Source organism: Halalkaliarchaeum desulfuricum, assembly GCF_002952775.1.
Taxonomy (GTDB): Archaea; Halobacteriota; Halobacteria; order Halobacteriales; family Haloferacaceae; genus Halalkaliarchaeum; species Halalkaliarchaeum desulfuricum.
Window position 1 is genome coordinate 1,687,633 of sequence record NZ_CP025066.1, and the last position, 444,951, is coordinate 2,132,583.

The window sequence follows — 444,951 nt, forward strand, 5'->3', positions numbered from 1 at the left end:
TCCTCGGCGCCCTGTACTTCTTCGTCGAGCGACCGGACCAGCGGGTGATCTCCTGATGCTCGATCGCATCACGCGCCTCGAGCAGAACGTCCGCTACATCCTCGAGTCCGACGCTGTCGACTTCGAGGACAAGCAGGACGCGAGCGCAAAACTCGAGGAGATCGACCAGCTGGCCGGGCAGATCCACCGCGACAAGCCGTTCGAGCGCTTCCTCCAGCAGTACATCGCACGGGCTCACCGCGACTATCAGAGTGGCGACCGCGAGGAGCCGCTGTGTCGCTGTTCGTACGCCGAGTGCGACCTGAAGCAGGGACGGCTGCCCGGCAGGGTGCGGACAGCCGACTCGCTGCAGGGTGGGATCGACGAGTTTCAAGAGCGCCATCCCGAGAGTGTGGTCCTCCTCGAGGCCCGCGAGGAGTGGCTTTCGGTGATCGGCGAGTACCGCCAGATCCTGCGCGAGGTCTACGCCGATCTCGAGCAGGCACGAGCTGAAGCCGAACCGCGATACAAGAAGGTGTGACCGATGCAACGAACGCTCACCTACGCCGAGTGGCGCTCGGAGCGGAAGGCGAAAGAGCAGACCTGGGACGAACGCGAAGATGTCCGGACGGCGATCGACGCCGGGATCGCCGCCACGATGCGAGAGCCACCCGACGAGCAGCTGCTCGAAAGAGCCGTCGAGAGACTGGCAGAACTGCTGGTCGGGTCGGACGGACGGTTGATCGACTACTACTCTCGCGAGATCACCCACAACGACCAGTACCCGCTTGCCGCACTCCGGGCGGTCGCGACGGGGCAGCCACGGGTTCGAGACTACGAGTTGGCGCTGGACGCGCTGATCGCGATCGCCGACCACGAAGGCATCACCGAGGATGTCTCGAACCACGCGGAAGCCCGCGGGTTCGAGCTACCGATGGGGCGTGTCTGGTCGTCCTACGAGATGGAGTACGGCGACGAGATTCGCATCGTCTCGCGAAACTCCGGGTGGCCGAAGACGCTGTTTTGTGGCGATACCGGCCAGGGGAAAAGCGCGACGCTGGACGGAGCAGTCGCCGATCGCTACGCCAGCGGGATGAAGATCGTCGACCTCGTCGACACCGACGAGTTCGAGTCCGGCGTCTACGACATCCCGCAACGACAGCCAGCGCTCCGTGATGCGCGACGCGACCTCGAGCTGCCGGCCGGCGCCGATGTGATGGACGACTTCGACGCGCCGGACCTCGAGATCCTCGTGCCGCTGACACCCGAGACCGCCTCGATGGACGTTCCCGTTCCGGAAGGTGCAGATGTCGACGACTCGGTCGTACGGCCGTTCACGATCCCCGCATCGGATCTCGACGAGACGACGCTCGTGTCGTTCCTGACAGCGCTGGTGTCGAAGCAGCAGGAAGCCTCGATCCGGACGGCCTACAACGCGGTCGCCGAGGGTGACTGGACGCTGCAGGATCTCGCCGAGCAGATCGCGAAACGCGATGACCTGCAGGACTCCTACCAGCGACGCGTCCTCCGCTTGCTCGAGGATCTCCAGTCGAAGGGATTCATCCGCGATCAGGACTGCGAGTACGCCATCGACTGGGACGACATCTTCTACGACACCGACACCGTCACGGCGTTCTCCGTGGCACCGCTCGAGGAGATCGACCAGCTGATGGTGCTGTCGTACCTCGTCCGGGCGCTGTACGACGAGCGAACGTCGCGGACTGAGTTGCCGGCGTGTGCCGGCGTCGCCCGTGAGCTGCACGAGATCGTCCCACACCGCGAGGAGGCCGCCGCCGACGCTCGTGCCGAGGCACTCCAGGGGGCGATCGCGTCGAACCTGTCGTACATCCTCCGGAAGAACCGTCACGAACGCCTGGAGATCCTCGCCGACACCCAGGACGTGATGGATCTCAAGAAGGGCGTCCGGCTGCGGTTCTCCCGGTTCGTCGCCTTCCAGATGCCCGATCGGAGCCTGAAGAGCTGTTTCGAATACGCTGGGGCGAGCGGCTTCGACTCGTGTCGCAACTCGATCGGGCCCGAGGCCGGCGTCGGCGCCGTGATCGGGATGAGCGAGGCAGCCATCGAGTACGAACGCGACTTCATCTCGCCGGTCCAGTTCGCTCCGGCGCCGTTCCACCACTTCGACGTCGACGAACACGACTCCGGGTTCGACGCCCGGTGTGACTATCTCGACGAGGATCTGGTGCCTGTGCCGTGGCTCGGCAGCGTTCCCGACCGACTGTGCTTCGGCGTCGGGGATGTCGCTGGCGAGGAGATCGCAGAAGGATCGCCGTACCAGGAGTTCGCCGAGGAGTGCCTCGAGCGAGGCCCAGGGAAGACGGTGGTCAAGCGCGATGTCATCGACGCGTACAACAACTTTGCCGAGGAGCGAGGCTACGACACCGTTGGTGTGCGCTGGTTCCTCCGAAAGTTCCGCAAGCAGACCACCGACGAGTGGGAACTCGAGTCGTACTCTGAGCGGAAGTACGACGGCGTCGAGTTGACGCAGGCTGGCCAGCAGTACCTTCCGAGCGGTGGCGCAGACACAGAGATGGCGTCGGGAGACTAATCAGAGGGCTAGCAGAGACCGTAGAACAAAACCCGCAGACTCGGGCACGAACCGGGACGGCAGAACAACTCAACACCCGGTATATCTCTTCGTACTCTCGTACGTTTCGGGCGCGTATTGGACCGGGAGCGATCCCGGCGCCGATCGAACGAGGTTAATTCCTTATGTACGCTAAAATCAAGGAGTCACTCGGACGGATCAAACCGAACAGTCGCCTCCCCGACGACGAGGAGGCGCGAACGCCAGACGAGGAGATCGACCTCGAAGAGTGGAGCTCGACCACGTCGATCGGCCTCGGCGAGCGGCTCAAACGAAGCGCGCGCACGTTCGCGACACTTGGCCTGCTCGGCGTAGCCATCATCGGGATCCTGTGGGCATGGGGCAGCCAACTCGCGATCGGACTGTTCTCGAACGTGGTCGTACAGGCCGGCACCGTACTCTTGGGAACGTTTGCGACCGGACTGCTCGTGGGAATCCAGCATCAACGCGGCGTGATCACCCGCTCCGACTGGCTGATCCTCTCGACCAGCGAGGGCGTGACGCCGTTCCTCGGGGAGTTCCACACCAGCGAGGACGGGACGAACGTGTTTGTCCCCTATCGGGGGTTCGACTTCCTCGGCGATCGGGCGCGGCCGCTGTACCTGCGCGAGTTGGGCGAGGACGTGGCGCGCTCGCACGCGAAGAAGGGTCGTAACCCGGAGGATCCCGTCCGGATCCGCGTCGACGACGGGATGGTGCAGGTGCGAGACACCGCCTACGGGACGGTCGTGTCGGTGATCTCCGGCGGCCTCGAAGTCGATGCGTTCGGTCGCTACTCGGACGTGTTTTGCACCCCGCCCGAGCAGGTGACCGCCGAGAACTACCGCCAGCTGAAGGACCAACTCGAGATGTACCTCCAGCGCGATCTCCCGAAGCTCAAACGCGAAAACGAGATGCTCGAACAGCAAGTCGAGAACCTCCGCGACCGGCTGCGACAGAGTACCGACGAAGAGATCAACCAGTTCATCGATCGCCTCGCCCGTGTGCAGGAGGTCTCGAACCCGCACTCGAACGGCCAGAGCGGGCAGGAGCAGACGAACGGCAAGGGCACGGCGACGATCAAGGAACTCGAGGATCGCCTGGAGGCGTTCGAATGAAGCGACTCGTCCTCACTGCGCTGGTTGTGCTGGTCCTCGTCGGGATCCCGGCGGCCGCCGCGGTCGACGACGTCCAATCGGCAGAGTTGGAGATCGATCAGCCGCACTACATCGACGATCGTATCGTCACCGACGACAGCGGGACCGTCACGCTGTACGAGGCCAGCGGCCCAGAGTTGCTGCTCACGCTCGAGAACGTGAACGGCAGCGTCGTCGACTACGGCGTCGAGGAGGATGGCGGCGCCCTGAAGCGTCATCCCGACCTCGACGCGTGGGTCTTCGAGGCAGAGGCCGACGCGACCTACTCGCTGTGGTGGGCGGTCGAAGAGACGCAGGTGATCGAGGAGGATAACGAGACCACGACCGAGACCGTCGAGACGCGCTACGAGGCCCGCCTCCGCGTCGACCAGACGTCGATGCAGCACTACGAGACTGGCGTCGTCGAAGACATCCGCGAAGACGCCCAGTCGTGGCAAAACTGGGAAGACGCCGTCCAGTCCGAGCGGATCGCAGGCACCGACGCCGACATCGAAGAAGAGACCGACGCAGCGCTCGGCCTGCTGCGGCTCCGGCACAACCCGATCGAGGCGCTGACCGGCGACTTCACCTCGCTCCTGCTTACCCTGTTCATCACCCTCTCTGGACTGGTGATCGTCGCGATGGCGGTCGGCGCCCACCTGTGGAGCCGGCGCCAGGACATCATCGAGCAGCGACGCCGCCGCAAGCTCGACGCCGAGCGGGCCGACCTCGAGGAGCAGCTCGACGCGATGGAGGCCCACGAGCGGCAAGCCGCGCTCGAGGGGCTCGACTGGAACGACATCTTCCCCGACGATGTCGCCCGCGCGTTCCGGGAGACCCTCGGCGAGACCGTGTTGGACGGGTGGTTGACGATCCAGCCGGCGCTCGACCCCGAGTATCTGCTTCGCGATCGGTTGCGTGCGATGAGCGACACCCACGTCGCCGTTCGCGAACCCGTTTCGGACGGTGGTGGAGAAAGTGAGTCAGACCGGACGTTTGAATGGGCATCTTGGCGGCTCGAACCCCGGGGATCGCGTCCCGAAAACCGGGCTTCAGAAGTCCGGGAGTTGGATGATCCCGATCAGGACGTGATCGAGGGCATCTCGCTCGACGATCCGGAGCTGGTCGCGTTCGATCTGTCCGAGCACGCCGATCGGGACTTCGAGATCGAAGTCGATGTCGACGAACTCGTGTCGCGACTCGATATCGACCTGCGTCGCGACTTCGACGAGGATCCAGAACTGGTCGCGAAGTACCTCACCGAGTTCCTGCAGTCGGTCCTCGATCACGACTACACCGATCGCGACGGTCGCGTCCGGCCGGTGCGACACGCCCTAAATCTGTGGCTACGAGCGCTGCGGCACATCGGCGAGCGGGAGGGCGTCCCGACCGCTCGGTATCAGGCCCAGCACGTCGAGATGCTGCTGCGAACCTACGACCGCGAAGAGGAGATTGCCGACTGGGTGGACCGGGTCGAACTCGGGCAGGTGCAGGAGTGATCGCGATGAAGGGCACCTACCACATCACCATCGAGACTGAGATTGATCCCAACCGTCTGGACGAGTGGTTGGATGCTAACGTGCCGGAAGAGAATCTCGTTGATGTCGACAGGGTTGACACCGACACAGCAAGCAGTTCGGGAGGAGAAAGATGATCCTGCAGGTCAACCCCTCGGTCCCGGCGATCACCACCGAGCAGTTCCTGGTGGGCGTGCTGCTGCTTGCGGCGGCGTTCGCGATCACGGCGGTCGTGGCGCTGCGGCTGCGGTACACCGGCCTCGACGACCACGAGGCGGAGGTCGTCGCCTCCGTTCGGCGCCAGCTCGCCGCCCGATCGCCGGGGACGGTGCGGATCAGCCGCGATGAGGACCTCGAGGCCCGTCGCGAGGACATCCGCCGGGCGTTCGACGCGACCGGCGCCGTCGAGGACGTGGTCACCCTCCGGCAGGCGTACCGCTCGATCCGCGCACAGGCCGGCGAGGCCGCCCGGCCGTACCTCGAGATCGTCCCGCGACCGGCACGACGGTTCGCAGCGCTGGCGGTGGTGGTGCTGGTGTTCGGCACCGTCGCCGTCGCGAGCGAGACGCTCTACCAGTGGCTGCTCGTCGAGACGCGGCCTCTGGCGCCCGAGGAGTGGCCCATGCTTGCGATCACGGAGTCGCAGGCAGCGCTGTCGATCCTGCAGGTGTGGATCGCAGCGACGCCCGTGATCGGCGCCACGGCCGAGTGGCTGTTCGTGATCGGCGTCCTCGTCGGCGAGTGGGTGTACCGCCGCCCGTGGCTCTTCGGCGTGCTGCTGCTCGCCGTCGCCGGTCGGATCGTGCGGTTCGATCGAGCCGGCGCCGAGCGGGTGGCGTTCCCGCTGCCGACGCCGACGCTGGTCGCGAAGCTCGCCGCCGGCATGATCGGCGCCGGATGGGTGGCGGCGATGCTCGTGATCGGCGCCGCACGGGTGGTCGCCGCCGCCGAGCCAGCCTACTGGGGCGCGCTGGTGCTGGTCGGCGTCGGCCTGTGGATCCTGGTGACCGCCGGCTACGCTGCAGTCCGGGCGGGGTCGGCGATCCTCGAATCGTACCGGCAGGCAGCCGACGACGACACCCGCGGTCGGCTGCTCGTCCGGCTGATCGGCATCGGCCTCGCCGTGATCGTGGCGCCGGTCGTCCCGGTCTGGGTCGTGGTCGCGATCGGGAGTCTGCCCGAGCTGGTGGGCGCCTTCCTCGTCGCCGAGACGGCTGTCCAACTGCTGGTCGTCCTCGTCGCGCTGGGAGTGGTCGCTGCCGGCGTCTACGTCGTCCGCGAGGCGACCGACGACGTGCAGGCAGCGCTGCGGGAAGTCCTCTCGAGGCGGGGCTGGCAGGCGGCCGTGTTCGGCCGCGCCGTCCCGCTGGGTCTGGTCGTCCTCGCGTACCTCCTCGCGCGTCCGTGGGGCTTCGGCCGGCCGGCGAGCGTCGTGATCGGCGTGGTCGTCGGGGTCGCTGCAGCTGGGCTGTGGCAGCTGTCGCTGCGGCTTCGCGATCGCGTCGAACTGTCCGAGGCCTCGAACGCGGCACACGAGGTCGTGGTCCACGCATATCGAGTTGAAACGAAGGGGTCATGTCAGCATCTCGCACGCATCAACGGAACGCTCGTCGCGGCGCCCGACCAGGAGGGGCCGGTCGATGCAGTCCTCGAGCAGTGCCGCGAGGCGTTCCGCGACGAACGCCGCCGGCCGACGGTGGGCTCGGCTCACGCCAGGATGCTCACCGAGGACGGTATCGTCGATCCAGCCGAAACAGAACGACGGCTCAGAGCCGAGGCACGAAGCTGGATTGAAGGGACAGTGCATCGGGAGTACGGCGTCGACTACGATCGACTTGCCGACCGTCTCGAGCGCCAGGTGCCGCCAGAGATCGCACAGGAGGAACTCGATCGGGCGCCGAAGAGCCCGACCACGCCAGTCCAGTATCGAAAGGGACTGTTAGTGCCATCGTCCTGACGGCTCTCAGTTTCACTTTCACCACGGCTGGCTCAGATCTTTTAGGGAGGTATGCGAAGAGCTAGATGGAACTTGGGGCCTGTCACACGCGTCCAAGTTCCCCCCTTTCCCACCCAATGTCGCAAGCAACTGCCTCCCTCGGCACCTGCCCGTTGTGCGGCACCAGAGTGAGCCGTGATGCAGTCCTCATCGAGTACGAGGTCGACGGCGATCCACGCCTGTTTGCAGAATGCCCGGAATGCGAGCAACCAGTCCGCCCGCAATAACCCGTTAATCGTCGGGTACTCGTAGTCATAGGAAGGTAGACCCATCGGTGGAGAGATTCACAAGCCATTGGAGGCGTTAATCTATACTCCTCTTGTTAGAATCGGTCTGTGAGATACAAAGCGTGAATGTTGCAGTCGAGAACAGTACTATCACCAGTGTGTCAGGACGTGAGTGATGTGTACAAGGGGCGAATACATCATCGAGGAACTTTGGATCGAGAGGGTCGGTCTTGGGTTACTATAGTTGAGTAAGGTCCCGGACTCAAGCTCATCTTATCAAGACTTCATCAGAAACCCGGTGAAAAATACAGCGCGAATGATGTATTTTCAATTGATAATCGAGGGCCCATACTGAAGCACGATACCGGGGAGAATTGCGCCAACGAAGATGAGGACCCCAACTAACACGGGAAACGGGAGCATAGTAAACGTGCTCAATCCGAAAAAAAGCGCCATAGCGGTGAACACGAAAACTGAAATTACCGCATTCTCTCGGGAGAAGAGAGGCTCACTTCGTATGATGATGACCATCGAAACAGCCAGTAGCACGAATATCGCCGCCGCTGCAGCGGTGAACACCCGCATTGAATCGATTGCGAGCCCGTAATACAGCCCAACACCAGCGATTACAAACGCCACACCGAGAGCTGAAAGGCCAGCTAACACTGCCGGTGATCGGTCAGTCTCGTCGTCGTTTGAGCCAGAGGGCATACTCCTCTATTGTCCTTCGAAGGGAAATACGCTCTGCCGCTGTGGTTTTGGATGGATGGCTCTGTTGAGATTCTTAGTAACTGACGTGTTTGGGTCGCTTTTGGTCAGTACATGGGAAGGAGGATTGCTTAATCCGGGGAAAATTATTATCGTGGCTCCCTGCTCGTTTTCATTAATGGTGTCTCTCCGAGAGGCGTCTCCCGAGGACGCAACAGCGATGGCGCGTATTCAATCAGAATCGCTTCGAGAGAACGCAGATGAGCACTACACAGACGAACAGCTTGCCCACTTGGCACCCGCTGAGCCAGGTGCTGAAGCGATTCCTGAGGATGAGTTCACCGACGATTCGTGTCGTCCAATCATTGCTGAATTGGATGGAAAGATAGTTGGCTGGGGGAGTGTCCATCTCGACGAGAACGTACTGGCCGCAACATTTGTTGATCCCGACTACAAAAGACAGGGAGTCGGGCGCACAATCGTTGAGGAACTCGAAACAATCGCTCGACGGGAAGGCGTAGAGGTGCTGATCGTTCCCGCGTCGCTAAACGCTGTTGGCTTCTACGAAACACTTGGATACGAGAAGCAGCGTGAAATTGATGCAAGTGGCCCCGACACACCCGAGATACCGAGTATTGAACTGGCAAAGCAACTGTCCTAAGTGCTCAATTCGAACACTTGACCAATCGGCTGATTCGAGTCTTTCTGGTCGAAACCGAACCTTGAGAAGTATTCAATGAGTCTCTCTTCTGTTGCTCCTTGGATTTCCTATTGCCGCCATTGGCAATCGAGATAATGTTGGATTTCTCCTCGTTGGTGAAGCAGTGAGATACATCGCACCATTTGGCGAATTGTTCGACATCATCGACGGTATTGCCGACTGATCCCTCAATCGTTCTCTCACGAAGCGCCATTCCCGCGCTGGCGTGCCCGAGTGTACCCATAGAGCAATCCGAGAATCGCGCCGATTATAACGATACCCGGGCCAGCGGAGAATTCGACGCCATCTGGCGTTCGACTGAACTCAAAAATAAACAGCGGTGAATCTGGAATACCCAAGAGTACCGATCCAACACCTAGTGCTGCCAATACGAACGGCACCAGCACCCCTACGATGAGTGCAACGATTAGGACGCTTCCGGCGAATCCCACGAGTAGATCCCAAACCACGGTTGCCGGAGCAGTGTCCCATCGGTCCAATCCCGGAGGGCCGTATATTTCGAGGCCGGTCGTGCTGTCGAGGACGCTCACCTCGGACGGATAACTGAGGAGTAGTAACGCCATCCACACGTCGCCGACAGCCCCACCAGCATTGAGTGCCAGCGGGACAGCCAACCATGGCCACTCAAAGAGGATCATAACCGGTATGCCGATCAGCGTCAACACCACCAGTGGAGCCAACGCTATCACCAGGAACTGATTGCGAGAAAACCGTGTCTCGGTCGTCGCAAATGCGTACGGGAAGACAAAGTACGCGACGCCCATCCCATATCGGGGCTGTCCGCCGTAGGCTTTGATAGCGATTCCGTGACAGAGTTCGTGAGGCACGATGACCAGCGCCATCACGGCGACGAGCGTTACAAATGAGAGCGCGAGGTTCCACCACCAGACGCTCTCGATCCCGATTCCCAGACTCAGCGACATCGCGGTGTCGTCCCCGGTCACGAGAAAATACAGGACAAGAAATCCGACGACCGAGATCAGGAATCCGATCGTACTCACAACAGTCCATTGGAGAACAAGTGAGCGTGACAGGCCGAACTGCGCCAGTAACTCCTCGTCAGGGTGATCGCTCACTATCGTCCCTCGTTAGCGTACGCTCTCAGCGTCTCGTATTGAATCTACTGACGCTACGGATGGAGTGCAGATTATTGAGGATTCTTCCTCAGCGCTTCGTGGACATCTTCAGCCTGCTCTCGGTCTTCAAATCTCAGTTGAAAGGTTCCGTCCCACTCACCTGTTGCGATCGCTTCAGCAAGCCCAGGGGCGACACCGAACGTCTGCTCGACTTCAACATCCCCTTCGATGGTGTAGGTGACGGATGCCTCTTCTGGTGTCTCTGCTGCACCAACGGTTTCAAACGCATCCGTTGCTTTGGCCGTCCCTTCGTCGGTGAGCTGAAAGGGAAGGACATACGCCGACTGTTCGTCCGGATCCTCAACCGAGCCGATAGACTCGATATCATCCACTGTAAAGAAGGACTCCTCACCCTCCGGGCCCGAAATTGTAAACGTCGCTTCGATCTCTGGTGCCGACTCTTCGTCATCGTCCGTGCTCTCTGGCCCTGATTCTTCGGTATCATCCGCATTGAACTGTGTACAGCCACTCGCAGCAATCACAGCGGTACCACTAAGGAGGGTAAGCATCTCTCGTCGAGGGACCTGTCTCATATAGTATGCGGAAGCCCCGGTGCCATGAAAAATTCCTCGAAGGTTCAAGTCAGTATTTGTGTTACAGAAGCCCATAGCCAGCTATGAACTGGCAAAGAGTATAGACAGTCACACGGGTGTTTAGAGCTATACGAGTAGTTGAGCTCCAAAGACGGTACTTCCCGAACGAGTCGAAACAGCGGTGTCTGAACGCCCTGAAATAGTCACTTCTTGTATGGTTCTACGCCGAACTCCCGTCATGACTGCAGAGTAACTGACTAGAGAAGCGATACACCGCTTCAGACGGACGATCTCACCCGCTTGTTGCCGCCTATCGAAGAGAGCAGTCGCTCACGGCGTGGCAGACTGGCCGTGGGCCGACCCCGGTCAGCCCGCGGCCACAGCCTGTGACGCCGGCACACCAACTCCATTCATCTTGAGTCTCCACCGACGCCGTAACTCTGCTTCCAGTTCGTGTCGAATCCAGTCGCAGAACGTCTTGAACGTGAACTCCTCGGGCAGGTCGCGCCCGCCCCGCCGCGGGCGGGCGACGACCGCCCATCGCAGCACCAACCACAGATTCTCCAGCAGCGCTGCAACGAGCATGATCGCAAACCGCACGACGGGATCACGTGTCGTCGTGATCCCTCGTGCTTGCCGAAGCAGTCGGTAGCTCGTTTCGATGCCTGATCGCTTTCTGTAGAGGCGTTCGACCTGCTTTGCTGATCGATCAGTCACGCCGCAAGCCACGTAGCCTCGGACAACCTCGCCGTGCTTGCCCCGATTACCGTTCTGGTAGGAAACAGCGACCGCGAGCGGGAAGCGCAGTTCCCGCTCGCTGTCCTTGTACATGCGGTAGGTCGTCATGTACGACTTGTGGACGTCGAGTTTGTCCTTCATCCGCTCACCCTTCTTGGGGACGTGAACGACCGTTGCAGCGATCTCACGAGACCGGCGGATGACGCGCTCGTTGTAGAAGCCGCTGTCGGCAAGCAAAAGATCGATCTCGAACGGATAGTTCTCGACGCGGGCGAGCACGCGCTCGACCGCGTCGGCCTCGTCTTCGTCGTTGCGGACGAACGTCATCGCCAGAGTCACCGGCTTTTCGTTTGAGACAACGTATGCCGTACAGTACCGATGGCACGTGGTCGTGCCATCTTTCGGAGCCATCGAGCAGAGTTCACCTTCATCGACGTAGTGATCACCGTGGTAGGGATTGTCGATGAAGTCGATGGAGACGATTCTCGACCCAGACCGGTCGAGAATCGTCATAGCAAGGCGTTTAAGCAGGAGGTTAGCGACGACTTCGAGCCACTCACGGTTGAGGGTGTGGAGCCACGTGAGGGTGGTGTCGTCACATGGCGTTCCGTCGGTGTCTTTGCAGGTTTCCCAGATCGAGGTCTCGTTGACGCAGGCTAATATGACGACGAGCCAGATGTCGCCGGGGTCGAGGGGGCTCCCCTCGACACCCGGCAACGGGAGTGGAGTGATGACTTCTTCCGCTACATCTTTGACGTCCGATGCCGAAAGATAACCGTCTGGTTCGGGGATCTTGAACACATCCAGAACCAGACACTTTCTCGTGGTTAATCCGACGATTCAATTCCACTGATTACGCCGGTTGGGAAGTACCGAGGAAGCGGATATCGACATCGCCCATCCGAAACACGACTATCTCGCACCCCATGGCGGTCGACGTGGGATGGGTGAGGTCCTCGTCCGGGCCTTCGGGTACACGGTCGCATCTCGATATCTCGACAACTCTGAGGAGATGGTCCGAGAGCGGTACTCACATATCGAGGCCGGCGAGTTGGGCGACGTGGCCACGGAGGCCCTTGAAGAAATTGATGATGTCGCGTAGATTTGAAATCTCCAGCAGATGAAGTAGACACCAGAGAGTCAGTCCTATGAATCGGACTGATGTCTTCGGCTTTGGAGACGCTCTAACAGGGGGAGTGAGTCGACGTGGTCAATATGAGCATGGGTGAGAAATACTGCGTTTATTTGTCCCTCATCGAGTCCCCTCAGATCAGGGAATCATCCCCCGTCACCTTGATTCAGTCCGACGTCGACGAGATACGTTCATCTCCGTCGCAGGCAAAAATGCAGGCGACGGAGGCGCACCCGTAGATGTGCGCTTGAATCGCGGGACGCTGAACGTGAGTGGGGAGTACGTGCCCCCTGCCTCTGTTGAGGCATAGAACGGGAGTCCACGCGAAAGTCTCGGGGTCGTTCGGAAGATCGGAGATCTTCCGTGATGACGAGAGACGGTGTCTCTCGAACCACTTGACACCGAGGCGATTTACGACAACACATCCGCCGATCGAAGACCGGAACGAACGACTACACCGGATGATAAGTAAGGCGTAGCGAGAACTTTGACTTCTCGCGACACAGACGGCGTTTCTTGTCGGCCGGGGACATCACAGTGCGGTTTGACTGAAAAGAAGCGCACCGATTACTCTACCGACGGATCGAATACCGGGGCGAGTATTATGCCGCCCGTGGTCTCTGTTGCTCAGCGATCGAGGAAGACGAACCCGAAAAAGTACACGGAGAGGGCAATGAGGAGCCCACTTGCAATTCCAGAGAGGAAGTCAGGACCCACAGAGAGTCCAACGCCGAGTATTACGATCGCGCCGAGTTCGAGTCCGAGCGTATCGCAGCATCCGTCTCGACGTGACTGATGATTTTCTGTGACTCACGATCTTTAGTTGGCTGGCTGTCAATTCACAGGATCACAAAGGAATACTTCGGTCGTTAACCCGGTGGTGACCTTCATCTTAATGGAGTAAGTGAATTTACGGAGCAACCGACATGAGCACGTGGCGGCCTCTGACAGGTTATTGTCCTCCAAATATCTATTTTATTGAGTCATCAAATTATTTTAGATAGCGGACAAGGGACTTGTTCCCCCCGAAAATCAACCGTTAGAAGCCTCCGGGTTTTGCTTCGACTCCACCTGATCTCCAACCGTGGTATTAACCTCACGGGAGGCGTGTCGTTGATAAGATGCGTCCGTTCACGCCGGTCTTTGAGGTGAGTCCGTAACATGCCGGAGACGGTCCGGGAGTTCGATCCGCTGAAAGAGGAGATCATGGACGCGACGTACCGGGCGCTGGTCACCCACGGGTACGGCGACCTCACGGTACAATCGATCGCCGACGAGTTCGACAAGAGCAAGTCTCTCCTCTACTACCACTATGAGGACAAGGAGGATCTGCTTGCGGAATTCCTCGAGTATGCGCTCCAACGGTTCCGCCGCGACGTCGAGATTGAAGTGGACGAACCGGAGGCCCAACTCCACACACTAGTGGACAGACTCGTTCCCGCAGACCTGGAGGAGGACTCCTATCAGGTTCAGATCGCGTTGCTCGAACTCCGGAGCGAAGCACCACACAACGAGCGGGTCAGAGAGCAGTACACGCGGGTTGACCGCAGCCTCCAAGACGTTATCGTGGGAATCCTCCGCCGCGGGATCGACGAGGGAGTCTTCGTCGATGTCAACCCGGAAGCGGAGGCTGAGATCCTCGTATCGCTGTTATTCGGGATCCGCACTCGACGCCTGACGACGGACGAGGAGCTCTCGGTCGCGGACACGCGTGACGCGCTTGAGATGCACCTTGATCGACTGAAGGCGGACGGCGGAAACTAACCGGCAACGCGAAGAGAGTACTCCGTCGCAGCGACGGATGGACTGCTCTCCCTGATAGGCGCTAAGGTACGACAGCGTGAACATGACGCTGACACCGACGATGACTGGCGTCTTGCCTCGCGAAAGAGTGAACGAGCCTGTATAGTCCCTCGGAAAGAGGAATCTTTTCCGGAGCCAATACTCGGTCGATCTTGCCGGAGAATCCAGCCATCTTTATATATTGACGGTACGTTCAGCAATGCAGTTCCCCGAGCCATCACACCCAGAATGGACCACCGTAATGAGACATCACTCGCCGAGGAGATCCGTGTCTGTACGCGACAGTTCCGCCCGAAGACGCGGGAGATCTGGGAGCGCTACGCACCCGAGGAGTACTGGTACGGTGAGCTGTTCGTCCGTACACATCAATCACTGACTGGCAAAGGTGACCTACCTATTTCGACTGCAGTCGGCGTCGAACTATTCTGCGCATACGGACTCGTTCGGGAACTTCCGCCTGATGGACCTGATAACGGTGTACCAGAGTGCGACTCGGAAACGTTGCTTGCCGGCGATCGGTTCCTCTCGACGTCGTTCGAGCGGATCAGCAGCGAACACGGCGAAGCAGAGCCCCTCCAACAGGCTATCGGGACGGTCTCGAATGCCACCCGGAGGCTCAGTGACCGGCTCGCATCTGACGGCGGCTTCGGGACGACAGGGCCCGAAGGTACCGAGGAATCCGCACCGGTGGTGACAGGGGCCGTCACGGGACAGTTAGCGGTTAACCTCGCCCGTATCCTGAGCGGGACGGAGTATGAAGCCGACGCGACCGCACTCACGAGGGCCGGGTCGTCAATTGGTATCGCGGTCGTTCGGCTGGGTCACAGCTCGCCGGATAGTCGGATTGTCATGGACACGGACGACGGCGGCCATCCGTCGGATAAATCGCTCGAGACTTCAATCAGAGAGCGTATTGAGGCCGCACGGCGACAGTTCGGCTCTGCGTATGAGACGGTTCCTCCCTCGTTAGCGACGTACCTTGATCGGATCGCATCGAAAGCAAACGCCCTCCCCGAGTGAGCGCAAGCTTCCCGGCGTCACCTATAACAAGCATGATCGAGACCGCGGTCTCGATGAGCCTCTAGGGGGAAATCCTTTGACATCACCCGTAAAAAGACCACGTATGTGGTCCCTCCCCACGAAGCCCCTCCATCGCGCGTGTACTCGATACGGCCCCGGGCGACTTCCCGGCGCGGATCTCCCGGATATCGGTGCGGGTTATGCGGCAGCAAGTGCTGCCCTCGGCGCATCGATACTATTCGCTATCGGTGCTATCGTTGGCGAAACCGTCGGGGTGCTGTCGTCTAACGACGGGGTCGTGTGGTTCGCGTTCGCCGGGCTCGCCGTCCCGGTAGTGGTCCCGACCGCGTTCGTGGTCGGTGTCGTCGTTTGGAGACTCCTACCGTCTGAGCACCCGTTTTTCGGCCCAGTGGCCGGTTTACTCGGGACGCTCGGGACGTACGTCGCCAGCCTGCTGGTCGTCGCGCTCATCTTGACGGTGTCCGCCGCGCTCGGCTTATCCGGCGCCGAACCCGCGAGTGCGGCGGCGTTCTCGTTCGGCGTCGTCTATCTCGCGTTCGCGGTTTCATGGTGGGTGACGTTCCCGGTCGGAGCTGTAAGTGGATCGGTATATACAGCAGCCGTGAGAGGATCCGAGTGAGGTCTTCGTAATGAGTACACCCTCATTCCGGACACTTCTCGTTGCGACGGTCGGCGGCGTTGTCCATCTCGGGATCGTTGAGTTCCTGTTCCGGTGGCTCGGCCACGTACCCGACTCTCTGTGGCCGCTCGCCTCAATCCTCAGTGCGGTGTTCGTCTTCACATTCGGCTTCCTTGTCGTCCTTCTTTCGGCTCATACGGGATTGCTTTCGCCAGTTATCGGGCTTCCCACGCTGCTCGCGTGGGCGACGTATCGAGATATCGCTGCTCCACCGCCGGAATGGTCGGAACTCGGCGGACACCTCGTTGTCGACGGCTCCGTGTATTTGACGAGTTACGTGGGGACGTGGTACGTGTGGCTCGCTACAGTCGTCGTCTTCGCTGCCGTCGAGTTCGGCTTCCGCCACCACTACGAGATCGGCGACGTGAGACTCCGAAACCTGCCGCCGATGCCATTCGGTCGTCGAGCATTGGTCCTCGTGTCTGGCGCGGTCGGCGGCACATTTGGGATTGCTGTCGTGGGGTGGATGGCGAGTATTGGCGTGAATCCGACCGGAATCGTTCCCGTGCTCGCTGTGACGACCGCGCTCGCTGCCGCGGTTCCTGTCGGTGCCGCCGTCGCCCGCGGACTGGTCACACCGCCCGCGTGCTTCCTCACGCTCGTGGTTCCGGTCCTGTTAAACCAGACGTTCGTCGGCGGTGAAGGCGGACCGGTGTTTCTCCTCCTGCTCGGGCCGCTCGCCGTTGGCTTTGCGATCCTCGGCCTGCTTGAGGATCTTCTCCGGTCGCGGCTTTCAGGACGGTTCGGTGGGGTCGATGAGGTGGATGGATGACCCGAACGATGCTCTCGCCGACAGCGCGTCGTCAGGCGGTGGAACCCGTGCTCGCTGTTCTCACCGTTGGTCTTGCTCTCATCTGGATTATGGAACCCGAATTCGTGTTCGACGATGGGATCGTGGCGACGGTCGTCGGTCCTGTGTTCGTCCCTGCAACGCTTCTTGCTCCGGGACTTCTCGCAGTATCAGTCCTCGGTCGAGTGGTTCGACACGGCATCCGGCTTGTCTCGGCGGCTGTGGGCTCAGGTGACCGAATGCAGGGCAGCGTTACGGATCTCCTACGGATCGGATGGTCGTTTGTCCTCGGCGTACTCGCCGGAATGACGCTTTGGTGGGTAGTCGGAAGCGTATATGTCCTCACTATCGCTGACACAGGCGGTGTGATGCTTGCCCCGGTGGTTGCAGTCGTCGTCGGTAGCGTGCTCGGCGTGCTCCTAATCGGTCGAACTGTGCTGGGTTGGTTCCGTTCATCAAGAGATGCCGTTAGCCTACTGGATGAGACGGACTGAACCACGGCTGAATCCGCTAACACATTCACCCCGCTTCCGGGTGCCTGTTCGAAGGCGTCTGTGCCACTGTTTTTGATTCGTGGAACATCCAGCGGATCTAGCATATACCGATCGGTATCTCCATTATTCGAGTGGGATCTCTAGTAGTTTATATAAACCTCTGGTAACTACACCAACTATGGCCCTCCTGAAAGCCCTTCGAGAAGCCCCGCGGCTCCTTCGAGAGCAACCGATACTGTTCGTTCCGATGGCAATTTTCGCCGTCCTGCAAACTCCACAATTGTTCTTGGAGACACTCGACCCAATAATCTCATTGGTTGGATCCCTCCTCGTGATGGCGCTATTCGTATTCATAACGCCCGTCTTCTACGCCGGCACGATCGGCATCGCGGACGACGCAGCCGCTGGAACCCCAACCTCACTCGGGCAGTTCTGGAGCCACGTCAAGGAGTTCTACGTCTCCGTGTTGATCGCGTACCTGTTCATCACTGCCGCTACGTTCGCGTTCGGCGTTGCCATCTCGATCGTGGCGGTCGTCGCGATCGTTGTGTTCGGGGCGGGTGGAATGGAGGCCGTCGGTCTACCCGTGCTGCTCGCTGCCGGCGGCATCTTCGCGTTGATCGTCCTTGCGTTCGTGATCGCGCTGTTCGCAGTGCATTTCTACGCACACGCGATCGTTATTGAAGGGAAAGGCCCGGTCGGTGGACTCTCGCGGAGTGTGCACGTCGTTCGACACAACATCAAACCGGTCATCGGCTATGGGCTCCTTTCACTCGTAGTCGGCGGCCTGTTTGGCGGGCTGTTCGCGCTTGTTATCTCGTTTGCCTTCCCGTCAGCGCCGGCTCCCGGCGAACCCGCCCCGATGCCGGATCTCGTACCAGCGATACTCGGATCCGGCGCTTCCATCCTCGGAACCACGCTGTTCATGACGTTCTTCGTCGTCTTTTCCGTCGTCTTCTATCGAACGCTCGTCGGGATGGAGGAAGACTCGTCGGGATCGGGTGCGACGATGACAGATATTAGTGCCGATGAGTTTGATAGCCCAAATCCGTCGGATTGATGCTGTACACCATCGTTGGACTCGGATTTATTGCGATCGGATTTGCGATCGGGTGGTACGGGGTCCGGCCGCTCATGGTCGTCCCGAGCGTGCTCCGTGCCACCGTACAGGCCCCGAGCGAGGTGACGGAGAGTGACTCCTTTGTCGTTTGTCAAGGAATTGCGAACAAATCGAGCGAGACCATTACCGCTCCGTTCACGGGAATGCGGTGCCTTGGATTCGAGTTCGAAGTTACCGAACGGCAAGCGTTCGGAGTCGGCGTCCCGTGGTTTCAGGTACATCTCGATGACGGTGTGGCGACACACCCGTTCACGCTTGATGATCCGGCCGGTGGCCTCATTGTCGTCCCGTCTTCCAAACGGTTCGTGCTCGATACGGAATCGACCGTTTTCACGGTCGATGCGACCGAATCACTGCCCGAACGGATTCAGCGATTCGTCGATGTGCGAGACGGACTCGAACCGGTCGCGGGATGGGTACGGGCCGTTCCCGGGCTCGGAGCACGGCGCTATATCGAACGTCGGATCGACCCTGGCGAAGAGTATCTTATCGCGGGAGTCACAAAACGCCAGCAGAATGAGATTGTTCTCACGGACAACCTCGTCATCACCGATCGCTCCCCGAGATGGTTTGCGCTCGCACGGCTCCGGCGGGCGACGTTTCCGACGGTGATCGCGTTGGTGTTGGTCGTTGCTGGGCTCGGAGGGATCGTCCTATGACCGACTGTAACTCGCGACAGACTACAGCCCCTGAACGATGACACGAGACACAGACGCCATTGAGACGCAGAGCCTGACGAAACGCTTCGGTAATGAAGTCGCCGTCGACGGACTCGATCTCACCGTTGCACACGGCACGGTGTACGGGTTTCTCGGACCGAACGGGGCTGGGAAGACGACGACGATGCGGATGTTGACCTCGCTGACGCGACCGACTGACGGCCAAGCGTGGATCGACGGGAACCCTGTCTCGGATCGCGATGCGATCAGAGAATCGATCGGCTACCTCCCTGAGGAGCCTCCAGTCTTCGACGAGCTCACCGGTCGCGAACAGCTCGAGTATTTCGGTCGGCTTCGCGATCTCCCCGCAGTCGAGATGAACACCCGGATCACGAACTGGTTGGACCTGTTCGATCTCACCGATGATGCGGACAAGCGGATTGAGGATTACTCGAAGGGCATGCGCCAGAAGGTCGGGCTGATTCAGGCGTTGTTGCACGAGCCCGATGTCGTCTTCCTCGACGAGCCGACCAGCGGGTTGGACCCGCGAGCAGCCCGAACCGTCCTCGACGTCATCGCGGAACTGACTGACGACGGCCACACAGTGTTCCTCTCGACGCACATCCTCTCGGTCGTCGAGGAACTCGCGGATGTCGTCGGCGTCCTCTACGAGGGCAACCTCGTTACCGAGGGAGCGCCCGCGGAGTTGACCGCACGGATGGAAGCTGAGGAAGGGACTACTCTTGAAGACGTGTTCCTCTCGGTCACCGCCGAACGCGAATCGATCGCCCCCGGACCGGGCCCAGAGGATACTGGAGACATGACGGACCGATCGAATGCACGGGTCGACGACCGATGATGCGGGCGGCCCGGCCGCGGCTCGTCGCCCGGATCGAACTCCGGCGTCGTTGGCGGACGATTAAAGCGAACACGACGCAGCTGTTGGCACTCGCGTTCGTGGCTATCATGCTGCTTCCGTTTTCGTTCGGCGGCGTGTTCGGTGCGTATCTCGCTGGCGGATTCATCGCCGGAAGCGAGACCGAACCGCTCATCGAGTGGATACGGATGGCGTTCGTATATGGGTGGATAGTTGTAGTCGGGTTTGGCGGGTATCGCGCGTACGCCGTCGCGCTCCGTCCGGACAACCTCGACGGGTTGTTGACGACGGTCTCACACCGAGACGTGATCGGGGGCCTCGTCCTCGCCGAACTCGTGCTCTGGTCCGCGTTCTTCGTCACGGTCGGCAGCGCTGCAACGGTTGCGTTTGCCCTCGGGGCCGGGTCAATACTCACAATCCCCGCCGTGTTGCTCACGCTGTGTTTCGTCCTCGTGACTGGGATCCCCGCTGGATTTCTCCTCGCACTCGGCGTGAGAAACGCCGGCGTTCGATCGCGGCTGCTCAGTCGCCTCCGAACGCTGTTTTTTGTCCTGCTTGGTATCGGGTACTTCGCGCTGATCTTCACGAACGCGTTCGCGTCGGTTCTGGAGCCGATCTATCGGGTGCTCGCGCCGACACCGATCGACTGGTTCGGTGACCTCGCGGCTCTGGGGTTGGCCACCGGCGCATCACCGCTCCGTGCGATAGGTGCGGTGGGATTCACGGGCGTGTTCGTCGTCATAGCGGTTGTAGCGATGTACCGACTCTCGGAGTGGCTCTGGTACGCTGAAGGCGTCCATGTTACCCACGAGGTTGAGCGATCTGTTGACGAGTCATCCCGGTTCAGCCTACTCTCACGAGTGTTTTCACAGCCAGTTGTCGGCGTCGTCGCAGCCGATTGGAAACGTGCCCGTCGCGCGCCGATATCGTTGTCGTTCGCGTTGTACCCGCTGATTGTCCTCGCCGGGCCGATGGTCACCGCCGTTCAAACGGGCGAAGTCGGAACCGGGCTTCCGTTGTGGCTGCTGGTCAGTGGGTCGTGGATCGCCGGGTCGTTGTTCGCGCTTAACGTGCTCGGCCAACAGGGGGCAGCGCTCCCCGTTACGCTGCTCTCGAAAGCACCCGAGCGATCGTTAGTTATCGGACACGTCGTTTCCGGTGCACTCCTGATAGCGCCGGTGACCGTCGCGGTAACCGTTTTCGCGGGACTATTGAGTCCGCATTCGGTACCGGTCGTTGCGAGTCTCGGGGTCTCGGCACTCATCGTATCAGTGGCGTCGGGAGCGACCGCGACCGGAATCGGCGTTGGATTTCCTCGCTTCGAGGCGGTCAGCGTCTCTCGAAGTACGAAAGCGATCGTTCCGAGCGTCTTCGCGTTTTCGATCTACTCGATCGTGGTGATCGTCGTTGCCCTTCCGACCGTCGTCGCTCACTCCGGTATTGCTGGTCCCACGCTCGCCTCGATCGTCGGTGTCGACCGATTCGTGTTCGGTCTGGGTGGAACGCTCGTGTCGGCCGCGATCGCGTGTCTCATCGGCATCATCTCGATGTACCTCGCACGCGACCGCGTTAGCGACTACCGTCTCGGATGAACTACTCATTAATAGCCCCTTGGAGTACAGCGTTGGTTTCGGTTTCACCGCGCTGTTTGAATCCTCTAAGAGTATATGTTTTTGCGGCTGTGCTGAATATAGAGGCTATATTTCGTAACAGAGCTTGCGGAAGCGATCTCAACAGACGAGTGGGACGGTAACTTCCAGCTACGATTCGAAGATTGAGAGCAGGCTGAAGATGTCCGAAAGACCCAGATTATTAATACTCAAGACACTTGATCATCTAAATCAGTATCAATAGTACCACTCTGCTGAATATACGCCCTGCATCTTACAGATGCCGAATCAATTTATCAATAATATATTATAATACATATGTGAGATCTTTAGAATGAATGCAGCATGATGGCCCCATTATTACACAGATTCACTACAGGATAATACCTTATATCATCGGGGTCATTCGATACTCCAAGACCCGTGGACACTCTCAGCTAACTTAATCCCGGTTGTTTCGTATTCCTCCGGCGATTGAGTACGGAACGTCCAATAGGAGACCCAACCTACGGCGTTCCCGTCCCGGAAAAGGACACGAAATTGCGTCGGCTTACCGGACGGGCTGACGCCGCCAGCGAGACTCTCGGTAGCGATATCTGCCGCCTCAAGGTTGCGTTGCTGATCCGGATGTTCCTCGTATCGCTCCGTTGCGTCGTCGGAATCGTCATGTGTCCAGACGAGCAGTTGTACCAAGCCGGCGACGTCGATACGCGAGTATTGGTCTGTTAGAGTGGCCATCTCGTCGTCTTCAGGGGCGTGGGAGAACGCTGTGAGATAGGTCGCCTCATCGGAGAGCGGTGCGGTGATTGACTCGTCGTCCTGTTTCCACTCGCCATCGAGTATCGACTGAATCTCATCGGCTGATGGCAGTTCCGGTTCGAGATCGTCGTCGCTCGTTCCTGACTCGAGGTCCGTGCAACCGACTGTGAGCATTAGCCCAACCGTTCCCAAACTCATCTGGATCATCTCTCGTCTATTCATAATGTAAAAACAACTATTGGAACGTAATGGCTTTACATTTGTCTCAGGTCGCATGACTGTAAAGCACCATAGATCCCAATCAGCACTACTCCTCATACCTTCTCTACAACGTGTCAGCTTTTGAGCTGCTGAGCCAGAGTGGACAACTAGCGAACGTCAATTCGACGCGGTCATCCACCACCGAACCAAGTACACGATTGACGAGACCCAGAACGCGGCGAGAAACACGTACATTGCGTCTCCTGGGGGATACATCGACTCGGTGAAGACTCGTGAGATCACGTATCCGGCAGCCGCGATCAGAATCGGAGTGCCGACGAACGCTGCGACGTGCGGCTTCCAGTCGGTGTTTCGGGACTGATCTCGCTCGCCGTGCAGGTACATCGCAACCGCCGTCAACGGGGTTAGCAGCATAATCAGACCGAGCAGTCCGAAGGCCGAGAGAAAGAACGCAGCACCATCCGTCGAGCCGAAGAACACACCCCAGATGACGAGCGGCAGCAGAACGACGTACACAAAAATGACAAAGGGCCATTTACTGGGGAAATCAAGTTCGGAGCCGTACCGATCGACGAGCGCCGGCGATAAGGGATAGCGCCACGCGGTACCGAACGTTGCTTTCCCCATGGCAATGAGCCCGACGAAGAACGTCCAGAACGTGACGAGGAACCAAAGCGTGAGAAGTGTGGGAATCACGACGCTGGCGATCGTGGACACGGGAGAAGGAAGTGTGGCGACGTCGGTGACGCCCTGTCCCGTGAACTCGGCGTAGGTGAACAGGGACCCGAACGTGACGACCGTCAGCGCCAAAACGGTGAGATGCCAATCGAGGGCGTTTCGAGCGTTTCGCTTCGTGAATTCATTTGTAGCGAGGAGATATACGATCCCTGCGCCGGCAACGCCGGTTGGAATCGCTACAAAGTGGACAAGGATGCCGCCAATCGTCCGCTCCTCGAGGAGTTTCGGCCCCTGGGTCGCTGGGGTCGGTTCATGGGTGCAATCGGAGGGCATGGATCTCAGTGGAACCACCCGACGAAGTCGACCGAACCGGGATACGGCCAGATGGACCCGAAAATCGCCTTCAGTGTCGCTACGATAGTGTAAACGAACGTAAGAAGGAGGGCGATCATCATGATGACCACCAAAATCATCCCGACGATCCCGAACACCGTATCGAGCGGCGCTGGGAGTAAGGACAGTTCGACCGGTTCCCCGCCTACGGTGAGTTCGTCTGCACCGAGAAAGAACGTCACCATAGCAACGATCGACAGCACGAACACAGTGATGTGCCAGTTCAGCGCATGTCGAGCATTCGTCCGTGTATATTCGTGATCCGAGACCACGTAAACGACGGCTGGACCGAGGAACCCGGTCAACAGTCCGAGTAGGTGGACAAAGATGCCGCCGAGAGAGCGTTCGTCGAGCAGTTCAGGACCGGATGTGCTGGATGTGGATGTCATGGCTGTATGAATGGCTGTGATTTTTGGCGATTCGTGTGCTGACATGCAGGGATTCGTGTGCTTCCTTTACGTTGACGGGAAAAGGTTCAATGGGCCGTACTTGTCGCGAACCGATCGAACGACTCGCTCGACGACAAGCAACGCTAGACTCACGAGCAGGAGATCGAACGCGGTGTCCCAGAGGACGATATCGCTCTGCGTACCGGTGATGTCGCTCCCACTAATCGTGAGAACGCCGCCGAGCGCGAACAGTACCAGGCTCAACTGGAAGCCAGCGAGCACCAGGGTGCGGATTCCTGCCGTGTCCGAGAGGGTGAGGAATCCGCGGGTGGAGAGCCGATCCAACGGGGTATCTGCATGCAGCGCGCGTTCACCTTCAGGCGAGAGTGGCCACTCCGACTCCGGATAGTTGATGTAGTACAGCGTGATCGAGTCGGGATACGTCTCCGTCGCGACCACGTCGATTTCCTGTAGCTCCCGGAGGCGGTTACGGACAGTGGCCCGACTGACGTCGGGTTTGATACGCGCATGCAACTGGCGGATCGAGAAGAACGGTCGGTCGGACTCCAACATCGTCTCGACGACGTGCTCCTGCGTGAGCGCATTGTCGAGGTTCCGCTCGATCCGTTCGTCGATCCAGGGCGGAATCGCGGACACGGTATTACCGCATTGTTCACGGGGGTGATTAAAACAACGCGGGGATTTTATCCCCATGAATCGTCGTTTGACGGCCGTGAAACAAGATCCAACCGTGTTAACGAAGTGATAAAACGAAGTACGCAGTCCCGATACGTTCAAAAGTTGGGAAAAGACGACCGGATTGCATTCACACCGGACAACCGGTACTTGAAGCTCGGGAACAGACTCCGCATTCGGTCATATTTCGGTCTTCGGTCACTCAACAGATCTTATTCTACTTGGGAGCAGTTCGGACGTCGATCGAACGTGTCGAGAATCGGGGCCGGATCGCTGAGGTGAGGCAGTCCCAGCGTTCGATCACGAAGTTCCACGACGATCGTCGACGTTCTGAAGCAGTTGTCGACACGGTCGGATTCCACCCAGAGGTCGAGTTCGTCCCACGGCTCGACACGCCATAGTGGCGTCCGAAAGAGGCGATCGTACGCGACGATGGCTTCACCGTCGGTTCGATACTCGACACCACCGTGTCGAAGCCAGTAGTCGGTCTGTCCAAGGGCTATCGGCACGAATACAGTTGCAACGCACAGCGCGATTACGAGGATCCAGACGCCGCCGAACGCGAACAATCCTGCCAGGAAAAGGAGGAAAACGCCGACGAGGACCCCACCGGGGTGTCATCGAAGAGTGACGACCCCCCCACCATTCGTCCGCGAAACCGCGAGAAAAACAATCGGCCATCATCAGTCACCGCACCGAGCAAACACGTCCAGTCGCGCAATCCCGAAAGTTCCACGCTGGGTCGTGAATTCCGTTGAAACCAGGCTTGCGTTGTATCGCCATTCACTGAGGTTTTCGTCTGGTCGATACAGACTACTGTGGCATCCATCTCCCTACGCTTTTTTTTGAGGGTTTCGTCGAACTCCTCACGGTCTTCCGGCTCGGCTTTGGCGTTTTCCGGACGCGGTTTCTGATAGCTGAGGCCAGCTTCCTTGAGCAACCGCCGACAGCTCGGAATCGAGTACTCGACGTCGTAGGTTTCTTTGAGATGGTGTCGGTCGGAAAGACCGCGAATTGATGACTTCATGGTCTATACACATCATACCAGATAGTATATAAATTCAAAATATCCCAATCCCAGTGCAACATTCGCGCATTCCATCTTGCACGAGTGATTTTACATATCTGTTCCCTGGTATATTTTTAGTGGTCAGTAGCCGTTCCTGGCGAGGGCAGTTTTCTCGAGTATCGTGAATCAAACAGCGTTCGCAGCCTCAATCAAGATTCTTGACGCAACCTGGCGATCGCGATGAGTCGGTTCCCCCTTGGCCTATGAACAACACCAAACCCGTCAGCACTGGGCAAAGAGGCAGAAAATGCTGCAAGCGGAGCAAACCCCCACCCCCGTATCTCGGTCAGATGCCCCAGTGGTCGAGGATCAATCCACAACTAGTGCGGACTTTGTCCTTTCAGACCCGACGAATTTCGTTATGGCCCTGTGGAGAACCATATGCTTCTCCACCAGTGGCGGAAAAGTACCGGCTTTTATAAGTACCAGCGGGTGGGGAGAAACCCACCCCGCGAATCGACCAATTTCAGTTCCAGTTCCAATGACAACCGAATCCGAGGAGTCGTGGGCGTACTACGTTCGCGTCTCCACCGACAAGCAGGACAGTGGGCAAGCATCCCAGCTCGAAAGCGTCGCCGCGTGGCTGCGCGATCGAGACGTGGATCCGAGTACAGTCGACGCCTACGTCGATCGCGACGAAAGCGGGAGTCGCGACGATCGGGCGGACTTCCAGCAGCTCGTCGCCGCCGTCGAAGCCGGCGAGTACACCGATGTCGTGTTGCCCGAGCTCTCGCGACTGGCCCGGCGGACGGCCACGAGCGCAGCGTTCATCGACGAGGCCGTCGCCCAGGACGTGACGATCCACCTGCTGGACGATATGATCGACCGCATCGACGCCGACGATCCGATGAGTCAGTTCTTCGCGAAGATGCTCTCGGTGTGGATGGAGGAAGAACGCAAGCAGACCGTGCGTCGAATTCGGCGCGGCGTGACGCACGCCCAGCGGGAGGGGAAGTGGACCGGGCGGCCGCCGGTCGGCTTCGAGACGAACGAGGAGGGGTATCTCGTCGTCGACATCGAGGAGTTCGAGGCTGTCTGTGATGCGCTCGAACGGCTGGATGCCGGCGAGTCGTATCGATCGGTCGCGAAGAGTACGCGGTTTACCCGCCGGACGCTCTCGACGGTCGATAAGAATTCCGAGCGGCGGCAGTGGTATCTTGAGGGAGAGGCAGCAGACGATCGTGTCGATACTGCGCTCGATAGATGACTCAGTGCTCCGTCAACCATGACTCGATGGAAACGCTGCTACGCCATATGAGCGTGAAACAAGACATGGGACGCAAAAAGACCGACCGCAAGTTCGTACCATAGAGCACGTAGCTGTGACTGATCCATGTACGAAAGAAGCCGAGTCATGGGCGTGACAGCCCGGGTGTCGCGCCGCGCGGCACCCGGGAAAGCCCGAATAGGTGAATCTCTGCTTCACGCACTGACGTCCCGGATGAACAGACCATGTACCTCGGAATCGATGTCCACAAACGGTACGCACAGGTGTCAGTAATGGATGGGGCTGGAGAGATTGTCGAAGAAGTTCGCGTCGGAACCGCAAACCTCGACGACCTCGCCCAGCGGTACGCTGACGCACAAGCCGTGCTTGAGGCGACCTCCAACTACTGCCACATCCACGATACGCTGTCGGAGCACTTGGATGTGACCGTCTCTCATCCGAAAAAGCTCAACCAGATCGCAGACATCGACAAGAAAACCGACCGCGTCGACGCAAAAGAACTCGCGCGAATGCTGCGGTTAAACTCGGTGCCTGAAAGCTCCGTTCCGACCGAGGAAGTCAGGGAAGCCCGCGCACTCGTGCGCGGGCGACAGACGTTGGTCGAAAACCGTACCAAGTACGCCAAGAAGGTTCACGGATTTCTCTCCGATCACGGCATCACTGAAGACGTGAAACCACTGACTGTGGAGGGACGAGAGTTCCTGCAGGGACTCTCGATCCCGACCACGTGCGACGCGTTATTGAGTCGTATCTCGAAATGATTGAGACGCTCACCGAAGAGATTCGGAACCTCGAAAAAGCAATCGAAGAACGCGCTGGATCTCTGAAGGAAACCCAGCTACTGATGACGCTTCCTGGTGTGAGTTACTTTACGGCGCTAACCGTCTACGCTGAGTTGGGTGAGATCGACACGCTTCTCACCGGAGTGAAGAGGCACAAACTCCCGGTGAAATCTTTACCAGACAGAACAGCCGTCGCTGGCGAGCGTGAAAGAATGAAAAGGGGGCCGGCCCGCGAGGGCCGGTGGTTGATGGTCTGAGTAGAGTCGACCGGCGAGGTGAGAGAACTCACCTCACGTCATCGTGGTCGGCTTACCGGCGACGGTACGCCAGCAGGCCGGCCGCGATGAGCGCGATCAGTGCCGCGATGGCACCGAATCCGGGCGTCTCCTCAGGCGTCGGCGTCGGCGTCGGCTCCTCGGTCGGAGTCGGCGTCGGCTCCTCAGTCGGAGTCGGCGTCGGCTCCTCAGTCGGAGTCGGCGTGTCCACCGCTTCGACAGTCAGCGTTGCCGTCTGGCTGTCGTCGTCGGTGTAGATGCCGTGGGTGTAGTCACCGGCGTCGAGGTCGGGCGTCGCGGTAAACTCGACGGTGGTGTCCTCGTCAGCGTCGAGGGTTACCTCTTCGCTGGCGACGACGTCACCTTCGAGCTGCCATTCGACGGTCTGCGTTCCTTCCTCGTCGCCAGTGTTGGTGATCGTCGCGGAGACGGTCACCGAGTCACCGACGTCGATCTCGGCCGGTGCGTCGAGGTCAGACACCTCGAAGGTGGCCGGGTCGACATCAACGTCGACGACCTCACCTTCTTCTTCGAGTTCGAACAGCGTGGCGCGCACGCTTGCATCGTACGTGTCGCCAACGTTCTGATCGCTGAAGTCGAACTCGCCGGCGAAGTCACCGTCGGCGTCGACGACGACATCGCTGGCGGTCTTACTGAAGCCGGGGCGGGTGTCACCGGTCGAGCGGACACGGATGTTGAGCTCGTTACCGGGGGCGATGTTGGTCTCGCCCTCGATCATGACACCGTCCTCGGCAGTCACGTTGACGTTGTCGTTCACGAATTCGCCGTCAGCCTCGATGATTTCCATCATCGCGGTGACGGTGTCGACTTCGTAGTCCTCTTCGGGGTCGTCTTCACCGGCAAGCAGCCGGTCACTGGTGACCGCGAATTCGACATCGTAGTCTTCCTCAGCTTCTATCTCTTCGTCTTGATCGTCGATTTCAGCATCGTCGATGTTGTACGCGAGGAAGACCTGGTTGGTCTCGTCGTCAACGATGACCGTCAGGTCACTCGTGTCTTCGAAGTCGATGACCTTGCGGTCCTCGAAGGCGGGCGTCGTGGCCGCCGTCTGGCGGACACGCAGCTCGAACGTCTCGTTCGTGTCATCGCCCCATTCATCTTCCACGGCCGCAAGGAAGTCATCCTCTTCGGCGATCATGCCGAAGATTCCGGAGGCTTCGAACTGGTGGATCACCGTGTCGCTGGACGCTTCAGTCGAGTTAGCGATCTCGGTCCGCTCGGTGACGTTCTCGTTCAGCCGCTCTGCGAGAGCGTCGTACTGATCATCTTCGTCCTCCTCAGCGATGTCGTCAAGGACATCGGAAGGAGCAGTCCACGTGGTCACTGCGTCAGTGGAACGCTCTTCGAGGAACAGCGTGCCGATGTCGTCCGGATCGTCGGAGATCTCGTCACGCAGGTCCTCGAAGTCCGCATCGCCAGCCTCGAACTGTTCGGGAGTCGTCTCGTTGTTCAGCGCGAGCGTCTCGTAGGCATCCTCAGGCAGCAGGAAGCCATCGATGTCTTCTTCGTAGGCGACTTCAACCGTCTGATCGTCGTCAACAGCCTGCACTACCTTTGAGTGAGGTGCTCCGACCTCACCGTCCTCATCCTCAAGGTCATGCTGACCAGCGAGCCAGGTGTTGAACTCGAATGCAAGGTATCCGTCCTCTTCGACATCCTCAACGTAGACGATGATTTCGTATCCGTCATCGTCTTCGTCGCCGACCTGGACGTAACCGGCTTCAGCGTCACCCTCGAAGGTCACGTTGAATTCGGCGACGTCACCGACGTTCTGCTCGACAGTGTCGAAGTCGTCTGTGAAGACGAGTTCACCGGGGTCGACGTCGATGACTTCGATGTCATCGGAGTCTTCACCCGTCGTGTCGACGACTTCAACGTCGAATGTGTAGTCGCCCTGATCGACATCGGCGTTATCGAAGTCGAACGTGAGGTCGGTTTCGTGCGTGATGCCTTCAACGAGGACAGGATCATCATCGTCGTCGTCGGCCTGTGCGGTTACCTCGTCGTTGTTTACGAGGAGGTCGTAGATGTCCTCGTGGTCGAGGTCAGTGGAGTTGATTTCGACATCGAACTCGTCGTCATCTCCGAACTCGACTGCACGCTCTTCGGCAGTCACGTTGAGGTCAACCTCACCGTCATCTGCGACGGTGTCATCCTCGAATTCGACCTCCATGTCGTCAAACAGGAGTTCGAACTCGTCGAAGTTCTTCTCATCATGCCGGATGAAGTAGAAGTCCAGAGGCAGATCTTCTGTTTCGAATGTGACCTGACCATCACTGACCCGCTCAGTCTCTAAGCGCTCTGAGTCATCGTATTCGTCAATGAGGCCCTGACGCAACTGAACCGTGTCGCCTTCGTCAAATCTGTCCCACTCAAGGGTTATCTCTTCTCCCTGGAAGACCGCAGATGGAAGTTCACCTGGGTCTTCCGCATTAACCGCCGCGGCGGAGCCGGCAAGACCGGCGCCACCGATGGCGAGCATCGAAATTACCATAATCGCTGCCAGGAACACTGCGCGTCCCTTTTCGCGATATGTTGTTTCTCTTGTCATGTTTTGTGTTGTTGTGTTTCGCTCGACCACACCAGTTTTCATCCAATCTTCCGGACTCGCCCATTCTTCATCGCCAACGTCATCGACATCGTGCAACTAGACTCGATCGGGGTTACTCACGCGTGTGGCCATTCGGGTAGGGGTTGCAAAGGTACATTCAGAGGGATTGGTTAAATGCTTTGTGTAGCGTCTTGCGCGTGTTAATAAATAACAAACCGCCGAAAGAGGCAGTGATTCGCCAGTTCTACGGAGTTTGAAAATTCCATATAGCGGATCCACCTGAAGTAGAATTACTATAAAAAGCCGATGAAGAGCGAAATGAGTAAGTAGATTCGCTATGTACTCTCGGATGGGCCCACGGACGGCAGGAAACTGTCATCATAGGGTAGGGCCATGATTTCGCCTTCCTGCCGCCGTATTTTCCTTTGGATGGGGTCAGGACACCAGAATTCTCGAAACATACTCGTACCTCTACCTCGCCGTTACAGATGGCTAATGCCCGTTTCGACGCAAGCGTTGATCGATGAATTGCATCGGCTGACCGAAAAGTTGGGTGGGCCGCCCACTCTCGCTCAACTTCGCGAACATGGTGAATATTCGGCTACCACGTATTACGACCGGTTTGGATCGTGGAACAACGCTCTCGAGGCAGCTGGGTATGCCTCGCGCGATCCGGACTCGAAAATCCCGGTCGATGATCTCCTCGAGGAACTCCAGCGACTTGCCGATGAGTTGGGCGAACCCCCGAGCGCTGCGCAGATGAACGAACATGGTGACTATTGGGCGTCCACCTATCGCGATCGATTCGGGTCGTGGAACGAAGCGCTCGCCAAAGCGGGATTCGGACCCGGCGAACGTCGCGATGCACAGATCTCAGAACAGGACCTCCTCGATGAACTTCGGCGGCTTGGTGACGCAAGTGACGAGCCTGCCCCACCCACGTTCGAGATGATGGACGAGTCCGGCCGGTATGGTGCTCGAACCTACATCCGGCACTTCGGATCGTGGAACAAGGCGGTGCAGGAGGCTGGATTTGAACCCGAACACCCACGTGAAGTACGTGAGGAGGAACTGTGTGCTGAATTGCGTCGATTGGCAACTGAACTTGAGAAGTCACGTCCAACGGCCCAGGACATGGTTGAACATGGCCGACACGGAGTTGCAACGTACCAGCGTCAGTTCGGAAGCTGGTCGAACGCGCTCGATGCCGCGTTTGAGAACGACTGAAAAAGAAGACTGAGAAATATATAAACTGGCATATGTTTACTGATCCAGAGAGCCAGTTTACGTGGGGTCTATGTAGCCGTCTTTCGGTTCGTAGATTTCGCCTTTCCGCCGGAGCTTCTCGAGTTCCTCCTCGGCTTGCTCTGGGTCCATTCCCGCCGCCTCGGCATCCTCAATGACCTCCTCGATCGGGGCGCCCAGCGAGTACTCCGGGTCGTTAGCGTAGCTCTCGATGATGCCCTCCAGCGTCTTCACGCGGTCGCGCTGGCTCTTCGACTGGCCCGTCTCGACGACATCGGCGTCGAACTGTGAGGTCTCAGGGTCGACGCCGATCTTTCGCATACAGTCGAGCCAGATGTCGATCACGCGCTTGGCGTCCTCGATCTCGACGGTCTCCGACAGGCGGATCCTGGCGCTTGCTTCCGCCAGCCGGTGTAGCGCCTCGATCGACCGGGCCGTCGTCGGAATCGGTGAATCCTCGTCGTCGCCCGCCCGCCGGATGTCGACGTAGTGATCGGCGATGTACTGCTCGGCCTCCTCGGTCAACACGGGATGAACCTCCTCGCGAGCCAGCGCGATGTAGGCGCGTAGCGTCTCCTCGTCGATCTCGGGCTCGGCGACGGCACGTTCCGTCTCGTCCAACTCCTGTCCGGAGGCGAGTTTCTGGCCCGTCCGCGCCATCGTGTTGAGGTGCTCTGCGAGCTTGCGATCGGTCTCGGGATCGGGCTCATCACGCATCGGGAAGATCAGATCGAACCGCGAGACGAGCGCCGGATCCAGGTCGATCTGCTCGCCGATCGGCTGGTAGGGATCGTACCGGCCGTACTTCGGGTTCGCCGCTGCGAGCACGGACGAGGCCGCGGGCAGGGTGACGTTGTTGTCGCCCTTCGAGACGGAGATCGTTCCGCTGGCCATCGACTCCTTCATCCCGGCGCGATCCTCTTCCTCCATGTCGTCGAGCTCGTCGATCGCCGCCAGCGAGCGATGCGCCTTCACGAGTGCGCCACCCCGGATGACCCACCCGCCGCCGTCGAGATCCGACTGCACCGCCGTGGCCGTCAGCCCGGCCTTGGTGCTCCCGGATCCGTCGGTGTAGATCGCGCCCGGAGTCACACGTTTCGCGTACTGCAGCATTCCCGACTTGTCCACGCCAGGATCGCCGATCAGCAGGATGTGGATCGTCCCCCGGGTATGGGAGCCATCGGGAAGCTGTTTCTCGACGCCCTGGAACAACTGCAACGCAATCGCGAGCTTGATCCGCTCGTGACCGATGTGGGAGACCTTGATCGAGTTGACGACCTTCGCGTAGGGGTCGTCGCTGGCGGCGATCGACTCGACCTCCTCGCGATGCGCCTCGATGTCGGCGTCCGCCCAGTCGGTGTCGTCCGTCTGGACCGCCTGCGCGTCACCGTACAGCTCGATCGTCGGTCGCGTCTGGTTGCCGTGGCGTTCCTGGTGGCCCTCGAGGCGCGCCTGCACGGTGACCCGGTCGCCCGAGCGGGCCGCCCGGCACAGGTCTTCCCGCAGGTTGATGTCGAACGTCGACTGGCCGTCCTCGGCCTCTTCGGGGGGTTTCTGCAGGCGCATCCGCTGGAAGTTGATCATCTCCGACTGGGCGTAGTTGAGGTCAAAGGGCCCCTGTCGCTCACATCCCTGGCACTCGTGGGGCTCTTGCAGCGTCGTGGCGTCGTACGCCTGCGGAATGTAGGTCATCGTCCCACAGCGCCGGCACTCGAAGGCCGCCTCGGTGATGAGTGGCTTGACATCGCTCTGCTCGATGATCTGCCCGGAGATCCCGATCAGCTCGCCGAAGTGCTGGTCCGGGTCGATGTGGCCGATCGAATAGGTGCGGTAGTCCGGCAAGTTCTCAAGGCGGACGCTCGCGCCCTCCAGCGAGATGTCCACGGGGAGATCGAACAACCGGAGTGCCTCCTCGGCGTGTTCGCGAAGGCGGTCGGGGGACTGCAGCCAGTCGTTGGCCAACTGCGGGTCGAATTGGTAGAGATCGTCGAAGTCGACGAACAGCGACTTGCGCTCGTTCGGGTAGTGCTGGGCGAGCTGCCCGATCTCATCGCGGTAGTAGGTGCGATAGAACTCGAGGAACGCGTCGGTCGGGGAGTCGCTAGTGGCCGTCTGGGCGTCAGTGCTCATCGGCCACCTCCTGACCGACCAGCCCCCGGGCGCTCCTCGCGGGTGCTGGTGCTACTACTCGAAACCAACTCAGTCTGCTCGGTCCCGGGGCGGTCGTTGACGACAGGCTCCAGCCGGCCGATCGCGTCGGACATCCACCCCATCTGCTCGCCGATCCCGCCGGCCGGAATCTCCTCGAAGAGGAACCGCGGTTCCAGCGGGAACGTGTAGCCCTCATTCGGGTCGCCCGCCATCCGGCAGATTCCGTACTCGAAGACGCCGCGCTCGCGCAGCGGCTCGATGTAGTCCTGACCGGCAAGCACGAGTAGCTGGTTCGCGTCGTTCTCCCACGGTCTGGCCTTCCGCGGTCGGAAGCGTGCGACCCACTTGCAAAGCGACGCCGCCACGGTTGCCGCCCACTGGTCCATCTCGGTGACGATTTTCTCCCCATCCGGCCGACGGCGGCCGTAGGGATTCGTGACGCGATGGTCCGGATCGGTGGGATCGTCGCCGAGGTCGTCAATTCTCTTGTCGTAGTATTTGAGGTCGCGGTCGTGGGGCACGACGCCATGCTTCGCAGACAGCACTGCCCACCCATCTGCATCGTAATTGCGAGTCCACGCCGTGACGAGATCGGCGAACTCCCGCCTGACGCCGAAGTACGTCGACGTGTACAGCTCGCGCGCCGGCCACGCCGGGCCAGTGTCGGCGTTCGGGAGACTGGTCATCGGCTCGTCCGGGCCGACACTGGCGACGTGGAGGTCGGTCGGATCCCCGGGATCGCGTTTCTGCTTGCCGCAGCCGACGAGGACGAGGGCTCCATCGAGGTGGATTTCCGCGCGATCGGTTTCCTTGCGGTCGGATTCGAAGTCAAGACGTGGGGCAACATCGGGGCCAGCCGCGACCTGGACGTCAGTCATCGAGCATCGCCTCCTCGGCCGCGACGATTCGCTGGAACTCCGCTCGCGATCCGCCCGCGTCCGGGTGTGCCTCGGCCTTGAGCCGTCTGGCTGCTGCCTCGACCACGTCTGCCGGGGCCTCCGGGGCGACGTTCAGCACCTCGTGTGGAGCTGCCGTGCTACCGTCTGCGACGACGATCGCGTCATCGTCGGCCGGCGGCAGGCGGGCGTTCGCGAACTCCGACTCGCCAGTCGTTACGGGTCGCGAGTCCATCTTGCGCTTCTCGTGGATGTACAGTCCGATGGTGCGGAGGTTATCTCGCACACGCGAGTACGCATCACACGCGACGGCGTACTGCTCTCCATCCATGCGCCACCGGACGACGACGCTCGGGTCGTCCGGCTTGGGCTGGTTTGCGTACGGCCGCTTCGGGTTGCGCGACTGGTGCTCCATGTTCGTCTCGAGGCGCCAGTCGTCGACGCCGAGACGATCCAGCTCCGCTTCGAGGTCGTCGATCGCCTGCGCGAGGGAGACCTCATACGAGCGGTTCTTCGAACGGTCGCGAGCTGGCGTCCGCTCGAAGTCCGCCGGCCACTCGACGTCAGTCATCGCGATCACCTCGACCGGCCTCCAGCAGGTCGTTCTGTTTGACGTAGAGTCGGTTGTCCAGCGAACAGCGCTCGCAGACCAGCGACTCGGTGCCGTTGCTGAAGTGGACGACGTAGTCGGCGGTGTTGCGACAGCCCTCGTAGGCGCAGCCACGATCGCCGTCGTACCCCTCGGCCGAGACCGGTTCGACGGCACCCTGCTCGACCCAGCGACGGAACTCCTCGGACTCCCCGGTCAGGGGATCAACCGCGTCAGTCATCGGTCGAAGACACCTCCGCGTAGGCGGGAATCTCCGTCTCTGGATCCGCTGTGACCCCACCACCGAACGTCGACAGGCTCGGTGTGTTCCACGAGAGGATGTGGGCCCCGAGCGCTCTCGCGAGATTCACCGGGACGGCGTTCCCGATCTGCTTGCGTACCGACCGCTTGGTGTCGCCACAGATCTCGTAGTCGGCGGGGAACCCCTGCGCCTGCTTGGTCTCGTGTGGCTCGAGCAGCCGATACCGGATGTCCAGCCCCCACGGGAACAGGTCGGGTTCGATCAGTGCGTGGCGCGCTTTCGTCCGAACGGTCGGCAGCGGCTCGTCGACGTCGGCGGCGTCGCTTTGCCCGTTGTAGACGATCAGGTACGGCGAGACCAGATGACCGTCGTGGTTCCGGGCCGTGATCGTGTGGGCGGGCTGGGCGCCGGGATCGTAGGTCGCGTTGCTGTGGACGCCCCGCTGGGGCAGGTTGCGCGGTTTTACGAACGCGTCGACGGCGATGTGGTGGATCGCACCGGTTGTCGTGACGGTCGGGACGGGGCGACCCTGGGCGTCGCGTGGGTACGCCCCCGAATGCTGGCCCATCACCAGCACGGCGCCGGGATCCGGCTCCTCCCCCGTGACACCACCGTCGGCGATCGCGACCTCGCCCGTCACGAGGAACGGCTCGGTGCGCTCTTTGACGGCAGTCTCGAGGTCGTCGATCGGGACGACATCGTCCTGCAACTGTTCGACGTCTTCGGGACCGAGCGTCTCGACGACGTCGGCGTACGGCGCCAGTCGGTCGTCACAGTGTCGACGGATTCCCTCGGCGATCCGCTGCATCGTATTCTTCGCGAGCGGGCGCGAGCGGGCCCAGATGGATTCGCCCCGATCCGACCAGTCGATGATCGTGGCGGCGGTCCGGTACTCGCGCAAGTCGTCCTCGGGATCGGCCGAGTGTGTCGGCTCGGGTGCGGTGGGTTTGTGCGTCCGGCTGCCGATGACGAACAGCCGCCGTCTCGAGGTTGGATCACCGTAGTCACACGCCCGGAGCGTAACCCCGTACCGCCCGCGGTCGTCGCGGATAATCGTGTAGCCGAGTGCCTGGAGCGTCTGGATCCACTGCTGGTAGATCGCCCCGTCGTTCGTCGCCTCGCCGTCGATCACGCGCGACCAGCTGCGGAACTCGGGGACGTTCTCGATCAGCAGCTGCTCCGGGCGGAGCTGCTGGATCCAATGCAGGACGTGCCACGCCGACGCGCGTTCCTGCTCGCGAATCGGCTTCCCCCCGCGGGCGTTCGAGTGGTGCGTACAGCTCGGGCCGCCCGCAAGGAGCGTCACGGCCCCGGGATCGACGACATCCGGCGGATGCAGCTCCTCGATCTTGGCGTGGTAATGCTCGGCCCACGGGTGGTTTTGCTCGTGGGTCGCAATCGCGTCCTCGGAGTGGTTGATCGCGACCAGACGGACGTCCTCGCCGAGAGTGCCGCCCAGCGCTTCACACGCCTGGGCGATCCCGGTGGAGAGCCCACCGGCGCCGGCGAAGAGATCCACGACAACGATCTCCGCGTCCGATGACGAGGACGGAGACGAGGGAGACGTCACGCGACCACCTCCACGGCCGGTGGAACGACACGATCGACGCGGTGGTTCGTCACGATCCGATTAACAATGTTGTTAGCGGGAGAACGCCCCCTAACAACCGCCCCGGAACGCGAGAGCGACGCGAGAGTTGACGTACTTATCAGTAGTGGAGTGTTGTGTACAGTGGTGTTGTGCATGGATTTTACTAGTCTTGTGTTACATTCGTGGTATGTCCGTCTTGACCCACCGTGTGAGCGGTAGGCTGATGCCCTTCGCCGCTAACAACATTGTTAGCGGGGTCGATACCTGGAACAGCGTCGAGATCACACTCGACAACCTGGACCTCGCGGACGTCACTCCGGTCATCGGTCTGTGCCACGTCGCGTTTTCCCGTGGCCAGGCTGAATCCATCCGACTGGGCGACGTCTTCGAACACGCGGTGGACCTGCTGGGGCACGAGATCACCGTGACCGTGTCCTGCAAGCGCGTCGGCAAGCTCGCGCCAGTACATCGATGCCTTCCCACCGCGAGCCTCTGCTCGGCGGAGCAGGATCTGTCGGGCGTCCCTGACGCGTTTCTCGTGGTTGGAGGCATCCGGGCCGGGCACGCCGACGATCGCCTCCAGCCGTGCCTCGAGGTCGTCGATCCGCTGGGCTTGCGCGTCAAGCCGCTCGGCGAGCTGCTGGATCGTCTCCTCGAGACGGGGGAGATCGTCCCGGACGGCGGGGAGGACGACCTGGTCCTGCTTGGCTGCCGTCTTCTGGAGTGTGATCTCCCACTCGTCGTGGCCGTTGCTACGCGACATGGTCGATCACCTCGAACTCCTCCGCGTGTTCCCAGCAGACGACGCGTCGACCGTGCTCGGGGTGTGCGATCACCGGCTGGGCCGACTCACGGCAGCCGGCGACACAGCAGTGTGGACCAATCGAGGCGTGGCGCTCGACGCTCACGACACACCCCTCCGTACTGAAAATTCTGATCTGTTAGAAGAGGCTCTCAGACGGTTGGATTCTGAGGTTTTGGGGTCAAGCCAAGGGCCGGATTTGAACCGGCGTTGGGCGGCTCTGCAGGCCGCTGCGTCTGACCGGACTCTGCCACCTTGGCGCAGGTGAATCTACCCGATTCGAACTCTTAAGGGTAGCGGTCTCCCGTCTCGCTCTCCCGTCAGGGAACCGGCGTCACGCGATCCACGTGCGTTAGTTCCGCGAGGTCGTCGCTCAACGCGTCCTGGTCCACGCCGGCCTCGTAATAAAAGACGAGATCGAAGGTCCCCTCCCGGAGCAGCTGTTGACACTCCCAGACGAACTCCTCGTCCTCGAGCGTCAGCCCCTGGAACTGATTCGAGGAGAAGTCGGGATCGTCGTTACCGGCGTAGATGTACGCCTCCCCCTTGTCGGCGTGTTCGGAGATCACGTCGTGGACGTCGACGGTGAGCTCCTGCATTTCGAGATCCGCCTGGCCATCGAGGTGGGTGTGGACGATACAGCCGACGAGTTCGATCTCCCCCGGCTCGAGGAGCGACTTCGTCCGTTCGTACAGCTCCTGATCGATCACGTCGTTCATCGCCGGATGTTCTCTGCCGGTCTACAAACGGCTGACGGTTCGCGCCTCGGAACGGCGGCGTCGACGCAGTGTTTCGAAGAACTCCGGAGGGCGAGAGTTTTTGTCCCGGCGACACGCAGCCATCGACGTGACCTTCAGCATCTGCGTTCGGGAGCCGTACACCGACGAGGAGGGAAACAGACACCACCGGTTCGGCGTCGCTGTCACCACCCGATTGCCCGCTGTCGGGACGTTGTGCCCGTTCGCGTCAGAACACGGGGCCGTCGCGACCCAGAGTCTGGTCAACGTCGAACTCGGCCGGAAGGGGATCGACTACCTCGCTGACGGCCTGGCCGTCGAGGACGCCCTGGAGGCGCTTTTAAACGCCGACGAGGGCCGAGCCCAACGACAACTGCACGGTGTCGACGCCGACGGGACGTTCGTCTTCTCCGGCGACGAGTGCCGGGACTGGTACGGACACACTGCCGGTGAGAACTACACCGTCGCGGGGAACCTCCTGACCGGTTCGGACGTGATCGACGCCACGGCGGCAGCCTACGAGTCGGAGGCGTTCGGCGAGGGCCCGCTCGCGGCTCGACTGATCGACGCGCTCGCGGCTGGCCACGAGGAGGGTGGCGACAAGCGGACGGATCTCCCGATCCAGTCGGCAGCATTGTTGGTAGAGACCACCGAAGACGTCGAGGACGAGCCCACCTCCCCCGACTCGATCGACCTCCGGGTGGACGCGACCGAGACGCCGATCGACGACCTCCGGGACACCTACGAGTTGACGCTCCAGGGCTGGACGGACGCAGCTGTGAAATACGAGGGCGAGAACGAGGAATGAACGCGATCCGTGGGAGGTGGGTGGTGAGATGTGAAACGTGAGCGTGGGGCGTGAAGCGTGGGACGTTGATCGGGTGGTGTGAGGTATGGGGCGACCTCACACCGAGAATTCGAACAGTTCGTCGCCGACGTGGTGGATCGACTCCACGACCTTCCCGGAGTCGCCGAGCATCTCGGCACCGTCGACGAGCGCGCGACCGACCGCAAGCACCTTCCCGTGGGTCTCCTCTGCGACGACGACGAGATCACCCTCCTCGATCGCCTCGTCGGCCTCCACGATCCCGGGGCGCATCACGTCAGCCCCGTTCGAGACGAACGACACCGCGCCGGCGTCGACGGTAACGATCCGGCGTTCCGGCGGGAACGCGTTCGCCCCCTGAACCGTGAGAAACGGCTCGTCGTCGACGTACACGACCGCCGGGTCGCCGTCGACGAGCACGACCTCCCGCGGGTCGTCCGTAAAGGAGACGCGTTCGAAGCTCTCGCCGTCGATCTCTACGCCGAGCGCGTCCCGGACGGCCGACTGGATGGCGTCGACCTCGTCGCTCCGGAGATGATGCCGCGATTTGACGTCCATACGGGAACGATCGCCGCCCCGACCGATAAATCGACTGTTCCGTCCCGAACCGCGGTCGTGTACACGCCGTGGGAGGCCACGACAAGCGCTAAGTATCGGGGGGACATCCGTTTTCGTATGTGGCGTTCGCGGTCGAACCGGGATCGAAAAACCGTCGTGTGTATCGCGTGTGGCGACTCACTGCTACGGTCCGACGCGCGCGAGTACGACAAGGAGGGGGACCGCTGGGACCGCCACGGCAAGGAGTTCGAACACCTCTGTAAGGAGTGTCACGACGAACTGTGCCACCAGCCCCGGGCCGAACTCGAATCGCTCCTTTTGTCGATCGAATCCGACGAGGTCTCCCGGGAATCGTTCCTCCGTCGGTACTTCGACGCTGTCGAGGAGGAGTACGGCTCCGCGGACGCCGAAGAACGGTCCTGAGTCGGGATCCGTTCGGCGGACCAGCTGCCGTCCTCGACGACACGCCTTTCTATCCGGTCGCCCTTGTACCCGGTATGTCAGACGAACAGGCCGCCGCCGGAACCGCGGAGGGCCAAGGCCCGGTGAAGATCACCGAGGAGATGGCAGAGCGGCTCGAGGAAAAACGGGAAGAGCTCTTCGAGGAGTTCGATATCCGGGACGGGTTTCCGATCGAGGTGAAACGGGAGGCCGAAGCGCGAAGCGACGGCATCGAAGACGAGATCGACGCGGAGCTCGAGGATCGGCAGGACCTCCGGGACCTGACGACGTGGACGACCGACCCGATCGACGCCCAGGACTTCGACGACGCGATCAGCATCGACGAAAACGAGGAGACGTACCACCTCTGGGTCCACATCGCGGACGTCACCCACTACGTCACTCCGGAGACGACGATGTGGGAGGAGGCGGTACAGCGGAGCAACACCGTCTATCTGCCGGCGTACACGGTCCACATGCTGCCCTCCGTACTCGCCGAGACCGTCTGTTCGCTCGTCCCCGAGGAGGACCGGCTCGCCCACACCGTCGAGATGGTGCTGGACCGGGAGACGCTCTCGTTCGAGTCGATCGACATCTACAAGTCGGTGATCCGCAGCGACGAGCGACTGACGTACACTCAGTGTGAAAACCGACTCGACGACCCCGACGCCCCACTCCACGAGGAGAACGCCCTGGCGTACGAACTCGCAGAGCAGATGCACCAACAGCGCAAGGAGGACGGGTCGCTCGTGTTGAATCCTCGCCGGGACCGAGCTCACACGATCATCGAGGAGTGCATGCTGAAGGCGAACAAGGCGGTCACACACGAGCTGATGTGGAACCGCGGCGTGGAGGCGATGTACCGGGTGCACCCGCAGCCGACACCGGACCAGTGGAACGACGCCCTCAAAGAGATCCAGGAGCTGGATGGCGTCTCGATCCCGGGATCCTCGTGGGACGATCCCCGGAAGGCCGTCAACGCGGCGCTCGAGGAGGCGCCCGACCGCCAGCTCAACAAGATCCAGCGTGCCGTCCTGAAGGTGATGCCGCGCGCGAAGTACATGAACGATCCGTTCGGCGGGCACCACGCGCTCAACTTCGACATCTACGGTCACTTCACCTCTCCGATCCGTCGACTGTCCGATCTGGTGAACCACTGGATCGTCTACACGAACGACGTCCCGGAGGACCTGATCGAACTGTGCGACCGCGCCAGCGACAAACAGAAGGACGGCGAGACGTGCGAACGCCTCTACAAACAGTTCCTCGAGGAGAACCACATCGATCCGTACGCGGTCAACAACCGGGGGCTCGAAATCGTCGAGGACCCGGAGGAAGCCACCCACGGCGTCTAGCCCACGAGCGCTGTGCTGTCGGCCTGGCGGGGGGAGTTGCGAACTGCTTTTTACGACTGTGCGCTGGAGGCACGCAGTGACGTCGCAGGCGCCTGGAAAAACGACAAACAACTGGGTGAGACAGTTCGCCTGGGTCTGGAACGTTTGCCTAACGTAAAGTACCACGGGTCGGGTGACCCGTGGAACACTCGCTGTATCTTTTAGAGGACGATGTCGGTAAACGACCAGTCGTCAGGTAGCTGCCGGGCGAGTCCACAATCGACAACGACGGCACGGAGTCGGTCACGAACATCTGGACCCCAGTCGAAGCCGTCCGCGTGGAACTCGGGATACAGTGTCTCCCAGCCCCAGTGGTCGCTCGAATCCGGGTAGTAACCACGATCGATTGCGCCGACGATCTGGAGCAGTTTTGCGGGGTCCGAGACGATATCCGCAGCAAACAGGTCTTCGAGGAGTTCCGTTGTAGCGTGTTGGTCCGCGTGCATGGCGTGTTCGATGGCCGTGCCGGCCCAGATCTCGTACTCGCCGTCGACGATCGTCTCGATAGTCTCCTCGAACGGGTGGTCCGGATGACCGATCCCCCAGCCGTAACTCATCGAGTCGATCCAGGGTTGTGTATCTCCCGGATGGCGATGGAACGGCATCAGATAATCGAGTGCCTCGACCGGAATCGCCGCGACACCGTCGGCACGCCGCGTCCGAACCATCTGCTTGCCAGTCACGGTCACGAGAACGTGGCTGACGTGTGGGTACTCCTCGAAGTCACTTCGCTCCGGGTTGCCGAACGCCTCGTGTTCGGAATAGGTGTCGAAGTCGTACGTGACTTCGGGCCAGTAGGCGTCGAGTACATCGAGCAGAAACGGCCAGCCGTCGCGCTGCACTACCGTTTCGAAACCCTCGACTGCGGGCCCAAAGAAGACGCGATGGAAGCCCCAGTAGTCTCCCCCATCTTCCTGTGCCCACTCGTCAGAGAGCTGACGTTCGTACTGCGCGAGGGCCTGGTAGACAGCCATCTCGTCGCCCCGTCGTGCTTGATCGAGCGCGTCTGTCAGGTCCTCGCTAGCCGCTCGCCTCACTCTCCGCTCGCTCTCGCGCTCCTGTTTTTTCATTTCTTCTCTCCGCTCTTCAAAAACGTCTTCGACGGCAGTGGATTCCTCCTCCGGGCAGTCGTGCAGGCGAAGACCGGACAGCGTTTCGAACGCCTCTCCGCAGTCATCGCAGGTGTGGGGCATAGTTGTTGTTTCTCATGTGCCCGTTTCAAAGTCCCCCTCCTTGATCTGCGTCCGTTCAGCGGGCTCTTCGAGAACTGACCGCTGCCGGCCCTGAACGTTTTCACTCAAGCAGTCGTATCTGCTTCTATGTCGTTCAGCGTCAGTTGGAGCACGCTGCTCGAGGAACTAGACGAGTTGGCTGACGATGCCGAAATCATCACACCGTTTTCTCACGACAGGTTCCGGATTACGGACGTTCGAGAACACCGAGTCGTCGTCACCTACGACGACACCGGAGACCGCCGACCTCTCCAGCGCGACCAGTTCGAAACTCTCTACCGCCGAATCAAGGACTCGAACGGTGAATTCGAACTCGACCGACTCCCGCCCGACGCCGATCCGTATCCAGCGGTGTTGAGCCTCCACTCCCGTTTCGAGATCGACGAACAGCAGGGGACCATCACCGAGAAAGACGGACCAACCGCCACGCAACTGGCCGATGACGAGCCGAGCGGAGACGACAACGAGCGCGTCGAACCCGACGGTGTTGACGCGTACTCCGATGCGTTGCTACTCATCGACGCACTCGAACGGCACGACGTCTCCGACCTGACCGAACTGGAGACGAACGTGCTAGTGAACATGTACACACTCTGTTCCGACGTACAGCGAAACGCGAACGAGCTCCGAAAAGACGTCTCGGACGTGTTGCTCGACAGACTCCATCACGATCAGCCAGTCCACGGCCAGTACGGATCGGTCCAGCGAACGTCGCGTCGAAATCGCTCGCTGAAGGACGATGAGGAGGTGCTGGCCGTACTGGAGGAGGCAGGTATCGACCGGGAGCGCGTCACGACTGTCGATTCGAGCAAAGTAGACGAAGCACTCGAAGTTACGGAACTCTCGGAGACGGACGTTTACGAGATTGAAGAGAGCGAATACGTCCGGAAAGCCGAAGTCGACGAGGAGGCCAAGGAGTCGCGGCTACAGGGTCTGAAAGACAGGCTCGCGGCCAGTGGTGATGAGGAGACTGACGAACTCCGGGAGGAAATCGAAGCACTCGAAGATCGTATCGACGACCTCACGAGCTTCAGCACGGGAACACAGATACAAGGGTAGTTTGGATACGATACTGTCAGTACACAGTGAACTACCCCTGCCTACTCGCTCGCGCTGACGCGCTCGCTCCTTGAGGAAGGGGTCTTGCCCGCCTGCATTTTAGATAAAACACTGCCTGATAGCTGGCCCTTGACTCTCACACGTTACCCGAAAGCCCAAGACGGCCTTGTCTTGGTCTGCCTCCTCTTTTGACATCATTTTATCGAAAATACGATAGCAATGGGTATGTCGATTCGTCTATTCAGATTTCTCGGAATAATCCAGTCATACAAAGATTTATTCCGTCAAAGGCCGTCAATCCACTATGGAAGAACCACGTCCCGAACTGGAAGCAGAAGCCGACGAGCGTCGGGACAGACCGGATTTCGACGCCCTCATCCCTCCGGAGGAACTCGTTTCCGGGGATCGTACTAGAGACGACTTCTTCGATGCCGTTCTCGGACTGGACAGTCCCTCGACAGCAGGTGAGGTTGCAGATCTTGCGGGACACGGGGTAGACGCTGCCCGTGAGTATCTGGAGTGGTTCGAACGCATGGGGGTTGTCACGCGCGTCACCGACTCTCCGGCGACGTACGAACGCAACCAGGAGTACCTGAATTGGCGGCGTGTCCAGCGACTCCGAAATCAGTTCGACGACGACCAACTGGTCGACTTTCTCGAAGATGCGGTGGAGAAGGACGGGTCATTTGCGGAGAAGTTCGACGTCGAATCCCCGGACACAGTAGCTATCACTGCACACGCAGCCGACACTGACCGTTCTGTAGAGGCGGTGTGGAGGGAAGTATCCGAGTGGAAGACGACTCGCCGCCGGATCTCCCTCCTCGAACGGGCGTTGCAGACCGACTCGGACGGCACTGCCGGTCAGCGTACTGTTGCATGAGCGGCGAGAGAGACGACGCTCGTTCGACGGATGATGTCAGTGGTGCACCGATCGACTTCGACCGGCTGAACGTTGTCGCGGAGCGATTCTCCACGAACGACCGCTTTACCGAGATCGAAGTCCAACCCGAATTCGCGCCGACTCGCATCGTGTGCCTCTACGATCCCGGGTTTTACCCGCGGCGCGTGCACAGCGCTCGCCTGGAGATCGTGTGGTTCGAGAACGGGGACTTCTCGCTGCATTATCACGAAGGGCACGAGAATGGCACGTTTGACCACCGCTGGGATCGGCATCCCTCGGATCACAACACGCGTGACCACGTCCACCCAGGTCCGGACGCATCAACTCCCGGCGACGACGCGTCACATCCGGAGGAATGGCGCGACGTTTTGTCGATGGTCCTCAGCGAGATCGAGGATCGACAGCGGGCTTTCTGGACCGAATGAGCTGTCGGGTCAGTTCTGCTCACGTCGTTGTAGCAGACTGTGACGGACGAGCAGGAGAAACGCACATAGCTCGGCTCGCTGCCGGGACTCGGCAAAGTGGAACGCCACGTTGTAGTGGCGAGTCCACGCCGAGAGGGTGCCCACTATCTGGTTCGGATGGACGTCTCGCCACGTCATGCAGCCACGATTGCGAAGCAAGGTCTCCCAGGACGTCTCGACGACGACCGCAAGGGGGTGATGCCACTCGGCGGCCCGCCGTAGCTCGGACGTGAACCGATCTCGTTCCCACGTGAGTGCGGTGAGGAAGTCGTGTGCAGACTTGCGTTCGACCGCGAACTGTGGGTGGTACGTGTCCGATGTCGAGTCGTGCGTACAGTCAGTCGGGACAGCGTAGTCTCCAGTTGAGAGGGTCACGTCGCGCGTCTCGACTACACACCCGTCGAACGTCCAGGGCCGCTGTTCGCGGTTATCTCGCAGTACCGTAGTGGGAATGGAACTAGCGTGTCGCCTCTCGTCCATCTATCACGATTTGGGCCCGGTATCGGAGATAAACCCTCGCAGCGAAATGATCCGACACACGAGATAGATCAGAACCCGGCCTTCTCCAGTTCGTCCAAGAAGGCTGGCCGGTTCGAGTGTTTGTCTTTCGGGAAATCGACGAACTCCTCGAACCGCGCTTCGGAAACCAATCCTCGCATCTCTTTTAGCTGATAGCAGGCGCTAAGCCCCCTCTTCAAGGAGCCGCCGAAGGCGGCGAGTAGGCAGGGGTAGTTCACCGGTGCCAACTGTTACGCCAACAGCGTCTCGAACCAGAGGAACAGCGCCGCCAGGATCGACTGGAACGACAGCGTTCCGATCGCCGAGAGGACGACGAACTTCTGGCCGGACATGTCCGAGAGGCCGGCCGGGACCGTGAGCATCCCGCGGGTGAAAAGCAGGGTGTTGCTCACGGGGATCACGACCGGGCCCCAGCGGTCGAACCAGCCGTCGAATCGGTCCAGCGTCGACCCGGAGACCCGGAACCACCGCTTCTGCAGCAGGTACTCCCGGCCGCCGTGGTGGGCGACCCGAAACAGCGCGTACTGACCGATCGTCGCCCCGATGACGGCGACGGTCAACACTGCCGCGACGTCCTCGGGGGCCGTCCCGATCAACAGGAGGGCGCTGGGAACGACGAGTTCGCTGGGCATGAAGTACATCAGCATCGCCCCCTCGAGGACGAACACCCCCAGGAGGACCAACAGCGCCCACTCGGAGTCGAGCCACGCGCGAAGCCACGGCGGCATCTCCGCGAGCTGGAGGGGGGCGATCGCGTAATCGAGGGCGACGACCGACGCCAATCCGGGACCCATCGATACGAGCATACTGAACTGGCCGTAATGGGTCTTGCGTTCCGATCGCCCGACTGGAAGGGTGGGGATAGGGTAGGGGTGATCGCCCGCGGCGTGGTGAGCGCCGAACCGGGGGCGTTTTTGCCGCCGCGGGGCGAACCGAGGGTATGGATCCGACCACCCGATCACGGCGATCGGCGCCCGTGAACCGCTCCCATCGCCCGCGACGGCTGCGGACCGACGGCGTCCGATCGCTGGTCCGCGAGACGACGCTGTCGCCGAGTGACCTCGTCGCCCCGGTGTTCGTCGACGCCACGACCGACGAGCGCGTCCCGATCCCGTCGATGCCCGGCCACGACCGCGTCCCCGTTTCGGAGGCGGTCGATCGCGTCGAGGAAGTACTCGAGACCGGAATCGAAGCGGTGATCCTGTTCGGGATCCCCGAATCGAAGAACGATCGCGGCTCGCGGGCGTACGCCGAGGACGGGGTCGTCCAGCGGGCACTGCGGCAAATCTCTGCGGAGACTGACGCCTACGTCATCGCCGACGTCTGTCTGTGCGAGTACACCGACCACGGCCACTGTGGCGTACTCGAACCCGACGCCCGGTCGGACCCGACACTTACGGTCCGGAACGACGACACCCTCGAGCTGCTGGCGGAGACGGCGGTTTCACAAGCGAAGGCGGGTGCTGACATGGTCGCCCCGTCGTCGATGACCGACGGGATGGTCGGCGCGATCAGGGCCGGCCTCGACGAGGCCGGCTTCGAGGAGGTGCCGATCTTGAGTTACGCGGTGAAGTACGAGTCCGCCTTTTACGGGCCGTTCCGGGATGCCGCGGACGGCGCGCCGTCGTTCGGCGACCGCCGGCACTACCAGATGGATCCCGGCAACGCCCGGGAAGCGCTCCGGGAGGCGCGCCTCGACGTCGAGGAGGGGGCCGACGCCCTGATGGTCAAACCCGCGTTGCCGTATCTGGACGTCCTCGGCGACGTCCGTCGGGAGTTCGACGTTCCGGTGGCGGCGTACAACGTCTCCGGGGAGTACGCGATGTTGCACGCCGCCGCCGAAAAGGGGTGGCTTGACCTGGAGGCGACCGCCCACGAGTCGCTCGTGTCGATCAAGCGCGCCGGGGCGGATCTGATCGTCACCTACTTCGCCGAGGACGTCGCTCGGCGGCTGTAGTAGACAAGCGTCTGTCTCTCTGTCTGTCTGGCCGCGCCGTGTGGCACTGATCCCGTCGTCTCGCCGGCGCGAGATGGACAGGATTTTATGGGCGCCACGGCAAGAGACGGCTACTATGGGCAAGAAATCGAAGGCCAAGAAGAAGCGGCTGGCCAAAAAGGAGCGCCAGAACACGCGCGTTCCCGCGTGGGTGATGATGAAGACGAACATGGAAGTGACCCGGAACCCGAAGCGCCGAAACTGGCGACGTAGCGACCTCGACGAATAATGAGTACGAGTGATTTCGAGGAGCGCGTCGTGACCGTCCCGCTCCGCGACGCCAGAAAGGCCTCCGTACAGGAGCGCGCCGACGAGGCGATGTCGATCGTGCGCAGTCACCTCGCACAACACTTCAGCGTCGACGAGGACGCCATCCGGCTCGACCCGAGCGTCAACGAGGCGATCTGGGCGAACGGGCGGCAGAGCCCTCCGTCGAAGCTCCGGGTTCGCGCAGCCCGGTTCGTCGAGGACGACGAGGCGATCGTCGAGGCGGAACCGGCCTGACGTGCTTCGGGCTTCCTTCGCCGGGTCGTCGTACGTCGGCGTCTTCGCCCGGACGACCAACGGAGTCCTGCTGGTTCGCCCCGACCTCGATGAGGGGCTGGTGAGTGACCTCGCCGAGGAACTGGCGGTGGAGGCCCACCCGACGACGGTCGCCGGCTCGAACACCGTCGGGGCGCTCGCAGTCGGCAACGAGAACGGGATTTTGGTCTCCGAACGCGTCACCGAACGGGAACGGACGTCGATCGAGGACGTTGCCGACCTGCCGGTGTTCGAGTTGCCCGGACGGATCAACGCCGCGGGCAACGTCGTCCTCGCGAACGACTACGGCGCGTACGTCCATCCCGAACTGACCGACGAAGCGGTCGACGCCGTCGGCGACGCCCTCGAGGTGCCCGTCGAACGCGGGAGTTTCGGGGACGTTCGGACCGTCGGCACTGCCGCCGTGGCGACCAACCGTGGTGCGCTTTGTCACCCGAAGTCGCGCGAACCCGAACTCGAGGCGCTCGAAGCCCATCTCGACGTGCGTGCCGACCTGGGCACCATCAACTACGGGGCGCCGCTGGTCGGCTCCGGGCTGCTCGCCAACGACTCCGGCTACGTCGCCGGCGAGAACACCACCGGTCCCGAACTGGGGCGCATCGAGGACGCGCTCGGCTATATCTGAGCGAATTCATCCGGCTTCTGGCGGTTTTTTCGGGATGGTTTCCGACGTCGAGGCCGAATCCGAGCGATAATCGACTCGATGTCGGTCACTCGTGGGCTCTGGCGATGGCCTCCCCGGCCCGCCGGCTCGCCCGTTCGCGGACCGCCGCCTGGTCGAGAACCTGCACGTCCCGGTCGCGCATGAGCACCGTTCCGTCACACACCGTGTGACGCACGTCGCTCCCCCGCGCGGCGTACGCGAGATGGCTCACGACGTCGTGACGCGGCGTGAGATGGGGTGCCTCGAAGTCGACGACCGCGAGATCCGCCGCCGCGCCGGGTTGGATCCGCCCCCCCGGCAGCCCGACTGCGTCGGCTCCCTCGGCGGTCGCCATCCGGACGACCGTGTCGGCCGGGACGGCGCTTGCATCGTCGGCGGCGAGCTTGCCGATCATGGCGGCGTCACGCATTTCGCCGAACATGTCGAGATCGTTGTTCGAGGCCGCGCCGTCGGTGCCCAGGCCGACGGTGACGCCCGCCTCGAGCAGCTTTTCCACGGGGGCCATCCCCGAGGCGAGTTTCATGTTCGAGGCGGGACAGTGGATCACGCCGGTCCCCGACTCCGCCAGTAGTTCGATCTCCCGATCGTCGACGTGGACGCCGTGTGCGAGGAAGTCCTCGGCGGAGAGTCCGAGTTTCCGTGCGTACTCGAGGGGTCGCATCCCCCAATCCTCGAGGATCGGTTCGACCTCGTCGGTCGTCTCGTTCGCATGGAGGTGGACCGGAACGCCGATCTCCCGGGCGGCCGAAAACGCCTCCCGGAGGTACTCCTCGCTGACCGTCGTAAGCGAGTGTGGCGCGACCATCGACCGGATCCGTCCGCCGCCGGCGCCGTCGAATTCGCGGGCGATTTCGACGCTCTCCTCGAGGTCCGCGCGGGCCTCGGCTTCGTCCTTGCCGACGGTGACGACCCCGTGGCCCAGCCGGGCCCGCAGTCCGGTGCGCTCGACCACGTCGGCGATCCGATCGACGTGAAAGTACATGTCGGCGAACGCCGTCGTCCCCGACTTGATCATCTCGAGGACGCCCAGTTCGGCGCCGGCCTCGACGTCCGCCGGCTCGAAGGCGCCCTCGACCGGCCAGATGTCCTCGCGAAGCCACGCGTCGAGCGGTTTGTCGTCGGCGTAGCCTCGCACCAGCGTCATCGCGACGTGGGTGTGGGCGTTCACCAGCCCGGGAATCACCACGCAGCCGGACGCGTCGAGCGTCTCCGCCGCGTCGGCGTTCAGCCCCTCGCCGACTTCCAGGATCGTCCCCTCGTCGCGGTCGACCAGCACGTCCGCGCGTTCGACCTCGTGATCCGGGCCGAGAACGGCGCCGCCGGAAACACACAGGGTGTTCATGGGGGACGACACGGCGGCGCCGGTGGTTAATCCGTCGAAGCGCTGACGCTCGGTCGGTTCGGCGTCTCGATTCCCGGGCCCGATATATATGTCAAAAATTTACACGGATGTGGAAAACCTCGAACATAGAAAACCATTTAATAGCGGCGTCATATTTGGAGACATGTCCGGTAGACCGCAGTGGTCGGGGGACAGGCGCACATTCATCAAAACGACCGGCGCAGCAGGGGTCGCAGGGCTCACTGGTTTTGCAGGCTGTCTCGGCGGTGAAGCTGCTGACATCCAGCTGGTGTTGAACCCTGCCGAGGCCGGGGTGGACATCCAGGTACAGTATCGCCCGTTGATCGAATACATCGAGTCGGAGGCGGAGGTCTCGATCAACACCGAGCGGACGGCGGGGTACACGGAGACCGTCACCGCGATGCGCGACGGCCAGGCGGAGATTTCGGGCGTCTCACCCGGCGCGGTGCCGGCGACGGACCCGGAAATCTTCGACATCATCGGGATGCGCGTGGCGTTCGGCTCCGCCCAGTACTATTCGACGATCACGACGACGTTCGACAGCCCGGTCGACGAACTCGCCGACATCTCCGAGCTCGACGAGCCCGAGGTCAACTTCGCGGACGCGCTGTCGGTGTCGGGGACGCTGGTGCCGATGTCGATGCTCGTCGACGCCGGCGTCGACGTCGGCAACGCGCCCGACGGCGACCCGCCGGACTTCGATCCGAACTACTCGGATCACCAGACCTCCCGCGAACAGATGGTCCAGCGCGAGGACATCGTCGCTGCCGGCCAGGGGGCGTTCCAGTCGGCACCGTGGATCGAACAGGAGCAGTTCGACGAACACTCCGAGGACTTCGCGGATATCTCCTCGGAGTACCCCGATGCGGGGAGTCGGATCGGCGACGAGCACGACGAACTCCAGCTGCTCGCGCTTTCGGATCCGATCCCGCGCGCCCCGATGGTCGCGCGGGCGGACTGGGACGATCCGGTCCGCGAGGACGTCGAGGAGGCGATGCTGACCGCGCCCGACAGCGCGTTCCAGCACGACGAGGAGGTCGACGAGGACGAGGAGCTGTGGTTCACCGGGATCGTCGAGGCCGACCGGTCGGACTACGAGCCGATCCAGCTCATCATCGACAACCTCGCGATCGAGTTCGAGGACCTCATCTGAGATCCCCGGCACAGCCAGACAACCAGTAACTTTCAACCGAACTAGCCTGACCGAATGAGCACTATCACTGTCGACGGCGTAACGAAACGATTTGGCGACACCGTCGCGCTCGAGGACGTCTCCTTCGAGATCGACGAGGGGGAGTTCACGATCGTGATGGGCGTCTCCGGATCTGGGAAATCGACGCTATTGCGATGTCTGAGTGGTCTTCTCGAGCCGACGGAGGGGGAGATCTACATCGACGGCGAGCCCGTCACCGGAACCAACAAGAACGTCGCTCTGATCTTCCAGCAGCACAACCTCGTGGGACAGATGAGCGCGTACGCGAACGCGCTCACCGGATCCCTGAGTCGATGCAGTCTGGTCGAAAGCGTCCTCCAACTCCAGGACGAGGAAGAAAAGTACCGGGCGCTGTCGGCGCTCGAAACCGTCGGACTCGTCGACGAGTCCCAAAAGAAGGTCCGTCAGATGAGCGGCGGCCAGCAGCAGCGCGTCGGCATCGCCCGCGCGCTCGTCCAGGAGCCGCAGGTGATGCTCGCCGACGAGCCGGTTTCGAGCCTCGATCCCGGCTCCGCCCAGGAGGTGATGCGGTATCTCCGGGAGACGACCGCCGAGCGTGGGCTCACCACGCTGACGAGCCTCCACCAGGTGAACATCGCCCGGAAGTTCGGACACCGGTTCATCGGTCTCCACGACGGACAGAAGGTGTTCGACGGCTACCGCGATGACCTCACGATCGATGTCATCGACCGGATCTACGGCGACATCGACACCGAGGGGATGTTCGTCTCCGACGCGGAGACGGCAGGGGAGTCTTCCTCCCCCGACGGGATCGAAGCTGACGGTGGTCGCCGATGACCGACGAGTCGGAAGCGCCGACAGACGAGCCGACCGGAGACGCCCCCACGGCGGACGGCGGAACAGCCGAGGCGACCGAAAGCGCCGAGGCGGCTGCAGCCGGTCCGGAAGGCGGGGTAAGCGACTACGTCGAGCGCCAGTTCGCGGAAATCGCACTCTCCCGGAAGGCGCGCTGGCTCGGCGCGTCGATGGCGGTGGTCGTCGTCGTGTACCTGTTTTTGATGTCGCTGGAGACGGTGGGTTGGTTCCGCGCGGACCTGCCGTCGTATCTCGGCACATTCGCCGAGGCGCTGCAGGACTACTTCCCCTTTATCGTCTTCGGGGAGACGACCTGGAACCTCGGGATCGCCACCGTCCCGTCGATCCACTTCAATCCGGGAGGGTTCCTCGAGTACTGGGCGTTCATCACCGAACGGAACCTCCTGTATGAAACCGGGTTCTTCTCCGAGGCGGAAACCATCCTGGATTATCCGATCCTGTTGTTCACCGAGACGGGGGGGCCGATCGGCATCTTCGGCGCCGCCGGGGAGACGCTCGCGATCGGCTTCGCCGGGACCATCATGGGGTTCCCGCTCGCGCTGCTTTTCAGTATTCTCGGCTCCGGACGGGTGACGCCGTTCCCGTTCAACTTCCTGTTCCGGGGCGTCATGTCGTCGATCCGTGCGATCCCGGCGCTCGTCTGGGTGCTGATCTACGTGCCGCTGGGCGGGATCGGGCCGACCACGGCGACGCTTGCGGTCGCGACCGACACCGTCGGCAACCTCGGCCGGCTGTTCAGCGACGAACTCGAGGAGATCGCCGACGGGCCCGTCGAGGCGATGCAAACCACCGGCGCGAACAAACCACAGATCATCGTGTTCGGGATGCTCGCGCAGGTGAAACGCTCCTTCATCGCGTGGACGCTGTACGTCTTCGAGATCAACGTCCGGATCGCGGTCGGGCTCGGCATCATCGGCGCCGGCGGGCTCGGGCTCGTGCTGGACGTCCAGCAGGGACTGTTCGCGTACACCAACATGATGGCGACCATCATCGTGATCTTCCTGCTGGTGGTCTCCGTCGAGATGATCTCACAGCGGACCCGGGCGTATCTCCGCTCCGACGAGGAGCCGATGGGCATCGTCCAGCTCATTACCGGGTTCCCGCGCCGGATGATCGAGTCGATGGCGAAGTAAACGACAACCGACTTATTCGCTCGGACGGACTGGAACGTATGAGTCACAACGTGCCCGGGGAGACGATCGCCGAGGAGACGATCGCCGACGTCGTCGTCGTCGACTACGGGCTGGGAAACCTCCGCAGCGTCACGCGGGGGCTGGAACGCGCCGGCGCCGGAGTCGAGATCACCGACGATCCCGACGACTTCGCGGCGGCCGACGGGGTGGTCCTCCCCGGTGTGGGCGCGTTCCGCGAGGGGATGGAAAACGCCGGACCGTACCGCGAGGCGCTCGCGAACTACGCGGCGGCGGGGCGGCCGCTGTTCGGGATCTGTCTGGGCATGCAAATGCTTCTGGGCTCCAGCGAGGAGGCGAAACACGCCGGAGAAGGCGACGTCGAGGGGCTGAACCTGATCCCGGGGACGAACGTCCGGTTCGACGTCGACCGGAAGATCCCCCACATGGGATGGAACGAACTCGCGGTGACGCGTGACCACCCCGTCGTCGCCGGGGTCGACGGCGAGTACGCCTACTTCGTTCACTCCTACTACGCGCTGCCGGACGACGACGACGCAGTCGTGGCCGAAAGCGACTACGGGGCGTCGTTTCCGGCAGTCATCGCGAACGAGCGTGGAAACGTCTTCGGAACCCAGTTCCACCCGGAGAAGAGCGGCGAGACCGGCCTCCGGATCCTGCGAAACTTCGTCGACTACTGCGCGGACGGATAGCCGGCGAGACGGTGACACATTGCAGACGTTCGGCTCGTCACCACCGCCTGCTGTACTGTTTAGTTATCGATATCAATAATTGGGTCGTTTATCGGATGCGAAACCCGAATATCGCTGCTGAATCCGGAGGATCCGGCTCGAGTACGGCGATTTATCGTCGTCGATCTCGACAATTGGAAAGCGGGCGATCCGTCCGGTACTCTTATGGTGACAAGAATCAAAAATGAGAACGGTTACATGGCGTCGGAGCAGCTGATAGAGGTTCTCGGCAACAAGTACAACACCGACATCCTGTCGGCGACGTCGGAGCCGAAGTCGGCACAGGACCTGAGCGATGAGCTCGACGTGCCGATCGCGACCTGTTATCGCCGCATCGACGAGCTAACTGACGCGGAGTTGCTCGAACTGTACGACCGGCCCCTCTCGGAGGAGCACCGACGGGTGAAGGTGTACCGGCGAAACGTCGATCAGGTCGAAATCGACTTCCAGGAGGGCGTAACCGTCAGCGTCACCGAACGGACGGAAGTGAAAAACCGCCTCGACGACGTCTGGCGGACCCTCTCGGACGCCTGAACGGGGGCGGACCGATCTCGACCGGAAAAAAGCCTGCTCCCCTCAAAACGACGGGCCGGCCTCCGAGTCCGACCCGGACGTTCCCGGTACGTCACGCTCGCCACCCATCATCGAGAAGCCGCCCGCCTGTTCGTGCACCGTGATCCCGCCGTCGCCGATCTCCATCGGGTAGATGTCGGTGTCGATGTCCTGCTTGCGCATCTTCGCCACCCAGACGTACCGGTTGACGCCCGACTCCGTCGGGGTCTGGATGAAGTAGACGTTGCCGTCGGTGAGAAAGTTCTCCAGTCCGACTTCGGTCTTCGGGAAGACTGCCCCCTGCTCGTTTATCAAAAGCGACGTCAGCCCGTGGTCCTTGAGGATGTCGGTGAACTTCAGCAGGTAGGTGCGCTCCTCCTGTTCGTCCTCGAAGAAGAGCTGGAACATCGAAAGCGAGTCCAGCACCAGCCGTTCGTAGGAGTCCTCCTCCAGCGCGTCGAGGAGCTTATCGAGCGCGGCGGAGAAGTTACTGTTCCCCAGCATCTCTCGTTTGTCGTACACCGTGATCTCGCCGTCGTCGACGAGATCGCCCCACTCGTCGAGTCCGATCGACTCCGCCGCCTGGCGGATGTCGTCTTTGTCCTCCTCGAAGGAGACGTAAATCCCGCGTTGTCCCTCCTCGATCGCGCCGTAATACAGGTACTGAATCCCGAAAATGCTCTTTCCCGTTCCGGGGTTTCCGCTCACCAGCACTGCCGACTGCGGCCTGAAGCCGCCTCCCAGCAGGGCATCGAGCCCGTCGACCCCCGTCTTGACGAACGTCACCATATCAACCGTTGCGTCCTCTTGCCTGATAAAGGGACCCCGTTCAGGACAGTTGTTCGCCCACGAGTTCGTCGACGGCCGCGAGGAACGCGTCCCGCTTTTCGGCGGGGATCGTCGCGCCCGCGGCCACGTCGTGACCGCCGCCGTCGCCGCCGACCCCCCGTGCGGCCTCCCGCATGACCGCAGAGAGGTCGAGTCCGTTCCGGACCAGCCGGTAGTTCCCACGGGCGGACACTTTCAGCTCCGTTTCGTTTTTCGACGCGAACGCCACGATCGGTTTGCCGCCGTCGACGTCGGGGGTGCCGATAGCCATTCCGGCCACGATCCCGACGATCGTCTCCCGGATTCGGGTGCCGGCGTCGAACCACTGGACGTTCGACTCGACGGTGACGCCTTCGGTTTTCACCCACTCGAGCCCCTCCGAGAGGTTTCGTCGGTGGTTCGAAAGCAGCGTTCTGGCCCGCTCCAGCGCCGCATCCCGATCGCCGAGACACACCGCGAGCCCGACGTCGGCCCGTTCGTACCGCGCGGTCGCGTTCAACAGCGTCGAGAACTCGCTTACGTCCCTGAGAGCAGTTCCGGGCGCCTCATCCAGCAGCGTGTAGGAGGTCCCAACGAGCGTCTCCACCCGGTTCGATGGAACGCCACGCTCGATCGCCCGCCGGATGAGCGCGCTCGCGACGGTCTGCCGTTCCGCTGGCGAGAGATCTGCCCAGACGCGCCAGTCGCCCTCCCGCTTCAGGTCGACGGACAGCTCCGAGAGGAACCGTACCGCCCCTGCCTCGTCGTTCGTGATCCCGGGGATCCGGACGTCGGTGGCGTACTCGAGGAACTTCGGCAGGGGTCGCGTCTGTCTCCCGTAGATCGCCAGGTCCGTGGCCGACTCGATCACGCCCGCCTCGATCCCTTCCTCGAGGATCGCCCCGTTCGCGCCCGCGAGCCCGTCGGTTCCGCCCTGCATGTCCCCGACCGCTCCGACGACCGCAAGCGCCGCCAGGTCGCGGTTGTCGATCCGGGCGGCGTCGGTCGATCCCTCGTCGGTCGCTGCGACCGATTCCATCGCGCGGGCGAGCACGTACGCCGCCCCCGCCCCCGAGAGTTCGGCGGCGCCGTCGATCCCGAAAAGCAGCGGGTTGAGGTGGTACTCGGTCTCGGCGTCGGCCGGTTGGTGGTGGTCGGCGATCACCGGCGTGAACGCGCCCGCCCGCTCGTGAGGGCGGATCTCCTCCAGCTGTCCGGAGCCGAAGTCGGTGAACAGCACGGTGTCGTACTCGCGGGCGGCGACCGCTTCGATCGACTCGGCGTCCAGCTGCTTTTCGAAGACGACCTCGTGGGGGATTTCGGCGCGCTCGAGGGCGGTCGACGCGATCGCCGCGCTCGTGAGCCCGTCGGCGTCGATGTGGGACGCGAGGAGGACGCGATCGGCCTCCTGCAGTCGCTTCGCACAGGCGTCCGCACGGTCGGCCATGGCGGACACCGGAGGGGATCCGACGGAGACGGCCATGTCAGTCGGTATTTCCGCGATCGGTCATAAATCGTCGTCTTCTCCGTCGTCCCCGTCCCGGAACGCGTCGGGGTCCCGACGGAGCGCGTCGATGTCCGCTTCGGTGGGCTCCCTGTCGCCGGGGAGCCGCTCCATGCAGTCGAAACAGAGGAAGTGCTCGGTGTCGTCGGTCAGCTCGAGGGTCATCCCCTGGGTGGAGGAGAACTCGAAGTTCCAGAGGTCGGCGATCCCGCCCCCGATCCTGACGTCGTCGCCGCAGACGTCACACCGCTTGGTTGCCATCGACCGCTCTACGCGCTACAGCCCTAAAGGGGCTCCCATCGGGTGGTGCACGCTGCGTTCTGGACGTGTCGGCCGGCGGTCTGTTTTAGTCGTGCGAGTGCGTACCACTCGGCGTGCATCTCGACTGTGAGGGCTGTGCGGGCTGCTGTCTGGACTGGCGTCCGCTGGTTGCCGACGGCAGCGATCACGAACGCCGGGGACGGCGGGACCCGATGGACGATCGCTACAACTTCCCGCAGTTGAGCGGTCGGGAAGTCCGGGGGTTTATCGAGGCCGGATACGGGGACGCCTTGACGGTTCGACTGTTCGAGCCGGACGAGGGCGACGACGTGGTGTGTGTCGACGGTCACGATCTGGCGGCGATACGGGGGCGTCCAGTGTTCCTCGTCGGCCTCCGCGTGGCGCCAAAACCCGTCGCGCCGTTCGGCATCGATCCCGACGCGACGGACGAGAACGGAACCGACGCGACCGGTCGAACGTGGCTCGACGCGTGCGTCTTCCTGGATCCTGCAACCCTGCAGTGTCGGATCCACGGCGGCGATCGCTATCCGGAGACGTGTTCGACGTATCCGGGGACGAATCTCCACCTCGGCCGGGAGACCGAATGCGAGCGGGTCGAGGACGCCTTCGGGGGCGAGCGGTTGCTGGACGACGAGCCGCCAGCCGACGTTTCGAACCCGTTCGATCCCGGTGCGCTCGGCGACAGCGTGTTCGCCCACCCCTCGCCGGAGGCGCTCGAAGGGGCAGTCGATCGGGTCGTCGCCGGCGACCCGCGGCGGGAGCACCTGATCCCCTTTTTAACTGTCGCGGCCGGGTCGGCACCCGGAACGCTCGCCGTCGACGACGATCGGGTCCGGCAGGCCGAGACGGCCCTGCGGGATCCCGGCGAAAACGCGGAGGGCTCCTGGGTCGGGGATGCACTGTCGGCGTGGACCGAACGGGCTGGTGAACCGGGGACTCCGGCGACGGGATCGTGGGTGAACGCCGACCGGAAATGCGGTGCCCCCGCTACTCCAGGATGGACGCGGAACGATCAGTAGCGACGAGAATCAGGTCCGAAATACCCCGCGTTCACTCGCCCTGCAGCTCGCGGAACTGATCGAGCAGTTCCTCGGTAGAGTCCCCCGAATCGTAGGTGAGCGTCCCGTCGTACTCCGTCCGCTCGTCGTCGAAGTCGGCGTCGACGGTCGTAGACTTCCGTTCGCGGCGCTCGTGCTCGTCCTCGTCATAGGCACCCATTGACATAGTATGCCTTCACTTGGCAATGTTGGGTATTATATGTAACGGTCGGCCACATTCCACTCTCGGGACACGTCCGTCCGACCCGACTCCGCGTCAGCTCACTGTCGCTGCCAGACTGGCGGCGCGTAGCCGAGTCGGCGCACGACAGGTGGGTACCCGAAGCCGATTATAAACACGATCACGAGCGACTGCCAGAAGGAAAGCGTCATCACGTACGCTTCGATCACTGCGAGCACGCCGATCATGAGAATGAACATCGCAGCCCAGTGGGGGGCGAGCTGCCGGATCCGCTCTTTCCAGTCGGTCATACCGGAGCAACGACGGTACGGGGAAAGAAACTGTCGACCGAGATCAGCGTCGGTAACCCAACTGTACTCGGCGTCGAGTCAGTACCGGGATGGGAGATACGCCAGCGCAACCAGCGTGATCACCATGAGCGCGGCGACGGTGGTGATGTACCACAGTCCGGTCACTCTCTGCTCGTACTCGTCGATCGCGGCGAGCTGTGCCTCGTAACTCTCGAGGTCGGTTGTCAGTTGCAATCGGAGGTCGGCCTCCTCGCCGGTGAAGTGTGCTAGATACTCCGTCTCGCCGAGTGTCGTCTCCGCCCCCTGTGTGAGCGACGTCGTCCGCATCTCGTCTTCGTTCCACATCACGGTCACGCCCGTTTCGTCGATCGCCTCGACGGATGCGGTGTGGTTCCCGTACTCGAAGGTGTCGCCGACCGCGAACTGTCGCTCTTCGGGCGCCGGGAAGTACTCGTCCGCGTGGACGAACCGAACCTCGTCGTCGTCTTCGATCACGACGTACTCCTCGCCGTCGCGCTCGACGGTTTCGTTGTCGGCGGCCGGATCGTCAGCGAGGATCGCCTCCCTGTCGATCACCTCGCGCAGCGTGAACGTCTCCGGATCCTCGTCGTCGACGAGCACCTCGTACTCGCCGTCGGCGTGTGGAATCACGGTTCCGCTCTCCCACGTCTCCTGCTGTTGTGCGTCCGTCACAGTCCACTCGATCGTCGCCTCGTAGGTGACGCGGATCTCGCCCATTTCACCCTCTTCTTCCATGCGATCGAGAGACGTCACCGTGTACAGCTGTCCGTCGATTTCGAACTCGTCTCCCTCGGCCAGTTCGAAGTCCGGATCGTCGAACTGGATCTCCGGATCGTCGGCCGTCGCGATGAGCGAGTACGACGCTACCGCAACCAGGAGGAAAAACGCCGCGTATATCGCTACCGTCCGTCGTTGCATGGATGACGCATAGGACAGATATTGTATAACGGTTACTACCGAGAACGGATGCGATGGGGAATTCCTTGCCTTGTCGACCACCGCCTTAAACCGACCGAGACCCAACACCGCACATGGCCACCACGGAGGGGACCTGGCGGTACCGCGATCGGTTCGGGGACGCGTTCGGGCGGACGGGGTTTCGCCAGTTCGGCCCGGGTGTCGTCTCCAGTCTCGGGGTCGGGACGTATCTCGGCGAGCCGACCGACGCGGTGGACGACCGGTACCGGGAGGCGATCGTGACGGCGCTGGAAAACGGCGTCAACGTCGTCGACACGGCGATCAACTACCGGTGTCAGCGCAGCGAGCGCGTCGTCGGCCGGGCGCTCGGGGAGAGTGACGCCGACCGCGAGGAGGTGTTCGTCGCGACGAAGGGCGGGTTCGTCCCGTTCGACGGGAGTCGGCCGGCCGATCCGGGGGCGTACGTCCGGCGGGAGTTCCTCGAGACGGGGCTCGCGTCGCCCGACGACCTCGCCAGAGGGAGTCACTGCATCGCGCCGTCGTTTCTCGACGCGATGCTCGACCGTTCGCTCGACAACCTCGGGGTGGATCAGCTCGATCTGTACTACGTCCACAACCCCGAAACGCAGCTCGCGGTCCGCTCTCGGGAGGCGGTGTACGACCAGCTCGGGGCCGCGTTCCGGCTGCTCGAGCGCCGACGGATCGCCGGCGATCTCGGCAGCTACGGCGTCGCAACCTGGGACGCGTTCCGGGTTCCACAGGGACACGAGCGCTACCTCTCGTTGCCGGAGGTCATCTCCCGGGCGGATTCGGCTGCCGACGCCGTCGGTGTCGCCGACCACGGGTTCGACGGTCACGGGCTGGCGGCGATCCAGCTCCCGTTCAACGTCCACATGGCCGACGCCTTCACCGAACGGGTTCACCCCGTCGACGGGGTGGAGAAAAGCGCACTCGAGTGTGCCCGAGAGGCTGGCCTCGGAGTATTTACGAGCGCGAGTATCGGCCAGGGGGAGCTGTCGGTCGAGGGGGCGATCCCCCCCGAGATCGACGAGCGACTCGCGGGCGACACCCCGATCCAGCGGGCGATCAACTTCGCGCGGTCGGCCCCGGGCGTGACCTGCTCGCTGGTGGGGATGTCCCGGCCGGAACACGTCCGGGAGAACGTCGCCGCCTGCACGTTCGATCCGCTCGGCGCGCGGGCGTTCGACGAGACGTTCGAATAATCACCCTCGCGTGGGTGACAGCGGTCACCCGGCTGTCTCGAGGCAATCACCCGACGTCCTGCAGTTCGGCCTCCCGGAGCGCCTCGTTGAGGTCCTCGCGGATCCGCTCGCCAGTCTCGCGGTCGGACGCGGTCGTGACGATCCGGTTCTCCTGGACGCTCGATCCAGAACGTAACAGCAACCGGAGGTTGCCGTTGTCGTCGGCGCGGGTCACCTTCGCCCGCAGGCCGGTCCGGGAGCCGGTGCCGCCGGCGTCGATCGGGCCGGGGACCAGCTTTTTTACGTGCGGGTGCTCCGCGACGGTCGTCATCGCACGCCGGCCGTCGCGGCCGCCGATCAGCGTCGAGTGTCTCCCCCCGAGCTTCTCGCGGGGGGCGACATCGACGACCTCGAGCGCTCGGTCGCCGCGTCGGTCGAGCACCCACTCGACGGGGTCGTCGTCGGGGACGCGGTAGAACTCGTAGCGGAGCTGCTTGCGGGCCTCCCGCAACGGGGCCCGGTCTCCAGCGGCGTACACCGTCTCCGGCCGTTTGCGGCGGATCTCGTCTGCGACCCGCCCGGCGAAGTTGCGCAGCTGGACGACGCCGACCTCCCCGCCGGATTCTGGCGTCGTCGTCACGACGGTCCGCCCGACGACCGCCTCCCCGTCGAGCATCGACAGCGTCGCCCGGTCTGTCCCGAACTCGACGACGACGGCGTCGCTGTTTCCGGTGTTGCAGGTCAGACAGTAGTCCCCCGGCTTCTCCAGGGAGCTCTTACAGCGCTTGCACTCCATCGTGAAGCTCCCGGACGCGGGAGACGTTCCACGCGAACCCTCTGCCGTCTTCGGTCGGCGTCTCCAGCACGAGCGGCACGTCCGCCAGGTCGGGGTGGTTGATCACCGCGCGCATACCGTCATCGCCGATCTCCCCCTCGCCGACGTGGGCGTGTTCGTCCTTGTTCGTTCCGCAGGCGTGTTTCGAGTCGTTGAGATGGACACACTGCAGGTGTTCCAGCCCGATCACGTCGTCGAACTCCGCGATCGTCTCCTCGACCGCTTCGGGCGTCGAGAGGTCATACCCCGCCGCGAACGCGTGGGCAGTGTCCAGACAGACGTCGAGATCCCGGTTCGATCGGGAGAGTACCGCCGCGAGGTGCTCGAACTGGCCGCCGAGCTTCGTCCCGCTGCCGGCGTCGGATTCCACGAGGATCGTCACGCCCTCCGGGACGTCCAGCTCGTCGAGCGCCGAGGCGGCGTTGTCGAGCCCCTGTTCGACGCCGGCACCGGTGTGGGCGCCGAGGTGGACGTTGACGTACGGGATGTCCAGTGCTGCTGCGGCGTCGAGTTCCTTCTGCATCGAGTCGATCGACTTCTCGCGGAGGTCGTCTTTCGGCGTACACAGGTTCACCAGGTACGAACTGTGGATCACCCACGGCCCGTCGAGGTGTTCGGCGGTACCGTCCCGGAACGCTGCCGCCTCCTCGTCGCCGATGTTCGGGTTCTGCCACACCTGCGGGGAGTGAGTGAATATCTGCCCGCAGTTGCCGCCGATCTCCAACTGGTTCTCGACGGCGTTGTCGACGCCGCCGGCGATAGAGACGTGTGCTCCGACTTTGAGAGTCATACACAAAAATGGTGAGTATCGCTCAAATGGACTTCGATCCGCGGAGCTCTCGATGGGAGCCGGGAACCCGTCAGGCCCGCGGTGCTTCCCGCTCGCGAATCCACGGTTCGGCGGCGTACTTCCCGTCGGCCCGTTCGCGGGCCCGTTCGAGCTCCGCGTCGGTCCAGGAACCGGTCGTCGCGTCGACCCACTCGGCCAGGGTCTCCTCGAGCGTTTCGACGGCCGCCGTCCGGGTGATCCCCGCCTGCCGGTCGGTTTCGCTCGCGACGTCGGTGGTCCGTTCCCGGAACGTCGCCGCCGACGTCTCCGGTTCCTGGAACGTCTCGAGGTGCCGGCCCGGCAGCGACTCGAAGGTGATCGATCCGTGCTGGATCACGGCGTCGTGGCGGCGGTACTGGGCGTTGCCCGACAGCTTCCGCCCGTCGACGACGACGTCGTGGGCGGGATGCAACTCGCGGAGGTAACACGCCGGCTGGTGGATCGCGGGTCGCTCCTCGTCGGCGAACCCGGCGTCGACGCCCATCCGCGAAAGCGCCGAAAGCACGGGTTCACACAGCAAGTGATAGCAGTCCAGCAGGTCGCCCGGAACCGACTCGGCGGGCACCGCGATCGAGTAGGAGATGTCTCCCCAGTTGTCGTGGTAGATGCCACCGCCGCCCGTCTGCCGGCGGGTGACGTCGATCCCCTCCCGGCGGCAGAACTCCCAGTCGACGGTGTCGGGGTCCTGGTGGTAGCCGAGCGAGAGACAGCTCGGTTCCCAGCGGTACACCCGAACCGTACAGGGGCCGCCCTCGGCAGCCGTTTCGGCGGCCGTCTCGTCGAGCGCCATCTGGAGCGGTCCCGGTCGGGACTCCTCGGGGACGAGCCGCCAGTCCAGCTGTGAAAGCTCCGGGTCGTTCATACCGGTACGCGGGGGCGAGGGATGAAATCGGTTGCGTACTCACCGCAGCGAGTCGACGAGCGCCTCGCCGGCCCCAGCCAGCTCCGCGGCGCGATCGGCCGCGTCGGCCTCCGCGTACACCCGGAGTTTCGGCTCCGTCCCCGACGGGCGCACGAGCACCCACGAGCCGTCGGCAAGCAGGAGCTTGAACCCGTCGAGCGTGACCACCCGGTCGACGGGCTCGCCCGCGACCGCCTCGGGCACGGCTCCCTCGAGTTCCGCGAGGACGGCGTCCTTCCGGTCGTCCGGACAGTCGACGTTCCGTCGGGCGGTGTGGATCTCCCCGTGGGCGTCGAACAGGCGGTCGACCCTGGTGTCGTACGGCTCGGCCGCCGTCACGGCGGCCGCGAGCAGCGCCATCAACACGCCGTCCTTCTCCCGGACGTGCCCCCGGACGGTGAATCCCCCCGACTCCTCCCCGCCGAAGATCACGCCCCCGTCGGCCATCGCCTCGGCGACCCACTTGAACCCGACCGGCACTTCGCGGACGGACTCGCCGTGAGCCTCGGCGATCCGGTCGATCAGGAAGGTCGACGAGACGGTTCGGACGACGCCACGCTCGCCCGACTTCGCCGCCGCCGCGACGTCCCTGTCGCCGTCACCCGGCGAATCGAGAACGTCCTCCGAAAGCAGCGCCTCGTAGGTCGCCGCGAAAAAGCGGTTGGCGTCGAGGTGGCCCTCGGGCGTGACGATCGCGATCCGGTCTGCGTCCCCGTCGTTTGCGATCCCGAGGTCCGCGTCCTGCTCCCGGACGTCGGCGACCAGTCCCCCGAGCCGTTCGGGAACCGGGTCCGGCCCGCCGCCGCCGAAGTCGGGGTCCCGCGAGCACCGCCGGCGGATCACCGTCGCCCCGGCCGCGGAAAGCAGGGCGTCGGTGACGCCCCGGCCGCTGCCGTGCATTGCGTCGTACACGACCGCAACCCCGTCGAGGTCGGCGTCGACGATCCGGCGAACCGCGCGTCGGTGCGGTTCGATCGGGTCGAACCGGCGGATCCGGCCGTCCTCGCGTTCCCCGGTCGTCCCGGGGGCTTCCCCCAGCCGGGATTCGATATCGTCCGTGACTGCTGGAAGCGCCGGCGCGCCGTCGTCGGGGATGAACTTCACGCCGTTGTACTCCGGGGGATTGTGGGACGCGGTGATGACGACCGCGCCAGCACAGCCGCGGTCGACGACAGCGTGGGCGATCACGGGGGTGGGGACGTCTCGCTCGGGAAACAGGACGTCGAACCCCTCCCCCGCGAGCGTCTCGGCGACGGTCTCGGCGAACCCCGGCGAACTCTCGCGGGCGTCGTAGCCCACGGCGACGGGCCCGTCCGTTTCCTCGGCCCGCAGGTGGTCGGCGATCGCCCGCGCGACCAGCCGGAGCCGCCGGTCGGTAAACTCCCCCAGGGGCGCCCGCCAGCCGTCGGTGCCAAAGGAAATCGCGTCGGCGTCGGTCCGCTCGGTGTCCATACGCCGGCATGTGCACCCGCGGTCAAAAACCGTCCGGCAGGTCGCCCTGCTCGCCGATCAGTTGCCGTTTCTCCGCCCGCGACAGCGACTTGATCTCGTGTTCCCGGGACATCGCCGCCGAGCGCGAGTCGTATTCTTCCAGATGTACCAGCTCGACCGGGGTCCGTCCCCGGGTGTACTTCGCCCCCTCGCCGGCGTTGTGTTCCGCGACCCGGCGCTCGATGTCAGTCGTGTAGCCGGTGTACAGCGTTCCGTCGGCACACTCGAGGACGTACACGTACGGCACTATCTGGGGTATCGGAGCCGGAATCAAAGAGTCGTCCGGCTCCGGAAGTTCACGTGGGTGTTTTCTGGACGGTGCGGCAGTCGTCGGTCGATACGTGTGGTCGCCGGACCGGTCAGTTCCCCGAGCGGGCTCGGTGTCGCGCCACTTCGGCGATCCCCGCGTTGGCCGAGCAGGCCGGACAGGCGTTGAGCTGTCCCTGGCCGTCGGCGAAGACACGGGCGAACTGTTCGGATACGTGCGAACCACAGTGATCGCAGGTTGCCATTGTCTCTTTGGCCTCCTTCACAGGCTGTATCATACTCTACGTTCTCGGGGGTCATATACTCTACTATAATCAAGACCCTGATAGCTAAGGGGGACTTTTTATGCATTAACTTCGTTCTCGAATTCATAGTGATGAAACGAACCCGCCGATGGAGACGGAATGGGCGGTCGAATCGGGGCAATAGGGAGCCGCTCGCGCCGGAATTTGGGAAGCCTTATTAAGTACGCGTCAATACCTTCGACTGCATGGCAGATCTTATCGTCAAAGCAGCAGTCAAAGAGGCGCTGGACGACAAAAACGTCGCTTCGGACTTTTACGACGCGCTCGACGAGGAAGTTGCGGAACTGCTGGAAGACGCCGCCCGCCGAGCAGAGGCGAACGACCGCAAGACGGTCCAGCCTCGCGACCTGTAACCCGGGCGATCTCCGTTTTCGATTTTTTCGACCGGCGAGCGGCAGCTATCCCCAGCGGACGTCGACGTCGCCGCCGTCGTCGCCGACGTACACCTCGTCTGCGATCCCGACGAACAGCCCGTGTTCGACGACCCCGGGGAGCACAGAGAGCCGTGTAGCGAGCGCGTCAGGGTCGTCGATCCGGCCGAACGCGCAGTCTACAACCAGGTTCCCGTTGTCGGTGACGACCGGGCCGTCCTTCCGGTCGGCCGTCCGCAGCGTCGCCTCGCCGCCGAGGTCGGCAACCCTGTCGGCGACTGACCCCCGGGCGTCCGGCAGCACCTCGACCGGGACCGGATCGTCGAGCGTTTCGGTTACCTTCGACCGGTCGACGACGACGACGAACCGATCGGCCGCGTCGTCGACGAGTTTCTCGCGGGCGTGGGCTGCGCCGCCACCCTTTATGAGGTCGCCGTCGGCGACCTGGTCGGCGCCGTCGATCGCGAGGTCGATCCCGGCACCAACGCCGCAGTCACCCGGTTCGACGCCGGTGACGTCGGGAAGCTCCACCAGCGGGATTCCACACTCGCGCGCGAGTTCCCGGGCCGCAAACGACGTCGCCACCCCGCGGACGTCGAGGCCGGCGTCGACCCGGCGGCCGATCGCGCGGATCGCGAACGCCGCAGTCGAACCGGTGCCGAGCCCGACGACCGTCCCGTCATCGACGAGCTCTGCAGCCGTCTCGCCGGCGGCGCGTTTCGCCGCGTCGGTGCCGCCCGTCCGCTTCATCCGAACAGTTCGGCCGCGGCGTCGACCGCCTCGAGTAGCTTGTCGACTTCGGCTTTCGTGTTGTACAGGTAAAACGACGCTCGCGCGGACGCCGCGATCCCGAGGGTGTCGTGCAGCGGCTGCGTGCAGTGGTCGCCCGCCCGGATCGCGACCGCGTAGTCGTTGAGGATGCTCGAGAGGTCGTGGGCGTGGACGCCCTCGACGTTGAACGCCACCAGTCCGCCTCTGTCGTCGCCCGGCGGCCCGTAAATCTCCACGTCGCCCCGCTCCGTGAGCCGGCCGTGGGCGTACTCTGCGAGCAGTTCCTCGTGGGTCTGAATCGCCTCGAGCCCGACGTCCTCGAGGTAGTCGATCGCCGCCACGAGGGCGATCCCCTGTTCGATGACGGGGGTTCCGGCCTCGAACTTCCAGGGGAGATCCTCCCACTCGGCGTCCTCGTAGGTGACCCGCCGGATCATCTCGCCGCCGTAGAGGTACGGCTCCATCTCCTCGAGGAGGTGCTGTTTCCCGTACAACACGCCGATCCCGGTCGGCCCGAGCATCTTGTGGCCCGAAAACGCCAGGAAGTCGGCGTCGATCTCGCCGACGTCGACCGGTCGGTTGGGAACCGACTGGGCCGCGTCGACGAACGAGTACGCCCCCACTTCGTGGGCCATCGCTGTCAGCTCGGCGACGGGATTGACGGTGCCCAGCGTGTTCGAGACGTGGACGACGCTTATCATGCGCGTGTCCTCGTCGATCAGCTCGGCGGCGTGATCCATGTCGAGATAGCCGTCCTCGTCGACCCGGATGAACCGCGCCTCCGCGCCGGTCTTCTTGCACAGCTGCTGCCAGGTGACCAGCGACGCGTGGTGCTCCATTTGAGTGAGCACCACGTTGTCGCCCGGACCGAGCTCGTTGAGTCCCCACGCGTACGCGACGAGGTTCTCCGCCTCGGTCGTGTTCTTGGTGAAGATGATCTCCTCGCGTCCCTCGGCGCCGATGAACTCCGCGACCCGGTCGTGGGCCTGTTCGTAGGCGACGGACGCCTCCTGGCTCAGCTGGTGAATGCCGCGGTGGACGTTGGAGTTGTAGCCGCGGTAGTAGTCGGTGATCGCCTCGACGACCGGCTCGGGGGTGTGGCTCGTCGCCGCGTTGTCGAGATACACCAGCGGTTCGGTGTCGTCCGGTCCCTCGCCCGGCGTTGTGACGTCGCCGCCGACCTTCCGCTCGAGGATCGGGAAGTCGGCACGGATCGCCTCGACGTCGACTGGATACGATTCTTGGGCTCCCATTGCCGGGATGTTGGAGCGAGTGCCTAATTTCTCTTCGGTCTTTCGCGGCGACGTAACCTAATGGAGTTACGTATTCGGCTACTCTTTCGCTTTGAGGTTGTGGACCACCTCGAGCCAGTCGACGATCTCGGCGGTCGGTTCGATCGCCTCAGCGATGGCCTCGGTCGGCTTGTATGCCATCGGCGCCTCGTCGACCACTTCCTCGACGACCGACTCGGAGTAGACGCCCTCCATCGCGTCCTCGAACGCCTCGATGTTCAACTCCTCGTGGGCTTCCCGTCGGCCCATCACGCGCCCTGCACCGTGTGGTGCGGTCCGGTTCCACTCCTCGTTGCCCTTCCCGCGCGCCAGGATCGACCCCTCCGCCATGTTGAACGGGATGATCAGCCGCTGTCCCTCGCGGGCCGGCGTCGCTCCCTTCCGGATCGTCAGATCCCGGAAGTCGATGTAGTTGTGGATCGACTCGACTCGATCGGTCTCCTCGACGTCCAGCACGTCACAGATCGCGTCGCTCATCAGCCGACGGTTCCAGCGGGCGTACTGCTGGGCGAACAGCATGTCGACGTAGTAGCCGTGGGCCTCCCGTCCCTCGAGCCAGTCGAGTTCCTCGTTTCGCTCGTCGACGTCCTCGTGTGGCCGGGAGAGTCGGTCGAACACCGCTTCGACGTCCGTTCCCTCGAAGTCTTCACGAACCCGCTCTTTGCGGATGTGGGACTCACCTTTGCCGCCGGTCACCCACTCGTAGAGGTCGCGGTCGCTGACTGTCTCGGGATCGAATTTGAGATACTCGGCGTACTCGTCGGGAATGATCTCGCGGATCGCGTCCGCGTTGCGATACTGGTTCGCCCTGTGTTGCCAGTACTCGGCGACGGATTTTCCCAGGTACCGCGACCCACTGTGCACGACCAGCCAGTAGTCGCCCGACTCGCGGGCCGCCGCGAACTCGATGAAGTGATTCCCGCCGCCGAGGGTTCCCGCACTCCGGATGACGTGACCCATCCCCTGGCGCTGGCGGGAGAGCACGCGCCGACACAGCCCCTTGAAGTAGTCGCCGTCGTAGCCGTCGAACTCGAACTCGAGCGGATCGATCGGGCGGTCGAACCGGTCCTCGTAGGCGGCGGCAAACCGATCGAACACCTCGTTCGCCCGGTCGAAGGGAAACTCGTCGACGAGGTGGGGCGCCTCGTCGTAGTCGTGGACGTTCCGGCCCATCGGCACCGCCTCGCGCACCCGCCGTTCGCGTTCCGCATCTTCGAGGGGCAGCTCCGGGCCGAGATCGGTGGCAGTCATGCCACATCCCACGTCGACGCCAACGATGTTCGGGACCACTTTGTCGGGCAACGTCATCGTGAACCCGACGGGGGCGCCCGCCCCCCAGTGGGCGTCCGGCATCACCCGGACCGGTTCCGTGAACGCCGGGTGATCGACGAGTTCGCGTATCTGCTCGAGGCAGTTCTCCTCGACGAGTGACTCCTCGTCGACCAGGATCCGGGCGGTGGTGTACTCGCCCTCGAGTGTGATGGCCATCGCTCGACGGTTGCGCGCCTTGCTACTTAAGGGGCCGATCGGTCGACCGACAGCTCACGGGAGATCGACGGCTCACAGCCAGAGCAACTGGGCGTGTCTGGTCCCCTCGAACTCGAGGACCGTCTCCTCGTCGACGAGCCCCGCCTCGATCGCTACCCCGACGCTTTCGGTCCCCACCAGGTTCGCCACCTGCGCGCGGTGGAGGCTCTCGACGACGGCGTCGGCGCCGGCCTCGACGGCTGCCTCGCCCCCGTAAAAGCCGGGGTCGACTTCCAGCCTCGCTTCGCCGTTCTCGTACGTCTCGCCGAGACAGTCCGAATCGCAGACCGAGACGAGCAGCCCTTCCGGGGTGTCTCGTTCGCGGAGGAGCATCGTCACGTCGCCGGTGGAGTCGCCGGTGGAGTCGTCGGTGGAGTTGTCGCTCATCAGTTCTCGCGGCGGCCGTGCTCCTCGACGAGCTCGCGTTCCGCCTCTTCGCGCAGTTCCTGTGCCTGTTCGTGGACGGTTTCGGCCTGCTCGTGTTCGCCCTGCTCTTCGAGTGCCCTGGCCTTCTCCTCGAGGACGTCGGCGTTGCGCATCCCGAGCCGGATCGCGTTGTCGAAGGCCGTGACGGCGTCTTCGGCCAGGCCTCGCTCGAGGAGGAAGAAGCCGCGGTTGTACCACGCCTGTGCGAACCGGGGATCGATCTCGACAGCGCGTTCGGCGTGGTCCAGCGCTTCCTCGGTGTGGCCCCACTCCCACAGGGCGTACGCGAGGTTCGTCTCGGCGGTCGCGGCGTGCTCGGAGTCGTCGTCGATCCGCAGCGCCTCCTCGTAGGCGCCGACGGCGGCGTCGTACTCCTCGAGCCGGGCGTGGGCGGCGCCCTTGTTCACCCACGCCTCCTGTTTGAGCCGCTCGTCGTCGGCGAACCGTGCGGCCCGCTCGAGGGTTTCGGTCGCCTCCTCGAACCGGTTGATTCCCATGTACGAAAGGCCGATGTCGAGCAGTTCTTCGGCGTCCACCTGGTCGCTCGCCAGGTTCCGTTCGTCGAGGATGTCCGAAAGCACCCGCGAGTCGACGGGGTCGACCTTCGACGGGTCGACGGAGAGCTCCGGCGGGTCGAGCGTGAACTCCTCGTACTCCTCGTCGAACCCCTGTCCCGAGGAGAACTCGTGTTCGTCGCGCTCGTCGCGCTCGTCGGTCATACTACGGGATTGGCGGTGGTCGCGGGTAAGCGTTGCGTCACGTGTTTTTAGTCCCTTCCCGTTGTAGCTTCCAATATGAGACTCTTCTTCGCCGTCGACCTCCCGGATCGACTGGCCGACGACGTCGCCGCCGTCCAGGACCGGCTGCGCGATGCGGAGGGACTCAGGTTCACCGACCCGGCGCAGGCGCACCTCACGCTGAAGTTCCTCGGCGACGTCGACACCGACCGCGTCGAGGAACTCGAAACGGCCGCCCGCGAGGCGATCTCGAACGCCGAAGTCGAACACGAGGACGGCACCGTCGCACCCGTCGAACCGTTCGAAGCCGAGGTGGGTGGGCTCGGCGTGTTCCCCTCGGTCGAGTACATAAGCGTCGTGTGGGCCGGATTCCGGACGGGCGAGGCCGAACTGACCGCGCTCCACGAGGCGCTGGAGGCGGAGACGACCGCGCTCGGCTTCGATCCCGAGGACCACGAGTTCACCCCGCACGTCACGCTCGCGCGGATGGACGACGCCCGGGGGAAGGAGATCGTCCAGGAGGCAGTCACGGAAACTGATCCGACGATCGGCCGATTTCGGGTCGAGGACGTCCGCCTGAAGGAAAGCATCCTCACACCCGAGGGGCCGGAGTACGACACGGTAGCGCGGTTCGAGCTCTCGTAGCGACCCGCCGGCTCCAGTTCTCGGGCGGCCATCACTCGACGTACTCACAGACAATCCACACACACGCGAGAGCGAGGACGATCCCGGCGACGACGTCCAGCGCCCAGTGGATCCCCAGATACATCGTCGAGAACACGACGCCGGTCGCAAGGATCCCCGACAGCACCGTCCACAACGGGTAGACGTCGCGAGTCCGATACGCGAGCGCAGCCACGGTCACCGAAAGCGAGGTGTGCAGCGACGGGAAGACGTTGGATCTGATGTTGATCTGCGTGGTGAGATGCTGGAAATCGGGCGTTGTCGTGTACAGAAGCGACGTCACCATGTCCGGCATCACGTTCCGCGGGCCGTGTGCGAACACGATCGTGTACACGACGAGCCCGATCGCGTAGTTGAGCGTGTATGCCGCCAGCAGCCGTTTGAGCTGTGTGGACTCCTCGAGCGCCGCGTACGCGAGGAGAGGGAACACGAGCAGGAACGCGTAGCCGTACACGTACGTCCACGAGAGGAGACGCGTCGCTCCGTCGGTCGCATGTGACTGCAGCCACGCGACGAACTCCCCCTCGATGGCGAAGATGGTGCCCGTCAGATACAGCCCGTACAGCTGCGACACCGACTGGAGTCCCTCGCGACCGAACGCACTGATTACGAGGATAACCCCCAGCGCACCGACGTACGGGGCCACCTCCCTGAGATGGCCTGGAACCGTTCGAACGAGCCCTCGGAGTCGTCTGGGGCCGACGATCGTCACCCCAGCGACGACGACCCCGGCCGCGATGACGCTCACCAGAACGAGGACGACGCGGATGAGCGGGGAGAGTTCGGGAAACATGAGCACGTCAGGATTCCTCCGCGAGTAGTTCCCCGTCGTCACTGTAGCGATACCCCGCCTCGCCGAACGCTTCGCGGGCGCGTTCTTCGTCGAACTCGCCGTCAGGACCCGCGAAGAACGGCACGACTGGATCCTGCCCGTCCCATGAGAGGTCCGGCGGAACCCACCGTTGCTCCAGCGGACTCGTCGCCGGAACTGCGTAGCCGTCGAACACGTCGTCGACGATCTCGCCTTTGTCGAACAATCGGGCGATCGTAACGCGGAACCTGAAATTCGATAGCGGCGCGCGGCGGATGTTGAACCCGACGTGGTAGAGCGCCCGCGACCGGTCGCTCACCACGGAGGTCGCCGACGATCGAGCGGCACGTGGAAGCGAGTCAGTGCCGAGATTCGAAACCGTCGCGTCTGCCTCGTCTTCTGCCACCGACTCGACGGCGACCACGTCGGATGGCACGACGGTCAGGTTCAGGCGTTCGAAGGCCGGTCCTCCCTGAAACCGGTCCGGGATGTCGTCGGCAGCACCGACTGGATGGTCGGGGACCCGCTCGAAGACGACCTCCTCGCCCGCCGTCGCCTCCAGGAATCGGAGCTGCCCGGAGCCCACCGGCTCGTCGTTCGATCGAACGAGCGCGTCCGTGGTCTCGTCGTTCACTTCGATCCCGGCGATCGTCGCCGCCCCGGTGTACTCTCTCCAGATGTGTTCTGGCAACAGCGGCACGGTAAATGCCCTGATCGCCACTTCGGGACTTCCGGTTTCGAACCGAACGTCGAATGTCCGGTCATCGACCGGTTCCACGGATTCGACGAGTGACGAGCGTCCCCGAAACCTGGACGTCGGAATTGCCGATTCCGCCCGCCCCAGCGACGTATCCGCCAGAAACTCGTAGGTGAACGCGACGTCTTCGGAGTCGAGTGATTCTCCGTCGTGCCAGGAGAGTCCGTCTCGGAGTTCCCCTCGAAGAACCAGATTCTTTCCCTCTTCGCCAGGTTCCTCAACATCGGATCGTTCTCCGCCGGGTCGTCGCGTCCACCGCTCGAGGAGCCACGGTCGAAACTCGTCGTCGATCCGCCTGACCAGCGGCGCGTAAACCAGTTCGAGCAGGCTCCCGTGCCGCCGAAACTCCGCGGCGATCGGATTGCGGTTCTCCGTCAAGCGCGGATCGGTCGTCACGAGCCGCAGCGTCGGTTCGGTGTCGTCTCGGCGCGAAAGCGACAGGAGGTTTACCGGTTCGATCGGTCTGGGTTCGTGCCACTGATAAAAACGGGTTTCCCTGACGGCGCTGATCTCGTCGGGGAACGCGATCGACACGAACGGCTGTGATTCCGCGAGGCGGCGCTGGAGATCGGCTGCCACATCCAGGCGAACGGTGTCCCCCGACGTTCGCTGTCTGGTCAACAGCTCGTCTATGTCCGGATCGGCGTAGCCGAACGGGTTTTGCCACCCCGGCTCAGCACCGTATTTCGAATGCAACAGCGGGTACAGCGCGTCGGGATCGATTGCCGTCGTTTCGGGGAGCTGACCGACGTACACGTCGAAGTTCCGGTTCAAAAGCACCTGCCGATACAGCTGCTCTTCGGTCAGCGTGTTGATCCGGGCGTCGACGCCGACCGCGTCGAGGCGGTCCTCCAGGCTTCGAGCGATACGGACCGCGTTGGGATCGCTGTCGGCTGGCAACGTTCGAATCTCCAGTTCGAGTTGGTCGATCCTGTCGCGGCCGGCGACGGTCCTGAAGTCGCGAAGACAGCCGGCCGTCCCCGACAGCGCACCTGCTCCAGCCGCCAGAAGCGTCCGACGGGTCGCGGTGGAGCAGGTACTCTCGCACATTTGTTCGGAAGGGTGGCGATCCGTTCGAACCGCCAGATGTTCATCGTATTTCGACGGCGAGCGTATAATAGTGCTGTGGTGCCTCGGGATCAGCCGGGGCTACGGCTACCGGTGAAATCACCGGATTGCGTCGATCAATCGCTCGCCTTCCAGGTAGACGAGCCCGTGACGGTGCGCGTAGGCTGCGGCGTCGGCCGGCGACAGCGCGGCGCCGGACTCGTCGTCGAGCATCTCACAGACGACGACCGCTGGAGGCAGCTCCGCTCGCTGTGCCAACGCGAGCCCGAGTTCGGTGTGTCCCTCCCGATCCGCGAGCAGGTTCGGGGCCCCGCGCAGCAGGTGGACGTGTCCGGGGCTCCGGAACTCCTCTGCGAAGTCCGCCGCGGAGTAGGTTCCCGGGCCCTGAACCGCAGCACTCGCGGCGCCGGACAGCTCCCGGATCGTGAGCGCTCGGTCCTCGTCGGTGATACCCGTGAACGTGTCGCGGTGATTGACCGGAAGCGAGAACGACGACCGATCGTCGTACGCGAGGTCGTGGTCGCCGGCGGCCGGGTGGTCGATTTCGCCGGCGAGGAACGGCAGTCCGAACGTCTCCGCGACCGAATCAGAGAGCGCAACACAGACCAACCCCCCGGCGTCGTTTCGCATCCGTGCGACGTCGGCGGGTCGGACCGCCCCGGCGGGGTAGACGAGGTCCGTCTCTCCCTCCCTGTCGTCGAAGTCGTGGACCAACACCGGCTTGCCCGCCGAGAACGCCGCGACCGCCTCTTCGACGGTTCCCCCCTCGACGACGCCGTCGCCGAGTGCTCCCGAACTGTTGGGTCGTCGCCGCATTACACCACCCCTCCCTCGATGTCGGTGCCGTCGGCGGGTGTGCCGCCGTGGACCTCGACGATCAGTTCGTCGCCGTCGGACAGCTCGAGATCCTCCCGGAGCTTGACGGGGGCGATCAGTTCGAGGTTCTCCTCGTCGTGGTGGGTTCGCTCGGGAACGATGACGTGGGCACGATCGGCGTGTCGGGGATCGCCGGCGGTTCGAACGCTCGCGGGGTAACACGTCGCCGGACCGAACGTTCGTTCCTCGTCCTCCCAGCCGTCGATCGGAACGCCGTCGATCGACCGCAGCCCGGCGCGGGACCGGACGCTCTCCTCGTCGAGTTCGACGTTCAGCGTTCCCGGGAACGGCTCGTAGCCGAGTCGCTCTCGGAACTGTTCCATGTAGCCGGAAAGCGAGATGTAGTGGCGCCCCTCGCCCATCCCGCTTGTCACCCGTCCACGCAGCGTGATCGACCGTCGCCCCTCGAAGATCCGTCGGTAGTCGGCGTACTCGCGACGCAGTGCCGACTCCCCCTCGTCGGTCACCGCAATCCACTGGCCGTCGCTTACGACGTCGCGTTCGAGATGGTCGGCCGCCTCCAGCGCCTGGAGCCGGCGGGAGGCGGTCTGGTTCGACGCGTCGAGTCGATCGGCGAGCTCCGCACACGAGACTTTCACCGGACCGACGAGGCCGCCATCGAGGGCGACGAGCTTCAGCGTCGCCAGTTCGTCCTGCCCGACGGCGGGTACTGTCCCGGACATATCTCGACGTTGGCGGAGGTCGCGGAAAAGCGTATCGGATATGGAACGCGTTCCAAAAATATGATAACACCCCGGATCGATTCCGGGATCGTCCTGAACTGACCACCAGTTTCCCGTTTCGATTTCGTCTGCGGAACGTCTTAAGCAGTCCGCTTCGCGTCGTGGCGGCGCGTTCGTGGCACAGAACAGTTTCGGTTGGGGGCCACAGTCAGCCCTGTCGCAATCGGCTTCGGAAGGGCCTTTACTGGCCGCGGCAAACGCCCCTGCATGTTCAGGCAGTTCCGGTCGGACGTGGAGTCGGCCCTCGAACGGGCGCTCTCGGAGCTGGGATATCCGACCGACGATCTCGGGATCGAGGAGCCGCCGACGGACGTGGACGCGACGCTCGCCTCCAGCGTCGCCTTCCGGCTGGCGGGCGAAGCCGGGGCACCGCCGCCGAAGGTCGCAGCGGAGGTCGCGGGCGCGGTCGAGCCCACGGGGTACGTCGCGACCGCGACCAGCCAGGGGCCGTACGTGAACTTCACCACGACCGACGAGTACCTCACGGACACGCTGTCGGACGCCCAAACGGAGGCGTACGGCGCGCTTCCGGACCGGGACACCGCTGTCGTGGTCGAACACACCAGCGCCAACCCGACGGGGCCCGTCCACGTCGGTCGGGCACGAAACCCGATCGTCGGCGACGCCGTCGCCAACGTGCTCGCGTACGCCGGCTACGACGTCGACCGCCACTACTACGTCAACGACGCCGGACGCCAGATGGCCGTGTTCACGTGGGCCTACGAGACGTTCGACGAGAGCGATCTCGAGGCACCGCCCGCCCGCGATCGGATCGAGTACGACCTGGTGCGCTACTACCGGAAGGGGAACCACTACCTCGAGAACGCCGATCCTGACGAGGTTGCGGCCGCCGAGGAGGAGATCGCTGCGATCCTTCAGGGGCTCGAGGAGGGCAAAGAGGAGGTCTACGAGCGGGTCGGCGAGGTCGTCGACAGCGTGCTCGGCGGGATGAAGGAGTGTCTCGCCCGGCTTCCCGCGGAGTTCGACGAGTTCATAAAGGAGACGCGGTTCATGCGCGACGGCTCCACCGACGAGGTGGCGGAGCGACTCCAGGAGACCGACCACGCCGTCTACGAGGAGGACGCCTGGCAGCTCGAACTCGACGACTGGGGGATCGACAAGAACCTCGTGTTCCTCCGGTCGGACGGCACGTCGCTGTACACCACTCGGGATCTGGCCCACCACGAGTGGAAGTTCGACAACTACGACCGCGCCGTCACCGTTCTCGGGGAGGACCACAAGCTCCAGGCCGAGCAGTTGGACGCGGCACTGGAGCTGCTCGGCAACGACGTCGATCAGCTCGATCACGTCATCTACTCGTACGTGAACCTCCCGGAGGGGAAGATGTCCACCCGCCGGGGAACCGGCGTGATGCTCGACGATCTGCTCGACGAGTCGATCGACCGGGCGCGCGAGGAGGTACAAAGCCGGATGGACGACCGGATCCGGGACGACGAACTGACCGGCGACGACATCGAGCGGATCGCCCGACAGGTCGGCATCGGCGCCGTCCGGTACGACATCGTCGCAAAGCAGCCGACGAAGGCGATCACCTTCGAGTGGGACCGCGCGCTGGATTTCGAGGCGCAGTCGGCGCCGTACGTCCAGTACGTCCACGCCCGGTGTTGCGGGATCGAAGCGGAAGCCGCCGGGGCGGGAATCGAACTCCCCGACGTCGACGCCGAGGTATCCCCGGAACTGCTGGAAACTCCCGAAGAGCAGGAGCTACTCGCCGTCATCGCCCGGTTCCCAGCGTGCATCGAGGAGGCCGCAGACGAACTGGAGCCGCATCTGGTCGCCACCTACACCCGGGAGTTCGCCGAGACGTTCAACGCGTTCTACCGGGAGTGTCCCGTAGTGACCGCCGACGACGAGGCGACCGCCAGGGCCCGCCTCGCGCTCGTTCGCGCCGCCCGACACACGATCGCGAACGCGCTGTCGGTGCTCGGCGTGGAAGCGCCGAAATCGATGTAGGACGGAACTCAGACCGGCGCGTCGGTCACATAACTCAGACCGGCACGACGGTGATCTCCTGTCGCCGATCGATCGCGTCCTCGAGTTCTTCCGCGATCGCCGAGCCGCGGGAGACCTGGATGTCGCCGCCGCGCCCCACCGTCGCCGTAAACAGGTACTCGCCCCCGGCGCGGACTTCCACCGTCTCGCCGACGAACTCGTCGACGCGGATGACCACGTGTCGCGAGGTGATCTCCGGTTGGACGACGTTCGCGTCGGGGTCCGCGAGCTCCGCGCCGGAGCGGTCGGCGGCGTTCCCCCCGCCGGGGCGCTCGTCGTGAGTCCGCACGTCGATGTCGATCCCGAGGCGCTCTTCGATGTCGGAGATCCGCCCGCCACCTTTGCCGATGACATACGAGATGTCGTCCTCGTCGACGTAGACGACGGCGTTGTTTTGGCCCTTGAGCTGGACCTCGACGTGGCCCTGTGCGACCGACCGGATCTCCCGTTCGATCTCCTGTTTCGCGATCCGGCCCACGCCGGTGTCGTCCCCGTCCTCGTCGGAAAGCGGCACCGTCACGACCTGCCGGTTGAACGTGTAGATCTCGTACTCGGGGCGGCCGGTCTCGAAGTCGGTCACCTGGATCACCGGCCGGGCGAGGTCCTCGGCGGTGAGCCCCTCGGGCACCTTCACCGTCGTCTGGACGTCGTAGACGGTGTCGACCTGCCCGTCCTCGATGAACACGACCGTGTCGACGACCTGCGGGATCATCCCGAGTTCGACCCGCCCGACGAGCCGCTGGAGCGCGTCGATCGCCCGGGTGGCGTGGACGACCCCGACCATCCCGACCCCCGCCAGCCGCATGTCGGCGAACACCTCGAAGTCTTCGGTCTTGCGGACCTCGTCGTAGATCGTGTAGTCCGGCCGGACCAGAAGCAGCGAGTCGGCGGTTTTGGCCATCTCGCCGCCCAGCGCCCCGTACTGGGTGATGTCGGGGCCGACGTCGAGGTCCCTGGGCTTTTCCATCGTCTTGACCGCGTAATCGTTCGAATCGAGGAACTCCGCGACCGCCTGTGCGAACGTCGACTTCCCGGCGCCGGGCGACCCCGAGATGAGCATGCCTCGCTGGCGCTCGAGCAGCCGTTTTTTCAGCGGTTCCGCGTGGCTGTACTCCTCGAGTTCGGTCTTGACGATCGGCCGCACGGCGGTGATCTCGATCCCGTCGGCAAACGGCGGCCGGGCGACCGCGATCCGGAAGTCCTGGTACTGGACGATCGTCATCCCCGGCTCGGCCAGTTCGATGAACCCGTCCGGGCTTGCACGCGCGAGCGCCTCGATCGTGTCGGCCCACTCGCGCATCTGCTCTTCGGTGGTTTCCTCCTCGCCGATCCGCTGGTAGGTCAGTTCGCCGATTCGGCCGCGTTTCGCCTTCGGTCGTGTCCCCGTCTTCAGGTGGACCGACAGCGTCTCGTCGTCGAAGTACTCCCGGATCGGGAGGTCGTCGACCTGGCGGACGACCGGCTCGACGTACTCGACCTGCAGCCCTTTCGCACGGCCCACCTCGGCCTGGACGTAGTCGCTTGTGAGCAACACCGCGTCGTGGTCGGCGGCGACGTCCCTGATGAGGGCGTCGATCTCCCCCTCGCCGGCGGCGTCGCCGGCGTCCGGCCGCGGGCGTTCGCCGACGTACTCGGCTTCGATCTCGCCGTCCTCGACGAGATCGACGAGCCGCTGGAGCTCGGCGAGCCCCTCCCAACCGGTGTCGAGCCCCTCGTTGGCCTGCGCCTCGAGTTCGCCCACCACCGCTTCCGGGACGACGACTGTCCATCCGGCGTAGCTCCCGTCCTCGATCCGCTCGGACACGCGGCCGTCGATGACCGCGCTCGTGTCCGGAACAACGTTCATACGAGAAGATCCGACCGCGAGCGGTATAAGGATGTTACCTCCGAACGCCACGCCACCCCGTCTGGCGTGGGAGTCGCGCCGATTTCCAATTAGTCTCGCCGTGTCGTCCCGTCCCGCCGCCCCGGACCGCCCTGGCTACGGAGGAACTTCGGCAGCGAGAGGCTCTCCGGGGGCCGGTTTCGGTGCCGATTTCGAGCGCCCGAAGCCGGCCGTTCGCGCCCGGGTTGCCGAAAAACCGGCTCCCGTGCGAGGAGAAGGCATCGAGGAACTTGAGCCGCTCCGTCTCGATCGCGCGCTCGAACCCAAAGGAGAACCCGAAGGAGAACCCGGACATGTCTTCCGTGATCCCCTCGCGGGTTTCGTGCATACTGATGTACAGGCAGGTTTCGCCGTTCGCGACCCCCTCGGTGACGAACTGCGCACAGAAGGTCGTCTTGCCGCTGCCGGGTGCCCCCGTGACGACACACAGCCGCCCTGCCGGCAACCCCCATCGACGAGCCGGTCGAAACCGTCGATTCCCCGGATTTGCGGGATCACCGATCCACTCGGAGGGATGGAGTTTCCCACGGCTGCACTTCGCGAAAAAGAAAACAGCAAAGTCTAATGGTCTGGGTGTTGAATCGGCGACTGATGCCCACCGTTGAATACCTGAACTACGAAGTGCTGGACGACCATGGTTGGTCGATGGACGACGACGATCTGTTCGAAAAAGCCGCCGACGCCGGACTCGGCGAAGAGGACTACGGCAGCCTCGAAGTCAATCAGGGCGAGTACGTCCTCGAGGCCGCCGAGGCGCAGGGGTACGACTGGCCGTTCTCCTGTCGCGCCGGCGCGTGTGCGAACTGCGCGGCGATCGCGGTGGAGGGCGACCTCGAGATGGACATGCAGCAGATCCTCTCCGACGAGGAGGTCGAGGAGAAGAACGTCCGGCTCACCTGCATCGGGAGCCCGACGACCGACGAAGTTAGGATCGTCTACAACGCGAAGCACCTCGATTACCTGCAGAACCGCGTCATCTGAAAAACAGCGTACAACGTGCGTTTCAAACGCACAGTTTTTTGCGGCCGCAACAGTTGTAGCAACAGCTGCTTTCCGGATCGACTGATAATGATTATTCTCGGCCGTAACCGGACGATCGGCCCACCGGGTGGCCGACCGACCGGTAAATCGCTACAATAATCATTATGAGTTTACACCGATCTCTAGATTTATACGGTTGGGCAAACACGACTATCCATGGACATCCGGCAGCCGATAGGCGGCTGGACATTCGCCGACGCCCCGACCTCCTCGGACAGGAATACGTCCGCCGAGAAACCGACCGACAGCCACGTTCTCGCGCCGATTCTCACAACCGACGAGTCAAAGACCGCAGACCAACTCAAGATTGCTCGAACGCTTGCGCAAGCGACCAACATGCCGGTCCGTGTGACGTCGCCGACTGCACCCGGGCATCCCTCGACGACACTCGCACCCACAGCGCACGACGACCCCGACTCGGATCTCTCCAGTGAACTCACCGACCAGCTTCCGCGTTCGTCGAGGTCCACCGGTTCCGGACTCGTTGATGTCCATCGCCTGACCCGAACCGTCCACAACACGATCGCCGCGTCCAACGTCGACACAGTCGTGGTCCCGGGAGAGGCACCGACAAGCCTCCTCGCGGGCGACACCAGCGAACGCATCGCCACCCAGGCAGACTGTGACGTGCTGATTGTGAACGGCACAGCAGGGCTCGATACTGTCCCTTCGATCCTCCTCCCGATCACCGGTGGCCCTCACTCGGGGTTAGCAGTGGATATTGCTCGTCGCCTCGCCGTTGCATCCGACGCCTGTCTCGACGTGCTCCACGTCGTCGACACCAACGCATCCGATCGTCGTTACGAACGAGCCGAAGCCTACATCGAGGCTGCCGAACAGCGGCTCGATGATCTCGAGGGAACGAGGAGTTGGCTCCTCGAGGCGGACGACCCGATCGACGCGATCACTGAGCAGTCGGATTACTACCCCCTCACAGTCCTTGGCGCACCGACGACTGGGAGACTCCAGCGGTTCGTCTCCGGATCGACAAACCAGGCCATCCGCTCGAACGCGAATAACGTGGTCGTCTCTGTATACAACAACACTGGCCATCCGTCACTCGATGACTCATAGTCGAGACCTCCTCCGAAGCAGTCTTCACCAACGATCGGAGTATGTGCCGTTCGAAGGCTTTCCCGTCGATGACTCGTTGTCGATCGCGCGAATACGGTAGCGTTTGTGACTACTCGTAATAACTCAGCCGTTCGACCACTTCCGCGAAGGCAACGTTCTCTCGCACGTCCGTGATCTCGACGGTGACTTTTTCTCTCTGTTCCGTATCGGGGACGATGACGACAAACCCGCGTTCGACACGGGTGATACCGTCTCCTTGATCCCCGATGTCTTCAATTTCTACGGTGCGCTGTTCGCCTTCTTTCACGGGTGGCTCGGTCGAGTCATGGGTTTGCTTCGGTGGTGTTTCCGCCTGCGCTTTTGGTTCCGAAGGAGTAGACAGCAGGGCGACTCGGTAGGTACTTCCCTCATCTATCTCGCCAAGCTGGAGTTCTCGTTCGGGAACCTCAATAATATACGACCCGTCTCGTTGCTCGACCGTTGCGGAAAACAAACAACGCAGTTGATCCGAAATTTCCATCCTTTGATCCTCTTTCTCAGAAAAGCAGGCTACATCGTCTTGAGTCTGCCGGATACGTTAGTCTTCAACGTGGGACGATAGGTCCAGTCGTGGGGCGACGGAATCGTCCGTCTCGTCACTCGAGACGATCGTGTCCCTGCCGGATTCCACGAGGTGGAGTGCATCGAACGGCATGAATCCATGATCTTCGACTTGACCTCCTCCCACGACTGAAGTCGTGGGATTCCTCCGTTGGGATGTCGGCTATGCCGACTCCACAGAGGCAACTTTCCCCACCATTCGGCGGTGAGTACTCCGGTTTGTGCGCTCCTCTTTGGGACTTGTCCTCGCGGGGGAGTATGATGGCTCCGACCAGTCGTGGTCGTCCCACTCGAGGCACACGGGCTGGGCCATCATATGATCCAGTGCATAAGAAGTCAGTGGGGTGGAGTGATGGAGTCGCCGGCATCAAATCCGCTCGGTTCGGCCGTCGTCGACACGGTCGCCCATCGAATCAACGCCGGCACGGAGTTCCTTGAGATCCTGGTCGTGACCGTTTGACTCGATGAATTCGGTCATGCGACGACGGAGTCCCTCCACCCGTGCAGTACGGAGGACTTGATGGTCGAGTTCGGTACCCTCGTCTGTATCGTTCATAAGCGACTGTAGCTCATTAGTCGTTACAAAGGTTTGGTGTTGGCAAGATCACCGATTCGATCGGGATGAAAGCGGGTTCGATCGGGAGTCGAAGACCCAGAAAGCCCCCGTCCGCTCGACTCGCCGACCTCCGATACCGTGGCGGCGACGCCGCCCCGCGGCCCGGCCCCTGTCAATCCCGCCCGCATTGGTTGGGAGACGGTCGAGGTGGCTCGTTCGGCATGGTGTCGATCACGGAGCGAAGAGTCAGCGTGACGGGTGCAGGCGGTCTCCACCAGAGTTGTGGATCAGACACGTCACCAGAACGATCACGGTGCCGCTGTGCCGACACTCCCGTTCGGTCTTGCAAACGGGATGTCGATTTCGAGACCGTCATAGGCTAGCTTCGGCTTTTTCGCCTGGCCCGGTCCACCGCCTTCGAACTCAATGATGCCGATGTCCGCGAGTTCGGACAGGTTCCGATGGACCTGCTTGTAGTCTCGCTCTACCAGTTCGGCGGCTTCGCGGATGCTATCGGGTTGGTGTTCGGCGATCGTCTCCAGCAACTCCAAATTTTTCGGACTGAGGAGCCGACTGAGTTCAGCATACGATCCAAAGTTCAGGACCGGCTGGACGTCGTCGAGATCTTCGCCTTTCTGGGCGGCCGTGATGCGGCTACGGGTGCGCTGATCGAGGCGGTCGCGTTCGCCGACGGTTACTTTGAGCGTTGGCATGGTGTGTCCCTCCTGGTGGCGCCCTACTCCGGCCAGTCCCACGACACGGGTGACAGCTCTTCAGCTTCACGTTTGAAACGGTCATAGAGCGTGAGCATCCCAGGGAACTCGATGATTTCGACACCGTGCTGGGTGTGGCGCTCGTGGCCGTTCGTCCGTTCGTGGGCATTGTCGTATCGAAGGATGGTCTCGCCACCAACGTGCCCGAGATGTAGGCCGTAGTCCCATCCGCTCGGGTACTTTTCAGCCTCCGTTTGCCGGATGGTAACATCGACAACGTAGCCGTCTTCGACATCTTTCCAGTCTTCGATGGTGGTGTAGGACGCCATCCACTATCTTATGTTACTAACTCCATACCCATAAGCCTATGGACCTTACCACATAGGAAATCGGGATGGTGGGCGGCGATCGTGGTGGAGTGAGCGTGGTCGTATGGCAAAGGCAATCGAATGCCGAGACCCAAGAAAGCCCCCGACCGCTCGACTTCGTTTCGATCTCTCTGGGGTGCGGTCGGGAGCCGAAGACCCAGAAAGCCCCCGGCCGCTCGACTCGTGGGCGACACTCTGCGCTCCTCGCTCGTTACACTCGCTCACGGCTTCGCCGTTCGCGATTCGAGGGCTTCGCTTCGCTCCGCCCTCGCTCTCGCTGTGGTGCTTGAGGCCGCCGGCTTCGTCGACCACCGGGAATCGAAGATTCCCGAGCAATCGGCGCAAGCGCCGATGACGGCCGGCCCCTTTCAATCTCGCCCGAGTGGTCTGATTGATCGGTGGAAGGATTCAATCAGCGGGGTGAAAAGCCAGAGTGAATACCGGACCTGTCGGATCTACTCGGTTTTCTCGAACCACTCGATCGTGCGTTCGAGGCCTTCCCGGAGCGAGACGGTCGGTTCAAGGGCGAGTTTCGCCCGGGCCGTCGAGATGTCGGCTCTGGAGAGGTCGATGTCGCCCTCGCGTGGCTCGGTGTGGACGATACCCGAACCGGTGTCGGTGAGATCCTGGATGCGTTCGGCCAGTTCGCGGATCGAGACCGACTCGCCTGTGCCGACGTTGTACGCCTCGCCGACGTGGTCGGTCCGGGCGGCCGCGAATCCACCGTCACAATTCTCCGAAGAGGGCCTCCTCGTCGGCAGGGGAAAACCGATACCCGTCGGAACGGCGAAGTTCGTCGCGTATCGCCGCGAGTTCGTCAGCAGTCTCGATCGCGTCGACCTGTATCGCCGCTTTCAGAAAAAGCGTGAGGTCCCAGATCGGAATCCCTCGCTGTTGACCGATCGTCCCGACGTGCGCATCATCAGTAACGAGTCGACGATTCCGTTCAGCTGCGATTGCGAGACACTGTGCATCAGTCATCGACAGCGCATGATCCTGAATGTCATCCGCCAATTGCAGTTCCGTCTGTGTCGGCGTGAGAATAGTCAGCCATCCACCGTTATGGGACTTGATCTCGTCGAGACGGGTGACAAATTCGTACCCGATAGCTTTTGCACGATCGAGCTCGGAAATAACTGCTGTCGGCGTCCCAACCGCGTCAAATACCTCCGGTAACAACTGTAGTCGGTCGATCTTCGCCAGCGCGCTCAACACGTTGTTGTCGACAACTGTCATCAGTACGTCGACCTCCGTCACCCACCGAACTCGTCGAGTTCACGTTTCCGGTCATCAGCATCCAGAAATCCGGCGGTCCGGCTAATCCCGCGGTCGGCGAGTTCGTCCTTGAAGCTCTCGGTCGACATGCCCGCCAATTCAGCAGCACGGTTCAGGCTGACGGCCCCCGTTCGGTACTTTTCGATCGCAAGCGACGTCCGGAGTTCCGGCCGCCGTCGCAACAGTTCACGAATGGCCTCCTCGAGGACGTCATCGGTGTCCTCGTAGCCGCCAATAGCCGCAATCGTTTCGATGTCGTTCGCGAAGGTCGTCATTAGTTCGACGTAGGGCCGATCCAGTCATAAACGCTGGGACGTGTCGATTTCGGCCGGTCAACGCTCCGTTCGTCGGATTTGCGGCGCTGAAGGCGTCGATCCGCTCTCGTGGCGACGGGTTCGGGATCTCCGCTTCGAACTGGCGTTCCTCGAGATCATCGAGCGTCGACGCACGGGAACCGGTCGCGGATTCTCGATCTGGGTGGGCTCAACAGCAGCACCCGGACGTTCCTCTCGCGGGTGCTCGTCTCCCGGTTTTTCCTTGCGGGTCGGCTCCGGCAACGGGACGGCCGCAGCGAGGGGACGCGGCCGCTCGCGAACCTGTATCTCGACGAGGCGCACGCCATCGGCGACGGCCAGATCCTGCTCGATCTGCTCGCCGAGGGGCGGGCGTTCGACATTTCGGTGTATCTGATGAGCCAGTTGCTCGAGCAGTTCGACGAGGAGGCCGCCGCCCACATCCGGGGCAACGTCGGGACGCTCCTGGTCGGGCATGCGGATCCCCCCGCCCTCGAGGCCGTCCTCGATCACCAGTACGACGCCCGGACGGCCGCCCGGATCGCCCAGTCGATGCCGGTCGGGGATTGGCTGGTGCGCATTCGGGCGCCTCGGGAGCAGGCGCCTATTGACCCGTTCGTGATCGCGGCGCCGCCGCTTCCGGTCGGTCATCCCGACAGTCCACAGCGGGAGGAGTTGTCTTCGGGTGCCCGGGCGGCGTGTGAGCGTGCCGTCCGGGAGTGTCGCGAGCGGTCGCGGTCGCGTCCGTGGGTGGTCTCGACGGCGGTCTCCGAGACGGGCACCGAACTCTCGGATGCGGAGATTCGCCGCGCGTGTCGGCACACCCTCTGGACGAGCGGGACCAGTTTGCCCGGGTCGGTCAAGTACGATGCCGAGAGTGATACGGTTCGGTGTGCTGACGATGGTTCGTGTGGGGGTTCCGGAGAGACGCAGTTCCCGCCGACGTTCGATGGCGTCTGGAACGCGGTGTCGGCCTGTTCCCCGGAGGGGGCGCCCAGCGCGTCCGACCTGCCGGTCGTCGAGATCGGGCTCGACGTCGATCCCTGGGCGGTCAAGACCGCACCCGTGACGGTGCAACAGCTCATGTTTCTGCGGTTGATCGAGCGTGCTCGTCGTCGGGCGATCGACACGCGCGCCTGGGACATCGTCACGGAGACGATGCGGCCCTTGCGGGACGCGACTGGCTGTACGGCCGCCGACGAGACTGCACTCGAAGAACAGGGGTTGCTCGCCCTGCAGTCGGATCTGCGGGGGAAGTATTATCATCTGACTGATGACGGGACGGCGTTGTTGCGAAAGGTGCGCAATGGGGCGCCCCCGCCGGAGTCGAAACGCGGCGACCCGAACGAATCGGCCGCGCACATCAAAGGTGTGGAGGCTGTCGTGCGGGCGTTGCAGACGCTTGCCAACGCGGATCGGTCCTCGGTCGGTGGAGCGATCGCGCAGGTCGAACGCTACTGGTCGCCGCCGGATGCACAGACCCGGCTGGACGTGGTGGCGCTGGATGATGATGGGTCGCCGGTGGTTACTGTCGAGGTCGAACGCCCGACGCACGACATTCAGTCGGGTGTTCCCGCCGACTACGACGCGATGGCGGCGGTCGAGCCTGCGGCTGCTGTGTGGGTGGTGACGAATCGCGAGTTGGGGCATCGGATCGTCGAGACGCTTAGTGGGGCTGGTGAAGGGGCGGGGCGGTTGGGGTTGGATGTTGATGCTGTTCGGGCGGCTACGTCGCCGCTGGATCGCTACGAGTTGGATGCGCCTGGGTGTTCGGCGATCCGGACGCTTTCGTCGGTTTCGGCCGAACTGTTCGAGCGGGTGTTGACGGCGGACGGGGGGTGATGGGTGGATTGTGGGGCGGTGTGGATCGGGGGAGGGATGGTGGCGAGTGGGTGAGGGATGGTGGCGAGTGGGGGAGGGATGGTGGCGAGTGGGGGAGGGATGGTGGCGAGTGGGGGAGGGATGGTGGCGAGTGGGTGAGGGACGCCTCGAAAGCCCCCGACCGCTCGACCCGCCGGGGCTTGCTGCGCGCTTCCCTCGCTTCGCTCAGTCCAGTGCTTGCGGCGCCCGGGCGGGGTCGACCGGCCGGCCCCTTTCAATCCCATCCACTTGGTCTGATTTATCGTTCGGCCGTTACAATCGGAAGGATGAGGTGCCGACGTGAGTACCGGACGTGTCGGCTCTACTCGGTTGGCTCGAACCACTCGATCGTGCGTTCGAGGCCCTCCCGGAGCGAGACGGTGGGTTCGAAGTCGAGTTTCGCCCGGGCCGTCGAGATGTCTGCTCTGGAGTGGTCGATGTCACCCTCGCGGGGGTCGGTGTGGACGATATCCGAGTCGGTGTCGGTGAGATCCTGGATAAGTTCGGCGAGTTCGCGGATCGAAACCGACTCGCCGGTGCCGACGTTGTACGCCTCGCCGACATGGTCGGTCCGGGCAGCCGCAAGATTGGCCCGGACGACGTCCTCGACGAAGACGAAATCCCGGGTCTGATCGCCTTCCCCGTGGACCGTGATGTCGTCGCCGGCGAGGGCCTGTTCGATGAAGACGCTGACGACCCCTGCGTAGTCGCCGCCGGTTTGTCCGGGTCCATAGACATTGAAATACCGGAGTGCGACGGTGTCGAGGTCGTAGAGGTCGTGATACAGACGGGTGTAGTGGTCGGCGGTGAGTTTGTCGAGGCCGTACGGCGAGGTGGGTTCTTTCGGGTGGGATTCGTCGATCGGAGTGTCTTCGGGGTGGCCGTAGATCGCGGCGCTGGAAGCGACGACGACCCTGACGTCGTGTTCGCGGGCGGCGTCGAGGACGTTCAGGGTGCCGGTGGCGTTGATGGTGTGGCTCTCGTGGGGCGTCTCGATGGATTCGGCGACGTGTCGGCGGTCGTAATGCCGCTGGCCGAGCTACAGACCGCGACCGGGCTCGCAGACGGAGATCGGGCGGATCAGATCATGATCGCCTCCGGGGATCGAGGAGTGAGAGAAGATCTCGAGGGGATATACCCCGGCACCAACGTGGTCACGCGGGGCGGCCTCGCCGGAATGGAGATCACGCCGACGAACCTCCCGCTGGCGATGGCGCTCGCAGCGAGCGTGGTCGCCGGCGGAATCGGCATCGCGTTCGTCGCCACCATGATGGGGCTGGAGGTGACGGCGAACCGCCGGGAGCTGGCGACGCTTGCGGTGGTCGGGTTCTCCGCCCGGTCGCGGGCGCTGGTCGTCACCGCCGAGGCGGTCACCGTGACGGTCGCAGGCGGCCTTCTCGGGGTGGCGCTGGGGGCTGTCGGACTCCTCGCACTGAACGCGGGCGTCGCCCGGGCGGTCGGCGTGCCGGCGGTCGGCACGTTGTCGCCCTGGATCGTCGCCTATGGGCTGGGCATCGCGATCCTCATCGGGATCGTGACCGCGCCGTATCTCTCGTATCTCGGCCTGCGAACCGACACGCTCGCGGAACTGTCACGATGAGAGTCACAGAATGGATCCGAGGCGGGGTATCGCGAACCGCGGGCACCGTCGGGTTCGCGATACGGGGGTTGCGCTCCGATCGGATGCGCACCGCCTTTGCAGTCTTCGGCGTCGTACTCGCGGTGCTGTCGGTGACGCTTCTGGTCGGGGTCGGAGTCGGCGTGACCGAGACCGGCGAGGAACTGTTCGATCGGAGCGACCGCGACCTGTGGGTGTCCGGCGGGCCGGTCGACATCGCGCCCGGCACCGTCGGCGGGTTCCGCAACCCGGTCACCGACGCCCACACCGTGGCAGCGGAGATCGACGGACACGAGGCGGTCCGGCACGCCGGCCCGATGGCATTCCAGGTCGTGTACGTGAGTCCGGACGGCGAGGAGTTCGAGACGCTCATCGGCACCGGCGTTCCCGGCGGTGGCCCTTCGATCGTGCTGGAGGACGGCGAGGGGTTCACCGGCGGTGATACCCACTACGCCGACGGCAGCTACGACGGCCCGATGACCCATCAAGTGATCGTCGACCCCGCGACCGCAGAGCGGTTCGACCTCGCGGTCGGCGACACCTTACACGTCGGCGGCACGATCGGGGACGCCCGACGCAACGAGTTCGAGGTGGTCGGGATCTCGCCGACGTTCAGGGAGTTCCTTGGCACGGGCACCGCCACGATCCGGTTGAGCGAACTGCAGACGCTCACCGGCTCGGCCCACGAAGACCGGGCGACGTTGATCTCGGTGCGGCTGGAATCCGGCGCGGATCCGGAGGCAGTCCGGGACGAACTCCAGGAAGCGTACCCCGCCTACGACGTGCGCACCAACCGGGAACAGTTCCTCGCCGTGCTCGAACGCCAGGCGGTCGTCCTCGCGGGGGGGATCAGCCTGGCGGCGCTCGGCGTGATCGCCGGGGCAGCGCTGTCGATGAACCTGCTGTTGTCGATGGTGTACGCTCAGCGGGAGACGTTCGCGGTGATGCGCGCACTCGGGATGGGAGGTCGAACAGTTGTCGGTGTGGCGTTAACGCAGGCGGTGATCGTGGGGATCGCTGGCGGCGCCGTCGGATTGCTCGTGACGCCGGCCGCGGCCGCAGGGATCGAGACGATCGCGGCGACGGTGACGGGATTCGAGGGACTGGTGCAGGTGCCGACAGAGGCGTACCTCGCGGGCGGTGCCATCGCGGCCGTCTTCACCGCGATCGGCGGCGTCGCCGGCGCGGTTCGCGTGTCCCGGATCGCCCCGCTCGAACAGTTGACCCGGTGAACGTCTCGGAACGGTCGCTGATCGGGCTCCAGGAGATCGACGGCTACGCCACCGACATCGTCACCGAGGACCTGGATCTGGTGGTGCGGCTCCACCGACAGATGCTCGAAAACGATCGGCCCTGTCGGGTCGAGTTCGTCCCGGAACCGGTGGTCTGGGCCCAGGTGCCGGAGACGCTTGCGGATCTGAGCACACAGCGCCGACGGTGGTACCGCGGACTGTACCTGCTTTCGGAGGGGATCGGGCCGCTGATCGAAACGTACGGCTACGTTGTGGTGCCGGTCGCGTTCGCGCTGGGGGTGGTGAACCTCGAGTCGCAGTCACGATTTTTTTGAGGCCCGTCGACCTACGGACGGCAATGTCCGCAAACCGGAAGGGAGACAGACGGGAGCGCGAACTCGTCAACGCGCTCGACGAGGCGGGATTCGCGGTGATGCGCGCGCCGGCGAGCGGCAGCGCGACCGATCGGGAACTCCCGGACGTGCTCGCCGGCAACGGCGAGATGTTTTACGCCATCGAGGCGAAATCCAGCGCCGGCGACCCGATCTATCTCAGCGGGGAGGAGGTCGAGGCGCTGGTGTACTTCGCGCGGAACTTCGGCGCCAAACCCCGGATCGGCGTCCGGTTCGACCGCGAGGACTGGTACTTCTTTCACCCGGGAGATCTCTACACCACCGACGCCGGGAGCTACCGCGTCAAAAAGGAGACCGCGCTCGCGGAGGGCACCGACTTCGCGGAGTTCGTCGGCGAGTCGAAACGGACGACCCTCGACGATCTGTGAGGGGGGTATAACGGTCTAGAACACCTGCGCGTTGCCGTCCTTTCGCGGCTCCGTCGCCGCAGACAACACCCCGTCGTCGTTGCGGACCGCCTGTGCCCCGCCGAACAACAGCGGCTGGAGGATCCGGACGTCGTGTCCCCGACGGACGAGTTTCGCCGCCACGTCCGAATCGAAGTGGGGTTCGACTGCGAGCTCCCCCGATTCCCGATAGCGCCAGCGCGGCCGGTCCAGCGCCGCCTGCAGCGGTAGCTCGTAGTCGACGAGGTTCGACAGCACCTGGACGTGCCCCTGCGGCTGCATGTATCCGCCCATCACGCCGAACGCGAGCCAGTCGTCCGGTCCCAGACGCGCGACCGCCGGGATCAGGGTGTGGAACGGGCGTTTCCTCGGCTCCAGCCGGTTCGGGTGGTCCGGATCGAGCGAGAACGACGCCCCGCGGTTCTGTAACGCGATTCCGGTGTCGCCGGCGACGAGCCCGGAGCCGAACCCCGCAAAGCGGGAGTTGATGTACGAGACGACGTTGCCCGCCTCGTCTGCGACGGTGAGCAGCACGGTGTCGGCGTCCTCGGCGTTCGCATCGGGCACGCCGAAGGTGACGTCGTCGCTCGCCTCCTCGCCGACGGTTTCGGCCCGCCGTTTCGCCCACGACTGCGACCCAAGCGGGGGATGATCCTCGTAGTCGGGGTCGGTGATGTACCGGTGGCCGTCGTGGAACGCGCGCTTCATCGCCTCCGCGAAGTAGTGGACGCATTCGGGCGATTCGAGCGGATGGTCGCCGGCGCCCAGTTCGGCGGCGACGTTGAGCGCCTCCAGCGCGATCAGTCCCTGGTTGTTCGGGGGAAGTTCGTACACCTCGGCGCCGTTGTACGTCGTCGAAACCGGTTCTGGCCACTCCACCTCGAAGTCGGCGAGGTCTTCGACGGACAGGAACCCGCCCCGCGACTGTACCTCCTGTGTGATCTCCCCGGCGATCTCGCCCTCGTAGACGACGTCCGCGCCCTCCTCGGCGATCTTTTGCATCGATCGGCCGAGTTTCGGCAGCGTCACCAGCTCTCCGGTTTCGGGTGCCCTGTCGTCGACCAGGTACGCCTCCCTGGCGTTGTCGGTCCGGAAGAGCGCTTCGGCGTGGCTCCAGGAGGACGCGATCACTTCCGAGACGGGATATCCCTCGATCGCGTACTCGATCGCGGGCTCGAGCAGCTCCGAGAGCGGTTTCGTCCCCAGCTCCCGGGCAGTCGCCTCCCACCCCCTGGCGGTCCCGGGGACCGTCACCGTGTGGGGGCCGTGCATCGGCATCTCGACGTCGTCGGGTTCGTCCGTCTCGGGCGCCCACGGGTAGTCGGTGTCGCCGTCCGGCTCCGCCTCGGCGAGCGCCTCCCGGACGCGCTCGATCGTCGCGCCCGCCGGTGCACCGCCGCAGGCGCGCATCGCGCCCACCTCGCCGTCTGCGGTCCGATAGAGCGCGAACACGTCGCCGCCGAGGCCGGTCGAGGTCGGTTCGACGACGTTGAGCGCCGCGGCGGTCGCGACGGCCGCGTCGAACGCGTTGCCGCCCTGCCGGAGGCTCCGTATCCCGGCTTCCGCCGCCAGTGGCTGACTGGTCGCGACTGCACCGCGCCGTCCGTAGACGGTCGAACGCCTCGAAGTGAACCGGTCGAGGTCGGGGTCTGCCATGGGGTCGCTTGCGCGGGGAACCGCAAAAGCGTCCGGCTCCCGGGGGGGATTGCCACCTTTCGGAAAGAGGGCCTAAGTCGTTCCGCCTCGAATCGGGTCGCATGAAGACGGCAGTCGTCGTCGCAGGAGGGCGATCGACCCGATTCGGGGGCGCCGACAAGGCGGTCGCCGACCTGGCGGGCACGCCGATGATCCGCCGGGTCGCCGATCGGATCGTCGACGTCGTCGACGCCGTCGTGATCAATTGCCGGGACGATCAGGTCCCTGCGATCCGCGAGGCGATGGCGGGGTATCCCCGCCGCGTCACGTTCGCGGTCGATCCCGAACCCGACCGCGGGCCGATGGCCGGCATCATGACCGGACTCCGGGGCGTCGAATCGATCGCGGGCCCGGACGCGCCGGCGTTCGTCGTCGCCTGCGACATGCCGTTCGTCGATCCCGGCTTCATCGAGCACCTGTTCGATCGCGTCGACGGCTACGACGCGGCGGTCCCCCGACTCGACGATCGGTGGTTCCAGACCACACAGGCCGTCTATCGCGCCGAGCCGATGGCGGCGGCCTGCGAGGCTGCGCTCGACCGGGGCGAACGCAAGATCATCGAGCCCCTGTTCGACCTGGAGTACGTCGTCATCGAGGAGGCGGAAGCGCTGGAACACACCACGAGGGGCGCCTTCGAGAACCTCAACACCCGCGAGGAGTTCCGCCGGGCCGAAGAGCGGTTCCTCGACCGGGAGCGTCGCTGATCTCGATCACTCCTCGAGTGCGCGTGCTGCCGCCACGGCGCCGGCGTCGGAGTCGACGTCGGCTCCCTCCTCGGCGAGGATCGAGCCGAACGCGGCAATGAAGTGGGTGATGTTCTCCGGCCGGGCGGAGTTGCCCATACAGCCGACCCGGAAGATGTCGCCCGACAGCGCCCCGAGACCGCCGACGATCTCGATGCCGTGTTCGTCCATCAGACGGTCGATCACCCGGCCGTCGTCGACGCCGTCGGGCACCTGCACGGGATTGAGCGTCGGCAGCCAGTGGTCGTCGTCCACGTTCAGGGGCACCCCCATCGCCTCGACGCCGGCCTTGAGCGCGCCGGCGACCCGGCGGTGGCGGGCCCAGCGGTCCTCCAGGCCCTCCTCCTCGACCATCCGGAGCGCCTCGCGGAGCGCATACGTCGTCGCGGTCGGTCCCGTGTGGTGGTAGTTCCGTTCGGCGCCCCAGTACTCCCAGACGCCCTCCAGGTCGAGATACCACGATCGGACCGGCTCCTCCCTGTCGTGGACCTTCTGAACAGCGCGGTCGTTGAAGGTGATCGGGCTGGATCCCGGCGGCGCCGAGAGGCACTTCTGGGAGCCCGAGTACACCACGTCGACGCCCCACTCGTCGGTCCGGAACTCCACCCCGCCCAGCGAGGCGACCGTGTCGGCGATCACGTACGCGTCGTGGTCGTGGGCGATCCGCGCGAGCTCGGGGATCTGCGTTTGTCGCGCCCCGGTGCTCGTCTCGCCGTGGACGAACCCGAACACGGTCGGCTCGTGGCGGTCGAACGCCGCGGCCACGTCGTCGGGATCGAGCGGTTCGCCCCACGGCGCGTCGACGGTGACGACTTCGCCCCCCGCCCGCTCGGCGATCTGCCCCATGCGGTCCCCGAAGTAGCCGTTTGACGGCACGAGGACGGTCTCGCCGGGCTCGACGAGGTTCGCGAAGGCGGTCTCCATGGCCGCCGAGCCGGTGCCGCTGACCGCGAAGGTGTACTCGTTGTCGGTGCAAAACAGCATCCGGAGCAGCTCCTGAACGTCGTCCATCACCTCGACGTAGTAGTCGTCGAGATAGCCGACGAACGGGGTGGCCATCGCCTTCAGCACCCGGGGGTGGGCGTCGCTCGGGCCGGGGCCCAGAAGCGTCCGATCCGGCGGTACCAGCTCGTCGGTCTCCGAGTTGCGCGCCATACTCGCCGGTACACTCGACTCGCAGGTAAAACTACCCGCCGTCCGTGCCGTCACAGAGCCCGTCGAACGCCCCATCCGCGATCCCCGGTCCGTCGGGAACGCGGATCCGACCGCCCTCGGCGGGCGCGGGATCCGGCGCGAGATCCTCGGCGAGCAGTCCGCCCGTTGCGAGTCCACACGCGGAAACGTCGGGAATCGCCGCGGCGACGTGGACGGCGGCAGTCCGGGCGACGACGGCGTCGATCGTGGTCGTGATCACGGGCTCGACGCCGGCCTCCCTGGCCGCCGTCGCCGCCTCGACTGTCAGATCTGGCCCCCCGAGCGCCATCGGCTTCAACACGACGACGTCTGCCGCCTCCGCCTCGATTGCCCGCCGGACCCGGTCGAGTGGGCTGGTTTCGCCGTCCCCTCGAACTGCGAGCGATTCGTCGAGTGCGATGCCGACCCCCCGGCTGCGGAGGTGGGCGTGTCCCTCGAGATCGTCGGCAGGGAGGGGCTGTTCGACGTAGTCGACGCCGAACGCGCCGAATTGCTCGATTGCTCGCTCGGCCGTCCCCCGGCTCCATGCGCCGTTCGCGTCCGCCCGGAGCGTCACCGCCTCCCCGACGGCATCCCTGACGGCGCGCAGCCGCTCGAGATCGCCCGAGAGCGCCCGATTGCCGACCTTGACTTTGAGACAGTCGAACCCCACGTCGACGGCCTCACGGCAGCTGGCTGCCGTCTCTGCCGGCGATCCGTCGCCGACGGTGGCGTTGACCGGCACCGTGTCGGCTGGAGCGGCGCCGGTTCCATGGCGGTTCGAGAGCCGTTCGGCGAGTGACGCGTTCGCGGTCCGGGCGTCCCGGTCGAGCCGAGCCAGCGCGACGCCGTGGCGGGCCGCCGGCGCCTCGGGTGGATCGACGGCGGACGCCGCGTCCCCGCTTGCGGCAGCGAACGCCTCGAGTTCCTTCCGACAGCGGCCGTACGGCTCGGTCCACCCCGGAAGCGGCGTCGCCTCTCCGATTCCCTGAACCGTCGGTTCCGCTTTCGACGCGTCGTTGTCTTCGCCGCCCCCTCCGATCCCAACGAGAAACCCTCGACGCTGGGAGATTTCCCCGCGTGCGGTCGAAAGCGGCGCGACGAGCGGCACTGAAAAGGGACGAATCCGCATCCGGATCACCCGATCGCGAGCCCGACCGCGAACAGGATCGCGAACGCGGCCAGCAGCTTGCCTGCCGATTCGAGCGCGGGGTTGAGAACGTCCCCGGCGGTCTCGGTCAGCACCGTCCGTGCGATCCGCCCCGCGAACGGCAGCGTCAGCAGGGGTGAAAGAACCACGATCGACCAGCCCTGGAGCAGGAACCAGAACGGGACCGCGTACGCCAGCGCGAGCATCGAGAGGAACTGCGCGCGGGAAAACCGGTAGCCGAACCGCACTGTGAGCGTCCGCTTGCCGGTTTCGGCGTCCTCCTCGCGGTCGCGAACGTTGTTCACCACGAGGATGTTCGTCGAGAGCGCGGCGATCGGGAGGCTGGCGACGACCGCCGGGACGGTGACGGTTCCCGGCGGGATCCAGACCGGGAACGCGCCCGGGAGCAGTGCCGCCGCCTGGACGTAGTAGGTGCCGACGACCGCGATCACGCCGAAGAAGACGAACACGAACAGGTCGCCGAGGCCGTGATATCCGAGCGGGTACGGGCCGCCGGTGTAGGCGATCCCGGCGGCGATCGACACCAGCCCGACGACGAGGATCGGCACCCCGCCGACGTACACCAGGTACGTGCCGACCACCACCGCGGCGGCGAACGTGAGCCACATCGCCCGTTTCACGGACTGGGGTTCGATCAACCCGCCGGCAGTCACCCGCGTGAAGCCTTCGCGCTTTTCGGTGTCGGCCCCCTGGACGGCGTCGTAGTAGTCGTTGGCGAAGTTGGTGCCGATCTGGATGAGCGAGGCACCGACCAGCGCGGCAACCGCCGGCGCGGCCGCGAACACGCCGTCCTGGAGCGCGATCCCCACCCCGACGACGACCGGCGCGAGCGCCGCCGGCAGCGTCTGTGGCCGCGCGGCGATGAGCCAGGCCTTCCGCCGCGAGACGTCCTGCGTAGCCATCGTCCGTCGTTCGGGCCTCCTGTCCCTCAATGTTGTTATCCGCGGCGCCTGTTAGTGTCGGGCCCCGCGACCCCGAATCACGCCGCTCGTTTTATGAGACGGGTGACGTAACAGGGGTGTATGTCCGAACTGGAAGGCGTCGCGGTCGAGGATCTCCGGGAGTGGATCGAACACGTGTCCGAAAAGGAGTCGGCGCAGTTCCTGATGATCGCGCTCGCGAGCGCCGAAGAGGGGCGCGACGTCGGCGAACTGGCCGACCTGTACGGGCTCGACGGCGACGAGATCGCAGACTGGATCGACACCGCCAACGAGGAGTCGCTCGTCACTGCGGTCGCCCGAACCGAGGGCGTCGACGTCGACGAACTCGCCGATACGTACGGCCTCTCGCCGCGGACGGTGCTCGACTGGTTCCGGAACCTCGAGGGGGAGCCGATCCCGGACGCGGCGGCAGTCATTGCGCGGTACAGCCAGCGCGGATCCGCGCCGGTCGTCCGGCAGACGCCCGCGCGGGTGACCTACCTCGACTACGAAGCGATCCACGCCAACGGCTGGTCCGTCGAAGACGACGACCTGTTCGAGAAGGCCTCCGAGGTGTACCGCCTGAATTCCGAAGAGTACGGCCGTATCCTGGTCGAGCCAGGCGAGACGATCCTCGAGGCCGCCGAGAACCGCGGGCTGTCGTGGCCGTACGCCTGTCGCGGCGGTGCCTGCGCGAACTGTGCGGTGCTCGTAAAGGAGGGCGACGTCGCGATGCCCGGCAACCACGTGCTCACTGACGACCAGGTCAACGTGATGAACGCCCGGCTCACCTGCGTCGGCGTTCCGGTGACGGATGCGGTAAAGCTCGTGACGAACGTCCAGCAGCTCGAGGACTTCGAGGACCTCCGTCTGCCGTCGCCCCTGGGCGAAAGCGACACGCCGCCGTCGGCGTGATCCCGGCGCCGGCGCCGCGTTGTATCCCCGACGGCTATCCGTCGACGAGCGGCTCTTCGGCGCGATAGACGATCCGCATCGGGAGCCCACGCTCGTCGGTCGGCGGCTCTTCGGGCAGCGATCGGAGCGGCGCCCTGGACGGTCGGGCGGTGTATCCCAGAACCACGGCGTCGAGCACATCCTCGATCCGCACGTCGTGACCCGCCGTGGCCTCTGCGGCGGCCTGGACCGTCGGCGCCCCGTCCCGATCGAACGCCGCCAGCCTGCGCATCCGTTCGGCGTACCCGCCCGCAGTCCGTCGGTCGTACCGCAGCGGCCCGTCGCCGATGGCACGAAAACAGACGTCCGGCCGCGATTCCAGGATCGTCGCTCTCGCCTCCGGAATCTCCCCGACGAGTTCGTCCACCGCGGCGATCGAGGGCGCACGCTCGAAGGCGGCCTCGGGGAGCCGTTCGCCCGTCTTCCGCTCGTGAACTTTCGCGGCGGTCGAGTACCGTCGCTTTCGCGTCGCTTCCCGGACCGGAGTGACGCCCGGACGGCTCGACTCTCGCGGCGGTTCTCCGCCGTCGTCGTGCTGGAGGACCTGTTTTGCGAGAACGTCACATTGCCGGTGGGGATCCCCGTCGTCGACCAGGCCGATCGGCACGTCGACGAGGATCCGGTCGGCCTCCTCGTACCGAAGCCACAGGTCACCGATTTCGGGGAAGACCTCGGCGTGATCGAACTCCCGGCCGTCGAAGGCAACGGCTACCCACGCGGCGTCACCCCGAACGGCCCCAACCGACAGCGACGCGTCACTCATCGTTCGATGGTTCAGCGGCCGGAACAAAAACAGTACGGTGGCCGGCGGGGCTATTTCGCCGGGGCGTACTTTCGGGCGTACGGTCCCGCGATCGGAACCGAGTATTCCGACCCCTGGTACGCCTTGTACATCAGGAACAGCCAGGCGACGAATGCGACCGGGGCCAACAGTATACTCACGATACCGAGCAGTGCGCCCGCGATCCAGCCGACGACCGGGATCACGGCGAGTACCGTCAAAAGCACCGTCATGCCGATGCTGAGGACGAACAGCCCGCCGAAGACGATCGTGCTCTGGGCGCCGTGGAACCGGACGAACTCGTCGTCGTCCTCCACGAGGTAAAAGAGGATCCCCGTGATCGGACCCAGGAGATAGCTCAACGCACCGGCGACGTTCGAATCCAGGCCGGTTCCCGATGCGCCTTCCGTCTCGCCGCCCCCCTCGTCGACGTCGGCGTCGTGTTCGGTCTGTGTTTCGTCGTCCTGTTCGTTCGGCGTATTCTGTTTGCTCGTCATAGTTGTGTCCCTCCGTAGGAATGAGGGCCTTCGAGGGAAAAGGTATATGTTGCCTACCGGTCGGATACCCTGACCGATCGCCGAAAAATAACGGCTTATTTTCATGAACCCGTCAAGATGTCCCGAGAGCCGAGTGAACAGTACTCGCACAACCCTTATCCCTCCAGTGCCCCTCCCACAACAGGCAATGGCAACTGGTACTGTTGATTTCTTCAACGACACAGGCGGTTACGGTTTCATCTCGACTGAGGACGCGGACGACGACGTGTTCTTCCACATGGAAGACGTTGGCGGCCCGGATCTCGAAGAGGGGCAGGAAGTCGAATTCGACATCGAACAGGCCGACAAAGGCCCCCGCGCGACGAACCTGCAGCGGCTGTAACTCGGTTTATCCGACGTTCTAGCCCGGTATCGACGATCGAAACGATCGAAACGAAGCGGTCCGTGGTTTCTGCGGGCCGGAACTGACCGGCGAGCGACGGCGCTCGACTCGAGAGGGAGCGCTATGCGTGAATCGTCTCGAAGTCGTCGACCGGCATCACGCTGTAATCGATCGACAGCGTGTCCTTCGTCGCCCGGATCTTGCCCACGAACGTGGAAATCTCCTCGAGGTCGCCCTCGAGCACGAACAGTTCCATACAGTAGTGGTTCCCGACGTGGCTGTGGAAGTTCGAGGCCACTAGGTCCTCGTGCTCGTGTCGCAGATGCATCATCTGCTCTTCGACGCTTGTGGTCTCGTAGTTGAAAAGCACCGTCACGACCGCCATCAACTCGCGGTCCTCCAGGCGACTGTCCTCGAACTCGTCGAGCAGGTTCCGGGAGGCCTCCCGGACGACCTCGCTTCGCCCGGTGTAGCCGTGGTCCTCGGCGAACTCGTCGATCCGCTCGAGCAGCTCTTCCGGCATCGAGACGCTCACTACCGTCATGTATTAAAAGAGGCGGCTGTTCCTGTTAATCCTTATTATCTTACGTTCCGTGCTGCCACGAGGAGAGGTACTCCTCCTGTTCTGCCGACAGGGTGTCGAACTCGACGCCCTCGGCTTCGAGTTTGATCTCGGCGATCTCGCGGTCGAGGTCGTCGGGCACCTCGTGGACGCCCGGCTCGTAACCGTCGCCGTTCTCGGCCAGTTCCCTGACGCAGGCGGCCTGGACGCCGAACGACTGGTCCATCACCTCGACGGGGTGGCCCAGCGCGAGCGGGGCCGCCAGGTTGACGAGCCGGCCCTCCGCGAGCACGTTCAGCCGGCGGCCGTCCGGCATCTCGTATGCCTCGACGCCATCCCGGGCCTCGTAGTGGTCGGCCGCCAACTCCTCGAGCGCCACCAGGTCGATCTCGACGTCGAAGTGGCCCGCGTTCGCCAGCAGGACGCCGTCTTGCATCTTCCGGAAGTGCTCTTCGACGATCACGTCGCGGTTGCCGGTGGTGGTGATGAAGACGTCGCCCACCTCGGCGGCCTCGCTCATCGGCATCACGTCGTACCCTTCCATGTGCGCCTCGAGCGCCTTCCGCGAGTCGACTTCCGCGACGATGACGTTGGCGTTTTGCCCGGACGCTTTCTTTGCGACACCCTTCCCGCAGTAGCCGAAGCCGGCGACGACGATGTCCTTGCCCGCAAACGAGAGGTTCGTCGTCATCGCGATCGTCGCGAGTGAGGACTCCCCGGTGCCGTGGACGTTGTCGAACAGCCGCTTCATCGGCGTGTCGTTCACCGCGAAGACGGGGTACTCCAGCGCGCCGTCCTCGGCCATCGACCGCAGCCGGTGGACCCCGGTGGTCGTCTCCTCGCAGCCCCCGACGATGGTGTCGATCAGTTCGGGGTAGTCCTCGTGGATCGCGAACACGAGGTCGCCGCCGTCGTCGACGGTGATCGTCGGATCGTGGCCGATGGTGGCCTCGATCGCCTCGTAGTACTCCTCGTCGTCGACGCCCCGCACCGCGTAGGAGGTGATCTTCTCGTGGGCGTCCAGCGCCGCGCTCACGTCGTCGTGGGTCGACAGCGGGTTACAGCCGGTGAGCGTCACCTCGGCGCCGCCGTCTGCAAGCAACTCGACGAGGTTTGCGGTCTTTGCCTCGACGTGCATTGCCATCGCCACGCGCTCGCCTTCGAGGGGCTTCTCTGCGAGAAAGTCCTCACGCAGCGACTCCAGGATCGGCATGTGCTGTAGCGCCCAGTCCATTTTTCGGCGACCCTCCTCGCGGGTCGTCTCCGGCTCCGCGAGCTGCTCGGTCACCGGCGGGTATCCGGTTGTACTCATACATCCAGGATTCGGGAACGGCGGTGAAAACGCTACCGACACGCGCACAACAGTACTGTGGCGGCTATCCCCTCAACGGCTGCTGTCTCCCCCAACGGCTGGTGTCCCCTCAACGGCTGTCCGGCAGCGACAGCGACGACGACCGCGGACTCAACCTTTTTGTCGGCGAGGGTCGTCTCCCCGGACATGAACTACCGGGAGGTCACGCCGACGCGAGAGTTCCTCGCGCGGCTCGACACTGGGGCGGACTGGCGCGAGGAGATCGAATCGCTGGCCAGCGAGGAGGGGATCGAGTCGGCCTGGTTCAACGCGATGGGGGCGGTCCAGGACGCCGAGATCTGGTTTTACGACCAGGAGACCAAGGAGTACCAGCCGGTGACGTTCGACGAACCGCTGGAGGTCGCCGCCTGCATAGGGAACATCGCGCTGCTCGAGGGCGAGGTGTTCGCCCACACCCACGCGGTGTTGTCCCGTCCGAGCGGGCAGACGCTTGCAGGTCACCTCAACTCCGCGACCGTCTTCGCCGGCGAGGTCCACATGCGGGCGTTCGAGGAGCCGCTCGAGCGGTCCCACGACGACGTGACCGATCTGGACCTCTGGCTGTGAACGGCGGGAACGAGGGGAGCGAACAACCGTGAGACCGGACGACGAGCGCTACTTCGAGCGGATCGAATCCCGGCTGGACGAGGCGTTCGACCGCGCCGAGGCGGCGAAAGCGCAGGGACGCGACCCCGAACCGGAGATCGAGATCCCGGTCGCGCGCGACATGGCCGACCGGGTCGAGAACATCCTCGGGATCGACGGCGTCGCCGAACGGGTCCGCGAACTCGAAGGCGAGATGTCCCGCGAGGAGGCCGCCCTCGAGCTAGTGACTGACTTCGTCGAGGGATCGGTCGGGGAGTTCGACTCCCGGGCGGGGAAAGTCGAGGGGGCGGTGCGGACCGCCGTGGCGCTGCTCACCGAGGGGGTCGTCGCCGCGCCGATCGAGGGGATCGACCGGGTCGAGCTGCTGCAAAACGACGACGGGACGGAGTTCATCAACGTCTACTACGCCGGCCCGATCCGATCGGCAGGGGGGACCGCCCAGGCGCTGTCGGTGCTGGTGGCCGACTACGCCCGGTCGCTTCTGGACATCGAGGAGTATCGCGCCAGAAGCGACGAGATCGAGCGCTACGCCGAGGAGGTCTCCCTCTACGACAAGGAGACTGGCCTCCAGTACACCCCGAAGGACAAGGAGACGAAGTTCATCGCCGAACACCTGCCGATCATGCTCGACGGGGAGGCCACCGGCGACGAGGAGGTCTCCGGCTTCCGGGATCTCGATCGGGTGGACACCAATGCCGCCCGCGGCGGGATGTGTCTCGTACTTGCAGAAGGGATTGCTCTCAAGGCGCCGAAGATCCAGCGGTACACACGCGAACTCGAGGAGGTCGACTGGCCGTGGCTCCAGGAGCTCATCGACGGCACGATCGGCGAGGAAGACGCTGCCGGTGACGGCTCCGGCGAAGATAACGGTTCGGGCGAGGCTGACGGTGAAGGCGGAGAGTCGAACGACGAAGGCCTGGATGAAACGGGGGACGACGCCGACGGAAGTGCTGCGGGCGCCGACGGCACGCCCGGCCCGCCGCGACCCGAGCCCTCCGAGAAGTTCCTCCGGGATCTGATCGCCGGGCGGCCGGTGTTTTCCCACCCGTCGGAGCCGGGGGGCTTCCGGCTCCGGTACGGCCGCGCCCGCAATCACGGCTTCGCGACGGGCGGGATTCACCCGGCGACGATGCACATCGTCGACGACTTCCTCGCGGCCGGCACCCAGATCAAGACCGAACGCCCCGGTAAGGCCCACGGCATCGTTCCGGTCGACAGCATCGAGGGGCCGACGGTCCGGCTGGCCAACGGCGATGTCCGGCGGATCGACGACCCCGAGGAGGCGCTTGCGGTGCGCAACGGCGTCGAGGAGATCATCGACGCCGGGGAGTATCTCGTCAACTACGGGGAGTTCGTCGAAAACAACCATTCGCTTTCGCCCGCGTCGTACACGGTCGAGTGGTGGGTACAGGAGTTCGAGGCCGCCGGCGCTGACGTCCAGGCGCTCCGGGACGATCCACACGTCGACCTCGCGGAGCCAACCGTCGAGGAGGCGCTCTCGTGGGCTCGCGAGTACGACTGCCCGCTCCATCCGAAATACACCTACCTGTGGCACGATATCGATGTCGAGACGTTCGAGGCGCTCGCCGAGGCCGTGGCCGACGGGGAGACCGTCGATCGGACCGCCGGCTCGACAGCCGACTCGACTGACGATCCGACCGACGGTGGAGGTGTCGCGGACGGGGGCGCGATCGATCGGACGTCTGCCGAGGACGCTCCGACTGTCGGGGAGGGTCCTCTCGTCATCGAACGAACCGAGACAACCCGACGCGCGCTCGAATATCTGCTCGTCGAGCACACGCAGCGAGCGGAGACGCTCGAAATTCCGACCTGGCGACCCCTCGCACGGTCGCTGGGGATCGACGACGGCCTGGAGCGGACCTGGGAGTCTGCGGCGCTTTCGTCGGCCCGCGAGTACGCCGGCGGCGACAACGCCGTCGCGGCCGTCAACGCGGTCGCGCCCTTCGAGATCCGAGAGCGTGCGCCGACGCGGATCGGCAACCGGATGGGGCGGCCCGAGAAGTCCGAGTCGCGTGAGCTCTCGCCGGCAGTTCACACGCTGTTCCCGATCACGGAAGCCGGCGGGAGCCAGCGCGACATCGCCAAGGCCGCCAAAGGGATGGACGAGCGGGGCCGACGAGGGATGCTCGAAGTCGACATCAACGACCGCGTTTGCCCCGACTGCGGCGACCACTCCTACCACAACCGGTGTCCCGACTGCGAGGTCCACACCGAACTGTACTACGAGTGTGGCGAATGCGGGACCCAGTGTGAACCCGACGAGTCGGGCCGGGTCGTCTGTCCCCGGTGCGAGTGGGACGTGACGGCGGCGACGCGCCGGGAGATCGACCTCAACGAGCGGTTCCACGCCGCCATGGAGTCGGTCGCCGAGCGCGAGGCGGCCTTCGACGTCCTGAAAGGCGTCAAGGGGCTCTCCTCGGAGCACAAGGTGCCCGAACCGATCGAGAAGGGGATCCTCCGGGCGAAACACGGCGTCTCCTCGTTCAAGGACGGCACCGTCCGGTACGACATGACCGACCTCCCGGTGACGGCGGTCCGGCCGGCCGAACTGGACGTCACCGCCGACCAGTTCCGGGAACTGGGGTACGTCACCGACATCGACGGGGAACCGCTCCGCCACGACGACCAGCTGGTCGAACTGAAGGTACAGGACGTCGTCCTCTCGGACGGCGCCGCCGAGCACATGATGAAGACGGCGGAGTTCGTCGACGAGTTGCTCGAGGACTTCTACGGGCTGCCGCCCTTCTACGAGCTCGACGACCGGGAGGACCTGGTCGGCGAACTCGTGTTCGGGATGGCGCCCCACACGAGTGCGGCGACCGTCGGCCGGGTAGTGGGCTTTACGTCGGCGGCGGTCGGCTACGCGCACCCGTATTTTCACGCTGCGAAGCGGCGGAACTGCTTTCACCCGGAGACGAAACTGTGGTACGAGGACGAAGCCGGCGAGTTACGCTACGAACGGATCTCGGCGTTCGTCGAGGAGTATCTCGGGCAGTCCGACGTCGAATACGACGACTTCGGAACCGCGGTCGGTACGCTGGAGGACACGGATTCGGCGATCCGCGTCCCGTCGCTGACTCCCGAAGGAGAACTGGTGTATCGTCCCGTCGAGGCGGTCAGCAGACACCCGGCACCGGACCACACGATCCGGATCCGGACCCAGTCCGGTCGGTCAATAACCGTTACTCCGGATCACGAAGTGCACGTGTACGACGTCGAATCCGACCAACTCGTCGGAAAAGAAGCGAGAGAGCTGAATACGGACGATCGTCTCGTTACCCCTCGGTCGGTCGATCGAGACAATCCAGGATTCGACGAGGACGCTGATCCGAAACGGTTCGATCTGCTCGAAGAGTTCATCGAGTCCGAGGCGGTTCCGAACGACCGCCTGATGATAAAAGGACTCGACAAAGACCGCCTGTACGACCGCTTCGAGGAGACGTTTGCTGACGACTGGGACGGTCAGTTCTACCCGCTCCAGGGCATGACCGAGGTCTTCGGGACGAACAAGAAAACGCTGAGTAACTACCTCTACCGGGAGAGTTTCCCCGCGTCCTCCCTCCAGCAGTGCTTTTCGTCCCTCGAGGAGCTTCTCGAGTTCGTGCCGGAAGACGTGACGCTCGGGATGAAGCGCGACCGGACTGTAATCGATCGGTTTGTCGAACTCGACGAACGGGTCGCGACGCTGCTCGGTTATTACGCCGCGGAAGGATTCGCCCGCGAACAGGAGACGCCGAACGGGACCATCCATCAGACGACGATCTGTGGCACCGAAGCGGAGGCACGCGAATTCTTTATAAAGACCTTCCGTGACGAGTTCGGCGTCGAACCGTACGAGGAGAACCACGCCAAAATAACCGTCTCCGGGCGTTTACTTCGGGTCTTCTTCGATACGATCCTGGATGTGGGGATCTACGCTCACACGAAACGCGTTCCCGATCCGATTTTCGACGCGTCCGAGGACGTCATCGCTGCGTACCTCGGCGGATACTTCAGTGGGGACGGGTCGATCCATTCGAGGTCAACGACGATCTCTGCCTGCACGGTGAGTCGTGAACTCAAAGAGGACATTATTGCTCTATTAACACGTCTCGGCATCGATTCGCGGGTCACAGAGGCGGAACCGGCCCCACTCCACGAGTGCTTCCCCGAGTTCTACGATCAGGGGAGTGGGACGTCGAGACCTTCATACGAGATCCGGGTCACAGGGGATGGAACGGCACAGTTCGCAGACCTCGTCGGATTTCACCTCACACGAAAGAACGAAACCCGTCTGGAAAACGTCGCCAGTCGGGTGACCAGTGAGCGACACCCCCGCTGTTTCGACGGCGGAAACGACCGATATCTGTTGGATCCAATAGATTCGATAGAGACCACAAAATCAGATGTAGATGAGGTCTATAGCCTCACAGTCGAGGATACGCATACTGTCGTAGTCAACGACTTATCAAGCAGGCAATGTGACGGCGACGAGGATTGCGTGATGTTGCTCATGGACGGACTGTTGAACTTCAGTAGACAGTACCTCCCCGACAAGCGCGGGGGAAGTGTCGCAGAAGAGTCCCGCCTCGTTGCAGTCGATCCAGAGGATCGCGTCCGATATCTCACGTTCGACGAACTCTGGAATGCACTCGAGGCTCCGATTGAAGTGGACGGGAAGTTCAGGAAGCGAACCTGCGTGCGTGAAGGGTGGCAAACGTACGCCTTCGACGCGAATCACGAGTCGAGCCTCGAGCCGATCGAGAAGGCCATCAGATATTGTGCCGACGAGGATGACGAACTTCTACGGATCCAAACGCAGTTCGGACGGTCACTCAAAATCACGCCGAATCATAGCCTCTTTCGATACGACGACGGGATCGAGGAGGTTGCAGGCGAGGCTCTCGACGAGGGGGATTTGATCGTCGCCCCACAGTCTCTCGATATCGAACCAACAGGCTCTGTCATCGATGTTGCAGAGTGTGTTCCGAACCCGTACGTATTTATCGACGATCGGGTCGAAAAGTATCTCCGCAGAGTGTGGGAGGGAGCCGATCACGGCAGCGAAACGAGGGCGGCATTCGACGGCGGACTTTCCTACCGTCTCTCGAAAAAGAAGACAGCTTTCGAAACCCTGGAGGAAATCGAAATGAAGTCCGGGGAGTGGCGGGGCGACTGGAACCCGAAAATCGGACTGAAAGGGTCTTCGGAGGGGATTCCGCGGTTCATTACCCTCGACGAAGAGTTCGCTTGGCTACTCGGGATTTTCTCCGCGGAGGGCTCTCTCTCGAGTAGTCGCCCGACGATCCACAACAGCGATGAAGAACTCGTTCGCCACGTCGAACGGATAACGGAGGACAAATTTGACACGTCACCGAGTGTTCGGTGGTCGAACAAGGCCTACGAAGTCGCGTTCCCTGCGGTGTTCCGGGAGGTGCTCTTCGATCTCGGATTCGCGGACAAAGACTCCTACAATTCGAGCGAGAAGATCGTTCCCGATCCGATCCTTCGCGGCGAGCGGTCAGTTGTCACGGCGTTTCTCCGTGGCTTCATCGCTGGCGACGGGAGCGAAACGACCAACGACAATCACACGACGATCGGTTTCCATACGACGAGCGAAGATCTCAAGGACGGCATCGTTTTTCTCCTGCATCGACTCGGGCTCGTCGCCAACATTTCTCGGATGGAACGAGACGACTCCCGCCAGCCGATATACACTGTCAATGTCTCAGGTGGTTCCAGTGATAACCCACTGAGGCGGATCCTCCAGGATGAGGAGACGTATCAGCCGAAAAGCCTCGTCGTGACTGTTCCCGACGCGCTGATGGAGATCCGCGAGATGGAGATCTCGGGAGTCAAACAACTGATCCCGAAATACCTGAAACGCCGTGAGAATATCTCGGTAGCGAAACTCGAGGAGATCGTGACTGCACTTGACGATCGAGACCTCCCCTCGCACGCGGCCCAGAAATTGGGCGAAATTCGTCCGTTGGTTGACGGTGATTTATCGTATCTTCGGATCACGGACATCGATCGTGTCGACTACGACGGATATCTATACGACCTGCAGGTCGGCGGCGAACCGATCTTCACTGCGAACTGGCTGTACGCGCACAATTCCATGGACGCACCGCTGGTGATGTCATCCCGGATCGACCCCTCGGAAATCGACGACGAGGCGCACAATATGGACATCGTGCGGCAGTATCCCCTGGAGTTCTACGAAGCGACCCGGCGGATGGCCGACCCCGGAGAGGTGGAGGAGCTGATCCAGCTCGGGGAGGACACGCTGGGCACCGACGACGAGTATCGCGGGTTCGATCACACCCACGACACCACCGACATCGCGATGGGGCCGGACCTCTCGGCGTACAAGACGCTGGGGTCGATGATGGACAAGATGGACGCCCAACTGGAACTGGCCCGGAAGCTCCGGGCGGTCGACGAGACCGACGTCGCCGAGCGGGTGATCGAGTATCACTTCCTGCCGGACCTGATCGGCAACCTCCGGGCGTTCTCCAGACAGGAGACCCGGTGTCTCGACTGCGAGACGAAGTTCCGCCGGATGCCGCTGTCCGGCGAGTGTCGCAACTGCGGGGGGACGGTGAACCTCACCGTTCACGAGGGGTCGGTAAACAAGTACATGGACACCGCGATCGAGGTGGCCGACCGGTTCGACTGCCGGGAGTACACCAAACAGCGGCTGGAAATCCTCGACCGGGCGCTGGAGTCGACGTTCGAGGACGACACCAACAAACAGTCGGGTATTGCGGACTTTATGTAACCGATTCAACTATTCCTGGCTGCTTCGTCGATTTCTCTGCCAGTCGATATTCGGAATACCCGAGAACGCTACGTCGCCCACGGCGCTTCGGGATCGACGAGTCCCTCGGGCTCCTCGCCGGAAAGCGCCCGCCGGAGATCCCTGGCGGCCCGACGGTTGAGTTCCGTCCGGGATTCCTCGGAGTACCAGGCGGCATGGGGGTTGACGATGACGTCGTCGCGACCGACCAGCGGGTGGTTCTCGCCCGGTGGCTCCTCCGCGAGTACGTCGAGCCCGGCCATCTTCAGGTCGTCCGCTTCCAGTGCCGCCACCAGATCCTCCTCGTCGATCACTTCACCCCGGCCAGTGTTGGCGAGCACACTCCCGGGACCGAGCCTGGAGAGCACGTCTGCGTCGACCATCCCTCGGGTGTCTGCGGTCAAGGGGGCGAGCACGACGACGTGATCCGCGCGGTCGAACAGTTCCTCGAACCCGGTCTTCTCGACGCCGAGATCGGCCATCTCCTCGCCGTCGACGTACGGATCGTACGCGAGCGTCTCGCAGCCGTACGGCTCCAGCAGGGTTGCGACCGCCCGGGCAATCGGCCCCAGCGAGACCAGCCCCACCGCCGACGCCGAAAGCCGGTGGATCGGTCGTCCGTCCCGCCAGTCCCACCGGCCCGCGCCGACCGATCGGTCGTAGGTGCCGATCGAGCGCAGGCAGCTCAACAACAGCGCGACAGTGTGGACGGCAACCTCCTCGGTACAGTACTCCGGCACCCGGATCACCGGGATTCCGTACTCGGCGGCGGCCGCCACGTCGACGGTCCCGACGCCCACCGAAGCGCGCACGATTACCGACGGCTCGATCGTCTCGACCGCCTCACGGGGGATCGGGGTGGCGACGTCACCCACGATCGCATCGAACGGCTCACCGCGTTCGTTTGCGACCGTACCGGCTTCGATCACGGCGTCGGTGGTACCGAGTTGTTCGACGCGAAAGACGGCATCTTGACCGAGTTCCTCGCGAAAGATGTCGGGATCGATCATCGGAGAGCCGCTGAGTAGTACCCGGGGCATGGCTGAGGATTGGGAAAGCAAATTAATAACTTTTGTTGTAAATTTTTTACCCGCGGCGTGCCAGGCCACTCGGGGGGAGAGGTGTTTCGGCGATTTTCGCTCACCGCCGTGGCGAACCGACCGATATTATAAGGCGGCGCGTTCGATCCTCGCTATGGGTCTCAGGAGCTTTCTGGAGGGGACGGAGCCGACCGTGCTCACCGAGCCGGTCGATCCCCGGTTCGAACTCCCGGCGCTCGCGACACGCGACGAGACGCGTCCGGTCGTCTTCGACGACGTGGTCGGACATCCTGACGTGCGCGCAGTCGCCAACCTGGTGTCCACCCGGTCGTTGATCGGGTCGGCGCTGGGTGTCGAGCCGTCGGAGATCATCGACGAGGTGAGTTCGGCGATGGACGATCCGTCGCCAGTGTCCCGGACGGAACCCGCGGCGTTCGAGCACGTCGCCGACGACCCGACGATCGCCGAGGAACTGCCGGTGCCGATCTACTACGACGAACACGAGCGGCAGTACTTCGCCTCGACGATCGTGATCGCGAAAGACCCCGACACCGGCGTCCACAACCTCTCGTTTCACCGGATGATGGTCCAGGAGGACAACCGGCTGGTGATGCGGATGGTCGAGCGACACCTCCACGACATCTACACCCGATCGGGGGAGGAACTCGACATCGCGATCGTCGTCGGCGTCCATCCCGCCGTCGAGATCGCCGCCGCGACGTCGTTCTCGCCGGACATGAGCGAACTCGAACTGGCCAACCGGCTCCACGGCGGGGAGCTCGCGACGACGGAGATACACGGCCTGCAGATCCCCAGCGAGGCGGAGGTCGTGATGTTCGCGACGATTACCGACGAGCTTGCCGACGAGGGGCCGTTCGTCGACCTCTCTCGCACCTGGGATAAGGTTCGGCAACAGCCGGTCGTCGAGGTGAACGAGCTGTGGACCCGGCCGGACCCGCTGGCGCGGGTGATCGTCCCGGGCAAGCGCGAGCACGCCCACCTGATGGGGATCCCCCAGGAGCCCCGGATCTACCGGATCGTCGAAAACACCGTTCCCACGGTGCGGAACGTGGTGCTCACCCCCGGCGGCTGTTCGTGGCTCCACGGCGTCGTCCAGCTGGAGCCGCGGGCCGACGGGGACCCCAAGAACGCCGGGATGGCGGCGCTTTCGGCGCACCCGTCGATGAAGAAGGTGACGCTCGTGGATCCGGACGTCGATCCCGCCGATCCGGACGCCGTCGAGTGGGCCACAGCGACCCGAATGCAGCCGCACGAGGACATCGTCACCATCGAGGGGGCGAAAGGCTCCTCGCTGGATCCCTCACAGAACTACGAACGCGGCGTGACGAGCAAGTGGATCGTCGACGCCACGATGCCCCGAGATCGGGATCGGGAGGCATTCCTGGAGGCGACCGTCCCAGGCGCCGAGGACGTTTCCCTCGAGGAGTATCAATAGTCGACCGCGATCGCAGATCGAACGCACTTGGGACAAACCAACAGGAGGAGACACGACATGCATCTCACACGCGAGGAAGAGGAACTGCTCGAATCGGACACCCCCGGCGAGCGGAAGGCGATGGAGCTGCTGGTGACGCTGGGTGACGTCTACGGCGCCGAGGAGATGGTCGAGATCGGCTCCGCGCAGGCGTCGGGGATCTCTTATAAGTCGATCGGCGATCCGGGCGTCGAGTTCCTGGAGGGGTTCGCCGCGGAGGGTGCGAAAGTGTCGGTGTCGACGTTCGCCAACCCCGCCGGCATGGACATGCAGCAGTGGCGCGAGATGGGCGTCAGCGAGGAGTTCGCCGAGAAACAGGAGCGCATCCAGGACGCACTCCGCGAGATGGGGGTCACGCTGTCGTTCACCTGCACGCCGTATCTGGCCGGGAACCTCCCCCGCCGCGGCGAACACGTCGCCTGGGCGGAGTCGTCTGCGGTGTCGTTCGTCAACTCCGTTGTGGGCGCGCGGACGAACCGCGAGGGTGGGCCGTCGGCGCTCGCGGCCGCGATCACCGGTCGGACGCCGAAACACGGCCTCCACCTCGCGGAGAACCGCCGGCCCGACTACCTGATCGAGGTCGACGCCGAGATCGACTCCCAGTCTGACTTCGCCGCGCTCGGTTCGTGGGCCGGCCGGATCGTCGAGGACGCGGTGCCGTACTTCACAGGAATCGACGGCGGCCGGACGGACGAACTGAAGGCGCTGGGTGCGGCGATGGCCGCCTCCGGGGCCGTCGCGCTGTACTACGTCGAGGGAATCACGACCGACGAGGAACCGCCCGCCTCCGGTGATGTGGAGACGCTCTCGTTCGAGCCGTCGGACCTCGAGGCGGAGTACGAGGAGCTCACCACCGGTGAGAACCCCGAACTGGTCGTCTTCGGCTGCCCGCACGCCTCGATGGAGGAGATCGAGGAGATCGCCGCCACCGTCGAGGGCCAGTCACTCACCAGCGACCTGTGGGTGTGCACGAGCGGTGCCGTCAAGACGTGGGCCGACCGCAACGGCCACACCGACACGATCGAGGCCGCCGGCGGGATGGTGCTCGCCGACACCTGCAACGTCGTCTCCCCGATCGAGGAACTCGGCTACGAGACCAGCGCCACCGACTCGGCGAAGGCCGCGAACTACCTCCCCGGCTTCTGTAACCAGCAGGTCGTCTTCGAGGACAAACGCGCGCTGCTCGAGGAGGTAATCGAATGACTGGAGAGACGGATGATCGAGTGACGGAAGAGGCGATCGACGGGCGCGCGATCACCGACGGGCGCGGCGAAGGCGAGGTGCTCAGGTCCTCGGAACCGGTCAGCTTTTACGGCGCGGTCGACCTGAGCACGGGTGAGTTCATCGAGGAGGGCCACGAACTCGAGGGCCACAACGTGGCCGGCAAGGTGCTCGTTTTCCCGCGGGGGAAGGGATCGACCGTCGGATCGTACGTGCTGTACGGGCTCGCGAAGAACGGCGTCGCGCCGGCGGCGATCCTCAACGAGGAGACCGAGACGATCGTGGCAACGGGTGCGATCCTCGGGGAGATCCCCTGCATGGACTCGCTTTCGGCACCGCTGTCGTCGCTTCCCGAGGGCGAGCGCGTCGTCGTCGACGCCGACGCCGAACGCGTGCTCGTCGACGGTTGCGAGGTGGAGTGACGTGTCCGAGCCTGGGTCCGACGGACGGTCGCGGGTGGTTCTCGGAGTGACCGGCGCGTCAGGGATCCCGATCGCGCTCCGGACCGCGGAGGCCCTCGCGGCCAGGGCGGAGCTCGTTACGGTCGTTTCCGACGCCGCCCGGGAGACCGCCCGTCACGAGGTCGCCGATCCCGACGCCGCCCTCGAGCGGGTCGCGGATCTGTCGACGGCGACGTACGACGAAGACGAGATCGCCGCCGCGGTGGCCTCGGGATCGGTGTCGTTCCGGGGGATGGCGATCGTGCCGGCGTCGATGAACACCGTGGCCGCGATCTCCGCCGGGCGGGCCGATTCGCTCATCACCCGGACTGCCGGCGTCTGTCTCAAGGAGGGGCGGACGCTCGTGGTCGTCCCCCGGGAGACACCCTTGAGCGAGATCCACCTGCGAAACCTGACGGATCTCGCGGGGATGGGTGTCGATGTCGTGCCGCCAGTGCTGGGCTTTTATTACGACCCGGACGGGATCGACGACGTCGTCGACCACGTCACCGGACGGGTGCTCGATCGGTTCGGCTTCGATCACGACCTCTACGAATCGTGGGGCGAACTCGACTGAGCGTAGTGCTTCGATCGTGGTCGTGTGAGGCCACCAACCACCATCGATATTGCCCGGCACGAATTTTTGGGTAGTTGTACCTGGAATTCCCCTGAATGGTAGTCATTCGGTCCGATAGTAGTCATTCAGTCTGAATATATGTCTCTATCTCCTGTCGCACCTCATCAACAGTCGCGTCGGTCGCTTTAGCGGGTTGATGGGTGATCATCCAGTCTTTGAGAGTGAGAATCGACCATGGTGAGACGTAGGACGTTCGCGGGAGTTGTCCCTGCTCGAACTTGGTGTCGGTGAGTTCAATCGCCTCATTCCGAACTGTTGTTGTGATCACTGCCGCAATGTACTCCTGTCCGTAGGGGACGTGATCGTTTGATAAGAGCAGGTACGGACGTTTTGGGTTATTGCCGAACGGATCCGCTGCGAGAACGGTAGCACCTTGTGAATACGCCACGCTACGATCCCTCGCCACTCAAATCGGGCAACTCCTCAGCCCACCCGTCGTTCTCTGCGTACCAATCGTCACTGTAGGTATCGGCTACCGCCTCGACCCCGAGAAACGCGGCTGTCGCTGCTGCGATCCGGTCGTCTTCCGCGGCTGCCCAATACGGTTCCTTGTGACGTACAAGGCCCACGGATTCGAGCCGCTTCAGTGTCGGTCCGATGCTCCCCCGTGGAATGCCAGTTTCTTTTGCCAATTCTGCTGGCGTGTATCCGACGGTTGGTGTCTTCAACAAAAACTCCAGCAATCGTCTCGCGTTTGTCCCTTCTGATAGGTCAACGCGTGGGTTTCCGGGTTCATGTGTTTCGAAATCGACGGGCATATACGATTATTGTATTCGAACTGTATTAGATATTTGGGGTGGTGATTTGATTATCCTCTCTCCGAACAACCGTCTCTGAGAGCCTGGGTTGGCATCCCCCCGCGCTGGATTGCGAGGCTTTCGCCTCGAATTATCCGTAACAGAACGATGAATTTAGCGCGTCTCTCGGTCACAACACGCATCCTGTCCCCTTCACTCGACACGAGTCGTGCCCTCGGGGTGTCTTCGTCGCCACTCAACCGAGTGGCTGTCGATCAATCCGGCTGTTCACTGTCGTCCACCAGGGACGCGATGACGAGTCGCTTGATTCCGCGTCGCAGGAGACCCCCAGCAGCGGGTTGAGAGATATCCAGATCGGCGGCGACCTCGCTGAGCGTTGCGTTCCGTGGTTCCTCGAAATACCCCGTTTCGAGCGCGACGAGGAGTGCTTCCCGTTGGCTATCGGTCAACCCTGCGTCCGTCGTCCCTAACCCCGAGTATTCGTTTACGCGCAGTAACTCGATTTCAATGTCATTCTGTCGTGCATAGTTCCAGAGATGATCCAGATCCGTTCGATCGGGCATCCACACGGTGAGGATCCACGCGCTTGCGTCGTTCTCCATCTCGAGGATGACACCGTTTACGGCCGAAATCACTGGTGAGAGGACCTTCGCTTCGTCTGTATACTCGAAGCTGTAGATCGCCTTCCCGTCTCTCGTTTCAATGACACGTTCGAATGCAGCAATCGTACTGTCATTGCGCAATCCCGCCTCGAACTGGGTGAAATCTGCTGACTCGATGTGATAGAAAAATTTCCCCGACGTCGGGTCAGTTCCTGCCTCTGACACCGACCTGACCCTCGAACTGGGATCGTGAGCGACAGTCTGTGTGAGCACGATGTCAGGATGCTCGGCCCGGACGACCGCTTTGATGTCGCTCATTGCCGTGGGGGTAGCAGCTTTCGCTATATGAATATTCGCAACCAATGGGATCCGAGATCTGGGACGGAGGTGAACGAAACAGCCGTCCCATACTCTTCGCGCTTCAGCGTGGGGAGGACAGCAATCTAAGAGCACGCGTGAGGATGAGAGATCGAGTGAGAATTGAAAAGATAGAGTGAGAATCCAGCCGGTACATGGACGGTGAATTTCGTCACTGTTCCGCTCCCGACGTCCGTTCCACGTTCACGACCTCGAGGGAATCGTCGATGGACAGGGAGATCGACTCCTCGTCACCGGTAAATGTGAAGGTAACAGCAAGCGGATCGACCGAGTGGATGTCTTCTTCGTAGGGGTACAAGACCTCGAGAAACGCTTCTCGCTGTGGATGGTGCGGGTTCAATCCATGATCGATGAGGAACGAGCGGAGTTCGAGATTCGTCATCAGCTTGTTCGCGTATATCGCCTCGAGTTCGTAGACGCAGTTCGTACACCGTACTCGATACATGACGGCATATCGATTGTTGCAGGCGTCACAGAGACCCGAATCGGTGGTGTGGTTCCGGCAGACTGTCGCCGATTCAACGAGACGGGCCGAACAGCGCGGGCAGATGCCGTTCGCTGCCGTCACTGTCTCAGCATTCGTCCACCGTGAGGCGGCCACGAACGCTTCCTTCGGAGAGCGTCCCACGATACCCGCTGGCGGCAGGTGCAGGTAGTAGAGTCGCTCTCGCTCTGCAGGGATGTTGACTTTCTCCTGGTCTCTCTCGCCGCCGTAAATTCCCTCGCAGGACGTGCAATACACCCCAACCTGCTCCTCTCGGTAGTCCACCTCGATGGGTTCTGCTCCACAGCGGTGACAGCGCCAGTCGATGCTCGTCGGCTCGAGAGTCGGCGACTCCGTAACGGCACCGGAGAGCACCGCCTGAATGATCCGTTCGCCGGGACGACGTAACTGGTAGCCCTCGGCCGTCTGCTCGATGAAGTGCCCGGTGAGCTGATCGAGGTGATAATTGAACTTGCCGGAGTCCGTGACGTCGAGTTCCTTCCGCAGATCGCTGAACCGCACCGGTTCGTCGGCCGCGCCGAGTTCCTGCAGGATTGCGACCCGGATCTCGTTTCCCAGCCGTTTGAACGCCTCGTCGGGTGAGAGAACCTCGGCGTCGGCTTCCTCCGAGTCCCCGGTCATACGCTAACGATTAGCACCTCCGCCTTTTAGTATCACTGCCCACCGTTGGACCCCTCCACCGGTGGGAATGCCTACTGCTGTGGTGCCATCGTCGGACAGGCAATCGGTTCACCCGCGCAGGAGGGATTTTAATGGCGGAAATCGAATAGGTAGCCACATATGGAACACGTTCAGCGTATCGCGGCCACGCAGCTCCCGAACACACTCGGGGATGTGCCAGTCATGACGAAGGAGGAATTCGCTCGAGTCGCCCGCGAGTCAGATGCGCCGCTTCGCTTCGCCACAAGCAAATCGGGAGTCCCGGCGCCGTGGGCCGGAATCGACCACGTTGCCCGGATCTGCGCCGACGCCCTTCGGGTCGCCGGAGTCACCGACGAGGCGGTCCACCTCAACCTGGGAGCGCCGCCCCCGCATTCCTCGGGCTGGTCTGCGAACCTCGGATTCGCCGAACTGGGCGCAACGTCACTGAACCGGAGCTTCGACTATTGGGAGCGGCCGATCGAGGAGGGGGTCGCAGAGACGGCGACGGTGCTCTCGTCGATACCTGGGAAGGCGATCGACGTTGCAGCGGAGGTCGAGGAGGCGTACGGCGATCCCGGTGACGTCTTCCCGAACCTCTCTGTGGGACTCTTGTCGGGACAGTTGCTCCGTCCTGCCACCCGTCGAACGATCGGGGAGCAGTGGAACCTGGCGGAGACGCGGGAGTTATATGGATCCTCGGAGGCGTCATTGGTCGCCGCTGCGCCGGACGAATCTCGGAAGCTGGTACCGTTGTTGAACCGTCACATCCTCGAGATCGAAGTGGGGGGAGACATCGTCGACGTGCGTGACGTTGAGACACCGACGGAGGGGTCGCTCCTGATAACCGATCCGGCTCGCTCCGCTCTCACCCTCCGGCGGTATCGGCAGGGCGATCGCGTCCGGGTGTATCCCGACGATCCGTTACCCCGGATCACCCCGCTCGGACGGGCTGATGATGCGATCGATCTGGATGGGGCACTCCTCCACGCAGCGGACCTCTTCGAGGCGATCGGCGAGGTGTTCCCAGACGCGTCGAATACCGTCGTCTACGTCCACGACGAGTCGCCCCCGACCGCGGTAGAAGTCTTCATCGAGGGCGTTGCTGACCCGCGGACGGATGATCTCTACGAGGCGCTCCTCGAACGACAACCGGCGCTCAGCCACGCGGTCGGTGAGCAGCCGGACGACAGGATCGCTGTCGCCACCGTTGCCGATATCGACGACCTGCCCTTCCTGGACGACGAGGGTCTGAAGAGTCGATTGATTGTCTTCGCCGCAGAACAATCCTGAAGCTCCTGCTGAACTGGTGATCGCAAGCCTACAGATTTCGTCCGGCGAACTGATCTCCAGGGGGTCAGTAGGTCAGGAGGGGCAGCTGTGTTATTCCGACGTCGTCGGCGATCCGCTCCACGTGGGTGAGTAATCTGTCTCGGGTCTCGATCCTGGGGGCCTCCGGATCGACGAAAATCGTGGCAAGCAGCGTCTCGTCGAGGAAAATGACTCCCCACCCGAGGATACTACAGCGCTCCTCGGCGACGATCACCCGCGTTCCATCCTGCTTCAGCCACTCCGAGAGGTCGGTCGCTTGAACGAAGGAATTCGTTTGCATTGCCTCACCCGGATTCTGCTCCGGGGGTTCGGTATCCGACGGTCGACCGGAGACGTCCCGAGTACGGATCTCTGGGTCCTGGTCTTGAACCGCTTTGGCATAGACTTCCAGGAGGGTATCTTCATCAGCCTGCGTTGCAGGGCGGGTGGTAATCATCCATCCGAGTGGACCTCCGGCCACGCGTTCTCGCCCGGCCTAGCATTTGTCCGAGGGGCGTCCGGCTGTCCGTCCTGGGTTTCGGAATCCGACCGGAGGACATCGATGACGATGCCGGACTGTGCCGGAGCATAGAGGTCCATCTCCCGTCCCTTCGGGGAGTAATGGGTCCCCACGACCTGGATCAGGCCTGCCGTCCGGAGCTTGCGTATGTGGTAGAGGACGTTCTGGACTGACGTCTCGAGTTGCTCCGCCAGGTCGGCCGCGTTGGTGGGCTCCTCGCTGAGCTGGTTCAGGATCGTTCGACGCTTCTCGGAGGACAGCGTCTCGAAGAGTTCGCCCGCCTCTTCGAGCGTGATCACCGCAGGGGACCCCGCAGGGAGGGTGTCCGATTCCGGGGGGTCATTGAACAGTTCGATCGTTTCCATCACTATCTAGCAAGTGGTCGTCCGTATTAATGGTAAGCAGAATTATATTTTTGTAGCATGCATTACTGAAATTCTTTTCACCTTCATCGCCCCCCGGCGAGCATCACGTGTGGGTACATTACTCCGAAAACTTCCTCCGTGAGAGTAGTGGCGTGAGATTTGATTCTGGTGTCATTGAGAGCCCATATCGAAAAACGAGCAGTCCAGCAAGGACCCACCAGAGTCCCGCTCCAACGAACAATGGAACGAGTGCCGGGCCGGTGAATTTCCGCAGGCGGATCGTACGTGAGCGAACCCCCACCGAGAGCCTCGATCACTGGCTGGATATTCGTAATACCTAGCGGAATCAACAGTGCAAGGACGAAAAACACGGGTGCAACCCGCCAATTCAGTCGTCGGCGAACCCATCTCCCTAGCCGGATCTCGCTGGCCCAGATAACCACTACCGCCGCAATTGCTGGACCCCATACTCCAGGAAGAGCGGGTCTCGGATGTACCGCCCACAGATCGTATGCGAAATACATCGCGTACCAGCCCCATGTCCAACCGAACGTAACGAGGATAAATACCAGCAGAACACGTTGCCGTATCCACATTTTCAGAAACATGCCCTGGCCACCGTTAGTCGAGGAGCGCTTTCGCCATCCACGCGGAGACCTGAGCGAGTGCGTTCAGGACAAACAGCGAGAGGACCCCGACGATTATCCCAATGGGAACGGCGACGATTGCTTCGGGGAGTGTGTCGATCGTCCAGATCCCGGTCACAGCGACGTTGGGGTCGTTGTAATGGAGCGGGGCCGTGACCAGGGCCAGGGTAAGACCGACGCCGACCGATAACGCAACGAGCGCGGCGATCCCGACCCAGAACTTCAAATACAGAAAGCCGAGCCCTTTCCAGGTCGAGGCGGCACGCATCCGGGCATCGAGTGACGCCGGGAGCCCCGCTCCCGACGCCGAGATATCGTCGGGGGAATCGATGGTCACGTCCAACAGCACATTCGCCAGTTCTCGTTCGAAGGCTGCAACGACCCGAGAGCCGAGCAGCACTACGACCAGAAGGCCGATCCCGATGAGGAGGACCGCAAGTCCCAATCCGAGGGATAGCCCGACGGTCAATGCAACAAAATACACCAATCCGAGTGGGAACGAAAGCGCCAGGTAGAGGATGTTCCTGTATGTTTGTGCTTCGAAGATCACACTCACGGCGTCCCGGATCCTGGAACTCTTCCGATGCGCCGAGGTTTCCATAGCTATCATACCCCATACCTCACAATACGTCAAATTAACTCTCAGGTAGGTTCAAAATCGAGTTTGAGTCTCCCACAGGTCGACGGAACGTCCCCTCAGGATTTCGGATCGATAGTCGGAACCGATTCGGCGTTCTCAATCGAAAATTGCAGCTCCGCTCACTCGTCCATCTCGTCCCTGGCGTGAATCTTGGCCTGTTCGCGAGCGCTGGGATTTGCAGACTCCTTGAACGGAACCTTGGCCAGCGTCGCGTAGACGGGTTCACCGGGCTCTGCGGCGTACTCGTCCGGGAGGTGAACTGCAAACTCCACGTCGGCGTCGACGTCATAGACCGCGTCGTCGAGGGGAACGTCGGTCTCGGCCTGCAGTTTCTCCGCCGGCACGTAGCCGAGGCCGATATTCGTCTCGAGTTCCGGACTCCACCACGCCGACGTCAGGTAGCCACATTCCTCGCCCGTCTCCGGGTCCGAGATCAGCCAGAAGTCTGGGGCCCACTCCCGGATCGGTTCGCCGGCGATTTTCAACCCGACAAGTTTGTGAGCGAACGGGAACCCGCCGTTTTCGATCACTTCTTTCTGGCGTTCCAGTTCTGCTTTGCCGACGTAGTCTGCGGCCTTGTCGTCGGGAACCTGATAGCCGAGGTTCACCTGGAACGGCGACGTCTCGTAATCCATGTCCTGCCCCAACGACAGGATTCCGGCAGCGACCCGTCGGTGGTGGGAGACGGCAGTCACGCCCCCGCCGTGGTCTTTGACGGTCTCGAGCACTGGATTCCACACTGATTCGGCGTTCTTCGTCGCCTCGCGCACGTAGATCTCGAATCCTTCCTCCCCGGAAAAGCCAGTCTGGCTCACCATCACCGGGACGTCGTTGATCGTTGCTTCCAGCAACCCGTAGTAGGGAACGCCGTCGGCAGCGTCACCGATGATCGACTTCATCACGTCGAGCGATTTGGGTCCCTGAATCTGCATCGGCGAGACGTCGATTTCGTCGATGTCGACCTCGAAGTCGGTGCCGACTGCGACCCCTTGCAACCACTGCATCAGATCGGAGTCTGCAATGGAGAACCAGAACTCGTCCTCGTCGGGTCGCAACAGGACGAAGTCATTGAGGATCCCGCCGTCCTCGTTGCAGCAGATGGCGTACTTGCCACGCATCGTCTCGATTTCGGTCGCGTCGCGGGTGATGACGTAGTTGACAAACGCCTCGGCATCGGCCCCCTGGACACGAATCTGGCGCTCGACTGCGACGTCGAACAGTGTTACGTCGTTGACCAGTTGCTCGTACTCGGCTTCCAATCCTCCATCTTCGGGCTCGATGTACCCGCGAGGGTGGTACATATCGTTGTACACCGTCGCCTGCCAACACCCCTCCTCGACGGAGAGATGCCAAAACGGCGACTTCCGGATCCGGGTCGAGATCAAGAGGTCAACGTCTGCGTCACCTGTTTGACGAAGGTTTCTGGGAACGGTGCGATCTGACTGGTCGACACTGGGGTGGTTCGGGTGGTGGGTATTAGACATCGGAAATCTATTTCGAAGGGTTTCGATCGTCCGCAAGGTATCTGTGTGCCATCCGACCGAATAGAAGGCCCGTGATCGCATCGTTCTGTAGCTTATAGGTATAACCCACTTATACCGGATCGAGAACGACACGGACGAACGAAAAGAGGTCTCTCTGGCATTGCACGGATGACGATACTCGCGAATCGGGGGTGAAATCATTGCGCTCGGCAGCGACCGTGGTAGTTTGGGTCACGTCTGTCGTCGGTACGTCCGTCGATTCTCGGAACTAGACGACCGAGATAACAAGTCTTATTTATTCCCCCCGGATACGGAGTAATGCGGCAAGCCCGGGTGGTGTAGTGGCCCATCATACGACCCTGTCACGGTCGTGACGCGGGTTCAAATCCCGCCTCGGGCGTACTTTTCGGCGGACACAGCGAACGAGGAGCGAAGCGACGAGTGAGCCGTCCGCCGAAATACCCATCTCAAAGGGATTTGAACCACGCAAACCCGAGCTTGCGAGGGTTTGCAATCGGGTTCAAATCCCGCCTCGGGCGTACTTTTCGGCGGACACAGCGAACGAGGAGCGAAGCGACGAGTACCGTCTCGACCGCTAACGCGTCGCTTTTGTGTCCGCCTCACCCACGAACAGCCATGAAAGCGGGCGTCATCGCGGTCCAGGGCGACGTGAGCGAGCACGCGGCGGCGATCCGTCGGGCTGGCGAGGCCCACGGCGTCGACGTCGAGACCGTGTCGATCCGTCGCTCCGGGATCGTCCCCGACTGCGACCTACTGGCAATACCGGGCGGCGAATCGACGACGATCTCGCGGCAGGTCCACGACGAGGGGATCGCCCCGGAGATCCGGGCACACGTCGAGGCTGGGAAGCCGGTGCTCGCGACCTGCGCCGGACTGATCGTGCTCTCCCGGGACGCAAAGGACGACCGCGTGTCCACGCTCGATCTCCTCGACGCCACCATCGACCGGAACGCCTTCGGCAGACAGGCGGACAGCTTCCGGGCGCCGGTCGACGTGGTCGGTCTCGAGGACCCGTTCCCCGGCGTGTTCATCAGGGCGCCGACCGTCGACGAGGTCGGCGACGGCGTCGAGACGCTTTCGACCTGGGAGAGCCGTCCGGTCGCCGTTCGCGAGGGGCCGATCCTGGCGACGGCCTTCCACCCGGAACTCACCGACGACGTCCGGATCCACCGACTCGCATTCTTCGACGCCGATCTCGCTACCGACGCCGACAGCCCCGAGGACGACGCCGGGGAGGTGGCCGCCGAATGACCGCTCCGGACGGGGACCGGGACAACCCGGACGGGGACCGGGACAACCCGGACGGGAACCGGGACGACCCGGACGGGAACCGGGACGACCCGGACGGGGAGCTTGCGGACGTACTCGACGACCTCTTTGCGACCATCGAGGACAGACAACGGGAGCTGCCGGAGGGGTCGTACACGGCGTCGCTTTTTACCCACGAGAAGGGGGAAAACGCCGTCCTGGAGAAGCTCGGCGAGGAGACGACCGAGATCCTGCTCGCGGCGAAGGACGACGACGCCGACGAACTGGCCCACGAGAGCGCCGACTTCGTCTATCACCTGCTCGTACTGTTCGCGATGAAGGGGTTGGATGTCGACGACCTCCGGGCGGAGCTGCACTCCCGATTCGGCTGAGCGTTCCGGTTGGACCGCTCACGACCCCAACTCGGCTGCGGTCTCCCGGAACAGCCCGTCGAGGATCTCCGGCGTCGTCGGATGGTACGCCCGGTCGGGAAGTTCGCGGACGTCAAGGCCGAGTTCGACGATGACCTGCATCGTCTTCGCCATCACGTCCGCGTGGTAGTGGAGTCCCTGATAGCCCAGCACGGTCCCGTCGTCGGCGTCGACCACGAGCCGCGCCAGGCCGTGTGGGACGTCCTTCGTTTCGAACACGCCGTCGTTTTCGGCCCGGCGGGTCGCGACTGCGATCTCGTAGCCAGCCTCCTGTGCGCTTTTTTCGGTGTGGCCCACCCTGGCGAACGGGTAGACCCCCGCACCCGAGAACACCACGTGGTGATGGACGTTGCGATACGGTGTGAGCGGTTCGTTCCGGACGTGTGCGAGGATGTTCTCTGCCGTGTGGTACCCCTGCTCTTTGGCGACGTGGAGGATCGGCTCCCGTTCGTTGGCGTCGCCGACGACGAAGGTACGCTCGGCGCCAGGGGGTCGCATCGTGGCGTCGATCCAGCCGCTTTCGGGGGAAAGCGTGGTGTTTCCGAGGCGCAGGGCGTCCAGGTTCGGTCGCCGGCCGGTAAACAGGAACGCCGCCTCCGCCTCGATCGCCTCGCCCGTGTCGAGCCCGAGCCGGACGCCCTCATCGATCTGGTCGATCCGTTCCTCCGAGGCGCCGGTGACGATTCGGACGCCGAATTCCTCGCGATACAGCGAGAGCAGGGCGTCCCCGAACGCCGGATCCGCCTCGTCGAGGGGTCGGGCGTCGTGTTCGACGACGGTGAGGTCGACGCCCGCCTCCGCGAGATACGGAACGAGCTCCAGCCCGACGTAGCCGAACCCCATCACGACTCCCGAGTCGGGGAGGTGGGTCGCGTCGAGCACGTCGGCACTGGTGTACAACCGCGCCGGATCGACCCCTTCGAGTCCGGGAATCGACGGCCGGTTCGGCACGGAGCCGGTGGCGATCGCGACGTAATCGGCTTCGATCACCGTCCCGTTGTCCCCGGCTTCTCCGTCCCGTTCGCCTTCTGTGTCTTCCCCGTCTCCTTCTCCCGTTCCGTCGATCAGGATCGTCCGGTCGTCGAGAAAGGCGGCAGTTCCCCGGTGGAACTCGACCCCGTCGTGGTCGGCGAGGTCCCGGACTGCCTCCCGGCGGTGGCGTGCGAACGCCGCGACGTGGTCGTCCTTCCGGTCGACGATCGACGCGAGATCCATCCCCGGCGGCTCCCCGTCGAGGCGTTCGTCGGACCGCGCCTGATGCCGGTGTTGGGCCGCCGAAAGCACCTCCTTGGACGGCATACACCCTCGGAGAATGCACAGCCCGCCGCCGGGCTCCCCGTCGTCGACGAGTGTGAGCCGGCCGATCTCCTCGCCGATGTGGGGGGTCAACCCCTCGGCCACGGCGACCCCGGCGCTCCCGTACGCCCCGATTATTACGACGTGGGGTCGCGTTTCGCGTTCGCCCGCGTTACCAGTGCGTCCATTCATGCGACGAGCTTACGGCCGCTATTTAAAAAGGGACGTGGAGGATGGGCGACCATCGCACACACCTGTCCTGTGTCGTTTCAGCAGTTTCGAGCCGGTCCCCTCACCGAGAGATGTCTCCACGCTCGTCGTCGAGAACCTCGACGAGTTCGCGATGGGTGAGCACCGCAACGTCGCCAGTGACCGTCCGTTTCAGGGCCGCAGCACCGGCGGCGTACGCGAGACACTCGTCTACGTCGCCGCCGTGGATCCGCCTGGAGAGAAAGCCCCCGACGAAGGCGTCGCCGGTGCCGATCGCGTCGATCGTGTCGGCCGGCAGCGTCCCCTGTTCGTGGAGTTCGCCGCCGTGCAACGCGAGCGAGCCGGCCTCGCCGCGGGTGAGCACGACCGTCTCGAAGTCGTAGTCGGTTCCGATCCCGTGGGCGATTTCGACGGCGCTCCCTTCGTATCCGAAGACGGTCGTCGCGTCCCGTTCGGGAACGAACAGCACGTCGACGTGGTCGAACAGCGATTCGTAGGTCTCCCGTGCCTCCTCGGGAGACCACAGCTTCGATCGGTAGTTCACGTCGAAACTGCAGGTCGTTCCGGCCTCGGCAGCTGTCTCCAGCAGGGCGGCTGTCGTCTCGGCGGTCGCCCCCGAGAGCGCGGGGGTGATCCCGGTGGTGTGAAACACCGACGCCCCCTGGATCGCCTCGACGGGCAGCTCCCCCGGCATCACGGTTGTGATCGCCGCGTTCGCCCGGTCGTAGACGACCTTCGTCCCGCGGGGAGCGCCACCGTACTCGAGGTAGTACGTGCCCAGGCGGGCGTCCTCCGAGTCGTCCCACGTGACGCCCGTGCGAACCCCGTGGCCCCGGAGTTCGCGGGCGACCCGCCGGCCGAGCGGGGAGTCGGGGAGCTTCGAGAGCCACACTGCGTCGACGCCGAGCTGGGCCGCCGCGACCGCGACGTTACTCTCCGCGCCGCCGATTCCCGCGTCGAACTGATCTGCAGTCTCGAGACGTTCCCCGTTCGGCGGCGAGAGCCGGAGCATCGTCTCGCCGAACGTCACGAGCTGGGTCACCGTCGGACCCTCCACGAGCTACCGCCGCTCGCCGTTCGACTCCCGGTACGTTCGGAACTGTCCTCGCGACTCAGTCGATGCTGCATACTCGCCTGCTAACGCGGGGAGAATATAAGTCCCGGCTGTCGTCGAAGCCGACAGGCCGACCGATTTCGACGTGACGAACCCTCTCGGGACCCGTGTCCGTCCTGAGTCACTCCTCTGTCGTTTCGTCGGCTTCGTCTTCGACGTCCACGGACGCCGCCCGGGGATCCTTGCGGATCCGAACCTTCAGCGTGCCCGCGTCGGTGAGCGTCGCAGTCGCGCCGGCGGGGGTGATGTCGGCGTCGTCGGGAAGCGTCGCACTGCCGGTGAGAGTCAGCCCGCGGCCCGGGAACCGCATCTCGAATCCCTCGTGGAACGGGCGAAACCGTTCGAGACGGACCTCGACCGTGTCGTCGCTGAACTGGACCTGGACGTCCTCCTTCGTGACGCCCGGGGCATCGAAGACGATCAGGTACTCCTCGTCCGATTCCAGCAGGTCGTGTTCGAGCGGGCGCCGCTCCTGGTACCGACCGATCCCGCGTCCGACGCGTTCCAGTACGGTGCGGACTGCCGAGCTACCCAGTTCGGTGAGCCGATTCACGGCACCCACCTCGACGTGACGCCGCGTTCGGGGGTGGAAAACGGCCGCTGTGAACCGATCGCGTCGCGGACGGAACCCACTCCGGATTCGGGGAACAACATACATCGAGAATATGGGGTGCAGTGCATTTATATTCCCCGACAGGTCGATCCGGAACGGCCCTGACGGAACCAGCCAGGTCCGGGCGAACCCAGCGTCTCCCGACCGGTCTTACAGTTCGATCCGCTCGAGGCAGTCGGTCCCCTCACACACCGGACACGACATGTCCGCGACCGAGTGGTCCTCGGGTACGTCGTAGGTGTAGTGGTTCTCCCACATGTCCAGAAAGCAGTCCGCGTTCGTGCACTCGATCTCCTCGGTCGGCGGCATACCGGACGGTGGAGACCCCAACTAATCAACGTTGGCGTCGAGGGCTAGTCGTCCCCGTACGGCCCGGGTCCACCGCCACCGGGTCGCTCGTCTTTGCTCACACACTCGCCGTTGCCGTCGATCTGGAGCCGACCCTGGAAGTTGCACGTCCTGCTCTGGTTGTACATACAGCGGGTGCAGCCGCACTCGACCGGGATCCGGTTGTTACGTCGGGACATAGTTCGGATTCGGAAACGACGGGCAATAATCCTTCGGCGAGGGTCGCGGCTATCCGATGGGTGCAGGCGGGCGGTGAGCCGACAGTTCATCCACGAAGTGCCTCGACCGGGTGGAGCGTGGCCGCCCTGTATGCGGGGTACAGTCCGGACAGCAGGCAGACGAGCACGCCGAACGCGAACGCGCCGACCAGATACAGCCCGTTGGACGCCACCAGCAGGACGTCGAATTCGACCGGGGCCACGAGCACGAGCCCGACGGCCGCCAGGCCTGCAAGCACCGCTCCGAGGAACCCGCCGACGACTCCCAGGAGGATCGCTTCCGCGAGCAATACGCGTAACACCTCGTTTCGCTGGATCCCGACCGCGCGCAACACGCCGATCTCCTGGCGGCGTTCGGCTGTACTCATCAACATCACGTTGAAGATGCTCACGCCGGCGACGATCAGGGAAATCCCCGCGATACCCAGGAGAAACTGATTGAGAAGCGAGAAGAACTCGTCGATGGTGTCGAGGATACTCGACAGTTCGAGCACGTCGACCCGTTCCTCTCGGACGTTTACGTCCGCCCGGATCCGCTCGGCGATCGTACCTGCGGCGTCGGCGGAGTCGGCACGGACGACGACCTGGTCGTACGTCCGCTGATCGAACGCGGACTCGGGCAACACCACGGCGTTGTTCGGGTTCACCGGCGAGATCAGCTCTTCGCGTTCGAGGATCGCGACGACTCGGTACCTGTTTGCTTCCACTTCGATCGCGCTACCGACCCGCAGATCCAGGGCGTCGGCGGCTTCGGCGCCGACGATCGCCCCCTGCCGGTGCCGGTCGGGGACGGAACCCTCCCGCGCAACGAACAACGCGGCCGGATTTTCGGTGCCGTACAGCTGTGCGAACGTCTGTTCGCTGCCACCGGCGACCACGGCGCTGCCGGTCACGAGCGGGACGGCGGTCCCGTCGGTTCCGGTGACTCTGGCGATCGTTTCCACGTCGCGAGAGTCGAGGGAGCTCACGCCTGCCTCCTCGTTTGGAGTCACGACGATCTGGTCGCCGAAACCGCCGAGTTCGGCGTCGGCCGAGACTGCGAGCACGTTCCCGAACAGACCGAGCGAGGCGATCGCGAACACCCCGATGAGCACGCCCAGAACTGCAAGCGCCGTGCGAAGCCGGTTGCGCCCGAGGTTTCGCCGAGCCATCGACACGGCCGGCGCGAACCGATCGAGCAGGCCCCGAACGGATCCGTCCTGGTCACCCATCGGTCGCCCCGTCGATCAGCTCTATCGTGCGGTCGTCGTAGCTCGTCACTAACTGGTCGTGCGTGACTGCGACGACGCTTACCCCCTGGTCGCAGATCCGACGGAACTCCTCGAGGATCGTCGATCCGGTGTCGCGATCGAGGTTGCCGGTCGGTTCGTCGGCCAGCAGGATCTCCGGTTCGTTTATCAGGGCTCGCGCGATCGCGACGCGCTGTTTCTGTCCCCCGGAGAGTTCATCGGGCGTGTGGGTTTTCCGGTCGCCGAGGCCGACCCGGTCGAGGAGTGCGAGCGCCCGATCCTCCGCGTCGCGGTCCGGATCGAACATCGTCGGCACGAGAACGTTCTCGGTCGCAGTGAGCGTCGGCAGGAGGTAAAAGTCCTGGAAGACGAACCCGACGGACTCCTTTCTGGCCAGTGTTCGTTCCCGTTCCTCGAGGGTCGTGACGTCCCGGCCGTGGAGCCGCACCGTCCCGGAGGTGGGAACGTCGAGCAGCCCGAGCACGTTGAGCAACGTGCTTTTGCCGCTGCCGCTGGGGCCGACGATCGAGAGGAACTCGCCGGGCTCGACTGCGAGGCTGACCCCCGCGAGCGCGGTCACGGTTTCCCCGCCGCGATCGTACCGCTTTATCACCTCTTCGAGTTCGATTGACGGCGTCGCTTTCCATGGAGATGTATCGGTCGCGGATGCCTCCGTTGGACGCGGCTGTCGTGCGGTCGGATCGTTCGGGTTCATCTGCGTCGGCGGTACACGATGGCGAGCGCGGCCACGATCAGGACGCCGATCGACGCGATAGCGACTCCAACGGCAACGGTTCTGTCCGAACCTCCGTCGTCGGTCGAAACGGCCGCGTCGTCGTACGGGAGATCGAACGTCCTGGTCTCGACTTCGCCGTCGGAACGGAACGTCACCTCGAGCGTGACTTGCGTCGCGTTCGCGCCGTCGACTGCGGCGGTAACGTCGAAGGGGGCGAACTCGCCCGGTTCCAGCGTTCCGACGAAGTAATCTCGCTGGGGGTACGTCGGTTCGACGTGATCCGACGCGACGACCCGGACGATCGTCCCCGTCACACGCTGTTCCGTCGGGTTCCCGAGATTGGCCGACAGGCGCACCGTCTCCCCGAAGCCGTCCGTTTCGCCTCCGGTGTCGATTCCGTCTAGATCGGCCCCGGTCAGGGTGACGTCGCCGGCTTCGATCGCGTGATCGTATTCGACCGCCGTGCTGGCTGTCACTCCGGCCGTTTCGTAGGTCACATGGAACGTCACCTCGCCCGATTCGATCCCGCGCAGATCGATCGGCACGAACCCGGACGCCCCCGGTTCGAGAGGGCCGTCGATCGAACGTCTGGGCAGCGTCTCGTTGTCGATCCGGGGCGTGACGACGATCCGTTCGGCCGGTGCGTTGCCGAAGTTGGTCACGCGCACGCCGATCGCGTCCCGGCTCTCCGTCTCCTCGGAGTCCTCCTCGATACCGGCGGTACCGCCCAGGATCCCCTCGATTCCGCCCGGAATACCGACGTCTCCGTCGGGTTGGTCGATCCCGTCGGGGCGATCGTCGATCCGGGTGACGCGCACGCCGAGATCCGCGACGGCATCGACTGCGGAGTACGTCGTAACCCGCTCTACCGAGGCGGCGGAGCCGTCGGCAGTCGCGTAGTCGACCGTGACCTCGAGGGAGTGTTCCCCGGAGGTTTCCGGGACGACTTCGAAAGACCGTTCGACTGTCTCTCCGGGTGCGAGCGACGCGATCGTGCGTCCGTCAGTTCTGACGTCTGTCCCGTCGCCCTCGACAGCCACCGTCAGGTTGCGCAGCTGATCGGCCGACGGGTTTCTCACCGCGAGCTCGAGCGTCGTTTCGGTTCCGACAGTCGACTCGACGGGCTCGATGTCGACGAGCGGCCCGGCGCCCTCGACGACGACCGAGAGCGGTCGAGTTGCGGTCACTTCGCGGTCCGATTCGTCGGTTGCTTCCGCGATCACCTGCAGCTCGTGGTGTCCGGACTCGTCGAACTGAACGGTCACCGGAACCGTCAACGAGTTGCCCTGGCTGAACGATCCCAGGTCCGTGGCGGAGCCGAGCTCGGCTCCGGTTTCGTTTTCGATCGCGACTCGGTCGAGAGTGATCGCTGTCGTGCTTCCGGCATCCAGGTCGACGGTGACGGCGACGGTCGCGGGCGCGTCGGTCGTGATCGTTTCCTGTTGCGGCTCGGCGTCGGAGACGACGAGCCGTGCGTCCGGCACTCCGGACGCGACGACTGCAACACCCGTCACTACGAGGAGCGCAAGCAGAACACCGGGAACCAGACGGCGCATTGGCACGGTTTGGGTTCGGATGTGCTTATGCATGTCGCCAAACGGTGACTGGAATGTCGGTTCGCACAACTGCAGCTCTCCCGTCGTCGACTGGATTTCTCGTCGCGAGGAACGGCCGTGTGAATAGTCAGGTGGCTGATTTATACGTCGAGCCGGCGTACGTCGAGGCATGATAGACAGGTCGAGCTGTCGGAAGCTCGGATCGGTCTGGGCGATCGGTCAGGGAATCGTCGCCGCGATCGCGCCGGGACAGAGCGCAAAGCTGGTTCGGCGAGCGATCGGCGAAAGCTTCGACAACGCGGCGGAACTCGAGCCGAAGCCGGGCTACCTCCGGCAACTCAGGGCGCTCGGAACTGGGTTGTTCGTCGCCGGCGTAGTCGGCCTTCTGCTCGAGATGCGCGCCGACGACGGAAGTCACGCAGTCGACGGAAACCATACTGACGACGGCAGTCGCGACCGATAGCGGAACCGAGCTGTCGGTCCGAGGACGAAGACGTTTTCACCGAGAATCGAGCAGTCAACCGGGGTTGACGGTGCGGGCTCGGAACTCGGGTTCGTGACCAGAAAAGATATCTAGTTATCAATTCAAGAACTGAATATGGACTTCCACGCTCGGCGGCAACGCGGCCAGTGTTCTCCCCACGACTGGACGGAGGCTGCCGTTTCGAGGTGGCCGTAGATGCACAGCCGGACGGTTTTGGCAGTCGTAGCGCTGGTCGTGGTCGGGTTGCTGGCAGGGGTGACTGTCGTCGGGGCACAGGGGCAGTACGTGAGCGGCGAGCCGGAGCTCTCGGTGTTCGCTCCCGACCCGGCCCTCATTCCGGGTGAGACCAACTCCCTCGAATTGCAGGTCGCAAACGACGGGACCCAGCGGTGGGGTCCCGCCGCACAGCGGGATCAGGTGACGACCGCCCGTAGCGTCCAACTCGAGGTCCGAGACGGCGGGACGCCGTTTGCGGTCGAAACCGAACGGCAGTCGATCGGGTCGCTTCCCGACGGGGACGTGCGTTCGATTCCCGTCGCGGTGCGCGTCCCGGCGGACGTCGAACCGGGCACGTACTCGCTCGACGTCAGACTTCGGTACTCGCATGTGGCCCAGTCGGATCCCGGAAGCGGCGTCGTCCAGGAGCGAACGCGCCGGGTGACGCGGACGATCGACGTCAAGGTCGAGGAACGCCCCCGGTTCCAGCTACACGGGATCGAAAGCGACGCCCAGATCGGGGGTGCCGGATCGGTCGCAGTCGAGGTCGAAAACACGGGCGAAGAGCCCGCACGCGACATCGCCGTCGGTCTCGAGTCGACTAGTCCGAACGTCGGGTTCGGCGAGGCTCAACGCGACACCGCCAGGATCGAGCGTCTCGACCCGGGAGAGGCGACGATCGTCGAGTACGACGTCGCCGTTCGCGACGGCACTGCAGTCCGCAACTACACGCTCGATGGAACGGTCGAGTTCACCGATCCCGACGGGATCCGTGGGATAGAGGACGGTCTCTCGGTCGGCTTCTCCCCGCTGGACGCTCAAGGCTTGGACATCGGCATCCAGCGGTCGACGCTGCGGGTCGGTGAGGTGGGGACGATAGCGGGGACGGTACAAAACGACGGTCCACTTCCGGTCGAGGACGTCTCGATCGCCCCAGCGGATGGATCGTTGCTGGAGGCACAGAGCGGCCCGTACGCCGTCGGCGACCTGGACGTCGACGAATCGGCCACGTTCCGCCTGCGGGTCGCAGTTCCGGAGACGGCCGACGCTGTCCCACAGCGAATCGATCTGGCGACGAGCTACCGGACCGATGGGGAGCGCGACCGGATGACCACCGATCCGGTGAGCGTCCAGATCGACGAACAGGAGTTCGACGTGGCTCTCGAGGAATCGACGCTTCGCGTCGGCGAAACCGGCGAGATCGTCGGGACGATCAACAACGATGGTCCAGTCGCAGTCGACGGCGTGACGGTGACGCTCGGCGACGGCGAGTTCGAGCCGCGGAGCCGGACCTACGCCGTCGGGTCGCTCGAACCCGGCGAGACGGCCGACTTCAGGTTCAGGGCCACAGTGCCGGCGGGAACCGACGCCACGCCACAGCGGATCGACGTGACGACCACCTACCGCACCGCGGCCGGCCACGACCGTGCGGTGACCGATCCGATCCGCGTCCCCGTGGCCGAGCGGCGTGACGCGGTCGCGGTGACGGCCGTCGATCCGACGTTCGTCGCCGGCGGTGACGGGACGCTCGCCCTCGAGGTGACGAACCAGCGGGACGTCGAGATACGCGACGTGCGGCTTCGCCTCTCCGTCGAGGATCCCCTCGAGAGCGACTTCACGACCACGATCGTTCCCTCCCTTGCACCCGGGGAAACCGATCGCGTCGCATTCGACCTCGAGGTAGATAGCGACGCACCCCCAAGCCAGTACCCGGCCGTCCTCGACGTCGAGTATCTCGACCCCGACGACGAAACGCAGACGGTGCGACCACTCACCCTCTCAGTGTCAGTGACCGAGGATCCCGACGAGCCGTTCCTCGCCATTGAGATCCTCGCCTTCATTGCCGTGATGATCCTCGTCGTCGCGGCGTTCGTCTGGCTCTACCGGCGGTAATGACAATGAACCAGCCTGCAATCAACGTCCTCGATCTCACCAAGCGATACGATGACGTCCTCGCGAACGACGGTGTTTCATTCGAAATCGAACGCGGGGAGATTTTCGGCTACCTCGGTCCCAACGGGGCGGGCAAGACGACGACCATTCGGATGCTGCTGGGACTTCTTTCTCCAAGTTCCGGGACTGCGGAGGTGCTCGGTGCGGACATCCGGAATCGGAAGGCGCTGACGGACGTGAAATCGGACCTCGGCTATCTCCCGGACACGCTCGGTTTCGACGAGCGTCTCACTGGCCGCCAGGTACTCGATTACTTCGCCCGGATGCGCGGGGACGAACGACGGGCGGAGCTGCTCGAACTCTTTCATCCTCCACTCGATCAAGCGGTCGAGACGTATTCGGCCGGAAACCGTCGGATGCTCGGCATCGTTCAGGCGTTTATGCACGATCCGGAGTTGGTAATCATGGACGAGCCGACCTCCGGGCTGGATCCGCTCAAGCAGGATCGGCTGCACCACTTCATGGAACAGGAGCGAGAGGCCGGCAAGACGCTGTTCGTCTCCTCGCACATCCTGAGTGAGGTCCAGCGCGTTTGTGACCGGGTCGGGATAATCAGGGACGGGGAGATCGTTGCACTGGAGGACATAGACGCGTTGCTCAAACGGAGCGGAAAGGAGGTCCGGGTGCACTTCGCTGACCCCGTCGACGAGACTGCGTTCGTCACCGACCAGATGATCGACGTTGACGTGGTCGATCGGTCGGTGCATTTCACCTACACGGGGGAGACACAGGCGCTCCTGGAGCATCTCGTCCAGTTCGAAATCGAGGACGCAAACGTCGGGGATCCGCAGCTGGACACGATCTTCAAACACTACTACACGGACGAGTCGAATCCGAATCCGCCATGACAGCAATTGTTCTCGATGAGTCCCGCAAACTTCGTCGGGGATCGATCATTCTGACAGGCGTGTTCGGGATGTTGACTGCGTTCCTGCTTGCGGTCTTCCCGGCCATGAAAGAGGAGGCAGAACTGATCGAGGAAGCGTATCCGGAGTACGTCCTCGTTATGCTGGGGTTCGAGGAGATGCACACGATCGAGGGGTTCGCCGGCGGCTATATCTACCCGTTCGTCTGGATCCTGTTCGGCGGTGTCTACTTCGCGTACGTCGGGGGCGGCCTGATCGCCGGGGACATTCGCTCCCGGAAAATGGACCTCACGCTCGCGAATCCGGTGTCCCGTGAGTCGGTGCTGGCCCAGAAAGTCGCCGCCCTCTGGGTCCCCCTTCTCGCGTTAAATGCCGGCCTCCTGGCCGTGTTATTCCTCGGATCGCGACTGATCGGGGAGCCGCTCGGGTTTGTCGACATCGCCATCGTCCATTTGCTCAGCATCCCGTATCTGCTGGTGTGCGCCGGGATCGGGGTGGTCTTCTCGGTCGTTTTCGACCGGGTCGGGCGAGCACAGGTCTCCGCGCTTGGACTGGTTTTCATGCTCTGGCTGGTTGATGGGATATCGCTCATGGAACCGGACTACGAGTGGGTGGGCGACCTCACGCCGAGCCGATACTACGACCCGTCGGCGATCCTTCTCCACGAGGAGTACGCGTTCGTCGACGCCGCGATTCTCCTCGTGGCGTTTCTGGTCCTGATCGGGGTCGCCACGGCGATCTTCACGCGGAGGGACATCTAACGTGATGGGAGCAGTTGGCGCGACGGGGGGATATCAGGGATGACTGCTATTCTGCGCACCGAATCCAGGCGACTCCAGCGGAGTTCGATCGTCCTCCTCGTCGTGTTCGCCCTCCTGTCGGTATTGTACTTCTCAATGTTTCCCGAACTGGCTGGCGAGGAGGCCGAAGAGCTCTTCGAGGCGTTCCCGGATGCAATGTTCGACCTGTTCGGGATCGAAGCCATCCACACGATCGAAGGGTTCATCGCAGCGGAGGTGTACGCCTTCTTCTGGGTAATTCTGCTGGGGATCTACTTCGCGTACGTTGGTGCCGGCACGATCGCGGGGGACATCGAAGAGCGAAAGATGGACCTCACGCTTGCGAATCCGGTATCCCGGGAATCGGTGCTGGCCCAGAAAGTCGCCGCTTTCTGGGTACCCCTACTCATCTTGAACACCGGGGTTCCGCTTATCGTCTACGTGGGATCGCGCCTCATCGACGAGCCGATAAACGGCGTCGCGATCGCGATGGTCCATCTACTCAGCGTCCCGTACCTGTTGGTGTGTGCCGGGATCGGAATCCTGCTGTCGGTCGTCATCGAACGCAAGCGAACGGCGCAATCGACGGCGCTCGGGCTGGTGTTCGTGCTGTGGTTGATCGAGGGTACCTCCAACCTGGACCCGGACTACGAGTGGATCGGTTATTTCACCCCGAGCCGGTATTACGACCCGTCGGCGATCCTCGTCCACGAGGAGTACGCGTTCTTCGATGCTGCCGTCCTGCTCGCAGCGTTTCTCCTTTTGCTTTTCCTCGCGGCAGGGATCTTCGTCCGACGGGATATATAAATCATAACCGATCTGTTTTTGGAGTCACAACCCGATGCAAGCGCATGCACGGGTTCAGCGACGAGGAGCGGGAACGGATCGAGGAGCGTCTCGTCGAGACCGGCCGGGAGCTACTCCGGGTGTATGGCCCGCACAAGACCAACGTAAAGGACATCACGGATCCGGTCGGGATCGCGAAGAGTTCCTTTTACCTCTTTTTCGACTCGAAAGCCGAACTGTACGTGGAGGTCGTCCAGCGGGAAAGCGACGAGTTTCTCGCGGACGTCGAGCACGAGTTGGAGGGGATCACCGATCCGCAGGTCGCTCTCGAACGGCTGTTTCGACTGTACGCGGAGTTCGCCGAGACGAACCCGTTGATCCAGTACCGCGAGGAGCTTCTCAACAGCATCTCTCCGGCTCTCCTCGAGGAACTGGGAACCGAACAGTTGGCCGACTACGAGCCGATCGTCGAATCCATCCAGGAGCGAAGCGACGGACGGTTTTCGGAGTACGAGCCGGCGACCGTCCTCGGCGTGATGGGAACGATCGGCTATCTCGCCGTGCACAGAGAGGAGCTCGACGCCTACCGGGAGGGGTACTACGAGGAAGTCCGGGAACTCGCGATCGTCGCACTCGCGCGTGGATTGACTGCGCCGGAGGTGTGATCGGTTCGATCTCCGTATTGCACCATACACCGAGACGCTTTCTGCAGCACAGGCTCCTCGCTCCGCTCGTCGCAGTTGTGCTGCAGAAAGCGTCCGGACGGAGTCCCACGCGAACGAAGTGAGCGTGGGGCACGTCCGGACGTGAACGTAACGAACGAAGTGAGTGAAGTGAACGTCCGGACGGAGATTTGAACTCCGGTCCCTGGCTCCGCAAGCCAAGAGGATAGTCCACTACCCTACCCGGACTCACCCGTACCTATCCGTGGTCGACTTAAGACGGTTACGGTCCGGGACGTGGCCGGAATAGTGCCGTCGAACGTCCGAAAGAGTCGACATCCCACCGATGACGGCAGCCGTTGTTTGAGTCTTGCAAGCGATTATACCGTTCGACCTCTTAAAAATCAACCATGAGACGTCGATCCCTCCTGATTTCCCTCGGTGCCGCCACAACCGTCGGTCTCGCGGGCTGTCTCGGTGATGGTCCGCCGACGGACGGCACCCCCGGAAACGGTGGCGACTCCGACGACAACGACGGCGCGCCGGACGGCGATCCGGTACTGACCGCGGCCACGCTGTCGGAGGCCGCCTGCGAGGAACCGGAGACTGCGACCGTCACCGTCGACGAGGATGCCCTGGAAGTCCACGTCGACGGCTGTATCGTCGGCAACACCGGCTGTCACGTCCCGGTCCTCGTCGAGCCGACATTCGAGGACGAACCACAGCGCGTGGCGGGAGACCTGCTTCGAGTGCGGATCGCGACCGTCGACGACTCCGACCCGGACGAGATGTGCACGCAGGTACTGACGGACCTCGGATACGAGGCGACGTTCGTCTTCGAGGAGGCCCTGCCGACGTCCGTGGAAGTCGTCCACGAAACCCACGACGGTGACCGGACCGTAGCGACGACCGATCGGTAATTAGGCGGGGTCGATCGGGGACGCTGTGATCTTCTGACGCGAGGGTTCAAAAGGGATCGGGAGCCATCCCGTCTCGATGCGACGAACGAGTTCGACGAAACCACGAGACTGCGGCGCTCCGACATCCCAACGGCAACGCTTAAGCGGCGCCTCTTCCTGCCTGTGTGTACGACTATGGGTGTGATCGAGGACGTCTACGAGGATCTGGAAACGGACGTCCCGCTCGAGGAGTTCCGGGCCGCCGTCGAGGAGAAAGTCGAGCAGATGGGCGGGCTCGCCGACGAGGAGACGGCGGCGATGCTGATCGCGCACGACCTCCGCGACGAGGAGGTAAGCGGCATCGCCGACATCGAGCCGGGGATGGACGAGGTGAAGTTCCTCGGCAAGGTCGTCTCGATCGGCGACGTCCGGACGTTCGAGCGGGACGGGGAGGACGAACCCGACGGCCGCGTCTGCAACGTCGAGGTCGCCGACGAGACGGGGCGGATCCGAATCTCGCTTTGGGACGAGGCCGCCGGCGCGGCCGAAGACCAGCTCGAGGTCGGGCAGGTGCTCCGGATCGCCGGCCGGCCGACAGACGGCTACGACGGGGTCGAAGTGAGCGTCGACAAGGTCGAGCCCGACGAGGACGCCGAAGTCGACGTCGAGGTGCTCGACACCTACCGCGTCGAGGATCTCGCTTTGGGGCGGTCTGACGTCGACCTCGTCGGCACGGTACTCGATACGGACTCGGTCCGGACGTTCGACCGGGACGACGGCTCGGAGGGGAAAGTCGCCAACATCACGCTGGGCGACGAGACCGGCCGCGTGCGGGTGACACTGTGGGACGAGCAGGCCGACCTGGCCGACGAGTTCGACCCCGGCGAGACCGTCGAGGTGGTCGACGGCTACGTCCGGGAGCGCGACGGCGACCTCGAACTCCACGTCGGCTCCAGAGGCGACGTCGAACGCGTCGACGAGGACGTCGAGTACGTCCCCGAGACCACAGACATCGCCGACCTCGAGATCGACCAGACGGCGGACATCGCCGGCGGCGTCGTCGAGACGGATCCCAAACGGACGTTCGACCGGGACGACGGTTCACAGGGGCAGGTCCGAAACGTCCGGATCAAAGACGAGACCGGCGAGATCCGGGTCGCGCTGTGGGGCGAGAAGGCCGACGCCGACGTCGAGCTCGCGGACCACCTCCTGGTGACCGACGCGGAGATCCAGGACGGCTGGCAGGACGACCTCGAGGCGTCCGCCAACTGGCGCTCGACCGTGACCGTCCTGGACGAGGAGGCCGCCGCCGGGGACGCGACCGCCGGCGGCTCCCCCGCTGGCGAGGCGAAGGCCGCCGCCGGTGACGCTCCCAGTTCGGGTGGCGGGCTCTCGGCGTTCGCGGACGGGGACGCCACGAGTGAAGGGACCACGAGCGGGGACGCCACGAGCGAGGGGACCACGGACGATGAGACCGGCGAGGCCGCCGTCGAGACCACCGAGACCGTCGAGTTCACGGGTACCGTCGTCCAGGCGGGGAACCCGGTCGTCCTCGACGACGGCCGAACGACCCGGAACGTCGAAACGGACGAGACTCTCCGACTCGGCGAGGAAGTGACGGTTCGCGGCGAGGAGCGGAACGGGAAGATCGACGCCGACGACGTGTTCTAAAGCCGGCTTACGCTCGCCTCACAGGTTCGTTTCGAACCTGTCACTCTCACCGGTGAGGACGCCATATCCTGCAGACTTCGGCAACGGAAAGGATTATACGCAGCACGAACGCGTTTTGGTGTATGAGTGTCGAGTTGCCGTTCGCTCCCGTGGACACGGTCATCCGGCGCAACGCCGGCGACCTCCGCGTGAGCGCCGGCGCGGCCGAGGAACTGGCCCGCCGGATCCAGGACCACGGGGCCGCCCTCGCCGTCGACGCCGCCGAGGAGGCGACCGCAGACGGTCGCAAGACGTTGATGGCGTCGGACTTCGGCGTCGAACAGGTGATCGAGCGCGAGGACCTCACCCTCCCGATCGCTCCCGTGGACCGGATCGCTCGACTCCGGATCGACGACTCCTACCGGGTGTCGATGGACGCGCGGATCGCGCTGGCCGACATCCTCGAGGACTACGCCGACAACGTCGCCGCCGCCGCCGCCACGCTCGCCCGCCACGCCGACAGACGAACGGTTCAAGCGGAAGACATCCGGACGTACTTCTCGCTTTTCGAGTGATGCAATTCGGTTACAGCGACACCTGTCTCGACCACGACACCGGCCCGCGGCACCCGGAGAACCCCGACCGGCTGCGCGCGATCCGGCGTCGGCTCGCGAAACGACACGGCGTCGTCTACCGCGAGGCTCCCCCGGCCGACAGGGGAACTGTGGCCGCGGTTCACGACCCGGCATACGTCGACGAAGTCAGAGAGTTCGCCGACCGCGGCGGCGGCAACTGGGACGCCGACACCGTCGCCAGCGAGGCCACCTGGGAGGCCGCACTCGCGTCGGCGGGGCTGGCCCAGTGGGCGGTCAGGGAGGCGATGGACGGGGCCAGCGGGCGGGAGACGCCGTTCTCGCTCGGCCGACCGCCGGGTCATCACGCGATCGAGGACGACGCCATGGGGTTTTGCTTCTTCAACAACGCCGCCATCGCCGCCCAGACGGCGCTGGAGTCGGATTCCGTCGACCGGGTTGCGATCTTCGATTGGGACGTCCACCACGGCAACGGCACCCAGGACCTCTTTTACGATCGCGGGGACGTCTTTTATGCGTCGATTCACGAGGACGGCCTGTATCCCGGCACCGGTGGGGCCGAGGAAACCGGCATCGGGCCGGGGGCGAGGACGACACTGAACGTCCCGTTCTCGGCCGGCGCCGACGACGCCGACTATCAGTATGCGATCACCGAGGCGATCGTGCCGGCGTTCGAGTCGTTCGATCCGGACCTCCTGATCGTGTCGGCGGGCTTCGACGCCCACAGACACGACCCGATCTCCCGGATGCGCGTCTCGACGGAGGGATACGCGCTGTTTACGAAACTCCTCCGCCGGTTCGGCGATCGGACGTCGACACCGCTCGCGTTCGTCCTCGAGGGAGGCTACGGTCTGGAGACGCTTTCCGACGGCGTCGCGGCCGTCCACGAGACGTTCGACGGCCGGGATCCGGCCATCGGCGAGGAGGAACCGTCCGCGGACGCGAAAGCGACCGTCGACGGCGTCGTAGACCGGCTCGAGTGACCCACTCCGAGGTCCCCCGTCACCGACAGAACTCGTCGACGTCGCGTGCGGGATAGCCGACGACGACGTCGGCGCCGGCCGCCCGGAGCGCACCGACCCGATCGCTGACCGTCTCGGGATCGCCGACGAGTGCGTAGTCCCGCACCGCGGCCGACAGCACCTCGCGTGCCCGGCCCGTCGCCGACGAGTCCGTCGACGCGCCGTCGGGAAGCGCCCGGGAGACGGGTTTCCGTCGGGCGGCGTACGCCCCGACGGCGTCGAGGACCTCGTCCTCGTGGTCGGTCAGCACGGTCGGCGCGTACACCGCGATTTCACCGTCGAACCCCGCCGCATGGAGCGCCCGGATGTCGCGCTCGGTCGACTCCGAGAGCAGTTCGTACTGGGTCCCGCCGGCGGCGAGCGCGAGCCGTTCGACGCCCTCCGTGCCGATCCACGCGTCGGGGGCTTCCGTTTTCGCCGCGTCGAACCGCGGCGCGACGGCGCGACGTGTCTCCTCCTCGGAGAGGTACGCGGGATGTCCGGCCACGATCACGCGTCCGACGCCGGACGGGAGCGCAGCGATCCGGCTGTTGTCGCCCAGCGGGTCGTACCCGTCGGCGCGCACTGGGGTCGTGACTCTCACGTCCTTTTCTTTTGCGAGCGCCGACAGTGCCGACAGCTCCGGCGCCTCCCCGAGACCCTCGTAGTCGATCATCACCTGCCCCAGCGGAACGTCCAACCCGCGGCGGACGTCACATTCGGTCGGTTTGAGGGCTACGGCGTCGAGATCCGCGCGGACGACAGCCGGAGCCGTCGACTGTCCCGTGGCGGACGTCCCGCCGGAGCCGGTCGTGGCAGCGCCGCCGTCTGGAACGGCGCTGTCGTCTGTCGCCTTCTCGCGGCGGCGCTTTTCGTCACTCATGTGAAATTCCCTCCTGTAGTCGCCTTCTCCGATGTCGGCTGCCGCTTGCAGCCCGACGAACGCACGATACACTGATCGAGAAAAGTTCGGTTCTACCGTCGCGGAACGCGATCAATCGCCTGTGAGGCCATGTACACCTGCATTTGGAATGGTTCCGGATAAACGTGTCGGGGGAGACAGTATTGGCCGCACCGCGGTCGTCGGCTGTCGTTCGCCGACCAGTTCGGCCGACCGGGGTTTATATAGGAAGGCGGCCGAATCCGGTGGTGTGCGACTCGTCCAGATCACGATTCCATCGGGCAAACAGCAGGCGGTGCTCGATACGCTCGAGGAGGAAGGAATCGACTACGTGTTGACCGACGAGACGAGCAGTCGGGAAGCCACTTCGGTCGTTACGTTCCCGGTGCCGAAGTCGGCGGTCGAACACGTCCTCGAACAGCTTCGCGAGGTCGGAATCGACGAGTCGACGTACACGGTCATCGTCAGCGCCGAAACGGTCATCTCCCGGCACTTCGACGAACTCTCCGAGAAATACGCCGAAGAGGAGGACCACAGCGAAGAGCTGATCTCCCGGGAGGAACTCACGACCAAGGCCGAAGAGCTGGCGCGTTCGACCCCGACGTACGTGATCATGACGGTCGTTTCGGCGGTGATCGCGACGGCGGGGCTGCTGCTCGACTCCCCGGCGACGGTCGTAGGATCGATGGTGATCGCCCCCCTGATCGGGCCGGCGATGTCCGCCAGCATCGGCACAGTCGTCGACGACCAGGAACTGTTCCGCCAGGGCGTTCGCATGCAAGCGCTTGGGATCGGCCTTTCGATCGGCGCGAGCGCGCTGTTCGCCAGTTTTCTCCGGGCGACCAACCTGGTCCCGCCGGGGATCGATCTGCTCGAACTCTCGGAGGTCGCAGAGCGGGTCGCCCCGAACGTGCTCGCGCTGGCAGTCGCACTGGGAGCCGGCGTCGCCGGGATCCTGTCGCTGACGACCGGCGTCTCCTCTGCGCTGGTGGGCGTGATGATCGCTGTCGCGCTCATCCCGCCTGCCGCAACCGCCGGGCTGGGGATCGCCTACATGGACCCGTCACTCGCGTTCGGTTCCACGATCCTGGTGTTCGTGAACGTGCTGTCGATCAACTTCGCCGCCCTGCTCGTGCTGTGGTATGAAGGGTACCGCCCGAAAAGCTGGTTCCGGGAGGAACAGGCCCGCTCGGCGATGCTCAAACGGGCTGCAATGCTCGCCGTGGCGATCGCCGTCCTATCAATGTTCCTCGGCGGTGTCACCTACGACGGCTACGTCGCAGCCACGACCGAACAGGAGATCCGGGACGGGGTTGCAGACGAACTCGCCGCAGTCGACGACTCCCTGTCGCTCGTGGAGCTCGACATCCGACGGACCGGGACGATTCCGCCACAAACGACCGAACGTGTCGTGGTCACGGTCGGCTATCCGCCCGGCGATCCTCCCGATCCGCTGGCCGAACGGCTCGATGCCCGCATCGAGGCGGTGACAGGTACTGACGTCACCGTCGAGGTGCGGTATGTCCTGCGAGAAACGACCTGACAGTCTGACTGTGGGCTTCGGCCGTCGAGGTGAACGGTACTCCTGATGCCGCGTGTTACTCCTGACGCGACGGCGGGAGTTCGCCCTCGAACTCGATGGCCTCGACGGCCATCTCCAGCACTCGATCGACGTTCTCGCCCGTCTCGAGGCTCATGTACGCGTCCGCCTCGACGTCGGTCGACCGGTCGCTTTTGTTACACACCGTGAGCAGCTCGATCCCCCGCCGGGAAAAGCGATCCTCGAGTTCGTCACGGAGCGCGAGCTGCGATTCCAGGGGGTAGCCACACGACCCGCTCGCGTCCACGAGGAACACCACGACGTCGGCGAGATGTTCCAGCGCGCTGACCGCCTGCTGTTCGATCTCGTTCCGTTCCTCCTCGGGACGGTCGAGCAGCCCCGGCGTGTCGACGATCTGGTATCTGATGTGGTCTCGCGTGAAGTGCCCCAGCTGGACGCCCTTCGTCGTGAAGGGGTACCGCGCGATCTCGTTGGAGGCGCGCGTGACGTCGTTGACGAACGAGGACTTGCCGACGTTCGGGTAGCCGGCGACGACGATCGCGGGCTCGTCGGTCCGGACATCCGGGAGGTTCTTCAGCGCGTCACGGGCCTCTCCCACCATTTTGAGATCTTCCTCGATCTGTCGCACCACGTCTGCCATTCGGGCGAACGCCTGCTTGCGGTGCTTTCGCGCGGTGTCGACGTCGGTCTTTCGAAGCTTCGACTGGTACTCGTTGCGGATCGATCCCACCTGTCGGCTCGCCCAGGTGATCCGCGACAGCGACTGGCGGAGTTCGTCGACGCCGACGATCGCGTCGGCGAGTTCGCGGTAGAACGGATCGACCTCGTGCTCGAAGTCGGGCCAGTCGGTGACGACGTTCTCGAGGTTGTCCGAGAGGATGTTCCCCGCCGTCGTGAGCATCGACTGCTGGGCCTCCAGGCCGCCCTTCGCGCGGCCGGCCCGCGCCGCCCGGGAGAACGCCTTGTCGATGAGTTCCTCCGCTCGCGGCGTCGTCGGGAGGTCCTCGAATATCATTTCCCGTCTCTTCGCCACCTGGCCGTATAAGGCCGTCCGTTCGGTCTTCTGACCATCCCGACCCCGAGCACGGAGGTTTTTGTCCACGGGGACTGTCAGTCCAGGTATGACGGAACTGCAGACTGAGTTGCGGGAGACGTTCGAGGCCAACGGCTACGACGTCGCCGAAGTGAGCGTCAATCGGGATCGCGTGCGGATCGTCGTACTCGAGGGCGATGCGAGCGCCGACGATCTCGAGGCGCTCACCCACGAGGTCCTCGATCCCGAGGAGACGCTCGGCTTGAACGTGACCACAGAGACGATCGATGGACAGGACGTCGTCGGGACGGTCGTCTCGTTCCGCCGCCGGGAGTAACGTCGAAATCCCCGCCCGGATTATCGTTCCCGAGAACGTCTGACAAACCTTTAAACAATGAGCGGCAGTATCTCGACGAGAGGATGGGTGTGATCACGTAATGCCGGCACCGGGACACGGTCCGGACGGGCGACCGGACCCAGAGAGGGAAGGATCGACTGCCCGACACGACCGAACCGACGGCGGAGACCCCCGCCACCCGTCGTTCGATCAGGTCCAGGGTCTGGTCGTCGATCCGGACGCCGTGCCCGTTCGAACGACTGCAAGCGGGACCGACGGCGACAGCGCTACGGATCGGTATCGAACGGGTGGCGGGAAACGGACGACGGATCGGGATCAGACGACGGACCAAGACCGGACGGGAGACGAAGAAATCCGGGCCGAATCCGCCTCGGACGAGCCGTCGCTTACTCCGAGGGAGTACGTCGTTCGCGTCCACGAACTCGTGTATCGGGACCCCGCTGCGGCCGGCGACAGGATCGGCGACCTGCTCGTTCTGGCGTCGGAGGGCGACACCGACGTCCGACAGATGGCCGGCGAGACGCTGGCGTGGCTCGGCGAGCGCCGCTCCCGCGAGTTCGAGGTGTGGGCCGACGATCTCGCGGCGTTCGCGGAAACACAGGACCCGGAACTCGCGTTCTTCGGGATCCGGGCGCTCGCGCAACTCGGCTCCGACCACGAGGAGGCGGCGGCAAAGGGGCTAAAACCGGCGGTTCGCCGGCTGGGTTCCGATCACGAGGACCTGCAGGCGGCGTCGCTTGCGCTCGTCGCGGAGGTCGGCCCCGCGAGGGCGGACGCGATCGGCGACGCCGACCGACCGATCGCGGCGTCGCTTCGGGCCAACTCCGAACGGATCCGAACCGGCGCCGCGATCGCGGCCGGAAACCTGCTTGCAGAATCGCCCCAGCGGTTCCCCCGGACGTCGATGGCGCTCGTGGAGGCCCTCTCGGATCCCGACGACGACGTCAGGACGTACGCCCACGTGGCGCTTGTCGCCTTCGCCAGGGAACATCCGTCGGTGGTCCCCGAAAAGGAAACCGCGCTGTCGGCGCTGGACGCGACCGACGACGCGGATCTCGGACTCAAAGACGGCGCCGTCGCCGAGGCGGAGAACGCGTTGCTCCGCGAACTGGCCGGCTACCGGTGAACCTCATCTGATTTCGACGAGATGGGCCCCGTCGGGTTCGAACCCGAACGTCACTTCTCCGTCCAGCGGTTCCGCCGTCCTTAAAAGTAGTTCCCGTCCCTGCCACTCCAGGTGGATTCGGGTGGTCTCACCCAGAAACTCAGTTCCAGTGACGCGCGCGTCGAAACGGTTTTCGGCCGCGTCCGGCACCATCGCCTCCGGGCGGACACAGAACACTGCCTGCGATCCAGTCGCCGCCGAACCGACCGCCTGTCGTCCGTCGGTCGCGATCGAAAACTGGGTTCCGTCGACATCGACGATCAGCTGTTCGGCGTCCGCGTTCTCGTCTCCGGGGTCGACGCCCACGATCTCGCCGGTGAAGACGTTGTTGTCGCCGACGAACTCCGCGACGAACCGGGTTGCCGGCCGGCGGTACACCTTCCGCGGCTCCCCGACCTGTTCGACCCGGCCGTCGTTCATCACCGCCATCCGGTCGGAAATCGACAGTGCCTCCTCCTGATCGTGGGTGACGTAAACGGTGGTTATCCCCAGCTCGGTCTGGATCCGCTTTACTTGCAGGCGGAGTCGTTCGCGGAGCCGGGCGTCGAGTGCGCTCATCGGCTCGTCGAGCAACAGCAGCTCCGGCCCCGGTGCGAGCGCGCGGGCGATCGCCACGCGCTGTTGCTGTCCGCCCGAAAGCGACTCCGGGGTACGTCCCTGCATCCCGGGGAGGTCGACGAGTTCGAGCAGTTCCGCGACGCGGTCGTCACTGGAGTTCCCGTCGGGGGGATCCGCAAATCGGAGTCCGTAGCCGACGTTCTCGCCGACGGTCATGTGGGGAAACAGCGCGTAGTTTTGAAACACGACGCCGATGTCCCGCGACTCGGGCGGGACGCCGGTCACATCCGTCCCGCCGATCCGGATCGTTCCCTCGGTGGGTGACTCGAACCCCGCGATCAGGCGAAGCGTCGTGGTCTTTCCACAGCCGGACGGCCCAACGAGCGTGAAAAACTCCCCCTCGTGGACCGAAAGCGAGACGTCACGGAGGGCATGTGTGTCGCCGTACGTCCGGGTGACGCCGTCGAGTTCGACCGCCGTGGGGTCGTCACCGTCCGTGTGCGCTCCGTTTCCGCGGGGCGACCGTTCGCGAGCCATCAGTGTCGTACGTACCCCCCGAGCCGTTCGACGACGATGAAACTGGCGCTCGTCACCACGAGCAGGACGACCCCCATGGCGGTCGCCGGGCCGAGTCTCCGCCCGAGATACCGCTCGACGGCGACCGGCATCGTGTAGCTGTCGGTGCCGGTCGCGAGGACGATCGTGGAGTTGAACTCGCCGATGCTGATCGCGACCGCGAAGGCGGCGCCCGCGACGACGCCGGGCCACACGAGCGGCAGTTCGACGTCCACGAGCGCCCGAACCCGGGAGGCGCCCAGCGCCCGCGCCGACTCCGTCAACGCCGGATCCAGCCCCTCGAGCCCGGGGGCGACGTTTCGCGTGACGAACGGATAGGCGCTTACCGCGTGGGCGGCGACGATCGCGACCGCGCCGGCGACGGTGATCCGCCAGCCGCCGATCTCGACGCCGAACACCAGCCCCCGGAGCAGCCCGAGCCCGACGATGATCCCCGAGACCGCAAACGGCGCCATCGCCAGCGCGTCGACGACTTTCCGGCCGCGATACCGGCGCGTGGTGGCGACCGCGACGGCCAGCCCCATCGGCACCGCCACGAACAGGGTCGCGAGCGCGAACGCAAGCGAGTTTCTGACTGCAGGCCACGGCTGCACCTGAAACGCCGCCCCCGTGGCCTGCCGCTCCAGGAGGAACCGGTAGTGGTCCAGCGTGAACCCGCCGGGGCCGGTGAGGCTCGCCCAGATCATGCTGGCGAGCGGCAGCAGGAACACCGTCACCGCGACGAGGGCGTAGCCGGCGACCGCGAACCGTTCGAGGAGGGCAGTCGGCGTCCACTTCCGGGGAACGAGCAGCTTTCGCCGTCCGGGGGCCGCTGCGCCGCGCCGGACGGCGTTTGCCGCCTCGTACCGGAGGTACGCGTAGGTGAGCGACAGCGAGATGACGAGCTCGAGGATCGCCAGCCCGGCGGCGTCCGCGTAGTTGAGATCGCGGATCAGCCGGTAGACGAACACCTCGACGGTCGCCAGCTGGAACCCGCCCAGCGCCAGCACGATCGGAAACGACGCGAACGTGAACACGAACGTCAGCGTCGCCCCCATCAACACGGCGGGATACAGCTGCGGAGCGACGACGTCCAGGAACGCCCGGTGGGGGGACGCACCCAGCGATCGGGCGGTTTCGACGGCCCGGGCGTCGACGGCCTCCCAGGCGGCGGTGACCACCCGCGCAACCAGCGGCGCATTATAAAAGGCGTGTGCGATAACGATCGCCTCCAGCGTGAACATCAGCTCGACGGGGCCGAGGCCCACCGTCCCCAGGATCGCGTTGAGTGTGCCGTCCCGGCCGAACGTCGCCACGAAGCCGACCGCGACCATGATCGACGGCAGCACGAACGGGAGGATCGTGAGCGAGCGCAGCGTCTCCCGGCCGCGGAACTCGAAGCGCGCGAGGATCCACGCCGCCGGCACGCCGAGCGCGACGCTGGCGACGGTCGACAGCGCCGCCTGGTACGCCGTGAACCCGAGTATGCCCAGCTGGCGATCCGGGCTCGCAACCTGCCGCAGCACCTCCCCGGGCGGCTCCCCCGACAGGAGTCGGCCCAGCTCTCCCATATAAAAGGGATCGGTCAGGATCGAGACGAACACGGAGCCGGTGAGCAGTCCCTCCGGGATGAACGCCTCGCGAAACACGGTGGCGACCGGGTAATAAAAGACGGCGACGAGTACCAACCCCGTCGCCGCGGCTCCCAGCCCGATCGCGTAGCGTTCGATCCCGGCGAACGCCCGGCGGGTCGCGGTGTCGCTTGCGGGGTCGTCCGCCGTGTCTCTTCCGGCGTCGTCCGACGCCGGCGCCGACGTCTCCTCGGTCACGTCAGAACGACTCCCGTCGACCGACTAGTCAGTTGCCCGCGAACTGGCGTTCCCACTCGGAGATCCACTCCTCGAGTCCCCCGGCGAGTTCGTCGTAGCCGAACGTCACCGGTGTCGGGGGCTCGTGGGCGTACTGGGAGTACTCCTCGGGGAGTTCGGCGTCGTCGGTCGCCGGGAACTGGACGTTCCGCTGGGCGATCTCCCCCTGGACACCGGGCCGGAGCATGAACCCGAGGAACTCCCGTGCGAGGTCGGGGGCGTTGGCGTCGGCAAAGCGCGCCATCCCCTCGGGGTTGGCGTACCCCTCGTCGTCGAGGAACCTGATCTGGTGTTGATCGAGGTCGGCCCCCTCCTGGCTGGCGAACACCTGGTCCGTCGAGTAGGAGACCACCATCGGCGCCTCCCCGCCCATCCACGCCGAGTACGCGTCGTTCCACGAGCCGAGCACCCGGACGTCGTTCTCCTGGAGGTCCGCCCAGAAGTCGAGATAGTCGTCGCCGTAACGGTGAACCGTATGCAGCAGGAACGCCCGTCCGGTCGTCGACTGTCCCGGGTTCTGTGCGATCAGCTCCCCGCGGTGGTCCTCCTCGAGCAGACCGTCGAACGTCTCCGGGGCCTCGGTCTCCGTGGAGTCGTACACCAGGCTGATGTAGCCGGTGTCGTACGGGACCGCCCGTCCCTCGGGATCGAACTCCAGCCCGTCGCGGATCCGGTCGCGCCGCTCGAGGTCGCCGGGCCCGTCGAACAGCGGCTCCGAGAGCGCGCCGTCGACCCGGACCAGATCGTCCGCGTTCAACCCCACATAGACGTCCGCTTCGGTTTCCACGCCGGCATCGGCCCGCTCGATGTAGTAGTTCACGTCGTTCGGCGGAGTCTGCCAGATCAGCGTCGCGTCGAACTCCGACTCGAACGTCTCCTTGATCCACGCCCCGGGGCTCGTGCTCGGCGCGTCGACGAACGAGTCGTAGGTGCCGACTACGAGCGTGTCCGGGTCGTCCGATCCGGCGGTCGCACCCGGTTCCGTCTCGGTCCCGTCGCCGGGTTCTGTCGGCGTGTCGCCGCCGTTCGACTGTTCGGCGCTGCAGCCGGCCAGAAGCGCCGTCGCCCCCGCCGCGCCCGCCGTGGCGAGGAACCGCCGTCGCGTCGACGACTCGGTCGTGTGTGTTCCGTCGGTTCCGATCATCACTCAGTGATTTCACCCGGTTATACTTAAGGTCGGCGGCAGGGACGCGTTCGGGGGCGGCGGCAGGACGGTCGGCACGGAACCTGTCGCGTCTGTCGGATCTTCCGTCAGTCCTGGAGCCGGTTCCTGACGAACGACGCCAGCAGGGGAACGTCCCGGAGGTGCAGCAGCTTGGCAATCGCGCGTTTGTCGCCGCTGTTGGCGAGCGCGAGCGTGTCGGGATCCAGGTGGGCGAGATCCCGAAGGAGAGTGTCGTACCGTTCGTTCGGGGCGAAGTACATCAGTTCGGTCATCAGCAGGCGGGCGTCCATCCGGGGGGCGACCTCGCGGTGCCAGAGTTCTTCGTACAGGGAGATGTTCTCCGCGGAGGTGTCCTGCTCTTCCGGGGTGAGACAGTGATCGACGGTCATCGCGGCCGCCCGCGCCGAGCGCATCCCCTTGTGGATACCCTCCCCCCACAGCGGGTCGATTGAAGGGACGGTGTCGCCGATCGCTATGAAGTTGTCCGTGCTCAGCTCTCCGGGTGACTGGATATGCGCCGACCCCCGATGCTGTTTGCCTTCGATGGGCTCGGCGTCAGCAAATCGGGGGTCGGTGTCGATCCAGTGCTGGAGGTAGCCGTCGACTGTGCGGCGCTCGTCGCCGTACCGCTGGTAGCTCTCGTTTTGGATGTAACAGACGCCGACTTTCGCGGTGTTCTCGCCGGTGTGGAAGATCCACGAGTAGCCCCCCGGGGCGTACTCGTGGTCCAGACGGAGCATCATCGCGTCGTGAAGGTCGGCGTAGCCCTCGTGACCGAGCTGAAGCCCTTCGAGTTCGTATTCGATGCCGATCGCCTGGTGATCCCGCTGCAGGTCGCTTACCCCAAGCGCCTTCGCGAGTGGGGCCGACGGACCGGTCGCGTCGATAACGACGTCGCCGTACACCGTCTCGGTGCCGTTGTACTCGACGCCGACGATCTCGCCGTCTTCCATAACCGGACCCGACACCCGGGCATCGAACCGGTACTCCGCGCCGGCCTCTTGACCGTCCTCGACGAGGAACTGCTTGAAGTCGGCGAACTCCAGCACCGCGCCCGTCTGCTCTTGAATGAAATACTCGTTCGGGGATTCGATGACGACGGTGTCGGTGAACTGCATCACCACGTCGTCGGGAATCCCGAACGCTGTCAACATCGAGGGGAACGTTCCCCCGGTCGACTTGTTGCTCTGTCGCGGGAACCCATCCTCCGGCTCGGTTTCCAGAACGACGACGTCGAAACCCCGGTTCGCGAGGTCGCGCGCACACTGTGCGCCGGCCGGACCAGCCCCGGCGATTACGACGTCGTACCCGTCGTGCATGAGGCGTGAGTACGTGAGGATCGTAAAATAACCCGGGGAAACCCGACGGGAATCCTCGATAGTGTCATCCGACAGTCATTTTCTCGCGCCCCGGCTCTATCAGCCGGTCGAGATACTCCGCAAGCGCGCCTTTCGCGTCGGCTGGATGGAGTTCGCCCGATTCCAGGTCGCTCGCGAGGTCCTCGTAGGCGTCGTAGGTGAGGTCGCCCCCGTACTTCTCGGGGCGTTCGACGACGACCGACTCGAACCTGGGGAACACGTGGTACTGGAACAGTTCGAGGACGGGGTTCTCCCGCTCGTTGCCGACCTCGTCGGGGTCGGGATCCCGCGTCGGCGGACAGAAGGCGTCGTTGACCTTCCGCTCGATCTCCTCGCGGGTATCCTCCATCGAGATCGTCACGCCCGTCGAGGAGGACATCTTCCCGACGCCGGACCCGAGGTCGGCGATGATCGGCGTGTGCAAGCAGGGGCGCGCCTCGTAGCCCAGATCCTCGATCTCCTCGCGGTGGAGCATGTGGACCTTCCGCTGGTCCATGCCGCCGACCGCCAGATCCAGATCCAGGTACTCGATGTCCAGCGCCTGCATCAGCGGGTAGACGACGTGGCTCACCTTCGCGGTCTCGCCGCTTTGCAGCTCGGCCATCGCCCGCTGTGCTCGGTTGAGCGTCGTCGACAGTTCGAGTTCGTGGAGATCGAGCACGTACTCCTCGTCGAGCTGGAACTGTGACCCGTAGACGAATTCGGTGGTGTCGGGGTCGAGTCCGTACGCGAGGAACTGCTCGCGCATCCGCTCTGCGGTCTCGCGGATCTCCTCGAAGGTTCCCTTCCCGTTGAGGTAGGCGTGGACGTCCGCCAGCAGCACGACCACGTCCATGCCGACCTCCTGGAGGTCGATCAGCTTGTTGGCCGTCAGCATGTGGCCCAGATGGAGGACGCCGGACGGCTCGTACCCGACGTACGCCCGTGCTCCGTCCGGATCCGCGGCCAGCGCTTCGACCTCGTCTTCGGTGATCACCTCGTCGGCGTTCCGGGTGAGCAGTTCGTAGGCGTCCATACTCCCGAATCCGCGGGCGGCGGGATATGACTTCTGGATGCCGTCGGCACGCGACAGTTCTTTTAGGAAGATACTTCCCGCTCGCTCCCGGATTCAGTGACATGGCTCAATTCGTCGTGAGCGGTCGGTTCCAGACGAGAGAGGACAAACAGGCGTTCGAACGAGCGATCGACGCCGAAAACGAGTCGGTCGCCCGCGAGCACGTGTTCTCGCAGTTCGGCAGCGAGCACGGACTCAAGCGCATGCAGGTCGAAATCGAGGAGGTGCGCGCACAATGATGGGTGGCGGACAACAGCAGCTCCAGCAGCTCTCCCAGGAGCTCCAGATGATCGAAGGGGAGATCGAGGAGCTCGAAGGCGAGATCGAACGGATCAACCAGGAGAAAGCCGACATCGACGACGCGATGGAGGCGATCGAACTGCTCGAGAGCGACTCGACGGTGCAGGTCCCCCTCGGCGGCGGCGCGTACGTCCGGGCGGAGGTCCAGGACATCGACGAGATCATCGTCAAGATCGGCGCCGACTACGCGCTCGAACAGGACCAAGAGGAGGCAGCGGACGCCCTGGAGCTGAAAAAGGAGTCGCTCGACGACCAGATCGAGGAGGTCCGCGAGCAGATCAGCGAACTCGAAAGCGAGAGCGAACGGCTCGAGGCGCAGGCCCAGCAGATGCAACAGCAGATGCAACAACAGCAGATGCAGCAGATGCAGCAGGAAGGCCAGGACGAGTAGAGCCGTGTTCGACGGACTCAAAGACAAGCTGAACGGGTTCCGCGAGGACGTCGAAGACTCGGCCGAAGTCGAAGGGGAAGTTGAAGCGGATATCGAAGCGGGAGTCGAAGCGGACGTCGAAACGGAAGCGGAGGTAGAGGCCGAGGAGTCGGCCGACAGCACAGAGGCCGGACGCGCCGATCCGGAGGCGAGTGACGCCGAGTCGGAGGCGAGTGACGCCGACGAGGACAGCGACGGCCCCGGCACGTTCGCACGAGCGAAGGCGTTCGCGACCGGCCGGATCATCATCGAGGAGGAGGATCTCGAGGAGCCGCTGTGGGAGCTCGAGATGGCGCTTCTGGAAAGCGACGTGGAGATGAGCGTCGCGGAACGGATCCTCGAGAACGTCCGGGAGAACATGCTCGGCGAGACGAGAAAGCAGGTCGAGACGACCGGCGAACTCGTCGAATCGGCGCTGCAGGACGCCCTGCTCGACGTCATCTCGGTGGGGCAGTTCGACTTCCAGCGCCGGATCGAGGGGGCCGAACCACCGGTAGTGATCGTCTTCACCGGCGTCAACGGCGTCGGAAAGACCACGAGCATCGCGAAGCTCTCGGAGTGGCTCGCAGACCGGGGCTACTCGTCGGTGCTCGCCAACGGCGACACCTATCGGGCGGGTGCAAACGAGCAGATATCCGAGCACGCCGATCGGCTCGGTCGGAAGCTGATCAGCCACGAGCAGGGCGGCGACCCCGCCGCGGTCATCTACGACGGCGTGGAGTACGCGAAAGCCAACGACGTCGACATCGTGCTGGGCGACACCGCCGGACGGCTCCACACCAGCGACGACCTGATGTCACAGCTGGAGAAGATCGATCGGGTCGTGGACCCGGACCTGACGCTGTTCGTCGACGAGGCGGTCGCCGGACAGGACGCGGTCCAGCGCGCGAAACAGTTCAACGAGGCCGCCGAGATCGACGGGACGATCCTCACGAAGGCCGACGCCGACTCCTCGGGCGGGGCGGCGATCTCGATCGCGTACGTCACCGGCAAGCCGATCCTCTTTCTGGGAACCGGCCAGGAGTACGACGACCTCGAGCGGTTCGATCCAGAAGAGCTCGTGGATCGGCTGGTCGGAGAGTAGGATCCACCGCGTTCCACGTCGAGTTCGGTTCCTTCGGCTGCCAGGAGTTCGTTTTCAGTCAGCAGCGCCCGGTGCGACCTGCCCGCCGAGCATCTCCCGGAGGTCGGCCTGCGGCTCCCCGATCGGCTGGAGGCCGTACTCGGCGTTCAGCGCTTCCACCAGCTCCGGGGTGAGGAACTCCGGAATCGACGGGCCAAGCCGGATGTCCTCGACACCCAGCGAGAGCAGTCCCAACAGGACCGCGACCGCCTTCTGTTCGAACCACGAGAGCACGATGCTCACCGGCAGGTCGTTCACCCCGCAGTCGAGTTCCTCCGCGAGGGCGGTGGCGATCCGGACCGTCGAGTAGGAGTTGTTACACTGTCCCTGATCGAGGAACCGCGGGATCTCTGTCCCCGGGACGGTGCCGAACTCGAGATCGTTGAACCGGAACTTCCCGCAGGAGGTGGTCATCACGATGCAGTCTTCGGGGATCGATTTCACGAGTTCGCGGTAGTAATCCCGGCCGGGGGTGGGGGCGTCACACCCCGCGACAACGAAGACGTGCCGCAGTTTGCCCTCTTCGATCGCTTCGAGGATCTCGTCGGCCAGCTCCAGGACCGGCTGGTGGTGAAACCCGGTGGTCACGGTTCCGGTCGGCTCCCAGTCGACTGCAGGCAGCGACTTCGCCGTCTCGATCACGGGCGTGAAGTCGCCGTCCTCGATCGACTCGGCCTCCTCGAGCCCGGCGACGCCGGTGGTGAAAAAGCGGTCCTCGTACGCCTCGCGGGTGGGCTGGACGCAGTTGCTCGTGCCGACGATCGCCCCCGGGAAGTCGACGAACAGGGTGCGCTGGTCGTGCCAGGCGCCGCCGACGTTGCCCTTCAGGTGGTCGTACTTCGAGAGTTCGGGGTACGCGTGGGCGGGCAGCATCTCCGAGTGGGTGTACACCGATACGCCTTCGCCCTCGGACTGCTCGAGCAGTTGCTTGAGGTCGTGGAGGTCGTGGCCGGTCACCAGGATCGCGTTCCCTTCGACCCCGTTTTGCGGGACTTCAGTGGGTTCGGGGACGCCGAGCTCGTTCGTGTGCGCCTCGTCGAGCAGCTCCATCGCGGAGACCGCCGCCTCGCCCACCTCGAGGGCCTGTTCGAGTGTCTCCTCGGGGTCGAAGTTCACGTTCGTCAGTGTCGAGTACAGCGCCTCGTGGACCGCGGCGTCGACCTCCGGATCCGCATACCCCAGCCGCCGTGCGTGGGTGGCGTACGCCGAGACACCTTTGAGACCGTAAACAGTCAGATCCTGGATCCCCTGGATGTCGGGCTCTTTGCCACACACGCCGCGGGTCGTACAGCCGTCGTCGGGCGTCTGCTCGCACTGGTTACAGAACATCGTATTCGGACCGAGGGATGCCGACACCAAAACGCCGGCCGAGATTCCTGCCGTCGGATACCGGTCCCCGAACGCGTTCGGGTCGAGTATAAAAACTCTGTGCGCCGGAGTGGCACGATCACTGGACGTCCGACTGCAACCCGATCGGTCCGGTCAGTTCCTCGACGAACGCCTCGATGACCGTCCCCTCGGCGCGCTGGAGCGTCTCGCTGCAGGTCGACTTCGCGAGGCCGACCTCCTCGGCGAGTTCGGTCAAAGAGCACCGTCTGGGCGTCTCGTAGTAGCCCCGTTCGACCGCGGTCAAAAGCAGATCCCGCTGGGCCTCCGTGAGCAGTTCCTCCGGGCGCGGATCGTCGCGGATGTACTCGACCCGGTACTCGACGCCGGCGCCGTCGAACTCCTCGAACAACGCCGCCAGCCGGTCGGCGGCGCCGCTAACCTCAAGGGTGACCTCCCCGTCGCTGATGCGCACCGGGAAGTCGATCAACACCCCCGATGTCTGGGCCGATAACACGAGCATCGGCGTCCGTGTCTCGATCTGGACTGTCACCTGCCCCGTTGACTCGTGGACCAGTTCCGCTTCGAGGATTCCGGGATGGGATTCGATCGCCGGGACGATTTCGTCCGGATCGTCGGCATAGACGGTGATCAGGGCGATCCCCGAATCGTCCGAGGGAACGGCCGACAGCACACACACCGTCGCGTCCGGATACCGTTCGGTCACCTCCGAGACCCACACCCCATCGGGCATGTCCAGTACGATCCGTACCCTGCTCATCGCTCTAGCGTTCCCTCGGAGCCGTCGATCTCGCCGTTCCGTTCGCCGTCGATCTCGCTGTTCCGTTCGCCGTCGATCCGTTCTTGCCACTCCTGAACTTTCGCCATCAGTTCGACCGGCGGCGTCTCGTTGACGTCCGTCTCCGAGAGCTCTTCGAGCACATCGTCGGCGCCGGGTGGGAGCTCCGGAATGTCTTCTCGGTCCGCCACCGCGGTCCGTCCGTCCAGCTCGTGATCGTCGTCGGATCGCCCGGAGCCACCGTCGCCCGACCGGAACGACCCCGACGAGAGATCGAACACTGCCTGGATCGGTTCGGTAGCCTCCTGCTCCCGTCCGTCGCCGGATTCGTCACTCCCGCCGCCGGAGCCTCGCGCCTCGATCGCCTTCTCCTCGCGGAGCCGCCCGAGCACCTCGTCGGCCCGGGAGACGACCGGCTCCGGAACCCCGGCCAGGTCGGCCACGTGGATGCCGTAGGAACGATCGGTTGGGCCCTCCCGGATCGTTCGGAGGAACGTCACGTCGCCGTCGCGCTCCTCGGCGGCGACGTGCACGTTCTCCACTCGGGGGAGATGCTCCGCCAGCGTCGTCAGCTCGTGGTAGTGGGTCGCAAACAGCGTCTTCGCGCCGATCTCGTTGTGGAGGTACTCGGTGGCGGCCCAGGCGATCGAGATCCCGTCGTAGGTGGCGGTCCCGCGGCCGACCTCGTCGAGGATCACGAGCGAGTTCTCGGTCGCCGAGTGAAGGATGTTCGACAGCTCCTGCATCTCCACCATGAACGTCGAGCGCCCCTCTGCGAGTTCGTCCAGCGCCCCCACGCGGGTGTAGATCCCGTCGACGACGCCGACGGTTGCCTCCCGGGCGGGGACGAAGCTGCCGGCCTGCGCGAGCAGGGCGATCAGCGCGGCCTGGCGCATGTACGTCGACTTCCCGCTCATGTTCGGCCCGGTGACCAAAAGGAACCGCCGGCGTTCGTCCATCGCGAGGTCGTTCGGGACGAACTCGGTGGACTGCTCGACAACCGGGTGTCGGCCCGCCTCGATCGACAGCTCGTCGCCGTCGGTGACGGTCGGGCGAGTCCAGCCGTTGACGGCGGCATGCTCCGCGAGCGCGGCGAAGACGTCGACGGCCGCAATCGCGCGACCGACGTCCTGCAGCAGTTCCGCCCGGCCGGCGACACGTTCCCGAAGTTCACAGAACAGTTCGTGTTCCAGATCGCCACGGGCCTCCTCCAGCCGGAGCACCTCCCGCTCCCGCTCTTCGAGCTCGTCGGTGGTGAACCGCTTCGAGTTCTTCAGCGTCTTCACTTCGCGGTAGTGTTCCGGCACCCGATCGGCGACGGACTTGCCGACCTGGATGTAGTAGCCGTCGGTCTTGTTCCGGTCGACGGTGACGTGCGAGAGCCCGTGCCGCTTCCGCTCCCGGTCGGCCAGCCCGTCGAGCCACTCCCGAACCGCCTCGTGGCGTTCGATGACCTCGTCGAGTTCCTCGTCGTACCCCCGCCGGAACAGCCCGCCCTGGGTGACCGAGTCGGGGGGATCCTCCGCGAGCGCCTCGGCGAGTTCTTTCCGCACTCCACGGACGGTTTCGAGATCGAGCCCGCGCAGCGTCTCGGCGATCGGCGACGCCTCGAGTTCGGTGCCATCGATCGCCTCCAGCAGCCGGTGGGGCACTGCGAGCGTGTCCCGGACCGAAAGCAGGTCGCGGGCGTCGGCGCTGCCGTTGGCCGCCCGGGAGCCGAGCCGTTCGAGATCGGCCGCCTCCCCGAGGACGTCCCGGACCTGATCCCGCGCGAGCGCCGCCGACGCGAACGCTTCGACTGCATCGAGCCGGCGGCCGATCTCCGCCCGGTCCCGGCGCGGGCGGGCGAGCCACTCCCGGAGCAGCCGGCGGCCGGGCGTCGTGACCGTGTGATCGACCGTGGCGAACAGCGACCCCTCCCGGTTCCCCTGCATCGTCTCGGCGAGTTCGAGGTTGCGCTGGGTGGTCGCGTCGAGAGCGACGTGATCGCCGGGCTCGTAGGCCTGAAGCCGGGTCATCGCGGCGGTCACGCCGGCGCCGGTTTCCTCGGCGTAGCCGACGACGGCGCCGGCGGCCCGGATCGCGAGCGTCGACTCGAGCCCGATCGCCTCCGGCGTCGACGATCCGAACTGTTCGCGGACGGCGTGGCGGGCCCGCCCCGGCGCGAACAGCTCCGCCTCCGGCAGCGACAGCGTCGCGTCGGTTTCCTCCCGGATCGCCGACAGCATCGGCTCGTCGGTCCGAACCGCCGGGCCGGGGATCACCTCCGCGGGGCCGAACCGGTGCAGCTCCGCACGGGCGGCGTCCCGGTCCTCGACGGCGGTCGCGGTGAACCGGCCCGTCGTCACGTCCGCGAACGCGAGTCCGTACGCAGTGTCCGTTTCTGCGCTGCGATCGCCGGAGTCTGTGGCCTCGCGGTCGGCGACGATCGCGGCGAGATACTGTGCGTCCGCGTCGTGGGTGCCGAGGAACGTCCCCGGGGTGACGACCTTCGTGATCTCCCGTGCGTGACCGCCGCCGTCGGTTTCGTACTGATCGGCGACGGCGACGCGGTAGCCCTTCTCGACCAGCGCCTTCAGGTACGGAGAAAGCTCCGACAGCGGCACGCCCGCCATCGGGTACGACGAGCCGTGGGAGGACTTCTGGGAAACCTTCAGGTCCAGCTCGCGGCCGACGAACTCGGCGTCCTCGGCGAAGAACTCGTAGAAGTCGCCACACTGCATCGCGAGCAGGTCCGCGTCGGTCTCCTCTTTCAGCGAGAGGAACTCGCCGACGATCCCGTCAGTCATACCCGTTCGTCGGGCGGGCGGGCGGTAAAACGCTGTGGGTCCGTCCCGGCGCGACCGATTCAGGTGTAGAGATCTGTCCTCATCTCCCACATTTATACCCCGCCACGTCGACCCCACTGACATGGCTTTCCACGAGATGGACGTCGACACGATCTGGCTGAACGGAGAGTTCGTGGACTGGGAGGACGCCACCACCCACGTTCTCACCCACGCGCTCCACTACGGGACGGGCGTGTTCGAGGGGGTTCGCTGTTACGACACCGAAAACGGCCCGGCGATCTTCCGGTGGGACGAGCATCTCGACCGGCTGTACGACTCCGCGAAGCCGTACGAACTCGATATCGGTCACAGCCACGAGGAGCTGAGTGAGGCGACGCTGGAACTCCTCCGCCGCGAGGGGCTCGAGAGCTGTTACATCCGGCCGATCGCGTACTACGGCTACCACTCGCTGGGCGTCTCGCCGGGAGACTGTCCCACTGACGTCGCGATCGCCGCCTGGCCGTGGGGGACGTATCTCGGCGAGGAGGCGCTCGAAAACGGCGTCGACGTGATGGTCTCCTCCTGGCGGAAACACGCCTCCTCACAGATTCCGACGAACGTGAAGACGACCGGGCTGTACGTGAACTCGATGCTCGCCGGCGAGGAGGCCCGGCGGAACGGCTACGTCGAGGCGATCGTGCTCAACAAGGAGGGCAACGTCGCCGAGGGCCCCGGCGAGAACCTCTTTATGGTGAACGACGGCGAGATCTTCACCACCGGCCCCGCCCAGAGCATTCTCGAGGGGATCACCCGGGACACGGTGATCACGCTCGCCGAGGAGCTCGGATACACCGTCCACGACGAGGCGGTGATCTCCCGGGGGCAGCTGTACACCGCAGACGAACTGTTCTTCACCGGCTCCGCCGCCGAGGTCACCCCGATCCGCAAGGTGGACAACGTCGAGATCGGCGCCGGCACCCGGGGGCCGGTCACCGAGGAGATCCAGGGGGCGTTCTTCGATCTCGTCGAGCGGAAGACCGACGCTCACGACGACTGGTTCACCTATGTCTAGGCGGATCGCATCCTTCGACTGGAAGGACGGAGCTAGAATACGCCGAACACGAACGCGAATCCGACCAGCACCAGGACGACCGCGGTGAGCGTCGGCAGATACGGCGTGTACTGTTCGATGCGCTCGCGGTGGGTTTGATAGCCCGCGATCAAAAGCAGCGTCGGGGCGAGGATCGCCAGGATCACCGCCCCCGAGTAGACCAGCATCAACTCGAGACAGAACTCGGTGCCCGCACAGATCGCGAGGATCTGGAGCGGCTCCTCGTGGGCGAAGCCCAACACGAGCGCGGTCGTTCCGAGGGTGGCGAGCCCGCCTTCCGCGTGACTCTCGTCGAGGTGGGCGTGGCCGCCGTTCCCGCCGGGGAGTCGATCTCGGATCCGAGCCAGCGGCCCGGGTTCGTCCTGGTCGTGGTCGTGGTCGTGGTCGTGGTTGTGGTCGTGGTCGTGTTCGTGGTTGTGGTCGTGGTCGTGGTCGTGTTCGTGGTTGTGGTCGTGGTCGCCGTGCCCGTCGCTCAGGTATTCGTGAACACCGAGCAGGATCAGCATCGTCCCGGCGAGCGGTTTCATGTACGGCCCCTCCGCGAACTCGGCGAACCGGCTCACCGAAAAGTACGCGACGACGAGTGCCACGCTACTTATCAGGTGACCGATACCGAGCACCAGCCCGGCGATCGTCCCCTGGATCCACTTTCGTGGTCGATCGAGGGCGTAGGCTGCGGCGATCGGCCAGCCGTGATCCGGCAACACGCCGTGGAGCACACCGAGCACCACGACGCCGACGACGAGCTCTACGTCCACGACTGTAACTGCCAGTCGACAGGTGAAGTGGATTGTTACTACGTGATTGTCGAAACCGTATTACGCGATAGCTGGAAATCCGGGACCCGATGGCGAACAGTATATGCCTCTCCGGGGCGCAGCCACCGGACATGCGAACCAGTTTGACGGTCCCCGAGGAGCTTCTCGAGGAGTTCGACGACACCTGGCAGTCGGAGGGGATCGACTCCCGGTCCCGGGCGATCCGGCAGGCGATGTCCGAGTACGTCCAGCGTCACCACGCGCTCGAGGCGACAGACGGGCGAGTCACCGGCGCGATCGTCACCGACTACGACCACCACGCCGCCGTCGACCGGATGTACGAACTCCAGCACGAGTACGACGACGCGATCATCTCGACCAGCCACGCCCACCAGGGCGACTGGTGTCTGGAGACGCTGTTCGTCGACGGCGACGCCGCTCGGATACGGGAACTCGTCTACCGGCTCAAGAACTTCGACGGCGTCCGGCGCGTCCGGACCATGATGCTTTGAACGCACTGTTTCCCCTGCGACCGAGGGAACACGCCCGTTTCCGCTATCGACTGTCCGATTCTCGGCGGTCCGACTCTCGGCGGTCCGACTCTCGGCGGTCCGATTCTCGGCGGTCCGACTCTCGGCGGTCCGACTCTCGGCTGCTCGATTCGTCTGACCGCCTCCCGTCGCGATCGGTGTTTCGTCGGTTGCCGTCAGTGGTCCGGCTGCCGGTGGCTCGCCCCTCGTCGTCGGCGTCGTCGCTCGAGTGGTCCCGCTGGCCGACGTCGATTCTAGTGTGGTCGGCGCCGTCGGTCGACTCGTCGAGAACGTCCTCCTCGTCCTCGACGGGGATCTGGTGTGGCGACTCCGCGAAACCGGCCGAGAGGATCCGCGTGAGCGCCTCCTCGGTGGTTTCGCCGGTGTGGTCGATCCGCTCGGGCTCGACCTCGATCACGAACCCGGAGGTGATGTTCGGTGCGGTCGGCATGAACAGCACGACCTTCCCGTCCCGGGTTCGCTTGCCCGTTTTGAAGGCGGTCATCCGGATCCCGGCCCAGGTTTCGAGATACACCGGCGCCTGGAGGTCTTCCGTGCCCGAGAGGGCGGTTTCCACGGCGAGCTTCGAGGCGTTGTAGACGACCCGCAGGGCGGGCAGCCTGTTCATGAAGTCGTCGATCTCCTCTTCGGCGACGCGTCCGAGCGTCGTCCGCATGAAGTAGCCCGCCGCGAGCACCACTGTCGTGAACACCGTAAGCGCGATGACCGTTCTGGCGACCGGGACGAGGCTCGGCGGAACGCCGATGGCGACCAGTTCGATCGTGCCGATCAGCGGCACCCCGGCGACCTGCCGGTAGATCCACCTGAGGACGACGAGCACCACGAGCAGCGGAACCAGAAGGATCAGCCCGCTCGCGAAGTCGCGTTTCCAGGTGGCCATCACCCCTGATTCGGTCGGGACGGCATAAGGTACTTTCGAGAGACGACACGTCTGCGCGTCGGGCCGTCTCTATCTGGGCTGTCCACCCGTCGGCGTGGAGTATATACCGCCGGATCGCCTACGAACCCCCGTGACTGTGCGGCCGATGGCACACGACGGACCGGTGTTCGGCGTCGACGTGCAAAGCGGCGACATACGGGGGGATGCACCCTCATACGCGCTGGTCGTCCTCGAGGAACGGGAGGTCGACGGCGAACGCGAAGAGCAACTGGAGCGCGATGTCGTCTCGTTCCGGAAACTGTGTCGCCTCATCGAACAGCGGGAGCCGACCCGGGTCGCCACCGACAACGCCTACGAACTCGCCGAAGACAAGGACGCGCTGGTTCACTTCCTCCAGTCGCTGCCGGCGGGGACGAAACTGGTGCAGGTGACCGGCGCCCAGCGCCCGGAACCGCTCTCGCGGGTCGCCGACCGCTACGGGGTCCCGTACGGCAAACAGCCGATGGAGGAGGCGGAGGCTGCCGCCCGACTGGCGGCCGCCAACGTCGGCTACGAGGTGACGGCCTTCACCGACACGACGACCCTCAAGGTCGCTCGCGGCCGGTCGACCGGCAAAGGAGGCTGGAGCGAGGACCGGTACACCCGGCGGATCCACGGCAGCGTCAAAAAGCGCACCCGGGAGGTCGAATCCGAACTCGAGGACGCGGGCCTGGAGTTCACCCGGGAGGTGACCGAAAAGTACGGCGGCTTCTCGAACGCGATCTTCACCGTCGAGGCACCCCCCGAGGAGATCCCGGTGTCCCGGTCCCGGTCGGGTGACACCCGGGTCGAGATCGAGCGCGAGCGCCGCGACGGCATCGAGTACGAACCCCTCGTCAAGCGCCGCGATCGGGTGATCGTCGGCATCGATCCCGGGACGACCACCGCCGCGGCGATCGTCGACCTGAACGGGAAGCCGCTTTCCGTCTACTCCTCCCGGACTGCCGACGCGGCGGCCGTCACGGAGTGGATCGTCGAACGCGGTCGGCCGGCGCTGGTCGCCGCCGACGTGACGCCGATGCCCGAGACCGTCGAGAAGTTCCGCCGGTCGTTCGACGCCGCCGGCTGGACGCCCGACTCGGACCTCCCGATCGACGAGAAGCTCCACCGCACCCGGGAGGCCGCCTACGATAACGACCACGAGCGGGACGCACTCGCGGCGGCGCTTTTCGCCTACGACGCCCACGAGGCGCAGTTCGAGCGCATCTCGCGGAAGGTCCCTGCACGCGTCGACACCGACGAGGTGATCGCCCGGGTGCTCGCCGAGGAAACCAGCGTCGAGATCGTTCTCGAGGAGATGCTCGAGGAGGACGGCGACACCGACGAGGAGTCCGACGCCCACCAGGAGCCGGAGCTGACCGAAGAACAGCGGAAGATCCGCCGCCTCGAGCGCCAGGTCGAGCGTCTCGAGGGCCACGTCGAGGACCTCAGGGGACAGCTCGAGGAGAAAGACGAGACGATCGAGGAGTACGAAGAGAAGCTCTCGTCGGCGCGCCGGAAGGAGCGCCGGGAGGCGCGTCGACACCGCGAGGTAACCAAGCTCGAACGAAAAGCCGAGCGGCTCGAACGGGAGCGCGACGAGGCCCGCGAGGAGGTCGAGGAGCTCGAACGGAAACTCGAGCGGATCAAGACGCTCTGGAAGCTGGACCACGACGACTTCTCGGAGGTCGCCGAGGGTCGCGGGCTGGTGTCGGTGAAGGTGCTCGATCAGTTCACCAAAGGCGAGATCGACCGCGTCAAATCCGAGTACGGGCTGGTCCCCGGCGACGTCGTCTACCTGCGGGACGCGTCGGGCGCGGGCCGGACGACGGCGGAGCTGCTCGCGGAGACGGAGCCGCGGGTCGTCCTCAAGGAGGGTGGGCTCTCGGAGATCGCCGACGCGATCCTCTTCGATCGGGAGATCCCCGTCGCCCCAGCCGACGACGTGACGATCCAGGAGGTCGACGAGTTGGCTGTCGCCCGCGAACGGGAGGTCGAAGCTGCGATCGACGACTGGAAAGACCGGGCGAACGACCGCCGGCGCCAGCAGAAAGCGGAGATGGTCGACCGACTCATCAGCGAACACCGCGCGGAAAGCGGCGGGCCCTAGGTTCCGGTTTCGGCTCTGTCCTCGGTCCCTCCCTGGATGTCCTCTCGAATCCCTTCAACCAGGTCGTACTCGGGAGTCACGCCGCCGAGAACGAACAGCGCGTAGTAGCGCAGATACGTCCGAACCGGAACTGCGACGAGCACGGTTCCGACGATCACGACCACCAGCACGCCCACGAGCAAGAACCCGACCGCCAGCAGTTCGACGACCCGAACTGCGAGGACCTCGAACAGCACGAACCCGGACAGCAGGAACAGAAGCAACAGGGGGATCCCCACGACGATGGCGATCGCCAGGTAGCCCACCGCGAGGACGACGCCCGCGATCAGGCCGAGAACGACACGCACGAGTAGATACAGCCCGTACTCGCGGAGTTCCCCCCGGAGATCCGGCCAGAACGCCCGCCAGGCGTCGACGAGGCCGTCGTCGGTCGCGATCATCACGGGGACGACGAAGTCGGTCGTGAGCCGGTTCGCGAGCCAGAGCACGATCCCGACGACGAACAGTCCCGGGAGGAACACCAAAAGAAGGAGGACGCCGACGTTGCCGAACGCGGCGGGCAAGATCGCCACGAACAGCGCGCTGCCGGCTGCGAGGAGGCCGACGACCAGCCGGAACCCGAAAAGCGAGAGGCCGGGACGGGCCGCCGGGGCGATCCGGCCCCGCAGGTGGGCGTCTGTCGTACGGAGCTGCTCGACGAAGACGAACTCGAACAGCGCGCCGAGATACCACGACAGCAGCCCGACGACGAGAACGGCCGCCCCCACGACGACGAATTCGGGGGACGCAACCTGCGGGAAGAGCCCCCTGGGACCGACGATCGGTTCCGGGAGATCGACCGTGCCGGTGCCGACGTTGTAGTTGACGTCGAACCCCGTCGTGCCGCCGACGAAGAACGCGGCCACCGCGAGCGCGAGCCATCGGTGCAGCGAAACCGGGAACAGCAGGCGCTTCGTGGCGGCAAACGCGTCCTGGAGGGACTCGGTGGCGTGGGACATGCGCGACTGATTCGTCGCGAGCGTTTATAAAAGTCGACGCGGCCATGTCGACGGCTGCCGACCTCTCGTAGCGTTCAAACGCCTCCGGCGACTACTCGCAGCCGATGGACGCGGCTGGGGTTCGGGACCGGGCCGGGGAGCTTCCGCGGGAGCCGGGCGTCTACCAGTTCCAGGCCGGCGACGCCGTCCTGTACGTGGGCAAGGCACTCGACCTCCGGGATCGGGTCGCCTCCTACGCCGACCCGCGGAGCCGGCGAGTCCGGCGGATGGTCGAATCCGCCGACGCGGTCGACTTCGCCGTCACCGACACCGAAACCCAGGCGCTGTTGCTCGAGGCGAACCTCATCAAGCGGCACGCGCCGCGGTACAACGTCCGACTGAAGGACGACAAGTCGTATCCGCTGGTCCAGTTCACCGACCATTCAGTCCCCCGGATCGAGATCACCCGGGACCCGGCCGACTCCGCGACCGTCTTCGGCCCGTTCACCGACAAGGGCGACGTCGAGACCGTCGTGAAGGCGATCCGGGAGACGTACAGAGTGCGCGGCTGTTCGGACCACAAGTACCGGGGACGCGATCGGCCGTGTCTCGACTACGAGATGGGGCTGTGTTCGGCCCCCTGCACCGGCGAGATCGACGCCGACAGCTATCGGGAGGACGTCGAGAGCGCGGTCCGGTTTTTCGAGGGGGAGACCGGCGTCCTCGCGGACCCGATCCGCCGGGAGATGGACGCCGCCGCCCAGGAGGCCGCCTTCGAGCGCGCCGCCCACCTCCGGGATCGGCTCTCGGTCGTGGAGTCGTTTCACGGAGGGGGCGGCGAGGCCGTCCAGTCGGGAACGGACGCCGGCGAACAGCACGTCGACGTGCTGGGGGTCGCCATCGAGGGAACGACCGCGACAGTCGCCCGGCTCCACAGCGACCGCGGACAGCTGGTCGACCGGTCGCGTCACCGGCTGGACGTCCCCGAGTCGTCGAGCGGGGGGACGGGAGCGACCGACGGCGAGATTCCCGCGGACGCCAGCCGGAGCGCGGACGTGCTCGCGGCGTTTCTGGCCCAGTACTACGCCGAACGGGAACTGCCCGACGCCGTATTGCTCCCCGAGCGCCCGTCGGATCCGGAGGTCCGGGAGTGGCTGGAGGCCGCCGGTGTCGCGGTCAGGATCCCCGGCGCCGGCCGCGAGGCGAAGCTGGTCGATCTCGCCTTGAAAAACGCCAGGAAAGGCCCAGAACGGGGCGACGAGCTCGGCGCCCTGGCGGACGCGCTCGGAACCGACCGCCCCGAACGGATCGAGGGGTTCGACGTGAGCCACGCCGGCGGCCGGGCCGCCGTCGGCTCGAACGTCCGGTTCGTCGACGGGAGCGCCGACACCTCGGGCTACCGGCGCAAGCGGCTTTCGGACCGCAACGACGACTACGCCAACATGCGCGAGCTGATCTCCTGGCGGGCGAGGCGCGCGATCGAGGGGCGCGACGACCGATCGGACCCGGACCTCCTCGTGATCGACGGCGGCGACGGCCAGCTCGGCGCCGCCCTCGACGCCTTAGAGGCGGCCGGCTGGGACGTCCCGGCGATCGCACTCGCCAAGGAGTCCGAGATCGTGATCACCCCGGAGACCACGTACGACTGGCCCGACGACGCACCCCACTTGCACGTGCTCCAGCGCGTGCGCGACGAGGCCCACCGCTTTGCCGTCCAGTACCACCAGACCCTCCGGGACGACGTCTCCACCGCGCTCGACGGGGTGCCCGGCGTCGGCCCGGAGCTCAGAAAGCGGCTGCTCCGCCGGTTCGGCAGCGTGGAGAACGTGCGGGCGGCCTCCAGGGACGACCTGCTGGACGTCTCCGGCGTCGGGGAACGGACGGCCGACGCGATCGAGGACCGGTTGTGACCCACGCGGTAGTTCACAAGAATCTTCTACGGAATCGGACGGCAGCGGTCCGTCTCAGGCGATCTTGGTGTACTGATCCGAGAGCTTCTCGGCGGCCTCGTCCATCAGCTCCCGCTCGTAGTCGTCGAGTTCCCATTCGACTACTTCTTCGACGCCGTCGGAGCCCAGCTTGGCGGGGACACCGAAGGCGGTGTCCTCGTAGCCGAACTCGCCGTCGAGCACCATCGAGCACGGCAGCACCTCGCCGGTGTCGTTCAGGATTGCCTCGACGGTGTGGGCGACGCCGGTTGCGGGTCCCCACTGAGTGGCGCCCTTGCGCTCGATGACGTCCATCGCCGACTCCTGGAGGTCCGCGAGGATCTCCTCTTTCTCGTCGGCGTCGAACGCGGGGTCGCGGCCGTTCACCCGTACCTTCGAGAAGACGGGCACCTGCGCGTCGCCGTGCTCGCCGAGGATCGTCGCCTCGACGTTCTTGACGGGCGCGTCGAACCGCTCGCCGAGAACGTACCGGAACCGCGCGGAGTCGAGGCGGCCGCCGAAGCCGATCACGGCGTGGCGGTCGCGGTCGCCCGATTCGTAGAGGTGGCGGTTCAGCAGGTCCACCGGGTTCGAGGTGGTGACGGTGACGAAGTCGTCGTTGTGCTCGGCGAGCGACGAGCCGATGTCCTCCATGATCGGCGCGTTGTCGCCCGCGAGGTCGATCCGGGTCTGGCCGGGCTGTCGCGGAATGCCGGCGGTGATGACGACCACGTCGGAGCCAGCGGTGTCCGAATAGTCCCCCTGTCGGACGTGGGTGTTGGAGTCGTAGGCGATCCCGTGGTTCGTGTCGGCGGCCTGCCCGACGGTCTCCGACTCCTTGTCCGGGATGTCGACGAACACGAGTTCGTCGACGACGTCCCGAAGCGCGAGGTTGTATCCCGTGGCGGCTCCGACGGTTCCGGCGGCTCCGATGATGCTGACTTTCGACATACCACGTAAAACGGCTCCCGGGTGGCAGGTAATCGTTTCGGATGATGCGCGATGTCACTTCACACGCCGAAATTGATGTACGACAGACGTCGAGAACAGTACGTTTTTCGCGTCGCTCACGGCTGCGGTGGCTCCCCGTCGTAGGCGTCGTGGTCGGCGTAGAAGTTCAGCATCGCGAACTTCAGCTTCCCTGGCTGGAGATCGAGCAGTTCCTCCCGTTCCTCGGGGGGGAACGTTCCGCGCACAGAGTACTTCCCCATGTCGGCACTGGTGTACCGCTTGTCCACCAGCACCCGGACGCCGAAGTCCGCCGGCGAGCGAATCACCCGGCCGATCGCCTGTCGGGTCTTGCGGACCGTCGGGATCTCGACGGCGTACCGCCAGCCGGGATCGTCGACGGCGGCGTCGGCGTACGCGTGGTCGTAGGCGTCCTGGACGGCCTCCATCCGCTCGGACAGCTGGGGATACGGCACCCCGACCACCACGACCGTCCGGGCGTCGCCGTCGTCGAAGCTCACTCCCTCGGTGAGCGTCCCCCACAGGGAGGTAAACAGGGCGGCGTCGCCGTTCTCGACGAACTCCTGCCGGAGCTGTTCTGCCGGCGTGCCGGCCTCGTCGAGCCGGAGGTCGCCCAGGCCGTCGCTCGCGTACTCGCCGATCCCGTCGTTTCCACCCAGCAGCTCGTAGTACCGGGTCGCCTCCCGATAGGAGGGGAAGAAAAGCAGGGTGTTGCCGGGCGTAAACCGGATCGCGTCCCGGAGCGTGCCGGCGATCGTCTCCTGGGTTTCGGGGTCGTCCCGCGCGGAGGCGAAAAGCGGCGGCGTCTCCACCGCGTAGGTGCGCCGGTTCTCCTCGGGATACGCCAGCCCGAACGATATCGTCGCCGGGTTCTCCAGGCCCAGTACGTCGGTCGTCACGCCGAACGGTCGCAGCGTCGCCGACATCAGCACGGAGGCGGCGACTTCCTCGAACAGTCCACCGGTCACCTGCCGCGGGATACAGGTGTACAGTTCCGCACGGCCGTACACCTCGTCGGTGCCGGCGTCCCGGCGCACGCCGACGAGGGGATACTGTCCCAGTTCGGAGCGCTCGTCCATCCACGCCGAGACGAACGTCGCCGCCTGCAGCGTCTGTGACTCTCTTCTGGTGGTCGACTCTCCCGTTTTGTACGACTCCGCGTACTCCTCGTCGAGCCGCTTGCCGACCTGGACGGCGAGTTGCAGCTCCGCGTCGATGCCCCGCCCCTCGTAGCGGTCGAGAAACGACAGCGTGAGTTGGTCGGCGCGGTCGTCGTTGGCGATCGGGACGTCCTCCCAGTGGTCGCCGATCCGTTCGCGTTCCCCGAACCCGAGTTCGGCCTCGTAGGTCTCGACGAGCGCGTCGTGGAACGCCGAAAGGACGTTCCGGGCCGCGTCCGCCCGGGGATCGTCCTCCACCTCTTCGAGTTCCTCCAGCGCGCTTTCGAGGGTGTTCTCCGTGAGCGTCCGGGTGGCGTAGTCCCGGGCGGCCGACTCGACGTTGTGCGCCTCGTCGAACACCGCGATCACCTCCTCCGGGTCGCGGCCGAGCCACCGGAAGAACTGCTCGCGGATCGTCGGATCCAGCAGGTGGTGGTAGTTACAGACGACCAGATCGATCCCCTCCATCCCTTCCTTCAACAGTTCGTACCCGCAGAGTCCGCGCTCGTCGGCGTACTCGTAGATCTCCCCGGGACGACGGACGTCGTCGAACAGCCACGCGAAGAACTCGTCGGTGTCGGCGGTCAAATTGCTGTAGTAGTAGTCGCAGGTGTTCCCCTCCCGCAGCGACTCGACGCGGTCCTCCAGCGAGTCGATCTCCGCGATGACGTCCTCGCGCGCCTCCGCGGCTGCCGCATCCCCCTCCTGTGCCTGTTCGAGCAGCTCCCGCTGGCGGGCGGCGAGGTCGCTCCGGTCGCGTTCGGCGTCGACGAGCGATCGGGTCGTATCCCGGAGCGTCTGACACTCCTGATAGTCGACGTCGATGTGGCACATCGACGACTTCCCTTTAAAAACGACCGCCCGTATCCGCTCGGCGTCGGTGATCGCGCGGGCGTCCTCGACGAACTGCCGCATCTGCTGGTGGACGTTCGTCGTGATGACGACCGTCCGGTCCTCCTCGCGGGCGTGGTCGAGGGCCGGCACCAGCGCAGACAGGGTCTTGCCGGTTCCGGGCGCCCCCTCGAAGAGGACGTCCTGGCCGCGGGCCAACGCGTTGGCGATCCGGTCCATCGCCGCCCGCTGGTTCGGGTACGGCTCCTCGTACGGGAAGAACCGCAGGTACTCCGAGTCGGTCACTACCGGGGGATTGCCCCTCACCCAAGTAAAGCGTACGGGGCGATACGGGGACGTCGATCGGCTTGCGCACGGCCCGGTATTTAAATATACCTCTCGTGGGTGGTGTGATCGTCCCGCCGAGATACTGCTTTTCTTCCCCTCGTTGTTTCCACACCCATGGCAACGGAAACTGCGACGTCGATCGGCACGAGTACCGAACACAGCACGTGGAAATTCGGGATCGCCGGCGGCCTCGTCGGCGGTGTCGTCTTCGGGGCGATGATGTCGATGATGATGCCGGCGGTGATGGAGGGCGCGATCCCCGGGATGTACGGGCTCTCGGGCGGACTAGCAGGGTGGTTCATCCACATGAGTCACTCGGCAGTGCTGGGCGTGGTGTTCGCAGCGATCGCGGAGATCCGTCCGGAACTGGCTGCGAGTACCGGTTCGAGCGTCGGTGCAGGCGTCGTCTACGGCATCGTCCTGTGGGCGGTGCTGGCCGTGATCGTGATGCCGATCTGGGTCGGCGCTGTGACGCCGGCGGAGCCGCCGTTCCCGAACCTGAATTTCCAGAGCCTCGTCGGCCACGTCGCCTACGGTGCGCTGTTGGGCGGCGTCTACGCAGCGCTGCGTGAGTGACGCCCTGTCGTCCGGGACCATTTTTTGGCGGATCGAACCGATGACTACCGTCTGACGTATCGGTGACGTTAATACGTGCGGAGTACCTAGCCGAGCAAACATGGAAGAGAGCATCTCGGGGTTCAAAGTGACCGGCGACTGGGGCGAGGTCGTCGAACACGGCGAACGGATCACCCGTGCGCTCCGGGAGAGCGGCTGTGACGGGGAGGCGTTCGAGGAGTGGAACGAGTGGCGTCCCAAGGTCCACGAGCGGCTCCGGGAGGACGTAAGCGAAAAGACCGCAGAGCAGGCGTCCATCGACGAGGGAGAGGGCGAAAAGGCCGGGAAGCCGGCGGGGGAGGACATCCAGACCGCAGGCGAGAAGCTCTCGGAGTCGTACGAACGGGTCGAAGAGGGCGACGACCGGGGGGCGATCGAACGCTGGAGCGAGTCGATCGACTACGTCGCCCGTGCGGCCGACTCGGCCGGCCGGAAGGCGATCCGGACCGTCGAGGACACGGTGTATCAGAAGGTGATGACACAACTTGCGCCGTACTACTTCGACAACGAACTCGTCTCGGCGAACATCCAGCGAACCACCCGCGGAAACGGCGAGAAGTTCGTCTTCGAGGTGAACGTCAACGACGACGAGCTCAAAGACGAGGTGAGCGAGAAGCTCGCGGAGTACGAAACCGAGGTCGACAGGTGGCACGTCGCCACCGAGAAGGAGACGGCGGTCGCGGAGGCGGTCGAGGGGGTCGAACCGCCCGAGGAGTCGGAGGACCCGGAGCCGACCACGAACTAGGGAGTCGACAACGAATCCGACCGCTCGGTTCTTTTCCCGGATCAACACTCAAGGGGCTGTCCCCCGAGCGCTACGTATGGACGACGCCCGCGACGAGGACGACAGGATCGTTCGGGTGAACGCCGGCGAGTTGACCGCAGACGAGATCATCGACGCGCTCGAATCCGGCTCCCGCGTGATCATCACGGTCGACCTGTTCGGCAGTACGACCGACATCGCGCTGCGACACGACGGAGAGATTTACTACTGTGACACGCCCACCAGGCTCCACAAACACCGACAGGAGTCGGAGATGCGGGCGTGTATCGAGCGAATGGGATATGGCAGGACAGAAGACGAGTGACCACCGTCCGTGCGATGGATGACTGTCGGTCCAAAAGAGCGTCCCCGGCGGTACGGTTCGTCCCGACAGGGAAGCTTAACGTCCCTACAGCCACACCCTTTCCCCATGAGTAGTGACAGGGACGCCGAAGGGTTTCTGGAACCCGAACAGATCGATTTCCAGCACGTCCTGTCGTGCGTGTTCGGGATCCAGGACCACGAGAGCCGGACGTACCTCGTGTTGCGATCGAATCCGGGAAGCACCGTCTCGGAACTCGCGGGCGCGCTGGATCGCGACCGGAGCAACGTCAACCGGTCGCTGACCGCGCTGATGGAGAAGGGGTTCGTCGAACGCCAGCGGCGACTGCTCGATTCCGGCGGATACATCTACCAGTACACCGCGATCCCGTTGCCCGAGGCCAGACAACTGCTCCACGAGGCGCTCGACGAGTGGGTGGTGCGGGTCCACGACCGTATCGAGGAGTTCGGGACGGAGGGTCGCCCGTGAGCCGGGAGACCGCCACCGACGACGCGACGGATCCCACCTCCCTCGCACTCGACGCGCCAGCGCCGCAGACCCCCGACGACGCCGAGGACGGGGTCTGGCTCGGTTGCATCGACTGTGGGGAGACGTATTCCCCGTTCGAATCGGTCCGCTACACCTGCGACTGTGGCGGACTGCTCGAGGTCCGATACGGTGAGCCGTCGGGCTTTGCCGACTTCGGTCCCGAGGGTCACTCGGCCGCAACCGAACGGGGCGTCTGGCGGTACGCTGCGGCGCTGCCGTTCGACGAGGGCGTCTCGCTGCCGGAGGGGGACACCCCGCTGCACCGGGTTCCGAGGCTCGAAGACGAGGTCGGGGTGGCCTCGCTGCGGATCAAACACGAGGGGATGAACCCGACCGGCTCGTTCAAGGACCGCGGGATGACCGTCGGCGTCCGGGCCGCCCGGGAGCTGGGGGTCGGCCGGCTCGCGTGTGCCTCGACGGGCAACACCAGCGCGGCACTGGCGGCGTACGGCGGCCGGGCGGACATGGAGACGCTCGTGCTGTTGCCCGCGGGCAAGGTCGCCGCCGGCAAGGTCGCCCAGGCGGCGCTTCACGGTGCGCGGATCCTCGAGGTCGACGGCAACTTCGACGCCTGCCTCGACATCGTCCAGGAACTCGCCGGCCGAGGGGAGGCGTACCTGCTCAACTCGCTGAACCCGTTCCGGCTGGAGGGACAGAAGACGATCGGCTTCGAGATCCTCGAAGCCCATCTGGCGGACTACGGGACGTTCCCCGACCGGATCGTGCTCCCGGTGGGCAACGCCGGCAACACCGCGGCGCTTTATAAGGCGTTCCGGGAGCTCGTCCAGGCGGACGCGTTAGAGCCCGAGGAGGTTCCCGCACTCACGGGCGTCCAGGCCGCCGACGCGGCACCGATGGTCGAGGCGATCGAGGACGGCGCAGACGAGATCCGGCGCTGGGAGGAGGTCGAGACGATCGCGACCGCGATCCGGATCGGCAACCCCGTCAACGCACCGAAGGCGCTGCCGGGAATCCGCAACACCGGCGGCACCGCCGTCGCCGTCGCGGATGAGGAGATCACTGCGGCCCAGCGCGATCTCGCTGGTGAGGGCGTCGGCGTCGAGCCCGCCTCCGCGGCGTCGGTCGCGGGGCTCCGCAAGCTCCGCGATCGGGGCGTCGTCGACGACGACGAGCGCGTCGTCTGTCTCACCACTGGCCACCTGCTGAAGGACCCCGACGCTGCCTACGAGGCCGGCAACGATCCGGAACCAGTCCCCAACGACGCCGACGCGGTGTTGGAGCACTTGCGGGAGTGATACCGCCGCCGATCTGTGGGTCCAGTTAACAGTTGGGGATCACGGTTTCGCCTCCGGTGCGGCGATCGCGGCGAACCCCCGTTCGAAGTCGGCCCGGAGGTCGCGGACGTCCTCGATACCGACCGAGACCCGGATCAGCGAGTCGGAGATCCCGATCTCCCGGCGGCGCTCGACCCCCAGCGGTTCGTGGGTCATCGTCGCGGGATGTTCGATCAGCGTCTCCACCCCGCCGAGGCTCACCGCGAGCGTCATCGTCTCCAGCGCCTCCAGGAACGCCTTCGCGTCCCACAGGTCACCCTCGAGTTCGAACGAGAGCACCCCGCCGTAGCCGTCCATCTGCCGGCTCGCCAGTTCGTGTTGGGGGTGGCTCTCCAGCCCGGGGTAGTACACCTCACGGACGCGGTCGTGCGCCTCGAGGTACTCAGCAAGCGCCAGCGCGTTCTCCTCGTGTTTCCGCATCCGGACCCCGAGCGTCTTGAGCCCGCGGGCGAGCAGGTAGCTGTCGAACGGCGCGAGGCCGTTCCCGAGCGCGACCTGCTGACGGAAGCCCAGTGCCTCGGCGACCTCGGGATCGTCGGTGACGACGGCCCCGCCGATCCCGTCGCTGTGACCGTTGAGGTACTTCGTCGTGCTGTGGGCGACCAGGTCCGCGCCGAGTTCGAGCGGGCGCTGGAAGTACGGGCTCGCGAAGGTGTTGTCCACGCCGAAGACGGCGTCGTGTTCGTCTGCAACCTCGGCGATCGCCGCGACGTCACACAGGCGGATCAGCGGATTCGTCGGCGTCTCCATCCACACCATCGCCGTATCGTCGCCGACCGCGTCCGCGACAGTCTCGACATCGGTGGCGTCGACGAACTCGATGTCGACGTCGAGCTGGTGGTCGAACAGCTCCTCGAACATCCGGCGGGTCCCCGCATACAGGTCGTCGAACGCCACCAGGTGATCGCCCGGTTCGACGATCGAAAGCACCGCCGTCGCGATCGCGGCCGTCCCCGAGGAGAACGCAAAGCCCATCTCGCCGCCCTCGAGCGCGGCGATCTGGTTCTCGACGGCGTGTCGCGTCGGGTTCGACAGCCGGCCGTAGAGGAACTCCCCCGCCGACGGATCGACATCTTCCAGGCGGAGCTCTGGATCGATCCCCGGCAGCTCAAACGTCGACGACAGGTGGATCGGCGGCACCACGTCGCCGGCCGGCGACTCGGATCCGTCCAGCACGGCCCGGGTGTCGAATCGGGGTGTAGAATCCATGTACAAGCGTTTGTCGCCCCGTCGGTAATACGTTTTCAATGCTTACTAATCTGAAATAAATGTATTATACCCACGAGTAATCCGCAGGGTCGGATACTGTGGGACGTGGTGAGAGAACATGTAACTCAGAAAATGTTTATTTCGGTACTCTGTGAATTATTTCGTATGATCCCCGCGTTCACACCCGGGAGTCGCCAGGTACTGGTCGTCGTGCTCGTTGCCGCGCTACTGCTTCCTGTCGGCGTCGGCACCGTCGCCGGCCAATCCTTCCAGGGGGCTGCCGGCACCGTGGTCGTCGAGGAGGGGACGACCTACGAGCAGGTCGACGGCGTCGCCGGAGCCATCGTCGTTCGGGGGACGGTGACCGGCGACGTTTCCGGTGCGGCCGGGACGATTCACGTCACCGAGACCGGCGTCGTCGAAGGCAACATCGAGGCCGCCGCCGGGACGGTTCGGATCGACGGCACGGTCGAAGGGAACGTCGACGTCGGCGCGGGCACCGTCGAGGTCGGTGAGACGGCTCGTATCGGCGGAAGCCTCCAGACGGGTGCAGGGTACGTCTCGATCGACGGGACGATCGACGGCGACGTCCGCGCCGGCGCCGAGACGATTGCGGTCGGTCAGAACGCGGTCATCGGCGGGGAGTTCCGGTACGACGCCGCGAACTTCGAGCGTCATCCCGACGCGACCATCGAGGGGGACGTGATCCGCGATCGGGGGCTAAGCGGCACCTTCGGTCCCGGCTTCGGCGTCGGCTTCGACGGGTTCCAGATCCCCACGTGGGCGAGCGTGACCTACGGGTTCCTCGCGAACCTCCTTTTGGGCGCGCTACTGCTGTTCGCGTTCCCGCGGTTCTCCACGGGTGTCGCCGATCGCGTCGCGGGCGAACCGCTGAAGTCCGGCGGCGTCGGCCTGCTGACGCTGGTGGCGGTTCCGATCGCGCTCGTCGTCCTCCTGCTTACGGTCGTGGGGGTTCCGCTCGCGATCGTGGGCGCGATCGCGTTCGCGTTCGCCATCTGGATCGGCGTCGTCTACGGCCAGTACGCCGTCGGCGCGTGGGTCCTCGGGCAGTTGGGGCGGGACAACCGGTGGCTCGCGCTCGTCGTCGGTCTCCTCGGCTTCGCGCTTTTGGGGACGGTGCAGTATCTCGGCGGGTTCCTCGAGTTCATCGCGTTCCTGCTCGGCTTCGGTGCCCTCGCGCTGGGGCTCCGTGGCTCCTACCGGTCACGCCGGGATGAAGGGGAGTCGACGGGTCGGCAGGCCACGCTCGACGAGGTCGCGGGGGATTCCTGATCTTCGGGACTGCTCCCGACGCTTTTTGACGGTTCCCGTCGACGCTCCGCGTGATGACCGAGTACTCTCTCCCGGAGCCCGGTTCCGACGGGCTCTCCGAGATCGAACGGACGATCGGCGCACGCGAGAGCAGGCGGTCGTTTGCGGACGACCCGGTGGGGATCGAGGCGGTCGCGACGCTGCTTTGGTCCGTCCAGGGGTTGACGCACGAACGCGACGGCGTGCCGATGCGAGCCTCGCCGAGCGCCGGCGCGACGTTCCCGATGGTGGCGTTCCTCTCGGTCGCGCCCGGCGGGTGTGAGGAACTCGAGGCGGGGCTGTACCGGTACGTCCCCGACGAACACCGGCTGGACCCCGCGATCGAGGAGTCGATCCACGTGGAACTCACGGCGGCGGCACTGGATCAGGCAGTGGTTCGCGGCGCACCGGTCACGATCGCGCTCGCGGCCGACTACGACCGAACGACCCGACAGTACCCCGACCACGGCGAGCGATACGTCCACATGGAAGCGGGTCACGCCGCCCAGAACGCCCTGCTCGTCTGCGAGGCACGGGAATTGAACGCCTGTCCGGTCGGCGCGTTCGACGACGACGAACTCGCGGCGGTGCTCGACCTACCCGCCGATCTGGATCCGCTATATCTGGTCCCGTTCGGCGAGCGACCCGGCGGCGAGTAACGGATATTGCTCTCGGACGGTGATTAGTCGAAGCTGAACCCCGACGGCGATTAGTCAGTGTCGATATTCGAGGCGATGTCTGCGATAAAGGAGCTATAATCCCTGGTCTGGAGGTAGACAGTTCCCGGCCCCTCGAAGGTCATCACGAATCCTTCCCCACCAAGTAACGTACTTTTGAGTCCACCGACCCGATGGGTCGAGAAATCGACGTCGGCGTGCCAGGCGACAGAGTGGCCGGTGTCGACGGTGATCTTCTCGCCCCGGTCGAGTTCCGTTTGAATAATCCCGCCGTAACTGCCCACGAACAGCGTTCCAGAACCGCTGGCCTCGAGGAAGAACAACCCTTTCCCGCCGAGCCAGGAGCTCATCCCGCCACTCGCAGTGTCGGTTTCGACCCCCTCACCGTTTGCAACGTACGATCCCGACTGGACGTAATACGTCTCGGCGTTGAGGTCGATCGCGGTCATGTCTCCCGGCTGGTTCTGGGCGAATTTCACGTACTGATCGTTCGCGGTCGCGGTGAAGGTGTTTCGGAACGTCTCTTCGTCAGCCAGCATTGACTTCTTGATCGATCCCAGCATACCGCCAGCACTGCTGTGGGTCTCCATGTCGATGTTCTCGGAGTGGGCGATCAACGCACCACCCTCGAGGGTAACGCTCTCCCCGTTATCCAGGGTCGCATTCACCGTGGTGTACGCGGGCTTGTTCTCGTATTCGTAGTCCATATCGGCTGTCCGCAGCATACCGGTAAAAAACACCATGAAATTTCAGGGGGTTGGGTACGGAGAATTCGAGGCGAACGGCTCGCAGTTCAGCGCAGGGAGGCTGGCAAGGCCGAAGAAGCCAGGTCGATTGACGAGCGAGCCGAGCATACGCCGAGCGAAGCGAGGCGCGAGTGAAACGAGCGCCTCGAAAATGCGAACGGGGAGCGCAGCGACCCGTGAGCGAAGCGAGGCGGCTTTTTTGGTCGAGATTTTTTGGCGGGGGTCGAGGGAGCGGGGCGCGAACGAAGTGAGCGCCCCGCACCCGAGGCCCCCGTTAAAAAAGGTGGGTTTATAGATTGGATTTGGTGCTCCCGCCGTCGATCGGGATCGCCGCGCCGTTTATATATCCCGACTTCGGCGAGCTGAGGAACGCCACCGTATTCCCGAGTTCGATCGGATCGCCGATCCGTTCCAGCGGGACCTCGCTCCCCCGGGCGGCCAGCCCCTCCTCGTAGGAGTCGTACTCGCCGCGCTCGACCGCTTGCTCGACGAGTTCGCGGATCCGATCCGTCTCGTGAGAACCCGGCAGCACCGCGTTACACCTGACCTCCGGGGCGAACTCCCGAGAGAGCGTCTTCTCCAGACCGATGACGCCCATACGGACTGAATTCGAGAGCACGAGCGAGTCGATCGCTTCCTTGACCGTCCTGGAGGTAATCGTCACGATCGTCCCGCCGTCGTCGGCACGGAGGTCGTCTGCGGCCGCCCGGACCAGCCGCACGACGCTCATTACCAGCAGCTCGTAAGCTTCCTCCCACTCCTGGTCGGTCGTCTCGAGGAACGGCCCGGACGGGGGGCCGCCCGCGGACGTCACGAGGTGATCCAGGCGACCGAACTCCCGGACGGTTTCCTCGACCAGCCGCTGGATGTCGGCGGTGTCGGTTAAATCCCCCTGCATGGGAACCACGCGGGCGTCGCCAGTCGCCTCCTCGCGGAGCCGCTCGGCTGCCTCGCGGAGTCTGGTCTCGTTGCGGCCGTTGATGACGACGTGACAGCCCTCCCGGACGAGTGCCATCGCGCTGGCGTACCCCAGGCCGGCCGACGATGCGGTCGTGAGTGCCACGTTGCCGTCGATGTCGAACTCCATACCGGTACGCCTATCGGATGGACCATGAAACCGTGGGTCATGCGACGCGCGCGACTGCTCACGCCGGACGGACCCGTCGAGGGACGCTACGAGGCCGGTCGAATCGAAACCGAGAACGGAACCTACGAGGTTGGCCGGGACGGACGCCTGCTCCCTCCCTGTGACCCGTCAGCGCTGTACTGTGTGGGACGGAACTTCGCGGAGACGCTCGAACAGATGGAGTACGATCGACCCGAGGAACCGGACTTCTTCATCAAACCGCCGACGTCGCTGCTCGCCCACGGGCAGCCGATCCCGTACCCCGAATTCACCGACGAGCTGACGTACGCGGGCGAACTCGTCGCCGTGATCGACCGGCGGTGCCGCGACCTCGAGCCGGAGGAGGTGCCGGACGCCGTCCGCGGCTACACCGTCATGAACGACGTCGACGCACTCGACCAGCAGGGCCGGACCGCCCGGAAGGCCTTCGACGGCTCCGCCCCGCTCGGGCCGTGGCTCGAGACCGACCTCGACCCGCGGAACGTCGCGATGCACACCGGAATCGACGGCGAAACGCGGCAGGAGGCCAACACGGAACTGATGCTGTTCGACCCCGACGAGATCGTCTCGTATCTCTCCCGCCGGTTCACGTTCCGTCCGGGGGACGCCGTCGCGTTCGGCAGCCCGGCGAACCCCGGGGTGATCGAGCCGGGAAACCGGATCGAGATCACCTACGAGGGGGTCGGAACGCTCGCGAACGAGGTCGCCGACGCTTCCCGGAAGCAAAAGAGCTAATTCCCAGGATGCTGTGGCTTGCGCAAGTGATGTCCGCGCCGGGTGAGATCCGATGGAACTGATCGACGACGAGGGCCGGCTGTTCGGCACGGTCAACGTGATCGACGCGCTGGTGGTGCTCGTGGTGCTCGCTGTCGTCGTCGCGGGCGCCGCACTCGTCGTCTCGGACGACCCCGAGCCCGAACCCGATCTCGACACGACCCACGCCACGCTGGATCTCGGCACACAGCCGGACTACATCGTCTCCGAGATCAACGAGGGCGACGCCTACAGTCCGGGCGGTGACGACCGGATCACGATCACCGACGTACACCTCACGCCGCAGGGGAACGAACAGCGCGTCGTTCTCCGGGTCGAGTTGCGCGGCGAGCTCTCCGGCGGTTCGATCCAGTACGACGGCGCGCCGCCCCGGCTGGGACGGACGCTCGAGGTCGTCACGGACCTGTACCAGGTCGACGGACAGGTCCGGGCGGTCGGCGGGGAGGACACGCTCGACCGCGAGGAGACGACGGTCGTCCTCCGGGACACTGTCGACGCCGCCGACGCCCGGGAGATCGCGCCGGGCGAGGAGATCCGTCTGGCCGACCGGACGGTCGCCACCGTCGAGGACGTCGCCGTCTACGCGGAGGGGAGCCCGACGCGGCGCGTGGTCGTCCTCGAGGCCGCCCTCGACGCCCACCGTCAGCAGGGCGAACTCCGGTTCGGCGGCACGCCGGTTCGGCGGGGGCAGACCGTCGACCTGCCGGCCGGCGACTACGACCTTTCCGGGACGATCGAACGCGTCGGCGACGGGCTCGACCGCGGCGAGGCCGATGTCCTCCTTTCGGACGTCGTCGACGTCGAAACCGCCGAGTCGATCGCCGAGGGCGACGTGATCGAGGTCGACGGCCACCGGACCGCGACCGTCGAGTCGGTGACGGCGTACGGCACGAGCAACCCCGACCGCAACCGCGTGTTCGTGGGGGTATCCATCGCCACGCTGGAACACCGCGAGCGGCCGCAGTTCGGCGACACGTACGTCCAGCAGGGGTCGTCGATCTCCCTTTCGACCGACACCTACGACCTGTCGGGAACGATCGAGCGCGTCGGAACGACCGAGGAGCGCGGCGCGCCCGCCACCCGGACAGTCACCCTTCGGATGGACGAGGTCCACGAGGACATGGCGGCGGCGATCCGTCCCGGACAGACCGAACGGAGCAGTGGGGAAACGATCGCGCGCGTGACCGATGTCGATGTCGAGCCGTCGGTGATCCTCATCCGGGGCGAGGAGGGTGAACTGGGTGTGTACGACCATCCGATCGACCGGGACGTGACGATCACCGCCGAGCTCGACGTGCGGGAAACGACCGCAGGCGTCCGGTTTAAAGGCGAGACGATCCGGCAGGGATCGACGGTGACGCTGGATCTCGGCACCGTCACCGTCGAGGCGACGGTCGTTTCGGTCGGTGGATAGCGGTCGGAGCCCCGGGGTCGGCCGGAGCCGGCGGTCGGAGCCCCGGGGTCGGCCGGAGCCGGCGGTCGGAGCCCCGGGGTCGGCCGTCCTCGACCGGACTCGCTCGATAACACAAAACACTTCGGTCCACAGAGTTACCCAGCCCGTAGATGACAGACGACTTTCCGGCGTACGTCGACGTCGACTACACGGACGGCAAGGGCGAAACTCCCGCGGACTATCCCTCGATCCAGCACAAGATCGAGAAGGCGATCGAGGTCACCCGCCGAGGGCTCGAACAGTACGAGAACCCGGCGGTGATGTGGACCGGCGGGAAGGACTCGACGCTCACGCTGTACTTCATCAACGAGGTGGCCGAGGAGTTCGGCTACGACAAGCCAACTGCGGTGTTCATCGACCACTTCCAGCACTTCGAGAAGATCACTGATTTCGTCGAGCACTGGGCCGACGAGTGGGGGATCGAACTGGTGTACGCCCGCAACGACGATGTCGGCGACTACGTCGACGAACACGGGCTCGAACCGGGTGACGACATCCCGGTCGACGCCCTCTCGGAGCACAACCGGCACCACATCCGCAACATTCTCGAGTACGAGGAGGACACGTTCCCGTTCCTGCTGGACACCTACGTCGGCAACCACCTTCTCAAAACAGTTGCGCTCAACGACGCCCTCGAAGCGTACGACATCGACGGCGTGATCTCGGGCGTGCGATGGGACGAACAGGAGGCTCGCGCCGACGAGACGTTCTTCTCGCCACGGCACGACCCCGACATCTACCCGCCCCACGACCGGATCCACCCGATCCTGCAGTTCACCGAGCGCGACGTCTGGGAGGCCTTCTGGAACTTCGTCGTCCCGACCACCGTCGACGAGTTCCCCGAGGACGGCTACGTCCCCGAGTCGGCCGACGACCTCCCGGAGGGCGTCACGATCGAGGACGTTCCGATTTCGCCGAAGTACTTCGCCGGCTTCCGGTCGCTGGGCAGTGAAGTATCCACCGAGAAGACGACCCAGGAGCCCGCCTGGCTCCAGGATCTGGAGAACACCGTCGAGCGCGCCGGTCGCGCACAGGACAAAGAAGACCTCATGGAGCGGCTCCGGGATCTCGGCTACATGTAGCGGCCGCGAGATTTCGGCACCGTGTAGCGGTTTCCGAGTCCACCACCCCGGAACTACCTCGACAGCTTTGAATACTCCCCGGCAAAAGTTGCGCGCATGCAGACGTTGCTTCTGGACAGCGAGGCCGTCGCAGCGAACGCGCCGATGGACCGCGTGGTCCCGGCGCTGGAGTCGGCGTTTGCCGCCTACGAGCGCGGCGACGCCCAGATGCCGGCGAAGTCGTACATCGAACTCCCCGAGTACAACGGCGACTTCCGGTCGATGCCGGCGTACATGGACGCCGGCGACTGGGACGCAGCCGGCGTGAAGTGGGTGAACGTCCACCCCGACAACGAAAAGAAGTACGATCTCCCGACGGTGATGGGGACGATGATCTACTCCGACCCGGAGAACGCGTTTCCGCTTGCGATCATGGACGGCACCGAGCTCACGACCCGACGGACGGGTGCGGCGGCCGCGGTCGCGACCGACTACCTCGCAGTCGAGGGCGCCACCTCGCTGGGGATCGTCGGCGCCGGCGTGCAGGCGTACACGCAACTGGAGGCGATCGCGGAGGTCCGACCGATCGAGACGGTCGTGATCTCCGATGTCGACGAAGAGCGCGTCGCGGCGTTCGTCGACGCGTTCGAAGACCGGTTCGACGTCCTCGGCGGCTCGACTGCGGAGGCGGCCGACTGTGACGTGCTCTCGACGGTGACCCCCGTCCGTGAGCCGATCGTCTCCCTCGAGGACCTCGGCGAGCACACACACGTCAACGCGATGGGCGCCGACGCCGAGGGCAAACAGGAGCTCGAATCGGCGGTGCTCCAGGAGGCGAAACTCGTCATCGACGACTACGAACAGTGCACCCACTCCGGCGAGGTCAACGTCCCCTGGAACGAGGGGCTGTTGGGCGACGACGACATCTACGGCGAGATCGGCGAGATCGTCGTCGGCGAACAACCCGGGCGCACGGCGGCGGACGGCGTCACCGTCTTCGACTCGACGGGGCTTGCAATCCAGGACGTGGCAACGGCTCGCGTCGTCTACGAACACGCCGACGAGAACGACAACGGGACGCCGTTCGATCTGCTCGGGATCGGGAACCGAGAGTAACGAACCGGATTATAAATAGGACGGATCCCACTCCGTCGGGCTGTGTTTGTTCCCACAGTCGTTACAGACGAACTGTCCCATCGTGTCGATCGCGACCTCGAGCGTTCGACAGTTGCCGCACATCCAGCCGTACTTCTCGTCGTCCCGATAGGCGGCGAAAAACGGCGCGTCGGTCCCCGTCGTCAGCTCCTCCCAGTCGATTTCGACATCGACGTCGGTGTCGGCGGGCGCGGTTCCGACGATAGTTGTCTCATCCTGCAGCGAGAACGCCGAACACACCTCCCCGACGCGGATCGAGGTCTCCTTGTTCCACTCCGCACAGAACGGGGTTCGCTCCCAGTCGTCCTGGAAGTAGACGTGCTCACAGACGCCACAGTGAGGCGCCTCGGCTGTTGTCGACTCACCGTCTGTCGGTTCGTGTTTGCTGCTCATACGAATACTCGGTCGTATAGTGGGGTTAACTAACAACCAACAAATATTGGTTTATTATCTTGTTCCCGGTGAAGGTTCCCGAGCGCCGGCAGTTCGGATCTTCCCCGACCACGGTGGTGGCGTGGAGGTCAGCGTCGTCGCCAACCAGCTCAAAGCGTCGGCCCTACCGAATCCGATTCGCTCGGCGTCGGCGGATCGCGATCGCTGTATCCCTTCCGTCCGACGGCATCGCCTTTGAGGCCGCCGAGGACCGCGAGTTTGGCGTCGTCACAGCAGTCCAGCACCTCGTTGTTGATCCTGTCGAACACCGTCGACAGTCGCTCCTCGCCGTCCACGAGGGTGAGCTTCGGATCGTCGAATTCTTCCACGACGCGGTCGGTCGTCGTCGGGTACGTCACCGTCTCGAGCCTTGTGAGCAACTCGTTTATTTTCATAGTCAATTGTTATCTTCTGGCAGGGATATGCGGCCACGATTTATATCGTGGGATATTATGTTAGAGCAGCCTGCTGCGCCAAACAGTATAAAAACCAGCCAGTTACGGTAAAAATTTGTTCATACGTTCACTGTCGGAGGGATTCGGTTTAAGTCACCACTATATGTAGGAGTCAACGACATTCCCCAGGGAGTCGCAACTTGAGGGTATGGAACAGATTCGCATACATGGGCGCGGTGGGCAGGGATCCGTAACCCTGGCCCACCTGATCGCCGAGGCCGCATTCGAGCAGGGAGACTGGGCACAGGCGTTCCCCGCCTTCGGCGTCGAGCGCCGGGGCGCCCCCGTCGAGGCGTTCGCACGGATCGACACGGAGAAAATCACCGACAGGAGTCAGGTGAACGAACCCACCTACGTGCTCGTTCAGGACCCGACGCTCGTCGACATCGTGGACGTCGCCGAGGGGCTGATCGAGGGCGGGACGGTCGTCGTCAACTCGACGGCGGAGCCGGCGGAGCTACCGATCCCGACCGACGAACGGATCGTGACCGTCGACGCGACCGGCATCGCCAGGGAGCATCTCGGACGACCGATCATGAACACGTCGCTGCTGGGGGCGTTCGCCGGCGCGACGGGCGTCCTCGAGATCGAGAGCATCGAATCGGTGACCGTCTCGACGTTCGGCGGCGACGTCGGCCGGAAGAACGCCGCCGCCGCCGACGCCGCGTTCCGGGAGGTGGCCGCCGTATGACCGACGCGGGTCGGGCCGAATCGGCGGAGGTCGAACGCGCCGCGGCGGCCGGGCGGGAGCCTGCCGAGGACGACGCCGATTCGACGACCGTCGCCGATTCGACGACACCCGACGACGATCAAGTCGAAGACCCCTACGAGGATTTGACGGTCCCGATGGGCGCGATCGCGAACCCGAAGACGAGCCTCGTCAACGAAACGGGCTCCTGGCGGGAAAGCCGTCCGGTGATCCACCACGAACCCTGTGTCGGGTGTGGGCTCTGTGTGACGTTCTGCCCGGACGGCGCCGTCCACCGCGTCGATGATTTCCAGGGGTCGGGGCGGTCGATCCCCGGCGATCGACGACCCGTCCCGCGGGCGGCGAAACACGACGGTCATCAGCAAGTCGCCGTCGATTACCGGTACTGCAAGGGGTGTGGGATCTGCGAGACCGAGTGTCCGATCGACGCCATCGACATGATCCCGGAGGTGAAGTGAGATGGGCGACCGGACGATGCTGAAAGGCGATCAGGCGGTCGCCGCCGGGGTCAGGTCCACCCAGCCGGACGTCGTCTCCGCGTACCCCATCACGCCACAGACCGGCATCGTCGAGACGCTCTCGGAGATGCACGCCGACGGCGAACTCGACGGGGAGTTTCTGAAGGTCGACTCGGAGTTCAACGCCGCCTCCTCGTGCATCGGCGCCAGCGCCGCCGGCGCGCGCGTCTTCAGCGCGACGTGCTCGCAAGGGCTCAAACTCATGTCCGAGCCGCTGTTTACGGCGGCGGGCATGCGGTTGCCGGTCGTGATGGCCGTCGCGAACCGGAGCCTCTCGGCGCCGATCTCGATCTGGAACGACCACACCGACGCCTTCGCCGAGCGCGACGGGGGGATGATCCAGTTTTTCGCCAAGGACGTCCAGGAGGCCGTCGACACCGTGTTCGTGGCCTACCGGGTGGCCGAGGATCCGACGATTTCGCTGCCCGCGCTCGTCAACCTCGACGGGTTCATCCTGACACACGTCAAGGAACCGGTCGACGTCCCCGACGAAGCGGCGGTGTCGTCGTATCTCCCCGACCGGGAGCCGTTCGCGACGCTCGACCCGTCGGATCCCACGACGATGGGAGGCGTGGGGCGTCCCGAACACTGGACGGAAGCGCGGTACGCCGTCCAGGAAGCGATGCTCCGGTCCCGGGAGGTCATCGCCGAGGCGACCGAAGCCTTCGGCGATCAGTTCGGTCGCAAGTACGGACTGGAGTACGACGGGATGCTCGAGACAGTCGGTCCCGTCGACGCCGACCTCGCACTCGTGTGTCTGGGATCACTGGCGGGGACGGTCGAACACGTCATCGCCGATCACCCCGCGGACGTGAAACTGGTTCGACCGCGCGTGATCCGGCCGTTCCCGGCCGAACAGCTCCGCCAGGCACTTGCCGGCGTCGAGGCGGTAAGCGTCATGCAAAAGGAGAACTCCCCCGGCTACCAGGGGAGCCTGGCGAGCGAACTCAAGTCGGCTTTGTACGGATCCGATACCCAGCCCGCCGTCCGGAGTTACGTCCTCGGTCTCGCCGGCCGCGATGTTTCCCACGACGACATCGAGGCCGTTATTGAAGAGACCGGTGAGGCGGCGGAAGACGGGCATCCACGTCGATTCCTCGCGGAGGAACGATGGCCGCAATTGAAGGGAGACTTACTCGACATGGAGGTGACCCAGGCATGAGTTCGCCGCCGGAACCCGACGCGGTCCTGTCGTACGACGACGACCTGTTCACCCCCGGCCACCGGGCGTGTGCCGGGTGTGCCCCTGCACTCGCCATGCGGCACCTGACGGAAGCAACCGGGGAAAACACGATCATCTCGATGGCGACCGGCTGTATGGAGGTCATTTCCAGCCCGTTCCCGGAGAGCTCGTGGGGGGTAAGCTGGATCCACGACGTGTTCGCGAACGCGCCGGGCGTCGCCTCCGGCATCGAGGCGGCCTACCGCGCCTTCGATCGCAAGGCTTCAGAGGAGTTCACCGATCACGACGACGTGAACTTCGTCGTGGTTGCCGGCGACGGGGCGACCTTCGACATCGGCATCCGCAGTCTCAGCGGCATGATGGACCGCGGGCACGACGTCCTGTACGTCTGTTACGACAACGAGGCGTACATGAACACCGGAATCCAGCGATCGAGCGCGACGCCGCTGGGCGCGAGCACCAGCACGTCGCCTCCGGGGAAGGAAAGCCTCGGCGACGACACCTCCAAAAAGGACATGCCCGCGATCGCCGCCGCGCACGGCTGCTCGTACGTCGCCTCGGCGTCGATCGGCTACCCGCAGGACTTCAAACAGAAAATCGAGCGGGGCCTCGAACACGACGGGCCGAAATACGTCCAGGTGCAGGCGCCCTGCATGCTCGGCTGGGAGTTCGATCCGGCGGAGGCGGTCACCGTCGCCCAGCTCGCGGTCGAAACCGGCCTGCAGCCGCTGTTCGAAGTCGTCGACGGGGAACTGGTGGACGTGATGCGGATCCGCGACCGCAAACCGGTCCGGGAGTACCTCGAGTGTCAGGGTCGGTTCGACCACCTCTTCGAGACGGGGGAAGGGGAGGAGGTGATCGAACAGCTCCAGGAGTTCGTCGACGAACGGGCCGACGAACTCGACCTGGACGCGTGATTCCGATCTCCCTCCAGGAACATGACGGTGACTCCACGATTGAGTATAAGAATACCTGAAAAATATCGGGGTATCATTAATGAGTGAGAATTGGAGCAAAGGTTTTCACGAGGAAAACCAAAAATATAAAGGGATGACTTCTGGCATCCGCGCGGAACTGAAGATTCCGGCAGCGGTAGCCTGTCCGATGGCCAGGGTGTCGGCCGCCGAGGATGTGACCGCCTACTCGATGTCCAAAAGCGTCGATCCACACGCCCCCAAACACGTCACCGAGGAGTTCAGCGTCCCCGCTGTGGACGAGTTGTCGGAGGAGATCGAGGAGACCGAACTCGAGAAGACGTTCACCGACGGTTCCAGCGCAATCTATCGGTTCGAACGGGTCAGTGACAGAAACTGCCCCTGCGAGTGCATCGAGCAACACGGCTCCCCGGTGGTCGACGTCAGAGGCGAACGGGGAACGCTGTACGTCGTCTTCCACGCCGCCGACCGGGAGGATCTCAGACAGGTAATCGAGACGGTCGGGGAGTTCCACCCGCAGATGGAGGTCAGGCGACTCGTCCAGTCGAGAGCGGAAGATGAGGACGGATCCAAGTCTCTCGTGTTCTTCGACAAGAGCGTGCTCACCGACCGGCAACAGCAGGTGCTGACGACGGCCCACGAACTCGGCTACTTCGATCACCCGAAAGGCGCCAACGCGGGGGAAGTCGCCGACGAACTCGACATCGCGACCGCGACGTTCATCGAACACCTCTCTGCGGCACAGCGGAAACTCCTGAATTCGATCCTCGATACCGAGTAGCGTTGTCGCGGACGGACGCTTTTATCCGAGAAACCTCGGCGTTTCCCCGCGATTCCGGCGGAACCGCACCGCCTAATAAAGCCCCATCTATTGATGGGAAGATTCCCTTCGCCGTAGAGTGTCGATTTCAAATGAGTGATTGATGTGAACGAGTCACAACTGGCAGCACGGTGGCCGGCGAAACGTGCCGGACGGTTCGAAGGGCTCGAACGATACGTCGAGCGCGCCCGAGATCGATCCCGCGAACCGATCGACGATTCGTCGGTCCTGGTACCGGGTGGGATCGTCCGGATACTGCCCGATCGCTGCAAGGAATGTAGTTATTGCTGGGAGTACTGTCCACAGGACGTTCTCGAACGTGGCCGGGAAGCCAACCGGAAAGGGTATCGCCCGCCGACGGTGGCCGAGGGCAAGGCCGACGACTGCGTGGACTGTGGCATGTGCGCCTGGATCTGCCCGGAGTTCGCGATTTACACCGTCGAGCAAACGGACGGCGAGGCCGAACCGACGCCGGCGGGAGGTGAGACGTGATGGCCACCTCCGAGGAGGAATCCGGCGAGGAGACGGCGACCGACACCGAGCCGGAGGTCCTCACCGGCGATCACTTCATGATGGGCGACACCGCCTGTGCGGAGGGGGCGATCGCCGCAGGCTGTCGGTTTTTCGCGGGGTATCCGATAACGCCCGCCAGCGAGGTCGCCGAGCGCATCAGCCAGCGCTTCCCCGGGCTCCCCGACGCCCAGTACATCCAGATGGAAGACGAGATCGCAAGCATAGCCGCCGTCGTCGGCGGCTCGAACGCCGGGAAAAAGAGCATGACCGCCACGAGCGGCCCGGGCGTGAGCCTCATGAACGAAAACATCGGACTGGCGGCGATCACCGAAACGCCGTGTGTCATCGTCAACGTCCAGCGCGGTGGCCCCTCGACGGGAATGCCCACGCTTCCCGGACAGGGGGACGTGATGCAAGCTCGGTACGGGAGCCAGGGCGATTATCCGATGATCGCCTACGCTCCGGGCAGCCCCCAGGAGATGTTCGACCTGACGGTCGAGGCGTTCAACGCCGCCGAACGGTACCGGACGCCGGTGATCGTGCTCGCCGACCAGACCGTCGGGCACATGACCGGAAAGGTGTCGATCCCCGACTCGGTCGAGACAGTGGACCGTCCGCGGCCGGACGACGAGATCGAACCGGAGACGTTCCTCCCGTACGACAACTCGGTTCAGGTTCCGCCGATGGCAGCCGCCGGGGAGGGTGGTCGGGTGCACGTCACCGGCCTCACCCACGACGAGCGTGGACATCCGGACATCGATGTCGACACGCACGAGAAGATGCTCGGACGGATGATGGACAAAATCGACGACAACCGCGAGGAGATCTGTCGCGTACAGCGGTATCGACTCGACGACGCCGACGTGGCCCTGATCGCCTACGGATCGATGAGCCGTTCGGCCCGCGACGCGGTCGACCAGCTCCGGGCCGACGGCGTCGACGCCGGGCTCTTTCGGGTGATCACCCCGTGGCCGTTCCCGATCGACGAGATCGAGGCACTCTCGGCTGCGGTCGACCGGATCGTCGTCGCCGAGATGAACCTCGGTCAGTACGTCACCCCGGTTCGGGCCCACGCGGCCTGTCCGGTCGACGCCCACACCCATCCGGGCGGGGCGATCCCGCGCCCGGACGAGGTCGCCGACACCGTCCGGGAGGTGATTCGATGAGCAAGACCACGCAGTCGCCGGCGGAAATCGTCGAGGAACACCCCGACGACAGTGTCCTCAGGGATCGTCGGATCCCCCACATCTGGTGTCCCGGCTGCGGCCTCGGAACGACGATCAAGGCGTTCGGTGAGGCGCTCGAGCGCTCCCCGAAGGGGCTGGACGACCACGCCGTCGTCAGCGGGATCGGCTGTGCCGGCCGCGCGGCCGGTTACATCAACACCGACTCGTATCACACCACCCACGGCCGGGCGATCCCCTTTGCGACCGGGCTGAAGGTCGCCAACCCCGAGATGGAGGTGTCGGTGGTCTCCGGCGACGGTGACCTGTTCAACATCGGCGGCAACCACTTCCTGCACGCCGCCAGGCGAAACCTCGATCTCACGATCGTCTGTTCGAACAACTTCAACTACGGCATGACCGGCGGACAGTTCGGCGGCACCACCCCGACGGGCAAGGTGACCTCGACGACTCCCGAGGGCAACTACGAGCGACCGTTCAACCTCCCGCTTCTCGCCGAGAGCCTCGACGTCCCGTTCGTCGCCCGGTGGACGATCCTCCATCCGCGACGGCTCGCGGACGCGATCGAGGCCGCGATGGAGAAGCCGGGGATCGGCTTCGTCGAGGTGATCACCCCCTGCCCGGAGGGGTTCGGCAAGGCGAACGACTTCCCGGAGGGACTCGACATGATGCATTACTTCGAGGAACACTCGGTGATCGATCACGACGCCGACCTCGAGGAGGTCGGTATCGCACTGGAAGGGGAAGACCTCGTGTTGGGCAACTTCATCGACGAGGAGAGTTCGTCGTATCTCGAAACCAAAGAGCGGTTGCTCGGAGGTGAGAGCGAATGAGCCGAACGGAGTTCCGGTTTTCGGGCTTCGGCGGCCAGGGCGTGATCACGATGGCGCACGTGCTCGGCCACGGCGCCAGCGTCCACGCCGACATGGACGCGACGATGACGGAGGCGTACGGTCCCGAAAAGACCGGCGGCTTCTCGCGGGGCGACGTCGTCGTCAGCGACGAGGAGATCGACTACCCGAACGTGGTGGATCCCGACGTCGTGGTCGCGTTCTCCCAGGACGCGTTCGAACGTGACGCCGACACCGTCACGGAGGACGGACTCGTGCTCGTCGAACGGAACCTGGTCGATCCCGAACCGCTGCTCGAACGGCGGCCGGACGCGACGGTGGCGTCGCTGTCGGCGATCGACCTCGCCGAGGAACTGGGACACAAGGTCGTCGCCAACGTCCTCACGCTGGGTGCCGTCGTCGAACTCGTCGGCACGCCGCCAGCGGAGGCGGTCCGGGCGGCGATCCGCGAGACCGTCCCGGACGGCACCGAAGACCTCAACGAGCGGGCGTTCGAGCGCGGCCAGGCCGTCGTCGCCGACGACGAACTCGACTACCTCGGTGGAGAGCGACGGGAGGTGGTACAATGAGCGTCGACCGGGTCGATCCGCTCGGCACTGGTCGCACCGCGACCGAGCGCGTCGACGCCGACGTGCTGGTCGTGGGCGGCGGCATCGCCGGCATCCAGTCGAGCCTCGATCTCGCCGACTCCGGCGCCGAGGTCGTGCTCGTCGAGCGATCGCCGTCGATCGGCGGCAAGATGGCCGCCCTCGACAAGAACTTCCCCACCCTCGACTGCTCGATCTGCATCGAGGGGCCGGTGATGAGCGACGCGATCGAACACGACAACATCGAGGTGCTCACGCTCGCGGAGCTCACCGACCTTTCGGGAGCGGCCGGCGACTTCTCCGCCGACGTCTACCAGGCGCCCCGGTTCGTGGGCGACGAGTGCACCCGGTGTGACGACTGCGTGGAGGCGTGTCCCGAATACGCCCCCAACGAGTTCGACGAGGGGATCGGGTCGCGGACCGCGATCTTTACGCCGTTCGAGCAGGCGGAGCCGGGGCCGTACGTTGTGGATCTGGACACCTGTATGAACGACCCGCCCAACGTGATGCCGTGTGACCGGTGTCAGCGGGCCTGCGGACCCGACTGCATCGACTTCGAGATGACGCCCACCGAGTACGAGATCGACGTCTCCTCGGTGATCGTCGCCACCGGCTTCGACGTGCTCAATCCGGAGGTGATCGACGAATACGGCTACGGCGAGCATCCGGACGTGCTCACGAGCATGGAGTACGAACGGATGCTCGACGCCGCCGGGCCCACCGAGGGGCACATCGTGCGTCCCTCCGACGGGGAACACCCCGAGGACGTGCTGTTCGTCTACTGTGTGGGAAGCCGTGATCAGCGCCACTGCGAGTACTGCTCGCGCGTCTGCTGTATGTACTCCAACAAGCAGGCGATCCAGTCGGTCGACCACGGCGTCGACGACGTCACGGCGCTGTACATGGACATGCGGGCGTACGGCAAGGGGTTCGACGACTTCTACGACCGGGCCCGCGAGGAGGCCGACGTCGACTACGTCCGGGGTCGCCCCGCCGAGGTCCACACCGACGGTGACTCGCCGGTCGTCCGGTACGAGGACGCCGACGCCGGCGAGGTCCGCGAGGAGGAGTACGACATGGTCGTGCTCGCACCCGCGCTCATCCCCAGCGACGGCACGCCGGATCTGGCCGCCCGTCTCGGGGTCGAGGTCGACGAGGACGGCTTCTTTGCGACCACCGAGGCCGGCGGCGACATGACCGAAACCACCCGCGACGGGGTGTACGCCGCCGGCGCGGCGACCGGGCCGAAGGACATCCCCGACAGCGTCGCCGAGGCGTCCGGGGCGGCCTCGCGGGCGCTCTCCCACGTCGAGGAGCGCACCTGGCCCGAGCCGGTCGACGTCGAGCCGATCGACGCCACCGGCGAGGAGCGGATCGGCGTGTTCGTCTGCCACTGTGGCTCCAACATCGCCGGCACGATCGACGTCGAGGAGGTCGCCGACTGGGCCGATGACCTGCCGAACGTCGAGTACACCGAGGATCTGCTGTTCGCCTGCGCGGGCAACACCCAGGAGCACATCACCGAGACGGTGAAGGAACACGAACTCAACCGGGTGGTGGTCGCCTCCTGCTCGCCGAAGACCCACGGCCCCACCTTCGAACGGGTGATCGCCGAGGCCGGCCTGAACAAGTACCTCCTCGAGATGGCCAACGTCCGGAACCACAACTCCTGGGTCCACGACGACGAGGTGAGCGCGACCGAGAAGGCGAAGGACATGGTGAAGATGGCCGTCGACAAGGCGGCGTTCCTCACGCCCTTGGAGGAGATCGACCAGCCGGTCGAGCAGACCGGCGTCGTGATCGGCGGCGGGATCGCCGGGATGTCGGCGGCGGTCTCGATGGCCCAGAACGGACACGAGGTCCACCTGATCGAGCGAGAGGAGGAACTCGGCGGTCAGCTCCGGCACCTCGAGGAGCTCCATCCCGGGGGACGGGACCCCGAGGACCTCCTCGAGCGTCGCCGACGACAGCTCGAAGAGCACGGCGTCGTCGTCCACACCGACACCGAGGTCGAGGGGGTGAGCGGTCACGTCGGTAACTTCCCGGTCAACCTCGACTCCGGCGAGACCATCGTCGCCGGCGCGGTGGTGCTCGCGACGGGTGCCTCGCCGTACGAGCCAGACGAGTTCGGCTACGACGACAACCCCGAGGTGATCACGAACCGCGAACTCGACGCGCGGCTCGCCGACGGCGGCGTCGACGCCGACCGGGTGACGTTCGTCGGCTGTGTCGGCTCACGCGACGGCGACCGCGGCTGCTCGCGGTACTGCTGTTCCTCGATCGTCGGGCAGGCGAACCAGCTCGCCGCCGACGGCGCGACTGTCGACGTCGTCAACAAGGACGTCCGAACGTTCAGCCGCGGTGGCGAAGAGGCATACCGGGCGGCTCAACAGCGGGGGGTTCGGTTCTTCCGGTACGACCAGGACACCCCCGCGGGCGAGGCGCTCGAGTACGATCCCGACGACGGCGAGCTGTCCTTCCACGAACGCACGCTCGATCGGGAGGTCGTCCTCGAGCCGGACCTGATCGTGCTCGCGACCGGGTTGCGGTCGAACGGCGCCGACGAGGAGAACGACGTGGCGAGCCAGCTCACCGTCACTCGCGACGAAGAGGAGTTCCTGCTGGAGAGCCACCCGAAGCTCGGCCCGGTCGAGGCCAGCGTCGGCGGCGTGTTCATGGCCGGCACCGCCCAGGGACCGAAGGGCGTCCGCGACGCCGTCGACGGGGCGCTGGGGACGGCTGCCAAGGCTGACGCGCTACTCTCGAAGGACGAAATCGCACAGGAACCGCTCGCCGCGCAGATCGACCCCGAGACCTGTATCGGGTGCACCCGGTGTGCTGACGTGTGTCCGTACAACGCCGTAGAGGGTGAAGCACAGGACGTCCACAGCGTGATCGAGGCAGCCTGCATGGGGTGTGGCACCTGCGCCTCGGCCTGCCCGACCGACTCGATCACGATGCCCGGGTTCACCGACGAGCAGATCAAAGCCCAGATCAGCGCCGCGCTGGAACACAACCCCGAGGAGAAGGTACTCACCTTCGCGTGCAACTGGTGTTCCTACGCCGGCGCCGACCAGGCCGGCATCGAGAAGCGCAACTATCCCGAGAGCATCCGGATCGTCCGGACGATGTGTTCCGGCCGGGTCGACGAGGAGTTCGTCGATCACGCCTTCGAGGAGGGCGCCGGCGCGGTGCTGGTGACGGGCTGTCACATCGGCGACTGCCACTACATCGACGCCAACACCTACACCGAAGAGCGCGTTCAGCGGTGGCAGAACAAACTCGACGAGGAGGACGAGGGGCGGCTCCAGCTCGAGTGGATCAGCGCCGCCGAGGGCGAACGGTTCGCCTCCAAGGCCACCGAGATGGACGAGGTCGTCCGGGAGTTCGTCGAGACCCGTGCCCGCGCCGACGGCGGCTGTTGTGGCGACTGTGATGCTGGCTCGGCGGCGGGAGGTGATCGCCCATGAGCAAAGCCGACGAGGCGGCGCCCCTGTACGTCGACGACGACCGGTGGGACCGGGTCGTCGAGGCGACCGACGGCGCCGCGAGCGTCTGCTACCAGTGTGGCACCTGCACTGCAAGCTGTCCGTACGACGCGATCGACGAGAAGCCGATCAGTGTGCGCGGGCTGATGCGTCAGAGCCAACTGGGCGTCGACGGCGTCGGCGAGGAGCTGTACCGCTGTCTCACCTGCAAGGAGTGTGAGGCGAGTTGTCCGCGCGGGGTCGATATCATGGACGCGATCGGCGGGCTCCGGGAAGTCGCCTTCGAGGAGGACGAAGCGCCCGGACGGCTCGAGGGGGCGCTCTGGAGCGTCTACGAGGAGGACAACCCCTGGGAGCGACCCGCGAGCGACCGGGACGCCTGGCTCGAGGAGGTCCCCGACGACATCGACGTTCCGGTCGGCGGACAGGCCGACATCCTCTACTACGTCGGCTGTACGCCCTCCTACGACCCGTCGCTGCAGTCGGTGCCGGCGGCGATGGTGCAGCTGCTCGAGGCGGCCGACGTCGACTACACCGTCCTCGGCGACGAGGAGGTCTGCTGTGGCGACGTCGTCCGACAGACGGGCGAGCCGGACTTCTTCCAGCAGCTCTCGGAGATGAACGCCGCACTCTTCGAGGAGACGGACGCAGAGACGATAATCACCACGAGTCCCCACTGCGCGGAGACGTTCGAGGATGGCGCCGACCTCGGTGCCGAGGTCGTTCACTACACCGAGTACCTGGCGGAGCTCCTGGAGGGAGGCCAGCTCGAGTTCGGCGACCTCGATCGGACGGTCACGTTCCACGATCCGTGTTACCTCGCCCGGGGAATGGCCGCCGTCGAGGCGCCCCGACAGTTGCTCGCTGCCGCCGGCGTCGAGGTCGACGAACTCGCCGAGTCGGGGGCTGACACGCTCTGTTGTGGGGGTGGCGGCGGCAACATGTGGCGCGAGGGCGACGGCGGGAAACGCTTCGCCGACATCCGCGCGAAACAGGCCGACGACACCGACGCCGAGGAGCTGCTCACGGCGTGTCCCTACTGCGTCCAGACGCTCGATGACGGCGTGAAGAAGGTCGGCGCCGAGGCGCCGGTCCGGGAACTGGCGACGGTGCTTCTGGAGGCACTCGAGGCCGGCGACGAAACGGACGCAAACAACGGAGGTGACTGACATGACTGCCTACGACAACGACATCTGGGTGTACCTGGAATCGGCGGACGGTGCGGTATCGAACGTCAGCTACGAGATCCTCGGGAAGGCAAGGGAGCTCGCAGGAGAGCTCGACACCGGGGTCACCGCAGTCCTGGTGGGTGCCGGAGACGATCTCGACGGGCTCGCGGAGGCGGCGATCGCCCGGGGTGCCGACGGGGTCGTCCAGATCGAACACGACCTGCTCGACGTCTATCGGCCAGAAACGTACGTCGACGCCGTCGAGGAGGCGCTCCGCGAGGGGGACCCCGCCATGTTCCTGTCGCCGGCGACCAACGACGGGATCGGGCTGGCCGGCCGGCTGGCGGTCCGGCTCCACGCCGGGCTCAACGCCGACGTCGTCCGGCTGGAGGTCGACGACGACGGGAGCCTCGTCGGCGGCGTGCCCGCCTTCGCCGGAGGCATCCTCGCGATGGTGAAAGCGAAGGGACGGCCGCAGATGAGCACCGTCCGACCGGGCGTGTTCACCGCGCTCGAGCCCGACGACTCCCGGGAAGGGGATCTCGCGGTTCGCGAGCCCGATCTCTCTGCGGACGACATCCTCACGGAGGTTCTGGATCGGGAGGTCGGCGAGACAGTCGACCTCCCGGGTGCGGACGTCGTCGTCTGTGCCGGCCGCGGGTTCGACGGCGATCTGGAACTGGCACGCGAACTCACTGAGGCGCTCGACGCAACGCTGGGGGTGACTCGTCCCCTCTGTGACGAGGGACTCGTCTCCCGGGAGCGACAGATCGGCTCGACCGGCTACTCCCTGCAGGCGGACGTGGCGATCTGTGCCGGCATCAGCGGCTCGGTGTACTTCACCTCCGGGCTCGACGACGTCGACACCGTTATCGCGGTGAACACCGACCCCGAGGAGCCGATCTTCGATCACGCCGACTACTGCATCGAGGGCGACCTCTTCGAGGTGTTGCCGCCGTTGATCGAACAGCTGGAGGCCGAGGGGGTGATCTCCGCATGACGCTTTCGATCGCGGTTGCGGTGAAGGTCGTCCCCAAACCCGAGGAGGTCACGCTCGACGAGGAGACGATGACGATCGACCGGGAGGACGCCGACTCCCAGCTGGACCCTGCCGCCAAGAACGCCGTCGAACTGGCGCTCCAGTTGAAGGACGCGGCTGCGGAGGCCGGCGAGGACGCCGAGGTGATTGCGGTGTCGATGGGGCCGCCGTTCTTCGAGGAACACCTCCAGGACGTGGTCGCAATGGGCGCCGACGACGCAATCTTGCTCTCCGATCGGGCGTTCGCGGGGGCAGACACCTACCCGACGAGCCGAGTGCTCGCGGCGGGCGTCCGGAAACTCGGTGACGTCGATCTGGTGCTCTGTGGCGAGGAGTCGTCGGACTCCTCGACGGGACAGGTGCCGCCGGGGATCGCCGAGTGGCTCGACGCCGCCCAGGTGATGGCCGTAAGCGAGGCGGAAATCGAGGACGGATCGCTGCATGCGGTCCGGACGAAGGCCGGCGGCGAGGAGACCGTGCGGGTGCCGCTTCCGGCGGTCGCGAGCGTCGAGTACGGCGTCAACGACCCTCGGTTCCCGGACTTCAAGCGCAAGCGGTGGGCCGAAAACGAGTGGGAGCTCACCGTCTACGACGCCGGCGACCTCGATTTGCCCGAGTCGGAACTGGGCCTCGACGGCTCCTACACCGAGGTGGCGGATCTCGAGGCGATCGAAGGCCCAGACCGGCTGGGCGAGTGGGTCGAGGGCGACCCCGAGACGCAGGCCGACGAGATCGCGTCGGTGATCGCACAAGAGCTGTAGCTGCCGCTCCGGACGTGTAATAAATCGGCTCCATTGAATCGCCAGACATCGCCGTAGTAAGTCGTAAAATCGAAGAAGTTGAGGCGAGTGAGTAGCAGTTTGGATGAACCTTACCACCCGCCTCACCGAGGAATTAGTCTCGCTCGCCAAAAGTTATTCCGACGATGCTGAGGAAGCTGCCGCCCCGGAAGGTGGCGGCAGCTTCGCTGAATGGGCGATGATTTCGCTTCACGGCTTGCGAATTTTCCTTGAGAAATCCTACGTGATGACAATCGACCTGTTAGAGACAATGACGCAAATTCTGGAGATTATTGGCCTTGAACCGGACGATCTCCCGGCACCATCCACGTTGAATAAGTGGCTCGACAGGATTGAGATGGCAGTTTGGCGAGTGCTGCTGCGCCACTCGGCGCAGTTGCACAATCCCTCTCCCGACGCTGCCGTTGACGCTACCTACTACGAACGCTCTCCGGCCAGCAAACACTACTGTGACCGCACGAACTACCGCGTTCAGACCATCGAGGCGACGAAACTCGTCGATACAGAGACGCAAGCGATCCTTGACGTACACTGCACCACGACCAGAGAAGGGAGTGACGCCGATGTCTGTGCGCAACTCGCCCGGCGCTACCCGGGCGAGTTACGCACGCTTGCCGCCGATAAGGGCTACGACAGCCAAGAGTTACGCGAGCAACTCCGTGAACTCGGCATCAGACCACTCGTCAAACATCGTGTGTTCGCGCCCTACGATCACGCACACAACGCCCGAATTAACGACGATCTCTACAATCAGCGCTCGATGACCGAAACCGCCAACTCCTCGGTCAAGCGCTCGTACGGCTCGGCCGTCCGAGCGCGTGAATGGTACCGCGAGTTCCGCGAGATTGCCCTGATGTGTCTCGTCTACAACATCAAACGCTACGTCAAACCATGAATTCTAACGTCTTACAGCGATTCAATGGAGCCAATAAATCACAAGAAAACGAAATCACACCACGTCGTCGGAAGACGACGCCGTGAATTCGCAGTTATACGCGATTGACGTTCGTCGCGCGGGGGCCCTTGGGAGCCTGTTCAATATCGAAATCGATCTCGGTTCCTTCGGACAGATCCTCGCCGCCAACGTCTTCCATGTGGAAGAACACGTCGTCGTCGGAGTCGTCAGTCGAGATGAAACCGTAGCCGCCTGTGTCGTTGAAGAAATCAACCTTACCGTTTGCCATTGCAACTAGAGAAAGGCCGGTGACACGGATAAGGGTTGGTATTTGTCCATCAAAAACGAGAAACATTATTTGAAAATATTTTTTTAACCCACTCTGGTGGATGTATGTTCTACATCGGGACTTTTGTGAGGGTGACTATCCGATCTGGTCACAACGCCCGGCCGCTTCCGTGATATCCCAACCACCTCATCCAGTGTCACAACTCGTTCGATCACCGCAGCCCACTTCGACGGACTTTTGCCCATTTCTCTCCTCGATTACATGTGAATCCGACACAAGTCCGGCGGCAGTGGGCGCAACGCTCCGGCGAATATTCCCCGGAGTATTATGCCTACTACGGTCCCAACGAGATGAGCGAGACCGTTCGTCGGCTTCTGGAGTCTCACGTCGGGCGAGAGGCGTCGGTCCTGGAGTTGGGCTGTAGTTCGGGCCGGCACCTGTCATATCTCCACGAGCACGGGTTCAGCGATCTCTCGGGGATCGAAGTCAACGAGGACGCCACGGCCGTGATGGCCGAGGCGTATCCGGCGCTCGCAGCCGATGCAACACTCTATATAAACGCGATCGAGGACGTCATCGACGGTTTCGAGGACGATCAGTTCGACGCCGTCTATTCGATACAGACGCTCCAGCACGTCCATCCTGATTCTGCGTGGATCTTCGACGAACTCGCCCGGATCACGGGTGCGCTCCTCGTCACCATCGAACACGAGGGGTCCGCAGAAAGCGAGGAACACGCCAGCAACGAGGGCTCTGCAGCAAACAAACGGTCCCCAGAAAGCGAGGAACCCGCCGAAATCGACGGAGCGACTGACCTGGACGTGAGCTACGTCAACGACGAATTCCCCATCTACCACCGGAACTGGGGCGAAATCTTCACCGAACGAGGGTTTACAGCGGTCGAGACCGACGCCGAACGGCGGGAAACCGTTCGGGCGTTTCGCGCGCCGTCGATGGACGGAGACGGGACGAGTCGCTGAACCGGGACCTGGAATATCAACACTCGGCCGAATGTTTTTCACCTTGTAAATCACAATTTACGACATGGCGAAGATGATACGCGTCCCGGATGAGTACCACGCGTGGGTGAAGGCACACAACGAGGAGGGTGAGACGATGTTCGAAACCCTTCGTCGCCTGACGCGCGAACCCGAGCCCGAGGAACTCGTCGGGATCCTCTCTTCGGCCGAGGTGGATAAAGCGCGGGAGGCCGCCGAGCGATTCGGCGGGCGTGACGAAGAACGATTGCGGCGGGCACGGGAGGCATTCCGCGAGTGATCCTCGATTCCTCGTATCTCTTCGACGTGATGGACGGGAACCCGAACGCCCTGGAAATCGGAACGCAGCTCACGGACAATGGGGAAATCCAGTGGCTTCCGACACCAGTCGTGGCCGAAGTGTACTACGGTGTCGTATACACCAACAGTGAGGAGGAGCGACGCATTGTTCAGAACGCGCTCATGGGATATCCACGAGTGGACATCACTGAAGAGATGGCGCGGACGGCTAGCAGGCTTCTCGCTGCGGCGGACAGGGAACACGGTGGTGACAGCGGCGTCGAGACGAATGACGCCTATATCGGTGCCGTGGCTCACGAACTCGAGGAACCCGTACTTACGGCCAACCCCGACGATTTCGAGGCGCTCGGGGTCGATACCGAAACTTACTGACCTTCTTCGATGTGAATCGCCGGTCGTCCGGGTTCGGCCTTGCCGGCGACGTCGTCGTCGGCTGCTTCGGCCCGGAGCACGCGCACTGGCGCCTCGAATTCGCGTTCGATCAGCCAGGCGGCTTCCCTGAGCGCCTCGTACTCTCGCTCGGGCGGCAGCGTCAGGGTGAGTGCCTCGCGTTCGGCGTCGAGCTCCTTCCCGAAGTCGGCTGCTGCGTCGCCGTGTTCGCGGATCTCGGCGTCTCCCATCAGCTCGGAGATCAGGTTGTCGGCGTCGCTCTCGACGGCGATTTCGAGCGCCCGGAACTTCCAGTCGGGCGTCACGACGACGTCGATGCGTTCGGGGTCGTCGATTCCGGCGACGTCGACGATCTGTCGGACGTCTTCGCGGGTGTTCGCCACCAGCTTCCGGCGCTCCGTCGCCCCCTCGATGTCGCCGTCGGGTTCTGGCCAGGTGGCGTCGACGAGCAGGCCCTCGTCCACCCAGTCGCTCCCCCCGTCGACGTCGCCGAGTTCGTCGTACAGTTCCTCGGCGAGGTGGGGTGCGACGGGCGCCAGCAGTTTGATCGCGGCCGCCAGCCCGCGCCCCACGGTCGGTGCATGCGTCTCTTCACCCTGCTCTTCGGCGTGTTCGCGGTACTGCCGGATCGTTCGAACGAGCCCCTGTGCCTCCCGGAGGGCGGTGTTGAACGTCAGCGTCTCGTAGTCGGCTGTCGCGGCCTCGATCGTCGCATCGATTTCGCTTTCGACATAATCGGCGACAGGGGTACGGTCGCCGTCCGGACTGGTCGAGACGAACGCCTCGACCTCGCGTTTCAGCCGGGTCAGGAACCGGTAGGTCGACCTGACGCCCTCCTCGCTCCAGTCGAAGTCGCGCTCGGGCTGGGCGGCCTGCATCATGAACAGGCGAGCAGTGTCGGCGCCGTACTCCTCGACGATGCGCTGGGGGGAGACGACGTTGCCCTTCGATTTGGACATCTTCGCTCCCTCCAGCTGGACCATTCCCTGCGCGAGCAGGTTTGTGAACGGCTCGCGGTGCTGTAGCCCCTCGTGATCGGCGAGCACCTTGGTGAAGAACCGCGAGTACAGCAGGTGCATCACGGCGTGTTCGATCCCGCCGACGTACTGGTCGACCGGCATCCAGTCGTTGGCCCGCTCAAGGTCGAACGGCCCCTCCGTCAGGTCGGGGGAGACGTACCGCAGGAAGTACCACGAGGAGTCGACGAACGTGTCCATCGTGTCCGTCTCCCGGACGGCGTCGGCCCCGCAATCTGGACAGGTGGTTTCTTTCCACTCGTCGGCGGCGTCCAGCGGGTTGCCGGTGGTGTTTATAAATTCGGGGAGTTCGACCGGTAGTTCCGCCTCGGGTACCAGCACCGGGCCGCAGTCGTCGCAGTGAACGACCGGGATCGGCGTCCCCCAGTAGCGCTGCCGGGAGATGCCCCAGTCGCGAAGCCGGTACTGGGTCGTCTCCTCGGCGCCGGAGGTGTCTGCAGTGATCTGCTCGCGGGCGGTGTCGCTGTCGAGTCCGGTGTAGTCACCGGAGTTTACGAGCACGCCGTCGTCGGTGAAGGCCCCCTCGCTCACGTCGGGCGCGTCGGGAACCTCGTCGGTCTCCGGCCCCTCCCAGTCGTCGGGTTCCGGCGCGATCACCGGCTCGATCGGGACGCCCTTCTTCGAGGCGAACTCGTGGTCGCGGTGGTCGTGGCCCGGCACGCCCATCAGGGCGCCGGTACCGACGTCCGACAGCACGAAGTCGGCCACGAACACCGGCAGCTCCTCGCCGGTGACGGGGTTTCTCGCGGTCAGGTCGGTTCTGACGCCGTTGGGTTCGTCGCCGTCCGGGTCCGCCTCGTGGTGGACGAACTCGTGGACTGCGTCGTCGGTCTCGATCAGCTCTTCGGTGATCGGGTGATCGGGCGCCAGCGCGAAGAACGTCGCGCCGAAGACGGTGTCGGCACGGGTGGTGAACGCCTCGACGGTGCCGTAGTCGCGCTCCGATCCGTCCGGACCGGTGATCTCGAACGGGAGGGTGGTTCCGTACTGCCGGCCGATCCAGTTCCGTTGCATCTGTCGGACGGAGTCTGGCCATCCCTCCAGCTCGTCGATGTACTCCACGAGCTCGTCGGCGTACTCGGTGATCTTCAGGAACCACTGGGCCAGCTCGCGCGTCTCGACGGGGGTGTCACACCGCCAGCACAGTTCCTCGCCGTTGTGGGCCTCAACCTGTTCGTCGGCCAGGACGGTCTCGCAGTCGGGACACCAGTTCACGTCGGCGTCGCGGCGCTCGACGAGCTCCTCCTCGGCAAAGCGTCGGAACAGCCACTGGTTCCAGCGGTAGTACTCCGGCGTGCAGGTGGTGATCTCGCGGTCCCAGTCGTAGCCAAAGCCCATCGACTCCATCTGTCCTTTCATCGTCTCGATGCAGTCGAACGTCCAGTCGCGGGGGTTGCTGTCCCGCTCCTTGGCGGCGTTTTCGGCGGGGAGGCCGAACGCGTCCCACCCCATCGGGTGCAGCACGTCGTCGCCGCGCATGCGCCGGTACCGGGCGTAGGCGTCGGTGATCGTGTAGTTCCTGACGTGCCCCATGTGGAGTTCCCCGGAGGGGTACGGGTACATCCCGAGGACGTAAGTCGGGTCCTCGGCATCGTCGGGGATCCGGTACGCGTCGGCCTCGTCCCAGGCCTCCTGCCATCGTCGTTCGACCGCTGTGTGGTCGTATCCCTGTTCGGACATGCTTTCGCTTGTACACACGTCCTTCCGTCTTCGCCCTATACCTTTCCATCGAACATCCGTTTCGAACAGCTGTCGCCGGCGTTGCGCCGGAACAACCTCTCGAGTTCACGAGGGGCTGAAGTGACATGTAGGAAACTCTTAACTGGATCGTTTCCTATGTGGTGAGTTGACATGACACTATCTCACACTCGCCGATACGATCCTGCTCGGGTATCCGAGCGCGACGGTCACGCCGTCGTGATCGGGGCCAGCGTCGCAGGGTTGCTGGCGGGACGGGTGTTGTCCGACGGGTTCGCCAGTGTGACGATCATCGACAAGGATTCGCTTCCGGACGAACCAGTAGCCCGGAAGGGGGTGCCCCAGTCGGATCACGCCCACCTGCTGATGGAGGCGGGTCGGGCGACGATCGAGGACCTGTTTCCGGGGTACTGTGAGGACTTGATCGCGGCCGGAGCGCTCCTTCTCGACGGCGCCAGCGACGTCAACCACTATCTCGAGGGGGATTTCATGGCCGACGGCACCGAACGAGTGCCGATGTATGCCGCCAGTCGCCCCCTGTTCGAACAGCAGATCCGCCGCCGTGTCCGTGATTTGTCGGGAGTACGACTGCGAGCGGAGTGTTCGTTTGTCGACTATCTGAGTGACGATGCGGGCGACATCAAGGGGGTAACCGTTTCCGAGGGCGGGACCGAAGACGACATCCACGCCGATCTGGTCGTCGACGCGACTGGGCGAACGAGTCGGACGCCGAACTGGCTCACCGCCCACGGATACGACGCCCCCGACGTGGAAGAGGTGACCGTCGATACGGCCTACAGCACGGGATGGTTCGAGCGGCCGCCAGATAGGCGGTGGTCCATCGCGATGTTGCCCGACGCACCACGAAAGCGGGGATGGGTTGCCATTCCGATCGAGAACGACGAGTGGATTGTCGGCCTCTCGGGGATTCACGGGGTTCGCCCGCCGACCGAGCCCGAAGCGTTCGAGGAGTACATCGCAAACTGTCCGACATCAGTCGGCCGGTGGTTCGTCGAGACCTACGAGTTTGCCGACCGCGAAATCGAACCGTACCCGTTCCCCTCCAACGTCAGGCGGTACTACGAGCGGTTGGACGACTTCCCTGACGGACTGGTCGTCGTGGGCGACGCCATCACGAGTTTCAATCCCATCTACGGGCAGGGAATGTCCGTCGCCGCCCTCGAATCGCTCGTGTTGCACAGTTGTCTGGCGGACGGATATCGATCGGCTATCGCGACCGAGTTTTTCGAGCGCGCCTCACCCATCCTCGACGTCGCCTGGCAGATGGCGATCGGGACGGATTTCGCGTTCGAAGAGACGACGGGATCGAAGCCGACGGGACTGTCGGTCTTCAATCGTTACATGTCCCGTCTCGTCAGAAAGGCACACTCCGATGGCCGGTTACGGACGGCCTTCTATCGCGTGATGATGATGGAACAGCCGCCGACGTCGCTGTTCCGTCCGTCGATCGCCCGCCGCGTCTTGAGTCCGCGCACTCGAACGACCGGTGCATCTGTGGATCCGGCTGCCCTGATGGCATCCGGGAAAACGACACCGGCTCCGGGCGACGATTGAGTACTCCTTCAGCGGCCACTCAAATCCAAGATTGCCCCTCTTCGACCGTGCTCTCGCCGAGTTTCGTGATCATTTTTCGCGGAAGGATCCGTACGGCCTGGGCACCGTACGTTGCAAACGTCGAGGGGAACACGATACGCTCACCGTTTTGCAGTCCGTCCCATCCCGCTTTCGCTACGGTTCGCGGATCGTTCGTGATCCCGTCCATCGTATTGCTGTCATCGACGTTCCCTCGATCGGCGTATTCAGTTTCTACGACCCCGGGACACAGCGCCGTCACGGTTATCCCCTCGTCTTCGAGTTCGTGTGCGACCGCACGGGAAAAGGACAACACGTACGACTTCGTCGCTGCATAGACTGCCTTCTTGGGGATCGGATACAGCGCCGCTAACGACGCAGTATTCAGTATGGCACCGTCGCCGCGGGTGCTCATCTCCCGGCCGAAGAGCTTCGTGAGCTCCGTGAGTGTGACCGTATTCAGCTGCATCATTCCCTGTTCGGCCTCTCGGTCCGTCTCGAGAAAATCACCGTAATTCGGGATCCCCGCGTTGTTGACGAGCGTGTGTATCTCGAGGCCTTCATCCTGAACCGATTCGAACAACGTCTCGGCTGCGTTCTGAACTGCGAGATCCTGCGAGATCACCGTCGTTCGAACCCCGTGTTTCTTCTCCAGTTTATCCGCGAGTTCCCGGAGCCGTTCTTCGCGGCGGGCTGTGAGGACGACATCGTATCCGTCGCCGGCTGCGACGTCTGCGAGCTCCCACCCGATTCCACTCGACGCACCGGTCACAAGTGCCGTCCGAGACTGCGTGTCAGTTTCTGCCATGGACGCTTCCAACTTTTGTAACTTAAAAGATCTTTTCCCCGGCCACGCCAGCGGGACGCCCATGGGCCACCGCGACCCGGTTGAAACCACCGCTACCGGTATCTCAAACGGCCGTTTGTGCTATCGCTACTTTAAGTGGGTATTCGCCCCCATGGTCGACCATGAGGCGCAGAGAACTGCTCGCGGCAGGCGGTACCGTTGCGGCAATCACACTTGCGGGCTGTGCCGGCACCAGCGCCGACGACGGCCCGAACGACGCCGACGGGACCGGCAACCCGTCGGTCGAGGACGTGGACGCAAGCGGCACCACCAGAACCGTGATCGTCACCAACTCCGGCGAGGTATCTGACGATCCTGACATGGCCGTGCTGCGGGCCGGTGTCGAGTCGCGGGCCGACACCGCTCCCGAGGCGCGCGACGAGATCGCGACAAAGGCCGAAGAGCTGATCGACGCGCTCGTCGCGTACGGCATCGACGAGGACGACATCACCACCCGGCGATACTACATCCGCGACCGGCTCGACCGGCAGGCGATGGACGAGGACGGCGCCCGCCCCGGCGATCCCGACTTTGACGAAGAAGACTACACCTACTACCAGGGAAGCCACGACTTCGAGATCGAGATCCACGACGTCGACGCCGTCGGTGAGGTGATCGACGTCGCGATCGACGCCGGCGCCGACGATGTCGGGCGAGTGACGTACACGCTCTCGGACGACAAGCAGGCTGACCTCCGGGAGGAGGCGCTCCGTCAGGCGATCGAGGAAGCCCGGTCGGAGGCGGACACGATCGCCGACGAGGTGGGGGCAGAGATCCTCGAGGCGACCGTCGTCGACGCGTCCGAGGGACGAGTCTCCCCGGTTCGACGCGACGCCATGATGGTCGCCGAGGCGCCAGAGCCGACGCCGGCACCCGACGAGGAGCCCGCTACCGGGATCGAAACCGGTGAGGTGACGGTCACCGCCGAGGTTCGGATCCAGTACGAGATGGCCTAACCCGGATTCGATCCGAAGCGCGGCTAGAACTTCTCGAGAAGTCCCTCGTAGAACGCCGCGTCCGACTCGCCGGCGAGCTTTTCGACGATCAGCTCCGGCGTCGACCGCGCGAGGTGGTTTCGGACTGGCGACCGCTCGACGACGAGTTCGCCGTCCTCCAGCCCGACCGCCTCGATCCCGTCGACGGCGATCGAGAAGTCGGCTGCCTCCCGGATCTCCCGGGCCAGGTGAGAGACGAAGACGGCGGTCGCGTCCTGTCGATCGAGCTCCTCCAGGATGCCGGCGACGATCTTCGCGCTCGCGCCCGGTTCGGTGATGGATTCGAGTTCGTCGACGAGCACCAGCCGGCCGTCGGCGCCATCGGCGAGTTCGCCGAACTCCCGGAGCGTCGATTCGAACGCCCCGGCGTCCAGCGTTCCCTGTGATTTGGCGTAGTAGTCGAGCCCGGAAAACCGGCGGAGTCGCGCCTCCTCGGCCGGCACCGGCAGCCCCATCTGTGCGAGGATCGTCAAAAGCGCCAGCAGATCCAGCGTCGAGGTCTTGCCGCCGGAGTTGACCCCCGAAAGCAGCGTTACTCCCGAGACGCCGTAGTCGACCGGCTCTACCGACTCGAAGGCGACGTCCAGCAGCGGGGATCGGCCACCGACCACCTCGATCCCGGGGGATTCCGCCGAGTCGGCGCCACGATCGCCGAGTTCGTCGTCGAGGAACGTCGGCATCGTGCAGTCGAACTCCCGGTAAAAGCGCGACACAGCCAGCTCGACGTCCAGCTCCAGCGCGTCGGCGACGAGCGTCTCGACGGGCTCGCGAAGCGCCGAGAGCTCGGCTGCAAGCTCCGACTTCAGCCGGGCGGCCCGCCGATCGCGCGCAGCCGAAAGCTCCGTACGGAGCCGGGAGACTGCCTCCTCGTTGCGCTCGACCGGGAACGTCGGCTCCCCGCCGAACACGCGTTCGGCAAGCTCCGGCTCGCCGTCCGACAGCGCCAGCGCATCTGCGAGATGTTCCCGCGCCTTCCGGATCGCCTCCTCGTACTCCTCGTGGAGCTCCCGGGAGAGCAGCGAGTCCACGCGGGCGCCCTGCTCGACTAGCGAGAGGAAGTCGCGTCCCTCGATGGTGACGTCCCGCTCGCCGATGGCCGCCCGGAGATGGTCGTTGGCGACCGATTCGGCGGTGCCGACCGCCGCGTCGAGGTCGTCGACCGCCCGCGAAAGTCGATCGAGCTCCCCGTCGCCGACGACAGTACCGTCGTCGTCGACCTGCGAGAGCGCCCCGCGAAGCCGTTCGGGGTCGACGGCCGGCTCGAGGTCGGCCGCCTCGTGGACCCGGAGGGCGGCCTGCAGCGCCCCCCGATTGTGCGCGAAGAAGGTCAGCAGCCGTTCGGGGACGATCTCTGCGGTCGTCTCGAGGTCCACGCTCCGGCCGTCCGACTCGGAACCGAGCTGAACGTCCGTCCGAACCTGCACGTCGCCGGCGACGTCCATCCCCGCGAACGCCTCGTCGAGCACGATCACCGTCGAGTAGGACCGGGCCAGCTCCGCGACGTCCTGTCTGTCCTCGATCACCTCGATGGACAGCTCCGGGAACCGTCGCTGTGCGGCTGCGTACCGCTCTGCGTCGGCGGTCGCGAGACTCCGCTCGCGCACACGGACCGGCGAGGGTGTCTCCAGCGGCTGTACTCCCTCGAGCGCCGTCGAGATGGCCGGATCCGGCTCCCGTTTGATCGCCTGCCGGGTGAACTCCCGGACCTCCGAGATTCGGGAGGGAGCGACGCTCGGATAGAACGTCTCCAGACGCTTTTCGGCATAGTCCGTCTCGGCTCGCTCTTTGAGCAACCCGAGCGCGTCCCGGTAGATCTCACGGGCGCGATCGGTCGCGAGAAAGCCCCCATCGTCGCCGTGCTGTCGCCGGATCGCACCGCGGGCGATCGCGGCGGCCCGCCCCTCCGAGATGCCGGGGGCGCGGGCGATCGCGGCGACGTCGCCCTCCCGGAGCGCACGCTCGGGGTCCTCGAGCTGTGAAAGCGCCGACGCGGTCTTCTCCCCGACGCCCGGCACGTCCTCGAGCTCCATCTATCCCCCCGTTACCGCGGGCACCGACAAAAGGATGCGGGTGGCCGGTCCGGAGCCCGCCCCGGCCGGTCGTGGCACAGTTTTTTGCCGGCTCCCGCCGACCCACGACTGTGAACTGGGGGATCCTGCTCGCCGGACTGGTCGCTGCCGCACTACTCTCGGCTGTCGTCTACTACGATGCGCGCTCCGTCCCCGTTTCTCGACCGCGACTCCTCGCTTCGGTGGTCTTCGCGAGCCTCGGCGGAGCAGCCACGCTGGCTGCGGTCTTTCCGGAGATCCCGCCGGCCGGGCTGCTGGTGGTCGCCATGATCGGCCCCGCAGTGTACCTCTTCGAGCGGGAGGACGCCCGCCGCGGGGAGGAAACGCTCGATCCGCACAGCCTCCCGAGCGGCGGTAACGACGAAGAGCGAAAAAAGAAGTGAATCACCGGATCAAACCCCCGCGAGCAACTCGCGGGTGACCTCCGCGTGGGAAACGATTTCTCCGCCGTAGTCGGCCGCGAACGCCTCCGCGTCGTCGGCGTCGGAAAACGGTATCAACGCGGTTCCCATCGCGCCTTCGACGTCGCTGCCGGCGACGAGAACGAGCCCGTCGGCGTCGGCGAACGCGTCCGCCGCGAGGTGTGCGGTGATGACGAGCGAGTCCCCCTCGCCTTCGACCCCGTAGTCGACGGCGGAGTAGTCGGTCAGGTACGTCACCTGTGTCGTCTCACCTCGATCCTCCATGTCGAACTCGTAGTTGTACGTGCACTTGCTGCTGCAGAACCACGCCGGACCGTCCCGTCCCTCCGGGAGATCCCCCTCGAAGTACGTCTGCCCGGCCGGACCGGGGTGCTCGCTGATCACCATCCCACACTGGTCGCAGTGCTGATCGCCGTCGAGTGCGATCGGCTCCGGGATCTCCGAGCCGAGACAGCCGGCGAGTCCGACCGTCGAGAGCGTGACTGTTGTGGCCGTCCCCGACAGGAGCCGACGTCGGGTGAGATCCGTCGCGAAACAGTGGTCCGTCATGTAGCAACGTAGGCGAGGCGACGAATTAGGCCGTCTGGTACGACCGACGAAACGCGCCGGCCGTATCCTCGCGACTCACGTCCCGATCACACTTCGAGCGTTCGAGCGAACGCCCAGGGGAGACGCGCGTAAATCTCCGCGTTGGCCTGCAGCGCCTCGATGGTGGTGTACTCGTCGACGGCGTGGACGGTGTCGGTACCGAGCGCGAACTCGACGGTCGGAATGCCTGCGTTTCGCAGCTTCTTGGCGTCGCCGCCGCCCGTCGCGCTCCGGCGATAGATGTGTTCGCCTGTGACCTCGCCGGCGACGGTTGCGACTGCCTCGACGATCGGTGCGTCGATCGGCTCTGCGGTCCCGACCGACCAGCTGGTGTCGGCAATCGTGACGCCTTCGACGTCGTCGATACACTCCCGGATGTACGCGAGGATCCGGGGGGTGTCGACCCGCGCAGTCACCCTGACGTCGAGTCGGGCCCGGGCGAACTGCGGCACACTGTTTACGGCTTCGCCCCCCTCGATCGTTCCTAGATTGACCGTCGGTCGAGTGAAAAGCTCCCGTGCGGCTTCCTCGCCCATCACCGGGGCGTAGTAATCGACCGACTCCTCGACGATCGATTCGATCGCGGGATCGAGATCGAACGTCCGGGCGGGAAGCCGAGCCCGGAGGCGCTCGATCGCGGTCCACAGCCTGTCGATCGCGTTTTTCCCCAGCATCGGACGGGAGCCGTGGGCGGATTCGCCGGTCGCCGAAAGCGTCAGCCAGATACTCCCCCTGTCGGCGACCGTGACCGAGTGATTGCCGCGCTCGCAGGTCGTCTCGCCGATTACGCAGGCATCGGCGTCCAGTTGACCCGATTCCAGGAGCGCCTTCAGCCCCGCACCGCCCGTCTCCTCGTCGCTGACGGTCGCAAACGACAGCGTCACCGGTGGGGTGGTCCCCGTTTCCGCGAACGCCCGGGCGGCGACCAGCATCGACGCGAGCGGTCCCTTCATGTCTGTCGCGCCGCGGCCGTACAGCCGTGTTTCATTGTCGCCGTTTTTCGAGACCCCGACGCGCTCCCCGAGGGGATCGTACGTCCACGCTTCGCGGTCGAACGGGACGGTGTCCACGTGGCCGTTGTAACACAGCGTTCGGTCGGTCTCGCCGGGAAGCGTCGCGAGCAGATTCGGCTTTGCCGGGTCGACGGCGTGCCGCTCGACGTCGAACCCCCATTCGACGAACCAGCCCTCGAGGGTGTCCACGAGCCCCCGGGTTTCTCCCGGCGGGTTCTGCGTGTCGACCGACAGGAGTTCCATCGCGAGATCCGCGAGCTGTTCGTTGCTCTCGCGGACGAACGCGATCGGCTCCGGGACGCGGGACATGTCTCTCTGCCGTAGCTACGCCGGATTCAGTTAAAAGTGTGTGGTTGGCACAAAACTACAAAAACACGACGATTCGTCGACGGAGTCTCGGGTGGACGGGGGAGAGAAGCGCGCCGAGCTAATCGTCCGCACTCGCGGGCGTGCCGACGGTCGCGCGCTGGCTCCGCCAGACGCCTTGAAGATACGCGCCGACGAACATGCCGGCGATCGCCCACAGGATCGGCCAGTTGCCGATGCCGACGCTGGCGTAGGCGGCGCCGGGACAGATGCCGGACAGTCCCCAGCCGACGCCGAAGATCGAGCCGCCGACGAGCACGCTCCGGTCGAACGGCTTGAGCCGCCGGCCGTAGCCATCGCCGGTCAGCGGCGCCCGATCGCGGAGACGAGGGACGACCCAGAACGTCACGCCGGTGACGATCGCGGCGCCGAACATCACGAACAGCAGCCCGAAGTCGGTGAACTGCAGGAAGTCGAGGACGACCTCGGGTCGTGCCATGTGGCTGAATCCGAGGCCGAACCCGAACAGCAGTCCCCCGACGAAGATCAGGGGCATGAACAGCGGGTGTCGTCCGGACCCGCTGTCGGGGGCGATCCCGGCGCTCATGGCGTCACCCCCAGCGCTGCGACGAGTTGGGCCGTTCCGATCGCGACGATCAGGAACGTCGCGACGCCGACCAGCGAGGTCTTCGACCGCGAGCCGACGCCACAGACGCCGTGCCCGGAGGTACAGCCCTTGCCGATTCGGGTGCCGATGCCCACGAGGATCCCGCCGAAGAACAGCCGCCACGGCTGGACGTCGGTCGTCCACGCGCCGCCCTGATAGACGACGGCGTAGACGACCGCCCCGAGCAGGATCCCTGCGGTGAAGACCAGCCGCCAGTCGCGGGAGGGACGGTACTCCTGGAACCGGGACTGGTCCGAGACGTACGACAGCGTCGACTCGAGGAACGTGCTCGCGCCGGGGATCAGGCTTGTGCCCAGATAGATCACCACGACGCCCAGGCCGACGAACAGGCCACCGATGGCGTACCGGCTGATCCCGTGGGGGAACAGCGCATCGTAGGAGACCCCTCCGAGAAGCGCCCAGACCAGCGTCCCGAGCGGTTCGATTCCCATCACTGTCCTGCGATCAGTCCCCGGTCAGCGCGTCCTGGCTGGCCGCACAGTTGTTCGGGCCGAGCTCGAGGGTGAACGCCTCGTCGTCGTCGACCGACTGTTGGCCGAGGTTGGTCGCGATGATGTCCTCGTAGTTGGCCGGGCGCGGGGGCATGTCCGCGAGCACGATCTCGACGAACTCATCCTCGTCGACCGAAAGCGCGTCCATGGTCTCGACCAGTTCGCCGATCGGCGCCGTGTAGGTTCCGTCCGCGGCGGGCTCGGCGGCGTCGCTGAAGTGGGCGCCGCCGATCAAGACGTCGTCGGGAAGCGTCAGTACCCGCTCCTGGAGCGACTCGTACAGCTGGCGGGCCGCGTCGGGGGCCCCCTCGTCTCCCTCCTCGAGGTCCGGTCGCGCGACGCTTTCGACGAACAGCCCATCGCCCGTCGCGAGCAGGCTCCCGCCGATCAGGTAGGAGGTCATTCCCGTCGTGTGACCGGGCGTGAACACCGTCTCTATCGTGGCGTCGCCGACCTGGAACTCGTCGCCGTCGGCCGCCTGCGTCAGTTCGTCGGCGTAGGTGACACCGCGGTCGACTGCGGCCGCCGGGATGACTCCCTCGACTCCCTCGTCGTCGAGATCCCGGACCCCGGAGATGTGGTCCGCGTGAATGTGGGTGTCGATCGCGTACTTCAGGTCGACGCCGAGCTCCGCTGCGTCCTCGAGATACCGGTCGGTAAACGCCCGGAGCGGGTCGACGATCGCGGCTTCGCCGTCGTCGTACACGAGGTACCCGAGACAGCCGCTGGAGGGACGCTGATACTGCAGGAGCGTCCCCGGTCCGTCGTAGCGTTCGACCTCGACGGCCTCGTAGATCGACGCCCAGCCGTTCATCCCCTCCTCGAGATGGTCCACGTCGTAGCCGCGCTCGATGAGCGTGCCGGCCACGTAGTCGCTCGCCCCGCCCTTCGCACAGAGGACAGTGATCTCCTCGTCGTCGGGAATCTGCTCGAGGACCGACTCGTCGATCTCGTCGTCCAGGAACTCGTAGTAGGGTATGTTGATGCTTTCGACGTTCTCTCCGTCGATGCGCCACTCCTCGTAATCGCTTTCCATCCGCGTATCGAGGAGCGTGACGGGTTCGCCCGCGTCGATCTGCTCCTTCAGCGCTTCAGGGGTTATCGACTCCACCGGAACGTCCGGAGTTGGGAAGTCCATCTCGTCCATGTACATCTGCTAGTACCGGATGCGTCCCCATAAAACTTTGTATAGTAATTCCTATTTAGCACAATATTAGTGGGTGGGGTGTCGCCCGGAATTAATACCTGATTGCGCGCTCGACGCGCGGATGTGGTAACTTATAAAAAAGTTATTAAAATATGGAGAGAGCAGACTAACCTTTGAGCGGAGGTTTTTTAAATAGAACTTCCGTCGGAATCCGTCCACCGCCCCGCCGATCGAGACAGCTGCATCCTTTTAAGTATCTTCGTAAAATGGGTTGTATTTCCGGGGCGCAGTATTGTATATACAACACAATCTTTTTAACAACCCGGCCTGTATTGTGGGATAGACCCAACACGGGTAGACGAACTATGAGCACGGATTACACAGTCACGGAGACGCTCGACGTAAAAGGACTCAACTGCCCAATGCCTGTCGTGAAGGCGAAGCAGGCGACCGACGACCTCGACACCGGTGAGGTGCTCGAGATCGTCGCCACGGATTCGGGAAGCATGAGCGACATCGACGGCTGGGCCGGCGGAACCGACGGGGTCGAGCTGCTCGAACAGGAAGAACGCAACGAGGACGGGGAGACGTTGTACGTCCACTTCGTCCGGAAGACCCAGTAAAATGAGTACCGACACGCCAGATTCGGGGCCGGCGGACGACGCAGACGCCGCCGGCGACGCGGAATCGACGGCCGAGGAGATCGATCCGGCCGAGGAGATTGACCCGGCGGAGCTCCAGGCGCGCATCGAGGAGCTGGAAGAAGAACTCTCGGCGGTGAAAGCTGCGACCGACGACGGTGAAAAGTCGATGACGATCATCGCCACGAAGGGGAGCTTCGACATGGCGTACCCGCCGTTGATCCTCGCAAGTACTGCCGCCGCGTTCGGGTGGGACGTCGTCGTGTTCCACACCTTCTGGGGACTGGACATCCTCCACGAGGAGAAGTCCAGGGAGCTCAAACTGAGCGCCGTCGGCAACCCGAGCATGCCGATGCCGAACGCGCTTGCCGCGCTGCCCGGCATGGACTCGGTTGCGACCAAGATGATGAAGCGCCGCATCGAGGAGAACGGCACGGCGACCGTCGAGGAGCTGATCGACCTCTCGCTGGACACCGGCGTCGATCTCCAGGCCTGCCAGATGACGATGGATCTGATGGGGTACGAAGCGGAGGACCTCCACGACGGCGTCACGACCGACGTCGGCGCCGCGACGGCGCTCGAACACATGGCCGACTCCGACGTGCAGCTGCTGATCTGATCTCTTCTGGCGGTTTCGAGCGGCTCTCGCCACAGCACGAAACTCTTATGCGCGCGCCCTTGCAACCGCGAGACACATGTCCGTTCGACTTCTCGATTTCCACGCCGACTGGTGTGGCCCGTGCAAAACGCAGGACCCGATCCTCGAGGAGCTCTCCGAGGAGTGGGGTGACCGCTTCGAACTCGTCAAAGTCGACGTCGACGAACAGCAGGACGTCGCCAACGAGTACCAGGTGCGATCGCTCCCGACGCTGATCGTGGAAAACGAGGACGGGATCGTCGACCGGTTCGTCGGCGTCACCCAGAAGGAGGACCTCGAGGTCGCGCTCGAGGACGCCGGCGCCTGAATCGGACAGCCCTGTCGGCCGTCGCTTCTCGCAACTGTTAACAACGCGCCGCCAGTACTGAGTCTATGGCCTCGTTCGAACCCGCTGAGCGTCGTACGTTGGATAAACTCATCTGTATGCGCTGTAACGCCCGGAACCCGACCCGAGCGGACAGTTGTCGAAAATGCGGCTACAGCCGCCTGCGCCCGAAAGCGAAAGAACGACGCAGCGCCTGATTCGCTGCCGCGGAGGACGCACCGCTACAGGTCGTACTGCCGAAACGCTCATCTCGATGACTCGTAACTCAAGATTTTGCTGAACCAGTCGGTTCGATCGTTCAACAAGAGCGACAGAAAGTTGAGGTATCCCTGAAGATGATGCTTCGAGACGCCTCTGAACTTCGCCAGCCACTGGCGAAGGAAGCTATGGCGGTTCTCGCAGCTGTTGACGTGAGCGTCGCCGATCACGTACGTTTCATCGTGCGTGATCGCCAGATGAGCATCAATCCCGTCGTACTCGTCGATCTCATCGTAGATCGTGTAATCGTCCGTACACAGAATTACCGTCTTGTCACCTTTGTCGGCGATCTCTTCGTCCACATCTTGGAGATTCTCTCGCACCAGAAACTCAACTCGTCCGTCGCTCCGACGGACGAGTGTCACGACTGGCGGTTTGTCCGACTCGAAGCTTCCTCGTCCCTTTTTTTGAGTCCGCGCGAGCGCGGACTCTCATCTTCCTTTTCGATCCCTTTCTCACCTGCCGTCACATAGATCTCGTCGGCTTCACACACATCTGAAAGCACAAGATCATCCAGCTCACCGCACAACTCCTGCAGATCGTGGCGGAAGTTCAACACCGCCTCGTAGTCCCGTTCAAGCTCCGAGGCGATCTGTGCGGTCGGCACAGATCGCATCTCCTTGATCATGTAGAACATCTCCTCGATCGGGAACTTCCGATGCTCGAAAAACGAGCCCGTGAGATCATTAAAATACGTCTCGCACTCCTTACAGCGGTACTGTTGGGCGCCTTTCCCCGTCGTTCCTTTCTTGATGACCGGATCACTCTCCCCGCAGTAGACGCACGACACCGTCGCGCCGAAGCGGGCGCGACGGAGTCGCTCATAACACTCGTCCGGATCAGGAAGGAACACTTCTACCGAATCCCTATCCATCAACAGCAACTAATGGACTCGTCGCTACTGGAAGTTACGACTGGTCGGGATGAGCGTGCCGAAATTCTTCCGAGCGGAACTACCGGGCAGCGACCGCGATATATTTCGAGGTTTGGTGTGTCATTCGTCAACACGGCGCCCGAAACCGCCGGCAGGGCTTGCCGTAACTGACAGTTATAGAAGTCGCAAGCTGTATGCGTGATATACATGACTCGTGGGTTTCGAACGGAGAGTATCCACGCCGGGGCCGCCCCGGACCCGGCGACTGGAGCGCGTGCGACGCCGATCTACCGAACGACGTCCTACGAGTTCGGCGACGCCGACTACGCCGCCGACCTGTACGCGCTCCGTGCGGACGGGGACGTCTACTCTCGCATCTCCAATCCGACGGTGCGGACGCTCGAGTCCCGGCTGGCCACGCTCGAGGGGGGCGTAGGCTGTGTCGCAACCGCCTCGGGGATGGCTGCCATCGACTCGATCACGACCGTCCTCGCACGCGCCGGCGACAACGTCGTCGCCGCCGCGGAGATGTACGGTGGGACGAGCACGTACTTCCGAACCATCGCGTCCCGCCGTGGGGTCGACGCACGCCTGGTCGATCCCCTGTCGTACGACGACTACGCGGCGGCGATCGACGAGGACACAGCGTTCGTCCACGTCGAGACGATCGCGAACCCGTCGCTGGTCACCCCCGACTTCAAACGTCTCGCCGACATCGCCCACGAGCACGCGGTCCCGCTCGTCGTCGACAACACGTTCGCGACGCCGGCGCTGTGCCGGCCCCTCGAACACGGCGCCGACATCGTCTGGGAGTCGACGACGAAGTGGCTCCACGGCGGCGGCACGACCGTCGGCGGCGTCGTCGTCGACGGGGGGACGTTCCCGTGGGACCACCCGGAGGCCGACTACCCCGAACTCGCCGGCGAGAACCCCGCCTTCGAAGTCGACTTCACGGACCGGTTCGGGGAGGCGGCACTGACCCACGTCCTCCGACACCGGGCGCTTCGGGTACTCGGCAACGGACAGTCGCCCGACGACGCCTGGCAGACCCTCCAGGGGATCGAAACGCTGCCGTTGCGGATGGATCGTCACTGCGAGAACGCCCGGATCGTCGCCGAGGCACTGCAGGACGATCCCCGCATCGACTGGGTGACGTATCCGGGACTGCCGGATCATCCGACCCACGACAACGCCGAGCGGTATCTGGAGGGGTTCGGGGGAATGGTGACGTTCGGGCTCGCGGACGGCCAGGCGGCCGCACGGCGGTTCTGCGAGTCCGTCGAACTGGCAAGCTTCCTCGCGAACGTGGGCGACGCGAAAACGCTCGTGATCCATCCGGCGAGCACCACCCACGCGCAGCTGACCGCGGACGAACAGCGCGAGGCGGGGGTACCGCCGGACATGGTTCGACTGTCGGTGGGCATCGAGGATCCGGCCGACGTGCTCGCCGACATCGACGCGGGACTGCGGGAGGCGACACGATGACGAAACGGACGACGACTGGGGACGACACGATGACAGAGCAAACGACGACAGAGCAAACGACGACAACGGACGCAAAACCGGAGGGCGAGCCTGCGGCCGACGGCGGACGCCGCCAGGAGACCGCCCACGAATCGGACGTGGTATCGGTCGGCGAGTTTACCTTCGAGTGCGGGGAATCGATTCCGGAACTGGAGGTTGCCTACGAGACGTACGGCGAGTTCGACGGCGACAACGCGGTGCTCGTGTGTCACGCGCTCACGGGGAGCCAGAACGTCGCGCGGACGCCGGAGGCCGACACCGGCCAGGCCGGGCAGGCGCGGGCCTGGTGGGGGGACGTCATCGGTGCGGGCAAGTACGTCGACACCACCGAGTACTACGTCGTCTGCGCGAACGTTCCCGGTTCCTGCTACGGGACGACCGGGCCGTCGAGTGCGGGCCCCGACGGCGAACCGTGGGGGTCGGACTTCCCGCCGGTGACCGTCGAGGACTGGACCAGAGCCCAGCGCCGGCTGCTGGACGAACTCGGCGTCGGGCGGTTGCACGCCGTGCTCGGAGGGAGCGTCGGCGGGATGAACGTCCTCGAGTGGGCCAAACGATATCCAGACGACGTCCGGCGGATCGTCCCGGTCGCGGCGGCACCGCGGCTCGACGCGCAGTGTCTGGGACTCGATGCGGCCGCCAGGCGGGCGATCCGGGCGGATCCGAACTGGAACAGGGGCGACTACTACGGCGAGGATCAAGAACCCCCAAAGCGCGGGCTCGCGATCGCCAGGCAGATCGGCCACGTGATGTACCATTCGAAGGCGTCGATGGAGCGAAAGTTCGGTCGGCGGACCGCCGGCCGGGAAACCGCAGCCAACGCCGGTACCGACTTGTTCCCGCAGGATCACGCCGGCGCGTACTTCCCGTACCGGGAGGTGGAATCGTATCTCGACTACCAGGCGGGGAAGTTCGTCGAGCGCTTCGACGCCAACTCGTATCTGTACCTCACGCGGGCGATGGACGAGTACGACCTCGCGGCCGACTACGGGTCGGACGCGGCGGCGCTGGCAGCGTTCGAGGGGGAGGCGCTGGTGGTGTCGTTTACGGGCGATTGGCATTTTACCGTCGAGCAGTCCGCCGAGGTGGCCCGGGCGTTCCGGGACGGAGACGTGCCAGTGGCCCACCACGTCGTCGAGTCGGATCACGGCCACGACGCGTTCCTGGTGGAGCCCGAAAACGTCGGGCCGCCGATCCGGGACTTCCTTGCGGAGGGAGTTGACGGCAAATCGGTGACCGACACCGTGATTGACGACTCATAATCGCACCACTTGAACCGGCCGCATGAATGACATCGACGCGGGCTCGTGCGTGCAAGACCTTTTAACTGGTGGGATACTTATAAATGGCAATGAGGTTCTGGGGGGACGACCGCGCGCAGGCGTTGCAGGTCGGAGCCGTGCTCCTGTTCGGCTTTCTGATCGTCGGGCTTGCCGTCTATCAGGTTTCGGTCGTCCCCGAGGAGAACCGCCAGGTCGAATTCGACGCCTACCAGGACGCCGCCAGCGACATGGCCGACCTCCGGGGTGACGTGCTTACGAGCGCCACTCGGGACGTAACGACTACGCGGTCGGTCAAGACTGGCGCGCGATATCCTCCCAGAGTGGTCTTCGTGAATCCGCCGCCCGCCACCGGTAGCCTCGGGCTCGGCGATTCGACGACGGTAACAATCGAGAACGCCCATGCTATCAATTCCGAAGACACCAACACCCAGGAGTACTGGAACGGCACCGCACGGGAGTTCGAGACCAAACCGGCCCGGTTTACCCCCTCCTACAGCAACTTCGAGGGGCTCCCGGTCGTTGTGACCGGCGAGTCATCGTTCCGGGACGCTGGCGATAATCTTGTTCCGGTCGGTGGACAGACGCTCTTGCAGGGTGACCGACTCCAGTTGATCGCGATCGACGGCGAGATGGACGCGAACGGCCTGGAGACGCAGGTGACGACCGAGCCCATAAGTGCCGCCGAACGCACGGTCGTCGTCGAGGGCGAGGGCGACGAGGACATCGTCGTCGAGATCGCACCCGGTGGGGATCCGGACGCCTGGAACGAGACGTTCGGCGAGCGCCTGCTCGATCGGGAGGACGTCGTCGCGGTCGAGGCCCGGGACGAGACGGTCGCGGTGACGCTGGACGGCGATCGGGCCTACCGGCTTCGGCTGGGCAAGGTCGAACTCCGCGAACGCGGTGACGTCGTGAGCGCCGACGAACCTGGAGTCGCCTACGTCGTGGCGAAAAGCGACGAAAACTCGACGATCGCCCAGGGATCGAGCAAGCAACTGCGCGTCGAGGTGCGGGACGCGTTCAATAATCCGAAGTCCGGAGTTGATGTCGAGTTCGAGTCAGATGATGGAACGCTTACGCCTACGGAAACCGTTTCGACGGAGGACGGTGAGGCGAGCACGACGTTCGAGCCAAGCGCAGGCTTTACCGGTGAAGCGGAGATCGTTGCGACTGTACCCGACGCCGGCGATGGCGTCGACGAGAAGACGTTCACCGTGAACGTAATTGATCCGGAAGGCGGAGAGGATACAGGGTCTGGTTTGAATCCGAATGAACCAACCCGAGTAGCGTTAACGGGAGCCGAAACCACTCAGAATACTGACTGGGTGGATATCACGTTACAAAACAACGGTGATAACGTTCGATCAGTCGATTTCGCACGGGTCAACTTCTACTACCTCGATACCCCTGGACGTGGAGGAGACGGTGGGAGGGACATGCCGGAAACTGCCACATTCACGGATCCCGAACGGGAACCGTCACTCTCGGTTGGTGGAAGTTTCGAAAGCCTGAGTGAACCGATTGATCTGGAGGCCAACGACGAGACAACCCTCCGGCTTGAGTTCGATGAGTCGGTCGAAGGGGGCGACTTTTTCATCCTCTCAGTCATCTACGAGGACGGTGAATCGGCGACGTACTTCGTTGCGCCGCGCTGAACGGACAGTCTCCAACTGATTTTCAAACGCTTCACACCTCTTCGTCAACGATTTTCGGATGCAAAAGCGGCGATGGCGTCGAGTCACCCTCCGTTTCAACTTAAATCTCTGAGCCGCGTTGTGGATACCGTCGTCGAGTCGACCTCGCACAGTTCCCGATCCTCCGTCACGAGCGTCGTCTCCAGATCCTCCGCACACACGACATATGCGGCGTCGTAGAACGTCAATTCAGTCCTCGTTGCGACATCCATCACGGCTTCGAAGCCGATCTCGTCGAGATCGTGGACGACCATCTCCCGTCGGAGATCCGGGATCAGGGACACGAACTCGGCGTGCTCCTCTGGACTGGTCCGGTCCTGTAGCGCGTGGACCTTCCAGAGCACGTTCCCGGCCTCGTAAAACGTCAGGTCGAGAACGTGGCCGTCGAACAGCACCGGAAGCCCCGGCGTGTCGTCGTCGAGCAACACGGCGACGAGACTGCTCGTGTCGAATACGGGAGCGGACCCATCGCTCATCGATTGCGTTCCTCTCGCTTTGCCCGATCGTCTCGGTCCTCTCTCACCAGATTGACAACCTCGTCGGTCTCGATCCCGTCGCCCGTCGATCGTCGTATCGCATCTGCACGTTCCGCGAGGCGCTGTCGGCGTCGTTGACGCACTTCGGCCTCAAGTGCCTCGCGGATCGTTTCGCTGATATTGACGTCGGACTCGTCTAGTTCTCGTTTGAGGTCCTCCGGAATCTTGGCCGACACCGTCGTGGACATAAGCGTAATACGTTCGGGTATTACAAAAGGGTTGTTCTGAGCTGTATTACTCTTCGTCCACAACTTCCGGATCCGCCAGCGCCGACTGCAGCGAGTCGAGCCCGTTGATCCACTCGGAGACGAGCCCGTAGTCGATGTCCTCGGCGATCTGGACGTCGAGTTCCGCGCCGTCGATCACGAGCGTGCCCGCCTGCACGACATATCCGAGCGCGGCGTCGAGATCCTCCTCGCGTTCGGCGTCGGCGGCCGCCCGCAGGTATTCCTCGACGGTTCCTTCCTCGACCGGGCCGCCGATCACGAACTCCTCGGCGGCGTAGAAGACTGGCACGAGGCTGGTCTGGACGCCGTCGATGAGCATGAGTTTGTCCTCGTCGTCGATGGCGACCTCTTCGAGGACGATCTCCCGGACGTCGTTGATCTCTTCTGCCGCGCGGTCGTCGCCGATCCGGCCGTCCTCGTGTGCCGTGAGCACCTTCGCGACCGCGATCGCGGCGTCGTCCTGGAGGTTCAAAAGCAGGCGCGCGGAGTCCTCCTCTTCGGGGTCGAGGTCCTCTTCCCTGATGCGATCGATCCAGTTCTGCCAGCGTTCTTCGGAGTAGAACGTTTCCACGGGCTCGTCGTCGGTCATGTCCAAACCGTTCGTTGCAGCACTCAAAGGCCTTTCTTCTCCGCCGTGTGAGTGGGTTGTTGTCGTGGTCCGATGCCGGGTGGGAAAGCACACTGCGATGAATACGCAGTACGTCACTCCCCAAGCGTGGCTTCGGTGTCGATATCGTACGCGAGCGCCGGCGTCTCGACGTGTGCGCGCCGGACGGCCTCCTCGTGGCCCTCCTCGAGCAGCCACCGGACCCGGCGTGGGACGGTTTTCGGCCCGAGTACCGCCCCCGGTCGGTCGGGATCGTCGACGAAGTCGGTCTCCATCAAGAACGGTTCATCGGAGTCGGCAGCGACCTGCAGGCGGTCTTTCTCGCTCATCACACTCGGGACCGGACCCGCAAGTCGTCCCCTGGCGTAGTGTTTCACCACGCGCGTCCGGTCGAGACCCCTCGCTTCGGCCCACTCGGCGATCTCGGTGAGGTCCTCGGCGCCCTCGGTGTGGAGCTGGACCGCACAGTCGAGGTCGACCGCGAGTTCGAATGCGCGTTTCATCACCTCGTTGGAGGCGTCCATGATCGCCGGCTCCGCGTCGTAATGTGGTCGGCCGGACTTCAGCGCGAGCGCCTGTCCCTCAGCGACGAATTCGGCGGCGACCTCGAGCCCGCCGGCCATCAGCTCTGCCGCAGCCTCGGGGGTGAACCCACGGTCGTCGACGAGCCGACCGATCAGGGTGGGGTGGACGCCCAGGACGGGCCAGGCCCTGCCGGGCAGCAGCGAGGACGCTTCGTCGACGACCTCGATCGTCGTTTCGAACACCTGTCGAAACTCCTCCGGTTCGTCGGGTTCGACGCCGAGATGCCAGGAGGGTTTGTTGACCACGAGGAGGTGGGTGCCGCCCAGCCGGACGAAGTCCCGGACTGCGTCCATCCCCCGCCCCCGTTCGGGATCGAGATGCAGGTGGTTGTCCAGCACGGGCGTGTCGAGTTCGTCCATGGCGGAGGCGTCGCCCGCCAGAATCATAGGGGTTCTCGTTTGGGGTTATCGACTGGGCTGCTTTCGAAGATCACACGATATACCACCGGCGGTGAACGAAGTGCGTGGTGAGTATAATGTATGGCTCCTTCCTAATCTAGTGAAACAACCATTGGATTAGTGTTATCACCCCTGCCGGCCACTATTTTGTATGGCCGAGAATAACGACCTTATCCGAGTTCTTGTACTCATCGTTGCGATAGTGCTCCTCTTTCCGGTCCTGATGATGCTTTTTGCATGGCCACTGCTGGGGATGTGGGGTGGCGGACACATGTGGGATGGCTTGATGTGGAATGGGGCAGGAGCATCGTGGATGTGGCTCGTGGTGTGGTTGGTTCCGCTGTTGATCCTTCTCGGTGTTGGATACCTCCTGTATCGGGCGTTTACTCGTTCTGATAGCGAAGAAACCGACACCGCGCTCGAAGAATTGCGGATCGCCTATGCGCGCGGTGATCTTTCCGAGGAAGAATTCGAAAAACGTCGCGAGCGTCTCCAACGTGACAAGGAGACAAGAGGTTGATTGAACACGTCATACAAGATCCAGAGGTGTAGTCAGCAGGCAGAGTTGCTCTGTCAGCGTGGCTGACTTGGACACTGGAACTGTACTGTTTCCACCAAGTCGTCACCGCCAATTATTGGTTTTCCTCGTCTCGGAAGACGATTGTATACCGCATCGATCCTCCGTATAATGAGTAGAAAACGAACAGCATTCCAACGGCAACGATTCCAGTCTGAATTGCGCTCGCCTGATAAATTGTCAACAGGTCCAACTCGAAGAAAATCCCTTCGAGGACCGACCCGAGACTAATAAATGTGAATCCGATAGCAACGAACAGCATCGGTTGCCCATTTCCACGGCGGTAACTCCGATAGGCCTGTCCAGCGATGAGTAATCCGAGTGCAATGACAACCAGTTTGGCGATTATGAGTTCGGTATGCATGGTTAATCCCTCCGCATTCTGCCCCACATTCCGGCAAATCTATCTGGAGCGTCTTCTTCAATCTCCAATTGAATTTCGTATCTTCCCTCCGTGAAGGTGATGTGAACCGAATTGAGTATCGTTTCGTATCGTTTCCGATGGTGGCCTTGCGGGTCAATTTGGAGCTCTTCGCTCACGAGACCCAGTGAATGGAGTTGGTCCAATCGATCGTACACTGTCGAATCAGAACCTTCACACTTTTCTCCGATCTCTTCGGCTACCATCGGTTGGTTACTCAGATGGGCGAGAATCTGTCGGGCGTAGTCGTCACACAGGAGTTTGAAAGCGTCTTCAGGTTCCGGTTCGCCCATTCGATAGGCGATATTCGGAACCCCACCGGGATAAGTGCTGTCGTCAAATCCCGGTGATAAATCTCGGGGAGAGTGGTTTGGTGTATATAACTGTTATCCACTATCCGGGGCTCGAGGATTGTGCTATATAGGCTAATACATACAACACTGTAAGTTCACATGTGGAAGCACGATGATGCAATCACTACAATCGGCTGCACGAACTGGACGTACGGTACTCGTCGTCAGTCTCACACTCCTCATCGGTGCCACGGGATCCGCCGTGGCCCAAGTGGGGAGTGGTGCATACGGCGGCGGGATGATGAACGATGGCTGGGGTTGGGGACTGTTCGGTGGCTGGGGCTTTCTTTGGCTCCTGCTGCTCGTCGGAATTGCCGCCTTCGTGGTTTCTGTGATGGTTTCTGTGATCAGCGGTAGCGAACGGGCACAGGACGGCAACCAACCTGACCAGGGCTACGAAGTGTTACGTAAACAGTACGCCCGCGGGAACCTCTCCGACGAGGAGTTCGAACGACGTCGCGGAAAACTCCAGAACTAGAAATACCAATGACAGAAATGTCCGAACCAGACTTGACGATAGATTCGCGAGACGCATCGTGCCCCGGTCCGCTGATGGATCTCATTGGGAAAGTGAAGACGCTCGAGTCCGGCACCGTTGTCGAACTCCTGACGACCGAACCGAACTCCACGACGGATATCCCAGAGTGGCTTGAAGAAGCTGGCCATGACCTGCTCGGTATCGACGAGCGAGACGGCCACTGGAACATCTCCCTGGAGGTTAACTGAGATGCACCGGGTCGCCATTGTCGGCGGTGGAACGGGCGGGACCGTGCTCGCGAACCGGCTTGCCTCCGAGTTACGGGCCGAGATAGAGGCCGGCGAGCTAGAGATACGACTCATCTCGGACACCCCGGACCACGTCTACAAGCCGATGTTCCTGTACGTGCCATTCGGGAAGAAGACGGTCGACGACGCGAAACGACCGCTCACGGAGTTGGTCGACCGCCGAGTGAATATCTCGATCGGCGAAGTAGTCGACGTCGATACGGACCGGAAGAATCTTTCATTCGCCGACAGCTCGGTGCTCCCCTACGATCAGATCGTGCTGGCCACCGGTGCGAACCTCGAGTCCGGGTCTGTCCCGGGCCTACGCGAGGGAGGCAATCATTTCTACGGTCCCGAAGGCGCCGAACAACTCCGGGACGAACTCGCCGAGTTTACCGAGGGCCACCTCGTCTTGAGCGTCGTCGGCGTGCCTCACATGTGCCCGGCTGCGCCTGTCGAATTCGTCCTGATGGTCGACGACTGGCTTCGCCAGCGCGGCCTGCGCGAGGACATCGAGTTGACCTACACGTACCCGATCAACCGGGCCCACGGCCTCGAGTCGATCGCCGAGTGGGCTAGCGATCTGTTCGAGCAACGGGACATCACCCTCGAGGCGTTCTTCAACGTCGAGATGGTCGATACCGACGAGGAGGTCCTCGAGACGGTCGAGGGGAAAGAGTTGCCCTACGACCTGCTCGTCGCGATCCCACCCCACGCGGGCAGCGACCTCGTTACCGACGCGGGACTGGGTGAGGACGGCTGGGTCGACGTCGATCGCCACACGCTTGAGGCGACAAACGCCGAGGACGTCTACGCGATCGGCGACATCGCGGACGTCCCGACGAGCAAGGCCGGCAGCGTCGCCCACTACGAGGCGGGCGTCGTCGCCGATCGGATCGCCAGCCGCATCCGCGGAGCGGTCCCGACCGCGACCTACGATGGCAAGACCGTCTGCTTCCTCGAGGCCGGGATGGACGAGGCGACGTTCATCGAGTTCGAGTACGGGGAGGAGCCGTACGTTCGCGAGCCGTCGAAGCCGCTCCACTGGGCGAAACTCGGCTACAACGAATCCTACTGGCTCACCGCACGGGGGCTGGTCTGATGTCCGAGACCGATGACAACCTCACGACCGAGGCCACCGACGCTACGCAGACGGACCTCGAGGGGCTCGAAGAACTTGTCGCCGAGAACCCCGATGAGATCGCCCGGTTCTTCGATCGACTCGGCGTCGTCAACGACCTGCTCGACGCCGCGGAGCTCGCGACGGCCGCGATGGACGACCGAATGGTCCAGACGCTGTCTAGCACCACGACGAACCTCGGCGCCGCGGCCGATGGACTGGCGACCGAGGAGGTCGCCTCGGTCGGCGAGGCAACCGGCGAGAACGCCGACGACCTGGCCGAGGCGATCGAGACGCTTGCCCGCCTTCAGCGATCGGGCACTCTCGACGATCTAACCGCATTCGCTGACATCGCCGCGCTCGCGTCGAATGCGTTGGATGATGAGATGGTGACCGAACTCGCTGCCACCGGAACCAGTCTCGGAGAAGTGGCCGACACCGCGGCCGATGACGACGTCGCCCGCACTCTCGAGTCACTACTCACGGCCGTCGGCGAGGCTGGTTCCGAACCGCCCGAGCCCGTCGGCCCACTCGGATTCGTCAAATCGCTGCGCGAAGCGAATGTCAGGGCTGGACTCGGATTTTTCCTTTCGCTGGCGAGGTCGATTGGGCGAGTGAGCCGGTAGTCGAATAGCCCGTTCGACGGGCGGATACCGCCGAGGTGACGAAGGCCTCGAATCCGCTTCGGTTCACGACGCAAGCCCGAATCAATGAAATGTTCGTTAAGTCGGTTGAAACCTCCCCGAGGTACTGTTGTCGTCCGACGAATCCCGCGCGCTCTAGCCTGTTACCTCTACCACAACAAACGCCCATCCTAAATTGATAACGTGTACTGATGTGAAGTCCCCAACGAATTCCGTATCTGGTGGCGCCGAACGGTCGACCACAGCGACGGGAGCCCCCAACATTCGCCGACAGGCAATTTTCGTTGCCTTCACGTTTCTCGGAATCGTGAACGAACTGCTCTACGGATTGTTTGATGCGTCGTTACTATGTGTTCTTCAAAACGGTGTACCAATGCTTCTGCATCGTGGATCGAGGAGGAGAACCCACCTCGAGTTACCCTATTATATAAACCTTTCCCACAAACAGCGACCCACGGAATGTGCTGTAGTGATTATACCATACAAGACCGTACTAACTACTGTGATCGAACCATGACGAAATTACGCAACTCGGTCGGCAAGATCGGACGTAACGTTCTCCTCACAGGAGTGCTGCTCCTCATCACTGCTACCGGGAGCGTTGCTGCACAGCAAAGAACGGGTGGATACGGCGGAATGATGAACGATGGCTGGGGTTGGGGACTGTTCGGTGGCTGGGGCTTTCTTTGGCTCCTGTTGCTCGTTGGAATCGTCGCCCTCGTCGTTTCTGTGATCGGCGGTACCGAACGATCACAGAACGGAGACCAGCCAGACCGGGCCCACGAAGAACTACGAAAACAGTACGCCCGCGGGAACCTCTCCGACGAGGAATTCGAGAAACGGCGGCGGAAGTTGCAACCAACTACGACCGTTGAAGATAGCAACTGATCAACTCATGACACACACCATTACGACGACAGTCGATGCACAGTTCGACGATGCGGTAGCTGAAGTAACAACGTTACTGGAAGGTGAAGGGTTCGGTATCCTCTCTACGATCGATGTCCAGACGACGCTGAAGGAGAAGCTCGACGTTGACGTCGATCAGTATCAGATCCTTGGAGCCTGCAATCCAGCGCTTGCCCACCGGGGGCTCGTAGAAGAACCGGCGTTAGGAGCATTGCTTCCGTGTAACGTCATCGTCTACGAGGCGGACGACGACATCGTTGTGAGTGCCGTCGATCCCCAACACCTCTTCGATGTCACCGATAATCCAGAGCTAGCGGAGATTTCGACAGATGTTCACGAGCGATTCGAGCGAGTGATCACCGCTGTTGGCGAGCGATTTGCATCCGAAGGTGAGTCCCAATGAGTACCCAGAATCAAACGAAGATAGTGCCGATCGTCATCCTTGTGGTGGGTGCGGTAATTATACTTCCATTCCTCACGATGAGTAGTGGAATGATGGGTACTGGCTGGGGGATATTCGGTGGTGGACTGTTCGTCTGGCCGCTATTGCTGGTCGGAATCGTTGCCCTGGCGATCTACTGGGCCGGAAACCAACGCGACAACAGCAACGGAGAACAGGCAGATCCTGCCCGTGCAGAACTTCGGGAACGGTACGCGCGTGGCGAGATCAACGACGAAGAGTTCGAAGACCGACTGCAGACGCTGCGCGATACGCGGTGATTTCCAATGACCAATAACCCAATTACGCGACGACGAACGCTCGCACTCACGGGAAGTACAATTGCGGCTGGACTTGCCGGATGTTTGAGTGATAGTACAGTTCCGTCCACAAATACTGAAGATGATGACAGAGTCCAGGAGGATTCGAGCCAAGAGGCTACGAGCTACGAGGAATCGAGTTCCGATGGCCACGATCACGACACCGATCAGACGCTCGGTCATCCAGATGACCACGTGGAAGTGACAATGGAGTCCGACGAGTATGGACACCATTTCGTTCCTCACGTCGTTCACATCGAACCGGGGGGAACGGTGACGTGGGTACTCGATAGCGGGGTCCACGACACGGTCGCCTATCATCCGATGAACGCCTCCATACTCCCCTCTGCCACTGAACAACGAATGCCCGACGGCGTCGATCCGTGGGCGAGTGACGTGTACGATAGGACGGGTGAAACGTTTGAGCTAACCTTCGAAGAAGAGGGCATCTACGACTACACCTGTACGATTAGCGGACACGGCCACCGAGGAGATGATCACCACGGTGGCCACCACGGCGGGCATCAGACCCACGAATCGACCGGGATGGTCGGTCGAGTTATCGTGGGTGATCCCCCATTGGATGCGGATGTGCAACCGGCGATGCGGCCACCATCCCGCAAACTTCCCGATGGGGCACGACACGAACTGGAACAGTTCAACGATCAAACTCGTGCAGCTTTAGAAGATGAGGATACGAGCTACGAAGAATCGGATTCCGATGACCACGATCACGACACCGATCATACGCTCGGTCATCCAGAGGACCACGTCGAAGTGACAATGGAGTCCGACGAGTATGGTAACCATTTCGTCCCCCACGCCGTTCACATCGAACCGGGTGGAACGGTGACGTGGGTGCTCGACAGCGGGGTCCACGACACGGTCGCCTATCATCCGATGAACGCCGCCATCCTTCCGTCAGCGTCTGAGCAACGAATGCCAGACGGCGTCGATCCGTGGGCGAGCGACGTGTACGATAGGACGGGTGAAACGTTCGAGCTGACCTTCGAAGAGGAGGGCATCTACGACTACGCCTGTACGATCAGCGGACACGGCCATCGAGGAGATGATCACCACGGCGGGCATCAGACCCACGAATCGACGGGTATGGTCGGTCGAGTTATCGTGGGTGATCCCCCATTGGATGCGGATGTGCAACCGGCGATGCGGCGACCGTCCCGTGAACTTCCCGATGGAGCACGACACGAACTGGAAACGTTCAACGACCAAACTCGTGCAGCCTTAGAGGAACACTGATCGTTGGTCGTTTTTAGGGACACATGACCTGTTGACCTCCTCTCCGCCCTAAAGGGCGAAGATTCCCACGGCACTGCGCCGCTGAGTTGGGAGTTTTCAGGTTTGCAGTCCGGTCGGCATGACGGGACTGCTGGCGGGGCCAAGCCGCCGTTACTCCTATCCCCGGTATGGGATTCAGAGTTACCTGTTCAGAGAATCCAGCGGTCACGAAAGGGATTCTTTCGGACGTAGACTCCCGAATCCCGATATTATCCGTTTACTCGGGCGGCTGAACCGCCTCGGTGTATTCATGCCTAGGTTTCACGCGATTATTAAACTCCGGGTATCCGACTTCCGGTGGTTGATTCCCAGTTGTCGGATTCATCCCCGCGCTGAAACACGGGGCTTTCTCCTCGATTCTCCGTGAGTTGTTTTCGTTCACTCCATGAAGAATTACGCGTGTATTTTGCACTACCCTACCTACCAACTCCCGGATAGATACTGCTGTTTCAGTGTGTTCGGTAAGAGCCCATGGTATTGTCCCTTTGGCGAATGAAGTGCGTAGCGAGTACAAAATACACTACCGGCGGCGAACGGAGTGAGCGAAGCACCGCTCCTTAAAAAGGTGGGAGTGACGCACCCGACGCAGAAAACGGCGAGAGTGGAGAAACCGTCGCAGAAAAGGTAAGAAGAAAGCTATTGACCGCTGGCGAGGACCGAAGGGACGAGCCAGCGTTTTTTGGTCCAGCTTTTTCAAGGAGCGGTGCTGAGCGAACGAAGTGAGCGAAGCACCCGACGCAGAAAAAGCTGGGAGTGACGTAAAAAAAGGTGGGAGTGTCGCATTCGTGATCGTGGGCCACGACGCACCCACAACGCCCGAATTTTCGCTGTCGGATCTCCCGGGCGGCGCCGGTCGGCTCGACCTGCTCGCGCGGTGTGTCAACGCCGGACTGTTCCTCTCGCACGGGATCCGCGAGAACGTCCGCGTCCACCTCGTTTTGGACGACACCTACACCGTCAGCTTCGACGGCGCTTCCGTTCGGAACCTCTCACCTGATGAGCGCAACGTCGCCGCGCGGGTTCGGGGGGCCCTGGAGGCGTCGGACGGCGCCATCGGCCACCAGCCGGCCGAGCCGTCCCCTGGCGTCCGACTGTACAGAATGGGGTTCGAGGAGACGCTCGAGTCGGTCGCCGGCGGGGGACGACGCGTGTCGGGACCGGGCGAGGGCGGGCCGCCCGATCCGACCGCCGTCCAGCTCCACGAGGACGGCACACCGCTGCCGGAACTGGACGTGCCCGACGATCCCGTGTTCGTGCTCTCGGATCACCACGACTTCAGTGACGAGGAGTCGGCGCTGCTTTCCGAGATCGCCGACGAACACGTCCGGGTCGGCCCCGAGCGCATCCACGCCGACCACGCGATCACCATTGCGCACAACTATCTCGACACCGACGGTTACCGGCGATACTGAACTCTGCTGTTGTCACAAGATACATACGTTTCTAAAAATAAGTTTACATATGGTTCAACGACGGGAGTTCCTTCGAAAGGGAGTTTCAGTGACGGCGGTTGCTGCCGCCGTGGGCCTTTCCGGGTGCCTCGGACAGGAGGGAAGCGAGGACGTCGAGGCGGCGTTCGATTTGCTCGAAGAAAACCAGGAGGTACTCGACGAGTTCGAGGAGCTTGAGGACGACGAGCTTCCGGATCAGGCGGAAATCGACGGAATCAAACAACGGATCGATGAGGCAGAGGACCACCTTGATGCAGCCGATGCGGTTGCGGAAGACGAAGAAATTCAGGAGGCGGTACAGCTTGGCTATTCAATTGCGGAGTTTCAACTCTCATTAGTGCAGGCTCTAGAAGCGATCAACAGCGTGATCCATGGGTTAGACACGATAGTAGCCCAGATCGATGCCGATCGGGTCGACGATGCGCTCGAAACGAGCGAGGAGCTTCTGGATGACGCTTCCGAGGCAAACGAGAAGATATCCGAGTCCATCGATGCACTGGACGAGATCGATGACGATCGCCTCGATACTCAAGAGCGGATCGAACTGGGTGTTGATAAAGCGAAGTTAGAGCGTGTCGATAACGAATTCGATGTATTTGAGGAAATGATCCATGGATTCGTAGAAATGATACAGGGTCTACAGGCCCTGGAGGCGATGATCGACGCACTCGAGGATGAAAACCTCGATGACGCACTTGACAAGGCAGAAATCGCTGAATTCGAGTTCGAATCAGCTGCATCCCGATTCGAGGAGATCGAGGACGACCCTGACCTCCCGGCTCATATGGAAGCCGATGTTATCGAGATAAGCGCAGATGCCAATGACTTACGGGACGCCACCGGTCATTACGCGGACGGGATTCGGGCAGCCCAACGTGGCGATTGGGACGCGTTCGAAGAGCATATGGAGAAAGCGGAAGCGGCACTCGAATAGATTATCGACCACTCGCCTTCAAGGAGTGTTCGGCAGAATTCGGTCGAAGTCAACGTATCGTAGCCAGCCGGCTGTGTGGCTTCCTTTGGGAACTCCTATGAGACCGGCGCAACGGCGCGAGTGATTCGACCGGAATACTGCTCTGTCGAGGCGACACCTTCCCAACCCTTATATTAGAACATCCTAATATTAGCTATAGCTAAAATGAACGAGACGGGAGCCGCAACGGACCCGACCGATCCCGGCGTGGAACAGTCGCGTTGCTGTGAGGCCGTCGCCCACTCCCTCACGGAGACGGAACTGGCCGCGGACCTCCGAATCCTCACCGCGGCTGGAAGCGAAACCCGGTACGAGGTGCTCAGGCTCGTGGCTGCCGCCGATGGCGGAGTCTGCGTCTGCGAACTCGAGCCGTCGCTCGGGGTGAGCCAGGGAGCAATCAGCCAGGCGCTCTCGCGGCTCTACACCGCCGGACTGGTGAGTCGACGCAAGGAAGGGCGGTGGCGGTACTACACGGCGACGCCGAGGGCCCAGCGACTACTCGAACTGCTCGATGACATTCGAACCCAAAACAATGAGTGAGACACCCCAATCGACCGACGACCAGGATGAATCGAACGACGGGATAGATCATACCGACCCTGCCGACCGGACCGGCCTAGATCCAGCAGAGCAACGAACCGCCGTCAGACAGCGGTACGCCGACGTGGCCACCGAAGGTGGCTCCTGTTGTGGCGACGGAGACGATAGCGGATCCACTGTCGACGAGGAAACGGCCTGCTGTGAAAGTGGCGGGTCCGATGAGAGCACTTCATCGATCGATTCGGAACGGCTGGGCTACACCCAGTCGCAACTGGAAGCGGTCGAATCAGGCGCCGACCTGGGCCTTGGCTGTGGGAACCCGACAGCGATCGCGGATCTCGAGGCGGGCGAGACGGTCCTCGACCTCGGCGCCGGTGGCGGGTTCGACTGCTTTTTGGCGGCCCGGGAGGTCGGCGACTCGGGTCGGGTGATCGGCGTCGACATGACGCCGGAGATGGTGGAGAAAGCCCGAGAGAACGCACGAAAAAACGACGCGGAGAACGTGGAGTTCCGGCTCGGAGAGATCGAACATCTGCCCGTCGCCGACGAAACCGTCGACGTGATCCTCTCGAACTGCGTGATCAACCTCTCACCGGACAAACCTCGCGTCTTCGAGGAGGCGTATCGGGTCCTGAATCCGGGCGGTCGACTCGCGGTATCGGACGTGGTTCGATCGGGAGAGTTGCCCGACGATCTGGCTGCGGATCCGGCGTCAGTGGCGTCGTGCATCGGCGACGCGGCGCCGGTCGACGAGATCGAGGCTGCCCTCCGCGAGGCAGGATTCGTCGATGTCGCCGTCGAGCCAAAAGAGGGCAGCCGGGAGTTCATCGACGAGTGGGATCCCGAACGGGACCTGGGTGACTACGTGGTGTCGGCGTCGATCCGGGGCAGAAAGCCCGAGCGGTGACCGAACCCCGTCGCCGAAACGACCGCAGCCGGGGCTACTCTCGGAACTGTTTTTCGTCGGGGACGCCGGTGCTGGAGGCGGTGGCGTCGACGCGTTCGACCATTTCGTCGAGTTCCCCGGCCGTGGGTTCGGGGAGGTCGAGTCGGTTTCGAGCGATCGGGATCCACTCGCAGGCGAGCCTCGCACACCACCGGTGGAAGGGTGCGTCGGCTTCGGCGGTTTCGAGCAGCCGCTGGAACGCCGGGAGCCAGTCGAAGTGGTCCCGGAAGAACGGACGGTACTCGTCGGGGCCGCCCGACTCCAGGAGCACGGAGGCGTAATCGAGCAAAAGCGCGAGGTGGTCGGGGGGATACGCGGCGGGAATCTCGGCTTCGAGCGCGTCGTAGCGTCGGCGCATCTCGTCGGCGGGCGGTCCCTCGAGGAGGCCTTCGCGTCCGGTGCCGGCGTGCCACTCCCGGTAGGGGGATTCCACCGGGATCGCGTACGGGGATTCGAGCCCTTCGAACAGCCGGATGTACTCGTTGTCGAGGGAGCCGACCGTCTCCGGCAGCAGTTCGGTCGCGGGGCCGCCCTCCGGTTCGGGGAGGTCCAGGCGATCGACAAGCATGTCGATCTCCGTGTCGAGCAGTCCCGCCTCGACGTCGGTGAAGAACCGCTCGTCGGGGTGTTTCAGACACTCGGCGAGCAGGCTGCACAGCTGCGCCCAGTCGTCGCTGTTCGCCAGTTCCGGAACGGGTTCGGTGGTCGCGTCGGGATTCGTCATGGGTTATCGGTTCGGATTTCGCGTCGGTGTTTCTGCGACGGTGCGAGGGAGAGACGAGAGGAGTCAGCGGGACAGCGCAGCGGGAGAGGGATTGCCTCTCAGGCGACCACGAGTGGCGCTTTCACGGCCATGAAAAGCGCCACGTATCGCAGGAGGAGCCCACCCAGTACGACCAGGCCGAACTTGGCCGTATACGTCGCCTGTGCGAGTCGCTGGAGTTTCGGGGTCGCCTGGAGGTCGATGCGCCACTCGGCGACGAGGAGCGCCGCCGAGAGGACCAGCGGCGCGAGGAGTCCCAGGGCGACGACGCCGCCCCAGAACAGCAGTGCCATGTCGGTCCTCAGCAGTTCGAAGGTGGCCTGGGCTGCGGGGCCGCCCTGCGAGAGGGTCCACACGAGCGATCCGAGGATGACAATCTCCGCGAGGATCACGAGGTCGTCGACGAGGCTGAACTCGTGGACGCCGGTGCCGAAGACGCCCTCGAAGATGCCCGTGAGGCCGGCGGTGGCGGCAAGGCCCATCGAGAGGCCGCTGGCGAGAAACAGGAACGGCAGAAGGGTGCCGTCCCAGGCGGGGTAGAGCCACGCTACCTCGCTCAACAACAGCGCCGTGTACACCACGAGCAACACCGCCAGAAACGCGCCTCCGGCGTGGACCGCCAGCCGGAGACGCTCTCCGGGACGGGTGAGCCGGCCCAGCCTGGTGAGCCACTGTTCGAGGGGGAGATCACTTTTCGCTTCGATCCAGCGGGTGATCCACCGGGCGAAGGTGCTGGGATCGTCGTCGGTCTCCTGGCCCCAGATCTGCCAGAACGCCTGTATCATTGCCACCAGGGTGAACAGCACGATCGTCCAGGTGCCGATCACCAGCCAGGACTCGAAGTTGACAAACAGGATCGGGAACAGCAGCGCGCGCAGGGGCGCACCCAGGTGGGTAAACAGGATGACCCCGCCGACGGCGATACCGACGACTGCGGCGATCATCCCCCACCGGCTCGTGGCCCGCAGTGCTTCGGATTTTGTCCCGTCTTCCCGCCGGCTCAACACGTCTGCGGCAAAGCCGGTGAGGTAGGCACCACCGGCCAGGCCCCCGAAGAAGAGGTAGATCGCGATCTTCAGGTCCCAGTGGTGCTCGAGTATCCAGATCAACCCGTCAGGGTGGTAGGGCATGTGGTGTCACCCGGTCGGGTCGGTGGTTTCGATCGAGTCGTGCGATTCCTGGGTCACTGGTTCGACGACCAGCGCCGGCCCGACATCGCTTTCGCTGTAGCGGTTGGCCGCCTCTTCGGAGGCTTCCCGGAGGATCTCGTTGATCGGGCCGGCCTTCAGCGCCTCCGTGACGCAATTGTCCACGCAGGCGGCCGTGGCTCCGCCGTCCTCGGGCTTTTGCCGCGCAGGCTTGCCGTGTCCGTCGCCGGCGCCCTCGCCCAGACAGAGGTGACACTTTTGCAACAGTCCATCGTCGCCGTACTGACAGGCGCCGAACGGACACGCGTACGCACAGTAGTGACAGCCGATGCACTTGTCCTGATCCACAGTGACGATCCCGTCCCTCTCGCGTTTTTCGATCGCGTGGGTGGGACAGACCTGCCGACATGGTGCCGTCGCACAGTGGAAACAGGACATCGACACTGACGTCTCCTTGTAGTCCGGGAACGATCCCTCGCCGACGTGTTCCATTCGGCGCCACTTGGCTTCCTTCGTGCCGACGTCGTTGCGCACCCGACACGAGACCACACACGCGTGACAGCCGATACACTTCTGGGTGTCGAAGTAGAAGGCCCACTGGCGGCTCATGCGCCATCACCTCCGGCTTTCGTTACTTCGACAGGATGGTTCCTGTCGACCTGGCCCGACACCGGTTCGACGTGATGTTCCCTGTTCAGTGTCATGGTGTTTGCTCCTGCCTCCTCGGGATGGACAGATCCTTCACCGAATCCGTTCACGGTGGCGATCCAGCCGGGGCGGACGCCCTCGTAGACGTGTGCCGGAAGTTCGATGGCGTCGTCTCGGGACTCCACACGGACCATATCGCCCGTCTGGATGTTCCGCGGACGCGCGTCCCGAGGGTTGATGTGGAGGTAGTTACCTTCGTAATCGTCGTACGCCCGTCCGTAACGGTCGAGATACTCCTCGACTGACTCGGGCAACGCCTGGCAGTGTCCGCGCGATATCTGCTCGACGAACACGTCGGTGAACAACAGCGGGTACTCGTCGTCGGTTGTTTCGCCGTAGATGTCGTCGTCGACCGGCTGCCACTCGGGGGCCGTGCTGACGCCGAGTTCGTCGGCCAGGGCTGCGTAGCTCTCGTTCGGCGCCAGGTCGAACTGGAACAGCCCCGTTTCGGTGTTGAACCCGTCTTCGCGGTACTGCTGGTAGCCGTACTCGTCGACGAGCGCGTAGCTCTGTTCGGCGAGCTCGTCGAAGCTCATGTCGACCGCGTCGAGCTTTTCATCGAGGTATTCCTCCTCGGAGTCCCACGGGAAGTACTCGCCGTAGCCCATCTCCTCGGCGAGTTCTTTGTAGATGTCGAACGCCGGCTTGGTGTCCCACAGCGGGTCGATCGCCGCATTCGATGCGGTGACCCAGGTTCGGGTGGGATAACAACTGTCGCCGCCGCTGCCGAGGAACGGTTGTTCGATCTGCGAGGAATCCGGGAAGACGACGTCAGCCCGTTTACTGACGGCGTTCCAGAACGCGTCGACGACGATTACCAGTTCCATCTCATCGAGGGCCCGGAGCCACTCTTGGGTGTTGCCGCTCTTCGGCGGTAGCGACCAGTTGGAGACGTACCCCTTGATGTCGCCCTTCTCGACCATCGTCGGCACGTAGTTGTGACTGTAGTTCCTGATGTGTCGCTGGTATGGATAATCGTCGTAGTCCGGCAGGTCGGCGTCCTCGTGAGCGTCCGGAAGCTCGATCCCGCGCTCGGCGTGAGGATCACTCAGACTCGGTCCTCTGTAGTGGCGGGTACCACCCTCGTGGTCGATGCACCCTACCAGCCCGTTGAGCGCGTGGATCGCCTGCGCGTTCTTGAAGCCGTTACCCTGGTAGGCGATTCCCGTCCACGGGAACGCTATCGCTCGGGGCGCAGCTCTCGCGAATCCGATCGCGACCTCGCGGATCTCCTCTGCGTCGATGTCGGTGATCTCCTCGGCCCATTCGGGTGTCTTGTCTTCGACGTTCTCGCGGTACGCCTCGAACCCATACGTCCAGTTCTCGACGAACTCCTCGTCGTAGAGCCCTTCCTCGATGATGACGTGGCCCATCGCGAGCGCGAGCGCGCCGTCGGTCCGGGGTTCGATCGGAAGCCACCTGTCGGATTTCTGGGCGGTCTTGGTGTATCGGGGGTCGATCGTCACCAGGGTCGCGTCGTTGTTCTTCCTGGCATCGAGGATGCCGTTCGGCTCCCACTGCCCGCGGAAACACTCCATGGGGTTGCGACCCCAGGCGATGATGTACTCGGAGTTTTGCCAGTCGGGCCACTCGCGACCGTAGCCGCCCATCCAGCCCCAGCTATCCGAGAAGGGTCCGTGACACGTCGTCTTCCGGCCGACCTGGATCGCGGCGCCGTAGATCCGCTGAAAGAGCTTGTCGTGTGTGTCGGTAAGCGGGTAGCCCTGGTAGCGGAGCATCTTCTCGGCGCCGTGTTCCTCGCGGAACTGTTCGAGCCGCTCGGCGGCGAATTCGATGGCCTCCTCCCAGGAGGCCGACTGGAGTTCGCCGTCTTTCCGGATGTACGGCTGCCGGATCCGGTTGGGATTGTAGGTCTTGTCCAGTTGGGCGACGCCCTTCGAGCAGAGTGTCCCCTCGCGACCTTGGCCGCCGCTGGCCTTCGGGTGACCGTCGACGCCAGTGAGGTCGATGGCTCTGCCGTCCTCGACGGTGATCGCTTGACCGCAAGAAGCCCGAGAGATCCAGCAGTTTCCGTGGACGATCTCGCGGTCTGTCTGCTCTTGGGCGGCGACGATGTCGGGATTCGTCGAGATCGCACTACCGCCGACGGCGGCGGCGGCCCCGGCTGCCGCGCTGGTCTTCAGGAAGTTTCGGCGACTGACGCGCCCGCCGCCGGTCGGTGCCGAGCCCTCGCTTGTGGACGGCTCTGTACGTCCAGTCATTAGTGTATTCTCCGTTCGTATTCTACGCCCTCCACGATCACCCCGGTGTCACGCCGCGTCGGCACCGGGTTCGGGGTCGCTGTAACCCCCGCGAGTGACGATCCAAATCGGACGCGTTCTCCGGCTGATCTCTCTTTTCGTCCGTTACACCGGTCTGCTTTCAGTGGGTGCCTTCGACTGTCGAGGCAATTTTTCTTATTCATATATAATGATTAATTTTGAAGTTTATATACATCTTAGAATGTTATCATATCTCGGGAATCCACCCCGGTCTATATGAGATACTGGTGTCTCGATTCAGTTATAGGGAATCTCGATCGCGATCGCCGACTGCACCCGAAAAGAGACAGGCTCAGTTTTCCGAATTCAGCTCCGGTACGTCGTGCTCGTCGAGATCCATAAGTTCGTGGGTGATCTGCCGGATCGCCTCCAGGCCCTTGACCTCCGAGGGCAACTGTGGAACCAGGATGACGCCGGGGTCGTCTCCCCAGCGTTCGTCGATTTCTTCGAGGTAGGTTTGCTGCATCGCCGAGCGATCCTCGTGAAACGACGAGCCGGCGGTCGCCTCCTCCTGGAGAACGTTGTTCACGACGATCGCCCCGATGTCGACGTCGTGTTTGGACAGTTCGTCGATGATCCGATGGGTTTCCTCGACCGCCAATCCCTCGGGAATCGTCACGACGACGAACGTCGCATCCGGTGCCTGAACCATATCGAGCGTGTCCTTGGCAAGTTGTCGCCACTGTTCGAGGAGCTTCGATGGCCGTTCTCCCGCTTCGCGTTTCATCGCCGAACGGACGTCCGCGTAGATCGAGGGGGCCTGTCCGAGGTGGCTGTAAAACCGTTTCTGGAGTTCGAGCAACGACAGCGTGCTGCCGGCGGGTGCGGTGTCCCAGACGATACGGTCGTACTGATCGTCCTCGTAGAAGTCCAGCAGGATACCCATGACGTACTCTTCGGGGATCCCCGGCGCTTCCGCCACGTAGTCGATCACCTCCCGATCGACGTCCAGGAAGGAGGAAAAGAGGTGGTACACCTCCTCTCCATACGCGTCCTTCCAGCGATCGACGACCATCTCGTAGTCCATCTCGAGGATATCCAGGCCGTCGACCTCGGGGTGAGGTGTCGGCTCGCCGGAGACATTCAGTTCGAAAATGTCCGACAGTGACGGCGACCGGTCGGTCGTCAAAAGCAGTGTCCGCTCGCCTTTCGTGGCGTACGCTACGGCTGCGGCAGCCGAACAGGTGGTTTTCCCGACCCCGCCCTTGCCGGTGAAGGCAACGAGTCGCAGGGACGGGTCGGGCCATCGTGGTGTAGTCATGGGTTCTGGATTTGGGTTCGATCTGGGTTCGATTTGGGTTCGATCTGGGTTCGATTTGGGTTCGATCTGGGTTCTGGATTCGAGTACGATCGCGCCGGTGTGCTGCTGTCGTCTGGTTATGCTACTATCCGAACATCCGCTGCCGTAGATCGGTCGCGGCGATCTTCACCGCGAGTTTCGCGAGGGTTTTCGCGTCCTTCAGCCCGGTGTTCTGCCAGGATGTCTCGAGTTCGTTGTCGCCACAGATGCTGAATGATCCATCCGTCACCAGTTCCTCCTGGAGGTTTTCCAGTTGGAGTTCCCGTTGGTCGGGTGGCTTTTCGGCGATCCGTTCAATCTCCTCGACGATCGTTTCGGAGGCTTCGATCCGGTCGTTGACCGAATCGAACGTTTCCTCGTCTATCAGGCCATGTTTGTACTTCACTTCGTTGAGCCGCCGGGACGCCTCGTAAGTGACCGCCACGATCTCCTCTCTCGACATCCATTCGGTCTCGTAGCTCAGTATCCTGGCCCAGCTCGGTTCCAGCAGCTGCTGTCTGTGGTCTTCGAACGTCTCGCAGAACGTTTTGTAGCCGTACTCTTCGGGGTTTTCGAACCCGGGCGATCCCGGGTCGAGAAACGGCGCAAGCGGCGCAATGAACGGCTTGAGCGTCCGACCGGCGAACCGGTCGAGGAGGTGATCGCAGTATTCGACCGTTTCGAGGACTTCCTCCGGCGTCTGCTCTGGCAGCCCGATCAGGAAAAACAGGTCGATGCTCTCACAGCCACTTTCGTACGCTTCAGCCATCGACGTCTCCATCTCCTCGAGTGAGCCGTTGAACTTCCCGAGATGCTGTCTGACCGTCGGGGAGTACCCTTCAGGGCTGAACTCGAGTCGCCAGCTCGAGACCGCGTCGTCGATCGCCTCGTAAAACTCCCTGTCGCCCGGCCAGAACAGTTCGAAGACGAACTCGTTGGATGTCTCGATGTCTTCGACGTACTCCAGAAACGTCAGTGCCGTCTCCCGGCCGCCGATCCGGATGTCGTTGACGACCATTATCGGTCCGTTCGAAAACGAGGTGATCGAACGCACGTCGTCTGCCAGCTTCTCGGCCGACCGGATCGCTGGCCGATCGCGGCCGAACGTCTCGCGATAACAGGTGTTCGATCCGCCACAGTGGACGCAGTTGAGCGAACATCCCCGCGAGGTCAAAAGCATCGTCACCGGCGATTCGAGCCACCCCTGATACGGCAGTACCTTCTGGAGTCCGCCGTACTTCATCACCGACCGGATCACGTACGTATACGAAGGTAGGGCAGTGTAATCGAGGCTGTCGGGCACCCAGGACAGCGGATTGACGACGACCGCGCCGTCGTCGTCGATGTACGTCAGGTTCGGAACCGACGAGAGATCGCCGTTGCCGTCGAGGGCCTGCACCAACTCCACTAGCGGCTGTTCGGCTGAATCGCCCCTGATTACGTAGTCGACGGCCGGGTATTCGATCAGCTCGTCGTGGTAGTACGTCGCGCTCATCCCGCCGAGGATCACCGGCACGTCCGGGTGGAACTCTTTCACGAGTTTCGCGATCTCGATTGCTCCGTGAGCGTGCGGGAGCCAGTGCAGGTCGATCCCGACGTAAGACGACCGGCAACGTCGGATCTCGCTTTCGACGCTGTAGTCCTCGTCACGCAACATCTTGTGTGCCAGATTGACGATCTGTGTGCCGTAGCCGTGCCGTTCGAGGTAGTCCGCGAGGCTGGTCAGACCAACTGGATACATCTCGAAGATCGGCGAAGACGGAACGACGTCACTTATCGGTCCGAAAAAACCGGGACGCTCGCGGAAGTCATACACTGCAGGTGGGTGAAAGAACGTGACGGTTGGTGTCTTGATTGGCATGGTGCGTTGGGTGGGTAGTCGTCGTCGCGGGGCGGAGTGAGACGAGATAGGATGATGCTGAGCGAGCGTGATCGGGACTGTCACCGATTTTGGCGGTGAACGTGGACAGCCGTTCCGGCGTGACGGACAGATACGCAGCCTCGATTCGGTGAATGTCCGACCTGTTCGGTTCGCATGCGACCCGTTGGGGGTTTCTCGTAACCCGGGTGAAAGTACACTTGGACAGACATTAAATACGGTCGTGCAGTCCCAGTTTTTGAAAAGATGTCTCCGACCAGCAGGTCGATCATTGCGGTTGTAAGGCCAGGATTCCTGGCGCTGTCACTGACCGGGCTCTGACGGTTCATCGTCCTGCGAGTCGGGGAAGCACGAACCCGAGAAACGGGACGCCAAAGCCCACGACGAACCCCGTCAAGTGAGCGTACACGTTGGTTCCGGGGGCGACGATGACGAGCGATCCGAGCACACCCGCGGTCGTCACGGACATTCCGAACACGAACATGAACTCCCGTTCCGCCGAAAGAGCAATGCCGCGAGGGTCGCCGTCCAGACGAAGCAATCCGGCCGCACCCCCCGCAGCGACGAGGAAGAAAAGCGCCGCGACCGAGGGATCGGGCGGCAGGAACCCGGCGTTCCGCGGAACGACGAACGCGAACCCCAATGCGAGTGAAAACGGGACGACTGCCCACGTCGGATCGATCCGTCGCTCGGCGTCCGTCTCCGACGCGAGGGCGACGAACCAGACGACCACGAGAAAGCCCAGAAACGCGGAGTTGAGTCCCGAAAACCCGGCCGACGGGTAGTTGGAGAACTCCCCGAGCGTGTTGATCGACACCCACGAAACGAGGATGGGGACGACGAGGAGATAGCCCGCGGCGGCGCCGGCGAGTTCGCGGCGCCAGTCGGCCGCGACCGCCAGCGGGTGGATCGCCGCCATCGTGAGCCAGTAGACACCGACGTTGTTGAGGAGGTGGGCCGAATCGACGTGGACGTAGCTCGATGCGAACGCCGTCCACAGTGTCGTCACGTCGGCAAACGGCGACTCTGCCGCGAGCGAGAGGCTCCAGCTCCGGGTGCCCGGTACGAGGTGGATGAAGACGAGCACCGCCGGAACCGCGAAATACACCGCGAACAGCTCCCATCGGGACCGCCGACGAACGCCCGCAGCAGTCGCTTGCAGGATCCGAACTGTGAGCCGTCGTCTGGGGCCTCCCTCCCAGTTCACGCGGGAAGGTAGGGGGCAGCCGACAAGTGTCTTTTCCGGCCGGCCGTCGGAATCGGTACCTGAACCGGAACTGGAAGCGGAACACGGATCGAATCCGGAACCCGAAAAGGAATACCGGTTCCTCCCCAACGGCGACCATGGAGACGCCAGTCGTTCGCGGCCCGGTTCGGGACCGTCCACTCGCAGTCACGATCGCCCTCTCGCTCGTCGGTTACGTCGCCGTGCTCGGTGTGTTCCTCTCGCCGTCGTTCGCGGCGCTTTTCCCCCGGTTGTCACAACCCCAGGTCGAGTTTCTCACCCACGCGATCGCCGCCGTGAACTCCCTTACGATCGTCACGCTCTCGCTGGGCTGGTACTGGATCCGGGCCGGCGAGGTGAGGAAACACGCCGCGGCGATGACGACCTCGTTCGTGTTGATCCTGATCTTCCTCGGAATGTATCTCCCACGGGTCGCCGGCGGCGGGACGAAGTACTTCGTCGGTCCCGATCCCGCCTTCTATGCGTATCTGGCGATGCTCGGGATCCACATCGCGCTGTCTATCCTCGCGGTTCCTGTGGTGCTGTATGCGATCGTGCTGGGGCTCACTCACACCGAACGGGAACTCCGGACGGAGACGCCACACCGCCGGATCGGACGCATCGCGGCCGCCTCGTGGCTGCTGTCGTTGATCCTCGGTGTCGTTGCGTATCTCCTGTTGAACCACGTGTACGGCTCCGAGTACGAGGCCGCACAGGCTGCCGCTATCGTCCTGTTGTAGCAATCCTTGACACAACCCTCCAGACTGTTTTCCCCATCCGAATGCCGGATCACAGCCGGACGAGTTCCGCCCGAACCGCGTTCCGTTTTATAAGGAGGAACCCCGTCAGGATGAACAGGAAGCCGACCCAGGTGTGGATCGTCGGCACTTCTCCAAGGAAGACGAGCCCGGTGACCGCCGCCGCGACCGGGGCGGCGTAGGAGACGAGGTTGATCTCGATCGGGCCGAGCCGCTCGAGGAGATCGAAGTAGATCAGGAAGCCGGCGGCGCTGGCGACGACCACGAGATACAACAGTGCCACCATCGCCTCCAGCGTCCATTCCACATCTGCCACGGATTCAGCCAGCGCGACGCTCACCCCGTGCATCAAGAGCGCCCCGAGCAGCATCGACCACGCCTCCATCGTCTCGATCGGGAGCCCGGTGTCGAGCCGCCGGGTCAGCACGCTCCCGAGTGCGAACGACGCCGCCGCAAGGAAGATCAGGAACATCGACACCGTCCGGGTGTCCAGCAAGTTGTTCGGATCGGGGTTGCTCAAGATAACCACGCCCAGGAACCCGACCAGGAGGCCGATGATTCCAAGGACTGCGAGCCGTTCGTCGGGAAGCAGTCCGCGAGCGAACCCCGTCGTCAGGATCGGCGAGAGGCTGACGATCACTGCCGCGGCTGCGCTCGTGGTTCCCTGCTGTCCGACGAAGAGAAACGCGTGGTAGGCGGCGATCAGGAACGCCCCGCCGATACCGACGAGCAACCACTCGTCTCGATCCCGGGGGCGCCACCGGTCGGTGGCGTACACCGCATAGCCGAGCATCAACAGGCCGGCCAGGTCGTACCTGAACGCCGCGAACAGAACCGGGGGGAAAAAATCCAGCCCGGCCTTGATCGCGGTGAACGCGCTCCCCCAGACGGCGGCGAGAACGACGAACAGGATCGCGTTCCTGAACGGCGACGTCACGCACTCATCACTCGGGAACTCCTCGTGTGCCGAGGGCCGAGTAGGTTGCGATCCCGGCGAAGAACGACCGTTTCGCTAGCCCTTCTTGTAGGTCACGCCGGCACCGCGTTCGGGGTAGGTCCACACGACGTTGCCGTGGCGACAGCCCCACCGACAGCTGCCACACTCCAGGCAGTTCTCGTAGTAGATGTGGGGCACGCCGTTGTCGTCCCGCTGCCAGACGTCGGCCGGACAGACGTTCACGCAGTCGTCGTTCACACACCGCTCCTCGCAGATGCCCGGCACCTTGACGTCGAGGTGGGACTCGCCGGAGTCCTCGTACTTGACGGTGTACAGCTTGTCTTCCATCGATTCGTTCTCTACTCCGAACGACTCCGGAGAGAGGTCCGGTCCGGTCTCGTCGGCCGTGTCTGTGTTTGCACTCATTGTGTCACCGTATCATCTTGTTGTATCTGTATGCCAGCTTCGCCGCCCCCGTCCAGCCGCCGACGGCCTCGAGGAGACGGTCTTTCGCCTCGTCTGCGTGTTTTTCCTTCGTCTGGCGGTCCATCCGGAAGTACTCGGTACTCGCGTCTGCAACCGCCTGCGGGAGCGTCTCGAACAGCAGCTCCTTGTCCTCCTTGACGCGGTCGATCATCCATTCGTACCGCTCGAGGTTCTGCATCACGAACGACTCCTCGAGCTCCTCGGGATACGACCGCAACGCGGCTGCGTCAGTCCGGTCGCGGTCTGCGGCGCTCGCGATCGCCTTCGCCGCGAGGTAGCCGCTTTCGACGGCCATGTTGGTGCCCTCGAGGTGGACGCCGTTGTTCAACACGAGCCCCGCAGTGTCGCCCACCAGGACGGCGCCGTCGTGGACGAGTTCCGGCACCGCCTCCGGGCCGCCCTCGGGGATCGTCTTGGCGGTGTACTCGACGGTGCGTGCGTTCCGCAGCAGCGGCGCGACCGCCGGGTGGGACTTGAACGCGTTCAGCGTCTGTTCGGGCTTCGGCTGGCTGCCACGCGCGTCCGAGAGCCGGTAGGCCAGTCCGACGCTTACGGTGTCGTCGTTCGTGTAGATGAAGCCGCCACCGAACGCGTCGCCGACGGCGCCCTCGCCGAAGTAGTGATAGGAGGCGCCGGCGTCGTCGTACAGCCGGAATCGGTCCTCGATGACGTTCTCGCCCTCCGGGAACTCCAGCACTTCCTTGACGCCGACCGCGATGTTCTCCGCGCGCTCGACCGACCGGAGATCACCTGCCTCGCTTACCAGGGAATTGCCCCCTTCCGCGAGAACAACGTACGGTGCGCGGATCCGTCCGTCGGGACGGTCAGTCTCGACGCCGACGACCTGGCCGTTCTCCTTGATGAGGTCAGTAACCGTCGTCTGGGTGATGAGGGTCGCCCCCTCCTCGACGGCCTGCTCGGCGAACCACTCGTCGAACTCTCCCCGCAGTACTGTGTAGGAGTCGTTGTGCGGCGGCTCGTGCCACTGTCCCGGTCGCAGGGAGACGGCGGTCTCGTCGCGCTCGGAGAGCATGCTGAACCGCCGTTCGGCGACGTACCGCTCCAGGGGCGCATCCGAGAGGTCGACCATCTCGCGGACGGTTGGCGTGTACATCACGCCGCCGAAGACGTTCTTCGCGCCCGGGAAGCGACCACGCTCGATCATCAAGACGTCCAGGTCCTCCTGTGCGAGCTTCGTTGCCGCCGCACAGCCGGCGAGGCCGGCGCCGACCACGATAACGTCGAACGCGTCGTCGTAGTTCGGGTTCTCGATCGGCTCTGTCCTGTCGCTCATTGTGCCACCTCCTGGAGTTCCGCACCGGCTTCGATCGCTTCGACCAGCTGCGGGACGATCTCGAAGATATCACCGACGATGCCGTAGTCGGCGTGCTCGAAGATCGCCGCGTTCGGATCGTCGTTGATCGCGACCACGACGCGGCTGTCTTTCATCCCTTCGAGATGCTGGATCGCCCCCGAAATGCCGAGGGCGACGTACAGCTCCGGCCGGACCGTCTTGCCGGTCTGTCCGACCTGGCGGGAGGCCTCAACCCAGCCCTCGTCGACCGCCTTGCGGCTCGCGGCGAGTTCGGCGTCCAGCGCTTCCGCGAGTTCGACGGCGGGCGAAACGTCGCCTTCGGCCCCGCCGCCGACGGCGACGATGCGGTCGGCGTCGGTGATGTCGGCCGTGTCGCCGATCACGCGCTCGATCACCTCGGAGATCGTCTCCTCCTCGCTGACGACGACGTCGACGTGTTCGATCTCGCCTTCGCGGTCGGGATCGGGTTCGGCCGCCTCGAACACGCCCGCACGGACCGTCGCCATCTGCGGGCGGTGATCCTCACAGACGATCGTCGCGAGTACGTTCCCGCCGAATGCGGGTCGTTTGGCCTGCAGCAGACCGTCCTCATCGACGTCGAGTTTGGTGACGTCGGCGGTGAGGCCGGCCCAGGTCGGCACGGCCACCCGGCCAGCGAAGTCGCGGCCGGTGTGGGTACCACCGATCAGTACTATCGACGGGTTCCACTCCTCGACCATGTGCCGGAACTGGGTGCCGTATGGGTCCGCCCGGTACGGCTCGAAGACGGGATCGTCCGCAACGAGCGCCCGGTCGGCCCCCCGCTGGATCGCCTCCTCGGCGACGTCGTCGACGTCTTCACCGATCACTATTGCGACCAGCTGTTCATCGATCTTGTCGGCAAGTGTGCGTCCCTCGGCGAGCAGCTCCCAGGAGACGTTCATTACCTCGCCAGCGTGCTCTTCGATGAACACCCACACGTCCTCGGCGTCGGCGACCTGCTGTTCCGCCTCGGTCATCTCCTCGTCGTCCTCGCTTACTTCCTGCTCGGCTTCGTCGCTCATGAGAACACCTCCGTTTCGGCGAGCGCCTCGATGAGCTCTTCGGGCGTTTCGACGATCTGTTCTTTCCGATCGACCGGGGAGACAGTGTCCATGCCGCCGACCTGGGTCGGGGAGGCGTCGAGCCCCACGTCGTCCTCGTCGATGCCGAGGTCCTCGGCGGTCAACTCCATCGGTTCGAAGTCGTTTTCCGCGTAGATCTTCCGATGGAGGCTGGCCGGCCGTGGTTCGTTTTCGCCGAACGCGAACGCGACGACCACCGGGAGGTCGGCGGCGACGCGCTCGTGGCCCCCCTCGACGTCGCGGACCGCAATCAACTGGTTCTCCTCGGGCCGGGGCTCCAGTTCCTCGACGTAGGTGAGCTGTGCCCAGCCGTTGTGGGCGGCGATCCCCGGCGGAACCTGTCCCGTCGAGGAGTCGGTGGTCTCTTCGCCGCAGACGACCACGTCGGCGTCGAAGTACTTGACCGCCTCCGCCAGCGTGTAGCTGGTCGGCCAGGTGTCGCTGCCAGCGAACGCCCGGTCGGTGATCAGGGCCGCGTCGTCACACCCCATGGCGACGGATTCCTCGAGCACCTCCGCGGCGTTCGGTGGCCCCATCGAAATCGCGATCACTTCCCCGCCGACCTCGTCGCGGAGCGCAAGCGCCGCCTCGAGCGCGTTTCGATCCGGAGTGTTCAACACGGCAGGGGCGTTTGCCCTGTCGAGCCGACCCGTATCCGGATCGATCGTTACCTCGTCGGAGTCGGGAACCTGTTTGACTCCCACTACGATTGTCCAATCATTACTCATTTAGTACACCTCATGTCGTGTCGGAGTGCGTACCGACACCGCGTGTTAGCACATCGGCTATCTCGACGAATAAAAGGGATACGTGTTTCTCACAGTCTGGGAATTTCTTCTCTCGAGAGTGAACCGGTGGGACGTTATTTAAGCGGAGATGAAGCAGATCACCGTTTTCACCCCCGCACCGCCGGTAACTACTGTACAGAGTAGCCGCCGTCGACGACCAGCGACTCGCCGGTCACGAAGGAGGCGTCCTCCGAACAGAGCCAGACCACAGCCGAGGCGATTTCCTCGGGCTGTCCGAGTCGGTCGATCGGTGTCGCGGCGATGGTCTGCTCCATCGTTTCGGGGTCTTCTTCCTGCGTCCGTTCGACCATCGGCGTCTCGATGACGCCGGGACAGACCGCGTTCACCCTGACTCCCTCGGCGCTGAACTCGAGTGCCGCGGTCTTGGTCAGTCCGACGACGCCGTGTTTACTCGCGACGTAGGGGGTGAGGTTGGGGAACCCGAGCAATCCGGCGATCGAGGCCGTGTTGACGATCGCACCGCCGCCGTCGTGAAGCATCGCGGGGATCTGCTCGCGGAGCCCCAGAAACACGCCCGTCAGATTGATGTCGATCACTTTCTCCCAGTTCGAAAGCGGCTGGTCGCTCGAAGGTTCGCTCGCTCCCTCGATGCCGGCGTTGTTGAACGCGAAATCGAGCCCGCCAAAAGTGTCGAGAGCCGTCGCTACGGTTTCGGCGACATCCTCCGGATCCGTCACGTCGCCCTCGACGAATACGGCCTCACCGCCGTCGGCTTCGATCGCCGATACGGTTTCTTTGCCACCCTCTACGTCGATGTCGTTGACGACGACGCTCGCACCTTCCTCGGCGAACCGTTTTGCCGTGGCCTGTCCGATACCCGATCCACCACCGGTTACGATCGCGACCGTTCCGTTTATTCCGTTCATTGTTTTCTCTCCCTGGTAGTGCTCTGTGGACTCTCTGTCGAGACTGGTCGGTCCGAGAGTTCCGAGAGCCTGGCCGTACATAGACAGAGCGGAACAATAAATCGAGATGACAATTCTTGCTCCTATGCAACGGTGCCAAAAGTTATATAATATTAATAATTACATTCAGAACTTTACAGCTTCACGTATGGCGGTTTCAAGTGAAAAAAGTTGAAGAAGATCTGAGCTTGATATAAAAACCGATAAGAGTTGTCCCTCTACCTCACGGTGATTTCTGCAATCAGTTAAAAACAAACGTGTCTTTCAAGTGAATGTTTCCATTATACAGAATATATGATATAAAATCTGGGCTACATGATCATAAGAAAATAATATGGGTTTGTTCACACCTCATTCAATTCCGTAGTCTCTTCCGGGCTCGAGTTCCTGTCACGGCACTGGTTTGTCACGTTGTTTTGCTTCTTGTATTGGCCGTCAAAAACGGGCCGAGAGGGATTTGAACTACACCGTCGGCTCGCTTTGCTCGCCGCCGTCTCATTCAAATCCCTCTTGCCGGTTCACTCACCGCCTCGCTGTCACTCGGCGGTTCGTTGCACGGGCCGAGAGGGATTTGAACCCCCGACCGTCTGGTTAAAAGCCAGACGCTCTGCCGGGCTGAGCTATCGGCCCTCGATGGAATTCTGACGTCCGGCCACTTAAGCGTTCCACTCCGGGATGGTGATTCCGCAGAATCGACCGACGGCTCTCTCCTAACTGTACCGCTCTTCGGCCCACGGATCCGCGGTCCTGGAGTAGCCCCGCTTCTCCCAGTACCCGCGCTCGGGTTCGGTAAGGAACTCGACCCCTGTCACCCACTTCGCCCCTTTGTATGCGTACTTGTGGGGCGTCACGACCCGCAGTGGACCGCCATGGTCGTCCGACAGCACCTCCCCGTCGAGCTCGTACGCGAACAGCACCTCGGGCCGCATGCACGTCGATAGCGGGAGATCGGTTGTGTAGCCGTCCAGCGCGTGGAACATGACGTGCACCGCGTCGTCGTCGACGCCGGCACGCTCGGCGAGTTCCGGGAACGGCACGCCCGTGAACTCCCGGTCGAACGTGCTCCACCCGGTGACGCAGTGAAAGTCCTGCCGCTGGGTTTCGGCCGGAAGCGACCGAAATTCCTCGAAATCGAGGGATAGTCTGGTGTCGACGGCACCCCACACCTCGAACGTCCAGGTGGCCGGATTCCAGTCGGGCGTCTCCCCCTTCGAAAGGACGGGGAACTTCTCGGTCTTTCGCTGCCCTGGCGGGAGCCGTTCGTCCCCGAACTCCTCGTAGAGGTCCGTCTGATCGACGACCATGGCCACACCACGATTTCCAGAAACGTATGAATGTCGGGTCGCGTGCCGGAGCCCGAGTTTCCCCCGAGTGGAAGTCTCGTGACAACGCGTGTCACGTAGCTGCCAGCAAGTTTATATACACCCTCCGTCAAACCCCGGTTGTTCAGATGCCCAAGGTCGAAATTACGATCCCGGAACACCTCGAGATGCAGATCGCTCAACTCGTCGAACAGGGCGAGTTCGTCAACCGCGAAGAAGCGATCGAGGAACTGTTGTCCACCGGGATGAAAGCGTACAAAACGAGCGGCCCGATGGACGACGAGGAACCGGGATTCGAAGACGACGGTATGATGGGTCACGAGGACGAGTACGTCTTCTAGCCGACACCGCGTTTTTCCCGCGGCGCGTCCCTGCTGGCGGTACTCGTCCTTCGAGCGTGTGGCACCGGCTCCCGAGCAATATTTAAACGGGAAACGCGCGTATCAGGGGTATGCACAAAGACGAATTGCTCGAACTCCACGAGCAGATGGTCACTATCATGGAGTACTTCCGCGAAAAGGAGCACGTCGACCCGGAGCTGTTCGAACCGTACGAGGAACTCGACGTCGACCCCTCTCACGTTCACAAATCGAAGAGCGAACACAAACACGCGGTGTTCGTGCTCGGAAACGCCCTCGCGTCGGCGATGGCCGAAGACGAGTTCTCCACTGCCGGGCGGGTCGGAAAGCGGATGAAGGAACTCGCCGAGGACGCCGAAAACAAACTGTAGGTTCTTTCGCAACGCCTTTGCGTCGAGCCCGTGGTCTGCCGGTATGGGCATCCCCGAGGAGCGGATCGATCGCTTGCACGCCCTCGCCCGCGAAGCTGCCGAAAACGGAGAGTTCGACCGCTCCCGGGAGTACGTCAGGCTCGCCCGCCGGATCGCCCAGCGACACCGCTGTGGGCTCCCCCGGGAGTTCAAACGGTTCACCTGCGATCGATGTGACGTGTACCTCCGTCCGGGCGCCAACGCACGGGTGCGGCTCCAGTCGGGGCACGTGGTAATTCAGTGTGACTGTGGGGAGATCGCCAGATACCCGTACGAGTGATCGGCACCGACACCGATAGGTCGTGCAGAACCGGGGATATCGAAGATGGATCTCGAAGGTGAATATCGAAGGTGGATATCGAAGGTGGATATCGAAGGGAAAACACCTTACGCCGGACGGACCCATCGGGAGACATGATCACCGTCGTCGGCGGGGGGATCGCCGGACTCGCGGCTGCCTACCGGCTCCAGGAGCACGGCTTCGACGTCAGGGTGTACGAAGCCGCGGATGAGGTCGGCGGCCTCGCTGCGCTGTACGACACCGCCGGGGATCCGATCGAGCGCTACTACCACCACCTCTCGAAGTCGGAGGAAACGATCGTCGAACTCGCCGAGGAACTCGGGGTCGACGACCGGCTGGAGTGGTCGATCGGCAAGAACGCCTACTACGTCGACGGCGTCGTCCACCCGCTCGACACCGCAACACAGATCGCCGCCTACCCCCACCTGAGCCTCTATGACAAGTTCCGTCTCGGAATGCTCACCCTCGGCGTCGACGTTCGGGGCGGTCGACCCAGATTCGACAGCTACGACGACCTAACCGAGTACGAAGACGTTCCCGTCCGTGAGTTCGTCGAAGAGCACACCACCCGCGGCGTGTACGAGCGGTTCTTCGATCCGTTGCTGGACGCGAAATTCGGCGACAGGAAGGAGGACGTCAGCGCGGCTTGGCTGCTCGGCCGGATCAGATTCCGCGGCGAACGCGACCTCCGGCGGGGGGAGATCCTCGGCTACTTCGACGGCTCCTTCGGCGTCCTGATCGACGCGCTAGTCGACGGCGTCGGGCGCGATCGCATCACCACCGGCGCCCGGGTCGTCGACGTCGGCTTCTCGACTGCCGGCGGGGAGTCGGCGGCGGATCGAGGCGTCGAAACCGTCACCGTCGAAGCCGGGTCGGGAACGGAAACCCACGAAACCGACGGCGTGGTCGTGGCGGCGATGCCGAACGTGCTCGAAGCGCTCACCGGCTACGAATGCGACATCGACTTCCAGGGGGCAGTCTGTGCGGTCGTGACGATGGACCGCCAGCTTCTGGACACCTACTGGCTGAACATTGCCGAGGAGGCGCCGTTCGGCGCGCTCATCGAACACACGAACTTCGTTCCGCCGGACCGCTACGGCGGACAACACCTCCTGTACGTCGCGAGCTACGTCCAGTCGAGTGACGACTGGCGGTGGCAGGCCGACGATGCGACGCTCGAAGAGCGCTGGCTCGACGGGATCGCAGAGCTGTTCCCGTCGTTCTCCCGCGAACACGTCGCGTCGGTCCGGATCTCCCGGAATCCCCGAGCAGCACCGGTCTACGAACGGGGATACCTCGAGACGGTGATCCCGTACCACCTGCACGAGGCGGTCGGCGACGGGGTCTACTACGCCGGGATGGCCTCGCGGGCCCAGTACCCAGAACGCTCGCTCAACGGCGGGATCGTGGCCGGTTTCGAGTGTGCAGACCGGATCGCCGACGGCGAGTGAGCAGTCCGGGCGAGGAGTAGGGCTCCGAGGTTTGGATTTCGCCGGTGGCCGCCGATTTATTAGTGTCCTCGACGTCGGTGCAGGTATGACAGACGACTCCGACCGGGGGACCCGACGGATATCGGACCGGACGATCGCGATCCTCGCCCACGAGAAGTTTCCCGAACGGGCGAAGACGGCGATCGGGGTCATGCGCTACGGCGACTACGACGTCGCCGCCGTGATCGACCGCGACACCGCCGGGGATCGGGTCACTGATCACGTGCCGGACCTCGAGGACGCCCCGATCGTCGACTCGTTCGAGGCCGCACGCGACCTCGAATCGGATCTCGACGCCCTGTTGATCGGTATCGCCCCGATCGGCGGGGGGTTCGATGAGTCGTGGCGACCGGACGTCACCGCGGCGATCGAGGCGGGGTGTGACGTGATCTCCGGGCTTCACTACTTCCTCTCGGCGGACGAGCAGTTTTCGGTGCTGGCCGAAGAGACAGGCGTCGATCTATGGGACGTCCGCAAGCCTCACGACGATCTCACGGTGAGTGAGGGGATCGCAGCCGAGGTCGGCGCCGACGTGGTTCTCACGGTCGGCACCGACTGTTCGGTCGGCAAGATGACCGTCTCGCAGGAGCTACTCGGGGCGGCCCGCGAACGCGGGATCGACGCCGGCTTCGTTCCGACGGGGCAGACGGGGATCATGATCTCCGGCTGGGGGAACCCGGTCGACCGCGTCATCAGCGACTTCACCGCGGGCGCTGTCGAGGAGATGATTCTCGAGATCGGTGACGAACACGATCTGCTGTTCGTCGAGGGGCAGGGGAGCATCGTCCATCCCGCCTACTCTGGTGTCACCTGTAGCATCCTGCACGGCGCGATGGCCGATGCGCTCGTTTTGTGTCACGCTTCCGGGCGAGACGCGGTCCACGGATACGAATCGTTCCCGCTTCCGCCGCTTCCCGAGTACGTCGACCTTTACGAGTCGCTCGCGGAACCGGTCCACGCGACCTCGGTCGTGGCGGGTGCGCTCAACACCAGTGAGATCGACGGCGACGTCGACGCCCGCGAGGCGGTCGCGGAGTACTCCGAGGCGATCGGCGTCCCCGCGACCGATCCGGTGCGGTTCGACGCCGATGGCGCTCTCGATGCGGTCCTCGAGGGGGTGGACCGATGACGCTCTCGACGGAGTTCGAACGGGTTACCCTCGAACTCGACGACGCGTTCACGATCTCCCGCGGGACGACAACCGAAACCGAAAACGTCGTCGTCCGGATCACGGACGAGGGGGGGATGACCGGCGTCGGCGGGGCAGCCCCCTCGCCTCACTACGGGGAAACTGCCGACACCGTCGCGGCCGTCCTCCCGGAACTGCTCGATGTCGTCGAGGAGATCGACGACCCCCACGGGATCCACGAAATCGAACGCCGCCTCCGCGAGGTCGTTTGCGACAACCCCGCAGCCAGGTGTGCGGTATCGATCGCCCTGCACGATCTGGCGGCAAAGCGGCTCGGCGTTCCCCTGTACCGGCTGTGGGGGCTCGATCCCGATGCGGCTCCGACGAGCTCCTACACGATCGGACTCGACACGGTAGACCGGGTACGTGAAAAGACCGAACGGGCTGTCGAGACCGGCTACGACGTACTCAAACTGAAGCTGGGGACGGATCGAGATCGAGAGCTCGTCGAAGCGGTGCGCGAGGCTGCCCCGGACGCCCGGCTCCGAATCGATGCCAACGAGGCGTGGACCCCTCGAGAGACGGTGGCGAAGAGTAGCTGGCTCGCGGAGTACGGCGTCGAGTTCATCGAACAGCCCGTGTCGGCGGAAAACCCCGAGGGGCTGCGGTTCGCCTACGAGCGCTCGGAGCTGCCGATCGCCGCCGACGAGTCGTGTGTCACGCTTTCGGACATCCCGAAAATCGCCGACAGGGCCGACATCGCGAACCTCAAGCTGATGAAATGCGGCGGACTCGAGGAGGCGAGACGGATGATCGCGACGGCGCGGGCCCACGGGCTCGAGGTGATGCTCGGGTGCATGGTCGAGTCGAACGCCTCGATCGCGGCCGGCTGTCACCTCGCCCCGCTGCTCGATTACGCCGACCTGGACGGATCGCTCCTGCTCGCCGAGGACCCGTACGCGGGGATCGACCTTCCGGAGGGAGAGATCCGGCTCGGAGACACGGATCGGGCAGGAACCGGCGCCCGCCGACTCGACTGACGGGTGGTACGATACCCGCTTTCAACCGATCACAGCCAGTCTGCGAACGACTCCGTCGACGCGGCGCAGTCGAGATACGCCCGTTTCGTCTCCCGGATTGCCGCCGGGAGGGTTGCCCCGTCGCGAACCCGGGACAGCACCCGGTCCCGTTGCCAGGAACTCGGCGTTGTACCCGCCCGCACTCGGGCTTCGACCGGTTCGAGCAGCCAGTCGACGGTCGTCCCGTCGGTGCCGGAGGCTGCGAGCCCACGACGAGCGTATTCGAGCAGTTCTTGACGAATGCGCTCCCGGTTTTCGATGTACGTTCCGTCGGCGGCGACCCACGAAAGCGCCGCCTCGGGGCCGTCGTCAACGGCGGCGTAGAACGCGTCTTTTGCGTCCTTCCACGGGAGTTCCCCAAGCGGGTGGTCCTCGATGACCAGCCCTCGTAACAGCCCGACGACGAGCGCCTGGAATGCGACGCTGTCCCGGACCGTCGGTTGCGTCGGTAGCGGACGGTACTCGAGCCTGAGCGAGGCGGTGTCGTTTCCGGGACCTGTCGGCACCCCGTCGGCGCCGGTCGGGACGTCCCCGCCGACCACGCCGCGGACCCACCGCCAGTAGGTGCCGCGCTTGTGGCGGTACTCCGGAATCCGGTCGGCGTACGGGATCGACTGCTCGTCGGTCGCGGCGCTCGCCGCCGGGATGTCGTCGTATAGATGTGGGGCGTACGTGACGTCGGCGACCACCCGGGCGGGGAGTTGTTCGAGGCTCTCCAGGTCGTTCGGCACTCTCACCTTCTGTTTGTCGCCGGGGAGTCCGGCGTTGATCGCGTCTTCGAATACGGGAATCCTGTGTTCGTGTGGCGCAGCAGAAAGGAGACGCTCGACCTCGGAGGGCGCTTCGATCGGCCGGTAGCAGTCGGCCGGCAGGAACGGGGAGTTCGACGCAAGCGAAAGGACCGGTCCGAGCGTCCGGATCGCGAGGTCGTGATACCGCGGAAACGTCGATGCGTCGGGCACCTGGAGATGTGGCTGTATCGACGCGGTCAGCGACTCGATCAGAATCGACGGACCGGTGAGGTCGACCCCGGGGACCGACAGTTCGATCTCGCCGTCGGCCCGGTTCCGGACCTCGTTGTCGAGTGCGTAGTACCGGGCGTCGGCGTGCATGTTCTGCGAGAGGAAGACACCGTCGTGTTCAGTCCCCGCAGCGAGATACTGTCGGGTGCCCTCCGTCGGCGGGACGGTCCACATCGCGTCCAGCGCCAGCCGACGATCGGAAGGAAGCTGCTCCCGTGCGTTCGAAACCAGCTCTCGGAGGCGGCGGGCCTGGCGTCGCAGTCCCGGCCCATCGAGGACGTCCGGGACGGTGTTGAGCTCCAGGTTGTGGACGCCCAGCTCCGGGTTCGTGCCGTCGGCGCCGAAAAGCTCCGTCGGAACCCTCGCGAGCGTCCCGTCGGAAGCCGTCACGTACGCCTCCAACTCGAGCCCGACCGCGAAGTCGGCGTTGTCGAGCCGGCCGTCGATCAGGTCGGCGGTGACGGCGTCCGCCTGGGTTTCGACGCGTTCGGCGAACGCGCTGCGGGTTTCCGGGGCGAGCGAATCGTGGACGGCCGCGGCGTACTCGTCGGGAGTCATCGAAGTGAACAGGGATGGTCTCTGGCGACGCGGGTGCGTCTCAGTTCTCCTCGTCGTCTTTCAGGTCTGCGAGTTCGGACTCGACCTCGGAGTCGTCGAGCTCGGCTTCGAGTTCGCTCTCTGCGAGTTCCTCTTCGAGCCCCTCGATCTCGTCGTCGACGTCGACGTCCGACGGCTCCTCGGGCTCCGGTGTGGTCTCTTTGCCCATCTCGCTTTTGATGGTTTCGAGCTCCGCGTCGACCTCGCTGTCCGTCGAGAGCGACTCGAGCTCCCGATCGATTGCGTCCTTGTCCGACAGCGCGTCGTCGAACGCACCGGTTTCCTGGAGTTCGTCCATCGCCGCCGCCCGGGCCTCCATCTCGTCGGTTCGCTCCTCGGCGCGTTCGATCGCCCGCCCGACGTCCTCCATCTCGTCGCCGACGCCGCTCATCGCCGAGGAGACCCGCGAGGAGGCTTCGGCGGCCTCGTAGCGCGCCTTCATCGTCTCCTTTTTCGTCCGGAACTCCTCGATGCGGTTTTGCAGCTCGTTTTTCTTCTCGACGAGGTTCTCCTGTGTCTGCTCGAGTTCGGCGATCTGTCCCTCCAGGTCCTCGATCTGTTGCATCTTGGATTTCTTCTTCTCGAGGGCCTTGCGGGCGAGGTCGTCCCTGTCCTGCTCGACGGCCTGCCGTGCCTGATCGTTGTGTTTCTCGACGTTCTCCTCGAGTCGGCGCTTCTGGATCTCGAGGCGCTTTTTCTGCGTTGTGAGGTCGGCGATCCCCTGTTTCACCTGCTGGAGCTCGTCGCGCATCTGCTCGTAGGAGTAGTCGAGAGTTTCCGTCGGATCCTCGGCCCGATTCAGGAGGGCGTTGATCTTCGACCGGACCACGTACGACATACGCGAGAGGATTCCCATAGCCCACAGTTGTCTCTGTAGGTCTTAAAACCCAGCAGGTCGGTTCGCCGATTCGCCGCTCGATGACCTGTCTCTCGGTGACTCTGCGGTCGGAGAGAACTGTCGGATCGGCCCGTTTCAGTCGGCGAACAGCTCGTCGACCGCGTCCTGGGCCGCTTTGGCCGCCTCGTCGACGACCTCCTCCGGATCCGGCTCGGCGTCGTCGGGGGCGTTGAGGTAGACATCCACCTCGAGAACTCCCTCTTCGAACGTGACGGTCACGTCGAGATCGACGACCTCCGACTGCCGGTAGTTCGCGAAGACGACCCCCTCGGCGGCTTCCGCCGCGGTCTCGACGACCTCGGCGTCGGATGGATCGCCCGAACCGTTCGCGTCTTCGGGCATCGGCTTACGCGCCGCCGGCGCCCGGGCCGCCCGGTCCACCCATTCCGCCGGCCGGACCGCCGCCCGCGCCGCCCTGCAGGAGCTGCTGGAGCTCCTCCTGGAGGCTTTCGAACTGCTGCTGGACGCGCTCTTCCTGTTTGCTCAACTGTTCGACGCGAACTTCGAGACTGTCGACCTTCTCCTCGAGATCGTCGTAGGCGGACTCGTAGTCGGTTTCGACCAGGATCTCGCCGACCTCGCGGTACATTCCGGCGTCCTCGTCGACGTCCTCGAGGGCGTCGAGCGCGGTCTGTGCGTCGTTGAGGGCCGTCTCGGCCTGTCCTTTCTGCTGGGCGACCTTCTGTGCGGTCTCTTGAAGGTCCTGCAGTTCTTCGAGTTTCTCTTGTGCTTCCGGCGGCAGATTACCCTGCATGGACGGAGCGAAGCGGCCCGCACTGAAAAAGCCCCGTTTTTGTCTCCGTCAGATCGGCAGCGCGATCGCGATCCCTTCGGCAACCGCCACCAGCGCACCCACGTAGACGGCGGTTCCTGCCAGTGAGACGACCGAAAACCCCACAGTCGACTGCCGGGACGCGGCTGCGGGTATCGTCATCGACCCCCGCGCCACCGGCAGGATGTTCGAAACCGCGACGGCGGGTAGCCCCCATCGGTCGAACCACCGCTCGGCGCGCCGGAGGTGACGCTCTTTTATCCCCGTGGTCGCGAGCGAGTCGTACGCCATTCCAGCGTATCTAACGAGACCGAAAAGCAGGAGCTGCCCGGCAGTCGCGCCCAGTATCGCGGCGGTCGCCACCGGCAACAGCTCGAAGAGGCTCGTGCCGACCACGAGCACGGACGCGATGAGGATCGCCCGCGTCGGGATCAACTTCCCCACCAGCGCTCCCTCCAGCGCGAAGACGATAAATAGCACTCCCAGCCCGTAGCGAACGACGAAGTCCGCCCCGAGTTCGGCTGCGAGTGAGAGCATATCCTGTCTTGAGTCCGGGAGTATATGGATCTTCTGCAGAATCGTGCTATAGACCATGTAACACGGCTAAATTTGGCAGGCAGGGTGTTCACTGTCGGTCCATCTTCGAGTAGTCGATCCCCGGATATCGTCCCGAAACGTGGAGCCAGTCCCGCAGGAATCCGAGCAGGAACGGAACACCGACGATCACGCTCCCGATGGCGACAGCGTCGGTTCCGAGGATCGGCGACAATGCGACCACTAGAAACGCCATCTGGGCGGCGGCGAGCAGTCTCGCAGGCGTTCTTTCGGGGAGTTCGTACACTGGCCGTCCCCGTATCCGGCGCAGGTGGACGCCCCCGACGAACGCGTATCGCGCAACGCCGACCGAGAGATACCACGCCGGAATCGCGTCCCCGAACACGCCGACGGCGGTCGCGACCAGGATGCCGAGCGCGTCGTACTCCGTGTCGAGCTGTGTTCCGAGTTCGGTGATCCGACCGCGGAGCCGGGCGATTGCTCCGTCTCCCGCATCCAGCAACCCGGCGGCGCCGTAACACACGGCCGGCAGCCAGAGGAGATACCCGTCGATCGGGGTCGCTGAGGGTTCGATTCCGAACGCGAGAAATCCCCCGGTCCACGCGATCAGGACGCCCCGAAAGAGCGTGAGGAGGTTCGCCGCACCGAGCGTCGGGTACACTCCCTCGGCGTCGGGCCTGTGGTTCGCAGAGAGTCGAATGACGACGAGCCGGTACTCTATCCCGAGAATGAAAAGTGCGATTGCGGTCCAGCCGAACCAGGCGGTGCCCGGATCGATCCAGATCGCCCCCAGCGTGCCGACACCCCCGGTCGCGAGGCTCGCCGCCAGGAACCAGACTGTCGTGTACTGCCGAAGCTTGGCGTGTGCGCTCTCGGCTGCCACGCGCGTCGGCGTGTTCACGGTCGAGAAAGGGCCCGGAAAGACTTGAGCATACGGTCGTTTTGTGTCTCCAGGGAGTGGTTCACACGCGTTTCGAGCGCGCCTCGCGGACGCTCGCACCGTCCCGTACCTTGTCTTCACACTCGGGACACACGCGGACGTCGTCGAATCCCGGCGGCGCAAAGACTCGGACGTATCGCTCCGTGACGAACGAACCGCAGTTCCTGCATTCCGGCATCGCGGTCGGGACTACGGAATCAACCGACGTATTTTTTGGGGTCCTCTCAACTGAAAATCACGACTATCCGGCGGAAAATAAAAACTGTATACAGGTTGTTGACTGTTGATTGTCACGTGTTGACCGTTGATTCTTTGGACGGGAGACGACGGATTCACGGCAGGCGGCCTTCCTCGGACGGATCGATTCTGCGAGTTCCGGGGGGGTCCTCGTCGACGGTGAATCCCGGTCCTGCCGTCGCCAGTTCGAAGACGAGCCCGTCCGGATCGCTGAAGTAGACACTCTTGAAGTACGTCCGATCCGTGACCTCCGAGACGCGAACACCGTGCTCCTTCAGGTGGGTCCGCCACTCTTCGAGAGTCTTCTCGTCCTCGACGCCGAACGCGAAGTGGTGGCCTGCGCCGGGGCCCGGTGCGCCCCTGGAGTCGGGATACTCGAAGTAGGAGACGATAGTCCCGGGCTCGCCGGTCGGGGTCGGGGAGAAGTAGTAGTGGGGCACTCCCGGATCGTCGTAGTTTTCGGTCATCTTCACCGTCTGCCAGCCCAGAACGTCCTCGTAGAACGCCTTCGTCTCCTCGATGTCGGTACAGATGTTCGTCACGTGGTGGAGTCCGGTCGTCGGGGGTACGTCGGTCATGTTCCGGCCTACGCCCGGGGAGTGGAAAGCCTTTGTCCGGTAGTCGAACGACTCCCCGGAGTCGCAATCACTTTGGCGCCCGCCCCACGTGGTTGGTGCATGCAGACGGTCGTCCTCGCCGCCGGGAAGGGAACGCGGATGCGTCCGCTGACCGAGAGTCGCCCGAAGCCGATGCTCCCGGTCGCCGGCAGGCCGCTCGTGGAACACACCGTCGACGCTGCAGTCGAGGCGGGTGCAAGCAGGCTCGTGATCGTGGTCGGCTATCGTGGCGAACTGCTCCGGAAGCATTTCGGCGACAGTCACCGCGGTGTGCCGATCGCGTACGAAGAGCAGTCGACCCAGCGCGGAACCGCCGATGCGGTCGCGCAGGCTACCCCTTCGCTCGACAACGATCCGTTCGTCGTGCTCAACGGGGATAGCCTCTATGACCCCACGTCGCTGTCGCGGCTGTACGACGGCGGTCCTGCGGTCGCGAGTTATCGCGTCGACGATCCGGCGAGCTACGGCGTGTTGATTCTCGACGGTGGACAGGTGACCGGCGTCATCGAGAAGCCCGAGGAGCCGCCGTCGAACCTGATCAATGCGGGCGCGTACGTCTTTCCGGAGGCAGCGTTGGGCTGGCTCGACGTGGGCGAGAGCGAACGTGGGGAACTCGAACTCACGGACGTCCTCGAGCAGGCCTGTGAATCGAGGGCCGTCCGTTCCGTGACGATGGACCGCTGGCTCGACGTCGGCCGTCCCTGGGAGCTGCTCGAAGCCAACGAATGGAAACTCGATGAGATCGACGGGGGCGAACACGGCGAGGTGAGTTCCGACGCCACGCTGTCGGGTCGGGTGTTCGTCGCTCGGGGTGCCGAGATTCGGGAGGGGGTCACTGTCGAGGGGCCGGTGTACGTCGGGCCGGACGCGACGATCGGGCCGAACGCGTACGTCCGCGGTGCGACGGCGATCGGCGCCGGCGCCCACGTCGGCCACGCCGTCGAGGTGAAAAACAGCGTCCTGATGGCGGGAGCGACCGCCGGCCACCTGACCTACGTCGGCGACAGCGTGGTCGGGCGAGACGTCAACTTCGGCGCCGGGACGACGGTCGCCAACCTGCGACACGACGGCGAGGACGTCCGCGTGACCGTCAAGGGCGATCGCGTTTCCACCGGTCGCCGGAAGTTCGGGATCGTCTGTGGCGACGGCGTCAAAACGGCGATCGACACCAGCGTCAACGCGGGCGTCGTCCTCTCGGAAGGCGTGACGACAACCCCCGGCGAGAACGTCCTCAGGGATCGGTGAGCGGTCGCGATCAGCCCCCGCTTGGCTCCAGTTTCCCGTTGAGCACCTTTGCGGCGGTCAACACCGGATCCCACACCGGACTGAACGGCGGCGCGTACGACAGATCCAGCTTCTCGAGCTCCGGAACCGTCAGTTCGGCGGACAGCGCCGTCGCTACGGTGTCGATTCGCTTTGCGGCGCCTTCCTCGCCGACAATGCTTGCTCCGAGCACCCGGTTCGACGCTGCATCCGCGACCAGCGTGACCTGCAGTTCGACCCCGCCGGGGTAATAGTGGGCCCGCGTGGGAGCCGATATCGTTACTGACACGGGATCGAACCCGTTGGAACGCGCACGCTCGGGGTCGATCACGCCCGTGCGGGCTACCTCGAGGTCAAACGCCTTCAGCACCGCAGTTCCGGCGATTGGCCCCACGGGCGTGGGCTCTCCCGCGAGCGTCGACCCGATCGCGCGACCCGCTCTGTTTGCCGTGAGTGCGAGCGGCACGTGATCGGGTTCGTCGGTGACGACGTGGCGAGCCTCCGCACAGTCGCCAGCCGCGTAGACGCCTTCGACGTTCGTCTCCCCGTACTCGTCGGTCGCGATCGCCCCCGTCGAACCGGTTTCGATTCCGGCGGTTTCGGCGATCTCGACGTTCGGAACCACGCCGACGCCGACGAGGACCATGTCGACAGGCATCCGTTGACCGCCGGCCTCGATAGCTGCAACGGATTTGTCGTCAGTTTCCGCCGTCTCGACGGTGTCAGTTTCCGACGCCGACAGGAACCCCTCCACCGCCGTTTCGAGGTGGAGATCGATCCCCTGTTCATCCAGGTGGTTCTCGACGACTTCGGCGGTCTCCTCGCCGAACGGCTGCAGAACGTGCGGGAGCATCTCGTACAGGTGTACCTCGAGTCCGTGAGCAGCGAACGCCTCGGCCATCTCGATTCCGACGTAGCCGCCCCCGACGATCGCGACCGACCGAGCGTTCACCGCTGCCTCACTGTCGCCACCTGTTTCGAGCCCCAGATATTCACGGATCTCTTTGGCCGCGTCCATCTCGTGGAGCGTAAACACGCCGTCGAGCTCCATCCCGTCGAACGGTGGCTCGACGGCTCGTGCACCCGTCGCGATGAGGAGCGTGCCGTACGGTTGCGTAATCGTCTCCGTGCCGGATTCGTTATCGGGCTCCTCGTGTCTTTCGACTGTGACTTCCCTCGACTCGGTGTCGATTTCCACGACCTCGTGGTTCGTCCGGAGATCGATCCCGCGCTCCGATCGGAACTTCTCCGGCGGAATCGACACCAGGTCCGAAAGCGACTCGACCTCGCCTTTTATATAATACGGCAGTCCGCAGGCCCCGTACGACACCCAGTCTCCCTTCTCGAAGACGATCACCTCGCGGTCGGGTCGTTCGCGCTTCAGTTTGCTCGCGGCGCTCATTCCGGCAGCGTCGCCGCCGACGATGACAACCGGGTGGTCGTCGGTTACGGCCGGTTTATCGGCTGTGTGACCGTCCATATCTGGCATTCGTCACCCAGCTATAAAGTATTGTGGGAAAAGCACAATACAGATCGAAACCGATTTTGCGCCGTGGCCGTCGTCGCTTCAGTGTCCGTGTGGATCGACCGGTTCACCGGGGTAGTCTTTCTCGCCGGCCTCGATCCGGACGTCGAGCCAGTTTTCCATCGGGATCAACGGGCACTCGTAGGCGGTGTTGTACGCGCAGGTCGGATTGTAGGCGGCGTTGAAATCGAGGATCCACCCGTCCTCGGTCTCGTGTGACTCCGGATCCAGATCGAGGTACCGTCCCGCGCCATAGGTCTCATCGCCGTTGGTCTCGTCCCGAAACGGCACCCAGAGCCGTTCTTCTCCCGGGGGTCGGTACGCCTGTAGCGTAATCTCCCGGCCGTCCAGTTCGAGGGAGAACTCGCCGTGTCTGTGGTACTGTTGTTCGCCGTCGGCCGTCGTCTCGACGGTGATCAGTTCGGGATCGTCGTGTTCCTCGAGTGGGACGAGGAACCGGTATTTCTCGCGTATCGGGTAGTAGGCAAGCCCAGCGAACGTTTCCTCCGGGATCGGCGACTGGGGATGCTCCCTAAAATACTGTTCTCGCTGCCGGCGCTGCTCTTCGGTTTGTTGCTTCCAGTTCGTGTCCGTATCGGCGGTCATCGGTCGTCTAATTCGGTATTGTATTCGTAACACAATAAAAATACAGTATAAATAAGGGATCGAAATGGTACACCCACCAGTTTATAAAGGCCAAGTATGTGAAGATGAAGTTCTATCTGTTTTACTCCGGTATGATACGGTGATCGATTTCCAGAGTAACTCGGACAGATCTAATACCACATGAGCGGACACGGAGGGCAGAGAGATCAAAGCGAGGAGAATCGACCCCGGACTGACGCGAGTCCGGACAGCTACAATAATGACAGCCAGATAACAGCTGATGCAACTGACGCCAAAGGACGCCACAATATCGATCCCGAGAGCGGGATCCACCTCTCCCTGCAGGTCCGCGATCGACCCACGCTCCAGGATGTGCTCCGATCACTCGTTCAGTCGGACGTTCAATTCGAGATCAACCGGATCAGTGACGCGGGGGCCCACTCCTCGCTGGCGATCGTGGATCTGGACGCACTCACCGACAAACAGCGGGAAGCGATCGAACTGGCGCTCGAGCGCGGTTACTATGACACGCCCCGTGAAACCGATCTGGAGACACTCAGCGACGAACTTGGAGTTTCGAAGTCCGCGGTTTCACAGCGCCTCCGTGTGACTGAATCGAAACTCATTCAGTCGGTGCTCGCAGAACAGGATGAGGGTGGCCGTTCGTCGGATGCCGAGTGACTCCCAGAACGATTCGTTCTATCACGAGGTACTTTCGCAGAAGGATCACGGGGTTCCGGAATCCACCTCGGGACGGCGGCACCGTAATATTCATTATCAGGTATCGGGTGCGAGAACTCGCTCGAGGGGTTATTTAAAGAAGCAAATATCAGCCTTATATATTCCAGTATACTCAACCAGGGGTTAACCTTTCCCCTTATTCTAAGGGTACGGGACTATCGGTGATGAATGGCATTTTTTGTCTGGAGAGAAACCAATGAGTACGAAACCATCACTCGACATCGAACGTCGGGGAGTCCTCAAGCTCGGAGGGGCGGCCGCGCTTGCTGGACTCGTCGGCGGGCGAACCCTCGTCGAACCTGGAACGGCACAGGAGGATGCCGACGAAGACGGCGAGACGGAGCTCGTAAAGACCATCTGTTCACACTGTGCGGTCGGGTGTGGACTGAAAATGGAGGTCGAAAACGATACAGTCGTCGGGCAACAGGCCTGGAAGGACCACCCGATCAACCAGGGCGGTCTCTGTTCGAAAGGGGCGAGCCAGGCCCAGACCGTAAACTCCCCGCGACGGCTCAAGGAGCCGGTCAAAAAGGAAGACGGCGAGTGGGTACCACTCTCGTGGGACGAGGCGATGGACGAGATCGCCGACGAACTGCTCCGGGTCCGCGAGGAGTACGGTCCCGACAGCACGATGTGGATGGGATCGGCGAAGATCAGCAACGAGGAGGCGTACCTGTTCCGGAAGCTCGCCGCCTTCTACGGCACCAACAACGTCGACCACCAGGCACGGATCTGTCACTCGACGACCGTCGCCGGGCTGGCGAATACCTGGGGCTTCGGCGCGATGACCCAGTCGGTAAACGACGTCCAGCACGCCGACGCCAACCTCATCATCGGACACAACCCCGCCGAGGCGCACCCGGTGATGATGCGGTACATCCAGAAGGCGCGCCAGAACGGCGGCGACGTGATCGTCGCCGAGCCGCGGTTCACCAAGACCGCCGCCCACGCGGACGACTACGTTAGGTTCCGACCCGGGACCGACATCGCGTTCATCAACGGACTCCTCCATCACATCGTCTTCAATCTGGAGGCCCACGACGAGGAGTTCCTCGAAGACCGCGTCTACGACTGGGAGTCGGCCAAAGCGAATATCGAAGAGTACGACCTCGAAACCGTCTCGGACATCACGTGGGTCGACGAGGAGGACCTGAAAGACGTCGCCGAGACGCTCGTCGAGTCGGACGTAAGCACCGTCGAGTGGTCGATGGGGTCGACACAGCACACCACCGGCACCCAGAACATCCGATCGTACGCCATCCTCAACCTGGCGCTGGGCGATACCGGCCAGGTCGGCGGCGGCAACAACCCGGTGCGGGGCCACGACAACGTCCAGGGCGCGACGGACGTGTGTGTCCTGTCGCATCATCTCCCCGGCTACTACGGACTCGACGACGGCGCCTGGGACCACTGGACTAACGTCTGGTCCGAGACGCCGAGCACCAGTGGCACCATCACCCGTGAGGAACTCCTGGAGGATCACTTCCACAACAAGGAGATGATGAACAAGGAGGGCCTCACGGATAGCCGCTGGTTCGAGGGTGCCCTCGAGGACGACGAACGGAGGGGTGATCTCTACCAGCCCAACCCGGTGAAGGCCGTGATGGTGTGGGGCCACTCGCTGAACTCCATAAGCGAGATGAAGCGGCTAAAGCGGGCGCTGGAGAACGTCGATCTGGTCGTCGGCGTCGATCCGTTCCCGGGCCTGGCCGGTACCCTGGCGGACCGCGAGGACGGGATCATCCTGCTGCCGGCTGCGACCCGGCAGGAAGGCTCGGGCAGCGTCACGGCGACCAACCGGTCGGTCCAGTGGCGGTACCAGGCGGTGACGCCGCGGCACAACTCCCGGACGGACTTCGACATGCTCACGGACCTCGCGGAGCGGCTCGGCTTCGGCGAGCACTTCGACTACGACGAGGTCGAGGAGGTGACGAACGAGATCAACCTCGGGATCCGTTCGATCGGGTTGATCGGCCAGACGCCCGAGCGCATCAAGGCTCACATGGAGAACAGCCACGTGTTCAGCTCGGAGACCCTGCGGGCCGAGGTGCGGGACGACCACGAACTCGCCGGGGAGTATTTCGGCCTCCCGTGGCCCTGCTGGCACGAGGACCATCCCGGGACGCCGATACTCTACCGCGACAGCGTCCATCCCGCAGAGGGCGGCCTCGACTTCCGCGCCCGGTGGGGTACGGAGGCGCCCGACGGCGAGACCCTCCTCCGGAACAGCTACGAGCCCGACTGGTGGGACGGCGAGATCGAGGGCGTCCCGCAGTACCCCGGGTACGCCACCGAACTGCCGGACGGCAGCACGCCGGCCGCGCCGACGACCCCGATCGAGTACGCACTCAGCGAGGACCATTCGGTGTACGACGCAGCCCAGGCTGTCGACGGTGTGAACGCCGCTGACTTCGCCGCATACGACAACGAACAACCCGATCCGCCGACCGGCCGCGGTCGCGCTCGCGCCCGTGCCTGGAACCTCCCCGACGAGGTACCGAAACACCGCGAACCTGTCGAGACGCCACGGAAGGACCTGATTGACGAGTATCCCAACTACGAACTCCAGGAGGACTTCTACCGGCTGGACCTCGACAACCGCGGCGCCCAGGTGGAGCGCCGGGATCTCGTCGACGAGTTCGAGTTCGTCCTCACGACCGGCCGCCAGGTGGAACACCAGGGTGGCGGCGCCACGACGCGGAACACGATGGGCACCGCCAACCGCGCGCCGATGATGTACGCCGAGATCCACCCGAACGTCGCAAACGAACTGAACGTCGATACCGGCGAGTGGATCTGGGTGAAGACGGATCCCGGACGGATGCTCGTTCAGGCGCGCGTCACCGAACGCGTAAACGACGAGGAGGTGTTCCTCCCGTTCCACTGGGGCGGCCTGTTCGAAGGCGAATCGTACGTCGATGACTACCCCGAAGGGACTGAACCGCTCGTGATCGGCGATTCAGCGAACATCGGAACGTCCGTGGGATACGACGTGGTCACGAACATGCAGGCGACGAAGGTGACCCTGTGTGGGCTCGAGCGGGCAAGCGCCGACGAGATCCCGGAACTCCCGGAGAAGCAGCAAGCCTACCAAACGCAGCGCGGATTCGAAAAGAGGTGACCGTCAATGAGCGCAAAAACACCCCTCAGAGTGATTCCCAAGGTGGGAGCCTGTATCGACTGCGGCGCCTGCAACGTCGCGTGTAAAGACGAGTGGGACCTCTCGGACAACAACGACCGGATCGAGGTCGTCACCCACAACGAAGGAAAAGGCGGCGGTCGGTTCAGCGCCGGCGAAACCAGCGTCCCGATGTCCTGTTACCACTGCGCGGAGGCGCCGTGCATGGAGGTGTGCCCCACCGATGCGATCGATCGGGACGAGCACGGGCTCGTCCAGGTCGAAAAAGACGAGTGCATCGGCTGCTCGTACTGTGCGTGGGCGTGTCCGTTCGGGGCAACCCAGTTCCCCGACGAGACGGCCTCGACGGGCAACGCCGGGACGATGGACAAGTGTACCGGCTGCGTCGAGCGGATCGAGGACGACGAGAATCCGGTCTGCTTCGACCAGTGTGCGACGGACGCCCTGGCGTACGGCACGCCCTCGGAAATCGCAGAGCAACTCCGCGGGGACCGCAGTGCCGACATGTTCCGTGGCGACCTCGGTGACATCGTGTTCGGTGGATCCCTGTAACCGTCCCTGACCGACAACTATGGCCAGTCAAACAATCGACGTCGACGGCGGTGGGATCTCGGGCTCGATCGCCCGGTACCGCTCGCACATCGCGGCGGCCATCGCAGTAGTGACAGTAGCCGTCGTGTTGTTCGCGCTCGACGCGATCGCGGTCCCCCTCGAGGCCGGGGAAACGCTTCGCGTCGCCGGGAGCGCCGCGATCGCGGGCGGCGACTCCGTGTACAACCAGTATGCCGGTCTCTGGCTGGCGGTTCGGGCGGTTATGGGCGCGTACATCGTCTTCGTCGCGGTCTTCATTTCGGTGCTCGCGTTCGCGACCTGGAAGGAGGTGCTCGAATAATGGCAACAGATACCGGATCAGGCGCGTTCGGGCGGATAACGCGTTTCTCGGACGTGCAGGTGTACGTCCACGCGACAGCTGCCCTGTCGATATTTTTCCTGTATCTGACTGGGCTGCCGTTGACGTTCAGCGAACACCTCGGGTGGCTGTTCGCAATCTTCGGCTACGGCAATGTGGTGCTTTTGCACATTATTGCTGGCGTCGCGCTCATTCTGGTGGGTGTCTACTACGTGTCGTATCTACTGCTCGGGGTTCTTTCCGGACGCGCCGGAATCCCGGCGCTTCCGACCCTCGAGGACGCCCGTGAGGCGGTACAGTACGGGAAGTATCTGGGCGGGCGGGCGAAGAAACCCGAGGCGGACAAGTACGGCTGGCTCCAGAAAGCCGAAGTCGGCGTGATCGTCACCGAACTCACGCTTATAAGTCTCACCGGCCTGCTGCTCTGGTACAGGGGGCTGTTCGTTTCACCCGAATTCCGGGCAATTCTCGGCGGCCACGAGCCGCTGGCGGATTTCCTGCTCCTCATCGCCCGCGACATCCACCTCATCTTCGCGCTGACGTTCCTGATGGGGATTGCGTTCCATCTCTACATCGCGAACGTCAAAGAGAAGTATCCGTTCAACGAGACGATGTTCTCCGGTGACGTCTCCGCAGAACGCGCGGCCCACCACTGGCCGGCGTGGGCCAGGAAGAAGCTCGGTGAGTTGCCGGGCCACGTCGAGACTGCAGCCCCCGCGAAGAAGACTCTCGCCGGGGTCACCTTCGCGTTGCTTTTGTTCTTTGCGGTGGTGGTGACGGCGACGCTGTTCGCCGCCGTTTTCTCGCCGCTGCCGACCCGCGATTACCTGGTCGCGGTGTCGGGGGACGTACTCACTCAGGGGGTGACCGGCGTCGTTTACTTCCTTGGATTGAACGCCGCCGTCCTGATGGTTATCGGCGGCAGCGCGGCGATCATCTACGGTATCAGCAAACGGCTCCGGGGTGAGTACGATGTCTGAACCCACGAACACCCCTCTCGACCGAGAACCCGACACCGGCGATACCCTGGCGGAACTGTACCGGTTCGTCTCGGGAGTACTCGCGGATCCGCCCACCCCAGAGGCCATCGAGGAGTTCCAGGCCGGGGCGCTCCCCGAACCGGCCGACCTGCCCGACGGGCCGCTTCGTGACGGGTTCGTCTCACTCCGGAAGTGGGCCAACGGCGTCGACGACACGGCGGAGGCGGCGGCGGAGCTCGAACGGGAACACACCAGACTGTTCGTCGGCCCTCGACCGAGCCTCCAGATCCACGAGTCGTACTACGCCGACGACTACCTAGGCGAGCCCCTGGCAGCGGTGAAGGGTACGTACGCCGGACTCGGCATCCACCCCAGCGAGGACCTCAAGGAGGAGGCCGACCACGCCGCCGTCGAACTCGCAGCGCTTGCGGTGTTGAGTCGACGGGAGGGCGAGAGTCCGGACGACAAGCGACTGTTCCTTCGTGACCACGGCTGGTGGTTCCCGGCCCTGGCCGAGGACCTTCGCGAGACGGCCGAAAGCGAGTTCTATCACGCGGTCGGCGACATCGTGGACGGACTGGTGCGGTTCGACGCCGAGCGGTTCGAAGTCGACGTCGAATCCGTCTCGGAATCGTAGGCCTGGCGGACGATCCCCCATTCTGAACTGCCGAATCCGTTATTTTCGTACGTTGTTCCTCGCGGAGTGATCACCCGGCCATCTCAGCTTTCGGATGACTGACGCCGCCCATCGATCACTTTCGCGGCCGTCAACACTGGATCCCATGTCGTGTTGAACGGCGGCGCGTAGGCGAGATCGTAGTTCGCCAACTCGCTCGCCGAAATCCCCTCGGTTACCGCCCCGACGAGCGCGTGACTCCGGTGGACGGCGCCCTCCCCGTATTCGGACGCGAGGCTCCCGCCCAACACTCGCCCGGACGGCCGATCGACGGTGAGCGTCACGAGGACTGTTCCGCCTTCGGGGTAGTAGCCCGCCCGGGACTTCGCCTCGATCGTATCGGTCATCGGATCGAACCCCGCCTTTCGAGCTTCCTGGTGATCCAGGATTCCCGTTCGGGCGGCTTCCATCTCGAAGGCTTTCACCGCCGCAGTGCCCGCAATACCGCCCCCTTTCGTCGGCTCGCCGGCGACTGTCTGCCCGATCGCCCGTCCGTGACGGTTGGCAGTCAGCGCCAGGGGAACGTACGCCAACTCGCCGGTGACGACGTGTCGGGCCTCCGCGCAGTCGCCTGCCGCGTACACGTCAGGGAGATTCGTCTCGCGATACTCGTCCGTCGCGATCGCCCCCGTCTCGCCGAGCTGAATGCCGGCGTCCTCGGCGAGTTTCGTCCGCGGACGGACGCCCGTCCCGACGAGTACCATCTCGACCGGGACGCGGTTGTCTTCCGTGACGACCGCTTGAACCGTCCCGTCACCGTCGAGGGAGGCGACCTCCGCCTCGAGATAGACGGCAACGTCCTGATCGGCGAGGTGTTCGAGGACGGCTTCGCTCGTGGCATCACTGAAGGCTTTGAGAACGCGATCCCCGCGCTGGAAGAGGTGGACCTCGAACCCGTTGGCTGCGAGCGCCTCCGCCATCTCCACCCCGATATACCCGCCGCCGACGATCCCGACGGGCCCAGTACACTGTTCGAGAAACTGGCAGGCTGGCCCTCGGTCGGGTTGCATGAGGTCCTTCTCGGATCGTGCCCGCGCGACGTACTCCCGGAGTTGTTTCCCGTCCGACATCGACCCGAGCGTGTACACGCCCGGCAGGTCCAGGCCGTCGATCGGCGGGGTGATCGCTCGCGCGCCGGTGGCTACGAGCAGGTGATCGTACTCCTGGACGACCGTTTCCTCGTCACTTTGGGCCCTAACAGTCCGATCAGCGGGATCGATGTCGACGACCTCGTGTTCGGTCCGCAGATCGATATCACGCTCCCTGCGGAATTCTTCGGGGGTGACCGACACAAGGTCTTGGAGCGACTGTATCTCCCCTTTGATATAATAGGGGAGCCCGCAGGCCCCGTACGAGACCCACTCACCCTTCTCGAAGACGACGACATCGATGTCCGGATCGTCGCGTTTCGCTTTGCTTGCTGCCGACATTCCGGCGGCGTCGCCGCCGATCACGACGAAGGTTGACATGGGAACTCATCGGTCGGTCGGGTTATAAAACGGGTAATCTCATGGGGAACTGGTAGACGACGAAGGTGACGGAGGGAGGATGAGCAAGACTGACTGACGAGGACGGATACGGACTCAGGGGACGGTCCCCTCCATCGATCCACGGGTCCACCGTCCCGTTTCAGCGTCGCAGTTCTTACAGTAGCCAACGACCGCCGTTTCGTCGGCGACCCGTTCGAGTCGGTTTTCCGTTTCCTCCTCGCAGTCCGGGCAGTAGCGCAGTTTGTGCTGTCTCCCATATTCGAGGGGAGCGCCGAGCGCGAGTGCACGGACCCGTTCGTCACCACGGTTCCATCCGCGCTGGAACTCTTCTCGGCCGAACCGGATAATCTCGCCCGCCGCTACTTCTATCGGTCCGTCAGCGGTGTCGAACGTCGCCGTTCCCTCCATTATATAAAACAGCTCTTCTTGCACTTCGTGGTCGTGATACGCGAACGCGAAGCTGTCTCCGGGTTCGAGTTCGTAGTAGTTGATCGCGAGGTCGGTCGCCCCGAGGGGTTCGGTGAGATGACGCATCACGGCCGCCGGCTGGACGCTGTTTTCGACCTCGTCGATCCGGACCTTCTTCATACGCTTCCTGTTCGGGCGAGGGAAATAAAACGCCCAGTCAGTAGCAGTCACCGCACCAGTTCTACCCAATCGTGTTCCCCAAAGGGGTTCGCGTACTCGATGTCGAGTCGATGGTACACCGTCTTCGGGATTCCGATGTCCGCAAGCAGGAGCCTGCCGTCGATCGAGGCGAGACCCGTTTTCGGAAGCGCGAGCGTGACCGTCCGATCCGGCCGGACGGCGTCCCCGAGGATCTCGCCCGTTGTAGCGTCGATCCCGGAGGGGACGTCCAGCGAGACAACCGACTCGAATCGGTTGTTCATCGTTTCTACGTACCTGCTCGCCGGCGAACGCACCTCGCCGCTCAGCCCGTAGCCGATGAGGGCGTCTACGGCGACGTGCGGGCCGTCGAGTCGGGACAGTCCGTCGGCGGCGTCGATGACCGGAACGGACATCGCCTCGAGGATCCGGTGCTGGTGGGCCGCCGCCCCCGTCAGTTCCCGGGGCACCCTGTCGAGGACCACCTGGACGGGGACGTCCCGGTTGGCGAGATGGCGCGCACAGGCCAACCCGCCGCCGCCGTTCCCGCCGTTTCCGGCCACGACGACGACTCTCTCCTCGTCCCGGATGTCGTGAACTTGCCGGGCGAGGGCCCGTCCGGCGTTTTCCATCATCTGGAGCAACGCCAGTCCCACGTCTTCGACGGCGACGCGATCGACCGCCAGCATCTCCTCGGCAGTGACTGCTGAAACGGACCGACCAGTTCGTGTTTGGAACGAATTCTGATTCATACGACGACCAGGGACGGATGGAGGTTGGTCTTATCGGAGCGGGGAGTGGGGGCGAGTAGCGAAATTATTCCTGGTCGACAGCCATCGCGTGACTCAGCCGGTGGGGCATGACCCCCAGCGCACGAACGATCGCCCCGAGCGCGATGAAGATTCCCACCAGGATGTGCCCGACTCCGCCGAGTTTGAGCCACATCAGTGTCGAGGGCCACTTGTGGATCGCGGCGAGCGCTGTGTTAAGTTCTCCACCCCGCGCCTCGGCACCCCCTCCCGCGAGACTCGTCTCGGGGAACGAATTGAAGAAGTTCTCCAGCAACGGATGAAACTGCGTCAGTTCGAGAAACAGTGACATCCCTATGAGCAGGTAGCCTATCCCTGCGAAGACTGCACCCACCACGAGCATCTTCTTGATCGATCCGATCGTCGCTTCGATCTCTTCAATCGACTTGCGTGCGGGTTGATCGCTTGCCATACAGTGCTATTCGCCGGCGAAGTAATAGGGGTACATCGCCTGGGAAAACAGGTTGCACATCCGCATGTGGCTTTATACCCGGTGGGACAGTCGACGTGGCTGATTAAGGCATCGTGAACCGAATACCCGAACATGGAACTCGTCTCGGTCGCCGCGGTGGCGGAAAACGGTGTGATCGGCAGGGATGGGGAACTCCCGTGGCCGAGCATCCCGGCGGACAAACGACAGTATCGGGAGCGGATCTCGGATGGGCCCGTAATCCTGGGCCGAGTGACGTTCGAATCGATGCGCGACGACCTTCCGGGAACCGCTCAGATCGTGTTGAGTCGCTCCAGACGGGAGTTCGACGTCGAGACGGCCTACCACGCCTCGGACGTCGACGACGCGGTCGCTATCGCCGAATCTCTCGGGGCAGATCGAGCCTACGTGATCGGCGGCGGCGGGATCTACGACCTCTTTCAACCCGCCGTCGATCGAATGGTGTTGAGTCGGATCTCCGGCGAATACGAGGGAGACACGTACTTCCCCGAGTGGGATCCCGACGAGTGGGAGCTGGCCAATCGTACCGAATACGAAGCGTTCACCCTCGAAGAGTGGGTTCGAGCGCCCCGTTGAGTTGTTCTTCCCGATTCGCCGGCCGTGACTTTCTGAACTGCCGTTCGAAGACGATCGAAACGTACACACACCTGGCGATTCGATCCAAGATAATGACTGGAAACGACGGGCTCGTCGAGGCGCTTGCTGTCGGCGACGCCCCGACGATCTGTATGGTCGGTGCCGGCGGAAAGAAGACGACCATGTACGCCCTGGCTGCCCGGATGGAGCGTTCCGTAGTCACATCGACCGTCCGGATTCCGATATTCGATCCGCACGTCGGCAGCGTGGTCGTCACCAGATCGCCGACAGAGGCGCTCCGGGGGGCCGATCCCGAAGACTTCCCACTCGGGCTGGTGCCGACCCAGGAACGGTCGGACCGATATCTCGGTTACGGGCCTGCGACGGTCGACGAAATCTCCGCCGCACACGACGGGCCGGTCATCGTGAAGGCCGACGGCGCGCGAACCCGGACGTTCAAGGCGCCGAACGAGCAGGAACCCCAGCTTCCCACAGCCGTCGACGTGGTCGTTCCGATCGCCAGCGCCCGCGTGGTCGGCCGGCCGCTCACCGACGAGTGGGCCCACAGACCCGAACTGATCGCCGATCTCACCGGGCTGTCGGTCGGCGATCGAGTGACACCCGAAGCGGTCGCGACAGTGCTCGCAAGCGAGTCCGGCGGGCTGAAGGACGTTCCGGCCGACTCGACGGCTGTCCCCCTTCTCACGCAGATCGACACCGACGACGACGAGCGGGTCGCCCGCGAGATCGCCGCCGGAATCCACGAGCGGGCCGACGTCCCGCGAGTTGCGTTCAGCCGGCTGGACGTCTTCGACGTCGTCGAATAACAGTCCGACACCCCGGTTCGACGACCTCGGACAGTTGCGGAGAACAGACCATTTTTGTCCGGACCACCCCACCTGAACCGTATGGACGCCGACCGCGACGGATTTACGCTCTGTGCCAGCACGGCCGACCTCTCACAGGAGTCTGCAGCCCGGGATCACGCCGACGCCGTCGAGTTTCGGATGGATCTCGCGGACGAGCCGACTGGCGCCCTCCAGTCGTACGACGGCGACCTACCGCTTATCGTCACCAACCGTGCGAGCTGGGAGGGTGGGGAGGCCGAGGATCTCGGCCGGTACGACGAACTGACCGACGCGGTGGCCCACGACGCAGTCGTCGCCGTCGACATCGAACTCGCTGCGTTACGGGGCAATGCTCCCGACGGCGAACAACCACACGCCGTCGCACTCCGGGAAACAGCCCGGGATGAGGGCGTCACCGTGATCGCGTCTGTTCACGACTTCGAGAGCACTCCCGAAGCGGACGTGCTGGTGGAACTGCTCGCAGACGCCGCCGCCGAGGGCGACGTCGCGAAACTCGCGACGACCGCCGAGGTGAAGGCGGACGCGCTCGCGATGCTCGCTGCGACACACCGGGCGAGTGAGGCGGGCCACGACGTCGCCACGATGTGTATGGGCGAGGCGGGCAGACACACCCGGGCGGTGACGCCGGTGTACGGCTCGCTAATCAGCTACGCGCCGATCCATTCAGGTGCGGCAACCGCTCCCGGACAGTACGATCTGGCGACGCTTCGGCGCCTGCTCGACGGGCTCGGCGTCGAGTGAGGGTCGTATTCGTCCCGGCAGTCCTACTCGCCCCGACTACTCCACGTCTTCCACGTCTTCGGCGACGTGCTCGAACGCCTGGAGGATCACCCGCTTTGCGGCCTGTCCCTCCGTGGTCCAGTGGTGGGCGTAATCCAGCATGTCGTCGTAGATGTCCGGCTTGCAGCCGGCGGCGCGAGGGTGGCCGCCCCCCTGGACCTGGGCTGCGACCTCGTGTGCGCGCTCGAACCCTTCGCTGCCCCGGATGCTCGCGCTCCCGGCCGGCTTCACGATCACGGCGGCGTCGGCGCCCGCCTCCCGCAGCGCCTCGGCGACCTCGTTTTGCGAACACCGGCCGTACGTGACGCCGACGGTCCAGGGTCCCACCTCGGTGGTGACGGCCCGATCGACGGCGGCGTCGATCCGTCGCTGCTTCTCGACGCGTCGCTCTTCGAGGAACCCCTCGACCGGTTCCGGGAGGTCGACGCCGTAGGCGCCCACCACGGTGACGTACTCTTCGGGATCAGCCCAATGGGCGTAATCTGCGAGATCGTCGCTCCGGGGGTCCTCCTTCAGCCAGAGGTCGTGGTCCCGGGTGACAGCTGCGAGTTCGCGGAACCTGTCGGGGAACTCGTACTCCAGAGAGCGCAACGCGACGTCGACGGTACACTCCTCGTCGGACTCCCCGACAACCAGCTCTGCGCCCGCATCCCGGACCGCCGCGGCGACCTCGTCGTCCCACTGGTGGTGATCGTACCACGAGACCCGATCACACCGGCGAACGAGCGTTTCGAGCGGGTCGGCGATCGGCTCGTACTCGTCGGGACAGAGGTCACACACGAACAGGTCGATCCCGGGATCGGCGTACTCGGCGACCTGCTCGAGCACGTTCGAAAGCGAGTACGGACTGGCGGCCAGCAGCGCAACCGTCGACTCCGCGTGTGCGTTCGCAGTCGGTTCCTCTCCCGTGGTGTCCCCGTTCTCGGCGTCGCTTTCGGACCCGTCCGAGCGCTGTCGCTCGAGTTCCGCCTCGAAGTCGGCGACGTCCAGCGCCGCGTCGTACAGCTCCCGGAGCAGGGCGACACATCCCAGTCCGTCGGCGTCGGAGTCCGTGACCACTACGACTTCGGCACCCTCGATCGCTTCCTTCGCGCGCTGTTGTGCCCGCTTTTTGCCCAGGGAGTCCGGGTAGAAGAACCCTGCCCCCGGGAGCCGCGACCGTCGAGACAGCGGCACGTCCTCGGCGTGGATGAGGTCGTCGTCCATATCCCGCCTGCGGGCGCGACCGGGAAAACTCCGCCGTTCCGGCTGTGCCTCCGAAGCAGCTGCACGGCGGGGAGGGAAACACACTTGGCGTTTCCGATCCCACCCGACGCTCGTGCACGTCGGCGCAGACGAAGCCGGAAAGGGGCCCGTGCTGGGCCCGATGATCGCCGCGGCGGTTCGGGCACCGGTCGAGGTGATTCCAGGGGAGATAGCCGACTCGAAGCGTCTCTCCCCCGAGCGCCGCGAGCGGCTGGACCGGCGGCTCCGCGACCATCCCGAGGTGTCTATCGGCGTCGCCGCGATCGAACCCGAAAGGATCGACAGCCCGGAAACCGACATGAACGGGCTCACGGTCGCCGCGCAGGCCCGTGCCCTCGCCGATATCGTCGACGCCGACGACGAGGCGATCGTCGACGCCGGCGACGTCTCGGAGTCCCGGTTCACACGTCGCGTCCGCGAGGGGGTCGCCGACCGTGGCGTCGACATCCAGGTAACCGCCGAACACGGGGCAGACGGCCGGTATCCGATCGTCGCAGCCGCGAGTGTCGTTGCGAAAGTCGAGCGCGACCGGCGGATAGCATCGATCGACGAGGCGTACGTTCCCCTCGACGGAGAGTCGGCAACCGACGACGGGGTCGACACGGTCGGAAGCGGCTACCCGAGCGATCCGGCGACCCGGGAGTTCCTCAGGGCGTACGTCCGTCGGCACGGCGACCTCCCCGACTGCGCCCGGCGCTCGTGGTCGACGTGTGCAGACGTCCTCGCGGCGGCCGAGCAGTCCTCGCTTGGGGAGTTTTGACTACGTGGCTGGATCAGTCCCTTCACGGGCGCGTTCGAGTGTTTCATACAGCTCGTCTGCGAGTTTGTGGGCCCGATCCGAACCGCGCGCCTCCGCGTAAATTCGTATCTTCGGTTCGGTCCCTGACGGCCGGACCAGCACCCACGCGTCGCCGTAGTCGAGGCGATAGCCGTCGGTCGTGTCCGGCTCGGCGTCGGCTGTGCGGACGTACTCCGCGGCGGCGTCGATCATCGCCTCGCGCTCCTCGCTGTTGTCGTACTCGAGGTTGTACCGGACGTTCACGTACTCCCGGTAGGGGGCGACGAGTTCGCTCACCGTCGTCTCTTCCCTCGCGAGAAGTTCGAGGAATCGCGCGCCGATGAGGGCACCGTCCCGCACGAGCGCGTCCTCGGGGAAGAACAGCCCGCCGTTCCCCTCGCCGGCGATCGGGACGCGCCTGCGTTCCTCACCGTCCTGCAGCTGGCTGTCGGTCTCAGAACCGTCGGCGATTCCCCACAGTTCGCGAACGCGCGTGATGATGTTCGTGGCCCCGATCGGCGTGAGTTCGAGATCGGCGCCGACCTCGTTACAGACGTCGACCAGCCGCTGTGAAACGTTCACTGCCGACACGGTGGCGTCCCCCGGCTCCAGAGTTGCCGCCGCGAGCGCGGCGAAAGAGGCGTCTCCCTCGACGTACTCTCCGTTCTCGTCCACGAATATCGCCCGATCCGCGTCGCCGTCGTGAGCGATCCCGACGTCAGCGTCGGCCGCACGGACGAGTCGCCTGAGATCGTCGAGATGCTCCGGCACTGGTTCGGGGAGCCGCCCGGGGAAGTGGCCGTCGGGCTGCCCGTTCACAGTCACTACCTCACAGCCGAGTCTTCTGAAGAACGTCGGCGACGTGAGTGCGCCGGCGCCGTGTGCGGGATCCAGCGCCACGGTCAGGTCGGCATCGTCGATCGCGTCGCGGTCGACCGCTTCGAGCAGTTCGGCGACGTACGTCCGATTGACGCCGTCGACGTCCCTGGTTTCTCCGGCCTCGTCCCATTCTGCCGCCGAAAACGACTCCGTGAGGATTCGCTCTTCGACGCCCTCGAGGGCGTCGATCGAGAGTTCGACCCCGTCTGCGCCCACCAGCTTCACCCCGTTGAACTCGGGCGGGTTGTGCGAGGCGGTCAACAGGACTGCCGGGGTTTTCTCTCGCCGGCAGTACCGACAGACCGCCGGCGTCGGGGCGACGCCGAGCCGGTCTACGTTGCGACCGACCGACGCGAGCCCGGCAGCAGCCGCGTTCTCGAACAGTTCCCCGGTCGTTCGCGTATCGCGTGCGACCGCGACGCGTTCCGTCCCCCACTCAGATCCCGCAGCCTGTGCGATCCGCAAGACGAGCGACGGCGTGAGGTCCGAAAGCGCGACCCCGCGCGTTCCGCTGGACCCGAAAAGCTCCATGTCCGGGCTTGTGCGCCCGGGAGGGAAAGCGGTTCCGACCGTCGACCTGTCGGCAACGTCTTATCTGGAAGTATCGGCGTGCTCACTCGTCGACGTCGAGTTCGAACTGCTCGTTTTCCGTCACTGCGTTGAGCACCACGGCGGTGTTCGACTCGCGGATGTTCTCGTCGGTGAGCAGCTTCTTGATCTGGTCGTTCATCCCGTCGGTGTCGAGGAACTTCCCGACGGCGATCACGTCGTAGTCACCCGTGACTTCGTACACTGAGATCATCTGCCGTTCCTCCCGTAACCGTTCGGTGATCTCGGGGAGGGCGTCACCTTCCACCTTCAACTGGAGGATCGCGGTGACGTCGTATCCCAGCGCTCCGTAATCGACGATCGGCGTGTACCCCCGAATTACTCCTTCCTCTTCGAGATCGCGGAGGTGATTCGAGACGGTCGTGACCGAGACGTCGAGCTCCTCTGCGAGGCTCCGGAGGCTCGCGCGACCGTTGCCCAGAAGCTCGTTTACCAACTTGGCGTCGAGGTTTTCGTACGTCATTACATTCACGGAGGGAACGAAGGGCCTATAATTTTACGAATGTCCACCGATAGAAGGCGGAGTGCGGATTGTGCATCAAACAACAACGTCTTTATACTGGCAGTATTGCGTTCATGCGTCCATAACATGACGGACGAAAACAGCGTACCCGATGGCGGCCTGTCCGCCGAGGAACAGGAGCTCGTAGAGACGATTGACGAGGAGGACGTCGACTTCCTCCGGCTACAGTTCACCGATATTCTGGGCACCGTAAAGAACGTCTCGATTCCGGCATCCCAGGCGGAGAAGGCGTTCGCGGAGGGGATCTACTTCGACGGCTCCTCGATCGAGGGGTTCGTCCGGATCCAGGAGTCGGACATGCGGCTCAAGCCGGATCCGGAGTCGTTTGCGGTGCTTCCGTGGAGGGACACCGAATCCGGATCGGCCGCCCGGCTGATCTGTGACGTGATGAACACGGCCACGGGGGAGCCGTTCGTGGGCGATCCGCGGTACGTACTCAAGCGCGCAATCGACCGCGCCGAGGAGATGGGCTACACGCTCAACGCCGGTCCCGAACCGGAGTTTTTCGTCTTCGAGAAGGACGAACACGGCCGTGCTACCACCACGACCCACGACGTCGGGGGGTACTTTGACCTGGCTCCGAAGGACCTCGCCTCGGATCTTCGCCGCCAGATCATCTACAACCTCGAGGAGATGGCGTTCGAGGTGGAGGCGAGCCACCACGAGGTCGCGGAGGGGCAACACGAGATCGACTTCAAGTACGACGACGCGCTCACCACCGCCGACAACATCGCGACGTTCCGGTCGGTTGTGCGTGCGACCGCCGAGAAGAACGATCTGCACGCGACGTTCATGCCGAAGCCGATCGCGCACATCAACGGGTCCGGGATGCACACCCACCTGTCGCTGTTCGACAACGGCGAGAACGTCTTCCACGATGCGGACGACGAGTTCAACCTCTCTGACACGGCGAAGTCGTTCCTGGCGGGAGTCCTCGAACACGCCCCGGCGATCACGGCAATCTGTAACCCGACCGTGAACAGCTACAAGCGGCTCGTCCCGGGATACGAGGCGCCGGTGTACGTCGCATGGTCCGACGTCAACCGTTCGGCGCTGGTCCGTAAACCCGCCGCGCGGGTACCCGCGGCCTCCCGCATCGAACTCCGTTCGCCGGATCCCTCGTGTAACCCGTACCTCGCGTTGGCCGTCATGCTTCAGGCGGGGCTGGACGGGATCGAGAAGGGGCTCGAGGCGCCCGACCCGGTCCGGGAGAACATCTACGAATTCGACGAGGCCAAACGCGAGGAGTACGGCATCGACACCCTCCCGTCGAATCTCGGCGAGGCGGTCGCCGCGCTCGAGGAGGACGAAGTGATCCAGGAGGCGCTGGGCGATCACGTCTGCGAGAAGTTCGTTCAGGCGAAGACCCAGGAGTTCGGCGAGTACGTCGCCGACGTCTCCCAGTGGGAACTGGATCGGTATCTCGAGGCGTTCTGACCGGCAGTCCGCCGGAATAACTCACTCCTGAGCGGCGATTCTGACCTGCTCCCACCGGCCCTTTTCTTCGAGGAGGGCCTGGAGCTCGTCGGCGTACTCCTGGGTGAGTTGCTCTGCAGCCTTGAGCCGTTCCTCGTCGACCCCACCCGTCCCGCCGCCGAGTCCGAGCGCGCTTTTGATCCCGTCGAACAGCCCTCCGGAACCGCCGGAGCCGCCTCCGGCCCCGCCACCCATCGCTGCCATCTGGTCCTGGATGTTGTCCAGCTCCGGCATGATGCTGGGCAATTTCTCCGTATTGGCGACGATCCGCGCCCTTTCAGGGTCGTCGGCGTGTTCGATCTCTAACTCCGTTGCGGTCATGATCAGCCCCCACTCCTGGCTGGAGAACTCCGATGACTGTACTCTGTCGTTGAACTCCCTGTCGACGGCCATCCGTTCGCCGACGATCGCGTCAGTCCAGTCGCTCATGCCCGGAGCTTCGGCGCATCGCGGGGAAAGCGTTGCGCTCGGCTCACGGAGAACCAGTCGGTAGCGCGAGCTATCGCCCCGAAAACTCCGGCTCCCGGCGTTCCAGGAACGCCTCGGCCCCCTCCCTGTGGTCCTGTGAGGCGAGTGCGGCGGCCTGTGCCTCCGCCTCGCGTTCGATCGCCGTGGAAAGCGATCCTCCGCCGGCGTCCCGGAGTAGCCGCTTGGAGGCACGCAGCGCGATCGGCGGGCCGCTTGCGACGCGTTCGACGAACTCCCGAACACCCTCCTCGAACTCCCCGTCGGCGTACACGTGGTTCACCAGCCCCCGGTCACGTGCGCGCTCGGCGTCCAGCTGTTCGCCGGTAAATACCAGCTCGCGTGCCACGTTGTCGCCGACGAACCGCGGCAGGAAGTACGACACACCCGAGTCGATCGCGAGGCCGACCTCCCGGAACCCGAACCCGATCCGGGCGTCCTCGTGAGCCAGTTGGAGGTCACACGCAAGCGCCAGCGCTCCGCCGGCGCCGATCGCCGGGCCGTCGATCGCGGCGACGGTGGGGAACTCGCATTCGGCGGTTCGCCTGACACACCGTGCGGTGTTCCTGATGACGTGCCGGACTGCCGCCTCCAGCGGGAGGTCAGTCGCCTGGAGCTGCGCCATCGCCGCGACGTCGCCACCGGCACAGAAGGCGGGACCGCATCCCTCGACGACGACACACCGGGTGTCCGAGCCCTCGATCGCGTCGATCGCGTCGACGATCCCGTCGGCCATCTCCCGCGAGAGCGCGTTCCGTCGGTCGGGATCGTCCAGCACCAGCCTCACTACGCCGTCCGGATCGCCCTCCAGGCCGGTTTCGAGGCGAACGACGTCGCTGTCTACGTTCGCCTCGGAGGGGTCCGGACGGTCGATCGCGTCGGCTCCGCCGTCGGTTCGCGGGCGACCTGCTCGGTGAGTTCCGTCGGAGGGATCGTTCATGCGGTGGTGTCCCCCCGGCGCCGTGAAAAAGCTCCCGACGGGAACGAACCGCTCTTTGGCATCCGGCGAGTAGATCTCGTATGCAAAAGCAGACGGGCGGGTGGGATTCCGCAGTAGGCCCCACCTGTGTCGTTTCCCGACGGCGCACCCTCGCCGGATTGGTGACGGGGGTTTCGGCCGTGGGATTCGCGGGCTGTCTCGGGGACGACGAGATCGAGGGGGGTACCTACGGAGACTGGTTTCGTGGCGCCAACAACTTCGAGGGAACCGTCGATCGCACGGGCGAGTCGGAGGTCGTGGTCGAGGTCGGCTCGGGGAACGGCCTCTCGTACGATCCCGCCGCAGTCCGGATCTCGATCGGGACGACTGTCGTCTGGGACTGGACCGGGATTGGGGGAAGACACGACGTCGTCGAACTCGACGGGGCTTTCGAAAGCGAATTATATCTCGAAGAAGGGCGTCACTTCACACACACCTTCGAGGAGCCGGGAGTGTACAAGTACGTCTGTACGCCCCACCGGACCAGCGGGATGAAAGGCGCCGTCCAGGTCGTCGAATGATATAAGGAACGCGGCCGTCAGCTCATGTTGGGATTCCCGCTTCCTCGAACGTCGCCATCTCCCGGAGCGCGGTGCAGGCGCCGCGATAGATGCCGATCGCCACCGCTGCGCCGGTGCCCTCCCCGAGTCGCATCCCGAAGTCGAACAGCGGCTCCAGTCCGAGCGCGTCGTGCTGGACGTCGTGACCGTCCTCCACGGATCGGTGGGAGGGCAGCAGATAGTGACTCACGCGCTCGTCGATCGCCCACGCCGAAAGCGCGGCAGCGCCGGTGATGAACCCGTCGACGACGACCGGAATCCGGCGACTGGATGCTTCCAACGCGATCCCCGCGAGACCGGCGAGTTCGAACCCGCCCACCGCACGGAGCACGTCGACGCCGTCTTCCGGATCCACCTCTCGGTCGGCGAGTGCCCTCCGGATCACTGCGATCTTTCGGTCGAGGCCCTCGTCGTCGATTCCGCTGCCCCGGCCGGTTACGTCGGCGGGGTCCGCGCCGGTGATCGCCGCGGTGACAGCGGCGCTTGCGGTCGTGTTTCCGATCCCCATGTCGCCGAGGGCGATCACGTCGGCGTCGGGGGCGTGGTCGGCGACCACCTCGCGTCCCACCTCGACCGCCTCGATTGCCTCCTCGCGGCTCATCGCCGGCCCGTTGGCGAGGTTTGCGGTGCCCGCTGCGATCGGTTTCCGGATCACTCGATCGTTGCCGTCGTAATCGCCGGCGACGCCGATATCGACGATGATGTTCTCTGCACCCGCGGTGCGTGCAAGCGCGTTGACGCCGGCCCCGTCGTGGGCGAAGTTCTCGACCATCGCCGCCGTCACCGACTGCGGGAACGCGCTCACCCCTTCCTCGACGACGCCGTGATCTGCCGCCATCGTCACGACGACCGGCGAGTCGAGCGACGGGGTCGGATCGCCGGCCATTCCCGCAATCCGGACGGAAAGCTCCTCGAGCCGCCCCAGGCTGCCCGGCGGCTTGGTGAGCTGGTCCTGTCGCTCCCTCGCGCGATCCATCGCGGACTCGTCGAGCGGCGGAATGTCGAACTCCATCAGTTCGGGTGCCTCCGGGTGGTTCAATAAAGTTTTCCAACTCGACTTTGGAGAGGACAACTCGATTTGTTCTCCCCCCCGCGAGTTCCACCGGCCGAGTTCAGAACTCGGTCCCCTTGCGGGCGGGATAGCCCCCCTCGAGGGGATGTTTTTCCTTTTTTACCTGACTTATGAGTTCAGCGTGCTCTGTCAGGTAGTTGGGTCGGTTGTGACTGCCGGTGCAGATCAGTTCGAGGTTCTCGGGCTTGTCGTCGATCAGTTCCAGTAGGTCCTCGGGAGAGAGGAGATCCCGATCCACCGCATAGAGAACCTCGTCCAGCACGAGCATGTGCATCCCGTCTTCGGGCGGGCCCTCCAGGGCGAGCGGCTCGGAAAGCGACACTGTCCGTGCCGACTCCAGGAGCTCTCTCGCACGGGCCAGCGCCCCTCGCGCTTTGGCCTCGTGTTCGTCGTCGGCGGTGCCGTCCAGAAAGCCGTGCCAGCCGTAGTGGCCGGTGTTCTCGTAGGTGATCCCTGGCATCATCGCCATTGCGTTGTACTCGCCCCGCACGTCCTCGACGCTTTCCGTCCCGCCTTTCAGGAACTGGAGCACGTGCACCCGATAGCCGTGTCCGGCCGCCCGGAACGCCAAGCCGAGGGCGGCTGTCGTCTTCCCTTTCCCGTTTCCCCACCACGCCTGGACCAGGCCGAACTCCTCCGGAGCCGACGGCTCGATCGGGTGTGCGGTCAGCCGCTTTTCGCTGTCGTCGAGATCGGCGTTCGCGTCGACATCTCCGCCTCTCGTTCCGGTGTGTTCCTCTCGGTCCGTCACGGGCGAAGGTTGCAGTGAAACGGCGTATAACTGTCGTTACTTCGGCTGGGGATCGGGGTGCGCGGCAATACCTGCCAGACCGTCCAGTTTAAGTGCCCTGCCTCCAGAGAGGGAGTTACCATGTCGGATCTTTCCAACACCGGCACGGAGGATAGACCAAGTCGCCTCACGGCGGCTGGCCGAGAAATTCTCCGGTAACGCACGAGACGTATTCACCCCCGAATCGTTCGCGGGAGAGGTTTCGCTTCTGGACACGACGCTTCGCGACGGCGAGCAGATGCCGGGCGTGTCGTTGACACCGTCGGACAAGGTGACGATCGCCCGCGCGCTCGACGCTGTTGGCGTCTCGACCGTCGAGGCGGGCAGCGCCTGCACGTCCGACGGCGAGCGCGAGGCGATCGCCCGGGTCGCAAGCGAGGGGCTCGACGCACGGGTGACCAGCTTCGCCCGCGGCGTGCGCGCCGACGTCGACCACGCACTTTCGTGTGACGTCGACGGGATCAACCTCGTCGTCCCGGCCTCGGACCGTCACATCGAGACGAAGGTGGGGACGACCCGCGACGCGGCCGTAGAACGGACCCAGGAACTCGTCGAATATGCCACAGACCACGGTCTGTGGGTCGAGGTACTCGGCGAGGACGGCTCCCGGGCGGATCCGGCGTTCCTCGAGCGACTGCTCTCGGCGGGGCTCGAGGCTGGCGCCGACCGGATCTGCTACTGTGACACCGTGGGCGCGGCGACCCCCGACGAGGTCGCCGACGTGGTCGCGCGGCTCGAAGCCCACGGGCCGACGGGCGTCCACACCCACGACGACCTCGGACTCGGGCTCGCGAACGCGCTCGCGGGAGTGAGCGCCGGCGCCGACTTCGTCCACGCCACCGTCGGCGGCGTCGGCGAGCGCGCCGGCAACGTCGCCTTAGAGGAGGTCGCCGTCGCGCTCGACGAGGGATACGGCGTCGAGACGGTGACTTTGGCAGGGCTGTACGAACTCACCCGTCGGGTGGCGGACGTCACCGGTGTCGGACACCCTCCGAACAAGGCTGTCTGCGGGGCGAACGCCTTCGCCCACGAGAGCGGGATCCACACGGACGGCACGCTCAAGGACACTCGAATGTACGAGCCGTATCCGCCCGAACGCGTCGGCCGCGAGCGCCGACTCGTTTTGGGGAAACACGCCGGCAGGGCGGGCGTCCGGGCAGCCCTTTCCGAACACGGTGTCGACGCCTCCGAGGCGGATCTCGACGCCGTCGTGTCCCGCGTCAAGGAACTCGGCGACCGGGGCAAGCGCGTCACCGACGCCGACCTGCTGGCGATCGTCGAGGACGTCCAGGGCCGAACGCGTGACCGCACGGTCGAGTTGCTGGATCTCTCTGCGACCTCCGGTGCGGGCGTGCCGACAGCGTCGGTGAGGCTCCGGATCGGCGACGCCGAGCGGATCGCCGCCGGCACCGGCTCCGGCCCCGTCGACGCCGCCGTCGAGGCGGTCCGAGAGGCGCTCGACGGGGTGGACTTCGACCTCGATTCCTACCACGTGGACGCGATCACCGGCGGGACGGACGCGGTTGTCACCGTCGAGGTCGACCTCTCGCGTGGCGACCGGTCGGTGACCGTCTCGGCGTCGGAGGCGGACATCACGCGTGCGAGCGTCGACGCCATGGTCGAGGGACTCGATCGGCTGCTCGCGGCGACCGACGACGACGTCCCCGGCGAGATGCCAGTGGCGTCGGACTGAAAAAACACGTTCTCGAGGCGGTCGGTACCGGTGAAAACGGGTGGCTGAACGGTCGTAGAAACGGGAGACGGGACGGGGGGACGAGGAGTCCGGGAAGCGACGGGATCGGGAGTGTGGGAGCAGGCCGGGTTGTGCCGACTCCAACGGCGAGAAAAGCGCCGTATCGTCGGCATCAGCACGTAGCTGACTGACGGGCATAAAGCCACCGCCTTTGACGCCGAATATCGGCGCCGGACAACCGCGTCAGGTCACTGGCGCCGATCGCGGAGGGCGGGAAATTCCTCCCGGACCTCGCTCACCCGGCGTGGATCGATGTCCGCGGTCACCGTCGTCGGTTCGTCGCCGGCGGCCGCGACCGTCGTGCCCCACGGATCGTAGACGGCCGATCGGCCCAGAAGCGTCGCCTCGTCGAACTCCCCGGTGCCGTTGATCGTCGCGACGTACGAGAGGTTCTCCACTGCGCGAGCCCGCGAGAGCGTCTTCCAGTGTTCGACCCGAGGGTACGGCCACGCGCTGGGAACCAGCACGAGCGTCGCGCCCAGATCTACGAGTTCCCGATACAGTTCCGGGAATCGGAGATCGTAACACGTCGTCACCCCGACGGTGAACCCGCCGATATCGGCAGTGTCGAGGCGTTCACCGGGAGTCAACAGTCGCGTCTCCGCCGACTCGTAGCCGAACAGGTGGTGTTTCCGGTAGACGAGGCGTCGCGTGCCCGAGGGGTCGAAAAGCACCGTCGTGTTCGCGTAGCCGTCCGCAGCCGGCACCTTCACTCCGGCGTCGGCGGAGGCTGACAGGTCCTCGACGACGCTGCCGGCCAGCAGCCAGATATCGTGATCCGCGGCTGCGTCGGCGAGCTCGCCGAGCCGTGGTCCCTCAAGCCCCTGGGCGACCCGTGGGTAGGCGTCGAACGCGAAGTACCCCACGTCGAAAAGCTCCGGGAGCGCAACCACGTCGGCGCCGTTTGTCGCCGCCGTTTCGATGCGCTGTATGGCACGTTCGAGATTGCCGGCAACGTCTTCCGGCTCGACCGCGAGTTGACACAGCGCGAGCGAGACGGTCACGGGTCGACCTCCTCGATCAGGTCGAGTTCGACGCGCAACGCTCGTTCCAGGTTCGACAGCTCCTCGTCGAGGTTCCGCTTGAAGAATCGCTCGACGCCGGGAAGCCGTCCCTCGACGATGAACTCGTTGTGGAGGTTACAGCCGGAGTCGGTGGGTTCGATCTCGTGTTCGCCGGTCACCCGGAGCGCTTTCGACCGTCCGATAAACTTCACGCGGTTCGGGGGCTCCATCCGCAGGTTCTCGGTCTCGACGGTTACCGTCGAGGAGATCACTGGGATCGGCAACGCGACCTGCCACGTCGCCGAGCCGTCCTCGTGGACCTCATAGGAGTCGACCACGCTGATGGCACCGGCGCGTTTGTCGGGGTTGGAAATGAACGCCCAGACGTCGTCGGGATCGGCGGCGAACTCGAAGGTCCGGGACACACGGACGGTCATGTGGAACGATACGTCCCCACCCAAGAAAAGCGTCGTGGAGATAAAAACAGGCCTTCAAGACGGGGTGGTTCACTCCGCGTCGGCGCCGGCTCTCGGGCCGAACTCCGCTTCGTACTCCCGGTATATCTCCCAGTACTCCTCGATTTCTTCCCAGGGGTTCGGGCCGCAGGCGACGTCGAGCTTCCACTTGAGTTCGCCTTCGATCCCGAACTGCTCGGATCGGCTGTGGCTCCGAACGCGCTGGAGCGGGTTGACGTCGAGTTCTCGATCCCACGTTCCGGACGTCAGCCGGTAGCAGTAGGCGATTTCGCCGTGAGCGTTCTCCTCCCAGCAGTCTTTCCTGTTGTGCGTTTTCAGCCGTTCGCCGACCTGTTCGGACTCCCCGACGTCCAGATAACAGTCGACCTCGCCGTCGGCCAGACAGACGACGACGTAGACGCCGCGTCGGTCGAGCGGCACCTTCGAGACGTCCGTAAACGGGCCTGTAAACTCGTAGCCAGCGATCTCCATATAAAAACCGATCCGTCCGGAGCACTTAAGCGTAGATGCTCTACACGATCGGGCGTTTCGTCACTCGGGGGTCACGCGCCAGGTCGTCGATCGGGCGCGGCCCCACTTTTCGATCTCGACGTCTTCGGACTTCTCTGCGAGCTGGGGCAGGCGCGCGCCGACCTGTTTCGAGGAGAGGCCGATCGCCTCCGCGATGGTCTTCGCGCGGAAATACCGCTCTCCACGCGAGACGCTATCGTAGAGGTACGCGAGGATCCGTTGTTCCTCGTCGGTCAGCTCGGTCATCTTCATCGGACGTAGGGGATTGTGAGCCTTAACGATTTCCTCGCCGGACGGTCGATCCGGCTTCGCGTGGAAAACTATCGATTCAACCGTCGAAGAGGTGGATGGCGCTTACGGCGAGCGAGGCGGCGACGATCGCCACCAGGAATCCCCACGCCCGATCGAGCTGTGTCGGTCCGCCGTACAGGACGACGGCGCCGATGATCGCGACCGCCGACAGCGCGAGCATGAGTCCCAGGCCCATATCGGTCGACGCTGTGTGTTCTGCCATGGTCGATGCTTCCGAGGGTCGCAACTTAGCTCCTGCGGTGCGGGGTTCGCTCCCGCGGGCCAAACCGCGAGCGGTGACGGGGTGTCGTCAGCTTAAATCGGCTTAATTCGGGCTGATCCAGGGCGAGTATGTCGAACGTATAAGCAAAGGGGTGTCCATTGGACGAACATGAACCAGATCGTGGCGGTCGCGATGGCGATCGTGATGGTGACGTCGATGTTCGGTGCCACGGGAGGTGCGGCGCTCGGCGCCGACGATCGGACAGAGCTGGACGGCGACGTCCCAGTCGTCGGTCAGTTCCAGGCCGACGATACCCCGGTAGACGAGGATGACGGCACGGACGCGGACGGGGAAACCGACGCGGATGAACAGCCCGACGACGCGGCGAACGACTCCGTTGCCCCCGGCGAGCAGTTCGGCGGCGTCGTCGGCGTCGGCGCCGCGGAGTTCAAAGGCGAACTCGACCGGCGTGCCTTCTACGCGGCAATGGCCGACGCCGACACCGACGAGGAACGCGCGGCCCTGATCGCCTCGCTGATCGAACGGACCGAAGCCCAGATCGAGGAGCTGGAAGAGCGCAACGCCTCTGTCTCCGAAAAGCGCCATCACAGTGACCTCTCACACGGGATGCACAACGCCCGGATGGCTACCATGTACGCTGAGACCCGAAATCTCGAGCGGGTACTGGCTGACGCCAACGCGACGGCGGCTGACCTCCCCGAAGGAATGCTCGAAGACCACGACGTCGACGTCGAGCAGATCGAGGAACTCCAGCAGCGCGCAGCCGAACTCGGCGGCCCCAACGTCGCCGAGACCGCACGCGAGATCGCCGGCCCTCACGCCGGTGACCGTCCGGGGCCGCCTGACGGAATGCCGCACGGCCCGCCCGGTGACCGCGGCCCCGGACACGGCGACGATGACGATCGCGATCGCGGTTCCGGACACGGCGACGATGACGATCGCGGCACCCACGGACGCTAACGCGTTTTTTTGTCCCTACTCGTGTTCTCCGTCCGGAAAGATGCTCTCCGGGATATAGGCAGTGACCGTCCAGTTGGGCGCGTCGACCACCTCGCTGATCTTGAGATCCATCGCCGCCGAGCAGAGGATATACGCCTCCCCGCGGGTGAGCCCCCGCTCGTCGGCGAGATGCTCGATCATGTGTAGCGTTGCCTTCTTCGTCGCCTCCATCAGGTCGTCGCTGATCCCCGTCGTGGCGTACATCGGTTCGTCGTGACCGGTGGGCGTGAACGGGCCGGACGTCTCGAGCTGTGGCTGTTCGATCGACATGTCCGACCGGAGCCCGAACCGCGCGGTGACGAACATCGGTGCCTCGATTCCCGTCACGCAAACCTCACCGTCGCCCTGTGCGGCGTGACAGTCGCCGGTCGAGAACAGCCCACCCTCCGCCTCGATCGGGAGATAGACCGTAGAGCCGGCGGTCATGTGCTTTACGTCCATGTTGCCGCCGGTCGACCTGGGCGGCAGCGTATCGTGCTCCCCGTCCTCGCCGGGGGCGACGCCGATCACGCCCGGGAACGGGTCCAGTGGCACTTCGATCCCGTTGACGAACCGGCCGACGTCGCCCTCCAGATCCCAGTAATGAACACCGGCGTCGGGGAACTCCTCCGGGAGCAACCCGAGCCCCATCTCGCCCGGGAGGAACCCGGTGTATCCCCAGCCCTTGTGCTGGAGGTCCAGTAGCTCGACCTGGAGGACGTCGCCGGGTTCGGCTCCCTCGATCGCGACTGGTCCGGTGAGAGGATGAACCGGGTCGAAGCTCACGTTCGCAAAGTCCTCCACGTCGGACTCGATGTCGACCTGCCTGTCGACCGCGTCGCGGCATTCGAAGCGGACGACATCGCCGTCCTCCACGGTCAAAATCGGATCCAGCGAGTTGTCCCACACCCGGTGGATGTTCTCCTCGCGGTCCGAGAGCCGGTAGTCGACCTCGTACTCCAGCGACTGCCCGCTGTGGCCGTGTTCGTGGCTGTGGCAGTGAGTGTGTGCGTGGGCGTGACTGTGACCGTGTCCATGCGCGTGTTCGTGATCGTGCCCGTGACTGTGGTCGTGCGCGTGATCGTGCTCGTTCCCGTGGTCGTGGTGTGTCATACAGTCGCAACATCTACCGCGGAGGTCTTAAATCGGTCTGCCGGGGCAGTCGCTGGCCGGCCGAAACCCCGGTCCCCGACGATTTCGTCGAAATGACCCGGGGGCCTGCTCAGGCGGCGTCGGGATTCGCTCGGCCGCCGAAGTCGGATTCGCCGTCCGGGTTCCGGACGGTGACGTCGAACGTCGCGGTCTCGACGGTCTCCTCGAACTCGCCCTCGTTTCCGGTGATCTCGACGCCGACGTAGAGTTCGACGGTCGTTGTCGCGGTTTCCTCTGCCTCGAGTTCCGGATCGCCGAACGCCTCGGTCGTCACCGCATCGCCGACCGCCGTCGCGTCGATCGTCTCGAAGGTGACTGTGAGCGTCCCGTCGACGTCGTCGAACACCCCTTCGACGTCCGAAATCGGTGATTCCGCCGGTTCTCCCGGGGCGATCGTCACGTCGGCGAGGACATCCATCCCCCCACCGACGCTGGCGCCCAGCGTCACTCGGATTTCGGCGATCCCGTCGCCGAAGTTCCGCCAGTCGACGTCGATCTCTGGGGCGACGGTCACGGCGCTCACGCGCCCGTCGTTGCGCTCGACGGTCGGTGCGTCGGCGGCCTCGAACCGGGAGGAATCGGGATCGCTGACTGCGACAGCGGGGGTACTGCTCCGGTAGATCCCCGCCAGCGCGGTCCCGCCTCCCGCCAGAAGCGGTGCGAGCAGTTTGAGGCCGGTCCGTCTCGTGAATCGTGGTGTGTCTGTCACGGCACGTCCGGCTGCCTCCCGATCCGGTTTGAACCCTCGGACGCCGACGACCGACTGAGAATTCACGACGACCGACTGAGAATTCACGACGACCGACTGAGAAATCACTTACCGGATGGCGCTCGAAGGGGAGGTATGGAGAGCATCAACCGGACCGCCATCGAGCTGATGGACGAGGCGCTGGATTTCGCCGAGGAGCTGGGTATCGTTGCGACGGAACTCGACTGCGGGGCGACCGTGCTCGACTTCGGGGTGGAGGTCGACGCCGGGCTCGAGGCGGGGCTGTTACTGTCGGAGATACAGACCGCGGGGTTGGCGACGGTTCAAACGCGGATGGACCGGATCGGGGGCGCGCCGACCCCGTACGTCGAGCTGTCGAGCGACCATCCGGCGATCGCCCTGTTGTGCTCCCAGAAGGCCGGCTGGGAACTCGACGTCGAGGGGTTCAACGGGCTCGGGTCGGGCCCCGGGCGGGCGCTCGTGGGGGAGGAGTCGGAGTTCCAGCGGGTGGGATACTTCGACGAGTTCGACCTCACCGTGCTGGCGGTGGAGGCGATCGAACTGCCGGACGACCGGATCGCCGAACACGTCGCCGACCTCGCGGGCGTCGAGCCGTCGGGGGTGTTCCTCCCCACGTACGCGCTCGGTTCGACGGTCGGAAGCGTGACGGCCGCCGCGCGGGCGGCCGAACTCGCCGTCTTTCGGCTCTCCGAGCTGGGATACGACCCGCGGGATGTCCTCACCGCGACGGGCTCGGCACCGGTCGCGCCGGTGTCGTACGACGAGTCGGTGGCGATGGGCCGAACCAACGACGCGATCGCCTACGGCGGGGAGGTGTACCTCCAGGTCGCAGCGGAGTTCGATCGGTTCGACGAGGTCCCCTCCAGCGCGGGCGAGGAGCACGGCACGCCGTTCGTCGAGGTTTTCGAGGCGGTCGACTGGGATCTCTACGAGGTCGACGCGTCGGTGTTCGCGCCCGCCGCGGTGACGATCGACGTCCAGGACGGCCCGACGTACGTCCACGGCGAAACCGACGAGGAACTGCTCGCGGAGTCGTTCGGCCATACGAGCCCGATCTGACCAGATGCGGTTCAAACCCGTCCCGACGCCGCCGTCGGAGCGGTCGGCGCTCGATGACGCCCACCGGGCCGTTCCGCTCGTTCCCGCGGGTGAACCGGACTGTCTGCGCCGCATCCGCGAGCGGTTGGACGTCGACAACGAGACGGATGCCCGGGCGTGGCTCGCGTTCCTCCGGGCGCTCGGACTGGCCGAACGAACCGCTCGTGGCTATGGACGAACGGACCGTGAGGCGACTCCAGAAACGCTCCGGGAACCGTTCCGTCGGCGGGTGTACGCCGCCGAGGAGGCGCTGTCTGTACTTTCCTCGGCGGAGCGTCCGTTGACGGCGGCGGAGATCGCCGAGCGGATTCGCCACTGTGAGCCGACCTGGGAACGTCGCCGGCGCGTCGACCACGAGCGCTCCTGGCGGGACCGAACCGGGCGGCTCCTGGATTGGGCGGTCCTCCTGGACCTGGCAGAACGGATCGAACCCGAAACACGGCACAACAACGCAAACGGAGAACGATCGTCGTATCGACCGAAGACACCTCGGTGACGTCGGTCGCGCAATAAACCTTTTATCGCTACCACGGGACGTCTCTGTCATGAACTTGTTCGGGGATCGAAACCCGACCGAGCCGGTGGAGTACGAACCCACCAGCGTAAAGGAGCTTCTGGTCGAGATGAAAGACACCTCCGAGCTGCTCATCGACCTGGCGTACTCTGCGGTCCTCCATCAAAGCGAGAACGTCGCCCGGGAGGTTCTCGAACTCGAACACCGGATGGACGTCCTCCAGATGCGCGCCCGGATGAGCCTGATCCTCGCGGCCCGGAACCCGTCGGAAGCCGAACAGTTGGCTCCCGTTCTGGGGATCGTGGCGGGTGCGGACAAGGTGTCCGACGCCGCCGGCGACATCGCGAAGATCGTCCTCGAGGACATCGGGCTCCCCGACGCGATGCGGGGGGCACTCTCGGAGGCGGTCGAGGTGCTCGTCCGCGGCACGATCGCCCCGGATTCGTCGTACGCCGGTCGAACGCTCCTGGACATCAACCTCGAGTCGGAGACCGGCGTTCGGGTGATCGCGATCCGGCGGGACGACGACTGGATCCTCAATCCCGGACCTGAGACGGTGCTCGAGGGGGGCGACGTCACCATCCTCCGGGGACCGGACCCCAACATCGAGGAGGTGTACGAGCGCGCGACTGGCGAAGCGTACGAAGTCGAACCACCGGTCGAATCCGACATCGACGATCTCGAGCGGGCGGTCGACTCGATCGTCCTGATGAAGAACCTCTCGGAGCTCGCGGTCGATCTGGCCTACGGGAGCGTTCTCTTCGACAACGAGGAGTTGGCCGAGGAGGTCTCGAACCTCGAAGTGGAGGTGGACTCCCTGCAGTCCCGGTTCGAGGCGTGGACGCTCCAGGCGGCGAAAAACGCCGAGGATCCCGTGGCGCTGCGCGGGCTCATTCATCTCGGCGTCGCGACCGAGGAGGTGTCAGACGCGGCCCTGGAGATCACCGAGGGGGTGCTTCGGGATCTCGACGTCCACCCGGTCGTCGAACTCGCGGTACGGGAGTCCGACGAGATCATCACCCGGACGACGATCGTCGCCGGAAGCGACCTCGACGGGACGGCAGTCACGGACGGAGTCCCGGACACGGACATCTCGACGAGCGTCATCGCGATCCGGCGTCCCGAGGAGGGATGGATCGTCGGACCGGACTTGAACACGGCGTTTCGTCAGGGGGACGTCGTGATCACGAAAGGGACACGGACATCCGCGACCGAATTCGCCGAACTGGCGGGGTAGTCCGGACGCGGGCAGTTTTCGGGAGTGGTCCGGACGTGGCCGGTTTTCCCCTTCCGGTCAGAATACCACGAGCATTGCGCCGAGTTCTTCCAGCAGTACCACGTGAAGCGGCGGGCCGCCGAGCACGGCGATGGCGACCACCGACAGGATGATCACGCCGAGGATGTCACAGACGTTCGTCACGACAGGGATCGTCGTGTCGTCGGGATCCAGTCCCTGTTTGTAGGAGACGTACGTCGCCCCGATCGACAGCACGATCGCGACCACCGCGAGGAGCATCCCGCTGACGACGGAAATGACCAGCAGGTCCCACAGCGCCATCGGCTCGCCGGTGATGAGGTGACCGACCCCGTAGGCGACGAACCCGAGGATCGTGAAGATCGTTCCCGCCAGCGCGAGGATCGCGAGGATGTTGGTCCACAGTACGGTGTCGCGGGGGTCGAACTCCAGGACTCCCAGATGCAGCCGGGTAGAGAGACGCGAGGAGAGGATCGCGCCGAGGTTGCCGCCCATGTCGATCATCACCGGGACGAGCACCAAAAGCGTCGGGTTGCCGAGGTACGTCTCCTCGAGCGTCTCCAGCACGAATCCGGATCCCAACTCGAGGATCGACAGCACCACCAGGATCGGGAACATCGTCCCGACGATACTTTTTACGGTCCAGCTGTCCAGCGATCCGCCGGGCAACGAGACCATTACACCATCACCCCCACGACGGTGATCGCGACGAACAGGAAGACGACCCCGAAGATGTCACCCAGCGTGGTGACGATCGGTCCGATCAAGTTGTCCGGATCGAGACCGTGCTTGTAGCCGGCAAACACCAGCACCAGCAGCCCCCCGATGAGAACGATCGACGTCAACACCCCGGAGATGAGCATGATTCCGACGAGTTCCACGAGCCGTGCGGGATCCCGTCCGGGTACGAGCTGTAACACCCCCCACGAGAGGAAGCCGATGAACACGGAGATCCCGATCCCGTTTATAAATGAGGCGGTCACCGCCGCCAGCAGCCGGCGGTCGCGCTGGAATCGAGGCTCTATAAGACCCTGGTGGAGCCCCGAGGAGATCCGCGCCCCCAGCGCGCCGTAGACGTTGCCGCGGGTGGCTAGAAAGGCGGGCAACAGCAGTAACAGCCCGGGATAGCGCTCGAAACCGTCGATCATCCCCTCGGTACCCAGAACCGAACCAGCGAACACACCCCCCAGAAGGCTCACGACGAGGATGGCGATGGATTCACGGTAGATCCGCCACACCCCGTGCCGTACGTCCATACAGTGATCTGAAGCGAATCGAACATAAATGTACCGAGCGAGGTCGGGCGCCCCCGTTCAGTATCAGTCGTCGCTCTCCGCATCTGGTGTCAGATCTGTTACCGTCCCGACACCCTTGCTCTGTCCCTCCCGGAAGACGAACTTCTGCCCTTCCTCGACGAGGTACGGTCTGAACTTGAACCGGATCCGGGCCGTCCCGGTGTCCCCGGGGAGCAGGCGTCCGCCCTCGGGATGGAACGAGGCCGCCTCCGAGACGGTCTCGAGGTGGACCACCGGCTCGTAGCCGTCCTGAATCCGTGTGGGGTGGTTGAGCACCATTACTTCCGCCTCGAACTCCCGTACCGGCGTCGGATCGGCGTCTCGGGGGAGCAGCGCCATCCCGCGTTCGATCTCGGGTTCGCTCACCCCTTTGAGTGCGATCCCGACGATCCGGCCGGCACTCGCCTCGTCGACCCTGTGGTAGTGCATCTCGATCGAGCGGACCTCGACTTCCCGGAACGTTCCGTCGGGCATCGGCCCCAGAAGGAGATCGTCACCAGCCTCGACCCGCCCCGAGTTGACTGTCCCGGAGGCGACTGCCCCCACGCCCGTGACGCTGTAGGTTCGGTCGATATACATCCGGAACGCGTCCCGCCGTTCCTCGTCGCGGTTCGGGAGTCGTTCGAACAGTTTGTCCAGGGTATCCAGCCCCTGTTGGGTCACGGCCGACGTCCGAAGGATCGGCACGACGCCGTCGCCGATCTCGTCGACGGCGGTGGTGACGTCGTGACGGGCCAAAAGCAGGGGTGTCCGGCCGGCGTCCCGCAACATCGATTCGACCTCGCGTTCGACCTCCAGCAGCCTGTCTTCGTCCACGAGATCGACCTTGGTGAGCGCGACCACGGTGGGCAGGTCGGTCGCGAGAAGGATCCCCAGGTGCTCCCGGGTGGTCTTCGTCGGGCCGTCGTCGGCGGCGACGGTCAACAGCCCGTAATCGAGCTTCTGTCCGACGAGCCCGCGTATCGTCGTCCGGAGCCACGGCTCGTGACCGACGGTGTCGACGAAGGAAACGAGCCGGTCGGCCTCCTCGACCACCCGGGCGCGATCCTGCTTGCGGTGGGGGTTCTCCAGACGGACGGGGCCCTCGTCGTCGAAGCCGTACACCCCGTAGGAGAGATCCGCAGAGAGTCCCCGCTCGACCTCGTGTGGCTGGACGTCGAGATACGACCTGGTGTCGCCGTTGCCGTCGTCCGGGCGACCCGTTACCAGCGACCCGACAAGCGTAGATTTGCCGTGATCGACGTGGCCGGCCGTTCCGATCACCACGTGGTCGTCGTCGGAGGCGAGCATCCCGCCGTCGTGGATCGTCGCCACTCCCACGAGACCCGCTTTCGAGCCGTTCCCCCGTTCGCCTGCGCTCCAGGTTTCCACGTCGGCGATGTGCGCGTCGGCCTCCTCACACAGCAGGGACAGCACGTCCATCGTCTCGGAGAACTCCTCCGGCGGGATTCCGGCGATTCCACCGTCGTCGGTGACGCCCACGACGTAGGTCGCCTCCCCGTTGCCCGACAACACGCGGTGTCGCAACTGTGCGGCGAGACTCTGGAGTCGACCGTCGGCGAGGTGGATCTCCCGAGAGAGACGTTCCTTGAACTCGATGTGGCCACCCTCCTGTTCTCCGCGTTCGAGGGCGCGCTCGAGCACGGCCCTGTCGGCGCTCATGGGCGCGAGTACGTCCCTGTATCGTATAACGGTTGTGCGCGTTTTCGCTCTCGCGGGGCGAGCTGTCGGATCAAGCCGGCGGATCGACGGTCTCCGGGGGATCGGAGCCGAGCTTCCGGTCGATGAACTCGCGTTCGGCCGGCGAGAGCTCCCGATCCAGGAACTGTTCTAGCCCGTCCCGGTACCGATCGGTGTCGCGGCTGGCTGGACGTTCGAGGACGAGCTCTGCGATCCCCGTGTGCCGGCCGGTGTACGCGAATTCGGCCCTGTAGGCCGCCTCGTACGCGAACGGGTTGTTGACGGCGATTCGACAGCGGTCGTATCCCCGAGAATCGGCTCGTTCGGCGACGAACGCGAGGAGCCTGGGGCCCAGCCCCCGACCGCGGTGAGCGGTGTGAACCGTGACGTATCGGAGCCAGAGGGTTTCAGAATCGGTCCGGTCCTCGTTGAATGCCACCGCGGCCAGCACGTCGTCTTCGAACGCCGTCGGATCGACTCCCTCGGGGAGCGCTGTGTCGTTGGGCTCCCCCACTGCCCCCTCCTCGGTTCCGGCGTCACCCCGGATCACCGCCTTTCCGGTGGTGGTCATGACGAACTTGCCGGCGTAGCTGAACTTCCGGAAGTCGAGTCTGAGGGTGGGTCCCGACGCCGGCCATCCGAGCAGTTCGAACTCCACGCGTTCGGTATGTTCCGCTCTCTTAAGTACGGTCTGCCTCTCGGGTCCACGGGGAGTGTTGTGCTCCAACTGGACGATCCATCCTTTATCTGTGCGTGAGTCGTAGGTGGGTACATGTTTGGTCCCGGAGACGTCCGGTTTTTCGATTTCGCCTCGTACGTTTACGACGCCGTGATGCCCCCAGCGAACGTCGAGGACCTGTCGGCGGGGCTCGCGCTGGCCGATCGACCGATCGATCGGGTCCTCGACGTCGGCGGAGGGACGGGGCGGGCGATCGCGCCGATCCGAGGGCCCGAACGGGTCGTCGCCGACGCCTCCGGCGGTATGCTCCGCCGGATCACCGACCTGGACATCCAGGCGGTTCGAAGCGACGCAAGGCGGCTCCCCTTTCGGGACGCTGCCTTCGACGCGGCGGTTCTGGTCGACGCCCTGCATCACGTACCCGATCGGCCGGCAGTCCTCCGAGAGGTTCGGAGAGTACTGGCGCCGGGCGGTGCATTCGTGATCCGTGACTTCGACCCCTCTCATCCCCTGGGACGCCTGCTTGTTGCCGCCGAACACGCTGTCGGCATGCACTCCCGCTTTTATACCCCGGAGGAGATCGCCGGCGAACTCTCGGCTGCCGGGTTCGATCCATCCGTGCTCGCGACCGGGTTCGGATACACGGTCGTCGGGGTCGTTCCGGAAGACGGTGGCGGCGACGGACACAGCGGCAGGGGCGGCGACGGCGGCGACACGTGAGAGAACGCGCAACTGGACGACCAGTGACGCGACGACGACGGTCGCAACTGTCAGGCGACGACGACGGCGGTGGCGACCGTCACGAGGACCGCGAGAACGGCCCACGCCATCGGGGTGTCGTACCGGCCGTAGGGCCCGCCTTTCCTGGAGAACACATAGACTACATAGACCAAAAGCGGGATCAGTCGGTACTGGAGCGGAATCGAGGCAGCAAGGACGTATTCGAATCCCAGTGTGAGCCCGATCGCACACCCTGCGGCTACCCCCGCGACGAGCAGGTCCTCCCGGGCCTGTTCGAGATCCATGTGGTCGCTATCGACGAGGCGGGAAAAGAAGTCGGCGGTTCGGATCCTGGGAGTTCCTCGTGGGGCGGTTCGACGCCCGCGGATCACATGATCGAGAACGAGGCAGCTACACCGAGCAACGCGACGAGGCCGACGCTCAAAAGCATTAGATACGTCAACGAACGTGGTTCCTGTTTGAGATGCTGGTAGTAACCGACGATAAGACCGGTTTTGACGAACGCTGCGACCATCGTCGCACCGATCGCGGTCCAGTAGTCGAACTGTGGCAGATTGAAAAACAGCCACTTCGAGGCGGCAAGCACGAGGAGAAGCACGTAGACGAGTGTGTACTGTCGTACCGACGTCATTGACGTCCGAACCGGGGGACCGCGTGAACTTATATCTTCCCCCAATGTGGAGGTATGCCCCTTATTTGCAACCGCCTGCGCCCGGGCTCATCCGCGATAGTAACGGTACAGGAGATACGCGATCGCCAGGCCGATCACCCAGCTTCCGATTCCGAACACCGCGATGAGAATCCCGCGGAGTACCGGATGGAGTTCTGAAAGCACCAAAAGCAGGGAGAGGATGTCCATCTATGGGAGTGTTCGCTGCCGACCCGAAAGTAGTTCCGGCCGTCACATCAGGTAGAACAGCGGGAAGAGGAACACCCAGACGATGTCGACGAAGTGCCAGTACAGGCCGAAGTACTCGATCGACCGTTCGTCCTCCAGGTAAGCGCCCCTGGCGGCTCTGACGATCAAGAACCCGGCGATGAGGAGGCCGATGATGACGTGTACAGCGTGGAGACCGGTTGTGACGTAGTACGTCGACGCCTGGACGCTGGTGCTGAGAGTGACTCCGTCGATGTAGATCTTTTCGTACCACTCGAACACTTTGATGCCGAAGAACGTAAACCCGAGCAGCATCGTCGCTCCGAGGGCCCCGACGAGTTTGCGGCTGTCCCCGCGCTGTGCGGCGACCAGCGCCAGGATCACCGTAAACGAGGAGGTCAGCAGGACGAACGTGTTTATCAGGCCGTAGGTGGCGTCGGGGATCGGCTCCCAGAGCGTCCATCCGGCGTTGACCCGGATGAACACGGCAGCCGAGAGGAACGCGCCGAACAACATGACGTCCGATCCGAGGAAGAACCACACGCCGAGTTTGTTCTTCTCGATCCCTTCGAAGGGCCACCGTTCGGCAACCTCGCTGGCGGGCGCAAAGAAGTCCTCGAGGCCGAACTTGACACCCGCGAAGATGAGCCCGGCGAGGCCGACGACGGTCGTGATCGGATAGAAGTAGCCGTCGATGCTGGTGGCACCCGCCTCGAGGGTGATCTGGTCCGGTAGCCCCGACAGTCCGAGGAAGAACACGAACAGCCCGACGCTGATCCAGAACGGCCAGATGCTGGCGTGGGAGGCGTGGTCGCCCGGACTGGCGTCGATCGAGTCGGCTGCGCCCGCGTGACCGCCGTCCGGCACAGCGTCGGAGACGAACTCGAGTTTCCCGGAGGCGTAACTGGGCCGTCCGGACCAGTTTTCCAGCGGCGGGGGTGAGGAAATCGCCCACTCGGCAGTCCGGGTGTACTCCCAGGGATTGTCCGCCGCCACCGGCCCGGAAACGTAGCTCTTGAAGAAGTTGTAGAACATGATGAAGAACGATCCGCCGAGCACGAACGCGCCGATCGTGCCGAACTGGTGGAACGTGATGAAGTCGACGTTGTACTCGAAGACCCGGCGGGGCGTCTCCCAGGCGAGGAACATCGAGAAGTAGACGACGTTGAAGGAGACGAAGAAGATCACGAAGTGGAGCTTTCCGAGGAACTCGTCGTACATCTTTCCGGTCATCTTCGGGAACCAGTAGTAGAGGCCACCGAAGAGGGCGGTCGCGCCCCCGAACATCACGTAATGGAAGTGCGCAACGACCCAGTAGGTGCCCCGGAACTCGTAGTCGAGCACGATCGCGCCGAGGAACACCCCGGTGATCCCGCCGAGGATGAACAGAAGTAGCGCGCCGAACGCGAACAGGAACGGCGTCGTGAACCGAATCCGTCCCTTTATCAGCGTGTAGATGAGCGCGAACACCAGCAGGTCGAACGGCAATGAGATTCCGATCGTCGTCGCCATCATCAGCGTCTTGATCTCGAGGTTGATCGTCGTCAGGAACATGTGGTGCATCCACACCAGGAACGACTGGATCGCGATGAGACACATCGCGATGATCACCCACTTGCGCCCGACGAGCCGCTTGCCGGCGAACGTCTGGAACAGCTCGAGCATCACCCCCAGCGCCGGGAAGAAGACGATGTACACCTCCGGATGCCCGAAGAACCAGAACAGGTGGCCCCACAGTAACGATCCGCCTTCCGTCGCGGAGAAGTAGATGCTGCCGAAGATCCGGTCGGAAAGCAAGATCAGCGCCGCCCCGAGAAGCGTCGCGAAGGCGAACAGCATCATCCAGACGGTAAGTAGCATCGTCCAGGTGAACATCGGCATATCCCACAGCCCCATTCCCTCCGCTCGCGAGTGATGGATCGTCACGAGGAAGTTCATCGTGGAGGCGGTCGAAGCGATCAGGAACATGCCGAGCGCAAGGATCGCCCCCGTGGAACCGATACTCGGCGTGTACGCGGGCAGATTCAACGGCGCGTAAATCGTCCAGCCGGCGTCGAGCGTCCCGCCCTGGAAAAACGAGATCGCAAACAGGACTCCAGAAAGGAGGTATAGCCAGTACGACAGTGCATTGAGTCGGGGAAACGCCAGGTCGTCGGCGCCGATCTGGAGGGGGACGAAGTAGTTCGCGAAGCCGAACGCCAGCGGCGAGAGGAACCAGAACACCATGAGTAGACCGTGGGCGGTCACTGCCTCGTTGTACGCGAGCCCAGTCAGGACCTGATCGCCGGGGACCCACATCTGCATCCGGATGAGCAGCGCGAGCACGCCGCCGAAAAGCAGAAAGAACAGCGCAGTCAGCGTATAGAGGATCCCGACGTCCTTGTGGTTCGTCGTGACGAACCAGCGCTTCAGCGTCGACTTCGGCGGGAGATGGTGGCCGTGGTCGTCGTGTTCACCGTCCGATTCGACGGGCGGTGGTGCCTGGTGGTCGTCTTCGGCGTGAGCACCGCTCATGCGGCGACACCCCCGATTGAGCCGTCAGTCGGGTCGGCAAGGGACGCCGAGGTGTCGTCAGCGTCGTCGGTTTCCGCTTCGGTGTCGTCCTCGGCTTCCGGATCCGTTCCTTCGTACCACTCCTCGAACTCGCCCGGTTCCATGACGATAATGTCAGCCTTCATGTACGAGTGCCCGGCCCCACACAGTTCGAAACATTCCGCCGTGTACGTTCCCGTCTCCTCTTCGAGGAACCACGTCGTGGACGTTTCGCCGGGGATGGAGTCTGTCTTGATGCGTAACTCCGGCGCGCCGAAGTTGTGCCACACGTCCCGCGAAGTCACATGGAGGTATACCACCCGATCCGCCGGAACTCGCAGTTCGTTGTCCACGGAGTGGCCGTTCGGATACTCGAACTCCCAGCCGAACTGGTAGCCTTCGACGTCGACTTCGAGTTCGGCTTCCGGATCGACGTCCGGACCGGATTCCACGTAGATCAACAGCGTGTAGGCGTACACGACCAGGCTGATGACGATAACCGCGCTGATGCCGAACGAGATGAACAGCTTCTTTCCTTTTCCACCGTCGTCACCCGTCGGGAGTTCACCGAGGGTCGGTCGGTTTTCCCCGTCGTCTTCGGGTTGCCCGTTCTCCCGATATTTGTATGCATTGTAAAGCGTGTACGCGACGACGACGACACCCACGAGGGTCCCGAGCGCGAGGAACACGAAGAAGATTTCCCCGAATACGTCCGCCTGAGACCGCCATTCCCCGGGTCGAACCTGCAGGAGGAGTCCCGATAAGAGTACACATGTCATGGGTTTCGATTCTTGGTAATTCTGACGGTAGGACGTACTTAGCTCTTTTGGCAATTGCGGGATGTAGCCGGGAAGAGTTATTTTTACATATAGCTATTTTCCCAACTTGTGAAGGCTATTTTTAAATAAATAACAACAATTCGATATTAACTCGATAGCGTTAGCGAAGGGTATAAGTGCAGCCGAACGGAGTTACCACAACGAGACAGCTTCGCATGGTTACAGCCCAGCTACTCAGTGCGGTATTGATGGCCGGAGTGCTGATCGTCGTCTTCATGGCGGCGTCGCGTCGTGGCCAGAAGGCGGACGAGAGTTCGGAAGTGACGGGGCCGGGCGGCTGGCGCCGGCTGCAGGATCGCCTGCACGCGGCGGCCGACGATCCGGGGGTGCTTGCGCTTGGATTCCTGCTTTTGGCCGTCGGAATGGGACTGGGCGTCGTCGGGGCGGTCGGCGACGGCCTCGTCGAGGGGGTGCCGGTCGATCTGCTCGCAGTGGTGCTGGGGGCGACGCTTTCGCTCGTGCTCGTGGCGTACCTCTTTTGGGGAACGTACGCGGCGAGTCGGCGTCGTGGGCTCGGCAACGCACAGGCCGTCGGGGTCGGGATCGGTACCCTGAGTCTGGTGTTCCTTGCCGTGATCGCTGCCCAGCTCGTGTTCGGCGTCGTCGGGTAGGCAGTTAGTGATTTGATCGAGTGAGTGGTTCGCTCGGGATCGAACGATCTACACACAGACGAAAGCGGTGGGCTCGCAGTTTCGGCTTATAAAAAAGAAGCCTATCAGGGGACGGTGATCGAGATCGAACGCAGGATGCTCGAACTATGTCTCACGCTATTGCCGACACGGACCGATCGTCTGTGTCATCTGAGATCCGATCTCTCGACCGAGATAAGCCGAGGTGTGGATGTTTCGAGAACCAGTCCTCCAAGATTGTATAGAAACCACAATACTAATACATCCCGGAATCCAAACAGTAGTCGATGTCAACGCAACTCGAATCCGACGAGCCGATCATCGTCAACGGAACCGCAGAGTTCGAAGAGCTCATTTCGGGCGGAGAGACCGTCCTCGTCGACTTCCACGCCGACTGGTGTGGTCCCTGCCAGATGATGGAGCCCGTAGTAGCAGATATCGCAGCCGACACGGACGCGATCGTCGCGAAGGTCGACGTCGACGCGAACCAGCCGCTAGCACAAAACTACGGCGTCCGCGGCGTCCCGACGCTGTTGCTCTTCGACGGGGGCGAGGCGGTCGAGCGACTCGTCGGCGTCCAGTCGGCCGACCAGCTAACCACCGTCGTCGAACGGTACGCCTAAACCTTCCAACGCTACGCTAACGTTTTCACGGCGCGACGAGAGCACCCACGTGACCTGACGATCAGATATTCCAGTGATGAACCCTGCAGAACTCAGAGCCGATATTCCTGCCGTACAGAACGCGACGTATATGAACACTGGCGCGAGCGGGCCGAGTCCACGACGGGTCGTCGAGGCCGCCCGGGGCTTCCTCGAACGCGCCGAGTACGAGGTTCACGCCACCGACGACATCTACGAGTACACGTTCGGCGAGTACGACCGAATACGGGACCGCCTCGCGGAGTTCGTCGGGGCTTCGCCGTCGGAACTGGCGCTCACCGAGAGCACGACGGACGGGATCGCCCGGTTCGCGTCAGGTATCGACTGGGAGCCGGGTGACGTCGTCGTCAGAACGGACCTCGAACATCCTGCAGGTATTCTGCCCTGGCAACGGCTCGAACGGGAGGGCGTCGAGGTCCGTGTGGTCGAAACCGAACACGGCCGAATCGACCTGGACGACTTCGCCGAGGCGGTCGCGGACGCGAGGCTCGCCTGCTTCAGTGCGCTCACCTGGACGCACGGGACGCAGCTTCCGGTCGCAGCACTGGCCGACATTGCTCGCGACGCCGGGGCGCTCACGCTCGTCGACGCCGTCCAGGTGCCGGGACAGGCGCCGATCGACGTCGAGGAGTGGGGCGTCGACGCCGTCGCTGCCGCCGGGCACAAGTGGTTGCTCGGTCTCTGGGGCGGCGGCTTCCTCTACGTCCGGCGCGAGGTGGCCGACGAACTCGAACCGCGGTCGGTCGGCTACCGGAGCGTTCAGTCACCTGGCGCTTCGTCGTTCGAGTTCAAGGAGGGTGCCCCGCGGCTGGAGATCGGCACGACGAACCTTGCCGCCCACGTGGGACTGCTCGAAGCGATCGAAACGGTGGAATCGATCGGCCTGGAAACGATTCAGGACAGGATTCGGAAACTCACGGATCGGTTCAAGGCCGGCGTTCCCGAAGACCGCCTGTTGAGCCCACGGGAGTACGAATCCGGGCTCGTAACCGTCGACGTGTCCGATCCCGAAAAAACAGTCGAGCGGCTCGATGACGCCGGGTTCAAGGTTCGATCGATTCCCCCGATGAACGCGATGCGCGTCTCGCTGCACGTGTTCAACACGCCCGCGGAAGTCGACGCGCTGCTTGCCGAACTGGACGCCGTTCGATAACAGTTCCGTCGCGGTTCAGTTCGCTGCCCCGTCCCGACCCCCGGCACGGCCAGCGATTCGGGGATACCAGTCGAGAATCACGACCAGCAGGCCGACTGCGGCGACGGTGAACACGAGATGAGCCAGCGGGTCGATGTCGATCCCGAACATGCCCAAGAGCGTGCGCAGTTCCAGCAGGATCACGGCGGCGACCCCGGCCGTGACCAGCAGCCCGCTACGGGAGATTCCGCTCATCGGATCACCTCCGCGAGGGCAACCGCCGGGTCGGCGAGGCCGGCGGGAAGCAGGCCGCTTGCCAGTTCCAGCAGCATCGGGAACGCGCGACCGCCGAGGCCGAACAGCCCGCGGTCGGTGACGATGCTCGCCAGCGGCAGCGCGTACGCGAGGACGACGAGCACGATCGCGATCCCGGTCCACAGCGCCAGGTTGTCGAGCACCTGGGGAGCGTCGTTGGGGCCCGAAAGCGCCGGCGGGAGCGTCTCCCCGACGCCGTCGACTCGTGGGTTCCCCATCGTCAACACGATGTTCCCGAGGAACAGCACGGTCGAGACGAAAAGCAGGGTGCCGCCGATGGCGATCTGGAGGTTGAGTTCGGCGACGCTGCCGAAGACGGTCTCGAAGTCGAAGCCGGCGTACTGCGGTTCGGCAGTCCGCCGGGGAATGCCGAGCAGTCCCTGGACGTGCATCGCGTTCGCCATCAGCGCCATCCCGACGAACCACAGCACGACCTGCAGGAGCGCGATCGGCCGACTGTACAGTTTCTTGCCGCTGATCTGGGGCCACAGCCAGTAAGTCCCTGCCATGAACGTCAGGGTCACAGCGGTGCCGACGGTGAGGTGGAAGTGGCCCGGCACCCACATCGTGTTGTGGACCAGGTAGTTGATGTTCATCCCGGCGTTGATCATGCCGGAGAAGCCCGCGGCCGCGAACATCAGCCCAGCCAGCGCCATCCCCGTAAACGCCGGGTCTCGCCACGGGAGCGCGCGGAGCCAGCCGAACAGGCCCGTTCCGCCGCGCTGTCGTGCGCCGTACTCCATGCTGGCGACGACAGTAAACGCCGTGAGCAGACTCGGCAGCAGGAGGAACATCGTGTTCGTCATCGCGATGAACTTGAATCCCTCCGCGATGCCCGGATCGAGGTACTGGTGGTGGATCCCGACGGGCGTCGAGAGCAGCAAAAAGAGGACGAACACGACGCGTGCGAGCGGATCGCTGAACAGACGCCCTCCAGAGACCTTCGGGAGGACGGTGTACCACAGGAGATATGCCGGCATCAGCCAGAAATACACGACCGGGTGGCCGAAGAACCAGAAGAGCGTCCGGGTCAAGAGCGGATTCACCGTGTCGACGATGCCGAGCGACCACGGCAACAGGAACGCCAGCACGGCGACGGCGATGCCGGTCGTGGCGATGTACCACATCAGCATCGTCGTGAGCACCATGAACGTCTGCAGCGGGATTCGCTCGTCGGGGTTCTCCTTCCGCCAGGCGAACCACGACCGGAACCAGTCGGCCCCCGCGAGCCACGTTCCGATTATGAACACCACGAGTCCCGCATAAAACAGCGGATGCGCCTGCATCGGTGCGTAGAATGTGAACAGGACGTCCGCGCTGATGTCGATACTGCCGACGAAGCCGAGCAGGATCGTTATGCCGGTGATCGTGATTCCCAGCGACATCAGTCCGTACCACAGCCAGGTGAATCTGATGTCCTCTACGGGTCGACCGAGGCTTCGAACGGTCGCCCAGGTAAACACTCCCACCAGGAAGAAGATGGTGAAGCTGATCACGAGGAACACGCCGTGTGCCGTCAGGATCGTGTAGTAATCGACTGAACTGAATATCCGCAGGATGTCCGTCCGGTGCAGCGCCTGAATGATCCCGAACACTGCCCCCAGCGCAAGCGCCAGGAACGACCCCAGGAACGCCGCCCTGATCACCTTCGATTCTTCGGGATACTCGTCGACGAACGCTGCCTCGACCGACTCGCTCATTCTTGTTCACCTCCGTCCGCCTCGAACTCCTCTTCGGGGACGACGACGAGTTTGCCTTCCATCGCGTGGTGTGCCGCGCCGCAGTACTCGTTGCAGACGATCCCGAACTCGCGGGGTTCGTCCGTTTCGACAGTGATCTTTGCGACCTCGCCGGGGATCACCATCGTGTTCGCGTTGGTCCCGACGACCCCGAAGCCGTGGATCACGTCCGGGGAGGTGACGTAAAACGTCACCGTGCTGTGTTCGGGCACCACGATCGGGTCAGGCGTGAACTCGAACTGTTCGGCGATCACGTACGCTTCGTACTCGTTTTCGCCGACCTGCTCGACGCCGGGTTCACCGAACTGCGGATGGTCACCCAATGTGTCCGGGTTCACCGGTTCCTCGTCGTCAGCGACCATCGAGACCCCCGCACCCACTGCGCCGTACGTTACCGTTGCAATGAAGGCCAGAATGAGCACGAGGGAGAGCGCGAGCCAGAGTTTTTCGTATTTGTGAACGTGCATGGTCACCCGATCACTACCAGTTCGTTTCCGAGGAACTCCACGAAGTACATGAAGAACCACATCACAACCAGGATTCCGAAGTACGTCAGAATCAACGCCAGGGTTCCTTTCGGATCGAACTCTTCTCCGTCCGAGTCCTCAGTGAGGGCCGACTCGGTGGATGTCTGTGACGCCGCCCCGTTTGTCATAGGTTTGCCTTCGATCTACGGTTGTATAAATACTACGAGATGCGTCCACAAACCGACGGAGGTAACGTGGTTAGTCGCGTTCGTGTCTCGATACCAGAACCAGTTCCTGACCCCGTATACCCAGGTTTCGGGCAGATCGGATTCTGTAGATTTCGGCGATCGAACCCGCTCTCGACGCAGGGAACAATTCTTTACCTGGTAGCCCATAAGAAAGGACATGGACCTCTCGCCACGGCAGGTCGTTCTCCTCGGACTCGCTGCGCTCGTCCCGGGGGCGATCTACACGATCGGGACGGGTGAATACATCGCGGCAATCGCACTCGTCAACATTGTTCTCATCGTCGGGTGTCTGGTACTCGCGATGTCGGACACCGAACCACCCGAATCCGGACAGTCGAACGGGAGCCCGATCGGACAGTAGATGTCGTCGTGTACCCTCTGTGATCTTCCGACTCCGGATCGGCCGGTGACTGACGCCGACGTCGACGGGGAGTTCTGCTGTCGGGGCTGTCTGGAAGTCGCACGGGCGCTAGGAACGGACGCGATCGAGGACGGGGACGGACTCGATAGCGGGGCGCTCGAACGGGCAGTCGCCGACAGGGGAACCGACGGGGCCGGCGCAGGCACTGGTGGCGGCGCAGGCACTGGTGGCGGCGCAGGCACTGGTGGCGGCGCAGACCCGGCTCCTGAAAACGCCTACGAGTCGGCGTACCTGTCGGTCGACGGGATGCACTGTGCGACCTGCGAAACGTTCCTCGAGACGGTGTCGGAGAGCGAACCGGGCGTGGTCGACGCCACGGCCAGCTACGCGACGGACACGATGCGGATCCGGTACGACCCCGAGACGGTCGACGAGGAGGACCTCCCGTCGGTCGTCACCGGAACCGGGTACACCGCGTCGTTCCGTGAGGTCGATCGCGAGCCGGAGTCGGGTGACGTCGCTGTCGTCCGGTTTTTGATCGGCGGGGGGTTCTTCGGCATGATGACGATGCTGTGGTACGTCCTGTTTTTGTACCCGACGTACTTCGGCTTCCAGCCGGTCGTGGAGTTCGGCCAGTTCGATCGACTGTACCTGTTTGGACACATCTGGGTTTTCACCTCCGTCGTGCTGTTTTACACCGGGTTTCCGATCATTCGGGGAGCGTACGTCAGCCTCCGGGCACGCCAGCCGAACATGGACCTGCTGGTGACGCTTGCGGCCTCGAGCGCCTACCTGTACAGCACGATCGCAATGTTCGTCGGTCGGACCGACCTCTACTTCGACGTCACCGTCGCCGTAATCCTGGTCGTCACCGCGGGCAACTACTACGAGAGTCACATCAAGCGACGCGCGATGGGACTGCTCTCGACGCTCGCGAGCGATCGGATCGAGACGGTGCGGAGGGAGGACGGCACCGAACTCGGAATCGATGACGTCTCGCCCGGTGACAGGCTCCTCGTGAAGCCGGGAGAACGGGTCCCGTTCGACGGGACGGTTCGGGAGGGGGCTGCAGCCGTCGACGAGGCCGTCGTCACCGGCGAGTCACTCCCCGTCACCAAACGGCCGGGAGACGAGGCTGTCGGCGGATCGGTCGTTGCCGATTCACCGCTCGTGATCGAGGTCGGCGATCCAGTCGAGAGCACCCGCGACAGGCTCGTCGAGCAGCTCTGGGAGATCCAGAGCGCCCGCTCTGGCGTCCAGCATCTCGCCGACAAGCTCGCGACGGTGTTCGTCCCGCTCGTTACCGTGCTTGCGGCCGCGATCACGGCGCTGTTCCTCCTCATGGGGGTCCCGCCCACCAGGGCGTTCCTCGTGGGGCTCACGGTGTTGATCGTCTCGTGTCCCTGCGCGCTGGGCCTGGCGACGCCGCTTGCGGTGGCAAGCGGAGTTCGCACTGCCGCCGAACGGGGGATCGTCGTCGCCACGGAGACGATATTCGAAGACGCGGCGGAGGTCGATATCGTCGCACTCGACAAGACGGGGACGCTCACCGAGGGGCGAATGCGAGTGGTCGAGGCCGTTCCATTCGAAGCAACCGAACGGGATCTCCTGGGGACCGCCGCCGCAGTAGAGCGGTTCTCCGAACATCCGGTGGCGGACGCGATCGTCGAACGCGCCGCCGAAGGGACGTTCGCGCGCGAGACCATTGCCGATGGCGGCGTGGTCGACGGCGATCACTCCGGCGGCCTGCAGGAGGGGGACGATCCAGCGTTCGAACCCGACCACTGCACGGCCGTCTCTCTCGGCGACGAGGCCATCGACGCCGGCGACGTGACGATTCACGCCCGCGGGGTCGAGGCGACCGTCGCCGGGGATACCCTACTCGTCGGCCATCCGTCGCTGTTCGACGAACGAGGGTGGGCGATACCCGAGGAAGTTCGGGAGAAAGCGACCGCCACCTCCGAGTCGGGCAGCGTACCGGTCGTCGTCGGGCGACGGGAATCCGCTGGGAAAAAGCGGTTCCTCGGCGTCGTCGTCGTGGGGGACGCCCCGCGAGCCGAGTGGAACGAGGTCGTCACCGAACTGGCCGCCACCGATCGGGAGATCGTCGTGCTCACGGGTGACGACTCGGCGGCGGCGTCCCACTTCGAGTCCCACCCGGACGTCTCGGCGGTCTTCGCCGGCGTTCCTCCGGAGGGGAAGACCGCGGCGATACAGCGCCTGCGGGCGTCGGGCGTCGTGGCGATGATTGGCGACGGATCGAACGACGCACCCGCGCTCGCTGCGGCCGATCTCGGGGTCGCGCTGGCGGAAGGAACCGAACTCTCGGCCGACGCCGCCGACGCGGTCATCACCGGCCGAGATCTCGCCGCGATCCCGACCCTCTTTGCGACCTCGTCTGCGACCAACCGTCGCATCCGGCAGAACCTCGGCTGGGCGTTCGTCTACAATGGGATCGCGATCCCGCTTGCGCTGACCGGACTCTTGAACCCGCTGTTTGCGGCGGCCGCGATGGCGACCAGCAGCCTGCTGGTCGTGCTCAACTCCAGTCGCCGGCTCCTCTGATGGAGTGGGAAGGGGAGCGGGGGCGCTGGGGAGAAACACCGAGCGCGTTGCCGCCCGGCCTGCCGCTATCTGGCCTCGCCACCCCCGGTGTGACAACAACTGTTAATCGGCGTGAGACCTAATTGGAACCAATGCTACTCCAGATGGAGCTTCTCGGTCCCGAGACGCTGCCGCTTCTGTTGATAACGGCAGGGCTTTTGATCTCGATGGCAGAGGCGCTCGCACCGGGAGCGAACTTCATCGTCGTCGGTATCGCCCTGCTCGGAGCGGGACTGGTCGGCCTCGCGCTCGGCCCCCTCGCGAGCCCGATCGTGCTCGCGGTGCTGGTTTTGCTGTTCGGATCGGTCGCCTTCTACGGCTACCGGGAGCTGGACATCTACGGCGGCAAAGGGCAAGCACAGACGCGGGACTCCGACTCACTGAAGGGGCAGACGGGACGGGTGACGGAGACGGTCACACCGACCGGCGGCGAGGTAAAGCTGGCTTCCGGCGGATTCAATCCGTACTACTCGGCCCGCAGCATCGACGGGGAGATCCCGGTCGACACGGAAGTGCTGGTGATCGATCCCGGTGGGGGGAACGTCATCACTGTCGAGTCGCTGGAGGTCGTCGAAGACGAGATCGATCGGGAACTCGCCCGCGGTCGCGAAGCCGCGGAGGCGGCCGACGTCGCGGCGGAGGCAGCCAAACAGGAGGCGGAGGGGGCCGAAGACGACCGCGATTCGGACCGGGAGACCGAACGCGATTCGGACCGGGAGACCGAACGCGATTCGGACCGGGAGACCGAACGCGAGCGGTGAACGTGGCCGGAGTCGCCTTCGTCACACGAGGAGGTTGGAGACCATCGTGGAGACGTGAGAGAGTTCGTCCTCGTTTATCCCGTGGCCCATGCCCTCGTAGATCGATTCCGTGACCTCACCGTCGAGTCGCTCGAACACCTCGCGGGTCTCGTGGACGCGCTCGACCGGAATGTGTGGATCGACGTCGCTGCAGCCGAGAAACACCGGCGTCCCGTCCAGGGACCCCTCGTAGTCTCGTGGCGTTTCTTCCGGGCCGATGAGACCCCCCGAGAGCGCCGCGAGCCCTCCGTAACGTCGCGCGTTTCGCGCGGTCCACTCCGAAGCGAGACACGCCCCCTGCGAGAACCCGATCAGTGCGACCCGATACGGGCCGACCCCATCTGTCGCCTCCGTGACGACCTCGCCTACTCGATCCAGCGCGGCTGTAAGCCACGGCTCGTTTCGCTCGATCGGTTCCAGAAACGACTGTGGATACCAGGTTCGCTGCGCCGCCTGGGGTGCGAGATACGCGACGCCCTCGAGGTCGAACTCCGCTGTCATGGCGAGGATACTTCGCGCGCTTGCCCCCCGACCGTGGAGCAACACGACTGCGGCGTCGGCACCCGACAGCTCCGTCCCCTCTCGCAACAGCGGCTGATCTCCGTGGTTCATACCGCCCGTGAGAACTCGGGAGTGATATCGTTTGTCCCGGGATTTGCTGTTCTGGTGTGCTCTGCCGGCCCTTCCCGTTACATCGACCGGTTCAGCGGGAGTGCTGGCCAATCCTTATGTGTCGTCTGACCTTATGTGGTGTATGGACCCCGTACTGCAACTCGGTCTCGAATTCGGCGCGGCGACGATCGGACTGTTGTTTCTTCTGCTCGTCATCATCGTCGTCTGGCAGTCCGTCGAGATCGTCGACGCATACGAAAAGAAGGCGCTGACCGTATTCGGGGAGTACCGGAAACTCCTCGAGCCGGGATTCAACATCATTCCGCCGTTCGTTTCGCGGACGTACCCGTTCGACATGCGGACACAGACGCTGGACGTCCCCCGTCAGGAGGCGATCACGCGTGACAACTCGCCGGTGACGGCGGACGCGGTCGTCTACATCAAGGTGATGGACGCCAAGAAGGCGTTCCTGGAGGTCGACAACTACAAGAAGGCCGTCTCGAATCTCGCACAGACGACGCTGCGTGCGGTGCTTGGCGACATGGAGCTGGACGACACGCTCAACAAGCGCCAGGAGATCAACGCGAAGATCCGGACGGAGCTGGACGAGCCGACCGACGAGTGGGGGATCCGCGTGGAATCCGTCGAGGTCCGCGAGGTCAACCCGAGCAAGGACGTCCAGCAGGCGATGGAGCAGCAGACCTCCGCCGAGCGCCGTCGCCGGGCGATGATCCTCGAGGCACAGGGTGAACGCCGCTCCGCCGTCGAGAAGGCCGAGGGTGACAAACAGTCCAACATCATCCGGGCGCAGGGTGAAAAGCAGAGCCAGATCCTGGAAGCCCAGGGTGACGCGATCTCGACGGTGCTTCGAGCCCGGTCCGCGGAGGCGATGGGCGAACGCGCCATCATCGAACGCGGTATGGAAACCCTCGAAGCGATCGGTCAAGGCGAGTCCACCACGTTCGTGTTGCCCCAGGAGCTGACCAGCCTCGTCGGCCGGTACGGCAAGCAGCTGTCGGGCGCCGACGTCCAGGAGATGGAAGCGCTGGACGCCCTCGAGTTCGACGCCGAGACCCGGGAGATGCTCGGGCTCGACGACATCGAGGAGATCCTCGGTCAGATCGACGAGGCCGCGGAGATGGACGTCAAACAGCTCGAAGAGGAGGCGGAAGCGATCAAGGCCGGCGACGCGGGGGCGGGCATCAGGTCTGCGAACGAGGTCATCGAGGAGATGGACGAAGAGATCGACGAGGAAGCCGAAGTCGAGACCGACACGGAATAGCCGTCGATCCTGCAGGGACGTCCATCGGCCGGGGATAACTCTCGGCCGGGGATAACTCTCGGCCGGGGATAACCCTCGGCCAGGGACATCCCAGAGTGTCTGCGCGCTGCCGGCGCACCGGCAAACGGAGGCGAAGTGTTTTTAGCGACAACCGACTACGAACCGGTAGTGACTGACGGCGTCGACGAACGGAAGCGGGACACGCTGCGGCGCTTTGCCGCGCTGGGAGCGGCCGCACCGTTCGTCGGTTCCGCCGGCGCGGATTCGGGTGATGGGACCGACGAGGAGTCGTCGGCTCAAGATGACAACGAGACCCGGGAGGCGATCCGGGGGTATCTCGCGACGACTCCCGGGGCGCACTTCTCGAAACTCCGTGACGATCTCCGACTCGGGACGGGGGAAACCCAGTATCACCTGCGCCGCCTCGAGGACGGCGGTGCTGTCGAATCCGAAAAGGACGGCGACTATCGGCGTTACTACCCTGCCGACCGGTTCGACCGGTGGGAGAAACGCGCGCTGGGATATCTCCGTCGGGAGACGCCGAGGCGGATGATCCTCGAACTCCTCGCGGAACCTGACCTCACCGGGGCGGCGCTCGCCGACCGGATCGGCGTCTCGCGGCCGACGATAAGCGCCGCCGCAGGAGAGCTGTCCGACGCCGGGATCCTCGACAGGGAGGACGGCTATCGACTGGAGGATCCGGAACGGCTCATCGCGCTCGTCGTCCGGTACGCCGACTCGTTCGGACCCGGGGCGGTCGCCTTCGCCGACGATCTCGCCGCCTACGTCCGGCACGATCCGCGACGGTGACCGTCCACGTCGATTTCTTCACTCGACCATCCAGGTCGTTCCCGACGAGTAGCCCCACTTCTCGATCGTGAGGTCCGTCTCGGCCTCCCGAACGCCCCGGATGTTCGCGCCGACTTCCTTCGCGGAGAGACCGAGCTCCTCCGCGATGAGCCGCGACTTGAAGTACGTCCGGTCGTCGACGTTCGACCGGAGATGCTCGTAAATCCGCAGCTGTTTCTCCGAAAGCGAGCCGGCGACTGTCTCCGGCACCGATTCGGACTCACGAGAGGATTCGGCTTCGACGGGCGACTCCGTGCCGGCCGAAGCGGCTGTGCTGCTCATACAGCTACCAGGCGACCATCGACTAAAACCGATTTGGTACGCCGGCCTAACCCGGTGCAGTCTATCGGTTTTTTCCAGAAAACGGCACCCCATGCGCCACGGGGATCCCCCAGGAGGTACGACTGTCTACGGACTCACAAACGGTTCACGAAGGCCTCCCGGCGGGCCGAACAGTTCGCTGGGCTTCAGAAGGTACTTATCCGCGCCCCGGCGATGGTCATCCAATGAGCGACGGTCCACGTCCGGACCCGACGGCCGTCGAAGTCAGCGTCGTCCTCCCGGCGTACAACGAGGAGGACACCATCGAGTCGACGGTCCGGTTGACGCTCTCGACGCTCTCGGAGTTTCTTCCGTCGGGGAGCTTCGAGGTAATCGTCGCGGAGGACGGATGCGACGACCGCACTCCCGAGATCGCTACGCGGCTCGCCGAGTCGGATCCGCGCGTCCGTCACTTCCACAGCGACGAACGGTTGGGCCGCGGCGGGGCGTTGACCCGGGCATTCGACGCCGCAGACGGCGAGACGCTGGTGTACTTCGACACCGATCTCGCGACCGACATGGCTCACCTTGAGGAGCTCGTCGAGTCGGTTCGGTCCGAGGAGTACGACGTGGCGACCGGCTCCCGGTGGATGCCCGGGCACGAGGCCGACCGGCCGACAAAACGGAGCGTTCCCTCGAAAGGGTTCAACCTCCTGGTCAGGACGTTCCTGCGTTCGGACGTCCTCGATCACCAGTGTGGTTTCAAGGCGATGTCCCGCGGGGCGTTCGACCAACTGAAAGGCGATATCGGAGACGATCACTGGTTCTGGGACACCGAGCTTCTTGTCCGTGCCCAGCGTCGGGGATTGTCGGTAACGGAGTTCCCCGTCGAGTGGGAGCCGAAAGGCGACACGAAGGTCGATCTGGTTCGGGACGTCTTCGGGATGGGTTCACAGATCGTTCGACTGTGGTGGCAACTCTCGGTTCGCCCGCGGATCACCACCCGCGTGACGCTGGTCGCCGGGACGCTGCTCGTCGCGCTCGCCGTCCTGTTGATGACGCGGTATCTGGATCCCCGGGAGGTGATCGCGGAGATGCGGCGGGCGGATCCGACCCTGATCGCGCTCGCCGTCGGGGTGTACGTGCTGTCCTGGCCCGTTCGCGGCTACCGATACCGTGACATCCTCGCCGAGCTCGGGTTCCGCGAGGATCTCGGCTTCCTGACCGGGGCGATATTCGTCAGCCAGACCGGGAACCTGGTGTTTCCGGCACGTGCGGGAGACGCCATCCGGGCGTACATCGTGAAGGTCAGACGCGACATTCCGTACCCGTCCGGGTTTGCGTCGCTCGCAGCCGAACGGGTGTTCGATCTGTTGACCATCACGGGGCTGGCCGGCATCGTGCTCGTCGGCTACGCGGTGTCTGGACAGTTCGGCGAGGTCGCCGCGACCGTCTCCGGCGGGGACGACCCCGGACAGATCGCCGTCGCGGGCGCCGTCGGTGTCGGGGGCGCGGCGCTTTTGGTCGTCGCTGCGATCGTTACGAGCGCCAGGTCCGGGGGGAACCGAATCCGGCAGTTCGTCGGCTGGGTCACCGACGACTCCTACGGCGAGTACATCGCCGGGGTGCTGGAGCGGTTCGTCGGCGACATCCAGCGGGTGGGAGCCGATTCGACGGCGTTCGCGCGAGTCGGCGCCGCGAGCGTGCTGATCTGGACGATCGACGTGCTCACTGCCGCGCTCGTGCTCGCGGCGTTCGGTGTCGGACTGTCGACGGCATCGCTGCTTGCGGTCTGTTTCTTCGCGGTGAGCGTCGGAAACCTCGCGAAAGTGTTGCCGCTGTCGCCCGGCGGCGTGGGCCTGTACGAGGCGGCGTTTACGCTGCTCGTCGTGGGCCTCACGCCGATCGGCCCTGCCGTCGCCGTGGGCGCGGCGATTCTGGATCATGCACTGAAAAACGTCGTCACCCTCGTCGGCGGCGGAATCTCGATGTTCGCGCTGAACGTCTCGCTGTCGACGGCCGCCGAAGAGACCCGGGAACTGAACGAGCCGGAGCCGGTCAACGAGTGATCGTCCAGACGAGGGCGCTTTGTTCGACGACGAGGGCGCTTTGCCCGACCTGAAACCGAAGAACTATTTAAGCACGGATCACTGTCCCTTGTAAACCCGCCGAAACGTCTCTGCTCGGCGGTTTCCTCGCCCGACACCAAACCTTTTAAGTAGAACACTTCCGTCCACCGTGTACAGACTACCACCCAGCACGTCAGGTTGTGGGTGATGTGACACACAATGAGTGACAAAGTAACGACACGATCGAGATCGGTAGAGAACGAACGCACGAGTGGAGCCTCCGAGTCTCTCTCCTGTCCGGAGTGTGACGGCAACGTCGTCACGGACGAGGAGCACGGCGAAACCGTCTGCAGCGACTGTGGGCTGGTTGTAAGCGAGGGCTCCGTCGACAGGGGACCGGAATGGCGCGCCTTCGACGCTCGGGAGAAAGATCAAAAGAGCCGCGTGGGTGCCCCGACCACGAACACGATGCACGACAAGGGGCTCTCGACGAACATCGACTGGCGAGACAAGGACGCCTACGGCCGGTCGCTCGGCGCCCGCCAGCGTCAGAAGATGCAGCGGCTCCGCAAGTGGAACGAACGGTTCCGCACCCGCGATTCGAAGGAGCGCAACCTCAAGCAGGCGCTCGGCGAGATCGACCGCATGGCGTCTGCACTCGGCCTCCCGGACAACGTCCGCGAGACCGCCTCGGTCATCTACCGCCGGGCGCTCGATGAAGACCTCCTGCCCGGCCGCTCGATCGAGGGCGTCTCGACGTCGTGCGTCTACGCCGCCGCTCGGATGGCCGGCGTCCCCCGGAGTCTCGACGAGATCGCCGACGTCTCGCGGGTCGAGAAAAGCGAGATCGCCCGGACGTACCGCTACGTCGTCCGCGAGCTATCCCTCGAGGTGAAACCCGCAGATCCCGAACAGTACGTCCCCCGGTTCGCCTCCTCGCTCGAGTTGAGCGACGAGGCCGAGCTCAGGGCGAAACAACTGCTGAAGAACGCGAAGAGCAAGGGCGTCCACTCCGGGAAGTCGCCGGTGGGGCTGGCCGCCGCCGCGGTGTACGCCTCTGCGCTGCTCACAAACGAAAAGACCACACAGGCCGCCGTAAGCGAGGTCGCGGACATCTCGGAAGTGACGATCCGGAACCGGTATCACGAACTGCTGGAAGCCGAGGAAGGGCTCGTCGCCTGAGGCGGCGTTCCGATCGGAATTCCGGTTCTGTTACTCTTCGAAGTCGACGACGCCAGCGGCGCGTTTTCGTCGCCTGCGATACTCCCCGTACCTGTCGTTCGGATCGAACCCGGCGGGGGCGGTGTTTTCTGTCGGCGCGCCACAGCGGGGACACTCCTCGCCGAGCGTGTACACCGGTCGGTCGTGTCGGTCGCGCCACGCGGAACACCGCCGGATGTCTGATTTCATCTGTTCGGAGAAGCGGCGACGTCGGTCACTCGTCGTCTTCCTGCCGCTCGCGATGGAACCCGCCGGTACCGCCCGCAGCCTCGATCGACTCGCGTGCGCGGGCTGCGCTTTCCTCGAGTTCGTCCTCTGCGGTCTTGTAGTCGGGTGCACGGACCCGAATCCGATACTCCGGGGAGCCGACGTACGTCACCTCGAGGTCGATCTCGTCTGGCACCTCGCCGTTCCCCTCTGCCGCCGCAAGCGCCGCCTTGATCGCGTCGACGCCGTCGCCGGCCGGACACTCCAGGTCGACGTAGCCGGTGACGTCGACGTACGGGACCGAGACGTTCTCGCGGGCGGTCTCGACGACTGCGTCGATCTCGTCGTCGTCCAGATCCACGTCCGAAAGCGCCTCCGTACCGCGGATCGCCGCCGACTCGAAGGCGTCGTACAGCGTCTCGAACTCCGCAAGCAGCGCGTTTGCGACCGCACCGTACGTCTCGTCGTCGACGTCCTCCCCCAGCGCGAGCAACAGCCAGTTGTCGGCCTTCTGCTCGTTTTTCCACTCCTGGATCTTGTCCTTGCGCTGGTGTTCGTTGACGTCCTTCAGGGAGAGATCGATCTGCTGAGAGGACTGATCGACGTCGAGCACCTTCGCGACGACCGTCTGGCCTTCGCGGACGTGGTCCCGGACGTTCTTGATCCAGCCGGACGCGACCTCGGAGATGTGAACGAGGCCGCGTTTGTCCTCGTACTCCTCGAGGTCGATGAAGACCCCGAAGTCTGCGATTTCGTCGACCTTGCCGACGACGAGTTCGCCCTGGTCGGGATAGCCGCTGTACTTCATTCCCGGAACACCCCGTTATCGGGCCTCGACGGTCTCGAGGACCTCGTGTTCGATGCGACCTTTGCCGCTTGTGGGGGCGACGAGGGTCGTCCCGCAGACCGCGCAGTTCACTTTCGAGGATGGTTTCTCGAAGACGATCTGTTCGTTCTCGCAGTCGGCACACCGGACACGAAGGAAGTTTCCTGCCATCTGAATCCCTCCGTGTTACTCCTGGAACTCCAGCCGGCCGGCGCGCCAGCCTTCCCGGTTGTGTGCTTTGCCACAGTCCGAACAGCGGTAGGTGAGGTCGACCTTCTTCGTCGGTTTGTCGCCGCCTGGCACCTTCGAGAACTTCCCCGTGTTGCCGATGGTGGCCGTCTGGCGCTTCCGCTGTCGGTCCTGGACCTTCTTCATCCCCGTCGAGCGTCCGGTGCGGACCTTCTCGACTTCGTGCTCCCGATGTCCGTTACAGAACGGACAGTACGTGTTGAACCGTCGTGGCATCTGCATGGGTGATTACCTTACAGGCTTCTACTGGATGGTCCGTTAAAACCCGTTTGGTCTCGGACGGCGTCGAGGGAACGGTTTCGCCGCCCAGCGCGGATCGAACACTCGACGGAAACCAGCGGGCTTTAGGCGCTCATCGCCGAGAGGTACGATAGAGCATGAGCCACGAGAGTTTTCCGACCGACCGACCCGCGGTCGTCACCTGCGGACTGCCGTACGCCAACGGCGATCTCCACGTCGGTCACCTCAGGACGTACGTCGGCGGCGACGTCTTCTCCCGCGCACTACAGCGTCTCGGACAGGAAACTGCGTTCGTGAGCGGCTCGGACATGCACGGGACGCCGGTGGCTGTCAACGCCGAACAGGCGGGCGTCTCCCCGAAAGAGTTCGCCCTCGAGTGGCACGAAACCTACGAGGAGACGTTCCCCCGGTTCGATGTCGACTTCGACAACTACGGTCACACCCACGACGAGACGAACACCGAGACCACGAAGGAGTTCGTGCGTACACTCGACGAGGAGGGACACGTCTACGAGAAAGAGATCATGGTCGCGTACGACCCGGCGGAGGATCAGTACCTCCCGGACCGCTACGTCGAGGGCACCTGCCCGTACTGCGGTGCCCACGCCCGCGGCGACGAGTGCGACGAGGGCTGTCAGCGTCACCTCGAACCGGGCGAGATCGAAGACCCCGTGTCGACGATCACCGGCAACTCCGCGGAGTATCGCGAGCGGACCCACAAGTTCTTCCGCGTCTCGGAGTTTGCAGAGTACCTCAGTGGGTTCCTGGACCGGCTGGAGGGAACGAGCAACGCCCGCAATCAGCCCCGAGAGTGGATCGAGTCGGGCCTCCAGGACTGGTGTATCACCCGCGACATGGACTGGGGGATAGACTACCCCGGGGACGAACGCGAGGCGGGTGACGACGACACCGACGAAGCGGTCGGCGCCGACACAGGCGAAGAGGATGACGACGATCTCGTGCTCTACGTCTGGGTCGATGCCCCGATCGAGTACGTCTCCTCGACCAAACAGTACACCGAACGCGTCGGCGAGGACGTCTACGACTGGTCGGAAGTGTGGCGAGAGGACGGCGAGATCGTCCACGTGATCGGCCGGGACATCATCCAGCATCACACCATCTTCTGGCCGGCGATGCTGCGCGGCGTCGGCTACGAGGAACCCCGTGCGGTGATGGCGTCGGGCTTTGTCACGCTCGGCGGGAAAGGGTTCTCGACGAGCCGCAACCGGGCGGTCTGGGCCGACGAATACCTCGATGAGGGGTTCGAACCCGACCTGCTGCGGTTCTACCTCGCGACCAACGGCGGGTTCCAGCAGGACGTCGACTTCTCCTGGGAGCGGTTCCGCGAACGGGTAAACAACGAGATCGTCGGCACCGTCGGAAACTTCTGGTACCGGGCACTGCTGTTCGCCTACCGGGAGTACGGCGGCACTCCGGAGGCGGAGCTCTCGCCGGAGGTCGAAACACGCATCGAGGAGGCGATCGACGCGTTCCGCGAGGGCGTCAACGACTACTCGATCAAGAAGGTCGGCGAGGCCGCCGTCGACCTCGCCCGGTTCGGCAACGAGTACATCCAGCGCAACGAACCCTGGAAGCTGACAGACGACGACCCGGAGGCAGCAGCACAGGTAATCCGCGACTGCGTTCAGCTGTCGAAGGCGGTCGCGGTGCTGTTCGAGCCGATCACCCCCCGGACTGCCGAACGGTTGTGGGCCCAGATCGGCGAGGGGAGCGACGTCCACGACGTGACTGCCGAAGCGGCCCTCGAGGAGCCGCAGACGACGTTCGAGGAGCCGACAGAGCTGTTCGAGAAGATCCCCGAAGAGCGGGTCGAACAGCTCAACCGGAAGCTCGAAGCGCGCGTCGAGGCGGCGACTGCCGCCGCCGAAGGAGACGAAGCGGAAACCGAAAGCGACGAGACGGCCGACGACGAGGAGGGAGACATGACAGAACTCGAGCCCGTCTCGGACGAGCGGATCAGCTTCGAGGAGTTCCAGGAACTCGACGTGCGGGTCGGCGAAGTCATCTCCGCGGAGGGGATCGAGGGCGCGGACAAACTCGCACGCCTGGAGGTCGACATCGGCGTCGAGACCCGGCAGGTCGTTGCGGGCATCAAGCAACTCCACGACCTCGAGTCGCTAACCGGAACGAAAGTAATCCTGCTTGCGAACCTCGAGAAGACCGAGCTGTTCGGCGTCGAGTCGAACGGGATGGTGCTCGCGGCGGGAGAGCAGGCGGATCTGCTCACGACTCACGGCGACGCCGAGCCGGGCCAGCGGATCCGGTGACAGGACGAAAATCGTCGTCGGGAACCGCGACCCGTCGGATCGCGAAGGACAGCTTTTTCGCCGGGGGAACCCGACGATCCGGTGATGGGACTGGAGGAGGAGATCGAGGAACTCCGGGAGGAGATCGCCGAGACCCCTTATAACAAGGCCACAGAGGCGCACATCGGCCGCCTGAAGGCCAAACTCGCGGAGAAAAAAGAGAAGCTCGAAACCCAGTCCTCACCGGGCGGCGGCCAGGGGTACGCCGTCGAGAAGCACGGCGACGCCACCGTCGCGCTGGTGGGCTTTCCAAGCGTCGGCAAGTCGACACTAATCAACGCAATGACGAACGCCGACAGCGAGACGGGGGCCTACGACTTCACGACGCTCGATGTCAATCCGGGGATGCTCCAATACCAGGGGGCGAACATCCAGCTGCTCGACGTCCCGGGGTTGATCGAAGGGGCCGCCGGCGGCCGCGGCGACGGCAAGGAGGTGCTGTCGGTCGTCCGGACGGCGGACCTGGTCGTCTTCTTGCTTTCCGTGTTCGAGATCGACCAGTACGACCGGCTCGCGCGGGAACTGTACAAAAACAAGATCCGCATCGACACGGAGCCGCCGAACATCTCGGTCCGGAAGACGCACAAGGACGGCATCCGGGTGACGATGGGGGACAGCGTCTCGCTGGACGAGGAGACCGTAAAGAGCGTGCTCCGGGAGCACGGCTTCGTCAACGCCGCGGTGACGATCCCTCACGACCTCACGATCGACGAGCTTGTCGACGGTGTGATGGACAACCGGGTGTATCTACCGTCGATCGTTACGGTAAACAAGGCGGACCTGATCGACCGCGACTACCTGCCGACGGTGGAGGCCGAACTGGAGGAACGGGGGCTCGATCCCGACGAGGTAACGTTCATTTCGGCCGAAGAGGAGCGCGGACTCGATGCACTCCGGGAGCGGATCTGGGAGGAGCTCGGATTGATCCGTATTTACATGGACAAACCCGGCCGGGGCGTCGACTACGAGGAGCCGCTGATCCTCCGAGAGGGCCAGACGGTGGGGGACGCCTGTCGGAAGATCGGCGGGGATTTCGAGGAGCGGTTCAAGTTTGCCCGCGTCACGGGTCCCAGCGCCAAGCACGACGAACAGCAGGTCGGGACGGGCCACGAACTCGCAGACGAGGACGTGCTCCGGATCGTTGCCCGGAAGTGAGAACGCGGACGGATCCCTGCCGAAGTGGGCGAATCATTCCGGTGAAACGACGGTCTGGTTCTCGTCCGGGTCCTGGAGGAGGACGTCGTGACGGGTGTGACGCGCGTGTGCAGTTGCCCAGCGGCGGGCCGGACGTTCCGAGAGGAACTGCTCGCCGTCCGGACAGCGCTTGCAGGCGACGAGCCAGGGCGTGACGTCGTCGGGATAGTGCCCAGTATGGCGTTCGTGATCGAGGGCGAACTGCTCGACGGCGCGGTTCCCGGCCCGGAGTTCTTCCAGTTCGTACGCGAGATCCCACTCCCGGCCACAGCGCGAACAAGTGACTGTCGGCACGTCGTCGATGCCGTTGGTGGGTTCGTCGTCGGACACAGTGGAGGTAGGGCATCGAGTATTGTAAACCCACACAGTCGGCGGTCGCCCCCGACGTTTTTGACACCGCTGGTCGTCCCTTTAGGGGTATGCGCGCAGCGATCCTTCGCGAGTACGGCGAACCCCTCGAGATAGATACGGTACCCGACCCCGACCCCGATCCCGACGGCGCGGTCGTCGCTGTCGAGGCCTGCGGGCTGTGCCGGAGCGACTGGCACGCCTGGAAAGGGCACGGCGAGTGGGCCGACGACAACGTCCCCCTCGGACAGGTGCTGGGGCACGAACCGGCCGGAGAGGTACTCGCGGTCGGCGAGGAGGTGGATCGAATCGCCGTGGGCGATCGCGTGGTCGTCCCCTTCTCGCTGGGTGATGGCACCTGCCACAACTGCCGGTCCGGGCACAGTAACGTTTGCAGAGATGGCCTCGCACTGGGGTTCCAACCGGAGGCGCCCGGCGCGTTTGCCGAACAGGTGGCGGTCCCGGCAGCAGATTACAATCTGGTTCGGCTCCCGGACACACTGGAGCCGCGGGACGCCGCAGTGCTCGGCTGCCGGTACATGACCGCCTACCACGCGCTCGCCTCGCGGGCCGATCTCGCGGGCGGCGACTGGCTCGCGGTCCACGGCTGTGGCGGGGTCGGCTTGTCGGCAGTTCAGCTCGCGGACGTGCTCGGCGCCCGGATCGTCGCCGTCGATCCCGACGACCGGGCCAGAGACCGGGCGGAGACGCTCGGTGCGAACGCGACGATCGATCCGGGGACGACCGATCCGGTCGGGGAGATCCACGCCATCACGGACGGCGGCGCCGACGTCTCCCTCGACGCATTGGGCATCGCCGAGACCTGTCGCAACTCCGTGCGGTGTCTCCGCGAGCGGGGCACACACGCCCAGGTCGGGTTGACGACCGACGAGGAACGCGGCGAGGTCTCGTTGCCCACCGACTGGATGACGCGGTGGGAGATCACGTTCGTCGGCTCCCGGGGGATGCCCCCGACGTCGTACGCCCGACTGTTCGATCTCGTTGCCGCAAACGACGTCGATCTCGCCGGCCTCGTCGCCCGCGAGATCTCTCTCGAGGACGTCTCGGCGCGGCTTTCGGCGATGACGGACCACGAGACCGTCGGCGTGGAAGTGATCACCGAATTTTGATCACTGTGTGTTGATCGCCGGAGTGTGATCGTGTCGTGAGGTTCAAGCGAATCGAACTCCTCGAACTCCCATGGACGACCCCGCCTCTCCTCGGTCGGCCTCCCCGGTTCGGGCGGCGGTCGCCGTCGTTCTGCTCGGATTTCTCCCCTGGAGCGTGCTCTGGCAGGGAAACGAGATCGCATTCGTGATGGCCTGGGGGCTGTTCAATCCGGGTGATCTTCACGTCCACTCGCTTTACCTGCTGCTCACGGAGTCGTGGCCGTCCTACTGGCTGCTCCCGCATTCGCTCCGCGTGTGGCCGGTCGGGACGGTCCTGTACGGGCTGGCGCTTGCGAGCGCTGTGACGGGCGTCCTCTTCCGGCGGGAGGATCTGCGGGTTACCGGCGGGTTGCTCGTTCTCGCCGGGGTCGCGGCACTTTGGGTCTCACTCGGACTCGCGACCAGGACCGTCGGCGACGTGATCGCGATCCCTGTGGGGGCCGTCGGCCTCTGGCTGGTCGCGTGGTGGTGGTACGGTCCGGCGCTGCGGAACCTGGTGTAGGAGCGTTCGCTGGTCGCGACCGATTACGGAGATTCAAGGAGAAAGCCTCGCGCTTCAGCGCTGTCTCTTACCCATAACTCAAACTCACCGAGAAAAATTAACCAAATTGAGACTGAGATAATCAAATCAATCAGGAAAATAGTACTTCTGAGGCACACTCACAGAATTCGAGGTGTAGGCAGGTTGGAAGGTTTGAGGAAGGTCTAAATCCACGATGAGTTTCGCTGAATGAGCGACCCGGCGCTCATTCAGCACCGAGTTCGTAGCCTTCTGCCCACATGCGGAGCTTCTGAAGCCCTTTCCACATCGTCTGCCAACCGGGAGGAGGATCCGAACCGCGATCTAGATACCCGCCTAACTTCGCTACATGTACCGCGTAGGCTTTCCCGCTTTGGCCGCGCAGTTCTGGAAATTTCGTTTCCAGAACGGCGCGCTCAGCCTCGCTTAACAAGACCTCTGGAGCAACCGAATCTTCTCCGCGAGCTAGCTCTCGTAACTCCAAAACCTTCCACGCAATCACTGAGTACACACTCAACAAGACCTCCATCCGCTCCCACGTCTGGAGTTGCCGATCTTCGATCTCACAGCCACTCTTCAGTACTTTGTGCCACTCTTCGATCCGCCAGCGAAGGCCGTAATACTCGATAACGGTTAGGATATCGTCGAACGTGTCGACCGATTCAGTGGTGAGTAACACCCACTGAATCGGCTCGTCAGCCTCGCTCACTTCATCCACCCTCACCACATTCACTTCGATGGATCCTTGTTGATCCGGATTATTTCGCGGTGCGCACAACTTACAGGTTCCTGCGGTGATTGAGACTTCGGCTGTTCTGGCTTCTCGTCCACCTCCCTGTTGAATCTCAATGGAGTGGCGACCTCGCTCGACGAGGTCGCTACTCCAATCGAAGAGTTTCCCAGCCTCGCCGCTCTCTGTCAAGATGCGTCGATTCTGATTGGCTCGAACGACGAAACCAGCGGTGGCGCTCTCTTTGCTTAGCTCCTCGTACAACGAGAATGCATCCCCGCCTCGGTCATGGACAAAGATCGGATGCACGTCTTCGGGAAGCCACTCGGCGGCCTCCTTATCACCACGCAACCACTTTTCATGCTCATTCTCAAGGAGAATTGGGTCGTCTCTGCCGTTTGTGCTGTAGGTGGCACTTGCCTGTTGGTCCTCGACCAGCACCTGCTGGTCGATGACCCCCGTCATCTGCTGAGTGTCTGGACGGATACCAACTGACGTGTGTAATTTGACGCCTTCTACGTCGATATCTGCGGAACTAATATCGCCAAGACCGTCCTTGGCTGGGTGGCGAGGAAAGGTGAGATATGTCGTGTCGGAGACGACCAACAGCTCGTCTCCGCCACTCACCCGTGATCGCTGTGCCTGCTTGTGAGCAGAGAGAATCTCGCTCGGTTCCACACTCTCATTATCGCAAAATCGGTATGTAGCCTTTGTGGACGCCCAGTCCTCACAGGCTGCGGGGATGGACTCGGCAGGTGAACTGCCGAGTTCATCCCCAAGTTGAACCAGTCGATCAGTCAGACGCTTATCTCCAAACTCCGCTGAACGGAACTCTGCACGAATCCATCCCGAGACATCCATGTCACACAGCTGTCCATCCTCATTGAGATCTGGTCTCCAACTCCGTGAACAACGCCCCATCTTCCAGTCTCAGTTCGTTAACTCCGCCGTTAGAACTTGTGGGTAAGAGACAGCGCTTCAGCGCGGGGAGGATGTCAATCCTTCCAGTCGGGATCCGTCCGCGGCGGGGCAAAGACGTCGATTCCTACTGCAGTCTCGTCGCCGTCGTTGGACACCGCGTGGGGTTCCCCGCCCGGGAGCACGTAGCTGTCGCCTTCCTGGAGGACGATCTCTTCTCTCTCGCCGTTTTTCTCGCCGACTACGAACGTGAGTTCCCCTCGAACGAGATATCCCGCCTGCTCGTGGGGGTGACTGTGTGTCGGGACGTCCTTGCCCGGTTCGATCCGGAACTCCTGGAGGCTCATTCGTTCACCCGCCGCCAGCGCCGAGAGGTGAACGCCCTCGACGGCCTCCGTCGAGTCGAGTTCTTCGGCAGTGATCCGTTCCATATCGCCTCTGCGGGCGTGCGTGACTTAAATACCTCCAAATGCGGAGGTCACACTCACTGGCTATTCAATTTTGACCACTCGCGTCGCCTTTAAGAAGCGCTCGGACGTGTACCTGTGTACTGCTATCGTACAACAGAACAATGATCGAGTTTTCAAACCGAGTAAACGCAGTCGAACCGGCCGCACCGTTCGTCATCACCAACCTCGTCTCCGAACTCCAGGAGGAGGGGGAGGATATCATCGACCTCAGCGTCGGACAGCCAGACTTCGAGACACCCGAGGAGATCCTGGAGGCGACTCACGAGGCGCTCGACGCTGGACACACGACGTACACGCCCTCGGACGGGATCCCGAAGCTCCGTCGCGCTGCAGCGGAGTATCTCAACGAGCGCCACGGGCTAGATTACGCCCCGGAGAACATCATCGCCACCCCCGGGGGGAAGCAGGCGCTGTTCGAGACGGTCATGGCGATCGTCGACCCCGGCGACGAGGTGATCGTTTTCGATCCGGTCTGGTCCTCCTACGAGCCGATGGTGAAACTCGCCGGCGGTGAGGCGGTCCACGTGGATCTCGCGCCGTACGACTTCAAACTCGAACCGGCGATCGACGACCTCGCGGCGGCGATCACCGACGACACCGCCCTGATCATGCTCAACTCCCCGGTCAACCCCAGCGGGATGGTGTTCTCCCACGCTGCGTTCGAGGGGGTACGGGACCTCGCGGTCGATCACGACCTTCCGGTCATCTCCGACGAAATTTACAAGGAGCTGATCTTCGAGAAGGACCAGCCGAGCCTGGCTGCCCTCGACGGGATGTTCGACCGGACGATCACTATCAACGGCGTCTCGAAGACCTACTCGATGACGGGCTACCGCCTGGGATTCATGGCAGCGCCGACGGACCACACGACTCAGGCAGGAAAGGTCCACAGCCACTCGGTGTCGTGTGCCTCCAACTTCGTCCAGCACGCCGCCGCCGAGGCGCTCGGAAACGCCGACACCGACGCGATCGCGGGCGAAATGAAAGAGACGTTCAGGCGGCGCAGCGAGACGCTGGTCGACCTGTTCGCCGAGCGCGGCGTCGACATCCCCGAACCCGAAAGCGCCTTCTACGCGATGATTCCGATCGAGTCCGACGACGATATGCAGTGGTGCAAGGACGCCGTCCGCGAGGCCGGCGTCGGTCTGGTTCCCGGACAGGCGTTCGGGACGCCCGGTTACGTGCGCGCCTCGGTGGTCGACACAGAGGATCAGATCCGCGAAGCCGTCGATCGGCTGGACGCGGAGGGATTCATATGAGCGAACAGCCCACAGTCTACGTCACCCGCCAAATCCCCGACGCCGGGCTGGAACTGCTCGAGGAGTCATGTGAACTCCACGTCTGGGACGGCAAGCTCCCGCCGTCGAAGGACCACATCATCGAGCGACTGGCCGAACTCGAGGCCGACGGACTGCTGTGTCTGCTTTCGGATGACATCGACGGGGAGGTGATGGACGCCTCGCCGAACCTGGACGTCGTGAGCACCTTCTCCGTGGGATACGACCACGTCAATATCGACGACGCAGAAGAACGCGGCATCGCTGTGGGCCACACGCCGGGAGTGCTCTCGGAGACGACCGCCGATTTCGCGTGGGCGCTTTTGATGACGACCGCGCGACGGACCGTCGAGGGGCAGGAGTACGTCCTCGACGGCGAGTGGGAGACGTGGGGGCCGAAGCTCCTGACCGGCCCGGACGTCCACGGCGCCACGCTCGGCGTAATCGGGCTCGGAAACATCGGCGCGGCGGTCGCGCGTCGTGCGGGCGGCTTCGGGATGGAGGTGCTGTACGCCGACGTCGGGCCGAACGAGGAGGCGGAAGCCGAACTGGCGGCCGCCGGCGTCGACGTTACCTACGTGGATCAGAACGAACTCCTCGACCACAGCGACTTCGTTACCCTTCACGTTCCGCTATTCGAGTCCACCCACCATCTCATCAGCGAGGCGGAACTGCGCCGAATGAAGGAGGGAGCGATCCTTATTAACACGAGCCGCGGTCCGATCGTCGACACCGACGCGCTTGACACGGCGCTTTCGGAGGGCTGGATCGAGCGTGCGGGACTGGACGTGACCGATCCCGAGCCGCTGCCTGCCGACCACGAGATAACCCGCCACGTACCCGAGCGGCTGGTCGTCACACCCCACATCGCGAGCGCGAGCATCGGCACGAGAAACAAAATGGCGACGATGGCCGCCGAGAACCTTCTTGCAGGTGTCGCGGGGGAGGACCTTCCGAACTCGGCGCTCGACGATCGTTCATGAGGCGTCATTTTTAATAGACACTCGTTGGACGATCGTTCAATAGGTTCGGATATGGGTAACGGCGTCTTCGTATTCACTTCCGTCCAGGTCCGTCAAGAGGTTCGAATCGGCGGTGTACGCTGTCGCATCTCGTTCGACCGCGAGCGAGATGTACGCAGCGTCATAGGCGGTGATACCGGCGGTAGTCGTGATCTGTGCGATTGGACCGACCGACCGGAACGGAACTAATTCGATCCCGTATTTCCCGAGCGATTCCGCGGCTTCGACGAGTCGCTCGCCGCCGTAGTGGCCACTGTAGTGCAGCGCATTTATGGCTTCGAACGGCATGAGGGCCGGTGCGTATAGGTCGTGTTTCCCGTTGAGAAAGTCGTCACGAAGTGCACGTGCCTGTTCGTGATGCTGTTCGGGAATATACCACTTCACGACGGTGCTCGTGTCGACCACGATGTCCGCCATCAGGATCGCTCCTCGCCGTATCGAGTATCGCGGAACTCACGGATTCTTTCGGCCGTGTTCGTCGCCGCCACTTCGTCGGGATCGATAGCACTGCTCAATCGCTCGCTGGTCGCAACTGCGTGGGCAATATTCCGCGATTCCAGTTCGTATAGCTCCTCTTTGATGTGGTCACGGAGCACTGCACTCCAGTTCACTTCGTCGTGCTCTTCCATCCGTTCTTTCACTTCGTCGGGGACACGGAAACTCACGGTTCCCATAGTGTATTACAAGTACTACTGTTATATAAGTACTACTGTTATATAAGTACTACTAGAGGTGAGCCGAACGATGAAATACCCGACCGCACAACCCGGTAGCATGTACGCGGTCGTCGGCTGCAACGAGTGTGGCAACCTCTGGCTGCTCGCGGATCCCGACTCCCAGGAGTCGGCCACCTGTTCGCGGTGTGGCAAGCGCCACCGGGTGGCGAAGCTCAAGCGCTTTTATACCGACGAGGATCGCGAGGCCGCACGACAGGCCCGGGCGGCGCTTTTGGCGAACAAGCGGGACGAAAGCGAGTCGTTCGCCGAGGTGGCCCACGTCGCAGATCTCGAACGGCAACTCGAGGATGCAGGTGTCGACGACCGGGAGTACCTCGCGGAGGCTGGGCTGGATCCAGACGAAATCCAATCCGCCGGCGAGAACGCGAGGGTGGGTGCGGGGCAGTCCTCCACCCGATCACGCGAAGAGATCGTTCGGGACGGCGTCGAGAGGGTCGAGAAACCCACCGAATCCGAGGTCGTCGCGTACGCATCCGAACGCGGGGTTCCCGAAGACGCCGCCCGAACCCTGCTCGAACGGCTCGTTCGGCGCGGGGAGGCGTCCGAATCCGGTGGTCGATACCGCCTCTTATAAGTCGAGTCGAAAGCAGCCGACAGCCTCATTTCCGTCCCGCCACAACCGCCGACCATGCGCGTCAGGGACTGGCAGGACATTCTCGAGGACGTTGCCTCCGAGAACGCGGATCCCGACGGCTGGCGAGCCGTCGCGGGACAACGGCGGGCGGGCGTCGGCGAAGACTTCTATCTCGGCCATCCCGCGATCGGCGTTCACCAGCTGAAAACCTACGCCAAGAACCCCCGTGACCTCCGCGGAGTGGGTGCCCGGGTTGCACGCAGGATCGACGACGAACTGGATCCGCTGTTGCCCGGTCACGGCGAGGAGGAGGGCGGCCGGTTTGCGGTCCGACGGCCGCCGAAAGATGAGGACGAGGCCGAACGGATGGCCAGACGGCTCGAAGAGACCGTCAAGGTGCACGCCGAGGCGCCCACGACGCCCGAGGACTTCTTCGAGGACGTCATGGATGCCGTCGACTCCCCCGCCTTTGGACCGATGGAGTACGAGTTCGCCGATCGGCCGGACCGACTCGACGAGCTGTCGGAGACGTTCGAGGAGGCCGAGCGACTGTTGAACAGCGAACTCGAGGACCTGATCGAGGAAGACGAGGTCGGACGCGGCTTCCAGTGAGCGTCACCGCTCCCCTCCGCTCCGGGTCGAAAGCGACGAGCTACGGGCCGTCGTTCACCTGGTACCGTCCCCGCCCTTCCACGGTCCGGAGCCGGTCGATCACCCGCCGTTCGCCGACCTCCAGGTACCCCTCCTCGAACGCGTCCAGAAGCGTCTGGGCGTCGGAGGTGGTGCCGGCGACACTGCCCTCGAACACGTGGAGGTCCATCGCGTAGTCCTCGACGTGGTCCGTGTAGTAGCCGAGGCCGAAGTCGATGAGGTAGGTTCGCTCGTCGTCGACGCGGACGTTCCGCGGTGTCGGATCGCCGTGGACGAAACCGGCGCCGTGAATCCGGGCGAGATGCTCTCCCACCCGCCGACACTGCTCGGGCTCGATCCGTTCGGCCAGGTCCACGTCGCCGACGTACTGGAGCGTGAGCGTCGCCTCCGGGACGTCGACGTCGTACACCAGCGGCGTGGGGACGCCGACCCGACGCGCGTCGCTCGTGAGCCGAGCTTCCCCGCGGGTCCGGGTCGTCCGGAGCGTCCGATCGAGTTCCGGGTGACGGTAGGACTTTCCGATCCGGCGTTTCACGGCGCGATCTCCCTCGATTTCGACGATCGCCTCCGCGCCACGGAGCCGCATTTCGGGATCGACGACTCCGACGCTCTCTTCGCGGCTTCGCCACGTCACCGGCACCTGGTCGGGCCGGAAGTTCGGATCGACCGACGACTCGGCGATCGCGACCGTGTCGCCGGCGCGGTACATCTTCGCACCGAGCACCGCGATCATCCCGGCGTTGTCCCGCAGGAACCGGGGTTCGGGGACGTGAAACTTCGCCCCCCGGGCATCACACATCTCTGCGAGCATCTCGCGGAGCCTGGCGTTCTGCCCGACGCCGCCGCCCAACACGAGCTCGTCGCTGCCGGTCAGCGACAGCGCACGCTCGGAGACTTCCGTCAGCATGGCGAAGACGTGCTCCTGGAGGGAGTAACAGACGTCCTCTACGGGAGTTCCGTCGTCGTATTCGGCCTTCGCGGCCGACATGATCCCGGAAAACGAGAAGTCCATCCCCTTGACGACGTACGGGAGATCGACGTAGGAGCCGTCACCCGCGGCCTCCTCCACTTTCGGACCGCCGGGGTGGGACCACCCCACGTGCCGGGTGAACTTGTCGATCGCGTTGCCGACGCCGGTGTCCATCGTTTCCCCGAGCACCCGATACCGACCGTCGCGGTAGCCCAGCAGATGGGCGTTGGCTCCCGAGGCGTTCAGACACACCGGCGAGTCGAACCCGGACCGGTGACGACCGATCTCGAGATGGGCGACCATATGGTTGACGCCCACGAGCGGGACGTCCCACCGTCCCGCGAGCGTCCGGGCTGCGGTGCCGACGGCGCGGAGACACGGCCCCAGCCCCGGCCCGCGGGAGAACGCGACCGCGTCGACTGGCGGTGCGGAACCTCCATCGGTTCCGTCGTCGTTCTCGTCGTCGACGTCGGCACTCCATCCCCGTTCTGCCAGCCGATCGAGCACGCGTTCGACGACCGACGGGATCGCGTCGGCGACGTGTTCTGCCGCCTCGCGGGGGTGAATGCCGCCGCTGTCGGGAACGTAGGCGTCCGACTCCTGCAAAACGGCGTCAGTCTCGGTGTCGTACACCGCCGCACTCGCACACCAGGCGGTGCCCTCGAGACCGAGAACGAGCATCCGGCGGCGTTACGCCTCTTCGGCAGTCTGCTCGCCGTCCTCGCCGATCTTGTTCCGGTCGAGCATGTACTCCTGTTCGACGTCCTTCGCGATCTCGGGCGAGTCGTACACCTTCGCGTAGCCGATCGTCTTGCGCATGCCGAACTTGGTGTCGAGTTCGTGGACGATCACTTCCGCGGAGTCTTTGTCGAGTTTCGCCGCAAGCGAGTCGCGCACGGACAGTCGCGAGGGCGTGGCGTCGTCGTGGGAGATCTCGAAGCGGACGTCGGTCCGATGCAACATTGGGTTCTCCTCCTCGGAGATGACGTCGATTTCCATGGTTAGTTGTCTCTATTTCTCCCCGAAAGCAGTAAAAGGATTTCGAAGGGCGTCCCGTGCTCTCGCGACCGACGCGGACCGAGTTCGGCTCAGTCGTCGCCGACGCCGTATCCCCCTTCGTCCTCCTCGACGTCGACGGGTCCCTCGAACACGCGATAGAGGTACAGGAAGTAGCCCACGACGAGCAGGAGAACGGGGAGCCCGAGCACCGTAAGCAGATTCAGCGGGATCGGAGAGACGACGGCCTCCCGGACCGTGAGCTCCGCGGCCGGGTAGATCGTCGGATACAGCAGGGCCGCGACGAGTCCGACGAGCGACACCGACAGCCCGGCGGTCGCGGCGAGCCATTCCCGGTACGCCCGCCGGCTCGCCAGTGCGACCGTCGCGATCCCGAACCCGACCGTCGCGACGACGGGGACGAGCACTCCCGGGGTGAAAACGAGCGCCCGGAGGCCCCTGACGTCCAGCGCGAGCAGGACGCCCAGCACGAGGACGACGGCTCCCAGATAGATCGTGCCGGCGAGACGACCGTAGTCGGCTATCCGGTCCCGCAGGTCGCCGCGGGTTTTCATCCCCAGATACGCCGTCCCGGACGTCGCAGAGAGCGCCACGAGGAGGACGCCCGTTGCCAGTGCCGGAACGCTCGCCGTTCCGGACGCGAACACCCAACTCCCCACGAGAGTCCCGATCAGGAACGGGGAGATTACGCTTCCGGCGACGAACGCCCGGTCACAGGTACGCACCCACGCCTCGTCGTCCCGCTCCTCGCGGAGTTTGACCGAAACGCCACGGAACAGCAACGCGAGGACGATCGCGATCGCGAGCAGGTAGTGTTCGCTCAAGAGTCGGGCGTACACCGGCGGGAACGCTCCCAGGAGGATCGTTCCGAAGCCGACCAGCCACACCTCGTTGGCCTTCCAGACCGGTCCGAACGCCGCGAGGAGCGTCTCCCGTTCGTGTTCGTCGCGAGCCAGCGGATAGACGATGCCGATTCCGAAATCGAAGCCGTCGAGGAACACGTACATCGCGAGCGTGAACACGACGACGCCGAACCAGAACTCCGGCAGCCAGGCGACGAGGTAGGCGTCACCGACGAACAAGGGGATCGACATCACGGATCACCTCCCTCGGGTGTAGGGGATCCCGGACTGGGTCCCGCCGGTTCCGGCGGCTGGGGTTCCTCGGCCTCCGAGAGGCGTCGCGACTCTGCCGCGACCATCCGTCGGAACGCATAAAGGGCAATCAGGAACAGTCCACCGAAGACGGCGACGAACGCCGCGACCGACAGCATCGCCTCCCAGCCGGTCAACACCGGCGAGACGCTCTCCCCGACGAGCAACTCGTCTTGGACCATCCACGGCTGCCGACCGACCTCGGTCGTGTACCACCCGGCGATCATCGCGAGGAACCCGAGCGGCGTCGACAGCATCAACGCTTTCAGGAGTCGATCGCTCTCGGAGAGCCGGCCCTGATACCGACGATACGCCCCCCACAGACCGAGGAAGACGAACCACACCCCGAGCCCGACCATGGCCCGGAACGACCAGAACACGATCGCAACGGGCGGGGTGTGTTCGAATTCGTTGAGCCCGATCACCTCCGCACCGGGATCACCCTCCAGCATGTACGAGACCAACATCGGCACGCTCAACGTATAGAGGTTCTCTGCCCGCGGATCGGTGAACCCCTCCAGCGTCTTCGGGAACGCGATCACGTGGAGCGCCACGCCCTCGTCGGTCTCGTAGTGTGCCTCCATGGCCGCGAACTTCGCCGGCTGGGTGTCCTCGACGTGCTTGGCGTAGGCGTCACCCTGCAGCGCCTGCACCGGTGCCGAAATCACGAGCAACACCAGCGCGATCGTCACCGCCGTCCGCCAGGCATCGTTGCCGTCGTGTTTCCACAGGAGGTACGCCCCGACGCCGGCCACGAGCAGTGCGACGGCGATCACCGCCGACAGCTGCATGTGGACGTACATCCACGCCAACCGTGGTGTGACGATCGCGGCGATCGGATCCGTCATCGTCGCGACGTCGCCTGCCAGATCGAATCCCTGTGGGGTCTGCATCCACGCGTTGACGACGATGATCCAGAACGCCGACAGCCACGCGCCGATAGCGACCAGCACCGACGAGGCGAGATACATCCGGTCGCTCACGCGTTCGCGGCCGAACAGCAGCACCCCGAGGAAGACGGCCTCGAGGAAGAACGCCATCTTCGCCTCGAACGCCAGCGGTCCCCCGATCAACTCGCCGGCGAATTCGGCGAAGATGGGAAAGTTCGTCCCGAACTGGAAGCTCATCGGGATCCCGGTTGCCGTCCCCATCACGAACCCGAGCGCGAACACCTTCACCCAGAAGTCGCGCAACTGGGCGTACCGCTCGCTTCCCGTCTTCACGTCCCTGTAGGTGAAGTAGACGATGAGGGGGGCGAGTCCGACCGAAAGCGACGCGAAGACGATGTGAATCGTGATCGTCCAGGCGAACTGGATCCGGCTCAAAAGCTCCGGGCCACCGCTCAGGACGGTCGGGGCGGCGATCGCTGTAAGGTCGGCTACGAGCGACGTGATCACGCCGCCGATCATCGACGATGCGACTGTGATGAATACTGGATCTGGATACATTGGGTGATTTCGATGTGACCAGTATCAGTTGATCCGAACTATCAGGCCAGTACGGTCCGAACTATCAGGCCAGTACGATCCGAACTGTCCGAGCGGTCGGGGTTGGGGTGTGCGGGCGCCGCAACGTTCTCACTTGAGCTTCGCCACGTTTCACGTTAGATATTGTGGTTGGAACGCCGAAAGAGGTGTGTCGAAATATCGGTGCGTTTTATACGGACAGGCACCGAACCGATGTCGTTTCGCCCACAGTTCCCGCAACGACGGTTCGTCCGCGAGTGTCGTCGATTACGACAGTTATAGAAATCTATATATAGAACTGCAAACCATCTCTCCGGTGATTATGGGAGCACGCATGCAGCAACCCCTGTTCATTCTCTCCGAGGACAGTCAACGAACGACCGGCGACGCCGCACAGGAGTCGAACATCCGGGCGGGGAAAGCCGTCGCCAACGCGGTACGCACCACGCTCGGTCCGCGCGGGATGGACAAGATGCTCATCGACTCCTCGGGGTCTGTCGTCGTCACGAACGACGGCGCGACCATCCTCGCGGAGATGGACATCGAGCATCCAGCCGCGCAGATGATCGTCGAGGTGGCCGAGACCCAGGAGGAGGCCGTCGGTGACGGAACCACGACCGCCGCCGTGTTGACCGGCGAACTGCTCTCCCGAGCCGAGGATTTGCTCGAGGACGACCTCCACCCCACCGTCATCGTCGAGGGGTACTACGAGGCTGCGCGCCTGGCCGAGGAGGCGATCGACGCGGCAGTGATCGACGGAACCGACGGCGGCGAACTCGACGACGACCTGCTCGTTTCGGTCGCCGAGTCGTCGATGACGGGCAAGGGGACCGGCGACGTCACCGCCGACCGGCTGGCAGAGCTGGTCGTTCGCGCCGTTCGGCAGGTGGAATCCGCCGACGGCATCGACCGGGATGACGTCCACGTCCACACCCGGACCGGCTCGAGTTCCTCCGCGTCGGATCTCGTCGAAGGAGTGCTCGTCGACGAGGAACCCGTCGACGACAACATGTCCCGAACGGTCGAAGACGCGACCGTCGCGGTCCTCGATTCGAAACTCGAGGTGCGCGAAAGCGATATCGACGCGGAGTACACGATCTCGGACGTCGACCAGCTCAACGCCGCGATCGAGGCCGAGGACCGCGAGCTCCGCGGCTACGCCGAGGCGCTCTCGGAGGCCGGAGTCGACGTGCTCTTCTGTACGAAGAAGATCGACGACCGCGTCGCGGGCTACCTCGCCGACGGGGGAATCCTCGCGTTCGAGAACGTCAAGTCGAAGGACGCCCGCTCGATCGCACGTGCGACCGGGGCGAAACGGCTCGGCACGCTGTCTGACATCGAGGAGAGTGACCTCGGCAGCGCCGAGAACGTTCACGTCGAGCGATACGACGAGGACGACCTCGTCTTCGTCGAGGGTGGGGCTGCGTCGGCGGCGGTGACGCTGTTCCTCCGAGGTGGCACCGAACACGTGATCGACGAACTCGAGCGGGCGATCACCGACGCCGTCGACGTAACCGTCGCCGCGGTCGACAGCGGCGGTGTGGTCCCCGGCGCCGGCGCGACCGAGATCGCGATCAGCGACCACGTCCGTTCATCGGCCGCGAGCGTCGAGGGGCGCAAACAGCTCGCGATCGAGGCATTTGCCGAGGCTGTCGACGCACTCCCGCGGACGCTCGCGGAGAACACGGGTCTCGACCCGATCGACGCGCTGGTGGATCTCCGTGCCCGCCACGAGTCGGCTGGCTGTGCGGGGCTCATCTCGACCGGTCGCGCCGGCGAAGTCGGCGATCCGATCGAGGCCGGCGTGCTCGATCCCGCAGCGGTAAAGCGGGAGGCCGTCCAGTCGGCCACCGAGGCCGCCACGATGATCCTCCGGATCGACGACGTCATCGCGGCCGAGTAGCCGGGAAATCGAACCGAACCGCCGAAGAAAGATCCGCCGTCCAGTTTTTGCTTTTCAGGCCAGGTCGTGGATCCGCTCGACGACGGCGTCGGCGAACTCGCTTGTCGCGAGCTTCTCGCCGCCCTCGATCTGGCGATGGAGGTCGTAGGTCACCTGTCCGGAGGCGATCGTCTCCTCGACGGCGTCCCGGACGAGGTCGGCGGCGTCGGTCCAGCCGAGATACTCGAGCATGATTCGTCCCGAGAGGATCATCGCCGTCGGGTTGACCTTGTCCTCGCCGGCGTACTTGGGTGCGGAACCGTGGACCGGTTCCGCGAGACACCGCCCGTGGCCGAAGTTCGCGCCCGGGGCGATGCCGAGCCCGCCGATCTGGGCGCCTGCGGCGTCCGAGAGGTAGTCGCCGTTGAGGTTCATCGTCGCGATCACGTCGTAGTCACCGGTGCGGGTGAGCAACTGCTGGAGCATGTTGTCCGCGATGCGATCCTTTACGACCAGTGTTCCCTCGGGACGCTCGCCGTCGAACTCCTCCCAGAGTTCGTCCTCGGTGATGACGTCTTCGCCGTACTCTTCTTCGGCAACCTCGTAGCCCCAGTCGCGGAACGCTCCCTCGGTGAACTTCATGATGTTGCCCTTGTGCACGAGGGTGACCGACTCGCGGTCGTTTTCGATCGCGTAATCGATCGCCTCTCGAACGAGTCGTTTGGAGCCGAACTCCGAGATCGGTTTCACGCCGATCCCGACGGGGCCGTCGTGGATGACGTCCTCGACGTCCATGTCGTCTTCGAGGAACTCTCGCACTTTCTCGACCTCGTCGGTTCCGGCTTCCCACTCGATGCCGGCGTACACGTCCTCGGTGTTCTCCCGGAACGTCACCATGTCCATCTCCTCGGGATCGACGACCGGCGACGGGACACCCTCCAGGTGGTAGGTCGGCCGAACGTTCGCGAACATGTCAAGCGTCTGCCGAAGCGCGACGTTGAGCGACCGGAAGCCTGCGCCGACAGGGGTGGTGAGCGGCCCCTTGATGGCGACGCGGTGGTCGCGGATCGCTTTCACGGTGTCTTCGGGCAGGTTCTCGTCGTAACGCTCGCGGGCGGAACCGCCTGCGTACACGCGCATCCAGGCGATCGACCGGCCGGTGGCCTCGGCGGCCGCGTCGAGTACCTGCTGGGCTGCCGGCCCGACGTCTGTGCCGATCCCGTCGCCGTGGATGATCGGAACGATCGGGTTCTCGGGGACGTGTAGCTCGCCGGTTTCTTCGTCGACAAGCTCGATTCGCTCCCCGTCTGCGGGGACTTCGATTTGGTCGTAGCTCATGAACGTCCGAAGCTTCCGAGGGGGGCCTAAAGTTACTGCCGTTTTCATCGAATGATGACAACACTTCTCGCGTTATCGCTTGACACCCACGAGGACGAGAATCTGCGTGAGAACGCAGGCGACACTGCGGACGCAGACTGGTGCCCTTCCGTGACCGGTTCACCGGTTCCCGGGTTCTTAAGACGACGCCCGAATTTGTCCCGGGCATGCGAGTGATCGTCCACGGCGGCGCCGGGAGCACGCCGGAGGAACCCGACGAACGACAGGCGGTACTCGACGAGGCGGCGGCGGTGGGTGCGGCCTCGCCGGAACCGATCGACGCCGTCGAGGCGGCCGTTCGAGTGCTCGAATCCGACGAGCGGTTCAACGCCGGCGTCGGCGGTGCCGTGCAGGCCGACGGGATCGTCAGGACGGACGCGGGGGTCATGCGGTCGGACCGCGAAGTGGGCGCGGCGTGTTCGATGCCGGGGGTCGAACACGCGGTCTCGGTCGCACGGATCGTCCTCGAGGCGACCCCCCACGTGCTCGTTTCGGGCGTTCACGCCGTCGATCTCGCGGCGGACTTCGGCGTCGGAACCGAGGCGGAGTTACTGACCGCCGACAAACGGGAGTCGTACCAGTCAGAAGATCCCCCCGCCGGCTCGCCCCGCGACCAGATCGCCTGGCTCGCGTCGCGGTTCGGAGCCGGCGACGATCAGGCAGGCGAACACGGAGAAGGCGGTTCCGGGCCGACACACGCGCCGGATCACGACACGGTCGGCGCCGTCGCGTCCGACGGGGAGACGTTCGCCGCCGCCACCTCTACCGGCGGGCGATCGTACGCGCTCGCGGGTCGGGTCGGCGACGTGCCGCAGGTCGGATCCGGGTTTTACTGTACGCCCGCCGGCGGGGCGTCAGCGACCGGGGCGGGGGAGGACATCGCCCGCGTCACACTCTCACGGCGGGCGACTGACTTCCTCGAGGAGGGCCTCGGCGCCCAGGAGGCGGCCGACCGGGCGATCGAGGAGTTCGAGGAACTCACGGGATCGGGTGCCGGGGTGATCGTCCTCGACGGCTCGGAGGCCGGCAGCGCATTCAACACCGGCGGGATGCAGACCAGCGTCGCCGTCGATCGGTGACTCGGCAGTCGCGAGTACCAACGATCGGTGACTCGGCAGTCGCGAGCGCCGTCGGGCGGTCCAATCGGTTCCCGCAACCTCTTTGGCAGCCTCGCCTCAATCCCTCGGTATGAGTTACGGAGACCTCGACGAGCACGCCGTCGACTGCTACAGGGAAGCGGGGGAGATCCTGGTCGAGACGATGAACGAGGCCCGCGAGATGATCGAGCCGGGCGTGACCCACCTCGAGGTCGCCGAATACGCCGAGGACCGGATCCGGGAGGCGGATGCCGGCATCGCGTTCCCGGTGAACATAAGCGTCGACGAGGAGGCGTCTCACGCGACGCCAGGACGCGACGACGACACCACCTTCGGCGAAGAGATGGTCTGTCTCGACATCGGCGTCCACGTCGACGGCTACATCGCCGACGCCGCGGTGACGGTCGACTACACCGGCAACGACGAACTCGTCGAGGCGTCCGAGTCCGCACTGGAGGCCGCAGTCGACGAGGCCGGTCCCGGTGTCCCGGTCGGCGAGGTCGGCAGGGCGATCGAGGAGGTCATTCGCGGGTACGGCTTCACGCCCGTGCTCAACCTGTCGGGGCACGGCGTCCAGCAGTACGACGCCCACACCGGCCCGAACGTCCCCAACCGCGGCGTCGATCGGTCGGTCGAACTCGAACCCGGGCAGGCGATCGCCATCGAACCGTTCGCCACTGACGGACGGGGCAAAGTCGGGGAAGGCGCCACCGAGGAAATTTTCGAACTGGAGCGGGATCGCAGCGTCCGCGACCGACGCGCCCGCGATGTCCTCGAACAGGTTCGAGAACTCGACGGGCTCCCGTTTGCGGCCCGCTGGCTCGAGGGAAGCGGCGTCGACATGGCGCTCCGGCGGCTCAAACAGCGGGACGTCGTGAAGGGGTATCCCGTCCTCAAAGAGGACGGCGACTGTCTGGTCAGCCAGGCGGAACACACCTTGCTGGTCACCGAGGACGGCTGTGAAGTGACGACTGAGGGGATCCACTCGTTCGACTGACGATCGGATAGATCGCGTCCGATCAGTTTCCCGTTTTCGTCCCGAAACTGCAGCCAATAAAACGTGATGGACCCTCGTTGGTGATCAAAAGTGATAACTCGAGCCTTGCTTTTAAGTCAATGGTGTCGGCTATTTAATACGATACCATGGGGTGTATGGGTGCGTCCAGGGGACAGTCCGCCGTCGTCGGGTACGTCATGGTGATCGGCCTGTCGCTTGCGGTCGTCGGCGTGGTCGTCGCGGTGGGGGCGGTGGCGATCGCCGACGTCGAGGAGTCCGCCCAGGCAAACCAGGCGGAGTCGGCGATGACGCAGTTCGACTCCACGGCTGCGGAGGTGGCGCTGGGGGAGTCGCCGAGACAGTCGATTCGGCTGGGTCAACACGGCGGTAGCGGTAGCGTCGAGGTCGACGAGAGTGCCGGGGAGATTACTGTCACGTGGATCGACGAGGACGACAATGAAACCAAGATTGCCGAAGACCAGTTCGGGAAAGTCGTCTACGAGTCAGGTGACCGGACAGTCGCCTACCAGGGTGGCGGCGTCTTCCGCGCCGAGAACGGCTGGAGCAAGATGGTGTCCCCGCCCGAATACCACTACCGCGACCGGACGCTGACGTTCCCGATCGTGAAAGTCGAGGGCGACACGTCGGGGGCGTCACCCGGTGATCAGTTTACGATCAGCGAGTCCGAATTCGATCGTCACTTCCCGAACGAAACGCATAGCAATCCCCTCGAGGGTGGACACGTTCACGTTGAGGTGACCAGTGACTACCATCACGGCTGGAAGCAGTTCTTCGAGACCAGAACTGAGGGAAGCGTGACTCACGACCCGGCCAACCGGACTGTGTGGGTGAACCTGACGGTGCCGTTCGAGGAGCAGTTCGCAAACGGTGTTGCGACGACCTCCAACGATCCCGACGCAGTTTACACAGACGGGAATGCGTCGGGCGGCTTCGAGGATTCGGTGACCCAGGTTGATCGTCCGTCGGCCAGTCCGAATGTAGAGGAACGAATCTCCCACTGTGAAAGTGAGGATTGTGACGACCTGAATAGCACGCCGTTGGACAACGGCACGTATTACGCGGACAATGACACCTCTCTCTCAGGGGCCACCTACGACACCTCGGATGGGGACATCCAAGTCGTCGTCGACGGAGATCTGGAACTTGCCGAGGATCAACACAATGTGACCGGTGATGGGAAGGTTACGTTCTACGTCAACGGAAGTGTATCCGTAAGCGGGAGTACCGAGGTAAACCCCGATGGAAGCCCCGGAGACGTGGTATTGATGATGCACACTGACGCCGGAAATATAACTGTAAATGGACAGGCACAGTTTACAGGATACATTTACGCTCCTGGTTCGGAACTGGAGATCCTCGGAGGTGGAAACCGTGACAACATCGTCGGTGCGGCCGTAGTCGAACGAGCTTACTCGAATGGAAACGGGAAATTGGTGCACGAACCTGACGAAGACTTCGAATTCGAATTAGACCGCGAGACGATTTCATACGTTACCTACCTCCACGTCACCGAAAACCGAATCGAGGTTTCGACCGCCGACAACTAGCTGAGGGCTATCACGTCCGATAATTCGATCCGGAGCTTTTTGTATGAAACCAGTGAATCGCCGGGCGAACAGATGGCAACAGATTCAGCCGCTCTCGACGGCGCCGACGAACCGACAGTCGAGAGCTATCTCACGCCGGCGGCCGACTTCCTGTTGATCGTGACGATCACGATTCTCGTGTCGGTCGCCGCCGTTGCACTGATGATTCCCTAGCCCATGGACCGATCGAATCGAACTTCTCGTCCGTCACGAGCGCGAACTCTGGCTCCTCGCAGTTCTCCTGTACGGCGTCGGGGACACCGTCTCGACGCTGGGTGGCCTCTCCGTTGGCACGGTCGCCGAGGCCGGCCCCCTCGCTGCGCCGGCGCTGGAATCGTTTGGTCACGCCGGTTTCGATCTCTCACATGAGTTCGGTTTATCAATAACTGTCAGGAGACTCACTACTATGGAATCGGCACTCGACCGGCACGTCACGCTGCGGCAGGTTCTGGCCCTGTTGCTGGTTGTTGCGATCGTCAGCCTGGTGTTCGGGATCGTTCTGGGCGGGCTGGTGGTCACTCCAGATCCGACAGAACCCGACGATCCACCGTCGCCGGCGGTGTTCTCGGCTCAATCACACGCCGACGAGGACCGGATCGTCTATACGTTCACACCGGACTCGGAGATGCTTTTCCCGTATCGGGTGTCCTACGTCGTCTCCGAGAACGGAGCCGAGATCCAGCGGATCGACGAGAGAACGGAGAACCTCTCTGCCAGCGAGCCGCTGCGCGTCGAGATCGACGATCGGGTGCCGGATGCGGAGTACACGATCGAGATCTCGATCCGGGACGAACACGACCGCACCGTCTACGACGCCCGGATCGTCGTCGGCCCGCTGTCGGATCAGGGCTGAGTGGTGGGCCCGCTGTCGAATCAGGGCTGAGTGGTGGTGGGTCCGTCTTTTTCGATATCACTACCACAACAATTGAGAGATAGTTATTTAGCTGAGAGACGGAGGTTCCGGACAAGGCAGCATACTCCCCTAGCAAAACGCATATATCTTGATTGAACGAAAAACTAATTGTGAGTTTCGAATAGCTCCTCGAGAGCCCAGCTGCTCCCGACCGCACCGGAGATGAGGAAACCCAAACGCAGCACCCAAGATGACCTCGATTCGACATCGATCGACCGATCTCGAGGGGAAACGGAGTTCAACCACCGGTATCGAAGACCCGCTGGCGTTGGCGTCGGATCTCGCGCCGGACGCGGATCGGCACCTGAAAGTGACCGACAGCATGTGTCCGGAGTGCGTCGCAGAAGGGCAGTACGGGGAGATGACCGTCCCCATGGTAGTCTACGAGGAGGACGGCGAAATCCGGCTGGCGAAAGAGTGTGAAGACCACGGAACCGTCCGGGACGTTTACTGGAGCGACGCCCACATGTATTATCGGGCCCGGGAGTGGGCCGAGTTCGACGACCACCTCGACTCCCAGCACGTCACTCCGGATGACGGTGTCTCGTGCCCGACGGACTGTGGACTGTGTCCGCTGCACAAGTCACACACAGGGCTCGGAAACATCACGGTATCCAATCGCTGTGATCTCAGTTGCTGGTACTGTTTCTTTTACGCCCGGGAGGACGACCCGATCTACGAGCCGACGATCGACCAGATTCGAGAAATGGTGCGGTCGATGACATCCGAGGAGCCGATCGGCACCAACGCGATCCAGATCACCGGTGGCGAGCCCACGTTGCGTGACGACATCGTCGAGGTCGTCGAGGCGGTCGCCGAGGAGGTCGATCACATCCAGTTGAACACCCACAGTGGCCGTCTCGCCGGAAACGTGGACCTGGCGCGGGACCTGCGAGACGCGGGCGTAAACACGATCTATACCAGCTTCGACGGGGTCAGTCCGGAGACGAACGTCAAGAACTACTGGGAGATGCCCGAGGCGATCCGGACCTACCGGGAGGCGGACCTGCCGGTCGTTCTCGTGCCGACGCTCATCGGCGGGTACAACATCGCGGAGGTGGGCGAGATACTCAGGTTCGCGGCCGCAAATTCGGAGACGATCCGGGGCGTGAACTTTCAGCCGGTGTCACTCGTCGGCCGGATGCCCGACCACGAACGACACGAACAACGGATGACGATCCCCGATGCGATCCACGCCATCGAGGAGGGAACTGACGGTCAAATTCCTGCAGACGCCTGGTATCCGATCCCGAGCGTCCTTCCAGTCTCGGAGTTCGCCAAAACCTGGAACGACGCCCCGCTGTATGAGCTCTCGAATCACTTCGCCTGTGGCATGGCGACCTACGTCTATGAGGACGGTGATTCCCTCGTCCCTATCACGGACTTCTTCGAGGTCGGCCCGTTCCTCCAGGCGCTCCGGGAGATCGCGGATGCATACGAGGAACCGTTGTCGAGATTCGAGCGGAGCCGGGTCGGTGCGCGGTTGGCCTGGGAACTCTACCAGGCGGTCGACAGGGGTGCCCAACCCGAGAACGTCCAGATCGGGAAGTGGTTGCTCGAAGCGCTTACTGCAGGCACGTACGAGGGATTGGTGGAGTTCCACGAGAACTCGCTGTTTCTCGGCATGATGCACTTCATGGACCCGTACAACTACGACGTCGATCGGGTGCAACGATGTGACGTTCACTACGGAATGCCCGACGGTCGGGTAGTTCCGTTCTGTGCGTATAACGTCATCCCGGACCTGTATCGGGACACAACCCAAGAGGAGTACGCAGTGACGGCCGAGGAGTGGGCTGACCGCGAGTATGCGACTCTCACCGACTCCGACGCGCCGGACCGAACACGACTCCGCTCGGAGATGGTCACGGGCCGCGAGGAGGACGAGGAGTTCCTCCGGGAAGGGCCGGGTATCTACGGGTACGACGTGAAACGACGCCGCAGGATCGACGAGGACGATCAGTCACGAATTCGTGAGACGTATCGTCGAGCTATCGAGGATCTCGAACCGGTGTAGCAACTGACGAAGTGTGGACCTGCAGATCCTCAGGTGACGACCCAGAAGGGGAATTGCGGGGAGAAACGAGTCTGCGAGCCTACGAATCACCGGGACTGATTCGTGACAGACGGAGCGCGTTCCCGGTGACGGCAACCGTCATGCCGGCGTCGCCGATCAACACCGCCGCCCACACGGGTACCAGGCCGAACGGGACGCCAGCGGCCAGCGCCGCCTTCGCTGCGAGGCTCGACCAGATATTCTGTCTGATGACGCCGTTCGAGCTGTGAGACAGTTTATATAGGTATGGCAACCGCGAGAGGTCATCGCCCATGAGCGCGATGTCGGCTGTCTCGATTGCAGTATCGGTGCCGGCTGCACCCATCGCGATCCCCACGTCCGCTGTCGCCAGCGACGGGGCGTCGTTGACCCCATCGCCAACCATTGCGACGCGATCCCCCGCCTGCCTGAGCTCCTCGATCGCCGCGACCTTCCCCTCCGGGAGGAGCCCCGCTCGATACTCGTCAACGCCGACTTCGGAGGCGATCGCCCCCGCAGTCCGCTCGTTGTCGCCGGTGAGCATGACGATCCGACTGACTCCGAGCGCCCGGAGCCGGTCGACGGTGGCCTTCGCCTCCGGCCGGAGATCGTCGGCGACGGCGATCACACCCTCCAGCCCCGCTTCGGTGCCGACCAGAACCACCGTCTTGCCCTCCGACTGGAGCCGGGGAATCGTCTCCTCGAGCAGATCGAGACAGTCGTTTCGCTCGCAGATGCTCCGGCTCTTGGCGGTGACGACCCCACCGTCGGTGGCGGCGTGGACGTGGGTCAGGTCGAACCCGAGCTCCTCGAAGAGTCCGGGCTTGCCGGCGTAATGTCTCCGTTCGCCGACGGTCGCTTCGACTCCTTTGCCGGTGAGGCTCTCGAAGTCGCCGACTGGTGGTCGATCGATCCCACGGTCGGCGGCGTGCTCGACGATCGCCTCCCCGATCGGATGCTCCGACCGGGATTCGATCCCCCGGGCACACCGGAGGACGTCCGACTCGCTGTGGCCGTTCAGGGGGACGACGTCGGTGACGACCAGTTCCCCTTTCGTGAGGGTGCCGGTCTTGTCGAGGGCGATGGCGTCGATCTCACCCATCGTCTCGAGGTGATTGCCTCCCTTGATGAGGACGCCGTTCTTGGCGGCGCTGGTGATCCCGGAGACGACCGAGACGGGCGTTGAGATGACGAACGCACACGGACATGCGAGCACCAGAAGCGTCAGTCCGTAGAGGAACCAGATCTCCCAGGCGCCCGGGAACGTGTAGCTGTAGCCGGCGAGAAGTTCGACAGTCAGCCCGTCGGCGATCAAAAGCGGCGGGACGATCGCCGTGAAGATCGCCAGCGCGACCACAATCGGGGTGTAATATCCCGCGAACCGGTCGACGAACTGCTCGCGCTCGGTCCTGTTCGCCCGGGCGGCCTCCACCAGCTGGATGATCCGCGAGAGGGTGTTCTCGGCGGCTTCGGCGGTGACTTCGACCTCCAGGTAGCCCGACTCGTTGATCGTGCCCGCGAACACCTCGTCGCCGGGCATCTTGTCTACCGGCACCGACTCGCCGGTGATCGGCGCCTGGTTGACGGCGCTTTCTCCGGCCTGGACGGTCCCGTCCATCGGGATCTTCTCGCCGGGGCGAACGATCGCGACGTCGCCGACGCGGACGTCCTCGACGGGGATCGTGAGCTCTTCGCCGTCCCGCCTGACCGTCGCCTCGTCCGGCGAGAGGTTCAAAAGCTCCCGCAGCGAGTTTCGAGCCCTGTCGATGGAGTACTGTTCGAGCAGTTCCGCCACGCTGAACAGGAACGAAAGCAGCGCCGCCTCCAGGTACAGCCCGGCTCCGAAGCCGAAACTGGCGAGCAGCGCGCCGATGATCGCGATCGAGATCAGCAGGTCGATGTCGAGACTCCGGTTTCGGGCCGAATAGTATCCGTTTTTGAGGATGGTCTCCCCGGCGGCCGCCGTCACCGCGAGGAACAGCAGATCCGCAACCAGGAGGTCCCGTCCCAGCACGGCGAGGATCTCGGCGTTCGCCCCCGACATCGGGAACTCGACGAGCAGCCCGACGAGCGCGAAGATTCCGCTGACCCACGTTTTGATCGCGCGCTCGCTCCACCAGACGCTGTCGGGGTCGGTGATTACGCGGTTCGTTCCGTCCCCGTCCCGGTGGTCGCCGTCTCCGACGCCCGGGATCGGAACCGACGAGTCGACGATGTTGTAGCCCGCACCTCTCACGGCGTCGGCGATCTCCGATGGCGACCATTCGTCGGGGTCGTACCGGACGATTACCTTCCCAGCAGTCGGGCGGGTTTCGTAGGCGACGCCACCGAGTCGGTCGAGGGCGTTGGAAACCTTGCCGGCACACGATGGACAGTCCATCTCCGGGACCTCGAGTTCGAGGCGTTCGGTCCCGTCGTCTACGGTAGTCATCTATCGACGCTTGGGGACGGGGTCTTATTAATCGAGCTATTATCGCTTAAGTACTCATTGTTAAATCCCGGTTGTCCGCAGGCGATTGAGCGAAGCGAACGATCGCGGTTCAGGTTGATGTACGCCCGGAACACTACCTGGCGAGTTTCTACAGAGAAAGCAGGCAGAGTGCCTCGGGGTCGTCCGAAAATCAGAGATTTTCGGGATCACGAGAATCTCCGATTCTCGAACGACTTGACCCCGAGGGTGAATGCCGTAAGCTCTATTAGACGTGTTCAGTACGTTCGATATACTGTTCAATCGTCTGGCTAGATACCTCACCAGCCGTTCCAATGTAGTACGACTCTTCCCAGAATCCACCACCCCAGAAGTAGTTTTCCAAAAGAGATTCGTGTTGCTGCCACATCTCTCTGGCTGTACTGCTCTTGATTTTCCGTGCAATCTCGCTCGGGGAATTCTTCGGATGTGCTGAAACAAACAGATGTACGTGGTCGGGCGAGATATGCAACGATAATATCTCGTAGTTGTACTCGTCACACACCTCTCTGAACGATGTATCTAACGACTGTTCTATCGGCACTGCTGAGGCACTTGTTCGAGATGGACGCGAAGAATTGCACGTCACCGTCACGAATGAAACTGCTGAAGTTGGGACACAAACAGCGGCAGAAACGGTTGTTGGCGTCGATATTAATGAAGACTGTGTTGCGCTGGCGGCACTGACTGAACACGGAATCGAAGACTCAATTGTTCTCGACTACCCGGAAATCAAGGAACAACGCCACCGCTACTTCACGATGCGGAAGCGGATGCAGGAAGCCGGACAGACTGCGTTCAACGGCGTGTTCCGCGACAAGGAGCAACGGTTCGTTCACGACCAGCTACACACGGTTTCACGGCGTGTAGTCGAGTGGATTCAGCGGTTCGACAGTCCCGTGATTGTCTTTGAAGACCTCAAAGACATGAGAGACGACATTGAGTACGGGACTCGAATGAACCGCCGTCTTCACTCACTTCCGTTCGCCAAACTTCGGGATTTCATCACGTACAAGGCCGCATGGAAGTGTATCCCGTCAGATGACGTTAACCCTGAGTACACCAGCCAACGGTGTCCGGTCTGTGGACACACAGAGCGAGCGAACCGCCACAAGAAGCGGTTCAAATGCTGTGAGTGCAAACATCAAGACCACGCTGACCGTGGTGCTGGTATCAGTGTCGCGCAGAAGTGGCTGAGAAAGCAAGCGGACAGAAATGTGCCTGCTCTCAACACACTCCCGCAGGTGCGGAAATGGGAGTTGCGACGGCAGGCATCGGGGCCTGTGGACGGCCCGACCGTGACCCACCACACCGTTGAAGGCCATCAGACCGAGGGTGTGTCGGGTGTGTCCGACCAATCCACGGGAAGAAGCTCCGGGGTCGTACGGAAGACACAGTCTTCCGTGATGACGAGAGACGAAGTCTCTCGAACCACTTGACCCCGGAGCAGCTCACTAGTAGTCTTGGTAATCCGTTCCGAAGACGGCCCTACCGCTGATCCCCCAATAGTATGTACCGATCAGAGAATCTCGTCGATCCAGTCACACCACGACTGAAAATCGTTTGCACCACACTGAGTAGCGATGCTGCGTAATGTGTCACCACTGATTTCTTTTCCCATTGGAATCGTCACGTTCCGAACTTCTCCGGTTTCTGGATGTATGTATCGAAGTTTCAGATGACTACCAGCTCGGTCTACAGGCTGGTACCCCATCTCTGTGAGAGCGTTCACGAGTTCACGGGATGAATACGGGGGAGCCACAGTCACTCAGAGAACCAGGGGGCATCAGGTTCGCGTTGCTCGTCCGGAACTGTATCTGGGTCGAGTCCCAGGTCGCGCAGATCGGCGTCGGTTACTGGCTCACCGATTTCTCCGTTGTGCAACGCGACTGCTTCATCCAAATTCACCAGAGCTTCAGAACGAGTTTCGCCCTGACTGGCCACACCAGTCTCTTCGTCGATGGCTGACCACTCTCCGCCTTCCTCTTGGACGAGACGGATTTCACGTCGTGGTGTCTCCGGAGCGTCAGCTTTAGCCATACGGCTATGTAGGTCCAATAGCGACAAAACGCTTCGGGAACGTGTTGTCACAGACAAGCGGGGATACTCAACTCGACGTCTGATTGATTATTTTCCTATCTTTGTGAGTTGACTCCACGAACCACAAACAGGTGGGGGCCCCCGACATTTACTGAAATTCTGCTGATTTGGTCATCTCTCAGCGTCAATCCTGCTGTGAGATGCGCACCTCTCCTTAGGATTCTAAAAGATACAGCGAGAGTTCCACGGGTCACCTGACCCGTGGGTGAATCGCGTACGCTCCTCGCTGTAATCCACAGTTTTTGTTGTTTCAGTCCGTTAATTCAGGTAGGAACTCACCGTTAACAACCTCTCAAAACCCACGCACTGAAACATGGTAAGACGTGGTGAGACGGGTGGTGTCGAGCCCGAGTAAAGGGGCTGACCTTCACGGACACAGCGGGAACGCCGGTCGTGGCCACATGGCGAACGAAGCGCTAAGTGAGCCATAATGTACGCCCGGAACACTAACGTCCGGTCTCATCTCCGGCGGCGTGCCGCGTCGACCGGGAAACCCTCGTGCCGGGCGGTCCGCTGTGTGCCGCGGACGCGCTGTCGCGTGCCCGGGTTCGTCGCACTGTCATCGCACCCGTCCGGGTGAACTCGGGCGAGGACTTGAGGCACGCACTTATCGGTTGGTCTCCCGGCGCTTTACCTGTTTTGTCTGTCGGGCTCACGGAGAACCCCCGCGTACGTCCGATCGCGGAGGGCGTTCGAACGGCGATTTCGACGCGAACCCGAACCGACTTATGTCCCTGTAGCCCAGGTTAACCAATGACTGTACATGTAGGCATTCTCGGCGCCACCGGCGCCGTTGGCCAGCGATTCATCCAGCTACTCGACGAGCACCCGACGTTCGAACTCGCCGCAGTGACCGCCAGCGAAGCAAGCGCGGGCAAACGGTACGCGGAGGCTGCGAAGTGGCGCGTCGACACCCCGATCCCGGAGGAGATCGCAGACATGGAGGTCGTCGAGACGACCCCCGAGGCCGTTCCCGACGACGTCGACCTGCTGTTCTCTTCGCTCCCGTCGGGCGTCGCAAGCGACGTCGAGCCGGCGTTCCTCGAGGACGGCTACGTCGTCTCCTCGAACTCCTCGAACGACCGCATGGCGCCGGACGTGCCGCTCACGATCCCCGAGATCAATCCCGATCACCTCGGACTGATCGAAGTCCAGCGCGAGGAACGGGGCTGGGACGGTGCGCTAGTAAAAAACCCGAACTGTTCGACGATCACGATGGTCCCGACGCTTTCGGCCCTCGACGAGTTCGGGCTCGAACGGGTTCGCGTCTCGACGTTGCAGGCGGTCTCGGGGGCGGGCTACTCCGGGGTCACCTCGATGGAGATCATCGACAACGCCCTCCCGCACATCGGCGGCGAGGAGGAGAAGATGGAAACGGAGTCCCGGAAACTCCTGGGCTCGTTCGACGGCGCCGAACTCGACCTTCACGACGCGGACGTCTCCGCCTCCTGCAACCGGATCCCGACGATCGACGGCCACCTCGAGAACGTCTTCGCCGCGCTCGCCGAGGAGCCGGACGCCGAAGAGGTCCGGGAGGCGATGCGCTCGCTGCCGGGGATCGACCTCCCCAGCGCCCCCGACCAGTTGATCCACGTCTTCGGCGAGGAGCAGCCCGACCGGCCGCAGCCGCGGCTCGACCGGACGACCGAAAACGGCATGGCGGTCGTCGCCGGCGGCGTCGAGACCACCGTCGACGGGGTGAAGTACAACTGTCTGGCCCACAACACGATCCGCGGCGCGGCGGGCGCGTCGATCCTCAACGGCGAGTTGCTGGTCGAGGAAGGTTGGATCTGAGCAGTCTCCGAGACGCCAATCTCGATCGCAACCGGACAGGTATCCGACGCACGGTACACGCGGGCTGTCCGTCTGGTGGCGGTTAGCTTTTCACAGTCGACGCCCGGAGAGGCTGCATGGACCTACAGGACGTTCTCGAAGACGTCGCCGCAGGCGAGACAACAGTCGAGGAAGCGCGGCGGGCCATCGACGGCTACACGCGCGTGGACGACTTCGCCCGCCTCGACACCGGCAGGGCAGATCGCGCCGGGATCCCGGAGGTCGTCCTCGGGGACGGAAAATCGATCGAACATCTCCGCTCGATTGCACTCTCGTTTCTCGAGGAACGAGGACACGTCGTTCTGACCAGGGTCGACGAAGCCGCAGTCGACACCCTCGACGGGGTCGCTCACGACATCGACTGGTATCCGGAATCGCGGATCCTCGTGCTCCAGACAGCCGCGTACGAACCCCCCGAGCCGGACGGCACGGTTGCGGTAGTCTCCGGCGGGACCGCGGACGTTCCGGTGGCCGAGGAGGCTGCCGTGACCGCACGCGAAATGGGCTGTACCGTCGAAACGTTCTACGACGTCGGCGTGGCCGGCATCCACAGGATCCTCTCGGAGGCTGATGCCCTGGCACGTACCGACGCCGTCGTCGTCGCCGCCGGACGGGAGGGGGCATTGCCGACGGTCGTCGCCGGGCTCGTCGACGTTCCGGTGATCGGTCTGCCGGTGTCGATCGGCTACGGTCACGGCGGCGGGGGCGAGGCCGCCCTGGCGGGAATGCTGCAGTCCTGTACCGTGCTCTCGACGGTGAACATCGACGCGGGGTTCGTCGCCGGCGCGCAGGCGGCACAGATCGCCAGAACCTGATCTCCCCCCGAACCTCGCCCCGCGAAGCCGGTCAGTTCTCGCCCTCCGGACTCACGCTCCCGGTTCGATACCCTTCGAGGTCCAGCGTGACGGTGTCGAATCCGGCTTCTTGGATGTGCTCTCTTGCGGCCCGTGCGAACGCCGGATCGAACGCCGCCTCGAGTTCGTCCGCGCCGATTTCGATCCTGGCCATCCCGTCGTGGTCCCGGACGCGGAACTGAGAGAACCCCCAGTCCCGAAGGAACTGTTCGGCCCACTCGATCCGGGAGAGCCGCGCTTCGGTCACCTGCTGTCCGGTCGGGATGCGAGAGGAGAGGCAGGCCATCGACGGTTTGTCCGCCACAGACAGGTCGTACGACGAGGCGATGGCGCGAACCTGCGCTTTGGTGACGCCGTGAGCCAAAAGCGGCGAGTACGCCTCCTGTTCGTCGACCGCCTGCAGGCCCGGGCGATGTCCCCCGTCGATGTCGCTTGCGTTGGTGCCGTCACAGACAGTGTCGATACCCAGCTTTGCTGCGGCGTCGTACAGCTCCCCCAGTCGCATCGTCCGGCAGTAGTAACACCGCTCGTCGTCGTTTTCGACGAACCGGTCGTCGTCCAGTTCGCTAAACGAGACGGTTTCGTGGCGGATTCCGATCTCTTTTGCGACGCGTGTCGCAGATTCGAGCTCCGCCTGCGGGAGCGTTTCGCTTCTGGCAGTCACGGCGACGGCGTCGTCGCCGAGGGCGTCGTGTGCGAGCGCGGCGACGACCGAGGAATCCACGCCGCCGCTGAACGCGACGACGACGCCACCGTCCCTGGAGCCGAGGTCTGCCGTTATCTCGTTGATGGTGCCGGCGATGTCAGACATCACTCGTGGGTACCATGGGAGAGACCACCCTAACAGTTTCCCTCCGGGACTGCGCAGTCGATGTCGGCTTCGGTACCTCCCGTCGACGACCTCAGGCGCCTTCCTGTAACCGTTCGAATCGTTCCTCGAAGTTCGCCAGACACGACCCACAGCAGAAGTGATACAGGGTGTCGTCGATCCGGGCTGACTCTCCCTCGCTGGTGACGGTGTTGCCACATTCGACACACTCGATTGCCAACTCGGCGTCGCCCAGCGTGGGCGACCACGAGGAGCCGGCGAGGAGTTCCACCTCGAGCCCCCTGATCAGCTCCTCGTCCCCGCCGAGCAGTTCCGAAACCAGGGGTCTGACGTCCCCGTCCGAGACGATGGCGACGAACACCAGGTCTCCGGCCGCGGTCAGGAACGCGTGTTCGACCCGATCGTGGGATGAAACCTCCTCTACCGCCGGCTCCGCGGCCGGGTCCAGGGTCACGGTGATCAGCAGTCGTGCCCCTTCCGTGAGCATCGACCGGTCGAGTGTGACCGTGAACGACTCGAGGACGCCGAGTTCCTGGAGCCGCTCGACGCGGTCGGAGACTGCCGGTGCCGAGAGGCCGACACGGTCGGCGATGTCGCTGTACGGCCGTCGAGCGTCCGAAAGCAGTAGCCTGAGGATTTCCCGATCGGTCTCGTCGAGTGTGCGCATATGTTCCCGTATGTTTCTATCCTCAAGTGTGTTTGCCGTTTGCTTACGGTTCGAAAGTCCGCAGCCGAAATCGAAACTGGATACGAAAGGAAAACCCACATAGATCGCGACAGTGTACTCTATGGTATGTCTACGACACTCACCGTGTCCGGAATGGCGTGTGATGGCTGTGAAGACGCGATCGTCGAAGCGCTCGAGGGCGTTTCGGGGGTCGAAACCGCGAGCGCCGACCACGAGGCCGGCACCGCGACTGCGGAGGGCGACGCGGATCGGAACGCACTCGTCGCTGCAGTCGAGGAGGCCGGCTACGAGGTCGAAGCCTGACTGACGGCGCCGAGGCCTGCTTGCCATCGCCGACGTAGCGAACCGACGTTTTTCCGGGACGAATAAACTCGACACCAGTTGTTCGTTCGTGAGATAGAAACGTTCAACCGGCACCGCTTCGACGCCTCGGACATGAAGCTCGATGACGTCGAACACATCACGGTGCTCGGTGCTGGAAACATGGGACACGGCATCGCGGAGGTCGCGGCGCTTGCCGGCTACGACGTCCGGATGCGGGACATCAAAGAGGAGTTCGTCCAGGACGGCTACGAGCAGATCGAGTGGAGCCTCGGCAAACTCGCCGAGAAGGACCGCATCTCCCAGGAGGAGGCCGACGAGGCGCTCGAACGCGTAACTCCCCTCGTGGATCTCGAGTCGGCCGTCGAAGACGCCGATGTCGTCATCGAGGCAGTCCCCGAAAAGATGGAGATCAAGCGGGACGTCTACGAGGAACTCGAGGAATACGCGCCCGAACACACAGTCTTCACCTCGAACACGTCCAGTCTATCGATTACGGACCTCTCCGAGGTGACGGAACGTCCCGAACGCTTCTGTGGGATGCACTTTTTCAACCCCCCGGTTCGGATGGACCTCGTCGAGGTCATCTCCGGGGGCCACACCGACGACGAGACTCTGGACCTGATCGAAGAGCTGGCGGAATCGATGGACAAAACGCCGGTACGGGTCCGCAAGGACAGCCCCGGGTTCATCGTCAACCGCGTGCTGGTGCCGCTGATGAACGAGGCTGCCTGGATCGTCGAAATGGGCGATGCGACGGTGGCCGAAGTCGACTCGACCACCAAGTTCGATATCGGCCTCCCGATGGGCGCCTTCGAACTCGCAGATCAGGTCGGGATCGACGTGGGCTATCACGTGCTCGAGTACATGCACGACCAGCTCGGGGACGCCTACGAACCGTGTCCCGTCCTCGTCGAGAAAGTCGAGGCCGAAGAGCTCGGCAAGAAGACCGGAAAAGGCTTCTACGACTACGAGGACGGGGGTGCAGACGTCCCGACCGGAGAGGGTGACGACGACGTCCGGCTGCGACTGCTCGCAGTGATGGCAAACGAGGTCGCCGGACTGGTCGAAAACGACGTGGCGGATCCGGCGGCGATCGATCGGGCGGTGAAACTGGGCGCGGGGTTCCCGGACGGGCCGGCAAAGATGGCCGACGACGCCGGGATAGAGACGCTCGTGGAGACGCTCGAGGAGCTGTACGATCGCAGCGGTGCCGCCCGATACGAGCCCGAAGACTGTCTCGTCGATCTGGCTGAATCCGGCGGAACGTTCCACGGCGAGGACGGGGACGTCTCCGAGGACGAGGGCGACGCGTTCGACTTCGAGACGCTGTCCGTCGAAATCAGCGACCGGGTCGGCCACGTCCAGCTCTCGCGGCCCCACCGGATGAACACGATCAGCAGCGAACTGCTCGAGGAGCTTTCGACGGCGATCGACGAACTCGAGACACACGAGGGGGTACGGGCGATCCTGCTGACCGGCGAGGGCGACCGCGCGTTCTCGGCGGGCGCAGACGTCCAGAGCATGGCTGCTGGCGGCGCGGACCCGCTTGCAGGCGTGGAACTCTCCCGGAAGGGCCAGCAAACGTTCGGCAAACTCGAGGAGTGTGACATGCCGGTTCTGGCGGGGATCGACGGCTACTGTCTCGGCGGCGGGATGGAGCTGGCGACGTGTGCGGACCTCCGGATCGCGACGGAGCGATCCGAACTCGGCCAGCCGGAGCACAACCTCGGGTTGCTCCCCGGCTGGGGCGGGACACAGCGGCTCCGGCACATTGTCGGTGAAGGCCGGGCCAAGGAGATCATCTTCACCGCCGAGCGCTACGACGCGGAGACGATGGAAGAGTACGGCTTCCTCAACGAGGTCGTCGACAACGAGGAGTTCGAGGATCGGGCGTTCGAACTCGCATCCGATCTGGCGAGCGGGCCGCCGATCGCCCAGCGGTACACGAAGCGCGCGATGCTGTATGGCCGCGAGGACACCGACGCGGGACTCGAAATCGAGGCTCAGGCGTTCGGTCACCTCATGGCGACTGACGACCTGATGGAGGGAATCACCGCCTTCATGGGCGACTCCGAGCCGGAATTCGAAGGCAAGTGAACCGCGGCCGTTCTTCCCGTCCTGACGTGTCCGTGGCGTGGTACCACCCGCCGAACGAAATCATTTAATCCCGTCCCGAAGAACTCACGCGTATGCTCCCGGTTTTACTCCAGTCGGAACCGCTACCGGTCGCCGAAATGGGTGCGACGGTACTTCTGGCGTCGTTGCTGGTCACCGTGATCTGGCTCGTCTACCTGTATCGTTGAGTTCGCCGTCGGCCACGACTTCAGTCTCGCTGTCGACTACGCTGTTTCGGATACTTCCGGCCCCTCGACGACGTCGATTCGCTCACGCAGCCACGATGCCGCGTCCTCGAGGGTTTCGGGATCGCGGGCGGTCACTTTCACTCTGACGTTCTCGCCGGGGTACGAACCGACCGAAACCCCGAACGTCTCCTGGAGCGTCACCATGAGGTCGATCAGTTCGCTCTCCGGCTGCGGCGTGGTGAGAAACGTCGTGTAGGTCCGATCGCCGCTGAACTCGTCGGCGACGAGCTGGAACATGGCTTTCATTTCGGCGGGGACCCCCGGCAGGACGTAGACTGTTTCGACGACTGCCCCCGGGGCAACCCCCTCCTCGTTCGGCAGCATCCGCGCGCCCGCCGGCAGGTTGGTCGTCCCCGCGACGAGGTCGTCTGCGCTGTATCCGCCGTGCTCTTCGAGCCACGCGAGCGCCCCCTCGTGAGGCTCGACCTCGCGACCGAACGCCGCCGCGACCGCCTCCATCGTCACGTCGTCGTGGGTCGGACCCAGCCCGCCGGTGGTTATCACGGCGTCGTACTCTGCGCGGTATTCGTTGACCACGCGGGCGATTTCTCCGATCTCGTCGGGGACAGTCGTCACCCGCCGAACTTGCACCCCGCGTTCGGTTAGCTGTCCACACAGCCACGTGGAGTTCGTGTCCTGGGTGTCACCGGCGAGCAGTTCGTCGCCCACGGTGACGATGGCTACGTCCATGTATTACGGCACGGGCGTCGGGCACAAAAACGCGCGGTCCCCTGCGGACGGATCGACGTTCGGGAGTAGGAGGTGGCGACGCCGGCGTCGACTGCTCACCGCAGCCCTGGCGGCGGATCGTCGTCGTCTTCGTACTCGTCGATCTCCTCTTCGACGTCCAGTCCCATCTCCTTGCGCCGCCGCGTGAGCTCTTCGATCCGTCGGCGGTAGTGGTACAGCCCGACTACGGCGATCACGGCTGCAATGGCGAGTCCGCCGGCAAAGATCCACAGGTCACGCTGGAGGTAAAACTGGACGATCACCGTCTCGCCGGTGAAGTCGTCCCAGACGACGTGCTGGCGATCGCCGCGGATTTCCGTCTCGTATCCGCGCGGGGCGACGTTACCGAACAGGAAAAAGTCCATCCGTCGGTCCGGCGGCAGAACCACCTCGACCGCCCCCTCTACGGGTACCTTGGCGACGAATCGCTTGGGTGTACTCGAGGCCGTAAACGCGAGGCTGTCTGCCTCGCGGTCGTCCGGGAACCGGACCCAGATCTCGTCGGTCGTCTGCTCGACCTCCCCGCCGTGGGCGCGGAACGTCGAGCCGTTGACGATTTCACCGTCGGCGTACTGGACCCGGAACGCGCGCATGTCGATCGGCTCTTCGGTGCCGTATCCCGTCTCGCGGTGGAGACGGACCTCCTCGCGGTTGGTTACGTTGTAGACGGCCCGGTAGTTCGCCTCTGTCGTCACGACGAGATAGCCGTCCCGGTCGACGTCGAACTCGTAGGGTTCGGCCGGCTCCCTGTCGAGCGTTTCGTCGTCCACCTCGCCGCCGCCCGTCACGTAGGCGAGACAGCCGGCACTCAGCGCCAACAGCGCGACCACGACAACGGCGAGAAGCAGTCGGCGACTGACGGTCATGGAACGACACAGCGCAGCTCGGCGGGGAGATACTCGCCGATCGCCGCCAGAAGCCCCGGCGGGTCGGTGTCCTCCGTACAGACGATGCTCTGTTCGAGCAGTCCCAACCGTTCGACGGTGACGATGTCGTGGGCGTGTCCCGCCCGGTTCACCGTCGCCCGTACCTCGCCGCGGGTCGCGCTGTTTACGTTCACCCGACCGGTGCCGCGGGTCCAGTCGTACAGTCGATCACGCTCGGCGTCGGCGAGCCGTGGGGGCTCGCCGGCGACGAACCGCATCGGGAGATGCTGGACGAGCCCGTATCGCTTCACGAGCTGTTCTGGGGTCCCCGGTCCCAGGCCGAGTTCGTCGGCAGGCACCTCGATCGGCCGTCCCGCATCGAGGATGAACCCCGCATCGTCCCACGACTCCAGTGTGCCGACGTACGTCCCTCCTGGCTCCATCTCTTCGGGGATTTCGCCCCACTCTTCGGCGAGGAGGTTCTCCGCGACCGTCGCGTCCTCCCCCTCGAACTCGACCTGGACGAACTCGTCTTTGCTCCTGACGCCGACGGTCCACTCGACGTCGAGTTCGCCGACGGCGTTGTCGACGAGCGCGTTCATCCCGTCCAGGGCGCGGTTCCGGGCGTCGCCCGCAACGTAGCACTTCGTAGCGAGTACAACCATCAGTTCGTCACATCGACGTTGAGTTCGTCCCGAAGTTCCTCGCGTCGCCGATCCATCGCGTCGATCAGGTGATCGTTCTCCATCGAGTCCAGTGGCGAGCCACATTCGGGGCACTCGAACCCGAACTCCATCGCCTCTCCGAACTCGAACCGGATCGAACACACCTCACAGAGGTAGAATTCGTGGTTGCGCTCGTACTCCTCCCGCTCTTCGATCGCCTCCAGCAGCCGGTGCATCTCCTCTTCGAGGTTCTCCGGGATGTTCTCGTACTCGAAGGTCCACAGGTACGTGAGCCATCCGGAATCCTCGTCACGAACGCGCCGGTAGGCGGCGAGATCGTTTTCATAGAGGATGAAAAGCGCGCGCCGAACGTCGTTGAGTTCCAGATCGAGGCGCTCGGCGAGTTCCTCGTCGGTCACCTCGCCGTCCGGCGGGGCCGCGGCGACCGGCATCCCCGTCGGTCCCACGAGTTCGTGGAGGTATTTCTGGATGACGGGATCGTTCAAGAGCTCCTCAAAAGCCATTACGGATAGATGGGTCCGGAACTCGTTTAAAAGCTCCGGATGCGGGCGTTCTTCCCACCTGCGATTCCAGGCGCGGGCGTCGACGCTTCTACGACCACTCTTTGCCCGAAGCGAGATCGATCCCGTTGTCCAGTTTCGAGGACGGACAGAGATCCTCCAGCACGCAGTCGTCGCAATCGGGATTTCGCGCCGTACAGGTCGCCCGACCGTGGTCGATGAAGAGATGAGTGAACTGCTGCCAGTTCTCCTTCGGGACGATGTCCATCAGGTCCTCCTCGATCGCCTCCGGCCGACGTGCTTCTGTCAACCCGAGGCGACGGGAGAGTCGCTGGACGTGCGTGTCGACGACGATCCCCTCGACGACGTCGTGGCCGTGCTGGAGGACGACATTTGCAGTCTTCCGACCGACGCCGTCGAGGTCGGTGAGCTCCGACATCGTGTCCGGAACCTCCCCGTCGTGTTCCTCGACGATGTCCCGGGCTGCAGATCGGAGATAGCCCGCCTTGTTGTTGTAGTAAGTAATCGAGCTCAGTCGCTCGGCCAGTTCGTCCTGATCAGCGTTGGCGAAGTCCTGCGGCGTCGCGTACTCCTCGAAAAGCTCCGCCGTCGTCGCGTTCACCCGCTCGTCGGTACACTGCGCCGAGAGCACGACCGCCACGAGCAGCTCGAAGCGGCTCGAATAGTTCAACGAAATTGTCGAGTCGGGATACGCGTCGTACAACCGGTCAAGAACCGCTGTGGCCTGTTCTTCTCGTTCGGCGAGCGGGGTCCCCATGGCCGGTCGTTTGCGACGAACGGAATGAATCGTTCGGTTCGGATCTTCGGCGTGCTATCGGTCCGGTTTATATTCCGGCGAATCTCAGGTTCGGTCGTGTCCCGCTCCCGCCGTTCCCGTGCTCGTCCGACATACGACCGCCGTCCCGACGAGTTCTACTGGCTGTGGATCGTCGCCACGGCAGCCTACGGCGTCGGCGACGTGGTGACGACGATCGCGCTCGTGTACTTCGTCCCCCATCTCGGCGAGGGAAATCCGATCGTCCGGTTCGCGATGGATTCTCTCGGTCTGTGGGGGCTCGTCGCCGCGAAGCTGGCGGCGTTTCTGGTGATGGTGTGGATCAGTCATCTGGGTGCCCGTGACGGCGACACGTTGCTGTACTACTTTCCTCCGCTACTACTCACGATCGTCGGGGTGATGGTCACGGCCGTGAACCTTCGGTTGCTGTTCACCTGATTCCCGGCGCTCGATTCCTGGCGCTCGACTCCCGACGCTCGACTCCCGGGTCCCGACTGATCCGAGCTACTACCCGTCCAGGTCGCGAGCGATTTCCGAGAGGGAAGAGGCGGGTCCCCGAGTGACCGAGTAGACCGTCCGGCTTCCGGGAATCCGGAGACCGTACAGTTCGCCGGCGACGACTTCGTCGACCTCCAGGGAGTCTCCCGGTTGTTTGCCGACTTCTTCGAGCCATGCGCGTAGCTCGTTATCGCCCTCGGTCGGCGACCGTGCCAGACGACGGTTTTCGTACGCCCCTCGAAGGAGTAGACCGTTCGCGTCGGCGTGGACTCGACTGTGGTACGTTTTCCGATCCAGAACCAGCCTGACGAGGTCGCCGTCGGAAACGTCGAGTTCCTCCCCGAGGCGAACGCAGCGACGGCGCGTCCCGCCGAAGCGGTCGACGTGCGCCCGGGTCGTCGACACCGCGTCGGCGTCGGAAGGAAGGCGGTCGGGCATCTCCAGCCCGACGGTTACTCCGCTTCGAACGCGTCGGCGACGTCGCCGTCGCCGGCGACGACCTTCGCGTTGATCTGGGCGGTCTCGTCGCTGATTTCGCGGCCCCGAACGGTGATCCGCCTGCGCTCGCCGTCGCGGCTCGGCTTGTAGCCGACCCCGCCCTCGAGCAGCAGTTCCTTCAACCCCGATCCCGACACGTCGGCACGCATCGGACGGCCCGTCACGTCCGAGCCGCCGGTCACTTCGAGGGTGAAGCCGTCGAGGCCGACGGCGCTGCCGTCCACCTCGTCGCCGAGCTCCCGCCCGATGAATCGGTTCGCGTCCTGTCCGTCGACTTCCGCCTGATACGTCTCGCCGGTTTCGGGATCGGCGACGACGACTTTGAATTCGGCCATACCACGAGAACGCGGCCGGGCAATAAAAAGAACGTCGAAACGGCCGTCGACCGGCTACCGTTCGACTCGTTCGACGACGCAGTGACGTCCGTCCACAAACGCCGACTCGATTTCCCCGATGACGACGTTCGGATCGTGACTCCCTCCGGCAGCCGCTACCGAGCCGAGCGAGTCCGGATCGAACGGAAGCTCCAGCCGGTCGTACACCGCCGTCAGTACTTCTCGAAGCTCCGTCGTGTCCTCGACGACGACGACCCCCGAGACGAGCGCGCTGTCGGTTCCAATTCGCTGTGCGATCCCTGCGACCTTTCCGCCGTTCTCGCGCCGCTTTTGATCGGACACTTGCCCGTCAGGAACCGCACGCAACGAGTGATCGCCGGGACAGAACGCTCCCGGGGGCTCACCGCGACTGACGGACGCGCCAGTCGCCTCCAGGGCGTTGTGGAGCCGGTGGATGGCCCGGTCGTAACGCTTCGAGAGCCCCCGCCGGGGATCGGAAAGCGGAACGGCGTACGCGAACGCGACGGTGGTGTCGCCGTCGTACGCGACGGCCCGACCACCGACGCGCCGTTCGACTGGCGGGAACCCTCTGTTGTGTGCGGCTTCCCTCGCAGTCCCGTAGCCGGACTCGTTTGCGTCCCGTCGGCCGAACGCCAGCTGTCTGGGCGGCCTCCAGACCCGCACCGCCGGCTCCTGCCGTTCGGCGGCGATCTCCCGGAGCCTTCCTGCGAGTTCCCGATCGGCTTCGATGCCGTCAGGGCACCCGCGGACGACGTGGACTGTCACGCCGAACACGACGCAGCCGAAACGGAAAACGACACCGACGTCATCGGCCCACAGCCACTATTGGCCCCCCGCGTGACGACGCCCCTTTGTTCGGCCGGATCCAACGCCACCCATGGACGCCGAGTCGACCAGGGGCGCCGAACCGTCCGTCCATCTCCCCACCGAACTCCTGTTTCGCTATCGGCGGTTCTCGCTTTACAACTCCCCGTATCCGGCCCACGACTGCGGCCGTGCGATCGATCTGTATCCGGAAACCGAAACCGCACGGTCGCCAGTCGCCGGTGAGGTACTCGACACGAAGACGGTCGGCTGTCCGGGCAGGCCGTACGCCGTCGATTGCGATCACCTGATCGTGATCCGGGTGAATGGGGAGCCGGCCGACGCCGACGGGCTGGTCGCGCGGATTCTCCACGTCGATCCCGACGTCGCTCCCGGTGACCGGATCGAGGTCGGCGATCCGCTGGGACAACTCGTCAGGTCCGGATTCTTCGGGCCGTGGGTCGACAATCACGTTCATCTCGGGTTTCGTCTGCCGGACCGGAACCCGCTTCGTGCGCGGGGTTCGCTTCCGATCTCCGTATCGACTCCCGTCGCGGGACTCGAGTGGGACGGGACCGGAACAGTAGTCGAGACGGGACACACCTACGCCGTGCTGGATGCGCCGACACATCCCGATCCTGGATCGGCGTTCGCCGCGATCGCCGACGACGACGGTCGGCCCCTGGACGGCGGTCTGACCCATTACGACGGTGGCGGAGTGCTCGACGGATCGGCCGACGGTGGGAACACGGAGTCGGCCGTGAAACTGCTCGGAACCCGGATCGGAACCGCAACTGGACGGACTATCCGCTGGCGCGATGTCGACGTCCTCGCCGACGGAGACCGGGTTATCGGACTGTCACTGTTCGCCGCACGGGACGGTGAGTACGGCGCCAAACTGATCGCCAGGGACGTCCCGTTCGAAGTCGGCCAGGACGTTACAGTAACGATCCGAGCGAGCGATGATCCGATCCGTCTCGGCCCCGGCCGATAGCGGCAGACTGCCGGCGTCGGTCCGGGTCGCCCCGGGCGGGTTCACCCGTCGAACCGGATCCCGTCCTCGACGAGACGGTAGTTGCGCTCGCGATCGAGTTCCTCTGCGAGCCACTCCTCCTGGTACAGTTGTGCAATGAGCTCCGCATACAGGTTTCGCCACGCCATCGCGTAGATCGGGGACTGGCCCCACGCCCTGAGTTCGGGGACGAACTCGTCGTACCGTTCCATCCGCGATTCCATGTGTTCGATCGCGTCGACGACGTACCCGGCCGCCTCGCCGGGATCGTCCGCCTCGTCGATCGCGTCGTTGATCCGGCGCTCGATCCCGTCGACGGCCCGGTGTATGTCCATCTCCGCGGCGTCTTCTTCTTCGGGGAGCGATTCGAGTACGCCACGCGGTACGCCGAGTGAGACGTGGTCCATGTGGGGTCAATCGACCGGACGGAACCTAAAAGAGTCGGTCCCGTCCGGTCCGCTCCGGGCAACCGATCACAGCCGTTCGCCCTGATACTCTCCCTCGTAGACACCCTCGTGGTCGGCGGCTGCGAGCACGAACTGGCCGATGCGTGCACCCCGCCGGATCTCGATCTCGTGGCCGACCTGCAACAGTCCCTCGCCGATCCCCTCGTAGCCGGCGTCCCACACCGCCGTGTGCAACATCGCGCTGTTGCGCATGAGCGAGGATCGGGGATAGACGAAACCGACGTGGGAGTCGGGGACCCGGACGACTTCCCCGTATTCGGCGACGTAGTTGCCGGGCTCGAGTCGGAACGCGCCGTCGTCCGGTTCGAGCTCCAGTCTCTCGCCGACCGTTTTTCCGTCCCGGTCAATACGGCCCGGGGAGCTCTGTTCGTAAACTGTCCCCAGCGTGAGATCGACGCCGTTCGGCTGTACCTGGTCGGAAGACAGCGGTTCGTCGTTCGCCTTCCGAAGCCGTTTCGCGACGAACTTCCCTGATCTGAACATACCGGCTCTGTCGTGCCCGTGAATAAAACGCTGCTGTCGTGTCCTCGCTGCTGTCATTTCGTGAGTTTCGTTCCTGATAACCTGGCCGTGCCTTTGATAACCCCTCCGGGTAGAGTCACTCCCTGTGAGCGAGACGAACGGTGGCGACCGGGGAGTGAGCGAGGCGTTGAGCTTCGTTCTCGTGTTCGCGCTCGTGATTGGTTCGATCGCGATCGTCTACACGGTCGGGCTCGGCGGCCTCCAGGACGCCCGGGATCACGAGCGGATCAACAACGCCGAGCGGGCGTTCGAGGTGTTCGGGGAGAACCTCGACGACATCGTCCTGGACGGGGCGCCGAGTCGCTCGACGCAGATCCGCATGTCGGACGCGACGCTATCAGTTCAAGAGGCGGCATACGTCGAGATCACCGGAACCAATCCAGAAACCGGTGAAAACTACACCTATCCCCCACAACAGGTCCGATCGCTCGCCTTCGAATCCGGCGACAGCACCGTCAGCTACACCGGTGGTGCGGTGGTCCGCAGCGACGGCGATGGGGATGGCGTGATGGTTCGGGAGCCACCGTTCCTGTTCGAGGACGACAGGATGGTCCTCCCTATCGTTCGGCTCTCTTCGGGTGGCTCCGTCGCCGTGAGCGGCGATCAGGTCATTCAGGTCCGGACCGAACAGGTTCTCAGACGGAACGATCCCGTCAACGGAACCGAGTTCGATAGCGTAGAGGTGAACGTCTCGACGGACAATCCGGGTGCGTGGAACAGATACATGGAGGACAGCGGGATGGAGTGTGAGGAACCCGATCCGGGCGCGGGAGAGGACGGACTCGCGCTGGTGTCATGTGAGCACGAGGACGTAGAGCAGCTTCGCGTGGTCGTGATACGCATCGACGTCGCCTTCGAGTGAGAATCCGCCGCTAGGGTTGCTCCTCCGGAACTGTCCGGTCGCTTTTTGTCCGTCAGTTCCATGGGATGGGCTCAGCGTCTTTCTCAGGATCGTATCGATGACACTGAGCCGATTGCCCGTCGAGATCGACAACAGTTGGCGTTTCGCGTTCACAGATCGTCGGGAACGCGTCGGCGAGGAGTTCACTTGCGCCATCGATGTCCCCGTCCGCGATCGCCGCAGCTGCGTCTGTAACTGCCCGTTCCGCGAGTGGATCCGAAAGCGACGACGGGAGTCCGAACTCCTTGCGAACCGTTTCGGCCGTCGTCGACTGTCCCTGTCGATCCGGCGCGAGCGGTTCGGGGAGTTCACCGGTTTCGACGGTGAATCTGAGCGCCGCGATCGCCCGCCACTGTTCCTGGGTGACGTCCACGTCTTTCGGGGGGATCACCTCAGGACACCTGGTGTGGAACCGACAGCCTTTGGGCGGGTTCGCCGGCTCCGGAACGGTGTCGGTGAGCGGCTTTTCGAGGGTCCTGTCACCGGGGTCGAGACTCGGCACCGAGCCGAGTAGCACGCGGGTGTACGGATGTGCTGGTGAGTCGAGAACCTCCGCGACAGGTCCCTTTTCGACGAGTTCACCGAGATACATCACGGCGATCCGATCACAGAACCGGCGCACGACGTCGATGTCGTGGCTGATGAATAGCACGGCAATGTCGAACTCCCGCCGGATCTCGTCCAGCAGAGCGAGCACGTCCGACTGTACCCGCCCGTCGAGCGCGCTCGTGGGCTCGTCGGCGACGATCAAGTCCGGATTCACGACGAGCGCCCGGGCGATCGCGATCCGCTGTTTCTCGCCGCCGGAGAACGCGTGTGGGTAGCGGTCGACGTCGGCTGCGGACAGCCCCACGCGTTCGAGCACGTCGGCGACGATCTCCCGTCGTCGGTCGGAATCGTCCATTCCGTGGAGCCGAAGCGGCTCCGCAACCGCCTCTCCGACGGTCATTCTGGGGCTGAACGCCTCGTTCGGATCCTGGACGATCAGCTGTGCCCGACGGCGGAACGACTTGAGCTGCTCCCCGCGGAACTTCTCGATCGGGGTGCCCTCGAATCTGACTTCCCCACCGGTCGGCTCCTCGAGCCGGAGGATCGACAGCGCAGTCGTGGACTTCCCGCAGCCGGACTCGCCGACGAGTCCGAGCGCCTCGCCGCGGTCGATCCGGAAGTTAACGCCGTCGACGGCGCGGACTCGGCCGACTTCGCGGCGCAACAGCCCTTTCGTGATCGGGTAATGTTTCTCCAGCCCGTCGACAGCGAGCACTGGCGGCTCGTCACTCATCGGTCGGCCCCCCGTTGGCTGTTCCGCTTTCTCCACGCGGACGGGTATCCGGCGCGTCTTCGCTCCGATCGGTTCTGCCCGGTATCCCGCCCGGGCTGGCGCCCCTCGCGTCCGCGAGGATCTGATCCGGATCCCTCTCGGGGGCGTAGTGAACACACGAGACCTCGTGTGCGCTGTTGCCGTCCGTCGGATACGTCGGCGGCTGTGTTCCACCCCCGCACGCGTCGACGGCGTGGGGACATTCCCGCCGGAACCGACAGCCGTCCGTCGGGATCTCGTCTCTCGCGGACCGTTCTCCCCGTCGGTCCAGCCCGTCGTAACTTTCGAACAGCGCCTGCGTGTACGGATGTGACGGTCGCGCGAACACGGTCTCCACCGGACCCTGTTCCATCACCGTCCCGCCGAACATCACGACGACTCGATCGGCCAGGGCGGCAACCACCCGAAGGTCGTGGGTAACGAGCAGGAGAGACATGCCGCCCCCGGTTAGTTCCCGGAGCAGTTCGATGAGGCGGGCCTGCACGGTGACGTCGACGGCAGTCGTCGGCTCGTCGGCGATCAACAGCTCCGGGTCGGCTGCGAGCCCGATCCCGATCGCGACCCGCTGGGCCATCCCGCCGGAGAACTCGTGTGGGTAGTCGTCGACCCGCTCGCTCGCCCGCGGGATCCCGACCCGCCTCAGGAGTTCGACAGCTCGCTCGCGTGTCGCAGTGACGTCTCCCGCTCCATGGATCGTCATCGCTTCCGCGAGTTGATCCCCCACGGTGTACACCGGATCGAGTGCCTGCTGTGGGTTCTGGAACACGTGTGCGATTCTGTTTCCGCGAACCGACCGGAGCGTCGAATCGTCTGCGTCCAGAAGCGACAGTCCATCGAACGAGACGGTTCCGCCGACGATTTCTGCCGGTGGCTGTGGCACGATACCGGTGAGCGACTCGCAGGTGACGCTTTTCCCGCTGCCGGATTCGCCGACCAGACAGACAGTTTCTCCGCGATCGACGGTGAAGCTCACCCCGTCTACTGCGTGGACGCGGCCCCCGTCCGCGTCGATGTATGTGCGGAGGTTTTCGACCGAAAGGAGCGGTTCGCTCCCGACCTCGCTTTGGTCGAGGGTCATCGGTTTGCCCCCCGTCGAGGATCCATCGCGTCCCTGAATTCGTCGCCGACGAGTTTGAGCGAGAGAATCGTCGCCGTCAACGCCAGGGCGGGGAGCGTCGCCACCCACCAGATCTTGTACGCTGGATGTGGGGCTCTGGTCTGCATCTCTGCGGCCACCTCCGCGTTGATCCCTTCGCTGATGATTCCGCCCCACGAGTAGGTCTGGAGCTCGTGGTAGCCGAGGAACGCCACTCCAGCCTCGAACAGCACCAGCAACGCGAGCAGCTGAAATACCGCCGGAACCAGGGTGTTGGTCACGTTCGGCAGGATGTGACGCTTTGCGAGATACGTCCCCGACGCCCCGAGGCTCCTGGCGACGAGGACGTGACCGTCCTCCCTGCGCTGTAACACCTCGCTGCGGACCAGCCTGGCGATGCCGCCCCAGCTGAGCAGCCCGAAGGCGAGAAGCAACACGAGCAACGACGGCCCCCAGTAGGTGTAGCCGATGAAGTACAGCACGATCGCGGGGATCGAAAGCTGGACGTCGACGTACGACATCAGCAGGCTGTCGACGGCACCGCCGCGCAGTCCGGCGATCACTCCCACGGCTGCCGCCGCCGGAATCACGAACGCTGCGGTGATCGCCATCACGTACAGCGCGACACGCGCACCGGAGGCGACCAGGAATCCCATCGGATGGCCCCGTTCGTTGGTGCCGAGGGGATATGCCCACGTTCCGTGGCATCGCTGTTCGAATATCTCTCCCGTTACGGCACCGAGACACTCGACCCCAGTGACCTCGCTTGTGAACCCGATCGGCGGGTGAAACGCGTGCTGGAAGGCCAGACCGGGGTTCGGAAACAGTATCGGAGCGAAAAACCCGATCACAACCAGCACCAGCAGATAGCCACCGGCCAACTTCGTGGACAGTTTGGCGCCGACGCCCTCGACGACACGTGTGACGGTGTCGCGGTGCTGTACTGCGGGAACGATACCGTACGCGACGAGCGTCGCGACCGCAAGGAGGAACACCCAGTCGACAGGTTCCGCCCGCCACTCTCCGATCGTGTACACGTGGGCGTACATGACGTCGTATAGATACAGTAGTCCGACGAGAGTGATGCCGATCAGGAGTGTAACGCGCTGTGGGGTGACGATCCGTCTGGATCTGTCGATCCGTGACCAGTCGACGGTTTCGAACCGGGGGGAGTCGTCGTTGTCGCTCATGGAGGGCACCTCTTTCGGGACCAGTTACCGTGGCACGTGGGTGGGTTTTCACGAACGTGGCATAACCGTTACGTTTTTGAGAGCATACGTCGGTAACCAGACTGTATGCGCTCCATGGTCCCTGTCATCCCTCCACAGACACTGTTGGATACCCTCCACCGGATTTCGACGCGGAGTGACCCCCCGTGAACGTCGTTCGGGTGTTCCTCCAGCGGATCGCGCTGGGCCTCGTGGCCGCCTGGGGCGTCCTGACCGCCGTGTTCGTCGGATTCACGATGACGGACGACTGGGTGAAGCAAGGACTCGAAGGCCAACTCAGATGGGTCGGAATCACGGGGGAGGAACTCGAGGCGCGTCTGGACGCCTATCTCGCGGATAGAGGCCTCGACAGACCCATCTGGGAGCAGTACCTGGACTGGATGGGAGATATGGTGACGCTTTCGTGGGGAGAATCGTTAGTGACTGGAGAGCCCGTTATGGGACTCGTCGCCGATGCAGTGCTGCGAACGGGGATGTACGTCGTCCCCGCGATCGTTCTCGGACTCTCGATCGGGATGATGGTCGGACTGTATGTGGCCCTGAACCCGGAGAGCCGGATCGCAAACGGGGGACGTGGAACCACGTACCTGCTTTTTGCGCTGCCGAGTTTCTGGATCGGCGGCATGTTCGTTTCGCTTCTGGAGGGTGATGTGATCTCCCGGTCACCGGTGCTTTTCGACCACGCACTTCCGATCGGGCTCGCGACGGCGGCACTACTCGGCGGATACGTGAGTTACACCCGGGCGTACGCGATCGATCACGCCTCTGCAGATTTCGTCTCGCTGGTGAAAGCGAAAGGTGCCGGGCCGGTTCTCGTCGCGAAGCACGTGGTGCGCAACGCCGCTGTCCCGCTTTTCTCGATGCTGTTCACCGAAGCGCTCGCGTTGCTCGTCCTCGCAGTGTTCGTGATCGAAGTGCTGTTCGCCATCGACGGGTTCGGACTGCTGTTCCTCGAGGCCATACAGAACCGCGATCTCCCGGTTCTTCTCGGGAGTACGATCGTAATCATCGGCTTTGGAGTCGTCGGGAACATCATCCAGGACCTCTCGTACAGTTACCTGGATCCTCGCGTCGACGCCGGATCTCGGTGATTTTCATCGGCCAAATCTGGACAAAAATGTTAAAAATTGCTCAAAACTGAATCATCGTTTTACTCTGACAGATATTTACCGCCCGAAGGAAACGGCATCAAAGCAGTACATATATCAGTAGGGATCCCGCAATTCTGCCCATGGTACAGGATACCGAGATATCCAGTCCGAGCATCAACCGAAGACGAGTCCTCCAGAGCGTCGGCGCAGCGGGCGTCGTCGGTCTGGCGGGTTGTCTCGAGGGCGAAGAGCCCGCAGAAGAGGATGATGAGGGTATCGGCGAGGAGGACGTCGATCCAGACGAACTCGTCGAAGGCGGCACCCTTCGCGTCGGCATCGGTGCCAATGCCGACTCGTTCGACGGTCCGTACAGCACGGACACGACCTCGACGCTGGTCCAGAGCCTCATTTTCGAGTCGCTGACCGTCAGCGACAGCGAGGGGAACCTCTATCCGTGGCTCGCCGAGGACTTCGAAGTTGAAGAGACGCAGGACATCGAGCGCACCGACTACGCCCCGTACATGCGGTCGGTCGAAGCCGGCGAGGAGGGTGCGGTACCGATCGAGGAACAGGAGATCGTCCGTCACCCGGAGGATGCAGTCCCCGAGGAAGGCGACGAAGTCCGAACGCTGCTGTTCGAAGACGCGGCAGACGCCGTCGCAGACGGTGTGTACGGCATGCGGATCCGGTACGACCTCCGCGAGGGCGTCGAGTTCCACAACGGCGAGGAGATGACCGCCGAGGACGTCATCGCCTCCTACGATCGACTCAAGCTGTCAGACAACGCCGCCCAGTACTTCGACTCGACGCTGTACTACGAGGCGATCGACGAGTACACGGTGGACATCTACGGTCAGCTTCCCGACGCGGAGGGCGCCCGGGAGCTGCCGCCGATGTACGTCTATCCGAAGGAACTGGCCGAACTGCCGCCGAACGACCTCGACCCGCGACAGGGTAACGAGCCGGTCGGCACCGGCCCGTACGTGCTGGACGAGATGGCGGACGAGCAGTACGTCGAGTACGAGAAGAACGACAACTACTGGGTCGAGGACGTCGGCGTCGACTCCTTCGACTGGTTCGAGGGCGATGCCGACTTCCCTGACGGGCCGGTCATCGACCGGATCGAGATGGAAATCATCCCGGACGACGCAACCCGATCAGGTGCACTCCAAAACGACGAAATCGACATCACGACGGGCCTCACCCGGGCGACGCTGGACGACTTCGACGCCTCTGAAGACTTCGAGGTCGCCGGCGTCGAGACAGGCGGGTACGAGTACTTCCAGCCGCCGATCCAGGTCGAGCCCTGGGACGACCAGCGACTCCGGCAAGCGTTCAACCACCTCGTCCCACGAGAATCCATCGTCGAAAACGTTCTTGCGGGCTGGGCCCGCCCGGCGTGGACGATGATTCCCCAACTCGCGCAGGGTGCCGGGACCACCGATGCACAGGCGCTCGAAGAAGAGCTACGTCCATACAACGAGTACCGACCTGAGGAAGCGGCCGAAATGGCTGAGGAAGTGTTTGATGACTACGGCATCGAGGCGCCGCTTGAAGTAACTCTGGAAGTCAACGCCGACAACGACGACCGCGTCCAGATGGTCGAACTTGTTGCCGAGTCAATGGAGGAAACGGGGCTTTTCGAGACCGAAATCGAGACGTACGAGTGGACGACCTACGTGGGGCGCGTCCTGGACCCCGGCTACGCCGAAGAAGGGGTCATCGCCTGTATCGGCCTCTCGGGTACGTTCAATCCCCACAGCTTCTGTGACGCGCTGCACCACAGCAGCAACTGGGGAGCCTGCTGTAACCTGAGCGGCGTCAACTTCGACTGGCTCGACGAGATGCTGGACAACGCCCGCTACGGGGCCGAGGTCGCTGAGGATGAGGACCTCCGCCGCGAGCGGTACGACGAAATCTGGCGGGAACTCGAGGAGCTTGCAGCCAGCGCGATCACGCACTTCGACCTGCAAACCTCCGTCCGCCACGAGCGGGTCAAGGGCTGGGGGCAGTGGCCGTTCCACGAGGGCTACCTCAACTACGCACTGTTCGCACCACAAGACGAACAAGTTATTTACATCGACGAATAAGCCCTCGGCGTGCTGCCGGACGACCGGCGGCTTCCCTCCCCATTAACGAATGAGTTTACGACGATTTATCCTCAAGCGGTTCCTGGCGATCATCCCGATACTGTTCGGTGTTTCAGTAATTACGTTCGCGCTCGTCCACTATACCCCGGGTGATCCGGTCCAGCAGATGGTCGGGTTAAATCCCGATATGACGGAAGCCGAGCGGCAAGCGATCCGTCGTCGGTACGGCCTCCACCGGCCGGCCTACGAGCAGTATTTCCACTGGATGGCGAACGTGTTACAGGGTGATTTCGGCCGGGTGTACAGTTCGGGCCGTGACGTCGGCACGATCGTTCTGATGCGGCTCCCTGAAACGATCGCGCTGGGCATCTTCGGGTGGGTGTTCGCGCTGGGTATCGCGATCCCGACCGGGATTTACGCGGCCGTGAAGAAGGATCAGCTGGGCGACACCGTCAGCCGGTTCCTGGCCCTGTCGGGCATCTCGATCCCGAACTTCTGGCTCGGGCTGATGTTGATCCTGTTTTTCGCGTTGATCCTGGATCTCTGGCCCGTGTTACCGCCCTCGCGTCAGCCGTTGCATAGCCCCGAGATGCTGTGGTATCTCATCCTCCCGGGCGTCACGGTGGGGACGGCCTCGGCAGCAGCGATCATGCGTGTGATGCGTACGTCGATGGCCGAAGAAATGAACAAGGACTACGTAACGGCAGCTCGTGCGAAAGGCCTCCCCGAGCGTAAAGTCGTCTTGAAACACGTGCTCCGCAACTCGCTGATCTCCGTCGTGACGCTTGCGGCGCTTCTCACGGCGGGGATCGTCAGCGGGTCGATCGTCGTCGAGGTCGTGTTCAACTGGCCCGGTCTCGGCCGGGAGTTCATCGACGCGCTGACCCAAAACGAGATCGACCTCATCATGGCGATCACGCTCGTGACGGGCATCGCGATCATCATCGCGAACCTGGTTGCAGACATCATGTACGCGGTACTCGATCCGAGGATCAGATATGACTAGCAAATCTCACTCACAGCGGGGTCGGATTCAGGTCACCGGGTTCGACCCGGCGCGGGTAACGGAACGTGAGCGGATCTCCGACTGGTCGGGCGACATCCAGACCGAGACGGAGAGTCGGTGGGTTCGGGCGTACAAACGGTTCTTGCGGAACCGGTCCGCGCTCGTCGGACTCGCGGTCGTGTTGCTCATGAGCCTTGCGGCGTTTATGGCTCGGCCGATCGCCGTGTGGGGCGTCACGATTCAGCCGTTCGCGCTCGCCCCGTACGACCCGACGACGATCCTCTATCTGACCGAGGATCCGACCGTCAGCGTCTACGACTGGCCGTCGACCGACTACATCATGGGCGTCGACGGAAGCGGCCGCGACCTGTTCTCTCGTATCCTCTTTGGCGGCCGGTACAGCATCTCGATCGGGTTCGTCGTGGTCATGTTGACCGCCAGTGTCGGGATGGTCTACGGGAGCATCTCCGGCTACTACGGCGGCTGGATCGACGAAATCATGATGCGGATCGTCGACACGATCTACGCGTTCCCCGGGATCGTCCTGGCGCTGATCATCGTGACGATCTTCGGCGGCGGCTACTGGCAGCTCGTGGCGGCGTTCTCGCTTTTCGGCTGGAACGGCTACGCCCGCATTATGCGCGGGGAGGTGTTGTCCATCAAGGAAAGCGAGTACGTGAAGGCGGCGAAGGCGCTGGGCGCCCGCGACAGGCGGGTGATCATGCGCCACGTCCTGCCGAACGCGATGGCGGAGGTGCTCGTCGTCGCGTCGCTAAACATCGGTACCGTCGTCATCGGGGTCGCGGCGCTCGGCTTCCTCGGGTTGGGGATGCCGCCCGGCACCGCCGAGTGGGGGACGATGCTCGATCAGACCCGGGAGACGCTGATCCAGGGTCCCGGCGGAGCGATCCCCTGGCACGCCACCGTCTTCCCCGGTGTTGCGATCTTCCTGTTCGTGATGTCGATGAACATGATCGGTGACGGAATCAACGACGCACTCGACGCACAGGAGACGAGCGTCACTGCGGGAGGTGCCCAGTAATGGCGCTTCTCGAAGTGAACGATCTGACGGTTCGCTTTTATACCCAGGAGGGGGCCGTCACCGCGGTAGACAACCTCTCGTACCGGATCGAACGCGGCGAGAAGTTCGGCGTCGTCGGCGAAAGCGGCGCCGGAAAAAGCGTCAGTGCGCTCTCGTTGATGCGGCTCATCGACAACCCCGGACAGATCGAAAGCGGGGAGATCCTCTTTAAAGGTGAGAACCTCCTGGATATGACAGAGCAGGAGGTTCGGGCGATCCGCGGCAACGACATCGCCATGATCTTCCAGGACGCCCAGACCGCGCTGAACCCCGTGTACACGGTCGGGGATCAGATCGGCGAAGCGCTCAGACACCACCTCGATTACAGCGAAGGCGAGGCCCGCGAACGCACGATACAGCTGCTCGATAAGGTCGGCATCCCCGAAGCGGAGACGCGGTACTCCGATTACCCTCACGAGTTCTCCGGCGGGATGCAACAGCGGGCGATCATCGCGATGGCACTGTCGTGTGACCCAGAACTCATCATCGCCGACGAGCCGACCACCGCGCTGGACGTGACCATCGAGACGAAGATCCTCAATCTCATCGAGGATCTCGCAGACGATATGGGGACGGCGGTGCAGCTCATCACCCACGACCTCGGCGTCATCGCCGAATTCTGTGATCGAGTGATGGTGATGTACGCGGGCAAACCCGTCGAGAAGGCCCCCGTCGAGGACCTCTATTACGATCCCAAACACCCGTACACGGTGGGACTCATGAGCTCGATCCCGCGGATCGGGGACAAACGCGACCGGCTACAGACGATCCCCGGGACGATGCCGGACCTGATCGAGCTGCCGCCGGGCTGCAGTTTCCATCCGCGGTGTCCGTTCGCCGAGGAGGCGTGTACGCGAACGGAGCCGTCGCTGCTCGACCCAGAGACGGGCGAGCCGGCGACGATCGACTCCGAACGCGGCGCCGCCTGCCTGGAGTATTCGGGGGACCTCACCGGCGGACTCGACTACGACATCGTCGTTCGCGAGGAGACGGCCGATCCGACGGCGAGTGCCTCGGGAGGTGGTGGCGATGAGTAGCGAGGAACCGATTTTGCGCGTCGAGAACCTCGAGAAGTACTACGACACGAGCGAGGGATTCATCGACACGCTACTCGGGGAATCACAGAAGGTGAAGGCTGTCGACGACGTCAGCTTCGAGCTCATGGAGGGGGAAACCCTCGGCGTCGTCGGCGAATCCGGCTGCGGGAAGTCGACGCTCGGACAGGCGATGATCCGGCTGATCGAACCGACCGGCGGTTCGGTTTACTACCGGGGCACCGACCTCACCGAGCTATCGAGCAGTGGACTCAGGGACATCCGGAAGAACGTCCAGTACATCTTCCAGGACCCGTATTCGAGCCTGAACCCCCGGATGACCGTCGGCGACATCATCCGCGAACCGCTCGAGATCCACGACCTCGGCGAGGGCGGCGAGCGGGACGATAGGGTGTACGAACTGCTGGAAACCGTCGGGCTCAATCCGAGCCACGCGAACAGGTACCCCCACGAGTTCTCCGGGGGGCAAAAACAGCGCATCGGCATCGCCCGCGCGCTCGCGGTCGATCCCGAGGTCGTGATCTGTGACGAGCCGGTGAGCGCGCTCGACGTGAGTGTCCAGGCACAGATCCTCAACCTGCTCGAGGATCTCCAGGAGGAGTTCGATCTCTCCTACGTGTTCATCGCCCACGACCTGAGCGTGGTCGAGCACATCTCCGACCGCGTGGGAGTGATGTATCTCGGCAAGGTCGCGGAGATCGGACCGACACAGAGCGTCTACGCGCCACCGTACCATCCGTACACAGAAGCGCTTCTGTCGGCGATTCCGGAGCCGGACCCGCTCTGGGAGGGCGATCAGATCTTCCTGCGCGGCGCGGTCCCCTCGCCGATCGATCCGCCGTCCGGCTGTCGGTTCCACACCCGATGTCCCCGGATCATTCAGGGCGGGGAGTACGATATCGACCAGGTACACTGGCGTTCGCTCATGAACCTTCGTCAGCGTGCGCGTTCGGCAGAAACCGCGGCTGCGGTCACTGCGATCGACGAGGACGCCGACGAGGCGACGGTCGAACCCGCCGAAATCCCGGAGTCGGAGCTCGAGGAACTGATCCGAGAGGAGTTCGACCTTCCCGACCGTTTCGGCGATCCCGACGCAGACGAGGCCATCTCTGCGTTCGTCGCCACGCTTCACGACGAGGGTATCACACCGGCCGCTGAAACGATCTCCGAACGGGTAACCTCGCCGTGTGAACGGACCGTTCCGCCGCTGATCGAGTCGGAGGGGGGATCGGATCACCGCATCGCGTGTCTCCTCTACGACGAGGAGTACGCCGGGATGCCTCCCGAGTTCGTCACCGAGTCGACGGAAACGAAGTCGGACGATCCGGTTGCCGGGGACTGACCGGACGAATCGGTTTCCGGGGACTGACCGGACGAATCGGTTTCCGGAGACGGATTGGACTCGACCGCAAGGGGTCTGTCCAACCGAACCGAACGCTTTTACGGGTTTGCGGCCGTAATTCCATCGATGCGTCGGATCTACGAGTCGGAGGCGCTCCGCCGGGACGACGAGGACAGCTTCAGCCCCGGCGAACAGCGCGACCGCTCTCACGAACCGCTCGCGGTCAAGATGGTCCCCTCCACGTGGCTGAGTCGGGTGTTCGTTCCACATTGGCTCCGGTATCGCTCCATCAAAATCGACGTTACGAGTCCCAGAAACGAGTATCCGGTCGAGGCCGACGTTCCGTTCCTGGTGCGGATGCGGAACGTGATGCCGTTCCCGGTGACGGTGCCGGTCCGGTCGCCGGTGCTGTGGACGTGGGACGTCGACGGCGTGACCGAAGCGTCACACGTCGACCTGAAGAACCCGCCCGACGAGGAACGGGGGTTCGTCTTCGAACGTGGTGAAGAGAAGGTGTTCAGGAAGCGCTGGACCGGGACGTTCCGCGTGTCGGAGTCGGAGTGGGAACCGGCCGGACCGGGAAAGTACGTCATCGGTGCCGGCCTCAACGTCGAGGACGCCGAGGGGAAGGGGCTGTACAGTCGGACGACGGTTCGGCTGGTTCCGGAGTAGCCTACGGCCTGATTCCGGTTCCGTCGCCCTCGTCGATCGTTGCCGGATCCAACTCCAGGAGGCGTTCTCCACAGTCGAGACACTCGTAGGAGATGACCTCGTAGGTCGCACAGCACGACTCTACGACTGCGTCGCCGAACGCGACCTCGCCGTCACAGACGGGACACTGGAGTTGAAACGTCCGCAGCGATTCGAGAATCCCGATGCGCTGTTCCAGCGGAACCGAGCGCCAGCGATCCGTTCGTTCCTCGAGCGCGCGGTGGGTCGCGACGTCGACCTGGAGTGCACCCTCGGAGGGCCACTTCCGGATCCGGCGTCCAACCTTGATCGCCGGGTACTCCCTGTCTTTGAACTCGACTTCGTCGGGTTCGGCGTCGAACACGTCCCCAACGGCAGCCCGTTCTGGACGTCCCCCATCGATTGCCGCAAGCTCCTCGTCGACGGCGGCGGCAAACGACTCGGTCAATCGGAGATCGTTGCCGGTCTCGGTCTGTGTGGTGACACCGACCTCGAGCAGGAACTGCTCGGGATCGACCGCTTCCTCCCGTTGTTTTCTGATCTTCTCGACGGTTTCGAACGACTCCTCTGTGGCCGTTTTCTCCCCGGTGGTGTCAGTTTCGACGGTCGTCTCCGTGTATCCGGCGGTATCAGTCCTCGTGAAGTCATCCTCCAGTGGATGGTGGTCGAAATACTGCAACACCCAGCCGGGGAGAAACCGTTTCGTCAACTGAGGGGTACCAGGGACCAGATATCCTCTGAGATAGATCGCTACAAAGGAGACGGCGACGATCACGGCCGCGGCCCCACGGGATCGGACCGCGGCGAGCGCTCCGAGAACGAGAGCGATGCCCACGTTGACTATCGTACAGGGGATACACCGGTTTTCACCGGTGTACTCCTCATTTTGAAGCGATCCGACGAGAGAGCGGGGTTGGCTTGCCATACCGAGGTTTTCTCCCCCTGGGGTAAAAACGGATGCGTCATCCGGACCGATATCGCTGCCGGACGAACGCTGGAATGAAGACGCCTATTCTTCGGTCGACCGTTTGCGCAGGATCACGATTGCGACGATCGCGACGATCGCGACAAGTGCGATGAGTTTGGATCGTTTCATTGCGAATGAAAATACGCCGAGCCAATATATAGTTCTTATAGGTGTTTTTCACACGACCGGTCTCCACCGAGTTGCGTTCGTCGGCGAATCCGGTCGGGGATGTGCCGACCGTAACGGGTTTGTTCGGGGGTGGTGAACCACCACTGTATGACTGTCACTATCGTCGGCTCCCAGCTCGGAGACGAGGGCAAGGGCGCCCTCGTCGACATCTGGGGAGGCGACGCCAACGTCGTCGTCCGGTATCAGGGCGGGGACAACGCGGGACACACGGTCGTTCACGACGGGACCGAGTACAAACTCTCGCTGGTTCCAAGCGGCGCGATTCGGGGAAAGACCGGCGTGCTCGGAAACGGCTGTGTGATCAATCCCCGCACGTTGTTCTCCGAAATCGACGACCTCCGTGACTGCGGAGTCGACCCGGACGTTCGTCTCGCCAGGCGGGCTCACGTAATTCTCCCGTTTCACCGCGTGCTCGACGGAATCGAAGAGGAGGTCAAATCCGACTCCGATCTGGACGCGGGGACGACCGGCCGGGGGATCGGACCGACCTACGAGGACAAGGCGGGCCGCCGCGGCGTTCGCGTCGGCGACCTGCTGGATCCGGACGTCCTCCGGGAGCGTCTCGAGTACGTCGTCCCACAAAAACGCGCCCTGGCGACCGAGGTGTACGGGCTCGACCTCGTCGACGAACACGCAGAGTACGCCGAGGCGTTCGACATCGAAGCACTGTTCGAAGAGTACAGCGAGATCGGTCGACGCCTCGAACGCGAAGAGATGACGGTAAACGCGGGGGAGTTCCTCGCCCAACTACGGGAGGGAGGCGAGAACCTCTTGTTCGAGGGTGCCCAGGGGACCAGCATCGACATCGACCACGGGATCTACCCGTACGTAACCTCCTCGAATCCGACCGCCGGCGGCGCCTGTGTCGGTTCCGGGCTCGGTCCCTCGGTGATCGGCCGCGGGGAGATCGTCGGCGTGGTGAAGGCGTACCTCTCCCGGGTCGGCACCGGGCCGCTTCCCACGGAACTGGACGAGGACGAAAACGAGGAGGCGCTCGCCGACGAGATCCGGGAACGCGGCGGCGAGTTCGGTACGGTTACGGGTCGTCCGCGTCGGATCGGTTGGCTCGACATGCCTATGCTGCGACACGCCTCCCGCGCGAACGGGTTCACGGGGATCGGCGTCAATCACGTCGACGTGCTCGCCGGGCTCGAGGAGCTAAAGGTCGGTCACGCGTACGAACTCGACGGCGAGACGGTCGAGACGATGCCGACGACGACCGAGGAGTGGGCGCGCTGCGAGCCGGTGTACCGGGAGTTCGAACCGTGGCCCGAGGCCGACTGGGACGCCGTCGCCAAAGAGGGGTACGACGCCCTGCCGGAGGCCGCTTGCGAGTACCTCTCATATCTTTCCGAAGAAGTCGGCGTGCCGGTGTACGCGGTCGGAATCGGCCCGAACCGCGGGCAGACGGTCGTTCGCGAAAACCCGTTCGACCTCGTCTGACTGGACACGAAAAGAGACGCTCTAGCGAGCGGTCCCGCAGATCAGTGTGTGCTGGATTCGAGCACCAGCGTGTCGTCTTCGAGGTAGTGTTCGATGTGATGGGCGTGTTCTTCCGTGGTCTGGAGGATCTCCCGAAGTTCCTCATCGGTCGTGTAATCGCCCAGGTTGTTGGCGAGCTGGATGTGTTCGCGAAGCGACTCGATGATGTCGCCGTACATCTCCATGTCGTTCTCCAGCGACGAGCGGATGTCGTAGGCGTCGGGGTCCTCCGGGGTCACCGTCGCGTGTTCTTCGAAGTTCGCGCCGCCCGAGAGGGGAACCCCGCCCAGCGCCTGGATGCGCTCGGCGAGCACGTCGGCCGCCTCCTCGGCGTCGCCGGCGGCCTCCCCGAGGAACAGGTGAAGGTCGCGGAACTCCGCTCCCTCGACGATCCAGTGGTGCTTTTTCAGCTGGTGGTAGAGGACGTACGTCGATGCCAGGTCCGTCGTCAACGCGTCGATTATCTGCTCGGCTTTGTCCGCCGGGATCCGGAGGGACTCGCTACCTTCGACTTCGCCGTACTGCTGTCGGACGTGCTTCTGGGTGCTCATTGCAAACGTAAATTCGGCCGCATCCCCCTTAAAGATTGGTATCTTGGAAACTGTAGTTTCTGAATCGAAAACAATTATTTTTAAATTGGAATATCCGTGCCGTGGTTCCGGTTTCAACAGCCGTTTTATCCTGGCGGGCGAACTCCGAGTGATGACCGACTCCCTGTTCGATCCAATACGGTTGCGCGACACTGAACTGCCGAACCGCGTGATGGTGTCGCCGATGTGTCAGTACTCCTCGAGGGAGGGGATGTCGACCGACTGGCATCAGGTCCACCTGGGCAGTCGGGCGGTCGGCGGCGCGGGCGTGGTGATGTCGGAAGCGACGGCGGTTTCGCCGGAGGGACGCATCACGCCCCACGACCTCGGCATCTGGAACGACGACCAGGCCGACGCGCTCGAGGACGTCGCGGGGTTCATCGCCGACCAAGGATCGGTTCCGGGGATCCAACTGGCCCACGCCGGCCGGAAGGCGTCGACCGAACGTCCCTGGGAGGGTGGCGGTCCGGTTGCGCCCGCCGACGGCGGCTGGGACGTCGTCGCACCGAGCGACGAGCCGTGGCCACGGGGGGAGGATCCGGTTCCGCTGCGGCGGCTCACGCGGGAGGGGATCGCAGACGTCGTCGACGACTTCACCGCCGCCGCCGAGCGCGCTCGACACGCCGGCTTCGAGATCGCCGAGGTGCACGCCGCCCACGGCTATCTCCTCCACGAGTTTCTCTCGCCGGTGACGAATCGACGGACGGACGCCTATGGCGGTGACTTCGAGGGTCGGACCCGGCTCCTCAGAGAGGTTACGGCTGCGGTCAGAGAGGTCTGGCCCGACGACAAACCGGTTTTCGTCCGCATATCGGCGACAGACTGGCTGCCGGATCGAGCGTCGTGGACGCTTTCGGATTCGGTCCGGCTCGCCCCACTGCTCGCGGAGGCCGGCGCCGATCTGATCGACGTCTCGGCGGGCGGCATCCACCCCGATCAGACGGTTCCCAACTCGGGACCCGGCTATCAGGTGCCGTACGCCGAGGAGATCCGGGAGCGGACCGACGTCCCCGTCGGAGCAGTCGGGAAGATCACGGAGCCGGGACACGCTGACGCGCTCGTCCGAAACGGCCGGGCCGACCTCGCGATCCTGGGCCGGGAGTTCCTCCGGGATCCGTACTGGCCGTTGCACGCGGCCGAGGCGCTCGGTGTCGACGTCGAGTGGCCCCCGCAGTATCGACGCGCGAAACCGAAGTAGATCGCGCGGCTGTCCTCGTCGAGAGCCCCGGGTCGGTTTTATTTCCGTCCGCCCCGAAACACGGACGCCATGGAGTTCAGCGTCATCCAGGGCGACATCGCAGGCCAGGAGGCCGACGCACTCGTCAACGCGGCCGGAACGAGCCTGCGAATGGGATCGGGCGTCGCCGGCGCGCTCAGGCGGGTCGGCGGCGAACAGCTCAACCGGGCGGCCGTCGAGAAAGGGCCGGTCGAACTCGGGGAGGTCGCCGTCACCGACGCGTTCGATCTGGACGCCGACTACGTGATCCACGCCGCGGCGATGCCCCACTACGGTGACGGACTCGCCACCGAAGAGAGCATCCGCGAAGCCACGACGAACGCGCTGTCGGCCGCAGAAGAGCGCGGTTGCGAGTCGGTGGTCGTCCCGGTGCTCGGAACCGGCGCCGCCGGGTTCGACTTCGAGGAGGGGGCCCGGATCGTCTGTGAGGCGATCGCGGCCTACGACGCGTCCACGCTCTCGGACGTGCGTGTGATCGCGTACGGGCAAGACCAGTACGAGCGCCTCCGCGAGATCGCGGATCGCGTTCGGTGACGGGAGACAGGAGGGAACGTCCGACTGTCCGCCGGGCTACACCCCGGAGGAGGGCGGTCGGCGTGGGGTCTGCTTTCGATCCCCCGTTCGATCACTCCTGTCGTTCGACGAGTTCCTGCCGCGTGGACTCGAAGATCGGTGTGTCGACGCCGACGACGCCCGCGATCGCGTCGCCGGCGCCCAGCAGCCACTCCGCGCGACTCACCCGGGATTCGAGGTCGCCCGGTCCGATCCGGTACGACTCGACCAGGGTTTCGACGGACGCCCCGTCGATCCACTCGGCGAGGATCCGTGCCGTCTTTACGGACTCGAGCCACCGTTCGAAGTCGTCGGCGTCGTTCATCCCGGTTGTCAACTCCTCGGAGCGTCGCCGTGCGAACCGATACATGTCGGCCCGTTCCCGGTTCCCGAGGTAAGTGTCCTGCATGTCCGTGGTGTCACAGACGACCTCCAGTGCGGTAAGCTGGGTGACGCTTCCCCCGTCGGTCTGCATCCGGCCGATCGTCTCCACGCCCCTGACGATTCGGGTTCCCGTCTCCGGCCGGACGTACTGTCTGGACACCTGTGTACCCAGCTCCGTGGCCGAAAGCCGGGCGTCCGCGCTCGTTCCCGACGCGCGGACGAGTTCCATTTCGGCGAGATCCTCGATGACCGTCGCGACGTCGCCCGACAGGTCCGGACTCGGCGTCCGGGAGGCGTAAAACGTCCCGTCGAAGCGGTCGAGGATCTCGCGAGGCGTGTCCGCAAACCCGGTCGCGACCAGCGACAGGGTATGGGTCCGGAGCGAACTCCGGTCGGCGAGGTTCGACGCTACCGCCTCGGGATCGCCCTCGACGTACCGCCGCGTGAGCTCTTCGGGCGAGTCGCAGTCGCCGACCAGCACCGCCTCCCCGTACGGGTCGAGGTGGGGCCGCCCCGCACGGCCGCACATCTGGTGAACCTCCAGCACCGGCAGCCACTCCATCGCGCTGCCGGTGTACCGTTTCAGGTCCCTGACGACGACCCGTCTCGCGGGGAGGTTCACGCCGGCCGCAAGCGTCGGCGTCGCACACAGACACGCGATCTCCCTGTTCCGGAACGCCGTCTCGACTGCAGCGCGGTGCTCGCTACCCAATCCGGCGTGGTGAAACGCCACGCCCGACCGGACGCAGTCGGCCAGCCGCTCGCCGGTTGCGGTCCCGTCGATCGCCCTGATCTCGTCTGCGACTGCGGAGTCGTTCCCGCCGGTCGTGTGTCTCTCTGCGATACCGGATCGGGCGAACCGCTCGGCGAGCGTTTCCGCCTCCCGGCGGGACCGAACGAACGATAGCGCCTGCCCGCCGTTCCCGACGGTTTCCTCGATCAGTCGGCTCGTCGCTTTCGTCGGTTGCTCGTGCGCTCGCTCTTCGGGGGCGTCCGCGACGGTCTCGCTGCCCGCGTCGACGGGCTGTACCGCCCCGTCGTCGAACGCGACGCGTCCGTCGGCGTACACGCCCGTCCGGAGTTCGACGGGTCGCCACGTCGACTCGACCAGGTCGGCATCGAGCCATTCGGCGACGTCCTCGGGGTTGGCCACGGTCGCAGAAAGCGCCACCAGCTGTGCCTCGGGTGCCCGACGTCGAAGCGTCGCGACGGTGACCTCGAGTGTCGGTCCGCGGCGGTCCGATCCGAGCAGGTGCACCTCGTCGACGACCACACACGCGAGGTCGTCGACCCACGAGGCGCCGTTTCGGATCGCCGAGTCGACCTTCTCGCTGGTGGCGACGACGATGTCGTAGGTGGCCAGTTCCTCGGCCGGGGAGTCGTATTCGCCGGTGGCCAGCCCGGCGTCGACCCCGGGGAGCGCGTCGAACGTTTCGTGTTTCTCGCGGGCGAGCGCTCGGAGCGGACACATGTACAGGCTCGGCCCGTCGGCAGTCACCATGGCGAGTTCGGCGATCAGCGTCTTCCCCGACGCCGTCGGGATCGCGGCGACGAGGTTGTTGCCGTCACAGATTCCGGCCTCGACTGCCGCCCGCTGGGGCGGATACAACGTTTCGATCCCCTCCTGCCGGAACCGATCGCGGATCCGACGTCGAACCGGGAGTTCACCGACGTCCATCGACGGTACTGGGGCGGCACGACAGTTAAATATCGGCGTCCGTCACGCCGCGAGAACCCCAGGGTTAAGTACGGTCTCCCACGTAGTTAGTCCGGTCATGGATGACATCCGAACGGGACTGAGCTACGGCGATGTGTTGCTCGTCCCGCAGCGTTCGCCCGTCGACAGTCGCGACGATGTCGACCTGTCGACGGCGTTTACGCCCGGCATCGAACTCGAGACGCCGCTGGTTTCTGCGGCCATGGACACGGTGACGGAGTCGACACTCGCCGCCGAACTCGCGGCTGTGGGTGGTATCGGGACGATCCACCGCTTTTTCACGATCGAGGAACAGGCCGCCGAAGTCGAGGCCGCCACAGAGACTGGCGGCCCGGTCGCCGCCGCCGTCGGCGTCGACGAGTCGTATCTCCGACGCACGGAGGCGCTATCTGCCGCGGGCGCCGACGCGGTCGTCGTCGACGTCGCGCACGGCCACCTCGAAATCGCGCTCGAGGCGGTCGCGGAGATCGCCGACGCGTTTCCGGACGTCGAGCTCGTCGCCGGGAACGTCGCGACGCCCGACGGAGTCGCAGATCTGGCGGCTGCAGGCGCCGACGCGGTGAAGGTGGGGATCGGCCCAGGATCCCACTGTACGACCCGCAAGGTCGCCGGCGCTGGCGTTCCCCAGCTGACCGCGGTCGACGACTGCGCGGACGTCGCCCACGAGCGGGGACTGACTGTGATTGCCGACGGCGGCATCCGGTCGTCCGGCGACGCGGTGAAGGCGCTGATGGCCGGGGCGGACACGGTGATGATGGGGAGTCTCTTTGCCGGAACCGCGGAGTCGCCGGGCGAGACCAGAGAGATCGACGGGATCCGGTACAAGCGATCCAGGGGGATGGCGACCACCGCCGCCGCCGAAGACCGAACGGACAAAGCCGAGAACGTCGGCGCAGACGAAGGGGTCGAGGGGTGGACGCCGTACAAGGGGCCCATGGCCGAGGTGGCCCGGGAGTTCTCCGCCGGAATTCGATCTGGGCTTTCCTACTGCGGCGGCGAGACGATCCCCGAGGCCCGCAAGAAGGCGACGTTCATTCGCGTGGCGGAAAGCGCGCAGGACCGCGAGGGCGCACACGTCGCGAACGAGTGGGGGTCGATCGACGTCGACAGCACCCTCCACGCCCGAACCGACGAGGACGCGTAGCGATCGGGCCCTTCTCGACCCGCGAGTCTCCCGAGACGGCGATCCGTAAGCGACGCAAGACGAGCGTCAGACGCCGGCGGGTCGCTTATGTTCCGTGACGTACTCATTTCTGGCGTGTCACTGGCAGGAGATCCCCTCGAGGAACTGTCCATCCCCGACGGGACGACCGTGGAGGAACACGACGTCGTCGTCGACGGCGACGTCCTCGTCGGCGGACAGTCGACGGTTTCCTTCGGGGTACGAGGGAAAAACGTCCTGGCGGGCGAGCGCGTCAGCTTCGGCGGCGACATCGAGGCCGACGGGGACTGCCGGCTGGACATGTGGTGTGATGTCGACGGCAACGTCCTCGTCGGAACGGACGCCTATCTCGGCGAGCGAGTCCACATCGACGGTCGGCTGATGGTTTCCGGCGATCTGGACATCGGCGACGACGTCTCGATCGACGAGGGGTTCGAGGCGAACGGCTGGATCGTCATCCGGAACCCGATGCCGACGATCGTCTTCTACTTCATCGTGCTCTCGCAGCTGCTCCGCGTGGGCGAACAGGAGGCCGCAGAAGGGTTCGCCGAGGCGCTGGCGGGCGACGGCGGGGACGTCCGGGAGACGCTCGTCATCCCGCGTGGAGCCAGCATCTCCGACGACGCCTGGCAGGTGTCGACGCCGGCGCGGATCGGCGACGACTGTCGCATTCACGGCAACGTCCGGGCGGAATCGGTCGCCGTCGGCGAGGAAAACAACGTGTTCGGGAGCCTCCGTGCCCGCGAGGACGTCGCCGTCGGAACCGGCACACGGATCCACGGTGACGTGACGACACGCAACGGAACCGTCACTGTCGAGTCCGGAGCCAGGGTGTTCGGGGACGTCTCCGGTCGGGACCTGGTGATCTACGAGGGTGCCGAGGTGGACGGCTCGCTCAGGGCACGTGACGAGATGAAGCTCGTCCGGCCGGACGACGGACGGGAAGAAGAGTGAGCCCGTCCGCAGCTAGGGATCGGTGTCGACGGGGAACGTCCGATCGTGGAGCTCCCCGGTCACCCGATCGGCCAGGCGCCGCAGGTTGACGGCGTCCTCGCGGTTGTACGCGATCAGCCGGTCGAGCGCGTCCTCGTCGCCGTCCTCGTATCGGTGCCACAGCCGGACCGCCTCCCGGCCGTCGACGTCCGGGAGTTCGCGCTCGATCCCCAGTTCCCGTTCGATCGGCTTGAGGCCGCCCGAGAGATCGATCTTCCGGCACGGATACATCAGGTCCAGGTGGGGTGTCGTCACGTCGAGCCCGAACGACTCCTCCAGGAACGGGACGTCGAACCGAGCGCCGTTGAACGTCGCCAGCATGTCGGCGGCCTCGAACTCCCGGCGGAGTCTGTCGGCAGTGAGGTCGTGGCCTCGGACCAGCGTCGTGGTTTCGCCGCTCCGGTGGAGGCTGACGGTCGTCACGCGGTCCCGACGCTGGTCCAACCCGGTGGTTTCGATGTCGAAAAAGCAGGTCGACTCCCGGAAGTTCTCGTAGAGCCGCCACCGCTCGTCGGAGGGGAACTGCCGATCGAAGTAGGACGCGTCGCCACGCTGGAGGTGCGTCGACGCCTCCTGGATGAACGCCTCGATCCGGTCTGCCGTCGTCCCCCCGACGCCGGGGGCCGACGGATCGAACGCTTCCCAGCGCGTGACCCCGGCCTCCCACAGCCGCCGTTCGGTCCGTTCTCCGACCCCGCGAACGGGGATGAAGCTGTTTTCGATTCGCACGCCCGGAACTCGGTAGCCGAGAAGGTAAAGTCGTCGGAACGCGGCGTTTAACCGTTCGCGTCCGCAAACGTTGTCAATGAGTCAGGACGCGCGCGGCGACGCCGGGACAGATAAACGCCCCGGCGACCTCCGACGGACGGGAATGTCGCTCAAAAGCGACCGAGAGTGGGATTACGAACTGGACCGCATCATCGACGCGATCGAGGAACGGGACGCGGCGACGGTCGGCCTGCAGTTCCCGGAGGGGCTCAAGCGGCGGGCACCGAAGGTCGCCGACGACCTCCGGCAACTGACCGACGGTGTCCGGTTCCTGATCTCCGGACAGCCGTGTTATGGCGCCTGCGACCTGGACACCGAGTTGATGCGGCGCACCGACGTTTTCGTCCACTTCGGCCACTCGCCGATGAAGGAGTCGGACAAGATCATCTACGTTCCGCTCTTCTCGAACGTCGACCCGTTCCCGATCATGGAGGAGGCGCTCGAGGAGCTTCCGGACGTCGACACAGCCGGCGATTCGGACGTCGACGACCGGCCCGCCGTCGGGCTCGTGACGACCGCCCAGCACATGAACAAGTTCGGGGAGATGCACGAGTGGCTCGAAGAGCGCGGCTACGCCGTCGAGACTCGCCGTGGCGACGAGAGACTCACTCACGAGGGGCAGGTGCTCGGCTGTAACTACGCCAGCGCCGACGTCGACGCCGAAACTGTACTGTACGTCGGCGGCGGGAAGTTCCACCCGCTGGGGCTGGCGATGGAGCATCCCGACAAACACGTCGTGATCGCGGATCCCGTCAACAACGTCGTCGACGTTGCCGACACGGAGAAGTTCATCAAACAGCGATACGGCGCGGTCCACCGGGCGATGGATGCCGACTCCTGGGGCGTGCTCTACTGTACGAAGATCGGACAGGGCCGGTGGGAAATGGCGACCGAAATCGTCGAAAACAACGAGAACGCCTACCTGATCACGATGGACGAGATCACGCCGGACCGATTGCGCAACTTCGGCTGTGACGCATACGTCAACACGGGCTGTCCCCGGATCACGACCGACGACGGCCCACAGTTCCACAAGCCGATGTTGACGCCCGGGGAGTACGAGATCGCGGTGGGTAACGAGCCGCTCGACTCCCTCGAGTTCGACACGTTCCACGGAACCTGGTAACGCCCACGGAACCTGGTAACGCCCACGGAACCCGGTAACGCGAACGTTTGCTGCGGTCGCCTGCGGTGTTCTCGAGTTTCGACCTACTTCGCTCCACGAGTGTCTCTCTATGGCGCGCCCGCTGTTTCCACATCGAGTAAATTATTTTTGTTCTAACAAAGACATCATCGTCCAAGTCGGCAATATTAATATGGTAAAGAGACAATTTGCCGATGATGAGTTCAAATCAAGACTGGTGGCCGGATCAGTTGAATCTGGAGATACTCGATCAGAACGCCGAACAGGTCGATCCGCGGGGCGAGGACTTCGACTACGCCGAGGAGTTCCAGAAACTCGACCTCGATGAAGTGAAAGCGGACATCGAAGACGCGTTGACGACGTCCCAGGAGTGGTGGCCGGCCGACTACGGACATTACGGACCGCTGATCATTCGAATGGCGTGGCACAGCGCCGGCACGTACCGCACCACGGACGGCCGCGGCGGCGCCTCCGGCGGCACACAGCGATTTGCGCCCGTCAACAGTTGGCCCGACAACGTGAACCTCGACAAGGCGCGCAGGCTTCTCTGGCCCGTAAAACAGAAGTACGGAAACAAGCTCTCGTGGGCTGATCTGCTGGTGTTGTCCGGGAACGTCGCCATGGAGTCGATGGGCTTCGAGACGTTCGGCTTCGGCGGGGGACGCGAGGACGCGTTCAAGTCCAACAAGGCTGTCGACTGGGGTCCCGAAGAGGAGATGATGGGCGACGAGCGCCACGACGAAGAGGGGAACCTCATCGGGGATCTCGCTGCCGATCACATGGGTCTCATCTACGTGAACCCGGAGGGACCGGGCGGAGAGCCCGATCCCGAAGAGTCCGCGAAGTACATCCGACAGTCGTTCGACCGGATGGCGATGAACGACGAGGAGACGGTCGCACTCATCGCCGGCGGACACACGTTCGGGAAGGTCCACGGTGCTGCCTCCGACGAACATCTCGGACCAGCTCCCGAAGCGGCCCCCATCGAGCAGCAGGGCCTCGGCTGGGAGAGCGACTACGGTGAAGGCAAAGGTCCAGACACGATCACTAGCGGAATCGAAGGCCCGTGGACCCAGGCTCCGACACAGTGGGATATGGGCTTTCTCGACAACCTGCTCGACTACGAGTGGGAGCCCGAGAAGGGGCCGGGCGGTGCCTGGCAGTGGACGCCGAAAGACGAGGAGCTTCACGACTCCGTGCCGGACGCCCACATCGAGGGGGAGACGGTTACCCCCATGATGCTCACGACGGACATCGCGCTGAAGCGTGATCCCGACTACCGCGAGATCGTCGAGCGCTTCCATGAAAACCCCGAAGAGTTCCAGGAGGTCTTTGCGAAGGCGTGGTACAAGCTGATTCACCGCGACATGGGTCCACCGGAGCGGTTCCTGGGTCCGGAGGTCCCCGACGAGGAGATGATCTGGCAGGATCCGGTTCCCGACGCCGACTACGAACTCATCGGGGAAGAGGAAATCGCCGAACTCAAAACGGAGATTCTCGCGACGGACCTGTCGATCTCCCAGCTCGTCAAGACCGCCTGGGCGTCGGCGTCGACGTACCGCGACAGCGACAAGCGCGGCGGCGCGAACGGCGCGCGGATCCGGCTCGAACCACAGAAGAGCTGGGAGGTCAACGAGCCCGAGGAGCTGGAGACGGTGCTTTCGACCTACGAGGGGATCAAAGAGGAGTTCAACAGCGCCCGATCCGACGACGTTCGGGTTTCGCTGGCCGACCTGATCGTGCTCGGCGGCAACGCGGCCGTCGAGCAGGCGGCTACCGAGGCCGGCTACGACGTGGAGGTTCCCTTCGAGCCGGGACGGACCGACGCTTCACAGGAACAGACCGACGTCGAGTCCTTCCAGGCGCTCAAGCCGGATGCCGACGGCTTCCGCAACTACTTCACCGAGAATGACCCGATGGACCGGTCGGCCGGGGAGTTGCTGGTGGACAAAGCCGAACTCCTGAACCTGACCGCAGACGAAATGACCGTTCTGGTCGGGGGTCTGCGAGCGCTGGACGCGAACTACGACGGCTCCGACCTCGGCGTCTTCACAGACGAGCCGGGGACGTTGACCAACGACTTCTTCGAAACCGTCCTCTCCATGGACTACGAGTGGGAGCCGGTTTCCGAAGACAGGGACGTCTTCGAACTGCGAGACCGTGAGACGGGCGACGTCGAGTGGAGGGGTTCCCGCGTGGACCTCGTTTTCGGATCGAACGCCCGGCTTCGTGCTATCTCGGAAGTGTATGGAGCCGACGACGGCGAAGCGGAGTTCGTCGACGACTTCGTGGACGCGTGGAGCAAAGTGATGCAACTCGACCGGTTCGACCTCGAGTGAGCGCGGCGAGGACATCCGGCCCGATAGCATCCTGACCGCTGTTCGTTCGGTTGATCTACTATTTATAAATCGTTCCCGACCGATTCCACGGACATGTATCGCCTGCTCACTGTCGCTGTCGGTCCCCTCGAACTGCTGGCGCCGCGAATCGTCCTCCGGTTGTTCGGCCGGCTGTGTTATCGCTCGCCCGACGACTGATCGGAGGACTGATAATGATTATTCTAGGCCGTAACCGGACGAGCGGCGGGCCGGGTGGCCGATCGACCGGTAAATCGCTACAATAATCATTAAGAGCTCCCGTCGACGGTGGTTTGACTCCATACCGGCACCGTCCCGAAGCGGTTTTGACTCGTGGTTTATAAGACAGCGCCATGAGCGATCAGTCGCCCGAGGACCACCACGACCACGATCATCACGATCACGACCATCACGATCACGATCACGACCATCACGATCACGATCACGACCATCACGACCACGATCACGATCATCACGACCACGATCATCACGATCACGACATCGAAACGGCCGCAGTCGCCATTTTGACCGTGTCCTCGTCGCGAACGATCGACGAGGATCCCTCGGGCGAGTACATCGCCTCGGCGTTCGAGGAGGCAGGCCACGAGGTTGCGATCCGGGAACTCGTCCCCGACGACTTCGACGACGTCCAGTCGGCGGTCGACCGGCTCGCTTCACGGGAGGACACCGACGCTGTCGTCACAACCGGCGGCACGGGGATCACGCCCGACGACGTGACGCCCGAAGCGGTCGAACGGCTGTTCGACAAGCGACTCCCCGGCTTCGGCGAACTGTTCCGTCAGCTCTCCTACGAGGAGATCGGCACCCGCTCGATCGGCTCCCGGGCCGTCGCGGGCGTCGACGACGGCACGCCGATCTTCTGTCTGCCGGGGTCGGAAAACGCGGTGCGGCTCGGGATCGAAGAGATCATCATCCCCGAAGTCGGCCACCTCGCTGGGCTCGCCGCCCGCGAGGAGTGATCGACATTCGCTTTCGCTGTTATCGGTCAGCGTCCGGACCGCCGTCGTCGTCAACATCGTTCCTCTCCCGCGTTTCCGGCCATTCGGGCGCGTCGTAGCGCTCGATGAGTTCCCAGCGGTGGTTCAACTGATCGGCGGCCCTGCGGAACACGCCGATGAGCGTGTGCGCCTCCCGGGTCGTCGGGTGGGCGCGACCAAAGACGCGCCGGAACAGCGTCCGGGTTCGATCGAACCGGTTCCCGGAATAGCCAGCCGCATCGAGGAAGTCGTCGAACCGGTCGTGGACGCGTTCGACGTCGGCTTCCGTCGCACGTTCGCGCTCGACGTCGGGCAACTGGGTGTCCGTCAAGAACAGCTCCCGGAGCTCGTACAGCACGATCGTCGCCGCCTGACCCAGGTTCAACACCGGATACTCCGGGCTCGCGGGGATCGAACACACCTCGTCGAGCTGCCGGAGCTCCTCGTTGTCGAGTCCCCGCCCCTCGCGGCCGAACACCAGGGCGGTGTCCGTCTCCACGGTCGCAAGCGAGTCGCGAAGCTCGGCGGGAGTTCGAAACGGGAACCGGACGTGGCGTCTGGCGTCCTCGCCGGTGATGGCGGTACAGCCGACGGTGTGGTAGCGGTCGGCCACCTCCTCGAAGGTCACCTCTCTGGCGTTCGGGAGGACGTCCTCCCTGGCGTGGCCGGCGAAGCCGTACGCCTCGCCGCCCTCCGGAAGCGGCGGGGGATCTATCAAAGCGAGATCCGAGAGCCCGAAGTTCTTCATGGCACGCGCGATCGTCCCGACGTTGCCGGGGGTCTGTGGGTCGACGACGACCACCGTAAACGACGGTTGTCTCGTTTTCTCTTCCCGAGAGCACCCGTTGGCTCTGTCGGCGTCCTCTGTCGGCGTCATCGATCACTCCTCGGCCGATCCGCTCTCTGCGAGCGCCTTGATGTCGATCCGGTGTTCCTCGCGCTGGGCGTCGAGCCGTTCCTGGATCTCCTGGGGGCTGGGCGGTTCCGGTAGTTCCTCGGGGGCCGTCTCGACGTGTTCGAGGCCGCCGTACTCGTCCGGCGCGCGGTTCCCGTCGGCGAACCACTCGTGGAAGGCGTCCTGTAGCTCCGCGGTCCCTTTCAGTTCGGAGCCGCCTTCCTCCCGGAACCAGTAGAGGAAATCGGGTTCGTGGACGCCACACAGCAGCACTTCGGCCCCCGGCTCGCCGTAGACGATCTCCGCGGGACGACAGTTCGAGATCTCCGCCTCGCCGTGAACGAGGTAACACGCGTCACACGGCTCCTCGACGAGCGCCAGCAGCCTGACGAGGCGTTCGCTCGCGTCGTCGGGGATCTCCTCAAGCGGCTTGAATTCGCCGTCCTCGTCGAAGATTTCCGCTTCCTCGAACCGCCAGCCGCGAAGCCCAACGCTCACTTTGGCCATTTGGTGTGTGTAACGCTCCTGCAGATAAAAACGACGTGTTCGGATTTCGCGGGCGAACCCCGCGAGTGCGCCGAGATGGGGAGGGATACAACGAGAAAACTTATGCCAAGTGCCCCAGAACCAACGATTGGACGCCGGAAGGGCACGCGGGTAGGGGTACTTGCTGCCACTCCGGCGCACACGGTTACTCATCGAGAGCGACGCGACCGTTCCGTGAGAGCCATTAGCGTCCCGGCCGAACCCCGCGTATGGAGTTCTCCGAGTGGGAGCCGGTGTACGAGGCGATCCTCGCGGACTTCGGGTTCGACAGGGTGGCCGACGAGCGCGCCAGAGACGTGGCCGCCACATACGCGACCCCGGTCGACTTCTCCGTCCTGGCGGAAGCCGTCGGCGTCGCCGGTGGGAAGACTGTGGCGATCGTCGGTGCGGCCCCGTCGCTTTCGGCGGAACTCGATACCTTCGACCCGGAGAGTGTCGACGCCGTGTTCGCCGCCTCGACTGCGGCCGACACCCTCCTCGGTGCGGATCTCCCGGTCGACTGTCTGGTAACCGACCTCGACAAAAACCCGGAGACTGCAGCGCGATTGACGCGGGAGGAGACGCTCGTCGCCGCCCACGCTCACGGGGATAACGTCGAGATGGTTCGGCGTTTTCTCCCGGAGTTTGACCCCTCCTCGACGCTCGTGACCACCCAGGCCGAACCCGTCGACGCCGTCTACAATCTCGGCGGGTTCACCGACGGGGATCGTGCGGCGTTTCTGGCGGACGCGCTGGGGGCCGGGGAGCTTCGATTCCTCGGCTGGGAGTTCGACGACACCTCGGTCGGTCCGGTGAAGGCGAAAAAGCTCCGCTGGGCCGAACGGCTATTGTTCTGGCTCGAGCAGAGACGGAATGAGCGATTCGGGGTACTCGATGGCCGACGCAGCGGAATCGAACAGATACCGGTGTGATGAAAAATCACAACAGCGCGAGTAGAGTGCCGACCCCGAGCGAGAAAAAGAGTATATATAAGAGCCCGACGAGTACGTTTCGCTTGCTCGCACCGGGATAAAATCCAGGTAGAGCGTACAGGGCCGTGTGTTGGAACCGCCGATTTCGGGGGCGTCGCCTGGGCTGGGTCTCCTCTTTCGAACGCCTACTCGGCGCTGTCATCACCATCGCCAATTTCGTCGTCCTCGGTGTCTGTCTCCGCATCATCGCCGTCGTCCGTCGTTTCCTCGGAGCTATCGTCCGTCGTTTCCTCGGAGCTGTCGGTCTCACCCTCGTCGGCGCTGCTGTTCGTTTCGTCGGGCGCTATTTCGCTCTCTGCATCCTCGTCGGATCCGTCGTCTGAGGTCGAATCTTCCGTTCCGTCGGATCCGTCTTCGATTTCGCCGCCGTCACCGTCTTCGCTCTCATCTGCATCGGCGTCGCCGTCGGCACTGGCGTCGCTGTCGACTTGACCGTCACTGTCGCCGTCTTCTGCAGTCTGCGGTTCCGAGTCGGCGTCGTCGGAGTCGGTGTTCTCGGTGTCACCGGCCGGCGTTGGATCGTCGGTCTCTGGTTCCGTGTCGTCGGGCTCAGTTGGGCCGGATACTTCAGGAGCACTCGCTTCCGTGGCTGGGGCATCCGATCCGGTGTCGTTTCCGGGAGCACCGCTCCCGTTGCCGACTGTTTCGTTCGTCGTGGTCGTCTCGAACGTCTCGAACGTTTCGTTCGTCGAGAACGTTCCCTCTACCGTCTCCTGTGCGTTGAAGAACGCGGCCGTGTAGAATCCGCCGCTCGCGGCGACCGCGAACACCAGACCGACCACGGCCACGATCGACAACAGTTTTCTAATTGTCATCGTTTACCACCTCCCCGTCAACTGCGGAACTGTCCGCGACGGGCTCCTCCGCATTTATGCCCGGAACCCACTCGGATTCCGGACCGTCATCGCTCACTGTTGTGCCACCGTCGAATCCGACCGCGAGGATCGGATCAGATGGTTCGTCGCCGTCGACCGCTTCAGTAGACGCGGCTTCGGATTCGGACGCGGCGTTCGCGTTGCTGGGAATCCAGGCGGGCAACAAGGTCGCCGTGACCCCCAGGAGTGTCATCCCCGAAGCGATAGCGACGGTTACCGACAGCGTCGTCTGCCAGCTGTACGCGACGTAGGCGCTGTACGGTGTAAACACCACCAGCGCGAGGAACGCCCCTTCGAACGTTCGCAGCGTCATGACGAACGGGGCGTTCGCGGCCGGGGTCGCCACGTCCTCGGATTGTGCGTTTGCTGTCCCGACGTCTGCAGTTTCGTCGTCGCCGTCTCCTTTCGTGTCGTCGGAATCCGTCTCCGCTGCGAGTTCGTCGTCCACTTTCGAGAAGGACGCGTTCGACGCCCTGCTCCGGCGGTAGAACGTATAGGCCTCGTTCAGCGCGAGCAGCCCGAACGGCACGACGATCAGAGCGATGAAGCCGTACTGGGAGTTGGCGAACTGGATCACGTACCCGATGTATGGAATCGTCACGAACACGACGCCCAGGACGTTCTCGGCCGGGACGAGTCCGGCGTCGGGTGCCTCGTTGGCGTCGCCCATGGTTTCGAAGGCGATTCCGTCCCCGGATTCGACTACGCCGATCACCCGATGTGTCACCGGCACTTCGCTGTTGCCGCGCAGGAAGGTGATCACATCACCCTCCTGGATGGTGGCCGGATCCCGATCGGCGACGATCACCGCGTCGCCCGGCGCAATCGCCGGCGTCATGCTCGCGGTCAACACCACGAAGCTGTGGTCGGCGCCGACCGCCTGGGGCACCGCGTACACGACGAACGGCGCCACGACTGCGAGCAACAGGAGCACGCCGAGGACGCTTGCGACCCGCCGGACTGTCACGTTCATGCCCCACCTCCGCAAAACGGGAAGCCGAACGGATCGTGCGCGGCCAGGACCTCGAAGTCGTGGCCGGCGTCGTCGTCAGTGTCCTCCGGATCGTCGCTACCGACGACTGTCAGTGGTCCGGGGTCACACCGGACCTCGAGTTCCCGTTCGCCGCCGTCGACGACGAGGTACAGCGTGCTTTCGAACGCGGACCCGCTGGTCGAGCTTCCCTCCCGGCTGCTGGCCTCGAGGAAGAACTCGTCGCCCTGGGAGAGCTGTCCGTCGAACAGCAGTCCCTGGAGTCCGCTTTCGGGGCCCTGACCACCCTGCTTGCGGTAGTAGGCCCGGACGTCGCGAGCCTCGGCGCCGTTATCCTCGCCGGTGTACCGGACCAGCAGTCCACCGACGTTGCTGCCGTCGGTACAGTCGACACACTCCAGATCGTGACACAGGGGCACACCGTCGGCGTTCCTCGCGCCGACGAGGCGGAAATCACCGACCCGGATTCCGGGGGCGATCGGATCAGAGCAGCTCGTGTGGAGCTGAGCGTTCTTCTTGCCGTCGACGTAGAACGCGGCTTCGGGCTGGCCGGACATGGGTAGCGGAACGGTGAACATCCCACCAGGGGGCAGCTCGACCGATTCGGAGCCGTCCGTCGGGTACAGCTGTTCGACCGCCTCGACGTTGCCACTCGGGACGTACACTGCCACGTCGGCCGTCGTCGGTCCGACGTATTCCATGGTACTCTCCGAGAGCCTGCTCGTGCAGGGTTCACACACGTCCGGGCACGGGGCCCGGTCGGCGAATGGGTTCACCGCGCCCTCCTCGGGCACGTGTCGGCACTGGTCGGCGTGCAGCTCGAACGTGAGGTCCGACGTTTCGCCTGCAAGCGATTCCGTGTCCTCGTAGGGGAAGAACCACCGGAGCACGAGCTCTATCGCCCTGCGGTCCGACGGGTCCAGACACCCCTCGCCGATCCGGAGCCCGTCGTGGAGTTCCCGCTTCAGTTGCGAGAGCGTCCACGTCCCCCGCTCGGGGATCTGTGAGACGCCGTTCCAGTTCCGCGGCTGAATCCACACCCTGAGGGCCTCCCCGAGGGGATCGTACGACGGCGGACAGTCGGTCGCGAGCCACAGCCTGGCGGGGTTCTCCTCTGCCCGGAGGCTGATGGACACCGATCCGCTGTCTCCCGGTTCGATCCCGTCGAAGCCGAAGGACAACTCGCCGTCCGGAGAGACCGAACAGTAGTTTTCCTCGCAGTCGAGTTCGACCCCGATGCCGACGCCGCCGGTTTCCAGCGTCCCCGAGACGCGCTGCCCCTCGTTGAGCAACGCGTGGGTTCCCGCGCCCGTGAACGCCCCGGCGACGCCGATCGCCCCGACGCTGGCGAGGATCTGCCGCCGGCTCAGTCCGGCGAGGCGTCCGGTGTCCGTCCGACGCTCGTCGGTCATGCCGTCACCTCGGTTTCGCCGTCGACGGCGAACGGATTGGTCGGGTCGTCGGCGGCGACGGCCCGGAACTCGATGTCGAACGCGACCGACGTGCCCTGGAGGTCGTTGACGTTCTCGAGGATCGTCGGGAACGCCCACGCCAGGGCCAGACAGAGCCGGTCGCCCTCTTCGAGCACGCTGTTGTCCAAGACGCCGGGGTTCAGCTCGATCCCCTCGAAAACGGAGCCGTCGACACCGCCGACGGTCGGCATCTCACCCAGGACGCCTTCGGCGATCGGTTCGCCGAAGGAACTCTCTTCTGCCCCCTGACAGCCGAACAGCCCGAAGATCCCCGTGTCGTACCACAGTTCGGTTTCGATGGCGTTCGCCAGGGGGTTCTCCGCGAGCGGGGGACAGTCTTCTTCGCTGCCCTCTGTCGTCCCGCAAGACGGCGAGATCCGGAGCCAGACCCGTGCGTCGGCCTCCTCCGCCAGGAGTCCGATGCTCGCCGTACCGGAGTCACCCGGGAGGACGTTGTTCACCTGGATTGCGGGACCGTCGACGTCGGCCACGTAGCCGTCGACGTTCTCGTAGTCCCATTCCTCGGTGGAGCCGTTCGTCGCGAGCGGGGCTCCAGTGAGGAGGTGGCCGTTGTACGTGCTGTACCAGGACACCCGGATCCGGGGCCCGACGTCGTTGCTGATAGTACTCGAGTCATCGACTTCGACGTTGGCGCCGTCCGGCTGGGCGTAGGTGTAGTGTGTATACGTCCGGCGCCGGTTCGCAGTGCGGAGCTGGCCGTAGCCGATCCCGGCGACTCCGAGCCCGCCGATGCCTGCGAGAAGCGTTCGGCGGTTCAGTTCGGTTTTCGATTGATTCGTCATTTGGTGTATCCCCCCGACGATTTCGGCCCGATGGGCCGGAGCAGTCGGTCGCTTTCTGACCCGTCTCCCGCGAGCGAGTGCATATGAGTCGCGTACCGTCGCGCGTGTGACTGGTGTCACACGTCGCGGACGGAGTCCGCGAGCCCAGGTCCACCGACGGAGTCGAACCGTCGCAAGGCGCCGGCGTGGATTGGTTTCTGTTCGTCCGAGAGTTATCGACGGAGGTGCGATCCTCCGTGATTGGATGTTAGCTTACTGTTGTGTGCTCTCGTTTCCCATCTCCGCGAAGGGGTTCACGGGGTCGGGGTTGTGGCGGCACTGTTCGGTGTAGAACGACAGATCGAACGATACCGAATCGCCCTGTACCTCGTTGCCGACACTGGTCGGGAGGCACCACTCGAAGCCGATGAACCGGGTGTTCGACGGTTCGAAGCAGAGCCCACCGTTCTCCTCGATCGGGACGCCGTTTCCATCTTCCACGTCACAGTAGAAGAACCGGAAGTTGCTGATCCCGTATGGTTCCCCTCCCGGTGAGAGCGTCGTTGCGACAGTACCTTCCGTCTCACAGGCGTACACGGTCGCGAGTCCCTCGCCGTCGGCGATCCCGTCGGGTCCTCCCTTCAGGGTCACCTGGCAGATGGGTTCGTTGCTGGACCACGAGAAGCCGGTCGGCTCGTCACCCTTGTAAGACACCTCGTCGATGGTGATTACGATTGTTTTGTCGTCGACGACGTAGGTAAACTCGTCTCCTGCCGTGAGGTTGTCGATGACGTTCTCATCATCCTCTTTGGTCAGCGCAATGCACTCTCCCTCTGTGTCGTCGTCAGATCCGTTTTCCTCGTCCGGTACCTCGAATACGACCGGGTCGTACTGGAGCAGGAGCCCTTCGTTGAGTTCGTCGAGCACTTCACGTAGCGTACCGGCAGCGATCTGCGGTTCGTCTTCCTGGAAGACGTTGTCGCCGTCGTCGTACCACGCACGGGCGATGATGTTGTCAGCGAGTTCTGCGCCGTCGCTTTCCGGGTGATCGCCGTCTTCTTCACCGGTCAAGTCGCCGTGGAGCCAGATGTAGCCCGGATTGTCACACAGTTTGGTGCCGAAAGTGATCTCACCACAGTCGCCCGGCTTGACGTCGTCGAGTTCGATGAGGCTGTCCTCGTTCGGATCGAAGGATGGCTCATCGAACGTTGCGATCTCGTCGCAGGCGAATTCGAGGTTCCGTCCTTCTTTCGCTGCCTCTTCGTGATCGTCGTAGTCGTCGAGGTCGACGTACATGTCGACACCGCCGTCCCGTTCGAACGACTGGAGGCCGTTCCCATCGTGATCCGGGTACGCGTTGACGAAGGGCCGCATCGCCGAGCCGTAATCTTCCGACCGGCTCGACTGCGGGCCGCCGTAGTAGAGTTGCTGCCAGGTGACGCTCAGTTCGAGCTGCCCAGCAGTGAGGGTGTTCCCCTCGAAGGACTCCTCGTCACTGAAGTATGCCGTCGTCCCGAATCCCGCGCCCGCGCTCGCGACACCGACCATGCCGAGGCCAGCGAGCACTTTGCGGCGGGAGATCCCCATCGCGTTCGTTTCGAAGTTGTTCGATTCGTTTGTCATGATGTTCTTCCCTCGTGGAGGGGTCCTCCCGGGGGATTCCCACCGGCGGAGTCGAACCGCCGTTCCGCGGAAGTGCCGCGGTTCGAGTCCGTCGCGATCGACGGGCTCGGTGCCGACGTGGGTGGTCGCCTGTAGATACCCCTTATAAGGGGATATGTATGAGTCGCGTACCGTTGCGCGCCTCGCCGTCAGGGTGTTGCTACCGTGCTTTTCGGGGGTCGTGTCCGGAGGTCTCAAACGCCCGTTCCGGCCGTTTTGGGGCGGTATGGTGTGCCTGCCGCCCGAATTTCTCTCCTGTATCGTGATCAGGCGAACGGATTCTGTGGATCGTCGTTGTGGCGGCACTGTTCGGCGTAGAAGTCGATGTCGAACATCACGGAGTCCGTCTGGACTTCGTTGCCGACGTCGGTCGGCAGCCACCACTCGAAGCCGACACACCGGGTGAGCAACGGCGGGAAGCAGTCCTGCCCCTCCGTGAACTGATTGGAATCGAGTGCGTAACCTTCCTCCAGGACAGCCAGTACTTCCCGGAGTGAACCCTCCGCGATCACCTTTTCGCCGAAGACGACCTGGGCGATCTGAGCGAAGATAGCGACAAGATCGACGTCCGCCGGCGATTCGAAGAACAGCTTGTTGCCGTCGTCTCCGTCTCCGGGGGAGGCGATCTCCACAAGTGTCGTCCGTGCGAGACCGGTCTGTCCAACTTCCTCGAGACCGAAGCCGATGGTGATGATGAGGTAGTCGGTTTCGTCTTTGATCTCGTCGGCCACCGATATCGTATCGTCGGCAGCACCGTTTCCGCCGACGTCGGCCATCGCATCGAGCTTGTCATCACGAACCCACCCTTGCCACTCGCCGTAGCTCGGGAATCCACTCTCGGTACTACCGTCGACCTGTTCGGACTCGTAGGACCAGGTCGGTGCGCCGTCTCCGAGGAGGATAATCACGGGACGCCTGTCGGGCGTTCCCTGGGTGTCGAGCATGTGTCGGCCACCGTAGAGCCCGGCGCCGATGTTCGTCCCGGAGATACCGAACGGCGCGTCCGGCGGGTCGTCCTGTCCGACTTCGTACGATTCCAGATCTTCCAAGTCGTCCACGATAGCAGCGACGTCGGACGCCTCGGTGAGTCCGAACTCCTCCTCGTCGATCCCGCCGAACGTCACAACGCCGAGACGGTCGTCGAGACCGCTGCCACCGACGTCCTCGCGGAGATTGTTCGCGAGTGCGATCGCCGCTTTTCTGGCCTCGGCGATCCGGGATCCTTCACCCTGGCCGATAACGTTGTCCGGGTTGCCGATTTCGTAGGTCATCGAGCCGGAAACGTCGATGACGAGCGAGATGTCGACCGGCTCGCCGTCCCCGCCCTCGTCGAAGATGTTGTTGCAGTTGTCGTCGTACCAGACCCGCGCCTCGATGGCGTCGGCGAGCTGGCCGCCCCAGTCGCCGTCGACGTTGTAGTAAAGTGCGTCCTCGTCCTCCGCCCACGCGGCGAAGTCCTCGGGGTCGTCGTTAGTGGTTTCCTCGTATCCGAGTTCGTCGAGCGTCGCCTGTTCCGGGTCGTTGACACCGTTGTTGGCGTTTTCCCGGAGGCCGCCACCCATCCACATGTACGCCGGGTTGTCGAAGAGGTGGAAGCTGATCGTTGCTTCGCCGTAGTCGCCGGGTTTGACGTCTTCGAGCTTGAAAAGCGGGAAGCCGGCGTCGGTGAGTTCCTCGCGCTCGAATCCCGAAATCTCGCCGTTCTCGCCGACACCGACGTTGGCTGCCTCGACCCAGTCGTTGGGTTCGGGGTAGTCCGGACGGCGGGGTACCTGATCGAGAACGTAGTTTCCGGAGCCCTCCGGGAACTCTTTCACCTGAACCTCTGGATTGTAGTTCGGGTCATCGTCGTACAGCGCCTGCAGTTCTTCGAGACGGCCCGGACCTCCGTTGTAGGTGATCCGGTAGTCCATCAGAAGGTCCAACTCGCCAGCAGTCAACGTGTTCCCCTCGAAGCTCTCCTCGTCGCTGAAGTACGCGGTCGTTCCCAGGCCCGCCCCGGCGGAGGCCACGCCGACCATGCCGAGGCCGGCGAGCACCTTGCGGCGCGAGAGTCCGAATGATTGGTTGTCGTTCGTCATGATTGTCTCCCCATCCGGGGAATCCCACCGGCGGCGTCGAACCGCCTCGTCGGCCACCCCCGATGGGGTCCGAAAGGGATGAGCGGGATCGCCGCTCGTCGGTTGATTTCTCAGACGTCGACGCGGAAGCCGATGTCTTCGCGACCTGGTGTCGCGTTCCAGGACATTGTCACCATTCCGGAGACGACGTCGCCTTCCTGCAGCGTCGCGCCTTCGATCATCAGGTAGTTCGTCGTGGCACTACCGGACGCGGAGACGGAGTCGGCACCCGTTGGGCTCGATCCGTTCAGCATAACGTCCTCGACGGTGATGCTGGCGTCTGCGTCGCGGGTCTTGACTGTCACCCCGATGCCATCTGCGACTGGGAGCGGTGCGTCATCGACCAATACCTCAGTACCATCGACGTTCCACTTCGCGTCACCGCCGTCGATGGTGAGCGAGAACGGAACCGCCTGGCCGTTTTGCCACGCGTAGTTCTCGTCGCCGGAGTGGATCGGAAGGTCGTCGGGATCTCGGATATCGAGTTCGCGGTTCGCGGCGCCGCCGCCGTCACCGTAGATACCGCGGGCGTGCCAGCTGGGCTCTTCGAGTTCCTCTTCGGCCTTGCCCCAGCCTTCACCCTCGCGAGTGACGACACAGGGGTTCGTCAGGCCATCGTTGTGGCGTTCCTGTTCGGCGTAGAACGAGAAGTCGAACTCTACAGAGTCCGTCTGGATCTCGTTGCCGACAGTTGTGGGGACCTCCCACTCGAAGCAGACGCAGGTCTGAGCGGTGTTGGGTTCGTCCTCGACGAACGGGGTGTCGACACCCTCGAATGCGGGTCGGTTCGCCACGGGGGCGTCCGGGTTGCCATCGCCGTACAGCGGAACGCCCGCCTGCAGCGCCGCCATGACCTCTGCGAGCGACCCGGAGACGATCTCCTCGTTGGTCTCGCCTTCGGTGCAGTAGGACAACGTGACCTCCATCGCGTCCGCAAGTTGTCCATCGTCGGGAATCTCGCCGAACAGTTCCTCCAGTGCGGCTTCCTCTGGTTCGGTCGTTCCGTTTTGATCGTTCGCTGTCAGCTCCCCGCACATCCACATGTAGGCTGGGTTGTCGACGATGGAGAAGCAGAACTCTCCCTCACCGGAGTCGCCAGGTTTGAGGTCGACGACTTGGATGCTGAGCGGCTCGCCTTCCTCGAGCGAGATCCCAGTCTCTTCATCAGAGACGCTCTCACCGATTACCCCGCCCTGCACGTACGTCCCTGCCGGGGTGGACCACTGTGCGAACGAGCCCTGATCTTCAGAGTAGTCAACATGGACATACAGGTCCAGTTCACCCGCGGTGAGGCTGTTGCCGACGAAGCTCTCCTCGTCGCTGAAATACGCCGTCATTCCGAGTCCCGCGCCCGCGGAGGCCACTCCGACTGCGCCAAGACCGACCAGTACTTTTCGCCGCGAAAGTCCGAATTCTTTGTCTGCCATGTGTTTTTCTCCCCGGTACATTGCCACCTGGTGGCCCTGTGCCGGTACGACCGATACTGGCCCTCCTATGGGGATAGTTACGAGCAGCCACGTCACCGGCTAATAATAGGCCAGAATCGTCTAAGAGCCCGATAGACCCGTCTACGAAGTGCTTAGACACCCCGGCTGGAGGTCCCTACCACACGGATGGGACACCCTACCGTCCGAATCGGAAGACCTACCAACCGGTCCGACGTTCCTACTTTCAACACCCACAACCGTGAATAATTCGTTTGGACGGGATTCGACCTCGGAATCCGAACTGCGAGCTCTTCGCCCACGGGAAACAATGTGATGGCGTATTCATGCCGTATCGGCTTTCTACTGCCTGAATTCGGCGTATTGGCTTATTGTGTCGGATCAGTGGGCGTCCCGAAACCTTCCGGTAGTCGGTCCATGTATATCCCCTCGTCCGACGAACTACCCTCCAGAACACCGGCGGCCTCCGGTGGTGAGATTTCAATGCAGCTACGCACAACAGACATTCCGGAAAGCCAGATCCACACGATCCTCTCGAATCCCCGACGCACGCGGGCGTTGCGCCACCTGTATCTCGCGGGCGGGACGATCACGGTCAACGAACTCTCACATTTGATTGCCGAACACGAGACCGGAGAGTCGCCACCGCCGAAGAACGTCAGGGAGAGTGTCTACATCTCCCTCCACCAGACTCACCTCCCGAAGCTACACGATCTCGGCGTGGTCGAATACGACCGGGAGACGAAGCAGATCAAATTGAAACAGAAGGCTCGCGACGTCGATCTGTACATGGAGGTGGTCACCCGGCACGGGATCACCTGGTCGGAGTTCTATCAGGGGCTCGGGATCCTCTCGTTGCTTGCGATCCTCGCGAGTCTGCTTTCCGTCCCCGGGATCTCCGCGATCGACCCACTCCTGCTCACGAGCGGGTTCCTGGCGCTTTTCGCCGTCGTGACGCTGTACCAGCTGTGGACCAACCGGTGGTTCTACCTCTCGACGTCCGGCTGACCGCTGGACGCCGGCGATGGCCCGCCCCAGTCCGTGGGAAGATTCAAACCGTTCGTCCGGGAACGTCCACCCGATGAAACGACCCGAGCCGTCCGAGTGGAAGGATCGCGACAGCTACCGCAAACAGATCCTCGCGACCGAAGAGGAGATCGGCTTCGACGGGAACCTCCTGCAGGTGGTCGAGATCCCGCCCGGCGAACACGTCGAACCGCATTACCACCGGGAAACCGAGGAGGTGTTTTATATCCTCCAGTCCGGCGGGACGCTCGTTATCGACGACACCGAGATCACACCCGACGAGGGGGAGGTCATCATCTGTGAGCCGGGGGACGTCCACGAGGTCACAAACGAGTCGGATCGTCCGTTCCGAATCCTCGTGTTCAAGGTGAATTTGACTGACGACGACACCGTCTGGGTGTAGTTGGTCGGGCAAGCACCGTCGCTGGTGTTCCGAGGGGTCGAATGCTGGCCCATTTATATTTCTCCCGCCGAAGACACAAAGCATGGACTACAGTTACACCGGGGACGCACATCGGAGACTTGTCGAGTCCTACGAGGCGGACGAGAGCCCGTTTCCGACGTGTGACTCGCCCGGGTTCCCCCGTCGGGATCATCTCCGGGACGAGATCGTCCTGTTGAAGAAGCTGGTGTTTCCGCGGTGCTGGAACGCCGGGTCCCTCGCCGCCGACGAGGAGGCCACCCGTGCTGCAGTCACGGATCTCGGCTCGATCTGCTGTTCGGGGATCAGTCCGTACGTGACCGACGAACTCTCCCACACTTCGGGGAACCCCGATGCGATCGTCGACGCGGTGCTCGACCGACTGCCCGAAATCCGGGAGGCGGTGAAAAAGGACGTCGAGGCCGCCTACAAGGGCGACCCCGCCGCGAAGAGCTACCTCGAGGTCGTCCGGTCGTATCCGGGAGTGCACGCCGCCCTGGTGTACCGGTTCGCTCACGTTCTCTACGAGGAAGGCTCCCCCGAGTACGCCCGGGAACTAAGCGAATATGCCAAGACCGAAACCGGGATCGACATCCACCCCGGTGCGGAGATCGGCGAGTACTTCTTCGTCGATCACGGCACCGGGGTCGTCATCGGTGAGAGCGCCACTGTCGGGGATTGGGTTCGGCTCTACCAGAACGTCACCCTTGGCGCGCTCCACTTCGAGGAGCAGGAGGGCGAAGAACACATGTTGAAAAAAGGATACAAACGTCATCCGGACATCGGGAGCCACGTCGTGATCGGTGCCGGGACCAACGTGCTCGGACCCATCAGTGTCGGCGATCACGTGAGCATCGGCGCGAACTCCTGGATCACCGAAGACATCCCGGACCACACCAAAGTCATCGTCGCGGAACACCCCAAACAGGTCCGAAAACACCAGGAGTGACACCGTCTCCCCCTCGAGAGTGAGGCCGCCTCCCGCAGCTACTGTTCGGCGTCGACGGGTTCGGCGGCCGGTTGTTCGTACTTTTCGCGGAACTCGTCGATGAGCTGGCCCATCTTGGCGTACCAGTCGTTCAACATCCGCTGCATGTCGTCGGCAATCTCTTCGCCGTCGACGGGACGATAAACGAAGTAATAGCCACCCTGGTCGTAGTTTTTCTGCTCTTTCTGGACGAATCCGGCCTGCAGCAGTCGTTTCACCGATCGGTACGCCGTGGATCGCTCTCTGTCGACCTCCGCTGCGATCTCGTCGACGGTCATCGGCTCGTCGCTCTCGACGAGCACCCGAAAGCAGTTCCTGTCCAGTTCCGTCAGACCGTGAAAGCAGTCGAGAACTCCCTCACACTCCATGTCCCGACGGAGCATTTCGCTGAGTGATTCCGGCATGCCCGGGGTTATGCGACCCTCCGTCAAAACACTTGTGTACGGTCGAAACAAGAGCGCAGTTCGGGAACGGTCAGACCGAATCTCGATAGAGCTGCCTCACCGCAGGCGATACAGCGCGTACATAAGTGCGACGAGGGCGCCCCAGAACACCACGGCCGCAACTGCGAGTCCGGACACCGAAAGGAATCCCGGCGCGGGAACCGAAAGCGCCACCACCAAGATCACCAGCAGTACGGCCACGATCGCCAGTACGGCCCCGATTACCTGTATCAGTGCCTCGGGATCGCCGAAGACTGACGGCTTCGTCTGCGTGCTCATATACGATCGTTTTATCCGAGTCCAAAAAGAACCGTCGTCTTTTCTTGCCACGCGGTAACTCACGCGTCGCGATCGCCGACTACCCACTTGTGGGAGTAGGATTCGCCACAGGAACACTGTGCGTACGCGTGGATCACGTCCCCCTCGGCGTACAGCCCGCCGACCTCCTCGTTTTGCTCTTCTGCGAACGCGAACACGAACTCGGGTTCGTGGTCGCCTTCCTGGTCGGGAGCAGAGTCGCCGGGGGCAGAGTCGCCGGGAGCAGCGTTGCCGGTATCGATCTCTCCCGCAACCGGACAGACGCCGCTGTCGAGCCGCCGTCCGATCGTTCCCTCCGTTCCCATCGCTTCCTTTGCAAACTCCATCGCGTCTATGCCGGTTCCGGCGGAAAACGCCTGTCGTCCGTTCTCGCCCGGAACCACGATCACGACACCGCTGTCGACGCTTTCTCCGAGATCCGTGAGACTTTCTGCCCCCTCGAGGTGGGCGTCGCTCACGAAAATCGCGACGTCGTCGAGCCGCTGTCCGGCGAGAAATCCATCGAGTTTGCTCATATCCGAACGAGACGCCGCCGACTTAATTCGGCTTCGATGGACAACTGGTCTCCGTCAACGATGGAGTCATCGATCCGTTTTCCGAGGGTCAGCCGAACCGATCGAGCCCCACCTGCCGATGGAGCGCTCCCGGTGGGTCACGAATCCAGGGGGAGCGTTCCGCTCTGGCTGCTTCGGGATCGATCGTCGGTGTACTCTCCCGCTCGAACGCGGGACAATCGGTACCACAGTCGGTTCCCGGGTCGACGACGCGATCGAACTGGCTGCAGTACGGCCGACAATCCTCGGTCGCTTCGACGTGTGTACACTCCGGGTACGCATCCGCTTTCGGCCGCCACCCCTTCCCGTAGGCACGTTCCGCGATGGTGAGCCGCCTCCGCCGCTTCTCTTCGGGTCCCACGATGGCGACGTCGGTTCGCAAGGGCCGGCGATCGACCGGTTCGACCCCCGGTTCGTCGACCGGCAACGGAGACGGATCGCGCACGACGGTTCGTTCCCCCGTTTCCGGATCGAACTGCCAGACGCCGACCGCATCGGGGATCCTGTTGAGGTGAGCACGGGTGACGTGAGAGTTCGTTGCCATCACGACCTCGTCGAACAGCCCCACTGTCACGTCGTGGGTGAGCTGTCTCTCGAGATCCCCTGGCTTCGCGAGGTCCGGTTTGTTTTCGATCGCGGTCAAGCGGTCGTACCATCCCTCCGGATATCTCGCCGTCGCTCGCACCCACTCCCTTCCGTCACGACGCTCGATCTGGAAGTAGCCGGCCTCGACTGCCGTCTCGACGACCCGCCGGGCGTGGGAGCTCCCGTCGAGAACGTCTCGTCGCGGCACTGCCTGTCCGGCTCCGACGTCGCTTTCGATCGCGCTGGTCGGTACCGCATTCGGGGAGAGCCGAGCCCGCATGTCGAACTGATCTCCCGGCTGCAAAACGACGATGTCGACGACTCGAGCGCCCGGCCGAGCGACCGCCCCGCCGAGCTGTCTGGCGACGATCGTCTCGGTTTCGGACTCCAGGTGCGAACACAGCGCGAGTTCGAACCGGAACTCGTCCATCGTGGTAGTGCAGGACGCGCGATCGGATAAACCGGTCGACGCGGCCTCGACCGGCGACACGGCCTCGATCGGCGACGTGGCTTCGATCGTCGAGGGCTCGCCGGGGGGACCCATCCGCTGACGAAACCCGTATGGCCGGTGACCCCGTATCCCGGCCATGCGATCGGTAACTCGGAACGCGGTCCTGCTCGCCGCGATTCTCGTCGTCGGACTGCTCGCGCTCGGCGCGCTTCCGAGCTACCTCGGCACCGGCGACCCGTATCATCTCGTGTTAACGGAGACGGACGACGACGGAACCGCCGTCGACGTGAGCGACGTCTCGGAACGTCGGTATCCGTACCTGACGAGCGCGCTCGTAAGCGACGACCTGCGATCCGACCCGTATCAGACGGGTCCGTACGGCCTCAAGGAACATTTCACCCACACTCCATTCGACGAAGTGAGCGCGCTCGCACACCGCGTTCCCGAGGCAGAAACGACGGACGGCCGCGTTCGGATCGAGATAGACGACCGTCGCTACTACGCCGAGGTGGTTCAGGAATGACTGACGAGACCGGGGAGCCAACGTCAACTGATCGACGGCGGGTCGAACTCCCCGGGGAGCCGGAGTGGCCAGTTGTCGAGTCGCGAGTCGAGTACGAGACCGACTGGTTCCTCGGCGGATACGACCTGGTGGAACAGCCGGACGGCACGCGGAAACGCTACTACTGGGCCGAGCTTCCCCCCGCGGTCGTCGTGATCGCGAGAGTCGACGACGAACTGCTCTTTGTCGAGCAGTACCGCCCGACGATCCGCGAGACGCAACTGGAACTGCCCGCCGGTATCGTCGAGGCGGGGGAGTCGTTCACGACGGCCGGGGCTCGAGAACTCGAGGAGGAAACCGGCTTTCGCCCGTCGTCGACGGCGCTTCTGGAAACGGTGTGGTGTTCGACCGGGCTGTTGCGACATCACCGGGGCTACGTGTACGCCGAGGGCCTGGAACCCGGGAATCGGGAACTCGATTCGAACGAGTTTCTCACTCTCCGGACGGTCCCGATCGACGACGCCGTCCAGACGGTTCGGGAGGGGTCGACGAACGACGCGACGCTTGAAGGGTTGCTGGTCGCGGAGTACGATGGCGTCCTCGACGAGTGACTGAACGCCGAAAAATGAAATCGGACCGTGGGCAGAACTGTTGGGGGAGTTCTCAGTACGGCGTGAGTACCGAGATCGTCGTGCCGATGACGAACAGTCCGATGACGAGTGCGCCGACGAACACCAGCATGTAGCCGAACGTCAACGCGATCGACCGGAAGTCCCGGGGTTTCCCGAGGAACCACCCGAGGACCATCACGTACACCGGCAGCATGATGATGCCGAAGATCACGTACAGGCCGATGTGGATTGTTTCGTGCGCCATTATTCTCCCTCCGTTCCGTCGGTCTCAGCGGTCGGTTTAAGGAGTTCCCGTTCTTCCTTTTCCAGTTCGATCATGGGGATCACTTTCGTGATGACGAGGAAGCCGAAGCCGGCGAGCATGATCGTTCCGAGGAACAGGATCCACTCGACGAGCGTCGGCGAGTACACGCCAGTGGGGTAGAGGTTCGTGAGCGGCGGCTGGGTCGGGTACATGAGCCCCTCGACGACGAACATCACCTTCTTGTTCAGGATCGTGATCGCGAGCAGTGCGGAAACGCCGACCAGCAGTGGCGTGTTGAAGAACCACTTGGGCCAGCCGATCATCCCGAACAGCAGCACGACAGAAAGCACCAGGCCGCCGATTGCGATCCAGAAGAAGTTCAATTCGAGCATTCCGGCAGTGAGTGCGCCGATGTTGACCGGTGCGATGTAGTAGCCGGTCAATACGTCGTGCATGGTAAACCAGATCGTCCCGAGCGCAAGGAACGCCAGCACGATCGTGAGATCACGCAGGATGTCGTCTTCGATCATGTCCTGCCAGCCGTAGGCCTGCCTGAACACGACCGTCATGATGAGCACGAGCGCGAGCGCGCTGGTGATCGACTCGGTGAGCATCGCCGCGCCGGCTGCGGCCCCGTACCACCCGGGCTGGGCGGCGATGAGGCTGAACAGCCAAGGGACCACACCGCCGGAAAGCAGCGGCACCAGCGCCAGGATCGCGACCGCGAGCCACCAGAGGATCTGATCGATCTTCTCGTCTTCGTCCGGGTTGTAACCCAGCGTGATGAGCGCGTACAGCGGCGCGAGCCACTTGGGAAGCCGGTGACGCACCGCGCTGATTTCCGAGCGCAGTGAGAGCGTCATGTACGTCAAGGTGAGCACGAGATACAGCGAGATGACCGCGATGTCCCACGCCAGCGGCGAGTGATGCACGGTGAACGGCCACTGGACGATCGTGTTGAAGATCCGGTCGGGTCGCCCCATGCTCAACACGATGTTGAGCGCGGCCATCGCGAGTGCGAGCACGGTGAGCACTTCGGCGATCCGTGCGATCGGACGGTATTTGTCGAGGTTGATCACCCGGACGGCCGCGGAGATCGCGATCCCGCCGTGGGCGACCCCGATCCACCAGACGAAGCCGCCGATGTACAGCCCCCAGGGGACGCCGCCGGAGATTCCCCAGTCGCCGATCCCCGTAACGGCACCGACGCCGTAGGTGATCTGGTGGACCCATGCCTCGAGGAACAAAAGGAGGGCGAGCGTGAACAGTCCGAGGAGAATGTAGTACTCCCGGGAGGTGTTCTGGAGCGGTTTCAACACCCGTTCCGGGTCGATCTCGACGCCGCTCATGCGGCATCACCCTCCTCGCCGTCGGCTGGTGCTTCATCTTGCGCCCCGACGTAATCGTAGTTCCCGTCACGCATGTTGAGCTCCTCGTAGGAGACGGGTCCCTGGACCGGCTCGGCGTCCTTCGAGGGTCGCTTGCCGATGTAAACGATGTTCGGCTCGTTGCCGACCTCGTCCAGCAGCCTGTACTGGTTCGACCCCTCCTTCTCGCGGAGGTGTTCGCGTGGATCGCTGTCGCGATCGTTCATGTCGCCGAAGTGAATGACGTCGACCGGACACGCCTGCTCGCACGCGGTCGTTCCCTGGAGTTCCGGATCGTCGGAGTCCTGGCGGTGGACACAGTAGGTACACTTGCCCATGACGCCCTTCGGTGGGTTCCCGCCGACTGTTCTCCCGTCACGGCCGACTCGATCGCCCTCGAACTCGCTGCCGACGACCTCGTTCGGTTCGTCTTTCCCGAGGTAGTTGACCCCGTACGGGCAGGCCACCTGACAGTACTTGCAGCCGACACACGTGTCGTAATCGGTGAGAACAATGCCGTCCTCGGTGCGCCTGTACCTCGCTTGCGTGGGGCACACGTACGTACAGGACGGTTCCGAACAGTGCTGGCAGTGGCGAGTGAGAAAGTCTTCGCGGGTATCTCCCGCGTGTTCGTCCTCGTATCGGAAGACGTACGGCCAGTGGACGCCGATGTCGGTGTTGTTCTCCTCCTTGCAGGCTTCCGAACACTGGAGACAGGCGATACAGCGTTCGGTGTCGATCGCCATCCCGATCTGCGTGTCTGAGTCCGGATTTCCATCGCTTTCGGAACCGTCGTCGGCGCTGGCGCTGACACAGCCTGCAAGCCCCACGGCGGCTGCCGCCCCGCCCATCGCTTTCAGTACGTTGCGGCGGGTCTGGTTTCGGTCGCCCGGGACTCTCGGCATCGTATTGTCCGGTTCGGGATCGGGCTTCGTCGGGCGTTCGTCGACTCCAAACTCGGCTTTCACTTCGTCGCCGTATCGCTCGTGGAACTCCGCTTTCGAAAGTTCACCCTCGGCAATACGCAACGCGTCTTTCGAGATCTGCTTGCCGAGTTCAGTGTCGAACTCGGTGGAGTCGAGGATGTCCTCCGCCCACTCCTCCCACTCCGGATCTCCTTTTTTCGGTGGCAGATCGGCCATATCAGGTGTAAGGACTAGCTATCTACTTATTCATTCACCCATAGCTATGGGTGACTTAAATATACAGCTCTTTAGGTGCCTCCTCTGTCTTCGACAAACCTCGAGTTTTGGACGTGTCCACATGGAAAGCCAGCACCGGTGTGGGACCAGTTTACAGGGAACTCACAAACAGTGTCGGATCCGTTTACCGAGAAAATCGATCGTGCTCGGCTCCACCTCTCCTGGAATCCTGTTTCAGGGACTCTCGTCCGTCTCGATAGAGAACTCCGCCCGAGGTTGTCCCGTACACGTCAGCACGTAACCGTCCTCGATTTCGTCGTCGCTCAGTACTTCGTTGTCGGTCATCTCGACGAGTTCGTGTCCGTCACCGTCGACGCGGGCCGAACATTGGCCACACACACCGACGCGGCACTGATATGGGAGATCCCAGCCCTGTTCTTCGCCGGCCTCGAGCAGGTTCTCGGTTTCGGGGACGTCGATCGTCTCTCCCTGCTTTGCGTATTCGACGGCGTGTGTTTCGACGTCGTCGGTTTCGTCGTCCGCTTCGTCCTCCTCGTCAGCGTCCTCTGCGAGTGCACCCGCCATCCCCGTCTCGAGCGCGAAGTCCGCCCGGGGCTGACCAGTACACGTCAGCACGTAGCCGTCCGAGATAGCGTCGTCGTCGAGCGGATCGTAGTCGTTGTTGGTCATCTCGACGAGTTCGTGCCCGTCGCCGTCGACCTGCGCGAGACACTCGCCGCAGAACCCGGATCGGCACTGGTATGGAAGCTCCCAGCCCTGTTCTTCGCCGGCCTCGAGCAGGTTCTCGTCCCGCGCCACTTCGATCGACGCCTCCTGTACCAGATATTCGATGTCGAACGGACCGGGATCCGCGTCGTCGTTCTCCCGCTCATCGTCGTCAGGTTCGGGGACAGTCTGACCTTCGGGTTCGGGAAACAGCCCGACACAGCCCGCAAGCGCGATCGAACCGCCGGTGGCGACCACACCCAGCAGGTTCCGTCGTCGAGTCTCCGACGGTCGACGGTCGCACGGTCCGGCGTTTTCACATCCATCTCCAGAGCACTGCTCGGATCGAGAGTACTCCGAATGTTTCCGATCCATAGCTATCCTACGACGACGAACGCTCATAGAGTTTGGCATCTCTGTCAATTATACAGGTGTTTTTAAAAACCGGCCTGGCGAGACCGAAAATCGAGGGATAGTTCCGGAATTTCCGGGACTACTAATAAATCGCTCCAATATTGAGAAGTACTGACAGGAGGCGGGAGGTGATATCTACAAGCGAGTGAGTACCAGTGCTTTCCCCTCAACCCATCCGATATCACGGCGTGACCGTACGGGTGACCGCAAGCGACACGGGACCTCCGAGTGCGCTTCGTCCCGGGCGAGGTGAGTGACCATGTCCGGGAACGTCACTGGTGAAGCGGACGTCGTCGAAAAAAGGGACGAAACCGCTCCAGAAGGGGAGATACTCGGACGGGAGTTTACCGAAGACGGCCGCGTATTGATCTCGTTTTCGGTTCCCGAACCGGCGGACGTGATCACCATCCTCAACTGCGGACAGAAGAACGACCTCGATATCCAGAACGTCGGGGTGATCGATCCGAGCAGCTCCGACACCTGTCCCGTGCACGTCGATATTGGGATGCTTACACAAACACAGTGGGAAACCCTCGAACTCGCCTTCGCCAAGGACTACTATCAGAAACCGCGCGGGACGTCGCTCGAGGAACTCGCCAACGAACTCGGAGTTTCGAAATCCGCCGTTTCGCAGCGACTCAACGGGGCAGAACGGAAACTCGTTCAGGCGGTGTTCCAGAGTATGCCTCTCGATCACGGAACCGATAGGTAGGGAGACTCCGACCGTTTGCGGCATATTTTGCTGTCACGAGTTGTACGTCAACAGGAGACAGTATTCTAAGTCTGCGGGAATCTACTGCAACTATTGAAAGGGTGGACCTGTAAGGTATATTCAAATGAGTATCCAACGCACTGCTCCAGAGACGACCGGGCATCTTCGCGCGGTTCTCCGTGTGGAACCACACCCAGAGGCCGGCTGTTTCGTCGCTCAGATCGGCGAGGAAAGCGACGAGGTGACCCACGATCTCGTCTGCTGGGACGCCGACTGCGCGAACTGCGAGTGCCGCGCAGAGATTCAGGTCTCCAGCGGTTCGACGCGCCAGTTCGTCGCCGGTGACGTCAACGATCGGTGTATCTGCCCGGTGTTTAGGCGATACGACTGTCTGCCTTCCATCGAATCTTTCGACGGCGCGGAACTCGTCGTTTCGCTCATCCTCCCCGACCGGGAGGAGCTGACGGAGATCGTCTCGGAACTGCGCGAAGTCGGCGCGGCTGTCCAGCTCGACAGGCTCACCCGGTCTTCCTCTGAGGGTCAGGAGAACGTCCTCGAACTCGAGGCCAACGGAATCACCGAAAAGCAGCGCGAGGCGGTCCGGACGGCGATCGAATGTGGCTACTACGAGACGCCGCGCCGGGCGGATCTCGCTGACCTCGCCGAGGAACTGGACGTCTCCCGTTCTGCAGTCTCTCAGCGGCTCGGGGCGGTCGAGTCCAAACTCGTCACCGAGCTGTTCCGTGCGGAACACGGTGCCCGCGAGGAGCGCAACCTCGTTCGGGGCGACTGATTTTCGGAAACGGACAAAGGTTTTGCCGGTTCGCCTCCGAGTTACAGGTATGCGATATCTCGTTGCGACAGACGGGTCCTCTCAGGGCGACGACGCGGTTGCGTACGCGGCGACCCGGGCAGCGGCATTCGACGCACAGCTGGAGATCGTTCACGTGCTGACCTCGCGAACCCGATCGGTCGATGGGGAGGCGGTTCTCGAGGACGAACTGGAAGAGACGGAAACCGGGGAAGCGGTTCTCGAAAGGGCCAGGTCGATCGCGCGGGAGGCCGTGGGCCCCTCCGAGGGTGAACTGCAGGTCTCGACGCAGCTTCTCACCGGGCGACCCGCCCACGCCATCGCCGATTACGCCGCGGAGATCGGCGCGGACGCGATCTTCACCGGTCACCGCGGGCTCTCCAGCAAGCGCGAGAAGATAGTCGGAAGCGTCGCCAAAGGTGTCGTCGACGAGGCCGACGTTCCGGTTACGGTCGTCCGCTGATCTCGTCGGCGAGTTGCGCCGACAGCGCCTCGGGGATCGGTTTCTCGCCGCTTTCGACGAACCGGGCCAGCTCCGTCCCGTCGCGTTCGACGACGACAGTCGGAATCCGTTCGACGCCGTACGCTTTCATTTGCGGGCCCGTCTTTTCCCCGTCGTCGGTCTTTTCGACCGGATACTGTTCGATCCGTTCGCTCGGAACGCCGGCGGCCTCGAGTGCGGTCCCGAGCGCCGGGAGCTGGTCTCGACAGTCGCCACACCAGTCACCGCCCCACACCTTGAACGCGAGCCCTTCGGCAGAAAGCGTCTCGACGACGTCGGGGTGGGCGCTCGGATCCCAGTCGGATCCGGGCTGCAGTGTCTCCAGCGTCCGGGATCCCGTCTTCGGAGTTTCCGATTCTTCGGGATTCATACCTTCTCGGATGACCCGGCGAGAGTTAAACTGCGTGGTGAATGGAGTAGGCGAGGGGAACTGGAGGGAACACGACGCGAAGGAACTAACTCGCGGACGGACGAACTCCGTCGGTATGCCCACGTCCGAGGACCCGAACGACGATCTGCAGTACCATCTCGAAGTCGGCCCAGAAGACGTCGCAGATGCGGTGCTACTCCCGGGGAACCCCGAGCGCGTCGACAAGATCACGGCGCTTTGGGACGACAGCCGGGAGGTCGCCTCCCACCGCGAGTACCGCACGGCAACGGGGACCTACGAGGGAGCGCAGATCTCGGTGACGTCGACGGGAATCGGCTCCCCGTCGGCAGCGATCGCGCTCGAGGAACTCGCCCGCGTCGGCGCTGACACGTTCATCAGGGTCGGCTCGTGTGGGGCAATTCAGGAGGATATGGACGTCGGAGATCTCGTGATCACCTCGGGCGCAGTCCGCCAGGAGGGCACGAGCGACGAGTACGTCCGGGAGGATTACCCGGCAGTCGCCGATCAGGAGGTCGTCTCCGCGCTCGTTGCCGCCGCAGAGCGGTTGGGGTACGACTACCACGTGGGGACCACGATGAGTGCAGACTCCTTTTACGCCGGCCAGGGCCGCCCCGGGGTCGACGGCTTCCGCGCGGCGGGAAGCGAGGCGCTCGTCGAGGAACTCCGCGAGGCGAACGTGAAAAACATCGAAATGGAGGCAAGCGCGATCCTCACGCTCGCGAACATCTACGGGTTGCGCGCGGGTGCGGTCTGTGCCGTCTACGCCAACCGGATCACCGGGGAGTTCCGCACCGAGGGCGAGTCGAGGGCGGCCGAGACGGCGAGCCTCGCGGTGAAACTACTCGAGAAGATGGACACGGTAAAGCGAGAACACGGGGCGGACCGCTGGCACGCCGAGCTCTCGCTCGATTGAGCGATCGCCGGAGTGAGCGATCGCCGGAGTGAGCGATCGCCAGAGTGAGCGATCGCCGGAGTGAGCGATCGCCAGAGTGAGCGATCGCCAGGGATCCGCTCGCTTTTAAGTCTCTCCCGCCGAGATGGTGAGGTACCGAATGGCACTTACGAAGCGCATCATTCCCTGTATCGACGTCGATCTCGACGAGGACGGCAACGCGGCGGTGTACACCGGCGTTCACTTCGAAGACCTGCAGTACACCGGCGACCCCGTCGAGATGGCGAAGGCGTACAACGACGCGGGCGCAGACGAGTTCGTCTTTCTGGACATCACCGCGAGCGCCGAGGGGCGCGAGACGATGCTGGACACGGTTTCGGCGGTCGCAGACGAGTGTTTCATCCCGCTCACCGTGGGCGGCGGCATCAGGACGAAGGCCGACATCAAAGAGACGCTCCGTGCGGGGGCGGACAAAGTGTCTATCACGACCGGTGCCCTCGAACGCCCGGAGCTAATAAACGAGGGCGCGGCTGCCTTCGGCAGCCAGTGTATCGTCATCTCCGTCGACGCCCGACGGCGGTACGACGAGGAGGGCGAACACTACGTCGAGGTCGACGGCGAGTCCTGCTGGTTCGAGTGTACCAAGAAGGGCGGACGCGAGGGGACCGGGATCGACGTGATCGAGTGGGCCCGTGAGGCCGAATCCCGGGGCGCGGGGGAGCTGTTCGTCAACTCGATCGACGCCGATGGCACGAAGGATGGCTACGACGTTCCCCTCACGTCGGCGGTGTGTGACGCCGTCTCCACGCCAGTGATCGCCTCTTCCGGCTGTGGCGGCCCGGAGGACATGTACGAGGTGTTCACCGACGCCGGCGCCGACGCGGCGCTGGCCGCGTCGATCTTCCACTTCGGCGAGTATACGATTCGGGAAATAAAGGAGTATCTCGACGAGCGGGACGTCCCAGTCCGGCTGTAGTGGGCGTCGAGACCGGGGAAGTTCGACTGACGCAGAGGTCGTTTTTCACTCCGTATCGGGCGCTTTTCCATCCGGGAACAGCGTCTCCACGTCGACGCCTGACGCGAGCCCGAGCGCAAGCGTTACTCGCGCTTTCGCCGTCGAGAGATCCCCGGCGAACGCGACCCCTGCCTCCGACAGCGTCACTGCGCCGCCGGGGGTTCCGTACACAGGCTCGGTCGTCCCGGCGCAACACCGGGAGCCGACGACGACTGGGAGTTCCTCTGCGATCGACGCGATCGCCTCACCGAGTTCTCCCGTCACGTTTCCGAGGCCGGTTCCCTCGATCACGACGCCGCCGAGGGGGTACTCGTCCTCGCTTGTGCCATCCGCCCGAACCAATCGATGGATCTCCTCGGCGCCGACACCGGTGCCGGAGTGGACGATCGGAACCGGGGGAATCTCCGCTGAGTCCACCCGTCCCAGAGCTGAGACGCTCACCCGTCGCTGGGGGGTGCGGTGAATCCGGACGTCGCCCCGGGTCAGCGTCGCGACCGGTCCCTTCCCGGGCGACCGGAACGTGTCCAGGGCGCTGGTGTGGGCTTTGACGACGTCGCGTGCGGCGTGTATCTCCTGATCGAACGCGACGTGAACGCCCGCAGCGAACCGGTCGTCGGTTGCCGTCCGGACCGCAGCGATCAGGTTCGCTGGCGCGTCCGAGGAGGGCTCGTCCAGCCGGCGCTGGGCGCCGGTGACCACGACCGGAACCGACAGGTCTCCGAGCAGCTCCAGCGCGTATGCGGTGTCTGCGAGGGTATCCGTCCCGTGGGTAACGACGATTCCGTCGACCTCCGACCGGACGTCTTCGGCCAGTTCGGCGGCTGCGAGTACGTCCCGCCATCGCATGTCGAATCCCGGTCTGGAACACACCTCGTGAATCTCGAAGTGGGCACGCCCCTCGAGCGCCGGAACCGCCTCGAGCAGCTGATCGCCGGATTTTGCGGGTGCCGCTCCGCCGTCGTCGGGTTCGGCCGCGATCGTACCGCCGCAGGACAACACCGCGAGGGTCGGGACAGTCACCACGGACCACCGCGCGTTCGTCGGATCATGTTTCGACGTTCGATCGTCAGCCGAAAAGCGTTTGCCGTTGCTCGCGGTGGATTCGGTATGGAAGAACTCATCCTCGACGACGAAGGGATGCTCTCGCCGGTCGTCGTCGTCGCCACGATCCTGCTGATCGCAGGCTTTGCCATCGGGCTGCTGTATCAGTTGATACTACTTGTCCTGTGAAAAACCGCAGTCGTCGTCCGATCACTCGGCCGGATCGAATTCGAGAGCCACGGAGTTGATACAGAACCGCTTTCCGGTCGGATCGGGGCCGTCATCGAAGACGTGCCCGAGGTGGCCGTCACACCGGCTGCATTTCACTTCGATCCTGGACATCCCGTGTCTGGTGTCGGGTTCGGTTTCGATGTTCTCCGCTTCGGCGGCGTAAAAACTGGGCCAGCCACAGCCCGAGTCGTACTTGGTCTCCGCGTCGAACAGGACGATGCCACAGCCCGTACACCGGTAGAGGCCCTCCTCGTCGCGGTCGACGTGGTCGCCGCTAAACCGGGCTTCAGTGCCCCGTTCCCGGAGGATCCGGTACGACTCTTCCTCGAGCCGTTCGCGCCATTCGGATTCTGATTCGGGGAGCTGGTCGGGTCCGTCACTGGGGCCTCGTTCGGCGTCGGTCATCGTTCCGTCTTGGGGACGAACGGGGAAAAGGAGTTCCTCGATTTCTGGCTCGCGTTCCGAATCACGGACTGCCGTATCGGGGGCCCCGGCGGGTGAGGCTCACGAGATCGTGGAGGTCGTCGACGACGTACGTCGGATCCCTGTCGAGTTCGTAATCGCGGCGGTGTGGCCGGCGGATGAACGCCGAGTCGATGCCGGCGTTGTCGGCTGCGGCGACGTCCGACTCGTTGTCGCCGATGAAGAGTGCGGTTTCGGCCCCGAGGTCCGCGAGTGCGCGTTCGAGGTAGTGGGTGTTCGGCTTCTTGAGCCGGAGACTCTCTACGGTGGGTTCTCGGCCGTACAGCGTCCGGAAGTGGCCGTCGAGCCCGAAGTGATCCAGGACGAACTCGACGGTCGCCTGCTGATTCGAGGAGACGACCCCGAGCGGAACGTCGAACTCCGGCAGGACGCGGACGTCCTCGTATGGCGTTTTCCGGCCGGCGGTGGCCTCTCCCTGCTGAATCTCGCTTGCGATCGCGTCCCGGGTGTACCAGAACGTCTCCGGATCCAGATCGTATATCGAACAGACGGAACGGACGTCCTCGGGGTCGACGTCGACGATCACCGATTCGACGTGTTCGGACGAAGGGTCCGGGATGCCGAGCTCGTCGAACGTTCGCCAGGCGGCCTCGACGAGGGCGTCGTAACGGGTCCGACCGACCAACACCCCGTCCTTGTCGAACAGGACGGCGTCGTACATACCACAACTACCGGGACGGGAACCTATAAGCGCACCCGTTCGGTGACGGCTGACTGCGACCGTCGTGGTCGGTCACGCGGTCGCGGGTTCGAGCTTCGAGACGTACGCGGCGAGATCAGTCGTCGTGACGATGCCGATGACGCCGTCGACATCACTCACGACCGGGAGATGGTGGATGTCGTTTTCGATCATCGTTTCTGCGGCCTCGACGACCGGATCCTGTGCGCCCGCCGTTACCACGTCTGTCGTCATGTACCGCTCTACGGGCGTCTGGTCCTTCGGCTTACGTTCGGCAACGATCTGGACGAAGTCGGTCGATGTGAGGATTCCACACAGCTGGTTGTCTTCGTCTGCGACCACGACGGAGCCGATTCCTTCCTCGAGCATCACGTTCGCTGCGTCCTCGACGAGGGTGTCCGGAGAAACCGTTCGAACGGGCGATGACATCAATCGTCCCACGAGAATGTCTTGCATGGGTGTTGGGTAGTGGGACGGTTAATTAAAAAGGGTTCGTATGGCGGTGAGTTAGGACGCGACCCGAGCACCGTGGAAAGCATGACACGGGATCCTCGCGGTCACGAGGGGCACCCGCGCGGTCACGAGGGGCACCCGCGCGATCACGAGGTCGAGGGGGACATCTGGATGTTGAGGCTCTTTTGAATGATCTGGGTGAACGCCATCGAGCACAGGAAATACCAGATGATCCAGATCTGGATCGGGCCGATGATGCCGGTCGTCCACTCGACGGTGCCGGCGATCGGGATGACGATGGCATCGAACGTGCCGTGGGCGTCGCTGCCGCGGAAGCCGACCATCCAGTACATCCACAGGAACGCCGGGATGGTGAAGAACATGATCCACACCATCGGCCGGAACTGCTCTTTGAACATCCCCAACTGATCGGACATGGCTTCCATCTGCTCCTCCTGGATGGCATCGAGCGCCTCGTCGTCGCCGGCCTCCTTGGCCTCTTTGCGGCGATCCTGGATGTCCTTCATCCGTTCTTGGTATTTGGACATCTTGTCCATGTCCATGAGCGCCGCCCGCAGCAGGGTCGAGTACAGCCCGGTCGCTAGTGCGATCACCATGATCACCGCGTAGAACGGCAAGACGTTGTTGATCGGGCCGAGAAGCAGGTGGACGGCGTTGCCGATCAGATCGCGGATGGGCCCCCACGTGTAGCCGACGAAGAACAGAAGCGTCGCCACGAGGGCGCCTTTATCGTACTGCGTCCAGGAGGTCGTGTCCGGGACGTCGACGTCACTTCCCGACGTGTAGTCGCTGTCCTCCTCTTCGAGGCCGTCTCGGGTCGCCTCCTGATCGGCGAGTTCGAACCCTTCCTCCCCGTCGACCAGGATCTCCTGTTCGATGAGGCGACCCCACTGACCGCTGGTGAGGTCCTCGCGGACGTCGATCCACTTTAGTTCCCCATCCTCGGCGCGCTCGAGGACGATCTCGACGGCGTCGCGCATCTCGTCGTCGGTGACGAGCTTGCGGACCCTCCGTTCGATACGACTCATTGTGCCTCCGTAGGAAAAGCGGAGTTAAGAACCTGTTTACTCGAGGCTGGTTCTCCGCTCACTCCCGTCCCGACTCACTCGAGGAGTTCGCTGAGCCGCTCGAAGACTTTGTCGGGCGAGGCCTCGCCGTCGACCTCGACGAGTTCGCCCTGGTCGCGGTAGAACTCGATCACGGGTTCGGTGTTCTCCTCGTAGACGCGAAGTCGCTCCGTGACGACGTCTTCGGTGTCGTCGTCGCGCTGTTCGAGTCGCTCGCGGACGGCCTCGTCGTCGGGCATGTCGAACTCCACGTGGTAGATGTCGCCCGTCTCGGGGTCCACGCGCCGGCCGGTCAGCCGACGGACGAGCTCCTCATCGCTCACGTCGAGATACGCGACGACGTCCAGCTCCGTGATTTCCGAGAGGTACTCCGCCTGCGAGAGGTTTCGGGGATAGCCGTCGAGAACGAAGCCGTCCGCCTCCGAAATCGCGGCCTCGACGATCTCGTTTACAACCGGATCCGGAACGAGTTCCCCGGCTTCCATGTACTCCCGGGGGGTTCCATGCTCCGTCTCCATGTCCTTGTTCGCCCGGAGCGCGTCGCCGGTCGTGATGTGTTCGAGATCGTACTCGGCTGCTAGTCGCTTGCTCTGGGTTCCTTTGCCGGCGCCGGGGGCACCGAGCAACAGCACGCGATGACTCATTTCGTGTGTACCGTTCGAGCCCACGGTTAAAGCCTTGTAGATACTCCTCCGGAGATGTCGACTTCCGGAGGTAACGACTTTTCACCCCCCGCACCAACGTGGTGGCATGACCCGCTTTAGCGCCGACACGCCGACGGAACGACGGAAACTGTTCGCCGACGCCGTCGTCGCTCACCGAAAGCGAGCCAGCCCGTTTCTCACGGTCGAGACGTCGAAAGCCGACGACGAGGAGATCGCCCCGTGGATACAGCTGTCGGAACACACCCTCAACATGGACTGTACTGACGCCGAACTAGAGCGGCTACAGTCGATGCTCGACGACTATCCGGAGTTCAGGATCGACCAACTCGAAAGCCCGGAGAACGTCGACGGGACGAACGTTCGGATCAGTGCACGTTCGGACGCGAACCGGCTCGCGGAGTTCATGGACCGGGCGTTTCGGGAGGTGTATGGTCGAGACGACTCGTACACGGCGTGGGCAGTCGAGGTGTGAGCGTTGCGGTGTGAGCGTCGAGGTGTGAGCGTCGAGGTGTGAGCGTCGAGGTGTGAGCGTCGAGGAGCGGTCCCGATAGCAGTACCTGCGTCCGACACTCAGACGTACTCCCGGGCGTATCCTGCAGCAGCTCCGAGTACCAGGACCGTGAGCGCCAGCACGACGGCTCCGTGATGCTGGATCCAGTCGTACTCGGCTGGGAACGAGTACACGAGGGTCTCGTCGAGCGAGAGGTGCCACACACCGGCGAGGGCGACCAGCGCCACCCCGAGCACGACCGAAAGCCCCGCCACGAGCGGTGGGTCAGCCCGCCCGCGTTCCCCCGAGAGGAAGACGACAACGCCGATCGCGGCGAAGAACCCGATGCCGACAGCGCCCGTCGGCCCCGCCGTGTAGTAGTCCGTGAGCAGGTGATCGGGGGCCTCGATCACCAGTGCGGGAACGCCGAGCACGAGGATCACGAGCAGACAGGCGAGAGCGCCGAGCGTCGAGAGCGTACGCGCTGTGTCCATGCGGTCGGATCAGTCGCCGCCGCTATTGAATGACGTGATCCGTCGAGCGTGTTGTGGGACCGCTGTGTGCTCGGCGACGCGGACGAACGCGAGTCCGACGAGGAGAACCGCCCCCCACAGTCCCGGCTGTAAGACAGGCAACAGAGGACGCAACGCGTTCGAAGCCAGGATGCTCTCGGAAATTTGTCCGAACGTAACGAGCCCGTACGCGTGGACGTGGAGAAACAGGAGTCCCAGGAGCGGTATCTCCGGACGGCCGACGTTTCGGTCCAGTTCCAGCGCGAGCAACACCACCACCGCCGGCAGGAGGATCGTCAGGTCGAACGTGTACGCACGGGGTGCGGCGAGCGGAACGATCGCGATCCCGAGCGCGAACGTCGGGAGGTCTGCCTCCGGCCCGTCGGCGCCGATCGCGAGCCAGATCGTCGACAGTACCAGAAGCGCACGGACGCCGAGGGCGACCGGTTCGATCGCGAGCAACGGCCTGAAGTACGCAGGCGTCCACAGGTGCGGGGAACGGGAGCCGGTGCCCCAGTCTTTCCCCCAGAGCAACACGTCGAGGTAGCCCCGGTGGGTCGCTGGATCGAACAGCAACAGCGACAGCCCGACGAGGGCGAAAAGCGCCGCCATCGCGCCGGCGAACCGCCGGCGACTCCGGAGGAGGTGTGCGCCCGACGGCGCGTAGATGAGTTTGACGGCGCTGCCCAGCGTCGTGAACACGCCGCTGACGATCGCCGCCGATCGACCGTGGCCCTTCAGGTCACGAATCAGCCCGACCAGCGCGAGCGTCAAAAGCGCCGCGAGAAACGTCGACACCTGGCCCATCTTGAAGCCGAACAGTATCGGCTGGAACCCCACGAGCAGCCACAAAAGCAGGAGGCGCTCGAGGGGGTGTACCGAAAGCCCGAACTCCCGTATCGCGATCTGGAGGCTCACCCACAACGCGAGCACCGAGAAGACGCCCCATGCGGCACCCGGGTTCTCGAAGGCTGCGAGAAACGCCGCAAAGACGGGGAGCGCGATCGGCGGGTACAGATAGTTTCCGTGAAAGCCACCCTCTTCGTTGGGTTCGTATATGGGATCGCCGGCCTGCCAGTCCGCGATGGCGATCCGATACGCTCCGAAGTCGTAGTACCGAAACGCCGTCGAAATCTCTGCGCTCCGGAGCACCACGTCGACCAGCGGATACACCGCGATCGCCCCCATCACCAGAACCGCAAGGCTGACGAACGCGGGCTGTTCGTTTCGCAGCGCCCACAGCCGACCCAGTGCCGACATCGCCTGGGAAAACACGTCGACGTGATAAGTGTTTTCGGGAGATTCGCTCCGTTAACGGTCAGCAGTCGATCCTCTCGTGTCTGGCCCAGATCGTTCTAGTCGAACTGAGTATCCGCGAACGAGTACTGTAATGATTTATAAGTATACGATAAACAGTTCACCAGTACATTCATAAGCTACCACTAGATCATGGCTCGGAACCTAAAACCGAGAAATCAGCGCCTATACTGGGTTAAAACAGTTATATAATGAATAATCAGAATACAATGGGTTTAAGTTCTTCCAAGGGTAACTAAGTGTAAGGACGTTCGCGCAGGTTCTGTTATTTCACCAGGGCGTCGTCCAAGAGACATCCATGAGCGAAACAGACACAACCATCAAGCAGTACGCCGACGCCGACGAGCGGGAGCGATCGGACCGCGTCGGTCGAGAACAGGAACAGAGTGACGAACGTCGACGGGTACAGACCTGTCCGGAGTGTGACGGACGTCTCGAGACGGACACCGAACACGGCGAGACAGTCTGTACCGACTGCGGGCTGGTCGTCGAGACCGACGAGATCGACCGCGGTCCCGAGTGGCGCGCCTTCGACAGCGCCGAACGCGACAGCAAGTCGCGGGTCGGCGCGCCGACGACGAAGATGATGCACGACAAGGGGCTGTCGACGAACATCGGCTGGCAGGACAAGGACGCCTACGGTCGGGCGCTTTCGAGCCGCCAGCGCCGCCAGATGCAGCGGCTCCGGACGTGGAACGAACGGTTCCGCACTCGCGACTCGAAGGAGCGCAACCTCAAGCAGGCGCTCGGCGAGATCGACCGCATGGCCTCGGCGCTGGGGCTGCCCGAGAACGTCCGCGAGACCGCCTCGGTCATCTACCGCCGTGCGCTCGATGAAGACCTCCTGCCCGGCCGCTCGATCGAGGGCGTCGCCACCGCCGCGCTGTATGCGGCCGCACGCCAGGCCGGTACCCCTCGCAGCCTCGACGAGTTCACCGTCGTCTCGCGGGTCGAGAAGATGGAGCTCACCCGGACGTACCGCTACGTCGTCCGGGAACTGAAACTCGAGGTCCAACCCGCAGATCCCGAGAGCTACGTCCCCCGGTTCGTCTCGCAGCTCGGCCTGAGCGACGAGACGGAGCGCCGGGCGCGGGAACTGCTCCGGAACGCGAAAGACCAGGGGCTCACCAGCGGGAAGTCGCCGGTCGGGCTCGCAGCCGCCGGGGTGTACGCTGCGGCGCTTCTCACCAACGAGAAGGTGACCCAGAGCCAGGTCGGCGACGTCGCCGACATCTCGGAGGTGACGATCCGCAACCGGTACAAGGAGCTCCTGGAGGCGGACCCGGACGGTCTGTACGACTGATCGATCCCCCGTCTCTTGGGCCGTCCGTCGTTCTCGTTCCTGTTTCCTAGTTTATATTTTCGCGCAGCTTTTATGCGGGGGCTATCCTAACAGGTCTATCATGGTCGAAGCGTTTGTCCGACTCGTCTGTCCGGAGTGCTCGAAGGACTGGCAGGAAGCCCCGATGGACCTTCCGAACCTGCGTGAAAACTTCTCGTGTCCGTCCTGTCACGCGACCCGCCGTCTCTCGGAGTTCATGCGGACCGAACGGGATCTCGAGGCCGTAAAACAGTTCCAGTAGCGTCCGGTTGTTCTCTTCTCTCACTCTCCGGTCGGCGAGAGCGCTCCGCAGGCGTCACATTGGAGCAGTTGGGCTCCCTGTTCGCGTTCGATCTGCGTGTCCGGGAGTCCACATTCGGGACACAGCACGTACGACTCGGTGTACGACTCGACGGCTTCCTCGACCCGGCGCTGTCTGAAATCCCCGGTCAGGCGGGCGCGGCCGCTCTCGTCGATGTGGGCGCTCGTGCCCAGTTCGGACTGCAACGCTTTCAGGACGTGTGACTCCTCTCGTCCGAGCGTGTCGACGACGTCCTGGAAGTTTTCGAACACCGTGACGTGGCCCTCTTCCCGGACTTCCGGAGTCGGTACTTCGAAGCGGTCGCTCGCGTCCTCGATGTTCGGCGTTCGTTCGAGTGCGCGATCCAGTTGTTCGTCGTACTCCATATGCGATGTATACTGCCGGAACCAGTAAAGTCTTGACGACCCACAACCGCCGAACCGCCAAATTTTGCGGGAAATACCCCCCGAAAACCGGAGTCCGTGTTAACGACTCTCAGGACAGTAATTTAACCCTCCAGTCGCTATGACTGATTGCTCATGAAGAAGCAGGAACTCATTCACCTTCACGGCCTGCTCGCGGAGGTACGCAAGCAGTGTGAGGCATGGAACGAGGAGACCGAACTCGACGAGTACGAATCGCTCGGCGTCAAGCCGACATCGATCCACCGATCGAAAACGGACCACAAGGAGGCGGTTTTCGCCCTGGCGGACGGGATCACCGCACCGATGGAGGAGACGGAAGTCGACTCCGAGGCCGAAACGCTGACCGCAACCGCGGACTAACGTTTCTCGCGAAACCGCGATAGTACCGACCACGTAGCGACTGCGCCGTCGATTTCTTTACGTAGTTCCGCCGAGGAGTTCCGCACGAATGCTCGATGGGGTCAACGTCGCGCTGGGCGTCACCGGAAGCATCGCCGCTGTCAAAGTGGTCGAACTCGCACACGAACTCCGCCGGCAGGGGGCACAAGTCAGGGCGGTGGTGACTCCCGCTGCCCGGAACATCATCCACCCGTGGGCGGTCGAGTTCGCCACCGAAAACGACGTGGTCACCGAGATCACGGGCGAGGTAGAGCACGTTCGACTGTGTGGCCGCGACGGCTGGGCGGACGTCCTGCTCGTCGCGCCGATGACCGCAAACACCGCCGGCAAGATCGCGGCCGCGATCGACGACACGCCAGTGACGACGTGTGCGACGTCGGCGCTGGGGTCGGGGGTACCGGTCGTCGCGGTGCCGGCGATGCACGAACCCATGTACGACCACCCCGGCGTGGCCGCCTCGCTCCAGCGCCTGCAGTCGTGGGGCGTGTCGATCGTGAAACCACGACTCGAGGAAGGGAAAGCCAAGATCGCACAGGAATCGGAGATCGTTACTGCGATCGCGCGGGCGACGACGCCACAGACGCTCGCGGGGAAACACGTCGTCGTCACTGCGGGTGCGACCAAAGAACAACTGGACCCCATCCGGATCATCACCAATCGGGCCTCCGGAAAGACGGGGCGGGCGGTCGCGCGGGCGTGTCACGTTCGGGGCGCCGACGTGACGCTGATCCAGGACGGCCCCGAGGTCGGTTACGCCGACGTCGTCGAAATCGAGACTGCAGCCGAGATGATCGAGGCGACCGTCGAGGCGTGTCGCACCGCCGACGCGCTCGTCTCGGCGGCGGCGATTTCGGATTTTACCGCCGACGCCGTCGCCGAGAAGATCCGCTCCGGCTCGCCGCTGAGTGTCGACCTCGAACCCACGCCGAAGCTCATCGACAGCGTCCGGGATCGGTACTCGGCGCTGCCGATCGTCGGATTCAAGGCCGAAACCGGCGGCGACAACGAGGAGATGGTACGCGAGGCCCGCCGGATCCGCGACCGGGTCGGCCTGTCGTTCGTCGTCGCCAACGACGCCGACGTGATGGGCAAAGAGGAGACCCGCGTGCTCCTCGTCGATGACGAGGTGGTAGAACGGTCGGGGACGAAAACGGACGTCGCCGGCAGCGTCGCCGAGAAGCTCGCGGTGGCGATCGGCGGCGACGCCGACTACGACCGCTCGTCGCCGTCGAACTGAGAGTCAAGCGTCGCCTGGGTTCCGGTCGACCCCGTGTCTGACCCCTCGTGTTCTTCGCGGATGTACGCGCCGAGGTAGCCGCCGAGGGCGCCGAATCCGATCAGGTACGCGGCCCCGAACATCACGACGAACAGCATGATCACGAACGTGAACCCGAAGTCCAACGGCGCCAACACGATCCCGAAGAACAACAGCGGAAGCAACAGAAGGGAGATGAGGGCACCCGACACCGCGCCGACTTTCGCACCCTCGGTTCGGTCGCCCTTCTCGAGCCACGCCGCGACGCCGCCGCCGAGGATCGGAGAGAACGGAACGAACGAGGTGACGATGGTGACGACTGCGCCGATCAGTGCGTTGATGAGTGTGTCGCCGTCCATACCGCGTTCTTCCGGCGACGGCACTTCACCGTGTCGATGGGTGGAACGGGGATTTCACCTTTCGCCGCCGCTGACGGGCGGGAACAGCGCGAGTTCGTCGCCCGCCTCGAGTTGAGTTTCCAGACCGTCGCCGGAGTGGACGGATTCTCCGTTGTGGAGGACGTTAATGTGATCCTGTAACTCGCCGTCCTCGTCGAGGATTCGCCCTTCGAGTGCGGGATGTCGTTCTAGCAGCGCCGCGAGCGCGTCGTCTACGGTGTCGCCAGGGGTGTCGATCTCGACGGTGTCCTCGCCGGCGACCTCGGCGAGGTCGGCGAACAGTTTCCATTCCATACGGATCAGTCACTGCCGCCGGACAAAGAGGATTGCGCACCCGTCTGTTCCGGTTCCGTCTCCCCCCGGACTCGTCGCTCCGCCCGCCTGAGGCTGTCGGGCCGCCCGACGAGGTACAGTTCGTCGCCCGCCGCGAGGGCGTAGCTGCGGGGCGGGATCGCCGTGATCGATCCGTCGCGGGGCCGAACGGCGGCGACTGTCGGGCCCAGGTGGTCGATCGGCGCGCCGACCCATCCGCTTTCTGGTGCAACCGTCGCCACACTCATCGTCTCGTCGGCGTTGCGCAACAGCGAGGCGAACTCCCGGTCCGCCTGCGGCTCTGCGGGAAGCGTGACCAGCCGATACCGGCGTGTCTGTTCGACATTTTCGGCGTCGGACTCGTCGAGCGCGACGGTGGCGACGTCGCCGGCGGTCGCCCGGAGTTCGGCCGTGGTCACGCGTTTCGGCCCCTCCTCGTCGGTCCACAGCTGCACCGTGTCACCGGGAGTCGCTGCGTAGGGTGGGTCCGCCCGAACCGCGATCGCGGCGGTGCCGGGTGCGAGGGTCGGGCCGATGCCCGCCGCGCGCGAGCCGACGCCCAGATACTCGACGGTTCCGTCCGAGGTGATTTCGAGGTCGACGTGTCCGACGCCGTAGTCTTCCTTGATGCGTGTAGTGAGTCGCTCTCTCAACTCCTCGACGGTGATCCGGCGCGGGAAAAGCAGCGTTTCATCGCTCATCCGTTCTTTTGTCTCTGGGGAAACGGGATCGTAAGAGTCGATGTCGTTGATATCGGCGGCGGGTGGAAGCGTCACGGACGTGACGCGCCCGGCGCTGCGCACCACTTCCGACACGTCCCCCTGGAGTTGCCGGCCGCCGGCCATCGCTGCGGCGTTTCGTCCCATCACGTCGCCAACGCGGAGACCTACCGGCGAGACGGCAGTGGCGACGCCCAGCGCGACGAGGTTGAAAAACGCCGTCGCTGGCTCGAACAGCCCGACCTGTTCGCCCGCGACGTACGATCCGAGGGAGGCGGTGTTGAGATACAGCGCGATCACGGAGACGCCGAAGATGATGGCGATCCCCTCCGGGAGTTCGTCGTTGACGTACCACCGGTAGACCGCCGCCACGCTCCCGGAGGCGACGCCGGCGAGGATCGCGTACGTGAGCAGGTTCAGGAGGGCGACGTTCGGTTCCGCAAACGTCGCGGCCGGCATCGGAATCATGCTGCCACCTCCTCGAAGCCGGTGAGCGCATCGCGGGTGCCCACGACGAACAGTTCGTCCCCTGCAGAAAGCGCCGTCTCTCCCCGCGGCGTGATATCCCACCCGTCGTGTTTCGCTGCCAGGATGACGACGTCGTACGCCTCCCTGACGTTCACCTCGCCGATCGTGCTCCCATCCAGCGGCCCGCCCGCTTTCACGGAGACTTTACGGAAGCGCTTTCCGGCTCGACGCAGCAGTTGCGTGAGTTCGAACTCCCGTCGGGTTCCCCTGGAGAGAACCATGACCTCCCCCCGTTCCGCCCGGAGGAGGGTGCCGGCGTCCGCCCGGTCGATAGCCACCGTCACCCGTCCGTCCCCGCCTATTGTCCGGTCGACAGGTGACGGCGGAGGGGTCTCTTCGGGTTCGCCGCCGTCGGTTTTCGCCTCAACCGTGCTCGTTTCGGTGGACGTGCCCGACGACGCGCTCAACAGTGTCCCCTCGACGGTGAGATCCGACGTGACGATCCGGATGGATTCACCCCGGACCAGCCCGGTGGGAACGAGTGCCGGCACCGACACTGCCCGCTTTCCGGAAGGGATCCGTTTCGAGAGCCCACCGACAGGCGGGGCCGCGGCGACGGTCGCCCGCGCCCGCTCGTCGATCGACACGACCGAGTTCGCCACGTCGAACTCGGTCCGGAGCTGATCTTCGAACCGCGACTCCAGCTCCGCGACGGGGAGGTCGGCCGGGAACGTCCACTCCTTGGCTTTGATCTCCTCGCGAAGGTCGGCCGAAAGCGGCGGATACCCCTCGAGGTCCTCGATATCGCCGACGACCGTCACCCGGACCCGTCCCCGCCCGCCGACCAGTTCGACGACGTCCGCCGACAGGGTTCGGTCCTTCAACCCCTTGAGAGACATCCGTCTGGGCACGTTCGCGCCGAGTTTGTCTCCCTTCGCGTGGGCGTACAGCGCGAGCATCAACACGACGACGATCGCCGTCAGGATAGCGACGGCGTTTTCGTCGGTCCGGATCGTCTCGTCGTTCAACGCGAGCAGGCCTCCGTTTATCCCTGCGATCGCGAGCGCGAGGACGATGACACCGAATCCGGGTATCGACACTCCGGTGACGTACCGGAAGACGAACCCCAGTGTTCCAGCGACGAGGGCTGGAATGACTCCCGTGAGGACGCCCAGATAGATCCCCAGCAGGATTTCGAACGGAAGCGATGGCATACCCGTACCCACAGGGTCTGTTTATAAACCGTTTCCGCCGCCAACCGCGAGAGGGACTGCTGGCACGGGTGGCTCTCTGCGGTCACACCGACTGCTACTTCGGGACCTTCGTCAAAAGCGCCGCGGTTTCCCGGACGTCGTGGGTGTCGACGAGCAGCTCTGCGGCCTCCCGAACGGTGAAGTCGGGGTCGATGTCCACGCCGTAACACGCCGCATACACCGAAAGCCAGTCGTTGGTCGCCCGGTGGAGCAGTTCCATCTCCCGCTGTGAAAACCGGACGCCCTCAGTTGCGGTCCGGGCCTCGACGTACAACGCCACCACCGGGCCCAGCCCGTCCCGCGCGGCCGCAGTCGCACATTCCTCGGGCGTTCGCCCCGCGCCGTCGGGGCCGTTCCCGTCGTCACGGAACCGGTTTTCCCGTCGTTTTCGTGCCTCGGCTGCGAGCCGCAGTATCCGGGATTCGAAGTCGGACGTCACACCGTCACCGTCCTTCACCCGTTTTTTACCCCTCGTCGAACGCAACGCCCTTCCCTCCGCGGGGATGTTCCCAGTCGGTATCGGCCACGATTGCGCAGGTCCCACACTCGACGCACGGCTGGGTGTCGAGACTCACGACGCGCTCCTCGCCGCCGTTGGTTCGTACGCGCTCTTCGCGGTAACAGCCGCCGCCGAAGTCTTTCGCACTCACCGGACAGGCGGTCACCGCCGCGCCGCTGGCGGCGACGGAGTCGTCGTTCAGCTCGATGTGGGGGTTGCCCACGTCGGTGTCGTAGGTCAGCTCTCCGATCCGCTCCTCGAGGGAGGGCGGTTCGACGTCGTTTTCCTCCACGACGGGTGCGCCGAGCTCCTCGGCGATCACTGTCGGGAGCGTGACGTACGGCGTTTGGGTGTCCGGCACCATCGTCGCGAGAAACGCCGACGAGTAGAGCCGCTCCAGCCGGTCGCCGAGCGCTCGCACACCCAGCCGACCGACCGGCGATCGTGTCACGGCATCGAGCGCGTCCGCGAGGACGTCCCGCTCGCCGACCTGTCGGACGATTTCGTAGCGCCGGGGGCGGAGCTTGCCCATGACGCCTTCGTCGTTCAGCTTCCGTTCGTACAGCTCCCCCGCGGCGGCGGTGTGTCCGCGCGAACGCGCCTCGACGTACGCCTCGGCTGCGAGCGCGCCAGCCGTCACCGCGTGGTTCATCCCCTTGATTATGGGGCCTTGCGCCTGCATCTGACCGGCCGCATCCCCGACGAGGACGAGCCGGCCGCGGTGGGGCGACCGGTGGGCGACTTTCTTCGAGTCGGGGACGAGTTTTGCCGAGTACTCGCGTTCCGTGTATTCGTCGGGGAGCCACTCGCCGAGTGCCGGATGCGTCAACAGCGCGTCCAGCAGTTCGTGGGGCTCGGCTCGCGTCTCCACGATGCTGTCGAGGTGAAACACCGTTCCGATGGAAAGCGAGTCCCGGTTCGTGTAGACGAACCCGCCACCGCGGGCGTCCCCGAAGAGGTCACCGGAAAACAGGTGAGCCGCCCCCTCGTCGGGTCCGACATCGAAGCTATCGTCGATCTCCTCGGGCGGGACGTCGACGACGGCCTTGACGCCCTGGAACCACTCTTCGGGTTCCTCCCAGTCCATGAGATCGGCGTCGCGGGCGAGTTCGGAGTTGACGCCGTCGGCGGCGACGATCAGTTCCGCCTCGATCGGGTCGAGTTCGTCGCAGGTGACACCGATTATCTCACCGCCCTCCCGGAGAAGGCCGTTCACCCTGACCTCGGTGAGCAGTCCTCCGCCGGTCTCGGCGGTCATCTCGTGGACGCGCTCGGCCAGCCAGGAGTCCATCCGTCGGCGGAGCACCGCGTCCGACCACGCGGTGTCGTGTTCGTGCAATTTTGTGACGTCGAAGGTCTTGACCTGTCGCCCCGCGACGTTGTGGAGGTAGTACTCCGTCACCGGGCGTTCCGTCGCCGCCTCCCGGAAGTCGGGAAACAGGTCGTCGATCGTGTACGGGGACGACTCCTCGGCGTAGATGAGTCCGCCGGAGACGTTCTTCGAGCCCGCATCCACCCCGCGTTCCAGGACGAGCGTTTCGACCCCGTTTCGCGCCAGCGTGGCCGCTGCCGCAGCCCCGCCCGGCCCGCAGCCGACGACGACTGCCTCGAAGGATTCTCGAGTCATTCGAGTTTCCCCCCGTCGGCGGCGGCCTCGAGATCGATCTCCCCGGTGTCGATCCCCTCGATTAACCGCGGCAACACCTCGAAGAGGTCACCCTCGATGAAGTAGTCCGACCAGTCGTGGATCCGGGCGTCCGGGTCGGTGTTGATCGCCACGATCGTCCCCGCCTCGTCACAGCCGACCTTGTGCTGGACGGCGCCCGAGACGCCGGCGGCTATGTACAGGTCCGGTTCGATCTCCTGTCCGGTCTCGCCGATCTGCCGCTCCTCTTTCGTGTACTGCTCGACGTGACCCTCGAAGTTGAACGAGCCGGTGACGATACCCCGGGTTACTCCCACGTCGGCGCGTTCGAACCTGTCGGCCAGATCCAGGGCGAGTTCCATCCCGCGGGTGGGGTCCGCGCTGATCCCCCGGCCCATGCACACCACGACGTCGTTCCCCGTGAGGTCGATCCCGCCTTCCAGCCGATCGAAGTCGATCACTTCGGCCCGGAACCACTCGTCTTGGAGCCCGAGGTCGTGTTCGATTACCTCCCCGTCCCGCTCTGGCTTCGGTTGTGGAACGTCGAAGCTCCCCGGGATGACCGACGCACCCTGGGGATGGAACTCCCGGGTCGGGTTGTCGAGACAGAGGATCGTCGAGTACTCGAACCCGGAGAAGTCGGGACGCTTCATGTGGAGTACCCGCTGGAACTCGCGGTTGTTCCCCGACCCACCCGTTTTTACTGGGTTCGAGATGGTCACGTCCGTAATGTACAGTCCCGAGCAGTCGCTCGCGAGGCCGGAGTCGAGTTCGCCCTGCACGAGCGCAGAGAGGTCCCGTCCGTTGTTGGTCGCCGGAAAGAGGGTGTACCGCGGCTCGTCGTAGTCGCGCCAGTCGGCGGGATCCGGATCGGTACCGGGAGTGCGGTCCTCGCCGACGCCCACCGGCGGCTCGGCTCCCCACCGGGCCATGTCACAGAAGATCTCCGTGTACGGTTTGTGCTGGAACCGCTCGAGGCGGTCGTCCTCGTGGTAGACGACGACGTCGGCGCCGTGTTCGACGCACGTTTCGGTGTGACCTGCGACGTCGTCGCCGATCAGTACGGCGACGACCCGCTCGTCGGCGTCGTACTGTCGGTTGTACTCGTCCATTAGCTCCCGTGCCTTCCCGAGCATCTCCAGGGAGACGTCGATCAGTTCTCCGGACTGTGTCTCGCAGTACACCCACATGTCCCGATAGACCCCCGCATCGAGGGCCTTGACGTACTGTTTGTCGGCAGTCGGGTGATCGAGTTCTGGGTGTCTCTCCTCGGGCGGGCGTCTGTCGCTTTCTTCCCCCTCGCTTCCCGCGACCGAGTCGATCCGGTTTTCGATCAGGCGTTTGACGCTGTCGCGATCGTTTCCGGCCGATTCCCGTTCGATCAGTTCCCGAAGCCGTTCGACGTCGTCGATCTTCCTGACCGCGTTGCCCACGTCCGCCGCGGACATCTCTTCGAGATCGAGGCCGGAGTCCCCGTCCTCGTCCGCTGATCCCTCCTCGTCTTCGCCCTCGAACTTCTCGATGCGGCTCTCTATCAGCGTCTTCGCCGTCGATCGGTCTTTTCCGGACTTCTCGGCTTCGAGGATCTCACGGAGTTCGTCGACGTCGTCGACGTCGGCCAGTTCGGGGCCGAGTTCCGAGACGTCGTACTCGCCTGGGTCGAGCGTCATCGTTTTAGTCACCCCCCGCGGCGAACGGCTGCATCTCCTCGAGGATCTGTCCCATGGCCTCGGGATCCCCGGGGTCGACCGCGAGTGCCTCCCGTTCGGAGGGCGGCCGCGGAATCGGATCCACGCTCTCGACGATCGTGGGCGACCCGTCGAGGCCGACGTAGTCGGGATCCAGGTTCAGTTCCTCGTGGTCCCACATCTCCAGGTGGTCCTCGTACTCCTCTGCTCGCTTTTGTGTCTCCCGGCGGAGACGCTTGTGTTGGAGTCGATTCGTCGCGGTCCGGTAGGTGGGTTGAAACTCCGGATCCGCGACGACGACCGCGGGCATCGGGACCTCGACGGTTTCGATCTCCTCGACGTCTCCCTCGACGAGGCGTTTCGCGCGGAGCCGCCGGTCGTCCTCGTCGACCTCGAGTGCGACGACGTGGGTGACGAGCGGCCAGTCGAGACACCAGCAGGTCTGTGGGCCGGTGTGGCCGGTCTCCCCGTCGGCCGTTTTAAATCCCGCAAACACCAGGTCCGGCTCGCCGTGGTGCCGGATCGCGGTCGCGAGCGTGATCGCGGTCGCCCAGGTGTCCGCCGCCGCGAACTCCCTGTCGGAGATGAGATACAGGTCGTCGGCGTAGACGTCACGCATACCCTCCTGGAGGATACTCTTGTATCCGGGAGGCCCCATACTCATCAGGCTCACTCGGCCGCCGTGTCGAACGCGGGTCTGTAACGCCGCCTCCAGGGCGTGTTTGTCGTTCGGGTTCATCACCGTGGGGGTCTTCCCCCGTTCGAGGTGGCCGTCCTCGTCGAAGGACACCTCCCCTTCTCGGAAATCAGGGACGCCTTTCGTCAGTACTATTGTGTGCATGGCTACCGAGCCTCAAGAACATCTTGGGTCGAAACGCCATAAACACTGTGTGGAACACGCCAACGTCGGCCGCCGGAACCTGTCTCACGTCCGTCCGGCGCGACCGGAGTCGACGTCGATCGCGTCCACCGGACAGACGTCGACACAGAGCATACAGTCGATACACTGGTCCTCGTTCGTCGGGTTCGCCTTGATTTCGCTTTCGGGGTGGCCTGGGGTGTCGACCCACTCGAAGACGTCGACCGGGCAGTCCTCCAGGCAGGCGCCGTCGGCGAGGCAGATGTCGAAGTCGACGGCGACGTGGGTCCCGCGGATGCCGAGTTTCTCCGGCGGCTCCGTCTCCCCCCAGACGGCGACGCCGTGTTCTTCGCCGGTCTGCTCGAGGTTCTGCTCGAAGTTCGGATCGATGGGCATGTGTCTACTCCCACACGGGGTTAAAACGAGTTAACTCTTGTCACGACGTACTCCCGGTCCACCGTCACAACCGGACGGTCACTGCAGCCGTTTCGTCGCCTCGACCAGCGGGTGGCGGGCGTAGTCGACGACCTCGATGTCGTCGATCCGCTCGAGCCCCTCCTTGCTGGCCGTCTTTGCCATCCCCAGTTCGATCTCCTCGTCGATGTCGATGACGTACGCCTCCATCTTCTCGATGCCGAGGCGTCGGGCGGCCATCACCCGGTGATGGCCGTCGGCGAGATACAGGGTGCCAGCGTTGTCGATCACCACGAGCGGTTCCGCGAGCCCACGTTCGAGTTCGTACTGTCTCCCCTCGAGTTCGTCCCCGTACACCCGCCCCTGTGTCGGAATCAACGACTCCAGCTTCACCGCCCGGCGCTCCTCTTCGATCTCGATGTCGTGAATCTGCTCCAGTGTGCGCCTGAGCTTGCCGACCTTCCCGGGGGTAGCCCGCTCGATCTGTGACCGGACGACATCCGTATTCGAAATGATCCCGACCAGATTACCCGCGTCGTCGACCACCGGGAGCTTTTGAATCCCTGACCGAAGAATGACCCGTGCGGCGTCGGTGACGGCCATGTCCGGATGTGCGACGATGAGATCCTCATTCATCACCGTAAACACCGGCGCGTCCTCGTCGGCAAAAAGCAAGTCTCTCGCCGAAACGAACCCCTCGACGCTCCGACCGACACACACCGGAAAGCCGTTGTGTCCGTCGCTTTCCACGACGCGGCGGGTGACCTCTTCGACGGTGTCTTCCGGTGCCACCGTCTGGACGTCGCGGGTCATGTACTCTTTGACGGTCGGCTTGCCGCTCATCGGTTTCCCGTACGGCAAGCAAACGGAAAAGCGTAGTCACCGACGGTCTCCATCCGACGGGCGGTCCTCCGCCGTTCAGTCTTCGGGAAACGTCACGTCGGTGTCGAAATCCAGGGTCGGCACCTGCCTTGCGTCCTCGACCGCCTCGAAGAACCGATCGGCGATGACCTCGCGCACGACCTCGGTGAGTTCGGTCACGTCCTCCTCGGCCGTGGTCCCGAGGATTCCGAGCGGCACCTGTACGCCCGCCATGTCGGCGTGTCCGCCCGCCGAGCCGACCTCCGCGAACGCGTCGCGGAGCACTTCGCCGAGATCGAGGTCGGCGCCTCGCGCGCGAGCAGAGCCGTACGCGACACCGTCGGCGAAACCATACACGAAGGTAACTGTGATCCCGTTCATGTTCAAAAGCGCGTCAGCCGCTTGCGAGAGAGCGTCCCGATTGCCGATCTCTCCGACACAGGAGCTCAATACGGAGTCTCGCACATCGCGATTCTGTATCGCCCGGGCGACCGTCTCCATCGTTTCCCCGGAGACGCCGGGGGATTCGATCCGCTCGAGCGCCGCCACGTCGGCGTTGTCCACGAGATACGCTGCGGCCTCGAAGTCGAGGGCAGAAACCTCGCGAGTGAAGTCGCGTGTATCGATCCTGATGCCGTACAAAAGCGCCGTCGCGAGCGTCTCTCCGGGATCGATCCCCAGCCGGTTGAAGTACTCCGCGAGCAGGGTGCTCGTCGAACCGACGCCGCTTCGGATGTCGGTGTACGGCGCTCGTATCGGCTCTCTCATCGGGTGGTGATCCACTATCAGATCGACCGCGATCTCGGGCGGCAGGCTGTCGTTTACCCCCGGTCGCGAGTGATCCACCAGCGCGATCCCGTCGTACGTCGACGGATCGAACTCCTCGATCTGACGGATTGGGAGATCCAGCAGGTTCACGAGAGCCCGGTTCTCCTGGTGGGCGATCTCGCCGAAGTAGCAGGCTTCCGCCTGGACGCCGATCTCCTCTGCGAGTCGGGCCAGCCCGATCGCACTGGCGATCGCGTCGGGGTCCGGGTTGTCGTGGGCGAACACGCCGAGGGGGCCGGACAGTTCTCGCAGCGTCGTGTGGAGGTCGGCCATTAGCTGTCCTCCCTCGCCGCCGCTGGCCTCGAGAACGCGTCCGGCGACCGCCTCCGTCGGGTCGATCAGCTGGTCGGCCGCCTGCTCCAGGCGTTTCACCGTCTCCGGTGCGGGATCGAAGCCGACCGACGCGAGGATCTCCGCGTCGGGAAACGCGCCCCTGGCTGCGTCGGCGGCGGCGACGTTACGTTTCGACTGGTCGGAGGCGACGATCACGAGGTCGACGTCGTCGGGAAACGTCGACGGATCGGTCGGATCGCCCTCCCGGGCGAGGATTTTCTCCTCGCGGAGCGTGGAAGCCCAGCCGCTGTCGGCAGTGACGACGTACAGCGCGTCCCGCCCCTTCGGGACGTTCTCGATGACAGTGTGGGCGACCGCCCCGCAGCCGAGCACCAGCCGCCGTATCATAGTTCTCGCCACGGCGTCCGGCCGGAAAACGCTACCGTCACGCGCTGAGTTGGTCGGGATCGACGCGGTAGATCCGGACTGTCTCGGTTTCGAATGCGAGTTCGACACCCTCGAACTGTTGGAAGGACACCTCGCCGTAGCGGTCGCGTTCCCCGGGACCGACCCACACGTGGGTGACGTCGTACTCCTCGAGGACGGCGATACGCTCGGCGTCGTCGCCAGCGTACGCCCGATCGACCGCGTTCGCGCGCTCCCAGTAGACGTCGCCGCCGCGGTAGCCGACCTGGTGTTGCCACCCGGCGACGGTCGGGATTCCGGTCAGACTCGAGGCCGGATTCGCGTTCCAATCGTACATCCCGGGTGCTGAGGGGTTCTCCGCGAGCCCGGTCGGTGAACTGTACGCGCCCGGCGCCTCCAGCAGCGTGGCCTCCCGTCCGATGGCTGCCGCCTCCGTGGGGGCATTGTCGTCGAGCCACTCGATCGCGGGAGCCTCTTCTGGGTGATCCCGTTCGACGAACGCCGTCGCGTCGAGCGTGCCCGCGTCGTGCCGGTCGAAATGTGCGTCCAGCGCGAGCGCGGCGTACGGCAGCGTGGTCACGAGCAACAGCCCGACGAACGCCCGGCCAGCGACCCGTCGCGTTTCTGGGCTTGGCCACCAGGTGGCGAGCCCGTCCCGGCCGGGGGGCTCGAAGAGATCCGCGAGCACCGGCCCCATGGCGAGGCCCCACAGCACCCACACCTGGAAGTACGTCTTGAAGACGGTGTTGAACCGTCCCGGGCCGGCCTCCTCGGCGACGTACACGAGTTCGACGATGGTGACGAGCCCGGCTCCACCCACGAGCAGCGCTGTCTCGAACCCGACATCCCGTCCCAGGCGGAGCGCGATCCAGCCGCCGACCAAAAGCGGGCCGACGACGACTAGGGCGGCAAAGTCGAACAGGACGCCCGCAACGGCCGCCAACACAACAGCCACTGCGAGCGATCCTCGACCCTCTGTCCCGAGTTTTCCGAACAGGAACACGAGAAACGCCGCGAGGAACGCGCCGTGAACGACCACCAGCGCGCCCAGGCCAGACCGATCTGCGGCTTCCAGGATCGCGACCGTCTGCCCGGCGCTTGCGCCGAGCAGAAACGACGCTCCCAGGAGGAAGCCGACGAGCCCGGAAAGTCCTGCAACGACCAACGCTCCGCCTGTACGGCACAGTTCGGTCGACAGCGGACTCTCCTTCCACCCTGCCCTCGCGTCGTTCGTGTTGTCGCCGCCGAGCCACGACCGGAGCGAATTCTCGATGCGTTTCCCGCCCGGCAATAGCGGTAATGGCCTCGCGGGCGCGAAGGTAAGCGCCAGCCACGCGACGCCGTACATCGTCGGGAAGCTCCAGGTGTCGGTCGGGATCTGGAACCCTCCCAGAACCGGAAGCACGGCGAACACGAGCAGCCGTCGCCGTCGGAGTTGGTCGGCCGGCGTCTGCCAGTAGGCGAAGGCCACGGCGACGGCGAGAAGGAGGAACGATCCGCCCATCATGTGGGCGTGGAGGTCGCCGTTGAGCCAGGCGAAAAACGGGAACTCGTTTATCGTGCCGGGAATGACCCGACTCGCAGTCCAGTAGCTGAACCCGTCGATACCGGCGAGGAGATCGGCCGCCTCCGGCTCCGCTCGGCCGGCGACTACCTCGGCGAGCCGTCTCCGGAGCCCCTCGGGGAGCCAGCCTGCGAGCAACCGAGTCGCCGTGAGGAGATTGCTCGCGAGGCCGACGAACACTGCCCCGAACGCCCCCGCCCGCCGACGCGAAATCCCGCGCGTGGACGCGACGTTGCCGGCGAGATCGAACGCCGTAGTCACGAGCAACGCATAGAACCCGGCGAGCGCGAGGTTGTACGCGTACTGTGGCGGGGTGGCCGTGAGCCCGGAAAGGAGCGTCGCCGCGAGGTGGCCGCCGTAGTAGTACTGCAACGGTTCTCCGGCGAACCACATGTCCGGCGGCGGGAGCGTCTCGGCACGGAGCAGCGTCCGCAACAGCCCGTAATCCAGGAACTTCTCGCCGCCGACCGGGTTCACGGCGGGATCGGCCGCCCGGATCACGATCACGAGCAGAAACGCAGCCAGGAACACGACTGCGGCGTCGGTGGCGCCATCGCGATCGAACGGGAGGTCGTCGGCAACTGTCAGTTCGCCCTCGCGGAGGCGGTCGAGATCTAACGCCGAGGCGGCCGAGAGGGCGACGAGCACTGCGAGCCCGACCCAGAGCGTCCACCACCCGAACGCGACCTGTCCGACCCAGTAGGCGACGATCGTGACGACGGTGACGCCCACGATCGGTGCCAGGCCCGCACCGCCGGTAGAAAACCGGGAGAACAGCCGGGCTGCGATCGGATAGCCGAGGACAGCCAGGAGCGCGAACGCGAGGAGCCACCGTCCGACGAGGAGATACTCCATCGTCAGTGTGGCGCGTGCGATCCACCATACGCTTTCGGATTCGAACGGGTTTTTAAGCCCACCCACGAAACCGTCGTTCGTGTCCACCGTCGGCGTCG

At 63.9% G+C, this 444,951-nt stretch carries 463 protein-coding genes, 4 tRNA genes and 12 pseudogenes (2 of these 479 cut by a window edge); 226 read left to right on the top strand and 253 right to left on the bottom strand.

The features are described 5' to 3' along the window. The 8 genes from AArcSl_RS08365 to AArcSl_RS17855 form a co-directional block, all read left to right on the top strand. Positions 1-56: the end of a hypothetical protein gene (locus AArcSl_RS08365; protein WP_119817624.1), read on the top strand. Its footprint begins 205 nt before the window's first position; the window shows 56 of its 261 coding nt (coding positions 206-261); its start codon lies beyond the left edge, outside the window; it ends in the stop codon at positions 54-56. Further along, positions 56-520, top strand: coding sequence for a hypothetical protein (locus AArcSl_RS08370; protein ID WP_119817626.1), 465 nt, complete (start codon positions 56-58; stop codon positions 518-520). Before AArcSl_RS08365 ends, AArcSl_RS08370 begins: the two co-directional genes overlap by 1 nt. A 3-nt stretch (positions 521-523) precedes the next feature. Next, positions 524-2,548, top strand: a complete 2,025-nt coding sequence (locus AArcSl_RS08375) for a hypothetical protein (protein ID WP_119817629.1) — start codon at positions 524-526, stop codon at positions 2,546-2,548. A 164-nt stretch (positions 2,549-2,712) separates the two neighbouring features. Further along, on the top strand, positions 2,713-3,684 hold the full coding sequence (locus AArcSl_RS08380) for a hypothetical protein (protein WP_119817632.1): 972 nt from the start codon (positions 2,713-2,715) through the stop codon (positions 3,682-3,684). Further along, entirely contained in the window at positions 3,681-5,201 is a 1,521-nt protein-coding gene (locus tag AArcSl_RS08385) for a hypothetical protein (protein ID WP_119817635.1), read from the top strand. Before AArcSl_RS08380 ends, AArcSl_RS08385 begins: the two co-directional genes overlap by 4 nt. Positions 5,202-5,206: 5 nt before the next feature. Continuing rightward, a complete protein-coding gene (locus AArcSl_RS16815) occupies positions 5,207-5,356 on the top strand; it encodes a hypothetical protein (protein WP_154670811.1) in 150 nt (49 codons plus the stop codon). Then, positions 5,353-7,176, top strand: a complete 1,824-nt coding sequence (locus AArcSl_RS08390; RefSeq protein ID WP_119817638.1) for a hypothetical protein — start codon at positions 5,353-5,355, stop codon at positions 7,174-7,176. Before AArcSl_RS16815 ends, AArcSl_RS08390 begins: the two co-directional genes overlap by 4 nt. Before the next feature lie 116 nt (positions 7,177-7,292). Further along, on the top strand, positions 7,293-7,442 hold the full coding sequence (locus AArcSl_RS17855) for a DUF7837 family putative zinc-binding protein (protein WP_449267266.1): 150 nt from the start codon (positions 7,293-7,295) through the stop codon (positions 7,440-7,442). A 327-nt stretch (positions 7,443-7,769) separates the two neighbouring features. Here AArcSl_RS17855 and AArcSl_RS08395 read toward each other — a convergent pair whose 3' ends face one another. Continuing rightward, complete coding sequence (locus AArcSl_RS08395) at positions 7,770-8,153, bottom strand: hypothetical protein (RefSeq protein WP_119817641.1); 384 nt, start codon at positions 8,151-8,153, stop codon at positions 7,770-7,772. Positions 8,154-8,328: 175 nt separating this feature from the next. Between AArcSl_RS08395 and AArcSl_RS08400 the strand changes: the two genes are divergently transcribed. Beyond that, a complete protein-coding gene (locus AArcSl_RS08400; RefSeq protein ID WP_119817644.1) occupies positions 8,329-8,811 on the top strand; it encodes a GNAT family N-acetyltransferase in 483 nt (160 codons plus the stop codon). Positions 8,812-9,050: 239 nt separating this feature from the next. Here the strand turns inward: AArcSl_RS08400 and AArcSl_RS08405 are convergent, their stop codons facing one another. The 3 genes from AArcSl_RS08405 to AArcSl_RS08415 all read right to left on the bottom strand — a co-directional run bounded on the left by AArcSl_RS08405 (position 9,051) and on the right by AArcSl_RS08415 (position 12,079). After that, positions 9,051-9,947 carry a DUF3267 domain-containing protein gene (locus AArcSl_RS08405; protein WP_119817647.1) on the bottom strand — a complete coding sequence of 299 codons (897 nt, stop codon included), beginning with the start codon at positions 9,945-9,947 and terminating at the stop codon, positions 9,051-9,053. Positions 9,948-10,018: 71 nt separating this feature from the next. Continuing rightward, complete coding sequence (locus AArcSl_RS08410) at positions 10,019-10,615, bottom strand: preprotein translocase subunit SecD family protein (protein ID WP_133412145.1); 597 nt, start codon at positions 10,613-10,615, stop codon at positions 10,019-10,021. A gap of 291 nt (positions 10,616-10,906) precedes the next feature. Next, positions 10,907-12,079: an ISH3 family transposase gene (locus tag AArcSl_RS08415; RefSeq protein WP_119817653.1), complete on the bottom strand. Its 1,173-nt coding sequence runs from the start codon at positions 12,077-12,079 to the stop codon at positions 10,907-10,909. Positions 12,080-12,131: 52 nt separating this feature from the next. Between AArcSl_RS08415 and AArcSl_RS08420 the strand changes: the two are divergent. Next, a pseudogene (locus tag AArcSl_RS08420) lies at positions 12,132-12,380 on the top strand (site-specific integrase); the annotation flags it as partial. 80 nt (positions 12,381-12,460) lie between these two features. Here AArcSl_RS08420 and AArcSl_RS17775 read toward each other — a convergent pair. Continuing rightward, positions 12,461-12,601 (bottom strand): annotated as a pseudogene (locus AArcSl_RS17775) (MBL fold metallo-hydrolase); the annotation flags it as partial. Between the two features lies 1 nt (position 12,602). Here AArcSl_RS17775 and AArcSl_RS17780 point away from each other — a divergent pair. The 10 genes and pseudogenes from AArcSl_RS17780 to AArcSl_RS08475 all read left to right on the top strand — a co-directional run. Then, positions 12,603-12,720: pseudogene (locus AArcSl_RS17780) on the top strand (RNA-guided endonuclease InsQ/TnpB family protein); the annotation flags it as partial. An 851-nt stretch (positions 12,721-13,571) separates the two neighbouring features. After that, positions 13,572-14,174, top strand: coding sequence for a TetR/AcrR family transcriptional regulator (locus tag AArcSl_RS08435; RefSeq protein ID WP_119817657.1), 603 nt, complete (start codon positions 13,572-13,574; stop codon positions 14,172-14,174). Positions 14,175-14,441: 267 nt separating this feature from the next. Further along, on the top strand, positions 14,442-15,233 hold the full coding sequence (locus AArcSl_RS08440; protein WP_119817660.1) for a hypothetical protein: 792 nt from the start codon (positions 14,442-14,444) through the stop codon (positions 15,231-15,233). Positions 15,234-15,336: 103 nt separating this feature from the next. Then, on the top strand, positions 15,337-15,873 hold the full coding sequence (locus AArcSl_RS08445) for a YccS family putative transporter (protein ID WP_119817663.1): 537 nt from the start codon (positions 15,337-15,339) through the stop codon (positions 15,871-15,873). A 10-nt stretch (positions 15,874-15,883) separates the two neighbouring features. Continuing rightward, entirely contained in the window at positions 15,884-16,705 is an 822-nt protein-coding gene (locus AArcSl_RS08450; RefSeq protein WP_119817666.1) for a hypothetical protein, read from the top strand. Next, positions 16,702-17,217, top strand: coding sequence for a hypothetical protein (locus AArcSl_RS08455; protein ID WP_119817670.1), 516 nt, complete (start codon positions 16,702-16,704; stop codon positions 17,215-17,217). The genes AArcSl_RS08450 and AArcSl_RS08455 overlap by 4 nt, the downstream gene beginning before the upstream one ends. Before the next feature lie 178 nt (positions 17,218-17,395). Continuing rightward, complete coding sequence (locus tag AArcSl_RS08460; protein WP_119817673.1) at positions 17,396-18,277, top strand: DUF7847 domain-containing protein; 882 nt, start codon at positions 17,396-17,398, stop codon at positions 18,275-18,277. Next, on the top strand, positions 18,277-18,996 hold the full coding sequence (locus tag AArcSl_RS08465) for a hypothetical protein (protein ID WP_119817676.1): 720 nt from the start codon (positions 18,277-18,279) through the stop codon (positions 18,994-18,996). The genes AArcSl_RS08460 and AArcSl_RS08465 overlap by 1 nt, the downstream gene beginning before the upstream one ends. A 37-nt stretch (positions 18,997-19,033) precedes the next feature. After that, on the top strand, positions 19,034-19,855 hold the full coding sequence (locus AArcSl_RS08470) for an ABC transporter ATP-binding protein (RefSeq protein WP_119817679.1): 822 nt from the start codon (positions 19,034-19,036) through the stop codon (positions 19,853-19,855). After that, positions 19,852-21,465, top strand: a complete 1,614-nt coding sequence (locus tag AArcSl_RS08475) for a hypothetical protein (protein WP_119817681.1) — start codon at positions 19,852-19,854, stop codon at positions 21,463-21,465. Before AArcSl_RS08470 ends, AArcSl_RS08475 begins: the two co-directional genes overlap by 4 nt. Before the next feature lie 420 nt (positions 21,466-21,885). On the opposite strand, the gene AArcSl_RS08480 is transcribed toward AArcSl_RS08475, so the two are convergent. The 6 genes and pseudogenes from AArcSl_RS08480 to AArcSl_RS08505 all read right to left on the bottom strand — a co-directional run. Continuing rightward, on the bottom strand, positions 21,886-22,416 hold the full coding sequence (locus AArcSl_RS08480; RefSeq protein ID WP_119821836.1) for a hypothetical protein: 531 nt from the start codon (positions 22,414-22,416) through the stop codon (positions 21,886-21,888). A 204-nt stretch (positions 22,417-22,620) separates the two neighbouring features. After that, a complete protein-coding gene (locus AArcSl_RS08485) occupies positions 22,621-23,475 on the bottom strand; it encodes a DUF4870 domain-containing protein (RefSeq protein ID WP_119817684.1) in 855 nt (284 codons plus the stop codon). A 5-nt stretch (positions 23,476-23,480) separates the two neighbouring features. Continuing rightward, positions 23,481-23,924: a DUF4870 domain-containing protein gene (locus AArcSl_RS08490; RefSeq protein ID WP_119817687.1), complete on the bottom strand. Its 444-nt coding sequence runs from the start codon at positions 23,922-23,924 to the stop codon at positions 23,481-23,483. A gap of 66 nt (positions 23,925-23,990) precedes the next feature. Then, a complete protein-coding gene (locus AArcSl_RS08495) occupies positions 23,991-24,581 on the bottom strand; it encodes a helix-turn-helix domain-containing protein (protein WP_119817690.1) in 591 nt (196 codons plus the stop codon). A 251-nt stretch (positions 24,582-24,832) separates the two neighbouring features. Beyond that, entirely contained in the window at positions 24,833-25,129 is a 297-nt protein-coding gene (locus AArcSl_RS08500; protein ID WP_133412147.1) for a hypothetical protein, read from the bottom strand. Between the two features lie 146 nt (positions 25,130-25,275). Next, positions 25,276-25,617: pseudogene (locus AArcSl_RS08505) on the bottom strand (winged helix-turn-helix domain-containing protein); the annotation flags it as partial. Positions 25,618-26,170: 553 nt separating this feature from the next. Between AArcSl_RS08505 and AArcSl_RS08510 the strand changes: the two are divergent. Together AArcSl_RS08510 and AArcSl_RS08515 are read left to right on the top strand one after the other, a co-directional pair. Further along, positions 26,171-26,896: a recombinase family protein gene (locus tag AArcSl_RS08510; protein WP_161945926.1), complete on the top strand. Its 726-nt coding sequence runs from the start codon at positions 26,171-26,173 to the stop codon at positions 26,894-26,896. A gap of 245 nt (positions 26,897-27,141) precedes the next feature. Next, a pseudogene (locus AArcSl_RS08515) lies at positions 27,142-27,827 on the top strand (IS110 family transposase); the annotation flags it as partial. 181 nt (positions 27,828-28,008) lie between these two features. Here AArcSl_RS08515 and AArcSl_RS08520 read toward each other — a convergent pair. Further along, complete coding sequence (locus AArcSl_RS08520) at positions 28,009-30,546, bottom strand: BGTF surface domain-containing protein (protein WP_161945927.1); 2,538 nt, start codon at positions 30,544-30,546, stop codon at positions 28,009-28,011. A gap of 495 nt (positions 30,547-31,041) precedes the next feature. Between AArcSl_RS08520 and AArcSl_RS08525 the strand changes: the two genes are divergently transcribed. After that, positions 31,042-31,773 carry a homing endonuclease associated repeat-containing protein gene (locus AArcSl_RS08525; protein ID WP_119817703.1) on the top strand — a complete coding sequence of 244 codons (732 nt, stop codon included), beginning with the start codon at positions 31,042-31,044 and terminating at the stop codon, positions 31,771-31,773. A 57-nt stretch (positions 31,774-31,830) separates the two neighbouring features. Here the strand turns inward: AArcSl_RS08525 and AArcSl_RS08530 are convergent, their stop codons facing one another. From AArcSl_RS08530 to AArcSl_RS08565, 9 genes are all read right to left on the bottom strand, one after another. Beyond that, a complete protein-coding gene (locus AArcSl_RS08530; protein ID WP_119817706.1) occupies positions 31,831-33,921 on the bottom strand; it encodes a minichromosome maintenance protein MCM in 2,091 nt (696 codons plus the stop codon). After that, positions 33,918-34,820, bottom strand: coding sequence for a DUF6884 domain-containing protein (locus AArcSl_RS08535; protein ID WP_119817709.1), 903 nt, complete (start codon positions 34,818-34,820; stop codon positions 33,918-33,920). The genes AArcSl_RS08530 and AArcSl_RS08535 overlap by 4 nt, the downstream gene beginning before the upstream one ends. After that, positions 34,813-35,409, bottom strand: coding sequence for a J domain-containing protein (locus AArcSl_RS08540; RefSeq protein WP_119821838.1), 597 nt, complete (start codon positions 35,407-35,409; stop codon positions 34,813-34,815). The genes AArcSl_RS08535 and AArcSl_RS08540 overlap by 8 nt, the downstream gene beginning before the upstream one ends. Continuing rightward, the gene (locus tag AArcSl_RS08545) at positions 35,402-35,668 is read right to left on the bottom strand and encodes a hypothetical protein (protein ID WP_119817712.1); all 267 of its coding nucleotides are present in this window, start codon (positions 35,666-35,668) and stop codon (positions 35,402-35,404) included. The genes AArcSl_RS08540 and AArcSl_RS08545 overlap by 8 nt, the downstream gene beginning before the upstream one ends. Continuing rightward, the gene (locus AArcSl_RS08550; protein ID WP_245883178.1) at positions 35,661-37,208 is read right to left on the bottom strand and encodes a DNA cytosine methyltransferase; all 1,548 of its coding nucleotides are present in this window, start codon (positions 37,206-37,208) and stop codon (positions 35,661-35,663) included. The genes AArcSl_RS08545 and AArcSl_RS08550 overlap by 8 nt, the downstream gene beginning before the upstream one ends. Positions 37,209-37,443: 235 nt before the next feature. Beyond that, positions 37,444-38,043, bottom strand: coding sequence for a hypothetical protein (locus AArcSl_RS08555; protein ID WP_119817718.1), 600 nt, complete (start codon positions 38,041-38,043; stop codon positions 37,444-37,446). After that, positions 38,033-38,188, bottom strand: a complete 156-nt coding sequence (locus tag AArcSl_RS17060) for a hypothetical protein (protein WP_154670812.1) — start codon at positions 38,186-38,188, stop codon at positions 38,033-38,035. Before AArcSl_RS17060 ends, AArcSl_RS08555 begins: the two co-directional genes overlap by 11 nt. A gap of 78 nt (positions 38,189-38,266) precedes the next feature. Then, a tRNA-Cys gene (locus AArcSl_RS08560) sits at positions 38,267-38,342 on the bottom strand. A gap of 60 nt (positions 38,343-38,402) precedes the next feature. After that, entirely contained in the window at positions 38,403-38,801 is a 399-nt protein-coding gene (locus tag AArcSl_RS08565) for a DUF5778 family protein (protein WP_119817721.1), read from the bottom strand. A 127-nt stretch (positions 38,802-38,928) separates the two neighbouring features. Between AArcSl_RS08565 and AArcSl_RS08570 the strand changes: the two genes are divergently transcribed. Next, positions 38,929-39,627 carry a DUF1028 domain-containing protein gene (locus tag AArcSl_RS08570; RefSeq protein ID WP_119817724.1) on the top strand — a complete coding sequence of 233 codons (699 nt, stop codon included), beginning with the start codon at positions 38,929-38,931 and terminating at the stop codon, positions 39,625-39,627. A gap of 96 nt (positions 39,628-39,723) precedes the next feature. Here the strand turns inward: AArcSl_RS08570 and AArcSl_RS08575 are convergent, their stop codons facing one another. Continuing rightward, entirely contained in the window at positions 39,724-40,203 is a 480-nt protein-coding gene (locus tag AArcSl_RS08575) for an RNA-binding protein (RefSeq protein WP_119817727.1), read from the bottom strand. A 117-nt stretch (positions 40,204-40,320) separates the two neighbouring features. Here AArcSl_RS08575 and AArcSl_RS08580 point away from each other — a divergent pair, with 117 nt between their 5' ends. Together AArcSl_RS08580 and AArcSl_RS08585 are read left to right on the top strand one after the other, a co-directional pair. Next, positions 40,321-40,626 carry a DUF7562 family protein gene (locus tag AArcSl_RS08580; protein ID WP_119817730.1) on the top strand — a complete coding sequence of 102 codons (306 nt, stop codon included), beginning with the start codon at positions 40,321-40,323 and terminating at the stop codon, positions 40,624-40,626. A gap of 74 nt (positions 40,627-40,700) precedes the next feature. Continuing rightward, on the top strand, positions 40,701-41,999 hold the full coding sequence (locus tag AArcSl_RS08585; RefSeq protein ID WP_119817733.1) for a ribonuclease catalytic domain-containing protein: 1,299 nt from the start codon (positions 40,701-40,703) through the stop codon (positions 41,997-41,999). A 200-nt stretch (positions 42,000-42,199) separates the two neighbouring features. Here AArcSl_RS08585 and AArcSl_RS08590 read toward each other — a convergent pair whose 3' ends face one another. Beyond that, positions 42,200-43,231 (bottom strand): hypothetical protein, encoded by a 1,032-nt coding sequence (locus AArcSl_RS08590; protein WP_119817736.1) that lies wholly within the window; start codon positions 43,229-43,231, stop codon positions 42,200-42,202. Between the two features lie 126 nt (positions 43,232-43,357). Here AArcSl_RS08590 and AArcSl_RS08595 point away from each other — a divergent pair, with 126 nt between their 5' ends. The 3 genes from AArcSl_RS08595 (at position 43,358) to AArcSl_RS08605 (ending at position 45,655) form a co-directional block, all read left to right on the top strand. Then, entirely contained in the window at positions 43,358-44,329 is a 972-nt protein-coding gene (locus tag AArcSl_RS08595) for a V-type ATP synthase subunit I domain-containing protein (protein ID WP_119817739.1), read from the top strand. A 304-nt stretch (positions 44,330-44,633) separates the two neighbouring features. After that, on the top strand, positions 44,634-45,209 hold the full coding sequence (locus tag AArcSl_RS08600) for a DUF7342 family protein (RefSeq protein WP_119817742.1): 576 nt from the start codon (positions 44,634-44,636) through the stop codon (positions 45,207-45,209). After that, the gene (locus tag AArcSl_RS08605; protein ID WP_119817745.1) at positions 45,206-45,655 is read left to right on the top strand and encodes a hypothetical protein; all 450 of its coding nucleotides are present in this window, start codon (positions 45,206-45,208) and stop codon (positions 45,653-45,655) included. Before AArcSl_RS08600 ends, AArcSl_RS08605 begins: the two co-directional genes overlap by 4 nt. Before the next feature lie 9 nt (positions 45,656-45,664). Here the strand turns inward: AArcSl_RS08605 and AArcSl_RS08610 are convergent, their stop codons facing one another. From AArcSl_RS08610 to AArcSl_RS08620, 3 genes are all read right to left on the bottom strand, one after another. Then, positions 45,665-46,174, bottom strand: coding sequence for an ERCC4 domain-containing protein (locus tag AArcSl_RS08610; RefSeq protein WP_119817748.1), 510 nt, complete (start codon positions 46,172-46,174; stop codon positions 45,665-45,667). Positions 46,175-46,242: 68 nt separating this feature from the next. Continuing rightward, complete coding sequence (locus AArcSl_RS17065; protein WP_119817751.1) at positions 46,243-46,431, bottom strand: hypothetical protein; 189 nt, start codon at positions 46,429-46,431, stop codon at positions 46,243-46,245. A 12-nt stretch (positions 46,432-46,443) separates the two neighbouring features. Beyond that, the gene (locus AArcSl_RS08620) at positions 46,444-47,007 is read right to left on the bottom strand and encodes a DedA family protein (protein ID WP_119817754.1); all 564 of its coding nucleotides are present in this window, start codon (positions 47,005-47,007) and stop codon (positions 46,444-46,446) included. Between the two features lie 146 nt (positions 47,008-47,153). Here AArcSl_RS08620 and hemB point away from each other — a divergent pair, with 146 nt between their 5' ends. The 4 genes from hemB (at position 47,154) to AArcSl_RS08640 (ending at position 49,377) form a co-directional block, all read left to right on the top strand. After that, on the top strand, positions 47,154-48,170 hold the full coding sequence (hemB, locus tag AArcSl_RS08625; RefSeq protein WP_394337294.1) for a porphobilinogen synthase: 1,017 nt from the start codon (positions 47,154-47,156) through the stop codon (positions 48,168-48,170). 115 nt (positions 48,171-48,285) lie between these two features. Next, the gene (locus AArcSl_RS08630) at positions 48,286-48,438 is read left to right on the top strand and encodes a 50S ribosomal protein L39e (protein ID WP_119817757.1); all 153 of its coding nucleotides are present in this window, start codon (positions 48,286-48,288) and stop codon (positions 48,436-48,438) included. Then, a complete protein-coding gene (locus AArcSl_RS08635) occupies positions 48,438-48,713 on the top strand; it encodes a 50S ribosomal protein L31e (protein WP_119817760.1) in 276 nt (91 codons plus the stop codon). The genes AArcSl_RS08630 and AArcSl_RS08635 overlap by 1 nt, the downstream gene beginning before the upstream one ends. A gap of 1 nt (position 48,714) precedes the next feature. Then, entirely contained in the window at positions 48,715-49,377 is a 663-nt protein-coding gene (locus AArcSl_RS08640) for a translation initiation factor IF-6 (protein WP_119817763.1), read from the top strand. 85 nt (positions 49,378-49,462) lie between these two features. Here the strand turns inward: AArcSl_RS08640 and AArcSl_RS08645 are convergent, their stop codons facing one another. Then, positions 49,463-50,758 (bottom strand): amidohydrolase, encoded by a 1,296-nt coding sequence (locus AArcSl_RS08645; protein WP_119817766.1) that lies wholly within the window; start codon positions 50,756-50,758, stop codon positions 49,463-49,465. Positions 50,759-50,921: 163 nt separating this feature from the next. Here AArcSl_RS08645 and AArcSl_RS08650 point away from each other — a divergent pair, with 163 nt between their 5' ends. The 5 genes from AArcSl_RS08650 (at position 50,922) to AArcSl_RS08670 (ending at position 55,245) form a co-directional block, all read left to right on the top strand. After that, positions 50,922-51,932, top strand: coding sequence for a substrate-binding domain-containing protein (locus AArcSl_RS08650; protein ID WP_119817769.1), 1,011 nt, complete (start codon positions 50,922-50,924; stop codon positions 51,930-51,932). A 54-nt stretch (positions 51,933-51,986) separates the two neighbouring features. After that, on the top strand, positions 51,987-52,790 hold the full coding sequence (locus tag AArcSl_RS08655) for a phosphonate ABC transporter ATP-binding protein (RefSeq protein ID WP_119817773.1): 804 nt from the start codon (positions 51,987-51,989) through the stop codon (positions 52,788-52,790). Further along, on the top strand, positions 52,787-53,962 hold the full coding sequence (phnE, locus tag AArcSl_RS08660; RefSeq protein ID WP_245883180.1) for a phosphonate ABC transporter, permease protein PhnE: 1,176 nt from the start codon (positions 52,787-52,789) through the stop codon (positions 53,960-53,962). Before AArcSl_RS08655 ends, phnE begins: the two co-directional genes overlap by 4 nt. A 38-nt stretch (positions 53,963-54,000) precedes the next feature. Continuing rightward, positions 54,001-54,672 carry an imidazole glycerol phosphate synthase subunit HisH gene (gene hisH / locus AArcSl_RS08665; protein WP_119817776.1) on the top strand — a complete coding sequence of 224 codons (672 nt, stop codon included), beginning with the start codon at positions 54,001-54,003 and terminating at the stop codon, positions 54,670-54,672. Between the two features lie 237 nt (positions 54,673-54,909). Further along, positions 54,910-55,245 carry an ArsR/SmtB family transcription factor gene (locus tag AArcSl_RS08670; RefSeq protein WP_119817779.1) on the top strand — a complete coding sequence of 112 codons (336 nt, stop codon included), beginning with the start codon at positions 54,910-54,912 and terminating at the stop codon, positions 55,243-55,245. A 42-nt stretch (positions 55,246-55,287) separates the two neighbouring features. Here AArcSl_RS08670 and AArcSl_RS08675 read toward each other — a convergent pair whose 3' ends face one another. From AArcSl_RS08675 to AArcSl_RS08685, 3 genes are read right to left on the bottom strand one after another with little or no spacing between them, the layout of a single operon-like run. Beyond that, a complete protein-coding gene (locus AArcSl_RS08675) occupies positions 55,288-56,052 on the bottom strand; it encodes an RAD55 family ATPase (protein ID WP_119817783.1) in 765 nt (254 codons plus the stop codon). Between the two features lie 40 nt (positions 56,053-56,092). Continuing rightward, positions 56,093-57,553, bottom strand: a complete 1,461-nt coding sequence (locus tag AArcSl_RS08680) for a single-stranded-DNA-specific exonuclease RecJ (protein ID WP_119817786.1) — start codon at positions 57,551-57,553, stop codon at positions 56,093-56,095. Positions 57,554-57,577: 24 nt separating this feature from the next. Then, entirely contained in the window at positions 57,578-57,835 is a 258-nt protein-coding gene (locus AArcSl_RS08685; RefSeq protein WP_119817789.1) for a DUF7561 family protein, read from the bottom strand. 113 nt (positions 57,836-57,948) lie between these two features. On the opposite strand from AArcSl_RS08685, the gene AArcSl_RS08690 reads away from it, so the two are divergent. Continuing rightward, positions 57,949-58,875 carry a YkgJ family cysteine cluster protein gene (locus AArcSl_RS08690; RefSeq protein WP_119817792.1) on the top strand — a complete coding sequence of 309 codons (927 nt, stop codon included), beginning with the start codon at positions 57,949-57,951 and terminating at the stop codon, positions 58,873-58,875. A 31-nt stretch (positions 58,876-58,906) separates the two neighbouring features. Here AArcSl_RS08690 and AArcSl_RS17070 read toward each other — a convergent pair whose 3' ends face one another. From AArcSl_RS17070 to AArcSl_RS08700, 3 genes are all read right to left on the bottom strand, one after another. Then, the gene (locus tag AArcSl_RS17070) at positions 58,907-59,080 is read right to left on the bottom strand and encodes a DUF5786 family protein (RefSeq protein WP_154670813.1); all 174 of its coding nucleotides are present in this window, start codon (positions 59,078-59,080) and stop codon (positions 58,907-58,909) included. Between the two features lie 95 nt (positions 59,081-59,175). Then, positions 59,176-59,385, bottom strand: coding sequence for a hypothetical protein (locus AArcSl_RS08695; RefSeq protein WP_119817795.1), 210 nt, complete (start codon positions 59,383-59,385; stop codon positions 59,176-59,178). Positions 59,386-59,463: 78 nt separating this feature from the next. Continuing rightward, complete coding sequence (locus AArcSl_RS08700; protein ID WP_119817798.1) at positions 59,464-60,324, bottom strand: hypothetical protein; 861 nt, start codon at positions 60,322-60,324, stop codon at positions 59,464-59,466. Positions 60,325-60,437: 113 nt separating this feature from the next. Between AArcSl_RS08700 and AArcSl_RS08705 the strand changes: the two genes are divergently transcribed. Beyond that, positions 60,438-61,547, top strand: coding sequence for an aldo/keto reductase (locus AArcSl_RS08705; RefSeq protein WP_119817801.1), 1,110 nt, complete (start codon positions 60,438-60,440; stop codon positions 61,545-61,547). 46 nt (positions 61,548-61,593) lie between these two features. On the opposite strand, the gene AArcSl_RS08710 is transcribed toward AArcSl_RS08705, so the two are convergent. The 6 genes from AArcSl_RS08710 to AArcSl_RS17075 form a co-directional block, all read right to left on the bottom strand. Then, positions 61,594-62,322: a DUF2103 domain-containing protein gene (locus AArcSl_RS08710; protein ID WP_119817804.1), complete on the bottom strand. Its 729-nt coding sequence runs from the start codon at positions 62,320-62,322 to the stop codon at positions 61,594-61,596. Further along, complete coding sequence (locus tag AArcSl_RS08715; protein ID WP_119817807.1) at positions 62,303-63,151, bottom strand: deoxyribonuclease IV; 849 nt, start codon at positions 63,149-63,151, stop codon at positions 62,303-62,305. The genes AArcSl_RS08710 and AArcSl_RS08715 overlap by 20 nt, the downstream gene beginning before the upstream one ends. Positions 63,152-63,221: 70 nt before the next feature. After that, the gene (locus AArcSl_RS08720) at positions 63,222-64,052 is read right to left on the bottom strand and encodes a lipoate--protein ligase family protein (RefSeq protein ID WP_119817811.1); all 831 of its coding nucleotides are present in this window, start codon (positions 64,050-64,052) and stop codon (positions 63,222-63,224) included. Positions 64,053-64,091: 39 nt separating this feature from the next. Further along, positions 64,092-65,543 carry a phosphohexomutase domain-containing protein gene (locus AArcSl_RS08725; RefSeq protein WP_119817814.1) on the bottom strand — a complete coding sequence of 484 codons (1,452 nt, stop codon included), beginning with the start codon at positions 65,541-65,543 and terminating at the stop codon, positions 64,092-64,094. A 22-nt stretch (positions 65,544-65,565) separates the two neighbouring features. After that, entirely contained in the window at positions 65,566-65,829 is a 264-nt protein-coding gene (locus AArcSl_RS08730) for a GIY-YIG nuclease family protein (protein WP_321167763.1), read from the bottom strand. A 112-nt stretch (positions 65,830-65,941) separates the two neighbouring features. After that, complete coding sequence (locus tag AArcSl_RS17075; protein WP_449267272.1) at positions 65,942-66,094, bottom strand: DUF7563 family protein; 153 nt, start codon at positions 66,092-66,094, stop codon at positions 65,942-65,944. Positions 66,095-66,339: 245 nt separating this feature from the next. On the opposite strand from AArcSl_RS17075, the gene AArcSl_RS08735 reads away from it, so the two are divergent. Further along, positions 66,340-66,507, top strand: coding sequence for a DUF1931 family protein (locus AArcSl_RS08735; RefSeq protein ID WP_119817817.1), 168 nt, complete (start codon positions 66,340-66,342; stop codon positions 66,505-66,507). A 45-nt stretch (positions 66,508-66,552) separates the two neighbouring features. On the opposite strand, the gene rpiA is transcribed toward AArcSl_RS08735, so the two are convergent. The 5 genes and pseudogenes from rpiA to AArcSl_RS08760 all read right to left on the bottom strand — a co-directional run. Then, positions 66,553-67,275 carry a ribose-5-phosphate isomerase RpiA gene (gene rpiA, locus AArcSl_RS08740; RefSeq protein ID WP_119817820.1) on the bottom strand — a complete coding sequence of 241 codons (723 nt, stop codon included), beginning with the start codon at positions 67,273-67,275 and terminating at the stop codon, positions 66,553-66,555. Further along, positions 67,272-68,549, bottom strand: a complete 1,278-nt coding sequence (locus tag AArcSl_RS08745; protein ID WP_119817823.1) for an aminotransferase class V-fold PLP-dependent enzyme — start codon at positions 68,547-68,549, stop codon at positions 67,272-67,274. The genes rpiA and AArcSl_RS08745 overlap by 4 nt, the downstream gene beginning before the upstream one ends. 78 nt (positions 68,550-68,627) lie before the next feature. Continuing rightward, positions 68,628-70,076: an RtcB family protein gene (locus AArcSl_RS08750; protein ID WP_119817826.1), complete on the bottom strand. Its 1,449-nt coding sequence runs from the start codon at positions 70,074-70,076 to the stop codon at positions 68,628-68,630. Positions 70,077-70,148: 72 nt separating this feature from the next. Then, positions 70,149-70,448 carry a DUF424 domain-containing protein gene (locus AArcSl_RS08755; protein WP_119821847.1) on the bottom strand — a complete coding sequence of 100 codons (300 nt, stop codon included), beginning with the start codon at positions 70,446-70,448 and terminating at the stop codon, positions 70,149-70,151. Positions 70,449-70,522: 74 nt separating this feature from the next. Continuing rightward, positions 70,523-71,260, bottom strand: a pseudogene (locus tag AArcSl_RS08760) (tetratricopeptide repeat protein); the annotation flags it as partial. A gap of 75 nt (positions 71,261-71,335) precedes the next feature. On the opposite strand from AArcSl_RS08760, the gene thpR reads away from it, so the two are divergent. Further along, a complete protein-coding gene (gene thpR, locus AArcSl_RS08765) occupies positions 71,336-71,923 on the top strand; it encodes an RNA 2',3'-cyclic phosphodiesterase (RefSeq protein WP_119817832.1) in 588 nt (195 codons plus the stop codon). Between the two features lie 31 nt (positions 71,924-71,954). Here the strand turns inward: thpR and AArcSl_RS08770 are convergent, their stop codons facing one another. The 4 genes from AArcSl_RS08770 to AArcSl_RS08785 form a co-directional block, all read right to left on the bottom strand. After that, entirely contained in the window at positions 71,955-72,755 is an 801-nt protein-coding gene (locus AArcSl_RS08770; RefSeq protein ID WP_119817835.1) for a phosphatase PAP2 family protein, read from the bottom strand. A gap of 7 nt (positions 72,756-72,762) precedes the next feature. Then, positions 72,763-74,580, bottom strand: coding sequence for an ABC transporter substrate-binding protein (locus AArcSl_RS08775; RefSeq protein WP_119817838.1), 1,818 nt, complete (start codon positions 74,578-74,580; stop codon positions 72,763-72,765). Between the two features lie 117 nt (positions 74,581-74,697). Continuing rightward, positions 74,698-75,414 carry a 3,4-dihydroxy-2-butanone-4-phosphate synthase gene (gene ribB, locus AArcSl_RS08780; protein ID WP_119817841.1) on the bottom strand — a complete coding sequence of 239 codons (717 nt, stop codon included), beginning with the start codon at positions 75,412-75,414 and terminating at the stop codon, positions 74,698-74,700. Further along, positions 75,414-76,157 (bottom strand): DUF120 domain-containing protein, encoded by a 744-nt coding sequence (locus AArcSl_RS08785; RefSeq protein ID WP_119817844.1) that lies wholly within the window; start codon positions 76,155-76,157, stop codon positions 75,414-75,416. Before AArcSl_RS08785 ends, ribB begins: the two co-directional genes overlap by 1 nt. A gap of 267 nt (positions 76,158-76,424) precedes the next feature. On the opposite strand from AArcSl_RS08785, the gene argS reads away from it, so the two are divergent. Next, on the top strand, positions 76,425-78,191 hold the full coding sequence (gene argS / locus AArcSl_RS08790; protein WP_119817847.1) for an arginine--tRNA ligase: 1,767 nt from the start codon (positions 76,425-76,427) through the stop codon (positions 78,189-78,191). Positions 78,192-78,225: 34 nt separating this feature from the next. On the opposite strand, the gene AArcSl_RS08795 is transcribed toward argS, so the two are convergent. Then, entirely contained in the window at positions 78,226-80,076 is a 1,851-nt protein-coding gene (locus AArcSl_RS08795) for a PINc/VapC family ATPase (RefSeq protein WP_119817849.1), read from the bottom strand. Between the two features lie 185 nt (positions 80,077-80,261). Then, a pseudogene (locus AArcSl_RS08800) lies at positions 80,262-80,610 on the bottom strand (RAD55 family ATPase); the annotation flags it as partial. Positions 80,611-80,706: 96 nt separating this feature from the next. Between AArcSl_RS08800 and fer (AArcSl_RS08805) the strand changes: the two are divergent. Together fer (AArcSl_RS08805) and AArcSl_RS08810 are read left to right on the top strand one after the other, a co-directional pair. Next, on the top strand, positions 80,707-81,096 hold the full coding sequence (gene fer / locus AArcSl_RS08805) for a ferredoxin Fer (RefSeq protein ID WP_119821849.1): 390 nt from the start codon (positions 80,707-80,709) through the stop codon (positions 81,094-81,096). 216 nt (positions 81,097-81,312) lie between these two features. Next, positions 81,313-82,230 carry a universal stress protein gene (locus AArcSl_RS08810; RefSeq protein WP_119817852.1) on the top strand — a complete coding sequence of 306 codons (918 nt, stop codon included), beginning with the start codon at positions 81,313-81,315 and terminating at the stop codon, positions 82,228-82,230. Positions 82,231-82,339: 109 nt separating this feature from the next. Here the strand turns inward: AArcSl_RS08810 and AArcSl_RS08815 are convergent, their stop codons facing one another. From AArcSl_RS08815 to AArcSl_RS08845, 6 genes are all read right to left on the bottom strand, one after another. Continuing rightward, the gene (locus AArcSl_RS08815; protein WP_119817855.1) at positions 82,340-82,750 is read right to left on the bottom strand and encodes a TRAM domain-containing protein; all 411 of its coding nucleotides are present in this window, start codon (positions 82,748-82,750) and stop codon (positions 82,340-82,342) included. 447 nt (positions 82,751-83,197) lie between these two features. Further along, positions 83,198-83,386: a hypothetical protein gene (locus tag AArcSl_RS08825; protein WP_119817858.1), complete on the bottom strand. Its 189-nt coding sequence runs from the start codon at positions 83,384-83,386 to the stop codon at positions 83,198-83,200. 308 nt (positions 83,387-83,694) lie between these two features. Next, positions 83,695-84,099, bottom strand: coding sequence for an HVO_A0114 family putative DNA-binding protein (locus AArcSl_RS08830; RefSeq protein WP_119821851.1), 405 nt, complete (start codon positions 84,097-84,099; stop codon positions 83,695-83,697). A gap of 23 nt (positions 84,100-84,122) precedes the next feature. Further along, positions 84,123-84,428, bottom strand: a complete 306-nt coding sequence (locus AArcSl_RS08835) for a toxin-antitoxin system TumE family protein (RefSeq protein WP_119817861.1) — start codon at positions 84,426-84,428, stop codon at positions 84,123-84,125. A gap of 765 nt (positions 84,429-85,193) precedes the next feature. Beyond that, complete coding sequence (locus AArcSl_RS17080; protein WP_193588454.1) at positions 85,194-85,703, bottom strand: hypothetical protein; 510 nt, start codon at positions 85,701-85,703, stop codon at positions 85,194-85,196. A 17-nt stretch (positions 85,704-85,720) separates the two neighbouring features. Continuing rightward, positions 85,721-86,017, bottom strand: a complete 297-nt coding sequence (locus AArcSl_RS08845; protein WP_119817864.1) for a UPF0175 family protein — start codon at positions 86,015-86,017, stop codon at positions 85,721-85,723. A gap of 108 nt (positions 86,018-86,125) precedes the next feature. On the opposite strand from AArcSl_RS08845, the gene AArcSl_RS17785 reads away from it, so the two are divergent. Next, positions 86,126-87,877, top strand: a complete 1,752-nt coding sequence (locus AArcSl_RS17785; protein WP_394337295.1) for a type IV secretory system conjugative DNA transfer family protein — start codon at positions 86,126-86,128, stop codon at positions 87,875-87,877. Between the two features lie 340 nt (positions 87,878-88,217). Here AArcSl_RS17785 and AArcSl_RS16910 read toward each other — a convergent pair whose 3' ends face one another. Further along, positions 88,218-88,892: an NAD-dependent epimerase/dehydratase family protein gene (locus AArcSl_RS16910; RefSeq protein ID WP_119821853.1), complete on the bottom strand. Its 675-nt coding sequence runs from the start codon at positions 88,890-88,892 to the stop codon at positions 88,218-88,220. A gap of 213 nt (positions 88,893-89,105) precedes the next feature. On the opposite strand from AArcSl_RS16910, the gene AArcSl_RS17700 reads away from it, so the two are divergent. Genes AArcSl_RS17700 through hjc form a run of 4 tightly spaced genes read left to right on the top strand, consistent with a single transcriptional unit; the run spans position 89,106 to position 91,526 of the window. Then, positions 89,106-89,495: an ABC transporter permease gene (locus AArcSl_RS17700; RefSeq protein WP_321167775.1), complete on the top strand. Its 390-nt coding sequence runs from the start codon at positions 89,106-89,108 to the stop codon at positions 89,493-89,495. Next, the gene (locus tag AArcSl_RS08870) at positions 89,492-90,745 is read left to right on the top strand and encodes an ABC transporter permease (RefSeq protein ID WP_245883183.1); all 1,254 of its coding nucleotides are present in this window, start codon (positions 89,492-89,494) and stop codon (positions 90,743-90,745) included. Before AArcSl_RS17700 ends, AArcSl_RS08870 begins: the two co-directional genes overlap by 4 nt. Then, positions 90,742-91,080: a glycosyltransferase gene (locus AArcSl_RS08875; RefSeq protein ID WP_119817880.1), complete on the top strand. Its 339-nt coding sequence runs from the start codon at positions 90,742-90,744 to the stop codon at positions 91,078-91,080. The genes AArcSl_RS08870 and AArcSl_RS08875 overlap by 4 nt, the downstream gene beginning before the upstream one ends. Before the next feature lie 23 nt (positions 91,081-91,103). Continuing rightward, entirely contained in the window at positions 91,104-91,526 is a 423-nt protein-coding gene (gene hjc / locus AArcSl_RS08880; RefSeq protein ID WP_119817883.1) for a Holliday junction resolvase Hjc, read from the top strand. Positions 91,527-91,541: 15 nt separating this feature from the next. Here the strand turns inward: hjc and AArcSl_RS08885 are convergent, their stop codons facing one another. Beyond that, positions 91,542-93,200: a gamma-glutamyltransferase family protein gene (locus AArcSl_RS08885; protein WP_119817886.1), complete on the bottom strand. Its 1,659-nt coding sequence runs from the start codon at positions 93,198-93,200 to the stop codon at positions 91,542-91,544. Between the two features lie 101 nt (positions 93,201-93,301). Between AArcSl_RS08885 and AArcSl_RS08890 the strand changes: the two genes are divergently transcribed. Then, positions 93,302-93,943, top strand: coding sequence for a molybdenum cofactor guanylyltransferase (locus tag AArcSl_RS08890; protein WP_119817889.1), 642 nt, complete (start codon positions 93,302-93,304; stop codon positions 93,941-93,943). Positions 93,944-93,949: 6 nt separating this feature from the next. Here the strand turns inward: AArcSl_RS08890 and AArcSl_RS08895 are convergent, their stop codons facing one another. The 3 genes from AArcSl_RS08895 to AArcSl_RS08905 are packed head-to-tail and all read right to left on the bottom strand — an operon-like array spanning position 93,950 to position 97,228. Then, entirely contained in the window at positions 93,950-95,137 is a 1,188-nt protein-coding gene (locus tag AArcSl_RS08895; RefSeq protein ID WP_119817892.1) for a pyridoxal-phosphate-dependent aminotransferase family protein, read from the bottom strand. Positions 95,138-95,168: 31 nt separating this feature from the next. After that, positions 95,169-96,287, bottom strand: coding sequence for a mandelate racemase/muconate lactonizing enzyme family protein (locus AArcSl_RS08900; RefSeq protein ID WP_119817895.1), 1,119 nt, complete (start codon positions 96,285-96,287; stop codon positions 95,169-95,171). A gap of 5 nt (positions 96,288-96,292) precedes the next feature. Then, positions 96,293-97,228: a 1,4-dihydroxy-2-naphthoate polyprenyltransferase gene (locus tag AArcSl_RS08905; RefSeq protein WP_119817898.1), complete on the bottom strand. Its 936-nt coding sequence runs from the start codon at positions 97,226-97,228 to the stop codon at positions 96,293-96,295. A gap of 120 nt (positions 97,229-97,348) precedes the next feature. Here AArcSl_RS08905 and fer (AArcSl_RS08910) point away from each other — a divergent pair, with 120 nt between their 5' ends. Further along, a complete protein-coding gene (gene fer, locus AArcSl_RS08910; RefSeq protein WP_119817901.1) occupies positions 97,349-98,161 on the top strand; it encodes a ferredoxin Fer in 813 nt (270 codons plus the stop codon). Positions 98,162-98,195: 34 nt separating this feature from the next. On the opposite strand, the gene AArcSl_RS08915 is transcribed toward fer (AArcSl_RS08910), so the two are convergent. Together AArcSl_RS08915 and AArcSl_RS08920 are read right to left on the bottom strand one after the other, a co-directional pair. Further along, positions 98,196-98,963: a DUF429 domain-containing protein gene (locus tag AArcSl_RS08915; RefSeq protein WP_119817904.1), complete on the bottom strand. Its 768-nt coding sequence runs from the start codon at positions 98,961-98,963 to the stop codon at positions 98,196-98,198. Positions 98,964-99,013: 50 nt separating this feature from the next. After that, complete coding sequence (locus tag AArcSl_RS08920) at positions 99,014-99,478, bottom strand: DUF4870 domain-containing protein (RefSeq protein WP_161945928.1); 465 nt, start codon at positions 99,476-99,478, stop codon at positions 99,014-99,016. 187 nt (positions 99,479-99,665) lie between these two features. Between AArcSl_RS08920 and AArcSl_RS08925 the strand changes: the two genes are divergently transcribed. Further along, complete coding sequence (locus AArcSl_RS08925; RefSeq protein ID WP_119817907.1) at positions 99,666-99,860, top strand: cold-shock protein; 195 nt, start codon at positions 99,666-99,668, stop codon at positions 99,858-99,860. Positions 99,861-99,981: 121 nt separating this feature from the next. Here the strand turns inward: AArcSl_RS08925 and nikR are convergent, their stop codons facing one another. Then, on the bottom strand, positions 99,982-100,404 hold the full coding sequence (gene nikR / locus AArcSl_RS08930) for a nickel-responsive transcriptional regulator NikR (protein WP_119817910.1): 423 nt from the start codon (positions 100,402-100,404) through the stop codon (positions 99,982-99,984). A gap of 40 nt (positions 100,405-100,444) precedes the next feature. Beyond that, a complete protein-coding gene (locus AArcSl_RS08935) occupies positions 100,445-101,734 on the bottom strand; it encodes an adenosylhomocysteinase (RefSeq protein ID WP_119817913.1) in 1,290 nt (429 codons plus the stop codon). Between the two features lie 186 nt (positions 101,735-101,920). Between AArcSl_RS08935 and AArcSl_RS08940 the strand changes: the two genes are divergently transcribed. Next, positions 101,921-102,340 (top strand): PPC domain-containing DNA-binding protein, encoded by a 420-nt coding sequence (locus AArcSl_RS08940; RefSeq protein ID WP_119817916.1) that lies wholly within the window; start codon positions 101,921-101,923, stop codon positions 102,338-102,340. 28 nt (positions 102,341-102,368) lie between these two features. Next, complete coding sequence (locus AArcSl_RS08945; RefSeq protein ID WP_119817919.1) at positions 102,369-109,163, top strand: LAGLIDADG family homing endonuclease; 6,795 nt, start codon at positions 102,369-102,371, stop codon at positions 109,161-109,163. 68 nt (positions 109,164-109,231) lie between these two features. Here AArcSl_RS08945 and AArcSl_RS08950 read toward each other — a convergent pair whose 3' ends face one another. Next, the gene (locus AArcSl_RS08950) at positions 109,232-110,221 is read right to left on the bottom strand and encodes a C-terminal binding protein (protein WP_119817921.1); all 990 of its coding nucleotides are present in this window, start codon (positions 110,219-110,221) and stop codon (positions 109,232-109,234) included. A gap of 154 nt (positions 110,222-110,375) precedes the next feature. On the opposite strand from AArcSl_RS08950, the gene AArcSl_RS08955 reads away from it, so the two are divergent. Genes AArcSl_RS08955 through AArcSl_RS08970 form a run of 4 tightly spaced genes read left to right on the top strand, consistent with a single transcriptional unit; the run spans position 110,376 to position 113,954 of the window. Beyond that, positions 110,376-111,677 (top strand): UbiD family decarboxylase, encoded by a 1,302-nt coding sequence (locus tag AArcSl_RS08955; RefSeq protein WP_119817924.1) that lies wholly within the window; start codon positions 110,376-110,378, stop codon positions 111,675-111,677. A 57-nt stretch (positions 111,678-111,734) separates the two neighbouring features. Continuing rightward, a complete protein-coding gene (locus AArcSl_RS08960) occupies positions 111,735-112,919 on the top strand; it encodes an aconitase X (RefSeq protein ID WP_119817927.1) in 1,185 nt (394 codons plus the stop codon). Then, positions 112,916-113,359 (top strand): aconitase X swivel domain-containing protein, encoded by a 444-nt coding sequence (locus tag AArcSl_RS08965; protein WP_119817930.1) that lies wholly within the window; start codon positions 112,916-112,918, stop codon positions 113,357-113,359. The genes AArcSl_RS08960 and AArcSl_RS08965 overlap by 4 nt, the downstream gene beginning before the upstream one ends. 1 nt (position 113,360) lies before the next feature. Further along, positions 113,361-113,954 carry a UbiX family flavin prenyltransferase gene (locus tag AArcSl_RS08970; protein WP_119817933.1) on the top strand — a complete coding sequence of 198 codons (594 nt, stop codon included), beginning with the start codon at positions 113,361-113,363 and terminating at the stop codon, positions 113,952-113,954. Between the two features lie 121 nt (positions 113,955-114,075). Here AArcSl_RS08970 and AArcSl_RS08975 read toward each other — a convergent pair whose 3' ends face one another. The 4 genes from AArcSl_RS08975 to AArcSl_RS08990 all read right to left on the bottom strand — a co-directional run bounded on the left by AArcSl_RS08975 (position 114,076) and on the right by AArcSl_RS08990 (position 116,878). Beyond that, positions 114,076-114,402 carry a hypothetical protein gene (locus AArcSl_RS08975; protein WP_119817937.1) on the bottom strand — a complete coding sequence of 109 codons (327 nt, stop codon included), beginning with the start codon at positions 114,400-114,402 and terminating at the stop codon, positions 114,076-114,078. A gap of 1 nt (position 114,403) precedes the next feature. Continuing rightward, positions 114,404-114,772: a winged helix-turn-helix domain-containing protein gene (locus AArcSl_RS08980; RefSeq protein WP_119817940.1), complete on the bottom strand. Its 369-nt coding sequence runs from the start codon at positions 114,770-114,772 to the stop codon at positions 114,404-114,406. Between the two features lie 254 nt (positions 114,773-115,026). Then, entirely contained in the window at positions 115,027-115,692 is a 666-nt protein-coding gene (locus AArcSl_RS08985) for a helix-turn-helix domain-containing protein (RefSeq protein WP_119817943.1), read from the bottom strand. Between the two features lie 211 nt (positions 115,693-115,903). Then, positions 115,904-116,878 (bottom strand): winged helix-turn-helix domain-containing protein, encoded by a 975-nt coding sequence (locus AArcSl_RS08990; RefSeq protein WP_119817946.1) that lies wholly within the window; start codon positions 116,876-116,878, stop codon positions 115,904-115,906. 159 nt (positions 116,879-117,037) lie between these two features. Here AArcSl_RS08990 and AArcSl_RS08995 point away from each other — a divergent pair, with 159 nt between their 5' ends. Next, positions 117,038-118,189, top strand: a complete 1,152-nt coding sequence (locus AArcSl_RS08995; RefSeq protein ID WP_119817949.1) for a phenylacetate--CoA ligase family protein — start codon at positions 117,038-117,040, stop codon at positions 118,187-118,189. 64 nt (positions 118,190-118,253) lie between these two features. On the opposite strand, the gene AArcSl_RS16835 is transcribed toward AArcSl_RS08995, so the two are convergent. From AArcSl_RS16835 to AArcSl_RS09015, 4 genes are all read right to left on the bottom strand, one after another. Continuing rightward, positions 118,254-118,664 carry a GNAT family N-acetyltransferase gene (locus tag AArcSl_RS16835; protein ID WP_119817952.1) on the bottom strand — a complete coding sequence of 137 codons (411 nt, stop codon included), beginning with the start codon at positions 118,662-118,664 and terminating at the stop codon, positions 118,254-118,256. Then, positions 118,661-119,092: an ArsR/SmtB family transcription factor gene (locus AArcSl_RS09005; RefSeq protein ID WP_119817954.1), complete on the bottom strand. Its 432-nt coding sequence runs from the start codon at positions 119,090-119,092 to the stop codon at positions 118,661-118,663. Before AArcSl_RS09005 ends, AArcSl_RS16835 begins: the two co-directional genes overlap by 4 nt. A 621-nt stretch (positions 119,093-119,713) precedes the next feature. Further along, a complete protein-coding gene (locus AArcSl_RS09010) occupies positions 119,714-120,349 on the bottom strand; it encodes a sensor domain-containing protein (protein ID WP_217563431.1) in 636 nt (211 codons plus the stop codon). Positions 120,350-120,498: 149 nt separating this feature from the next. Further along, positions 120,499-121,863: a glycine cleavage T C-terminal barrel domain-containing protein gene (locus AArcSl_RS09015; protein WP_193588455.1), complete on the bottom strand. Its 1,365-nt coding sequence runs from the start codon at positions 121,861-121,863 to the stop codon at positions 120,499-120,501. A 327-nt stretch (positions 121,864-122,190) separates the two neighbouring features. Between AArcSl_RS09015 and AArcSl_RS09020 the strand changes: the two genes are divergently transcribed. The 3 genes from AArcSl_RS09020 to hisE all read left to right on the top strand — a co-directional run bounded on the left by AArcSl_RS09020 (position 122,191) and on the right by hisE (position 123,524). After that, a tRNA-Asp gene (locus tag AArcSl_RS09020) sits at positions 122,191-122,263 on the top strand. A 236-nt stretch (positions 122,264-122,499) separates the two neighbouring features. Further along, on the top strand, positions 122,500-123,135 hold the full coding sequence (pdxT, locus tag AArcSl_RS09025; protein ID WP_119817960.1) for a pyridoxal 5'-phosphate synthase glutaminase subunit PdxT: 636 nt from the start codon (positions 122,500-122,502) through the stop codon (positions 123,133-123,135). After that, the gene (hisE, locus tag AArcSl_RS09030) at positions 123,132-123,524 is read left to right on the top strand and encodes a phosphoribosyl-ATP diphosphatase (RefSeq protein WP_119817963.1); all 393 of its coding nucleotides are present in this window, start codon (positions 123,132-123,134) and stop codon (positions 123,522-123,524) included. Before pdxT ends, hisE begins: the two co-directional genes overlap by 4 nt. 18 nt (positions 123,525-123,542) lie before the next feature. Here hisE and AArcSl_RS09035 read toward each other — a convergent pair whose 3' ends face one another. The 8 genes from AArcSl_RS09035 to AArcSl_RS09060 form a co-directional block, all read right to left on the bottom strand. Next, positions 123,543-125,051 carry a dihydrolipoyl dehydrogenase family protein gene (locus AArcSl_RS09035; protein ID WP_119817966.1) on the bottom strand — a complete coding sequence of 503 codons (1,509 nt, stop codon included), beginning with the start codon at positions 125,049-125,051 and terminating at the stop codon, positions 123,543-123,545. A 100-nt stretch (positions 125,052-125,151) separates the two neighbouring features. Then, positions 125,152-126,111 (bottom strand): bifunctional 2-dehydro-3-deoxygluconokinase/2-dehydro-3-deoxygalactonokinase, encoded by a 960-nt coding sequence (gene kdgK1 / locus AArcSl_RS09040; protein ID WP_119821859.1) that lies wholly within the window; start codon positions 126,109-126,111, stop codon positions 125,152-125,154. 193 nt (positions 126,112-126,304) lie between these two features. After that, positions 126,305-126,736 carry an Hsp20/alpha crystallin family protein gene (locus AArcSl_RS09045; RefSeq protein WP_119821861.1) on the bottom strand — a complete coding sequence of 144 codons (432 nt, stop codon included), beginning with the start codon at positions 126,734-126,736 and terminating at the stop codon, positions 126,305-126,307. A gap of 210 nt (positions 126,737-126,946) precedes the next feature. After that, complete coding sequence (locus tag AArcSl_RS17085; protein ID WP_193588456.1) at positions 126,947-127,105, bottom strand: DUF7559 family protein; 159 nt, start codon at positions 127,103-127,105, stop codon at positions 126,947-126,949. 44 nt (positions 127,106-127,149) lie between these two features. Continuing rightward, on the bottom strand, positions 127,150-127,323 hold the full coding sequence (locus tag AArcSl_RS17090; protein WP_193588457.1) for a hypothetical protein: 174 nt from the start codon (positions 127,321-127,323) through the stop codon (positions 127,150-127,152). 86 nt (positions 127,324-127,409) lie between these two features. Further along, positions 127,410-128,573 (bottom strand): ABC transporter permease, encoded by a 1,164-nt coding sequence (locus tag AArcSl_RS09050; protein ID WP_119817969.1) that lies wholly within the window; start codon positions 128,571-128,573, stop codon positions 127,410-127,412. After that, positions 128,566-129,306, bottom strand: a complete 741-nt coding sequence (locus tag AArcSl_RS09055) for an ABC transporter ATP-binding protein (RefSeq protein ID WP_119817973.1) — start codon at positions 129,304-129,306, stop codon at positions 128,566-128,568. The genes AArcSl_RS09050 and AArcSl_RS09055 overlap by 8 nt, the downstream gene beginning before the upstream one ends. Next, on the bottom strand, positions 129,303-130,883 hold the full coding sequence (locus AArcSl_RS09060) for a CARDB domain-containing protein (protein ID WP_161945929.1): 1,581 nt from the start codon (positions 130,881-130,883) through the stop codon (positions 129,303-129,305). The genes AArcSl_RS09055 and AArcSl_RS09060 overlap by 4 nt, the downstream gene beginning before the upstream one ends. A 169-nt stretch (positions 130,884-131,052) precedes the next feature. Between AArcSl_RS09060 and AArcSl_RS09065 the strand changes: the two genes are divergently transcribed. The 6 genes from AArcSl_RS09065 to AArcSl_RS09090 all read left to right on the top strand — a co-directional run bounded on the left by AArcSl_RS09065 (position 131,053) and on the right by AArcSl_RS09090 (position 136,632). Then, positions 131,053-131,346: a hypothetical protein gene (locus tag AArcSl_RS09065; RefSeq protein ID WP_119817979.1), complete on the top strand. Its 294-nt coding sequence runs from the start codon at positions 131,053-131,055 to the stop codon at positions 131,344-131,346. 216 nt (positions 131,347-131,562) lie between these two features. Then, positions 131,563-133,476, top strand: a complete 1,914-nt coding sequence (locus tag AArcSl_RS09070; protein WP_119817982.1) for a COG1361 S-layer family protein — start codon at positions 131,563-131,565, stop codon at positions 133,474-133,476. Positions 133,477-133,481: 5 nt separating this feature from the next. Continuing rightward, on the top strand, positions 133,482-134,384 hold the full coding sequence (locus tag AArcSl_RS09075) for an ABC transporter ATP-binding protein (RefSeq protein WP_217563432.1): 903 nt from the start codon (positions 133,482-133,484) through the stop codon (positions 134,382-134,384). After that, positions 134,381-135,163: an ABC transporter permease subunit gene (locus AArcSl_RS09080; protein WP_119817988.1), complete on the top strand. Its 783-nt coding sequence runs from the start codon at positions 134,381-134,383 to the stop codon at positions 135,161-135,163. Before AArcSl_RS09075 ends, AArcSl_RS09080 begins: the two co-directional genes overlap by 4 nt. A 39-nt stretch (positions 135,164-135,202) precedes the next feature. Then, positions 135,203-135,988 carry an ABC transporter permease gene (locus AArcSl_RS09085; RefSeq protein WP_119817991.1) on the top strand — a complete coding sequence of 262 codons (786 nt, stop codon included), beginning with the start codon at positions 135,203-135,205 and terminating at the stop codon, positions 135,986-135,988. Between the two features lie 44 nt (positions 135,989-136,032). Beyond that, positions 136,033-136,632: a TetR/AcrR family transcriptional regulator gene (locus AArcSl_RS09090; RefSeq protein ID WP_119817994.1), complete on the top strand. Its 600-nt coding sequence runs from the start codon at positions 136,033-136,035 to the stop codon at positions 136,630-136,632. 173 nt (positions 136,633-136,805) lie between these two features. Here AArcSl_RS09090 and AArcSl_RS09095 read toward each other — a convergent pair. Continuing rightward, a tRNA-Arg gene (locus AArcSl_RS09095) sits at positions 136,806-136,878 on the bottom strand. 161 nt (positions 136,879-137,039) lie between these two features. Between AArcSl_RS09095 and AArcSl_RS09100 the strand changes: the two genes are divergently transcribed. From AArcSl_RS09100 to AArcSl_RS09115, 4 genes are all read left to right on the top strand, one after another. Beyond that, the gene (locus AArcSl_RS09100) at positions 137,040-137,549 is read left to right on the top strand and encodes a hypothetical protein (RefSeq protein ID WP_119817997.1); all 510 of its coding nucleotides are present in this window, start codon (positions 137,040-137,042) and stop codon (positions 137,547-137,549) included. A gap of 174 nt (positions 137,550-137,723) precedes the next feature. After that, positions 137,724-139,199 (top strand): single-stranded DNA binding protein, encoded by a 1,476-nt coding sequence (locus AArcSl_RS09105; RefSeq protein WP_119818000.1) that lies wholly within the window; start codon positions 137,724-137,726, stop codon positions 139,197-139,199. Between the two features lie 122 nt (positions 139,200-139,321). Continuing rightward, positions 139,322-139,753 carry a histone gene (locus AArcSl_RS09110; protein ID WP_119818003.1) on the top strand — a complete coding sequence of 144 codons (432 nt, stop codon included), beginning with the start codon at positions 139,322-139,324 and terminating at the stop codon, positions 139,751-139,753. Beyond that, positions 139,753-140,754, top strand: coding sequence for a histone deacetylase family protein (locus AArcSl_RS09115; RefSeq protein ID WP_119818006.1), 1,002 nt, complete (start codon positions 139,753-139,755; stop codon positions 140,752-140,754). Before AArcSl_RS09110 ends, AArcSl_RS09115 begins: the two co-directional genes overlap by 1 nt. Before the next feature lie 19 nt (positions 140,755-140,773). On the opposite strand, the gene AArcSl_RS09120 is transcribed toward AArcSl_RS09115, so the two are convergent. Continuing rightward, the gene (locus AArcSl_RS09120) at positions 140,774-141,655 is read right to left on the bottom strand and encodes a DUF7388 family protein (protein ID WP_245883185.1); all 882 of its coding nucleotides are present in this window, start codon (positions 141,653-141,655) and stop codon (positions 140,774-140,776) included. Between the two features lie 268 nt (positions 141,656-141,923). On the opposite strand from AArcSl_RS09120, the gene AArcSl_RS09125 reads away from it, so the two are divergent. Beyond that, on the top strand, positions 141,924-143,216 hold the full coding sequence (locus AArcSl_RS09125) for a TIGR00341 family protein (protein ID WP_119818009.1): 1,293 nt from the start codon (positions 141,924-141,926) through the stop codon (positions 143,214-143,216). Between the two features lie 55 nt (positions 143,217-143,271). Here the strand turns inward: AArcSl_RS09125 and AArcSl_RS09130 are convergent, their stop codons facing one another. Further along, positions 143,272-144,249, bottom strand: coding sequence for an NOG1 family protein (locus tag AArcSl_RS09130; protein ID WP_119818012.1), 978 nt, complete (start codon positions 144,247-144,249; stop codon positions 143,272-143,274). Between the two features lie 106 nt (positions 144,250-144,355). On the opposite strand from AArcSl_RS09130, the gene AArcSl_RS09135 reads away from it, so the two are divergent. Both AArcSl_RS09135 and AArcSl_RS09140 read left to right on the top strand, forming a co-directional pair. Beyond that, positions 144,356-144,604: a hypothetical protein gene (locus tag AArcSl_RS09135; protein WP_119818015.1), complete on the top strand. Its 249-nt coding sequence runs from the start codon at positions 144,356-144,358 to the stop codon at positions 144,602-144,604. Between the two features lie 100 nt (positions 144,605-144,704). Further along, complete coding sequence (locus tag AArcSl_RS09140; RefSeq protein ID WP_119818018.1) at positions 144,705-145,751, top strand: HEAT repeat domain-containing protein; 1,047 nt, start codon at positions 144,705-144,707, stop codon at positions 145,749-145,751. Positions 145,752-145,754: 3 nt separating this feature from the next. On the opposite strand, the gene AArcSl_RS09145 is transcribed toward AArcSl_RS09140, so the two are convergent. The 5 genes from AArcSl_RS09145 to AArcSl_RS09165 all read right to left on the bottom strand — a co-directional run bounded on the left by AArcSl_RS09145 (position 145,755) and on the right by AArcSl_RS09165 (position 152,309). Then, positions 145,755-146,885, bottom strand: a complete 1,131-nt coding sequence (locus AArcSl_RS09145; RefSeq protein WP_119818020.1) for an ABC transporter ATP-binding protein — start codon at positions 146,883-146,885, stop codon at positions 145,755-145,757. Next, entirely contained in the window at positions 146,885-148,732 is a 1,848-nt protein-coding gene (locus AArcSl_RS09150; RefSeq protein ID WP_119818023.1) for an ABC transporter permease, read from the bottom strand. The genes AArcSl_RS09145 and AArcSl_RS09150 overlap by 1 nt, the downstream gene beginning before the upstream one ends. A gap of 28 nt (positions 148,733-148,760) precedes the next feature. Beyond that, positions 148,761-149,915, bottom strand: coding sequence for a thiamine ABC transporter substrate-binding protein (locus AArcSl_RS09155; protein WP_119818026.1), 1,155 nt, complete (start codon positions 149,913-149,915; stop codon positions 148,761-148,763). A gap of 107 nt (positions 149,916-150,022) precedes the next feature. Continuing rightward, positions 150,023-151,255: a digeranylgeranylglycerophospholipid reductase gene (locus AArcSl_RS09160; RefSeq protein ID WP_119818029.1), complete on the bottom strand. Its 1,233-nt coding sequence runs from the start codon at positions 151,253-151,255 to the stop codon at positions 150,023-150,025. Between the two features lie 64 nt (positions 151,256-151,319). Further along, positions 151,320-152,309 carry a tyrosine--tRNA ligase gene (locus AArcSl_RS09165; RefSeq protein ID WP_119818032.1) on the bottom strand — a complete coding sequence of 330 codons (990 nt, stop codon included), beginning with the start codon at positions 152,307-152,309 and terminating at the stop codon, positions 151,320-151,322. A gap of 101 nt (positions 152,310-152,410) precedes the next feature. Here AArcSl_RS09165 and rpl18a point away from each other — a divergent pair, with 101 nt between their 5' ends. From rpl18a to ftsY, 3 genes are read left to right on the top strand one after another with little or no spacing between them, the layout of a single operon-like run. Continuing rightward, positions 152,411-152,587 carry a 50S ribosomal protein L18Ae gene (rpl18a, locus tag AArcSl_RS09170; protein WP_119818035.1) on the top strand — a complete coding sequence of 59 codons (177 nt, stop codon included), beginning with the start codon at positions 152,411-152,413 and terminating at the stop codon, positions 152,585-152,587. Beyond that, positions 152,587-153,039 (top strand): prefoldin subunit alpha, encoded by a 453-nt coding sequence (gene pfdA / locus AArcSl_RS09175; RefSeq protein ID WP_119818038.1) that lies wholly within the window; start codon positions 152,587-152,589, stop codon positions 153,037-153,039. The genes rpl18a and pfdA overlap by 1 nt, the downstream gene beginning before the upstream one ends. A 4-nt stretch (positions 153,040-153,043) precedes the next feature. After that, positions 153,044-154,162, top strand: coding sequence for a signal recognition particle-docking protein FtsY (ftsY, locus tag AArcSl_RS09180; RefSeq protein WP_119818041.1), 1,119 nt, complete (start codon positions 153,044-153,046; stop codon positions 154,160-154,162). Positions 154,163-154,216: 54 nt separating this feature from the next. Here the strand turns inward: ftsY and hcp are convergent, their stop codons facing one another. The 3 genes from hcp to mutS form a co-directional block, all read right to left on the bottom strand. Then, positions 154,217-155,530 (bottom strand): hydroxylamine reductase, encoded by a 1,314-nt coding sequence (gene hcp / locus AArcSl_RS09185; protein WP_119818044.1) that lies wholly within the window; start codon positions 155,528-155,530, stop codon positions 154,217-154,219. 118 nt (positions 155,531-155,648) lie between these two features. Next, complete coding sequence (locus AArcSl_RS09190; protein ID WP_119818047.1) at positions 155,649-156,308, bottom strand: helix-turn-helix domain-containing protein; 660 nt, start codon at positions 156,306-156,308, stop codon at positions 155,649-155,651. After that, complete coding sequence (gene mutS / locus AArcSl_RS09195) at positions 156,305-159,115, bottom strand: DNA mismatch repair protein MutS (protein WP_119818050.1); 2,811 nt, start codon at positions 159,113-159,115, stop codon at positions 156,305-156,307. The genes AArcSl_RS09190 and mutS overlap by 4 nt, the downstream gene beginning before the upstream one ends. A 121-nt stretch (positions 159,116-159,236) precedes the next feature. On the opposite strand from mutS, the gene AArcSl_RS09200 reads away from it, so the two are divergent. Then, the gene (locus AArcSl_RS09200) at positions 159,237-160,166 is read left to right on the top strand and encodes a branched-chain amino acid transaminase (RefSeq protein WP_119818053.1); all 930 of its coding nucleotides are present in this window, start codon (positions 159,237-159,239) and stop codon (positions 160,164-160,166) included. A gap of 32 nt (positions 160,167-160,198) precedes the next feature. On the opposite strand, the gene AArcSl_RS17095 is transcribed toward AArcSl_RS09200, so the two are convergent. Next, entirely contained in the window at positions 160,199-160,963 is a 765-nt protein-coding gene (locus AArcSl_RS17095; RefSeq protein WP_193588458.1) for an ABC transporter permease, read from the bottom strand. 131 nt (positions 160,964-161,094) lie between these two features. On the opposite strand from AArcSl_RS17095, the gene AArcSl_RS09210 reads away from it, so the two are divergent. Then, positions 161,095-161,475, top strand: a complete 381-nt coding sequence (locus AArcSl_RS09210) for a CopG family ribbon-helix-helix protein (RefSeq protein ID WP_119818057.1) — start codon at positions 161,095-161,097, stop codon at positions 161,473-161,475. Positions 161,476-161,695: 220 nt separating this feature from the next. Here AArcSl_RS09210 and AArcSl_RS09215 read toward each other — a convergent pair. Next, positions 161,696-162,394 (bottom strand): annotated as a pseudogene (locus AArcSl_RS09215) (DUF502 domain-containing protein); the annotation flags it as partial. A gap of 130 nt (positions 162,395-162,524) precedes the next feature. Between AArcSl_RS09215 and AArcSl_RS09220 the strand changes: the two are divergent. Continuing rightward, positions 162,525-164,522 carry a DUF460 domain-containing protein gene (locus AArcSl_RS09220; protein ID WP_394337296.1) on the top strand — a complete coding sequence of 666 codons (1,998 nt, stop codon included), beginning with the start codon at positions 162,525-162,527 and terminating at the stop codon, positions 164,520-164,522. Here AArcSl_RS09220 and AArcSl_RS09225 read toward each other — a convergent pair. Continuing rightward, positions 164,519-165,520 carry a DUF7544 domain-containing protein gene (locus AArcSl_RS09225; RefSeq protein WP_119818063.1) on the bottom strand — a complete coding sequence of 334 codons (1,002 nt, stop codon included), beginning with the start codon at positions 165,518-165,520 and terminating at the stop codon, positions 164,519-164,521. The two genes, AArcSl_RS09220 and AArcSl_RS09225, sit on opposite strands and share 4 nt — an antisense overlap. 104 nt (positions 165,521-165,624) lie before the next feature. Between AArcSl_RS09225 and AArcSl_RS09230 the strand changes: the two genes are divergently transcribed. Further along, on the top strand, positions 165,625-167,409 hold the full coding sequence (locus tag AArcSl_RS09230; RefSeq protein ID WP_119818066.1) for an excinuclease ABC subunit C: 1,785 nt from the start codon (positions 165,625-165,627) through the stop codon (positions 167,407-167,409). A gap of 54 nt (positions 167,410-167,463) precedes the next feature. On the opposite strand, the gene mdh is transcribed toward AArcSl_RS09230, so the two are convergent. Both mdh and AArcSl_RS09240 read right to left on the bottom strand, forming a co-directional pair. Continuing rightward, a complete protein-coding gene (gene mdh, locus AArcSl_RS09235) occupies positions 167,464-168,378 on the bottom strand; it encodes a malate dehydrogenase (RefSeq protein ID WP_119818069.1) in 915 nt (304 codons plus the stop codon). Positions 168,379-168,494: 116 nt separating this feature from the next. Beyond that, complete coding sequence (locus AArcSl_RS09240) at positions 168,495-170,693, bottom strand: ATP-dependent DNA helicase (RefSeq protein WP_119818072.1); 2,199 nt, start codon at positions 170,691-170,693, stop codon at positions 168,495-168,497. 156 nt (positions 170,694-170,849) lie between these two features. On the opposite strand from AArcSl_RS09240, the gene AArcSl_RS09245 reads away from it, so the two are divergent. The 5 genes from AArcSl_RS09245 to thrC all read left to right on the top strand — a co-directional run bounded on the left by AArcSl_RS09245 (position 170,850) and on the right by thrC (position 174,240). Then, positions 170,850-171,311: a histidine kinase gene (locus AArcSl_RS09245; RefSeq protein ID WP_119818075.1), complete on the top strand. Its 462-nt coding sequence runs from the start codon at positions 170,850-170,852 to the stop codon at positions 171,309-171,311. 100 nt (positions 171,312-171,411) lie between these two features. Then, positions 171,412-172,095: a DUF5828 family protein gene (locus AArcSl_RS09250; RefSeq protein ID WP_119818078.1), complete on the top strand. Its 684-nt coding sequence runs from the start codon at positions 171,412-171,414 to the stop codon at positions 172,093-172,095. Positions 172,096-172,171: 76 nt separating this feature from the next. Then, positions 172,172-172,438, top strand: a complete 267-nt coding sequence (locus AArcSl_RS09255; protein WP_119818081.1) for a hypothetical protein — start codon at positions 172,172-172,174, stop codon at positions 172,436-172,438. Between the two features lie 105 nt (positions 172,439-172,543). Next, the gene (locus tag AArcSl_RS09260; RefSeq protein WP_119818084.1) at positions 172,544-172,924 is read left to right on the top strand and encodes a helix-turn-helix domain-containing protein; all 381 of its coding nucleotides are present in this window, start codon (positions 172,544-172,546) and stop codon (positions 172,922-172,924) included. Then, positions 172,921-174,240 (top strand): threonine synthase, encoded by a 1,320-nt coding sequence (thrC, locus tag AArcSl_RS09265; protein ID WP_119818087.1) that lies wholly within the window; start codon positions 172,921-172,923, stop codon positions 174,238-174,240. The genes AArcSl_RS09260 and thrC overlap by 4 nt, the downstream gene beginning before the upstream one ends. Positions 174,241-174,279: 39 nt before the next feature. Here the strand turns inward: thrC and AArcSl_RS09270 are convergent, their stop codons facing one another. Next, entirely contained in the window at positions 174,280-175,488 is a 1,209-nt protein-coding gene (locus AArcSl_RS09270) for a trans-sulfuration enzyme family protein (RefSeq protein ID WP_119818089.1), read from the bottom strand. Positions 175,489-175,653: 165 nt separating this feature from the next. Here AArcSl_RS09270 and AArcSl_RS09275 point away from each other — a divergent pair, with 165 nt between their 5' ends. Both AArcSl_RS09275 and AArcSl_RS09280 read left to right on the top strand, forming a co-directional pair. Beyond that, positions 175,654-176,781, top strand: a complete 1,128-nt coding sequence (locus AArcSl_RS09275; RefSeq protein ID WP_119818092.1) for a bactofilin family protein — start codon at positions 175,654-175,656, stop codon at positions 176,779-176,781. Positions 176,782-176,834: 53 nt separating this feature from the next. Further along, the gene (locus AArcSl_RS09280; RefSeq protein WP_119818095.1) at positions 176,835-177,458 is read left to right on the top strand and encodes a SagB/ThcOx family dehydrogenase; all 624 of its coding nucleotides are present in this window, start codon (positions 176,835-176,837) and stop codon (positions 177,456-177,458) included. Positions 177,459-177,508: 50 nt separating this feature from the next. On the opposite strand, the gene AArcSl_RS09285 is transcribed toward AArcSl_RS09280, so the two are convergent. Then, a complete protein-coding gene (locus AArcSl_RS09285; RefSeq protein WP_217563433.1) occupies positions 177,509-178,183 on the bottom strand; it encodes a TIGR00266 family protein in 675 nt (224 codons plus the stop codon). A 328-nt stretch (positions 178,184-178,511) separates the two neighbouring features. Next, the gene (locus AArcSl_RS09290) at positions 178,512-179,309 is read right to left on the bottom strand and encodes an SDR family oxidoreductase (protein WP_119818098.1); all 798 of its coding nucleotides are present in this window, start codon (positions 179,307-179,309) and stop codon (positions 178,512-178,514) included. 39 nt (positions 179,310-179,348) lie between these two features. Here AArcSl_RS09290 and AArcSl_RS09295 point away from each other — a divergent pair, with 39 nt between their 5' ends. The 4 genes from AArcSl_RS09295 to AArcSl_RS09310 all read left to right on the top strand — a co-directional run bounded on the left by AArcSl_RS09295 (position 179,349) and on the right by AArcSl_RS09310 (position 183,752). Then, entirely contained in the window at positions 179,349-180,083 is a 735-nt protein-coding gene (locus tag AArcSl_RS09295; RefSeq protein WP_119821867.1) for a fumarylacetoacetate hydrolase family protein, read from the top strand. Between the two features lie 52 nt (positions 180,084-180,135). Continuing rightward, positions 180,136-181,536 (top strand): DUF4330 family protein, encoded by a 1,401-nt coding sequence (locus tag AArcSl_RS09300; RefSeq protein ID WP_119818101.1) that lies wholly within the window; start codon positions 180,136-180,138, stop codon positions 181,534-181,536. 149 nt (positions 181,537-181,685) lie between these two features. After that, positions 181,686-182,657 (top strand): phosphoadenosine phosphosulfate reductase family protein, encoded by a 972-nt coding sequence (locus tag AArcSl_RS09305; RefSeq protein WP_119818104.1) that lies wholly within the window; start codon positions 181,686-181,688, stop codon positions 182,655-182,657. Between the two features lie 96 nt (positions 182,658-182,753). Beyond that, complete coding sequence (locus AArcSl_RS09310; RefSeq protein ID WP_119818107.1) at positions 182,754-183,752, top strand: ornithine cyclodeaminase family protein; 999 nt, start codon at positions 182,754-182,756, stop codon at positions 183,750-183,752. A gap of 9 nt (positions 183,753-183,761) precedes the next feature. Here AArcSl_RS09310 and AArcSl_RS09315 read toward each other — a convergent pair whose 3' ends face one another. Next, positions 183,762-184,184 (bottom strand): DUF5816 domain-containing protein, encoded by a 423-nt coding sequence (locus AArcSl_RS09315; RefSeq protein WP_119818110.1) that lies wholly within the window; start codon positions 184,182-184,184, stop codon positions 183,762-183,764. Positions 184,185-184,333: 149 nt separating this feature from the next. Beyond that, positions 184,334-184,618 carry a DUF5789 family protein gene (locus AArcSl_RS09320; RefSeq protein WP_119818113.1) on the bottom strand — a complete coding sequence of 95 codons (285 nt, stop codon included), beginning with the start codon at positions 184,616-184,618 and terminating at the stop codon, positions 184,334-184,336. Positions 184,619-184,826: 208 nt separating this feature from the next. Here AArcSl_RS09320 and AArcSl_RS09325 point away from each other — a divergent pair, with 208 nt between their 5' ends. The 14 genes from AArcSl_RS09325 to AArcSl_RS09390 all read left to right on the top strand — a co-directional run bounded on the left by AArcSl_RS09325 (position 184,827) and on the right by AArcSl_RS09390 (position 199,369). Continuing rightward, positions 184,827-185,369: a pyruvate ferredoxin oxidoreductase subunit gamma gene (locus tag AArcSl_RS09325; protein WP_119818117.1), complete on the top strand. Its 543-nt coding sequence runs from the start codon at positions 184,827-184,829 to the stop codon at positions 185,367-185,369. Beyond that, positions 185,366-185,845, top strand: a complete 480-nt coding sequence (locus tag AArcSl_RS09330) for a 4Fe-4S binding protein (protein ID WP_119818120.1) — start codon at positions 185,366-185,368, stop codon at positions 185,843-185,845. The genes AArcSl_RS09325 and AArcSl_RS09330 overlap by 4 nt, the downstream gene beginning before the upstream one ends. Position 185,846: 1 nt before the next feature. Next, positions 185,847-187,067 carry a pyruvate ferredoxin oxidoreductase gene (locus AArcSl_RS09335; RefSeq protein WP_119818123.1) on the top strand — a complete coding sequence of 407 codons (1,221 nt, stop codon included), beginning with the start codon at positions 185,847-185,849 and terminating at the stop codon, positions 187,065-187,067. After that, a complete protein-coding gene (locus tag AArcSl_RS09340) occupies positions 187,064-188,005 on the top strand; it encodes a thiamine pyrophosphate-dependent enzyme (protein WP_119818126.1) in 942 nt (313 codons plus the stop codon). The genes AArcSl_RS09335 and AArcSl_RS09340 overlap by 4 nt, the downstream gene beginning before the upstream one ends. Positions 188,006-188,138: 133 nt before the next feature. After that, complete coding sequence (locus AArcSl_RS09345) at positions 188,139-188,804, top strand: helix-turn-helix domain-containing protein (RefSeq protein ID WP_119818129.1); 666 nt, start codon at positions 188,139-188,141, stop codon at positions 188,802-188,804. Positions 188,805-188,948: 144 nt separating this feature from the next. Continuing rightward, complete coding sequence (locus AArcSl_RS09350) at positions 188,949-189,335, top strand: 4Fe-4S dicluster domain-containing protein (RefSeq protein ID WP_217563434.1); 387 nt, start codon at positions 188,949-188,951, stop codon at positions 189,333-189,335. Beyond that, positions 189,335-190,522 carry a 2-oxoacid:acceptor oxidoreductase subunit alpha gene (locus AArcSl_RS09355; protein WP_217563435.1) on the top strand — a complete coding sequence of 396 codons (1,188 nt, stop codon included), beginning with the start codon at positions 189,335-189,337 and terminating at the stop codon, positions 190,520-190,522. Before AArcSl_RS09350 ends, AArcSl_RS09355 begins: the two co-directional genes overlap by 1 nt. Further along, the gene (locus AArcSl_RS09360) at positions 190,519-191,373 is read left to right on the top strand and encodes a thiamine pyrophosphate-dependent enzyme (RefSeq protein ID WP_119818132.1); all 855 of its coding nucleotides are present in this window, start codon (positions 190,519-190,521) and stop codon (positions 191,371-191,373) included. Before AArcSl_RS09355 ends, AArcSl_RS09360 begins: the two co-directional genes overlap by 4 nt. Then, positions 191,370-191,960, top strand: coding sequence for a 2-oxoacid:acceptor oxidoreductase family protein (locus tag AArcSl_RS09365; protein ID WP_119818135.1), 591 nt, complete (start codon positions 191,370-191,372; stop codon positions 191,958-191,960). Before AArcSl_RS09360 ends, AArcSl_RS09365 begins: the two co-directional genes overlap by 4 nt. After that, the gene (locus AArcSl_RS09370) at positions 191,957-195,448 is read left to right on the top strand and encodes an RnfABCDGE type electron transport complex subunit B (RefSeq protein WP_119818138.1); all 3,492 of its coding nucleotides are present in this window, start codon (positions 191,957-191,959) and stop codon (positions 195,446-195,448) included. Before AArcSl_RS09365 ends, AArcSl_RS09370 begins: the two co-directional genes overlap by 4 nt. Then, a complete protein-coding gene (locus AArcSl_RS09375) occupies positions 195,445-196,635 on the top strand; it encodes a (Fe-S)-binding protein (protein ID WP_119818141.1) in 1,191 nt (396 codons plus the stop codon). The genes AArcSl_RS09370 and AArcSl_RS09375 overlap by 4 nt, the downstream gene beginning before the upstream one ends. Before the next feature lies 1 nt (position 196,636). Beyond that, positions 196,637-197,635: an electron transfer flavoprotein subunit alpha/FixB family protein gene (locus AArcSl_RS09380; protein WP_119818144.1), complete on the top strand. Its 999-nt coding sequence runs from the start codon at positions 196,637-196,639 to the stop codon at positions 197,633-197,635. Then, complete coding sequence (locus AArcSl_RS09385) at positions 197,632-198,435, top strand: electron transfer flavoprotein subunit beta/FixA family protein (RefSeq protein WP_119818146.1); 804 nt, start codon at positions 197,632-197,634, stop codon at positions 198,433-198,435. Before AArcSl_RS09380 ends, AArcSl_RS09385 begins: the two co-directional genes overlap by 4 nt. Positions 198,436-198,538: 103 nt before the next feature. Next, positions 198,539-199,369, top strand: coding sequence for an IS5 family transposase (locus AArcSl_RS09390; protein WP_119813768.1), 831 nt, complete (start codon positions 198,539-198,541; stop codon positions 199,367-199,369). A gap of 94 nt (positions 199,370-199,463) precedes the next feature. Here the strand turns inward: AArcSl_RS09390 and AArcSl_RS09395 are convergent, their stop codons facing one another. Then, entirely contained in the window at positions 199,464-199,658 is a 195-nt protein-coding gene (locus AArcSl_RS09395) for a cold-shock protein (RefSeq protein ID WP_119818149.1), read from the bottom strand. Between the two features lie 263 nt (positions 199,659-199,921). Here AArcSl_RS09395 and AArcSl_RS09400 point away from each other — a divergent pair, with 263 nt between their 5' ends. From AArcSl_RS09400 to AArcSl_RS09410, 3 genes are all read left to right on the top strand, one after another. Beyond that, positions 199,922-200,638: a class I SAM-dependent methyltransferase gene (locus AArcSl_RS09400; RefSeq protein WP_119818153.1), complete on the top strand. Its 717-nt coding sequence runs from the start codon at positions 199,922-199,924 to the stop codon at positions 200,636-200,638. Between the two features lie 64 nt (positions 200,639-200,702). Then, positions 200,703-200,936, top strand: a complete 234-nt coding sequence (locus AArcSl_RS09405) for a hypothetical protein (protein ID WP_119818156.1) — start codon at positions 200,703-200,705, stop codon at positions 200,934-200,936. Beyond that, complete coding sequence (locus AArcSl_RS09410) at positions 200,933-201,328, top strand: PIN domain-containing protein (protein WP_119818159.1); 396 nt, start codon at positions 200,933-200,935, stop codon at positions 201,326-201,328. The genes AArcSl_RS09405 and AArcSl_RS09410 overlap by 4 nt, the downstream gene beginning before the upstream one ends. Here AArcSl_RS09410 and leuS read toward each other — a convergent pair. After that, entirely contained in the window at positions 201,322-204,063 is a 2,742-nt protein-coding gene (gene leuS, locus AArcSl_RS09415) for a leucine--tRNA ligase (protein WP_119818162.1), read from the bottom strand. The two genes, AArcSl_RS09410 and leuS, sit on opposite strands and share 7 nt — an antisense overlap. A 171-nt stretch (positions 204,064-204,234) precedes the next feature. On the opposite strand from leuS, the gene AArcSl_RS09420 reads away from it, so the two are divergent. Further along, positions 204,235-205,656 carry an NAD(P)/FAD-dependent oxidoreductase gene (locus tag AArcSl_RS09420; protein ID WP_119818164.1) on the top strand — a complete coding sequence of 474 codons (1,422 nt, stop codon included), beginning with the start codon at positions 204,235-204,237 and terminating at the stop codon, positions 205,654-205,656. 19 nt (positions 205,657-205,675) lie between these two features. Here the strand turns inward: AArcSl_RS09420 and AArcSl_RS09425 are convergent, their stop codons facing one another. Further along, positions 205,676-206,482 (bottom strand): SDR family NAD(P)-dependent oxidoreductase, encoded by an 807-nt coding sequence (locus AArcSl_RS09425; RefSeq protein WP_161945931.1) that lies wholly within the window; start codon positions 206,480-206,482, stop codon positions 205,676-205,678. Positions 206,483-206,643: 161 nt separating this feature from the next. Between AArcSl_RS09425 and AArcSl_RS09430 the strand changes: the two genes are divergently transcribed. After that, the gene (locus AArcSl_RS09430) at positions 206,644-207,477 is read left to right on the top strand and encodes an SIMPL domain-containing protein (protein ID WP_119818170.1); all 834 of its coding nucleotides are present in this window, start codon (positions 206,644-206,646) and stop codon (positions 207,475-207,477) included. Between the two features lie 23 nt (positions 207,478-207,500). On the opposite strand, the gene AArcSl_RS09435 is transcribed toward AArcSl_RS09430, so the two are convergent. Continuing rightward, positions 207,501-209,546 (bottom strand): helix-hairpin-helix domain-containing protein, encoded by a 2,046-nt coding sequence (locus AArcSl_RS09435; protein ID WP_119818173.1) that lies wholly within the window; start codon positions 209,544-209,546, stop codon positions 207,501-207,503. A 110-nt stretch (positions 209,547-209,656) separates the two neighbouring features. Between AArcSl_RS09435 and AArcSl_RS09440 the strand changes: the two genes are divergently transcribed. Next, the gene (locus AArcSl_RS09440) at positions 209,657-209,968 is read left to right on the top strand and encodes a hypothetical protein (RefSeq protein WP_119818176.1); all 312 of its coding nucleotides are present in this window, start codon (positions 209,657-209,659) and stop codon (positions 209,966-209,968) included. Between the two features lie 9 nt (positions 209,969-209,977). Here AArcSl_RS09440 and AArcSl_RS09445 read toward each other — a convergent pair whose 3' ends face one another. From AArcSl_RS09445 to AArcSl_RS09465, 5 genes are all read right to left on the bottom strand, one after another. Continuing rightward, the gene (locus AArcSl_RS09445; protein WP_119818179.1) at positions 209,978-210,556 is read right to left on the bottom strand and encodes a nitrous oxide reductase accessory protein NosL; all 579 of its coding nucleotides are present in this window, start codon (positions 210,554-210,556) and stop codon (positions 209,978-209,980) included. Between the two features lie 86 nt (positions 210,557-210,642). Next, a complete protein-coding gene (locus tag AArcSl_RS09450; protein WP_119818182.1) occupies positions 210,643-211,917 on the bottom strand; it encodes a M20 family metallopeptidase in 1,275 nt (424 codons plus the stop codon). 118 nt (positions 211,918-212,035) lie between these two features. Then, positions 212,036-212,521 carry a YeeE/YedE family protein gene (locus AArcSl_RS09455; RefSeq protein WP_119818184.1) on the bottom strand — a complete coding sequence of 162 codons (486 nt, stop codon included), beginning with the start codon at positions 212,519-212,521 and terminating at the stop codon, positions 212,036-212,038. Further along, the gene (locus tag AArcSl_RS09460) at positions 212,518-213,033 is read right to left on the bottom strand and encodes a YeeE/YedE family protein (RefSeq protein ID WP_119818186.1); all 516 of its coding nucleotides are present in this window, start codon (positions 213,031-213,033) and stop codon (positions 212,518-212,520) included. The genes AArcSl_RS09455 and AArcSl_RS09460 overlap by 4 nt, the downstream gene beginning before the upstream one ends. Positions 213,034-213,046: 13 nt before the next feature. After that, positions 213,047-214,240 (bottom strand): MBL fold metallo-hydrolase, encoded by a 1,194-nt coding sequence (locus tag AArcSl_RS09465; RefSeq protein WP_119821873.1) that lies wholly within the window; start codon positions 214,238-214,240, stop codon positions 213,047-213,049. Between the two features lie 365 nt (positions 214,241-214,605). Here AArcSl_RS09465 and AArcSl_RS09470 point away from each other — a divergent pair, with 365 nt between their 5' ends. The 4 genes and pseudogenes from AArcSl_RS09470 (at position 214,606) to AArcSl_RS09485 (ending at position 216,061) form a co-directional block, all read left to right on the top strand. After that, entirely contained in the window at positions 214,606-214,863 is a 258-nt protein-coding gene (locus tag AArcSl_RS09470) for a sulfurtransferase TusA family protein (RefSeq protein ID WP_119818188.1), read from the top strand. A 1-nt stretch (position 214,864) separates the two neighbouring features. Next, complete coding sequence (locus AArcSl_RS09475; RefSeq protein WP_119818190.1) at positions 214,865-215,500, top strand: DsrE/DsrF/DrsH-like family protein; 636 nt, start codon at positions 214,865-214,867, stop codon at positions 215,498-215,500. 49 nt (positions 215,501-215,549) lie between these two features. Continuing rightward, positions 215,550-215,846 (top strand): annotated as a pseudogene (locus AArcSl_RS09480) (thioredoxin family protein); the annotation flags it as partial. Between the two features lie 65 nt (positions 215,847-215,911). Further along, on the top strand, positions 215,912-216,061 hold the full coding sequence (locus AArcSl_RS09485; protein ID WP_119818194.1) for a 50S ribosomal protein L40e: 150 nt from the start codon (positions 215,912-215,914) through the stop codon (positions 216,059-216,061). Between the two features lie 48 nt (positions 216,062-216,109). Here AArcSl_RS09485 and AArcSl_RS09490 read toward each other — a convergent pair. Beyond that, a protein-coding gene (locus AArcSl_RS09490) for an IS1595 family transposase (RefSeq protein WP_119813804.1) occupies positions 216,110-216,996 on the bottom strand; the annotation gives its coding sequence in 2 pieces (ribosomal slippage) (positions 216,110-216,531 and positions 216,531-216,996; 888 coding nt in all). A gap of 207 nt (positions 216,997-217,203) precedes the next feature. Here AArcSl_RS09490 and AArcSl_RS09495 point away from each other — a divergent pair. The 3 genes from AArcSl_RS09495 (at position 217,204) to AArcSl_RS09505 (ending at position 221,458) form a co-directional block, all read left to right on the top strand. Beyond that, entirely contained in the window at positions 217,204-218,481 is a 1,278-nt protein-coding gene (locus AArcSl_RS09495) for an O-acetylhomoserine aminocarboxypropyltransferase/cysteine synthase family protein (RefSeq protein ID WP_119818196.1), read from the top strand. Further along, on the top strand, positions 218,478-219,782 hold the full coding sequence (gene metX / locus AArcSl_RS09500; RefSeq protein WP_245883188.1) for a homoserine O-acetyltransferase MetX: 1,305 nt from the start codon (positions 218,478-218,480) through the stop codon (positions 219,780-219,782). Before AArcSl_RS09495 ends, metX begins: the two co-directional genes overlap by 4 nt. A gap of 89 nt (positions 219,783-219,871) precedes the next feature. Then, positions 219,872-221,458, top strand: a complete 1,587-nt coding sequence (locus AArcSl_RS09505) for an Ig-like domain-containing protein (protein ID WP_119818198.1) — start codon at positions 219,872-219,874, stop codon at positions 221,456-221,458. Positions 221,459-221,553: 95 nt separating this feature from the next. On the opposite strand, the gene AArcSl_RS09510 is transcribed toward AArcSl_RS09505, so the two are convergent. The 4 genes from AArcSl_RS09510 to AArcSl_RS09525 all read right to left on the bottom strand — a co-directional run bounded on the left by AArcSl_RS09510 (position 221,554) and on the right by AArcSl_RS09525 (position 223,811). Further along, positions 221,554-221,973 (bottom strand): type II toxin-antitoxin system VapC family toxin, encoded by a 420-nt coding sequence (locus tag AArcSl_RS09510; protein WP_119818201.1) that lies wholly within the window; start codon positions 221,971-221,973, stop codon positions 221,554-221,556. Further along, the gene (locus tag AArcSl_RS09515; protein WP_119818203.1) at positions 221,970-222,221 is read right to left on the bottom strand and encodes a type II toxin-antitoxin system CcdA family antitoxin; all 252 of its coding nucleotides are present in this window, start codon (positions 222,219-222,221) and stop codon (positions 221,970-221,972) included. Before AArcSl_RS09515 ends, AArcSl_RS09510 begins: the two co-directional genes overlap by 4 nt. Before the next feature lie 46 nt (positions 222,222-222,267). Continuing rightward, complete coding sequence (locus AArcSl_RS09520; protein WP_119818206.1) at positions 222,268-222,849, bottom strand: DUF2150 family protein; 582 nt, start codon at positions 222,847-222,849, stop codon at positions 222,268-222,270. A gap of 113 nt (positions 222,850-222,962) precedes the next feature. Next, positions 222,963-223,811, bottom strand: a complete 849-nt coding sequence (locus AArcSl_RS09525) for a TatD family hydrolase (protein WP_119818209.1) — start codon at positions 223,809-223,811, stop codon at positions 222,963-222,965. 190 nt (positions 223,812-224,001) lie between these two features. On the opposite strand from AArcSl_RS09525, the gene AArcSl_RS09530 reads away from it, so the two are divergent. Further along, positions 224,002-224,370, top strand: a complete 369-nt coding sequence (locus AArcSl_RS09530; RefSeq protein WP_119818213.1) for an SHOCT domain-containing protein — start codon at positions 224,002-224,004, stop codon at positions 224,368-224,370. Between the two features lie 112 nt (positions 224,371-224,482). Here the strand turns inward: AArcSl_RS09530 and AArcSl_RS09535 are convergent, their stop codons facing one another. Beyond that, a complete protein-coding gene (locus tag AArcSl_RS09535) occupies positions 224,483-224,791 on the bottom strand; it encodes a DUF7521 family protein (RefSeq protein WP_119818216.1) in 309 nt (102 codons plus the stop codon). A 2-nt stretch (positions 224,792-224,793) separates the two neighbouring features. Beyond that, positions 224,794-225,141: an ArsR/SmtB family transcription factor gene (locus AArcSl_RS09540; RefSeq protein ID WP_119818219.1), complete on the bottom strand. Its 348-nt coding sequence runs from the start codon at positions 225,139-225,141 to the stop codon at positions 224,794-224,796. Between the two features lie 175 nt (positions 225,142-225,316). On the opposite strand from AArcSl_RS09540, the gene AArcSl_RS09545 reads away from it, so the two are divergent. The 12 genes from AArcSl_RS09545 to AArcSl_RS09605 all read left to right on the top strand — a co-directional run bounded on the left by AArcSl_RS09545 (position 225,317) and on the right by AArcSl_RS09605 (position 234,568). Beyond that, entirely contained in the window at positions 225,317-225,679 is a 363-nt protein-coding gene (locus tag AArcSl_RS09545) for an SHOCT domain-containing protein (protein WP_245883190.1), read from the top strand. An 8-nt stretch (positions 225,680-225,687) separates the two neighbouring features. Beyond that, a complete protein-coding gene (locus AArcSl_RS09550; protein WP_119818222.1) occupies positions 225,688-225,927 on the top strand; it encodes a sulfurtransferase TusA family protein in 240 nt (79 codons plus the stop codon). Between the two features lies 1 nt (position 225,928). Next, a complete protein-coding gene (locus tag AArcSl_RS09555; protein WP_119818224.1) occupies positions 225,929-227,068 on the top strand; it encodes an NAD(P)/FAD-dependent oxidoreductase in 1,140 nt (379 codons plus the stop codon). Beyond that, positions 227,068-227,712 carry a DUF1641 domain-containing protein gene (locus tag AArcSl_RS09560; protein ID WP_119818227.1) on the top strand — a complete coding sequence of 215 codons (645 nt, stop codon included), beginning with the start codon at positions 227,068-227,070 and terminating at the stop codon, positions 227,710-227,712. Before AArcSl_RS09555 ends, AArcSl_RS09560 begins: the two co-directional genes overlap by 1 nt. A gap of 657 nt (positions 227,713-228,369) precedes the next feature. Then, complete coding sequence (locus tag AArcSl_RS09565; protein ID WP_245883194.1) at positions 228,370-228,618, top strand: SHOCT domain-containing protein; 249 nt, start codon at positions 228,370-228,372, stop codon at positions 228,616-228,618. Between the two features lie 7 nt (positions 228,619-228,625). Next, on the top strand, positions 228,626-229,042 hold the full coding sequence (locus AArcSl_RS09570; RefSeq protein ID WP_119818230.1) for a DUF302 domain-containing protein: 417 nt from the start codon (positions 228,626-228,628) through the stop codon (positions 229,040-229,042). A gap of 92 nt (positions 229,043-229,134) precedes the next feature. Beyond that, positions 229,135-229,359 (top strand): SHOCT domain-containing protein, encoded by a 225-nt coding sequence (locus tag AArcSl_RS09575; RefSeq protein ID WP_217563437.1) that lies wholly within the window; start codon positions 229,135-229,137, stop codon positions 229,357-229,359. A gap of 84 nt (positions 229,360-229,443) precedes the next feature. Continuing rightward, the gene (locus AArcSl_RS17220) at positions 229,444-230,658 is read left to right on the top strand and encodes a plastocyanin/azurin family copper-binding protein (RefSeq protein WP_217563438.1); all 1,215 of its coding nucleotides are present in this window, start codon (positions 229,444-229,446) and stop codon (positions 230,656-230,658) included. Positions 230,659-231,482: 824 nt separating this feature from the next. Then, entirely contained in the window at positions 231,483-232,109 is a 627-nt protein-coding gene (gene trmY, locus AArcSl_RS09590) for a tRNA (pseudouridine(54)-N(1))-methyltransferase TrmY (RefSeq protein ID WP_245883425.1), read from the top strand. A 49-nt stretch (positions 232,110-232,158) separates the two neighbouring features. Beyond that, positions 232,159-233,082 carry a hypothetical protein gene (locus AArcSl_RS09595; protein ID WP_119818238.1) on the top strand — a complete coding sequence of 308 codons (924 nt, stop codon included), beginning with the start codon at positions 232,159-232,161 and terminating at the stop codon, positions 233,080-233,082. A gap of 204 nt (positions 233,083-233,286) precedes the next feature. After that, positions 233,287-233,661 (top strand): ArsR/SmtB family transcription factor, encoded by a 375-nt coding sequence (locus AArcSl_RS09600; RefSeq protein WP_119818241.1) that lies wholly within the window; start codon positions 233,287-233,289, stop codon positions 233,659-233,661. After that, positions 233,654-234,568, top strand: coding sequence for an arsenite methyltransferase (locus tag AArcSl_RS09605; RefSeq protein ID WP_119818244.1), 915 nt, complete (start codon positions 233,654-233,656; stop codon positions 234,566-234,568). Before AArcSl_RS09600 ends, AArcSl_RS09605 begins: the two co-directional genes overlap by 8 nt. A gap of 34 nt (positions 234,569-234,602) precedes the next feature. Here AArcSl_RS09605 and AArcSl_RS09610 read toward each other — a convergent pair whose 3' ends face one another. The 7 genes from AArcSl_RS09610 to AArcSl_RS09640 form a co-directional block, all read right to left on the bottom strand. After that, complete coding sequence (locus tag AArcSl_RS09610) at positions 234,603-235,331, bottom strand: TorD/DmsD family molecular chaperone (RefSeq protein ID WP_119813728.1); 729 nt, start codon at positions 235,329-235,331, stop codon at positions 234,603-234,605. 98 nt (positions 235,332-235,429) lie between these two features. After that, positions 235,430-236,500 (bottom strand): NrfD/PsrC family molybdoenzyme membrane anchor subunit, encoded by a 1,071-nt coding sequence (nrfD, locus tag AArcSl_RS09615; protein ID WP_119818247.1) that lies wholly within the window; start codon positions 236,498-236,500, stop codon positions 235,430-235,432. Between the two features lie 6 nt (positions 236,501-236,506). Then, positions 236,507-237,127, bottom strand: a complete 621-nt coding sequence (locus tag AArcSl_RS09620) for a 4Fe-4S dicluster domain-containing protein (protein ID WP_119818250.1) — start codon at positions 237,125-237,127, stop codon at positions 236,507-236,509. Next, on the bottom strand, positions 237,124-239,448 hold the full coding sequence (locus AArcSl_RS09625) for a molybdopterin-containing oxidoreductase family protein (protein ID WP_119818253.1): 2,325 nt from the start codon (positions 239,446-239,448) through the stop codon (positions 237,124-237,126). The genes AArcSl_RS09620 and AArcSl_RS09625 overlap by 4 nt, the downstream gene beginning before the upstream one ends. A 352-nt stretch (positions 239,449-239,800) precedes the next feature. After that, positions 239,801-240,769 (bottom strand): ArsA family ATPase, encoded by a 969-nt coding sequence (locus AArcSl_RS09630; RefSeq protein ID WP_119818256.1) that lies wholly within the window; start codon positions 240,767-240,769, stop codon positions 239,801-239,803. Positions 240,770-240,893: 124 nt separating this feature from the next. Further along, entirely contained in the window at positions 240,894-242,648 is a 1,755-nt protein-coding gene (locus tag AArcSl_RS09635; RefSeq protein WP_119818259.1) for a TIGR04190 family B12-binding domain/radical SAM domain protein, read from the bottom strand. Positions 242,649-242,991: 343 nt separating this feature from the next. Continuing rightward, positions 242,992-243,873 (bottom strand): hypothetical protein, encoded by an 882-nt coding sequence (locus tag AArcSl_RS09640; protein ID WP_119818262.1) that lies wholly within the window; start codon positions 243,871-243,873, stop codon positions 242,992-242,994. Between the two features lie 137 nt (positions 243,874-244,010). Here AArcSl_RS09640 and AArcSl_RS09645 point away from each other — a divergent pair, with 137 nt between their 5' ends. Next, positions 244,011-244,631 (top strand): DUF420 domain-containing protein, encoded by a 621-nt coding sequence (locus AArcSl_RS09645; protein ID WP_119821884.1) that lies wholly within the window; start codon positions 244,011-244,013, stop codon positions 244,629-244,631. Between the two features lie 49 nt (positions 244,632-244,680). Here the strand turns inward: AArcSl_RS09645 and AArcSl_RS09650 are convergent, their stop codons facing one another. The 8 genes from AArcSl_RS09650 to AArcSl_RS09685 form a co-directional block, all read right to left on the bottom strand. Further along, entirely contained in the window at positions 244,681-245,586 is a 906-nt protein-coding gene (locus tag AArcSl_RS09650) for a DMT family transporter (protein WP_119818265.1), read from the bottom strand. 75 nt (positions 245,587-245,661) lie between these two features. Beyond that, the gene (locus tag AArcSl_RS09655) at positions 245,662-246,012 is read right to left on the bottom strand and encodes a ferredoxin family protein (protein ID WP_119818268.1); all 351 of its coding nucleotides are present in this window, start codon (positions 246,010-246,012) and stop codon (positions 245,662-245,664) included. A 4-nt stretch (positions 246,013-246,016) separates the two neighbouring features. Beyond that, positions 246,017-247,366 carry an FAD-dependent oxidoreductase gene (locus tag AArcSl_RS09660; protein WP_119818271.1) on the bottom strand — a complete coding sequence of 450 codons (1,350 nt, stop codon included), beginning with the start codon at positions 247,364-247,366 and terminating at the stop codon, positions 246,017-246,019. Next, positions 247,363-248,385, bottom strand: a complete 1,023-nt coding sequence (locus AArcSl_RS09665) for an electron transfer flavoprotein subunit alpha/FixB family protein (protein ID WP_119821886.1) — start codon at positions 248,383-248,385, stop codon at positions 247,363-247,365. The genes AArcSl_RS09660 and AArcSl_RS09665 overlap by 4 nt, the downstream gene beginning before the upstream one ends. Positions 248,386-248,426: 41 nt before the next feature. Continuing rightward, positions 248,427-249,218 (bottom strand): electron transfer flavoprotein subunit beta/FixA family protein, encoded by a 792-nt coding sequence (locus AArcSl_RS09670; protein ID WP_119818274.1) that lies wholly within the window; start codon positions 249,216-249,218, stop codon positions 248,427-248,429. 188 nt (positions 249,219-249,406) lie between these two features. Next, complete coding sequence (locus tag AArcSl_RS09675; protein ID WP_119821888.1) at positions 249,407-250,165, bottom strand: SDR family NAD(P)-dependent oxidoreductase; 759 nt, start codon at positions 250,163-250,165, stop codon at positions 249,407-249,409. 595 nt (positions 250,166-250,760) lie between these two features. Further along, positions 250,761-250,834, bottom strand: a tRNA-Lys gene (locus AArcSl_RS09680). A gap of 80 nt (positions 250,835-250,914) precedes the next feature. Further along, entirely contained in the window at positions 250,915-251,508 is a 594-nt protein-coding gene (locus AArcSl_RS09685) for a sulfite oxidase-like oxidoreductase (RefSeq protein ID WP_119818276.1), read from the bottom strand. 146 nt (positions 251,509-251,654) lie between these two features. Between AArcSl_RS09685 and AArcSl_RS09690 the strand changes: the two genes are divergently transcribed. The 6 genes from AArcSl_RS09690 to AArcSl_RS09715 all read left to right on the top strand — a co-directional run bounded on the left by AArcSl_RS09690 (position 251,655) and on the right by AArcSl_RS09715 (position 256,255). Further along, positions 251,655-251,867, top strand: a complete 213-nt coding sequence (locus AArcSl_RS09690) for a ribbon-helix-helix domain-containing protein (RefSeq protein ID WP_119818280.1) — start codon at positions 251,655-251,657, stop codon at positions 251,865-251,867. A 110-nt stretch (positions 251,868-251,977) separates the two neighbouring features. Further along, positions 251,978-252,256, top strand: a complete 279-nt coding sequence (locus AArcSl_RS09695) for a UPF0058 family protein (RefSeq protein WP_119818283.1) — start codon at positions 251,978-251,980, stop codon at positions 252,254-252,256. 43 nt (positions 252,257-252,299) lie between these two features. Next, complete coding sequence (locus AArcSl_RS09700) at positions 252,300-252,575, top strand: ribonuclease P protein component 4 (protein ID WP_119818286.1); 276 nt, start codon at positions 252,300-252,302, stop codon at positions 252,573-252,575. 134 nt (positions 252,576-252,709) lie between these two features. Further along, on the top strand, positions 252,710-254,047 hold the full coding sequence (locus AArcSl_RS09705; RefSeq protein WP_119818289.1) for an NAD(P)/FAD-dependent oxidoreductase: 1,338 nt from the start codon (positions 252,710-252,712) through the stop codon (positions 254,045-254,047). A gap of 118 nt (positions 254,048-254,165) precedes the next feature. After that, a complete protein-coding gene (locus AArcSl_RS09710; protein WP_394337324.1) occupies positions 254,166-255,215 on the top strand; it encodes a DUF1611 domain-containing protein in 1,050 nt (349 codons plus the stop codon). Beyond that, on the top strand, positions 255,212-256,255 hold the full coding sequence (locus tag AArcSl_RS09715; RefSeq protein WP_119818295.1) for a dipeptide epimerase: 1,044 nt from the start codon (positions 255,212-255,214) through the stop codon (positions 256,253-256,255). The genes AArcSl_RS09710 and AArcSl_RS09715 overlap by 4 nt, the downstream gene beginning before the upstream one ends. A 29-nt stretch (positions 256,256-256,284) precedes the next feature. On the opposite strand, the gene AArcSl_RS09720 is transcribed toward AArcSl_RS09715, so the two are convergent. The 8 genes from AArcSl_RS09720 to AArcSl_RS09750 form a co-directional block, all read right to left on the bottom strand. Next, positions 256,285-257,874, bottom strand: coding sequence for a hypothetical protein (locus tag AArcSl_RS09720; protein WP_119818298.1), 1,590 nt, complete (start codon positions 257,872-257,874; stop codon positions 256,285-256,287). A 40-nt stretch (positions 257,875-257,914) separates the two neighbouring features. Further along, positions 257,915-258,769 (bottom strand): PspA/IM30 family protein, encoded by an 855-nt coding sequence (locus AArcSl_RS09725; RefSeq protein WP_119818301.1) that lies wholly within the window; start codon positions 258,767-258,769, stop codon positions 257,915-257,917. 117 nt (positions 258,770-258,886) lie between these two features. Beyond that, positions 258,887-259,153, bottom strand: a complete 267-nt coding sequence (locus tag AArcSl_RS09730; protein WP_119818304.1) for a DUF3194 domain-containing protein — start codon at positions 259,151-259,153, stop codon at positions 258,887-258,889. 4 nt (positions 259,154-259,157) lie between these two features. Further along, positions 259,158-259,565 (bottom strand): prefoldin subunit beta, encoded by a 408-nt coding sequence (locus tag AArcSl_RS09735; protein ID WP_394337297.1) that lies wholly within the window; start codon positions 259,563-259,565, stop codon positions 259,158-259,160. Positions 259,566-259,613: 48 nt separating this feature from the next. Then, the gene (locus tag AArcSl_RS09740) at positions 259,614-260,120 is read right to left on the bottom strand and encodes a DedA family protein (RefSeq protein WP_119818307.1); all 507 of its coding nucleotides are present in this window, start codon (positions 260,118-260,120) and stop codon (positions 259,614-259,616) included. A gap of 88 nt (positions 260,121-260,208) precedes the next feature. Then, positions 260,209-261,039, bottom strand: coding sequence for a CDP-alcohol phosphatidyltransferase family protein (locus tag AArcSl_RS09745; RefSeq protein WP_161945933.1), 831 nt, complete (start codon positions 261,037-261,039; stop codon positions 260,209-260,211). A gap of 61 nt (positions 261,040-261,100) precedes the next feature. Beyond that, on the bottom strand, positions 261,101-261,256 hold the full coding sequence (locus AArcSl_RS17100; RefSeq protein ID WP_193588459.1) for a DUF7563 family protein: 156 nt from the start codon (positions 261,254-261,256) through the stop codon (positions 261,101-261,103). A gap of 154 nt (positions 261,257-261,410) precedes the next feature. Beyond that, positions 261,411-261,893 carry a VOC family protein gene (locus AArcSl_RS09750; protein ID WP_119818313.1) on the bottom strand — a complete coding sequence of 161 codons (483 nt, stop codon included), beginning with the start codon at positions 261,891-261,893 and terminating at the stop codon, positions 261,411-261,413. Positions 261,894-261,992: 99 nt separating this feature from the next. Between AArcSl_RS09750 and glmU the strand changes: the two genes are divergently transcribed. Continuing rightward, positions 261,993-263,177 (top strand): bifunctional sugar-1-phosphate nucleotidylyltransferase/acetyltransferase, encoded by a 1,185-nt coding sequence (glmU, locus tag AArcSl_RS09755; protein WP_119818317.1) that lies wholly within the window; start codon positions 261,993-261,995, stop codon positions 263,175-263,177. Between the two features lie 10 nt (positions 263,178-263,187). Here glmU and AArcSl_RS09760 read toward each other — a convergent pair whose 3' ends face one another. Next, positions 263,188-264,675 (bottom strand): FAD-dependent oxidoreductase, encoded by a 1,488-nt coding sequence (locus AArcSl_RS09760; RefSeq protein WP_119818320.1) that lies wholly within the window; start codon positions 264,673-264,675, stop codon positions 263,188-263,190. A gap of 87 nt (positions 264,676-264,762) precedes the next feature. Further along, on the bottom strand, positions 264,763-265,326 hold the full coding sequence (locus tag AArcSl_RS09765) for a DUF1684 domain-containing protein (protein ID WP_119818323.1): 564 nt from the start codon (positions 265,324-265,326) through the stop codon (positions 264,763-264,765). Positions 265,327-265,506: 180 nt separating this feature from the next. Between AArcSl_RS09765 and AArcSl_RS17615 the strand changes: the two genes are divergently transcribed. From AArcSl_RS17615 to AArcSl_RS09795, 6 genes are all read left to right on the top strand, one after another. Beyond that, positions 265,507-266,007, top strand: coding sequence for a helix-turn-helix domain-containing protein (locus AArcSl_RS17615; protein ID WP_119818326.1), 501 nt, complete (start codon positions 265,507-265,509; stop codon positions 266,005-266,007). 256 nt (positions 266,008-266,263) lie between these two features. Continuing rightward, positions 266,264-269,188 carry a molybdopterin-dependent oxidoreductase gene (locus AArcSl_RS09775; RefSeq protein WP_119818329.1) on the top strand — a complete coding sequence of 975 codons (2,925 nt, stop codon included), beginning with the start codon at positions 266,264-266,266 and terminating at the stop codon, positions 269,186-269,188. A 6-nt stretch (positions 269,189-269,194) separates the two neighbouring features. After that, positions 269,195-269,758, top strand: coding sequence for a 4Fe-4S dicluster domain-containing protein (locus AArcSl_RS09780; protein ID WP_119818333.1), 564 nt, complete (start codon positions 269,195-269,197; stop codon positions 269,756-269,758). A gap of 19 nt (positions 269,759-269,777) precedes the next feature. Then, positions 269,778-270,098 carry a hypothetical protein gene (locus tag AArcSl_RS09785; protein ID WP_119818336.1) on the top strand — a complete coding sequence of 107 codons (321 nt, stop codon included), beginning with the start codon at positions 269,778-269,780 and terminating at the stop codon, positions 270,096-270,098. Next, entirely contained in the window at positions 270,098-271,096 is a 999-nt protein-coding gene (locus tag AArcSl_RS09790; RefSeq protein WP_119818339.1) for a formate dehydrogenase subunit gamma, read from the top strand. The genes AArcSl_RS09785 and AArcSl_RS09790 overlap by 1 nt, the downstream gene beginning before the upstream one ends. Then, entirely contained in the window at positions 271,089-271,733 is a 645-nt protein-coding gene (locus AArcSl_RS09795; RefSeq protein WP_119818341.1) for a TorD/DmsD family molecular chaperone, read from the top strand. Before AArcSl_RS09790 ends, AArcSl_RS09795 begins: the two co-directional genes overlap by 8 nt. A gap of 83 nt (positions 271,734-271,816) precedes the next feature. Here AArcSl_RS09795 and AArcSl_RS09800 read toward each other — a convergent pair whose 3' ends face one another. From AArcSl_RS09800 to AArcSl_RS09815, 4 genes are all read right to left on the bottom strand, one after another. Then, positions 271,817-273,241: an FAD-dependent oxidoreductase gene (locus AArcSl_RS09800; protein ID WP_119818344.1), complete on the bottom strand. Its 1,425-nt coding sequence runs from the start codon at positions 273,239-273,241 to the stop codon at positions 271,817-271,819. 114 nt (positions 273,242-273,355) lie between these two features. Beyond that, positions 273,356-273,850, bottom strand: a complete 495-nt coding sequence (locus AArcSl_RS09805; protein ID WP_119818347.1) for a cupin domain-containing protein — start codon at positions 273,848-273,850, stop codon at positions 273,356-273,358. Between the two features lie 47 nt (positions 273,851-273,897). Beyond that, positions 273,898-274,620, bottom strand: a complete 723-nt coding sequence (locus tag AArcSl_RS09810; RefSeq protein ID WP_119818350.1) for an NAD(P)H-hydrate epimerase — start codon at positions 274,618-274,620, stop codon at positions 273,898-273,900. Between the two features lie 64 nt (positions 274,621-274,684). Further along, entirely contained in the window at positions 274,685-275,089 is a 405-nt protein-coding gene (locus AArcSl_RS09815) for a hypothetical protein (protein ID WP_119818353.1), read from the bottom strand. A gap of 132 nt (positions 275,090-275,221) precedes the next feature. On the opposite strand from AArcSl_RS09815, the gene AArcSl_RS09820 reads away from it, so the two are divergent. The 3 genes from AArcSl_RS09820 to AArcSl_RS09830 all read left to right on the top strand — a co-directional run bounded on the left by AArcSl_RS09820 (position 275,222) and on the right by AArcSl_RS09830 (position 277,314). Further along, entirely contained in the window at positions 275,222-275,704 is a 483-nt protein-coding gene (locus AArcSl_RS09820; RefSeq protein ID WP_119818356.1) for a dihydrofolate reductase, read from the top strand. 92 nt (positions 275,705-275,796) lie between these two features. Beyond that, entirely contained in the window at positions 275,797-276,531 is a 735-nt protein-coding gene (yqeC, locus tag AArcSl_RS09825; protein WP_119818359.1) for a selenium cofactor biosynthesis protein YqeC, read from the top strand. Between the two features lie 81 nt (positions 276,532-276,612). Beyond that, positions 276,613-277,314: a type I 3-dehydroquinate dehydratase gene (locus AArcSl_RS09830; protein ID WP_119818362.1), complete on the top strand. Its 702-nt coding sequence runs from the start codon at positions 276,613-276,615 to the stop codon at positions 277,312-277,314. Positions 277,315-277,350: 36 nt separating this feature from the next. Here AArcSl_RS09830 and AArcSl_RS09835 read toward each other — a convergent pair whose 3' ends face one another. Further along, positions 277,351-278,559: a DHH family phosphoesterase gene (locus AArcSl_RS09835; protein WP_119818365.1), complete on the bottom strand. Its 1,209-nt coding sequence runs from the start codon at positions 278,557-278,559 to the stop codon at positions 277,351-277,353. 112 nt (positions 278,560-278,671) lie between these two features. On the opposite strand from AArcSl_RS09835, the gene rnhB reads away from it, so the two are divergent. Then, entirely contained in the window at positions 278,672-279,358 is a 687-nt protein-coding gene (gene rnhB / locus AArcSl_RS09840) for a ribonuclease HII (protein WP_119818367.1), read from the top strand. Here rnhB and glmM read toward each other — a convergent pair whose 3' ends face one another. Both glmM and lrp read right to left on the bottom strand, forming a co-directional pair. Continuing rightward, positions 279,359-280,786: a phosphoglucosamine mutase gene (gene glmM, locus AArcSl_RS09845; protein WP_119818370.1), complete on the bottom strand. Its 1,428-nt coding sequence runs from the start codon at positions 280,784-280,786 to the stop codon at positions 279,359-279,361. Between the two features lie 82 nt (positions 280,787-280,868). Then, a complete protein-coding gene (lrp, locus tag AArcSl_RS09850; RefSeq protein ID WP_119818373.1) occupies positions 280,869-281,327 on the bottom strand; it encodes an HTH-type transcriptional regulator Lrp in 459 nt (152 codons plus the stop codon). 126 nt (positions 281,328-281,453) lie between these two features. Between lrp and glnA the strand changes: the two genes are divergently transcribed. Next, on the top strand, positions 281,454-282,824 hold the full coding sequence (gene glnA / locus AArcSl_RS09855; protein WP_119818376.1) for a type I glutamate--ammonia ligase: 1,371 nt from the start codon (positions 281,454-281,456) through the stop codon (positions 282,822-282,824). 21 nt (positions 282,825-282,845) lie between these two features. Here glnA and AArcSl_RS09860 read toward each other — a convergent pair whose 3' ends face one another. Both AArcSl_RS09860 and AArcSl_RS09865 read right to left on the bottom strand, forming a co-directional pair. Beyond that, positions 282,846-283,292, bottom strand: coding sequence for a DUF5799 family protein (locus AArcSl_RS09860; RefSeq protein ID WP_119818379.1), 447 nt, complete (start codon positions 283,290-283,292; stop codon positions 282,846-282,848). Between the two features lie 70 nt (positions 283,293-283,362). Further along, complete coding sequence (locus tag AArcSl_RS09865; protein ID WP_119818381.1) at positions 283,363-284,268, bottom strand: enoyl-CoA hydratase/isomerase family protein; 906 nt, start codon at positions 284,266-284,268, stop codon at positions 283,363-283,365. Between the two features lie 80 nt (positions 284,269-284,348). Between AArcSl_RS09865 and AArcSl_RS09870 the strand changes: the two genes are divergently transcribed. Then, entirely contained in the window at positions 284,349-284,828 is a 480-nt protein-coding gene (locus AArcSl_RS09870; RefSeq protein WP_119818384.1) for a halocyanin domain-containing protein, read from the top strand. A 22-nt stretch (positions 284,829-284,850) separates the two neighbouring features. On the opposite strand, the gene cobT is transcribed toward AArcSl_RS09870, so the two are convergent. Next, positions 284,851-285,879, bottom strand: a complete 1,029-nt coding sequence (gene cobT / locus AArcSl_RS09875; protein ID WP_119818387.1) for a nicotinate-nucleotide--dimethylbenzimidazole phosphoribosyltransferase — start codon at positions 285,877-285,879, stop codon at positions 284,851-284,853. 100 nt (positions 285,880-285,979) lie between these two features. Next, on the bottom strand, positions 285,980-286,609 hold the full coding sequence (locus AArcSl_RS09880; protein WP_119821892.1) for a cob(I)yrinic acid a,c-diamide adenosyltransferase: 630 nt from the start codon (positions 286,607-286,609) through the stop codon (positions 285,980-285,982). A gap of 256 nt (positions 286,610-286,865) precedes the next feature. Here AArcSl_RS09880 and AArcSl_RS09885 point away from each other — a divergent pair, with 256 nt between their 5' ends. Further along, positions 286,866-288,422 (top strand): 2-isopropylmalate synthase, encoded by a 1,557-nt coding sequence (locus AArcSl_RS09885; RefSeq protein WP_281259904.1) that lies wholly within the window; start codon positions 286,866-286,868, stop codon positions 288,420-288,422. A 248-nt stretch (positions 288,423-288,670) separates the two neighbouring features. On the opposite strand, the gene AArcSl_RS09890 is transcribed toward AArcSl_RS09885, so the two are convergent. From AArcSl_RS09890 to AArcSl_RS09910, 5 genes are all read right to left on the bottom strand, one after another. Further along, complete coding sequence (locus tag AArcSl_RS09890) at positions 288,671-289,486, bottom strand: carbon-nitrogen family hydrolase (RefSeq protein ID WP_119818390.1); 816 nt, start codon at positions 289,484-289,486, stop codon at positions 288,671-288,673. Next, a complete protein-coding gene (locus AArcSl_RS09895; protein ID WP_119818393.1) occupies positions 289,483-289,923 on the bottom strand; it encodes a CoxG family protein in 441 nt (146 codons plus the stop codon). The genes AArcSl_RS09890 and AArcSl_RS09895 overlap by 4 nt, the downstream gene beginning before the upstream one ends. A gap of 69 nt (positions 289,924-289,992) precedes the next feature. Then, positions 289,993-290,433 carry a GIY-YIG nuclease family protein gene (locus AArcSl_RS09900; RefSeq protein ID WP_119818396.1) on the bottom strand — a complete coding sequence of 147 codons (441 nt, stop codon included), beginning with the start codon at positions 290,431-290,433 and terminating at the stop codon, positions 289,993-289,995. A 60-nt stretch (positions 290,434-290,493) separates the two neighbouring features. Beyond that, positions 290,494-290,718: a DUF7123 family protein gene (locus tag AArcSl_RS09905; RefSeq protein ID WP_119821896.1), complete on the bottom strand. Its 225-nt coding sequence runs from the start codon at positions 290,716-290,718 to the stop codon at positions 290,494-290,496. Between the two features lie 82 nt (positions 290,719-290,800). Beyond that, entirely contained in the window at positions 290,801-290,986 is a 186-nt protein-coding gene (locus AArcSl_RS09910; RefSeq protein WP_119818399.1) for a DUF7525 family protein, read from the bottom strand. Between the two features lie 168 nt (positions 290,987-291,154). On the opposite strand from AArcSl_RS09910, the gene AArcSl_RS16840 reads away from it, so the two are divergent. Next, positions 291,155-291,967 (top strand): DUF7096 domain-containing protein, encoded by an 813-nt coding sequence (locus AArcSl_RS16840; protein ID WP_154670816.1) that lies wholly within the window; start codon positions 291,155-291,157, stop codon positions 291,965-291,967. Between the two features lie 15 nt (positions 291,968-291,982). Here AArcSl_RS16840 and AArcSl_RS09915 read toward each other — a convergent pair whose 3' ends face one another. Together AArcSl_RS09915 and AArcSl_RS09920 are read right to left on the bottom strand one after the other, a co-directional pair. Continuing rightward, the gene (locus AArcSl_RS09915; protein ID WP_119818401.1) at positions 291,983-293,098 is read right to left on the bottom strand and encodes an acetamidase/formamidase family protein; all 1,116 of its coding nucleotides are present in this window, start codon (positions 293,096-293,098) and stop codon (positions 291,983-291,985) included. Positions 293,099-293,207: 109 nt separating this feature from the next. Next, complete coding sequence (locus tag AArcSl_RS09920) at positions 293,208-293,846, bottom strand: hypothetical protein (RefSeq protein WP_133412152.1); 639 nt, start codon at positions 293,844-293,846, stop codon at positions 293,208-293,210. Positions 293,847-293,981: 135 nt separating this feature from the next. Between AArcSl_RS09920 and mch the strand changes: the two genes are divergently transcribed. Genes mch through AArcSl_RS09935 form a run of 3 tightly spaced genes read left to right on the top strand, consistent with a single transcriptional unit; the run spans position 293,982 to position 296,716 of the window. Continuing rightward, the gene (gene mch, locus AArcSl_RS09925; protein ID WP_119818419.1) at positions 293,982-294,926 is read left to right on the top strand and encodes a methenyltetrahydromethanopterin cyclohydrolase; all 945 of its coding nucleotides are present in this window, start codon (positions 293,982-293,984) and stop codon (positions 294,924-294,926) included. A gap of 4 nt (positions 294,927-294,930) precedes the next feature. After that, on the top strand, positions 294,931-295,461 hold the full coding sequence (locus AArcSl_RS09930; protein WP_119818422.1) for a hypothetical protein: 531 nt from the start codon (positions 294,931-294,933) through the stop codon (positions 295,459-295,461). Between the two features lie 49 nt (positions 295,462-295,510). After that, a complete protein-coding gene (locus AArcSl_RS09935) occupies positions 295,511-296,716 on the top strand; it encodes a potassium channel family protein (RefSeq protein WP_119818425.1) in 1,206 nt (401 codons plus the stop codon). 57 nt (positions 296,717-296,773) lie between these two features. Here AArcSl_RS09935 and AArcSl_RS09940 read toward each other — a convergent pair whose 3' ends face one another. The 4 genes from AArcSl_RS09940 to AArcSl_RS09955 form a co-directional block, all read right to left on the bottom strand. Beyond that, positions 296,774-297,412: a magnesium transporter gene (locus AArcSl_RS09940; RefSeq protein WP_119818428.1), complete on the bottom strand. Its 639-nt coding sequence runs from the start codon at positions 297,410-297,412 to the stop codon at positions 296,774-296,776. Then, positions 297,412-297,990, bottom strand: coding sequence for a magnesium transporter (locus tag AArcSl_RS09945; RefSeq protein ID WP_119818431.1), 579 nt, complete (start codon positions 297,988-297,990; stop codon positions 297,412-297,414). The genes AArcSl_RS09940 and AArcSl_RS09945 overlap by 1 nt, the downstream gene beginning before the upstream one ends. A gap of 63 nt (positions 297,991-298,053) precedes the next feature. Next, positions 298,054-299,691, bottom strand: a complete 1,638-nt coding sequence (locus AArcSl_RS09950; protein ID WP_119818434.1) for a GTPBP1 family GTP-binding protein — start codon at positions 299,689-299,691, stop codon at positions 298,054-298,056. A gap of 70 nt (positions 299,692-299,761) precedes the next feature. After that, positions 299,762-300,367, bottom strand: coding sequence for a GNAT family N-acetyltransferase (locus tag AArcSl_RS09955; protein ID WP_119818437.1), 606 nt, complete (start codon positions 300,365-300,367; stop codon positions 299,762-299,764). A 114-nt stretch (positions 300,368-300,481) separates the two neighbouring features. On the opposite strand from AArcSl_RS09955, the gene AArcSl_RS09960 reads away from it, so the two are divergent. Beyond that, complete coding sequence (locus AArcSl_RS09960) at positions 300,482-301,108, top strand: class I SAM-dependent methyltransferase (RefSeq protein WP_119818440.1); 627 nt, start codon at positions 300,482-300,484, stop codon at positions 301,106-301,108. Between the two features lie 50 nt (positions 301,109-301,158). On the opposite strand, the gene AArcSl_RS09965 is transcribed toward AArcSl_RS09960, so the two are convergent. The 5 genes from AArcSl_RS09965 to coxB all read right to left on the bottom strand — a co-directional run bounded on the left by AArcSl_RS09965 (position 301,159) and on the right by coxB (position 305,317). After that, a complete protein-coding gene (locus AArcSl_RS09965) occupies positions 301,159-301,413 on the bottom strand; it encodes a hypothetical protein (protein WP_119818443.1) in 255 nt (84 codons plus the stop codon). A gap of 83 nt (positions 301,414-301,496) precedes the next feature. Beyond that, positions 301,497-301,760, bottom strand: coding sequence for a cytochrome C oxidase subunit IV family protein (locus AArcSl_RS09970; protein WP_119818446.1), 264 nt, complete (start codon positions 301,758-301,760; stop codon positions 301,497-301,499). A gap of 87 nt (positions 301,761-301,847) precedes the next feature. Then, positions 301,848-301,988 carry a hypothetical protein gene (locus AArcSl_RS16845; RefSeq protein ID WP_154670817.1) on the bottom strand — a complete coding sequence of 47 codons (141 nt, stop codon included), beginning with the start codon at positions 301,986-301,988 and terminating at the stop codon, positions 301,848-301,850. A 42-nt stretch (positions 301,989-302,030) separates the two neighbouring features. Further along, complete coding sequence (locus AArcSl_RS09975) at positions 302,031-304,520, bottom strand: cbb3-type cytochrome c oxidase subunit I (RefSeq protein WP_119818448.1); 2,490 nt, start codon at positions 304,518-304,520, stop codon at positions 302,031-302,033. Continuing rightward, positions 304,517-305,317: a cytochrome c oxidase subunit II gene (gene coxB, locus AArcSl_RS09980; protein ID WP_119818451.1), complete on the bottom strand. Its 801-nt coding sequence runs from the start codon at positions 305,315-305,317 to the stop codon at positions 304,517-304,519. The genes AArcSl_RS09975 and coxB overlap by 4 nt, the downstream gene beginning before the upstream one ends. Positions 305,318-305,565: 248 nt before the next feature. On the opposite strand from coxB, the gene AArcSl_RS09985 reads away from it, so the two are divergent. The 3 genes from AArcSl_RS09985 (at position 305,566) to AArcSl_RS09995 (ending at position 307,821) form a co-directional block, all read left to right on the top strand. Continuing rightward, the gene (locus tag AArcSl_RS09985) at positions 305,566-305,988 is read left to right on the top strand and encodes a hypothetical protein (protein WP_119818454.1); all 423 of its coding nucleotides are present in this window, start codon (positions 305,566-305,568) and stop codon (positions 305,986-305,988) included. Between the two features lie 305 nt (positions 305,989-306,293). Beyond that, positions 306,294-306,629 carry a thioredoxin gene (gene trxA / locus AArcSl_RS09990; protein WP_119818459.1) on the top strand — a complete coding sequence of 112 codons (336 nt, stop codon included), beginning with the start codon at positions 306,294-306,296 and terminating at the stop codon, positions 306,627-306,629. Between the two features lie 76 nt (positions 306,630-306,705). After that, positions 306,706-307,821 (top strand): aminotransferase class V-fold PLP-dependent enzyme, encoded by a 1,116-nt coding sequence (locus tag AArcSl_RS09995; RefSeq protein ID WP_119818462.1) that lies wholly within the window; start codon positions 306,706-306,708, stop codon positions 307,819-307,821. A 15-nt stretch (positions 307,822-307,836) separates the two neighbouring features. Here AArcSl_RS09995 and AArcSl_RS10000 read toward each other — a convergent pair whose 3' ends face one another. From AArcSl_RS10000 to AArcSl_RS10015, 4 genes are read right to left on the bottom strand one after another with little or no spacing between them, the layout of a single operon-like run. Further along, positions 307,837-308,055, bottom strand: coding sequence for a hypothetical protein (locus AArcSl_RS10000; RefSeq protein ID WP_119818465.1), 219 nt, complete (start codon positions 308,053-308,055; stop codon positions 307,837-307,839). Continuing rightward, entirely contained in the window at positions 308,052-309,815 is a 1,764-nt protein-coding gene (locus AArcSl_RS10005) for a b(o/a)3-type cytochrome-c oxidase subunit 1 (protein ID WP_119818468.1), read from the bottom strand. Before AArcSl_RS10005 ends, AArcSl_RS10000 begins: the two co-directional genes overlap by 4 nt. Then, entirely contained in the window at positions 309,812-310,321 is a 510-nt protein-coding gene (locus AArcSl_RS10010) for a cytochrome c oxidase subunit II (protein ID WP_119818472.1), read from the bottom strand. The genes AArcSl_RS10005 and AArcSl_RS10010 overlap by 4 nt, the downstream gene beginning before the upstream one ends. A gap of 2 nt (positions 310,322-310,323) precedes the next feature. Continuing rightward, positions 310,324-310,509, bottom strand: a complete 186-nt coding sequence (locus tag AArcSl_RS10015; protein ID WP_119818475.1) for a cytochrome oxidase — start codon at positions 310,507-310,509, stop codon at positions 310,324-310,326. 217 nt (positions 310,510-310,726) lie between these two features. Between AArcSl_RS10015 and AArcSl_RS10020 the strand changes: the two genes are divergently transcribed. The 3 genes from AArcSl_RS10020 to AArcSl_RS10030 all read left to right on the top strand — a co-directional run bounded on the left by AArcSl_RS10020 (position 310,727) and on the right by AArcSl_RS10030 (position 314,295). Further along, positions 310,727-310,930 carry a cytochrome-ba3 oxidase subunit gene (locus AArcSl_RS10020; protein WP_119818478.1) on the top strand — a complete coding sequence of 68 codons (204 nt, stop codon included), beginning with the start codon at positions 310,727-310,729 and terminating at the stop codon, positions 310,928-310,930. Continuing rightward, the gene (locus tag AArcSl_RS10025; protein WP_119818482.1) at positions 310,931-313,495 is read left to right on the top strand and encodes a heavy metal translocating P-type ATPase; all 2,565 of its coding nucleotides are present in this window, start codon (positions 310,931-310,933) and stop codon (positions 313,493-313,495) included. Positions 313,496-313,626: 131 nt separating this feature from the next. Then, positions 313,627-314,295 (top strand): NfeD family protein, encoded by a 669-nt coding sequence (locus AArcSl_RS10030; RefSeq protein ID WP_119818485.1) that lies wholly within the window; start codon positions 313,627-313,629, stop codon positions 314,293-314,295. A 21-nt stretch (positions 314,296-314,316) separates the two neighbouring features. Here the strand turns inward: AArcSl_RS10030 and AArcSl_RS10035 are convergent, their stop codons facing one another. Further along, complete coding sequence (locus AArcSl_RS10035; RefSeq protein WP_119818488.1) at positions 314,317-314,946, bottom strand: alpha/beta hydrolase; 630 nt, start codon at positions 314,944-314,946, stop codon at positions 314,317-314,319. A 142-nt stretch (positions 314,947-315,088) separates the two neighbouring features. On the opposite strand from AArcSl_RS10035, the gene AArcSl_RS10040 reads away from it, so the two are divergent. Further along, positions 315,089-316,228, top strand: coding sequence for an SPFH domain-containing protein (locus tag AArcSl_RS10040; RefSeq protein WP_119818492.1), 1,140 nt, complete (start codon positions 315,089-315,091; stop codon positions 316,226-316,228). Positions 316,229-316,396: 168 nt separating this feature from the next. Then, a complete protein-coding gene (locus tag AArcSl_RS10045) occupies positions 316,397-317,038 on the top strand; it encodes a winged helix-turn-helix transcriptional regulator (RefSeq protein WP_119818497.1) in 642 nt (213 codons plus the stop codon). A gap of 18 nt (positions 317,039-317,056) precedes the next feature. Here the strand turns inward: AArcSl_RS10045 and AArcSl_RS10050 are convergent, their stop codons facing one another. Further along, positions 317,057-317,359, bottom strand: coding sequence for a DUF7123 family protein (locus tag AArcSl_RS10050; protein WP_245883200.1), 303 nt, complete (start codon positions 317,357-317,359; stop codon positions 317,057-317,059). Between the two features lie 224 nt (positions 317,360-317,583). On the opposite strand from AArcSl_RS10050, the gene AArcSl_RS10055 reads away from it, so the two are divergent. Next, complete coding sequence (locus AArcSl_RS10055) at positions 317,584-319,407, top strand: flippase-like domain-containing protein (RefSeq protein ID WP_119818500.1); 1,824 nt, start codon at positions 317,584-317,586, stop codon at positions 319,405-319,407. A gap of 219 nt (positions 319,408-319,626) precedes the next feature. Next, positions 319,627-320,589: a transcription initiation factor IIB gene (locus AArcSl_RS10060; RefSeq protein ID WP_119818503.1), complete on the top strand. Its 963-nt coding sequence runs from the start codon at positions 319,627-319,629 to the stop codon at positions 320,587-320,589. Between the two features lie 30 nt (positions 320,590-320,619). Here the strand turns inward: AArcSl_RS10060 and AArcSl_RS10065 are convergent, their stop codons facing one another. The 4 genes from AArcSl_RS10065 to AArcSl_RS10080 are packed head-to-tail and all read right to left on the bottom strand — an operon-like array spanning position 320,620 to position 322,132. Beyond that, on the bottom strand, positions 320,620-320,817 hold the full coding sequence (locus AArcSl_RS10065; protein WP_119818506.1) for an RNA-protein complex protein Nop10: 198 nt from the start codon (positions 320,815-320,817) through the stop codon (positions 320,620-320,622). A gap of 25 nt (positions 320,818-320,842) precedes the next feature. Continuing rightward, on the bottom strand, positions 320,843-321,643 hold the full coding sequence (locus AArcSl_RS10070; RefSeq protein ID WP_119818509.1) for a translation initiation factor IF-2 subunit alpha: 801 nt from the start codon (positions 321,641-321,643) through the stop codon (positions 320,843-320,845). A gap of 15 nt (positions 321,644-321,658) precedes the next feature. Further along, positions 321,659-321,832: a 30S ribosomal protein S27e gene (locus tag AArcSl_RS10075; RefSeq protein ID WP_119818513.1), complete on the bottom strand. Its 174-nt coding sequence runs from the start codon at positions 321,830-321,832 to the stop codon at positions 321,659-321,661. 15 nt (positions 321,833-321,847) lie between these two features. Continuing rightward, positions 321,848-322,132 (bottom strand): 50S ribosomal protein L44e, encoded by a 285-nt coding sequence (locus AArcSl_RS10080; RefSeq protein ID WP_119818516.1) that lies wholly within the window; start codon positions 322,130-322,132, stop codon positions 321,848-321,850. 155 nt (positions 322,133-322,287) lie between these two features. Here AArcSl_RS10080 and metG point away from each other — a divergent pair, with 155 nt between their 5' ends. Together metG and AArcSl_RS10090 are read left to right on the top strand one after the other, a co-directional pair. After that, on the top strand, positions 322,288-324,438 hold the full coding sequence (metG, locus tag AArcSl_RS10085) for a methionine--tRNA ligase (RefSeq protein WP_119818519.1): 2,151 nt from the start codon (positions 322,288-322,290) through the stop codon (positions 324,436-324,438). 84 nt (positions 324,439-324,522) lie between these two features. After that, the gene (locus AArcSl_RS10090; protein WP_119818522.1) at positions 324,523-325,632 is read left to right on the top strand and encodes an OBG GTPase family GTP-binding protein; all 1,110 of its coding nucleotides are present in this window, start codon (positions 324,523-324,525) and stop codon (positions 325,630-325,632) included. Between the two features lie 33 nt (positions 325,633-325,665). Here the strand turns inward: AArcSl_RS10090 and AArcSl_RS10095 are convergent, their stop codons facing one another. Continuing rightward, on the bottom strand, positions 325,666-326,001 hold the full coding sequence (locus AArcSl_RS10095; protein WP_119818525.1) for a hypothetical protein: 336 nt from the start codon (positions 325,999-326,001) through the stop codon (positions 325,666-325,668). Positions 326,002-326,090: 89 nt separating this feature from the next. On the opposite strand from AArcSl_RS10095, the gene AArcSl_RS10100 reads away from it, so the two are divergent. Further along, a complete protein-coding gene (locus AArcSl_RS10100) occupies positions 326,091-327,149 on the top strand; it encodes a zinc-dependent alcohol dehydrogenase family protein (RefSeq protein ID WP_119818528.1) in 1,059 nt (352 codons plus the stop codon). 70 nt (positions 327,150-327,219) lie between these two features. Next, the gene (locus tag AArcSl_RS10105) at positions 327,220-327,690 is read left to right on the top strand and encodes a TIGR04206 family protein (RefSeq protein WP_119818531.1); all 471 of its coding nucleotides are present in this window, start codon (positions 327,220-327,222) and stop codon (positions 327,688-327,690) included. A 244-nt stretch (positions 327,691-327,934) separates the two neighbouring features. Here the strand turns inward: AArcSl_RS10105 and AArcSl_RS10110 are convergent, their stop codons facing one another. Together AArcSl_RS10110 and AArcSl_RS10115 are read right to left on the bottom strand one after the other, a co-directional pair. Then, on the bottom strand, positions 327,935-329,359 hold the full coding sequence (locus AArcSl_RS10110) for an IS4 family transposase (protein ID WP_119818534.1): 1,425 nt from the start codon (positions 329,357-329,359) through the stop codon (positions 327,935-327,937). Between the two features lie 74 nt (positions 329,360-329,433). After that, positions 329,434-329,787 carry a cupin domain-containing protein gene (locus AArcSl_RS10115; protein ID WP_119818537.1) on the bottom strand — a complete coding sequence of 118 codons (354 nt, stop codon included), beginning with the start codon at positions 329,785-329,787 and terminating at the stop codon, positions 329,434-329,436. 140 nt (positions 329,788-329,927) lie between these two features. Here AArcSl_RS10115 and AArcSl_RS10120 point away from each other — a divergent pair, with 140 nt between their 5' ends. Together AArcSl_RS10120 and AArcSl_RS10125 are read left to right on the top strand one after the other, a co-directional pair. Next, complete coding sequence (locus tag AArcSl_RS10120) at positions 329,928-331,085, top strand: pyridoxal phosphate-dependent aminotransferase (protein WP_193588461.1); 1,158 nt, start codon at positions 329,928-329,930, stop codon at positions 331,083-331,085. Further along, positions 331,082-332,086, top strand: coding sequence for a 2-hydroxyacid dehydrogenase (locus AArcSl_RS10125; RefSeq protein ID WP_119818541.1), 1,005 nt, complete (start codon positions 331,082-331,084; stop codon positions 332,084-332,086). Before AArcSl_RS10120 ends, AArcSl_RS10125 begins: the two co-directional genes overlap by 4 nt. A gap of 36 nt (positions 332,087-332,122) precedes the next feature. Here the strand turns inward: AArcSl_RS10125 and AArcSl_RS10130 are convergent, their stop codons facing one another. Then, positions 332,123-332,542, bottom strand: coding sequence for a type II toxin-antitoxin system VapC family toxin (locus AArcSl_RS10130; protein WP_119818544.1), 420 nt, complete (start codon positions 332,540-332,542; stop codon positions 332,123-332,125). Beyond that, positions 332,542-332,799: a hypothetical protein gene (locus tag AArcSl_RS10135; RefSeq protein ID WP_119818548.1), complete on the bottom strand. Its 258-nt coding sequence runs from the start codon at positions 332,797-332,799 to the stop codon at positions 332,542-332,544. Before AArcSl_RS10135 ends, AArcSl_RS10130 begins: the two co-directional genes overlap by 1 nt. Before the next feature lie 100 nt (positions 332,800-332,899). Here AArcSl_RS10135 and AArcSl_RS10140 point away from each other — a divergent pair, with 100 nt between their 5' ends. Further along, positions 332,900-333,436 (top strand): DUF5817 domain-containing protein, encoded by a 537-nt coding sequence (locus AArcSl_RS10140; protein ID WP_119821902.1) that lies wholly within the window; start codon positions 332,900-332,902, stop codon positions 333,434-333,436. Positions 333,437-333,490: 54 nt separating this feature from the next. Then, the gene (locus AArcSl_RS10145) at positions 333,491-334,048 is read left to right on the top strand and encodes a hypothetical protein (RefSeq protein WP_119818551.1); all 558 of its coding nucleotides are present in this window, start codon (positions 333,491-333,493) and stop codon (positions 334,046-334,048) included. 40 nt (positions 334,049-334,088) lie between these two features. Here AArcSl_RS10145 and AArcSl_RS10150 read toward each other — a convergent pair whose 3' ends face one another. From AArcSl_RS10150 to AArcSl_RS10165, 4 genes are all read right to left on the bottom strand, one after another. Next, positions 334,089-335,738: a bifunctional N(6)-L-threonylcarbamoyladenine synthase/serine/threonine protein kinase gene (locus AArcSl_RS10150; protein WP_119818554.1), complete on the bottom strand. Its 1,650-nt coding sequence runs from the start codon at positions 335,736-335,738 to the stop codon at positions 334,089-334,091. A gap of 9 nt (positions 335,739-335,747) precedes the next feature. Continuing rightward, positions 335,748-336,056 (bottom strand): 30S ribosomal protein S24e, encoded by a 309-nt coding sequence (locus AArcSl_RS10155; RefSeq protein WP_119818557.1) that lies wholly within the window; start codon positions 336,054-336,056, stop codon positions 335,748-335,750. Positions 336,057-336,145: 89 nt separating this feature from the next. Next, the gene (locus AArcSl_RS10160; protein ID WP_119818560.1) at positions 336,146-337,168 is read right to left on the bottom strand and encodes a cytochrome d ubiquinol oxidase subunit II; all 1,023 of its coding nucleotides are present in this window, start codon (positions 337,166-337,168) and stop codon (positions 336,146-336,148) included. Then, positions 337,168-338,637: a cytochrome ubiquinol oxidase subunit I gene (locus AArcSl_RS10165; RefSeq protein ID WP_119821904.1), complete on the bottom strand. Its 1,470-nt coding sequence runs from the start codon at positions 338,635-338,637 to the stop codon at positions 337,168-337,170. The genes AArcSl_RS10160 and AArcSl_RS10165 overlap by 1 nt, the downstream gene beginning before the upstream one ends. 391 nt (positions 338,638-339,028) lie before the next feature. Here AArcSl_RS10165 and thsA point away from each other — a divergent pair, with 391 nt between their 5' ends. Continuing rightward, a complete protein-coding gene (gene thsA / locus AArcSl_RS10170) occupies positions 339,029-340,597 on the top strand; it encodes a thermosome subunit alpha (RefSeq protein WP_119818562.1) in 1,569 nt (522 codons plus the stop codon). A 54-nt stretch (positions 340,598-340,651) separates the two neighbouring features. Here the strand turns inward: thsA and icd are convergent, their stop codons facing one another. After that, on the bottom strand, positions 340,652-341,914 hold the full coding sequence (gene icd, locus AArcSl_RS10175) for an isocitrate dehydrogenase (NADP(+)) (RefSeq protein WP_119818565.1): 1,263 nt from the start codon (positions 341,912-341,914) through the stop codon (positions 340,652-340,654). A 206-nt stretch (positions 341,915-342,120) separates the two neighbouring features. Here icd and AArcSl_RS10180 point away from each other — a divergent pair, with 206 nt between their 5' ends. The 6 genes from AArcSl_RS10180 (at position 342,121) to tes (ending at position 348,584) form a co-directional block, all read left to right on the top strand. Beyond that, positions 342,121-343,032 (top strand): isoaspartyl peptidase/L-asparaginase, encoded by a 912-nt coding sequence (locus AArcSl_RS10180; protein WP_119818567.1) that lies wholly within the window; start codon positions 342,121-342,123, stop codon positions 343,030-343,032. 109 nt (positions 343,033-343,141) lie between these two features. Then, positions 343,142-344,047 (top strand): type II methionyl aminopeptidase, encoded by a 906-nt coding sequence (gene map, locus AArcSl_RS10185; RefSeq protein WP_119818570.1) that lies wholly within the window; start codon positions 343,142-343,144, stop codon positions 344,045-344,047. Between the two features lie 155 nt (positions 344,048-344,202). Beyond that, positions 344,203-345,615, top strand: a complete 1,413-nt coding sequence (locus tag AArcSl_RS10190) for a DUF7289 family protein (protein WP_119818573.1) — start codon at positions 344,203-344,205, stop codon at positions 345,613-345,615. Between the two features lie 72 nt (positions 345,616-345,687). Next, positions 345,688-345,828, top strand: coding sequence for a hypothetical protein (locus AArcSl_RS16850; protein WP_154670818.1), 141 nt, complete (start codon positions 345,688-345,690; stop codon positions 345,826-345,828). Positions 345,829-346,060: 232 nt separating this feature from the next. Beyond that, the gene (locus AArcSl_RS10195) at positions 346,061-346,507 is read left to right on the top strand and encodes a hypothetical protein (protein ID WP_119818576.1); all 447 of its coding nucleotides are present in this window, start codon (positions 346,061-346,063) and stop codon (positions 346,505-346,507) included. A 250-nt stretch (positions 346,508-346,757) separates the two neighbouring features. Next, the gene (gene tes, locus AArcSl_RS10200; RefSeq protein ID WP_119818579.1) at positions 346,758-348,584 is read left to right on the top strand and encodes a tetraether lipid synthase Tes; all 1,827 of its coding nucleotides are present in this window, start codon (positions 346,758-346,760) and stop codon (positions 348,582-348,584) included. A 79-nt stretch (positions 348,585-348,663) separates the two neighbouring features. Here the strand turns inward: tes and AArcSl_RS10205 are convergent, their stop codons facing one another. Next, a complete protein-coding gene (locus AArcSl_RS10205; protein ID WP_119818582.1) occupies positions 348,664-351,033 on the bottom strand; it encodes a heavy metal translocating P-type ATPase in 2,370 nt (789 codons plus the stop codon). A 265-nt stretch (positions 351,034-351,298) separates the two neighbouring features. Then, positions 351,299-351,610, bottom strand: a pseudogene (tnpA, locus tag AArcSl_RS10210) (IS200/IS605 family transposase); the annotation flags it as partial. On the opposite strand from tnpA, the pseudogene AArcSl_RS10215 reads away from it, so the two are divergent. Next, positions 351,591-352,508 (top strand): annotated as a pseudogene (locus AArcSl_RS10215) (RNA-guided endonuclease TnpB family protein); the annotation flags it as partial. The pseudogenes tnpA and AArcSl_RS10215 overlap by 20 nt on opposite strands. An 80-nt stretch (positions 352,509-352,588) precedes the next feature. Here AArcSl_RS10215 and AArcSl_RS10220 read toward each other — a convergent pair. Then, positions 352,589-352,837, bottom strand: coding sequence for a type II toxin-antitoxin system HicA family toxin (locus AArcSl_RS10220; RefSeq protein ID WP_394337298.1), 249 nt, complete (start codon positions 352,835-352,837; stop codon positions 352,589-352,591). Next, entirely contained in the window at positions 352,834-353,109 is a 276-nt protein-coding gene (locus tag AArcSl_RS10225; protein WP_119818588.1) for a type II toxin-antitoxin system HicB family antitoxin, read from the bottom strand. The genes AArcSl_RS10220 and AArcSl_RS10225 overlap by 4 nt, the downstream gene beginning before the upstream one ends. 813 nt (positions 353,110-353,922) lie before the next feature. Between AArcSl_RS10225 and asd the strand changes: the two genes are divergently transcribed. Together asd and larB are read left to right on the top strand one after the other, a co-directional pair. Beyond that, a complete protein-coding gene (gene asd / locus AArcSl_RS10230; RefSeq protein WP_119818591.1) occupies positions 353,923-354,963 on the top strand; it encodes an aspartate-semialdehyde dehydrogenase in 1,041 nt (346 codons plus the stop codon). 116 nt (positions 354,964-355,079) lie between these two features. After that, positions 355,080-355,817, top strand: a complete 738-nt coding sequence (gene larB, locus AArcSl_RS10235) for a nickel pincer cofactor biosynthesis protein LarB (protein ID WP_119818594.1) — start codon at positions 355,080-355,082, stop codon at positions 355,815-355,817. A gap of 31 nt (positions 355,818-355,848) precedes the next feature. Here larB and larE read toward each other — a convergent pair whose 3' ends face one another. Further along, complete coding sequence (larE, locus tag AArcSl_RS10240) at positions 355,849-356,667, bottom strand: ATP-dependent sacrificial sulfur transferase LarE (RefSeq protein WP_119818597.1); 819 nt, start codon at positions 356,665-356,667, stop codon at positions 355,849-355,851. A gap of 91 nt (positions 356,668-356,758) precedes the next feature. Then, positions 356,759-357,352 (bottom strand): AsnC family transcriptional regulator, encoded by a 594-nt coding sequence (locus AArcSl_RS10245; protein ID WP_119818600.1) that lies wholly within the window; start codon positions 357,350-357,352, stop codon positions 356,759-356,761. A gap of 126 nt (positions 357,353-357,478) precedes the next feature. On the opposite strand from AArcSl_RS10245, the gene AArcSl_RS10250 reads away from it, so the two are divergent. Together AArcSl_RS10250 and AArcSl_RS10255 are read left to right on the top strand one after the other, a co-directional pair. Beyond that, positions 357,479-357,676: a heavy-metal-associated domain-containing protein gene (locus AArcSl_RS10250; protein ID WP_119818603.1), complete on the top strand. Its 198-nt coding sequence runs from the start codon at positions 357,479-357,481 to the stop codon at positions 357,674-357,676. 132 nt (positions 357,677-357,808) lie between these two features. After that, on the top strand, positions 357,809-359,794 hold the full coding sequence (locus AArcSl_RS10255; protein WP_119821906.1) for a 3-hydroxyacyl-CoA dehydrogenase/enoyl-CoA hydratase family protein: 1,986 nt from the start codon (positions 357,809-357,811) through the stop codon (positions 359,792-359,794). Between the two features lie 242 nt (positions 359,795-360,036). Here AArcSl_RS10255 and AArcSl_RS10260 read toward each other — a convergent pair whose 3' ends face one another. The 5 genes from AArcSl_RS10260 to nth all read right to left on the bottom strand — a co-directional run bounded on the left by AArcSl_RS10260 (position 360,037) and on the right by nth (position 363,619). Then, positions 360,037-360,750: a competence/damage-inducible protein A gene (locus AArcSl_RS10260; protein ID WP_119818606.1), complete on the bottom strand. Its 714-nt coding sequence runs from the start codon at positions 360,748-360,750 to the stop codon at positions 360,037-360,039. A gap of 95 nt (positions 360,751-360,845) precedes the next feature. Next, positions 360,846-361,655, bottom strand: a complete 810-nt coding sequence (locus AArcSl_RS10265) for a DUF5803 family protein (protein ID WP_119818609.1) — start codon at positions 361,653-361,655, stop codon at positions 360,846-360,848. Continuing rightward, the gene (locus AArcSl_RS10270) at positions 361,652-362,320 is read right to left on the bottom strand and encodes a DUF2110 family protein (protein WP_119818612.1); all 669 of its coding nucleotides are present in this window, start codon (positions 362,318-362,320) and stop codon (positions 361,652-361,654) included. The genes AArcSl_RS10265 and AArcSl_RS10270 overlap by 4 nt, the downstream gene beginning before the upstream one ends. Further along, complete coding sequence (locus AArcSl_RS10275; protein ID WP_119818616.1) at positions 362,320-362,844, bottom strand: transcription factor; 525 nt, start codon at positions 362,842-362,844, stop codon at positions 362,320-362,322. The genes AArcSl_RS10270 and AArcSl_RS10275 overlap by 1 nt, the downstream gene beginning before the upstream one ends. Positions 362,845-362,932: 88 nt before the next feature. Beyond that, the gene (gene nth, locus AArcSl_RS10280; RefSeq protein ID WP_119818619.1) at positions 362,933-363,619 is read right to left on the bottom strand and encodes an endonuclease III; all 687 of its coding nucleotides are present in this window, start codon (positions 363,617-363,619) and stop codon (positions 362,933-362,935) included. 96 nt (positions 363,620-363,715) lie between these two features. Between nth and AArcSl_RS10285 the strand changes: the two genes are divergently transcribed. Beyond that, positions 363,716-364,075 carry a hypothetical protein gene (locus AArcSl_RS10285; protein WP_119818622.1) on the top strand — a complete coding sequence of 120 codons (360 nt, stop codon included), beginning with the start codon at positions 363,716-363,718 and terminating at the stop codon, positions 364,073-364,075. 69 nt (positions 364,076-364,144) lie between these two features. On the opposite strand, the gene AArcSl_RS10290 is transcribed toward AArcSl_RS10285, so the two are convergent. The 3 genes from AArcSl_RS10290 to AArcSl_RS10300 are packed head-to-tail and all read right to left on the bottom strand — an operon-like array spanning position 364,145 to position 365,754. Beyond that, positions 364,145-364,573: a DUF7112 family protein gene (locus AArcSl_RS10290; RefSeq protein WP_119818625.1), complete on the bottom strand. Its 429-nt coding sequence runs from the start codon at positions 364,571-364,573 to the stop codon at positions 364,145-364,147. A gap of 14 nt (positions 364,574-364,587) precedes the next feature. Further along, entirely contained in the window at positions 364,588-364,968 is a 381-nt protein-coding gene (locus AArcSl_RS10295; RefSeq protein ID WP_119818628.1) for a 30S ribosomal protein S6e, read from the bottom strand. A 54-nt stretch (positions 364,969-365,022) separates the two neighbouring features. After that, entirely contained in the window at positions 365,023-365,754 is a 732-nt protein-coding gene (locus tag AArcSl_RS10300; protein ID WP_119818631.1) for a lipoyl protein ligase domain-containing protein, read from the bottom strand. Between the two features lie 112 nt (positions 365,755-365,866). Here AArcSl_RS10300 and AArcSl_RS10305 point away from each other — a divergent pair, with 112 nt between their 5' ends. Next, the gene (locus AArcSl_RS10305) at positions 365,867-366,787 is read left to right on the top strand and encodes a hypothetical protein (RefSeq protein WP_119818633.1); all 921 of its coding nucleotides are present in this window, start codon (positions 365,867-365,869) and stop codon (positions 366,785-366,787) included. Positions 366,788-366,828: 41 nt separating this feature from the next. On the opposite strand, the gene AArcSl_RS10310 is transcribed toward AArcSl_RS10305, so the two are convergent. Both AArcSl_RS10310 and AArcSl_RS10315 read right to left on the bottom strand, forming a co-directional pair. Further along, positions 366,829-367,212: a hypothetical protein gene (locus AArcSl_RS10310; protein ID WP_119818636.1), complete on the bottom strand. Its 384-nt coding sequence runs from the start codon at positions 367,210-367,212 to the stop codon at positions 366,829-366,831. A gap of 66 nt (positions 367,213-367,278) precedes the next feature. Next, the gene (locus AArcSl_RS10315) at positions 367,279-367,755 is read right to left on the bottom strand and encodes a deoxyuridine 5'-triphosphate nucleotidohydrolase (RefSeq protein WP_119818639.1); all 477 of its coding nucleotides are present in this window, start codon (positions 367,753-367,755) and stop codon (positions 367,279-367,281) included. A gap of 124 nt (positions 367,756-367,879) precedes the next feature. Here AArcSl_RS10315 and AArcSl_RS10320 point away from each other — a divergent pair, with 124 nt between their 5' ends. Further along, complete coding sequence (locus AArcSl_RS10320; RefSeq protein WP_119818642.1) at positions 367,880-368,656, top strand: DUF7289 family protein; 777 nt, start codon at positions 367,880-367,882, stop codon at positions 368,654-368,656. Between the two features lie 52 nt (positions 368,657-368,708). Here AArcSl_RS10320 and AArcSl_RS10325 read toward each other — a convergent pair whose 3' ends face one another. The 3 genes from AArcSl_RS10325 to AArcSl_RS10335 are packed head-to-tail and all read right to left on the bottom strand — an operon-like array spanning position 368,709 to position 372,302. Then, a complete protein-coding gene (locus AArcSl_RS10325) occupies positions 368,709-369,977 on the bottom strand; it encodes an ABC transporter ATP-binding protein (RefSeq protein ID WP_119821909.1) in 1,269 nt (422 codons plus the stop codon). Then, on the bottom strand, positions 369,970-371,094 hold the full coding sequence (locus AArcSl_RS10330; RefSeq protein WP_119818644.1) for an ABC transporter ATP-binding protein: 1,125 nt from the start codon (positions 371,092-371,094) through the stop codon (positions 369,970-369,972). Before AArcSl_RS10330 ends, AArcSl_RS10325 begins: the two co-directional genes overlap by 8 nt. Further along, positions 371,091-372,302, bottom strand: coding sequence for an ABC transporter permease (locus AArcSl_RS10335; protein WP_119818647.1), 1,212 nt, complete (start codon positions 372,300-372,302; stop codon positions 371,091-371,093). Before AArcSl_RS10335 ends, AArcSl_RS10330 begins: the two co-directional genes overlap by 4 nt. A 185-nt stretch (positions 372,303-372,487) precedes the next feature. Between AArcSl_RS10335 and AArcSl_RS10340 the strand changes: the two genes are divergently transcribed. From AArcSl_RS10340 to AArcSl_RS10370, 7 genes are all read left to right on the top strand, one after another. After that, the gene (locus tag AArcSl_RS10340; RefSeq protein WP_119818650.1) at positions 372,488-373,432 is read left to right on the top strand and encodes an ABC transporter permease; all 945 of its coding nucleotides are present in this window, start codon (positions 372,488-372,490) and stop codon (positions 373,430-373,432) included. Positions 373,433-373,572: 140 nt separating this feature from the next. Beyond that, positions 373,573-375,522: an ABC transporter substrate-binding protein gene (locus tag AArcSl_RS10345; protein ID WP_119818653.1), complete on the top strand. Its 1,950-nt coding sequence runs from the start codon at positions 373,573-373,575 to the stop codon at positions 375,520-375,522. 49 nt (positions 375,523-375,571) lie between these two features. Then, the gene (locus AArcSl_RS10350) at positions 375,572-376,528 is read left to right on the top strand and encodes an ABC transporter permease (RefSeq protein ID WP_119818656.1); all 957 of its coding nucleotides are present in this window, start codon (positions 375,572-375,574) and stop codon (positions 376,526-376,528) included. Continuing rightward, positions 376,521-377,570 (top strand): ABC transporter permease, encoded by a 1,050-nt coding sequence (locus AArcSl_RS10355; RefSeq protein ID WP_119818659.1) that lies wholly within the window; start codon positions 376,521-376,523, stop codon positions 377,568-377,570. The genes AArcSl_RS10350 and AArcSl_RS10355 overlap by 8 nt, the downstream gene beginning before the upstream one ends. Next, positions 377,570-378,646 carry an ABC transporter ATP-binding protein gene (locus AArcSl_RS10360; RefSeq protein ID WP_119818662.1) on the top strand — a complete coding sequence of 359 codons (1,077 nt, stop codon included), beginning with the start codon at positions 377,570-377,572 and terminating at the stop codon, positions 378,644-378,646. The genes AArcSl_RS10355 and AArcSl_RS10360 overlap by 1 nt, the downstream gene beginning before the upstream one ends. Continuing rightward, complete coding sequence (locus AArcSl_RS10365; protein ID WP_119818665.1) at positions 378,639-380,006, top strand: ABC transporter ATP-binding protein; 1,368 nt, start codon at positions 378,639-378,641, stop codon at positions 380,004-380,006. The genes AArcSl_RS10360 and AArcSl_RS10365 overlap by 8 nt, the downstream gene beginning before the upstream one ends. 126 nt (positions 380,007-380,132) lie before the next feature. Further along, positions 380,133-380,678, top strand: a complete 546-nt coding sequence (locus AArcSl_RS10370; protein WP_119818668.1) for a hypothetical protein — start codon at positions 380,133-380,135, stop codon at positions 380,676-380,678. Position 380,679: 1 nt separating this feature from the next. Here AArcSl_RS10370 and AArcSl_RS10375 read toward each other — a convergent pair whose 3' ends face one another. Then, positions 380,680-381,621 carry a hypothetical protein gene (locus AArcSl_RS10375; protein WP_119818673.1) on the bottom strand — a complete coding sequence of 314 codons (942 nt, stop codon included), beginning with the start codon at positions 381,619-381,621 and terminating at the stop codon, positions 380,680-380,682. 318 nt (positions 381,622-381,939) lie between these two features. Here AArcSl_RS10375 and AArcSl_RS10380 point away from each other — a divergent pair, with 318 nt between their 5' ends. Beyond that, positions 381,940-383,295 (top strand): adenylosuccinate synthase, encoded by a 1,356-nt coding sequence (locus tag AArcSl_RS10380; protein WP_119818676.1) that lies wholly within the window; start codon positions 381,940-381,942, stop codon positions 383,293-383,295. Positions 383,296-383,336: 41 nt separating this feature from the next. On the opposite strand, the gene dpsA is transcribed toward AArcSl_RS10380, so the two are convergent. Then, on the bottom strand, positions 383,337-383,885 hold the full coding sequence (gene dpsA, locus AArcSl_RS10385; RefSeq protein WP_119818678.1) for a DNA starvation/stationary phase protection protein DpsA: 549 nt from the start codon (positions 383,883-383,885) through the stop codon (positions 383,337-383,339). 151 nt (positions 383,886-384,036) lie between these two features. On the opposite strand from dpsA, the gene AArcSl_RS10390 reads away from it, so the two are divergent. Together AArcSl_RS10390 and AArcSl_RS10395 are read left to right on the top strand one after the other, a co-directional pair. Beyond that, entirely contained in the window at positions 384,037-385,122 is a 1,086-nt protein-coding gene (locus AArcSl_RS10390; RefSeq protein WP_119818681.1) for an NADH:flavin oxidoreductase/NADH oxidase, read from the top strand. 69 nt (positions 385,123-385,191) lie between these two features. Further along, entirely contained in the window at positions 385,192-385,695 is a 504-nt protein-coding gene (locus AArcSl_RS10395; RefSeq protein ID WP_119818684.1) for a macro domain-containing protein, read from the top strand. Between the two features lie 91 nt (positions 385,696-385,786). Here AArcSl_RS10395 and AArcSl_RS10400 read toward each other — a convergent pair whose 3' ends face one another. Further along, positions 385,787-387,775, bottom strand: coding sequence for a DEAD/DEAH box helicase (locus tag AArcSl_RS10400; protein WP_119818687.1), 1,989 nt, complete (start codon positions 387,773-387,775; stop codon positions 385,787-385,789). Between the two features lie 97 nt (positions 387,776-387,872). On the opposite strand from AArcSl_RS10400, the gene AArcSl_RS10405 reads away from it, so the two are divergent. Beyond that, positions 387,873-388,958, top strand: a complete 1,086-nt coding sequence (locus tag AArcSl_RS10405; RefSeq protein WP_119818690.1) for a guanosine monophosphate reductase — start codon at positions 387,873-387,875, stop codon at positions 388,956-388,958. A 114-nt stretch (positions 388,959-389,072) separates the two neighbouring features. Continuing rightward, positions 389,073-389,924 (top strand): annotated as a pseudogene (locus AArcSl_RS10410) (polymer-forming cytoskeletal protein); the annotation flags it as partial. A gap of 18 nt (positions 389,925-389,942) precedes the next feature. Here AArcSl_RS10410 and AArcSl_RS10415 read toward each other — a convergent pair. Further along, positions 389,943-390,698 carry a ribonuclease H-like domain-containing protein gene (locus AArcSl_RS10415; protein WP_119818696.1) on the bottom strand — a complete coding sequence of 252 codons (756 nt, stop codon included), beginning with the start codon at positions 390,696-390,698 and terminating at the stop codon, positions 389,943-389,945. A 76-nt stretch (positions 390,699-390,774) separates the two neighbouring features. On the opposite strand from AArcSl_RS10415, the gene dph2 reads away from it, so the two are divergent. The 3 genes from dph2 to AArcSl_RS10430 all read left to right on the top strand — a co-directional run bounded on the left by dph2 (position 390,775) and on the right by AArcSl_RS10430 (position 395,218). Further along, a complete protein-coding gene (dph2, locus tag AArcSl_RS10420) occupies positions 390,775-391,863 on the top strand; it encodes a diphthamide biosynthesis enzyme Dph2 (protein WP_119818699.1) in 1,089 nt (362 codons plus the stop codon). 212 nt (positions 391,864-392,075) lie between these two features. Further along, on the top strand, positions 392,076-394,220 hold the full coding sequence (gene katG, locus AArcSl_RS10425) for a catalase/peroxidase HPI (RefSeq protein WP_119818701.1): 2,145 nt from the start codon (positions 392,076-392,078) through the stop codon (positions 394,218-394,220). A 371-nt stretch (positions 394,221-394,591) separates the two neighbouring features. After that, positions 394,592-395,218, top strand: coding sequence for a MogA/MoaB family molybdenum cofactor biosynthesis protein (locus AArcSl_RS10430; RefSeq protein WP_119818704.1), 627 nt, complete (start codon positions 394,592-394,594; stop codon positions 395,216-395,218). A 19-nt stretch (positions 395,219-395,237) separates the two neighbouring features. Here the strand turns inward: AArcSl_RS10430 and AArcSl_RS10435 are convergent, their stop codons facing one another. After that, positions 395,238-396,113 (bottom strand): RNA methyltransferase, encoded by an 876-nt coding sequence (locus tag AArcSl_RS10435; protein WP_119818707.1) that lies wholly within the window; start codon positions 396,111-396,113, stop codon positions 395,238-395,240. 3 nt (positions 396,114-396,116) lie between these two features. Continuing rightward, positions 396,117-396,638, bottom strand: coding sequence for a hypothetical protein (locus tag AArcSl_RS10440; RefSeq protein ID WP_119818710.1), 522 nt, complete (start codon positions 396,636-396,638; stop codon positions 396,117-396,119). A 248-nt stretch (positions 396,639-396,886) separates the two neighbouring features. Between AArcSl_RS10440 and AArcSl_RS10445 the strand changes: the two genes are divergently transcribed. Further along, positions 396,887-397,588 (top strand): 6-hydroxymethylpterin diphosphokinase MptE-like protein, encoded by a 702-nt coding sequence (locus AArcSl_RS10445; protein WP_119818713.1) that lies wholly within the window; start codon positions 396,887-396,889, stop codon positions 397,586-397,588. 185 nt (positions 397,589-397,773) lie between these two features. Here AArcSl_RS10445 and AArcSl_RS10450 read toward each other — a convergent pair whose 3' ends face one another. From AArcSl_RS10450 to AArcSl_RS17390, 7 genes are all read right to left on the bottom strand, one after another. Then, positions 397,774-398,463, bottom strand: coding sequence for an ICP22 family protein (locus AArcSl_RS10450; RefSeq protein WP_119818716.1), 690 nt, complete (start codon positions 398,461-398,463; stop codon positions 397,774-397,776). Continuing rightward, positions 398,453-399,496 (bottom strand): signal peptidase I, encoded by a 1,044-nt coding sequence (locus AArcSl_RS10455; protein WP_119818719.1) that lies wholly within the window; start codon positions 399,494-399,496, stop codon positions 398,453-398,455. Before AArcSl_RS10455 ends, AArcSl_RS10450 begins: the two co-directional genes overlap by 11 nt. Beyond that, a complete protein-coding gene (locus AArcSl_RS10460) occupies positions 399,493-400,926 on the bottom strand; it encodes a hypothetical protein (RefSeq protein ID WP_119818722.1) in 1,434 nt (477 codons plus the stop codon). The genes AArcSl_RS10455 and AArcSl_RS10460 overlap by 4 nt, the downstream gene beginning before the upstream one ends. Next, positions 400,923-401,789 (bottom strand): hypothetical protein, encoded by an 867-nt coding sequence (locus AArcSl_RS10465; protein WP_119818725.1) that lies wholly within the window; start codon positions 401,787-401,789, stop codon positions 400,923-400,925. The genes AArcSl_RS10460 and AArcSl_RS10465 overlap by 4 nt, the downstream gene beginning before the upstream one ends. Positions 401,790-402,041: 252 nt before the next feature. Further along, positions 402,042-403,391 (bottom strand): SipW-dependent-type signal peptide-containing protein, encoded by a 1,350-nt coding sequence (locus AArcSl_RS10470; protein WP_119818728.1) that lies wholly within the window; start codon positions 403,389-403,391, stop codon positions 402,042-402,044. Positions 403,392-403,696: 305 nt separating this feature from the next. Continuing rightward, positions 403,697-405,511: a vWA domain-containing protein gene (locus AArcSl_RS10475; RefSeq protein ID WP_133412153.1), complete on the bottom strand. Its 1,815-nt coding sequence runs from the start codon at positions 405,509-405,511 to the stop codon at positions 403,697-403,699. A gap of 110 nt (positions 405,512-405,621) precedes the next feature. Further along, positions 405,622-406,977 carry a choice-of-anchor W domain-containing protein gene (locus AArcSl_RS17390; protein ID WP_245883205.1) on the bottom strand — a complete coding sequence of 452 codons (1,356 nt, stop codon included), beginning with the start codon at positions 406,975-406,977 and terminating at the stop codon, positions 405,622-405,624. Positions 406,978-407,478: 501 nt separating this feature from the next. On the opposite strand from AArcSl_RS17390, the gene AArcSl_RS10485 reads away from it, so the two are divergent. From AArcSl_RS10485 to epsC, 3 genes are all read left to right on the top strand, one after another. Then, complete coding sequence (locus AArcSl_RS10485; protein WP_119818735.1) at positions 407,479-408,003, top strand: DUF7344 domain-containing protein; 525 nt, start codon at positions 407,479-407,481, stop codon at positions 408,001-408,003. A 73-nt stretch (positions 408,004-408,076) separates the two neighbouring features. Beyond that, positions 408,077-408,424 carry a cupin domain-containing protein gene (locus AArcSl_RS10490; protein WP_161945935.1) on the top strand — a complete coding sequence of 116 codons (348 nt, stop codon included), beginning with the start codon at positions 408,077-408,079 and terminating at the stop codon, positions 408,422-408,424. Between the two features lie 82 nt (positions 408,425-408,506). Then, on the top strand, positions 408,507-409,391 hold the full coding sequence (gene epsC / locus AArcSl_RS10495) for a serine O-acetyltransferase EpsC (protein ID WP_119818742.1): 885 nt from the start codon (positions 408,507-408,509) through the stop codon (positions 409,389-409,391). Positions 409,392-409,429: 38 nt separating this feature from the next. Here epsC and AArcSl_RS10500 read toward each other — a convergent pair whose 3' ends face one another. The 4 genes from AArcSl_RS10500 to AArcSl_RS10515 form a co-directional block, all read right to left on the bottom strand. Then, a complete protein-coding gene (locus tag AArcSl_RS10500) occupies positions 409,430-409,834 on the bottom strand; it encodes a helix-turn-helix domain-containing protein (RefSeq protein WP_119818745.1) in 405 nt (134 codons plus the stop codon). A gap of 96 nt (positions 409,835-409,930) precedes the next feature. Further along, positions 409,931-410,152 (bottom strand): hypothetical protein, encoded by a 222-nt coding sequence (locus AArcSl_RS10505; protein ID WP_119818748.1) that lies wholly within the window; start codon positions 410,150-410,152, stop codon positions 409,931-409,933. Positions 410,153-410,211: 59 nt separating this feature from the next. Continuing rightward, a complete protein-coding gene (locus AArcSl_RS10510) occupies positions 410,212-410,706 on the bottom strand; it encodes a DUF5807 family protein (RefSeq protein ID WP_119818751.1) in 495 nt (164 codons plus the stop codon). An 88-nt stretch (positions 410,707-410,794) separates the two neighbouring features. Continuing rightward, positions 410,795-411,760, bottom strand: coding sequence for a DUF5787 family protein (locus AArcSl_RS10515; RefSeq protein ID WP_119818754.1), 966 nt, complete (start codon positions 411,758-411,760; stop codon positions 410,795-410,797). A gap of 157 nt (positions 411,761-411,917) precedes the next feature. On the opposite strand from AArcSl_RS10515, the gene AArcSl_RS10520 reads away from it, so the two are divergent. Both AArcSl_RS10520 and AArcSl_RS10525 read left to right on the top strand, forming a co-directional pair. Continuing rightward, on the top strand, positions 411,918-412,304 hold the full coding sequence (locus tag AArcSl_RS10520; protein ID WP_119818757.1) for a hypothetical protein: 387 nt from the start codon (positions 411,918-411,920) through the stop codon (positions 412,302-412,304). Next, entirely contained in the window at positions 412,301-412,894 is a 594-nt protein-coding gene (locus AArcSl_RS10525) for an NUDIX hydrolase (protein ID WP_119818760.1), read from the top strand. Before AArcSl_RS10520 ends, AArcSl_RS10525 begins: the two co-directional genes overlap by 4 nt. A gap of 52 nt (positions 412,895-412,946) precedes the next feature. On the opposite strand, the gene AArcSl_RS10530 is transcribed toward AArcSl_RS10525, so the two are convergent. The 4 genes from AArcSl_RS10530 to AArcSl_RS10545 form a co-directional block, all read right to left on the bottom strand. Next, on the bottom strand, positions 412,947-413,159 hold the full coding sequence (locus tag AArcSl_RS10530; protein ID WP_119818763.1) for a hypothetical protein: 213 nt from the start codon (positions 413,157-413,159) through the stop codon (positions 412,947-412,949). Continuing rightward, the gene (gene nrfD, locus AArcSl_RS10535) at positions 413,159-414,508 is read right to left on the bottom strand and encodes an NrfD/PsrC family molybdoenzyme membrane anchor subunit (protein WP_119818766.1); all 1,350 of its coding nucleotides are present in this window, start codon (positions 414,506-414,508) and stop codon (positions 413,159-413,161) included. The genes AArcSl_RS10530 and nrfD (AArcSl_RS10535) overlap by 1 nt, the downstream gene beginning before the upstream one ends. Continuing rightward, positions 414,505-415,668, bottom strand: coding sequence for a 4Fe-4S ferredoxin N-terminal domain-containing protein (locus AArcSl_RS10540; protein WP_119818769.1), 1,164 nt, complete (start codon positions 415,666-415,668; stop codon positions 414,505-414,507). Before AArcSl_RS10540 ends, nrfD (AArcSl_RS10535) begins: the two co-directional genes overlap by 4 nt. Before the next feature lie 234 nt (positions 415,669-415,902). Next, entirely contained in the window at positions 415,903-416,769 is an 867-nt protein-coding gene (locus AArcSl_RS10545; protein ID WP_161945937.1) for a 2Fe-2S iron-sulfur cluster-binding protein, read from the bottom strand. A 298-nt stretch (positions 416,770-417,067) separates the two neighbouring features. On the opposite strand from AArcSl_RS10545, the gene AArcSl_RS17620 reads away from it, so the two are divergent. From AArcSl_RS17620 to AArcSl_RS10560, 3 genes are all read left to right on the top strand, one after another. Next, positions 417,068-417,520 (top strand): helix-turn-helix domain-containing protein, encoded by a 453-nt coding sequence (locus tag AArcSl_RS17620; RefSeq protein WP_119818775.1) that lies wholly within the window; start codon positions 417,068-417,070, stop codon positions 417,518-417,520. A gap of 181 nt (positions 417,521-417,701) precedes the next feature. Further along, a complete protein-coding gene (locus AArcSl_RS10555; protein ID WP_217563439.1) occupies positions 417,702-418,313 on the top strand; it encodes a helix-turn-helix domain-containing protein in 612 nt (203 codons plus the stop codon). Positions 418,314-418,362: 49 nt separating this feature from the next. Further along, a complete protein-coding gene (locus tag AArcSl_RS10560) occupies positions 418,363-418,794 on the top strand; it encodes a universal stress protein (RefSeq protein ID WP_119818780.1) in 432 nt (143 codons plus the stop codon). Here AArcSl_RS10560 and AArcSl_RS10565 read toward each other — a convergent pair. Beyond that, positions 418,778-419,203: a YbbN family protein gene (locus AArcSl_RS10565; protein WP_119818783.1), complete on the bottom strand. Its 426-nt coding sequence runs from the start codon at positions 419,201-419,203 to the stop codon at positions 418,778-418,780. The genes AArcSl_RS10560 and AArcSl_RS10565 overlap by 17 nt on opposite strands. Positions 419,204-419,318: 115 nt before the next feature. Here AArcSl_RS10565 and AArcSl_RS10570 point away from each other — a divergent pair, with 115 nt between their 5' ends. After that, positions 419,319-420,137 carry a nucleoside phosphorylase gene (locus tag AArcSl_RS10570; protein WP_119821911.1) on the top strand — a complete coding sequence of 273 codons (819 nt, stop codon included), beginning with the start codon at positions 419,319-419,321 and terminating at the stop codon, positions 420,135-420,137. Between the two features lie 139 nt (positions 420,138-420,276). After that, positions 420,277-421,092 (top strand): imidazole glycerol phosphate synthase subunit HisF, encoded by an 816-nt coding sequence (hisF, locus tag AArcSl_RS10575; RefSeq protein ID WP_119818786.1) that lies wholly within the window; start codon positions 420,277-420,279, stop codon positions 421,090-421,092. A 45-nt stretch (positions 421,093-421,137) separates the two neighbouring features. Here the strand turns inward: hisF and AArcSl_RS10580 are convergent, their stop codons facing one another. Beyond that, the gene (locus AArcSl_RS10580; protein ID WP_394337299.1) at positions 421,138-422,154 is read right to left on the bottom strand and encodes an asparaginase; all 1,017 of its coding nucleotides are present in this window, start codon (positions 422,152-422,154) and stop codon (positions 421,138-421,140) included. An 84-nt stretch (positions 422,155-422,238) separates the two neighbouring features. Between AArcSl_RS10580 and AArcSl_RS17625 the strand changes: the two genes are divergently transcribed. After that, on the top strand, positions 422,239-422,361 hold the full coding sequence (locus AArcSl_RS17625) for a hypothetical protein (RefSeq protein WP_281259880.1): 123 nt from the start codon (positions 422,239-422,241) through the stop codon (positions 422,359-422,361). Positions 422,362-422,382: 21 nt separating this feature from the next. Here the strand turns inward: AArcSl_RS17625 and msrB are convergent, their stop codons facing one another. The 5 genes from msrB to AArcSl_RS10605 all read right to left on the bottom strand — a co-directional run bounded on the left by msrB (position 422,383) and on the right by AArcSl_RS10605 (position 425,750). Then, on the bottom strand, positions 422,383-422,808 hold the full coding sequence (gene msrB / locus AArcSl_RS10585; protein ID WP_119818789.1) for a peptide-methionine (R)-S-oxide reductase MsrB: 426 nt from the start codon (positions 422,806-422,808) through the stop codon (positions 422,383-422,385). A 61-nt stretch (positions 422,809-422,869) separates the two neighbouring features. Next, positions 422,870-423,547: an HAD family hydrolase gene (locus AArcSl_RS10590; RefSeq protein WP_119818792.1), complete on the bottom strand. Its 678-nt coding sequence runs from the start codon at positions 423,545-423,547 to the stop codon at positions 422,870-422,872. Positions 423,548-423,619: 72 nt separating this feature from the next. Further along, on the bottom strand, positions 423,620-424,021 hold the full coding sequence (locus AArcSl_RS10595; protein WP_119818795.1) for a CBS domain-containing protein: 402 nt from the start codon (positions 424,019-424,021) through the stop codon (positions 423,620-423,622). A gap of 143 nt (positions 424,022-424,164) precedes the next feature. Next, the gene (locus AArcSl_RS10600) at positions 424,165-425,067 is read right to left on the bottom strand and encodes a DUF106 domain-containing protein (RefSeq protein ID WP_119818798.1); all 903 of its coding nucleotides are present in this window, start codon (positions 425,065-425,067) and stop codon (positions 424,165-424,167) included. Between the two features lie 74 nt (positions 425,068-425,141). Continuing rightward, a complete protein-coding gene (locus tag AArcSl_RS10605; RefSeq protein WP_119818800.1) occupies positions 425,142-425,750 on the bottom strand; it encodes an adenylate kinase in 609 nt (202 codons plus the stop codon). A gap of 106 nt (positions 425,751-425,856) precedes the next feature. Between AArcSl_RS10605 and AArcSl_RS10610 the strand changes: the two genes are divergently transcribed. Continuing rightward, complete coding sequence (locus AArcSl_RS10610) at positions 425,857-426,243, top strand: hypothetical protein (RefSeq protein WP_119818803.1); 387 nt, start codon at positions 425,857-425,859, stop codon at positions 426,241-426,243. A 98-nt stretch (positions 426,244-426,341) separates the two neighbouring features. Here AArcSl_RS10610 and AArcSl_RS10615 read toward each other — a convergent pair whose 3' ends face one another. Beyond that, positions 426,342-426,755, bottom strand: a complete 414-nt coding sequence (locus AArcSl_RS10615; protein ID WP_119818806.1) for a DUF7548 family protein — start codon at positions 426,753-426,755, stop codon at positions 426,342-426,344. A 9-nt stretch (positions 426,756-426,764) separates the two neighbouring features. Then, positions 426,765-428,033, bottom strand: a complete 1,269-nt coding sequence (locus AArcSl_RS10620) for a glycosyltransferase family 87 protein (protein ID WP_119818809.1) — start codon at positions 428,031-428,033, stop codon at positions 426,765-426,767. 355 nt (positions 428,034-428,388) lie between these two features. Between AArcSl_RS10620 and AArcSl_RS10625 the strand changes: the two genes are divergently transcribed. Together AArcSl_RS10625 and AArcSl_RS10630 are read left to right on the top strand one after the other, a co-directional pair. Further along, entirely contained in the window at positions 428,389-429,393 is a 1,005-nt protein-coding gene (locus AArcSl_RS10625; RefSeq protein ID WP_119818812.1) for a transcription initiation factor IIB, read from the top strand. A 100-nt stretch (positions 429,394-429,493) separates the two neighbouring features. Further along, positions 429,494-429,673 carry a DUF7836 family putative zinc-binding protein gene (locus AArcSl_RS10630; RefSeq protein WP_119818814.1) on the top strand — a complete coding sequence of 60 codons (180 nt, stop codon included), beginning with the start codon at positions 429,494-429,496 and terminating at the stop codon, positions 429,671-429,673. A 20-nt stretch (positions 429,674-429,693) separates the two neighbouring features. Here AArcSl_RS10630 and AArcSl_RS10635 read toward each other — a convergent pair whose 3' ends face one another. Then, positions 429,694-430,098, bottom strand: a complete 405-nt coding sequence (locus AArcSl_RS10635; RefSeq protein ID WP_119818817.1) for a translation initiation factor IF-2 subunit beta — start codon at positions 430,096-430,098, stop codon at positions 429,694-429,696. A gap of 153 nt (positions 430,099-430,251) precedes the next feature. Here AArcSl_RS10635 and AArcSl_RS10640 point away from each other — a divergent pair, with 153 nt between their 5' ends. Together AArcSl_RS10640 and coaBC are read left to right on the top strand one after the other, a co-directional pair. Continuing rightward, positions 430,252-430,497: a UPF0058 family protein gene (locus tag AArcSl_RS10640; RefSeq protein WP_119818820.1), complete on the top strand. Its 246-nt coding sequence runs from the start codon at positions 430,252-430,254 to the stop codon at positions 430,495-430,497. An 88-nt stretch (positions 430,498-430,585) separates the two neighbouring features. Beyond that, positions 430,586-431,773 carry a bifunctional phosphopantothenoylcysteine decarboxylase/phosphopantothenate--cysteine ligase CoaBC gene (coaBC, locus tag AArcSl_RS10645; RefSeq protein WP_119818823.1) on the top strand — a complete coding sequence of 396 codons (1,188 nt, stop codon included), beginning with the start codon at positions 430,586-430,588 and terminating at the stop codon, positions 431,771-431,773. On the opposite strand, the gene AArcSl_RS10650 is transcribed toward coaBC, so the two are convergent. The 12 genes from AArcSl_RS10650 to AArcSl_RS10705 form a co-directional block, all read right to left on the bottom strand. Then, on the bottom strand, positions 431,746-432,150 hold the full coding sequence (locus tag AArcSl_RS10650; RefSeq protein WP_161945939.1) for a DUF5518 domain-containing protein: 405 nt from the start codon (positions 432,148-432,150) through the stop codon (positions 431,746-431,748). The two genes, coaBC and AArcSl_RS10650, sit on opposite strands and share 28 nt — an antisense overlap. Positions 432,151-432,204: 54 nt before the next feature. Beyond that, entirely contained in the window at positions 432,205-432,483 is a 279-nt protein-coding gene (locus AArcSl_RS10655; RefSeq protein ID WP_119818826.1) for a ubiquitin-like small modifier protein 1, read from the bottom strand. Between the two features lie 5 nt (positions 432,484-432,488). Further along, a complete protein-coding gene (locus AArcSl_RS10660; protein ID WP_119818829.1) occupies positions 432,489-433,688 on the bottom strand; it encodes a TrkA C-terminal domain-containing protein in 1,200 nt (399 codons plus the stop codon). Continuing rightward, positions 433,685-434,902: a potassium channel family protein gene (locus tag AArcSl_RS10665; protein WP_119818832.1), complete on the bottom strand. Its 1,218-nt coding sequence runs from the start codon at positions 434,900-434,902 to the stop codon at positions 433,685-433,687. The genes AArcSl_RS10660 and AArcSl_RS10665 overlap by 4 nt, the downstream gene beginning before the upstream one ends. A 94-nt stretch (positions 434,903-434,996) precedes the next feature. After that, positions 434,997-435,380 carry a hypothetical protein gene (locus tag AArcSl_RS10670; RefSeq protein ID WP_119821915.1) on the bottom strand — a complete coding sequence of 128 codons (384 nt, stop codon included), beginning with the start codon at positions 435,378-435,380 and terminating at the stop codon, positions 434,997-434,999. Between the two features lie 25 nt (positions 435,381-435,405). Beyond that, on the bottom strand, positions 435,406-437,067 hold the full coding sequence (locus AArcSl_RS10675; RefSeq protein WP_119818835.1) for an FAD-dependent oxidoreductase: 1,662 nt from the start codon (positions 437,065-437,067) through the stop codon (positions 435,406-435,408). Further along, a complete protein-coding gene (locus tag AArcSl_RS10680) occupies positions 437,064-438,755 on the bottom strand; it encodes an electron transfer flavoprotein subunit alpha/FixB family protein (protein WP_119818838.1) in 1,692 nt (563 codons plus the stop codon). The genes AArcSl_RS10675 and AArcSl_RS10680 overlap by 4 nt, the downstream gene beginning before the upstream one ends. A gap of 4 nt (positions 438,756-438,759) precedes the next feature. Beyond that, positions 438,760-439,614 carry an electron transfer flavoprotein subunit beta/FixA family protein gene (locus tag AArcSl_RS10685; protein ID WP_119818841.1) on the bottom strand — a complete coding sequence of 285 codons (855 nt, stop codon included), beginning with the start codon at positions 439,612-439,614 and terminating at the stop codon, positions 438,760-438,762. A gap of 84 nt (positions 439,615-439,698) precedes the next feature. Next, a complete protein-coding gene (locus AArcSl_RS10690; protein ID WP_119818844.1) occupies positions 439,699-440,028 on the bottom strand; it encodes a 4Fe-4S dicluster domain-containing protein in 330 nt (109 codons plus the stop codon). 78 nt (positions 440,029-440,106) lie between these two features. Next, positions 440,107-440,889 (bottom strand): CBS pair associated ParBc domain-containing protein, encoded by a 783-nt coding sequence (locus AArcSl_RS10695; protein WP_119818846.1) that lies wholly within the window; start codon positions 440,887-440,889, stop codon positions 440,107-440,109. A gap of 75 nt (positions 440,890-440,964) precedes the next feature. Then, positions 440,965-442,416 (bottom strand): DHH family phosphoesterase, encoded by a 1,452-nt coding sequence (locus AArcSl_RS10700; protein WP_119818849.1) that lies wholly within the window; start codon positions 442,414-442,416, stop codon positions 440,965-440,967. Between the two features lie 37 nt (positions 442,417-442,453). Beyond that, the gene (locus AArcSl_RS10705; RefSeq protein WP_119821917.1) at positions 442,454-444,853 is read right to left on the bottom strand and encodes a DUF2298 domain-containing protein; all 2,400 of its coding nucleotides are present in this window, start codon (positions 444,851-444,853) and stop codon (positions 442,454-442,456) included. A 79-nt stretch (positions 444,854-444,932) separates the two neighbouring features. Between AArcSl_RS10705 and AArcSl_RS10710 the strand changes: the two genes are divergently transcribed. Continuing rightward, positions 444,933-444,951 carry the start of a glycosyltransferase gene (locus AArcSl_RS10710; protein ID WP_119818854.1) on the top strand. Its footprint extends 713 nt past the window's final position, so 19 of the gene's 732 nt are visible here — the first part of the coding sequence; the start codon lies at positions 444,933-444,935; its stop codon lies beyond the right edge, outside the window.

Bases quoted from the DNA above. Each gene is read 5' to 3' on its own strand.
- AArcSl_RS09750 (WP_119818313.1), bottom strand. From the start codon at position 261,893: ATGACCGACGTACCCCCGACGACCGGACTCCACCACGTGACGAACATC.
- AArcSl_RS10195 (WP_119818576.1), top strand. From the start codon at position 346,061: ATGGAATCGGCACTCGACCGGCACGTCACGCTGCGGCAGGTTCTGGCC.
- AArcSl_RS10665 (WP_119818832.1), bottom strand. From the start codon at position 434,902: ATGCCATCGCTTCCGTTCGAAATCCTGCTGGGGATCTATCTGGGCGTC.
- AArcSl_RS09575 (WP_217563437.1), top strand. From the start codon at position 229,135: ATGGGTACTGGCTGGGGGATATTCGGTGGTGGACTGTTCGTCTGGCCG.
- dpsA (WP_119818678.1), bottom strand. From the start codon at position 383,885: ATGAGCACCCAGAAGCACGTCCGACAGCAGTACGGCGAAGTCGAAGGT.
- AArcSl_RS10105 (WP_119818531.1), top strand. From the start codon at position 327,220: ATGGACGACCCCGCCTCTCCTCGGTCGGCCTCCCCGGTTCGGGCGGCG.
- tes (WP_119818579.1), top strand. From the start codon at position 346,758: ATGACCTCGATTCGACATCGATCGACCGATCTCGAGGGGAAACGGAGT.
- AArcSl_RS08565 (WP_119817721.1), bottom strand. From the start codon at position 38,801: ATGAACGACGTGATCGATCAGGAGCTGTACGAACGGACGAAGTCGCTC.
- AArcSl_RS09665 (WP_119821886.1), bottom strand. From the start codon at position 248,385: ATGACCGAGGCGGAACAGCAGGTCGCCGACGCCGAGGACGTGTGGGTG.
- rpl18a (WP_119818035.1), top strand. From the start codon at position 152,411: ATGGCTCAATTCGTCGTGAGCGGTCGGTTCCAGACGAGAGAGGACAAA.
- AArcSl_RS08605 (WP_119817745.1), top strand. From the start codon at position 45,206: ATGAGCGGCGAGAGAGACGACGCTCGTTCGACGGATGATGTCAGTGGT.
- AArcSl_RS08700 (WP_119817798.1), bottom strand. From the start codon at position 60,324: ATGCAACGACGGACGGTAGCGATATACGCGGCGTTTTTCCTCCTGGTT.
- AArcSl_RS10250 (WP_119818603.1), top strand. From the start codon at position 357,479: ATGTCTACGACACTCACCGTGTCCGGAATGGCGTGTGATGGCTGTGAA.
- AArcSl_RS08435 (WP_119817657.1), top strand. From the start codon at position 13,572: ATGCCGGAGACGGTCCGGGAGTTCGATCCGCTGAAAGAGGAGATCATG.
- hisE (WP_119817963.1), top strand. From the start codon at position 123,132: ATGACCGCTCCGGACGGGGACCGGGACAACCCGGACGGGGACCGGGAC.
- AArcSl_RS09165 (WP_119818032.1), bottom strand. From the start codon at position 152,309: ATGGACGCCTACGAACTGCTCACCCGGAACGCCGACGAGGTGATCACC.
- AArcSl_RS08755 (WP_119821847.1), bottom strand. From the start codon at position 70,448: ATGCTCCTCCGCGAACGAGACACCCCGGAAGGGCTGCTCGTCTCGGTC.
- AArcSl_RS09140 (WP_119818018.1), top strand. From the start codon at position 144,705: ATGCCGGCACCGGGACACGGTCCGGACGGGCGACCGGACCCAGAGAGG.
- AArcSl_RS08710 (WP_119817804.1), bottom strand. From the start codon at position 62,322: ATGGAGTGCAAGCGCTGTAAGAGCTCCCTGGAGAAGCCGGGGGACTAC.
- AArcSl_RS08455 (WP_119817670.1), top strand. From the start codon at position 16,702: ATGACCCGAACGATGCTCTCGCCGACAGCGCGTCGTCAGGCGGTGGAA.
- AArcSl_RS16815 (WP_154670811.1), top strand. From the start codon at position 5,207: ATGAAGGGCACCTACCACATCACCATCGAGACTGAGATTGATCCCAAC.
- AArcSl_RS10125 (WP_119818541.1), top strand. From the start codon at position 331,082: ATGAGCGAACAGCCCACAGTCTACGTCACCCGCCAAATCCCCGACGCC.
- AArcSl_RS10260 (WP_119818606.1), bottom strand. From the start codon at position 360,750: ATGGACGTAGCCATCGTCACCGTGGGCGACGAACTGCTCGCCGGTGAC.
- AArcSl_RS09695 (WP_119818283.1), top strand. From the start codon at position 251,978: ATGCACAAAGACGAATTGCTCGAACTCCACGAGCAGATGGTCACTATC.
- AArcSl_RS08940 (WP_119817916.1), top strand. From the start codon at position 101,921: ATGAACTACCGGGAGGTCACGCCGACGCGAGAGTTCCTCGCGCGGCTC.
- AArcSl_RS08555 (WP_119817718.1), bottom strand. From the start codon at position 38,043: ATGTCGCGTAGCAACGGCCACGACGAGTGGGAGATCACACTCCAGAAG.
- AArcSl_RS08460 (WP_119817673.1), top strand. From the start codon at position 17,396: ATGGCCCTCCTGAAAGCCCTTCGAGAAGCCCCGCGGCTCCTTCGAGAG.
- AArcSl_RS09425 (WP_161945931.1), bottom strand. From the start codon at position 206,482: ATGGCAGAAACTGACACGCAGTCTCGGACGGCACTTGTGACCGGTGCG.
- AArcSl_RS17090 (WP_193588457.1), bottom strand. From the start codon at position 127,323: ATGTCCCGACGTAACAACCGGATCCCGGTCGAGTGCGGCTGCACCCGC.
- fer (WP_119821849.1), top strand. From the start codon at position 80,707: ATGCCCACCGTTGAATACCTGAACTACGAAGTGCTGGACGACCATGGT.
- AArcSl_RS10350 (WP_119818656.1), top strand. From the start codon at position 375,572: ATGAGTTTACGACGATTTATCCTCAAGCGGTTCCTGGCGATCATCCCG.
- AArcSl_RS09060 (WP_161945929.1), bottom strand. From the start codon at position 130,883: ATGCGCCGTCTGGTTCCCGGTGTTCTGCTTGCGCTCCTCGTAGTGACG.
- AArcSl_RS09660 (WP_119818271.1), bottom strand. From the start codon at position 247,366: ATGAGCGACAGGACAGAGCCGATCGAGAACCCGAACTACGACGACGCG.
- AArcSl_RS09940 (WP_119818428.1), bottom strand. From the start codon at position 297,412: ATGGTCTCGTTGCCCGGCGGATCGCTGGACAGCTGGACCGTAAAAAGT.
- AArcSl_RS08385 (WP_119817635.1), top strand. From the start codon at position 3,681: ATGAAGCGACTCGTCCTCACTGCGCTGGTTGTGCTGGTCCTCGTCGGG.
- AArcSl_RS09365 (WP_119818135.1), top strand. From the start codon at position 191,370: ATGAGCCGAACGGAGTTCCGGTTTTCGGGCTTCGGCGGCCAGGGCGTG.
- AArcSl_RS10030 (WP_119818485.1), top strand. From the start codon at position 313,627: ATGCTACTCCAGATGGAGCTTCTCGGTCCCGAGACGCTGCCGCTTCTG.
- AArcSl_RS10515 (WP_119818754.1), bottom strand. From the start codon at position 411,760: ATGGACGAGTTCCGGTTCGAACTCGCGCTGTGTTCGCACCTGGAGTCC.
- AArcSl_RS08720 (WP_119817811.1), bottom strand. From the start codon at position 64,052: ATGAACGACCCGGAGCTTTCACAGCTGGACTGGCGGCTCGTCCCCGAG.
- AArcSl_RS09420 (WP_119818164.1), top strand. From the start codon at position 204,235: ATGACACTATCTCACACTCGCCGATACGATCCTGCTCGGGTATCCGAG.
- AArcSl_RS08920 (WP_161945928.1), bottom strand. From the start codon at position 99,478: ATGACGAGCAAACAGAATACGCCGAACGAACAGGACGACGAAACACAG.
- AArcSl_RS09950 (WP_119818434.1), bottom strand. From the start codon at position 299,691: ATGAGCGCCGACAGGGCCGTGCTCGAGCGCGCCCTCGAACGCGGAGAA.
- AArcSl_RS09360 (WP_119818132.1), top strand. From the start codon at position 190,519: ATGAGCAAGACCACGCAGTCGCCGGCGGAAATCGTCGAGGAACACCCC.
- pdxT (WP_119817960.1), top strand. From the start codon at position 122,500: ATGAAAGCGGGCGTCATCGCGGTCCAGGGCGACGTGAGCGAGCACGCG.
- AArcSl_RS17100 (WP_193588459.1), bottom strand. From the start codon at position 261,256: ATGCCGGAATGCAGGAACTGCGGTTCGTTCGTCACGGAGCGATACGTC.
- AArcSl_RS10180 (WP_119818567.1), top strand. From the start codon at position 342,121: ATGCGAGTGATCGTCCACGGCGGCGCCGGGAGCACGCCGGAGGAACCC.
- AArcSl_RS17855 (WP_449267266.1), top strand. From the start codon at position 7,293: ATGTCGCAAGCAACTGCCTCCCTCGGCACCTGCCCGTTGTGCGGCACC.
- AArcSl_RS08525 (WP_119817703.1), top strand. From the start codon at position 31,042: ATGCCCGTTTCGACGCAAGCGTTGATCGATGAATTGCATCGGCTGACC.
- AArcSl_RS10100 (WP_119818528.1), top strand. From the start codon at position 326,091: ATGCGCGCAGCGATCCTTCGCGAGTACGGCGAACCCCTCGAGATAGAT.
- AArcSl_RS10010 (WP_119818472.1), bottom strand. From the start codon at position 310,321: ATGCACGTTCACAAATACGAAAAACTCTGGCTCGCGCTCTCCCTCGTG.
- AArcSl_RS10595 (WP_119818795.1), bottom strand. From the start codon at position 424,021: ATGCAAGACATTCTCGTGGGACGATTGATGTCATCGCCCGTTCGAACG.
- AArcSl_RS08590 (WP_119817736.1), bottom strand. From the start codon at position 43,231: ATGCCCCACACCTGCGATGACTGCGGAGAGGCGTTCGAAACGCTGTCC.
- AArcSl_RS16835 (WP_119817952.1), bottom strand. From the start codon at position 118,664: ATGATTACCACCCGCCCTGCAACGCAGGCTGATGAAGATACCCTCCTG.
- AArcSl_RS10160 (WP_119818560.1), bottom strand. From the start codon at position 337,168: ATGTCGATCCCCTTGTTCGTCGGTGACGCCTACCTCGTCGCCTGGCTG.
- AArcSl_RS10290 (WP_119818625.1), bottom strand. From the start codon at position 364,573: ATGCCCGACCGCCTTCCTTCCGACGCCGACGCGGTGTCGACGACCCGG.
- AArcSl_RS10310 (WP_119818636.1), bottom strand. From the start codon at position 367,212: ATGGACCACGTCTCACTCGGCGTACCGCGTGGCGTACTCGAATCGCTC.
- AArcSl_RS09505 (WP_119818198.1), top strand. From the start codon at position 219,872: ATGAGGTTCTGGGGGGACGACCGCGCGCAGGCGTTGCAGGTCGGAGCC.
- nth (WP_119818619.1), bottom strand. From the start codon at position 363,619: ATGGGGACCCCGCTCGCCGAACGAGAAGAACAGGCCACAGCGGTTCTT.
- AArcSl_RS09565 (WP_245883194.1), top strand. From the start codon at position 228,370: ATGAACGATGGCTGGGGTTGGGGACTGTTCGGTGGCTGGGGCTTTCTT.
- AArcSl_RS08915 (WP_119817904.1), bottom strand. From the start codon at position 98,963: ATGAGTGACGCGTCGCTGTCGGTTGGGGCCGTTCGGGGTGACGCCGCG.
- AArcSl_RS09805 (WP_119818347.1), bottom strand. From the start codon at position 273,850: ATGAAGAAGGTCCGGATCGACGAGGTCGAAAACAGCGTCCAGCCGGCG.
- AArcSl_RS09335 (WP_119818123.1), top strand. From the start codon at position 185,847: ATGGGCGACCGGACGATGCTGAAAGGCGATCAGGCGGTCGCCGCCGGG.
- AArcSl_RS09690 (WP_119818280.1), top strand. From the start codon at position 251,655: ATGCCCAAGGTCGAAATTACGATCCCGGAACACCTCGAGATGCAGATC.
- AArcSl_RS08540 (WP_119821838.1), bottom strand. From the start codon at position 35,409: ATGACTGACGTCGAGTGGCCGGCGGACTTCGAGCGGACGCCAGCTCGC.
- glmM (WP_119818370.1), bottom strand. From the start codon at position 280,786: ATGGAGCTTTTCGGGTCCAGCGGAACGCGCGGGGTCGCGCTTTCGGAC.
- AArcSl_RS10440 (WP_119818710.1), bottom strand. From the start codon at position 396,638: ATGGCCAAAGTGAGCGTTGGGCTTCGCGGCTGGCGGTTCGAGGAAGCG.
- AArcSl_RS09675 (WP_119821888.1), bottom strand. From the start codon at position 250,165: ATGAACGGAATAAACGGAACGGTCGCGATCGTAACCGGTGGTGGATCG.
- AArcSl_RS09865 (WP_119818381.1), bottom strand. From the start codon at position 284,268: ATGAACGATCCCTCCGACGGAACTCACCGAGCAGGTCGCCCGCGAACC.
- phnE (WP_245883180.1), top strand. From the start codon at position 52,787: ATGACCGACGAGTCGGAAGCGCCGACAGACGAGCCGACCGGAGACGCC.
- AArcSl_RS09605 (WP_119818244.1), top strand. From the start codon at position 233,654: ATGAGTGAGACACCCCAATCGACCGACGACCAGGATGAATCGAACGAC.
- AArcSl_RS10245 (WP_119818600.1), bottom strand. From the start codon at position 357,352: ATGCGCACACTCGACGAGACCGATCGGGAAATCCTCAGGCTACTGCTT.
- AArcSl_RS08520 (WP_161945927.1), bottom strand. From the start codon at position 30,546: ATGACAAGAGAAACAACATATCGCGAAAAGGGACGCGCAGTGTTCCTG.
- AArcSl_RS08585 (WP_119817733.1), top strand. From the start codon at position 40,701: ATGTCAGACGAACAGGCCGCCGCCGGAACCGCGGAGGGCCAAGGCCCG.
- epsC (WP_119818742.1), top strand. From the start codon at position 408,507: ATGGACTACAGTTACACCGGGGACGCACATCGGAGACTTGTCGAGTCC.
- AArcSl_RS10015 (WP_119818475.1), bottom strand. From the start codon at position 310,509: ATGACAAACGGGGCGGCGTCACAGACATCCACCGAGTCGGCCCTCACT.
- AArcSl_RS17085 (WP_193588456.1), bottom strand. From the start codon at position 127,105: ATGCCGCCGACCGAGGAGATCGAGTGCACGAACGCGGACTGCTTTCTG.
- cobT (WP_119818387.1), bottom strand. From the start codon at position 285,879: ATGGAGTTCGACATTCCGCCGCTCGACGAGTCCGCGATGGATCGCGCG.
- AArcSl_RS10605 (WP_119818800.1), bottom strand. From the start codon at position 425,750: ATGAGTCATCGCGTGCTGTTGCTCGGTGCCCCCGGCGCCGGCAAAGGA.
- AArcSl_RS09800 (WP_119818344.1), bottom strand. From the start codon at position 273,241: ATGTCAACCTTCGTCGTGATCGGCGGCGACGCCGCCGGAATGTCGGCA.
- AArcSl_RS09325 (WP_119818117.1), top strand. From the start codon at position 184,827: ATGGAACAGATTCGCATACATGGGCGCGGTGGGCAGGGATCCGTAACC.
- AArcSl_RS09035 (WP_119817966.1), bottom strand. From the start codon at position 125,051: ATGAATGGACGCACTGGTAACGCGGGCGAACGCGAAACGCGACCCCAC.
- AArcSl_RS09510 (WP_119818201.1), bottom strand. From the start codon at position 221,973: ATGAGCGATGGGTCCGCTCCCGTATTCGACACGAGCAGTCTCGTCGCC.
- AArcSl_RS10055 (WP_119818500.1), top strand. From the start codon at position 317,584: ATGAGCGACGGTCCACGTCCGGACCCGACGGCCGTCGAAGTCAGCGTC.
- AArcSl_RS09655 (WP_119818268.1), bottom strand. From the start codon at position 246,012: ATGAGTGCAAACACAGACACGGCCGACGAGACCGGACCGGACCTCTCT.
- AArcSl_RS10590 (WP_119818792.1), bottom strand. From the start codon at position 423,547: ATGTACGACGCCGTCCTGTTCGACAAGGACGGGGTGTTGGTCGGTCGG.
- AArcSl_RS08445 (WP_119817663.1), top strand. From the start codon at position 15,337: ATGTGGTCCCTCCCCACGAAGCCCCTCCATCGCGCGTGTACTCGATAC.
- AArcSl_RS09250 (WP_119818078.1), top strand. From the start codon at position 171,412: ATGGAAGAGAGCATCTCGGGGTTCAAAGTGACCGGCGACTGGGGCGAG.
- AArcSl_RS08775 (WP_119817838.1), bottom strand. From the start codon at position 74,580: ATGTGCGAGAGTACCTGCTCCACCGCGACCCGTCGGACGCTTCTGGCG.
- AArcSl_RS10370 (WP_119818668.1), top strand. From the start codon at position 380,133: ATGCGTCGGATCTACGAGTCGGAGGCGCTCCGCCGGGACGACGAGGAC.
- mdh (WP_119818069.1), bottom strand. From the start codon at position 168,378: ATGTCGAAAGTCAGCATCATCGGAGCCGCCGGAACCGTCGGAGCCGCC.
- AArcSl_RS09110 (WP_119818003.1), top strand. From the start codon at position 139,322: ATGAGTGTCGAGTTGCCGTTCGCTCCCGTGGACACGGTCATCCGGCGC.
- AArcSl_RS09435 (WP_119818173.1), bottom strand. From the start codon at position 209,546: ATGGAGCTCGAGGACGTGCCGGGCGTCGGGGAGAAGACCGCGTCGGCG.
- AArcSl_RS08785 (WP_119817844.1), bottom strand. From the start codon at position 76,157: ATGTCCGGGACAGTACCCGCCGTCGGGCAGGACGAACTGGCGACGCTG.
- AArcSl_RS09065 (WP_119817979.1), top strand. From the start codon at position 131,053: ATGATAGACAGGTCGAGCTGTCGGAAGCTCGGATCGGTCTGGGCGATC.
- AArcSl_RS08610 (WP_119817748.1), bottom strand. From the start codon at position 46,174: ATGGACGAGAGGCGACACGCTAGTTCCATTCCCACTACGGTACTGCGA.
- AArcSl_RS17620 (WP_119818775.1), top strand. From the start codon at position 417,068: ATGTCCGGGAACGTCACTGGTGAAGCGGACGTCGTCGAAAAAAGGGAC.
- AArcSl_RS10060 (WP_119818503.1), top strand. From the start codon at position 319,627: ATGAGTGACAAAGTAACGACACGATCGAGATCGGTAGAGAACGAACGC.
- AArcSl_RS10025 (WP_119818482.1), top strand. From the start codon at position 310,931: ATGTCGTCGTGTACCCTCTGTGATCTTCCGACTCCGGATCGGCCGGTG.
- AArcSl_RS08925 (WP_119817907.1), top strand. From the start codon at position 99,666: ATGGCAACTGGTACTGTTGATTTCTTCAACGACACAGGCGGTTACGGT.
- AArcSl_RS09725 (WP_119818301.1), bottom strand. From the start codon at position 258,769: ATGGGAATCCTCTCGCGTATGTCGTACGTGGTCCGGTCGAAGATCAAC.
- AArcSl_RS08905 (WP_119817898.1), bottom strand. From the start codon at position 97,228: ATGGCTACGCAGGACGTCTCGCGGCGGAAGGCCTGGCTCATCGCCGCG.
- AArcSl_RS16845 (WP_154670817.1), bottom strand. From the start codon at position 301,988: ATGGACATCCTCTCCCTGCTTTTGGTGCTTTCAGAACTCCATCCGGTA.
- AArcSl_RS09595 (WP_119818238.1), top strand. From the start codon at position 232,159: ATGGTTCAACGACGGGAGTTCCTTCGAAAGGGAGTTTCAGTGACGGCG.
- AArcSl_RS09645 (WP_119821884.1), top strand. From the start codon at position 244,011: ATGGAGACGCCAGTCGTTCGCGGCCCGGTTCGGGACCGTCCACTCGCA.
- AArcSl_RS10655 (WP_119818826.1), bottom strand. From the start codon at position 432,483: ATGGAATGGAAACTGTTCGCCGACCTCGCCGAGGTCGCCGGCGAGGAC.
- larE (WP_119818597.1), bottom strand. From the start codon at position 356,667: ATGTCTGACATCGCCGGCACCATCAACGAGATAACGGCAGACCTCGGC.
- AArcSl_RS09200 (WP_119818053.1), top strand. From the start codon at position 159,237: ATGGCTTTCCACGAGATGGACGTCGACACGATCTGGCTGAACGGAGAG.
- AArcSl_RS09760 (WP_119818320.1), bottom strand. From the start codon at position 264,675: ATGGACGGTCACACAGCCGATAAACCGGCCGTAACCGACGACCACCCG.
- AArcSl_RS09145 (WP_119818020.1), bottom strand. From the start codon at position 146,885: ATGGCTCGCGAACGGTCGCCCCGCGGAAACGGAGCGCACACGGACGGT.
- AArcSl_RS09740 (WP_119818307.1), bottom strand. From the start codon at position 260,120: ATGCTCTCACTCGCAGCCGAACTCGGGGCGGACTTCGTCGTTCGCTAC.
- hisH (WP_119817776.1), top strand. From the start codon at position 54,001: ATGAGTCACAACGTGCCCGGGGAGACGATCGCCGAGGAGACGATCGCC.
- AArcSl_RS10205 (WP_119818582.1), bottom strand. From the start codon at position 351,033: ATGACTACCGTAGACGACGGGACCGAACGCCTCGAACTCGAGGTCCCG.
- AArcSl_RS08725 (WP_119817814.1), bottom strand. From the start codon at position 65,543: ATGGACACCGAGCGGACCGACGCCGACGCGATTTCCTTTGGCACCGAC.
- AArcSl_RS08985 (WP_119817943.1), bottom strand. From the start codon at position 115,692: ATGAGCGACATCAAAGCGGTCGTCCGGGCCGAGCATCCTGACATCGTG.
- AArcSl_RS10475 (WP_133412153.1), bottom strand. From the start codon at position 405,511: ATGACGAACGACAACCAATCATTCGGACTCTCGCGCCGCAAGGTGCTC.
- AArcSl_RS09600 (WP_119818241.1), top strand. From the start codon at position 233,287: ATGAACGAGACGGGAGCCGCAACGGACCCGACCGATCCCGGCGTGGAA.
- AArcSl_RS10275 (WP_119818616.1), bottom strand. From the start codon at position 362,844: ATGGCTTTTGAGGAGCTCTTGAACGATCCCGTCATCCAGAAATACCTC.
- fer (WP_119817901.1), top strand. From the start codon at position 97,349: ATGTCCGAACTGGAAGGCGTCGCGGTCGAGGATCTCCGGGAGTGGATC.
- AArcSl_RS09635 (WP_119818259.1), bottom strand. From the start codon at position 242,648: ATGCCAATCAAGACACCAACCGTCACGTTCTTTCACCCACCTGCAGTG.
- AArcSl_RS09225 (WP_119818063.1), bottom strand. From the start codon at position 165,520: ATGTCCCACGCCACCGAGTCCCTCCAGGACGCGTTTGCCGCCACGAAG.
- hjc (WP_119817883.1), top strand. From the start codon at position 91,104: ATGTCCGCAAACCGGAAGGGAGACAGACGGGAGCGCGAACTCGTCAAC.
- AArcSl_RS09730 (WP_119818304.1), bottom strand. From the start codon at position 259,153: ATGCCCGAAGACGCGAACGGTTCGGGCGATCCATCCGACGCCGAGGTC.
- AArcSl_RS09345 (WP_119818129.1), top strand. From the start codon at position 188,139: ATGACTTCTGGCATCCGCGCGGAACTGAAGATTCCGGCAGCGGTAGCC.
- AArcSl_RS09685 (WP_119818276.1), bottom strand. From the start codon at position 251,508: ATGGTCGTCGATCAGACGGACCTCTACGAGGAGTTCGGGGACGAACGG.
- AArcSl_RS10020 (WP_119818478.1), top strand. From the start codon at position 310,727: ATGGACCTCTCGCCACGGCAGGTCGTTCTCCTCGGACTCGCTGCGCTC.
- AArcSl_RS10110 (WP_119818534.1), bottom strand. From the start codon at position 329,359: ATGGGGCGTTGTTCACGGAGTTGGAGACCAGATCTCAATGAGGATGGA.
- AArcSl_RS10450 (WP_119818716.1), bottom strand. From the start codon at position 398,463: ATGACAATTAGAAAACTGTTGTCGATCGTGGCCGTGGTCGGTCTGGTG.
- AArcSl_RS10390 (WP_119818681.1), top strand. From the start codon at position 384,037: ATGACCGACTCCCTGTTCGATCCAATACGGTTGCGCGACACTGAACTG.
- AArcSl_RS10505 (WP_119818748.1), bottom strand. From the start codon at position 410,152: ATGAGCACGCAGACGAAGCCGTCAGTCTTCGGCGATCCCGAGGCACTG.
- AArcSl_RS09230 (WP_119818066.1), top strand. From the start codon at position 165,625: ATGGACGCGGCTGGGGTTCGGGACCGGGCCGGGGAGCTTCCGCGGGAG.
- yqeC (WP_119818359.1), top strand. From the start codon at position 275,797: ATGACTGGAAACGACGGGCTCGTCGAGGCGCTTGCTGTCGGCGACGCC.
- AArcSl_RS10430 (WP_119818704.1), top strand. From the start codon at position 394,592: ATGAGCGATCAGTCGCCCGAGGACCACCACGACCACGATCATCACGAT.
- AArcSl_RS08955 (WP_119817924.1), top strand. From the start codon at position 110,376: ATGGGTCTCAGGAGCTTTCTGGAGGGGACGGAGCCGACCGTGCTCACC.
- AArcSl_RS09430 (WP_119818170.1), top strand. From the start codon at position 206,644: ATGAGGCGCAGAGAACTGCTCGCGGCAGGCGGTACCGTTGCGGCAATC.
- AArcSl_RS09450 (WP_119818182.1), bottom strand. From the start codon at position 211,917: ATGTCCCGCGTCCCGGAGCCGATCGCGTTCGTCCGCGAGAGCAACGAA.
- AArcSl_RS10090 (WP_119818522.1), top strand. From the start codon at position 324,523: ATGGGACTGGAGGAGGAGATCGAGGAACTCCGGGAGGAGATCGCCGAG.
- AArcSl_RS09390 (WP_119813768.1), top strand. From the start codon at position 198,539: ATGAACCTTACCACCCGCCTCACCGAGGAATTAGTCTCGCTCGCCAAA.
- AArcSl_RS10040 (WP_119818492.1), top strand. From the start codon at position 315,089: ATGGACCCCGTACTGCAACTCGGTCTCGAATTCGGCGCGGCGACGATC.
- AArcSl_RS08685 (WP_119817789.1), bottom strand. From the start codon at position 57,835: ATGGCAACCAAGCGGTGTGACGTCTGCGGCGACGACGTCAGGATCGGG.
- AArcSl_RS08440 (WP_119817660.1), top strand. From the start codon at position 14,442: ATGGACCACCGTAATGAGACATCACTCGCCGAGGAGATCCGTGTCTGT.
- AArcSl_RS09625 (WP_119818253.1), bottom strand. From the start codon at position 239,448: ATGACTGGACGTACAGAGCCGTCCACAAGCGAGGGCTCGGCACCGACC.
- AArcSl_RS08795 (WP_119817849.1), bottom strand. From the start codon at position 80,076: ATGAACGTTGTTCCGGACACGAGCGCGGTCATCGACGGCCGCGTGTCC.
- AArcSl_RS17625 (WP_281259880.1), top strand. From the start codon at position 422,239: ATGGAAGAACTCATCCTCGACGACGAAGGGATGCTCTCGCCGGTCGTC.
- AArcSl_RS10675 (WP_119818835.1), bottom strand. From the start codon at position 437,067: ATGACTCGAGAATCCTTCGAGGCAGTCGTCGTCGGCTGCGGGCCGGGC.
- AArcSl_RS09010 (WP_217563431.1), bottom strand. From the start codon at position 120,349: ATGATAGCTATGGAAACCTCGGCGCATCGGAAGAGTTCCAGGATCCGG.
- AArcSl_RS17390 (WP_245883205.1), bottom strand. From the start codon at position 406,977: ATGGCAGACAAAGAATTCGGACTTTCGCGGCGAAAAGTACTGGTCGGT.
- AArcSl_RS10470 (WP_119818728.1), bottom strand. From the start codon at position 403,391: ATGACAAACGAATCGAACAACTTCGAAACGAACGCGATGGGGATCTCC.
- AArcSl_RS08890 (WP_119817889.1), top strand. From the start codon at position 93,302: ATGAAGACGGCAGTCGTCGTCGCAGGAGGGCGATCGACCCGATTCGGG.
- AArcSl_RS09900 (WP_119818396.1), bottom strand. From the start codon at position 290,433: ATGGAGATCGCTGGCTACGAGTTTACAGGCCCGTTTACGGACGTCTCG.
- AArcSl_RS08885 (WP_119817886.1), bottom strand. From the start codon at position 93,200: ATGGCAGACCCCGACCTCGACCGGTTCACTTCGAGGCGTTCGACCGTC.
- AArcSl_RS10690 (WP_119818844.1), bottom strand. From the start codon at position 440,028: ATGCCCATCGATCCGAACTTCGAGCAGAACCTCGAGCAGACCGGCGAA.
- AArcSl_RS08390 (WP_119817638.1), top strand. From the start codon at position 5,353: ATGATCCTGCAGGTCAACCCCTCGGTCCCGGCGATCACCACCGAGCAG.
- AArcSl_RS10695 (WP_119818846.1), bottom strand. From the start codon at position 440,889: ATGAGCGGCAAGCCGACCGTCAAAGAGTACATGACCCGCGACGTCCAG.
- AArcSl_RS10355 (WP_119818659.1), top strand. From the start codon at position 376,521: ATGACTAGCAAATCTCACTCACAGCGGGGTCGGATTCAGGTCACCGGG.
- AArcSl_RS10315 (WP_119818639.1), bottom strand. From the start codon at position 367,755: ATGTTCAGATCAGGGAAGTTCGTCGCGAAACGGCTTCGGAAGGCGAAC.
- AArcSl_RS10660 (WP_119818829.1), bottom strand. From the start codon at position 433,688: ATGATTCCGATGCCGGCCGCGACGTTTGCGGAACCGAACGTCGCCCTC.
- AArcSl_RS09915 (WP_119818401.1), bottom strand. From the start codon at position 293,098: ATGACACACCACGACCACGGGAACGAGCACGATCACGCGCACGACCAC.
- AArcSl_RS08480 (WP_119821836.1), bottom strand. From the start codon at position 22,416: ATGCTCACAGTCGGTTGCACGGACCTCGAGTCAGGAACGAGCGACGAC.
- AArcSl_RS10255 (WP_119821906.1), top strand. From the start codon at position 357,809: ATGAAGCTCGATGACGTCGAACACATCACGGTGCTCGGTGCTGGAAAC.
- AArcSl_RS10155 (WP_119818557.1), bottom strand. From the start codon at position 336,056: ATGGAAATCGACGTCATCTCCGAGGAGGAGAACCCAATGTTGCATCGG.
- AArcSl_RS09305 (WP_119818104.1), top strand. From the start codon at position 181,686: ATGACAGACGACTTTCCGGCGTACGTCGACGTCGACTACACGGACGGC.
- AArcSl_RS09245 (WP_119818075.1), top strand. From the start codon at position 170,850: ATGGCAACGGAAACTGCGACGTCGATCGGCACGAGTACCGAACACAGC.
- AArcSl_RS09405 (WP_119818156.1), top strand. From the start codon at position 200,703: ATGGCGAAGATGATACGCGTCCCGGATGAGTACCACGCGTGGGTGAAG.
- metX (WP_245883188.1), top strand. From the start codon at position 218,478: ATGACGAAACGGACGACGACTGGGGACGACACGATGACAGAGCAAACG.
- larB (WP_119818594.1), top strand. From the start codon at position 355,080: ATGGACCTACAGGACGTTCTCGAAGACGTCGCCGCAGGCGAGACAACA.
- AArcSl_RS10465 (WP_119818725.1), bottom strand. From the start codon at position 401,789: ATGACGAATCAATCGAAAACCGAACTGAACCGCCGAACGCTTCTCGCA.
- AArcSl_RS08900 (WP_119817895.1), bottom strand. From the start codon at position 96,287: ATGCGGATTCGTCCCTTTTCAGTGCCGCTCGTCGCGCCGCTTTCGACC.
- AArcSl_RS10065 (WP_119818506.1), bottom strand. From the start codon at position 320,817: ATGAAATCAGACATCCGGCGGTGTTCCGCGTGGCGCGACCGACACGAC.
- AArcSl_RS09115 (WP_119818006.1), top strand. From the start codon at position 139,753: ATGCAATTCGGTTACAGCGACACCTGTCTCGACCACGACACCGGCCCG.
- AArcSl_RS09090 (WP_119817994.1), top strand. From the start codon at position 136,033: ATGCACGGGTTCAGCGACGAGGAGCGGGAACGGATCGAGGAGCGTCTC.
- AArcSl_RS10150 (WP_119818554.1), bottom strand. From the start codon at position 335,738: ATGCTCGTTCTCGGTCTCGAGGGCACCGCCTGGTGTGCGAGTGCGGCG.
- AArcSl_RS10435 (WP_119818707.1), bottom strand. From the start codon at position 396,113: ATGACGCCGACAGAGGACGCCGACAGAGCCAACGGGTGCTCTCGGGAA.
- AArcSl_RS08530 (WP_119817706.1), bottom strand. From the start codon at position 33,921: ATGAGCACTGACGCCCAGACGGCCACTAGCGACTCCCCGACCGACGCG.
- AArcSl_RS09340 (WP_119818126.1), top strand. From the start codon at position 187,064: ATGAGTTCGCCGCCGGAACCCGACGCGGTCCTGTCGTACGACGACGAC.
- AArcSl_RS09055 (WP_119817973.1), bottom strand. From the start codon at position 129,306: ATGAACCCGAACGATCCGACCGCACGACAGCCGCGTCCAACGGAGGCA.
- AArcSl_RS09610 (WP_119813728.1), bottom strand. From the start codon at position 235,331: ATGACGAATCCCGACGCGACCACCGAACCCGTTCCGGAACTGGCGAAC.
- AArcSl_RS09545 (WP_245883190.1), top strand. From the start codon at position 225,317: ATGCAATCACTACAATCGGCTGCACGAACTGGACGTACGGTACTCGTC.
- AArcSl_RS17080 (WP_193588454.1), bottom strand. From the start codon at position 85,703: ATGACAGTTGTCGACAACAACGTGTTGAGCGCGCTGGCGAAGATCGAC.
- AArcSl_RS09270 (WP_119818089.1), bottom strand. From the start codon at position 175,488: ATGGATTCTACACCCCGATTCGACACCCGGGCCGTGCTGGACGGATCC.
- AArcSl_RS10115 (WP_119818537.1), bottom strand. From the start codon at position 329,787: ATGGAACGGATCACTGCCGAAGAACTCGACTCGACGGAGGCCGTCGAG.
- AArcSl_RS10600 (WP_119818798.1), bottom strand. From the start codon at position 425,067: ATGAGTCGTATCGAACGGAGGGTCCGCAAGCTCGTCACCGACGACGAG.
- AArcSl_RS08935 (WP_119817913.1), bottom strand. From the start codon at position 101,734: ATGAGTACAACCGGATACCCGCCGGTGACCGAGCAGCTCGCGGAGCCG.
- mutS (WP_119818050.1), bottom strand. From the start codon at position 159,115: ATGACTGACGGGATCGTCGGCGAGTTCCTCTCGCTGAAAGAGGAGACC.
- AArcSl_RS08470 (WP_119817679.1), top strand. From the start codon at position 19,034: ATGACACGAGACACAGACGCCATTGAGACGCAGAGCCTGACGAAACGC.
- AArcSl_RS10705 (WP_119821917.1), bottom strand. From the start codon at position 444,853: ATGGAGTATCTCCTCGTCGGACGGTGGCTCCTCGCGTTCGCGCTCCTG.
- AArcSl_RS10545 (WP_161945937.1), bottom strand. From the start codon at position 416,769: ATGGATCGGAAACATTCGGAGTACTCTCGATCCGAGCAGTGCTCTGGA.
- AArcSl_RS10270 (WP_119818612.1), bottom strand. From the start codon at position 362,320: ATGGTTGTACTCGCTACGAAGTGCTACGTTGCGGGCGACGCCCGGAAC.
- hemB (WP_394337294.1), top strand. From the start codon at position 47,154: ATGGATCCGACCACCCGATCACGGCGATCGGCGCCCGTGAACCGCTCC.
- AArcSl_RS09295 (WP_119821867.1), top strand. From the start codon at position 179,349: ATGCGACGCGCGCGACTGCTCACGCCGGACGGACCCGTCGAGGGACGC.
- AArcSl_RS08735 (WP_119817817.1), top strand. From the start codon at position 66,340: ATGGCAGATCTTATCGTCAAAGCAGCAGTCAAAGAGGCGCTGGACGAC.
- AArcSl_RS09520 (WP_119818206.1), bottom strand. From the start codon at position 222,849: ATGACCGACGACGAGCCCGTGGAAACGTTCTACTCCGAAGAACGCTGG.
- AArcSl_RS09260 (WP_119818084.1), top strand. From the start codon at position 172,544: ATGAGTAGTGACAGGGACGCCGAAGGGTTTCTGGAACCCGAACAGATC.
- AArcSl_RS08965 (WP_119817930.1), top strand. From the start codon at position 112,916: ATGACTGGAGAGACGGATGATCGAGTGACGGAAGAGGCGATCGACGGG.
- AArcSl_RS09330 (WP_119818120.1), top strand. From the start codon at position 185,366: ATGACCGACGCGGGTCGGGCCGAATCGGCGGAGGTCGAACGCGCCGCG.
- AArcSl_RS09975 (WP_119818448.1), bottom strand. From the start codon at position 304,520: ATGAGCGGTGCTCACGCCGAAGACGACCACCAGGCACCACCGCCCGTC.
- AArcSl_RS08950 (WP_119817921.1), bottom strand. From the start codon at position 110,221: ATGCCCCGGGTACTACTCAGCGGCTCTCCGATGATCGATCCCGACATC.
- AArcSl_RS10345 (WP_119818653.1), top strand. From the start codon at position 373,573: ATGGTACAGGATACCGAGATATCCAGTCCGAGCATCAACCGAAGACGA.
- AArcSl_RS10610 (WP_119818803.1), top strand. From the start codon at position 425,857: ATGACCCGCTTTAGCGCCGACACGCCGACGGAACGACGGAAACTGTTC.
- AArcSl_RS08510 (WP_161945926.1), top strand. From the start codon at position 26,171: ATGACAACCGAATCCGAGGAGTCGTGGGCGTACTACGTTCGCGTCTCC.
- AArcSl_RS10520 (WP_119818757.1), top strand. From the start codon at position 411,918: ATGCGATCGGTAACTCGGAACGCGGTCCTGCTCGCCGCGATTCTCGTC.
- AArcSl_RS08870 (WP_245883183.1), top strand. From the start codon at position 89,492: ATGAGAGTCACAGAATGGATCCGAGGCGGGGTATCGCGAACCGCGGGC.
- AArcSl_RS10295 (WP_119818628.1), bottom strand. From the start codon at position 364,968: ATGGCCGAATTCAAAGTCGTCGTCGCCGATCCCGAAACCGGCGAGACG.
- AArcSl_RS09790 (WP_119818339.1), top strand. From the start codon at position 270,098: ATGGCAACAGATACCGGATCAGGCGCGTTCGGGCGGATAACGCGTTTC.
- AArcSl_RS10395 (WP_119818684.1), top strand. From the start codon at position 385,192: ATGGAGTTCAGCGTCATCCAGGGCGACATCGCAGGCCAGGAGGCCGAC.
- argS (WP_119817847.1), top strand. From the start codon at position 76,425: ATGTTCAGGCAGTTCCGGTCGGACGTGGAGTCGGCCCTCGAACGGGCG.
- icd (WP_119818565.1), bottom strand. From the start codon at position 341,914: ATGAGCTACGACCAAATCGAAGTCCCCGCAGACGGGGAGCGAATCGAG.
- AArcSl_RS10135 (WP_119818548.1), bottom strand. From the start codon at position 332,799: ATGGGAACCGTGAGTTTCCGTGTCCCCGACGAAGTGAAAGAACGGATG.
- AArcSl_RS10490 (WP_161945935.1), top strand. From the start codon at position 408,077: ATGAAACGACCCGAGCCGTCCGAGTGGAAGGATCGCGACAGCTACCGC.
- AArcSl_RS10305 (WP_119818633.1), top strand. From the start codon at position 365,867: ATGGACGCCGAGTCGACCAGGGGCGCCGAACCGTCCGTCCATCTCCCC.
- AArcSl_RS09075 (WP_217563432.1), top strand. From the start codon at position 133,482: ATGAACCAGCCTGCAATCAACGTCCTCGATCTCACCAAGCGATACGAT.
- AArcSl_RS09395 (WP_119818149.1), bottom strand. From the start codon at position 199,658: ATGGCAAACGGTAAGGTTGATTTCTTCAACGACACAGGCGGCTACGGT.
- AArcSl_RS08485 (WP_119817684.1), bottom strand. From the start codon at position 23,475: ATGCCCTCCGATTGCACCCATGAACCGACCCCAGCGACCCAGGGGCCG.
- AArcSl_RS08815 (WP_119817855.1), bottom strand. From the start codon at position 82,750: ATGGAAATTTCGGATCAACTGCGTTGTTTGTTTTCCGCAACGGTCGAG.
- AArcSl_RS09620 (WP_119818250.1), bottom strand. From the start codon at position 237,127: ATGAGCCGCCAGTGGGCCTTCTACTTCGACACCCAGAAGTGTATCGGC.
- AArcSl_RS08545 (WP_119817712.1), bottom strand. From the start codon at position 35,668: ATGACTGACGCGGTTGATCCCCTGACCGGGGAGTCCGAGGAGTTCCGT.
- AArcSl_RS09960 (WP_119818440.1), top strand. From the start codon at position 300,482: ATGTTTGGTCCCGGAGACGTCCGGTTTTTCGATTTCGCCTCGTACGTT.
- AArcSl_RS08675 (WP_119817783.1), bottom strand. From the start codon at position 56,052: ATGGTGACGTTCGTCAAGACGGGGGTCGACGGGCTCGATGCCCTGCTG.
- AArcSl_RS10620 (WP_119818809.1), bottom strand. From the start codon at position 428,033: ATGTCGGCACTGGGTCGGCTGTGGGCGCTGCGAAACGAACAGCCCGCG.
- AArcSl_RS08750 (WP_119817826.1), bottom strand. From the start codon at position 70,076: ATGGCCATCACACTCGAGGGCGAGTACACCACCGCCCGGATCCTGGTC.
- trxA (WP_119818459.1), top strand. From the start codon at position 306,294: ATGTCAACGCAACTCGAATCCGACGAGCCGATCATCGTCAACGGAACC.
- dph2 (WP_119818699.1), top strand. From the start codon at position 390,775: ATGAGTCAGGACGCGCGCGGCGACGCCGGGACAGATAAACGCCCCGGC.
- AArcSl_RS10680 (WP_119818838.1), bottom strand. From the start codon at position 438,755: ATGACGCTCGACCCAGGCGAGTACGACGTCTCGGAACTCGGCCCCGAA.
- AArcSl_RS09085 (WP_119817991.1), top strand. From the start codon at position 135,203: ATGACTGCTATTCTGCGCACCGAATCCAGGCGACTCCAGCGGAGTTCG.
- AArcSl_RS16840 (WP_154670816.1), top strand. From the start codon at position 291,155: ATGAACCAGATCGTGGCGGTCGCGATGGCGATCGTGATGGTGACGTCG.
- AArcSl_RS09470 (WP_119818188.1), top strand. From the start codon at position 214,606: ATGAGCACGGATTACACAGTCACGGAGACGCTCGACGTAAAAGGACTC.
- AArcSl_RS09870 (WP_119818384.1), top strand. From the start codon at position 284,349: ATGCAAAAGCAGACGGGCGGGTGGGATTCCGCAGTAGGCCCCACCTGT.
- AArcSl_RS17700 (WP_321167775.1), top strand. From the start codon at position 89,106: ATGGCGCTCGCAGCGAGCGTGGTCGCCGGCGGAATCGGCATCGCGTTC.
- AArcSl_RS10005 (WP_119818468.1), bottom strand. From the start codon at position 309,815: ATGAGCGAGTCGGTCGAGGCAGCGTTCGTCGACGAGTATCCCGAAGAA.
- AArcSl_RS08630 (WP_119817757.1), top strand. From the start codon at position 48,286: ATGGGCAAGAAATCGAAGGCCAAGAAGAAGCGGCTGGCCAAAAAGGAG.
- AArcSl_RS09070 (WP_119817982.1), top strand. From the start codon at position 131,563: ATGCACAGCCGGACGGTTTTGGCAGTCGTAGCGCTGGTCGTGGTCGGG.
- AArcSl_RS09540 (WP_119818219.1), bottom strand. From the start codon at position 225,141: ATGGGCGAACCGGAACCTGAAGACGCTTTCAAACTCCTGTGTGACGAC.
- AArcSl_RS08770 (WP_119817835.1), bottom strand. From the start codon at position 72,755: ATGTTTCCCGAACTCTCCCCGCTCATCCGCGTCGTCCTCGTTCTGGTG.
- AArcSl_RS09775 (WP_119818329.1), top strand. From the start codon at position 266,264: ATGAGTACGAAACCATCACTCGACATCGAACGTCGGGGAGTCCTCAAG.
- AArcSl_RS08400 (WP_119817644.1), top strand. From the start codon at position 8,329: ATGGTGTCTCTCCGAGAGGCGTCTCCCGAGGACGCAACAGCGATGGCG.
- nrfD (WP_119818766.1), bottom strand. From the start codon at position 414,508: ATGAGCGGCGTCGAGATCGACCCGGAACGGGTGTTGAAACCGCTCCAG.
- AArcSl_RS09080 (WP_119817988.1), top strand. From the start codon at position 134,381: ATGACAGCAATTGTTCTCGATGAGTCCCGCAAACTTCGTCGGGGATCG.
- AArcSl_RS08465 (WP_119817676.1), top strand. From the start codon at position 18,277: ATGCTGTACACCATCGTTGGACTCGGATTTATTGCGATCGGATTTGCG.
- thsA (WP_119818562.1), top strand. From the start codon at position 339,029: ATGCAGCAACCCCTGTTCATTCTCTCCGAGGACAGTCAACGAACGACC.
- AArcSl_RS09715 (WP_119818295.1), top strand. From the start codon at position 255,212: ATGACGCTCTCGACGGAGTTCGAACGGGTTACCCTCGAACTCGACGAC.
- AArcSl_RS09930 (WP_119818422.1), top strand. From the start codon at position 294,931: ATGCGGTTCAAACCCGTCCCGACGCCGCCGTCGGAGCGGTCGGCGCTC.
- AArcSl_RS09385 (WP_119818146.1), top strand. From the start codon at position 197,632: ATGACGCTTTCGATCGCGGTTGCGGTGAAGGTCGTCCCCAAACCCGAG.
- AArcSl_RS09830 (WP_119818362.1), top strand. From the start codon at position 276,613: ATGGACGCCGACCGCGACGGATTTACGCTCTGTGCCAGCACGGCCGAC.
- AArcSl_RS10630 (WP_119818814.1), top strand. From the start codon at position 429,494: ATGGTCGAAGCGTTTGTCCGACTCGTCTGTCCGGAGTGCTCGAAGGAC.
- AArcSl_RS08575 (WP_119817727.1), bottom strand. From the start codon at position 40,203: ATGGACGTCAAATCGCGGCATCATCTCCGGAGCGACGAGGTCGACGCC.
- AArcSl_RS09895 (WP_119818393.1), bottom strand. From the start codon at position 289,923: ATGACCGTCCGTGTGTCCCGGACCTTCGAGTTCGCCGCCGATCCCGAC.
- AArcSl_RS09735 (WP_394337297.1), bottom strand. From the start codon at position 259,565: ATGCAGGGTAATCTGCCGCCGGAAGCACAAGAGAAACTCGAAGAACTG.
- AArcSl_RS10560 (WP_119818780.1), top strand. From the start codon at position 418,363: ATGCGATATCTCGTTGCGACAGACGGGTCCTCTCAGGGCGACGACGCG.
- AArcSl_RS10700 (WP_119818849.1), bottom strand. From the start codon at position 442,416: ATGATACGGCGGCTGGTGCTCGGCTGCGGGGCGGTCGCCCACACTGTC.
- AArcSl_RS10525 (WP_119818760.1), top strand. From the start codon at position 412,301: ATGACTGACGAGACCGGGGAGCCAACGTCAACTGATCGACGGCGGGTC.
- AArcSl_RS08715 (WP_119817807.1), bottom strand. From the start codon at position 63,151: ATGACTCTCAAAGTCGGAGCACACGTCTCTATCGCCGGCGGCGTCGAC.
- AArcSl_RS09700 (WP_119818286.1), top strand. From the start codon at position 252,300: ATGGGCATCCCCGAGGAGCGGATCGATCGCTTGCACGCCCTCGCCCGC.
- AArcSl_RS09315 (WP_119818110.1), bottom strand. From the start codon at position 184,184: ATGAGCAGCAAACACGAACCGACAGACGGTGAGTCGACAACAGCCGAG.
- AArcSl_RS08395 (WP_119817641.1), bottom strand. From the start codon at position 8,153: ATGCCCTCTGGCTCAAACGACGACGAGACTGACCGATCACCGGCAGTG.
- AArcSl_RS10075 (WP_119818513.1), bottom strand. From the start codon at position 321,832: ATGGCAGGAAACTTCCTTCGTGTCCGGTGTGCCGACTGCGAGAACGAA.
- AArcSl_RS10635 (WP_119818817.1), bottom strand. From the start codon at position 430,098: ATGGAGTACGACGAACAACTGGATCGCGCACTCGAACGAACGCCGAAC.
- AArcSl_RS10485 (WP_119818735.1), top strand. From the start codon at position 407,479: ATGCAGCTACGCACAACAGACATTCCGGAAAGCCAGATCCACACGATC.
- AArcSl_RS09555 (WP_119818224.1), top strand. From the start codon at position 225,929: ATGCACCGGGTCGCCATTGTCGGCGGTGGAACGGGCGGGACCGTGCTC.
- AArcSl_RS08680 (WP_119817786.1), bottom strand. From the start codon at position 57,553: ATGGCCGTCTCCGTCGGATCCCCTCCGGTGTCCGCCATGGCCGACCGT.
- AArcSl_RS08830 (WP_119821851.1), bottom strand. From the start codon at position 84,099: ATGCCAACGCTCAAAGTAACCGTCGGCGAACGCGACCGCCTCGATCAG.
- AArcSl_RS09945 (WP_119818431.1), bottom strand. From the start codon at position 297,990: ATGGACGTACGGCACGGGGTGTGGCGGATCTACCGTGAATCCATCGCC.
- AArcSl_RS09310 (WP_119818107.1), top strand. From the start codon at position 182,754: ATGCAGACGTTGCTTCTGGACAGCGAGGCCGTCGCAGCGAACGCGCCG.
- coxB (WP_119818451.1), bottom strand. From the start codon at position 305,317: ATGACATGTGTACTCTTATCGGGACTCCTCCTGCAGGTTCGACCCGGG.
- AArcSl_RS08380 (WP_119817632.1), top strand. From the start codon at position 2,713: ATGTACGCTAAAATCAAGGAGTCACTCGGACGGATCAAACCGAACAGT.
- AArcSl_RS10455 (WP_119818719.1), bottom strand. From the start codon at position 399,496: ATGAACGTGACAGTCCGGCGGGTCGCAAGCGTCCTCGGCGTGCTCCTG.
- AArcSl_RS09765 (WP_119818323.1), bottom strand. From the start codon at position 265,326: ATGACCGCCGATACGGACACGAACTGGAAGCAACAAACCGAAGAGCAG.
- AArcSl_RS09985 (WP_119818454.1), top strand. From the start codon at position 305,566: ATGGCCGGAGTGCTGATCGTCGTCTTCATGGCGGCGTCGCGTCGTGGC.
- AArcSl_RS10570 (WP_119821911.1), top strand. From the start codon at position 419,319: ATGCCCACGTCCGAGGACCCGAACGACGATCTGCAGTACCATCTCGAA.
- AArcSl_RS10405 (WP_119818690.1), top strand. From the start codon at position 387,873: ATGGATGACATCCGAACGGGACTGAGCTACGGCGATGTGTTGCTCGTC.
- AArcSl_RS09525 (WP_119818209.1), bottom strand. From the start codon at position 223,811: ATGGACGAACTCGACACGCCCGTGCTGGACAACCACCTGCATCTCGAT.
- AArcSl_RS09815 (WP_119818353.1), bottom strand. From the start codon at position 275,089: ATGGCAAGCGATCAACCCGCACGCAAGTCGATTGAAGAGATCGAAGCG.
- AArcSl_RS10510 (WP_119818751.1), bottom strand. From the start codon at position 410,706: ATGAGCAAACTCGATGGATTTCTCGCCGGACAGCGGCTCGACGACGTC.
- AArcSl_RS10325 (WP_119821909.1), bottom strand. From the start codon at position 369,977: ATGAGTGACGAGCCGCCAGTGCTCGCTGTCGACGGGCTGGAGAAACAT.
- AArcSl_RS09780 (WP_119818333.1), top strand. From the start codon at position 269,195: ATGAGCGCAAAAACACCCCTCAGAGTGATTCCCAAGGTGGGAGCCTGT.
- AArcSl_RS10140 (WP_119821902.1), top strand. From the start codon at position 332,900: ATGTACGCGGTCGTCGGCTGCAACGAGTGTGGCAACCTCTGGCTGCTC.
- AArcSl_RS09285 (WP_217563433.1), bottom strand. From the start codon at position 178,183: ATGGACTACGAATACGAGAACAAGCCCGCGTACACCACGGTGAATGCG.
- AArcSl_RS10335 (WP_119818647.1), bottom strand. From the start codon at position 372,302: ATGAGCGACAACGACGACTCCCCCCGGTTCGAAACCGTCGACTGGTCA.
- asd (WP_119818591.1), top strand. From the start codon at position 353,923: ATGACTGTACATGTAGGCATTCTCGGCGCCACCGGCGCCGTTGGCCAG.
- AArcSl_RS10225 (WP_119818588.1), bottom strand. From the start codon at position 353,109: ATGGCTAAAGCTGACGCTCCGGAGACACCACGACGTGAAATCCGTCTC.
- AArcSl_RS10640 (WP_119818820.1), top strand. From the start codon at position 430,252: ATGAAGAAGCAGGAACTCATTCACCTTCACGGCCTGCTCGCGGAGGTA.
- AArcSl_RS09280 (WP_119818095.1), top strand. From the start codon at position 176,835: ATGACCGAGTACTCTCTCCCGGAGCCCGGTTCCGACGGGCTCTCCGAG.
- AArcSl_RS09290 (WP_119818098.1), bottom strand. From the start codon at position 179,309: ATGGAGTTCGACATCGACGGCAACGTGGCACTCACGACCGCATCGTCG.
- AArcSl_RS09550 (WP_119818222.1), top strand. From the start codon at position 225,688: ATGACAGAAATGTCCGAACCAGACTTGACGATAGATTCGCGAGACGCA.
- AArcSl_RS09275 (WP_119818092.1), top strand. From the start codon at position 175,654: ATGATCCCCGCGTTCACACCCGGGAGTCGCCAGGTACTGGTCGTCGTG.
- AArcSl_RS09705 (WP_119818289.1), top strand. From the start codon at position 252,710: ATGATCACCGTCGTCGGCGGGGGGATCGCCGGACTCGCGGCTGCCTAC.
- AArcSl_RS09820 (WP_119818356.1), top strand. From the start codon at position 275,222: ATGGAACTCGTCTCGGTCGCCGCGGTGGCGGAAAACGGTGTGATCGGC.
- AArcSl_RS08655 (WP_119817773.1), top strand. From the start codon at position 51,987: ATGAGCACTATCACTGTCGACGGCGTAACGAAACGATTTGGCGACACC.
- thpR (WP_119817832.1), top strand. From the start codon at position 71,336: ATGAGACTCTTCTTCGCCGTCGACCTCCCGGATCGACTGGCCGACGAC.
- AArcSl_RS10625 (WP_119818812.1), top strand. From the start codon at position 428,389: ATGAGCGAAACAGACACAACCATCAAGCAGTACGCCGACGCCGACGAG.
- AArcSl_RS08845 (WP_119817864.1), bottom strand. From the start codon at position 86,017: ATGACGACCTTCGCGAACGACATCGAAACGATTGCGGCTATTGGCGGC.
- AArcSl_RS08600 (WP_119817742.1), top strand. From the start codon at position 44,634: ATGGAAGAACCACGTCCCGAACTGGAAGCAGAAGCCGACGAGCGTCGG.
- AArcSl_RS08475 (WP_119817681.1), top strand. From the start codon at position 19,852: ATGATGCGGGCGGCCCGGCCGCGGCTCGTCGCCCGGATCGAACTCCGG.
- mch (WP_119818419.1), top strand. From the start codon at position 293,982: ATGGAGAGCATCAACCGGACCGCCATCGAGCTGATGGACGAGGCGCTG.
- AArcSl_RS17615 (WP_119818326.1), top strand. From the start codon at position 265,507: ATGAGCGGACACGGAGGGCAGAGAGATCAAAGCGAGGAGAATCGACCC.
- glmU (WP_119818317.1), top strand. From the start codon at position 261,993: ATGCAGACGGTCGTCCTCGCCGCCGGGAAGGGAACGCGGATGCGTCCG.
- AArcSl_RS08960 (WP_119817927.1), top strand. From the start codon at position 111,735: ATGCATCTCACACGCGAGGAAGAGGAACTGCTCGAATCGGACACCCCC.
- AArcSl_RS10650 (WP_161945939.1), bottom strand. From the start codon at position 432,150: ATGGACGGCGACACACTCATCAACGCACTGATCGGCGCAGTCGTCACC.
- nrfD (WP_119818247.1), bottom strand. From the start codon at position 236,500: ATGCCCTACCACCCTGACGGGTTGATCTGGATACTCGAGCACCACTGG.
- AArcSl_RS09965 (WP_119818443.1), bottom strand. From the start codon at position 301,413: ATGGATCTCGAACAGGCCCGGGAGGACCTGCTCGTCGCGGGGGTAGCC.
- AArcSl_RS10165 (WP_119821904.1), bottom strand. From the start codon at position 338,637: ATGATCGGCGGCGTGATCACGTCGCTCGTAGCCGACCTTACAGCGATC.
- AArcSl_RS09370 (WP_119818138.1), top strand. From the start codon at position 191,957: ATGAGCGTCGACCGGGTCGATCCGCTCGGCACTGGTCGCACCGCGACC.
- AArcSl_RS09300 (WP_119818101.1), top strand. From the start codon at position 180,136: ATGGAACTGATCGACGACGAGGGCCGGCTGTTCGGCACGGTCAACGTG.
- AArcSl_RS09255 (WP_119818081.1), top strand. From the start codon at position 172,172: ATGGACGACGCCCGCGACGAGGACGACAGGATCGTTCGGGTGAACGCC.
- AArcSl_RS08670 (WP_119817779.1), top strand. From the start codon at position 54,910: ATGGCGTCGGAGCAGCTGATAGAGGTTCTCGGCAACAAGTACAACACC.
- msrB (WP_119818789.1), bottom strand. From the start codon at position 422,808: ATGACCGACGCCGAACGAGGCCCCAGTGACGGACCCGACCAGCTCCCC.
- AArcSl_RS09160 (WP_119818029.1), bottom strand. From the start codon at position 151,255: ATGCACGACGGGTACGACGTCGTAATCGCCGGGGCTGGTCCGGCCGGC.
- lrp (WP_119818373.1), bottom strand. From the start codon at position 281,327: ATGACGTACGAAAACCTCGACGCCAAGTTGGTAAACGAGCTTCTGGGC.
- AArcSl_RS10130 (WP_119818544.1), bottom strand. From the start codon at position 332,542: ATGGCGGACATCGTGGTCGACACGAGCACCGTCGTGAAGTGGTATATT.
- AArcSl_RS09455 (WP_119818184.1), bottom strand. From the start codon at position 212,521: ATGAGCGCCGGGATCGCCCCCGACAGCGGGTCCGGACGACACCCGCTG.
- AArcSl_RS10000 (WP_119818465.1), bottom strand. From the start codon at position 308,055: ATGAGCGGAATCTCCCGTAGCGGGCTGCTGGTCACGGCCGGGGTCGCC.
- map (WP_119818570.1), top strand. From the start codon at position 343,142: ATGAGTTACGGAGACCTCGACGAGCACGCCGTCGACTGCTACAGGGAA.
- AArcSl_RS08535 (WP_119817709.1), bottom strand. From the start codon at position 34,820: ATGACTGACGTCCAGGTCGCGGCTGGCCCCGATGTTGCCCCACGTCTT.
- AArcSl_RS10050 (WP_245883200.1), bottom strand. From the start codon at position 317,359: ATGAGCAGCACAGCCGCTTCGGCCGGCACGGAGTCGCCCGTCGAAGCC.
- AArcSl_RS10500 (WP_119818745.1), bottom strand. From the start codon at position 409,834: ATGCCGGAATCACTCAGCGAAATGCTCCGTCGGGACATGGAGTGTGAG.
- AArcSl_RS10540 (WP_119818769.1), bottom strand. From the start codon at position 415,668: ATGGCCGATCTGCCACCGAAAAAAGGAGATCCGGAGTGGGAGGAGTGG.
- AArcSl_RS10685 (WP_119818841.1), bottom strand. From the start codon at position 439,614: ATGCACACAATAGTACTGACGAAAGGCGTCCCTGATTTCCGAGAAGGG.
- AArcSl_RS10400 (WP_119818687.1), bottom strand. From the start codon at position 387,775: ATGGACGTCGGTGAACTCCCGGTTCGACGTCGGATCCGCGATCGGTTC.
- AArcSl_RS10530 (WP_119818763.1), bottom strand. From the start codon at position 413,159: ATGGCGCACGAAACAATCCACATCGGCCTGTACGTGATCTTCGGCATC.
- AArcSl_RS10080 (WP_119818516.1), bottom strand. From the start codon at position 322,132: ATGCAGATGCCACGACGGTTCAACACGTACTGTCCGTTCTGTAACGGA.
- AArcSl_RS09570 (WP_119818230.1), top strand. From the start codon at position 228,626: ATGACACACACCATTACGACGACAGTCGATGCACAGTTCGACGATGCG.
- AArcSl_RS09810 (WP_119818350.1), bottom strand. From the start codon at position 274,620: ATGAATCAGAATTCGTTCCAAACACGAACTGGTCGGTCCGTTTCAGCA.
- AArcSl_RS09860 (WP_119818379.1), bottom strand. From the start codon at position 283,292: ATGAGCGACTGGACTGACGCGATCGTCGGCGAACGGATGGCCGTCGAC.
- AArcSl_RS09485 (WP_119818194.1), top strand. From the start codon at position 215,912: ATGGCCTCGTTCGAACCCGCTGAGCGTCGTACGTTGGATAAACTCATC.
- AArcSl_RS08825 (WP_119817858.1), bottom strand. From the start codon at position 83,386: ATGAACGATACAGACGAGGGTACCGAACTCGACCATCAAGTCCTCCGT.
- AArcSl_RS09120 (WP_245883185.1), bottom strand. From the start codon at position 141,655: ATGAGTGACGAAAAGCGCCGCCGCGAGAAGGCGACAGACGACAGCGCC.
- AArcSl_RS08650 (WP_119817769.1), top strand. From the start codon at position 50,922: ATGTCCGGTAGACCGCAGTGGTCGGGGGACAGGCGCACATTCATCAAA.
- AArcSl_RS10070 (WP_119818509.1), bottom strand. From the start codon at position 321,643: ATGAAGTACAGCGGCTATCCCGACCAGGGCGAACTCGTCGTCGGCAAG.
- AArcSl_RS10380 (WP_119818676.1), top strand. From the start codon at position 381,940: ATGACTGTCACTATCGTCGGCTCCCAGCTCGGAGACGAGGGCAAGGGC.
- nikR (WP_119817910.1), bottom strand. From the start codon at position 100,404: ATGACGGTAGTGAGCGTCTCGATGCCGGAAGAGCTGCTCGAGCGGATC.
- AArcSl_RS08895 (WP_119817892.1), bottom strand. From the start codon at position 95,137: ATGGCGCGCAACTCGGAGACCGACGAGCTGGTACCGCCGGATCGGACG.
- AArcSl_RS09495 (WP_119818196.1), top strand. From the start codon at position 217,204: ATGACTCGTGGGTTTCGAACGGAGAGTATCCACGCCGGGGCCGCCCCG.
- AArcSl_RS08595 (WP_119817739.1), top strand. From the start codon at position 43,358: ATGTCGTTCAGCGTCAGTTGGAGCACGCTGCTCGAGGAACTAGACGAG.
- AArcSl_RS08635 (WP_119817760.1), top strand. From the start codon at position 48,438: ATGAGTACGAGTGATTTCGAGGAGCGCGTCGTGACCGTCCCGCTCCGC.
- AArcSl_RS09935 (WP_119818425.1), top strand. From the start codon at position 295,511: ATGAACTTGTTCGGGGATCGAAACCCGACCGAGCCGGTGGAGTACGAA.
- AArcSl_RS10445 (WP_119818713.1), top strand. From the start codon at position 396,887: ATGGAGTTCTCCGAGTGGGAGCCGGTGTACGAGGCGATCCTCGCGGAC.
- glnA (WP_119818376.1), top strand. From the start codon at position 281,454: ATGACGGACGAAAACAGCGTACCCGATGGCGGCCTGTCCGCCGAGGAA.
- AArcSl_RS08450 (WP_119817666.1), top strand. From the start codon at position 15,884: ATGAGTACACCCTCATTCCGGACACTTCTCGTTGCGACGGTCGGCGGC.
- AArcSl_RS09190 (WP_119818047.1), bottom strand. From the start codon at position 156,308: ATGAGCAGGGTACGGATCGTACTGGACATGCCCGATGGGGTGTGGGTC.
- AArcSl_RS09105 (WP_119818000.1), top strand. From the start codon at position 137,724: ATGGGTGTGATCGAGGACGTCTACGAGGATCTGGAAACGGACGTCCCG.
- AArcSl_RS09445 (WP_119818179.1), bottom strand. From the start codon at position 210,556: ATGACGGACCACTGTTTCGCGACGGATCTCACCCGACGTCGGCTCCTG.
- AArcSl_RS08490 (WP_119817687.1), bottom strand. From the start codon at position 23,924: ATGACATCCACATCCAGCACATCCGGTCCTGAACTGCTCGACGAACGC.
- AArcSl_RS08370 (WP_119817626.1), top strand. From the start codon at position 56: ATGCTCGATCGCATCACGCGCCTCGAGCAGAACGTCCGCTACATCCTC.
- AArcSl_RS10565 (WP_119818783.1), bottom strand. From the start codon at position 419,203: ATGAATCCCGAAGAATCGGAAACTCCGAAGACGGGATCCCGGACGCTG.
- AArcSl_RS09210 (WP_119818057.1), top strand. From the start codon at position 161,095: ATGCGAACCAGTTTGACGGTCCCCGAGGAGCTTCTCGAGGAGTTCGAC.
- AArcSl_RS09795 (WP_119818341.1), top strand. From the start codon at position 271,089: ATGTCTGAACCCACGAACACCCCTCTCGACCGAGAACCCGACACCGGC.
- AArcSl_RS10360 (WP_119818662.1), top strand. From the start codon at position 377,570: ATGGCGCTTCTCGAAGTGAACGATCTGACGGTTCGCTTTTATACCCAG.
- AArcSl_RS08620 (WP_119817754.1), bottom strand. From the start codon at position 47,007: ATGGGTCCCGGATTGGCGTCGGTCGTCGCCCTCGATTACGCGATCGCC.
- AArcSl_RS10265 (WP_119818609.1), bottom strand. From the start codon at position 361,655: ATGACCGTCAGTCGCCGACTGCTTCTCGCCGTTGTCGTGGTCGCGCTG.
- AArcSl_RS09375 (WP_119818141.1), top strand. From the start codon at position 195,445: ATGAGCAAAGCCGACGAGGCGGCGCCCCTGTACGTCGACGACGACCGG.
- AArcSl_RS08410 (WP_133412145.1), bottom strand. From the start codon at position 10,615: ATGGGCTTCTGTAACACAAATACTGACTTGAACCTTCGAGGAATTTTT.
- AArcSl_RS09155 (WP_119818026.1), bottom strand. From the start codon at position 149,915: ATGATCGGAACCGACGGAACACACACGACCGAGTCGTCGACGCGACGG.
- AArcSl_RS09970 (WP_119818446.1), bottom strand. From the start codon at position 301,760: ATGACGTCGGTACGACAGTACACACTCGTCTACGTGCTTCTCCTCGTG.
- AArcSl_RS09355 (WP_217563435.1), top strand. From the start codon at position 189,335: ATGGCCACCTCCGAGGAGGAATCCGGCGAGGAGACGGCGACCGACACC.
- AArcSl_RS09785 (WP_119818336.1), top strand. From the start codon at position 269,778: ATGGCCAGTCAAACAATCGACGTCGACGGCGGTGGGATCTCGGGCTCG.
- coaBC (WP_119818823.1), top strand. From the start codon at position 430,586: ATGCTCGATGGGGTCAACGTCGCGCTGGGCGTCACCGGAAGCATCGCC.
- AArcSl_RS17075 (WP_449267272.1), bottom strand. From the start codon at position 66,094: ATGGCAACCTGCGATCACTGTGGTTCGCACGTATCCGAACAGTTCGCC.
- AArcSl_RS10035 (WP_119818488.1), bottom strand. From the start codon at position 314,946: ATGAACCACGGAGATCAGCCGCTGTTGCGAGAGGGGACGGAGCTGTCG.
- AArcSl_RS08995 (WP_119817949.1), top strand. From the start codon at position 117,038: ATGGAACACGTTCAGCGTATCGCGGCCACGCAGCTCCCGAACACACTC.
- AArcSl_RS10120 (WP_193588461.1), top strand. From the start codon at position 329,928: ATGATCGAGTTTTCAAACCGAGTAAACGCAGTCGAACCGGCCGCACCG.
- AArcSl_RS16850 (WP_154670818.1), top strand. From the start codon at position 345,688: ATGGCAACAGATTCAGCCGCTCTCGACGGCGCCGACGAACCGACAGTC.
- AArcSl_RS17070 (WP_154670813.1), bottom strand. From the start codon at position 59,080: ATGTCAATGGGTGCCTATGACGAGGACGAGCACGAGCGCCGCGAACGG.
- AArcSl_RS10365 (WP_119818665.1), top strand. From the start codon at position 378,639: ATGAGTAGCGAGGAACCGATTTTGCGCGTCGAGAACCTCGAGAAGTAC.
- AArcSl_RS10330 (WP_119818644.1), bottom strand. From the start codon at position 371,094: ATGACCCTCGACCAAAGCGAGGTCGGGAGCGAACCGCTCCTTTCGGTC.
- hcp (WP_119818044.1), bottom strand. From the start codon at position 155,530: ATGTTCTGTAACCAGTGCGAGCAGACGCCCGACGACGGCTGTACGACC.
- AArcSl_RS10190 (WP_119818573.1), top strand. From the start codon at position 344,203: ATGGGTGCGTCCAGGGGACAGTCCGCCGTCGTCGGGTACGTCATGGTG.
- AArcSl_RS08810 (WP_119817852.1), top strand. From the start codon at position 81,313: ATGGACATCCGGCAGCCGATAGGCGGCTGGACATTCGCCGACGCCCCG.
- AArcSl_RS08980 (WP_119817940.1), bottom strand. From the start codon at position 114,772: ATGCCCGTCGATTTCGAAACACATGAACCCGGAAACCCACGCGTTGAC.
- AArcSl_RS09835 (WP_119818365.1), bottom strand. From the start codon at position 278,559: ATGGACGACGACCTCATCCACGCCGAGGACGTGCCGCTGTCTCGACGG.
- metG (WP_119818519.1), top strand. From the start codon at position 322,288: ATGAGCCACGAGAGTTTTCCGACCGACCGACCCGCGGTCGTCACCTGC.
- AArcSl_RS08745 (WP_119817823.1), bottom strand. From the start codon at position 68,549: ATGGGAGCCCAAGAATCGTATCCAGTCGACGTCGAGGCGATCCGTGCC.
- AArcSl_RS08580 (WP_119817730.1), top strand. From the start codon at position 40,321: ATGTGGCGTTCGCGGTCGAACCGGGATCGAAAAACCGTCGTGTGTATC.
- AArcSl_RS09050 (WP_119817969.1), bottom strand. From the start codon at position 128,573: ATGGGTGACCAGGACGGATCCGTTCGGGGCCTGCTCGATCGGTTCGCG.
- AArcSl_RS08705 (WP_119817801.1), top strand. From the start codon at position 60,438: ATGGCCACCACGGAGGGGACCTGGCGGTACCGCGATCGGTTCGGGGAC.
- katG (WP_119818701.1), top strand. From the start codon at position 392,076: ATGATGAGTTCAAATCAAGACTGGTGGCCGGATCAGTTGAATCTGGAG.
- AArcSl_RS09720 (WP_119818298.1), bottom strand. From the start codon at position 257,874: ATGACTCCCGACGAGTACGCCGCGGCCGTCCACGATTCGCTCGCCCCG.
- AArcSl_RS09535 (WP_119818216.1), bottom strand. From the start codon at position 224,791: ATGCATACCGAACTCATAATCGCCAAACTGGTTGTCATTGCACTCGGA.
- AArcSl_RS09995 (WP_119818462.1), top strand. From the start codon at position 306,706: ATGAACCCTGCAGAACTCAGAGCCGATATTCCTGCCGTACAGAACGCG.
- AArcSl_RS09905 (WP_119821896.1), bottom strand. From the start codon at position 290,718: ATGACCGAGCTGACCGACGAGGAACAACGGATCCTCGCGTACCTCTAC.
- AArcSl_RS09560 (WP_119818227.1), top strand. From the start codon at position 227,068: ATGTCCGAGACCGATGACAACCTCACGACCGAGGCCACCGACGCTACG.
- leuS (WP_119818162.1), bottom strand. From the start codon at position 204,063: ATGTCCGAACAGGGATACGACCACACAGCGGTCGAACGACGATGGCAG.
- AArcSl_RS09130 (WP_119818012.1), bottom strand. From the start codon at position 144,249: ATGATATTCGAGGACCTCCCGACGACGCCGCGAGCGGAGGAACTCATC.
- AArcSl_RS08990 (WP_119817946.1), bottom strand. From the start codon at position 116,878: ATGACCGGGGACTCGGAGGAAGCCGACGCCGAGGTTCTCTCACCCGAC.
- hisF (WP_119818786.1), top strand. From the start codon at position 420,277: ATGGCACTTACGAAGCGCATCATTCCCTGTATCGACGTCGATCTCGAC.
- AArcSl_RS09380 (WP_119818144.1), top strand. From the start codon at position 196,637: ATGACTGCCTACGACAACGACATCTGGGTGTACCTGGAATCGGCGGAC.
- AArcSl_RS09100 (WP_119817997.1), top strand. From the start codon at position 137,040: ATGAGACGTCGATCCCTCCTGATTTCCCTCGGTGCCGCCACAACCGTC.
- AArcSl_RS09015 (WP_193588455.1), bottom strand. From the start codon at position 121,863: ATGTCTAATACCCACCACCCGAACCACCCCAGTGTCGACCAGTCAGAT.
- AArcSl_RS09320 (WP_119818113.1), bottom strand. From the start codon at position 184,618: ATGAAAATAAACGAGTTGCTCACAAGGCTCGAGACGGTGACGTACCCG.
- AArcSl_RS09910 (WP_119818399.1), bottom strand. From the start codon at position 290,986: ATGGCAGAACACACAGCGTCGACCGATATGGGCCTGGGACTCATGCTC.
- AArcSl_RS09475 (WP_119818190.1), top strand. From the start codon at position 214,865: ATGAGTACCGACACGCCAGATTCGGGGCCGGCGGACGACGCAGACGCC.
- AArcSl_RS08835 (WP_119817861.1), bottom strand. From the start codon at position 84,428: ATGGCGTCCTACACCACCATCGAAGACTGGAAAGATGTCGAAGACGGC.
- AArcSl_RS10615 (WP_119818806.1), bottom strand. From the start codon at position 426,755: ATGGACACAGCGCGTACGCTCTCGACGCTCGGCGCTCTCGCCTGTCTG.
- AArcSl_RS08695 (WP_119817795.1), bottom strand. From the start codon at position 59,385: ATGACCGACTGGAAAGAGCGGATCCGGCAGCTCGCCCCCCACTGGGCT.
- AArcSl_RS09005 (WP_119817954.1), bottom strand. From the start codon at position 119,092: ATGGAAACGATCGAACTGTTCAATGACCCCCCGGAATCGGACACCCTC.
- AArcSl_RS08645 (WP_119817766.1), bottom strand. From the start codon at position 50,758: ATGAACACCCTGTGTGTTTCCGGCGGCGCCGTTCTCGGCCCGGATCAC.
- rpiA (WP_119817820.1), bottom strand. From the start codon at position 67,275: ATGAAGCGGACGGGCGGCACCGACGCGGCGAAACGCGCCGCCGGCGAG.
- ribB (WP_119817841.1), bottom strand. From the start codon at position 75,414: ATGCGGCGACGACCCAACAGTTCGGGAGCACTCGGCGACGGCGTCGTC.
- AArcSl_RS09670 (WP_119818274.1), bottom strand. From the start codon at position 249,218: ATGAGTAATGATTGGACAATCGTAGTGGGAGTCAAACAGGTTCCCGAC.
- AArcSl_RS09515 (WP_119818203.1), bottom strand. From the start codon at position 222,221: ATGTCCACGACGGTGTCGGCCAAGATTCCGGAGGACCTCAAACGAGAA.
- pfdA (WP_119818038.1), top strand. From the start codon at position 152,587: ATGGGTGGCGGACAACAGCAGCTCCAGCAGCTCTCCCAGGAGCTCCAG.
- AArcSl_RS10460 (WP_119818722.1), bottom strand. From the start codon at position 400,926: ATGACCGACGAGCGTCGGACGGACACCGGACGCCTCGCCGGACTGAGC.
- AArcSl_RS08375 (WP_119817629.1), top strand. From the start codon at position 524: ATGCAACGAACGCTCACCTACGCCGAGTGGCGCTCGGAGCGGAAGGCG.
- AArcSl_RS09630 (WP_119818256.1), bottom strand. From the start codon at position 240,769: ATGACTACACCACGATGGCCCGACCCGTCCCTGCGACTCGTTGCCTTC.
- AArcSl_RS09135 (WP_119818015.1), top strand. From the start codon at position 144,356: ATGACGGAACTGCAGACTGAGTTGCGGGAGACGTTCGAGGCCAACGGC.
- AArcSl_RS10375 (WP_119818673.1), bottom strand. From the start codon at position 381,621: ATGGCAAGCCAACCCCGCTCTCTCGTCGGATCGCTTCAAAATGAGGAG.
- AArcSl_RS09460 (WP_119818186.1), bottom strand. From the start codon at position 213,033: ATGGGAATCGAACCGCTCGGGACGCTGGTCTGGGCGCTTCTCGGAGGG.
- AArcSl_RS09530 (WP_119818213.1), top strand. From the start codon at position 224,002: ATGGCCGAGAATAACGACCTTATCCGAGTTCTTGTACTCATCGTTGCG.
- AArcSl_RS09465 (WP_119821873.1), bottom strand. From the start codon at position 214,240: ATGGACGAGATGGACTTCCCAACTCCGGACGTTCCGGTGGAGTCGATA.
- AArcSl_RS10145 (WP_119818551.1), top strand. From the start codon at position 333,491: ATGCGCGTCAGGGACTGGCAGGACATTCTCGAGGACGTTGCCTCCGAG.